Raw genomic sequence first — 348,359 nt, forward strand, 5'->3', positions numbered from 1 at the left:
TCGGGATTCACCTCGTCGGGCAAAGCAAGGCTAAGATGGGCAGCCACATCCGCAATCGACTGATGGCGATAAAGAGCGAGCGCTATCACCAGCCACACCACCTGCTCCGCAGGAAGTTTGCGGCGCCGTACACTCGCCTTGCCTGTCGCCGCTAAGGCCTGCGAGATCCACCCCACATCGACCGAGCGGGAAAGAGCCGTTAAATCAACATGATGTCCAATGCGAGCGCGCATGAAAGTAAAGCCAGAATGATGAACGAATCACCATCCTGGCTCATATATTTTACTGAATGATTCTTAAGTGAACCGCATTAGCCCCGCAGGACCGCCTTTTTGTAATGCCCACGACCAAAGATGCTGACCGCATCCAGCCGTTGAAGACACGAGAATGAAATACCAAGGGTCATTTTCAATGACCCTTGGTATTAGCTCAGCCCGGCTGCGGATTACGGCATCTTGACGCTGACCGAGACGCCGACAATGCGCGGTTCGTTCAGCACGGAGGCCATGTAGTTTTCGATCACACCCTTGAGGTTCTTCTCATTGGTGATGTTGCGGCCATACACGGCCAACTCATAGCCGTCCTTATGGTTGATATAGCCGAGCTTCAGACCGCCTTCGAAGGTGTTGTCCGAATAGAACTCCGCCGTCTTATAGAGGACGAAGTTGGTATAGCCCTGGAACACCCAGTCGGTCGAAGCGAACAACTCGCCATTGGCGCCGTAAGGGAGGCTGTAGCGCGCGCCGAAGTTGACCGTATATTCCGGTGCGTTCGGCAGCGGGTTGCCGTCGATCTGAGCGAAGGTGTTGCGGCCGACCGTGATGGTCGGGTCCTGCACGGTGCACACGACCGTATTGGTCGGATTGGCCGGCACGGTGTTCAGCGCGCAGACCTGAGCATAGACCTTCTTGTCCTTGATCTCGCTGTGCAGGAGGCTGACGCCACCCGTCAGGCTGAGATTGGTGATCGGACGCCATTCGGCTTCGGCTTCCAGACCGTAGGCATTGGCCTTGTCGGCGTTGAACAGCACGCCGTTGCCGTTGGAGTCGTTGCCGTTAAGCTGGATGTCCTTGACCTGATAGGCAAAGACCGAGGCATTAAGGCGCAGGGTGCGGTCGAACAGGCGGCTCTTGATGCCGGTTTCGACCGAGGTGGTGGTTTCCGAATCCGCCGTGGTGAAGTCGGAGTTGAACACCGCCGAACGGCCCTGAATGGTCGGACCGCGGAAACCGCGGGCGACGCGGGCGAACAGGCTGATGTCCGGATTGACCTCATAGAGGGCGCTCAGGTCCCAGCTCGGCTCCTTGCCGACCATCTTAACGTTGCGACGACCGCCATAGGTCACCGCACCGACCGCCGTGTCCGCCGTCTTCAGCAAACGGGTCGATTTGATGTCTTCGGTCTGACGCACACCGGCGGTCAGGGTCAGGGCCGGGGTGACCTTATAGGCGATCTGACCGAACACGGCCGACGACTTGTTCTCGTTCTTCAGACGCACCCAGTTGTTCGGGTTGGCACCGGTGAAATAGGCGCGTTGATAGAAGTCGGTCAGGTCCTTCGATTCGAAATAGTAGGCCCCGACCTGCCACGACAGGTTGCCACTGGTGTCGCTGGCCAGACGCAGTTCCTGTGTGTACTGGTCGAGGTTGTTCAGCTTGCCCATGCTCTGACCGTAGAAGGCCAGCGTGTCCTGACCGGCATTGCCGCCGTCCGTGTCGCCACGGCTGTAGCCATTGGCGGTTTCATAGGCGCTGATCGAGGTCAGCTTGACGCCGCCAAAGTCGTAATCGACCTTCACCGACGCGCCATTGGTGTGATAGGCCTGCGGATTGTTCTGGGCCTCGTCATAGGCGACCTTGTCCCAGTCACCCGCCGGTTCGTTGGAGCCCTTGGTCAGGGACTTACGACGGAACAGGGTCGAGGTGCCCTTATAGTTGCGGCCATGCACGGCGGCGAGGATCGAGAGGTCTTCGGTCGGCGTGTAGAGCAGTTGCAGACGGACATTGCCGTCCTCATAGCCGCCAAGAGCGTTGTTTTTCGGCGACTGGGTGGCATCGGCGCTGACGCCGCTATAGGTGTTGTCCACCCAGTTGTCGCGGCTCTGCATCAGGGCCGACAGACGGAACGACAGCTTGCCAGGGATCAGGGCACCACCGACGCCGCCATCGACGGTCAGAGTGCCATAGGTGCCGTAGGCGGCCGACAGACGGCCCTTATAGTCTTCCGACGGCTTGACCGAATCGAACTTGATGATACCCGCCGTCGTGTTGCGGCCGAACAGCGAGCCTTGCGGGCCACGCAGAACTTCGATCTGCTGCACGTCGAAGACCGGGGTGGACTTCAGCACGACGTGCTCCATCACCACCTCGTCCTGAATGATCGAGACGGGCTGAGACGCACCGAGATAGAAGTCGATATTACCAAGGCCACGGATATAGAAGCGCGGGAAGATACGGCCCGTGGTGGTTTCCGCATAAAGCCCTGGCACGCGACCCGACAGGGCCAGCACGTCTTCACCCGAGGTTTGCAGATTGCGCAGCGCGTCGCCATTCAGCGCCGCCACCGAAATCGGCACGCGCTGGATGTTTTCCGAACGACGCTGGGCGGTGACGATCACCTCCTGCGGATCGGCGGCCTGAGCGGCTGGCGACGTGGACTCTTGCGCTTGCGCGGCGCAGGCCAGCGACAGGACGCCGAGCGCCGTGGACAAAAGCAGGCCGGACTTGGCGGCCATCAGCTTGGACATAGGAACAACCCCATATGAAACGTTTAAGGTTGCCCTGCCTATGAGCGTGTCCACCCTTTAACAATCTCGGTTTTTTGATTTTTTTGCGACGCATATACGACAATGCCCGCAACCGAAAGTGCAATCGGTTGCGGGCATTGGAATTCAGGTGCGTAACTTTTTTGCCGCAGCGCGAAAGAACCGCTCAGGCTACGTCGCAGACTCGGAGTTTACCCGCTCAAACGTCGTCTGGCTCGCCGCAGGGGCGGCGACGCGCAGTCGCACGCTGTCCGAGTCGGCGGATTATTCCGCCGCCTCGTCCATGTAACTTTCCATCGGCGGGCACGAGCAAACCAGATGGCGGTCGCCATAGACATTGTCGATGCGGTTGACCGGCGACCAGTACTTATTGACCATCGCCCCCCGGGTGGGGAAGCAGGCTTCCTGACGGCTATAGGCGCGGTCCCACGTATCGGCTGCCAGATCGAAGATGGTGTGCGGCGCGTGACGCAGCGGGCTTTGCTCCGCCGTGAAGCGGCCATTGGCCACGTCGTCGATTTCGCGTTTGATGTCGATCATGGCGTCGCAGAAGCGATCCAGCTCCGTCTTGGCTTCGGACTCCGTCGGCTCGATCATCAGCGTGCCCGGCACCGGGAAGCTCATGGTAGGCGCATGAAAGCCGTGGTCGATCAGGCGCTTGGCCACATCGTCCACCGTCACCCCCGTGGCGTCCTTGATCGGGCGCAGGTCGATGATGCACTCATGCGCCACGCGGCCCTTTTCGCCACGATAGAGCACCGGATAGTGACCTTCGAGGCGCGCGGCGATGTAGTTGGCGTTGAGAATGGCCACCTCGGTCGCCTTGCGCAGGCCCTGATCGCCCATCAGAAGCATATAGGCAAACGAGATCGGCAGGATGGAAGCCGAACCATAGGGGGCTGCCGACACCGCCCCCGCCTCGCCCGTCTGCGGGTCCGACGGCAGGAAGGGTTTCAGGTGCGCCTTGACGCCGATGGGGCCCATGCCGGGGCCACCACCGCCGTGCGGGATGCAGAAGGTTTTGTGCAGGTTGAAGTGGCTGACGTCCGAGCCGTAGTGCCCCGGACGCGACAGGCCGACCTGCGCATTGAGGTTGGCCCCGTCGAGATAGACCTGACCACCCGCCGCATGGACGAGGTCGCAGATCTCCTTGATCGCCTCTTCGAAGACGCCGTGCGTGGACGGATAGGTGATCATGATGGCTGCCAGACTGGCCGCGTACTGATCGACCTTGAGCTTCAGATCGGCCATATCGACATTGCCGTCCTCGTCACAGGCGACCACCACGGTCTTCATGCCGACCATCTGGGCCGAGGCCGGGTTGGTGCCGTGCGCCGAAGCGGGGATCAGACAGATGTCACGGTGGGAATCGCCGCGCGAGAGGTGATAGCCCCGGATGGCGAGAAGGCCCGCATATTCACCCTGCGCGCCTGAATTGGGTTGCAGGGAGACGGCGTCATAGCCCGAAATGCCGCACAGATAGGCTTCAAGCGCGTCGAACATGCGCTGATAGCCCTTCGCCTGATCCTTCGGCGCAAAGGGGTGCAGGTTCGAAAACTCCGGCCACGTAATGGGGATCATCTCGGTCGTGGCATTGAGCTTCATGGTGCACGAGCCCAGCGGGATCATGGTGCGGTCGAGCGCCAGATCCTTGTCCGACAGGCGGCGCAGATAGCGCAGCATCTCGGTTTCCGAGCGATAGAGGTGGAAGACCGGATGGGTCAGGATGTCGTCCGAACGGCGAAGGGCCACCGGAATGGCCACGCCCTCGCCCGTACCGCCGTCCTTGCCAGCGGCAAAGGCCGCGATAACACGCGCCAGCACGGCGGGTGTCACGCTTTCATCCAGCGACACGCCGATATGGGCGTCATCGACGCGGCGGAAGTTGATGCCATCGGCGACCGCACGCGCGTGGATGGCGGCGGTGTCGGCACCGGTCTTCACCGTAATCGTATCGAAGGCGGCCCTGGTCACGACCTCAAAGCCCAGACCGCGCAGATGCGCCGCAAGGGCATTGGTCTTCTCATGGATGGCCGAAGCGATAGCCTTCAACCCTTCCGGACCGTGATAGACGGCGTACATGGAAGCGATGACGGCCAGCAGCACCTGAGCGGTACAGATGTTGGAGGTCGCCTTCTCACGGCGGATATGCTGTTCGCGCGTTTGCAGGGCCAGACGATAGGCCGGTTCACCGCGGCTATCGACCGATACGCCGATCAGGCGGCCCGGCATGGAACGCTTCAGGGCGTCCTTGACGGCCATATAGGCGGCGTGCGGGCCACCATAGCCCATCGGCACGCCGTAACGTTGCATGGAGCCAATGGCGATGTCGGCCCCCAGTTCACCCGGCGAGGTCAGAAGCGTCAGGGCCAGCGGATCGGCAGCCATCGACACGACCGCGCCCTTCGCCTTGGCAGACGCAATCACCTGACGGAAATCGCGTACCTCACCCGACGAGCCGGGATATTGCAGCAGGATGCCGAAAACCTCGGCGTCGATGTCGGTTTCCGGATTGCCGACGACGATCTCCCAGCCCAGCGGTTCGGCGCGGGTGCGGATGACGGCGAGCGTCTGCGGGTGGCAGTCGGCATCGACGAAGAAGCGATCGGCCTTGACCTTCGAGGACCGACGCGCCAGCGCCATGGCCTCAGCGGCAGCGGTCGCCTCATCGAGCAGCGAGGCATTGGCGACGTCCAGCCCGGTCAGATCGCACAACAAGGTCTGGAAGTTCAGAAGCGCCTCAAGGCGGCCCTGACTGATTTCCGGCTGATAGGGCGTATAGGCCGTATACCAGGCGGGATTTTCCAGAATATTGCGCTGAATGACGCCCGGCAGCAGCGTGCCGTAATAGCCCTGGCCGATCAGCGACACGAACGGCTTGTTTTCCGCCGCAATGCCGCGCAGATGCGCCAGCACCGCCTCTTCGTCCATTGCCTCGCCCACGCCCATGGGAGAACGTTCGCGGATGGCCACGGGGATGGTCTGGTCGATCAGGGCGTCGATATCGGACACCCCCAGCGCCGCCAGCATGGCGGAGATTTCGGCTTCGGACGGACCGATGTGACGACGGACAAAGGCGCCCTGTTCGACGGGCTGATTGGACTTGGACATGACTAATCCTTACATCCTCCCCTGCAAAGCAAGGGAGGTGGCGGGCTTGTCCCGCCACAGGGAGCAAAAAAAGCAGGTTGCGGGGTTGTATTCGAGCCCCCCACCACCGCATCTCGCGCTTCGCGCCTCGTGCGGCCCCCCTCCCCAGCGAGCTGGGGAGGTATAATTCAGAGAGTCGCCAGATAGGCTTCGTAGGCTTCGCGATCCATCAGCGCATCAAGCTGCGACGGGTTGGTCAGCTTGATTTTCGCGAACCAGCCACCGGCTTCCGGCACGGCATTGACGGTTTCCGGCGCATTGCCCAGCTCGCCATTGCCTTCGATGACCTCGCCATCGACCGGCGCATAGACGTCAGAGGCGGCCTTGACCGACTCGACCACGGCGAAGGCGTCGCCCTTGGTCAGGGTCTTGCCCGCTTCCGGGACCTCGACGAAGACCACATCGCCCAGCGCGTCGGCGGCATAGGCCGTGATGCCGACGAAGGCCGTGCCGTCGCCCTGATCCTTGACCCACTCGTGTTCCTTGGTGAATTTCATGATGACGACCTCTTAAGCCTTGGGTTTAAAGTTCATGTTGCCCTACCGCTTCGCTGCTTGAGGGCGGCGATGATATGAGTTAGGGACGAAGGGGATGGTGACGACTTCGCAGGCATAGGGTTTGCCGCGCACCTCCAGCTTCAGTTGCGTACCGGGCGCCGATTGCGTGGCGGGCACATAGCCCATGGCAATCGAATAGCCGAGCGTCGGCGACGGCACACCGGAGGTGACGATGCCGATGGCCTCACCCGCCTCGTTGAGAATTTTAGCCCCGTCACGGGCGGGCGGGCCTTCCAGCACGCGCAGCGCCACGCGGGTGCGTTGCGGGTTTTCGCGCTCCGCACGGATACGGTCGATGCCGCGGATGTCGCCGCGTTCCAGACGCGACTTCGACATACCAAAGCTCAGGCCCGACTCGACCACGCCATAGGTTTCGTCCATTTCGTGGCCGTAGAGCGGCATCCCGGCTTCGAGGCGCAGCGAATCGCGCGCGCCCAGACCGATCGGCTTCACCTGCGGGAAGGTCAGCAGCAGGTCCCACAGTTCGGCAGCGCGGGCGGCGGGGAAGCTGATTTCAAAACCGTCTTCGCCCGTATAGCCAGAGCGCGACACAAAGGCCGTTTCGCCCAGAATTTCAAACGTGCCGCAGTCCATGAAGTACATTTCACAGGCGGCGGGGCAGACCTGCGCTATCACTTCGCGAGCGCGCGGCCCCTGCAAGGCCAGAAGCGCGCGGTCGGCCAGGATGTCAAAAGTGCTGTCGCCCTTCAGGCTGGCGGCGATAATCGCGAAGTCCTGATCCTTGCAGGCGGCATTGACCACCAGAAAGAAACCCTCCTCTTCCGGACGCGACACCATCCAGTCGTCGAGAATGCCGCCCGCTTCGTTGAGCAGCAGTGAATATTTCTGCTTGCCGGGCTTCAGCGCGGCGAAATCCGTCGGCGTCAGGGCTTCGAGGGTGCGGACGGCATCTGCGCCGGTCAGGCGGGCCTGCCCCATGTGCGACACATCAAACAGACCGGCTTCGGCGCGGGTCCATTTGTGCTCGGCCATCACGCCTTCATATTGAACGGGCATGTTGTAGCCGGCGAACGGCACCATGCGCGCACCCAGCGCGACGTGACGGTCCTCAAGCGGAGTGGATTTCAGAGCGACATCTGTCATGCGCGGCCTCAGGGTTAGCAAACGTGCGGAATCGCAGAGCTTTTCACTAAAAAAGTCTGCCCCCGCTGTCCCTGTGACCTGAGAGATTTAGACCCGGTGGAGGGGCCGTTGCTCCGTCGGCGGATGTTCTAAAACATCACTTTCCAGCGTGTAGAATGACTTACGGTCCTTTGGCCTGAGCGTTTCCGGGGCGGTTGCGCCTTCGGCGGCATGACGAGTCATGCACTCTCCCGTGTGTCATCCCGCTTGTGCGTGAGGCGGGCCAAAGAGTCAATAGCCCCCTCTCGCACCCGTCTCTCGCTCCATGTCTCTCGCCGCCCTTCGCTCACAGTCGGGAGTTGCAACCTGTCCCCGTCCCCGGTGGCTATGCCTACACTCAGCGCATCAGCCAAGGAACCAAGCCATGACCACCACCCCTCAAGCCGAACCCGCCGCAGCCACGCTCAGCGTCGAAGTCCGCGACCTCTTTCACGGCAGTGCGCAGGGTAAGGTCGCTATCGACACCCTTGCCTTTCTGGTGATTTTCCTGAGCGCCCTGATGTTCGGGGCTTTCGTACTGGCGCGGTTCTACCGGCGTCAGAGCCCCTAACCGTTATTGACCACGACCTTGAGGTGGCCCTTTTCGCGCAGTTCCGGTGGATCATAGGCTTCCGGACGTTCGATGGTCGATTGCGGCCCCAGCAAGCGCGTGCGGTATCGGGTCATCTGCGGCAGCAGCGAGGCCTCAAGGTGCTCACGCCCGATTTCGACCACGCGATCGGCAAAACGCAGAATGTGCTTGTTGGGGTAGCGGCCGGGCGGACAGACAAGCACCAGTTCCTTCTTCGGAAACCGCTCCTTGAGATAACGCGCCGTCGCCGCATGATCGCCGTCAGCGGAAACCAGATAGCAGACATCGAACAGATTATCTTCGGCGTCCGAAGCAATCGACAAGGCCAGATTGACGTCGCCCTGCTTTTCGATGGCCAGATGCCACTGATGACCGCAGGCGTTGCAGCCGTCGATGGCCGACACAAAATGCCCCATGCGGCACAACACGCCGGAGGCCTGAAGCGCACGCATATAGTCTTCGTGGCGCTTCATTTTCGACTTGTTCTGCGGACGGAAGGCCGAGCACCACACGACGCGTTTGACGACTTCGTTTTCCGGCGTAATGGCCCAGGCCAGCGCCTTGAGATCCAGCCATTTCAGATAGGGACGCTTATAGGCATCAACCGCGTGATAGAGGTTGAAGCCATCATAATAGACAGCCGCGCGTTTGCGGAAGAAGGGCAGCCTGAAACCGCCTCCCCTGCCCCGTCCCGTTCCCGGTGCCGTGCCATTGCTTTTGGCTTTATCTGGCTGCGACATAGACCCCGAAACGACGCATGCGTTAACCCTCTGCTAACACTAAAGCGCATGTTTCGGCGTTTGTCAGTATCTTTCGGGTGACAGTTTTATTTTCACCCAACCGACGAATTATTGCGGCTTGACCTTGGCGAAGCGGAAGCGCTTGCCCTGACGGTTGAAGTCCACCATTTGCGGCGTCACGTCAAAGCCAACCAGTACCTCGAAGTTCGAACCGGCCACGGTCGAAGAGGCGCGCGGAATGACGATGTTTTCAACGCGCGTGGCCACGTCCACGGTCTGCTGACCGTTGAAACGCACCGGCAGGTCAAAATATTCCTTGGCCAGCACCGCCTTGTCGCGGTCCGTCACCGCCACCCAGTAGCGGTAGGTGTTGGTGTCGTCGGGTGCCTTCGGCCCCTTGCCCAGAGAAAAACCGATGACCATGGAGATCTCGATCGGTTGATCGCCCTTATAGGCGCAGTCAGACGCCACACCGTTGATCTGACCGGTCCAGGTTGCGTCGGCAGAGGCTTCCTTGTTGTCGGCGAATTCATGATAGCGCGCCGCTTCGTAGAGCACCTTCACATAGGGGCACGGGCCATCGGCGCGGCGCTTGGCCAGACGCAGGTCCTTCTGCTCCCATTCCGCGTCCTTCTTGGCGCGCTTGCTGGCATCGTCCTCGCTCTGATCACGGTCCTTGTCGCGGTTCCGGCTTTGCGCCGCGGCGAGGTCAGGCAGAATCGCCGCCGAAGCGACACCGGCCAGTGACAGACCAATCAGAAGCGCACGCAGTTTGGAAGACATTCAGGTCTCTTGAGCTTGAAAAGGCGAAAGGGCGCGGCGAAGCGCCCCCACTTAGTAGCGTCTCGTCTGCGATTTTCAAAGAGCTAAAGAGGGATGTGGGCGACTTCATGGCGAAGCGGTGTTGTGCATGATGCACAATCCATATGGCGCGCGACGGCGAAAACGCTTATCTAACACCCATGCCTGATGCTCCTCCCCCCAAACTGGCCCTCAAGCTGGCGACACCGCGCGGTTTCTGCGCGGGGGTCGATCGCGCCATCCAGATCGTCGAACGCGCCCTCGACCTTTATGGTGCGCCCGTCTATGTGCGCCATGAAATCGTCCATAACAAACACGTGGTCGATCGCCTGAAAGGGTTAGGCGCGGTCTTCGTCAAGGAGCTGGATCAGTGCCCGCCGGATCGCCCGGTGGTGTTTTCGGCGCATGGCGTGCCGAAATCGGTCCCGGCCGAGGCGCAATCGCGTCAGATGTTCTTCCTCGATGCCACCTGCCCGCTGGTGTCCAAGGTGCATGTGGAGGCCGAGCGCCATCACGAGGCCGGGCGTGAAATCCTGCTGATCGGCCACGCCGGGCACCCCGAAGTCATCGGCACCATGGGCCAATTGCCCGAAGGTGTGGTCAAGCTGATCGAGACCGTCGATGACGCCCGCAACTTTCAGCCCGCTGATCCCCAAAACCTCGCCTTCGTTACCCAGACCACCCTGTCGGTCGATGACACCGCCGATATCGTGGCCGAGCTGAAGGCGCGCTTCCCCGACATCTCCCTGCCGCACAAGGAGGACATCTGCTACGCCACCACCAACCGTCAGGAGGCGGTGAAGCGCGTCGCCGAAGACTGCGACCTCTTCCTCGTTATAGGGTCCAAAAAATCCTCCAATTCGCAGCGCCTCGTCGAGGTGGCCCTGCGCGCGGGGGCCAGATCGGCGCATCTGATCGACGATGCGTCCGAGGTGGACTGGGGCTGGTTTGCCGACGCCAGGACGGTTGGCGTTTCCGCCGGGGCCTCGGCGCCGGAAAACCTGATTGAGGCACTGATCAGCACCATCCATGAGCGCTTTGACGTGTCGATGAGCGAAGATAACGGCGTGCGTGAAACGGTGACTTTCAAGCTGCCGCGCGTGCTGACCGAAGCGTCCGCCTGAGATGAAGAAGGTGACCATCTATACCGACGGGGCCTGTAAGGGTAATCCCGGCAAGGGCGGCTGGGGCGCGATCCTCACCTTCGGCCCGCATGAGAAGGAACTCTACGGCTACGAAGCCGAGACGACCAATAACCGCATGGAGCTGATGGCCGTCATCATGGCGCTGGAGGCGCTGAAAGAGCCGTGCGAAATCGACTTGCACGCCGATAGCCAGTACGTCCTCAAAGGCATCAAGGAATGGATTCACGGCTGGAAGGCGCGCGGCTGGAAGACTGCCGACAAGAAGCCGGTGAAGAATGACGACCTGTGGATGCGCCTGGATGCGGCCCGTCAGCGGCACAGGATTCACTGGCACTGGGTAAAAGGCCACGCCGGACACGAGATGAACGAACGCGCCGACGGGCTAGCCAACAGGGCGATTACGGAAGCGACGGCGGCGTTTTAAAAAGATTGTGGGGCCCGGCGCTCCCGCCGCGAAGCGGTCGCACGAAATCGAGGCCCCCTGTCTTTTTCCCTAATCGAAGTCGAAAATATCCAGCATATCGAAGCCCTTTTTCTTCTTGCGATGGCCGTACTTGTCGTACTCGATCTTGCGGCCATACTTATCGTATTCGACGGGCCGCCCGTACTTGTCCATCTCAGGCGGACGCTGCTGATGATAGGGCTGTTGCGGATAGGGTTGCGGCGGTTGCTGATAGTGAGGTTGCTGTGGCGGCACATAGGGTGCCGGTTGCGGCGCGGGCTGCGCCACAGGGCCCCCGGCGGCGAGCGACAACAGCTTTTCCAGTTCACCGCGATCCAGCCAGACGCCGCGACACTGGGTGCAGACGTCGATCAGTATGCCCTCCTTCAAAACCTCACGGAAATCCCCCCGGCAGACGGGACAATGAAGGGCAGACATGATTTCTCTCCTGTGAAGATAAGGCTACGGAACAGACATTGGACCGTCAGCGCCGGGCTTCAAGAGCCGCCGTCGAACGCAATCGGTTCCACGGCGCTTAATTCCCGAATTTATAGTTCAGCGCCAGTTTCACCGCCCGATTATAGAAGAACTGCTCCGCTTCGGTCCGGTAACGTGCCGTCACCGTTCGGGTTTCATTTGACTGACGCCCCAGCAGATTGGTGCCCGTCGCCACAAGGGTCAGTTTCTTGTTCAGCGGATGCGACCAACTGATCTCGGTGCTCCAGTTGACACCCGAACGCGACTGTAAGCCCCGATTTTGCATCACGGTCGCCGAAAACTGATACTGGTCGCCGCTCAGGCCCGCGCGCTTGGGGCCGTCATATTGCACCATCGGCTTGAGCATCCAGAAGGTCGCCTCACGCGACCCGCCCGCCTCGATGGAGTCTGAGCGGTCGCGGGTAAAGCTGGCGCTGCCGCTCTGGCTCCAGCGGCCCTTGCCCGGCAGACGTTTGACCGGAAAGCGCCAGTTGACGTCAAACCCAGCATACTGGGTCTGGCCGCGATTGACCGGGCGTGACAGGATGACGCCACCGTCAATCAGGGTGTTGACGTTTTCGATGGCGTTACTGGCTTCACGCATGAACACGCTCGCGCCCCACGACGAGTCCTTGTGCTCCCAATCGTAGCTGGCCTCGAGCGAATTGACGAGGACGAGCGCCAGATCGGGATTGCCGCTCTGCGCCCAGGTCAATGACCCGCGCAGAATTTGCGGGTCATATTGGCCCAGATTGATCGGATCGAGGCGGCGGCTATAGCTGAAGCGTATCTTGCCGTCTTCGCCCCAGGCGCGGCTGAGGTGCAGGGAGGGGAACCATTCCGTCTCCCCGCCTCGTCGCCCGGCAATATCGCGGCGGCGATCTTCGACACGCAGACCCGGCATGGCCGTCCACTTGCCCGACAGGGGCCATTGCAGGGTCACATAGGCCGCGGCCGTGGTTTGGCGACCGGCAAAGCGGCTGTCGTAGTCGATCAGGCCGGGCATATCGCTGTCGAGTGATCGCGCCATATGCAGCCTCTGTCTCTGCCAGTCGAAACCGGCACTGAGCAGTTTGTTACCCCCCAGCGGCTTCTCGTAATCGGCCTTGATCTCCTGCCCATGGTCGCGCTGAATATCGCTGACGCGATTGGTGCCCGTACTCGCGCCCATATATTCATAGAGCGTGGAATCGCGCGTGTGGTTGAGTTCGTCGCTGACCTCGACCGTCAGCCTTTCCCCTTTATCGTCGGCGAAGGTGTAGTTCAGTTCGTAAGCCCACAGGCGCATGAACCACGGCTCATAGGAACGTTCACTCGTCTTCCCTTCGGCGCTGTCGTCATAGGCCGTCAGATTATTGCCGGTCCAACTGGCCTCACTTTGCCTGACCTTCAGCTTCAGCGCACTGCGCGGCCCCAGCTTGTAGCCCCCGCGCAAACCGACATTGCGCCATTGGTTGTCGCCGATACTGATGCCTTCTTCGCGCAGACGGCCTGTCACCTGCCCCTGCGCATTGATATAGTCACGTGTGGAAAACGAGCGATTTTTCGTCGGGCCGCCATTGGCAGACAGGTTCAGCCCCCACGACCACGGCCCCTTGCCGTCGTCATAGCTGAGAGTGGCCCCATAGCGATCACGCGAGTGCGCCCAGAGCGAGGCAGACCCTCTGCGCACGACCTTCCCGCGCGGCTTTTTGGTAATGATATTGATAATGCCCTTGCTGGTGGCCGCCGCATACTGGGCCGAAGGGTTGGTGATGACCTCAATGCGCTCGATCTCCGACGCCGGCAGCATACGCAGCACCTGCTTGCCCTCTGCCGGTGGCTTGCCATCGACCCAGATGGTGACGCCGGAATCGCCGCGCAGATAGACCTTGTCATCGGGGGTGACCGTGACGGAGGGGACTTTGGACAGCACATCGCTCAATTGTCCGGTGGTCGCCTGCGGGTCGGTCTTGATGTCATAGACGCGACGGTCGATGCGCGTGCCTGAGGATTTGCTGGCCGTGACCGTAATTTCTTCAATCGGTTCGCCGGGTTTGGCCGGCGTTGCGGAGGCGGTCTGAGTCGTGGGCGCAGCGCTTGGCGTCGCCGTTTGCGCCAGTGCTCCGGTGGCCAGCGCCAGCCCTGCCAGCAGCCCGGCCGCCGAGGCCCCATAAACCAAGCGTCTCTTCATCGAGCCCCCCAAACTGTCGGTATCCCCTTAACCCACCGACACACGCAATCAAGGCGAGATTCCGACAAACCCAACCTTAGAGACACACGAGCGCGTGATCAGAGGGGGGTAAGGCCTTTGGCAAATCTCCGGGCGTTCCACACATAATGATCCGCCGACAGTCTAAGCCGCGCGATCTGCTCTTCGGTCAGTTCGCGCGCCACCCGTGCCGGAGCCCCGATCAGCAGCACGCCATCCGGAAAGACCTTGCCTTCCGGCACCAGCGCCCCGGCCCCGACGATGGAGTTCCGGCCAATCACCGCGCGATTGAGCACCACCGCATTGATGCCAATCAGGCTGTTGTCGCCGACCGTGCAACCGTGCAGCATGGCCTTGTGCCCAACGGTGACCCCTTCGCCGATCGTCAGGGGCGATCCGGGGTCGGAATGCAGCACCGAGCCGTCCTGAATACTGCTGCGCGCCCCGATCGTCATGGGCTCATTATCGGCGCGCAGGACGGCGTTGAACCACACGCTGGCACCGCCCCCCAGGCGCACATCGCCGATCACTTGGGCCGAAGGCGCGATCCAGACATCGTCCCCCTGTTGCGGGGCCACCCCGTCCAAAGCGAAAACCGTCATGCCAATCCTTTCCTCCCGATTGTTTCCTTATGCTTATGCGCGCCGGATAGGCGACGTGGCAAGCGCCTGTGTGTCCCGGCGGACCCAGTCCGACATTTCGCGGCTGCACAAGAGTTTTCCACAGGCGTTTTAAGAACTGGGTAAGGATTGTGCCGGAATCTGGTAGTGTTCTTGAGGGGGAATCATCTGAGCCCCCAACAGGACCCGGCGACATCCGGCCCGTTACCTTTTATGAGGTTTTCAGTGGCTCACAGGTATGTGTTTGCACCCGAAATCGTTCCCCCGCCCCCGGCGGTGCGGTCCGAAGGATGCGACTCACCCGGACGCGCCCGCCTTTCCTCCCCTGACGCATACGCGAAGACGAACCCTTATCCGGTTTCGTCTTTTTTTGTGCCTCAAATCCCGCTCTTGCTGACGCGCACTGACCGGACGCCTGCACTGCGTTCCGGCTGGCGCTCTTTTTTAAGGAGGCTGTCATGACCAAGCGTTCCACCAAGCGTTTTCTGCGCGAAGGTACTCTCGATGCCGAGGAATATGCCCGCGACACCAAGGTGCGCCGCATTTCCGTGCATCACGGGAGCTGGTCACCGGTCGCTCCGGCGAATGAAGAGCGGGATCAGAGCTACGTCAAAACGATCAAGGCCAAATCCGACGGACAGGCGCAACTGCTGACCGCCATCGACGAGAAAAACCTCGTTCTGGCGCTGGGGCCGGCGGGGACGGGCAAGACCTACCTCGCCATCGCCAAGGCCGTGGAGGCGCTGGAAGCCGGGAAGGTCGGACGCATCGTCCTGTCGCGCCCGGCGGTCGAGGCCGGGGAGTCGATCGGCTTTTTGCCCGGCGATATGGAGGACAAGCTGGCCCCTTATCTGCGCCCGCTGTATGACGCCCTCACCGACCGCCTCAGCATGAAGCGCGTCAAGGCGCTGATGCAGGAAGGCCTGATCGAGATTGCACCGGTCGGCTATATGCGCGGCCGCACGCTGAACAACGCCTTCGTGGTCATCGACGAAGCGCAGAACTGCACCTATACGCAGCTCAAAATGCTGCTGACGCGGCTCGGCTGGAATTCGACCATGATCGTCACCGGGGACCCGAACCAGTCGGACCTGCTGCCCGGTCTGTCGGGTCTGGCCGATGTGGCGGCGAAGTTCGAAACGCTCGACACCGTGGCCGTGGTGCAGTTGAAGGACAAGGATATTGTCCGTCACCCGCTGGTGGCCCAGATGCTCGGCGTTCTTTAGACGCAGGCAATTTTGAAGGGAAAGGGCGGGGTTTTCCCTGCCCTTTTTCTTTTAACCACGGAAAAAACTACAGCACCAGCGGGCGATAGGCCGTCGGGGTCACGCTGAAATCAGCGCGCAGGGCCTGACGGCGCGGCGTATCGGAAAAGCCGATATGCACCCATGTTCCTTCATAGATCAACTGATCGAAGACGATATCGCTGGCCATGATCTTGCGGCAGATATCGAGCGGCGTACCGAAGCGCTGCGATACAAAATCCACCGCACGCCCGATCATGTGGGCACTGGTCTTTGAGCCACCGACCTTGGCATTGAGCACCGGGCCGCGATAGCCGCTGCGCACCGTGATCGGCTGCCCCAGAAGCGCGCGCACCTTGTCCATGCGCTGCGCCGTGTCCTTGAGATTGGCCAGATGCTCAGGCGTCGGCGTATTGTCGATCCCGTTGCGCTCGGCGATATCGGACTGGGTCAGTTCTTCCAGCGTAAAATACTGGCTGAGCGGCGTATAGCCGGGATAGCTGGGCGGCAGGACCGGCTCCGGCCATACCTGTTTGGCGCGTTCGTACAGCGCCTTGCGGTGATCGAGACCGTTGGTGCCACCATTGATGATGCGCGTAATGCCGACAAGGTCGTCGGTATCGGCAAGCGCATTGAGGTTCTTGGCCCGCCAGAAAGCCCCGGAAGCGCGCGCCGCCGTTTCCGCCTCTTCCAGCTTTTGCGGCTGCTCGGCCAGCGGCAGACCCGTCAGTTCGCCGTAGCGCGTATAATTGGCCCTACCGGTGATCATGACAAAACCGCGTCCGATATAGCGGAAGCCGTCGCCGGGCTCGACATTGCCCAGTTCCGGACGGTTACCATAGATGGCTTCGGCAATCGCGGCCTTACCCTCATTGACCAGTCGCTGGGCGTTTTCCAGCGAGCCCACGCGCTTGGGGAAGGTTTTATATAGGCCCTGCGCGCTGTAGTTCAGGTTTTCGACCAGCGCCCGGAAGTTATCGCACTCATGCGCCAGTTGCGCCATGAAGTGCGCCAGTCGCCGCGGCGTGTCGATGCCGTATTCGACCCGCGCCGCCTCCAGTGCCGGAGCATAGACGGCGATGCGCGCCGCATTGGCCTGCGGCGACAGGGCCTTGAGGGTCTCCGCCGTAATCATCAGTAGTCCCTCGGCCGCAGCGACGGATCGGGCAAGGCGTCGTCCGCCTCCACCGCCTGAGCCGGAACCGCTGTCAGGGCCGGGGCGGTCGCGGTGGTGGTGATGGCCGATGAGGTCGGCAGGGTGATCACCCGCATCGTCGTCTCATCCGCGAAAGGCTGAAGCGGCGTGAAGGTCGATGCCGGCGGTGGCGCGCCCCCTTTGAAGGTCGAGCGCACCGTCATCAGCTTGCTCAGCACGTCGAACCAGAAGGGCGCCCCCAACGTCACGGCAAACGCCGTCATCACCCAGCCCGAAACGAGGGCGATCATCGGCAGCACGTTAAACAGCGCATTGTCGCCCAGAGTAGGCGTCCCGTTATAGGCGTTGGTGAAGATTTCGACCGTGCGCCCGACGGCCAGTTGCGTATTGTGCCACCACTGATCCGGGCGGTCCGCGCGGAAATCGGGCGCAGGCGTCGTCGGCTCCTTGCTGGGCGGGCATTTGCGGTTGTCGTGCAGGGGCGTGTCATTGCCGCAGAAGCGGAACAGGTGCTGCATACTGTCCATGGTGGTAGCGTTCCACCCCAGAGGCAGACCCAGGCGGCTCAGGGGGTTATCCAGACTGGCCGTCGCCTCCACGCCCTTGGCGGCCGTGTCGGTATAATATTGCTGGGCCGAGGCCTCGACCGCCTTGCGCAGGCTGGGCGAGCGGTAGAGCGTATCGGCAATCACCACCGTGTTGACGTTCATCACCACGCAGGCAATGAGACTGAACCAGAACAGGATCGTCTGGGTCTCATGGCGATACCAGCCGGACACGCGGTCCATGGTGGCGTTGAACCACTGCTCCAGAAAGGTGCGCGCCTTGTTCATATCCCCGTCGGCCGTATTGACCGCCAGTTGCACCACCTTGGCCAGACGCGGATTGTTGAGATTATTGGTGGCGTTCAGAACGGCCTGCGGGTCGATGCGCCCGGACTGGGTCTGACCGCCCTTTTCGCTGATCATATCCAGCACGACGAAGGCGAAATGCTCCGCCGGAATGTAGGACGGCAGCTTGCGCCCTTCGAAGAAGCGGCGGCGGGTCGGCGGCTTATAGTTGCCGCGATAGAGGGTCATGATCAGGGGATGGCTATAAAAGCCTTCAAGGAATTCGAAACCGTGCAGCTTGTCGCCGGATTTACGGTCGAAGCGCAGCTTGTGTTCCTTGGGCAGGTTGCACAGAAGTTCGATCAGGCCCCGTTCCAGATTGCGCGCCCGGCTTTTGAAAAAGCCTTCGACCGCTTCGCGCGCCGTCGTCGCCAGCACGCTCATCAGCAGGTAGATGAAGACCAGTCCTGCGGCAACATCAATGGACTCCGGCAGCAGCATGTCCCCCACCCTGAACCGTTCACGAAAAATTTTTATAAGAAATCAAACAGCCGGAAAACACCGTTAACCATAATTAACGAAAGCGCAATCGCCAAATCATGACACTTTGCGCAGGGCGAAAAGTGGCGCATTCAGGTCACAGGTAGGGGAAAACCACAGGCGGGGGCAAAGGCGCAACGACCCCAGACGCTCAGCCTCTTCGGTCGCGGGTATTATCGCGGTATTATTCTGGCCGTTCCAGGGCGCTGAGCGCCGCACGGCCTTCGGGCGTGACGGTCAGGCCCTCGGCAACGGTCTTGGCCGTGGCAACGGCCCCGCGCGGTGACATCATGGCCGCCGCCTTCATCGAGGCATGGGTAATGCCCGCCAGACGCGCCACCGCCATCTGACGATAGCTGTCAAAGCCCTGCACCATGCACGCACCCGCAGCCTGCTTGGCAGCGGCCGCCAGTTGGCCCAGATATTCGCTCAGGGCGTCGTCGTCGCGCTTTACGCCGTCGTACTCGATGCAAACCCCCGACAGACCGCACTTGGCCAGAGCGGCGATAATCTTGCGGTCGGAAGAGACGTGACCGACGACGGTCATGCAGAAGGGCTTGATCAGCGAGACGATTTCCAGAACGCGGTGCGGCGGCACACCGTCCAGACCGCGCACCTCAAACAGCACCTTGAGGCCCATATCGCTGGCGGCCTTGGCCACTTCGTGCGTGATCTTCTGGCGCGCGCGCTGGGAAGCAAAGGTCGAAAAGGCCGCGGGCACGACCATCAGCATCTTGCGCTGATCGGCCTCGCGCATCCGTAATATCTTCAGCCCCTGCTCGATATTGGTGATATCGACCAGTTCGCGCAGACCCCAGTCCATATTGGCCAGCGCCTTGCGATCCAGAAGCGTGTTGTCCGACGCCTCAACGACCATAGGCTCCAGCCGGTGGCCGATCATCACCATCTTCTTCATCTCGAACAGAGGCTCGTTCGAAGAGGCGATGCGCAGCGTCCGGTTGGCCAGCGTCACAGTGGCCGCCACCATGACCGGACGTTGAATATTGGTCATTTGCGGGCCCTGACCGGGGGTGCGGACGGCTTCGCCCGTCGTTGCGCCGGTGATCGGCTTCACGCGCTCAGGCCCCGCTTCCGGACGGTCGAACCAGGTCTTGAGGTCGATGGGATTGAGGAGGAAGCGATCGACGTCCTCTACCTGCACCTCATAGAGCGGAACGGGCAGTTCGGAGACATCCCCGACAAAGAAATTGCCCAGATCGCGCCACATCTCGGTTACCGACAAAGCGCCCCGGCGCGACCCTTCGGTCGGGATAATAGCCAGCCAGGCATCGTCATTGATACGCAGGCACCAGTTGGGCTCCTGAAAGCGTCGCTCGAAACCGGTCTTTAGATGTTCATAGACCAGTTCGCTCTTGACGTCCCACTTGGACCCCAGCCGCACAATCAGGGCATCCAGCTTGAGCAAGAAGGCGTGGCCCTGTGCGCTGACACGGGTTTCGCGCAGGCGCTCGATGATCATCACCGCGTCCTCGCGTTGCAGCAGCAGCCGTTCGGGCTCCGCTGCGCCGTCTTGCCCTGTCGAAAGGATGTCTTGAGACATGCCGGACACACCAGACCTATACTTACAACACCGTCCCGATCAGCCTACGGATGCAGCGTTGAAACAACATTAACATGCGTGTCAAAATTATGGGCCATCGCGGTGATACCGCCGACGATGTCACGTGATTCAGAAGTTAAGCAAGTCTTCACCCTAACGGTTAAAACCTTGTACACTCTGACCGAATCGCCCGGAGGTTTGCCATTTCCGCCGCCGCACCGGCTCCTGACGCCCTGACCCGTGCCGCTCCCGAAGCGCGCGCGCCTGTGGACGTGCCCGAAGCCAGCGGCCTGCACCCTGTCACACAGGTGCGCATCCTGCTGCATCTGATGCAGTTGAACGCGGCGGCCCGGCGACAGGCGGCACTGCCCGACGAAAACCCGCCGGGTTTCGTCGGGCGACTGTCCGAACTGATTGCCAGCCTGCCCCCCGACAGGGCGCAGCCTGTGCTCGATGATCTGGCGGAGGCCGACTGGGCCGATCCGGATCTGATCGCCGCCCTGTGCCAGTTACCACAAAGTGGTGCATCGGTTTTGCTGCGCTCCCCTGTGCTCAGGGACGAGGCGCTTCTGAAATTGATCGCGACCAGCGGCGAGCGCGCCCGTCTGATCGCGTTGCGACCGACCCTCAGCCCGTCCGTGATCGACGCCCTGATTGCGACCGCCGATACCGCCACGGCCACCGCCCTGCTCAACAACCGGCACCTCCGCCTCCATGACGCAGCGTTCGAGGCTCTGGCGGCGCACGCCCGAACCGATATCGCCCTGCGCGCCCCGCTGACGCGCCACCCCCTACTGACGCGGGCTGCCGCCGCCCGGCTGCTGGATGTGGTGGGGCCGGGCCTGCGCGACACACTTCTGACCCGCTTCGACGGCCTGCACGCCCGCCATTTTCAGGCCCCACCGCCCAGCGATGCGGCGCAAACCCTGCATCGTCTGCAACGCGGCGACTTCCTCGCCTTCCGGCAAGGTCTGTCGCGACTGACCGGACTGGATCGCGCGCTCGTGGATCGCGCCCTCAGCCAGGACTCGGCGGTGCCGCTGGTACTGTTGCTGAGCGCCGCCGCCATCGACCGGGCGGCCTTTGCTGACGTGCTGACGCAGGTTCAGGCGCTAAATGACGGACATCCGCGCATCAATGATCGTCACCTGGCCTTTGTCCGCGGCCTGTTCGATCTCAGTGCCCCCGAAGCGCGGCAAAGGCTTATGGCCATCTATTCCCATTGAACGAAATCCGTTCTAAGACGGCTGTCCCCTGCTGTTCAGACCCTGCCTCATGTCCCTCAAACTCGCCTTTACCGCCTCCGAACGCCCCGAAGCCCAGGCCGCTTGCGCGGTGCTGCGCAAACGGTACGGTGAGGCCAACGACCCGGACGTGATCGTCGCCCTGGGCGGGGATGGCTGGCTTCTGGAATGCGTCCACAGCCATTTCCGTCACGAATTGCCCATCTTTGGCATGAACATGGGCTCGATCGGCTTTCTGTTGAACGAATATCGTGAAAACGATTTGATGGCGCGCATCGAAAGCGCCGAGCGCACCCGCATCAGCCCGCTGCGCATGACGGCCACCAATGGGCGTGGCGAGGTGCAGGAGGCGCTGGCCTTCAATGAGGTGTCTCTGCTGCGTCAGACGCATCAGAGCGCCAAACTGCGCATCCTGATCGACGGCAAGGCGCGGCTGGAGGAACTGATCTGCGACGGCGCGCTGGTCGCCACGCCCGCCGGTTCGACCGCCTATAATCTCTCGGCCCACGGCCCCATTATCCCGCTGGACGCGCAGGCCCTCGCCCTGACCCCGATCAGCGCCTTTCGCCCGCGACGCTGGCGCGGTGCCCTCCTGCCGCATTCGGCCAAGGTGCGTTTTGAGGTGCTGGAATGCGACAAACGCCCGGTGGCCGCGTCGGCCGACACCTTCGAAGTGCGCCACATCCGCGAGGTGGAAATCGTCGAAGTGCCTGAACTGTCTGCCACCATCCTCTTCGATGCGGGCAACGGTTATGATGAGCGCGTGCTGACCGAACAGTTTTCGAGTTAGAGCGCATCCCTGTCGCAACGGCATGGCGGGCTGGCGATTCGATTGCACACGCGGGTGCTCTGAGGGGTATGTTACCGGCTCAATCCCCTTATCACCAAGGCCGCGAAGGAAAAAATGCACGGCATTAGGGCTTCCTAAAGGGGTTTGCGGTTAGGGTTGATGAAATAGCCCCACGGAATAAGCTCCCATGTCCGAAAAAGCCCAGGTCATCCAGATCCCCAATACCCTCCGCGCCAAGGTTGGCGGCAAGATGGGTGCGCTTGATCCGGCCACCCTTGCCAAGGCGGAAGAAGCCCTGTCCTCCCTGTCCGATCAGTTCGACAACTGGCTGGATGATGAGGTCACCAAGCTGGAAAAGGCGCAGGAAACCATTCGCAATGATGGCCTGAGCCCGAAGAACGCCGAAGCCCTCTATTTCCGCTGCCACGATCTCAAGGGTCTGGGCACCACCTATGGCTATCCGCTGATCACGCGCATCGCCGGTTCGGTGTGCAAAATGCTGGACGACGAAACCATCCGTATGCAGTCACCGCGCGTCCTGATCGACGCCCATGTGGACGCCATCCGCGCCATCGTCCGCGGCAAGATCAAGGACGAGAACCATCCGGTGGGCGTCACCCTCGCCGAAACGCTGGAAGCACGTGTCAAGGAATATATGGACGCGCTTGAAGCCTGATCTCAAGGCCTGAGACACAAAGAAAAGCCCCGGTTTGCGCCGGGGCTTTTTGCGTATCCTTATACCAAAGGTCATTGAAAATGACTCTTGGTATTCCATCCGAGAATGTCTCATGTCACTGACAGTCTCGTGTCTTCAACGGCCGGATGCGGTCAGCATCTTCGGCCGTTGGTATTATCAATACGATCAGCGTGGCGCGACCGCCACCACCGGGGCCTTGGGCGCGTTCAGGCCGAACAGCGCATCCGGCAGCGCACCGATAATGGCCGCCGACAGACAGGTGGCGACAAAGCCGGCAAACAGGGCCTTCCAAACCAGACTCAGCACTTCCTCGCGGCGGTCAGGCATAAGCACGCCCAGCCCCGTGACCGTAATCCCCACCGAACCCAGATTGGCAAAGCCGCAGATGGCATAGGTCATCAGCATCCGCGTGCGCTCGCTCATCTGATCGACCGGAATGGCCCCCAGTTTGAGGAAGGCAACAAATTCGGTCAGGGTCAGCTTGGTGCCCAGAATATAGCCGGCCTTTTGCGACTCTTCCCACGGCACGCCGATAATCCACGCCAGCGGCGCGAAAACGACGGACAGACCGCGCTCAAGCGACAGGGGCTCACCGCCCACATGCGGGAACATGCCCAGCACGATGTTAATCAGCGACACGAAGGCGACGAAAACGATCAGGATGGCCGAGATGTTCATCACCACCATCAGGCCGTCCGCCGTGCCCTTGGAAATGGCGTCGATGGCGCTGTCGTACTTCAGCGACGAGTTATAATCGGCGACAACGCCGCCTTCGCCGTCTTTTTCAGGCACCATGATGCGCGACAACAGCACACCCGCCGGGGCCGAAATAATCGACGCCACTAACACGTGACCGGCGGCATTGGGCAGGGTCGCCTTAAGGATCAGCGCATAGGCCACCATGGTCGAACCGGCCACAGTGGCCAGACCGACCACCATCATCATGAACACTTCGGAGCGCGACAGCTTCGACAGGTAGGCGCGGATGACGATGGGGCTTTCGATCATGCCCAGAAAGATATTGGTGGCCACCGCCAGAGCCGACGCCCCGCCAAGGCCCATGGTCTTCTGGAAAATGAACCCGAAACCCTGCGTGATCCATTTGAGAATGTGCCAGTGCCACAAAAGGGCCGACAGGGCCGAGATGACCAGGATCAGCGGCAAGACCTGAAAGGCAAAGACGAAAAGAGCCCCCTGATTTTGCACCGTATAGGGCTGAGCCCCGCCACCCAGATAGCCGAAGACGAACTGCGTCCCCTGATTGGTGGCCGCCGCTAGGGCGTCCACGCCGGAATTGATGCCGTCCAGCACGGCCTGAGACTGCGGAAAACCGAACAGCAGCACCGCCAGCGCCACCTGCACACCGATGGCCCCGATGGTCAGAAAGATCGGAAATTTCTTTTTGTTCTCCGAAAGCAGCCAGCAGGCCAGCAGCATGATCCCAATGCCCAGTATACTCTGGACGTTCAGCATTCCGTAAGACGGCATGTACACTATCCCTTGGCGGCTGTGCACACGATTGCGCCGCCCAAACCGTAAATATCCGATAACCATTGAAACCATGGCAAGCGGTTTCTTCGCATAGCCGATATTATTTTCGCCGTCGGCGAGAGGCTATGACAAAAAGGCGACAAATCCTGATGACAAATCACCCGGTGGGCCTGTAGTCTCGCCGATGACAGCGCCCCGGCCCAAGCCTCCGGGCGCCGCCCATAACAAGGACAGGACTTAAACGTGAGCCCTCAGCCCGGCCTCAATGACGCCGTCGTTCGCCACCTGCTGGTTGTCGATGACGACGATCGTATCCGTACCCTGCTCAAGGAGTTCCTGTCGCGTCAGGGCTTCCGCGTCACCGCCGCCGCCCATGCCGACGCCGCCAAGCGGATGCTGCAACTGCTGGATTTCGACCTGCTGATCCTCGACGTGATGATGCCCGGCGAAGACGGTTTCTCGCTGTCGAAATGGGTGCGGCAACATTCCAACGTCCCCATCCTCATCCTGACGGCGCGCGGCCTGCCCGACGACCGTATCATGGGCCTGAGCCTGGGGGCCGACGACTATCTGTCCAAGCCGTTCGAAGCGCAAGAGCTTTTGCTGCGGATCGAAGCGATCCTGCGCCGCACCGGCGTCAAACCCGCCCTGCCGAAGACCATCAGCATGGGGCAGATCACCTTTGATCTTGAACGCGCCGAACTGACGCGCAACGGGGCGATGGTGCGCCTGACCGAGGCCGAGGCGCAACTTCTGAAATATCTCGCTGAGCGCGCCAATGTGCCGGTGGATCGCATGGACCTTGCCAAGGACAGCGTCGATACCACAGGGCGCGCCGTGGACGTTCAGGTCACCCGCCTGCGCCGCAAGATTGAGCCCGATCCCAAGAATCCGCGCTACCTGCAAACCGTGCGCGGCAAGGGCTATATGCTGGCGCCGGATTAAGGCCTCGCCTTATCCTCATCTATGCGCTCAGAGGCCGCCCGTGCGCTCTGCGCACAATTAGGGTGAAACACCGAGCTATGAATAGGCCGGGGCTCGCCGCGTAGGCGGCGGCGGGCAGTCGCCCTTGCCAAATCGCAATGAGGAGGTCATTGCAATTTGGAGATCAGCGTCAAAGCGTAAAGGTCTGTATGCGCATACCCCGTCTCAAATTCTGGCCGCAGTTCCTCAAACGCAAGATCCCCAAGACCTTGTGGGGACGTGCCCTGCTGATCATCGTTCTGCCGGTCGCCCTGATGCAGGTGGCGGTGACCTGGGCCTTTTTCGACATGCACTGGGAAACCGTCACGGCCAAGCTGTCGGAAGGGCTGGTCGGCGATGTCGCCTGGGCCGTCGATGCCTACAAGGCCGACCCCACGCCGCAGACCATGGCCACCATCTCCGCCGCCGCGCAGAAGTCGATGCAGTTATCCATCGTCTATCAGCCCGGCCGCGCCCTGCCCGAAAACCGCCGGCGCAATGCGTGGGCGGCACTCGATCGTTCGCTGAAGCGCGCGCTCAATGAGCAACTGGACGATCCCTTCTGGTTTGACACCACCCGCTATGCAGGGGCCGTCGATATCCGCGTCAAGGTCAAGGGCGGTGTGATCCGCGTCATTGCCCCGCGTGAACGCGCCTTCGCCACCCGAGCCCATATCTTCGTGCTGTGGATGACCGGGGCGACCCTGCTTCTGACCGCCGTGTCGATCCTCTTTATCCGCAATCAGGTGCGCGCCATCGAGCGCTTGTCCGTCGCCGCCGAAAAGTTCGGACGCGGCGAAGACGACCCCAATTTCAAGCCCTATGGCGCCGCCGAGGTGCGCGCCGCCGCGCAGAACTTCCTGAAGATGAAGTCGCGCATCCAGCGCCATATCGAACAGCGCACGACCCTCCTCGCTTCGGTGAGCCACGACCTGCGCACGCCCCTGACGCGGCTGAAGCTGGAACTGGCCATGGCCCCGGCCGATCCGGCGACCGAACGCATGAAGCAGGACGTGTCGGAAATGGCCTATATGATCGACGAATATCTGGCCTTTGCGCGCGGCGAAATGCAGGAAAGCCCGCAAATCACCTCGGTCAACGCTCTGCTGGAAACGGTGGTCGAAGGGGCGCGGCGCGCGGGTCATCAGCCGGAGTTCGTGCCCCTGGCCGAAGATGTCGAAACCTCGATCCGGATTATGGCGCTAAGCCGCGCCTTGTCCAATCTGGTGATGAACGGCTTTCACTACGCCACTCAGGTGCGCGTCTCTGCCGAAATCGAGCACAAGCCGGGCGGCAAACAATCGCTGCATATCTACGTCGATGACGATGGCCCCGGCATCCCGCCTGAAAAGCGCGAAGAGGCGCTCAAGCCATTTTCGCGGCTGGACGATTCACGCAACCAGAACAAGAAGGGCGTGGGCCTCGGTCTGGCCATCGCCCGCGATACGGTGCGCAGCCACGGCGGCGAACTGGGGCTTGATCAAAGCCCGCTGGGCGGCCTGCGCGCAGATATAGGCATCCCGCTTATCTGAGGGGTTTGTGGCAGACGGCCTCAATATTGTGGCCGTCCGGATCAAGCACGAAAGCCCCGAAATAGTCCGGATGATAATGTGCGCGAATCCCTGGCGCGCAGTTGTCACGCCCCCCGGCCGCCATCGCTGCCGCGTAGAAGGCCTCTGCGGCCTCACGTGTTTCGGCCACGACCGCCACGTGCATGTGGTCGGTCGGTTGCCTGTCAGCCAGCCACAGATAGGGTTTGTGCGTACCGAAACCCGTCCCCCACGGACCGTCCATGACCACACGGTACCCCAGCGAGGCAAAGGCCGCCTCATAGAAGCGCTTGCTCCGTTCGCGGTCGGACACAACAGATTCATATGGTCGATCATTTTTACATGCCCTTCCTGAGCCGACCCACCGCAGCGAAGCCCTGTTAACCCTGTTTTCTAACCCTTTATTGACCATATGGGGCCATTCTGCACGCTAAAGCCGCAAAAATATCGGCTTCTCCAGAGCAGAAGGTTCCCATGGCCAAGGCCCATACGCATCGAACGCCCCCCCGTTCACGCGCCCCGCTAAAGGCGTGCGGGGAATGCAATCTGTGCTGCAAGGTCTATGATGTCGAGGACGTGGGCAAGAAAGCCGGCACGCTGTGCCACCATACCCGTGAAAGCGACGGGTGCAGCATCTGGGGGCTTCATCCGCAAATCTGTCAGGATTTCAAATGCCTGTGGCTGAAACACGATGACCTGAACGGTCTGTGGCGGCCCAATACGGCCGGCTTTGTCCTGCGTCTTGAACCCAATGGCACGACGCTGAATGTCGATGTGGACCCGGCACGCCCGGACGCCTGGCGTCAGGCCCCCTACTATGCGCAGTTCAAGCTGTGGGGCGAAGGTATTTTGCGCAGCGAAAGCCTTGTGGTCGTCTATGCGCCGGAAGGGCTTTATGTCGTCACCCCCGACGAAGACCTGTTCCTGCGCACTCCCAAACGCGGGGACATACTCGAAACCGGTATGGAAATGACCCTGTTCGGGCCCCGCCCCTTTGCGCGTGTCCTCCCCGCAGCCAGGGGCCGTCACGCGCTGCGGGCATAAACATCAAAAAGGCCTCCCCGCTGACGGAGAGGCCTTTTCGGTTCTAGTCCTGTTCGACGCTGCCCGCACCGCTGATGCGGGTATCGAGCTGAGCGGGATGGGTCTCCAGATCGACATTGCCGGAACCCGAGACATCGACCTTGACCTTGCCCGTTGGGGCAATGGTGGCGTCGCCCGAACCGGAGATGCTGACATCGGCGTCCTCGACGCTCAGACCCGACAGATCCGCCTGACCGGCACCTGTGATGTCGAGCTTCAAGGCCTTGGCCTTGCCCGTCACCTCGGCCGAGCCCGATCCGCTGATGTGCAGGTCGATGGCGGGCTGGTCATAATTGCTGACGCGCAGATCGCCAGAGCCCGAAATCTCGAAATCCCGAACCGAAGGCGCGGTGATAACGATTTTCAGCTCGTCGCTGGCATGGGCTTCGATATGCCCCTCACCGAAGCGGAACTGCACCACCTTTTCGATATCCGGCCCATCGGCCAGATAAAGACGGCCGTTTTCGAGGCGCACCCGGTCGGTCAGGGCCTTGGGGCCATTGACGGTTACCGAAGGCGTGGCCCCTTGCGTGTAAACCACCTCGGCTGGAAGCTCGATCTTGAGCTGTTCGTTGCCGCTCCAGCCAAGGGTACGCGTCACCGACGGCGCGATCTCGGCCTTGGTGGTCTTCATAAAGCGGATGTGCTTGTCCCCGGCTTCCGACAGGGTCCACACCCCGCCGTTTTTGGCGATGTCATGGCTGGCCAGACCGGCGGCACCGGCCAGGCAAGCGACCGACAGGACGAAGGCGGAGCCGGAAATAATGGCAAGTTTGCGGATCATCATGGTCTTCCCTCCTCCGATCAGGCGTTCTGCGCGTCAAGCGCGGGTTTCAGCAGGCGATAGTGCAGACGGGCGTACCAGACGAGACCGTTGACCAGCCACACGCTGACGATAGCCGTGAGGCCGGCGATGGTGACAGCCAGAGCCATGCCGCCGACCCCGCCCAACAGCGCGGCGAACACGCCGCCTGGCATCCAGAAGGCCCCGGTGGCAAAGACCACGCCGCTGGCGATAAAGATACCGATGGCGCTCATGAAGAAACCGAACAGGGTGCCGATCACACCCATCAGCAGCGGCAGCAGGATCAGGATGTCGATGGCCCCAAGGCCCAGAACGGCAAACACCGCGCTGACCGCCGAAGACGGCGACTTGGTGTCTTCCCACTGTTTCAGGCCGATTTCGGCCCGCAGTTCGCGCGCCAGACGCGACGGATCGCCGAGCGCCGCGGCCACTTCGGCTTCGCTGCGACCGGCCGCCACGCCGTCCGTAAAGTGAGCTTCGTAGTCGGAGACCACGTCGGCGATGCTGGCGGCAGGCAGACCGATAAGGCCTTGCTTGAGCCGGTTGATAAATTCGTTGCGGGTCATGTCCCTCACCCCTCTTGCGTTTCAGTAGGAGCCGGTTGCGGCTCAGTGGGTGCGGCCTCCAGCAGCGCATCGACGCTGCGGGCAAAGCCGCGCCATTCGGCGGCCTGCGCCGCCAGTGCCGCGTGACCAGCCTCGGTCAGACGGTAATATTTGCGCGACGGCCCCGATGAGGACTCCACCAGCCGCGTATCGACCAGCCCATCGCTCTGCATCCGCCGCATCAGCGGATAGATGGTGCCTTCGCCCATGCCGATCGCGTCGGACAGGGTAGAGGCGATCTCATAGGCGTAGCTCTCATTGCGGGCCAGAAGCGCCAGCACGCACAGGCCGAGCACGCCTTTCTTCAGTTGAATGTCAATGGTTTCAGCCATCTCCGCTTTCCTTTCGACGGAGCCGTGTGCGCCCCGTGATGAAGAGGTGTATATGACAAGCTACTATTTATTGCAAGATACCAATTTAAAGCATGTACCATTTGTAATGTAGTAGCCATTACCAACAGGTAGCTTGCCAAACATAGTGTGCGTCGATGAAACGAAGGGGAACGCGGCTTGGGCCTCGACACCCGCCCGCGAAAGGCGCAAATGAGAGCCCATGACTCACGATCCCCTTGCCCTACCCGACGCCCCCAAAGCCAACTGGGTCGATCTCCATGCCCCTGCACCCCTGCGCCCGTGGCTGAGGCTTGGGCGTTTCGACCGGCCCATCGGTATCTGGCTGCTGTTCCTGCCGGGCGCGATGGGACTGGTTTTTGGCGCCGCGAATCCGTGGTCGCTGGATGTGCTCTATAAGCTGGTCCTGTTTGCTCTGGGCTCGGCCCTGATGCGCGGGGCCGGTTGTGCCTATAACGACTTCGTGGACCGCGATTTCGATGCACAGGTCGAACGCACGCGCTTGCGTCCCATCCCGTCAGGACAGATCAGCCCCAAACAGGCCCTGTTGTTCGTCGCCCTGTCCTCGCTGATCAGCCTCCTTATCCTGCTGCAACTGGGCCTGACCGCCATCTGGCTGGGGGTGGCGTCCTTGGGTCTGGTCGCCGCCTATCCCTTTATGAAGCGTATCACCTGGTGGCCGCAGGCGTGGCTGGGCCTGACCTTCAACTGGGGCTTTCTGATGGGCGTAGCGACCATGACCGGAACTCTAAATCCGGGGGCGGTTATCTTCTATGCCGGGCTGATCTTCTGGACCCTGGGCTACGACACCATCTACGCCTATCAGGACATAGAGGACGACGCCATGATCGGGGTCAAATCCTCGGCCCGCGCGCTTGGGGCACAGGGCCGCAACGGCGTCTCCTTCTTTTATGCCGCCGCCGTGGCCCTGACCGGGGTGGGGGCCATCATCGGCGGCCTGAGCTGGCCGCTCTATGCCGGGCTGGCGACCGTGTGCCTGCACCTTTTCTGGCAGGTCAACACCTTGCGAATCGATGACAACGGGCGTCTTCTGAAGCTGTTCAAGGCGAATCGCGAAACCGGTCTGTTGTGGGTCGCGGCCATTCTGATCGGGCACTGGTCAGTTTAATCATGGGCGACCCTAAGGAGTTAGACATGCGGATGAGACCGCACCTGCTGATCATGGTTGCTTTTTGCGCGCTGACGCTGGCGTCGTGCTCGCGCAGGGACGAGACGCACAAGGACGCGCCGCCTGTGGCGGCCGCACCGCTTGAGTTTGCGCAGACGACCCCCGACGCCGAGGTCAGGCTGACCTTCCCCGAAGCGATCAAGGCCTTTGGGGAACTGCACAATCGCCTGTTTGCCGACGGCCAAAGCGAACTCACCGCCTTTGCCGATCAGGCAGCCAAGGATCGCAAGGAACTGACCGCTGCAGGCTCCGAACCGCCGCCCTACTTCCGCGCGATCAAATGGACCCTGCCCGCTCAGTCCGAGCATCTGGCCTCCCTCTATGCCGAGCAGTCGGAATTTACCGGCGGGGCGCACCCCAACGCCAGTTATCAGACCGTTCTGTGGGACAAGACGGCCAGACAGGCGATCGACGCGCGGTTGCTGTTTGCACCCAATGCCGACCTTGCGGCCGCCGACGCGTTTCTCTGCCGTCAAATCGAGGCCGAGCGTTCGCGCCGCAATCAGACCCCGACGACCCAGACAGCGACGGGCTTTACCTGCCCCAGGCTGATCGAAAGCCATCTGGCGCTTGTGCCTTCGACCACCGCCGGCAAGATCGGCGCCATTGAGGCCCTGTTCGCCCCCTACGAGGTCGGTCCCTATGCCGAGGGCGCCTATCAGATCCGTGTGCCCCAGGCGGTGCTGCGCGGCCTGATCAGCCCGGCCTATGCGACAGATTTCGCCGGGGAACCTGTTCCCGCACCTGCCGTGCAATGAGCGAACCGGCGGCGTTTATCCGCGCCCATACCACCCCTCTGCCGGTCCCGTCTCTGCCCGATCTGAGCCTCTATCAGGCGACGGAGGTCACGGCCCTGTGGGAGATGACCGAGGCCGAACTGTCGCAAAACGGTCTGGCTCCGCCCTTCTGGGCCTTTCCGTGGGCGGGAGGACAGGCGCTCGGCCTGTGGCTCCGGCAAAACCCGCAGGCCATTCAGGGCAAGCGGGTGCTCGATCTGGCCTGTGGTTCCGGGCTGGTCGGCATAGTGGCGGCGAAGCTGGGGGCAGCGCAGGTCATCGCCAATGATATCGACCCGTTTGCCGGCGCCGCCGTGGCACTCAATGCGGCCCTGAACGGCGTGGATGTCACCTTTGACGGGGCGGACCGCTTATCGGGCGAGCCCCCGGCTGTCGATGTTATTCTGGCTGGGGATATCTGCTACGAAAAGTCGATGACCGCCGCCATGCTGACATTTCTGCGTAAAGGCCGGGCGCAGGGTATCGCTGTCTATGTCGGCGACCCGCATCGCAGCTACTTCCCCGGCGAAGGGCTGAGACGGCTGGCCACCTTCGATATTCATACCGATACCCAAATCGAAGACCGCGCGGTGAAACCCGCCAGCGTCTGGAGCCTGATATGAGCGAACATCACAAGATCGACTATGTCGAATGGCAGACCACCGCCCTGCCCGAAACCAAAGCCTTTTATGAAACAGCCTTTGGCTGGCGCTTCATCGACTACGGCCCGACCTATGCCGCCCTGTCCGAAGCCGGTCTGGACGGTGGGTTCGACGCCGATAACGGGCCGACCAAGCCTCTGGTTATCCTCTATTCCGAAAATCTCGAAGCCTCACGCGACACGGTCGTGACGGCGGGCGGGCAACTGACTCAGGACATATTCAGCTTTCCCGGCGGACGCCGTTTTCATTTCACCGATCCGTCAGGCAATGAACTGGGCGTGTGGAGCGACAAATAGGGGTTGCCGCCCCTGCCCCGGCTTGCCATAAGGGCCGGGGCCCCACTCGCGCGTATTGAAATGACCGACACCCTGCTTGCCGATGTCAAAACCCGCTGGACGCAAATCCGCAGCGGCAAATGGGGCGACGAGCCGCTGATCCGCGTTCTGGGGCGTGAGCCCGTTCTGCGCTGGCTTCTGGGGTTTGCCATCCTCTGTCTGGCCAGCTTTAATTTTGCGCGCGATCTCAATGATCCGCCGCACGCCTTCTGGGACGAAAGCTATTACGTCACAGCGCTGGAGCGCTACGAAGGCCATATCGCCTCCTACGCGTCACATCCGCCTCTGGGCTTCATGCTGATGAAGGTCGGCCGCGATCTGGCCGGAGATGCCCATAAGGCCGACAGCCGCTTTCTGGCAGAGGTCAAAAAGACCGATACCCGCAAAATTCCCGACGGCTACAGCTTCACCGGCGTGCGCCTGATGGGCGGCCTGTTCAGCGTGGCGGGCGCGGTTCTGTTTTACCTGATCTGTCTCACCCTGACCCGCGAGGCCTTTTCCGCGGCCATATTCAGTCTGCTGTATGTGTTTGAAAACGCGCTGATCGTGCATTTTCGCGCCGGGCACCTCGATCCGTTTCAGATCACCTTTGCGCTGGCTGGCATACTGATATGGCTGCGTGCCTTCTGCGACCCGCAAAAAGACACCTGGAAGCACGCGGCCCTGTTCGGCGCGCTGATCGGACTGAGCTTTATGGTCAAGGTCAATACGGTGGTCCTGCTGGCCCTGCCGGGCTTCACGGCCCTGCGCGACCTGATGCGCAGTCGCTGGCCCATGGACCGCACGATTGGCCACATCACCGCCAAGGCCGTGGCAGTGGCCGCCAGTTTCACGGTCATTATGGTCTCCGTCTTTGTCCTGCACACTGTCGCCAATCCGGTAGCGCCGAACTTCAAGACCGATGCCGGGCGCAAGGATGCACCCTTTATCACCGAGCCGTACAAGGCGTGGCTGGAAAAACGCGGGCCTTTGACCCCCCAGGTGCTCTACGACGCCACCAACGGCTATTTCCGCTTCATGAACAATGACTTCACCGGCATTGTGAAAACGGAAAAGAACGGCTCAAATCCGGCCCTGTGGCCGCTGATGAACAAGAACATCACCTATCGCTGGGACGCCAACAAGGGCCGCACCAGCTATGTGCAGATGGCGGGCAACCTGTTCAACTGGACATTGGGCGGGCTGGCGCTTTTAGCCACGCTGGTCCTGCTGGCGCAGCGCGCCTTTCAGAAAAAGCCGTGGCTCGATACGCATGAGATGGATATTGCCGCGGCGGTTTTGGGCATGTGGATCGTCTTTATGGGGGTCCACATCTGGCTCGGCACGCAGCGGGTCATGTATATCTATCATTATTTTGCCGCCCTCCTGCTCAGCTTCATGCTGTTGCCCCTGCTCTATCAGGTGCTGAAAAGCCGTTTTGCGTGGATAGAGACGCATAAGGACTATGTGCTGGGTGTCGTCTGCGTCGGGGCGGCGGCGGGCTTTATCTGGATATCGCCCCTCACCTACCACCAGCCCCTGTCCCGTTCGGCCTGCGAAGCCCGCAATATTCCCTTCAAGATGGTGACCTGTCAGCCCAAGCCGAAACCGGCCCATTCAGTCTCATCTTAATCGGCTACCGTCTTCAAAAGGCCCCAAAGCCTGATAAGGTCATCGTCAACAGAGGAGTGACGGATGACACTGAAGGCTTTGGTATTGGGACTGATGCTGGCGGCCGGGCTGAGCGGCACCGCGATGGCCGAGCCCCTGAAAGCCGGTGCCCCCGGTGCGCAATTCGCCCATCTCTATTCCGACCTGCCCGTCGATCCGCAGGCGCGCTTTGGCCGCCTGTCCAACGGCATGACCTACGTCCTCTATCCGAATGTCGCCCAACCCGGAAAGGTGGTGATGCGTCTGCGCATCGGGGCCGGGCCGCTGGACGAAGCGGATGAGGAAAGCGGCATTGCCTACCTCATCACCTTCATGGCCTTTTCCGGCTCGACCCATTATCCCGACGGCGACCTGTTCCGTCAGCTTGAGCGTCAGGGCATTCAGATGGGGGCGGGTCAGCAGACCCAGACTGGAGAAGGCGAAACCAGCTATCAGATCGCCCTGCCGCGCAACGATGCGGCGACGCTCGACACCGGCTTCAACGTCATGTCAGACGTGGCCTTCGGCCTGAGCTTTCCGGAAACGGCGGATCAGCGCGACCGCGCGCTGGTGGTGACGCAACTGAACACTGCCGATCAGCCGCTTCAGCGTCGCTATGACGACTGGCTGCGCACGGCCTTTGCCGGTCAGCTCCTGCCGGAGCGGCCGCAAAAGGGGTTGCGGGATATTGTGCTCTATACGCCGCGTGAGCAGATCCGCCGCTTCTACGACACCTTCTACCGTCCCGACCGCGCCACCCTGATCATTGTGGGCGATATCGACCCGACCCCGCTGGAAAAGCGTGTCGAAAAGACCTTCGGCACATGGAAGGCCAAGACTCCGGCCCCCGCGGTGCGCGATGCCGGGGCCTACATAGCCAAAGGGCCGCGCGGTACCACCCATTTCGAACCCGGCCTGCCGGAGATCATCGACATTGCCTGGTTGAAGCCCGCCGATACGCGCTTTCAGAACCGCGCGGCCGTGCGCGACATGATGCGTGAGCATCTGGCGCTGGCGGCGCTGAACAACCGTCTGGAACGCGCGGCCGCCCGCCCGGACAGCGCCCTTGCCCGCGTCGGCCTCAACCGTCAATCCTTTCAGCGCACGGGCGAAAGCCTCAGCCTGATGGTCATGCCCAAGCCGGGCGAAACGCAAAAGGCCCTTACCGAGGCCCTGACCCTGGCGCGACAGGTCGGCGAATACGGCTTCAGCGAGGCGGAATTTGCCCGCGCCGCCGCCGATTACGAGGCCGGACTGCGGCAACGGGTCGATAGCGCCACCACGCGCGCGAACGAATGGATCGCCGACATGATCGCCGGCTCGATCGAGGATCGTTACGTCATCAATTCCCCGGCGCAGGACCTGCAATTCTACAAGGAGCTTAAGCCCGACCTGTCGCGTGAGGCGATCAACACCTACATGAAGTCGCTGATGCAGCGCGACGGCCCACTGATCTCACTGAGTGGGCCCGCCCCGGTGGCCGGGCTGGACGCCGCAGCCCTTGAAAAGACCTATGCGGTGCTGGAAAAAGCCCCCGTCGCCGCGCCGGAGGCGGAAACGGACAAGGCCTGGGCCTATGCCGATTTCGGCGCACCGGTCGCGCCGGTCCGCACCGAACAGGACGCGGCGCTGGGCACGACCCGCCTGACCTATGCCAATGGCCTTAAGGTGACGATCAAGCCGTCAAAGCTGCAAGCCGGGTCGGTAATGGTCAGCGTGCGAGCTCTGGGCGGGCTGAAGCGTTTGTCACCCAAAACGCCCGATGCGGCTTTTGCCCTGAATTTCTATGATATTTTTCAGGGCGGGCTGAACAAAATGTCGGCCAGCGAGATCGAAGAATCGCTGGCGGGGATGAATTTTGACCTTGCCTATCGCCTCACAGAAGACTCCGCCGTCCTGATGGGGCAAAGCACGCCGCACGATTTTTCCCGCGAAATGCAGTTACTGCGCGCCTTCTATTCCGATGCCGCCTTCGATCCGGCCTATCTGGAACGCCTGCGCCATTCCATGCCCGCCTACTATACCTACGCCTCAGCCAGCCCGTCGGGCGTCATGGCCATGCACCTGCCGCGACTGGTCTATGATGGCGATGCGCGCCTGACGCCCCTGTCGCAGGCGGACATGCTGAGCCTTGGTAACGACCGCATCGCCGACCTGATACGGCGCTCCCTGCACGACACCCCGCTCGAAATCGTCATTGTCGGCGATATCACGCCCGAACAGGCCCGCCCGGCGCTGGATGCCACCTTTGGTGTTCTGCCGGCCCTGCCCGCCCGCTACACCCCTGCCCCCGACGGCGGGGAGACGGCGCATTTTCCGACCACGGGCCTTTACAAGACCCTTTATCATCAGGGCAGTGCCGAACAGGCGCTGATGATGATCGCCTTCCCCACCACCGACCGCTACAGCGACCCGAAGACCGGTCTGGGGCTCGACCTGCTGGCCGAGGTTCTGAGCCTGCGCCATTATGAGGCGGGGCGTGACGAAACCGGCACCACCTACGTGCCTCTGGCGCGCCATGTGCCCTCTACCGGCTTTAAAGGTTTCGGCTATCTGTCGGCCACGGTTCAACTCTATCCGGGGGCGGAAAGCGGCTTCTATACGGGCTTTCTCGGCCTGATCGAAGGCCTCAAGTCCGCACCGGTATCCGCCGACGAACTGCTGCGCGGGCGACAGTTGCTGTCGCGCCGCATGGCCGAAGAGGATCGCAATAACGGCTACTGGCTGGCGGCCCTGTCCGGCATCGACGCCAATGCCGGTCAACGCGACTACGTGCTGAAGCGTCAGGCCCTGCTCGATTCGCTCACGCCCGCCGACCTTCAGGCGCTGGCTAAACGCTACCTTGACCCCTCCAAAGCGCTGAAGACCGTGGTGCTACCTGTGCCGAAAAGCGACTCCAAGGCCTCCTGAACCCCCGCCAGACGCTCATAACGCTGGCACGCCATTTGAACCCTCACAGGCGAGCCGTCCCGGAACGGCACGCTTACAGATAGAACGAGGGATAACTCCATGGCTAACGATATCGACCTGCACCTGGGCAAGCGTCTGCGTCGCCGCCGTCGCCTGCTGGGTCTGACCCAGCAGCAACTGGCGCTGGCTGTCGGCATCCGCTTCCAGCAAATCCAGAAATACGAATGCGGGGCCAACCGCATTTCCGCCGCCCGCCTGTTCCAGCTCGCCAAGGCGCTGGAAACCCCGGTCACCTATTTCTACGATGGCCTCGAAGACAATACGACCGAAGTGGCCGCCGTGCAGAACGAAGGCATCGAAGTGTTTTCGCGCAAGGAAACGCTCGACCTCATTCAGGCCTATTACCGCCTGTCGGAGCGTCCGCGCCGCCGCCTGCTCGATCTGGCCAAGTCGCTGAACACCGAAACCGAAACCGCGGCTTGATCCGTCTTCCGTCTTGAGTTCCGCCCGGCGGACGCCTACACATGCGCGCGATTCAACGTGCGCAAGGTGATCTATGGCGTCCTCAGCCGAACTCGAAACTCTGGAAGCCTTTATCCTTCGTCTGGCGGAAGCAGCGGCGGGCGTCGCCCTGCCGCTGTTCCGTTCCGTCGAACTGGGTGAAGTGAGCAAGCCCGGCCATTCGAGCGGCTTTGACCCGGTGACCGAAGCCGACAAGGGGGCCGAACGCGCCATCCGCGCCCTGATCGAGGCCGAATATCCCGATCACGGCATTATTGGTGAAGAATACGGCACGGTGCGCGCCGATGCCGACTATGTGTGGGTGCTGGACCCCATCGACGGCACGCGCGCCTTTATCTCCGGCCTTCCCCTGTGGACCACCCTGATCGGCCTGCGCCATAAGGGCCGCCCGATTATGGGCGTCATCGCCCAGCCCTTCCTCAAGGAAATCTTCCTCGGTTCGCCCCTCGGTTCGCGTCTGATCACCCCCTCGGGATCGACGCCGCTGCGGGTGCGCGCCTGCGCTGCGCTGGATCAGGCCGTGCTGGCCACCACAGACCCTCACCTTTATTCGGGTGACGAAGAGCCCGCCTTTACCGCTCTGCGCAAGGCGTCCAAGCTGATGCGCTATGGCTGCGACGCCTACGCCTTTGCCATGGTGGCGCAGGGGACGATGGACGGCGCGCTGGAAACGGGGCTGAAGGCCTGGGACATCGACGCCATCATTCCGGTGATCGAAAACGCCGGCGGTGTGGTGACCGACTGGGCGGGTGCGCCCGTTGGTCCTTATGGTGGTCAGGTCATGGCCGCCGGTTCACGCGCCGTGCTTGAGGCCGCTATCGAGCACCTGTCCCCCGCCTCAAAGCCCGCAGAAGTGCACTGATTACGGTTTGGGCGCTAAAGCGATGTGCGGAAAAGTGTGAGCGGTTTTCCGCAAAAACATCGCGACAAAACAAAAATTTAGAGCGAAATGGCGATTCCTCTTAAAGTCATTTCGCTCTAACGTCGGCTGGCGTTCCTTCGGCGGTTTCTGCTGGGGTCTCTTCCCAGTCCTCGACCTCGACCTCATCCCGCTTGGCGCGCAGGCCTTCCGGCACCGACAAGCGTTCCGGCGGCGGTTGCGGCGCATAGACGGGGATGTCGTTCAGTTCATAGGAAGAGAAGATCGGTTGCGCCGTTACCGGACGCGCTTCGGTGTCCGCGGGCTCAGCACCGACCACTGTCTCAGGCACGGGCTCAGCGGGGACGTGCGAATCAAACACTTCGGTCGCAGCAGGGGCCACAGGTTCGCTGACCTCCACCTCGGCCACAGGCACTCCGGCCGGGGTCGCGGGCAGGGCCTCCGAGGGCAGGTTGAAGCTGATCGACTCGTCAAATTCGGCCCAGAAGGCCCGGCGATAGGCGTCCGTTTCCATCAAAATCTCGTGGTCGGCCCCGGCAATTTCGATGCAGCGTCCCTTGGTCAGCTTCTTGACGAAGGCCTTGGTCGGCTGCTTCATCATCAGGCTGTCGTCGCTAGAAATGACCACCGAAACCGGCGTGCGGATCTTCTTCAGCACCTTGCCCTTGTCCTTGAGCAGGGTGTCGCCGATACGCAGCGCAAACAAAAGCCAGCCCCAGGTCGGCGTGCCCACCGCCAGATGCGGACAGGCAAACAGTTGTTCGCGCCACAGATTATAGCGCACCGCATCGTGGGTCAGGGCGTCTTCTTCGAAGGTGTGTTCGAACGGATCGTCAAACAGTTCCGGCACGTACTCACTGGCCTGACCGTGTTTGACCTTCCAGTCGGTCTGAAACATCACCGACCACAGGGAATGTTTGCCCGTCTTGATGCGCAGCATCGGATTGATGAAGACGGCAGCGCTGAAACGCTCCTCACCGCGCGTCAGGGTCGCCAGATTGAGGGCCGCGCCCATCGAGTGGCCCAGCATCACCCACGGCTTGGGCGCGCGGTCCTCAAAGCCGTCGAGCAGGCGTTGATAATCATCCAGAAACTCGTCTTCGGAACGCGCATGACCTTTGAGACGGTCGGGCAATAAACGCGCCGACAGCCCCTGCCCCCGCCAGTCGTGTACGACGACGCAGAAACGGCGTTCCAGCAGATCGGCGACGACCTCATAATATTTCTCGATCGGTTCGGCGCGACCGGGGCTGACGAAGACGGTACCGCGCGCCGGTCCCCTGGGGTGCCAGAAGCCCAGCCGCAGCCGCAGCCCCCCTGCCCCGCGGAACCATTCACCCACGCCCCCTTCGGGCGGCCGGTATTCCGGTATCGCCATCAGCGGCGCGGCGGTGGAGAGGGAAGCGATGCGTGTCACGGGTGCGGTCTCAAACAGGGTCAGTCAGTGTATCAGGCGGGCTTGCGGAATCTAAGCGTCATCCGGTCGCTTTCACCGATGGACTCGTACAGTGTACCATCAAAATCCGGATTTGGCGGCTCCCCTCGCGGGGCCGTCAGCCGATAGGGCGGCAGGGTCCACACACCGAAGGGATGGGCCTTGTTGTCCTTGGGATTGGCGTTGATCTCGGACGCTTCAAGGAACTCGAATCCCGCCTCGGCCGCCAGTTGCTTGACGAAAGGTTCCTGCACATAGCCATTGGTGGCTGCCGGGTCCTGCGCATTGCCGACGTCGGCGCGATGCTGCTCGATGCCCAGAAGACCGCCGGGCTTGAGCGCCGCGAAGGCATCGGCAAACGCTTTTTCGGCCAGACCGGCGGCCATCCAGTCATGCAGCACCAGCAGGAAGAGAACGGAATCGACGCTTTCCGCATCGGCCAGCGCCCCCGTCTGCGGCCCGAAGGCGGAAAAGGCCAGTTCGCCATAGAGCTTGGGGTCGGCGGTAAAACGGCGGCGATATTCGGCGGTCAGGGTCGCGGCCTCCGGGGCCGTCGCCTCGTTTTCGATCAGGGCGGCCACATAGCGCCCTTTGCCGCGCGCCAGCCACGGCGCCAGAATGTCGGTCATATAGCCGGCACCGGGCCACATATCTATGACCGTGTCGCGCGGCTTGATCTCGAAAAATTCCAGCGTTTCAATGGGGTGACGGAACTTGTCGCGCTGACGGTCGATGTCGTTGCGCCACTTCCCCCCGACGGCCCACGGCAAAGTGCCCTCTTCGGCGGCCCCGCTGGCGGGCGCGGTTTCACTCTTGCGGCCGCAGGCAACAAGGCCCGCGCCGCAGGCCAGCACCGACGCCGTCAAACCCAGACGCAAGACGCCGCGCCGGTCGAAACTCAGTTTGGAATGGTCACGCGCCAATCGGCTACCCGGAAGAACTCGTTTTCAGTCGTCGAAACCTAAAGCGGTTTCTGCGCCCTGTGAAGCCTCTTGCGGGACAAAAGCCCCAACAAGCGCCAGCGATACGCAGCGGATCAGGCTTCGCCCTCGATTTCCTTCATGGCGCTTTGCAGGTAGTTGGGCTCGCCCATCAGTTTGATCAGACCGAGCTGCGTTTCCAGCCAGTCGATATGATGTTCGGTGTCCGAGAGGATGTGTCTCAACAGGTCGCGGCTGACATAGTCCTGCACGTCTTCGCACTGCTTGATGCCGGCGACCAAGACGCCATGACCGCGCGTTTCGACCGACAGATCGGCGGTCAGGCACTCGGTGATGGTTTCTCCGATCCTCAGCTTGTGCAGGTCCTGAAGATTGGGCAGGCCCTCCAGAAAGAATATGCGCTTGATCAGCAGATCGGCGTGCTTCATCTCCTCGATGGATTCCTGATAGACGATGCGGCCCAGATGGGTCAGGCCCCAGTTTTCCAGCATACGTGCATGGAGAAAATACTGGTTGATCGCCGTCAGCTCATTGGTGAGGACGGTGTTGAGAAGCTTGATAATCGCCGGATTGCCCTGCATGGCCGCACTCCTGGGGTTGACGGTGGCGGCAGGGCCGAAAACGCTGTCTATTCAGCCGCCAGCCGCACGGTGGCGCTGACGTCCTCGATCATCTGCCGGATGTCGCAGACACATTTGGCGCATTGCGGACGAGTCTGGCAATGGTTGAAGACGGCTTTTACCGTGGTTGCCCCCGATAAAATGGCCTTTTGCGCGTCTCTTTCGCGGATAGCGTTACAATTGCAAACGTACACGAGGGAACCTGTGAGTCCGGCATACAGAGCCAAATCTGAGAATGCGTCTCAGATAGCATCACCCACATTCAATTGCAAGTCACTCGCAACGCGAAGTTCGCGAATGCTTCTCAAAAACTCAGGCCTGTTCCTTGAAGGTCACAGTAACGCCGCGCTTCTTGAAATAGGACTGCATCAGCTTGCGACCGGCGCGGTTGTTCTGCGCCAGACGCGACGGCTCGACGATCGCTTCTTTCTGCCCCTCAGCCGCCAGAGCGGTCTTCAGCGCCGCAATGTGCGTGTCCAGTTGCGCATTGTCGTCGATCAGCGAGGTGTAGACGTTTTCGAGCGCTTCAGCGACAGTCAGGGTGGTCAAAAGGAAACTCCATGGCTTGCCGCCCGTCAGGGTCAGATTCCCAAACAGACAGAGCGGCCTTCATCAGAAAGCCGCTCTAGCAGAAGGCCCCGGCCCTATCAAGCCGCCGCCCAAAACAGGAAAATGGCGGACGCCGCAGGGGCTGCGGCATCCGCCAGACCCGACCGTCACGCCACGGTCAGGGTAGTCGTTTTCAGGTCGCGGCTGTTGGGCCCGACCATGATGGTGAAGGTACCGGCCTCGACCACGCGCTTCATGTCGGTATCAAAGAAGGCAAGATCGGCCGGGGTGATGCTGAGCGTCACCGTGGTCTTTGCGCCCGGTTCCAGCGTCACGCGCTTAAAGCCCTTAAGCTCCTTGATCGGGCGCGTGACCGACGAATAGTCGTCACGGATATAGAGTTGCACCACTTCGTCGCCCTTCAGCTTGCCCGTATTGGTCACATCGACCGAGACGGTCAGGCTTTCGTTAGCCGAAATACTGGCCTTCGACAGGCGCGGCGCCGAAATGTCGAAGGTGGTATAGCTGAGGCCGAAGCCGAACGGATAGAGCGGCGTGACATCGCCATCGAGATAGCCCCGGCGTGCCGTCGGCTTGTGGTTATAGAAGACCGGCAACTGACCGACATTGCGCGCGAAGGTGATGGGCAGCTTGCCGCCCGGATTGGCGCGCCCGAACAGCAGGTCGGCGGCGGCGTGGCCCGTCTCCTGCCCCAGATACCAGCCTTCGATGATGGCGTCGGCCTTGTCCTGAAGCAGGTTGATCGACAGCGGACGGCCATTGAGCAGGAAGACCACGGTCGGTTTTTTCAGCGCAAAAATGGCGGCCGCCAGATCGTTCTGCTGCCCGATCAGGTCCAGCGACTCGCGGTCACCGAGGTGGTTATCGGCCCAGGCTTCGCGCGAGGTCTGCTCATTGTCGCCCAGCACCATTACGATGGTGTCAGCAGATTTGGCGGCTTCGACCGCCTCGGCGATCAGCTTGGCATTGACCGCCGGATCGACGAACTTCACCTGGTCCGCCGCCCAGTCGCGCTTTTCGGTGAGACGGATGGCCTCACGGTATTCCAGCGTGAAGCCCTGCGCCTTGGCTTCCTTCTCCAGCCCTTCGTGGATGGAGACGACGTGACGCGGGATTTCCGAATAGCCGCCGATGGGCGTGTCCTTGGCGTGCGTGCCGAGCAGCAGCAGCTTACCGACCTTTTTGCCATCCAGCGGCAGGACGCCATTGTTTTTCAGCAGCACCGCTGAACGCACGGCGGCTTCGCGGGCCAGGGCAATGGCGTCGGGCGTCGCCGTCAGCTTGTCAGCCTGCTTGGCATCGACATAGGGGTTTTCGAACAGGCCGCCGAGGAATTTCAGCTCCAGAATACGGTGAACGATGGCGTCGATCTCGGCTTCGGATACGCGACCTGATTGCACCAGCTTGATCAGGTTCGGATAGGCTTCGCCGTCCGGCGTCTCGATATCCACCCCGGCCTTGACGGCACGATAGGCGGCTTCGGTCATATCCGGCACCAGATGGTGACGGCTGATCATTTCCTTGATGGCGAAATAGTCGGACACCAGCACGCCCTTGAAGCCCCACTCACCGCGCAACACGGTGTCGAGCAGCCACTTGTTGGCGTGCGACGGCACACCGTCGATTTCGTTATAGGACGGCATGACCGCCGCGATCGGGGTCTCCTTGACGATCTTTTCAAACGGCGGGAAGAAAACCTCGCGCAGGGTGCGCTCGGAAATCGGTGCCGGGCCGACATTGGTGCCGTTTTCCGGCTGGCCGTGGCCGGTCATGTGCTTCAGCGTGGCAAAGACCTTGTCCTTGGCCAGCTTGCGATCCGTGCCTGAGAAGCCGGTAACCGCGGCCTTGCCCATCACGCCCATCAGGTGGGTGTCTTCGCCATAGGTCTCTTCAACGCGGCCCCAGCGCGGCTCACGGCAGACATCGACCACCGGTGCCAGCGCCAGATTGGCCCCGCGCGCGCGCATCTCGCGGGCACAGACCGAAAACACCTTCTCAACCAGTTGCGGATCGAAGCTCGACGCCAGACCGATGGCCTGCGGGAAGGAGGTGGAGTCACGCGCCACATAGCCGTGCAGGCTTTCCTCGTGCATGAACATCGGAATGCCGAGACGGGTCTTTTCGACAGCCCACTTCTGAGCGGCATTGATATAGGTGGCGGTTTCCAGTGGATTGCGGTTGACCACGCCGACATCGGCACCGGCATTGGCCTGCGTGTCTTCGACGCCGCGGCGATCGGACGGGCGCGCAATCATGCCGAGACCATTGGGGAAGGCTTCGCTGGCCTTTTTGGCATCGAAATCGCCCTTATCGTTCTGGATCTTGCCCTTTTGCAGCCAGATGCACATCATCTGGGCGACCTTTTCCTCGAGCGTCATACGCTTGAGCAGGTCGGCGGTGCGGGCTTCGACCGAGGCCGAGGCGTCCTTATACAGCGGTTTGTCCGTGGCGGCGTGTGAAGCGGCCGAAACCGCCAGAGCGGTAGCGCTCACACCGGCAGCAAAATGGCGTCGGTTCAGTTGCAAGGTCATGACTTGTCTCCCTGTGGTCGTCGCGGGACGCATCCCGTTTCACATTTCTGATTGACCGTTTTGTGTGACCGCACACGTTCCACACCACGGCTATATTTATTGCGCCGCACAAGGATTCCGCCCTGCCGCCGCTCTTATTGACGACTTGCATAACCGATATACCGGGGCTTGGAAAGGGGGTAATGATAGCGCTACCAGATAGTTTGCGCGCGGTATCGATTGCAGCCCGCGCGTCCGACGCAGCCCATAAAAAACGACACCGTTCACAGAGAACGATGTCGCTTTTTTTACTACGCTTACGAAAATAACGGCGGACAGCACAACCCGCAAGGCTGTCCGCCGCTATCTGAAGCACGGGGCGCGCTCCGAGGAGACCGGACCCCGCGTCCCAGATTCTAGAAACGGTAGGCCAGACCGACCGAAGCGACGACCGGGTTCAGATCGACCTTGGACTTCAGCGCGCCGTCATTGATCTTGGCATCGGTGTTGAACCATACCTTTTTCACGTCGGCGTTGAGTGCCCAGTTACCCTTCAGGGCGATATCGACGCCGCCCTGAAGCGCATAGCCCAGACCATCATCCAGCTTCACCTTGAAGCCGTTATAGTCCTTGCTGTTGTAGAAGATCATGGCGTTGACGCCCGCCCCCACATAGGGGCTGACGCGGCCCTTGGGGTTAAAGTGGTACTGGGCGGCGATGACCGGCGGCAGGACGCGCGTCGTATGCACCTTCACATCGGTCGTGCCACCAACGGCGCGCACTTCGTGCTTGGACGTACCCAGAATGGCCTCAACGGCGATATGGTCGGTAAAGAAGTAGGTGAAGCCGAGGCTGGGGATGGTGTCGTCCTTGACCTTGACATCCAGACCGCTATCGACGCCTGCGGCTGTCTTGATGTCGCCCTTTTCGTCCGGGGCGACGCTGGTGATGCGGGTGGTGACGATGAACTGCCCCTTGGCCTTGGGTTTGAACTCCTGCGCCGAAGCGCCATTGGCAAGGCCCATAACCAGAAGGCTGGCACCGATCAGATAAGCGATTTTCATGGCGAATACTCCTCTTCGTGCGTTTCGCTTCGAAGTTGGGTTTAACCGCCCGCCGCACGGCTGTGACCTGCGCATTACGCCGCGCGTCAGCCTGCCTCAGGGACCGGTCGTCGCGCGACAAATAACCACATTTATTTCATGGATACTCAATGATTGCGGCGGCGGCACAAGGATTGTATGACCGGAACGTAGCCGCTCTGAAAGGTAAAGGCATGTCCGTTCGCAATCTCACACCCGCCGAAGTTCAGGCCGCCCTCGACAGCGGTGCGATCCACCTGATTGATGTGCGCGAGGTGTATGAGTATGAGCGCGTGCGCGTCGCCGGCAGCCTTAACCTGCCCCTGTCCACCTTTCATCCGGCCGAACTGCCACAGGACGGCAAGGAGATCATCTTCATGTGCGCCGGGGGTGTGCGTTCGCTGCGCGCCATTGAAGCGGCGCAGGCGTTCGGTCTCACTACCGACGCGCATCTCGCCCCCGGCATCAATGGCTGGATCGCTGCGGGCCTGCCGGTGGAAGGCTGATTATTTAGAGGTGAGACTGTCGAAAAGGCCCCCGTCGTCGAAGTGTCGGGCCTGAACCGCGGGCCAGCCGCCAAGATCGCGGATGGTGGTCAGTTCTATCGACGGGAACTGTGCCGCATATTTGGTTGCTGCGGCCGCCTCCAGCGGACGGTAATAATATTTGCCGACAAGGTCCTGCGCGGGCGGGCTATAGAGATACTCCAGATAGGCTTTGGCCACCTCAGCCGTGCCGCGTTTGGCGACCAACTTGTCGAGCCAGGCCACCGGCGGTTCGGTCAGGATCGAGGTCGGCGGGGTCACGATCTCCAGCGCGTCTCCTGCGCCTAATTCCTTCACCGCCAGATGGGCTTCGTTCTCCCAGGTAAGAAGAACATCGCCGAGCCCGCGCTGGACAAAGGTCGTGGTCGATCCGCGGGCGCCGGTATCGAGCACGGGGACATGAGCATAGAGCTGGCGAATAAACTCTTCGGCACCCGCTTCGCCGCCGCGTGTTTTGAGCGCCCACGCCCAGGCCGCCAGATAGTTCCAGCGCGCGCCGCCGCCGGTCTTGGGATTGGGGGTAATGACCTCCACACCACGGCGGATCAGATCACCCCAGTCCCTGAGGCCTTTCGGGTTCCCCTTGCGCACCAGAAACACAATCGTCGAGGTATAAGGGGCCGACTCATGCGGCAGCCGGGCCTGCCAGTTGGGATCAGTCAGGCCCGCCTTGGCGAGGCGGTCGATGTCGGCCGACAAGGCCAGCGTCACCACATCGGCCTCAAGACCGTCGATCACCGCGCGCGCCTGTTTGCCGGACCCACCGTGTGACTGACGGATCACGACCTCTTGCCCGGTCTTCTCTTGCCAGTGTTTGGCGAACAGACCGTTGAACTCTTCGTAGAATTCCCGTGTCGGATCATAGGAGACGTTAAGCAGTTCGAGAGCCGGCTTTTTCGCCGCCGGCGCGGGTGTACAGGCCGACAGCAAGGTCAGAGCGGTGGCGCTGGTCAGAAGGTGGCGGCGGTCAAGGACAGGTGTGGTCATGAAAGTCATCCAGTGAAGAGGGCGTCTGCACAGGTGCGCAGACGCCCGACTGTCAGGTCTTTGATCTGATCAGGCTCAGTGCGCTGATCAGAACGCTTTACGCACAGTGACGCCGAAGCTGCGCGGGTCGCCGGGCTGGCCATAGATGGCGCCGGAGTTCCCGGCCTGAAGGCTGAGGAATTGAAGATACTCTTCGTTGAAGGCGTTCTTGGCCCACAGGAAGACCTCGGTGCCGCCGCTGGCGCGGTAGCCAACGCGGAAGTTGGCGATGGTCGAAGCTTCGACGACCGTATATTTCGATACCGACGGATCAGAGTTCCAGTCCGATCGGTAGGAGACATCACCGCTAAAATAGGCGTCGCCGCTCAGCTTGCCGATGGTCGCCGGGTGGTTATATTCCCAGCCGACAGCCCCCGCCCACTTCGACACACCGGGCAGGTCCTTGCCGCTGAGGTCGGCAACGGAGGAACTGGAGGTTTGCAGCTCCAGAGGGGCCGGACCGTTCCTGAACGAGGCGTACTTGCCGTCGGTATAGCTCACCGAGCCATAGATCAGCAGGTTGTCGGTCGCACGGAACTTGCCGTCCAGTTCGACGCCGCGCACCTCGACCTTCTCGATATTGGCGAGGTAGGGACGAATGGCCCCCAGATTGCCGTCCACCACGGTCGCCTGATAGTCTTTGACGTTCGTGCTGTAGATCGCGACATTGACCGTGCCGCGCTTGTCCCAGAACTGCGTCTTCAGGCCCGCTTCGATGGTCTCCACCTCTTCCGGCTTAACGACGATGGAGGCGGTGAAGGGCTGGAAGTTGGCATCGACCGGCACGCCCGCAGCATTGATGCCGCCCGACTTATAGCCCTTCGACAGGTTGACATAGCCCAGCACGGTGGGCGTCAGGTCATAGGCGAAGTTGATCTGACCCGACGGGCTGTCGTCCTGATAATCGGCCGTATAGGCATAGGTCGGGGCGATATTGTTCTTGGCCGTGATCTGGGCCGGAACTGTGGTCGCCAGACCGCCGGTGACGATCTGGCGGAAGCTGCCGTCCTTTTCTTCATAGGTGTAGCGCAGGCCCGGCGTGATACGGAAACGATCCGTCACGTTCCAGGTCAGTTGCCCGAACAGGGCATAGGAGCGCACCTTGGTCACCACGTGGGTGTTGGAGGTCATGCCGTCGATCAGGTTTGCGGGCACACTGGTGCCGATCAGCCAGAAGGCACCGTCCTTGCCCCACTGTTCCACGCCATTGGTTTCGACGCGCTGATTGAAGCCATAGGCCCCTACCACCCAGTTGACCTTGCGATCGCCATTGGAGGCCAGACGCACCTCCTGAGAGATTTGCTGCTGTTCGGAATAGTTGTTCGACTTAGTACGGATCGACAGAGAGGTGTAGTCGCGGTCGTTCTGCGGCGTCCAGTCCCAGTCACGATAGGCCGTGATCGAGGTCAGGGTGACATCGCCCAGGTCCCAGTTGACCGTACCCGACAGGCCATTGATCACCTGCTTGGCTTCCAGCGGCGAATTGACATCGACCAGCCGGTCATAGGGGTTGGTGGACGGCGGCGCGTAGTTGAGCGCCGCGGCCAGGGCCGGAAACTGACGATTGGCGGCCCGCAGCGATGCGCCATAGCGCACGAAGGTCTGGGTATTGGCTTCCGGGTCCTGATAGGCGAAATCGTAGGACAGGCGCACATTGAGCTTATCCGATGGCTTCCACAGCAGTTGAGCGCGCAGGACCTGACTGTTCAGATCGTTCTGCTTGACGTTCAGATAGGTGTTCTTGAACAGGCCATCGCGCTTGGTGCCGCCAAAGGCGACTCGCACCGCCACCGTGTCGCTGAGCGGACCCGACAGGCTGACCTTGGTTTGCAGGAAGCCATAGTCACCGACGCTGGCCTCGACACGGCCTTCCGGCGTGAAGCTGGGGGCGCGGGTGGTGATGTTGAGGGCGCCGGCAGTGGTGTTCTTACCAAACAAGGTGCCTTGCGGGCCGCGCAGGATTTCGACGCGCTCAATGTCGATCAGATCGACAACGGCCGAGCCGGGGCGGGCATAGAAGACTTCATCGACGTATATGCCGACACCCTGCTCAAGCCCGTCATTGGTCAGGCCAATGCCCGACCCCAGACCGCGAATGGTCGTCGCCGTGTTGCGTGGGTTGGACGAGATGAATTGCAGGCTCGGCTGAACCTTTTGCAGGTTCTCGACATTGTAGATGCCGGCGGATTCCAGCTGCTCACCGGAGATGGCCGAGACGGCGATCGGCACCTTTTGCAGGTTTTCGCTTTTGCGGCGGGCGGTGACATAGACGTCAGTGACTTCGGCCTTGCTCCGGTCGGCAGCAGCGGGGGCCTCATCATCAGCGGCAAAAGCCGGTAAAGTCAGGGCGAGTGAAGACACACCAGCCAGAAGGGCAAGCGCGACCTTCCCCGCCTGTGCAGCGGAGGGGGAGATAGACATGGAGGAAACCTTCGTGTGTGAAAGGCGACGCTTCCGGTCGGTCCGGTCAGGGCGCGGTGCTTTTCTTTTGTTTAAGCGGACTAATCGCGGCGGGTCTCGAAACGGACCTTTTCGCTTTTTTCGATCTGAACGATACGCGAGTCGTGGATGACCACTTCGACCGATCCATAACGGATCTGGCTGATGGCATTCAGAATATGCTGTTCCGCGTCAGAGAGAGGGCGCGGCGCGGTCAGGTGATGCAGAGGGCTCATGGTGTTTACCTCAGCGGCGATAATTACCATCAAATAAGTCGTCTATAACCCCGTTTCCGTCAAATGAATTCTGGCAGAGTTTAGAAATGATCCTGTGTCCGAACACCCCCCCAGAGGGGCGTATGCACGCAAAAAGCAAGAGAGAATTGAATTTATTTATTTGTATTTAAACAGATATTTTTAAGCACCTGCAAATGCCCACGATGAATCTACACGCACAGATTACCAAAAGCGGCACCTCAAAGGTCCGCCACAATCTCGCCCGGCTTTAGCCATTCTAATCCAAATTCGACTTAAAACGGTTTTAATTCCGCTCAGGCGCCATGGAAGAAGTCGTAGATGCGCTGAGCCAGGGCCTCATTGATGCCCTCCACTTTGCGCAGGTCTTCGATACGCGCCTTGCCCACCTCCCGGCCTGACCCGAAGGCGGCCAGCAGGGCGCGCTTTTTACGAGGACCGATCCCTTCGATCTCATCCAGCGGATTTTTGGTGATCGCGGCGTCGCGCTTCTGGCGATTGGCTCCGATGGCATAGCGGTGCGCCTCATCGCGCAGGCGCTGAAGATAGTACAGGACCGGCGATTTGGGCTCCATCATGAAAGGGGCGCGCCCCGGCATAAAGAAGCGCTCCATCCCGGCGTCGCGATCCGGCCCCTTGGCCACGCCGACAATGCGGATATCTTCCATTCCGAGTTCGCGCATCACGTCCAGAACGGCCTCCAGCTGCCCCTGCCCGCCATCGACCAGCACCAGATCCGGACGGCCAAAGCCTTCTTCCTCTGTCGCATCTTCCGCGCGGTTCTTCAGACGCAAAAACCGACGACGGAACACTTCGCGCATCATGGCGTAGTCGTCACCGGCCGTCATCTTATCGAGGTCGCGGATGGTGAATTTACGGTACTGCCCCTTCATAAAGCCTTCGGGCCCCGCGACGACCATGCCGCCAACGGCGTGCGTGCCGCCAAGGTGCGAGTTGTCGTAAACCTCAATGCGGTTGGGCGGGGCGGGCAGCTCAAACACCTCCGCCACGCCTCTCAACAGGCGCGTCTGCGCCGACTGTTCGGCCATACGCCGCCCCAAGGCCGCCTTGGCGTTGTTGAGGGCATGGGCCACGGCATCGGCCTTTTCGCCCCGGCGCGGGCAATGGATCTCGACCTTACGACCGGCGCGCAGTGACAGGGCCTCCATCATCAGGTCCGGCTCGCTCAAGGGGTGAGAGACAAGGATCAGCTTCGGCACCGGGCGGTCCTGATAGAACTGCCCCAGAAAGGCGTCGAGGATTTCGCCCTCGGCACTGTCGGCCTCTTCGCCGCTGTCGGGCACGCGGGGGAAGTAGGCGCGGTCGCCCCAGTTCTGCCCCGCGCGGAAAAAGATAGTCTGAACACAGGCCGCCCCACCTTCGCTAACCACCGCAAAAACGTCGGCCTCGGCCTCACCAATGCCGATGGAGGACGTCATGGAGACGTGGTTGAGCGCCCGCACCCGGTCACGCAGGTGCGCCGCCTTCTCGAAATCCATATCGTCTGAGGCCTTCATCATGCGCTTGGTCAGGTCGTCGATGACCACGCGCGAGCGGCCTTTGAGAAAGGCCTCGGCCTGTCCCACCAGTGCGCTGTAATCCTCAAGGCTGACTTCACCCGTGCACGGCGCCGAACAGCGGCGAATCTGATGTAACATGCAGGGCCGCGTGCGCGAGGCATAGACGCTGTCGGTGCAGGTACGCAGTAGGAAGGCGCGTTGCAGCGTGTCGAGCGTGCGGTTGACCGCCTGAGTCGAAGCGAAGGGGCCGAAATATTCGCCCTGAATGGCGTGCGCCCCGCGGTGCTTAGTGATCTGCGCCGCCGCGTGGTCCTTGCGCACAAGTATCTCGGCAAAGGATTTATCGTCGCGCAGCAGCACATTATAGCGCGGCTTAAGCGCCTTGATCAGGCGCGCCTCCAGCAGCAGGGCCTCGCCCTCGGTCTGGGTGCGCACAATCACCATCGACCGCGTCAGATAGACCATGCGCGCGATGCGTTGGGCATGGACGCGACCCTGCGCATACTGAAGGATGCGCTTTTTCAACGACTTGGCCTTACCCACATAGAGCACCTCGTCGTTTTCGCCGATCATGCGATAGACGCCAGGCTTGTCTTCCGCCAGCCGCGCCTCACGCAGGATCAGAGCCGCCCCCGTCAGGGGCTCATCGGTCGGCAGGGTTTCGGTTAAGGCATCGGTCGGCAGGTCGGACATGCTCCCGATATAGGCGAAGGGCCGGAACGGGGCAAGAACATCCGCATCCACCTTCTCTTCTTAAATGACACAATTGCAAAGGTGCGCCACAGGAATTGACTTGCCTTCGTCAAGGCATGGCGTCATGGAGGGACACCGCACACAAAATCGTGATCGCATGACCGCCACGCCTGCCGCCCGATCGTCCGAAATCCGCGCCCTCACGGGACTGCGCGGCGTCGCGGCCCTGTTCGTCGTGCTCTATCACGCCACGGGCTATTTCCGCTTTCCCGATCCCTGGCAGCACTATGTGCGGCATGGCTATATTTCGGTCGATCTGTTCTTTGTCCTGTCCGGCTTCGTCATGGCCATGACCTATGGCAAGCTGTTCGACACAGGCTTTCAATGGGCGAACTTCCGCAAGTTCATCCTGATGCGCGTGGCGCGCGTCTGGCCGCTGTTTGCGCTGATGACGCTGATTACCGCCGCCCTGATCCCGACCGTTCTCGGCAAACGCTATTATTACGAAGACGTCTGGCACGGCCTTTTGCCCAACCTGACCATGACTCAAGCCTGGGGGCTGGCCAATTCCATCGTGCGCCCGTCATGGTCGATCTCGACGGAATGGGCGGCCTATCTGGTCTTTCCGCTGCTGGTGATCGGCGCGATCAAAGGCTCCTGGCAACGCGCGCTTGTGTGGACCGCACTGGCCCTCGGCCTGCTGGCCCTGGTCGCGCACGGACCGCTGTGGTTTGGCCAAACCGTGCGCCGCTCCGGCCCGCTCGATATCGCCGCTTCCTACGCCAGCGGCACGATGCTGCGCTGTCTGCTCAGCTTCTTCGTCGGCATGGTCGCCTATCGCTTCCGGGCCATGGTGCCGTCGCGCACAGCCATCCTCTTCGTCGTCGCATCGCTGCTGCTGATCGCGTGGCGGCCTTCGGACCTGATTCTGGTCGGCCTGTTTGCCGGCCTGATCATGGCCCTGTCCGATGACGAGGGCCCGGTGGCCAAAGCCTTGTCATGGCGTCCGGTCTATCTCAGCGGCGTGTGGTCCTATGCCATCTACCTGATCCACGATGTCGTGCTGTTCGGTACCTTCCGCACCCTGCCGAAGTTCGGTCTGGCCCTGCCGGGGGAGCGGGTGCACTGGCTGGGGGCAGCCATTGGCGTAACGGTGGCGCTGGGGGCGCTCGCCCACTATGGCTTTGAAAAGCCTTCACGCGATGTGTTGCGTCGCCTGATTGGGCGCTGGACCGCACGCAAACCGGAGCTTCACGCCGTGACGGGCGATTTGTCCGCCGAGCCCGCCCCTACCACAACGGGTCAGGTGACGCCCCGCGCAGAGCTTCCTGTATCCGCCGTAAAGAGCCTCCGTTGATATTGGCCGGCAGGGCGTCAATATCGAAAAAATCGACTGTCTTGATTTCGCCCTGCGACGTCATCTCCCCGCGCTCAAACCGGTCAATGCGATACAGAAGCACGTGATCGCCGGGAAAGAAGCGTTCATTGGAATGGATGGACAGCAGGCGCGGCGTTTCCAGAGGGACAATGCCGGCCTCTTCGCGCAGTTCGCGCACCACGGCGTCTCCGGCGGTTTCCAGCGCATCGACACCGCCGCCCGGCAGCCACCAGCCTTCGAGATAGGTGTGCTCGATCAAAAGGACGCGTCGCTCGTCTTCGACCACAAGGCCGCGCACGCCCAGGGTCTTGCCCCGCGTCATGCGCGAATGGGCAAAGAACAGGGGCCGCGTGTACGGCTCGACAAGGCGCTTCCAGTTTTCCATGTGATAAAGATAATATAAATGTTCGCGCCCGCAACCCGTCGCGGAGCTTTTTCAGCGTCCCGGACGCAACAAGGCTTGAGTTCCCCGCCCAAGGCGCTTAATCAGATGAAAACAGGATCGACCGGAGCGTTTCAAATGCTGGCCATTGGTATTTTTGCGGGCTTCATCGCCTTCTACATGATCGTCAACTACATCGATTTTGGCCGTATTGACTAAATCGCGTCCCCAAGTCGCTCTGGTTACCGGTGCGGCCAAACGCATCGGTCGGGCTGTGGCCTTTGCCCTCGCCCAACGCGGCTATGATATCGGCGTTCATTACGGCACCTCCGCCAGCGATGCTCTGGCTCTGGTTGAGCAGTTGCGCGCGTCAGGTGTGCGCGCCGAAGCGCTTCAGGCGGACCTGTCGGACGCCGACAGTGTCAAGGCGCTGATCCCTGCGGCGGTGGCCGCTCTGGGGCCTCTCAGCCTGCTGATCAACAATGCCTCAGTGTTTTTCGATGATCGCGCCGGGACACTGACGGTCGAGCGGTGGCACGCGCATATGAACACCAATCTGCTGGCACCGGTGCTTCTGGCCCAGGGGTTTGCGGCGCAGGACGCTCTGCCCGACCGGGCGGCCATTGTTAATCTGATCGACCAGCGGGTGCTGAAACCCTCCCCGCCCTTCTTCTCCTACGGCCTGTCAAAGGCTGGGCTGTGGCACGCTACGCGCACGCTGGCGCAGGAACTGGCCCCGCGCATCCGCGTCAATGCCGTAGGGCCGGGCCCCACCCTGCCCTCCATCCACCAAACCGAAGCCGATTTCGAGGCCGAGGCCGCCTCTACCCTGCTGCGAAAGCGGGTCACACCGGAAGAGATCGCCGAGGCCGTGGTGTTTCTGGCCGAGGCCTCTTCGGTGACCGGCCAGATGATCTGCGTCGATTCGGGCCAGCATCTGGGCTGGAAGACACCGGATATGGAAGGGCTGTAACGCCTCACCAGCCCCGATGGTCTTCGCGCTATCGCTTGGCGCGTTATGGCCCTCTCCCCGCCATAGGCAGGGAGGTGTAAACTTGTGCGCTTACTTCGTGCGTTCGACGCTGTAATCGGTCAACGCTTCCAGCGCTGTGCGCCAGTCCGAGGCCTCAAAGCCTTTCAGCGCGTCCTTGGCCTTTTGCGCATAATGGCGGGCAGTTTCCATCGTCTGGGTCATCGCTCCCGATTCGACGATCAGGGCTTGTGCCTGCGCCAGATCGCCCTCGGTCTGCTCGCGCATCGAGACGGTGCGGTGCCAGAAATCAGCGGCTTGCGGCGTCGCCTTGACGGCCAAAATCAATGGCAGGGTCGCCTTGCCTTCGGCAAAGTCGTCACCGGCATTCTTGCCAAGACTCTGGGCCGTACCGCCGTAGTCGAGCGCATCGTCCTGGATCTGAAAGGCCAGACCGAGGTTCAGACCATAGTCGCGCAGGGCCTGCTGTCGCGCCGGGGACGCCCCTGCCGCCACGGCACCACTTTCCGAAGCCGCCGCAAACAAAGCCGCGGTCTTGGCCGAGATAATGTCGATATAGGTCTCTTCTGTCAGATTGACGTCATAGGCCTTCATCAGTTGCAGGACTTCGCCTTCGGCGATAACCCCCGACGCCTTGGACAGGATGCCCAGCGCCTGAAGCGAGTCGGTTTCCACCATCAACTCAAAGGCCCGCGCAAACAGGAAGTCACCGACCAGAACCGAAGACGGTGCGCCCCAGATAAGGTGGGCTGCGACCTTGCCCCGGCGCAACTGGCTGGAATCGACCACGTCGTCGTGCAGAAGGGTAGCCGTATGGATAAACTCGACGGCCGCCGACAGCTTTTGGTGGTGAATATTGGTCGTCCCGGCCAGACGCGCCGCCGCCACGCACAGCAGCGGACGCAAACGTTTGCCGCCGGCGCTGATCAGGTGTTCGGCCAGGGCCGGAATCACCGCAACGTCGCTTTGCATACGCTCGGTAATGATCGCGTTGACCGCCGCCATGTCGTCGGCGCACAGGCGCACAAGCGCCTCGACATCCGCCTTGCCCGCAGTCTCAGCGGGGGGGGATTTGTGCGTTTTCTCGATATTGGCCGTATCCAAAACCCACTACTCCGGCACACTTGGAAAGTGTTAAACCCCTTAAACTTCCTTTACGGCTTAGTCCATGCCCCGCGCGGCGAGTTTGTGCTATATCCCGATAAAATTGCTACAGTCCCGGATACACACCCCTTGCCAGAGACCGCCTTCTCGCCCCCTGCCGATGCCCTGCCGACGACCCTGCTGGGCGGTCGGGTGCGGCTGTGGCAACCGGCGAAGGGCTATCGAATCGGCATGGACGGGGCGCTGCTGGCGGCAGGGGCGGCGGGTATCATTCACGAAAAGAGGCCTCACTCATCCCCCGTAGCCCAGCCCTCCAACAGGGCCCAAGCGGGCCCCGGCGACCCTTCGCCGCTCTCGCGAAGGCCTGAGCGCAGCGAAGTAGCCGTGAGCGCTTTAGAGTTAGGTTGCGGCGTGGGGGGCGTCATTTTGTCGCTGGGCGCGCGCTGTCCGCAGGTGCGCGCCATAGGAATAGAGCGTGATGCGGCGACCTTTGCCCTGACCGAAGTCAATCTGGCGCAGGCGGGCGGTGACCATCGTGCGATTCACGGCGACATCGGTATGGGTTACCGCGCTTTCGACCTGCCGCGATTTGACCTTGTCCTGAGCAATCCGCCCTATTTCGACGACCCGGAAACGCTGCGCGCCCCGCATGAGTTAAAGCGCCCGGCGTGGATCGCCGATGACGGGCTTCAGGCGTGGCTCGACTTTGCGCAGGCCGCCGTGGTCGATGGCGGGGAGATTGTGTTCATCCACCGCGCCGACCGGCTTGCGGATATCTTAAGCGGCCTGCCGAAATGCGGGTCGTTTATCATCCGCCCCATTCAGCCTTTTGCCGATAAGGAGGCCAAGCGCATACTGGTGCGAGCCAAACGGCTGGGCAAGGCGCAGCTGCGCCTCCTGCCGCCGCTGATCCTGCACGACGAAGGCGAGCGCAAACACACACCAGAGGTCGAAGCGATCCTGCGCGGTGAGGCGGAATTGGGGTGGTAGAAAAACCCTGCCCTGATTCTACGTAAGACAGCCCCGCCGCGTGAACCGCGGCGGGATCTTCTGCTCCAAATAACGGGTGCAGGGGCGAGCCCTGCTCAGTTCACCGTTGGCTTGCCGATCACCAGATGATCGCCGTCAAAGCTGACGCTGATCACGTCGCCATCGGCAAACTCACCCACAAGGATGCGTTTAGCAATGGCATCGACCAGTTGCTTCTGGATTACCCGCTTCAAAGGCCTGGCGCCATAGGCCGGCTCGTAGCCCAGCTCGGCGAGGTGGTTGAGCGCCGCGTCGTCGATGGCGAGGGTCATCTGACGATCCTTCAGCAGCTTTTCCAGGCCCTTGAGCTGAATACGCACGATATTGCCCATCTGCCCCCGGCCGAGGCGGTGGAAGAGGATGGTTTCGTCGATGCGGTTGAGGAATTCCGGCCGGAAGTGGCGCTTGACCTCATCCATGACCAGACCGCGCACCATTTCGACGTCCTGACCGTCTTCCATATTCACGAGATACTGCGACCCCAGATTGGAGGTCATGACGATCAGGGTGTTGCGGAAATCGACCACACGCCCCTGCCCGTCCGTCAGCCGGCCGTCGTCCAGCACCTGAAGCAGGACGTTGAACACGTCCGGATGCGCCTTTTCGACCTCGTCAAACAACACGACCTGATAGGGCCGGCGGCGCACGGCCTCGGTCAGCGCCCCGCCCTCGTCATAGCCAACATAGCCCGGAGGCGCGCCGATCATGCGCGAAACCGCGTGCTTTTCCATATATTCCGACATGTCGAGGCGCGTGATGGCAGTCTCATCATCAAACAGGAATTCAGCCAAAGCCTTGTTCAACTCGGTCTTGCCGACGCCCGTCGGCCCCAGAAACAGAAAGGAGCCGATGGGACGGTTGGGGTCTTTGAGGCCCGCCCGCGCCCGGCGCACGGCATCGGACACGGCCTCAAGGGCCTCGTCCTGACCAACGACCCGCTTACGCAGTTCGTCCTCCATGCGCAGCAGCTTGTCGCGCTCGCCTTCCAGCATCTTGTCCACGGGAATACCGGTCCAGCGCGACACCACTTGGGCGATCTGCGCCGAATCGACGACTTCCGGCGTCAGCGGCGCCTCTTCCGACTTGGTTTCGGCCTCGGTGACCCTTTTTTCCAGTTGCGGAATCTGGCCGTAGAGGATTTCCGACGCCCGTTGCAGGTCGCCCGAACGCTGCGCCGACTGAAGCTCAATACGCGCGCGGTCCAGCGCTTCGCGGGCGCGCGAAGCGGCCCCGACCTTGTCCTTTTCCGACTGCCAGCGGGCAGTCAGTTGCGCCGACTTGCCCTCCAGATCACCCAGCTCCTCATTGAGCTTTTCCAGGCGCGTTTTCGAGCCCTGATCGCTTTCCTTCTGTAAGGCCTCGCGCTCGATCTTGAGCTGGACGATGCGGCGGTCCAGTTCATCCAGTTCTTCCGGCTTGGAATCGACGGCCATGCGCACGCGCGAACCGGCCTCGTCGATCAGGTCGATGGCCTTGTCAGGCAGGAAGCGGTCTGCAATGTAGCGGTTCGACAGGGTGGCCGCCGCCACGATGGCGCTGTCGGAAATCTTGACGCCGTGGTGGACCTCGTACTTTTCTTTCAGGCCGCGCAGGATCGAGATAGTGTCTTCGACCGTCGGTTCCTGCACAAAGACCGGCTGAAAGCGCCGGGCCAGAGCGGGGTCCTTTTCGACGTGCTTCTGGTATTCATCGAGCGTGGTCGCCCCCACGCAGTGCAGTTCACCGCGCGCCAGAGCGGGTTTCAACAGGTTCGAAGCGTCCATCGCCCCGTCCGACTTACCGGCACCGACCAGGGTGTGCATTTCGTCGATAAACAGCACGATCTGGCCTTCGGCCTGCGTGACTTCGTTGAGCACGGCCTTCAGCCGCTCCTCGAACTCACCGCGGTACTTGGCTCCGGCGATCAGCGCGCCCATGTCGAGCGACAAAAGCTTTTTGTCTTTCAGTGACTCCGGCACGTCGCCATTGACGATGCGCTGGGCCAGCCCTTCGACAATGGCCGTCTTACCCACGCCCGGCTCACCGATCAGGACGGGATTGTTCTTGGTGCGGCGGGCCAGCACCTGAATGGTACGACGGATTTCCTCGTCGCGTCCGATGACCGGGTCGATCTTGCCATCCAGCGCGGCCTGCGTGAGGTCACGCGCATATTTGTTCAACGCGTCGAACCCGGCCTCGGCATTGGCGGAGTTGGCGGGCTTGCCCTTGCGAAACTCTTTCTGCGCGTCTTTCAGCGCCCCCAGCGACGTGCCCGCCGCCTTAAGCAGGGCCGCCCCGTCGCTGTTGTTCAGCGCGGCGACCAGCAGACGGTCGGCGGTGACGAAGGCATCGCCCGCCTTGTTGGCGTCGTTTTCCGCTTCGGTGAACGCCTTGGCGGTATCATTGTGCATGTAAAGCTGTTGCGTGCCACCGGTGACGGACGGCAGCTTGTTCAGCGTCGTGTCGACCGCGCCGACAAAAGCTTCGGGGCGTCCGCCCGCGCGCTCGATCAGAGGCCGCGCCACGGACTCGCGGTCCTCGGTCAGGGCTTTGAGCAGATGCAGCGGGGTGAAATACTGGTGGTTGCGGCTTTGGGCAATGGCCTGCGCGCTTTGGATAAGTTTCTGAGTTTTCTCAGAGTATTTTTCGATATTCATCGTCTGGCTTCCCCTTTAGAGGCGGATGGATGTGACCGGCCCTTCGACGGAAGCAACCGCTCATCTCCTCCGATATGGTGTGATCTTCGCGCCACACAAGGGGGATTCACAGGGGAATTATTGTCGCAGCTAAAGCCGGATCACATAGGTCTTCAGCGTGGTCTCCACCACTTCCCACACGCCTGTGAAGCCCGGCGAAATGACAAAGCGCGTCCCGGCCTCCAGCCGCAGCGGGGCCTTGCCGTCCTCGTGCAGGATCGAGACGCCTTCGAGGATTTCGCAATATTCCCACTCGTCATAAACGACGCGCCACGCGCCCGGCGTCGCCTGCCAGAAGCCGGCATATGTCTTTTCATCCTCGGAGGTGTCGAGGTTCCACGTCAGAAAGCGCGGATCACCGGACACGACGCGCTCCGCAGCCGGCGCACCGGTTTCGGGCTCAGGCAGGGCGTTGCGATCGAACAGAATCAAAGACATGCACACCTCGGAAACAAAACCGGCCCCGATTAAACATCGGAGCCGGTTTCAATTCCACCAAATAAGCCGAAAGCCTATTTCGGGGCCAGAATCATGATCATCTGGCGGCCTTCCATCTTGGGCTCATATTCCACCTTGGTGGTCGCCTCGAAGTCGGCCTTGACCTGATTGAGCAGCTTCATCCCCAGTTCCGGGTGGGCCATTTCACGGCCACGGAAGCGGAGCGTCACCTTGACCTTGTCGCCTTCTTCGAAGAAGCGCGTCATGGCCTTGGCCTTCACCTCATAATCGTGCTTGTCGATATTGGGGCGGAGCTTGATTTCCTTGATTTCGACGACCTTCTGCTTCTTGCGCGCTTCGGCCTTCTTCTTCTGCTCCTGAAAGCGGAACTTACCGTAGTCGAGAATCTTGCAGACGGGCGGGTCGGCGGTCGGGGAGACTTCGACCAGATCAAGACCGGCTTCCTCGGCGGCTTCGAGCGCGGCGGACGTCGGCATGATGCCTTGTTTCTCACCGTTCTGGTCGATCAAAAGGACGCGCGGAACCTTGATGTCCTGATTGATACGGGGGCCGTCTTTCGCGGGCGGAGCTTGCATTGGGCGACGAATAGGGATGTCTCCATAGACTGTTTAAACGAACCGGACTCACCTGTCCGGAATTGGGGCCTAATTATAGGAAGGGCCTAGGGGTGATCAATCCCCTTTATGGCGCGCAAGGCGTTAATTTTTCAGCCAGTTGCCGCTTCACCTCATGTAAGCAGCGAGCGGTAGATATCAAGGGTCGCCGCACACATGGTTTCCATGCTGAAACGCTCATGCACACGTGCCCGGCCAGCGGCCCCCATGACGGCGCGCGCCGGGGCCGAGGTCAGGGCCGCCACCCGCAGGGCATCGGCCCAGGCTGTGACATCGCCGGGTGTCACCAGCCAGCCGGTCACCGCGTCTTCGACCGTTTCCGCCGTCGCGCCGTGTTTAGCCGCCAATACCGGGCGGCCCATGGCCTGCGGCTCGACCGCCGTGCGCCCGAAGGCTTCGGGCTCCAGCGAGGGGGCCAGCGCAAAATCGCACAGAGTATAGGCGGCGGGCATGTCGGAACAGTGGCCGACGATCTTCACCTGCGTTTCCAGGCCGAGCCCCGCCGCCAGTGCGCGCAATTCCTGCGTATAGTCGCTACGCCCTTGATCGTCACCCGCGAGGATCAGTTGCACATCGCTGCGCCCCAGCCCTCTGAGCGCTTCGATCACCAGAGTCTGCCCCTTCCAGCGCGTCAGACGCCCGGCCAGCAAAAACCGTGTGCGGCCATCCCCGCGCTCAATACCCCACGCCGTGGCCAGCTTGTCGAGGCGCGCGGACTCCACAGCCGCCGGATCGAACTTTTTGAGGTCCACGCCGCGCGGCACGGCGATGACCTTGGCCGGGTCGAGGTCGTACGCGCGCAGTACATGATCGCGCGTATAGTCGGAATTGGCGATCACCACATCCGCCGTGGTCATGCGCCCGTTGTACCAGCGCTTAAACCCTGACCCGGCCTTATATATACCGTGATAGGTGGTGACGGTCTTCACCCCTTCGGCCTTCGCCGCGGGCAGCGCCGACAGCGCCGGGGCGCGTGAGCGCACGTGCACGATATCGGGCCTTTCCCGGCGGATCAGCGACCGCAGCGCATAGTAGTTCTTGAACTGCACATAGGGGTTCTTCGAATGCACGGGCAAGGGCACGACCACCGCGCCGATCTGTTTCAGATAGCCCTCAAGCCGTCCACCCTTCGAGACCACTATGGCCCGCCCCCCGGCCTCGATCACTGCGCGCGCCACATCGACCACGGTCTGTTCCACGCCACCTGTATCCAGCTCAGGAACGACCTGCATCACGGTATAGGGGAAGGACGAAGGAGAAGATGAAGGGGAGGATTTCAGGGGCATAAGCGCTTGTTCGAGAGGCTCCGGGCAATTAAGGCTTATGCGCATGAGCACCGAGCCAAATCAAGACAGCACGCAGTTTCTCAACGCGTCGATCGCTTACCGCCACGTCAGAGGCGAAGGGCCCACCGTCCTGTGGCTGGGCGGCTTCAAGTCGGATATGACCGGTTCAAAGGCCGAAGCGCTGGCGCAGACCGCCCGCGCCGAAGGCTGGGATTTCCTGCGCTTTGATTATGCCGCGCACGGGGAAAGCCCCGGTCGCTGGGAAGAGGCCCGCGTCGGTCAGTGGCGGCAGAATGTGCTGGACGTAGTGGATCACCTGACCGCCGGGCCCCTGCTGATCATCAGCTCCAGCATGGGCGGCTGGATGGCGTCGCTTCTGATGCGCGACCGGCCCGAACGGGTGAAGGCCGCCGTCTTCATCGCCCCGGCGCCTGACTTTGCCACCGAACTGATGCTGCCGTCGCTATCGCCCGAAGACCGGCGGTCGCTGGAGGTTTCCGGCTTTTTCCACCTGCGCGGCTACGACTACGATGTGCCCATGTCGCAGGCCTTTTTCGATGAGGCGCGCGACCACCGGGTGTTGGATCAGCCGCTCGCCTTCGACGGGCCGGTGCGCATCCTGCACGGCCTTGCGGACGAGGTGGTGCCGTGGCCGCACGGTCTGCGGCTGGCGCAGCATCTGTCGTCAAAAGACGTGACGTTGGAACTGATCAAGGGCGGTGATCACCGCCTGTCCGGACCCGCCGATTTGCGGCGGCTGGTCGATACGGTGCGCGCCCTGCGGCCCCTTGCCAAGCCGTAAGATTTGATACCAGATAGGGCAAAGCTGGAGTCCCCCATGCGCCGTCGCTCATTCTTTGCCGCCCTGCCCGCCCTCGCCGCCACCCCGGCTCTGGCGCTGGACCCGCTGCACGGCGGGGACCGCATCGCCGGAGCGAAGTTCGCCGGACGTTCGACCGTGTGGGGCACGCAAGGGGCCGCCGCCACGGCCCACCCTATGGCCACGCTGATCGGCATAGACATTCTGCGTCAGGGCGGCTCGGCCATCGACGCCGCCATCGCCATCAATGCGGCGCTCGGCTTCCTTGAGCCCATCTCCTGCGGCATCGGCGGAGACGCCTATGTCATGTTGTGGGACCCGGCGCAAAAGACAGTGGTAGGATTCAACGGGTCGGGCCGTTCGCCCAAGGGCATGAGCCTCGACTATGTGCGCTCAAAAGCGAAGAACGGCCACATCCCGTCGTGGGGCAGCGTCTCGGTCTCCGTGCCCGGCGCGGTGGACACCTGGGGGCAGATGCACGCCCGCTATGGCCGGCTGAAATTCGCCGATGTGCTGACCCCGGCCATCGCCCTGTGTGAGCGCGGCGTACCGGTGGCCCAGACCATCGCCTTCTATCTCAATGCCAGCTACCGGCGCTTTACCAACCCCGATTCCGGCATCGAGGAGGTTCAGAACTTCCTGAAGGTTTACGCACCAAATGGGCGCACCCCGCGCGAAGGCGAAATCTTCCGCAACCCGGACCTTGGCCGTACCTATCGCTATATTGCCGAAAACGGCGCGCGCAGCTTCTATGAGGGGCAGATCGCCGACACGATCGACGCCTATTTCCGCCGCATCGGCGGGCACCTGCGCAAATCGGACCTGATGGCGCACCGCGGCGAAGACACGACGCCGCTGAAAACCACCTATCGCGGCATCGAGGTACTGGGGCTGGGGGCCAATACGCAGGGCCTGTCCACGCTTCAGATGATGAATATCCTTGAGACGTTCGACCTGAAAGGCATGGGCTTTCAGACCACCGCCTCGCTGCACACCCAGATCGAGGCCAAGCGTCTGGCCTTTGAGGACCGCGCCAAATTCTTTGGCGACCCCGCCTTTTCCAAAATCCCGGTCGAGGCCCTGTTATCCAAGGCCTATGCGCAGGAACAGGCGGCAAAAATTCGTCCCGATGCCATCCTGCCGCGCATCGTCCCCTATGAGGCCCCGGCGCGCGGCGACACCACCTATTTCACTGTCTCGGACAAAGACGGCATGATGGTGAGCTGGATTCAGTCCAACTATCGTGGCATGGGCTCCGGCCTGATGCCGGACGGTCTGGGCTTCATGCTTCAGGACCGGGGCGAACTCTTCTCGCTGCGCGACGGCTCGCCCAACCTCTACGCGCCGGGCAAGCGGCCGTTCCACACCATCATCCCCGGCTTTGCCTGCAAAGACGGCCAGCCGTGGCTCAGCTTCGGCGTCATGGGCGGCGACATGCAGCCGCAGGGTCAGGCGCAGATTCTGGTCAACCTGATCGACTACGGGCTGGGGCTTCAGGAGGCGGGCGATGCGCCACGCTGGCACCACGAGGGGTCTTCGGAACCCACGGGCGAAGTGGCGGAAGGCACCGGCACGCTCAATCTCGAAAGCGGCGTGCCTTTGGAAACGCGCGCCGGTCTGGAAAAGCTCGGCTGGTCGATCAAGCCGTCGCCCGGCACCTATGGCGGCTATCAGGCCATCGTGACGCAGGCCGATCCTTTGGGTCGGGCCTACGGGGCGGCGACCGAAATGCGGAAGGACGGGCTAGCTCTGGCCTATTAAGCGCAATCCGATAAAGTGGGCACCACTTTACGGAAAAATTGCGCGACAAACAAAAATTTAGTGCGGGATGACGGAGACTTTCCGCACTAAGCGCCAGACTTCGCGCAGGCCTTCGCGATAGGTCGGAAAGGCCGGTCGCCAGCCCAGTTCGGCCTTGGCCAGGGCATTGGAAACGCGTTTGTTTTCGGCATAGAAGCGCCGCATTCCGGGACTCAGGTCCGGCGCGTCGAACGGGATTTCGGGTGGCACCGCAAAGCCAAAGGTCTGCGCCGCCCACACCAGAACCGCATCCGCCGGAGCCGGCTCATCATCACACAGATTATAGACCGCACCGGCGCGCCGACGATCGGCGCTGCGTAGCAAGGCGTCGGCGCAGTCGGTATCGTAAAGGCGCGAAAAGACCTGTCCCGGCTTATGGATACGTCGTGCTGTCCCGTCGCGCAGCCGTTCGATGACGCTGCGCCCCACGCCATACAGGCCCGGCAGACGAAACACCGCCACGTCGTGTTGCGCGCTTAGCGACAGCCATTGGGTTTCGGCCTGTACGCGGCGGCGGCCTTCGGTGGACAGCGGCGTCAGAGGCTGATCCTCAAAGGCCCAGCCGCCCCCCCGGTCGCCATAGACGCCGGTGGTCGAGAGATAGCCCAGCCATTGGCGCGGGGCCTGACGCAGGGTCGCCTCCAGCGCCGTAAAGGCCGGACAGCCCGCGTCATCCGGTGCAGGTGTGATCAGGATGAGATCGGCCTTTGCCGCAATATCGCTCAGTTGCGGGCTGAGCGGGTCCACGGCGTCGATGCCCTGCCCGGCCAGCCAAGTTCGCTTTTCCGCCGTGCGGGCTGTGGCCGACAGGCTATACCCGCGCGCGCGGCACAGAGCGGCAAAGGCCGCGCCGATAAAGCCGTAGCCGAACACCAGAACGCGCGTCATCGGTTTTATTGCGCCGAGGCGGCAGAGGCCGATGCTTCGGCTGAGGCCTGCGCCTTGGCGGCGCGTTCCGCCGCCTGTTCGGCCTTGCGTCGGGCGTTGCGTTCGGCCTTTTCGCGCTGGGCGCGCACGACATCGGGCAGGACAATCTCATGACCGAACGGCGCGGGTGAGCGCACGCCCAGACCCTGCGGCCAGACGAAGCTGAGCGCGATCATCAAAAGGGCGATGACCGCCGCACCGGTATAGAAGACCTTGTCATTCATGCCGCAGCTATAGCCTTAGCCCGCGCGTTTGAGAACCCAAAACTGTCTGGCCACAGGTCGGGACCACAAGATTGGCCTCATTCCCAAAACTCAGGCGTTTCCGGCACGCGGTTAAAGGCGATCTTGGCACCCACAAATTCATGCAATTTCGGCTTGGGACCTATGCTTATGCGATCCTTGCCAAAGCGCTGGTTGAGGGCATCCATTGCCGCCAGCAGGCGCATATGGCGCGGGTCCTCGTCCGCTGCCGGGCTGTAGCCGAACAGGTCCGGGGCCGTATCGGCCGCAATAAGACGCAGACAGGTGACCGACACCTTCTTGATACGCGTCTGGTTGAGGGTCCGCACACACACATCCCACAGCGCATCGGCGGCCTCCAGCAAGCGGAAACTGTCGGCCGTGGCCATGAACAGGCGCTCCGCCTGCGCCCGGCCCTCCTGCGTGCCGCGAATCGACAGGTGCAGGCCGCCGCACTTATAGCCCATGCGCCGCAGCCTAGACCCGCACTTGGCCGTCAGTCGCCGGGCGACGGCGCGCGCAGCGTCCACCGGACGCAGTTCGGCTGCCAGAACGTGCGAATGGCTGATGCTGCCGCGTTCGGTTTCGGTCTCCGGCGGGTCGATGCCATGCAAGGCGTACCAGAACTGATCCCCGCCGATGCCGCCCCACAGCTGACGCATGCGGTTGGCGCTAAGGTGCCAGAGCTGCCGCGGATCGCTGATGCCCGCCCGGTCCAGCCGCGCCTTCATGGCCGGACCTATGCCCGGAAAATCGCCGATGTCGATATCGAGCAAAGGCCCCGGCAACTGATCACGGCGCAGCACCGTCATCCCCAGCGGCTTTTGCATATCCGCCGCCGTCTTGGCCAGCATCCGCGACGGGGCCAGGCCGATGGACGCCGTCAGACATTCACCGATATTGGACAAAATCCGCCTCTGGATACGATGCCCCAGGGCGCGCGCCGCCGCCTCCACCGTCTCCGGTCCCATCAGCCGGCAGGCCACCTCGTCGATCGAACAGACCTTTTCGACGGGGATGACGTGATCGACCTCCTCAAGGATGCGGTGGTGAATGCGTACATAGTCATCCGGCCGTGCTTCGACGACGTGCAGGTTCGGGCAGAGTTGCCGCGCCACCGCCACCGAGGTGCCGGTCTTGATCCCCAGCTTTTTGGCCTCCTGACTGGCGGCGATGGCACAGGTATAGTCACTCTTCACCGGCACCACGATCAGCGGCTGACCGCGCATATGCGGCCGCGCCTGCTGTTCGCAACTGGCGAAAAAGCTGTTCATGTCGAGATAGAGCCATTTCAGCCCGCTCCCGTCGTCCCAGTGTCTGGTCTGCGTCTTCTGCATAAAATGGAACATAACAAGAACATTTTAGGCGAGTCAAGCTCAGACGGGCTCCAAATCGCGCGCACCGGTGGAAGGTGAACAGCGAGGGCTTTCGCACCTGCACCCAAATGCACTATAGGGTGTGAATGTCAGTGACGAAGCCCCAGACGCCCCGACCGGACCCGTCCGTATCGGAACCAGACGCCGAGACCGCCACCCCCTCCGACACAAAAGGCGGTAAGCCGACGCTCAAACGCGCCATCATGGACAATGGCGCGCTCAGCGTCATGTTCGCCGTCGTTTTCATCAATCTGGTGGGGTTCGGCCTGCTGGTGCCGCTGATGCCCTTCTTCGCCCAGACTCTGAAGGCCGGGCCGTGGCAGGTGACGCTGATGTTCGCCGCCTATTCGCTGGGGCAGTTCTTTGCCGAGCCCCTGTGGGGCGGTCTGTCGGATAAGTGGGGTCGCAAACCGGTTCTGGTCATCACCACGGCGTCCAATATCCTCTTCTATGTGCTGCTGGCCTTCGCGCCCAATGTGTGGTGGGCCATCGCTATCCGCTTCCTGAACGGCATAGGCTCCGGCAATGTGTCGTGCATCCAGTCCTATGTGTCGGATATGTCCGAACCGCATCAGCGCGCGGGCCGCATGAGCCTGATCGGGGCAGCCTTTTCACTGGGCTTCGTCATCGGGCCGGTCATTGGCGGCTTTCTGGCCCACGAAGAGGCCGGGGCCGCGGGCTTTAGACTGCCCCTGTTCCTCGCCGCCGGCCTGTCGGCGGTGGCAACGCTTGGCATCCTCTTTTATGTGCGCGAAAGCCGCGTGCGCACCCATGCGGCCCCGCAGAATTTTCGCGCCACCTTCGCCGAAGCCCGCCGCCATCCGATCATCAGCCGCCTGATTCTATCCACCCTGTTCTACATGGCCGCCCTCGCCGGGCTTGAGGCCACCTTCGGCCTGTGGGCCAAGGCGCGGTATGAGTGGGGCCCGCGCGAAGTCAGTCTGGTCTTTCTGTTCATCGGGGTGACCGCCGCCCTGATGCAGATGGTCTTCACCCGCCCGCTGGTGCGCCGCTATGGCGAGGCGCGCATACTGGTGCTGGGCCTGATCGTCTTCGGTATGGGCTTCTTCCTTCAGGGGATCAATCAGGTCGCGATACTGGTCACGCCGCTGGTCATGCTGGCCGCCCTGGGGCAGGCCGTCATCTTCGCCTCGATTTCAGCGATCATCTCGAAATCAACGCCCCCCGACCGTCAGGGGGCCATGCTGGGCCTCAACCAATCGACGGGCGCCATTGCCCGTATCGCCGGACCGGTCGTAGCGGGCTTTTTGTTCAGTCAGATGGGAGCGAACGGCCCTCTGTGGTTTTGCGCGGCCATGTGCTTTACGGCCGCCCTGCTGGCGCTGCGCGTCGCCCGGGTCGAGCGCAAGCTGAACGCCGGGTAAGTTTTAGCAAGTCGCGCATTTGACCCGAAAACCGGTTCCCACTTTTCGGAATGCGCTCTGACTGGTCGCGCATTTGACCCGAAAACCGGTTCCCACTTTTCGGAATGCGCTTAGAAGATCAGAAAGGCCGCCAGAGCCATTCCTATGCTCAGGCCCAGAATGATGTCGAGCGGACGCACGAGCGGCGACCTGGGCCGCTTGCCGGAATCGTCCCGCCGGGGGGCATAGTTGAGTTTGATCGCCACGGTCATTGTCCCGAAATGAGTCAACGGACCCACGAAGGTGCAAAAGCCATGCCCGCTGTCCTGTCCCGCAACGACACCGCCTCTTTCAAAAAAAACGCAAAATCGGGGGAAAACTTTTTAAAAGGCCTTGCGTTTAAAATTCCAAGAGACTAATTGTCCGGCCCTCGCCGCTGAGGCGGGAACACGAAATGGACACGCACTCGTAGCTCAGCTGGATAGAGCATCAGACTACGAATCTGAGGGTCAGGAGTTCGAATCTCTTCGAGTGCGCCATTCCGTTTCAAAGACAGGCTCCCTGCGGGGAGCCTTTTCTTTTGCGCATTCGCCAAATCCACAAAACAAAGCCCCGCCATTTCTGACGGGGCTTGTTCTGTTGGCCGTGTGACCGCGATCAGGCGGCACGGACCGTTTGCAGGAACTTGTCCATCTCATGATGCAGGCGCTCGGCCTGAGTGGCCAGTTCGGCCGATGAGTTTTGGACCTGCACCGCGGCTTCACCGGTTTGTTCGGCGGCCTGCGCCACGCCCGCAATGTTGGAGTTCACCTCCTGCGTTCCGACCGAGGCCTGATTGACCGCCTGAATGATCTCCTGCGTCGCTGCGCTTTGCTGCTCCACGGCTGAGGCGATGGCCGTGCTGGAATGGTTCAGGCTCTGGATCGTCCCGGCGATGTTACGCATGGTCGTCGCCGCGCGGTTGGTCGCGTCCTGGATCTTGGCGATCTTGTCGGAGATATCGGTCGTAGCCTTGGCGGTCTGCGAAGCCAGCGCCTTGACCTCGGCGGCCACCACCGCAAAGCCCTTGCCCGCTTCACCGGCGCGTGCCGATTCGATCGTGGCGTTGAGCGCCAGCAGATTGGTCTGGTTGGCCAGCCCGGCGATCAGATCGACCACACCGCCGATGGAGGCCGCGGTCTCGTTCAGTTCACTGACCACGGTCTGCGCTTCTTCGGCTTCGCGCACGGCATTGGCGGCGACCGAGGCCGAGGTTTCCATCTGTCTCCCGATCTCCCCGACCGAGGCGCCCAGCTCCTCCGTAGAGGCCGCCACCGAGGTGACATTGGCCCCGGCCTCTTCGGCGGCGGCGGAAACGGCGATGGACTGCGCGGAGGCTTCCTGCGCCGTGGCGCTCAGTTGCGAAGCCGCCGCCTGCATTTCGGTGGCCGCAGAAGACACCAGAGACACGATACCACCCACGGACTTTTCGAAATCATCAGCCAGCCTCAGCATGGCGGCGCGGCGCTCGGCCTCGGCCACCGCCTTTTGCTGCTCGGCGGAGGCGCGCAGGGTTTCGGCTTCCATCAGGCCCTGACGGAAGGCTTCGGCGGTGCGCGACATCGAACCGATCTCGTCGCGACGCTCCTGACCGGGGATAACGACGTCGAGCTTGCCCTTGGCCATCTGGCCCATCAGGCCATCAAGGCGAACCACAGGCGCCGAAATGCCGGTGCGCGTCAGCCACACGGCAAAGCTGCCGGCGACCAGCAGGCCAATCAGACCGAAGATATTGGCATTGCGAATATCGGTATCGGCGCTTTTCTGGAGGCTGGCGGCGAGGGCGTTGTTTTCTTCAATCGTGCGATCCACCACACCGGCAACGCCGGTCATGACCTCCAGCAATTGCGGCCCGCAGCCATTGTCCATCGCCGCAATGGCCGCGTCCTTTTGACCGGCCTGCGCCAGACTGGCCACCTCGGCACAGGCGCTGCTCATGGCCGCATTGTATTTTTCGCGCAGGGGTTTGAACTCAGAAACCTTGTTAGGCAGAGACTTTTCAGCCTTGTCCATTTCAGCGTTGAACTTGGCCTTGCCGTCTTCGATGTCCTTCTCCGCCTTTGCCAGCTTGGTGGCGTCTGTGGCGATAATGGCTTTCAGAATCGAGCGCGACGTCCAGGCCGCGTGACGACCCGAGCGCGCCAGCGCCACCGTACCGGGCGCCGGTCCCGTCAGGGCCTGATCGTACTTGTCTATATTACCGCCCAGAGAGCTATCGGTGTAGAGCACCGCCCCCACCCCCACGGCCGCGATCAGCGCCAGAAGCACGATCACCTTGATTTGCATAGATAAATTGTTCAGCATAGAGGCCCCGTCCACTTTGAATCGTCCAAAAACGCCGTTACTGAACATTTCGTAACAAGGTTAATAAGTGGTAACGGATGGCAGCATCTGCCATAAAAACGGTACCTTTATGCCTGCAAAGGATTGGAAAGCACGCTGTGCGGTACCGGTATTTTTCTGCCCTGCCCTATTATCGTGAATTTGAAGTTCGCTTCAGTCTGATATCGAGAGCCGGGCGAACTTCAAATTCAAAAACGATAATAGATACGATAAGTTGCTAGCGTCCCGTTGAATCTGAAATTCGCCAGTGAGCAATATCAAGCGCATTCGAATTTCAGATTCAGGACACTAGCCGGCGCGTGATGGGTTTCCTATAAGGTGTGACTGAGTGTTTTGATCCCTGCGGAAGCCCCTCCCCATGCAGTCACGCCGTTTCCTCCTCACCGTCGCGCTGGGTCTGGGTCTGAGTGGCTGTGCCACGCTGAGCCCGGCACCGCGTGAACGTTTTACGCCGGTGGTGGCGGCGGCCAATCCGCTGGCGGCCAGGGCGGGCATGGAGATATTGGCGCGCGGAGGCACGGCGGTCGATGCGGCCATCGCCGTTCAGGCGACCCTGTCTCTGGTCGAGCCACAAAGCTCCGGCCTCGGCGGCGGGGCCTTCATGGTTTATTACGACCGCAAGACGGGTCAGACCACCGCCTATAATGGCCGCGAAACCGCGCCGAAGTCCGCCGACGGCACCCTGTTCCTCAAGCCCGATGGCACGCCCCTGCCCTTTGGCGAAGCGGTGGTGTCGGGCCGCGCTACCGGCGTACCGGGGGCGGTGCTGATGCTCGACATGGCCCATGCCCAGCACGGCAAGCTGGCGTGGAAAGATCTGTTCCACACGCCGGAAAAACTGGCCGAGGAGGGTTTTGTCATTTCGCCGCGTCTGGGGAACTATCTGGCCAGCGGACGCTTCCCGCAGAGCCAGACGCCCGACGTGAAGACCTATTTCGGCGATGGCGCAGGTGGCGTCAAAAAGACCGGCGATGTGCTGAAAAACCCCGCCTATGCGCAAACCCTGCGCACCCTGGCCGACAAGGGCGCGGTCATCTTCCGTGAGGGGCCGCTGGTCGAGGCGATGATCGCCAAAACCCACGAAGGCCCCCTGCCAGGCGATCTGCAACCGCTCGATTTCAAGATGTATTTCCCCAAGTCCGGGGCACCGGTCTGCGACACCTATCGCGTCTATATTATCTGCGTGCCGGAACCACCCTCATCGGGCGTGTCGCTGCTTCAGGCGTTAAAGATCGTCGAAGCCTTCCCGATGAACGCCTACGGGGTGAATGATGCGCGCGGCTGGCAGGTGATTATCGAAGCCGAGCGGTTGATGTACGCCGACCGAGATCAGTACGTGGCCGACAACGACTTCGTCAGCGTACCGGTCACAGGCTTGCGGGACCCGGCCTATGTGCGCAGTCGTGCGGCCACCATCTCCATCGGCAAGGCGTCACCGGCCCCGACCTACGGCACACCCCCCACCGCCGTGGCCTGGGCCAAAGACGCAACGCAGGAACCCGCCGGGACCACGCACTTCGTCATCCGTGACCGCTATGGCAATGCCCTGTCCATGACCACAACGGTCGAAAGTATCTTCGGGACGGGTCGCATGGTCGGCGGCTTCTTCCTGAATAATCAGTTGACCGACTTCTCTTTCACCCCGGTGACAAAAGCCGGTCAGAAGGTCGCCAATGCAGTCGAAGGGGGCAAGCGCCCGCGCTCCTCCATGTCGCCCGTGCTGATTTTCGATAAGGACAAGCGCCTGATCGGCATGATCGGTTCGCCGGGCGGGTCGTCCATCCTGTCCTATAATCTCAAGGCGCTGGTGGGGATGCTCGACTGGAATCTCAGCGTGCAGGAGGCCGTCGCCCTGCCGAACATCGTGGCCAACCCGGCGGCCATCCGCATCGAGGCCGGCCTGAAGCCGGAGATTCTGCAAGGTCTGAAGGACATGGGCTATACGATCCAGGAGGTACAGGGCGAAAACTCCGGCCTGCACGGCGTCATGTTCCGCAACGGCGGCATCGACGGCGGAGCCGATCCGCGCCGCGAAGGCGTGGTGCTGACAGGGCAATAAGGCCGTGCGACCCTCGATCGTTATCCTCACCGGTGCGGGCATTTCCGCTGAGTCGGGCGTGCCGACCTTTCGTGCCTCCGACGGGCTGTGGTGCGGGCACCGCGTCGAAGCCGTCGCCACGCCCGAAGGATTCGCGGCCAATCCGGTTCTGGTCCACGACTTCTACAATCAACGCCGGGCGCAGTTGAAAGCCGTGGTCCCAAATGCGGCGCATCAGGCTCTGGCGCGACTGTCGGCGGCCTATGACGGCGACGTGCTGCTGGTGACGCAGAATGTCGATGATCTGCACGACCGGTCGCATCGGGGTGTCACGCCGAAACGCGGTTTTGGCCTGATCCACATGCACGGGGAGCTTCTGCGGGCGCGCTGCGTCGAAACGGGCAAAACTTGTGACTGGAGGGGCGACATCCATATCGACACGCCCTCGCCCTTCGGGACGCTGGGCCTGCGCCCGGACATCGTGTGGTTCGGCGAAATGCCGTTTCAGATGGATCGCATCTACGACGCCCTGTCGGGCTGCGGCCTGTTTATCTCCATTGGCACGTCGGGCAATGTCTATCCGGCAGCGGGCTTCGTGCAGGAGGCCACGCGCGCCGGAGCGCACACGGTGGAACTGAACCTTGACCCGTCTCAGGGCCACAGCCTGTTTCAAGAGCGCCTGTACGGTCCCGCCACTGAGGTGGTGCCGGCCTATATTGAAAGGCTGCTTTAGAGTGGTTTCGACCTTCACTCTGTGAAGAACCACAGATTTCACAGATTACACAGATTGATAGGACTGACCGGGACGCAGACTGGAAGAGTTAAAGGCGCAAAGCGCAAATCTGTGAAATCTGTGTAATCTGTGGTTTAACTGCACTATGAAAGCCGCGATTTAAAACACCCGCACCGCCGTGCAGCCGTTCATCTCGATCAGCAGCAGCAGGTCGATCAGGGCCTGCACCGGGGCCGTGCCAAAATCGACGTGCAGGTGGTCGGCATCGACCAGCAGCGAATGGATGTGGCCCGAAAAGCGCGAGTCGAGATCAACATTGCGGTCTTCCGGATCGAACCAGGTCTCGAACCACGCTTCCAGCCCCTGAAGCGTTTCCGGCGCACCGGTCAGGGACAGATTCATCTCGTGCCAGTCGAGCGCCTCGACCGTCATTTCCAGTTCATTGAGCGTCACCACAATCGGATCAAACGCCACCTCTTCGTCGGGCGACAGTTCGACGATCTGCGGCGCGTCGTCCTCCGCCGGGCCCGTCATATAGTCGGCGCAATAGAGCGACCGGTAAAGCCCGGCCTCGACCGAGACCTCCAGCTTGACCTCGGCCACGCCACCCGGATGGGCCTTGGCCTGCACATCGGCAAAATGCGCGAATTGCCCCACATAGGAGTCGCGCGCCAGTTCGATCAGTTCCTCAAAATCCATAATCTGTTCTTTCGCGCCTGCCGGAAGCGCTTTTTATTCAAAATGCGACAGGAAGGACTGGGTGCGCGGCAATTCCTGATAGCGGTGCACCTTGACCCCCATAACGAGGCCGAAGCCGATCATCACCGTGGTCATCACCGAGCCGCCATAGGACAGAAGCGGCTGAGGCACACCGACCACGGGGGCCAGCCCCATGACCATGGCCCCGTTGATCAGGACGTAGAGGGCAAAGGTGGCCGTCACCCCGGCCGCGGCCAGTCGTCCGAAATGCGAATGCGAAAGCGAGGCGATGCGCAGCGCCATAAAAACGGCCAACGCATAGAGGGCGAAGACCGTGAACGCCCCAAGGAAGCCGAGTTCCTCACCCACCGCCGCCAGAATGAAGTCCGTATGCTTTTCCGGCAGGAAGCTCAACTGCGACTGCGACCCCAGCCCCAGCCCCTTGCCCAGGAGCCCCCCGGAGCCGATGGCGATCTTGGATTGCAGTATGTGATAGCCGTCGCCCGATGGATCGGCTTCGGGATTGAGGAAGGTCAGGATGCGTTTGCGCTGATAATCGTGCATCACGAACATGACGAAGAAGGGCACGGCCACGATCCCGCCCACGGCGGCGGTGGCAATCACACGCCAGTCAAGCCCCGCGACAATCATCACCGTAATCCCGGTCAGCAGGATCAGCATGGCCGTCCCCAGATCGGGCTGGTGCGCCACCAAAAGCACAGGCACCATGATCATGGTGAAGGGGATAAACAGCTTCCAAGACAGGACAGCGTCCTTGGTCCCCGCTTCGTGGTACCAGCGGGCCAGCGCCATGACGATGGCAAGCTTCATAAATTCAGACGGCTGCATGGAGAAGGAGCCGATCTCCAGCCAGCGCTGTGCGCCCATGCGCACATCCCCGACCAGTTCGACCGCCACCAGCAACAAAAGCGACACCCCATAGGCCGGATAAGCCAGCAGCATCCACCAGCGCAGATCTATCAGCGACAGCAGGATCATTACCACAAAGCACAGGCCGAAACGCAGGACGTGATTATAGGCCCACGGCTCCCACGACATGCCGCCCACCGAATAGAGGACCAGCGCGCCGATCCCGGCAATCAGCGACAGCACCAGAGCAAAGCCCCAGTCCACCTGAAGCAGCTTGATATCATAACGTTCGCGTTCGCCCCGCCGGGTCATTGCGCTTTCGGCCATGGGAACCTCAGGGTACGGGAGGGATGTATTCGATGCTTTCCGGTGCCACCTCGGTGCTTTCGACCTCGGGCGGCGCGGTTTCAGCGGCTTCGACGGGCTCGGGTGGTGGCGGGGCGACGATGCGCGCCTGAAGTTCAGGGTCCTTGAGCAGGGCGACCTTCATGATTTCACGCGCCTTCGGAGCGGCAAAGCGGCCCCCGGCGATACCGTGCTGCACGATAACCGCCATGGCGTAACGCGGATTATCGACCGGGGCGTAGCAGACGAACAGGCCGTGGTCCTTGTTCTTCCACTGCGTCGCCTTGCGCGTGCCGGCGCGATCATAGTTGATGACCTGCGCCGTCCCGGTCTTGCCGGCCATCTTCATGTCGCCCAGATTGAGCTGCGAATTACGGAACGCCGTGCCGTCGGCGTCATTGGACACCATCTCCATGCCGTCGCGCACGATCTGGATATGCTCCGGCGGTATGCCCAGCGGTTTGAAATCAAAATCCTTATCCACCGCGCCGATTTTCTTGATCAGGTGCGGCGTGACGGCCTTACCGCCATTGGCGATACGCGACACATAGACAGCCAGTTGCAGGGCAGAAACCGTCGTATAGCCCTGACCGATGGCCACCGAAAGGGTTTCACCGGGGTGCCATTTGGGGTCTTTGGGGCGGCCTTTCGTGCCGTCGAAATAGGTGCGCTTCCATTCGGTCGTCGGCACCAGTCCCTTCTTCTGCCCCTCGATCTCAAGTTCAAACAGTTCGCCCAGCCCCAGCTTGTGCGCGGTGGCCGCGATGCGGTCCACGCCGGGGCGGTTGCACATATGGTAGAAATAGGTGTCGCACGAAAACTTCAGCGCGTGGCGCATATCGACCGCCCCATGCACGCCATGGCAGCGGAAGGTGCGATTACCGAAGCGGTAGGACCCGCGGCAGACCACCTTCTCGGTCGGGTCGATACCGTAGTCGAGGAAAGACAGGGCCGAGGCCATCTTGAAGGTCGAACCCGGCGCGAAGGTCGAACCGATTGCCTTGTCCAGCAGAGGCCGCCGCTCATATTCATTCAGCAGCTTATAGGCCTTGGACGAAATGCCCGACACGAACAGGTTGGGGTCAAAGGACGGGGCCGACACCATGCACAGGATTTCGCCGGTGTGAATGTTGAGCAGCACCGCACTGCCGGAATCCTGCTCGAACACCTCAAGCGCACGCGCCTGCACCTCGGCATCCAGCGTCAGGGTGATGTCCTCGCCCGGTGTGGGCGGGCGTGTTCCGTCGGGGTCTTCGGCGACGATATTGCCACTGGCATTGACCTCGATCTTCTGCGCCCCGGCCACGCCGCGCAACTGTTTGTCGAAGGCCTTTTCCACCCCCTGCTTTCCGATGCGAAAACCCGGATGAAGCAGCAGCGGATCGGGGTTTTCGCCTTCGGCCTCAAGGTCCTTTTCGGAAATTTTCGAGACGTAGCCTACGACGTGCGAAAAGGCTCCGCCGTAGTGATAGACGCGGATTTCATCCATCACCGCCTGCACACCGGGGATTTCGGCAGCAAACAGGTTGACGCGCGAAAATTCTTCCCAGGTCAGATCGGCCGCCACGACGGTCGGCACGAAGCGCTGCGACTGGTTGATGTCGCGCACGATGCGGCGGCGGTTGTCCTGCACCTGCGGCAGGACGTAGGAAATCTGATCCAGCGTGTCGTCGAGGTCGTCGATTTCGTTGCGGATAATCAGGACGCGGAAGGAGGGACGGTTTCCGGCGATGACATTGCCGTTGCGGTCCAGAATCTTTCCGCGCGGCGGCGGCACCACACGGAAATTGAATTGATTGGCCGCCGACAGGCGCTTGTACTTGCCGCCCTGCACGATCTGAAGCAGGGCCAGTTGCCCGCCGAGCGCAAAAATGCCCAGCGCCGTCACCCCGCCCATCAGAAAGATGCGGCGGTGAAACGTCCCCTGCTTCTCATTAACGTCCTCAAAAAAGATGGAGGGTTCGCTCAATTGAACCTCACATCGCTGTTGAGAAAGCGATCCAGCAGGATCAGCACGAATACCACCAGACACCAGGTGGCGAACATCTGCTCGAAAACGCTGATGAGGCGCGGGACAACGCCGGAATCGAGCGTGGTCAGCACAACGCCCAGCGTGAAGAACAACAGAACCGCCAGCGAATAGGCTCCGATGACCACCCAGGTGTCCTGCCCCACGATGTAGCTGCGGATCAGCAGGGTCGCCGCGTGCACCGCCATCAGGCTGATGACGTAAAAGCCGAGAGGTGCCCCCCAGAAATAGTCGAGGAACAGCCCCATAACCCCCAGCAGCAGCGGCGCGATAAAGCTGGGGCGGATCAGGGGCCAGGCGAAGGCCAGGGCCACCGGCCACACCGGCTCCGGCAGGTCGAGGCCGAAGGACAGAGGGAGGTCGGTCGCCAGCACAACTGTCGCCAGAATCGCCATCAGGGCCGGATAGAACAACCAGTCCTGCGGCCCGACTATGCCGCCGGAGCCCCGGCGCGGCGTGCGGTTTTCAAACAGAGCCTTATACAGGCGCGCACGGCGGCTGGCCGACGGCGTCATGCTGCGCGTGGAGGATGAACGGGGGCGGCGTTGCGGAGCCAGCATGGCCTCAGCCTCCGCTGACGCTGGCGGGCGAAGCCGAAGCCGGAGCCTCGGTAGCGGGTTGCGGGCGCGGGGCCACGGGCTGTGACATCGCGGCCGGCCGCGGACGCGGCACCGCCGAAGACGGAGACGTCGAAGAGGAAGACGCCGGGGCAGCGCTGCTGGAGGCCGCGCCAGACGACGCGCTCGCGCTTGAGGCGCTGGGGCTGTGCGACGCCGCCGAGGGGGCGGGAGGCGCAGGGAGAAGGTCGGTCACCAGCGGAGTGCGCAAGACCTCTTCGGCGCGCGGAAGCTGCGTAAAATCTTTGAATTTCAGAACCTTGACCAGATCAATCGGGCCGCGATTGGTGTAGAGATCGACGCGCCACACACCATCGACACCGCGGCGCGCTTCGCCCACCGGCAGACCACGCGGAAAGATGCCGCCATCGCCGGAGGTCAGGATCTGATCGCCTTTTTTCAGCACATCCGGGCCGCCACGCACAAATTCCAGACGCGGGAAGCCGCCGCCATCGCCCACCATCATGGCACGGGCGTCGGTGCGCGCCACCATGACCGGCACGCGGCTGACGACATCGGTGACCATCAGCACCCGGCTGACGTCCGGGCTGACGCCGACCACGCGACCGACCAGACCATGTTCGTTGATCACCGGATTACCGAAGGCCAGCCCCTTGGACGTCCCGGCGTCAATCAGACGGTTATTGTTGAACGGGCCACGCGATACGGAGACTGAGCGGGCGGTGATGCTCTCGACCTCCGGCTCGGTGCGCAGGTTGAGCAGCACCTCGTAGCGGCGATTCAGTTCCTTGGCCTGACGATAGGCGTCACGGTACTTTTCCAGCTCGACGATCTTCTGCTTGAGGACGCGGTTTTCGCTGACGGCGAAGAAATAGTCTTCAATGCCGTTGGTGCGGTCGCTGACGAAGTGGGCCGGCGTGGACAGCAGATTGTTGCTCTTGGCGGCGGCGCGATCAAACCCGGCGCGGTTGCCATAGGAGGCGGCGTCAAGCCCGCCACGCCGGTCCCCCAGAAACATCAGCGCCCCCACCACGCAGATGGCGGCGACCAGAATCATAACCCCCCACGTAATGGGAAGCTTCAGATGTTCAAAAGGCTGGTTATCCCCGTATCGCACGCCGACATCCCTCCGGATCCACCCGGACCCTCATTCAGAGGACAGATACTGCAAGTTTCGGTCCGAAACTATCAAGGAAATTGTAGACGGTTCGATGACAGGACCACCGATTTTTCGGCTCCGCCCTCTTCCTCTTCAATCCCAGAACCATGGGTCATGTTCAACGACCGTGGTATCAGAACATCGTCGAGTCGAGGATGCCCTTCATCCAGCGCGGATGTTCGAGCACCTTGCCGCACCCAATGGCCACGCATGACAGCGGGTCTTCCGCAATCGTCACCGGCAGGCCCGTCTGATCGCGGATTTCCGCATCAAGACCGCGCAGCAGCGCACCGCCGCCGGTGAGCATGATGCCCTTGTCCGCGATATCGGCCGCCAGTTCGGGCGGCGTGGCTTCGAGTGCGACCTTCACGGCTTCGATGATCTGCGCCACCGGTTCGGCCAGCGCCTCAGCGGCCTGGCGCTCGCTGATGCGCACTTCGCGCGGCACGCCCTGCATCAGGTCGCGGCCCTTCACTTCGATGGCCAGACCTTCGCCATCATGCGGAACACGGGCGGTGCCGATGTCCTTCTTGATGCGCTCGGCCGTCGTTTCGCCAATCAGCAGATTGTGGTTGCGGCGCATGAAGTTGGTGATGGCCTCGTCCATCTTGTCGCCCCCGACGCGCACCGACTTGGCATAGACGACGCCCGACAGCGACAGGACGGCGACTTCGGTCGTACCGCCGCCGATATCGACGACCATCGAACCCGTCGGCTCGTGGATAGGCAGGCCTGCACCGATGGCGGCGGCCATGGGCTCAGGCAGGAGGCCGACGCGACGCGCCCCGGCGTTGAGACACGAGTCGTTGATGGCGCGGCGCTCCACGGCGGTGGCCCCCGACGGCACGCAGACGATGACCTTGGGGTTCACGAAACCTTTGCGGTTGTGGACCTTGCGGATGAAGTACTTGATCATTTCTTCGGCGACTTCGAAGTCGGCAATGACCCCGTCGCGCATCGGACGGATGGCTTCCATATGGCCCGGCGTGCGGCCCAGCATCTGCTTGGCCTCAATGCCCACCGCGTGGACGACCTTGCGTCCGCCCATATTGCGCAGCGCCACCACCGACGGCTCATTGAGCACGATGCCCCGCCCCTTCTGATAGACCAGCGTATTGGCCGTGCCGAGGTCGATGGCGATATCGTTGGAGAAGCTGCCGAAGAAGGGCTTTAACATTGAGCACTACCGCGAGAAATTTGTCTGGGAGGTGGCCGGGATACCGGCGGCGCAGGGGCCCCGTAAGGGCGTCGCGCCGCGAAAAACACGCGCCGTCCGCAAGGGGAAAACTCCCTTGCCCTTATCTCGCGTCAATTTCAAGGCCTTCAAAAAAAAACTTCGAATCACCTTGAAACGCACGCCTGTAAACTATTGATTTTCGTCAGTCCCGCCGGAGGGGTTGCGGCTTTCGCGCCACTTGTCGATCAGATGCCGCGTCAGCACCACAAGACCCAGCCAGACCAGACCGATCAGGGCAATCAGCAATGTCCCCTTCCAGTCGCCGCCTTCGACGATGCGCGTGAAGACATCCCCAAACACGGCCACCAGAGCCGTCTTCGGTATCGAGCCCAGCGCCAGCCCCAGCAGAAAGCCGGTGAACGGGGCTTTCGACACCCCAAAGGCCATGTTGACGATGATAAAGGGCGCCGAAGGGACATTGCGCACGATAAACGAGGCCGAAAAGGCATTACGCCCGATATAATCCGACAGTCGCCCCAGATGGCCGCCCCCGATACGGTTGAAGGTCTCCGCCCCGATCAGACGCCCCGTGTAGAAGGTCACTGCACCCGATACGACGGTCGCCACCCAGGAATAGAGAAAACCCAGCCACGGCCCGAAGGCCACCACGCACGCCGCGATCAGCACGAACTGCGGCGCGCCGATATAGGCCGAGAGGGTAAAAACCGCGATGACTATAAAAATGCCCCAGGGGGAATCCCGATATTCGGCCATCCACAGCTCGAACTCGTGCGTCACCTCATGACCAAAATCGGTCTTGCCGATCAGGAAGATGGCGCCGATCATGGCAAACAGGGCCAGCGTCACCCAGATGGCACGTGCCGTCTTGGCGTCCATTTCGAACAGGAAGTTACAGCAGCGCCGCCACAGGGGCAGCGGGCTGTCGGCGCGATCGCGCCCCGCGTCGTGAGGGTCAGGCGTTTCGGTCATGACTTCGCTATGTGCGACGGACCGCAATCGAAATCAATACGACCGGCACAAAGTTTCTGCGCGGTGGGCCGATCAGGTAAAGCCCTTGCGCTCAGGGCCGGGCCGAATGCCCGCGCGCGGTCATCCACAGCTTGCGCGGCGTCACTTTTGACCCTTGCGTAACTTTTTTATTTCCCCCATTGCCAAGCGGCGCGGTTTCCGACTTTACTGTCAAAAGTAATGGGTGCCCTCATGCGTTTCACCCTGTCCCAGGCACAATCGTCTTCCTCTCACGCCGTGTACGACCGGGCGGTTGCCTATGGTCTTGTCGGCATTACGGGCTTGTCGATAACCGTGTGGGCGGCGGTGGCGCTATTGATCGCCCTCTGATCATAACAACGCCCTCTCAAACGCTTAAAGGCCGCATCGAACACCGATGCGGCCTTTTTCGTTGTGTGAAACCATAACGGAAAGATCAGGCGCTGAGCGCTTCCATCTCTTCGTCCGAGATGTCGAAATTGGCATAGACCGCCTGTACGTCATCATCGTCATTGAGCGCGTCGATCAGCTTCATCAGCGTCCTGGCCGGGTCGCCGGTGATGGGCGACAGGGTTTGCGGCTTCCAGATGAACCTGGTGGACTTGGGATCGCCCAGCACCTTGGCCACGGCTTCGGTCACGGCGTTGAGGTCTTCATAGGCCGTAAAGATCAGGTGGCCGCCGTCTTCCTCGTCCTCATCGGTTTCGACATCGGCAGCCCCGGCTTCGATGGCCGCTTCCATGATGGCGTCGGCAGACCCGGCCTTCAGCGGATACTCGATCTGACCCATGCGGTCCCACATGAAGCTGACCGAGCCGGTTTCGCCCAGATTGCCGCCGAACTTGGTGAAGTACGAGCGCACATTGCCGCCGGTACGGTTGCGGTTATCGGTCAGGGTTTCGACGATGATGCCGATGCCCTGCGGCCCGAAGCCTTCGTAGCGGATTTCTTCCATATTGTCGGACTCACCGGCCGCCCCCTTCTTGATGGCGCGGTCGATATTGTCCTTTGGCATGGACTCGGCCTTGGCGTTGTTGACCGCCAGACGCAGACGCGGGTTCATGGCCGGGTCAGGCATACCCGACTTAGCGGCCACGGTGATGTCGCGCGCCAGCTTGGAAAACAGCTTGGAACGGGCCGCGTCGGCGCGGCCCTTCTTGTGCATGATGTTCTTGAATTTACTATGGCCAGCCATGGGAAACCTCTGTCAGCGCGCACCTGCGCGCTCAGCTTATTAGGATTGGGCGCGGTTCTAAACCGAAACCTGAAGTTCTGGCAACACCGTCTTGAGACGGCCGCCCAGGCGGATGGGCTCGATGCGGGTGGCCAGTCCTGTCCGGTCATCCGTCTCAACAAAGACGCCGCACAGGGTCGCGGGGCCGGAGGCGGGCTTATAGCGCTCCTTGCCAATGCGCGTGGTGAAACGACGCAGCGGCTCCTCCTTGTCCATGCCGATGACGCTGTCGTAATCGGCACAGGCCCCGGCATCGGTCTGATAGGCGGTGCCACCGGGCAGGATCTGCGCGTCGGCCGTCGGGACATGGGTGTGGGTGCCCACCACCAGTGAGGCGCGTCCGTCGCAGAAATGCCCCATGGCCATCTTTTCGGAGGTGGCTTCGGCGTGGATATCAACCACCACCGCATCGGCCACCAGCCCCAGCGGCGCGCTTTCCAGCGCCTTGTCCACCGCGGCAAACGGGTCGTCCATCGATGCCATATGCACCAGACCCAGCGCGTTCATCACCAGAATCCGCTTGCCTGACGCCGTTTCGAACAGATTGACCCCCCGCCCCGGCACATCGGCCAGAGGCGGATAGTTCAACGGGCGGATCAGGCGCGGCTCACGCACAATATAGGTCAGGGCCTCTTTCTGGTCCCAGGAATGGTTGCCGAGCGTCAGGCAGTCCGCACCGGCCTCGAACAACTGATTGGCGGTATTTTCCGACACGCCAAAGCCGGAGGCAGCGTTTTCGGCATTGACGATGACAAATTCGAGGTCGAGGGCCCGGCGCACAAAGGGCAGATGTTCGGAAACGGCGTCGCGGCCGGCCCGGCCGACCACATCACCGAAAAAAGCAAAGCGCATCAGGTGTTCTTTCTAATCTCTATCACGCCCTGTTCGGTAAGGACGGCATCGAGACGCTGATCGTGGGATTCGGTGGGCACGCGGGCGACCTCCTGAGCGGAAAAGGCCACGCCCCATACCTGCAATGGATTTTCATTACTCCGATTTACCGAGCGAAGATAGTCCAAAGCGCGGTCGTAAAAGCCGCCGCCATAGCCCAGCCGCCCACCCTGGCGATCAAAGGCCAGAAGCGGTGCCAGAATGAGATCGGGAAACACCTCCGGCGCATCGGGGCCGGGCTGCTGCGTGCCAAACGGTCCCGCCAGCAGCGGTTCGTCGAGAGTGTAAGCGCAAAAGCTCATACGCCCCTCCGCTTCGATACGGGGCAAGGCCAGAATGTAGCCGCGCGCCTGAAAGTGACGCATCAGGCGTCGGGGGTCGATCTCATCCCTGATGGGGTAAAACCCGGCCACGACCGCCGCCCTGGGCCAAGCCCGGCGCGCCACAAAGGCCTCGGCCAGCCGTTCGCCCGCATCCGGCGATGCGGCGGCCAGCGCGGCCCGCCGGGCTTTCATCTCTCTGCGCATGGAGGCTTTGGCGTCTGACATGAGCGTGTAGAGCGCTTTCCGAAAAGTGGGACGCACTTTTCGGATAAAAAAGCGCGTTAAACCAGAAATTTAGAGCGTGGCTTCGATTCAATCTGAACGAAACACGCTCTAAGGCCATGCCAGACCGTAAAAAGCAAGAGCCCCCTCCGGAGGGAACCGAAGGGGGCGCAGGCTTAGTTGTCTGTGTCGTTTGTCTTCTTCGAATCGAAGGGGAAGGCCCCGGTCGGATGGGCGTCGCCCTTCGGCTTGATCAGGATGGACAGGATCATGGTCAGGACCAGTATCGAGGCCGTCGCCGTCAGCGACCACACAATCGGAATCTTATAGACGTCGATCAGCAGCATCTTGGCACCAACGAACACCAGCACCAGCGCCAGACCATAGGGCAGCAGGTGGAACTTTTCGTGCATCCCGGCCAGCAGGAAGTACATGGCGCGCAGGCCCAGAATAGCGAAGACGTTAGACGTCAGGACGATAAACGGGTCGGTGGTGATGGCGAAGATAGCCGGGATGGAGTCCACCGCAAACACCACGTCGATAATACCGATCAGGATGACCACGATCAGCAGGGGGGTGGCGATACGCTTGCCATTCAGGCGGGTGAAGAAGTTTTCGCCATCATAATTGGGGGAGATGGTGAAGGTCTTACGCACCCATTTCAGGGCCGGATTGCTTTCCAAATCGGGCTCCTGACCGGCGGCCAGCCACATCTTGAAGCCGGTGAACACCAGAAACGCGCCGAACACGTAGAGCACCCAGTGGAACTGCGCCACCAGCCACGCCCCCACCACGATCATGCCGGCGCGCAGGACCAGCGCCATCAGAATCCCGATCATCAGCACGCGCTTCTGATACTCTGCTGGCACGGCGAAATAGGTGAACAGCATCAGGAAGACGAAGATATTATCGACCGCCAGCGCCTTTTCGACCAGATAGCCGGTGGTAAATTCCAGCGCCTTGGTATTGGCCAGCGCCTGAGCGGCGGCATCGCCCGTCAGACCGCCCATCTCCCACCACATGATGCCGAGGAAGACGAAGGAGGTGGCGACCCAGATCAGCGACCAGATGGCCGCTTCGGTCATCGAGACCTTGTGCGCGCCCTGTTTGTTGAGGGCAAAAAAGTCGATAAACAACGCGACGACGACAAAGGCCGCGAACGTCCCCCACATCAGGGGCGTAGCAATGGTTTCCATAGGTGAGACTCAATCTCTCAGAGGTTGACAAGGACAGGCCCATCGGACCCGTCCTCAGTCTCGCCACGCCGCCGAAACGGTGTCTGATGCCGGAGCTACGCTCGTGTTGACGACATCAAACGATCGCACACGGCGATCTGGCTACTCCCTGAGGATAACCGTCTTATTTCAGACGAAGACGGTGGCTGTCAAGTTGGCTTTGTAACGATTGTGCGGTTTAAATCCCCGCAAGCCCGACTTGCATGGGTGATGGCGGCGCCAAGAGAGGCTTAAAAATACGACCTAGCCACCCCAAAAGGGTGGCGGCGCCACGGGAACCGTTGCGAAGCGTTTAAATCCACTCAGACCTGACGTATCAGGTGGGAGCCATATGATAGGGACCACGATCCCAGTCAGGGACAGCTCCCGTTCTAAGAGATTAAGGTCAGAAGGATTAGGTGTTCGCTGACGTGAGCCGCAGCACGACCCGCCGTCACACAATCTAGGCGCAACACTGCGCCCTTACAAGGGGGACCAGCGCAGGCTTTTGTAAATCCATCATAAAGCGATGACCTTGTCCTGAGCCAGACAAACACGACACCGATGTCATAAAAAATGACTTCACAGACATTCAATCCCGGATTATGAAATCTCCCCATAACAAAATCATTCCAGGGACACTGATCATGCGCACTTTCAAGCTCAGCCTGCTGGCGACGGCCGCCCTCGGCTTCGCCTTCGTCTCCACCGTTCCCGCCCTGGCTCAGGCGCCTGCGGCGGCCGAAGCCCCCAAGGCCACGCCGTGGACCGACACCCGTCTGGACGCCGACACCCGCGTCGAGCTTCTGCTCAAGGAAATGACGCAGGATGAAAAGCTGAAACTGGTTTTCGGGCACTTTGCCTCTGCCGGTGACTGGCTCAATGCGCGCGGCGACATTGCCGGGCTGAACTGGAAGCCGCCGGTCGAAAGCCACCACCAATCGGCCGGCTTTGTCTTCGGCGTGCCGCGTCTGGGCATCCCCAATCAGTGGCAGACCGACGCAGGCGTCGGCGTCGCCTCTCAGGTCGGTGATAAGCCGCGTCTGCGCACCGCCCTGCCGTCGGGCATGGCCACGGCGGCAACCTGGGACCGCGACCTGGCCTTCAAGGGCGGCGCGATGATCGGCCGCGAAGCGCGTCTGTCGGGCTTTAACGTGCAACTGGCCGGGGGCGTCAACCTGATGCGCGAACCGCGCAATGGCCGTAACTTCGAATATGGTGGCGAAGACCCGCTGCTGGCCGGCGTCATCGTCGGGGAGCAGATCCGCGGCATCCAGTCGAACAAGATCATTTCGACGGTCAAGCACTACGCCTACAACGCGCAGGAAACCAACCGCTTCACCGCCTCCTCCAATATTTCGGACAAGGCGGGGCGCGAATCCGACCTGCTGGCGTTTCAGTTCGCCATCGAAACCGGCAATCCGGCCTCGGTGATGTGCGCCTATAACCGCGTCAACAATGTCTATGCCTGCGAAAGCGACTATCTGCTGAACGAAGTCCTGAAGAAGGACTGGGGCTATAAGGGCTATGTGATGTCGGACTGGGGCGCGACCCATTCGACCATTCCCGCTGCCAATGCCGGCCTCGATCAGCAGTCGGGCTATCCGTTCGACAAAGGCAACTATTTTGCGGGCCCGCTGAAAGAAGCGGTGGAAAATGGCTTTGTGAAGCAGGAGCGCCTCGACGACATGGCGCGCCGCATCCTGTGGGGCCTGGTTTCGACCGGCGCGTTCGACACGCCGGTGCCGGTGGCCGAGGACCAGATCGACTTCAAGGCGCACGCCGCCGTCACTCAGGCTGATGCCGAAGGCGGCATAGTGCTGTTGAAAAACACCGGACTACTGCCGTTGGCCACGACGGCCAAAAAGATCGTCGTCATCGGCGGCTATGCGGATAAGGGCGTGATTTCCGGCGGCGGCTCGTCGCAGGTCTACGGTCAGGGCGGCAACCCGGTCAAGGATCTGGGCCTGGGCCCCAAGGCCTTCCCCGGCCCCCTCACCTACTATCCGGACCCGCCGGTCGAAGCGCTGAAAGCCCGCACCAGGGCCGACGTCGTCTATCATGACGGCAAGGATGTGAAGGCGGCCGTGAAGGCGGCCAAAGGCGCGGACGTGGTTATCGTGTTCGGCACCCAGTGGACGGGCGAATCCATCGACGCCGAACTGAAGCTCGATGAAAACGCCGACGCCCTGATCGACGCGGTGGCCAAGGCCAATAAAAAGACCGTCGTCGTGCTGCAAACGGGCGGGCCGGTCTTCATGCCGTGGTTGTCGAAGGTCGGGGCCGTGGTCGAAGCCTGGTATCCCGGCACCAAGGGCGGCACGGCCATTGCCCGCGTCCTGACCGGTGAAGTCTCGCCATCAGGCCGCCTGCCGGTAACCTTTGCGGCCTCGCTCGATCAGTTGCCGCGACCCAAGCTCGACGGTGACCCCAAGAGCGACACGATCCGCACGCAGGTCAATTACGACATCGAAGGCGCAGCCATCGGTTACAAGTGGTTCGACAAGAAGGGCCTTAAGCCGCTGTTCGCCTTCGGCCACGGCCTGACCTATTCGACCTTCGGCTACAGCGACCTGAAGACCTCGACGGCGGGGGACAGGCTGAGCGTCAGCTTCACCGTGACCAATACGGGCAAGGTCGCCGCTTCGGACGTGCCGCAGGTCTATGTTTCGGCCCCGGCCTCGGCGGGCTGGGAAGCGCCCAAGCGCCTCGGCGGCTGGGACAAGGTGGCGCTGAAACCCGGCGAGTCGAAGACGGTGACGGTGGCGGTTGATCCGCGCCTTCTGGCCAGTTTCGACAGCGCGTCAAAGACGTGGAACGTCGCCGCCGGTGCCTACGACGTGAGCCTCGCCCGCTCGGCCACGGATGCCGTCAGCAAAACCAGCGTCACGCTGAACGCGCAAAAGTACGATGTGAGAGGGAAGTAACATGGCTGCGGCAGAGGACGATCGCCTTGAGGTTCTGCCTATCCTGCCCAGCCTGTCACTAAGCGAAACCCAGAGCTTCTACAGTGAGTTTCTGGGTTTCGACGCCACCGTGTTTGAGGATCACAACTATCTGATCCTCAGACGCGATGCCTTCGGTTCACCGATTGAACTGCACTTCTGGCTTACGGATCGCCGCGACCTGTGTGAACAGAGCGCGGTCTATATTCGCGGGGGCAGCATAGACAGGCTGCACGAAGAGTTCAGGCAAAAGGAATGTCTGCATCTGTCGCCCATCCTGCCGAGGCCGTGGGGCATGACCGAATTTTACGTCCATGACCCGCATGGGAATTTGCTTAAATTCGGACGCGTGAGCGACGAAAGCCGCCCATAGATGTTTAGTCCCTCGCCGGGCGGTGGCTGCGCCACCTTGGCCGCCGCCTCAATGGCGGCTTGAGCGGAATGATTCCATGAGAAATCATTCCGCCTTAAACTTCACCGACCAGCTTTTCCAGCCGTTCGGCGGCGTCGGAAATGGCAAAGGCCGCCTTGCGTTCGATCTCAAAGGCTCCGGCGGACATGCGCGCCTGCGCCGACTGCGCCTCTTCGAGTTGTGCGCGCAGTTCTTCCATCTCATCGACAAGCAGCAGGGACGCCATCAGGAACAGGCGCACCTCACCGATCGCCCCGACGTCGGACACCACCATTTCCACGTGGTCATTAAAGACGCGCGCCAGTTCCTGCACACGCGCTTCCTGACCGTCGGCGCAGCCCACCGTATAGGGCTTGTTATTGACCTTGACCGTAACCTCAGCCATCAGGCGGCCTGCTCGTTGAGAAGTTGACGGATATCCTTGGCGGCGACACCCAGTGCCTCAAACGCCTCGGAGGCGGCGGCTTCGAGCGCTTTTTCACGCACCTTCAGGGCGTCAATTTCCCCCTGAAGACGGCGCGCCTCGGCGGCGTTTTCTGTCGGAGACGAATCGCCTCCCTGGGTTTCGCTGCGCTCTTTGAGATCGCGCATACGAGTTTCCAGCGCATTGAGCGCATTGTCCAGACGCTCGACCGCCGCTGACAGACTGGCGCCCGCGACCGGAGAAAGCTGAGCCGTGTTCTGAGCATTTTCCATGGGTTGACTGTACTTCCTAAAGGCCTGCTTCACAAGTCATGCAGCCTGAAAGGCGAAAATTAGCCCTATACACCCCTGCGGAGCCAAATTCCTAAAACTCGAATATGGCCATTGTCCGGCAGATGGGCTAAAGGACCGCGCAACCTCACCCCCCGTATTTGTTTGAGAATGCCATGTCCCTGCCGCCGATCCCTGGCCTCCCCACTGCCAAGCCGTCCCCGACCGTGATGGCGGATGCGATTCGCGTCCTGTCGATGGAGGCGGTGCATCGCGCCAAGTCCGGCCACCAGGGGATGCCGATGGGCATGGCCGATGTGGCGACCGTTTTGTGGACGAAGTTCCTCAAATACGATCCGAAAAAGCCCGACTGGGCCGACCGCGACCGCTTTGTGCTGTCGGCGGGTCATGGCTCGATGCTGATCTATTCGCTGCTGCACCTGACGGGTTTCAAGTCGGTGTCGATGGAAGACATCAAAAACTTCCGTCAGTGGGGCTCGACCACCGCCGGCCACCCGGAATACGGCCATACGGCGGGCGTTGAATGCACCACCGGCCCGCTGGGTCAGGGGCTGGCGACCGCCGTGGGTATGGCCATGGCCGAACGCCACCTCAATGCGCGCTTTGGCGATGAGATCGTCGATCACCGCACCTGGGTTATCGCCGGTGACGGCTGCCTGATGGAAGGCGTGTCGCACGAAGCCATCTCTCTGGCCGGTCGTCTGAAACTCAACAAGCTGATCGTGCTGTGGGACGACAACAACGTCACCATCGACGGCGTGGCGACCATTGCCGAAACCGGCGACCAACTGGCGCGCTTCAAGGCCGCTGGCTGGGCGGTAAAGGCCGTCGATGGCCACGACCATTCGAAGATCGCGGCGGCCATGCGCTGGGCCACGCAGCAGTCGAAGCCGGTCCTGCTGGCCTGCAAGACCCTGATTTCCAAGGGCGCTGGCCCCAAGGAAGGCGACCCCCATTCGCACGGCTACACCCTGTTCGACAGCGATATCGAACTGGCGCGCAAGGCCATGGGCTGGGAGGCCGAGGCCTGGACCGTGCCCGCGCCGATCAAGAAGGCGTGGGAAGCCGCCGGCCGCAAGGCCGCACGTCCGCGCAAGGCGTGGGAAGCGGCCCTGAAGGCACATCCGCAACGCGACGCCTTTGAGCGCGCCATGGCCGGCGACCTGCCCGCCCATGCGTTCGAGGCACTGGACGCCCACATCGAAAAGCAACTGGAACTGAAGGCGGGCGATGCGACGCGCTCGGCGTCCGGGGCGGCTCTGGCGCAGCTTGTGCCACACATCGACGAAATGATCGGCGGCTCGGCCGACCTGACCGGTTCGAACAATACCTTCGTCAAGGGCATGACCGCCTTTGACGCCCCGGCCTATGACGGTCGCTACGTGCACTACGGCATCCGCGAATTCGGCATGTCGGCGGCGCTGAACGGTATGGCTCTGCACGGCGGCATCATCCCCTATTCGGGCACCTTCTTCGTCTTCTCCGACTATTCACGTCCGGCTATCCGTCTGGCGGCCCTGATGGGCATTCGCGTCATCAACGTCCTGACGCACGACTCGATCGGCGTCGGCGAAGACGGCCCCACGCACCAGCCGGTCGAACATCTGGCCAGCTTCCGCGCCATGCCGAACCTCCTGACCTTCCGCCCGGCGGATATTGTCGAAGCGGCGGAATGCTGGAAAGCGGCCCTTCTTGAGCGCAAGACGCCGTCGCTGATGGTGCTGTCGCGTCAGAAGGTCCCGGCGGTGCGTCATCAGGGCGGCAACCTGTCGGCCAAAGGCGCCTATGAGCTGAAAGCCGCTTCCGGCGAAGCCAAGGTGTCGATCTTCTCATCGGGCACCGAAGTCTCGGTCGCCGTTGCGGCGGCTGAGGCGCTCGAAGCGCAAGGCATCCCGACCCGTGTCGTTTCAACGCCGTGCTGGGCGCTGTTCGACCGTCAGCCCGCCAAATATCAGGCCGAAGTCATTGGCAAGGCCCCGGTCAATGTCGCCATCGAAGCCGCGGTATCGCTGGGCTGGGAGCGCTTTATCGGGCAGGATGGTATCTTCGTCGGCATGAGCAGCTTCGGCGGCTCCGCGCCGCAGGACGTGCTGTATAAGCAGTTCGGCATCACCAAGGAGGCCGTGGTCGAGAAGGTCACGGCGAAACTGGCGGCCAAGGCGGGGTAATCACGGCTTTTGGAGCCCCTCTTTATCAGGTGCGGGCTTAGGTCCGCGCCTTTTACATAGGTCAAAAGGTCACAGAAACCGATTGCACGGGTCAAAGCCGCGTGATCGGCCCTTTGGTGTTTGACGCGCCCTCTCTATGCCTGTACGGTCTTTGGCATCGACTTTTGAACTGCGACTTTCTACTGCGGCCCCGGCCGTATCTGCGAACTTCCTTTCATAGATCGACGACTACCACGCTGCCTTTGAAAGGAATTTATCATGAGCACAGGTACGGTTAAGTGGTTCAACGGAACCAAGGGTTATGGCTTCATTCAGCCGGACGACGGTGGCAACGACGTGTTCGTGCACATCTCGGCTGTTGAGCGTTCGGGCCTGCGCGGCCTCAACGAAGGCCAGAAGGTCACCTTCGAACTGGCCCGCGACAAGCGTTCGGGCAAGATGTCGGCTGAAAACCTTCAGGTCGCCTAAGCCTTTTCAGCTTTTGCTGAATGAAAAAGCCGCTCCATACGGGGCGGCTTTTTTGCATTTGCGCCGCGGCTGTGCCAAAAGCCCCCGATGCAAGACCCTGTACTCGATACCCTGTTCCGCCCGTTCGATGACGGCCTGATCGACTGGCCTACCACCCCTGCCCTCTTCCTGCGCGCCCGCTATGGCGCAGCCTTAAGCGGTGTGGACCGCACGCGCCTGATCTGCGAACAAAGCTTCAAACCCGAACACGACCGGCTGAAACAGGCGGGCTTCACCCTGCGCGTGGCCAGCGATACGGCACGCTATCCGCTGGTGATCGTTGTGCCGCCGCGTCAGCGCGAGGAATACCGCGCGCTTCTGGCCCGCGCCGTCGAAAACGCCGAACCTGGCGGCATCGTGCTGGCCTGCGTGTCCAATCTCGAAGGGGCCAAGACGGTCGAAAACGACCTGAAAACCCTGTGCGGTACGGTCGCCTCGCTGTCGAAGAACAAGTGCCGCGCCTTCTGGGCCACCACCGACGCGATCAACGCCGATCAGGTGGCGCAGTGGCGGACGCTCGATGCACCGCGCGCGATTGTTGATGGGCGCTTCCAAAGCCGCCCCGGCCTGTTCGCCTGGGACCGCATTGATGCGGGCTCTGAGCGACTGGTGGCGCATCTGCCCGCCTTAAGCGGCCATGGCGCCGATCTGGGCGGCGGCTACGGCTATCTGAGCGATGAGGTATTGCGCCGCCATCCGGAAGTACGCCTCGATCTCTATGAGGCCGAGCAGCGGGCGATAGAACTGGCCGAAATCAATCTCGACGCCTATGGCGAACGAGTCCGTTACCGCTGGCACGACGTGACCAAGGGTATCGACGGCCCCTACGACTTTATCGTCTCTAATCCGCCCTTTCATGCCGGGCGCGCCGATCAGCCGGAACTGGGGCAGGCCTTTATCCGCAGCGCCTCCGCCGCGCTAAAACCCGGCGGCAGCCTGTATATGGTCGCCAACCGCCACCTGCCCTATGAAGCCGGGCTGAAAGCCGCCTTCAAGAGCGTCAGCCTGCTGCACGAAGACCGCGACTACAAGGTCTATCGGGGGATTAAATGAGGCTGATCAAACTGCTGGCCAATCTCGGCTACGGGTCGCGCAAGGAGGTGCAGAAGTATATCCGCATGGGGATCGTCACCGACGCCGAAGGCAACGTCCTGAAAGACGACGCCAAAACCGCCCATGAGGATATCCGCTTCAATGAGCGCGCGCTCGATCCAGCACACGGCGTGGTGCTGATGCTCAACAAGCCGACCGGCTATGTCTGTTCGCTGAAAGACAAAGGCAAGCTGGTCTATGAGCTGCTGCCACATCGGTTCAGCGAGCGTAAGCCCGTCCTGTCCACCGTCGGACGGCTCGATTCGGACACGTCAGGCCTGCTGCTGTTCACTGACGATGGCGACTATCTGCATCGCATCATCTCGCCCAAAAACCACGTCGCCAAAATCTACGAGGTGACGCTGGCCCGCCCGCTCGAAGGGCATGAGGCGGCGATCTTTGCCTCCGGTGAGTTGATGCTCGAGTCGGAAAAGACACCACTCAAGCCCGCCACCATGGAACAGACGGGCGAAAAGACCGCGCGCCTGACCCTCTATGAAGGGCGTTATCATCAGGTGCGCCGCATGTTCGCCGCTGTCGGCAACCACGTCGAAGCCCTGCACCGGGCGCAGATGGGGGATCTGACGCTCGGCGATCTGCGGCCCGGCAAATGGCGGCTTCTGACGACCGCCGAACGCGACGGTCTGCTGCAAAGCTGAGAAAAAAAGCTGAGAAAACGGCCTACTTCTTCTGTGGCCCGCACGCGTCATGATGGAACCTCAGGATGTCTCCTTTGGGGCCCTTGCCGTCCGGACCCTGCGGTGGTCTGGGCAGGGCCGGACGTTCATCGGAGTCGATAAAGCCGTTTTTATTGCTATCGGCGGCATCGAATTGCGCTTTCAGAGGGACCGAAACCTCCGCCCATGACAGCTTGCCGTCATGGTCCGTGTCCAGCGTCTCCAGCCGGGGCGGCCCCATCGGCGGGCCTTTGGCATCGGGACCTTCCGTGCCAACGGGTGCGCAGTGCGGAGGCCGGAAGGCCTCAAACTCAGCCTTGCTGATCTGGCCATCGCGATTGCTGTCCATCGCCTCGAAAGCCGGTGGCGGCGGGGGTGGCGGGGCCGCCTTGTCTTCGGCCCATACGGGCAGGCTTGCGACGATCAGGGCGCTGCCGGCCACAAGGCCGGACAGGAACAGGCGATTACGTGTCATGGGGTGTCTCCCAACATATGGAGGCCCCAGAATGCACGGGCGACATGTCCTCAGAATTTCAGTGTTGGTTGAAATTTGACCAAAATGTGTCTTGGTGTGTCCGGGCCGACATTCTGCGACCCAGATGTCGCGTCATAAGTCACGCCTGTTCCCGACTACACGTAAGATCTCTCATGACGCCCGACACCATCAGTAGCGCCCCCCGCCCGCACATCCTCGTCGTCGATGACGATTTCGACCTCCGCGAACTGATTTCGGGCTTCCTCAGCCAGAACGGTTTTGACGTCCACACCGCCGCCAGCGGGCGCGAGATGGATAAGGTGCTTCAACGCGGCGATATCGGCCTTGTGGTGCTCGACTACATGATGCCGGGCGAGGATGGCCTGTCGATCTGCAAGCGCCTGAACCAGAAGGGCGGACCACCGGTCGTTATGCTCTCGGCCAAGGGCGAGGAGATCGACCGCATCGTGGGTCTCGAACTGGGCGCCGATGACTATCTGGCCAAGCCGTTCCATCCGCGCGAACTTCTGGCGCGCATCCGGGCGGTGCTGCGTCGCGGCGAAGGGCGCGGTCAGGCCGAAAGCTCGCCCTTCACCGCCTTCTTTGGCTGGACGCTGGACAATATCAAGCGCACGCTGCAACGGCCTGACGGTGTGCAGGTGGCGTTGTCCAATGCCGAATTCGAACTGTTGCGTGTGTTTCTGGAACGACCGGGCCGCGCCCTCACCCGTGATCAGATTCTCGATCATCTGCATGGTCCCAACAGCGACAATTTCGACCGCGCAATTGACGTGCAGATTTCGCGCCTGCGCCGTAAGCTGAACGACGAGGCGAACGATGGTGAGGAAATCATCCGCACCATTCGCGGCGTCGGCTACATGTTCCGCCCCTTGAAGTAAGCCCTTCCCACCGTGACCCTGCCTTCCCTGCCCCGCGCCCTGAGCCGACTGCCTATCTTTACGCAGGTCATGGGCCTGTGCGTCTTCGTGCTGATCATCTCTATCCTGATCAATATTGCGCTGGTGGTGCTAATGCCGCCGCCCAAACCCTCCGGCTACACGCTGAGCGAGGCGGCCAGGGCGCTGAGCGAAGGACAGGTGAAACTGCGCAATGGCCGCACGCTCAAAACCGAAACCCTCAGCACTCCGCCCGCCTTTATCCGCGAAAAGCCGCCGCATCCTTTCGGTGAAAATGGCTTTGAACGGCTGATGCGCCAGAGGCTGGCTCAATCCCTCAAGGTGCCGGAAAGCCGCGTCTTTATCGACGGCCGCCCGGACTTTCGCCGCAACCGCTTTGGCCCGGACCGCATGGTCTTTCGCCTGCCGGATAAGGGGCCGCATCGTCCGGACACTCACGGCCCGGACGCTGAGGCCCCCGCTAATCAGGGCCTCGTCGTTCACAGCATGGTTGTCGAACGTATCGGTCGCCCCGCTCCGCAACAGCCGCCCGCCGCGCCCCCCGGCTCTGTGGCGGATAGCGCGACCCTGCACCGCATGCGGGAGGCTTTTCTGATCAACAACCTGCCGCCCGGCTTCAATGAGCAGATCACCTTCCCCGCCTTCCGCGCGGCGCTTCAGTTGCCGGACGGACGTTACCGCAACCTGATCCTGCCTCGGCAGTTTCCCGAACCGTGGCAGGTCAGTCTGCTGCTCGGTTTTCTCCTGACCGCCGCCCTGATTGCGCCCGTGGCGTGGCTTCTGTCGCGCCGCCTGACGCAGCCGATCGCGGCCCTGGCCGAAGGGGCCGCCAAGATCGACTTCGATCCCGCCGCCGAACCCCTGAAGGAAAGCGGTCCCGCTGAGGTGCGGCAGGCCACGCAGGTGCTGAACGCCATGCAGGTCCGCATCCGTAAGCACGTCGAAAGCCGCACGGCGGTGATTGCGGCCATCGCCCATGACCTCAAAACCCCGCTGGCGCGGTTACGGCTGCGCATCGAAAGCCTGCCCGCCAGAGAGCGCGACAAGATTGCTCAGGACATCGCCCATATGGACAGCCTGATCCGTTCGGCCATGACCTTTGCTTCGGCGGACAAGATGGCGCAGAACGTGGTAAGGCTCGACCTCAGCGCGTTGGCCGAAAGTCTGGCCGAAGACATGGCCGATCTGCACAATGTGCAGATGGGTCCGATAGAACCTCGTCTGACCGTCAGGGCCGACAGCATCGCGCTCAAACGCATCCTGTGTAACCTGTTCGAAAACGCCCATCGTTATGCGGGCGGATCGCGGCTCAGCGTGCGTCGCGACGGCGATCAGGTGGTGGTGACGGTCAGCGACGACGGTCCTGGCATACCGGAGACGGCACTGGAGACGGTGTTTGAGCCCTTCCACAGGCTGGAATCCTCACGTAACCGCGACACGGGCGGGGCAGGTCTGGGGCTCAGCGTCGCCCGCGCCCTGAGCGAGGCGCACAAGGGGACGCTGATCCTGCGTAACCGCTATGCCAACGGTCAGATCGCGGGGCTGGATGCGATCCTCAGCCTGCCTCTGGCCTGAGGGGCATCGTCCAAACCGCCCCTGTTACCTTACGAAACAAGGCGTGCACCGGGTAGCGCTACCACGCGCCGCAGCGCGGCATTTTACGCTTGACTTGGCGAGACTTAGTGACAAAACCAAGGTCGCAAAAGCATGGATTTGCCGCCGGTTTCGACGGCCCTGAGCACAAGGGATGTGACAATGACTTTACGTGTGGCGATTAACGGATTTGGTCGTATCGGCCGTCTGGTTCTGCGTTCGATCATCGAGAACAACCGTACCGACATCGAAGTGGTGTCGATCAACGATCTCGGCCCGGTCGAAACCAACGCCCACCTGCTGCGTTACGACTCCGTGCATGGCAAGTTCCCGGCCGAAGTGAAGGTCGATGGCGACAGCCTGATCATCACCGCCAATGGCAAGACCTATGCCCCGATCAAGGTGACGGCGATCAAGAACCCGGCCGAACTGCCGCACGCGGCGCTCAAGGTCGATATCGCCATGGAATGCACCGGCATCTTCACGTCGAAGGAAAAGGCCTCGGCCCACCTCGAAGCCGGCGCGAAGAAGGTCATCATCTCGGCCCCCGGCGACAATGCCGACAAGACCATCGTCTATGGCGTCAACCACGACACCCTGACCGCCGAAGACACGGTCATCTCCAACGCTTCGTGCACCACCAACTGCCTGTCGCCGGTGGCCAAGGTCCTGTCGGACCTGTGCGGCATCGAGCGCGGCTATATGACGACGATCCACTCCTATACGGGTGATCAGCCGACGCTCGACACCATGCACAAGGACCTTTATCGGGCCCGCGCCGCGGCGCTGAGCATGATCCCGACCTCGACCGGTGCCGCCAAGGCCGTGGGCCTCGTCCTGCCGCACCTGAAAGGCAAGCTGGACGGCTCGTCAATCCGCGTGCCGACCCCGAACGTTTCGGTGGTGGACCTGAAGATCGTGCCGTCGCGCCCGGTCACGGTCGAAGAGGTAAACGCCGCCATCATCGCCGCCGCCGACGGCCCGATGAAGGGCATCCTCGCCTATACAGATGAGCCGCTGGTCTCTTCGGACTTCAACCACAACCCGGCCTCTTCGACCTTTGCGCTCAAGCAGACGCAGGTCATTGACGGTCAGTTCGTGCGCATCCTGACCTGGTACGACAATGAGTGGGGCTTCTCGACCCGCATGTCGGACACCGCCGTCGCGCTGGGCAAGTTCCTGTAATAAGCCAGGCCCCGCCGGAGTAATCCGGCGGGGTTTTTATTGCGGGGGCGCGGGGTGAAAAGGAATGTCGCATTATGGTTATGGCTCACAGGAAGCTTCATATCTGGATTTATTCATTTTATGAGCTTGGCCGTTTTGGCGTTAAATTATTACGTCAATAGTATTTATTTAATATGGACCGCACCAGTAGCTCTTAGCCTTCTGATTGGTGCATACATGATTGCCAAAACTACTCCTAGACAATCTTTGGGAACCATCATTCTCGATATTCTTAGCCTCACAGCCCTATTCGTATTCGGCTGGCTTTTAGGCAGCTTATTCTTAAACTGGACCTATCCCCCAAATTTCAACTAGGCTGTTTCTGTAAAAGCCTAAGGACGACGAAGACATGACCTTCAAAACCCTTGATGATGTATCCGACCTTCACGGCAAGACCGCGCTGGTGCGCGTCGATTTCAACGTGCCGGTCGAAGACGGTCGCATCACCGACGACACGCGGCTGAAGGTGGCCTTACCGACCATCGAAAAGCTGCAAAAATCAGGCGCGAAAGTAGCGCTTCTGGCGCACTTCGACCGCCCGAAGGGCAAGGTCGTGCCGGAAATGTCGCTGCGGTTCGTCGCCCCGGCCCTGTCGGCACTGCTGGGCACCACCGTTGCCTTTGCCGATGACTGCGTGGGTGCGGACGCCGCCGATGTCCTGAAACTGTTGCCCGCCGGAGGCGTGGCCTTGCTCGAAAACGTGCGCTTCCATGCGGGCGAAGAAAAGAACGATCCCGACTTTGCCGCACAACTGGCCGCGCTTGGCGATATCTACGTCAATGACGCCTTCTCCGCCGCCCACCGCGCCCACGCCTCGACCGAAGGCGTGGCGAAACTTTTGCCCGCCTATGCCGGGGAGTCGATGCGCCGCGAACTGGACGCGCTGAACGCTGCACTGGGCACACCCGTGCGCCCGACCATCGGTATCGTCGGCGGTTCCAAAGTCTCCACCAAGCTCGACCTGCTGAAAAATCTGGTGGGTAAGCTCGATGCGCTGGCCATCGGCGGCGGCATGGCCAACACCTTCCTCTATGCCCAGGGACACGAAGTCGGCGGCTCCCTCTGCGAAAAAGACCTTAAGGACACGGCCCTCGAAATCCTGAAAGAGGCCGAAGCCAAAGGCTGCCGCATCCTGCTGCCGCTCGATGTCGTCGTGGCGCAGGACTTCAAGGCGCACGCGGCCAACCGCACGGTCGATCTGGGGCCCCCCCTCAGCGCTGACGACAAGATTTTTGACGCGGGCCCCAGAACGGTGACGCAACTGAAAGACGTCATCGCCAACTCCAAAACCCTGATCTGGAACGGGCCTCTGGGTGTGTTCGAACTGCCACCGTTTGACGCCGCGACCGTCGAAGCGGCGAAATTTGCGGCAGAACAAACGCAATCGGGTAAGCTGGTCGCCGTGGCTGGTGGCGGCGATACCGTCGCCGCGCTGAACCACGCCGGTGTGGCGCAGGACATGACCTTTGTGTCCACGGCGGGCGGTGCTTTCCTCGAATGGATGGAAGGCAAGGACTTGCCCGGCGTCTCCGCACTCGGTTAAGTGAAAAGGCTATCGCTCTGGCGTCAGGGAGCCAGAAGGACTAATATTTAAATGATTTTCAGACCTTGCGGCCTGAGACCGGAAACCGGCCAGTCCGCAGGGTCCTCACTGAGCATATGAAAGAGGGAAATTTATCATGGCTCGTATCAGTCTGCGCCAGCTTCTCGACCACGCGGCCGAGAACGATTACGGCGTACCGGCCTTCAACATCAACAATATGGAACAGGGGCTGGCCGTCATGGACGCCGCCCGCAAGGCCGAAAGCCCGGTCATTATTCAGGCGTCGCGCGGTGCGCGCAACTACGCGCACGACATCATGCTGACCAAGATGATCGACGCTCTGGTCGAAATCTATCCGGAACTGCCGATCGTCATGCACCAGGACCACGGCAATTCGCCGGCGACCTGCGCCACGGCCATTCAGAACGGCTTTACCTCGGTGATGATGGACGGCTCGCTGATGGCCGACGCCAAGACGCCCGCCGATTATGAGTACAATGTCAATGTGACCAAGACCGTTGTCGATTTCGCCCACGCCTGCGGCGTGTCGGTCGAGGGCGAACTGGGCGTGCTGGGCTCGCTGGAAACGGGCATGGGCGAGGCCGAAGACGGCCACGGGGCCGAAGGCGTGCTCGACCATTCGCAACTGCTGACCGACCCGGATCAGGCCGTTGATTTTGTGGCCAAAACCAATGTCGATGCCCTGGCGATCGCGATGGGCACCTCGCACGGCGCCTACAAGTTCTCGCGCAAGCCCGACGGCGAAGTGCTGGCCATGCATGTCATTGCCGAGATCCACAAGCGCCTTCCCAACACCCACCTTGTCATGCACGGCTCCTCCTCGGTGCCGCAGGAGCTTCAGGACCTGATCAACGCCTTTGGCGGTGAGATGCCGCAAACCTACGGCGTGCCGGTCGAAGAACTGCAAAAGGCCATCAAGATCGGCGTGCGCAAGATCAATATCGACACCGATTGCCGCATGGCCATCACCGGCACGATCCGCAAGTTTCTGATCGAAAACCCGGCCAGTTTCGATCCGCGGGGCTATCTGAAGCCCGCCAAGGAAGCCATGCAGCAGGTCTGCTATGACCGCTTTGTGCAGTTCGGCACCGCCGGCAATGCCTCGAAGATCAAGGCCAAGCCTTTGTCGAGCATGGCGAAATACTATCTGGCTTAATTTATATCATACCTCCCCCGCGTTCGGGGGACGACTATCGAAAAGCGCAGGCCCCACGCCTGCGCTTTTTTGTTTATAAAATTTTGCGGCACCTCTTGAAGCGGCCCCAACCCTCCCCAAATCCATAGACGTAAGACGCCGACACCGGGTCTTTCTGGACCGCTTCATCGCCCGTTTCGGGGATGCGCCAGCGCTCCAACCGACAACCCAAGACAGCTCTACGCCGCTGTCGATCTCGCTTTGGATAAGGAGACTTTCATGCGTACTCAAATCGACTTTTCCCCCCTGTACCGCAGCGCCGTTGGCTTTGACCGTCTGGTCAGCCTGCTCGACTCCGCCGCGCGCACCGATACCGCGCCGGGCTGGCCGCCGTACAATATCGAACGCATCGCCACTGGTACCGATGGGGATGGCGACGCCTACCGCATCGAAATCGCCGTCGCTGGCTTCCGCCCCGATCAACTGAATATCGAGGTCAAGGAAAACGTCCTGACCGTCACCGGCAAGAAGGACGCCGAAGACGGGTCACGCACCTTCCTGCATCGCGGTCTGGCCGAACGCAGCTTTGAGCGCCGCTTCCAGTTGGCCGACCATATCCGCGTCACCGAAGCTGAACTGGCCAACGGGCTGCTGACCCTTAATCTGGTGGTCGAAATCCCGGAAGCCAAGAAGCCGAAGCAGATCGCCATCAAGACCTCCGGCAACACCCCGCAGGCGCTGGAAGCCGCAGAGTAAGCGTTGTTCTTGCACTGACGGCCGCTTCGGTCAGCGCGTATCGGTGCCCCTGATCCCTGACCGACCGGGTCGCGTCTCTTGTGTCTCTCTGATGAGGGATGCGACCCGCCCCTTCTTTCTCTCCCCCTCCGAAACTTCGCCGGAAGCGCCCCTCGCTTCCGGTTTTTATGCCGTCTCGGCCTGACGTGCCTCATAGGCCCGGTACATGGCGTCCTCCTGCTCGCGCCATTGTCTGAGCAGGACCATACGCCGGGTCGGATAACGCTCATCGGCGACGCTCAGGTTGCGGATGCGGTCAGAGCGGAAATGCCGGAAATCCTGCCGCAATTCGCACCAGCCGACCAGCAGCCGCGCCCGCTCGTAAAAGCCCAGCGCCACGGGCCAGACGATACGCGCCGTCGTGGCCTCCTTTACATCGCTATAGTCCATGATCAGCTTGCGTTCGGACTTCAGCGCCTGCCGGATCATTTTGAGGTAGCGGTCCTCAAACTCCGTTACCTCGGCGTCCTTCCACGGCGGTGGCACCATCAGGCCGGTCGTTTGCAGGCTGTCGCGCATATCGTCGGGCAGAACGGCATTGATCTTGGCCAGCGCATTGACCGCCGCCGCCGAGATGGCCTTGTCCGTGCGCCCGGCCACCCATTTGACGCCCAACGCAATGGCCTCGATCTCATCGTGCGACAGCATCAGAGGCGGCAGCATGAAACCGGGCCGCAGAAGGAAGCCCACCCCGGCCTCGGCCTCGATATCGGCCCCCTGCGCGCGCAGGGCATCAACGTCCCGATAGAGGGTGCGCAGCGAGACGTTCAGCTCCTGCGCCAGACAGTCACCGGTTACCGGATAGCGGTGCCGGCGCAAAATCTGTAGCAAATTCAAAAGCCGGGCGGCGCGCGACATATCCCTTCCCCTGCGTCAGTCCACCTACGGACATATCGCAAACAAAGGAACAAAGCAAAAACAAAATCTACAAAGTCGCTAAGCGGAATGATTTCTGATCATTCCGCTCAAGCCGCCATTAAGGCGGCGGCCAAGGCGGCAGAGCCGCCGCCCGGCGAGGGACTGAAAGACAAAAATCTGGATCATTTCGTTTCTATAAAGAAACGAAATGATCCAGAGCCTGTTCGATATCGGCGATCAGGTCATCGGGGTCTTCGAGGCCGACATAGAGGCGCACATAGCTGCCTTCCAGCGGCGCATGGTCTTCGGGCGTCAGCTTGTGACGGCCGATAAATTGCGGTTCACAATTGACGGCGAGGCTCTCATAGCCGCCCCACGAAAAACCCAGCCCGAACAGTTTAAGCGCGTTGAGAAAGCGCTGCGAAGCCGGTTCGCCGTCGCCTTTGAGCACCACCAGGAACAGGCCGTTGGGCGCGCTGAAATCCCGGCGGAAGACGTCGCTGCCCGGATGGCTGTCCAGCCACGGATGGACCACGCGGATCACTTCGGGGCGGGTGGTGAGCCATTGCGCCACCTTCAGACCCGCCTCGCCCGACTGTTTGAGACGCAGGTGCAGGGTGCGCAGACCGCGCAAGGCCAGATAGGATTCGTCGGCCGAAGTGAAGAAGCCCCACGCCTTGATGGCGTCGTAAATCGCCTTGGCCAGCGCCGGATCATTGACCGCCACCGACCCGATCAGCACGTCGGAATGGCCGCCGACATATTTGGTCAGGGCCTGCATGGACATATCGACCCCGTGCGCCAGCGGCTTGAACAGGACGCCCGCCCCATAGGTGTTGTCGCAGAAGGTCAGGATGCCGCGCGCTTTGGCGGCTTGCGCAATCGCCGGGATGTCCTGAATTTCAAAGGTCAGCGAGCCGGGGCTTTCGAGATAGATCAGCTTCGTCTTTTCGGTGGCGAGCGCCATCACTTCGTCTGGCGTCGCTGACGGTGCATACCAGGTGACATCGACGCCAAAGCGCGCCAGTTGCGTATCGAGGAAGCGCCGCACCGGGCGATAGGCCGAATTGACCGCCAGCACATGATCGCCGGCCTTCAGCACCGCGAAGATGGGCAGGGTCTGCGCCGCCAGTCCGCTGGGCAAGATAAAGGCCTCCTCCGCCCCCTCCAGTTCGGCCAGCAGGCGACACAGTTCGCGCTGCGTCGAAAGGCCTTCGGTGCCATAGGTCGGCTTGATATCGTCACGATACAGCACCTCGGCGCTTTCCATCAGCACGGTCGATCCGCGCTCGACGCCCGTATTGACGGCGCGGCGGCTGCGGGGCTTATCCAGAACCGGGGAGATGACGCGGGTGGTTTCACGCATGGGAAGGGCCTTTCGTATACGATGACTGCTCTGCCGCTGAACGGCGTCAGGCGCAAGTGAAGATTGACCGGATCGCAGATTAGAACGACTAATCCGACCTGGCAAAAATCGTCGCCTGACCAATTGTCGTGGATTTGGCATATGCTGCGTCATGGGGTAGGCTGTGGCGTTATCAGAAGACGCGCGTAAAATTCCTACCAAATTGCATTCGTAACCGGCCTTTTCCGTACAGGAGACCGACCATGACCCGATCTGTTGCTCTTTCCCGCCGCTGGCTGCTCAAAGGCGCGGCAGCGGCTGGCCTTACGGGTTCGGCCCTGTCTCTGGCGGCTTGCGGTCAGAGCGGTGAGGTCACGGCCAAGACCCTGCTCAACGTCTCCTACGACCCGACTCGCGAGCTTTATGTCGCCTACAACAAGCTGTTCGCCACCAAGGTGAAGACGCCGGTAACGGTCAATCAGAGCCACGGCGGCTCCGGCAAGCAGACGACCGCGGTCATCGAGGGGCTCGATGCCGACATCGTGTCTCTGGCGCTGGCCCACGATATCGACGCCATTGCCGAAAAAGGCCTGATCAGCGCCGACTGGGCCAAGCGCCTGCCGCACAATTCGACCCCCTACTATTCGACCATCGTGTTTCTGGTGCGCAAAGGTAACCCCAAGGGCATCAAGGATTGGGGCGATCTGATCAAGCCCGGCATCGGCGTCATTACCCCCAACCCCAAGACCTCGGGCGGAGCGCGCTGGAACTATCTGGCCGCCTATGGCTGGGCCAAAACCAACGGTCAGGACCCCGCCGTGTATATCGAAGCGCTTTATCGCAATGTGCCGGTGCTCGACACCGGAGCGCGCGGCTCGACCACCACCTTCGTGCAGCGCGGTCAGGGCGATGTCCTGCTGGCTTGGGAAAACGAAGCCCTGCTGGCGCTGAAGGACAGCGGCGCCAGGGATTTCGAGATCGTCTATCCGTCCCTGTCGATCCGCGCCGAGCCGCCGGTCGCCGTGGTGGACAAGAATGTCGATAAGAAGGGCACGCGCGCACTGGCCGAAGCCTATGTGAAGGGCCTGTTCGACGACGACGCACAAAAGCTGGTTACCGAAAACTTCTACCGCCCGGTCAGCGAAACCGTCGCCGCGCAGTTCACGCAGACGTTCCCGCAACTGCGCCTGTTGTCAGTGGACAGCGACTTCGGCGGCTGGAAAAAAGCCCATGCCGATTTCTTTGCGGCGGGCGCGGCCTTCGATGCGCTGCAAGTCAAGCTGAACAAGTAAGCCCAAGGCCTTTATGACCGTCAACGCCACCCCCACGCCGGGCGCTGTTCCGCTGGCCACCGAAGGCTACAAGCCGCCCAAGGCGACGCACAAGGCGCGCGTCCTGCCGGGCTTTGGCCTGTCGCTGGGCATCACCCTGACCTATCTGTCGCTGATCGTGGTCCTGCCGCTGGCCGCCCTTCTGGCGCGTCCGTGGGAGCACGGGCTGGACGGTGTGTGGCAAACCATCAGCGATCCGCGCGTGCTGGCCAGCTTGCGCCTGACCTTCACCACCTCGCTTCTGGCGGCACTGGTCAATCTGTTTGCCGGGCTGATCGTGGCCTGGGTACTGACGCGCTATGACTTTCCGGGCAAGGGACTGGTCGATGCGCTGGTCGATCTGCCGTTTGCCCTGCCCACCGCCGTGGCCGGCGTGTCGCTCTGTTCGATGTACGCCGCCAATGGCTGGGTCGGCAGCCTGTTCGCGCCCTTAGGCATCAAGATCGCCTATACGCCGCTGGGCATTTTCGTGGCGCTGGTCTTTGTTGGCCTGCCCTTCATCGTGCGCTCGGTGCAGCCTGTTCTGGCCGAGTTCGATGCCGAGGTCGAAGAGGCCGCCGCCACTCTGGGGGCCACGCCGCTGCAAACCACCCTGCGCGTCATCCTGCCGTCGCTGGCCCCCGCCCTTCTGACCGGCTTCTCGCTGGCCTTTGCGCGCGCGGTCGGGGAATACGGTTCGGTCATCTTCATCGCCGGTAACATGCCCTTCGTGTCGGAAATCACGCCCCTGCTGATCGTTATCAAGCTGGAAGAGTTCGACTATGCCGGGGCGGCCGCCATTGCGGTGGCCATGCTGAGCCTGGCCTTCCTCAGCCTGCTGCTGGTCAATGCCTTGCAACTGCTGCTCTCGCGCCGGGGACGCGCCTGAGCATGAGAGCCCGCGCCCCCGAAAAACCCAAGACCCCCGCCGCCTTCCTGCTGATGGCGCTGGCCGCCGTGTGGATGGCGCTGGTTATCGTCCTGCCGCTGGTCAATGTGCTGGCCGAAGCCTTCAAACAGGGCGTTCAGCCCTATCTGTCGGCGATCGTCCAACCGGACGCCCTCAGCGCCATTCGCCTGACCCTGACGGTCGCCGCCATCGCCGTGCCGCTCAATGCCGTTTTCGGTATAGCGGCCGCCTGGTGTGTGACGCGCTTTGACTTTGCGGGTAAGGGACTGTTGCTGTCGGTGCTCGACCTGCCCTTCACCATCTCGCCGGTCATTTCGGGCATGGTGTGGGTGCTGTTGTTCGGCGCGCACGGCTGGTTCGCCAGCGTGCTTGAGGCCAGCAATATCAAAATCATCTACGCCCTGCCCGGCCTCGTCATCGCCACCATTCTGGTCACCCTACCCTTCGTGGCGCGCGAGCTGATCCCGCTGATGCAGGACCAGGGGACGGACGAAGAAATCGCCGCTGTGACGCTGGGCGCTTCGGGCTGGGATGTCTTCTTTCGCGTGACCCTGCCCAATATCAAATGGGCCCTGACCTATGGTGTGCTTCTGTGTACAGCGCGGGCCATGGGCGAATTCGGCGCCGTGTCGGTGGTGTCGGGCCATATCCGCGGCCTGACCAACACCCTGCCCCTGCACATCGAAGTCCTTTATAACGAGTATGACAGTGTGGGGGCCTTCGGGGCCGCGACGCTGCTGGCTGGTCTGGCGCTTGTGACGCTGGTCCTGAAAACCCTGCTGGAATGGCGCTTCGGTGACGAACTGGCCGCCAACCGCCGCCACTGATTGAGCTTTATATGTCCTTAGTCGTCGAAAACATCACCAAACGCTTCAGCGACTTCGCCGCGCTCAACGACGTGTCGTTCGAAGCCCAGCCGGGCGAGTTTCTGGCCCTGCTTGGCCCATCGGGTTCGGGCAAGACGACGCTTTTGCGCCTGCTAGCCGGGCTCGACCGCCCGGATACGGGCCGTATCGACTTCGACGGCCTCGACTATCTGACGCTGTCGGCCCGCGACCGCCGCGTCGGCATGGTGTTTCAGTCCTATGCCCTGTTCCGCCACATGACCGTGGCGCAGAACATCGCCTTTGGTCTCAATGTGCGCGCCTCAAAAGACCGCCCGTCAAAGGCCGAAATTCAGGCAACGGTGCAGCGCCTGCTCAAGCTGATCCAGCTCGAAGACCTCGGCAAGCGCTACCCCAGCCAGCTTTCGGGTGGCCAGCGGCAGCGGGTGGCACTGGCACGCGCACTGGCCATCAATCCGCGCATCCTGCTGCTCGATGAGCCGTTCGGCGCGCTCGATGCGCTGGTACGCAAGGATCTGCGCCGCTGGCTGCGCCGCATCCATGATGAAACCGGCGTCACCACCCTCTTCGTCACCCACGATCAGGAAGAGGCGCTCGATCTCGCCGATCGCGTGGTAGTGCTGAAAGACGGCCAGATCGAACAGATCGGCAAGCCGCTGGAGCTTTATCGCCATCCGCAATCGGCCTTTGTCTTCGATTTTCTCGGCACCTCCAATCAGGTGCCGGCCAGCCTGTCGGACGGGGTGGCCGATTTCGGCGGCTTCAGCGCCCCGGTCGTCAGCCCCAAGGCGCTCAGCGGCGCGCAGACCGTGCGCTTTCGCCCCTTCGATACCCACCTGCTCCGCGAAGGACCGGGCTTTGAAGCGAAGGTGCTGTCCCTCCTGCCCGCCGGGGCCAATCTGCGTCTGGAACTGCAAAGCCCGACGGGTCAAGTGTTTGAAACCCAGCACGCCCACGACTCAGAGGCGTCGGACCTGTGCCTGAACGACACGGTCTATCTGCGCCCGTCCAAGGTCTATGCGTTTTAGCGCTATCCCCCTAAGAGGGGGGGCGAAAGACCAGTTAAAGGTAAGATCGGCAAACCGTACCCCAAAATCTACCTGATCAGTTCACTTTTCACCGTGACCGTGCCGTTGGCCGGGGTGAACGTCATCCGAAAATCGTGTTTGACGTCGCAATAGGCCATTGACCAGATTTCGCTCCAGCCCCCTGTTTCCGGACGACTTTCGATCCGCGTGTCGTAGAGGCCTGGGAGTTGCTGACAATTGTCAGGTCCATTCGCCCGACGCATCGCCTGCATGGCGTCAAAAGCCAGACTTGAGGCCTTGAACTGCGCGTCAATCGAGGCAATGGTTTCGCCGTCTATCAGGAAATCCATATTGGGGAGCGTATTGCGGCGATCGTGCCATGCAAGAAAATTATGGCGATAGGTTTTGCCGCAGCCCCTCACCACAACCTTTTCCTTGACCGCGATTAGTATGTCTTCCCCCGCGCCAGACATGGCTTCGCTAGTAAAAAAATCTACAGATGACCGGTTGTTAGGTAATTCAAAAGGCTCAAAGCCGTCCGAAGTATAGGTAACTTCAGAACAGTTGCCGAAGACCCACTCCCGCCGCACAGTGATGCCATCAAGATTCAGATATTGCTCCAGCTTGGCCTTATATGCGAGCTGTCCGTATTTGCCGGTCAGAATCTCTGGTCGGTCGCCCAAGCCCGTAATGACGACCACTGCCACCGCTATACCTAGCATCTGTGCTCCTCCCCTGCGCCATAAGCCCGCAACACTATGCCAATAGCAGGGTGGGTCGATACCACAAAAACGGCAGGCTGCCTTTGGCGGAGTACACCCTGTCAAACCGCGTCCTGAGCGCCACACTTGCCTTTATACATGCGCGCCGCGCTTGACCTTTCCCACCCGCTCCCCTACGCCCGCTCCTGTGCAGACGGTGCCGCAGAGATGCGGCTTAAAAGGGAAGCAGGTGCAAGGCCTGCGCTGTCCCCGCAACTGTAAGCGTCGAGTGTTCCGCCATACGCCACTGGTCATTTCCTGGACCGGGAAGGCGGCGAGACGCGCCTGAGACGTGAGCCAGGAGACCTGCCCCTGCTGTCGTCCTTCGCGTGGTCGGGGTGTGCCACAAGAGCGGATAAGCCTTTCATTAAAGGCCTTCCTCAGAGACGATTCGTGGTGCGCGCTGGCTCGTCTGGGGCGCTCGTCCTGTTGTGAATAGGCATAAGACCTTGAAAACTCTCCTTTGCGGCGTCGCTTTTGCCGCCCTCCTCACCTCGCCTGCGCTGGCCGATGACGCCCCGCAGGAGGTGATCGTCACCCTCACCCGCGAACCGGTTGCCCTGTCGAAGGTGGGCCAGAGCGTCACCACATTCGATTCGGCAGCCATAGAGCGCAGTCAGTCGATCTATCTGAAAGACCTGATCGCCCGTACGCCGTCGGTTTCCATCGCCCAGACCGGCGGTCCCGGTCAGGCAGGGACGGCGCGCTTTCGCGGGGCCGAAAGCGACCGCAGCCTGTTTATCGTCGATGGCGTGAAGCTGGGCGACCCGTCGATGATCGGCGGCGGGCTGAACCTCGGCCTGCTGGCGCTGAATGATGTCGAGCGCGTGGAAATCCTGCGCGGGCCGCTTTCGACCCTTTGGGGCTCACAGGCCATCGGCGGCGTGGTGGCGGTGACGACCCGCACGCCCAAGCGCCCGTTTGAGGCGCAGATGTCGGTCGAAGGCCTTGATGAATACATCGTGGGCAAGGCGGGTATGGGCGGAAAGACCGGTCAATTGAGCTGGCGCCTGGCGGCTGCCTATATCGACGACGACGGCGTGTCATCGCTGCGCGGCGGGGCGGAAAAGGACGGCTTTACGCAAAAACACCTCAACGCCTATGTCCACTACGCCCTGAGCGACACATCGGGCCTACGCGCCCGTCTGGCCCGGACCGAAAGCGACTACGATTTCGATGGCTATAATGCAGCGTTCCAACTGGCCGACACCCGCGACACCGGCTTTCAGGACGAAAATCTGACCAGCCTTGGCTATTACACTCAGGCCTTCGGCGGCGCTCTGAAACAGACCTTCACCCTCAGCTACAACACGACGAAGCGCTCGACCTCCGACCTTGCCAATGCCACCGCCTACCCGTTCGAAGGGCGTCAGACCAGCTTCGACTACACCGGCGCTCTGACCCTGTCGGAGGCGTCCAAGCTGGTCTTCGGCGCATCGAGCGAACGCACGCAGGCCATTGCCTCAGGCCTCAACAAGCGCGTCACCCTCAACGGCCTGTTCGCGCAATGGCGGCAGGACGTGACGCAGGCCCTGACGATCAATGCCAGTGTGCGTTATGACGATCATTCCGTGTTCGGCGGCCATACTGTCGGTCAGATTGCCGTCGCCTATGCCCTGTCGCCCTCCCTCGTCCTCAGCAGCAGCCTGGGGCAAGGATTCAAGGCCCCCAGCCTCTATCAGCTCTATGACGGCTGGTCCGGTAATCTGGCGCTCAAACCGGAAGACGCCACCAATTTCGATCTCAGCGTCGATTATTACGGTCCGAACGACAGCCGCCTCGGCGTCTCGCTGTTCGGGCGCAAGACCGACAACCAGATCGACTATGACCTGTCGTCCTTCCGCTATGGCAATATCGCTCGCACCCAGGCCTATGGCATCGAACTGGAGGGCGAGACGAAACTGACACCGAACGTGCGCCTGTCGGGCAATTACAGCCACATCATCGCCCGCGACGACGCCCGGACCAGCGCCACCTTCCGCAACGATCTGGGCCGTGCGCCGCGTCATCTGGCCAATGCCAGCGTCGAATGGCAGGCGACAGAGGCGCTCGAATTGGGGGCCTCTGTCCGCTATGCGGGCAGGTCGTTCGAGAACATCTACAATACCCGGCGACTGGACGCCTACACCCTGCTCGACCTACGCGCCACCTATGCGCTGAACGACACGGTGGCGCTGTTCGGGCGCGTCGAAAACGCCACGGACGAAGACTATGAGACCGCCGCCAACTACGGCTCGGTCGGTCGCCGCCTGTGGCTGGGCGTACGCGCTAAGTATTGAGACCGATGATAGGATTTGAAACCAAATCCTGACGGTCTATATAGGGGGCCTCCATCGACCGAGGCCCCCACCATGACCGCCGATACCGCCCACGCCTTTCAGACCTACAGCGTCACCACCCACCCGTCGCAGGGCGTGACCCACGTCGCCGCATTGCGGGCGCAGTTTGCCGGTCTCGGTATCGACGGCTTTATCGTCCCGCACGAAGACGAGCACCAGAACGAATATCTGCCCGACGCCAATGAGCGTCTGGCCTGGGTGTCGGGCTTTACGGGCTCCGCCGGCGCGGCCTTTATCCTCAAAGATCAAGCCATCCTGTTTGCCGACGGGCGCTACACCCTGCAATCGCGCGAACAGACCGATCCTTCGGTATTCGAGGTCGTCGATTTCACCGCCACCGCCATTGCTGAACAGATCGCCGCTCAGCCGCGCGGCCGCGTCATCGGCTATGATCCGCGCCTGCACAGCCCCGCGGCGCTGAAGGCTCTGCAACTGGCGGCCACAAGCGTCGGCGTCACCCTGAAAGCCGTGGATGAAAACCCCATTGACCTCGCCTGGGGGGCGGCACGCCCGGCCCAGCCGATGACGCCGGTGGTGGCACAACCGCTGCAATTTGCCGGCGTCCCGTCGGGCGACAAGCGTACCAAACTGGCCGAAAGCCTGCGTCAGAAGGGCGTGGCCGCGGCCCTGATCACCGCACCATCGTCTATTGCGTGGCTGTTCAATGTGCGCGGCGGCGACGTCATCCGTTCGCCCCTGCCGCTGGCGCAGGCCCTGCTCAAGGCCGACGGCACCGCAGAACTGTTCCTCGAATCGGCTAAGGTCACGGACGGTTTGGGCGAATGGCTGGGCAATGAGGTGGTACTGAAAACCCCGTCTGACATCCCTGCGGCGCTAACGGCGCTGTCCGGTCAGGGCGTGCTGGTCGATCCCAACTGGTCCTCGGCCTGGTGGGTGCAGGCCATCGAAGGGGCCGGGGCCACCGCCGTTCCAGGCGACGACCCCTGCCTTGTCCCGCGCGCCTGCAAGAACGCCGCAGAGATCGCCGGGACCACCGAAGCCCATATCCGCGACGGCGCCATCCTCAGCGAATTCCTCTACTGGGTGGCCACCGAGGCGCAGACCGCCCTGCCGTCCGAAATCGAAGTGGCACAAAAGCTGGAGTCGCTGCGCATCGCCTCAGGCGTAGTGAAGGACCTCAGCTTCGACACCATTTCCGGCTTCGGCCCGCACGGGGCCCTGCCGCATTACCGGGTCACCGAACAGAGCAATATCCGCATCGCGCCCGGCAATCTGCTTCTGGTCGATTCCGGCGGTCAGTACGTCGATGGCACCACGGATGTCACCCGCACCATGGCCATCGGCACGCCGAGCGCCGAACACAAACGCATGTTCACCCTCGTGCTCAAGGGGCACATTGCACTGGCCACCATTCGCTTCCCGGCCGGCACGACCGGCACGCATCTCGACGTGCTGGCGCGGCAGTTCCTGTGGAACGCTGGGTTCGACTACGACCACGGCACCGGCCACGGCGTCGGTGTCTATCTGGGCGTCCACGAAGGCCCGCAGCGCATCGCCAAGGCGCTCAATGCCTATGCCCTGCAACCCGGCATGATCGTTTCCAACGAGCCGGGCTTCTATAAGGCCGGCGACTTCGGCATCCGCATCGAAAACCTGCAATATGTCACCGAAGCGGCCCCCATCGTGGGCGGTGAACGCCCGATGCTGGGCTTCAAGAACCTGACTTGGGCACCCATTGATCGCAGCCTGATCGAGGTGTCGCTGCTCAGCGAGGCCGAGCGCCGCTATATGGATGATTACCACGCCGAGGTGCTGCGCCTGCTGTCGCCGCGCGTAAAACCGGAGGTGGCGGATTGGCTCAAAACCGTCTGCGCGCCCTTATAAAGGCTTTATATCCCCCAAAATCAGAACGACCTGCGCCCTTATCCGGCGTTGGGTAAGGTGTATCCGTAGCTATCAGTCTGCGGAGGGATACCATGCCTGCCAGCACCGTTTTTCAACCCGCCACCGAAACCTTCGGTCAGTTCACCGTCACGCAAAGCCCGGCGCGGGCCCTGTCGCCCGAAGCCGAGGCGCGCAAGGCCGCCCGCAGGCATTTCCTGATCGGCGCAGGCTTTGTGGCGGGTCTGATCGCCCTGTTTGGCGTGGTGTCGGTAGCCGACCGCACCCTGTTCCCCGAACCGCAACTGACGGCGCAGGAACAGGCCTATTTCGCCACGACGGTGGATTGATCTTATGCCCCTCCGCTGATTTTTCAGGGGGAGGGGTAAGGCCTTACGCCGCCCCGATAAAGGCCAGCCATTCGTCTTCGGTCATCACCTGAACCCCCAGCTCAGCCGCTTTTTTGAGCTTTGACCCCGCGCCCGGTCCGGCCACAACAATGTGCGTCTTGGCCGAAACCGAACCCGCCACCTTGGCCCCAAGCCGTTCGGCCTGCGCCTTGGCTTCGTCGCGTGTCATCTTCTCCAGCGTGCCGGTAAACACCACCGTCTTACCCGATACCGCCGAGTCCCCGGCCACGGCTTCGGCGTCCTGTACGCTGAGCTGCGCCACAAAGCGCTGATACATGCCGACATTGTGGTCGTTCGAGAAGAACTCCATCAGCGCGGCTACCAGAGACGGCCCGACCTGATCCATATTGTCGAGCGCCGCCTTCACCTCTTCGTCCCCTGCCGCCAGCGCCGTCATGGCGTCGCGGAAGGCGCTTTCCGAGTGGTAGGCGCGCGCCAGCAGACGCGCGGTGGTTTCCCCCACCCCCTTGACACCCAGAGCGGCGATAAAGCGGTCCAGCGGCAACTGGCGGCGGTCTTCGATAGCCTTGAACAGATTGCGCGCCGAGGTTTCACCCATGCCTTCGCGGTTACGCAGCGGCGTCAGGGACGCCTTGTCCCGCGCCTCCAGTGTGAAGATGTCCGCCGGTTCGCGGATCAACCCTTCTTCGCTGAACTTCTGAAGCTGCTTTTCGCCCAAACCCTCGATATCGAGCACCTTACGGCTGACAACGTATTTCAGATATTCGACGCGCTGATGCGGGCAGGCGTGTTCGCCGGTGCAGCGGCGCGCCACCCCTTCCTCGCCCTTGAGGTTCAGTTCGCGCACCACAGCGGTCTTCAGCGGACAGGGGCAGACCGAGGGGAAGTCATAAGGCTCCGTCCCGTCCGGACGCTCAGACAGCTCGACGCCAACGATCTGCGGGATGACATCGCCCGCGCGCTGCACACGGACCAGATCGCCGATACGGATATCCTTGCGCGCGATCTCATCGGCATTGTGCAGCGTCACATTCGACACCACCACGCCGCCGACATTCACCGGCTCCAGCCGCGCCACGGGGGTCAGGGTGCCGATGCGCCCGACCTGAATGTCGATGGCCTTCAGGTGGGTCAGGGCCTGTTCCGCCGGGAACTTGTGCGCAATGGCCCAGCGCGGCGAGCGCGAGACGAAGCCCAGCCGGCGCTGATAGTCCAGCCGATCGACCTTATAGACCACCCCGTCGATATCGTAACCGAGGCCCGACCGGTCGCGCTGAATCGCCTCATAAACCTCCAGCAAACCATCGCTGTTTTCGGTCGTGGCCGAGCGCGGATTGACCTGAAACCCCCATTCGCGGAACTTGGCCAGCGCCTCGGTTTGAGTGGTGACAAACCCCGGATTGCTGACCTCACCCCAGGTGTAGGCGAAGAAACGCAGGGGCCGCGAGGCGGTAATAGTCGCATCCAGTTGCCGCAGCGCGCCGGACGCCGCATTGCGCGGATTTGCGAAGACCTTGCCACCCTCTTCGACCGCCTTGGCGTTCATGGCGGCGAACTCGGCCAGCGGATAATAGACTTCGCCACGGATTTCGATGCGTTCGGGATGGCCCGTTCCACTCAGCACGTGCGGCACGTCCTTGATGGTACGGACGTTCTCGGTGATGTCCTCACCTGTGCGCCCGTCGCCGCGCGTCGCCGCCCGCAACAGCTTGCCGTTCACATAAAGGAGCGAACAGGATAGGCCGTCGATCTTGGGCTCCGCCGCGAAGGCCAGCGCCTCTTCCGGCGGCAGGCGCAGGAAGCGACGGATGCTCTTTTCAAAATCGGCCACGTCTTCCGGCGCAAAGGCGTTATCGAGCGACAGCATGGGCACGCCGTGCTGAACCGGGGCGAATTTGCTCGAAATCTCGGCCCCCACCTGTTCGGTCGGACTATCGACCGTATGCAGGTCCGGATACTGCGCCTCCAGCGCGCGCAGCTCCTGCTCCAGCGCATCGTATTCGGCATCGCTGAGTTCGGGCGCTTCCTGATTATAGTAGAGATCGCGGTGGTGTTTGATCTCGGCAGAAAGCTGTGCGTGGCGCGCCTGCGCCGTGTCGGGTGCGTGTGTGGTCATGTCTTGTCTTTATCGCTCCCCTGATTTTAGGAGAGGGGGATTTTGGCGCTAAGCGGCAGAAGACGGTGGGGTTAATGCCGCCTGTCTAACCCCCCTCCGGCTTTCAGCCGGTATCCCCCCTGAGATCAGGGGGGAGGCTATGCTGTTTCTACCCCTTCACCAGCGCGATAGCGGCGGCGCGGGCTTCGGGGGTGATTTCGGCACCCGACAACATGCGGGCCAGTTCTTCCAGCGTCTCATCCTTACTCAGTTCGACGACGCGCGAGCGCATCCCCTCACCGGCATCGGCCTTGGAGACCTTCAAATGCTGATCGCCGCGTGCCGCTACTTGGGGTGAATGAGTGACGACGATCACCTGAGAGCGCTGAGCCAGCTTACGCAGACGCAACCCCACGGCGTCGGCCACGGCACCGCCCACGCCCTGATCGACCTCGTCGAAGATCATCACCGGACCGGCCGCGTCTTCGCCACCACGGGTCGATAGAGCCGCCTTGAGCGCCAGGGCAAAGCGCGCCAGTTCGCCGCCCGACGCAATCGCCGCCATGCCGCCCCAGTCGGCGCCCGGATTGGTGCGCACCTCGAACGTAATCACATCGCCACCCGCAGCACCGTACTTTTCAGGCTCCAGCGGGCGGATCGCCACGCGGAAGGCCGCCTTGTCGAGCTTGAGTGGCACCAGTTCGGCCATGACGGCGGCGCTCAGCGCCTCACCGGCCGCCAGACGCTTCTGCCGCAGGGTTTCAACCGCCGCATGGAAGGCCTGCTCCGCTGCGGCAATCGCCGCCGCCAGCTTTTTCAGCTCGGCATCGGCGTCTTCGATACGCCCCAGCGAATGGGCGATCTCGACTCGTTTTTTGGGCAGGTCTTCGACTAGAATATTCAGCTTGCGCGCCATGGCCCGCAGGGCGAACAAACGCTCCTCGACGCGGTCCAGCTTACCCGGCTCCACGTCCAGCGCATCGGCCGCCGCATCCATCAGGGCCAACGCCTCATCGGCGGCAATCAGGGTCCGGTCGAGCGCTTCGGCGGCATCGGAAAGCGCCTTGAGTACCGCATGGCCCTCCCCTGCCCCGGCCTGCTGTGCGCGCGTGCGGGCGTGATCGAGGGCGCGGAAGGCCTTGGACAGGCGCTGCGACAACTGATCGCCGCCGACCGTGGTGCGCGCCTCATTGATATCTTCCAGCGCCCGCTCCGACGCGCCCAGAAGCGCGCGGTCAGACGCCAGTTGCGCCTCCTCATCCGGCAGCGGGTTGAGGCGGTCCAGTTCCTGAAGGCGCAGGGTCAGTTCTTCGATTTCGGCCGTCGCATTGTCGGATTGCCGCTTGAGGTCGCGGTACTGATCGCGCAGGGCCTTCAGCGTGCGGAAGGCCGCCGCCGTAGCCGCCAGCGCCCCCTCGCAGCCGCCATAGGCATCGAGCATGGCTCCGTGCGTGCGCGGATCGAGCAGGCCAACCGTTTCATGCTGGCCATGCACTTCCAGCAGGCCGTCACCCAGCGCCTTGAGCACGCTGACCGAGACCGACTGATCATTGACGAACGCCTTGGAGCGCCCGTCACGGCTGACCACCCGGCGCAGCAGCAGCGGTTCACCGGGCTCTACGGCCAGCCCCTTGTCTTCGAGAAATTCATAAAGCGGGTGCCCGGCGGCCAGATCGAATTCGGCGGTGACCGAAGCCTGCGGCGCGCCCGTGCGGATCAGCCCGGCATCGCCGCGCGCACCGGTGGCCAGACCCAGACTGTCGAGTATGATGGATTTGCCGGCCCCGGTTTCCCCAGTGAGTACCGAAAGGCCCTGCCGGATATCGAGATCCAGCCGATCAACGAGCACAACGTCTTGAATAGACAGGCGTGTGAGCATGGAAACCCTGACGAAAAAGCCGTGAGTCGGCTCACGGCTGTTTCTCTCAGATTACATCGGGTTGATGCGGCTTAGCCAGCTCTTTTTCTCTTTTTGTTCTTTTTTCGCCGGTTTGGTTTTTTCGGCGACGGGCAGCGGCTTGACGTCCATCGGCTGACCGCGTTCCTGCATCAGCTTGTAAGCCGCGCCATACCAGCGGTCGCCCGCATAGTTATAGCCCAGCACTGCCGCATTGCGGTTGGCTTCGTCGGTAATGCCCATCATCAGATTGGCTTCGACGAGGCGATAGAGGGCTTCGGGCGTATGCGAGGTCGTCTGATAGCGGGTGATGACCGTCTTGAAGCGACCAATGGCCGCCAGAGGCTGGTTCTGCGCCAGATAGAAACGGCCGATTTCCATTTCCTTGCCCGCCAGCTGGTCATAGACCATGTCGAGCTTGACCTGAGCGTCACGGGCGTATTCGGTGCCCGGATAGCGCTGCACGATCTCACGCAGATAGTTTTGCGCCGTCTCGGTATAGGCCTGATCCCGACCCACATCGACGATCTGTTCGAAATAGTTGATCGCACGCATATAGTAGGCATAAGGCGTCAGGGGCGAGCCCGGATAGAGCTTGATGAACCGTTCCGCCGCCGCCGTCGATTCGTTGTAATCATTGGCCTGATAGTGGGCGTAGATTTCCATGATGATCGAGCGGCGCGACCATTCCGAATAGGGGTGCTGACGCTCCACCTCTTCGAAATAATCCACGGCTTCGTTCCAGCTCTTTTCGTCCAGGCGCTGCATTCCGGTATTGTAGAGCGCCTCAACCGGGCGCTCCTCATACACCAGACGCGTGCGCTGCTTGGGCTTGCCGGCACAGGCCGTAAGGGCCACAGCCGCCAGCGCCGTCAGGAGCAGAAGCTTTGCCGATGTCTTGCCGAAGGAGGGAGAAGCGGTCGAAGTCGTATAGGCCGGCACGATAAATCCTCATCAGGCCGGTATCAGTCGCCCGGCAGTCTTAGCGCTTGTGGAGGATAGCTCTACAACGGCGCGCCGCAAACGCCAACAGGTTTTAGCCAGCCTGCTGGAGCACGGGGGCGCGGGTCACGATCCGGTAGGCATCCGGCTGCGACAGTAGGGCACGAACCACGGCATTATTAAGGCCGTGACCGGCGCGGATTCCTTCAAACCTGCCAAGAATGGGCATACCCAGAACGTACAGGTCGCCGATGGCGTCCAGCGCCTTGTGACGCACAAATTCGTCGGCAAACCGCAGGCCTTCGACGTTCAGAACGCGATCACCGTCGATGACGATGGCATTGTCCATGGAGCCGCCACGCGCCAGACCGGCCGCGCGCAGGGCCTCAACGCCTTCGACAAAGCCGAAGGTACGCGCCGCTGCCAGTTCGGTGCGGAAGCTGTCTTCGGTGACAACCAGCTCGATTTCCTGATGGCCAATGACGGCGCTGGGGAAGTCGATTTCAAAGCGCATCTCGAAACGGTCAGCCGGATAGAAGGCTGCGCGCTTATCGTCTTCGACGACAACGACCGGCTTGAGGATTTCGATGACCTGCTGCGGCTGAGCCTGACGACGGAACCCGGCCTGATCGAGCAGTTGCACGAAAGGCTGGGCCGAACCGTCCATGATCGGCACTTCCGGGCCATCCAGTTCGATGAGGGCATTATCCACCCCCAGGGCCGACAGGGCCGCCATCAGGTGCTCGATCGTTGAAACCGAGACGCCATCGGCATTGGTGATGACGGTGCCGAGACGGGTCTGGGTGACCAGATCGGCGCGTGCGGGCACGCGGTTATCACGATCGCAGATGTCGGTACGCACGAATACAATGCCTGTACCGACCGACGCCGGACGCACGGACAGGCGCACACGCTGGCCGGTGTGCAGGCCGACACCCGCGCAAATGGCGGGAACGGCGATCGTATGTTCGTGGTGGTCAGGCGACATGAAACGCATAAACCCAAAAATTGACGTGCGGAAAGGTTTCCGCTCACGTCAGTTTATACGCCGTGCCCCCCCGTCGCCTCAACTAAACATGAATTACGGTTTGTAACGCCATGCTTAACGCCCCTGTCACAACGGGTCCGGGCTAATCTTAAGGCGTTCGCGGCAAAAGAAAAGCCCGGAGACGTCTCCGGGCTTTTCTGCGTTTGATCGCTGTAGCTAGTTACTGTCTTTGTCAGTTCGCGAGGCGGCGAAGAAAGGAGGGGATTTCGAGATCATCCTCCGCTTCCATGCCGGGCAGCACGTCCGACTTGGCGGCGGGCTGAGGCGCCGGTTGCGCCTGAGGGGCCGCCGCATAGGGAGACGGCATCGGTGCCGACGGCTGACGATAGTCCGGGGCCTGGGCAACCGGGGCGTCATTGCGCTTGGGGAACAGGCCGCGCCACAGGCCGCCACGATCATCTTCGCGCGGCGTGGCGACGCTCGGCCGGGCAGGTTCGGGCGCACGCACCGTGCCGTAACCGGCGACCGGGCGCTGCGGCACCTCACGTTGCACCGGTTGAGGCGTCGGCTGAACCGCCGGAATGTCAAAATCGTCTTCGACCGACGGGTCCACAATCTTGGCAATAATGCGCGGTTCAGGCTGAGCCACCGGCGCCGGCTGCGGCGCGGGCTCGGTCACTCGCGGTGCGGCCGCCACAGGTTCCGGACGGACTTCCGGCTGGTAGGCCGGTTGCGGAGCGGCTTCAGCCACGGGTGCGGGCTGAACCGGAGCCGGTTGCGGCGCAAGGGCTGCCGGGGCCTGAGAAAGCGGGGCCTGAACGGCGACCGTCTGAACCGGCTGGGCCTGTCCCGGACGGCCGGGCGTGATGTAGATAGACTGACGCGGTGGGGTCGAAGCCGAAGCCTGCGGCACCGGCGGCTGTTGCTGAGCGGCAGCGGAGTCCATGCCGGTAGCCACGACCGACACGCGCAGCTTGCCTTCCAACGACGGATCGAAGGCCGCGCCGAAGATGATGTTGGCGTCAGGATCGACTTCCGACGAAATGGCGTTAGCCGCTTCATCGACTTCCAGCAGGGTCATGTCGAGACCGCCGGTGACGTTGACCAGCACCGCCTTGGCACCCTTGAGCGAGGTTTCGTCGAGCAGCGGGTTCTGGATGGCGTTTTGCGCCGCCTGGAGGGCGCGGTCATCGCCGGTCGCTTCGCCTGTGCCCATCATGGCCTTGCCCATTTCGGACATGACCGAGCGCACGTCCGCAAAGTCGAGGTTGATCAGGCCCGGCAGCACCATCAGGTCGGTGATGGAGCGCACGCCCGAATGCAGCACCTGATCGGCCATGCCAAAGGCTTCGGCGAAGGTGGTGCGCTCATTGGCGATACGGAAAAGGTTCTGGTTCGGAATGACGATCAGCGTATCGACATAGCGTTGCAGCTCCGCGATGCCAGCATCAGCCAGACGCATACGGTGACGGCCTTCGAACATGAAGGGTTTGGTCACCACGCCGACGGTCAGGATACCGCGTTCACGCGCCGTCTTGGCGATAATCGGCGCGGCGCCCGTGCCGGTGCCGCCGCCCATACCGGCGGTGATAAACACCATATGCGCGCCTTCAAGGTGCTCACCGATCTCATGCGCCGACTCTTCGGCGGCGGTCATGCCGACTTCCGGATGCGCACCCGCGCCCAGACCTTGCGTCAGAGAGACGCCAAGCTGAACGCGACGGTCGGTCTTGGCAAACTGAAGCTGTTGCGCGTCGGTATTGGCGACGACGAACTCAACCCCTTCGAGGCCCGCCTCGATCATGTTGTTGACGGCGTTGCCGCCCGCGCCACCGACGCCGAACACGACGATGCGGGGCTTCAATTCCGTGGCGCGCGGCGCCGAGAGATGTATAGCCATGTGATCAGACCAACCTTCCGTGACCCTGTCCGGGCGACCTTTGTTCCCGTCCAATTATCGACCCGGCGCCTTTATCGAAAAGCGCTCACAAGCATCGATCATGAGACATCGAATATGCTTAATGAATAGTTACCCGATAACTTGAGTCGCGCCGTTTTGAAGGGCTTTTCGAGATAAATTTTAACAAAAGTTACCCATTGATGAATCTTTGAGCCCGGAAACGAATCGCCTCACCCCTGCCCTCGCAAAAACAGCCCAAATTACGGCCACTTATGCACAGAAGATTAATCCGGAATCAGGAATCCTTACCCCTGCCTTAACGCGCGCATCATGCAGCTGCATGCCGCCCAAACGCAAACGGGACGCCCGCAGGCGCCCCGTCAAAATTGTGGATTTTTTTATCTTGAACGGGCAACCGGTTACAGATTCTGCTTCAGCCACTCCACCACACGACTGACCACGTGACCCTTGGCGGCGCTGGGCGCGTCCTTGGGCGACAGGCGGGCGGTCATGATCTTGCGCGCCGGGACCACATCGCGCGGTCCATAAAGCGTGCGCAGGATCACCCCGGCGCAGGCGGCAAAGGCCGGTCCGGCGGCGGCATCGGCCAGATGCGGTACGCGCTTGGGCTTGCCCAGACGGACCGGGCGGTCGAACACGCGGATGGCCAGTTCGCGCACACCCGCCAGTTGCGACGCGCCACCGGTCAGGACGATACCCGCGCCGGGGTCGATCGGCACGCCCGATGCTTTCAGCTTTTCGCGCAGCAATTCGAAGGTTTCCTCGACGCGCGGCGCAATAATGCCTTTGAGGATCGAGCGCGGCACCGAGATCGGCGGGGCTCCGGCATCATCACCACGCGGCGGGGCTTCGACCATTTCGCGGTCTTCGTTGGACGAGGCGATGGCGGAACCGTGCAGCGTCTTGACGCGCTCAGCGCCGACGAGCGTGGTGGACAAGCCGCGCGCAATGTCAGCCGTGACGTGGCTGCCGCCCACATTCAGGCAATCGACATGCACCAGTGCGCCGCCATAGAAGACCGCCGCCGTGGTGCACGAAGCCCCCATGTCGATGCAGATACAGCCCAGCTCCTTCTCGTCTTCTTCCAGCGCTGCGACGGCCGCCGCCAGAGGCGCGGAGACAATGGCCTGCACCTCAAGGTGCGCCATGCCGACGCACTGCATGATATTGTTAAAGACGTTTTCGTCGATGGTGACGACCAGCAATTCAAGGCCCAGTGTACGACCCGTCAGGTTGCGCGGATCGCGCACACCGCTGTGGCCATCGACAGCCCAGCTTACCGGCAGGAGGTGGATGGGGCGACGATTGGGGAAGCGGACCTGCGCCAGGCCCGAAGCGATGGCGCGGTTGAGATCATCATCCGAGATCGGTTTCACACCGACCGACACCTGAGCGAAGACGCGATGCGACGCGGTCTGCGCCCCCGGCACAGAAACGCGCACCCCCTGCACCGACACATTGGCCATGGCTTCGGCGCGCTCGACCGCCTGAGCGATGGCGGTGGCGGCGGCTTCCATGTCGATAATATTGCCCGCGCGTACACCGCGCGACTGTACGAAGCCGACGCCGGCCACACGGATCGAATGGTCGGCGCTGCGCACGCCGTCCGGCTTCATGATGAAGCAGCCGATCTTCGAAGCGCCCAGATCCAGAGACGCGACGACGCCCGGCGTCACCGCCATCACGCCGGGCTGACGCGAGGCGGCTTCGACGTGACGCCCTTCTTTGGCCAGTTTGCGATCTTCAAGACGCGACATTGACGGAGAACCTTAAGCTGCGGGGGCGGTTTCGAACGGCTTGACGACCAGAGCATTGGGATCGGTCAGATCAATGACCGCCAACCCCTGATCGAGGATACGCTGCTGGCTGATCAGCCCGTCGAGGCGGTTGAGGGCCTCATCCTGATCCAGCGCCGGCAACTTGATAATGGTGTTGTTTTTCAGACGTATGTCCCAGCGGCGCGTATCGACGCGCACCAGCGCCCAGACGCGCGACATCAGCTCCGGCCGCGCCTGCATCAGGCGCAAGATGTCACCACTGGCGGCATTGGCCTGTTCGCCAACCACCAGGGGCAGGTCGAGGAAGTTGCCGGAACGCGCCTCCGGAATGACCTTGCCCGTATCGTCGATGACATAGGTCTTGTTCTGGTACTGCCACACCGCCAGACGCGGACGTTCCACGACGCTGATGATCAGTTGATCCGGTAACTGACGACGCACCACCGCAGACTTCACCCAGCCCACGGATTCCACATCGGCCTTCACCTTGTTGAGGTCCATCAGGGCCAGCGGCTGACCGCGCTGAAAACGCATCGCCTTGCGAATGTCGTCACGCGCCACGTCAGAGACGCCTTGCAGGCGGACATTCTGAAGATTGATACCGATGGAGGCGATACGCGCATCGGTAAAATTGACCAGACCCGTGCGCAGGGCTTCGGCGCGCCCACCGGTCAGCAGAACCACGGCCATCAGGCCCGCCGCCCCCAGAAACCCCAGCCACGCCGTCAGCTCACTGGGCATAGCTACGCCGCCGATCAGAGCGAACTTCCCGGCCTCAGCCTTGCGCCCGCCGCGCGCACGCGGGGCCGCCTGACGGGGGGACGCTTTCGATACCGGGGCCGCTTGACGGCGCCCGCCTCTGACGACGGCTGGCATATTCTGTCCTCGTGATCGTCCGCCCAGTCAGGGCCGGTGGCGCTTCAGCCGCCCGGAACACGGACGCGCCCTGCGGTTCTTTGAACCGGTACGGCAGTGCCCTAAAGACAGGAGGCTGAGAGGATCAATAGACCCCAACAACCTTAACGATCCGCTAACGAATGCCTGTTCGGGCAGGTTTTCGTTAGGCATATTTTGGGGATAGCCTCAAATGCGACGGCGCTTACCAGTGATTGTCTGAATCTGACACGCCGGGTATAGATAACACGATGAATATGTTTGCTTTCCCCTTGGTCCGCGACCTGGCCTGATCCGCGTCCCGGCGCGCCACTTCAGGGTGATATTCGGCCCGTCTGAGCGTTTGTGCCTGCGTGCATCCCCCTCCCGAAGGCTTAACATGTCTGCACCTTCTTACCGCACCTTCAACGACGCGCAGATCACGCAATTCATCCGCCAAGGCTTCCTCTGTCTTGAGGGCGCTTTTCCGTCCTCACTGGCGGAAGAGGCGCGACGCATCCTGTGGGCCGCGACGGGGTGTGACCCGCATCGGCCTGAGCATTGGACGCGCCCCGTCGTCCGGCTGCGGCACTTCACAGATGCGCCCTTTACCGCTGCCGCCAATACGTTGCGCCTGCACACCGCCTTCGATCAACTGATTGGTCCCGGTCGCTGGCATCCTCCGGCGGGACTTGGCACCTTTCCGGTGCGATTCCCTTCGCCGGAGGTGCCGCCGGATGTCGGCTGGCACATAGACGTCAGTTTTGGCACCGAACATCCGGATTTTCTGCAATGGCGCGCCAATGTTCAGTCCCGTGGCCGGGCCCTGCTGATGCTTTTCCTGTTTTCGGACGTGGATGAGGCCGACGCGCCGACGCGTATTCGCGCCGGTTCACACCTCGGCATTGCGCGGCGGCTGGCCCCGGCGGGCGAGGCAGGCCTGACCCTGGGTGAACTGGCATCGACGGGCTTTGCAGAGTCCGCCGACTGCGAGGAGGTTCTGGCCACAGGGGCAGCCGGGACGGTCTATCTGTGCCATCCCTTTCTTGTGCATTCCGCGCAACCCCACCGAGGCAGCCAGCCCCGGTTTATGGCCCAGCCTCCGCTGCTGCCCACGGTGCCTCTGAGCCCCGACGGGCCATCGCCGGTTGAACAGGCGATCGCTCTGGCCCTCACGTAAAAAGGCCCGTGCGGTGTGCACGGGCCTTTTTAAGGACGGGCTGATTGGGTCAGGCCCCTTCCTTGACCTCCGGCACTACGGTCTCCGGCAGAGGCTCCGGATCATCGGTCGTCGGCACTGCCAGACGGGTGGTGTTTTCGATCAGGATGCCCGTGTCTTCATCGCGGACGATCTCTTCGCCACGCAGGACCTTTTCGATCTCTTCGCCGCTCAGGGTTTCGACCTCCAGCAGGGTCTTCGCCAGACGATGCAGATTGTCGAGATTTTCGGTCAGGATGCGTTTGGCCTCGTCATAGCCGCTCTGCACCAGACGCTTGACCTCGCCATCAATGGTCTGAGCCGTCGATTCCGACACGTCGCGGCCAAAGGCCCCATGCTCGTCCTCAGCGTCCTTGTAGTTGACCAGGCCCAGCGCGTCCGAATAGCCCCAGCGCGTGACCATAGCCTTGGCCAGACGGGTCGCCTGCTGGATATCCGATGAGGCACCCGACGTGATCTGATCCTTGCCGAAGATCAGTTCTTCGGCGACACGGCCGGCCATCAGGATGGCCAGACGCGAGGTCATCTGCACATAGTTCTGCGAATAGCGGTCGCCTTCCGGCAATTGCATGACCATACCCAGCGCACGGCCGCGCGGAATAATGGTCGCCTTGTGCACCGGATCGGCTTCGGGAGCCTTGAGCGCCACAATGGCGTGACCGCCTTCGTGATAGGCCGTCAGCTTCTTTTCGGCTTCGGACATGGCCATCGAGCGGCGTTCAGCCCCCATCAGCACCTTGTCCTTGGCGTCTTCAAAATCCTTCATGGTGACCAGCTTGCGGTCCTTGCGCGCCGCCATCAGAGCCGCTTCGTTGACCAGATTAGCCAGATCGGCCCCGGAGAAGCCCGGCGTACCGCGCGCCACCACCTTGACATCGACATCGACGGCCAATGGCACATTGCGCATGTGCACGCGCAGGATGGCTTCGCGACCGGTCAGGTCGGGGTTCGGCACCGTCACCTGACGATCGAAGCGGCCCGGACGCAGCAGGGCCGAGTCAAGCACATCCGGACGGTTGGTCGCGGCGATGATGATAATGCCTTCCTGAGCCTCAAAGCCGTCCATCTCGACCAGCAACTGGTTGAGGGTCTGTTCGCGCTCATCATTGCCGCCGCCGTGACCGGCACCGCGATGGCGACCCACCGCGTCGATTTCGTCGATAAAGATGATGCACGGCGCGTTCTTCTTGGCCTGTTCGAACATGTCACGCACGCGCGAGGCCCCAACGCCGACGAACATTTCCACGAAGTCCGAACCCGAAATCGAGAAGAAGGGCACGCCCGCTTCCCCGGCCACAGCACGGGCCAGCATGGTCTTACCCGTCCCCGGAGGACCAACCAGCAGCGCGCCTTTCGGGATCTTGCCGCCCAGCTTCTGGAACTTGGTCGGGTCTTTCAGGAAATCGACGACCTCCTGCAATTCTTCCTTGGCCTCATCGACGCCCGCCACATCGGCAAAGGTGACGCGGTTCTTGTGCTCGGTCAGAAGGCGCGCCTTCGACTTACCGAAGCCCATGGCCCCACGACCGCCGCCCTGCATCTGGCGCATGAAAAACAGCCACAGGCCGACAATCAGCAAGATCGGCAGCAGGCCCGACAGCAGCGACACCAGAAACGGCGTCGTAACGGTCTTCATATTGACCTTAACATTCTTGGAATCGAGCCAGTCCGCCGTATCGCTGTTCGGATAAGGAATGACGACCTTATGCTTCTGCTTGTTGGTGTCGGTGACCGTGGCCTGATCGCGGTCGATCTCGACCGCCACGATCTGACCCGCATTGACCTGTTCCTTGAGCACCGAATAGCTCATTTCCTTCGGCGCGTTCTGGTACGGGGCCTTGCCAACGACGGCATAGCCGACCAGCAGAACCGCCAGAAGAATCCCGACAATCGTCAGAGCACGAAAATTCATACGTTTCCTCACATGCGGTCTGGGCGACCGCGGGTCCTCACATGCGGTCAGGACGACCGCGGGTCTCATATGCGGTCAGGACGACCGCGGGTCTCATATGCGACCAGGACGGCCGCAGGTCTCAACAGCAGCGCGAAGCCGTCCGTGTCTGGAACCTATATAGTAGGCTCTTTAACGCTACGCTACCGGCTCTCCGCAGGAAAACACGGGATGAACCGCTTCGGATTCGCAGCGGATCAGTCCCAATGCCGCCCGCAACCGGTTGTAAATCACGTCTTGCAAGTCTCCTGCCCCCAGAAGGCGTACCGTCTGCCCCGTCTTCACCACCGGCATGGCCGCGCGCACGGCGGGCGGCAGAGCCTTAAGACGCAGGCGATCTTCCGGGGGCAGAGCATTGAGATAGCCTCCCGCCGGCACGATTTCGGCCTCAAGCGCATAAGGGGGCAATCGGTATCGCCCGTCCCAGATATCGCCGATGCGCTGAGGCTTTGCCCCATTCCGGGTCAGGTCGCCGGGCTCGCGACAGATCAGCCAGCCACCGTCATGGGCGGCGATGCGCGCCCCGCACAGGGTGAAGCGCTTGCGGCCAGCGGCAGCTCCGGCAAGGATGCGGTCAATTTCGGCCTGACGCGGCAGTTTGTCCCCGCCCCCGGCGCAGACGATCAGCGCGGAGAGAAGGGCAGCCGACGGCAGGTCGGGCCGTTGAAAATAGGCCCCCGCGGTGCGTCCGGTCACCGCTATTGGCTCCGGCGCAACGGGGTTGGCGTCGCGCTGATGCTCCGCAAGAACAGGTTTCACCCCCTGTTGGCGGACCCGCGCCCGCAGATAGGCCGGATGGGTATTGGCCGGGTCATCGACATAGGCCACCCCCAGCGCGCTCAGCCACTCACGCAGCCGCGCCCGACCGATGCCCAGCAGCGGGCGCAGGTAAAACACGCCCTCCCCCTCCGGCCAGAAGGGGGCAGGAGACCACGGTTTCGGCGAGCCGACCGTCGAGCCTTCGGTACGCATGGCCGCGGCTTCGGCCACGTCATCGGCATTGTGCCCCAGACACAGGACGCGGATGTCTTTCGCCCGAGCCGCATCAAGGATCAGATGATGCCGCGCCCGGCGCGCCGCCGCCTGAAGCCCGGTCTGCGGTTTTTCGCCTTCCCAACGCAGGACGCTAACCGGCACGCCCAGTTCGCGCCCCAGCGCTTCGACGCCCTGCGCCCAGTGGGCACCGAGCGGGTTGATACCATGATCGACCGTAAAGACCTCCAGCGGTCGTTGCCCCCACAGCCACAGCAACAGGAGCAGGGCCACGGAATCACCGCCCCCGGAAACGGCCACACCGACAGGCCGGTGCGCCGGACCATCAAGGTAGGTCGCAAAACGCGAAAGGCTTGCGGCAAGGTCCGGAAAAGCCTCCAGACTGACCACAAGCCTCGCTCTTAAATCCGGACTGATTAGCTGCACTTGCCCTTGGTCGCCAGCGCCTTGGCCTGCGACTTGATGGCCGCCGACGCGCCCGCTGCATAGCGCTTGTTAAACTCGGCCAGCGCGACGCAGGACTTGGCCGAGTCGGTTTGCGACAGGGCGTTCGCGAGTTTCACCGTGGCTTCGGGGGCCCAGCTCGTCTTGGGCCAGCCCTTGAGCGAGGTGGCATAGGCGGCGACCGAACCGGACACATCGCCCTTGACCGTGCGGATTTGCCCCAGACGGAACCACGCCTCAGCCGCCTGTGGAGCGCTGGTCCACTTGGTCGTAAACTCGGTGAAGGCGCGCTCGGCGTCGTCCATATTCCCGTTGGTCAGCAGGTCATAGGCCTGATTAAAATCGCCTTCGGCCGTGCCCGTGGTGGGCGGGGGCGGCGGCGGGCCAGCCAGGGCCGCATCGACATCCTTCAGATGCGCTTCGACCAGATCGAGACGTTGCACCAGCGTGCCGATACGCGCCTCAAGGCCGGTGATCTTCTCATTGGCCTTGCGCGCCGCGAAACCGGCTTCCTCGATCTGCGACGTCAACTGGGTGATCTGCTGCGCCTGATCATCCACCTTGCGCGACAGGATTTCCACCGTCGCCTGAAGCGCCACAACCTCGGGGTCGGGCTCGATCAAAGCGGGCGGTCCGGCATTCTTGCCCGTCTTGCCCTCATAATTGGTGATGGCGCGTTCCAGCTTGCGGACATTGCGGTCCAGGCGCTCCAGACGCTTCTTGTCCCACTCGACCGGCGGCGACTTGTCGTCCGCTTCGCTCTGGTCGATGGAAAAAAGCTGGGCATGCGCGGGCGTCGGCGCGGCCACATCGAATGCAGCCGCCGTGGCAAGGGCGATCGTCAGGGCGGAAAGAGTGGCCTTTAAACTCTGGCGGGTCATGCGTGTCCTGAAACCTGTGGGGCGCGTCCTCAAATACCTGACGAGCGCGCCTCAGATGTCAACCATTTTTGTGACGGTTTCCATCGTGACGGCGCAGTCCGGCAAAATTAAGACGCCGGATGTGACCAGAGAGCGGCATCTCATGACACCCCCTACATAGACGCAAGCGGAAAAGGCCATAAAAAAACCCCGTCAAAGTGACAGGGTTTTTCGCCTTATTTCGCAGCGGTCAGCTTGTCATTCTGAACCCAGCCGACATTGTCGTTGTCGTCCATGACTTCCCACCACATGCCGTCCTTGTTCCCGGTCGGATAAAGGAGCAGATCCTTCGGCAAGGCGCGGATCATCTTGCCAGTCGTCGCCGGCGTAGCGCGCAGGCTGGTCGGCGTCATCACGACAAACGAGCGCTGCGGTGCGGCCGCCTTCCCCCCAATGTCGAGTCCACCCATCTCCTTGACCATGTTGGTGTAGGTGACGATGAAGGCCTGGGTGACAATGCGACCTATTTCGGTGTCTTCGTAGCCGCCGCCGACCGCACCGGCAAAACCGACGCCCCCGCCCACGCCCCAGGTCAGGTCATTCTTGGCAGCGCTGCCTTCGAACGAGTTGGATTCCGAGGTGCGGACATCCGTCAGGGACAAAACCGTATTGGCCTCAAGCTTTTTGGTACGGAAACCGCCGATGACGGCTCCAGCCCGACCACCGACCATGCCGCCGATAATACCGGCCGCCCCACCGCCACCGGTGTTGGAGTCCGCCGCCGCAACCTCTGCCACCAGCACGAAATCGGCGGCCTTGATCTGGTTTTGGCCGACATTGGAGCCGGCCTGAAGCCCGATCCCGGCGGCCAGATCACGCTCGCGCTGAGCAGCGTTCATACCGGCCCCGCGATCAACCAGCGAGAAACAACCCGACTTCTGCACGATCACCCGCAATAACTTTTGCGGCGGCGCCAGATTGTTTTGCGCCCAACCGCGCTCATCGTCACCGTTGACGATGGAGATTGTGCCCAGTTTCTTGGTGCATTTCGGGATTGAGTCCATCATGCTGTTCTGGGTTTGCTGGACCTTGGATGGCTTGGCCGTCTGAGCCATGCCTGCAACCGGCACGACCAGAGCCGCCAGCGCGACGGCGCTTAAACATCTGTGCATATCTTACCCCCTGGAATGAATTGTCGGGATGGTGTTCTGATGACGGTCATCTGCCCCAAGCGAATACGCGACTCTGGGCGAGGCGACACGAACTCTACGCCCTTGCGATAGCAGGCGACACGGATCGCGGCAAGCCTGAGAGCGGCCCCTCCCCTGTTCGGGGTATGAAAAAGGGCCCGGCGAACCGGACCCTTTTCTGTCATTCGGCGCTTGCCGTCGGAACGCTTATTGCGCGCCCTCGGTGATAGCCGTGTGGGCGTTACGGTTTTGCGACCAGGCTTGTTCGTCGTCACCAGTCGCAATCGGGTTTTCCTTACCGTAGGAGATGGTCGAGATGCGCGCCGGTACCACACCCTTTGCGGTCAGGTACTGCGACACGGTCTCGGCGCGACGCGCCCCAAGAGCGAAGTTGTATTCACGGGTGCCGCGCTCGTCGGCATTGCCTTCGATGCGGATCTTCACGGCCGGATAGCGAACCAGCCAGGCCGCTTGCTTGTCCAGCAGGGCCTTGGCGTCTTCGCGCAGCGACGACTGGTCGAGATCGAAGAAGACGCGGTCGCCGACATTGACGACGAAGTCCTGCTGCGAACCCGGAACCGGGCCGGTCGGCGGCAGCGGAGTGGTGTCAGCGGCGGGCGGCGGCGTATAGGCCGGGGCCGGGGTCGGCTGTTCGGCGACGGCCGGCGGGGGCGTCACGACTTCTGGCTTCTTACCGGCGCAGGCCGCCACCGAAAGCGTGGCACAGGCCAGCAGAGCGAGTTTGAATACAGACTTGGTCATCGAAAAACCCCTTGTTGGAACAATTGTAAAGTTGACGGAAACAGCAAGCCATTTCCTGAGAAAATGAATGGTCCTACTTTTCCGCCTCAAAACGGATTTGTCAAACCCTTAACCCACATTTAGTTACGCTGTGTAACAGTCTTGTGGCAGAGATGTTGCGACGGCGCGATCACAGTCTTCAAAAAGCAGTGTTGTGGCAAAAATTACGCGCGCAAAATGGGAATATAGGCGGGCAAAAATCAGTTTTCGGTAGGTAAAGGGCCTACCGATGCGGCAGGCCCTGCGGTTTCCCGTCTATTTCAGTCGCGGTGACCAGGCCGGGTCGGACGCGCCGCCCGCATAGGGTACCGGACGCTCGATACGCCCCGAAGCCTCAACCATCCACAGCGATGGCAGCGATCCCGGCGGCTCACGGAAGAACATGATGTAGCGACCATTGGGGGCCCAGGTCGGCCCTTCTTCGAGGAAGGAGGAGGTCAGCAGCTTCTCATTGCCGCCACCGGCATCCATCACGCCGATCGAGAAGCGGCCCCCGGACTGCTTGGTAAAGGCGATCTTGTCGCCCTTTGGGCTGAATACCGGCGTCGAATAAACACCGCCGCCAAACGAGATACGGCGCACGCCCGTACCGTCGGCATTCATGGCGTAGATTTGCGGCGAACCGCCCCGGTCAGAGTTAAACACAATGGTCGATCCATCCGGTGAGAAGGACGGCGAGGTGTCGATACCCGGATCGGTGGTGACACGGCGCGTGGCCCGCGTGCGCAGGTCCATTACATAGATGTCGGTATTGCCGCCCTGCGCCACCGAATAGGCCAGCTTGGTCCCATCGGGCGAGAAGCGCGGCGCGAAGACCATGCCCTTGATCTGTCCGACGGCCTCCTGACGGCCCGTTTCGATGTTGAAGACATAGATGCGCGCGGAATCCTCGCGCAGCACCATATAGGCCACTTCCTGCGAGTCAGCGGAAAAACGCGGTGTCATTACCTTATAGGAGCCATCCGTCAAATAGGAGGGATTGGCCCCGTCCTGATCCATGATGGCCAGACGCTTGACGCGCTTACCCTTGCCACCGCTTTCCGCGACAAAGACGATGCGGGTGTCGAAATAGCCCTCTTCGCCGGTCAGCTTTTCATAGATGGCGTCGGCGATCTTGTGCGCGATGCGGCGCCAGTTTTCCGGCGTTGCCGTGACCGACTGCCCCAGAAGCTGCTTCTCCGAAAAAATATCCCACAGGCGGAAATCGACCTGAAGACGCCCCTCGGCATCGACGCGCGCGACACCATTGGCCAGCGCCTGCGCATTGATGGTCTTCCAACTGGCAAAGGTCGGCGTGGCGTCGATGCCGACGCTCTGCTCGATGAAGGCGTTGGGGTCGATCGGCTTGAAGAAGCCCGACCGTTCCAGGTCCGACATGACCACCTTGGTGATCTTGTCCCCAAGATCGGAGCCGCTCGACTCGATGTCGATGCCGATAGGCAGGGGGGCGATCACGCCCTCATTGACCTCAGCACGGATCGGCGCCTGCGCGAAAGCGGCCAGAGGGGCCGCCGCTATGGCAAGCCACGTCCCCAAGGCGACGGCGGCGATTTTTAAGGGTTTCATATGGGGCCTCCCGTTATGCGCCTGCGCAGGCCTTCTGCGCGTTGAAGGTGATTTCCAGAGGTTGATTGTAAAGTCCGTCGGGCAGATTGTCGTACAACTCACCCTTTTTGACCGCGGCCTGTGCACGACCGGCGGCCGCTTGCCACACCGGATCGTTGCGGGGATTTTCCCACTCCGGCCCCTTGATCACACGGCCATTCGGCGAAATGGTGAAGGCAATGACGGCGCGCACCTGATTACCGCCCGGCACATCGCAGTTGGGCGACCACAGACGTTGCAGCTTCGCCGTCAGCGCGTTCAAGGCCGGCCCTGTATCCGCCGCAGCGCTCCCCCGCGCCGAAGACCCGTCGGTGGGTGTGCGCGTCGGCCGCGCGGGGGTGCGCGTGTTCGACTTGGGCGGCGACGACTTCATCTGCGACAGAGAATCGAGGTCAAGCGTCTGAGGCTTCGGCTTCTGCATCCCCTTGGGGTCCGGTTTGGCCGGGGCCGGTTTCACCGGTTCCAGCTTCTTCGGCTCAGGCTTTTTGGTGTCCTTCTTCACCTCAGGCACCGGCTGTTTCGGCGCCGGAGGTGTCGGGACCGGTTCTGGCTCAGGCGTCGGCACGGGCTCAGACGGTGCGGGCTCCGGTACCGGCTCCAGCACGGCCTGCTCATCCTTGGGCGCGGCAGCCATCGAGCGTTCAGGCAGTTCGGCCACGACCTGCACCGGCACCGACACCACCGGCTTGGCCTCCGGCAGGGTGTTCCAGTTGAGGAAGGCAAGCGCCAGCACACCCGCGTGCAGGAGAAGCGAACCGATAAGGGCGCGACCCATCTTCATGGTTACGGTGCCGCCTCCCCGGCCGGGGCCGGTTTCTGCGTCTTGCCGAGGTTTTCGGTGAGGAGATTGATCTTGGTAAAGCCCGACGTGGACAGACGCGCCATTACCTTGGCCACCGTCTCATAGGGCGCGGTCCCTTCGGCACGCACATAGATCGGCTTTGAGGTGTCGTTGTCGGTCATAGCCATCAGGCGCGGCGTCAACTGATCGAAGGTGGCCGCATCGTCCATGACAAAGAGCGCACCGTCACGCTGGATCGACACCGTGATAGGATCGCCCTCATCCTTCAACGCCGCTGCCTCGGTCTTGGGCAGTTCGATCTTGATGCCGGAGGTCAGAAGCGGCGCCGAGATCATGAAGATGATCAGCAGCACCAGCATGACATCGACCATCGGCGTGACGTTGATTTCCGCCAGCGCGCCACGACGCGCCCGCCGCCTGCCGCGCCGGCGTCCACCGCCTGTGCCTGCATTACCCATTGCCATGTGCGTGCCCCTCTCAGCGACCGGCCAGCTTGCCGCCGAGGCGACCGGTGACGGACACCATCAGTTCATCGGCAAAGCCTTCGAGGCGGCCCACAAAACGCGCCACCTTGGCATTGTAGAGGTTGAAGAAGATATAGGCGGGAATGGCCGCGCCCAGACCGATGGCCGTGGCGAACAGGGCTTCGGAAATAGCCGGGGCGACCGTGGCCAGATTGGTGTCGCCCTGAGAGGCAATGGCCGAAAAGGCGTTCATAATGCCCCAGACCGTGCCGAACAGGCCGATAAAGGGGGCCGCGGTAGCGACCACGGCCAGGAGGCTGAGGCCATCTTCCATGGCGTCGGCCTCGGTCGAAATGACATGGTTCAGTTCGCGATCGACGCGCGACAGAAGCAGTTCGCCTTCGGGAGCGGAAATGCTCTTGCCCTTATATTCGCTCCACGCTGCCGTCACCGTCACCAGCAGCTTTGGAAAGGGCGCGGTCGGCTGGGTACCGTGCTTGGCGGCGATGTCCTCAAGCGCGCGTCCGGAGGCCAGCTCTGCTTCAAAGCCCGCCGCCTCCTTGTTCAGCTTGGCCAGTTTGAAGCCCTTTTCGATGATAATCGCCCATGACCACAGCGACCCGAGCGCCAGAAGAAGCATGACGCCCTTCACAACCCAGTCGGCCCGCAGGAACAGGTCGATAAAGCTGAGGGACTCGGCGGCGTGGGCGGCTTCCATGAACAACTCCTGAGGCAATAGGCGCGATTGACCCTAGCTTAACCATGCGACCAAATTTTTAAAGGCGCAAAATGGGTGTTTTTTACAGGGCCGTGGCACCTCACCCACAGGCTTGGCATCCTGACATAGGTTTGGCGACATTAATGTGGCGCTCTTGGCATAAAATTCCGGAAAATCCGGAAGCCTCAGTCAAACAGATCGCCGGTCGAGGGGGCAATCGAGCCATTGGCCGGCGGATTGAGCCCCAGATGCATGTAGGCCCGTGCGCAGGCCATGCGCCCGCGCGGCGTGCGCTGGATAAAGCCCTGCTGCATCAGATAAGGCTCGATCATGTCTTCGACGGCGTCGCGCGCTTCGGCAATGGCGGCGGCGATGGTTTCCAGCCCCACCGGCCCGCCATTATAGTTTTCGATCATGGCCGTCAGATAGCGGCGGTCGAGCTGATCGAGCCCAGACGGATCGACCTCAAGCCGGGCCAGCGCGCGCGAAGCGACTTTTCTGTCGATGACTTCGGCCCCTTCGGCGGTGGCGAAGTCGCGCACCCGGCGCAGCAGACGTCCGGCGACGCGCGGCGTACCGCGGGAACGCGAGGCGACTTCAAAGGCCCCGTCCTCGCTCATCACCGCGCCCATCTTGCGCCCGGTGCCCATGACCACGCGCACCAGCTCTTCGGGCGTGTAGAACTCCAGCCGTAGCGGGATGCCGAAACGGTCGCGCAGCGGCTGCGACAACAGGCCCGCCCGTGTCGTCGCCCCCACCAGCGTGAACGGCACCAGATCGATTCGCACCGTGCGCGCCGCCGGACCATCGCCGATGATCAGGTCCAGCACATAGTCTTCCATGGCCGGATAGAGGATTTCCTCCACCTGCGGGCTCAGGCGGTGGATTTCGTCGATAAACAGCACATCATTGGGTTCGAGATTCGACAGGATGGCCGCCAGATCACCGGCCTTGGCCAGCATGGGGCCGGACGTCGCACGAAACCCGACCTTGAGTTCCTTGGCCACAATCTGCGCCAGCGTGGTCTTGCCCAGACCCGGCGGACCATAAAACAGCACGTGATCCAGCGCTTCCTTGCGCGCCGCAGCCGCCTGCACAAAGACCTTGAGATTGGCCTTGAGGGGGGCCTGCCCCACAAAGTCATCAAAGCTCTGCGGGCGCAGGGCGCGGTCGGAGGCAAAGGCTTCGACCTCGTCGTCCGTCGGTTCGCCGGAAATGATACGCGCCATGAGTTATCCTTAATAACGCGCGGCTTGATCCCAAAACCGCTTCACACTTTTGGGGCCGCGCTTAATTACTTACCAATCAACTTCAGAGACGCCCGGATCACCGCCGCCAGTTCGGCTTCAGGGCCCAGTGCCTTCACCGCCGCTTCGACTGCCTGCCGCGACTGCGCCTCGGGAATGCCCAGCCCCATAAGGGCGGCCACACTCTCGCCGTTGAGACTGACCGCCGGCCTCACCGAGGCCAGAACCACGCCTGGGGCCATGGGCACAAAGGCCTCCCCGACCGCCAGCGCCTTGCCCTTCAGTTCGATCACGATGCGCTGAGCCAGCTTGGGCCCCACCCCGTTGGCTTTGTTGACCTTGGTCTTGTCTTCGTGCGCCACGGCCAGGGCCAGTTCGTGTGGCGTCAGTATATCAAGCACCGACAGCGCCGCCTTGGGCCCCACACCCTGCACGGTCAGAAGCTGCTGAAAGGTCTTGCGTTCATCCTTCGACAGAAAGCCATAGAGCCGCGTGCCGTCTTCGCGCGTCTGGCTCTCGATGTGCAGGATCGTCTCCTGACCATTGCCGGGCAGGTTGGCCAGGGTGCGCACGCCGCACTTGACGATATAGCCGACCCCCATCACCTCGATCAGGGCTTCGTCCTCTTCGATTTCCAGCAGAATACCGCGCAACCGTCCGATCATGCCGCCGCCCCTTTCTTAAGGGGTCGCGCCCCTGCTCCCGAAAACCGCTCCCCACTTTTCGGGGTGCGCTCCAGCATCCTGTGCTTGCGCTTATGCGCGTGGGTCACCGCCACGGCCAGTGCATCGGCCATATCGGCAGTGAGACCGTTTTCCGCCGTCGCGGCGCGCGGCAACAGACGCTTGATCATAAACAGGATCTGATCCTTGTCGGCGCGCCCCGCCCCCACCACGGATTTCTTGACATCCAGCGCCGCGTATTCCGCCACGCTCAGACCCGCCTGCGCCGGGGCCAGCATGGCGGCCGCGCGCGCATGGCCGAGTTTCAGCGTCGAGGCGGGGTTCATATTGACAAACGTCTCTTCAATCGCCGCTTCTTGCGGACGATACTGAAGGATGACCTTGCCCAGTTCTTCGAACAGATAAAGCAGGCGCACCGACAGTTCGGCCTTTTCTTCGGGCAGGATGACGCCGTGCGCGACCCAGTTCAGCCGCGCCCCTTCGACGTCCAGAATCCCCCAGCCGAGGCGGCGCAGGCCGGGGTCGAGACCGATAATGCGAATCCTGTTGTTCTGCATTCGTTCAGCATTACCCCTTCGCCGCGCCCTGTGCAATCGGCAATTCTTGCCGTCGCCCAAGGTGTTCAGTCCCGGCGATTGATGGGTTGGATCGGGTCTGAACCGTGGCCTGAAATCTGCACCGACAGGCATGAACGGAACCAAAATCAGGCTTTGAGCGGTGGTCCTGCCCCAAACTGGCGCAGGAAGCGATTGTCAAGAACACCGGCTTGGGGTTAAGGTTTATCAATGTACGGTTAATGGGGGTTATGGACATGGCGGCACACAAGGGACATTCCCGCGCCAATGCAGGCCTGTTTATCGGTGTTGCCATTGCGGCCGGGGCTGCGGTGGCCTTCGCGCTGATTAACGGGGGCGCTCCCCTGTCCGCCGGGCTGTATCTCGCCGACTGGGTCAACTGGGTGCGTATCACGCCGTCCATGTCCGGCCTGCTGGCTCTGGGCCTTGTCGGCCTGCTGGTGGGGGTTGTCGGCACGGTGGCCAGTCTGATGGTGCCCCGCCGCAAACCCGCCCGACGCGCCCCAGTCGAAGCGGTGGCTTCGGCACCGATCTCCGAAATCGCGCCGGAAATCCTGGAAGCTCCGACCCCGGCCGCGCCGCTCACGCCGCAACTGGTGGCCGATAATACGCGCAAGGCGTCACTGCGCTTCGAAGCCCCGCTCGACTCTGCGCCTGTGCCTGTTGTGCCCACGATTCTTGCGGAGCCCACGGCTGAGCCTGTAGCGCAGGCCCCGTCCGAACCCTTGCCCAGCGCCGAAATCATCCCCTTCCGTCCGGAAGCTGCGACCGAAACCGCCCCCGAGCCGATAGCGGCGGTCGCCGAAGAGGCCGAAGCCGCACCCGTCGAAGTCCTACCCGTCGAAACCCCGGTCGAAGACGTACAGGCTGTGGTGAGCGATCCCATCGCCGCCGCCCTGCTGCACGAAGGGCCGGAAGCCCGCACGGCACCGGAGGCGGCGCCGGACATCAACGCCGTTATCCATTCGGCCATGCGTTTTATCGACAAGCCTGATCCGACCTCGGTCACCAGCGTCGAGGAGGTGCACGCCGTGCGCGCGCAGGAGGTCCATTCCGACGCCCCGCCGCGCGTGGCCAGGCCTGAACTGATCAGCGAACTGATGACCGATACGCCGATCAAATCGACGGCGGAGTATAAGGCCCTGTCGGAAGCCCTTTCGGATAGCGGAACCTTTGCAGACAACGCCCCCCTGCTTGATTCCGTGGTTCTGGAATCGGCACCGGTCGAATCCCGGCCGGTATCCGACCCTCATCCGGTCAGAGAGGTCGCGCCCGAAATCACGCCCGTGGCCGAAACCGTTGCGGAGCCTTTGCCGGCCGCTCAGGTCGTGACCCCCGATCCGCAGCCTGTTGATCCGCAGGCCGAGATTAACCGCGCCCTGACGGCGGCCCTCACCCACTGGCCCGATGCCACGCGCGACATCGCCGAAGGGGAACTGCGTGTGCGTCTCGGCCAGCTTTATCACGACAGCGCCCTGCAAAGCCGCGAAGCCTTTGCCCGCATCACTCAGGGCGATCTGAGCGGCGGCGCGGCGGTCATGGCGCAGGAGGCGCAGGCCTTTGCCGATGCCCGTCTGCCGGAAAAGGCCGCCGAGCTATGGCGTATCTATGGCGCCCTGCACATGGGCCGCGACGATACGGCGGCCATGCACGCCTATGAGCAGGTGTCGGCCCTCGACCCCGCCGACGGCAATATCCACATGTACCTCATCCACCGCTATCGCATGGCCAATGAGACGGGCAAGCTGCTCCCGGTGTTGGGTCGGGCGCTGGGCATCGTCGCCGATCGCGATACGCGCCTTGACCTGCTGACGCAGTTTGCCGACCTGACGCAGACGGGCGGGCACCTGAGCCACACGGCGCAGGCGCTCGAGGAGCTGAGCCGTATCCGGGGCGAACTCTCTGCCGAAGACCCCGACAATCTCCAAAAACGCTCGGCTTTGGCCATCGCTCTGGCAAAGCAGGCGCAGGTGCGTGAACTTATGGGCGACGGGCCGAAAGCCGCCCCGCTCTACCAGCACGCCCACCGCGTCTTCGCCGAACTGTCGGCGCGCGTGCCGGATCATGCAGGCCTCAAGGCCATGGCCGAAAATGCCCGCCGCGACGCCGAACGCCTCAGCGCCTGACGCGGTAAAGGACGCTTCCCGGCAAAGACAGCTTGAAATCTTATAACTGAACGCCGTATGGCGGGCGTCAAAGCCGTGTGTCCGGCTTATACCCACGGTCATTGAAATGGCTCTGGGAATGCCTTTCTAGTGAGACTTGCCTGATGCCTGCCTTGCCCCCCGGTCTGATGACCGTGCTTTTGCTGATCGGTTCCAACGTCTTCATGACCTTCGCCTGGTATGGCCATCTCAAGGTCAAGCATGAAAAGCTCTGGGTCCTCATTCTCGTCAGTTGGGGCATCGCCTTCTTTGAATACTGCCTGATGGTCCCGGCCAACCGTATCGGTTATGGCGTCTTCTCGGCGGCCCAGCTCAAAACCATTCAGGAGGTCGTCACCCTGTCGGTCTTTGTGCTGTTTTCGGTCTTCTATCTGGGCGAAGCGATCCGCTGGACGCATATTGTCGGTTTTACCCTGATCGCGCTGGGGGCCGGGTTCATCTTCTATAAGGGGTGATGCGGGGAAGCGACACCGACAAAAAACGTCACATTCTAAGGCTTTGACTCAGACGGCATCTGTGCCACTATAGACGTTAACCATATTTTTGCGGCCGCATTTCGAGGGATAGGTATGAAACGCGCATTGGTAATCATGGGGGGTTTTGCGCTGATGGGTGGGCTTTCGGCCTGTGAACCCGGTGGTCCCCGTTACGACTATGTGGATGCGCGTACTCAGGCGCAGCGCGCCGATGCCTGCGTGGCGCAGTTTGAACCGAACGGCACGGCGCCGCAGGTGATGACTTACGACTCCCAGAGCAAGACCGAAGTCCATATGAATCAGGATGGCAAGTTGGTCACCGTCACGGCCCAGAACAAGCCCGACTCGACCTCGCTCGGTATGGAAGGCAAGGTCGGCGGCTCGCGTCCGGTGTCCTGCACCGACGCCACCGTGGCGCGCGGCCGTACCGACATCCCCAAGGACTACCCCAAGAAGTCGGATGGCTGGTGGTGGAAGAAATAGGCTGCCCGCAGGGCTGAGCCTCAAGAGCGTCCGGTTCACGCCGGACGCTTTTTGATTTACGCCCTGCGTCCGACAGGGGTGGCGTCAGAGGGTGGCGCAGCGACAGATTATCTAAGTGCTTTTTTATGTATCCGGCGTGCATAAAGCCGGTGGCGGAGGCCGTTACACAGGGTCCGTCAGGTTTGCAGTATTGATTGACAGGATAGTCCTTTGCGTCTGGCGGCTCCGGCCTTGATGGCATTTACCTGGTTGGCAGGACAGGCGACGGCCCAGACACCCGCTCAGCCCGTGACCGAGGCACGCACCGCGCCGACGCCCCCGGCTACCGGTGCCCCGGTGATCGACACGCCGATCATCAGCGACGACGATTTCGAAAAGGCCCTGCCCTCCCTGAGCGCGCCTGCCCAGACATCGCCTGCCCAGACGTCGCCTGCCCAGACATCGCCTGCCGGCACGCCGCAACCGACGGTTCCGGCGACAGCGGCACCTCCCCCTCCACCATCGGGGGTTAGCGAACCGGATCCCTCTGCGCAACCGACAGAGTTGCCGCCGCTGACGCCCGCCGACGACCCGGCCCTGACCGCCGCCCTGCCGCCACTCGACAGCTTCAACCCCGATGCCGCCCCCGTCATCCTGAGCGAAACCCGGCAGGCTGCGCCCGCCATTCGCTACGATCTGCACGTCGATGGCCTGGCGGCGCTGGGCCTCGAAAATCGTTTCAAGGATCTCAGCGCCCTTCAGTCCGGCAAGGGCGAAGCGGCCAATGCCGCCATGCTGCGCGCCCGTCTGACCGAGGATGAGCAGACGGCGCTGCGCCTGCTGAAAGGCGAAGGCTATTACGACGCCGTGGTCGTGGCACGCATCGAATCCCCTATCCTGCAACCGGGCGAGAGCCTTCAGGACGCAACCGGCCGCACTCAGGGTCGGGCGCAGGTGCGCGTCTCGGCACGGGCCGGGGAACGCTACACCCTGTCGTCAGTGACCGTGAAGGCCGATCCCACCGAACCACCCACCCTGATTACGGACAATCTGCCGCTGAAGGTGGGCGATCCGGTGGACGCCACCCTGATCAAGTCCGCCGAAGCCAATGTGGCTCTGGTCCTGCCGCAGCAGGGCTATCCTTTTGCCGAGCTGGGCCTGCGCGACGTACTCATCGACCCGCAGACGCGCACCGGCGACTATACCCTGCCCGTCACCACCGGCCCGCGCGCCCGCTTCGGGGCTATTCGCTCCGAGGGGCAGCGTCAGGCCTTTGGCGATGACCATGTGCGCGTCCTGTCGCGCTTCGACAGCGGTGACCTGTACGACAGCCGTCAGATGGACGATCTGCGTCAGGCCCTGTCGGCCACCGGCTTGTTCGCCTCAGTGGCCGTTGAACCGGTCCTGACCGAGCAAAAGAACCCCGATGGCACGGCGGTCGTCGACCTGAAGATTACTCAGAATGCGGGACGCCCGCGTACACTGGCCGGAGATATCGGCTTTTCCACCGGTCAGGGCCTGCGCACCGAACTCAACTGGACGCACCGCAACTTCCGCCCGCCCGAAGGCGCGCTGATCGCCTCGGTCATTGCCGGAACGCAGGAACAGGGCCTTGGCGTCTCCTTCCGGCGCTCCAACGCCAAACGCCGCGACCGCACCTTTCAGTATGGCGCCGCCTTCAATAATCAGGCCTACGATTCCTACGAGGCGCAGACCATTTCGCTCAGCGTGAATGTGTCGCGCGTTTCGACACCTTTGTGGCAAAAGCGCTGGACCTGGTCCTACGGGGCCGAGGTGCTGGCAACGCGCGAAACCGGCTTTTCCAAGCGACGCAATGCCAATGTGCAGGATGACTACTTCTACGCCTCGGTGCCGTTGAAACTGAATTACGACCGCTCGGACAATCTGCTCAATCCGGTGCGCGGCTGGCGCGCCGGCGTGCAATCGACGCCGACCGTGTCGCTCAACGGGGGTGGGGGCAATTTCATCGCCAATGTCGCCAGCGCCACCTTATACCGCCAAGTCAGCCCAAAGGTCGTTCTGGCGACGCGGGCACAGGTCGCCTCCATCGCCGGAGCCGAAACCTCGAAAATCGCCCCGTCGCGGCGTCTCTATGCCGGGGGCGGCGGCTCGGTACGCGGCTTCGGCTATCAGGAACTGGGGCCGCGCGACCCGGCCAATAACAACAATCCGATCGGCGGGCGCTCTTCGGTCGAGCTGGCCTTCGAAGCGCGCTATCGCACCGGCAATATCGGTATCGTGCCGTTCGTCGATGTCGGTCAGGTCTATGACAAAGAGTTTCCGCAGTTCTCCGACCTGCGTTTTGGCGTCGGCATCGGGGCGCGCTACTATACCAATTTCGGGCCTATTCGCATCGACATCGCCACGCCGATCTCACGCCGCGACGGGGAATCGCCCGTCTCTCTCTATGTCGGTATCGGGCAGGCCTTCTGATGACGCAGAACCCGACCCCCGACACGCCTGAAACGGCAAAACCGGCGACCGAGGCACAGGACCACGCGCGTCCGGAAACGGACGACACCCTGCCACCACCGGAGCGTCCCGCCCCGGTGCGCACGCCGTTTACGTGGCGCAAGGCGCTGATGTGGACCGGGGGTGCGCTGGGCGGCCTGCTGGTACTGGGCGGGATCGGCGTGGCCGCGCTCGACAGCGCGCCGGGCAAGCGGTTTATCGTCTCTCAGATCACCGGCCTCAAGCCCGATAACGGTCTGAGGGTCGGTGTCGGGCGCATCGACGGCTCGATCTATGGCGATTTCACCATCCACGACCTGATCCTGTCCGATGCGCAGGGCGTCTTCCTCAAAAGCCCGGCGGTGCGGCTCAACTGGCGGCCCTTTGGGTTGCTGAACAAGCATCTGGATGTGCGCGAACTGTCGTCGCCGCGCGTCGAATGGCTGCGGCAACCCGCCCTGAGCGAAACGGCCAAAACCACGCCGTCCGAACCCTTCACCCTGCCCGATCTGCGCATCGACGCCGAAAAGGTCGATATCAGGGCCCTCTATCTGGCCCCGCCGGTGACCGGAGACGCCCAGACCCTGAACCTTAGCGGCACGGCCCATCTGAAAAACAGGCGCGCCCTGATCGACGCCCGCCTGAGCGGCGATCGCGGTGATCGCGCCGTCCTGACGCTCGATGCGCAGCCCGATGCCAACCGCTTTGACCTGAGTGCGGCGGTCGATGCCCCGAAGGACGGTGCCATTACGGGACTGGCCAGACTGGAGACGTCTCTGACCCTGCGGCTGGAGGGTAAGGGCGACTGGAAGGCATGGAACGGCCGCCTCAGCGGCACGGCGGGGGAACAGCCTCTGGCCGATCTGAGTCTGACGGCGCGTGACGGCCTGTTCGGTGTGAAGGGCACGGCGCGACCGCAGGCCATCGTGCCGCCGCTGTCGGACATGCTGTCCCCGGCCGTCCGTGTCGATCTTTCGACCACATTTAAAGACCGCGTCGCCGATGGCACCCTGGCTCTGGCCGCCGATGCCCTGACTCTTAATGCCAAAGGTCGCGTCGATCTGGGAAAAGGGGCGTTCGGTGATCTGACGATCAACGCCGCCCTGCTCAAACCCGCCAATATCGCCAAGGGACTGAACGGCAAGGATATTGTGGCAAGCGTGCGTCTGGATGGCGCGTTCAAACGCCCGCTGATCGACTATAAGCTGTCGGCCGGCAGTATAGGCTTCAATGACGTTGTGGTGCATCAGTTGCGCGCCGAGGGCAAGTCGCGGCTCAATGGCGACCATATCCTGATCCCGGTCAAGGCCTCGGCCAGACACATGACCGGGTTGAATGCGGCGGCGGAGTCCCTGGTCAGCAATATCACGATTAATGGCGATCTGGCCTGGTCGGACGGCCTAATCCTGTCGGACAATCTCAAAATCCGCTCGGACAAGATCAATGGCACGGCCATCATCCTCGCTCAGCCGTCGGAGGGCCGTTACGAGGGCGCTCTTAAGGGGCGTATCAACCAGTATCTGGTCGATGGCGTGGGCCTGTTCAATCTGGTTGTCGATGCCGATCTGCGTCAGCTCAAGGCCGGCGGCTTCGGCATTGTGGGCAAGGTCGATGGCGAAAGCCTGCGCCTCGACAATGGCGGCCTGAAGTCGTTTTTTGGCGGCAATTTCAAATTCTCCGGCGCGATGAACACCACCGCCAATGGCGATGTCATCCTGCAACGCCTGACCCTGACGGCGCCCGATTTCCGCCTGACCTCGGCCAGCGGCCGCGTGTCGAAAGGGCGGCTCGATTTCAAACTGGCGGCGCAGTCGGCAAAATACGGGCCGTTGAGCGCCGACGCCGGGGGGACATTGAAGGCCCCCACCCTGACCCTGCGCGCGGAAAAGCCCGATCTGGGACTGGGGCTGCAACAGGTGGTGGCGCGTCTCAATACCACGCCGCAAGGCTATGCCATTACGGCCGAAGGCGGCTCGAAGTATGGCCCGCTGAAGGCGGACGTGGTGGTGCTGAAAAGCGACGGCCCGCTGGCCATCGACGTGCGCACGGCGCAGGTGGCGGGCTTCAGCGCGCAGGGCCGCGTGGTGCAATCGACCAGTGGCCCCTTTACGGGTACGCTGAACCTGACCGGGCGGGGCATCAACGGCACGGCGCGTCTGCTGGCCTTTGACGCCGTGCAGGGCGCGCAGGTCTCGGCCCGCGCCAACAATGCCCTGCTGCCCGGCGCGGCCGAAATCCGCATCGGGCGCGCCATTATAGAGGCCACGGCGCGCCTGGACGACCAGCCGACCCTCAAGGGCGATGTGCAACTGGCCGACGTGATCTATGGCCAGACCTACGTCGAAAAGGCCCGCGCCCGCATCGACCTCAAAGGGATGCGCGGCACGGTACAGATGATCGCCAATGGCGATGCCGGTACCGCCTTCAACCTCGCGGCCAATGCGCAGGTGTCACCCGATGACGCCCTGATTGCCCTGTCCGGTCGCGCCGGTCAGGTGCCGTTTGCGCTGGAACGCCCCGCCCGCGTCGTGCGTCAGGGTGAGGACTGGGTGCTGACCCCGGCGGTGCTGATGACGGCGCAAGGCAAGGTCAATCTGGCCGGACGTTTTGGCGAGGTCCTCCGCGCGCAGGCGCAGTTTGATCGCTTTGACCTCAGCATTCTCAATCTCATCGACCCCAATCTGGGGGTCAATGGCACCGTGTCCGGCGGGCTCGACTACACCCAACGCGGCAAGGCCTTTCCACAGGCGCAGATGCAGCTCAGCTTCAATAATCTGACGCGCACCACCATTGCCCGCGTTTCGACGCCGCTGGACATCCAGATGCAGGCGTCCCTGAGCGAAAACCGTTCCGAGGCGCGCGGCCTGCTGCGGCAGGGCACGGCCGATATCGGTCGCTTCACCCTCAGCATCGACCCGCGCGGGGACGGCGCGTGGACGCAGCAGTTGCAAAGCGGGGCCGTCTCCGGCGGCCTGCGCTTCAACGGCCCCTCCAGCGTGCTGTTCTCACTCGCCGGTCTTGGGGATCAGCAGATGACCGGCAATGTGGCGCTGGCCGCCGACCTGTCGGGCACACTGCGCCAGCCCCGCCTCAACGGTCTGGTGCGCGGCAACGGCCTGACCTATGAGCACCTGACCTTCGGCACGCGCATCAGCGATATCGCTCTGGAAGGCCGCTTCTCCAATGACCGGCTGGAGCTGCAAAAGTTCGAAGGCCGCGCCGGAGACGGTCGCGTCTCGGCCACCGGCTTCGTGGGTCTGAGCGCCGATGACAACTTCCCGCTCAAGCTGAATGCGAAACTCGATAATGCACGGCTGGCGGCGTCTGACGCGCTGGCCTCAACCGTGTCGGGTACGCTCGATGTCACCAATGATGCGCAGAACGGCCCATGGATTCGCGGCAATCTTAACCTGCCGGAATTCCGCTATCAGGTCGTCTTCCAGGGCGCTTCGAAGGTCGATGAGCTGGAGGGCGTGCGGATCAAAGGCGCGCGTGTCGTGGAGCGCAAGACGACTCACGTCGCCCCCACCCTGTGGAACCTCGATATCCGCCTGCGTGCCGACAATCAGATCTTCGTTTCCGGTATGGGGCTGGAGTCGGAATGGAAGATGAACCTCAACGTCGGCGGCACCACGCGCGACCCGCGCGTAGTGGGGCGGCTCAATGCCTTGCGCGGTACCTATGCCTTCTCCGGGCGCGAGTTTGAACTCGACAAGGGGGAAATCACCTTCGACGGCGGCAGCCTGACCAATCCGGAAATCGCCCTGACCGCCACCACCAAGGTCGGCGACATGACCGGCACCATCGGCGTGTCGGGCCGGGCCCAGAACCCTCAGATTGCCTTCGGCTCCAGCCCGGCCCTGCCGCAGGACGAGGTGTTGTCGCGCCTGCTGTTCGGACAGAATGTCGGCAATCTGTCGGCGACGCAGGCCCTGCAACTGGCGGCCTCGCTTCAGGCACTTCAGGGGGGCGGAGGTCTCAACCCGCTGGGCAAGCTGCGCTCGGTGACCGGCATCGACCGCCTGCGCGTGCTGGGGGCCGACGCCTCGACGGGCCGTGGCACAGCGCTGGCGGCAGGTCAGTACCTGACCAATGACATCTATGTGGAAATCGTCACCGATACGCGCGGCTTTACGGCAACCCAGATTGAGATTGCCCTGTCGCGCGTCCTGTCGGTCCTTACACAGGTCGGCTCCACGACGGGCACCAGCGTCAATCTCCGATACTCGCGGGACTATTAGAGCGATGTGCGGAAAAGTGTGAGCGGTTTTCCGCAAAAACATCGCAACAAAACAAAAATTTAGAGCGAAATGGTGCTTCCACCTAAAGGCATTTCGCTCTAGCGGGATAATTTCTCAAAAAATTATTCCGCTCAAGCCGCCATTGAGGCGGCGGCCAAGGTGGCGAAGCCGCCGCCGGGCGAGGGCTCAAACCAAAGCTGGCTCTTATGTTTCTGTCAGAAACATAAGAGCCAGCCTTTCCTAAAATAGCGTGCTGCTGTAGAGGCCTGTGCGAACCGCCTTGCGCTGCAAAACGCGCGGCCCTCCCCCGTCTCTACTCTGTAAGTCCTGTATGATCCGCCTCGACAATATCAGCAAGCAAAACGGCCACCAGATTCTGTTTATCGACGCCTCCATGGGCGTGCAGAAGGGCGAAAAAGTCGGGCTGGTCGGGCCGAACGGCGCGGGCAAAACGACGCTGTTTCGCATGATCACCGGGCAGGAACCGCCCGATGACGGTCAGGTGTCGATAGATGCCGGCATGACCATCGGTTATTTCAGTCAGGATGTCGGCGAAATGTCCGGCCAGAGCGCCGTAGCCGCCGTGATGGATGGCGTCGGCCCGGTGAGCGCGCTGGCCGCCGAAATGGCCGAGCTTGAGGCCGCCATGGCCGACCCGGATCAGGCCGACAATTTCGACGCCGTTATCGAGCGCTATGGCGAGGTGCAGGCGCGCTTTGAGGAACTGGACGGCTATGCGCTGGAGGCGCGGGCGCGCGAAGTGCTGGCGGGCTTAAGCTTCAGTCAGGAGCGCATGGACGGCGATGTCGGGCTTTTGTCCGGCGGCTGGAAGATGCGCGTCGCCCTGGCGCGCATCCTGCTGATGCGGCCCGACGGTATGCTGCTCGACGAACCGTCGAACCACCTCGACCTCGAAAGCCTGATCTGGCTGGAAGCCTTCCTGAAAAACTATGACGGCGCGCTGCTGATGACCTCGCACGACCGCGCCTTCATGAACCGCATTATTGGAAAGGTCATCGAAATCGACGCCGGTTCTCTGATTACCTATTCCGGCGATCTCGACTTCTACGACCAGCAACGCGCTCTGACCGAGGCACAAAGGCAGGCGCAGTACGAGCGCCAGCAGGCCATGCTGGCCAAGGAAATCAAGTTTATCGAGCGCTTCAAGGCGCGCGCGTCCCATGCGGCGCAGGTGCAGAGCCGCGTCAAAAAGCTCGACAAGATCGAGCGCGTCGAAGCGCCGCGCCGCCGTCAGTCGGTACAGTTCGAGTTTCGCAGTCCCCCGCGTTCGGGCGACGACGTGCTGAACCTGCGCGACGTACACAAAAGCTATGGCGACCACGCCATCTACAGCGGGCTCGACTTCAAGGTCCGCCGCAAGGAACGCTGGTGCGTGCTGGGGGCCAATGGTGCGGGCAAGTCCACCCTGCTCAAGCTGGTGGCCGGGGATACCACGCCCGACAAGGGCACGGTCACCGTCGGAGCCAGTGTGAAGATGGGTTATTTCGCTCAGCATTCGATGGACCTGCTCGACGGCGAAGAGACGATTTTCGAATCTCTGGAAGGCGCCTTCCCACAGGCCCCTCAGGGCGCGCTGCGCACCCTGGCCGGATGCTTCGGTTTTTCCGGTGACGATGTCGAAAAGCCCTGCCGGGTGCTTTCGGGTGGCGAAAAGGCACGGCTGGTCATGGCGCGGATGCTGTTTGATCCGCCCAATCTTCTGGTGCTCGACGAACCGACCAACCACCTCGACATGGTGACCAAGGAAATGCTGGTTGCGGCGCTGGCCGATTTCGAAGGGACCATGCTGTTCGTCTCACACGACCGTCACTTCCTCGCGGCCCTGTCCAACCGCGTGCTGGAGCTGACGCCCGACGGCGTGCACGAATATGGCGGCGGCTACACGGAATATGTGGCGCGCACCGGTCAGGAAGCGCCGGGCCTGCACCCCAACGGGTAATGTTCAGCGGAACACGCCGTAACCTCCGGTTAACCCTGTCGTTTACCGGAATGTTCACGCGAGTCGGATAGCATGGTTACTTCCGCAATCCAGCGGTTAAGTATCGCAGTCCCATGACCGTTCCGCTTACCCCTTCCGCGCCTCAGGCTCCGAGCCACACCGATGCGCTGACCGATGATCTGATGCGCCTTAAGGGGCTGACCGTCGATGCCATCGACACGGCTCTGGTCATTACGGACACCAGCGGGCGCTTTCTCTACGTCAACGAAGAATTCCGTCGTCTGATTGGTTTCAGCCCATCCGAATTGCGCGGCAATACCCTGGGTGACCTGTGCCATCTGCACTCCGATTCCTGCCGCCACCTTGACGAGATACTGACCGCCGTTCACCTTGAGGGCCAGCGCAAGGGCGAGTTGCTCATTCACGACCGGAACGGCCACCCCATGTGGGTGTCATTCAGCGCCACTGCGGTCAACGATGCCTCGCAGCGCCGCCGTCTGATCGCTACGGTCTGCGACATCACCTACGCCAAGCTGCACGACACCTTGCAACGCAAGGTGCTGGACGCCCTGTTGCAGGACAAGCCGCTGCATGAAACCCTGTCCCTGCTCTGCCTTGAGGTCGGGCATATGGTTCAGGATGTCAGCATGTCGGTGCTGCGCGTCACCGACGGCAAGCTGAGCCCGCTGGCCGCACCGACATTGCCCGACTGGTACAATGCGGCGGTCGAAGGCCTCCCCATCGGGCCGGTCGTCGGCTCTTGCGGCACCGCCGCCTGGCGCGGCGAGCCCGTCATGGTCAACGACATGCGCACCGACCCGCTCTGGGCCCCTTTTCAGGACTTCGTAGAGCCGCTCGGCTACACCGCGTGTTGGTCCACGCCGGTCAAGGACAAGGCGGGCAGGGTTATCGGCACCTTCGCCTTCTACTCGACCAAGCCCTTTGTCCTCAATACGTTCGTGCAGAGCATTGTCGATATCTGCACGCAGCTCTGCACCCTGGCCTTTGAAAAGGGGGCGTTTCAGGAGCGCATCCAGTATCTGGCGCATCACGACGCCCTGACCGGCCTGCCCAATCGCGGTTTCTTTCAGGCGCGCCTGAGCGAAGAGGCCGCACGCGCCAGCCGTCAGAACACGCAACTGGCCCTGCACCTCATCGACCTTGACCGTTTCAAGGAGGTCAATGACACCCTGGGTCACATGGTGGGCGATGAAGTGCTGATCACCGTTGCCGAAACCCTGCGCCGTCTGGCCGGACCGGGCGACGTGCTGGCGCGCCTGGGGGGCGACGAGTTCGTCTTTCTTCAGGTCGGCGTCGCCAGTCGCGCGCAGGCTGAGGCCCGCGCCGAGGCGCTGGTCAACTCCCTGCATGAAGACATGCACGCCCAGTTCGGTCATCAGGGACCGGACGTGGGGGCCAGTCTGGGCTTTGCCCTTTACCCGGACGAAGGTCCGACCCTCGACCGCCTGACGCGCCACGCCGACATGGCCCTTTATCGCGCCAAGACCGACGGGCGCGGCTGCTGGCGCGCCTTCGATGCCACCATGGCCGAGGCCCTGCGCCGACGCCGACGCCTTGAGGCCGATCTGCGCGATGCCCTTGCCCACGGTCAACGTGGCCTGTCTCTGGTCTATCAGCCGCAGTTCTGCCTGAACCTCAACCGCATCATTGGCTATGAGGCGCTCGTGCGCTGGACGCATCCGGAACTGGGGCCGATCTCGCCCTGCGACTTCATTCCGGTCGCGGAAGAAGCCGGTCTGATCACGGCGCTGGGGCAATGGATCCTGTCGCGCGCTCTGGAAACCGCCGCTACGTGGCCGACGCATCTGACACTGGCCGTCAACCTGTCGCCGGTACAGATTTTCGAAGGCGATCTCACCCGCCATGTGCAGCAGGAACTGATCCGTACCGGGTTCCGTCCGCAACGACTGGAGCTGGAAGTCACCGAAGGCGTGCTGATCGAAAACACCGACCGCGCCCTGCACATCCTGCGTCAGCTCAAAGGGCTGGGCGTGCGTATCGCCATGGACGATTTCGGCACGGGCTTCTCATCGCTCTCCTATCTCCAGACCTTCCCCTTTGACGTCATCAAGATCGACCGCAGCTTTGTCGAAGGCCTGACCTCCTCGCCGGATCGCAAGATGCACAAGCACGGCATTCCGGCCGAGGCGATTGTGCGGGCCGTCATCGGCATGGCGCACGCTATCCACGTCCCGGTGATTGCCGAAGGCGTGGAAACGCAGGACCAACTGGACCTGCTGCGCGATATGGGGGCCGATGCCGTTCAGGGCTATCTGATCGGGCGGCCGCAGGCCTATTGCCTCAGCGAAGCGTCCCCTGTGCTTTTGGCGGCGGGTCAGCGCTGAGGCCTTGAAGGCGCAGGTGGATGACACGCCCGCCCCCGGTTGTGGCTTTGACTTTGACGCCACCGGATCGCTATTATACAGGGTCTGAGTCGCCCACGCCTGCGGCTTGATTGAGAGCGGCAGAGGTCGCGAGAGAGACTTAAACTCCATGTCCATCATAGACTCTGTCGGTCGCCTCGAAAAAAACGATCCCGCTCCGCTCTATCTGCAACTGCAAAAGGTGCTGCGCGAAGCCATCCGCGCGCGCGTCTTTGTGGCCGATGACGCCATCCCGCCCGAACGCGATCTCGCCGAAGCCTTCGACGTGTCGCGCATCACGGTGCGCAAGGCTATTGACGGGCTGGTCAATGAAGGGCTTCTGACGCGTCGCCGCGGGGCGGGCACCTTTGTCGCCGCCCGTGTCGAAAAGAGCTTTTCCAAACTGTCCTCTTTCTCCGAAGACATGATCTCGCGCGGGCGCAAACCGCACAGCGTCTGGGTCAGCAAGTCTGAAGGCGCGGTCACCCCCGAAGAGGCCCTGTCTCTGGGTCTGTCGCCCGGTTCGCTGGTCTATCGCTTCCACCGCATCCGCTACGCCGACGATTCGACCATGGCGCTCGAATATTCGACCATTCCGGGCTACTGCCTGCCCACCATCGAAGCCGTAGGCGATTCGCTCTATGCGGCGCTGGAGGCCTCAGGCCATCGCCCGGTGCGCGCGCTTCAGCGGCTGCGCGCCATCTCCTTTTCACGCGATCAGGCCGAACAACTGAGCGTCACAGCAGGAGAGCCCGGCCTGTTTATTGAACGGCGCGGTTTTCTGGCCGACGGCCGGGCCGCAGAGTTCACCCAGAGCTATTACCGGGGCGACGCCTATGATGTGGTCGCCGAACTGAACGATCTCTGAGCGACCCCGCAACGCGGCTTTTGACTTTTGCGTGTAATCGGGCATCGTCCCCTCTTTCGATAATCGGGCGGGGAGATAGTCTATGAGCGATCAGCACACACAGGGGCAACGCCTGCCCTCTCTGGATGTCCTGCGCGGCCTGACCGTGATCGGCATGATCCTCGTCAATGCGACGGCGGGTATGTATTACGGTCTTCAGGCCAAGGTGTTTCCTCTCCTTCTCCACGCGCACTGGGAGGGGCTAAAAATCGCCGATGTGGTCTTTCCGGCCTTCCTGACCATGGTCGGCCTGTCCATCCCCATGGCCCTGCACAAAGCGAAAATCACCACGGGCCTCGATGCCGCTCAGGCCCGCAAGATCGGATGGCGCGTCGTGCGGCTATTCCTCATCGGCTGGCTGTTGTCGAACCTCGGCTGGCTGGCGCATTTCGATGGCGAGCCCTGGCGCTTCTGGGGTGTCCTGCAACGCATCGGCCTCGTTTATGGGGCGGCGGCGGTATTGTTCCTGTGGTGCGGACCGAAGACGCGGCTGGGGATCGCTGCGGCGATTCTCCTGCTCTACTGGCCCCTGAGCCTGCTGCCGGCGCTTGATGGCCTGCCCGGCGATATCTGGGAGCGCGGCCACAATTTCATCGCCTCGGTCGATCGCCTGATGTTCGGCGCGGGCGGCCATAACTACGTCAAAGGCCCGGAGGGCTACGATCCCGAAGGCCTGCTCGGCACCCTGCCCGCCATCGCGCAGGCCTTGCTCGGCATGGCGGCGGGTGAGTTCCTGATGCGAGCGCAAAAGCGCAGCGCCCTGACCCTCGCCGGAGCGGGCGCGGCTCTGCTGATCGTCGGCGCCGGCTGGGGTTTCATCTTCCCGGTAATCAAGGACATCTGGTCCTCGTCCTTTGTGCTGGTGACGACGGGGATCACCTTCCTGGCTCTGGCACCGCTCCATGCGTGTCTTGATAATCGCGACGCCCCATTGCAGGGCCCCTTCAGCCTGCCCGTAACCTTCGCCAGCGCCTTTGGCCTGAACGCCATTGCCGCCTATGTGCTGCATTTTCTGATGAACCCGCTGCTCGGCTGGGATTTGCTGACCCAAACCTATTTTCTGAGCCGCACCACGGTGGGCGAGGCCGTGGCCGCCCTGTTCCCGGTCGGCCTGTTCATCCTCTGCGTCTGGCTGCCGGTCGAATGTCTGCGCCGCAAAGGCTGGATCATCAAGGTTTAGTCCGAGCGCTTAAGCCCAATTCATATCCAATTTCGAATGATCCCTTGGCGAAAAAATCAAGGGAAATCCGTCTGCAAACAACTGAAACCAAGTTTTCTATAGACAGGATTGCGAATTTAGCCTCCTATCTGGACAATACCAAAAAGCAGAATAGGTCCTATAGATCATGAATGCGACTCTCCCGGAAAAAGCCCCCAGCCCGTTTGTCACCATGGGCCTGATCGGCCTGATGTTCTTCATCTTCGGTTTCGTGACCTGGCTGAACGGCCCGCTGATCACCTTCGTCAAGTTCGCCTTCGACCTCGACAATATCGGCGCCTTTATGGTGCTGATGGTGTTCTATATGTCCTATTTCGTGCTGGCCCTGCCGTCGGCCTTCATCCTGAAGGTGACGGGCATGAAGAAGGGCATGTCGCTGGGGCTTTTGGTCATGGCCGCCGGGGCGATCATGTTCGGGCAATTCGCCACCCATCGCATCTATGCCGGTGCCATGACGGGCCTGTTCACTATCGGCGCGGGGCTGGCCCTGCTGCAAACAGCGGCCAACCCCTATATCTCCATCGTCGGCCCCATCGAGTCCGCCGCCCAGCGCATCGCCGTGATGGGCATTTTCAACAAGCTGGCCGGTATTGCTGCGCCCTTCATCTTCGGGGCTCTGGTCATGAGCGGCATTACGGAGTTCGGTGCGCAGCTTGACGCCGCCGCCAACCCCGCCGCCCGCGAAGCCTTGCTCAACGGCTTCGCTCAGAAGGTATTGTGGCCCTATATGGGCATGGCCGCCCTGCTGGTGGCGCTGGCTGTCTTCGTGCTGAAGTCGCCCCTGCCCGAACTGAAGGGCGAGTCTAAGGCCGAGATTACTTCGCAAAAAGGCGGCAAGGGCCTGTTTGCCCACCCCAACCTGTTCTTCGGCGTCCTGTGTATCTTCCTCTATGTCGGCGTTGAAGTCATGGCCGGTGACGCCATCGGCACCTATGGCGCGGCCTTTGGTCTGCCGCTTGACCGCACGGTCCTGTTCACCTCGCTGACCCTGGCCGGGATGCTGGTCGGCTATATCGTCGGCTGGATCGTCATTCCGCGTTTTGTTTCGCAGGAAAAATACCTCGCCTTTTCGGCCATTCTGGGTGTGCTGTTCACTCTGGGGGCCTTCCTGACCAAGGACTATGTCTCGGTCGGTTTCGTCGCCGCTCTGGGCTTTGCCAATGCCATGATGTGGCCGGCCATCTTCCCGCTGGGCATCCGGGGCCTTGGTCGCCATACCGAGATCGGCTCGGCCCTGATGATCATGGGCATCTGTGGCGGGGCCATCCTGCCGCGCCTCTATGTCGGTCTGGCGGAGGTTATCCCCTTCCAGACGGCCTTTCTGGTCGTCATGAGCCCGGCCTACCTCTACATCCTGTTCTTCGCCCTGTTCGGCAGCCGCGTGGCGGCCAAGGGGTAAGGGACGTGGATATGACGCAGTACTTCCTCGGCATAGATGGCGGCGGCTCCAATTGCCGCGCGCGTCTGCGTGACGCCGAAGGCCGCCTTCTGGGCGAAGGCATGAGCGGGTCGGCCAATATCCGTCTGGGCCTTGACCTCGTCTGGGGCCATATCCTCGAAGCGACGGATCAGGCGCTGGCGCAGGCCGGACTGACGCGCGACGCCTTTGCCCGCACCGCGATCGGTCTGGGTCTGGCGGGCATCACCACCGCCGAAGACGCGGCGCGCACCATTGCTGCCGGGCCGCGTTTTGCCGCTGCGTCGGCCGGAACGGACGCCCACGCCGCCGTTCTGGGCGCCTTTTCGGGCCGCGACGGCGCGATTCTGATCACCGGCACCGGCTCCGCCGGCTATGCTTGGGTCAAAGGCAAGGGCCATGCGGTCGGCGGCTGGGGCTTTGAAGTCTCCGATGACGGTTCTGCGGCGGTTCTGGGCCGCGAAGCGACTCGCGTCGCCCTGCACGCCTATGACGGCCTCGCCCCGCGCAGTGCCTTTACCGATGCCGTGATGGCGCGCTTCAACGATCAGCCGTCGCAGGTCGTGGCCTGGGCGACGACGGCGCGCCCGAAGGACTATGGTACGCTGGCCCCGCTGATCCTGTCGCACGCCCAGGACGGCGATGCCGTGGCCGTGGCCCTGATCGAACAGGCGGCGCGCGATCTGGGCCGCTATATCCGCCGGCTGAATGAGTTGGGCGCCGCGCAAATCTGTCTGGTCGGCGGCATGGCGGGAGTCCTGACGCCGTGGCTGGCGCCGTGGACCCGGCCGCTTCTGGCCACGCCGGAGCAGGACGCCATCGAAGGCGCGCTGCTGATGGCCAAGGGCGCAGGCAATGGCCTGAGTTCGGTTACTAGTGAGGTTGTTTCGTGAGTTTGACCCTTTCCAATGCCCGCCTTGTCACGCCGGTCGGCGTCGTCGAAGGCTCCCTGACCATCGACGGCGATCATATCGCCGCCATCGGGGCTGAGACCGGCGGGCTTGATCTCGACGGCGGCTATCTGCTGCCGGGCTTTATCGACACGCAGGTCAATGGCGGTGGCGGGGTGCTGTTCAACGACACCCCGACCGCCGAAGCTGTTGCCGCCATCGGGGCCGCGCATCGCACCTATGGCACGACCGGCTTCTTCACGACCCTGATTTCGGACGATCTGAGCGTGGTGGACAAGGCCCTGCGCGCCACCGAAGCCGCCATCGCTCAAGGCGTACCCGGCGTGCTCGGCATCCATATCGAAGGCCCCTTCCTCAATGTAAAGCGCAAGGGCACCCACGATGAGAGCAAGTTCCGCCGCCTTGATGCCGAGGCCGTGCGGCTGTTGTCCTCGCTCAAATCCGGCAAGGTGCTGCTGACTCTGGCCCCCGAACTGGCTGCCCCGGAGGACATCCGCGCGCTGGCCGAGGCGGGCGTGATCATCGCCGCCGGGCACACGGACGCCACCTATGCCGAAGCCCGTCGCGGCTTTGGGGCGGGTATTACCGGTGTCACCCACCTCTATAACGCCATGTCGCCCCTGTCGCATCGTGCACCGGGCGTCGTCGGAGCCGTGCTCGAAAGCGACGACATCTATGCCGGTATCATCGTCGATGGGGCGCATGTCGATCCGGTGGCCCTAAAGATCGCGCTCAAAAGCCGCCCGCACGACCGCTTTATGCTGGTGACCGACGCCATGCCGACGGTGGGTTCCGCCACCAAGCACTTTAACCTGATGGGTAAGGATATTCGCGTCGAAAACGGCGTCTGCGTCGGGCCGGACGGCACGCTGGCCGGGTCCGATCTCGATATGGCTACCGCGGTGCGCAACAGCGTTCAGATGCTGGACCTGCCGCTGGAAACGGCTTCGATGATGGCCTCCGAAGCCCCCGCGCGCTTCATGAAGCTGCCCAAGACCTACGGCCATCTGGCGGTTGGGGCGCGTGCGGACCTCGTATGGCTCGATGCCGACCTTCAGGTGCGCGGCGTCTGGATCGGCGGTCGGTCGGACGAGGCCCTGCGCAAGGCCGCGTAAACCGGCTTGACGCTAGATCATTATGATTTCTGGTAGAAACATAATGATCTGGATTTTTGGTTAGCCCCTCGCCGGGTGCGGGCTCCGCCACCTTGGCCGCCGCCTCAATGGCGGCTTGAGCGAAATGATTCCACTGGAAATCATTTCGCTCTAACGAAACACGAAGCGCCCGGCTGAGCGATCAGCCGGGCGTTTTTGGGTTAGGACAAGACCACGATCACCACGCGGCGATTGGCGGCGCGGCCTTCGCGCGTCGTGTTCGGCGCGACGGGCTGTTCCGCCCCATAGGAGATGGAGGCCATGCGATTCAGCGCCACGCCCTGACTGTTGAGGAAGCGTTTCACGCTGTCGGCACGGGCATTGCCGAGGCGATAGTTGATGTCGTCCGTACCGGTCGAGTCGGTAAAGCCCTGAATTTCCAGATAGACATTCTTGTTTTCGCGCTTCAGCCGCGCGGCGAGGTCCGCCAGCACCTGCTTGCCCTGCTCAGACAGGACAGCCTTGTCGGTGTCAAACCTGATCGAGTCGTCGCTCAGCACGACGGAGTAGTTGAACTTGCCCTCGGCCAGCTTGCCCGCCGCGGTGGCGCGGCTCAGCGCTTCCTGCGTGGTCTGATCGAGCTGGGTGAGACGGGTCTCCTGCTGGTCGATGCGGCCATTGGTCGCCGTAATCTTCTCATCGACGTACTTGTGGCTGGCACAGGCCGTCATCGAGAGCATAAGGGGGATCGCCACAAGCAGGGCCCCGGATTTTAAACGCGTCATCGAAAACCTTTCTGTTCACGAATCCACCCATTTCCGCCACGCCCGTCAAATAAGACGGCAAAAATAGACCGAAAAAGGGCGCGTTATTTCCGGAAGACGCGAACCACATCGCCTCTTTATATTTCGACCAGCAGCCAACTGGCGTCATCGTGCGGCTTGAAGCGCGGATAGCGCAGCCCCTCCGGATCGGCGCGTTCGATATCGCGCAGACGCCCGATCAGCGCCTCGCCCTGCCCGGCCCGCAGCCCTTCCAACACTTCGGCGAACGGCACGCCATAGGCCCCCCACAGGTCGTAAAATCCATCGGTGGCCATCAGCACGGACCGTACCCCAAGCGCCGGAACGGTCTTCACCTGCATCCCCGCCAGACAGGCCGTATCGAGGCTCAACACCCAGTAGCCGCCCTCTGTATTCATTTTCGAGCGATTATCGCACAACAGGGGATCAAGCTGCGTCCGCGCCGCCTTCAGGCCGATCGGTCCCTGTTCGGCGCGCATGGCGACCAATCGCTCAAGTGCCGCCGCATCGAGCGCCTCCAGAACCTCGCCGCCCGGCAGGGCCGTCACCGCACCGTCCGGGGCGATCAGCCACACCTTTACATCGCCCAGTACGCCGATTTCGAGCATATCGCCGCCGCGCCGCAGCATCGCCGCGCCCGCCGAGGGCATGGCCCACGGGGCCTCCGGCAACGGGCCCAAGGCCTCGTAAACCGCCCGCGCCGCGTCGATGGCCGCGCTCAGGCGCTCATGCACGCTACCGGTCGTGTGGACCAGCCTGTCCGAAACGAAGTGCGCAAACCACGCGGCGTCACTGGTCCCCGCCATGCGCGACGGCCCCAGCGACGTAGCCCCATCCAGAAGCCACACCGCATCGCCCGAAGCGCCCAGTGCATCCTCATTATAGACGCCGCCGCGATCCGACCCCTGAGACACGATACGCATAAGGCGCTCCTTTAAACCGGCATATAGGCGTCAAACCACTCACCGCGCGTCAGGCGACCGTCGATCTTGCAGATCACATCGACGCGCGCGCGGATACACACGGCCTGATCGGCGACGCGCACCACCTGCTGATCGAAGACGATCTTGGCGCGTTCCCGCCGCACCTGTGAGCGCACCTCGAACACCTGGCCGCCGGTGAGCGAGTTCACGAAGTCGATCTCCATGTGCGAGGTCATCAGAAAGATGTTCTGCGGGATCAGGTCTGCGAACTTCACCCCCTGATGCTCAAGGAATTCGTGTCGCGCATATTCCATATAGACCAGATAGTTGGCGTTATTGACGACGCCCTGCGCGTCGCATTCGGAATCGCGCACCTTAAGCGTAGTGATGAAAACGCCGTCTTCGACACGGTTGAGCATGGGCACCTCCGGCATTGCTGGTAGCGGCTCAAACGACGCACGGCAACCCCTTCCCTTTTACGGCGAAATTACAAACGGCTCGCTTTCCGGCACAGCAAACCCACCGCGAAAAGCCCAAGCTGAGGCCACCGATCATCATAGGGAGATACGATTATGGGCCGTGCCGTTCTGCTTTGGCTTCTGGGGGTGCCGATCCCCGTCATCATCCTGCTAGCGCTTTTGTTCCGCTGATCGAGGCCATCATATGAAAACGCTCGATCCGGCGGTTCAATCCGCACAGGCGGACCTTTACGACGACGACTATTACGAGGTGACGCCCGGTTCCGGGGCCTGCTGGCCGTCGATTCTGGCCGGAGCGGCGGCCGCCGCAGCCCTGTCCCTGATGCTGCTGATGCTGGGACAGGGGCTGGGCCTGTCGTCGGTTTCCCCATGGGAGCCTCTGGGTGACACCGCGACCAAACTGACTGTCTGGGCGGCCGTATGGCTGATCGTCATGCAGTGGCTGTCCTCGGCCCTGGGCGGCTATCTGGCCGGACGGCTGCGCAAAACCTATGTCGGCGTCGATAAGGACGAAGCCTTCTTCCGCGATACGGCGCAGGGCTTCCTTGCCTGGGCCGTGGCCACGCTGTTTACCGCCGCCGTACTGGCCAGCGTCGCCGGCGCGGTCGTGGGTTCGGGCGTACAGGCCGGGGCCACGGTCGCCGCCGGGGCCGCTTCAGGTGACAAGGCCGATCCGACAACGGCCTATTATACCGACATGCTGTACAGGGCCTCATCAAACCCGACCGCTCCGGTCGCGGGGGCTCCGGCGGGTCAGACCCTGCCCGATGTCAGCGCCGAAACCGGACGCATCCTCAGATATGGCATCGAACATGGCGACGTGTCGCCGGCGGACAAGGCCTATCTCGCGTCTCTGATTGCCGCACGCACCAATCTCAGCGAAGCCGAAGCCGCCGCCCGCGTCGATACGGTTCTGGCACAGGCCAAGACTGCGCGTAACGCGGCGCTCGAAGCGGCCGATGAAGCCCGCAAAGCGTGGGCCAAGGTGATGTTGTACAGCTTTATTTCGCTGCTGATCGGCGCCTTTATCGGGGCGGTGGCGGGGGCCATCGGCGGCCGCCAGCGCGATCAGGATTAGACGTCTTCTTCCTCCCCGTTGCGCCGCAATGGGGAGGAGACATCAGGCGATGATGTCCGGGCGGATGCGGTCTTCCAGCGTGCTGATCTGATCGCGCACGGCCAGTTTCTTGCGCTTCAGACGGGCGATTAGGATCTGGTCCGGCAAGGGCATGGTTTCCAGTGCCAGAATCGAATCATCGAGATCCTTGTGCTCCTGACGCAGGTGCGCCAGTTGCGTGCGCAGATTGACCGTCTCGGCATCCAGCGGCAAAGCGGCAATGGCCGGATCGGTTTCGCGCAGCACGGGTTCCAGGTCGTCTTTCTGGTATTCCAGCGCCTCTTCGGTCACCAGTTCCAGATTGGTGTGATCGAGGTCTTCACGATGGATCACCCGGCGTTCGAGGTCGCTGCTCGATTCGACCGGCGTGTTTTTCACCAGTTGCAAAGAGTCGGGACGGAAAAGAGCGCGGATATTGCTGTCATCGTGCATGTGGACCAGCTCCGGTTCGTTCTGAAGGGGACGTTCTGAGTGATCAGGCCGTCCCTGTGAAGCGCACCGGGCTGCCTGTGAATATCAGGGATTATACCTCAAAAAACCGCGCTCCGAAAGGGCATCGCAGAAGGCATTGAGCGGATTTCGCGGCACAACCCGCGCCCATAGCCGCGCCACGGCTAGCAGGTTGTCGCGCGCGGTCTTTTCCGGCTCGGCGGAGCCGCCCCCTATCAAGGCCGCCAGAGCCTCCATCTGGGCGCGTTCGGCCTCGATCTCCAGTGCCTTGACGCGGCTGCGCAAGGCTTCGCGGTGGGCGTCGTCCATGTCGCCCACCACAACGCGCATCCGCTGACGGATAGTGCGTAACGGCACGACCACCGTATCGGCGTAGGCGCGCGATATATCGACCGCCGCCTCCGCCGTCTCTTCGTCCAGCGCCACGCCGCGCACCCCGGCCCACACGGCAAACAGCACCAGCGGCACGTTCTGCCCGTCCGTGTCCTGAAGCTCAAGGCACAATGAGGGCACGCCCTCACCGGCGTAGGCTGTCAGCGCCCAGTCCCAGAAGGTTGTGCCTGAGTCACTCACCCTTAAGCCCGTTCCAGCGCGTCATCGGGGCATCGAGCCCGAACAGGTCCAGCGCCCGCGCCACGCTCTGATCCACCATTTCCTGAAGGGACTGCGGGCGGGTGTAGAAGGCCGGCACCGGCGGGGCGACGATGGCCCCCATCTCGGTTACGGCGGTCATAGTGCGTAAGTGCCCCAGATGCAGCGGGCTTTCGCGCACCATCAGCACCAGCCGCCGCCGCTCTTTCAGCACCACATCCGCGGCCCGGCTGATCAGGTTGGAGGTGACGCCCGTGGTGATTTCGCTCATCGTCTTGATCGAGCACGGCGCGACCAGCATCCCCAAGGTGCGAAAGGAGCCCGAAGCAATCGTCGCCCCGATGTCGCCGACCTTATGCACCTGATCAGCCAGAGCGTTGAGATCGCCAATCGTGAGGTCGGTTTCGGCATTCAGGGACAGGGCCGCCGCGCGCGACACGACCAGATGGCTTTCGATCTTAAGCTCACGCAGCCTTCGCAGTGCGGTGATACCATAGACCGCACCGGACGCCCCGGATATGGCCACGATAAGTCTTTGATTAGCTTCCGCCATTGCCGCGCGTCCTTTTTGTTGCCACAATAAGTGGCTCATAAGATTAAGCTTTTACTAAATATGAATCTCGCAAATCCGTGATCGGATGTAATGGATCGTGATTACACAGTAAAGCGCTTTGGGTGTTTCCTATACGTGTTCAGGCCTCGATCCGACCACGGAGGATGTGGGAAAAGGGATGGGGTTTCGGTCGGCAGTATCCTCTTCCGGCCCAGTCTTACGAGCAAAGGAGATAGCTCATGAGCATCGAAGCGAGAGTGCGTGAACTTGATCACCGTCATCAGGTCCTCAAGGACACCATCGCCCGCGAATCGCGTTCGCCTTCGGCGGACTCGCTCTATCTCAAGGAACTTAAGCGTAAGAAGTTGAAACTGAAGGATGAAATCGACACCATCAAAGCCACTCTGCGACAGGAAAGACCGCATGAGACCCTTCAGTGATGGGGGGTGATGGCTTTTTGAAACACGAACGCCGGAGGGGACACCTCCGGCGTTTTTTGTTGCAAACCATCCGGGTGCAGGGGCTGGAGCGGGATTTCGTTCAGATTGAACCGAAATCCCGCTCCAGCCATTTGTTTAGTCGCGCATTTGATTCCAAAAAACCGCTGCACACTTTTCGGAATGCGCTCTGGGCCCCTGCCCGACGGAGGCGCTTTACCTATTTCACCTCAATCTCGAACGGACTGACGGGCAGTGTGGCGTCGGTGAGGTTACACACCGGCGAGTCCCCCCAGCAGTAGCGCACACGGGTGGCCATGGCGGCTGACGGCCCGCTGAGCACCACCGCGTCCCCGGCCAGACGCGCATCGGCGTACTGACAGGTTCCGACGCCCTCACCGCACAGTTCAAAGCGCACAGCCGTGTCACCGCTGCTGGTCTTCAGGGCCCCGTCGAGGCGGGCAAAGCGCACCGTCACCTGCCCGTTGGCGCGGGTGGCTTCGATGGGCACGCCACCGGAGGGCGACAGCGGAGCCTTATAGATCAGGCTTTGCGCGGCGCGCGACAGGCGCTTACCCACGGTCAGCTTGTCGCGCGGGTGGATGTCGAGCGGATTGCCGATGTCGATGGTGACGGCGTAGGCGGCCCGCTTGTCATTGAGCGCGGCGAGACGTTGCGCCTCACGCACACCGGCCCAGCCCGACTCGACGGGCGCGGTGGGAATGGCTCCGAAATTGGCCAGTTGCACCAGAAGGAAGGCCGTATCCGGTCCGAACTGCTGCCGCCAGTCGGCCATCAGCCCGGCCATCAGCCCTTCATACTTCGCCGCTTCACCCGTATTGGACTCGCCCTGATACCACAGCGCCCCGGTCAGGGCATACGGCCCGATGGGCGCGATCATCGCCTGATGCAGGGTGATCATACCGCCGGTCGGGTCCCACGGCGCGGTCGGGGGTTGGCGGACGTTTTGCGGCGGTTGCCAGTAGTGCCAGCCGCTCTGCAAGGGCTTGGCGGTACCATTGGCCAGCCGCAGCTCGCGCACGGCGTCGCCGAACATGCCGCCCTTGGCCCACAGATCAACCGCCTGCACGACGATCACATTGTCCCCGGCCTTCAGCGTGCCCGGTGCCAGCTTATAATGACGCGGCTCCGGTGGGGCGGAGGTATAGCCCACGGCCACGCCATTGACGAAGGTCAGGTCGATATCGTCGATGGCCCCCAGGCTGAGGGTCGCGCCCTGTTTGGCTTCGGCAGCGCTGAGCCTGACCGTAGTGGCGTACCACAGCGGGCCGTTATAGTCGCTTAAGCCCTTGACACCCCAATCCTCGAAATTACGGCTGACGTCCGGGGCTGCGGCCCAGCCGCTCAGCGCCCTGGGCGTCACGGCCCACGGCGTCCCCGGCCCCTTTGAAGCCTGCCACCAGCGCATGAAGGCCTGACCATAGGTCTGAGCCGCCTTGCTCTGATCGGCCGCGTAGGCGTCGAGCATGGCCAGACCGTCCTCATAACCGCCGAGCTTTTGCAGGGCGCCACGGCTCATCCACGGCTGGATCTTCGACCCGCCCCAGGAGGCATTGATCAGGCCGATGGGCACATTGACGTGGGTTTGCAGATCGCGGGCGAAGTTATAGCACACCGCCGACCAGTTGGGCGTGGTGGCGGGCGAAGCGATCTGCCATTCGGTCGGGATGGCAAAATGCGATTGCCGGGTAAAGGCCTGCGTCTTCTGCACCGTCATCATGCGCAGCGTATTGTTCTGCGAGGTGGCGATCTGATCCGCCGCGCCGATTGTGTCCTTCAGGTTCCATTCCATGTTCGACTGACCGGAACAGAGGAAGACATCCCCGACCAGCACATCGGACACGGTCTGTTTCGCCGTGCCGGTCGCCGCCGTCAGCACATAGGGGCCCCCCGCCGGCAGCGGCGGCAGGTCAGCGCGCCAGTGGCCGGTCGCGTCAGTCAGCGCTGTCACACGGGCGGAGCCGAAGCTCAGCGTCACCGTTTCGCCCGGCTTCGCCTCGCCCCAGACGGGGACAGCCCGGTCGCGCTGAAGCACCGCGTGGTCGCGGAACATATCGGCCAGAAGGGCCTTTTGAATGGGTTTGTCCTGTGCCTGTGCCTGTGGCTGGGCCGTCAGCGGCAGGCCCAGCGCGATTAATCCCGCAAGCCAGAGTCGCATCGTCCTCACTCCCTGTATGTGTGTTTTTGTTAGCGCTAACGCTAACCCCGCCTACCCCTGCCGGTCAAACGCAAAAAGGCCGGACACCCACAGGCATCCGGCCGACTTTAGTCGTATAATAGTATTTTAAAGCGCGATCACGCCGCCGTCCGTCTTGGTGATGACGATGGTGGCCGAACGCGGACGGCCTGCCGTCGTGCCCGACTGGCTATAGGGCCAGTTAGACGTGATATTGCTGGCCGTACCGTTTTCGCCCGGATGCTGGATATTGACGAACAGGGTGCGGCCATCCGGCGTCGTGTCGATGCCGGTGATTTCGCACTCCTTCGGCCCGACGAGGAAGCGGCGCAGTTGCATCCCCGGGGCCTTACCCACAAATGTGCTCTGCGTGGCCGTCGCGCCACCCGTGCCCGTATTGGTGATGGTGCGCGCGCCGCCGTCGCCGACACGGCCCGGCATGGCCGCCAGCATCATGCAGTTGGTAACGTCGGTATAGGCCCCGTCATCGGTCTGAATCCACAACAGTGGATTGACCAGACCGCCGGCGTTGCTGCTGCGCGAGAACCACAGACCATCCGGGCTGGAGAAGTCGTTGGTGGCGTCAAGGCCGGAGATATTGATATTGGTCGCATCGAGGTCGGCCCCGGCCCCGAAGGCGTAGATGTCCCACTGGAAGCTGGTGGCTTCCGGCGTATCCCCGGTTTCGCGCAGACGGATGATGTGGCCGTTGGGGTTGCCGTAGTTGTTGGTCGTGCCCACCGGATCGTTATAGTGACGCGGGTTGGCGGCATTGGTGCCCGTCAGCGGGCGGTTCGAGGCATTGTTGTTGGTCAGGGTCAGATAGACCTCGCCATTGGCCGGGTTGACCGCCGCCCATTCCGGACGGTCCATCTTGGTGGCGCCGAGAACATCAGCGGCCAGACGGGTATTGATCAGCACATCGGCTTGATTGGCGAAGGCATAGGTGGCATTGGCCGCCGTCAGCACGCCGGTGCCGAAGACGAGCGGCAGCCACACGCCCTGACCCGTCGCGTCAAAGCGCGCCACATAAAGCGTGCCGTTATCGAGATACTTGTCGCCGATGGCCAGACGGTCGGTGGCATTGGCGTCCGCCGCCGACCACAGCGTGGCCGACACGAACTTGTAGAAATATTCGCCACGCGAGTCGTCGCCCATGTAGAAGACCGGCTTACGGCCCGCCACAAACGGGGCCGGCCACGCGCCTTCGTGACCCATGCGGCCCAGCGCCGTGCGCTTGCGCGGCACCGAATTGGCGTCATAGGGGTCGATTTCGACCACCCAGCCGTACTGGTTGGCTTCGTTGCGATAGTCGCCCGTGCCATCAGCGGCCTTGGTCGTATCGACCGTGGTGTTCCACTTGGAGAACTTCCACTGATCGGCCGTGTTGGCGGCGGTGACCGTGGCCCAGTTATTGGCCCCGGCGGCCCCTTGCGACAGGCCATAGCGGTTCAGCGCCACCACAGATTTGGCGCTGCGGTTGGCGTTGTCGCCCGATGCGCGGCGGAAATAGCCGGCCCAGTTTTCTTCGCAGGTCAGATAGCTGCCCCAGGCGGTGATGCCGTTGGCGCAGTTATTGATGGTGCCGCGGGCCCCGGTGCCATCGGTCGAATAGACGGTCTTCAGTTGCGCATCGCCGCGCGCCGGACCGCTGAGCGCCATCGGCGTATTCGGAGTGATGCGGCGGTTGAGCGCCCCACCCTGCACATAGGTCCAGGCCCCACCCGACTGCGTCACTTCGACGACGCTGACGCCGTGGGCTTCGATTTCCTTGATCGCTTCGGCTTCCAGACGCGCCGCCCCGGCGGTCGGGCCATTGGCGTGCAGGTAAGAGGCCGTGATGTTTTCGTGGTTCATAACCAGGAGGCCGCGCGTCGAGCTGTTGGCATCGCGCGTATTGCCCGTGGCGGCCAGACCGAAGAAGGCCATACCGTCGTGGTGATCGCCGGCGCGACCGGCAAAGTTGGTGTCGGTGCCGTTATTGGCAAAGGCGGCCACACCCGACAGGATCGGGTCGCCCATGCGGTACAGCACGCTGACTGAATAGCCGTCGGGCACGGTGACGATGTCGTTCTTGTTCTTGGCCACCGCATTGAAGCCCAGTTGCGCCGGGCTGATGGTGACCAGCGTGTCCTGAGACACGCTGCGGCCCTGACCATCGACGGCGGTCAGGCGAAATTCCAGATTGGTGGTCGCGGCGACCGACGGCGCGATAAAGGTCGGGCTGGCCGAGGTGGCGTCACTGAGCGTGACCGACGGCCCGGCGACCTGCGTCCAGGTCAGGCTCTTTGCCTGAGTGGCGCTGCCGTTCAGCGTCACGACGCGGCCCGAGGTCGAGGCGCCGGTCTGACCGGCATTGATTACCGCCGCCGACGGCTTGTCGTCATCGCTGCCGCCACAGGCGCTCAGACCGAACAGACCGGCCACAGCGACCATGCCCCCCAGCAGTTGACGACGCGACTGACGCTCACGGATAACCTCGCCCAGCGACGGATTGTTCGAGGTATTGAACTCAAGATCACCGTCGCTGTGACGGCCGGTCAGTCGGGAATCGGACATGCGGGGAGCCCTCCATTATGTATTACGGGAGCTCTTTCTTCCGACGGTTGTGTGACGACCGTTTAACGACTTGGTAGTGTTTTGATGACGGTTGCGAACGGTAAGCACAAGCCGCGCACGGCTTTGGCCACAAAGCTCCGGGCTGCGGTGAAGATTTAAGGTCTAACGCGGCTGTTTTCTCCTCCCCGCGATAGGGGGAGGAGGATCGCAAACGTTACATCATCACCACAATCTAACGCTTCACCGCCCTCATCGCTTCGGTGATAGCCACGGTTTTCACGCTGACCGTGGTGACGCGCTGCAACAGGTCGATCACCGTCTCCTTATAGTCGGCAAAGCGGTAGGTGTTGAACTTTTCGCGGATGGTTTTGTCCTTCGGCGTCTTTTTCTTGTACTGATCCAGCACCCAGTCGATGGCCGAACGGTTGCCGAGGCGATAGTCAAAGGCCTCAGGCGGCACGCCGGTCAGCACGGTTTCGGAATCGAGCGTGATCATGCCGTTTTGCGCGTCGGATTTCAGCTTTGGGGTGGGATTCAGCCCCGCCGCACGGGCGCGCGTATCCGGCGTATCCACCCGCGTCAGAGCGAACGGCTCAACGCCTTCATAGCCGATATGCAGGTCGAGCAGGGTCTGCCCCCAGTCGCGCCAGCGGGCAAAATCCTCATACAACGGCACGCGCGGGAAGTCGCGTTTGAGGTTCTGCGCCCGCATCACCTCATTGCCGTTCTGGATCAGGACGGCGGTGTGCGAGTTTTCGAAGATGATGTTGTCGGTGGGGTAGCCTTTCAGGCGCTTCTTGCGGATTTCCTCGTCAAGGTCGTCCTGGGTGTCCTTCGACTCCCAATAGCCCAGAGGCACGCGCAGATCGTGCAGAATGGTGCCGTCGGGGATGACCGCCGTCTTTTGCGCGCTTTCCATGCGCAGTTCGGGGGCGAAGACCAGACCCGACTGCTTGGCCCAGCCTTTGAGCAGGTCCTTGAAGGCTTCGCGGATTACCGATTCCGACAGGGAACCGGACACCTTTTCAGGGTGGTCAGTTCGTTGAGAAACTGCTGGATCAGTATCTGACTCAAAGGTGGCGCTCCCCGCGTCGATTCCCGCCGCCACAGTGGCGCAGGTGCATTGCCGGATGCAACCCTGAATAAGATTTACGTGACCCGCGCGCACAAAAAAAGCCAGCGTTTCCGCTGGCTTTTTCCGTTTTGATGGCCGCGTGGCCGATCAGTATTCGTCGTCTTCCTCGTCGTGGACGGGCTTGGACGGGGCCGAGCCGAAGACGTCTTCGACCGTCAGGTCGGCCTTGCGGCTATAGGTGTCTTCTTCCTCATCGAACGGCACCACGACCGGGGCCGCCGGTTGCAGCGACGGATCGTCCAGCGGGATGCCCAGCTTTTCGGCCTGCTTGCGCTTCACTTCGGCGGCCTTTCTGACGGCGGCGTCCAGCTCGATCTGCGAGACGAGACCCAGCGTCACCGGGTCCACCGGCTTGAGGTTGGCGGCGTTCCAGTGGGTGCGGTTGCGCACCTGCTCGATGGTGGTCTTGGTGGTGCCGAGCAGCTTGGAAATCTGCGCGTCCGTGACTTCCGGGTGGTTCTTGACGAACCAGTAGATGGCGTCCGGGCGGTCCTGACGGCGCGACACGGGGGTGTAGCGCGGGGCCTTCTTTTGCGGCTTAAGCAGTTCGGCGTGGCGGCTCTTTTGCGCCTGCATACGGTAGGACGGGGTCTTTTCCGCCTTGTCCAGTTCTTCGCGGGTCAACTGACCATTGGCGATCGGGTCGGCCCCGCGGATGTCGCGCGCCACTTCGCCGTCGGCAATGCCTTTCACTTCGAGCAGGTGCAGGCCGCAGAAATCGGCGATCTGCTCGAACGAGAGGCTGGTATTATCGACCAGCCACACGGCGGTCGCTTTCGGCATCAGAATTTCGGCCATATTCAGTCTCACAAATAGCTACGCCCGGCCTTTGCGACCGGGCGTGAGGGGATTCTTGTCACCGCTATAGACCGATTTTTCATCGAAGGGAATAGGATTATCCGCGACAAAACGGGTAGCCGGATCACCACCTCAGCACCACCTTGCCCGTGTGCTGGCCGCTATCGAGATAGGCCTGCGCCGCTCCGGCGTCGGCGGCGTCGAACACTTTGGCAAGCACCGGGCGGATGGCCCCGCCTTCGATCAGCGGCCACACGCGTTCGGCCACCGCCGCGCTGAGGCGGGCCTTTTCGTCGGCGCTGCGCGGTCTGAGCATCGAGCCCGTCAGTATGCCCTGCTTCTGCATCAGACGCGGCAACTCGATTTGGGTGGTGTTGCCGCGGATCATGCCGACCTGCACGATGCGGCCCCGGAGTTTGAGGCACAGGATGTTTTTGGGCGTGTAGTCGCCCCCCATGATGTCGAGCACCACATCGGCCCCGCCAAGGTCTTTGACCGGGGTGACAAAATCACTGTCGCTGGTGTCGATCACGTGATCGGCCCCCAGCGCCTTCACCCACGCCGCCCGCTCCGCCCCGCGCACCGTGGCGATGACGGTGGCGCCAAACCCCTTGGCCATCATCACCGTCATCGAGCCGATACCGGAATTGGCCCCGTGGACCAGCACGGTCTCACCCGCCTGCAACGCCCCGTGCTCCATCAGATTGGCATAGACGGTCAGGCACACTTCGGGCAGGCCCGCCGCTTCGGCCTCGCTCAGACCGCGCGGCACCGGCAGGAGGTGGCGGGCATCGACGCTGACAAATTCGGCATAGCCGCCGCCATTGACCAGGCTGCACACGCGGTCGCCCGCTGTCCACAGGTTTTCGTCGCTGTTGACGGTTTCGACCGTCCCGGCGACCTCAAGGCCCATAATCGGCGACGCACCGGGCGGCGGCGGGTAGCTGCCCTGTCTTTGCAGGATGTCGGGGCGGTTCACGCCGGCGTGGCTGACCCGAATTAACACATGTCCCCGCCCCACTTCGGGACGCGGCACATCGGCCACATACAGATCGTCGCCGGAATGGCCGCCGTCGCGGATGAGAATAGCTTTCATGATCAACCGTGCCGCTTGCTTTCTTCGCCCCATGGGGGTTTTATAGGCTATGTAGAGACATTTGGGGCGGGCGCAACGGTTCGCGCGCTGGCTGCAAAGGTTTTCGCGCCTCGACATAACCCCCAGAGGAGACGCCGCATGTCGGACGAGGAAGCGTTACATTCCGCTTTTCGCTCAGGCACAGGGCCGGGCGGGCCGCTGAATGCCTTGATCCGTGAGGATCTGAGCGGTTATTCGGTGATCGACCTTAAAGAGCGCATCGGCGCGCTTGAGGCCGAAATCGTGCGTACCCGGACCATGCTCGACTCCAAGCAGTCCGGGCGCAGCGCGGCAGAAGCCCTGTTCTCCTTCAAGGGGAGTTAGGGCTTTGTTAGGGTTCGGCGTGGCAGGTGCGCGCCCCGTCTTATCGCTTCGGGTGGCACGCCCGTTGCAGGACAGGCGGTGACCCCAAGAGTGCGGTTTGCGTACTCTCGTATTGTGTGTTTTGAGATTTTCCGAAGGCCAGCCATGTCCGATACCGGTGCCGTAGTTTCCCTGTCCCAGCGTGCGGACCTCGTGCGTGATTTTGCCCGTTCGGACCTGTTTGACCGGACCTTCCGCGAAGGTATGGGTCTGGTGGAAGAAACCGCGGCCTATCTGGATGGCGATGGCCGTCGCGACTCGCGCATCCTCAGCCGCGAAGACGCTCTTCTGTATGCCGGTGAATCCATGCGCCTGACCACGCGCCTGATGCAGATTGCCTCGTGGCTGCTGGTGCAGCGCGCCGTGCGCGAAGGCGATATGGAAGCCAGCGACGCCTGCGACGAAAAATATCGCCTGTCGGCCGCCGCCCAGAGCGAATATGGCGATCAGCTCAAGGTGCTGCCGCAGGGGCTTTTGGAACTGCTGGACCGCTCCAACCGCCTGTACGACCGCATCTCGCACCTCGACCGCCGTATGTTCGTCGAAGCCGAAGCCGACAAGCCGCAGACCAATCCGGTGCTGGATCAGATGGCCCTGCTGCGCAACACGTTTGGCAATCTCTGATATCCTCCTCCGCTGTAGCGAAGCGGGCGGGATGGAAAAACTTGCCCCCGGCCCGCTTTTGGGGCAGGACGAGGCGATGACCTCGCAACTCTACCTCATCACGCCACCCAGCATTGCCGACCACGCCGCCTTTGCGCGCGCTGTGGACGACGCCCTGTCGGCTGGCCCGGTCCCGGCCCTGCAAATCCGCCTCAAAGACGTGTCTCTGGATGAAATCCGCGCGCTGACGCGGCTGATCACGCCGATCGCCCACCGGCACGGTACGGCGGTGCTGATGAACGACCATGTCGATCTGGCGAAGGAATTGCGTCTTGACGGCGTGCACGTGGGTCAGTCCGACACACCCTATAAGGAGGCGCGCAAGCGGCTGGGGGGCGAGGCCATGATCGGCGTCACCTGCCACAATAGCCGCCATCTGGCCATGGAAGCCGCCGAGGCCGGGGCCGACTACGTCGCCTTCGGGGCCTTCTATCCCACCGCCACCAAGACGGTCGAACACATGGCCGAACTGGACACCCTGACCATCTGGCAGGAGACGATGGAAGTCCCCTGCGTCGCCATCGGCGGCATCACCGCAGCAAATGCGGCCGAAGTCTCCGCCGCCGGAGCCGACTTTATCGCCGTATCCGGCGCCGTCTGGACCCATCCGGACGGCCCGGCGGCCGGCGTCAGGGCGCTGCTGGCGGCGATTTAGGGCCACACCGCCTCCAGTCATAGTACTGCCAGCCCAGCGCACCGGTGTAGAGCGTCAGGCACAGGGTGTCCCCCGGTTCGGTCTTGCGATAGGTCTGCGTTCCAATAGGCAACTTGCGGACCTGCGTTACAGGCCCCCAAGGCTCCACGCGCACAAACTTGGCCCCATAGCGTCCGGACGTCTTGCTGAGCACCTCCGTTTCAAAAGACTGCGGGGGCGCCGTCTCATAGGCGCCGTTGGCCAGGGTGAGGGCACTGAAGGCGTAGATCAGATTTACGGGCAGGATCAGCCAACTTATGACGCGACGATCCCCCATTTTTTGTACGATCAGCAAACCGAGCGCCGCGACCAGACCGCCCCCCAAGATCGCTGCCTCGTCGACGGGCTCAAACCGGAAATAAGCGACCAGTGCTGTCGTCACCACAGGCCAGACCGCTATATGCCAGACGGGCAAGGTCCGGCGGGGTTGGCCGAAAAACGACCACCGCCCACCCGACAGAGCTGGCAGCCCACATACCAGCACCGGAATAAGCACGGCAATCACCCGAACGGGCGGATACCCGCTGATCAGTGTCCAGAAAGCCACCATGCCGGAGAGGCCTGAGAGGACGCCAAGAAACGCTTTATGGTTATAAATCCGCGCTTCACGAACCTCGGTCGGACCAAAGCCAGGGTTGGTGAGCAGTGCCCTGTTCTTGAACGTCTCCTCCGTGGCCTCCAGATCGGGCAGCCCGTTCAGCCAGTCCGCAAGGGCGGTTTGCGCGCCGCCAAATAAGGACACCTTTATACGCCATAAGTCGCCGTCTAGGGTCCGGACCTCTATATGGGTTACGGATTTAGAGGTCTTGAGCCCCCAACCCAGCACCTCCTGCCGTCGCACTCTGTGAACCTTGAAGGCGGCTCGCCATTCGACCGCCTCAGCATCCAGTTTTAGATAGGCAAAGTAGCTGCTGATATAGGTAACCCCTGAGACCACCGCGCCGCTCAGGCTCATGCCGCATATGAGCAGGCGCAGCGAAAGGCGCTCGTCTGTGGAGACGATCAGCCCCAGCAGGAAGATCCCCACACAGAAAAGCAGCAGCAAGATGATCTCCTGCCGGTCGTATTTCGTGCGACGAAAGTTTTTTTCGACTGACATGCCCTACCCCTGAGTAAGGGGATACAAAGGGTCCCGCCCACAGTCAACCAGAGCGCAACGCGCGTCTTACTCCACCGCCGCCGCAGGTGACGGCCAGCCGACCGACATTTCGACGATGACCGGTTGCAGCGCCTGCATATTGGGGTTGGAAGACGCCACCTGCGTGTCGCCGACAATATCGCTGGTCATCTGACCGGTGTGGCCTTCCGGCGGGGCGAAGCGCAGGCTCAGCACGCAGTCGCCCGGCATCATGCCCAGCGTGCCGCCCTTGAAGTCCGCCGCATAGCCGCCGTAGTCCCAGTCAAAACCATAGAGATCGAACCCCTTGCCATTGGCCGCTTCGACCGCTTTGAGCGGGGAGCCGATGCGGATATTGCCGGGGCCGTACCACTGCACCGCGCCGCGACCGATGCGCACATCGGCCACCTGTGTCTTGGCCTCGTCCCAGAAGGTAACGACGACCTTGCGTGCCGGATCGTCGGGATAGAGGACGATGGCGCTTTCGGTCGTGCCTTCCGGACCCGGCACCGTTTCTTCGCGCGCTTTTCCGGCATAGGTCTGAAGCAGTTGTGCCGCCGTGGCGGATTTGCCGACAGGCCCTTCGCAGGACAGGGGTTGCGCGCCCTTTTCCGTCGCCGACTGAGAGGCGGTGGACGAAGCGTCACCAGAGGCCGCCGGCTTGTCCGGTTTGCCACAGGCCGTCAGGGTCAACAGGGCCATAAGGGCTAGTCCGGTCGGCTTAAGCATGTCACGCTCCTCTTTATCTCGATGTCCCTACCATGCGCTGCCCGTCATAAAAAGTCGATTCCCGGCACCGCGACGTGGCCCCCTTGCCTCGTTGGGGGTAAGCGTGTAGTAACGCGCGCACACTATTCTGGGCGTCCGCGCTCGCTCCTTGACAAGTCGAATCCATGAAAATCAACGCCAATACCATCAAACCGGGCATGATCCTCGAATATCAGAACGGTCTGTGGGCCGTCGTGAAGACCGAGCACGTGAAGCCCGGCAAGGGCGGCGCCTTTGCCCAGGTCGAAATGAAGAACCTCGTCACCGGCACCAAGCTGAACGAGCGCTTCCGTTCCGACGATACGGTTGAGCGCGCCGTGCTGGAGCAACGCGACCATTCGTACCTCTACGAAGATGGCGACATGCTGGTGTTCATGGATCAGGAAAACTACGAGCAGATCTCGCTGTCGAAGGACTGGGTGGGCGAAGATCAGGTTCGCTTCCTGCACGACGGCATGATCGTCGTCATCGAATCCCACGAAGGCAAGCCGATCGGCATGACCCTGCCCGACACGGTCGTGCTGGAAGTCATCGAAACCGAGCCGACCATCAAGGGTCAGACCGCTTCATCCTCCTATAAGCCCGCCAAGGCGTCGAACGGTATGCGCGTCATGATCCCGCCCTTCATGGGCACGGGCGAGCGTATCGTCGTTTCAACCGAAACCGGCGAATATATGCGCCGCGCCGATTGATCTCACGAAAAAGTCCCGGTGTAGGTGCCGGTACGTTTTTCGTGATTTGAGTATTGTCACTTCAGGGCCATTCCTCCGTTCTTCTGAGCAGTTCTTCGCCCTGAAGTGACTTTTTAGTTAGGGCGGCAATCTCACGTCCGCCAAACTTAAAGGAATAAGCCGTGGTAATCCAATCCGCCCTCATTCAGGCCATGGTCGCCGCCATCCGCAAGGCGTGCAAGGGCGTGTCCCGCGACTTCGGCGAAATCACCGAGCTTCAGGTGTCGCGCAAAGGCCCCGGCGACTTCGTGACCGCTGCCGACAAGCGCGTCGAAGCCGCCCTGTTCGAGGAACTGACCCGCCTGCGCCCCGGCTATGGCTTTTTGGGGGAAGAACAGGGTCTGCGCGAAGGCACGGACAAGACGCACCGCTGGATCGTCGATCCCATCGACGGCACCACCAACTTCATGCACGGTATCCCGGTGTTCGCCTGTACCGTGGCACTGGAGCGCGATGGCGAGATCGTCGCGGGCGTGACCTATAACCCGATCACCAACGACCTGTACTGGGCCGAAAAGGGCAAGGGTGCCTATCACAATGACCGCCGCCTGCGCGTCTCGGCCCGCAAGGTGATGGAAGACAGCCTGATCGCCACCGGCCTGCCGTTTGTGGGCAAGACCGGCCACGCCCAGGCCCTGAAGGAACTGCATCAGATCATGCAGCGCACGGCGGGCATCCGTCGTCTGGGGGCCTGCTCGCTCGACCTCGCCATGGTGGCGTCGGGTCAGGTGGACGGCTACTGGGAACGCGGTCTGAAGCCGTGGGATATGGCTGCCGGCACCCTGCTGATCACCGAAGCGGGGGGCAAGGTCGGCTCGCTGGACGGCGATCAGTCGCCGCTGATCACCGGCGAAATGCTGGCCGCCAATCTCGACCTTTATCCGCAATTGCTGGAAAAGCTGCAACTGGCGAAGTAAGCCATTGCCTCGAAGACAAAAAGCCACGCAGAGCGATCTCTGCGCGGCTTTTTGTTGTGAGCCAAACCCTTGTCAGGCGTCGATCAGGGCGGCGGCCTCGGCAGTCTGGCGGACGGGGGTAATGCCCCGGAACACGATGGCGATCAGCTTGTCCGCCTCTTCGGCGTTCATGGAATGGAACCGCCCGGCCAGAAAGCGGAACATCAGCGGCCCGTAGATCAGGTCCAGCCCCATCTGCATGTCGATATCGCTACGCAGATCGCCCCGCTCGACCCCTCGCCGCCAGATGGTCGCCACGGCTTCGCGGCGCTGGTTGAGGAAACTTTCCAGCAGGGCCTGATTGAAGGTCTCATCCCCCTGCCCTTCGGCGATCAACTGCGCCAGGGTGCGCCCGGCGGCCGAGGAATAGAAGGCCATGGCGTCGCGCATCGCCATCAGGAAGTCGTGCTCCGACGACCCGGTGTCCGGGACAACGATCTCATCGCTCATACGTGCCATGAAGGCATCGAAGGCAATATGCAGCTTGTTCGGCCACCACTTATAGAGGGTCGCCTTCGACACCCCCGCCTTGCGCGCAATGGCTTCGGCGGTAATGTCGCGCAGATTGCCCGCTTCGAGCAGGTCCAGCGTCGCCTGAAGGATCTGCTCACGCGCGCTTTCCGAACGGGGGCGGCCGCGCGGGCGCTTGGCAGGAGGCGATACAGGGTCGATAGTCATTTACGCGGCCTCAGATTGATACAAGCTCAGATTACGCCAGGCCGACAGTTCGGCCTGAAGGGCGGTCAGGCGGCGCAGCGCCCGTTCATAAGCACGCGCCCCCAGCACCAGATGACCGGGCGCTTCGGGGAGGTCCATGGCGCGAAGCACGGCCTGCGCACGCCCGGCCATGACCATCTCGTCCAGCTCTTCCTGCCACAGGCGCGCAGGCCCAAGCCGGGTGTCATAGTCCGCGATCACCTGACGCGCGATGATGCGGGCTTCGGGGCCGCCCAGCATACCGGGGTCCACGGTCGTCACCTGAATCCCCAGCGGTTTCAGTTCCTGCGTCAGCGACTCGGACAGGCCGATCACCGCGCCGCGCACCGCGTGGGTCAGGCCAAAGCCTGCCGCCTGTTCCGGATAGCCGGAGGCCAGGGTCACCACATGGCCACGGCGGCGTTCGCGCATGTGCGGCAGCACTTCGCGCATCACATTGAGCACACCGAACAGATTGGTTTCAAACAGGCGGCGCACTTCGAGGTCGCTCGCCTCCTCCACCGCGCCGATCAGGCTGGCGCAGGCATTGTTGACCAGAATATCAATGTGGCCAAAGCAACGGATGGCCGTATCGACCGCCACACGCACTTCGTGGGCGTCATCAGAGTCCATGGCCAGCGCCACCAGCGCATGGGCATAGTCTTCAAACCCGGTGGCAAAGGTTTCCGGGCGGCGGCCCGTGGCCACCACAAAATCGCCGCGTTCGAGCGCAGCACGCACCAGTTCGCGCCCAAGGCCATGCCAGGCCCCGGCTATAAACCACACCCGCTGGCTTCCGAACGCGTCGGAAGCCCCATCGGGCTCTAACAAATCATCTGACACAGTACGCTATCCCAAAAAGGGCCGGTACAGGGAGGACGGCCAAACTCATCCGGATGGGGGGAGGTTCCGGGTTGCCGCTATGTAAAACTATACGTTCAGTATATCAATGATATGAAGACGTGAATACGTATTCAGTCCGTTAAATACGTGAGTTTAAACAGGAAAATTTTTCCCGTATGAGTGGTTTTTTATCCCCGATCACGCGATTTGCGGCCTTATGATACCTTTTCCGCACAACCGTAACAATTGTTGATGCCAGCCGCTGTCTTACGCGCGAGGCGCCTCAGGCCCCGAATTGCAATTCAGCTAAACGGGCATACAATCCGCCCTGCGCCACCAGCTCATCATGCGTTCCCTGCTCGACCACGCGGCCTTCGTCCATCACCACGATGCGGTCTGCCTTGAGCACCGTGGCCAGCCGGTGGGCGATAACCAGCGTCGTGCGTTCGCTCATCGCCTCGTTCAGCGCATCCTGCACCAGCCGCTCGTTTTCGGCATCGAGTGCCGAGGTCGCCTCATCGAGCAGCAGCACCGGGGCCTGACGCACCAGCGCCCGCGCAATCGACAGGCGTTGCTTCTGCCCGCCGGACAGCGACTTGGCGCGCTCCCCCAGAGGCGTGTCGAAGCCCTGCGGCAGGGCCTCGATAAAGGCCTGCGCCTGCGCCTTCATCGCCGCCGTCTGTATCTCTTCGGGCGTCGCGTCCTCGCGGCCGAAGCGGATATTCTCGGCGGGCGAGGTCGAGAACAGGGCGGCGTCCTGCGCCACCAGCGACAGGCAGCGGCGGACCGCCTTGGGGTCGGCTTTGGCGATATCGACGCCATCGAGCGCAATCGTCCCGGTCGTGGGCTCGTAATAGCGCAGCAGCAACTTGAACACGGTCGATTTCCCCGCCCCCGACGGACCGACCAGAGCCACCGTCTCACCGGGCTGCACGCTCAGCGAAAAGCCGCTCAGGACCGGCTGTTCCGGGCGTGCCGGATAAGCAAAATCGACCTGATCAAACACCACCGCTCCGCGCGCTGGTTCCGGCAGAGGCAGCGGGTTGGCGGGCGCAACGATGGTCGGCTGCGCCGTGAGCAGCTCGTCGATGCGCGTCATGGCCCCGGCGGCCTTTTGCACATCGCCCCAGGTTTCCGACAAAGAGCCGACCGATCCGGCCACCAGCACCGACAGCATGACAAACTGAATCAGCGTCCCTTCCGACATCTCTCCGGCCAGAACGGCGCGCGAGCCCAGCCACAGCACAAAGGCAATGCCGCCAAAGACCAGTGAAATGACCAGCGCCGTCATCAGGGCCCGCGCCCCCATGCGTTTCAGCGACTGGCGAAACGCCGTTTCCACACCGTCGCCAAAGCGGCCGCGTGCATAGTCTTCGCGCACAAAGGCCTGCACGGTTTCCAGCGCGTCCAGCGTCTCACCCGCCGTGCCGACGGCGGCAGCAAAGCTGTCCTGCGTCTGGCGCGTCAACTGCCCCACCCGCTTGCCAAAGGTGAACAGCGGCACCAGCACCACCGGGAAGATACACAGTACGAACAGGGTCAGTTTGGGGCTGACGAACATCAGCAGGATCAGGCCGCCGACAAACGAAATACCATTGCGCAGCGCCATGGAGATCGAGGTCGAAACCAGGGTATCGACGATCTGAAGATCGGTGGTCAGGCGTGAAATGACCTCGCCCGTGCGGATTTTCAGGAAGAAACCGGGATCGAGGCCCAGAATGTGGTTGAACACATCCTTGCGCAGATTGGCCACCACCCGCTCGCCCAGCTTGGTGATGTAGAAGTAGCGCAAGGCAGTCGCCAGAGCCAGCACCAGCGCCACTCCGGCCATCACCCCGAACCACAGGTTCAGTTGCGACCCATCCTGAGAGCCAAAGCCGTTGTCGATCAGGTAGCGCGAGGCGACCGTCAGCGACAGGGTGGCACCGGAGGACAACAGCAGAAAGAAGATGGCTAAGACCGCATCGAGCTTCAGCCGTGCAATATAGGGCCAAAGCCGCAGTAAGGGCTTGAGGTTGCGCGTCTTTTCACGCCCGGCCGCGGCGGAGGTGATCTGCCCTACCAGTTCAGCCCCCGATCCGGGGCGGTCATTGAGGGCGTCGGCGTCGCTGTGCGGGGGTGTCTGTGCGGTCATAAACCCGCCTTTAATGCGTTATGGCTTGCGCCGCAACGCCGCTTACGCTATGAGCCGCGCTTCGCTGTAACAGCTTCACCCTTTCTTCGCGTCCGCATCCCTGCTGGCCGGACGTTTTTAAGGACTTAATAGAGATGAAAAAAGACGGTCACCCCGACTATCACTGGATCACGGTTACCCTGACCGACGGTTCGTCCTATCAGACCCGCTCGACCTACGGCAAGGAAGGCGCTGTCCTGAACCTCGACATCGACCCCCGCACGCACCCGGCGTGGACCGGTGGTCAGAACACCCTGCTCGACCGCGCCGGCCGCGTGTCGCGCTTCAACAACAAGTTCGGCGGTTTCCTTAAGAAGTAAGCCTCGAAACTTCGTTGAAAGTTTCAAAACCGGTTCAGGCAACTGGGCCGGTTTTTCGTTGCCCCTCTCCCTGCAAAGCGGGAGAGCCAAGTGAAGTCGATGACAGGCACATTCAACCCGGGTTAAAAACCACAGATTTCACAGATTTCACAGATCAAGAGCGTCTAACGGCGGCTTTATCTGGATTAATTCGGGGCGCGAAGCGCCCATCTGTGCAATCTGTGTCATCTGTGGATACCTTCTCTTCCTGCACACTGGGAGACGGATGCTTACGGCACCACGGTCACGAACAGATAGGTGGCGAAGATCACCAGATGCGTCACGCCCTGCAACACGGTGGTGCGCCCGGTGCCGAGCGAAAAGATCGACACCACGAACGACAGCAGCAGCAGGACCATCGACTTGGTATCGAGCCCCAGCGACAGCGGCCAGCCCATGACGACGCTTAAGACCGCTACCGCCGGTATGGTCAGGCCGATGGTCGCCAGCGCCGAGCCCAAAGCGAGGTTGAGGCTGGTCTGAAGACGGTTGCGGCGCGCCGCCTTGATGGCCGACAGGCTTTCGGGGGCCAGCACAAGGGCGGCGATCAGCACCCCCACCACCGCCAGCGGCAGGCCGGCGCCCACCACCGCCTTTTCGATATGCGGCGATAGGCTCTTGGCCAGCAGCACCACCCCGGCCAGCGCCACGATCAGCACGCCAAAGGCGATCAGGGTCTCTTTGAGCGTCGGCGGCTCGGCATGGACGTCGGGTTTCAGGTCGCCCTCGCCCGACGGCAGGAAGTAGTCGCGATGGCGCACCGTCTGCACCAGCACAAAGGCACCATAGAGGATCAGCGACACCACGGCGACGAAGATCAGTTGCGACGGCGAAAAGAACGGCCCCGGCACAGAGGAGGTGAAGTTCGGCAGGACCAGCGACAGGGAGGCCATGGCCGCCAGCACGCACAGGGCGGAGCTGACGCCTTTGAGCACAAAGCGCTGCTCGTGATGGCGCACGCCGCCGACCAACAGACAGATGCCGACAATACCGTTCATGATGATCATGATCGCCGCAAACACCGTGTCGCGGGCCAGAGTCGCCGTATCGCCTGACCCCGACAGCATCAGCGACACGATCAGCGACACCTCGATAATCGTCACGGCAATGGCCAGAACCAGCGTGCCGAACGGCTCCCCTACACGGTGCGCCACGACTTCGGCATGGTGCACGGCGGCCAGAACGCAGCCCATCATGATGACCGCCGCCCCGATCACGCCCGCCAGCCCCAGATAGGACAGGTGCGCCAGATAGGCCCCCATCCCCAGAAACGGTACGACCAGCGTCCATAAGGGCAGAACCGCGTGTGCGGGGGTATGCAGCATGGCACTCTCTGCCGACGAAGGGGTAGGCGTATCCTTATGGCTTTCGGGGGGCGTTTCTGGCATTCGGTCGCGTAGCTCCTGTGTGGCGAAGGGATGGCCCGGACGGATCGACAGGCCTCGTTTCAGACATAGGGTGCCCGGTCACCGTTTCAAACCCGGACGGAAGCGATTTGTGCGGTTTATCCCGGTTTCCAGCCCGGCGGGGCCATTTCAAATCCGGCAAAATCGAAGCCCGGCGCGACCGTGCATCCGACCAGAGTCCAGTCCCCAAGGCTCTCTGCGCTTTGCCAGCCGCCGACCGGCACCACACCCTGCGGCCTTTGCCCGCTCAGCACATCCGGCCCCAACACCACCTCCCATCCCCGCCCCTCGTGATGCAGGCGGAGCTTCAGCGGCGCACCGGCATAGTAGTGCCAGACCTCGACGGCATCTATGCGATGCCAGTGCGAACGCTCCCCCACCTGAAGCAGGTAATAGATGCACGACGACGCCCCGCGCCCGCCTGAAGGGTTATCGCGGAAGGTTTCGACATAGTGCCCGCCTTCCGGGTGCGCCTGCATCCGCAATTCGGCGATGATAGCCTGAGCGTCGGTCATGGCGCTTCTCCTTTGCAGCCCTCAGCTTAACCTTAATTTTGCGGCGCATCAGGCATAAAACGATTCAGGCATAAAACGATAATGACACGCCGCCGCATATCCTGTAATGCGCGCGCTCATCGTACTGTCACCTTTTGCTGATACGCCGTCAGGTGTAACCCGAGGTAATCCTTCCTGAAATGATCATTCAGACCGCCACGACCGAAACCATCGAAGAAAACGGCTGGGCCACGGCCAAAACCCTGGCCGAAGCCCTGCCCTTTATCCAGATCTACGACCGCGAAATCGTCGTGGTGAAGTACGGCGGTCACGCCATGGGTCAGGAAGAAACGGCGCGCATCTTCGCCTCGGACATCGTGCTGCTGAAACTGCTGGGCATCCATCCGATCGTGGTGCACGGCGGCGGGCCGCAGATTTCAGCCATGCTGGGTCGGGCAGGCGTCAAATCGACCTTTATCGACGGCCTGCGCGTCACCGACGAAGCGACCATGGAAATCGCCGAAATGGTGCTGTCGGGCGCGGTGAACAAGGAAATCGCCTCGTGGATCACGCGCGCCGGTCAGGAAGCCGATGTGCGCGGCGTCGGCCTGTCGGGCAAGGACGCCAGCCTGATCACCGTCGAAAAGGCGACGCGCCTGAAAAAAGACCCGGATTCGATGATCGAACAGGTGGTCGATCTGGGTTTTGTGGGTGAGCCCAAGCGCGTGGACGACAAGCTGCTGCGCACCCTGATCGGCGATCTGGAGCACGACTATGTGCCGGTCATCGCCCCCATCGGCGTGGCCGAAGACGGCGCGACCTACAACATCAATGCCGACACCGTAGCCGGGGCCGTGGCGGGCAAGATGAACGCCAAGCGCATGTTGCTGCTGACCGATATTGCCGGCGTGCTGGACGGTGAAAAGCGCCTGATCCGTCAGATGACGGTGTCGGAAGCCAAGGACCTGATCGAAACCGGCGTTGCCGTCGGCGGCATGATCCCGAAGCTCGAAACCGCCATTGCCGCCATCGACGCCGGCGTGGAGGCCGTGGTCATCCTCGATGGCCGCCGCCCGCACGCCATGCTGGTCGAGCTGTTTACCGAGCACGGCGCGGGCACGCTGATCACGCGGGATGCGTAACCCCTCCTCCCTGTTGCGACGCAATGGGGACGTGGATGCGAGCGTGCGAGCAGACGGAGGGGGATGACTCCGTCTTTATCCCCCGCGCTGGCGACTCAGCAGAGCTGTCATAGAGGCCCATTCCGTCCCTTCGTCTGAGTCGCCCCCTCCGTCACGCCTTCGGCGCGCCACCTGCCCATGCCTGCGGCACAGGGAGGAGAAGGGGCTTGAAACGGCGAACGAAAACGCCGAAACAGGCGGCATGAGCCCGCATCTTCAAAACCTCCCGCACGTTTCCACCTGGCTGTTCGATCTCGACAACACCCTCTATCCGCCCGAAGCTGAGGTCATGGCACTGGTCGAAGGCCGCATGACCGATTTCGTCATGCGCCAGACGGGCCTGCCGCGCGAAGAGGCGAGAACGCTCCAGAAAAAATACCTCTATGAGCACGGGACGACGCTCGCCGGGCTAATGGCCTATCACGACATCGACCCCTATGCCTTTATGAATGAGGTGCATGATGTGTCGCTGGACGGCCTTGTCCCCGACGCGACCCTGAATGCCGCCATCACCGCCCTGCCCGGCCGCAAGCTGGTCTTCACCAATGGCGACGAACAGCACGCCTATCGCATCCTTGACAAGCTGGAGATGACCCCTCTGTTCGAGGACGTGTTTCATCTGGGCCATGCGGACCTGATCCCCAAGCCCAATCTGGCCACCTTTCACCGCATGATGCAAAAGCACGCGGTGACCGGACCTGAAACCGCCTTCTTCGAAGACAGCCCGAAGAACCTCAAGCCCGCGCACGAACTGGGCATGACCACCATTCTCGTCGGCCCGCACGCCGAAGCCAATGCCGATGCGTTCGTGCATATCCGGGCGGCGTCTCTGAAAGCCTTCCTTGCAGAATGAACGATGTTCAATATTTCGATTGACGGGCTGATGCTCTTGAACTACGTTCAATGAACGCCGTTCACAGGCGTGTCACGGAGATCATGGTCATGTTCAAACCGATTGCCCTTATCCTGTTCGCGTCTGCCCTTGCCCTGCCCGCTGCCGCGCAGGACAGCCTTGAAAACACCTCCAAGGCCGCGGCCCATTCCGTCGAAGCCACCGCCCAGTTGTCCGGTGCCGGCGTGATGGTGGTGGCCGGCAGCGCCGCCCTGCCCTTCGTCGCCGTGGGGGCCTCGGCCGAAAGCACCGGTGCGGCGATCCGCGATTCCGGCGAGGCCGTCTGGGACGAAGCCAACAAGCCCCTGAAGGTCAGCCCCGAAACCGTGGTGGCGCAGGACGCGCCGAAGGTTCCAAACGAGGCCGAAAAACTCCAGAAGAAGGCGCAGTAAGGTGTGGCGGGCGGCGCTGCTAGCCGTATCCCTGCTCCTGCCTACCGGCGCGTGGGCGGGCAACGAATCCGGCGACAGCGCCGCCAACGCCAAACCGCATTTCAGCCCGCCGGAAGCCGCCGCCTTCGCCAAACAGATCGAGCAGGATCTGGCGGCCAAAGGCGCGCGGGTGGCCATCGTCTTTCGCACCAGCCGTCCGCATGACAAGCTGCCGCCCGGCATCGCCTATACGCATGGGGCCTTCTGGGTCCACAGCGACATCACCACCGCCGACGGACGCCACCTTCAGGGCTATGCGGTCTATAATCTCTATCACGGCGACGGAAAGACCCTGCCGGTCAGCCAATCCTATCTGAAGCAGGACTTTCCGCTCAATTTCGCCGGCGTCTCAGCCGAAGACGATGTCGGAGTGATCCTGCCAACGCCGGTAATGCAGCGGCGGCTGCGGGCGCTGATCGGCACGCCCGCCTATGCGCACCTGCACATCAGCGACTATTCGCTGGTGTCCAATCCGCTGGAGGCGAAGTACCAGAACTGCGTCGAATTTGTGCTGGATGTTGTCGCGGCGGCGGCGTGGGAGACCGACTCCTACCCGCAGATCAAGGCCAATCTGACGCGCTGGTTTGAACCGACCACGGTCAAGGCCGGTTTCCTGCAACGCACGCTGGGGCCGATGGCCGATGCGCGCCTGCGCACGGACGACCACCCCGGCGCGATCCGTACCGCCACCTATGAGAGCCTGTCGGCGTTTATGCTCAAACATAAGTTGGCCACAGAGGCGTATGTGATCCGGCGCACGCCCTGACCGCGCCTAAGCGTGAGCGAAAAGAAACCTTGATCCGAAGGATCATAGGTCTTAAGGCCCTGTCATTCCTTCTTAGACAGACCTTATGAGAGCCGCCATGTCCGACCTCGCCGCCTTCCACGACGATATCGAAGCCGCCTGGGAAATCCGCGACACCCTGTCGCCGTCCACCACCGGTCCGGTGCGCGATGCGGTGGAAAAGGCGCTGGGCCTGATCGACAATGGCCGCTTCCGCGTTGCCGAAAAGATCGACGGCGAATGGGTCACGCATCAGTGGCTGAAAAAAGCCGTGCTGCTCTCTTTCCGCCTAAATGGCAACCACCTGATGCACACGGGGCGTGGCCTGTTTGAACAGGCACCTATCGGTCCTTTCTGGGACAAGGTGCCCAACAAGTTCGCCACCTGGAAGGCCGAAGACTATCAGGACGCCGGTTTCCGCTCGGTGCCAGGCGCTATCGTCCGCCACGGTGCCTTTGTGGGTAAGAATGTCGTGCTGATGCCGTCGTTTGTGAACATCGGCGCCTATGTCGGCGAAGGCACCATGGTCGATACCTGGGCCACGGTCGGCTCCTGCGCCCAGATCGGCAAGCACGTGCACCTGTCGGGCGGCGTCGGTATCGGCGGCGTGCTTGAGCCGCTTCAGGCCAACCCGACCATTATCGAAGACAATTGCTTCATCGGGGCGCGCTCCGAAGTGGTCGAAGGCGTCATCGTGCGCGAAGGCTCGGTGCTGGGCATGGGCGTCTATCTGGGTCAATCGACGCGCATCGTCGATCGCGCCACCGGCGAAGTCTTTTACGGCGAAGTCCCGCCCTATTCGGTGGTGGTGGCGGGCTCCATGCCCTCGGCCAATGACAAAAACCCGAACGCCCCGCACCTCTATTGCGCCGTCATCGTCAAGCGCGTCGATGCCCAGACGCGCTCAAAGACCGGCATTAACGAACTGCTGCGGGATTAGGTATGTACGGCCGGGGGGTGAGGGTATTTTGCCTGACGTTGCTAGCTGTGAGCAGCAGCGCACAGGCCGGTGAGACGGTTCAGGTGCCTGTGCCGTCCGCCGTAACCCATCCTCTGCCCGAGTTTATCGCCTACGATCAAAATAAGGACGGCGTCCTGACCTTGAGCGAATACGCAAAAGGACGCTGGCCTCTGACGCTCAGACATTTCGACCGCGATCATGATGGACGTGTCGCTTCGCTCGAATGGGTGGACGGCACCTGCTACGACGACGTCTCCAAAGACCCCGAAACGATCCGCAGGTTCCGTAATCAGTGTATCGAGGAGATGAAAGCGGAGTTTGCCCCATCTGGATTCTGGGATTCTGGCGACGACTTTCCCGATATCCGCTTTCAATTCCGGGTTTGGGACTGCAACCGCGATGGCCGCGTCAGTGCGCAGGAACACGCCCTCGCCAGTCAGAGCGTATGTCCAAAACCTAACCGAGATTAGAGCGAGACGATTTTAGGTGGAAACGGCTTATCGCTTTGGCGCCTCCCCTGAAACGAAGTTCGGTGAAGCCAAATCAGGGGAGGTGCTTGAATGACGATTCCATTAAAAGTCATACCGATCTAAATCAGCCATTGTCGTTCGCGGCGGCCGCCACCCCGTCCAGATAACGCTTGGTCTGATCCAGCGCATTGTCAGCCAGTACCGCGCGGCGGCGTTTCAGATCGACCGCGCCAGCATCATAATCCGCCATCAGGGCGCGGACGAAATCGCCCGACTGCACGTCCTTCAGCACCGCATCCATAGCCGCTTTTGAGGCATCGCCGATAATGCGCGGGCCGGTCAGATAGGCCCCGTATTCGGCGGTGTTGGAAATCTTCTCAAAACCGCCGGACATGCCGCGCTCCCACAGCAAATCGACCACCAGCTTCAGCTCGTAGCAGGTTTCAAACCACGCCACCTCGCGCGGATAGCCCGCCGCCACCAGAGTCTCAAACGCAGTGGTGACCAGTTCGCGCGTACCGCCACACAGGACCACCTGCTCACCGAACAGGTCGCTTTCGCATTCGGCCTTCATGGTGGTCTCTAAAATGCCCTTACGCCCGCAACCGAGCGCCGCCGCAAACGACAGGCCGATGGCCTTGGCCTCACCGGTGGCGTCCTGCTGCACGGCAAACAGGCAGAAGACCCCCTCGCCCGCCTCATAGATGTCGCGGATGCGCGGCCCGATCCCCTTGGGCGAGACCAGGAGCACATCGACATCGGCCGGCGGCTTCACCAGCCCGAAATTGACCGACAGCCCATGCGCAAAGATCAGCGCCTGACCGGCCCGCAGGTTCGGCCCCACCTGATCGCGGAACAGGGCCTGATGCGCTTCGTCCGAGGTCAGGACGACGATCGCTTCCGCCCATTGCACGCCTTCTTCGACCGTCACCACCTCAAACCCATCGGCGGCGGCCTTGTCGCGGGTGGCCGATCCGGGTTTCAGCGCCACACGGATGTCCGATACGCCAGAATCGCGGGCATTCAGCGCCTGCGTGCGGCCTTGCGAACCATAGCCGATGACCAAAAGGCGCTTACCGCGGATCACAGCCAGGTCGCAGTCGCGATCATAATAGACGGGCAGAGTCATGACGGGCTATACTCCGGAATGAGAATCGTCCCCTCCCTATAGAGCAGCGTCCCATGTCCCGACACCCTGAATATCAGTATCTCGATCTGGTGCGCGACATCATGGCCAATGGCGTGACGCGCATGGACCGCACGGGCACGGGGACCAGAGGCGTGTTCGGCCGTCAGATCCGTTTCGATCTGTCGCAGGGCTTTCCGCTGCTGACCACCAAGAAGGTGCACTTCAAGTCGGTGGCGGTCGAGCTTTTGTGGTTTCTGCGCGGCGATACCAATATCAAGTACCTCAAGGATCACGGCGTCAGCATCTGGGACGAATGGGCCGACGAAAACGGCGACCTAGGCCCCGTCTATGGCAAGCAGTGGCGCTCATGGGCGGCACCGGACGGACGGGTGATTGATCAGATGCGCCAACTGATCGAAAACCTGAAAACCAATCCCCATTCACGTCGTCACGTCATTTCGGCGTGGAACCCCTCAGAGGTCGAGGACATGGCCCTGCCGCCGTGCCACTGCCTGTTCCAGTTCTTCGTGGCGGACGGCAAGCTGTCGTGTCAGCTTTATCAGCGCTCGGCCGATGTGTTTCTGGGCGTGCCGTTCAATATCGCCTCCTACGCGCTGCTTACGCACATGGTGGCGCAAGCCGTGGGTCTTGAGGTTGGTGACTTCGTGCACAGCTTCGGCGACGTGCACCTCTATCTGAACCATTTTGAGCAAGCGCACACCCAGTTGTCGCGCGATCCGCTGCCCTTCCCGACGCTGAAACTGGCTCCCAAGACCGACCTGTTCGGCTTCGACTATGCCGATATCGAACTGATCGGTTACCAATCGCACGGGGCGTTGAAGGCGCCAGTGGCGGTGTAATCTCCTCCCCTGCGTAGCGGGGGAGGTGGCGCGGCGCTTGCGTAGCAAGGTCCGCGACGGAAAGGGCATAGCCCTTTCGTTTTCCCCCTCCGTCTCGACGCGCTTCGCTTGCTCGACACCTCCCCCGCTCGCAGGGGAGGAGGAAAAACAGAATGCCCAAGCCCAAACTCGCCCTTATCGTCGCCATGAGCGAAAACCGCGTCATCGGGCGCGACAACGCCCTGCCCTGGCATCTGAAATCCGACCTGAAGATGTTCAAGGCCATCACCCAGTTCAAACCCATCATCATGGGCTCGAACACCTGGGACTCGCTGCCGCGCAAGCCGCTTCCGGGGCGGTTGAACCTCGTCTGCTCGCGTGATCTGAAGTTCGAGGCCGAGGGCGGCATCGTCTGCAATTCACTATTTGAAGCGCTTGATATTGCCCGCGAACAAGCCGCTGACGACGGAGCCGATGAGGTGGTGGTGATCGGCGGGGCCAATATTTACGAACAGACCCTGCCGAAGGCCGACCGTCTCTACGTGACCGAGGTACACACGACGCTGGAGGGCGACGCACACTTTCCGCAGATCGACCCGGCACACTGGAGCGAGGTGAAGTCGGAATTCTGCCCGAAGGCTGAGGGCGACGATTATGACTTCACACTCAAGGTCTATGAGCGGAAACGCATCTAATTATACCTCCCCAGTTTACTGGGGAGGGGGACCGCACGAGCGAACCTAGAGCGTTATTCGCTCAAGTGGATACCGGTTGAGCGTGAAAAAACGCGACAAAACAGGAATTTAGAGCGACATTTCGATTCAGAATGAACGAAATGCGCTCTTGTGAGTGAGATGCGGTGGTGGGGGCTTTAGAAACGCCCCCCTCCGTCACGCCTTCGGCGTGCCACCTCCCCCAGTAAACTGGGGGAGTAGACAGCGTTAGACAAGCGAGGCCAGTGCCGAGCGGTCGAACGCCTTGACGTCCTCAAGTTGCCCGGCGCGGACCTTGTTGAGCCACTGCGGATCGGCCAGCAGCGCGCGGCCCACAGCCACCAGATCGAAGTCCCCGCGCTCCAGGCGGCGCAGCAGTTCGTCAATCCCCTGAGGATTGGCCTGCGCCCCGCCGAAGAAGTTGATGAAGTCTTCGGCCAGACCGACGCTGCCCACCGTGATCACCGGGGCCCCGGTCAGCTTCTTGACCCAGCCGGCGAAGTTGAGGTCCGAGCCTTCAAATTCCGGCTCCCAGAAGCGGCGTTGCGAGGCGTGGATGATATCCACCCCGGCATCGAGCAACGGGCGCACCCAGTCTTCCAGCTCCTGCGGCGTGTGGGTGACCTTGGCGTCATAGACCCCGCCTTTGAACTGCGAAATGCGGATAATCAGCGGGTAGTCGGCCCCGACCTCGGCGCGCACGGCCTTGATGATTTCGGCGGCAAATTTAGTGCGCGCGCCGATCGTATCGCCGCCCCACTGATCGCCGCGCTTATTGGTGCGGTCCCAGAAAAATTCGTCGATCAGATAGCCGTGCGCGCCGTGCAGTTCCACCGCATCGAAACCCAGCTTCTTGGCGTCACCGGCGGCGCGCGCAAAGGCGGCAATGGTGTCGGCCACGTCGGCATCGCTCATCGGTTCCCACTTTTGCGAGCCGTCGAGCGCAATACCCGACGGGCTCTGCTTCGGCTGAGGATCATAGTCGCTGCTGCGCGACGCCGCCGCACCGGTGTGCCAGATTTGCGGCGCGATCAGCCCGCCCTTGGCGTGGACCGCTTCGACCACCTTGCCCCAGGCCGGAAGGGCGTCACCGAAGAAGTTGGGGATACCGGCCTCATTCTTGGAAGCCGGACGCTCGATCACCGTGCCCTCGGTCAGAAGCAGCCCGACCCCGCCCTCGGCGCGCCGCTGATAATAGGCGGCGACATCCGCGGTCGGGATACCGCCCGGCGAAAACTCCCGCGTCATGGGGGCCATGACCACGCGGTTTTTCAGCTTCAGCGACTTCAGGTCAAAGGGGGAGAAAAGAGTGTCGAGCGACATATGGGGGCTCCGCTTAAAAAAGTAACCGCACCGGATATGGTTACGTCTTCAACCGGCGCAAGCACCGACCGTCTGAAAATAAACGTTTGCACGCCGCAAAAGCTGGGTTAGCGTTACGTCAAATATGTCAACCTTATGGCGGGGGCAGGCCATGACAGGAACCGACGCATCCGTGGCGCAGCCGGTGAGCGCTTCCGGCCAACGGCTGGCGACCATCGACATACTGCGCGGTCTGATCATCGTGATCATGGTGCTCGACCATGTGCGCGACTACACCCACATCAGCGGCTTCAAGATCAACCCGCTCGATTTTCAGCAGACCAATACCATCCTGTATCTGACGCGCTGGGTGACGCACCTGTGTGCCCCGACCTTTATCTTTCTGGCCGGCGTGTCGGCGTGGCTGCAAAATGTGCGTGGCAAGAGCGGCGCGGCTCTGTCGGGCTTTCTGCTGACGCGGGGCCTATGGCTGATCGTCCTTGAAGTCACGGTGGTCGGCTTCGGCTGGTCCTTCGCCCTGCCCATGCCGCTGTTTCTGGCCATATTGTGGGCGATTGGCTGGTCGATGATCGCGCTTTCGGCTCTGGTCTGGCTGCCGCGTCGGGCCGTCCTCGCCATCGGGATAGCCATAATCGGGCTGCATGATCTGGCGGACGGCATCAATGCCGATCCGTTGGGTCTGTTCGGCGGGCTGTGGCATTTCCTGTTTCAGGTCAACATCTTCAAATTCGCCGGTTTCGACATCCTGCTGCTCTATCCGGTGCTGCCGTGGATAGGCGTCATTGCCTTAGGCTATGGCATGGGAGATGTCTTTCTTAAGCCCGACCGCAATCGCATTCTGACCCTGTGCGGGCTTGGGCTGTTCATTGGCTTTGTCCTGCTGCGGCTCAGCAATCTGTACGGCGACCCGCGCCCCTGGGCCGTGCAGGCTTTGCCCGCGCACACCCTGATGGACTTTTTCAATGTGGCGAAATACCCACCGTCGCTACTCTACACAGCCGCGACTCTGGGGATCGTCTTCCTGCTGACGCCCGGTCTGGATCGTCTGCCGGGAAAGGTCGCCTCCATTCTGCGCACTTTCGGCTCGGTGCCGATGATGGCCTATCTGGGCCACCTTTACATCATGCACCTTGTGTCTATGGCCGCTCACATGATCGCGGGTCAAAGCCTGGCGACGCAGTTCAACCCGCTGGCCATCGCCTTTTTCAACCCGGCCGCCGCCCCCGACGACAGCTTTTTGCCCCTGTGGGTGACCTATCTGTGCTGGGTAATCACACTGTGCCTGCTCTATCCGTTGTGCCACTACTGGTCAGCGATGAAGCAGCGCCGCAAGGACTGGTGGCTGTCCTACCTCTGAAATCCGACTTGCAGGACGTCTATTCCGGCCACAGCCGTGAGTTATGCAAGACGCGCCAGATAGTGAGACTTTGGCCTTCCACGCTGTAGATCAGCAGATAAGGCAGGCCGTTCAGCACCCATTCGCGTGTCTTCGGAGCACGCCCCGGTCTGCCGCTGTCCGGAAAATCCGCCAGATGTTCCGCCGCCGCCTCTATGGCCTCATCGACCCTCGCGGCCGCCGTTACACTGTCATCGGCAATAAACTGAAACGTTTGGATACGGTCATCAAGGGCCGATGCCGACCACTGAATGATCATTGGCCCTTCGCATCGCGGCGCGCCAGAACCTGAGCCTGAGCCTTGATATCCGCCATGCGGGCGTGGGCGTCCGCATGGGAAACAGGCGGTCGGGGGTCGTCCATGGCTTCGCGGACCTTATCACGAAGCCAGGCGTCATAGCTTTGCGGATCGACGGTCAGCCCGGCGGGCAAGGCCCCTTCATTGGCAATGCGCGTCAACAGAATACGCACGGCGTCAGAAACCGTCAGCCCCATCTGGCTGAGCACAGCCCCGGCCCGTTCCTTGATCGCGCCGTCAACGCGCGCCTGCACCACTTCGCTTGCCGCCATTGCACACCTGCCTCTCAAAGGCAGTGTACTTCATTTGAACGACAAACACCAGCCATCAGGAACGTGAGTTCAGATCACCCCACAACGCCCTGGCCATTTCCGCAAACCGTTCCGCCATCGGGCCATCGCGCAGCGGCGTGGCGCGGTCGGCTGCCTGACGTAAGGCCGGATCGAGCGGCACTTCGCCCAGAAACGGCCGTTTCAGCGTCTGCGCCATCTTTTGCGCGCCGCCGCGGCCGAAGATCTCGATCGGCGTACCGTCGGCGCCGACGAAATAGGCCATGTTCTCGATGATACCTAGCACCGGTATCTGCGTCTTGTCGAACAGGGTCACGGCGCGGCGCGCGTCGATCAGCGCCATGTCCTGCGGCGTCGAGACCACCACCGCTCCGTCGATCAGCGTCTTTTGCGTCAGGGTCAGTTGCACATCGCCCGTCCCCGGCGGCAGATCGACGATCAGCACATCGAGGGGGGTTTCCGCCGTGCCCCATTGCGTCTGGGTCAGCAACTGCGTCAGGGCCTGCGACGCCATCGGCCCGCGCCAGATCATCGCCTGATCGGCATCGACCAGAAAGCCGACCGAATTGACCTTCAGGCTAAAGGCGACCGGCGGGAGCATCTTCTTGTCAGCGCTGAACGACGGCGGCGTGTTGAGCCCCAGCATGACCGGACCCGACGGCCCGTAGATGTCGGCATCCAGCCAGCCGACATTCAGCCCCAGCGCCTTCAGCCCCAGCGCCAGATTGAGCGAGACGGTGGACTTGCCCACCCCGCCCTTGCCGGAACCGACCACAACGACGTACCTGACATGGTCCGGGCGGGTCGTGGCGACCGGGGCCTTCGGCTTGCCCTGATCGGCGGCCTGCGGCGACAGCTTGGCCTGCGGACCGGGACGCGGCGTGTGCGGTTCGGCCACTTCGGCGGTCAGAACGACCTGCGCCTTTTCGATGCCGGGCAGGGCCGCCAGCACGGCCTCGGCAGCCTCGCGCACCGGTGCATAGCGTTCGACCTGCGCCGCCGGCACCTCCAGCATGAAGCCCGCGCGCGTGCCCGATACGGTCAGGCCGCGCACCAGCCCGACCTTGGCCAGCCCCTGCCCGCTCACCGGGTCGATGACCGTATTGAGCGCGTCGAGTACCTGCTGTTTGTCGAGATCGGGCATATTTGTCTTTCCGCTGGGTCTTCAGGGCCGTATAGGCGGAAATAGGAACGACACAACCCCTTTTGCAGACCCTGCCGATGCCAGACCCTCACATTCTGTTGCTGGGCGGCCCGACCGCTTCGGGTAAGACGGCGCGCGCGCTGGATTGGGCGGCAAAGACCGGCGGGGTGATCCTCAATGCCGATTCGATGCAACTCTATGCCGATGTGCCGCGGCTGACGGCACGCCCGGATGCGGCGGAGAGCGCGCAGGCCCGGCACGAGCTGTATGGTTTTTTGCCCCCGGATCAGCAGTGGTCCACCGGTGACTGGCTGCGCGCCGCCCTGCCCTTTATTACTGCCGCACAGACAGGCGAAACGCCCCTGTGTATCGTCGGCGGCACCGGGCTCTATTTCCTCACTCTGGTGCGCGGACTGGCCGAAATCCCGGAAATCGAGTCTGAGGTGCGTGAGCGTGCCCGCGCCACCTATGACGAACAGGGGGAAGACTTTGTGCGCGACACCTTGCGCCAGCTCGACCCGGTCACGGAGGCGCGTCTGGCCCCCCATGATCGCCAGCGCCTGTGCCGCGCGCTGGAGGTGGTGTGGCAGACCGGACGCGCCTTGAGCGACTGGCAGACCGATACCCACCCCCTCCTGCCGCCGGGCAGCTATCGCTTCGACATCCTCAAACCCGACCGCGACGGGCTCTATGCCCGCTGCGACCAGCGCTTTGACCAGATGATCGCGCAAGGCGCGCTGGACGAGGTGCGCGCCCTGATGGACAAGGGCTTACAAGCCGACTGGCCCATTCTGCGCGTGCTGGGCCTGCCGGAGCTTTGGGCGCATCTGAAAGGCGAAATGCCGCTCGATCAGGCGCGCGATCTGGCCAAACAGAAGACCCGCAACTACGCCAAGCGCCAGACGACCTTCTTCGGCAATCAGTTCGCCCGAACCCACGGGTGATAATGAGCCAGAGGGCGCGGTTACGGGATTGCGCCGACTTATTTTATCATATAATTAAACGCTCTGCATTTTCCCTATTGTCTGACTAAAAGGCAGGGTTTAATCAGGCTGTTACAGCATCGGCGCGAACCGCTGCCACATGACTATGGGAAACGCAAACAGCTCCTTGATGGGAAAGGCCTGACGCCATGACTCTCCGCAATTCGTCTGCACTTGCAGCGCTCGTCCTGACGCTGATGGGCGTCAATGCCGCTCAGGCCGCTACCGCCACCAGCGAAACCTTCGGCAAGCTGTCCGACGGCACCGAGGTTAAGGCCGTGGTGCTGAAAAACGGCAAGGGCGTTTCGGCCAAGGTCCTGACCTATGGCGCGACCCTGCAATCGGTGTGGGCCCCGGACCGCAAGGGCAAGGCCGCCGAAATCACCATCGGTTATGACGATCTCAAGGGTTATGTTGAAACCCCGCAATATCTGGGCGTGACCGTGGGCCGCTACGCCAACCGCATCGCCAAGGGCAAGTTTACGCTGGATGGCAAGGAATACACGCTGGCCACCAATAATCATGGCAACCACCTGCACGGCGGCCTGAAGGGCTTTGACAAGGTCAACTGGACGCTGGCCTCGGTCAAGAGCGGCGGCAAGACGGGCGAGGCTTCGGCCACCTTCACCTACACCTCGCCGGACGGCGAAGAGGGCTATCCCGGCACCATGAAGGTCGAGGTGACCTACAGCCTCAATGAAAACAACGACCTGACCATCCATTACAAGGCGACGACGGACAAGCCGACCATCGTCAACCTGACCAACCACGCCCTGTTCAATCTGGCAGGTGTGGGTTCGGGCCGCTCGGCCCTCGAAGCCTCGCTGCAACTCGAAGCCGACGGCTACCTGCCGACCAACGACACCGCCATTCCTTACGGCAATATCGCCCCGGTCAAGGGCACGCCGTTCGATTTCACCAAGCCGGCGGTAATCAATGAGCGCGTGCGCGATGCGCGTGATCCGCAAATCCTGATCGGCCTCGGTATCGACCACAACTACGTGCTGCGCGGCGGCGTGACCAAGACGCCGAAGCCTGCCGTCACCCTGATCGACGCCAAGTCGGGCCGCGGCCTGAAAATCCTCACCACCGAGCCGGGCATCCAGATGTACACCGGCAACTTCCTCGACGGGAAGATTCCGGGCCGCAACGGTCAGGTCACCCGCATGGGCGACGCCGTGGCCTTCGAAGCGCAGCACTTCCCCGACAGCCCGAACCAGCCGAAATTCCCGACCACCCGCCTGAACCCCGGCGAAACCTACACCCAGACGACGGTTCATCACCTCTTCGTCGCCAAGTAATTCAAGAAGTAAAGAATCCCCATACCGATGTCCGACCGCAACCTCTCCCGTTCCCAGACCAAGCTCCGTTCGCGCGCCTGGTTCGACAATCCTGAAAACGCCGACATGACGGCGCTCTACCTTGAGCGTTACATGAATTTCGGCCTGTCGCTGGAGGAGTTGCAGTCGGACAAGCCGATCATCGGCATCGCCCAGACCGGGTCCGACCTCAGCCCGTGCAACCGCCATCACCTTGAGCTGGCCAAGCGTATCCGTGACGGCATTATCGAAGCAGGCGGCATCCCTATCGAATTCCCCGTCCACCCCATTCAGGAAACGGGTAAGCGCCCGACGGCAGGCCTTGACCGCAACCTCGCCTATATCGGCCTGGTCGAAGTCATCTATGGCTATCCGCTGGACGGCGTGGTCCTCACCATCGGCTGCGACAAGACGACCCCGGCCTGCCTGATGGCCGCCGCCACCGTCAATATCCCGGCCATCGCCCTGTCGGTCGGCCCCATGCTCAACGGCTGGTACAAGGGTGAGCGCACCGGTTCCGGCACCATCGTGTGGAAGGCCCGCGAACTGCTGGCCGCCGGGGAAATCGACTATCAGGGCTTTATCAAGCTGGTGGCCTCTTCGGCGCCTTCTACCGGCTACTGCAACACCATGGGCACAGCGACGACCATGAACAGCCTGGCGGAAGCGCTGGGTATGCAGCTCCCCTACTCGGCGGCCATCCCGGCCCCGCACCGCGACCGGCAGGAATGCGCCTACCGCACGGGCAAGCGTATCGTCGATATGGTCCACGAAGACCTGAAGCCGTCGGACATCCTGACCAAGGAAGCCTTTATCAACGCCATCCGCGTCAATTCGGCCATTGGTGGTTCGACCAATGCCCCCATCCACCTCAATGCGCTGGCCCGTCATATCGGCGTGGACCTGAAGATCGAGGAATGGCAGCAGTATGGCGAAGAGGTGCCGCTGCTGGTCAACCTGATGCCGGCCGGCGAATATCTGGGCGAAGACTATCACCATGCCGGCGGCGTCCCCGCCGTGGTGGGTCAGTTGATCAAGCACGGCCTGATCCATGAAAACGCCATCACCGCCAACGGCAAGACCATTGGCGAAAACTGCCGAGATGCGGTCATCGAGGACGAGCGCGTCATCCGCCCGTTCGAGCAACCGCTGAAGCTGGCCGCCGGGTTCCGCGTCCTGTCGGGCAATCTGTTCGACTCGGCGGTCATGAAGGTCTCGGTCATCAGCCCCGAATTCCGTGAGCGCTATCTGTCCGATCCGGCCTCGCCCAACGCCTTTACCGGTCGCGCCATCGTCTTCGACGGCCCGGAAGACTATCACCACCGCATCGACGACGAATCGCTGAACATCGACGAGCACTGCATCCTGTTCATGCGCGGTGCTGGCCCCATCGGCTATCCGGGTGCCGCCGAAGTCGTCAATATGCGCGCCCCCAACTACCTGTTGAAGCGCGGCGTCACCTCGCTGGCCTGCATCGGCGATGGCCGTCAGTCGGGTACGTCGGGTTCGCCCTCCATCCTCAACGCCTCTCCCGAAGCGGCGGCGGGCGGCAACCTCGCCATCCTGCAAACGGGCGATCAGGTGCGCGTCGATCTCAACGACAATACGGTCAATGTCCTGATCTCTGACGCGGAAATCGCCGAGCGCCGCGCCGCGCTTGAGGCCGCCGGTGGCTTCCAGTATCCGGCGCACCAGACGCCGTGGCAGGAACTGCAACGCAGCGTCGTCGGTCAGATGGGGTCGGGCATGGTCCTCGAAACCGCCGTCAAGTATCAGCGCATCGCTCAGGTCGGGGCCGGTGTGCCGCGAGACAATCACTAAACCCACGTCTGCTACGGCTTGATTCACCGCCGGAGGCCGCGCCTCCGGCGGTTTTTCATATCGGCACACGGCTGATTACGATTTAGCCTTATACTCACAAGTGTTTTAACGGTCCAAAATCGTATCCGTGATGATTTTATATACACTATATTACCGCAAAAAATAATATAGCGCCTCCGTATCAAGTGAAATAATTCCAGTAAACACGATCTTTACACTTAATCCTGTACACATGAGGCAATCGCGTTCTGTGTTTGCGGGTGCTTTCCTATGTCCATTCGTTTGCGTCTGATGGCCCTGATCGGCTCGTTCGGTATCACGGCCCTGCTCATCACCGGTCTCGCCCTGGTGTCGCTGCAACGCTACAAGACGATGATGACCGAGTACGGGGCCGCCTACGAACACGCTTACGACATCGAACGCATCAATCACATGGTCAGCAATGTCGTGATGGAGTCGCGCGGCATCTACCTGTCGCAGGACACGGCTGAGGCCAGGGTGTTTAGCCATCGCCTGTCGCACAATCTCGATGAACTGGACGGATTGCTGAACGAGTGGCGGCAGTCAAAAGACCCGGAGGAGCGCGCCCGCTACGCCGAAATCGAACCGGCGGTCCGTGACTTCCTCACCAAACGCCGTGACATGGTCAGGCTGACCGATGAGGGCAAGATCGCGCAGGTAACGGCGCTGGGCAAGGCCGGGCGCGAAGACCGCATCCGTCTTCAGCAGACACTCGACACACTGGTGGCCGAAGCGCACAAGGATCTGGCGCAGACCCAGGCCGAGGCGGCGGCTTTTTCGGAACAGCGCGGCCGGACGTTTCTGATCATGGCGCTGGTGTCGATTGCGGGCATACTGTGTCTGTCGGCAGTCGCCATCATGCACTTTATCACGCGCCCCTTGCGCCACGTTGCCGGAACCATCATCAGCCTGTCGGAAGGCAAGCTCGATACACCGGTGCCGGAAGAGACCGACGACAAGGGAGAGGTGGCCGAACTGTGGCGCGCCATCGCCCGGCTCAAGGCCCACGCTATCGAGGCGGAAAAGATCGTCGAGGCTCAGCGTGAGGCCGAACGCCTGCAAGCGCTGGAAGCCCGTCAGCTGATACTGGACTGACCCGATTTACGGTAAATGGTCGAACGGTGGATACCCAGTGCCCGCGCCGCCGCGCTGACATTGCCGCCATGCGCTTCAAGCGCGCGCCGGATGGCCGCCGTCTCCACATCGTCCAGCCGCCCCTCGGTCAGTGGGGCTAACGCCGGAGCCGTCCCGTCTTCCTCCCAGCGGGCATGATAGAGCCGCCCTTCGTGGTCGCGCAGGTGCAGCGCGCCGGGCCGCAAGCCCCCGGCATCAAACAGGTCGTCAAAGCGCAGGCTGTCGAGATCGTCCCAGTTACGCCCGGTCAACGACAGGCCACGGCGATTGGCGGCGACCACCACCCCGTCACGGAAGACCAGAATACCTTCCCGCGCTGCCCCCAGCAGGCTGGAATCGCTATGGAAACGTAGGGTCTGGCACGACTCGAAGCCTTCGCGGAACAGGCGGTGTTCGATCTGTTCGACCGCCAGCCGCATCAGACCCAGCATATGACCGCCCTGCATATGGGCAGGGGTCGAGAGGTCGAGCACCCCCAGCACCGCGCCGCGCGGGTCGATAATCGGAGTCGCGGCGCAGCTTAACACGCGGTGCGCCTGAAAATAGTGCTCGGCGCCATTGACGGCCACCGGGCGGCGCTCGGCAATAGCGGTGCCGATCGCATTGGTGCCGGTACCGTCCTCGCTCCACAAAACGCCGGGCCGCAACGCCACCTCCGCCGCCTTGCCCGCAAAGCCCGGATCGCCGACGGCATCGAGGATTTCGCCGCGCGCATTGGTCAGGATAACGATGCCGGAAAGCTCGCGTGCCTCGGCGTGCAGGGCGTCCAGTTCCGGGCGCGAGATACGACGCAAAGCCTCGTGCTTTTCATGCAGCAGGCGCACATCGCTGGTCGAAGGGGCTTCGGTGCGCGGATCAGCGGCGGCGTTCAGCCCCATATCGGCGCAGCGTATCCACGAGCGCAGTATGGCGTGTCCTACCTGATCCACGGGCAGGCTGTGCTTCTCGAAGAAGGCCTTGCGCGCCGCCTCGACGCGGATCGGATCGGTGGTCATGGTTTCCTGCCGCATTATCGTTCGTTGCAGGCATCATGCGCCCGCTTTGGGCATCTGTCATCTGTCGCAAAATGCGACATATTCGACACCTGTGACGCAGCCTGCGACAGCGGGGATTGGCGGGGTTTCACAATGCGCGTGATGCTGCGGCGCATCATGTTTGTCCGTGCTTGCGACAGGCCTTCGCTGGGGCGCAGGCTGGGTGCCTCAGGGGTTAACACCAGATAAGGACAACTCGCATGACCAAGCATGAACGCGATCTCACCGCCGCCACACCCTTCAAAACCCGCTACGGCAACTTTATCGGCGGGGAATGGGTCGAACCGGTCAATGGCCGTTACATGGACAATATCTCCCCGGTAAACGGTCAGAAGCTGTGCGAAGTGCCGCGCTCCGACGCGCAGGACATCGAGCGCGCGCTGGATGCGGCCCACAAGGTCAAATCAGCCTGGGGCCGCACCTCGGTGACCGAGCGCTCCAACATCCTTCTGAAGATCGCCGACCGCCTCGAAGCCAATCTCAGCCTCGTCGCCGAGGCCGAAACCTGGGACAATGGCAAGCCGCTGCGCGAAACCACCGCCGCCGACATTCCGCTGGCCATCGACCATTTCCGCTATTTCGCCGGCTGCATCCGCGCGCAGGAAGGCTCGATCGGCGAACTGGACCACGACACGGTCGCCTATCATTTCCATGAGCCGCTGGGCGTTGTGGGTCAGATCATCCCGTGGAACTTCCCCATACTGATGGCGGCATGGAAGCTGGCCCCCGCTCTGGCCGCCGGTAACTGCGTGGTGCTGAAGCCCGCTGAACAGACCCCGGCCTCGATCCTTGTCGTCGCCGAACTGATCGCCGACCTGCTGCCGCCGGGCGTTCTCAACATCGTCAACGGCACCGGCATCGAGGCGGGCGCGCCGCTGGCCAAAAGCCCGCGCATCGCCAAGATCGCCTTCACCGGCTCGACCGGCGTCGGCAAGGAGATCATGCGCTCCGCCGCCGACAACCTGACCAACATCACGCTGGAGCTGGGCGGCAAGTCGCCCAACGTCTTCTTCGCCGATGTGATGGACGAAGACGACGCCTTCCTCGACAAGGCGCTGGAAGGCTTTGCCTTCTTCGCTCTCAATCAGGGCGAGGTCTGCACCTGTCCGTCGCGGGCTCTGGTCCACGAGTCGATCTATGACACGTTTATGGAAAAGGCCATCAAGCGCGTCGAAGCCATCACGCAGGGCGACCCGCTGAACATGGGCACGATGATCGGCGCTCAGGCTTCTCTGGAGCAGTACGAGAAGATCCAGAAATATCTCGATATCGGCAAGGCGGAAGGCGCCAAGGTGCTGACCGGCGGCGACGCCAACCATCTGTCCGGCGACCTGAAGGACGGCTTCTATATCAAGCCGACCATCTTCGAAGGCCACAACAAGATGCGCGTCTTCCAGGAGGAAATCTTCGGTCCCGTCGTTTCGGTTACCACCTTCAAGACGGTGGAAGAGGCTATCGAAATCGCCAATGACACCATCTATGGTCTGGGTGCCGGTGTGTGGAGCCGCGACATGAATACCGCCTATCGCGCCGGTCGCGGTATAGAAGCCGGCCGCGTGTGGACCAACTGCTACCACGCCTACCCGGCCCACGCCGCCTTTGGTGGCTACAAGCAGTCGGGCATCGGGCGCGAAACGCACAAGATGATGCTCGACCACTATCAGCAGACGAAGAATATTCTCGTCTCCTATCAGCCGGCCAAGCTCGGCTTCTTCTGATCGGAAATGCAAAAGCGCGGTGGGTGTTGAAGCCCCCGCGCTGTTTTTACGCGCGCCCATCCGTCGCATGGCGGCACGGCCCCCTGCGGCGCATTATGCTTCTCATACCAACGGCCGAAGATGCTGACCGCATCCGGCCGTTGAAAACTCGAGACTGTCTCATACGTGTCAGCGACATGAGACAGTCTCGAAAGGCATACCAAGAGTCATTTTCAATGACCCTTGGTATCATACCCATCCGCAGGAGAAACGCAGCATGGCCAGAACCATGAAGGCGGCCGTTGTCCGCCAGTTCGGCAAACCCCTCACCATCGACGAAGTGCCGGTGCCGGAACCCGGCGAAGGCCTGATTCAGGTGGCCATTCAGGCCTCAGGCGTCTGTCACACCGACCTGCACGCCGCCGAAGGCGACTGGCCGGTGAAGCCCAATCCCCCCTTCATCCCCGGTCACGAAGGCGTCGGTTACGTTTCGGCGGTGGGCAAGGGCGTCAAGCACGTCAAGGAAGGCGACCGCGTCGGCGTGCCGTGGCTCTATACGGCCTGTGGCCATTGCCGCCACTGTCTGGGCGGGTGGGAAACCCTGTGCGAATCCCAGCTCAACACCGGCTATTCGGTCAATGGCGGCTTTGCCGAATACGTGGTGGCCGATCCGAACTTCGTCGGTCACCTGCCCAAAAACATCAGCTTTACCGAAATCGCGCCGGTCCTGTGCGCGGGCGTGACTGTCTATAAGGGGCTGAAGGTCACCGACACCAAACCTGGCGACTGGGTGGTTATTTCCGGCGTCGGCGGTCTGGGCCACATGGCCGTGCAGTACGCCAAGGCCATGGGGCTCAACGTCGCCGCCGTCGATATTGACGACGCCAAGCTCGACCTCGCCCGCCGTCTGGGCGCGACCGTGACGGTCAATGCCAAAACGGAAGCCGATCCGGCGGCCTATATCAAGAAAGCCACGGATGGCGGCGCGCAGGGCGTGCTCGTCACCGCGGTTTCGACCACCGCCTTCAAACAGGCGCTCGGCATGGTGTCGCGCGGCGGTACGGTGTCTCTGAATGGTCTGCCGCCGGGGGAATTCCCGCTCGACATCTTCGGCATGGTGCTCAATGGCGTCACTGTGCGCGGCTCCATCGTCGGCACGCGACTCGACCTTCAGGAATCGCTCGATTTCGCCAGCGACGGCAAGGTCAAGGCGACCATCGCCACCGAAAAGCTGGAAAACATCAACGACATCTTTGCGCGTATGCACAAGGGGCAGATCGAAGGCCGCGTCGTGCTCGACCTGACGGCGTGACGTTTTTTTGTCTCCGGCCCTTTCCCTCAAGCGCCGGAGACCTTATGTTACACCTGTTCCTTCGGGGACTATGGGGATAAACGCCCACGTAATAAGCGGACTGGACCCGGGTGCGATTCCCGGCGGCTCCACCATTTCCCTCCGTTTGCGGAGCCTATGGGGCCGATCAGCATCGACAGACGTGTAAAGGTGTAGCCTTCCCTCAGTTTGAGCCTCTGTGATCGGCTCAAAATTATAGTTGCGAACGATAACTTCGCTTCGGATCAAGCTCTTGCTGCGTAATGCGGCGGATCTAATCCACCTCAACTCCTAGGGCTTAAGCTCCCTAGGCGGGGCCCGGCGAGGGCCTGGCAACAGAACCTCGCCACTTCCTCCACATTCCGATCAGGCCCTCGCGTTCTTAAATCAGGATTTGGGGGCCTGGCACCAGAACCTCGCCACTTCCTCCACATTCCGATCAGGCCCGCGCCAATTGTAAGTGAAGATGGGGGACGCCTGGCAACAGAAGTCCAGCACCTCCTCTCTCCAAAGCCATCACAAGTCGGGGAAATCTCGCACCTGCGGGCATTTTGCTGTTTTGTTTCAGCCGCACCGTGTTAAGTCTGGAGCAGATTCACTCCCCCAATGCAGGTACCCCGCCCGACATGACCGATACGCCGTCCGTCATTGACCACATGGATTATGCGACCCTGACCCAGAACGCGCTGCGCGGTGTGATCCGCGAAGCCCTGATCAAGGCGTCGCACCCGCAGGGCCTGCCCGGAGACCACCACTTCTACGTCACCTTCCTGACGCGCGCCGAAGGGGTCAGCGTCCCCGAAGACCTGCTGCGCCGCTATCCGCGCGACATCACCATCGTGCTGCAGCACCAGTATCGCGAACTGAAGGTCGAAGGCGACCGCATCAGCGTGACCCTGAGCTTTGGCGGCGTGCCCAAGGTGCTGCGCTTCCCCCTGTCGGCCATCACCCGCTTCTATGACCCCAGCGTGCAGTTCATTCTCGAGTTCGACGTCGAAGAACCGCTGGAGGCCAATGATGACGGCGGCCCCATCGCGGACACAGCTCCGCCGTCAGAGGCCGGCGCGACCACTGAACCCGATCCGGACGCCCCGCCCCCCGATACCGGGCCAAAGGTCGTCTCGCTCGATCAGTTCCGCAAGAAATAGCCGCCGCCTTCCGCAGGGTTTCGCCACATGCGCCAGCCGTCTGCCCGCCTAATCGCCCTGCTCGCTGCCGGATGCCTGTATGCTGGGATCGGTCTGCCCGTTCTCGCCGCGACTCCGGTGCTGCCCGTCGCCGCGCCTGTGACGGAGAGCCCGGCCGCGCAGGCCCCGGACGTCCCGGTGGTACGCACGCCACGCCCGACCCCGCGCCGCCCCACACCGACCCCGGTCGCGGTTGAGCCTTTGCCCGCCACGCGGCCGGTGAGCGCCGACGATATCGAATCCTTCACCGATGCCACCGTGTCTGCCCTGATGCAGCGCGATCATGTGCTGGGGGTGACGGTCGCCGTGGTGCAGGGCGGCACACCCCTGCTGATCAAGGGCTACGGCTATGATCGCCTGATGCCCCGCCGAGCCGTCGATGCCCAGACCAGCCTGTTCCGCATCGGCTCGATCACCAAGACCTTTACCTGGATCGCGGTGCGTCAGGAGATCGAGGCCGGACGCATTCGGCTGGATGGCCCCGTAGCCGCCTATCTGCCCGAAGACATCTTTGCCAAGGACCGGCGGTTCAAGCCGATCCGTATGCGCGACCTGATGGCCCATACGGCGGGGTTTGAAGACACCTCTCTGGGGCATCTCTTCCGGCTCGAAGACGGGCGCATCGAATCCACCGACACCTATTTTCGACGTCATGCGCCGCAGCGCATCCGCGAACCGGGCAGCTTCGCCACCTATTCCAACTATGGGGCGGCACTGGCCGCCCGCGCGGCCGCCCGCACGGCTGAGGCCAAAGACGTGCCCACCCTGATGGAGGCGCGCATATTCCGGCCGCTGGGCCTCGCATCGACCACCCTGCGCGAACCTTATGATCCGGCGCTGATCCACCCCAATGCCGCCGCCGAAGGCCTGCCGGCACCCATGCCGGGGGGCCTGTCCGACCGCCTGTCGCAGGGCTTTATCTGGGATGGCGCGACCTTCCGGCCTCAGCCCTTCGACCACGCCCTGCCGATGGCGGGGGCGCTGGGGGCTTCGACCACCGCCGCCGACATGGCACGTTATATGTCGCTTCTGCTGGGCAATGGCCGCTTTGACGGCGCGACCCTGTTCGGCCCCGCCTCGGCTCAGGCCTTCCGCTCGCCGCTCCTGACCATGCCGAAGGGCTATAACGGCTGGGCGTCGGGCCTGCGCATGGGCGAGACCGCGCAGGGGCTGAAGACCTATGGCCATACCGGGGCGACCCTGTGGTTCAACGCCAACATGATTCTGGTGCCGGAGCGCAATCTGGGCATCTTCATTGCGGCCAATACCGAAACCGGCGACACCCTGACACGCGCCTATCCCGAACTGCTGATCCAGCACGTCGAGGGCGTCGCGACCCCCGCCCCGCGTCAGCCGGTTCAGAGCTATGAGGCCGATCGCGCCTATTTCGATTCCTTGCGCGGGGCCTATGTTTCGACGCGGCGCGCCTATGGCGGGCTCGAAGGTGCGGTAACGCGACTGATCAACACAGTGGAGGTCGATGCCGATGCCCAGGGCCGCCTGATCGTCAGCGCGCCCGACGGGTCTTCGGCCTATGTCGCCGCCGCCGCGCGTGGCTTTTTCACGCCGCAGGACGTCAATCCGCTGGGGCCGCAGATCGGCAATGACGGTCTGCATTTTCTGTTCCGTCCGAAGGGCGGCCACGCCACCGCCTTTGAAACCACGGCCAATATGGCGCGTTATGAGCGCGTCGGCTGGTTTCACCGGCCCTCCACCCTCTATGTGCTGACGGCGCTCATGCTGGGGTCGTGCGTGCTGGTGCTGATGGGGCTGAGCCGCGTGGGTCAGCGCGACCACCCAACCGACGCGCAGGTGGCGGCGACGTGGATTTCCTACGCCACTGCGGCCGTGTGGATACTGGCCATCGCCCTGTTCAATAGCTGGCGTCAGGGCCTGACCGGCGACCCCAGCGCCCTGTTTACGCGCTGGCCCAGCGGTCAGTTGCAGATGGCCTCATGGCTGGCGGTTGTGGCTTCGCTGGCGACCTTGTTTCAGCTCGGCAACCTCTACCGCGTCTATGAAGAGGCCAATTACCATGCCGACGGCTGGGCCCTGTGGCAAAAGGCGGCGCATACGGCGCTCAATCTCGGCTGGCTGAGCTACGCCCTGCTGCTGATGAGCTGGGGCGCGCTCACACCGTGGGGCTAAACCCCAAACCCTACCGTTTCAGCGCATAGACGCGGATGTGGATTTGCTCGCGTTCGCCTTCAAAGCGTTCGACCAGCAGGCGCGCCACCTGACTGTCGTCGTGAAAGACAAACCCCTTGATGGCATCGAGCAGCGCCTTAGCGAGGTTATCGAGGTCCATCCACGGCGGATCACCGACGTGCTCCATGCGGATTTCGACCGCATAGTCGCCCCAGGCCGGACGCGATCCCCGCCACTCTTTGCGGAAAAACTCATAGACCAGAGGCTTGTAATATTTGGCCTGCGTCGTCAGTCCATCAATGAAGAGTTCGATCCCCTCATCGGTTTCCCGCGCCCGCACCTTACCAAAGACGGTCCAGGTCATTGAGCCTGTCCGTAAACCTGCTCAATCCACACAGCAGCCAGACGTTTGAAATCCAGAAAGGTGACTTCACTTGGGGCCAAACGACTTTCACGACACAGGGCGGGGAAGCTCTCCATAAAACCCGCATATTCCGTCGCGATTACGCTTCCACCCGGCACTTCAGTCAACCGCGCTTCGGTACGTAGCCAGATAGAGACCTCAGCAATCAATGCCTCAACACCCCCATCATAGGTTCGGATGTCCTGACCCGCGATGTCAGACAGGAACTTTTGATAGCGAAAAGCCTTTATATCGAGCACAAGGGCTGTTTTGGCGCGCTGCTTAGGCCCGCCAAAACTATGCGCCCCTAGAAACAAGCCCAATTCAAAAGGCATGTTAAAGCGAGGCAAAGGATAATCTGCATCCCTATCTGGATCGCCGTACAAGCCTGTGTACGATATATCATGAATACCAAAACGGCACTCTCTGATCAGACGACATATTTTGTCATAGCGGTTTTCAATGGAATTATCAGCTTCAAGTGCGCAACGCGGCTCAAGTCCTGATCGAAGTACCGCGTACGTTATCGCCCAAAAACGATTCCTATAATCCACAGAGAATGGGCAGTTAATGAAGACATCTGTGGCATTCATCCAAATAATCAGTCCTCGGACTTCACCGCATTGGCCTGTGCTTGGCGTACAGCCACCACCGCTCTACGCGCTTGCGCCAGAGTAATATTGTCCACGCGACCTTTAGGCCGCAGGATTTTTACCCCGTCCTTGGTCACGCCAAGGTATCCGCTACCGTAGTGTCCGGTTCCGGAGAATTTCGACTTAGACCGCTTACGCGCAGCGGGGGTATTTTGCGCTGTATCTGCCATACCTTCAATATCCGCCCGCAGCCCTCAAAAATCAAGATAGACGCCTAAATAAGCCTAACGCACCTCGTGTACCGGCAGCATAATATCGCAGACCGAAAAGTCGGCCCCCTTTTCGGCCCGCTTCGCCTTGACCAGCGTCGCAAAGGCCCCGCCGGCGGTGTTCATGATCTCCAGCTTCGGACGCCCAGACGCGGGCATGTCGGACAGGAGCCGCATCCTTGTCATCGCATCGGGCTGCGACGGGGGTTCGCCCACCCTCAGCGCCGCCACCACTTCAAAACCGGACACGACCCGCCCTACGACCGTATAGTCGCGGTCAAGGCGTGTGACCGTATCGCGCATCAGATAAAGCTCGCTATTGGCCGAGTCGGTGGCGTCCCCGCGCCCCATGCCCAGCACGCCGCGGCAGTGCGTCCCCCAGGCCCGCACGGCGCGGCTGCCATCACCGGCGGGCGGCATATGGCGGTCGGTCATCGCCACATAGGGCACCGCGCCGATAAAGCCGGTCGTCGCCCCGTCGGGTTGCGCCACCACCGAGTGCGGCACCGTCTCAGCCAGTCTGAACACCGCCTCCAGAGGCAGGTCCGGCAGGGCGCTTTTGCCACCATCCTTATTGTTCGGATTGCCGGTCTGGGCCACGAAATGGTCGATCACGCGGTGGAACAACAGGCCGTTATAAAAGCCCTGCCGCGTCAGGTCTTTGATGCGCGCCACACCCTGCGGGGCCATTTGCGGGCTGAGGACGATGATGACCCGCCCCTGTGTCGTTTCCATGACCAGCGTGTTGTCCGCATCGAGCGGCATCCAGTCCTGCGCGGTCGCTGATGTCGCCAGCAACGCCAATGCCGCAATGGCCCCCGCCCCCCACGCCTGCATCACGCCTTCTCCACGAAGCTGTCGATGACCTTCTTCTCGCCGGAAATGTCGAAATTGACCACCAGCTTGTTGCCTTCGGTTTCGACCACATGACCATAGCCGAACTTGCTGTGGAAGACGCGGGTGCCCACGCTGAGGCCCTTGGAGGGTTGCGGCTTGGCGGCCGGTTGGCGGTGCGGTTGCGGCTTTTTCTCCAGCCGGCTCATATCCACACCCGACAGACGGTCGCTGAAGCGGCCCTCGGTTTTTGTTTCACTTTTCGTGTGGTTCGGCTGATAACCCGCACGATCCCAGCGGCTTTCCTGCGATTGCCAGCCCGCCTGAGTATAGCCGGTCTGCGACGTCGCCTCGACGTGCTCAATCGGCATTTCGTCGATAAAGCGCGACGGTATCTGGCTGGTCCAGCGCCCGAAAACCTGCCGATTGGCCACAAAGCTAACCCGTGCGATCTCCCGCGCCCGCGTCAGGCCGACATAGGCCAGCCGCCGCTCCTCCTCCAGCCCTTTCAGGCCGTTTTCGTCCATCGAGCGCTGCGACGGAAAGACGCCCTCCTCCCAGCCCGGCAGGAAGACCACCGGAAACTCCAGCCCCTTGGCGGCGTGCAGGGTCGAGATACGCACGCTGTTTTCGCCATTGTCGCGCTCAAGGTCCATGACCAGCGACACATGCTCCAGATAGGCTTCGAGGTTTTCGAAGTCCTGCATGGCGTTCATCATTTCCTTGAGGTTGTCGATGCGCGTCCCGCCCGACGTCTTATCGGCGCGCTGCATGTCGTAATAACCGCTGTCAGTCAGCACCATATCGAGCAGCGCATCATGCGCTGTGCTTTTCAGCGCCGCCACCCAGCGGTCGTAATCGCGCAGGAAACCGACCAGCGGCGTTTTGGCCCGCGCCGGCAGTTCATCGGTCTGCACCAGATCACGCACCGCGGCCATGACGCTCTGCCCGGCCAATCGCGCCTGCATCAAGAGCTTCTGCACCGTGGCATCGCCAATGCCGCGCTTGGGCACATTGACGATGCGCTCAAAGGCCAGGTCGTCGTCTTCGGACTGGATCAGACGCAGATAGGCGATGGCGTCGCGGATTTCCGCCCGCTCGAAAAAGCGCGGGCCGCCCACCACCACATAGGGGATTTGCAGCATCAGGAAGCGTTCTTCAAACGCCCGCATCTGGAACGAGGCGCGCACCAGCACCGCCATGTCGGAATAGGCCCGACCCTGCTTTTTCAGACGCTCTATGTCTTCGGCGACGCCCTGTGCCTCGGCCGCGCCGTCCCACAGGCCCTGCACGCGCACCTTTTCGCCGCCCTCCTGATCGGTGAACAGGGTCTTGCCCAGACGTGCGCTGTTGGCGCGGATCAGGCCGGAGGCGGCGGACAGGATATGCTGGGTCGAGCGATAGTTGCGCTCCAGCCGGATGACCCTGGCCCCCGGATAGTCGCGCTCGAACTTGAGGATGTTATCGACCTCGGCCCCGCGCCAGCCATAGATCGACTGATCATCATCGCCCACGCAACACAGGTTGCGGTTGGCATTGGTGAGAATCCGCAGCCACAGATACTGGGCGATATTGGTGTCCTGATACTCGTCCACCAGTACATATTTGAAGCGGCGGTGATAGTGTTCGAGTATGTCCGGATGCTCAGTGAGGATTTTCAGCGTGTGCAGCAAAAGGTCGCCAAAGTCGCAGGCGTTCAGCACCCGCAGGCGCTCCTGATACTCGGCGTAGAGTTCCGGCCCCTTGTTGAAGGCGAACTGCGCGCCCTCGTCGGCGGTCATCTTCGCCACCTTGTCCGGCGTCAGGCCCTTGTTCTTCCACTGATCGAGGAAGTGCGCCATCAGCTTGGGCGGGAAGCGCTTGGTGTCGATGCGCCGCGCCTCCATGATCTGCTTGAGAAGGCGCGTCTGATCGTCGTCGTCGATGATGTTGAAGCTCGACTTCAGCCCGACCAGCTCGGCATGACGGCGCAGCATCTGGGCGGCGATCGAGTGGAAGGTGCCCAGATTGGACAGGCCTTCCGCCGACGGCCCCACCAGCCGCGTCGTGCGCTCGCGCATTTCGCGCGCCGCCTTGTTGGTGAAGGTGACGCAGAGGATTTCCCACGGCTTGGCCAGACCCTGCGCCAGTATGTGCGCGATGCGCGTGGTCAAAACGCGCGTCTTGCCCGTACCCGCCCCGGCCAAAACCAGCACCGGCCCTTCGGTCGAACGCACGGCGTCAGCCTGTTCGGGGTTCAGCCCCTTGAAAAAATCGCTGCTGAAAGAGGCCCCGTTGACCGAGGCCCGCTGACTGATGGGAATGGAAACGTCTTCGCTCATGCCGGCCAGTCTAGCCCGTTCGCCGGACGGAACCAAACGGAAACATCAGCCCGCCCGGCTTATGCACAGGGCGGCTGAGCGTCTCAGGCCGTCTCGCCCTTACGCTTCTTCCCCCCAGACGCCTTCTGCTGAACGAAGGCCAGGGCCGACAGGCGGCAGAAGGAGGCCAGAAGGCTCTCCCCGCGCTTGGTATCCAGCTCGGCAATCAGGGCCGCCAGACTGATTCGGCGATCCTTCGCCATTGTCTCCAGAACCGCCCAGAACTCCGGTTCCAGCGCAACGGAGGTGGCGTGTCCGGCAAGATTAACCGACCTCTTTCTTAAACCCGGCATAGTGTCCCTCCTGTCCAGGTAAGCCTTTGCTGCATCACTGCGTCCCCCGGCGATACGGCAAACTTAAAAAATTGAGTTGACGATGGCGGCACAACCACAAACGTGTAATTTTTTATTGTGGTACTATTAAACCGCTACCCTCCGGGCCATGAAAAACCCATGTAAACTCTTGTCGTTTTACATAAAAACGTCAACCATTTTCGGATTTATCCACATCCTGACGTTTCTGTCCGTCCAGTTGACGATCGCGGCGCGCCTCGTCTTCGCGCGCAGCGCGGCGCAGATGACCGGGCAGACCGAAGGTAACGCGGTTCTGAGCGGCCTGCGTCTTATCCCGCTCACGCTGGCGTGCCTTGCGCGCCTTGTTCAGATTGATCACGTCACTCATGGTTCACACGCCGGACCGCATAGACCGGACCATACATTTATAAACGCCATACCCAAGTTCGTTCAATATACAGCGCCGCATTTGCGATTAAAAGATAATTAAGCTGCACCCCGCGCGAAACGCTTTATAATTTTTCATCAAAACACCGTTACGTCAAAAATACAACCACGTTCTTTCGCCCCTTCCGGAATCTTCGCATGACCCTTATTCTCAACATCCTATGGTTCATCTTCGGTGGCTTTGCCGCGGGCCTGGCCTGGTGTCTGGGGGGCTGCCTGCTCGCCCTGACCATTGTTGGCCTGCCGTGGGCCGGGGCGGCCTTCCGTATTGCCGGATTCAGCTTCTTTCCGTTCGGCAAGGCCATTGCCGACCGCGACCTGATGACCGGTCAGGGGGATATGGGGACCGGCGGTACGGGCGCGCTGATGAACATTGTGTGGATCCTTCTGGGCGGCTGGTACATCGCGCTGGGGCATCTGGCTCTGGCACTGGCGCAGGCCGTGACGATTATCGGCATCCCCTTCGCCATCAAAAACGTGCAACTGGCGTGGCTGGCTCTGGCCCCGGTCGGCAAGATCGTCATTGAAAAGCCCTGATCCCGTCCTGTAGATACGCCGGAAACCCGTTCCGGAGAGACAGATGGATTTGGACCGACGCACCCTGATGACCGGCGGACTGGGTATGGGGCTGGCCTCTGCGTCCGGCGCCGTGGCCCAGACCCTGGGCAGCGAGCTGAAAGACCTCAGCGGCACACCTCTGCCGCCTGAGACGACGGAATATGTCGATCTGTGGCCCAAGGGGCCAACGGGCCTGCTGAAGGCGGACCTGAACGAGGCGGTCAAAACCTCACCGAACCCGCCACCGCGCCGGCTGGTGAGCGGTGTGGTGCGTCCGCGGCTGGCCGTCTATCGTCCGCAAAAGCCCAATGGCGGGGCCCTCTTGGTCATTCCCGGCGGAGGCTACACCTACATTTCGGTCGATAACGAAGGCCATAATGTCGGCCGTGTGTTTTCAGCGCAGGGTCTGACCGTCTTTGTCCTCTATTACCGCCTGCCCACCGAAGGGTGGGCGCAGGCATCGGACGTGCCCCTGATGGACGCCCAGCGCGCCATGCGCCTGATCAAGGCACGCGCCAAAGACTTCCATATTGATCCGACGCGGGTGGGCGTCATGGGGTTCAGCGCCGGCGGCCACCTGTGCGCCTCATTGGCCACGGGCTATGGCGCGCCCGTCTATGCCACCGTCGATGCCATAGACGCCGAAGACGCCCGGCCTCACCTGTGCGCACCCCTTTATGCCGTGATTTCGATGAAGCCCGGCCTGACCCATGCGGGCTCGCGCAGCAACCTCATCGGCGCGACGGCCAATGAGGAGATCACGGCGCGCTATTCGACCGAAAACCACGTCACGGCGCAGACCCCCCCGGCCTTCCTGCTGCACGCCGAAGACGATGGGGCCGTGCCGGTGGAAAACACCCTGGCCTTCCGCGCCGCGCTCAAGGCCGCCGGTGTCGCCGTAGAGACGCACCTTTACCCCCGGGGCGGGCATGGCTTCGGCATTCTGTCACCGGCTGTGCCGTGGAGCGACCTGTTCCTGCATTTCGCTCGCCAGCAGGGCCTATATAGCCAGACGAATGCCTGATGCCGGGTGTCTTTGTAAATCTTCCGCGACGGTCTCGTGCCCCTGATGCCTCTGAGACATGCGCGCCTTCTCAGCGACCGGAGACCTTCAATATCAGGGGTCGATGGCATGAAAATGCGTTTGAAAACTTATCCCTGGGTCAACTGTAACCTTGTTAAATACTTTTCATGACTCAGGTTTAATTTGACCCTGATAGCCTATTGCGAGATGTGTGATCAGGCAGGCTCCGGCTTTTCGGAAACCTGCCGATGTTGGAACCCCTGTTGATGCGCGTATTGGCCTGCACATCCCTGACCCTGCTCTTGCCGATCTTCGCACCGGAGATGGCGGTGGCCGGTGAAAACCGGATAGAGCTGCAAAATCTCGCCGCCCGCGTGATTGTGGTGGCGCAGGCGCGTCAGGACATCGACGTGCGCGTCAAGTCGGGCCCCCGCAACATGCCCCAGGTTACGCTGCGCCGTCAGGGGGATCGCGTCATCGTCAACGGCAATGTCGGTGGCCGCAGCCAGTCGTGCGGCGGCGGTGGCGGAAGCCTGTTTGCCTTCACCCTCGGCGACCGCAACGTCACCACGGTGCGGGTGGCTGGCATGGGTCAGGTCAACCTCTCCGAACTGCCGACCGTCTATGTCTATGGACCACAGGACCTCGAAATCGTCAGCACGGGCGCGGTCTATGGCAATGTGTCCGAGACCGGCAGCCTGAAGCTCAACCTGCATGGCTGCGGGGACTGGAATGTCGGCCCCGTGCGCGGCAGCCTCACCCTCCTCAGCAATGGCTCGGGCGACACGCACGCCGCCAGCGCCGGGGACAGCGAAATCATCAGCGCCGGTTCCGGCGATGTCAGCATCGGCGCGGTGCGCTCGCTTAAGCTCTCGCAGTCGGGCTCCGGCGACGTCACGGTGGGCTCCGTCGGCGGCACGCTGTCGGCGGCGACCGCGGGATCGGGTGATGTCAGCATCGGCGCGGTCAATGGTCCGGTTGAAATCAGCGTGGCGGGCTCCGGCGACGTGGTGGTCGCCAAGGGGCGCAGCCCGACGCTCAAGATCGCTCTGGCCGGATCGGGCGACGTGCATTTTGGCGGCGAAGCGAAGATGGTCGAGGCCGCCGTGGTCGGTTCCGGCGATATCTACGTCGCCCGCGCCACAGGTACGGTTCAGAAAAAAGTGCTGGGTTCCGGCGATATCGACATCGGCGGGCAGTAATCCCGAGGGGCATCAGAGCGAATTTGATCCCGAAACGGCGTTCGGCGAAGCCAAAACCGCTGCACACTTTTCGGAAATGCGCTCTAACCGGAGGCGGTCAGCCTGTTCGGTCGCTTGACAGGATCAGCTGAAATCGTCCGCGTCGCGCAGGCGACGGCGAAGTGCGGCGCGCAGCACCGAAATGCCGACGATCAACGGCGACAGGGCCAGCACATAGGCCTTACGCCACAGCGTATCGGCGCGTTTGCGGAAATAATAGACCAGCCCCAGCCCCTTGTTCATCTCGACAAAGACGGGATCGACTCGCGAAGTGTGGCCTTCGTGAATGACCTCAGCCGCGGGATGGAACAGCACTGCTCCGCCCCTCTGGCGGATGCGCCAGCACAGGTCCACGTCTTCGACGTGCAGGAAGAAGCGGGTATCAAACCCGCCTACGGCGATAAAATCGGCGCGGGCGATGCAGAAGCAGGCCCCGGACACCGTTGCGACCGGCAGGGGGGCTTCCGGCAAGGGCTCATCCTCGCGGTGAATTTCGTAGCTGCGCAGGAAGGGCAGATATTTGGGCAGGCGCATCAGCGACACGAGGGTCGTGACCGGCGTCACCTCGCCCCGGCGCGAACCGCGCTGTTCCGTACCGTCCGGATTGAGGACACGCGCCCCGACCAGACACGGCCGGGGCGTTTTGAGCGCCGTATCCACCATCGCTTCGATGGCCCCGTCGCAGAGAATCGCATCGGGGTTGAGGAAGACGATCCACGGCTGATTGGCCAGTTGCGCCCCCATATTGGCGGCGCGCGCAAAGCCGATATTGCCATGCCCCTGCACCAGCAGCACCCGCTCATACGCTTCGTCGATATCGCGCAGCAGCTCAACCGTGCGCTCCGAAGACCCGTTGTCGATCAGAACCAGTTGCTTCACCGCCGGTTCGGCCAGCACCCGTTCGATCGAATCAAACAGGATGCGGCCGGAGTGATAGGCGATAATGACGACCGTTACGCCACGGGTATCGCGCGACGGCAGGACGATGTCGGTCCCGGGCGCAAGCGTTTCCGCCTCATCTGCCGCCAGCCTCTGGGCCTTAAGTAGATCGCGGATCGTAGGCGGTAGTGTGCGTTCCATGTAGCGACTTCAAATACTTATTTCAGATCAGGCGGCAGGCTCTCGGTACGCAACTGTTCGGCGGCGGCATCGACTGACAATACGGTCTGCCCCTCCTGCCCCAGATAACGCAGGGCCACTTCACCGGTCTCGGCCTCTTTGCGACCGACCACCGCAATCACCGGCACCTTGGCCAGAGAATGTTCGCGGATCTTATAGTTAATCTTCTCGTTACGCAGGTCCGTGTCAACTCTGAGACCTTGCGACCGCAATTTTGCCGCGACCTGTTGCGCATAATCATTAGCATCGGAAGTGATGGGTGCCACTACCACTTGTATGGGAGCCAGCCACAGCGGGAACTTACCGCCGTAGTTCTCGATCATGATGCCGATAAAGCGCTCGAACGAGCCGAGAATCGCCCGGTGCAGCATTACCGGACGCTGACGCGAGCCGTCTTCGGCCACATATTCGGCCCCCAGACGCTCCGGCAGCACGTAGTCGAGCTGGATCGTGCCACAGGTCCAGGTGCGGCCAATGGCGTCGCGCACGATAAAATCGAGCTTCGGCGCGTAGAAGGCCCCGTCGCCTTCGGCAATGACCGGTTCCACGCCCGCCGCGCGGGCGGCCTCGGCCATCTGCGCCTCGGCCTTGTCCCAGAATTCGTCAGACCCGGCGCGCACCTCCGGACGGGTGGCCAGCGCGATATGCTCGGCCTGCATCCCCAGATCGGCGTGCACCTGACGGCAAAGGGTGATGAACTTCGTCGTCTCTTCGACGATCTGGTCTTCACGGCAGAAGATGTGCGCGTCGTCCTGCGTGAAGCCGCGCACGCGCATCAGGCCGTGCAGCGAGCCCGACGGCTCATAACGGTGGCAGGCCCCGAATTCAGCCATGCGGATCGGCAGTTCCTTATAGGAACGCAGGCCCACCTTGAAAATCTGCACGTGGCCGGGGCAGTTCATCGGCTTCAGCGACAGGGTTTCGCCTTCGACCGTCTCGCAGACGAACATGTTGGGGCGATACTTGTCCCAGTGGCCCGACTTTTCCCAGAAGGTGCGGTCCAGCACCTGGGGCGTCTTGACCTCAACATAGCCGGCGGCATCGAGGCGGCGGCGCATATAGGCCTCCAGCGTGCGCCACAGCGTCCAGCCGTGCGGGTGCCAGAAGACCATGCCGCGCCCCTCTTCCTGCATGTGGAAGAGGTTCATCTGACGGCCCAGCTTGCGGTGGTCGCGCTTTTCGGCCTCTTCAAGGCGCGTGATATAGGCCTGAAGGTCCTCCTCAGACGCCCAGGCCGTGCCGTAGATGCGCTGAAGCTGCGCATTATTGTGGTCGCCCCGCCAATAGGCCCCGGCCAGCTTGGTCAGCTTGAAGGCCTTGCCGATAAATTTCGACGACGGGAAGTGCGGCCCGCGGCACAGATCCTTCCAGTTGTCGCCATGGCGATAGACGGTGATGGTCTCCGTGCCGGGCAGGTCACGGATGATATCGGCTTTATAGTGCTCGCCGATCTCCTCGAAGTGCCGGATGGCTGCGTCGCGCTCCCACACTTCGCGCACGATCTTTTCGTCGCGATCGACCAGCTCTTTCATCTTCTTTTCGATCTTGGGCAGGTCGTCGAGGCTGAAAGGCTCATCGCGCGCAAAATCGTAATAGAAGCCGTCCTCGATAGCCGGACCGATAGTGACCTGGGTGCCGGGGAACAGCTCCTGCACCGCCTGCGCCAGCAGGTGAGCGGTGTCGTGGCGGATGACCTCCAGCAGGGCCGGATCGTCGCGCGTCAGGATTTCAATGGCGGCGCTGCCCTCAATGGGGCGGTCGAGATCGTAAAGCTCTCCGTTGAGGCGGAGCATCGCCGCCTTTTTGGCGAGAGACTTGGACAGACCCTCCGCTATGGTTCGTCCGGTTGCGCCCGGCTCATAGGAACGAACGGCGCCATCGGGAAACGTCAGGTCAATCATGTCTTTTCTCACTCTGTGTCCAGTCCATACGAGAGACCAGGACGTCTAGCGCATTCCGAAAAGTGTGTAGCGGTTTTCGGAACCAAATGCGCGGTTATAGATTTGGCCGCGCCCCTACGACAGGCGACGGCAGTCAGTTTTTGCCAACTTTTGGCGGCACCGGATCGTATCCGTGGCCCCCGCCGGGACGGCACCGGCAAATACGCTTAAATCCCAACCATGAACCTTTTATGGGGCCATGCACGATCAGGGCTTCGGCGGTATATTCCGAACAGGTCGGCGCAAAGCGGCAGGCCTGCCCGATCAGGGGCGACAGGCTAAGCTTATAGGCCCTGAGCCCCGTGTTCACGGCCTTGGCATAGAGACGCCCCATGCGGCAATACCTTTTTGGCGAAAATCAGAGACTTGAGTCATTTTGGACACAAAATCAACTCCCTCCCGGCCACGCCACAGAGAGGATTACGCCTTACCCGCCGCCTCGACCGTGGCCTCCAGCGCCAGAAGCGTTGAGGCGTGGCGCGCCGGAAAGTCCTTCACCGACTGAAGGATGGCGAGGTCGGCAAAGCGCTCAGGATAGGCAAATTCGCCGCCCTTGAGCATGGCCTTCATCGCGTCGCGCGCGGCGACGACCTCGGTGATCGGAGCACCGATGACGCTCTGGCTGAGGATGGCCGCGGCGGCCTGACCCAGGGCACAGGCTTCGACCTCCTGCGCGAAGTCAGTGATCACGCCGTCCGCGCGTTTGACTTCCACATGGATGGTCGAACCACACAGCTTGGCGGTGCGGTCAGCCGCGCCATCCGGGGCCTCCAGCCGTCCGACGTGCGTCAATTGCGTGGTGCGGCGCAGAATTTCACGGGAATAGAGTTCGTCGATCATTCACTTCCTCCCCCTCGCCCCTACGGGGAGAGGGTGGCGCGTCAGCGCCGGGTGAGGGGGAGTCCGAGGCCAAGCCCCCTCACCCCAACCCTCTCCCCATAGGGGCGAGGGGGTTTTTGAGCTATATCGTCCCTTCGGCTTTCACCTTCAAGGCTTCGGCGAATTTGGCAAAGCCTTCGCGCAGGTATTTGCGGTATTTTTTCCCCTCACGCTCGGACAGGAAGCCCGAAAACTGTGCCCCGATGGCGAAGTCGCACGCCGTGTCCGACAGGATGTTCAACTCATAAAAGCGGATCAGCGAGCCTTCGTAAAATTTCTTCGGCACGCCGATATGGATGTGCGACAGCGGCGACCAGTCTGACACGAAGCCATTGATCTCCCAGTCCCCCAGCCCTTCATAATGCTCCATGAAGCGTACTGGCGCGCCGAAACCCAGCTTGCCCTTGGCCTCTTTATGGATGGGCGACCACTGCGCCCAGCCTTCGATGTCCTGAAGAATCTCATAGACCGTATCGACCGGGGTCTGAATACCGATACGTTTTTCCACCTTGAGTGCCATGTCTTAAGCCTTCAGTTTCCATGTGGCCCCTGCCGGGCCGTCCATGACCTCTACGTTCAGCGCGGTCAGTTCGTTGCGGATACGATCGGCCTCAGCCCAGTTTTTTTCAGCCCGCGCGGTCTTGCGCGCTTCCAAAAGGGCCTCGACCTTTGCCGACAGGTCATCATCGGCACCGCCCTTGAACCAGCTTTCGGCCTCCTGTTGCAGTATGCCCACCAAGGCCCCCGCCACCAAAAGCTGCGATTTGGCCAGCGGTTTGTCCGCCTCGGAAGCCTTTTCCAGCGCACTGGCCAGTGCCGACAGTTCCGCCAGCACGCGCGGCGTCGAAAGATCGTCACACAGGGCTTCGATCACCGCTTCCGGCACCGCCGTCTCGACCACGGGCACGTCGGCGGCCTTACGCAGAGCTTCGTAAAGCCCGTCCAGACGCTTGCGCGTCTGCACCAGCAGATCATTATTCCAGTCCAGCGGCGCGCGGTAGTGGGCCGAAAGCAGGGCCAGACGGATCACCTCACCGGGAAATTCCTTGATCAGGTCGTGCACCAGCAACACATTGCCCAGCGACTTGGACATTTTTTCAGCGTCCATGGTCAGGAAGCCGTTGTGCATCCAGTAGCGGGCATAGCTCTCTTCCTGATGGCTATGGCCATGCTGGGCACAAACGCCCTGCGCGATCTCGTTTTCGTGGTGCGGGAAGATCAGGTCGTGCCCGCCGCCGTGAATGTCGATAGGCAGGCCCAAATTGGCCTCGATCATGGCCGAACATTCGATGTGCCAGCCCGGACGCCCTTCCCCCCACGGCGACGGCCATTTCGGCTCACCGGGCTTGGACGGCTTCCACAGCACAAAGTCCTGCGGACTCTTCTTATAAGGTGCCACCTCGACGCGCGCCCCGGCGATCATGTCATCCAGCGAGCGGTTGGAGAGAGCCCCATAGGCCTTATAGCTTTCGACATCGAACAGCACATGGCCTTCAGCTTCATAGGCGTGGCCGTTGCGGATCAGGGCCGCAATCTGCGCCACGATGGCGTTCATGTTCTGGGTCACGCGCGGCTGGATCGTCGGCTCCAGCGCATTGAGCGCCCGCATGTCGGCAGTGTAGATGTCGGCAAATTTCGAGGTGATGACGTCGATATCGACCCCTTCGGCCATGGCCTTCTGGTTGATCTTGTCATCCACGTCGGTGATGTTGCGGGCATAGATGACCGCCTCTTCGCCGTAGAGATGGCGCAGCAGACGGAACAGCACGTCGAACACCACCACCGGGCGCGCATTGCCGATGTGGGCGTAGTTATAGACCGTCGGTCCACAGACATACATCGTCACGCGCTGCGGGTTTTTTGGAACAAAGTCCACCTTCTGGCGTTTAAGCGTGTCGCTGAGTCGCAGTTTCATGACGATTTCTGTTGAACTCCGTGAAGTTTGCCCCATATAGACGCGGCAAGGGTTGGCTTCCAAGCGATTATATCGAGGGCAATCCAATTCCTGCGCAGGATCGTAAACCGCCTGCAAACTTTCAAGGGGTCTTGTGTATGCGACCCCGGCAGAGGGATGCCACGCGTCATTCCGGGACCGTCGTCCCGGCGCCACTCGGCCCTCCGGAGATATTAAGTATGGACAGCCTCGACCCGAATTCCCGCCCGCACAGCGAAGACCCGCTGACCCAGGCTCTCGCCCAGACGCGCAGCAAGGGTTTTTCCGAAATCCTCAATGTCGAGCGCCCGTCCAAGGAAGAGGCCATGGCCGCCGTGCGCACGCTTCTGGCCTGGGCCGGTGACGACCCCACGCGCGAAGGCCTGATCGACACGCCCAAGCGCGTCGTCGAAGCCTATGACGAGTGGTTCTCCGGCTATCAGGCCGACCCGGCCAAGGAACTGTCGCGCACCTTTGAAGACGTGCAGGGCTATGACGACATGGTCATGCTGCGCCATATCGACGTCGAATCGCACTGCGAACACCACATGGCCTCCTTCCTCGGTAAGGCCTATGTCGCCTACATGCCGACCGCCAAGGTGGTGGGTATCTCCAAGATCGCGCGCGTTGTCGAAATCTTCTCCAAGCGTCTGCAAACACAAGAAACCCTGACCAAGCAGATCGCCGACGCCATAGAGCAGTCACTGGCCCCGCTGGGTGTCGCCGTGCTGATCGACGCCGAGCATCAGTGCATGACCACCCGCGGCGTCCACCACAAGAACGTCACTACGGTGACGACTCGCTTCACCGGCGTGTTCAAGAGCGACCTCGCGCTTCAGGATCGCTTCATGCGTTTCTGCCAGCCCTGATCGCGCTGAAAATCAAAGGTTTTGACGCCCGATGCTGTCAAAGCGTCGGGCGTTCGCCTGTCAGGCTATATGTTCGCAAAAGCGTCATGAAGAAATTGTAATCCCGCGTGAACGAAGCTCTTTACATTTGCGCGAGCTTTGTCCTAAATCGGTTCCTGAAATTTGCGCCTGCTTCCGGCGGGTGGTTTTTTAATGCCTCAAGGCGTCCCGCCGGGACGGTCAGAGGGACTTAGGGAGTTACATCATGGGCGCTAAGCTCGGTGGCGGCGGCGGTTCTCGCTATACCGTCGAACAGAATTCCGACATCAACGTCACGCCGTTCGTTGACATCATGCTCGTGCTGCTGATCATCTTCATGGTGTCCGCGCCGATGGCCACCGTGTCGATCAAGCTCGACATGCCGCCGCCCATTCCGTCGGATACCCCGAAAGAGAAAAAGGACCCGATCTTTATCTCGATCCAGGGCCCGGACGACATCTATATCGGCCCGAAGAAGACCTCGCTGGCCACCCTGCCGGCCGATCTGGCCGTCGCGCTTAACTCGGCAAACCCGACCGAAGAGCGCGTTCTGGTGCGCGGCGATGCCGATATCGAATATAACGACTTCATGTCGGTTCTGAACACGCTTCAGGACAACGGCTACTTCAAGATCGCCCTGATCAACGAAGACCTGTCGTAAGCGACACTGCCGAAACGATCCCATGACACGCCGGAAGCCCGCTTCCGGCGTGTTTTGCGTTATTGCCCTCGCCTTCAAGGGAGAGGGAAAAGGTATTCATGACCGCTGACGACGACATTGATGACGATCTGCCGCTAGCCGGCGATGGCGAGACGCACGACCTTGTGCTGACGGCGGAGATGGCGGGCGACAGGCTTGATCGCGCGCTGCTGCCCCTGCTGCCCGACCTGTCGCGCGCCCGTCTTCAGGCCCTGATCAGCGAGGGGCGACTGAGTCTCGACGGGCAACCCCTCACCGATGGCAAACACAAGGCCAGGGTGGGGACATATGCCCTGACCATTCCGGCCCCCGTCTCGGCGATTCCCGAAGCGCAGAACCTGCCGCTGGAGGTATTGTACGAAGACGCCCACCTGATCGTGGTCAACAAGCCTGCCGGCATGGCCGCCCATCCGGCCCCCGGCACAGCGGATGGGACTCTGGTCAATGCCCTGCTGTTCCACTGCGGCGACTCGCTGTCGGGCATAGGCGGCGTCCTGCGCCCCGGCATCGTCCATCGCCTCGATAAGGACACCTCCGGCGTCATGGTGGCGGCCAAGTCCGACGCCGCCCATCGCGGCCTGAGTGAGCTGTTTTCGCGTCACGATATCGACCGCGCCTATGAAGCATTGGTGCGCGGCGCACCGAAAACCGCCTCTGGCACGGTCACCACGCGTATCGGGCGTTCACCCCACGACCGCAAAAAGATGGCCGTTCTGAAAAGCGGCGGGCGCGAAGCCATCACCCATTACCGCACGCTTGACCGCTTTGGCGGCGACAAGCCCGTCGCGGCCCGCGTGCGCTGCACGCTTGAAACCGGGCGTACCCATCAAATTCGCGTGCACATGGCCTATCTGGGCTGTCCCTGTCTGGGTGATCCGGTCTATGGTTCCGGTGCGCCGCACAAGGGCGTCGTCGAGGCACTGAAAGGTCAGTCCTTTGCCCGTCAGGCCCTGCACGCCGCGCATCTGGGCTTCGTCCACCCGATCACGGGCGAGCGTCTCGCCTTTGAGGCCCCCCTGCCCGCGGATATGGCGGACCTTCTGAGCACTCTGGAATCATTGTAGATTTATTTTTGAACCAGTCCGCATAAAATAAATTTCGTACCGGACCTTTTTTTCCCCGCCGGAGCACCTACATGAAAAAGGAAGACAAAAGCCTGTCCTACACGCGCAGCCACCGGCTGTCGTCTCAGGGGGATGCGCCGATGCCGGACACCAATTCAGGATCAAATTCTGGACCCTTCGACGGGTCCGAAGGGGACGCTACCATGAGCACCAGCTCGCTGACCTCGAATGCCCTCAGCATGCCCAATCCGTCCGTGCTGTCGCCGGATGGCGGCCTGAACCGCTATCTGTCGGAAATCCGCAAGTTCCCGATGCTGGCCAAGGACGAGGAATTCATGCTGGCCAAGCGCTGGGCCGAACACGCCGACCCCAAGGCCGCGCACAAGCTCGTCACCTCGCACCTGCGTCTGGTGGCCAAGATCGCCATGGGCTATCGGGGCTACGGCCTGCCGATCGGCGAAGTGATCTCCGAAGGCAATGTCGGCCTGATGCAGGCGGTCAAGAAGTTCGACCCGGACAAGGGCTTCCGTCTGGCCACCTACGCCATGTGGTGGATCAAGGCGGCGATTCAGGAATACGTTCTGCGTTCGTGGTCGCTGGTCAAGATGGGCACCACCGCCGCGCAGAAAAAGCTGTTCTTCAACCTGCGCAAGGTGAAGTCCGAAATCAGCGCCCTGGAAGAGGGCGATATGCGCCACGAACAGGTCGCCCAGATCGCCACCAAGCTGGGCGTCTCCGAAGACGACGTGATCAGCATGAACCGCCGCATGTCGTCGCCCGACTCGTCGCTCAATGCGCCGCTGCGCGCCTCTGAGGGCGATTCGGAATGGCAGGACTGGCTGGCCGACGACACCACGCCGTCGCAGGAAACCGTGCTGGCTGACTCCGAAGAGTACAAGCTGCGCATGAGCCTGCTCGAAGAAGCGATGGGCGAACTGAACGAACGCGAACGCGCCATCCTGACGGCGCGCCGCCTTCAGGAAAACCCGACGACCCTCGAAGACCTGGCCGAACGCTTCGGTGTGTCGCGTGAGCGCGTGCGTCAGATCGAGGTGCGGGCCTTTGAGAAGCTGCAAAAGGCGATGATGGCCTCGGCTGAGGGTTAAAAAAGAGGCGCGTCGCGGTGAGCGATCCGCCCGCCCCTGACGTATTTCATTTTAACACGGCGGCCGTTTTACCTGCGGTCGCCGTATTTTTTGGGCTTATGCCGGAGACCAGACATGAAACGACTGATTGCCTTCCTGACCGCCTCCACCCTTCTGGCTGGCAGCGCGCTGGCGCAGACCGCTGCCCCGCCGGCGGCGGACGCCACGCCGTATAAGATTGGCGACATTCAGGTCTATAGCCTGCGCGACATGCAATTTGTCATCCCCAATGACGGCAAGGTGTTCGGCCTCGATGCCAGCCCGCAGGCCGTGGCTGAGGTGCTGAGGGCCAATAATGCCCCGACCGACAGCATCACCCTCAGTGTCGATGCCCTGCTGGTCAAGGACGGCGCCCGCCTGATCCTGATCGACACCGGCGTCGGCGGCGTGCTGGGCGACAGTCTGCGCATGAGCGGCCACGCGGCGGCGGACATCACCGACGTCCTGATCACCCATCCGCACGGCGATCACATCGGCGGTCTGGTCAGGGACGGCAAGCCCGCCTTCCCCAAGGCAAAAATCCGCATGGCTGAGGCTGACTGGGCGTTTCTGAAAGGGCAGACCGATCAGGCCGCGCTCGTTTCCGCCATCACGCCGCAGGTCGAAACCTTCGCGCCCGGTGCCGCCATCACCGCCCACGTCAAGGCGGTCGCCATCAAGGGCCACACGCCGGGCCACAGCGGCTTTGAGATCACCTCGGGCAAGGAGCGGCTGCTGGACATAGGTGACGCGGCCCACAGCTCGATCATCTCGCTGGCCCGACCCGACTGGTCGATCCAGTTCGATACCGACAAGGTCGAAGCCAAACACAGCCGCCACGCCCTGCTAAGCGAACTGGCGAGGTCCAAAACCCTGATCTTCGCCCCGCACTTCCCCTATCCGGGGATCGGCCATGTGGCGGCCACGAAAGACAAGAACGGGGGCGACAGCTTCGTCTGGGTGCCCCTGAAATAGGCGGCTAAGCGCCGGGTCTTTGCGTGCGCGGCAAAGGCCCGCCTCAGCGCGCGACGCTGCGCACCTGAAGCGTGCGCGCCGCCGTAAAGGCGAGCACGAAACCGCTCAGGAAGGGCGCGCCGACGATGCCCGCGGCGCGGTCGCCTTCCGCCCCGAAAGCGGCCCGGTCATGCGGATCACCCAGGGCGACCACCATGCGGGGCACCGCTATGCCGCCGATCTGCACCTCCCTCACCTCGACGTGGCGCACCTTGACCTGCTGCCCATTGACCCCGGTCAGGGCACTCTCGTTCAGCACCGGATAGGCGTCCCACAGCTTATATTGGCGGACAAAATCGCCCCGGATATAGAGGGGGCGGCTGGCCCCGGTATCCAGAAGGCAGTCGAGGGCCTGACCGGCAAAGCGCAGGCGGATATGTACCTTGTCGGCATTGCCTGTAATATCGGTCTTGTAATAGCTGTCGAGCGGCGCAAAGCCCTCCAGCGGCATGTCTCCCCCCAGATAGTAGCGGATTTCGCCGCCGCTCTGATCCAGTTGACACGGCAGGCGCGTCAGGAGATCGGCGGACAACAGCCCGTCGTGTTCGGCCGCCTCAAAGCCTGATGACCCAAAGACCTGCCAGTCACGCAAGCGCAGCGCTCCACCGATCATCACCTCGGACACGGCGTAGCGCGTCATGAATTCGGTGCCTTTGAGGCTGTGGCTGCGGCCCTGCCCTGTGCTGACCAGACCCAGCTCCTTGCCCAGGCTGGCACGGATCACCGTGTGACTGGCTCCCGTATCGAGAATAAAGCGATAAGGGCCCTGACCGTTCAGCCGGACCTCGACAATCGGTTTTTTGGAATCCGACAGGGTGAGCGGCACGCGAATGACCTTCGCTTGCGCCGAGGCGGTACCGGCCAACAGTCCCAACCCCGCCGCAGCGCCGCTCAGACATAGATCGCGACGTGTAATCATGCGCTTTCCCCTCTATCGTTGACGGGAGGCTAAAGCGCATTCCGAAAACTGTGCAACGGTTTTTGGAATGAAATGCACGACAAAATAAAGTTCAGGGCGGAATTTCGATTCAACCTGAACGAAATCCGCTTCAGGTCACGTTGCCCGCCAAAGCCATCCGGCCGGATCAGGCGGCGTTGGACGGCCGGCGGTCTTCGATCTTCATAAAGGCCGCCAGACTGGCGACCGCCGGACGGATCTCGTTCAGGTCCGGCCATTCTTCGCGCAACTGGTTCAGGATGATGCGCACATTGTTGTAGAAGTCCTGACTGGCGATCGTCTTGCACGCCGGGACCAGCACTTCGAGCTGCGCGTACATGGCGCGGCGGGCCTGAAGCGGGTCGGAATTATACTGCTCGAACGCCGCCTTCAGGATGCGGACGGCCTGTTCGATATGGGCGGTCTTCTGATCCTTGTTGTCGGAGGCGCGCTTGCGCGGCCCGGTATAGTCGCCAGAGTTGAAGCGGCGACGGTCCGGCCCGACATAGCCCACGGCTTCGATCCACGGACGCGCCTTGAGCGCCACGTGTTCGACGCGCTTTTGCAGGTCGCCCCAGGTGAAGGGCTTGCGCATGAACTCATCGGCGCCCGAGTCGCGAATATCGTTGAGCAGGCTCATGGTGATTTCAGGAGCGATGGTAATCACCGGCGATTTGCGGCACGAGGCATTGGAACGGCGCAGCCCCGTGGTGAAAGCGAGTGCGTCGCATTCCGGTAACTGATGCGAACAAACGATCAGCGAATACATCACCCCCGACGCCTTATCGAGCGCTTCTTCGTGGTCGCGATAAAGGGTGATCTGCTCGGCGCCCAACATGCGCAGCATGTCCGAAAGCATACGGCCATAATTGGGATTCGCCTCCACCAGCATGACCTGCTTGAGCGTTCCCCTCAGCTTTTGTGCGGTGGCTGGATTCTGACCGTACACGCTTTTGTCTCTCCGTTTTCGGGAGACACCTTACCGCAGAGGAGTAAATACCGGATTTACGGCAGGGCAAAAAACGTTTGCACGCAACAGGTTCGGCTTTGCTGTAACCTGTCACCGGACGGTCTGACGCATAGTCGGCGCACCTTACAATGCGAAACGGGGAAGGTCGCCCTTCCCCGTCTGATCGTCTCTGCGCCCTCAGTCCGCGAACGGATCACGCATGAGAATGGTGTCCTCTCGCTGGTTTTTTAGTTTCCGGAGGCCACCACTCGACCGTTAGTCCGCAAATGGATCACGCATGAGAATGGTGTCCTCTCGCTGGTTTTTTAGTTTCCGGAGGCCACCACTCGACCGTTAGTCCGCAAACGGATCACGCATGAGAATGGTGTCCTCTCGCTCTGGACTGGTCGAAAGCAGTGCCACCGGCGCACCGATCAGTTCCTCGATGCGGCGGACATATTTCACGGCATTGCCCGGCAGGTCCTTCCACGAGCGCGCGCCCTGGGTCGATTCCGACCAGCCTTCCAGTTCTTCATAAACCGGCTCAATACCCGCCTGGGCCCGGAACCCGGCGGGCAGATAGTCCAGCACCTTGTCGCCGACCTTATAGCCGACGCAGATTTTCAGCGTCTCAATCCCATCCAGCACGTCGAGCTTGGTCAGGGCCACGCCGTCGATACCGTTGATGGCGATGGATTGCCGCGCCAGCACCGCGTCCAGCCAGCCGCAGCGGCGCGCCCGGCCCGTGACCGTGCCGAACTCATGGCCAACGCGCGAGATGCGCTCACCGATCTCGTCGAACAACTCGGTCGGGAACGGGCCCGAGCCAACCCGAGTCGTATAGGCCTTGAGGATGCCCAGCACATAGCCGACGCTGCGCGGGCCCATGCCCGAACCGGCAGCGGCCTGACCGGCCACCGTATTGGACGAGGTGACGAACGGATAGGTGCCGTGGTCGATATCGAGCAGCGCGCCCTGCGCCCCTTCAAACAGGATGCGCTTGCCTTCCGACTTCGCCTTGTCCAGCACGTACCAGACGGGCTTGGCGAAGGCGAGCAGGCGCGGCGCAATGGCCTTCAGTTCGGCGATCAGCGCCGCCGTATCGACCTCAGCCAGCCCAAGCCCCTTGCGCAGCGCGTTGTGGTGGGCCAGCAGACGCTCGATCTTGGCATCGAGGCCGTCAAAGTCTTCGAGGTCCGCCACGCGGATGGCGCGACGCCCCACCTTGTCCTCATAGGCCGGGCCGATGCCGCGCCCCGTGGTACCGATCTTACCCGCGCCAGCCGCCGCTTCGCGCGCCGTATCGAGTTCACGGTGGATAGGCAGGATCAGGCAGGCATTGTCGGCCAGCACCAGCAGGTCGGGCGTGATGCTCAACCCTTGCGCCTCGACGCGGCCGATTTCATCGAACAAAGCCCACGGATCGACGACCACGCCGTTGCCGATGACCGACAGCTTGCCCTGCACGACGCCCGACGGCAGCAGAGACAGCTTATACACCTTGCCATCGACCACCAGCGTGTGACCGGCGTTGTGACCGCCCTGAAAGCGCACCACCACATCGGCGCGATTGGACAGCCAGTCCACCAGCTTGCCTTTGCCTTCGTCGCCCCACTGGGCGCCTACAACGGTCACATTGGCCAAGTTCTTACTCCGCAGCAAAACGCCGCCGGAGAGGATTTCGTCCGGGTGCGTTACATTCAAAATTCAGGCGGTTGCAGCCTATAGAGCGCATTCCAAAAAGTGTGAAGCGGTTTTTGGAAGCAAATGCGCGACTGACACAATCTATGGCAGGGCCATAGCCTTAAACCGGCGGCTTCGTAACCCGTAAAATGAGGCGAACGCCGGTTATTCGCGACTCCCCGCCGACACCGGGCGATATGTCAAGGACGCTTGACTAACCCACCGCTCCGTGTCAAGCTCCCTTGACACAAGGAGGGTGCAGACATGTGGACATTACTGACGATACTGGCCGGGCTATTTGTGCTGGTGGGCTTGGGAGGGATGATCTGGGGCGCGAGCGGGCGCACGCAGGCGCGCCGCAAGCAGGGCCTGTGGGTGTTGCGGACGGGCATGGTGCTGGGCGGTATCTGTCTGTCGCTAAAAGCGTTTTCAGGGGATACGAGCAACATCATCTACGGCATGATGCTGCTCGTCTTCGGCACGGCGGTCACCGATCTGGGCCCGAAGGCCGACAAGAGCGGCAAGCCCGAAGCCTGAGCGGTCAGGCGGCCACCAGCCCCAGTTCGGCCACGGCCGCCGCATAGGCCCATTCCAGCCACGGCAGCAGGGCTTCGACATCCTCGGCCTCGACCGTGCAACCGCACCAGACGCGCAGCCCCGGCGGGGCCGCACGATAGCCGGTGATATCAAACGCCACGCCTTCCAGCTCCAGCAGGCTGCCGACGCGCGCCGCCAGTTTGGCCTGCGCCTCGGCAGGCTGGGCCTGAATGGCCGGATCAACGAATTTAAGGCACACCGAGGTCGTTGAGCGCGTCGCCTGATCCACCGCCACGAAGTCGATCCACGGCGTCTTTTCCACCCAGTCGAACAGGGCACCGGCCGCTTCGTCGCAGCGCTGGATCAGGCCGTCGAGCCCACCTTCACGCTGCGCCCAGCGCAAGCAATCGAGATAGTCCTCGATGACCAGAAACGAGAAGGTGTTGATGGCGTCGCCGCCCAGAATGGCCATATCCGCCGCATGGCCTTTTTTGAGGCGCAGCACCTTGGGGATGGGGCGGCCCGCATCGAACGTGTTGAGCCGTTCCACGGCCTTGGGCGACAGGATCAGCACGCCGATTCCCGCCTCGCCCCCCAACGCCTTCTGGAAGGAGAAGGTGGCGACGTCGAGCTTTTCCCACGGCAGGTCCATGCAGAAGGCCGCCGAGGTGGCGTCGCACAGGACCAGACCGCTGTCGGGAGCCGCATGACCGTTGAGGAAGTCGCTGTTGGGCACCCGCACACCGGAGGTCGTGCCGTTCCAAGGAAAGACCAGATCGGCCTTCGGGTCGATCCGGGTCAGGTCCGGCAACTCGCCATAGGGCGCCGACAGCACTTCGGCATCGAGTTTGAGGTGTTTGGTGGCGTCGTCGGCCCACAACTGACCGAAGTTTTCAAAGGCCATAAGCTGCACCTTGCGCGCCCCCAAAAGGTTCCACATGGCGGCCTCAAACGCTCCGGTGTCGGAGCCCGGCACCATGAACACCTGATAGTCGGCAGGAATGCGCAGAATGTCGCGCGTCATGTCGAGCGCCTGGCGGATGCGGCCCACCGTCACTTTTGAGCGGTTGGAACGGCCTACCGGCGCGCCCGACAGGGCTTCGGGCGTCCAGCCGGGACGCTTGGCCGTCGGACCCGACGAAAACCACGGACGTTCGGGAATGGTGGCAGGTTTGGCGCTCATGGTCAGGCCTTCTTCTTCGGTAATTGTCTTTCCGGTCGGCGCGCCGGGCGATATACGCAGACGCCCGGCTTGTGCGTCCAAATCCAGCCAAGTGCAAGCGGAAATCGAAGGCGCAAATCCTGAACCGAAAATGAACCGCACCGTTCAGGTCCGGTTCGAGTCGCGGGCCCTATAAAGGTCTCAACGCTGAACATCGGCGTGACACAAGAGACCTTTGGAGAGACCCACATGACCCAACTCAAGACCCTTGCTGCCGCGGCCGTCGCTATTGTCGGCCTGACCGCCATGACCCCGGCCTTCGCCGCCGGCCAGTACGACCGTTACGATCGCTATGATCGTTACGACCGCTATGATCGCCGCGAAGATATCCGCGATCGCCGTGACGACCACGTCGATGCGCGCATCGACCGCCTCGAAGACCGCCTCGACATGGGCCGCCGGTCGGGCCGCCTGACGCGCAGCGAATACGGCCGTCTCAGCGGCGAACTGAGCGGCATCCAGCGCCTGTCCTATCAGTATGAACGTTCGGGCCGCGGCATCGACCGTCAGGAAATGGCCAATCTGAATTACCGCCTCGATCGCTTCGAACAGAAGCTCTACTGGGAGCGCAACGACCGCGACACCGCCTGGCGTCGCTAACAGGCTTCAGGTTCGGGTGGATCTAACCGCCCCGCCTGAAGGTCGGGGGCAGCCGGGAACACTGCCCCCTTAAGGATGCGTCCCCTTCTGTCCCCCCATACCCTAAGGGGACGCATCTGACCCGCTCAAAGCACCCAGTTGTGCCTGAGCGGCCCATGCCCGCCACCCAGATTCGGCGCGGTGATAATCGCCCCCATCACGTAATCGCGCGCCAGTTCCACACTGTCGCCCAGAGAGCGTTCCGGACGCGCCAGCACGGCGCAGGCGCTGGCCAAGGTGCAGCCCGTCCCATGCGTATGCTGCGTCTCGATACGCTCGGACACGTAGCGCCGCGCGTCGTCTTCCCACAGCAGCCAATCGACCACTTCGGCACCGTCAATGTGCCCGCCCTTCATCAGCACGGCTTTGGCGCCCATCTTCAACAGGGCTTCGCCGGCGCGCTGCTGAGAGGCTTCGTCCACCACCTCGATACCGGTCAGCACGGCCGCTTCCGGGGCATTGGGGGTCAGAAGCCCTGCGCGCGGGATGAGCAGCGTGCGGATGGCGTCAATCGCCTCTTCCGGCAACAGCGGGTGCCCGCCTTTGGCCACCATGACCGGATCGACCACCGCAAACACCCCCGCCTTATCGAGAAGAGCCGCCACGGTTTCGACCACCGGCGTCGTCCCCAGCATCCCCGTCTTCACCGCATCGGCCCCGATATCGCTCAGGCAGGCTTCGGCCTGCGCCGTGATCAGGGCTTCGGGCACCGGCATGACGTCGGTGACGCCCAGCGTATTCTGCACGGTCAGGGCGGTGATCGCCGTCATGGCATAGCCACCGAGGCAGGTCACGGCCTTCAGATCGGCCTGAATCCCCGCCCCGCCCGACGGGTCAGAACCGGCTATGATCAGTACGCGACGCATGGCTAACTCCTCAGATCGACCCGTGACCGAAATAACTTTCCTTAGTCCCCCGGCACGGTTAAGGGAAGCGCCCCACGCAGGAAATGACTCCATGACCCGCCCGATCACCGACTACCCCAGCGCCCTCGCCACCGGCCTTTACCGCCACTATAAGGGAAAGGACTACGTGGTGTACGGCAGCGTGACCCATTCCGAAACCGAAGAGGTGCTGGTGCTCTATGCGCCCGTCGTGCAGGCCGATCCGGCCCGCCTGTGGGTGCGGCCTTTGGCCATGTTCTGCGAATCGGTCGATAGTGACGGTGAGATCGTGCCGCGATTTCGCAAGCTGTGATCATGAACGAAAACACCGACGACTCACGCTGGAACGAACTGATCCCCGAAGCCTTTGCCGAGGCCTCGGACCCGCTGGTGCGCGTTCTGCTGGGCAAGATGCTGGTCGTGCGCCTCAATCAGATCGGCACGAATGACGAACTTCTGAGCTTTGAGCTGGTCGCCGGGCGCGTCGTGCGCGCCAATCGCAAGGAAGGGCTGGTGCTGTCGCTGGTCGGGGCGCGTCAGGGCGAAGCGTTTTTCCTGCCTCTGGTGCCCGAAGCCTATACGCTGATTGATCCGGGCGACTATGCGCTGACCTGCGGCACGGTGGTGCGTAACCCGGACTTCCGCGCCGCCTTCGATATTTACGCGCAGGTCAACTGACTATCTCAGACGCGAGGCGATGAAGTCGGCGTCATAGCCCCCGGCCTGCGCCAGAGCCGCTACGGCCAGTGCGATCACGCCCAGGCCCAGAATCGGCAGAAGGATGGCCACGATCCATTGGAACAGGCTGCGGCTTTGCTGCGCGACCACGGCGGGCGGCGTGGTGTCTTCCGGCGTCGCCCATTCATAGGCCGGCACCTCCATCTCGACCGGTCCGGTCAGGATGTGTGGTCCCGTCTCCACCTCCTGCGGCGCATGGCTGAACTTCAGATTACGCTTTTGCCGATCAGGCATTACGGTCTTGCTGAACTGAGGTTTTTTCGTCAGTACCCGCTTCATCATAATTCTACCGGTTTTCCCCTGCGCACCTATCCCGCAGCGCACGCCGAAAGGTTAACACCGGACCCGGCGGGGCTGTAAAGTCGTTTCGCGCCGCTTTGGCCGCCTTTTTTGTACGAAAGCGGCTGAGTGTTACATTTCAAAGACATAGGACCGTTGCAGGCGTAACCGGACTTCGCCTGTCAGGCGAGCGCGGCCCACAGACGCAGGGCCTGACGCATCTCGGCCACATCGTGCACACGCACCATGCGCGCGCCGTTTTGCACCGCATAGAGATGGATGGCCAGCGTGCCGCCGATACGCTGCGTGGCGTCAGACGGGGGCGCGCCTTCGCGGTCTTCCAGCGCGGCGATAAAGCGCTTGCGCGAGGCGGCCATCAGCAACGGAAAGCCATGCGAAGCCAGACGCCGCGTTGCGCGGATCAGGCTCAGATTGTGATCCAGCGTCTTGCCAAAGCCGATACCGGGATCAAGCCAGATGTTTTCGCGCGCCACGCCCGCCGCAATCGCCGCCTCGGCACGGTTCAGCATATACGCCTCGACCTCCGCCACCACATCGTCATAGTGGGGTGCCGCCTGCATGGTGCGCGGCTCGCCCTGCATGTGCATCAGGATGACCTGACCTTTCAAGGCGGCGGCAGTCGCCAGACTGTCGGGACTGCGGCTGAGCGCCGTGACGTCGTTCCACAGGGTCGCCCCGGCAGCAAAGGCGGCGCGCGCCACTTCGGGTTTCAGCGTGTCGATGCTGAGCGGGCCGGACCACCGGGCACGCAGGGCGTCAATGACCGGCACAACACGGGCGATCTCTTCAGCGGCGGACACGGGTTCGGCACCCGGTCGGGTGGACTCACCGCCGATATCGAGCACATCCGCCCCTTCGGCGATCAGCCGCAGGCCCTGCGCCACCGGATCATAGGCCCCGCCGTCGGAAAACGAGTCCGGCGTGGCATTGATAACGCCCATGATCAGGGGGTAGGCAGTATGGTCAGGCAGACCCATAGCGCATCCTCGTTCGGTGTGCCCCCTTGTGACAAGGTTTGCCGCACGCCGCAACCGGGGTCTGCCAGACTCTGATTAACGCAGCGGGGTGTCCAGACAGATATAGGTCTGGCTGACCATTTCCGAGTTGGCGTTATACTTGGCCACAAAGGCATCCCAGGCGGCATCGCGCGGCGGATTGGCCTTTGACCCGAAGGACGGCGGGTCGATATGCAGGGTCACCACCTGATCCGGCGACAGGCTGGCCTTGCGCGTCGCGGGGTCCATGACCATCACCGTGCCGCCGACCTGAATGTTCGAGGTCAGGCCGTGGCTGCGGTACCAGGCGAGGTTATCGGCGACGGCTTGCCTGAAGCCTTCGACGGTGCCGCCCGGCTTGATCTTGGAGACGCGGTAGATGACCACATGGCCGCTGGGGCATTCGGTCTTGTCCGCCTGCGCAAAGGCCGGGGCGGCAAACAGACCGCACAGGGCGGCGACGATAACGAGCTTTTTCATGGAAGCGTCCTAATGAGTGCGAGAACACGCGGTACTAAACGCACAAACTTTCACGAGAACGCGACACTTTTATGAGCTGGCTGGCAAGCGCTTATTTCAGGTGAGCGTCCCGCATCGCGAGCAAGGACAAGGCCGTCAGATCGAGATGACCTTCGCCGCCTTCGACCAGACGGCTCAGGCGCTCGCGCAATAATGCATTCAGCGGCATCGGCACTTCCAGAGCCTGCGCCGCCTCCGCCGCGAGCCGCATATCCTTGGCCGCCAGCCCCGCCGCAAAACCGGCGGGCTCAAACCTTTCCGCCACGATCAGGGCACCATAGTTTCTGTAGATCGGCGCACTGAACAGGGTCGAGGTCAGAAACTCAAGCAGGTCGGCCTTATCGACGCCGCCCTTGGCCACCAGCGCCATGGCTTCGCCCAGCGCTTCCGTCACGTTGACGATCAGGAAGTTACCCGTCAGCTTGACCAGATTGGCCGCAGACGGCGTGTCGCCAAAGACCCGCACGGTCTGACCGATGATCTCCAGCAATGGCAGGGCCCTAGCCAGGGCCGCTTCGCTGCCCGCAGCGGCGATAAACAGCTTGCCTTCGGCGGCCACCGGTGGGCGACCAAACACCGGGGCGGAGACGAAATGCTGGCCTCTTGCCGCATGGGCTTCGCTCAGCCTGTCGGCGAGCGCGACGCTGATGGTGCTGAGCGAAATGTGGAGGCCGCCAGCCGGCAGGCCCGACAGAAGAGACTCCAAAACGCTTTCGACAGCGGCATCATCGGCCAGCATGGTGAAGACCGCCTCGGCCTGACCGGCCTCGTAAGGCGTGGCGGCTCGCCGGGCACCTATGGCAACGAGCGAATCGGCCTTTTCCGGCGAACGGTTCCACACCGCGACCTCATGCCCGGCCTTGACCAGATTGGGCGCAATGGCCGCCCCCATATTGCCCAAACCGATAAAACCGATCTTCATGGCGGCCTCCTCTGTATGCGCCGAATTGACGGACCTAACCCTGCGCCGGTCTGCCGATGCGCTTGATTTCCCAGTGCAGGTCGATGCCGAACTTTTGCTTGACCTCGGCGCGCACCGTATCGCCTAAGCCTTCGAGGTCGGCCGCCGTGGCATTGTCGGCATTGATCATGAAGTTGGCATGCAACTCAGAGAACTTGGCGCCGCCAAAGCGCTTGCCGCGCCAGCCCGCTTCATCGACCAGCTTCCACGCCGAATGGCCTTCCGGATTTTTAAAGGTCGAACCGCCGGTCTTTTCGCGGATCGGTTGGGAGGTTTCGCGGCGCGCGGTGATGGCGTCCATGCGTTCGGCGATGGCCGCCGGATCGTCAGGCGTGCCCTGAAACACCGCCTGTATCCAGACAATATCCGGACTGATGTCCGAGTGGCGATAGCTGAAGCCAAAGTCTTCGTTAGTGAAGGTTCGTATCTCACCCGTGCGGTCATAGCCCCAGGCCGAAACCAGTACATCCTTGGTTTCGCCGCCATAACACCCCGCATTCATCGTCAGAGCGCCGCCAATGGTACCGGGAATCCCCGCATAAAACTCCAGACCTGCCAGACCGGCCTTGGCCGCGGCCCGCGCCACAGCGCTGTCGAGCGCGCCCGGCCCCGCAATGATCAGATTGTTTTCTATGTCTATCTGAATGTCAGAGAAGGCCTTACCGGCTAGGCGGATGACGACGCCTTCGATTCCGCCGTCGCGCACAATCAGATTGGACCCCACGCCGATATAGGTGACAGGCACAGACGGGTCCAACTGACGCAGGAAATCGCTCAGGTCTTCCGGATCAGCCGGGATGTACAGCACATCCGCCGGGCCGCCAACGCGGAACCACGTAAACGGGGCCAGTTCGGCCTGCTTTACGATCTTGCCGCGCACGGCGGGTAGAGTGTCGGTCCAGATAGTGGAAGAAGACGTCAAGTTAGGGCCTTTCGAATAGATTGTCGTTAATTGAGGACTTTACTTGCGTAGAGGTCCGCAGCAATTTTAAATCCACCCGCTTCTGTATCTATCAGGTCGAAAAACAACCCATCTTCAAAACCTTCGCTCAACGACTCAAGCTTCTCCTGACGCTCTTCCCGGTCATGAGGGTAGGTTTCACCGAGCCTATCAACCGAATGCTTCAGCAAGGCTGCGATTTTTGGCATCCCTAAAGCTTTGAAGCCCTCAATCGCTTCTAATGCCAATACCCCGGTGGAATTGTCGAAAAACTGATCAAACCCACCATTATATATTTCACTTTGAGCCCAATGTGCGGCGAATAAATGCTGAGAACTTTCAGGAAGAGTATCGAAAGCCTTCCGGAAAACATCATAGCCGTCGTAAATGCTTACATTTTCCCAGTAAGGTTCTATCATGCGTCTTTACCCCGTCAGCCCTTCCAACTGCGCCGGAAGCGCATAGGCCCACTGCGTGATATCGCCCGCCCCCAAGCAGACGACCAGATCCCCGGCCTTCGCCTCAGCGGCCACAAGGCCGGCCAGCGCCGCCGGGCCGTCGAGGCCTACGGCATTGCGGTGGCCGTGACGGTGCAGGGCTTCGACCAGCGCGTCCTTGCTGACGCCCTCGATCGGCGCTTCCCCCGCCGAATAGACATCGGCGACGATCACCTTATCCGCATCGTGGAAGCAGGTCGAAAACTCCGTCATCAGGTCACGCAGGCGGGTGTAACGGTGCGGCTGCACCACGGCGATGACCTTGCCTTGTGTCACCTGACGCGCGGCCTTGAGCACGGCGGCGATTTCGACCGGGTGGTGGCCGTAATCGTCGATGATGCGCACGCCGTTAACGATACCGGTGGTGGTGAAGCGGCGCTTGACGCCGCCAAAGGCACCCAGCCCCTTGCGCACATCGGCCTCAGAGACGCCCAGTTCGCGGGCGATGGCGATGGCCGCCGTGGCGTTCGACACATTGTGGTTGCCGGTCATGGGCAGTTTCAGACCCGCCCAAGTGAAGGGCTCAACACCCACCGGCGAAAAGACCACGTCGAAGGTCGCGCCTTCCGGGCCGAAGTCGATATTGGTGCAGCGCACCTCGGCCTGCGGCGAGACGCCATAGGGGATCAGGCGGCGGTTTTCGACCTTGGCGGTCAGGGCCAGTACTTCCGGGTGATCGACGCAAACGGCGGCAAAGCCATAGAAGGGGATGTTTTCGACGAAATCGACAAACCCCTTCTTCACAGCTTCGAAATCGCCCCAGTGGTCGAGGTGTTCGGCGTCGATATTGGTGACGATGGCGAGGGTCGATTTCAGGCGGAGGAAGGAGCCGTCGGACTCATCGGCCTCAACCACGATCCAGTCGCCGTCGCCGACCTTGGCATTGGTGCCATAGGCGTTGATAATGCCGCCATTGACCACGGTGGGGTCCAACCCGCCGGCGTCGAGCAGCGCCGCCACCATCGAGGTCGTCGTCGTCTTGCCGTGCGTGCCGCCAACCGCGATGGAAAACTGCAGGCGCATCAGCTCGGCCAGCATTTCGGCGCGCCGCACCAGCGGTATGCGGCGCGACCGTGCGGCGACCATTTCGGGATTGTCGTGTTTAACCGCCGTCGAATAAACCAGCGCCGACACGTCGTCGCTGACATGCGCCGCTTCGTGGCCGATAAAGATTTTGGCCCCCAGCTTTTGCAGACGCTCGGTATTGGCCGAGGCCTTGGCGTCCGAGCCCTGCACCTTGTAGCCGATCTTTATCATGATCTCGGCGATGCCGCTCATGCCGATGCCGCCGATGCCGACAAAGTGCACGGGACCGAGATCGAAGGGCGTGGGACGGAGCTTGGCAGGGGCAATCATGGAGGCATGGACTCGTGGGGTAAGATGAAAGGTGTTCTGCTTTAGAGCGCATTCCGAAAAGTGTGCAACGGTTTTCGGACTCAAATGCGCGACCAACCAAAACGTTAGAGCGTTATTTCGACGAAATACGCTCTAAAACACGGCGACACAGGTGTCACGGAGGATTTTTAAGCCCTAATTCCGTCGGATCAGATAGGAACAGATCGGATTTGATGCTATTTTGGAGGAAACACAGGAGCATCCCATGGCCAAATTCTCCATCTCCATGACCGACCGTATGGCGCAAACCGTTCAGCGCCGCGTCGAACAGGGCGACTATAACAATGTCAGCGAATATTTCCGCGATCTGGTGCGCCGCGATGAGGAAAAACAAGCCGCCGAAGACCGCCTGCGCGATATGCTGGACAAGGCCGAAGCGAGCGGCTTTGTCGAAGACCGCGTCGAAGATATCTGGGCGGAAGCGGAAAAGCGTTACCTGAAACGGCTGGAGCTCAGAAAACATGGCTGATTACCGCCTCAGCGTCGAGGCCCGACGCGACCTGATGGACATCGCGGACTACACGATGGACGTTTTTGGCGCTCAGGTGGCTTACGATTATCAGAATGCCTTTATCGAGGCCTTACACCTTCTGGGTCAGTATCCAGCCATGGGGCGGACCTGCGAAGACATTCGTCAGAGCGTGCGCTGCTTCCGCGAAGGGTCGCACATGATCTATTACCGGCAGGCCGGAGATATCATCTATATCCTGCGCATCCTGCACTACTCGCAGGACCCGCTGCGTCATCTTTAGGTTTCCGCCTCGCCCGACACCTCGGCCTCGGCCCCGTGATCGCCCAGCACTTCGCCGACATAGAACTTCATCACCAGCGTGTGGGCCACGACGGTCAGCGGCGTCGCAAACAGCACCCCCAGCGGCCCTAAGAGCGAGCCGAACCCCAGAACAGCAAACAGCGTAATGACGGTCGGCACGGCCGCGACGTGCTTTTGCACCATCGGCGTGATGATGTTCGACTCAAGCTGCGACACGCCGACATAGATGACGAGCGCCGCCACAAAGGTCGTCATATTCTCTGAGGCGGCCAGCAGCAGGCCCGGCCCCGCCGAGACCACCGGCCCGACGATCGGCACAAACTGCGCCAAACCGGACATCAGCCCCAGCGCCCCCGCCGAAGGCACGCCCGCAATGCTGAGCCCGATGGCCGTCAGTGACCCGACCAGCACCATCGAAAACAACTGTCCCAAAAGCCACAGACGCAGCGCCTTGCCGCTCAGATTGAGACCGTCCCGCACGCGGTCCTTTTGCGACCGGGGGAACAGGCGCACCACCCCATCGCGGTAGCTGCGCGGCTGCATGGCCATGAAGATGCCCGCCACGACCACCACGAGCAGGTTGGCGACCGATGAGGCGATTTCCCCCGCGATCTTGGGCACCAGAGACAGGACGCCGGACGCCTGCTGACTTAAGCCGTTGATCTGATCCAGCAGCGTGGCTCCGACATCGGAGGCGCGCAGGCGCACCTGAAGCTGCGCCCAGGCTTCGGGTATTTCCCGCGACAGGTTGTTGGTCTGACGGACGATCTCGCTGCCGAACAGCCAGCCCGACGCCGCCAGAAACGACACGAGGAACAGAAGCGCCAGCAGCACCGCCCAGCTGTCCTTGAGCTTCAGATACTTGACCAAAGGCTCCGCCGTGGCGCGCAAAACGGTCGCCACCACCACCGCACCGAACACCAGAAGCCAGATGCCAATCAGCTTGAGCGCCAGAAGGCTCAAGCCCACCACCATCAGCAGAAACAGCGTCTTCTGGACAAAGCCCGCATCGAGACGGTTACGCGCAAAAAACATGGGACGCCCCCTCACACTCAAAACCATCCTGATCTAGCGGCTTCGCAGATAAGGAAACAATTATTCCGACCGTTTGCGCTTCACCGTGCGCTCGACCAGATCGGCCAGTTGCTGCGCCGCGTCGGGCCGCGCCACCGATTTGGCGGCGGCGGCACGTTTTTCAAGGCCCACTGCCCCTTCTTCGATCAGGGCGCGGATGGCCTCGCTCAGGCTTTCGACCGTCACATCGTCTTCGCGCAGGACCACGGCGGCCCCGGCCGCCTGTAGCACGTCGGCGTTGTGGGTCTGGTGATCGTCGGCGGCGATTTTCAGCGGGATCAGGAGGGATGGCTTGCCCGCCACAGCCAGTTCGCAGCAGGTCGAAGCGCCCGACCGGCCGATGACGATATGGGCGCGGCCCAGCCGCTCAGCCATATTGTCAAAGAAGGGCGCCACCTCAGCCTCGATATCGGCCTCGGCATAGGTCTGGCGCGCAAAGTCCATCTGCTCGGCACGGGTCTGCTGTTCGACCCGCAGATGGATGCGCAGCGACACCGGCAAGAGCGCCAGCGCCTGCGGCACGGTTTCCGACAGAATTTTCGCGCCCTGCGACCCGCCGGTGATCAGAAGGCGGATCTCCTTGTCGATAGACGGATAGGGCTGCTCATAAAGCGCGCGTATGTCCGGGCGCACCGGATTGCCGACCACCTGCACCTGCCCTTCGAGCACAGCCGGGGCCATTTTCAGCACCGGAAAGGCGCAGGCCACCGCATCGACCCTGGCGCACAGTTGGCGATTGGAACGCCCCAGCACCGAATTCTGTTCGTGCAGCAGGGTCACGTCCTTGCGCGACAAGGCCGCCATCAGGGCCGGATAGGAGGGATAGCCGCCAAAGCCGATCACCGCCCAGGGCTTGAGGCGCTTGAACGCCTTGCGCGCCTGCTGCGTACCGGAAAAGATTTTCAGCGCCGCCTTGGCCATGCCGATGACATCGCCGCGCTTGAAGGTCGCGGCTTCCAGCGACAGGCGCTCTATCGCCGGGAACTTCTCTGCATAGGCCGCCCCGCGCGCATCAGAGGCCAGCACCACCTGCCAGCCGCGCGCAATCAGCTCACGCGCCAGCGCCTCGGCCGGGAACATGTGCCCGCCCGTCCCCCCGGCAGCCACCACGGCCAGCGGCGTTTCGGACAGGGGTTTGGGCTTTTTCTTACGGGCCATAGATATTTGCTCTTTTAATCCCGCCCGTAAACGGGACAAGGGTCTTGGTTACCACTGCGTATGATCGTCCGGTTCGATTTCCGCCGGGCGTTTGCGCGTCAGGGCCAGAATCAGCCCCATGGTCAGCCCCATAGCCATCAGCGACGACCCGCCATAGGAGATGAACGGCAGGGTCATGCCCTTGGGCGGAATGACCTGAAGATTGACGCTGATATTGATCAGCACCTGCATCCCCAACAGGATATACAGGCCCGATGTGGAGATTTGACGAAAGGCGTCGGGCATGGCCATGGCCTTCCACAGGCCGCGCAGCACCACAAAGGCGAAGATGGCGATCAGCAGCAGCGACATCCACAGGCCGTATTCTTCCGCTGCGACGGAATAGATAAAGTCGGTATGCATGTCGGGGATCAGGCGCTTCATGGTGCCTTCGCCGACGCCCGTACCGGTCAGGCCGCCATTGGCGATGGCCGCCGCGGCGCGTTCGACCTGAAAGCGGTCACCGTCCGGGTCGATAAACTCTTTAATACGGTCACGAAAGTGCGGCAGGATGAAGTAGAGGCTGGCAAATCCGGTCACCCCCGCCGCTGACAAACCGACGATCCAGCGCATCGGCACGCCCGAAATATAGAAACAGGCCCCGAAGGCCACGGTGATCAGTATGGACTGCCCCACATCAGGCTGGATCAGCAGAAGCGCGATACACAGGGCATAGAGGCAAAAGGCGATGGTGACGCCCGGCACGCCCTTGCCCTTCTGGCCTTCGGCGAACATCCACGACACCAGCACGATCAGGGCGGGCTTGAGGAATTCCGACGGCTGAAGACTGAAAAAACCGAGGTCAAGCCAGCGCCGTCCGCCCTTTGAGGTGTGGCCGATCAGCGGCAGCATGGCCATGACGAAGATGGCCCCGCCATAGATGGCGACGCTGGCCCGCTTCACCCCTTTCAGCGAAAACATCGAAATGCCGAGCATCATCGCCACCGAGGCGAAGGCAAACAGCACATGGCGCTGGGTGAAATAAAACTCGTTGGCAATGCCGACCTTGGGCGCAGCCACGGGCGACGACGAGAAAGAGAAGACGAGCCCGGCGAAGATCAGCAGCAGCACAAAGCCGAGCGTCAGTTTGTCCACCGTCCACCACCACATGGCCAAGGGCGAGCGGTCGGTGCGCGTAAACGGATGTGCGAAGCCGGAATTCATGGGCGGGTACGGTTCTGCAAGGGAAAACAGGCCCCGCAAGCCCGCGGGACAGATGAGCCGCAGAGTCGGGAAACGCGGTTAATACGGGGTTAAGATTTCCCGAAAGGCCGCATTTATCCTCCCTGTACGCAACGGACGGACAATAGGGTTTTCCGCCGGAGCACCCCATGCCCCTTAGGTTTGCCCCCACCGCCCTGCCCGCCCTTTTGCAATCGAAACTGGCCCGTACCACCGGGCACCTGGCTATGATCGACCGCTGGAACCGCGATCACGCCGACGCCGACCCGCGCTGGCTGGCCTATATGCTGGCCACAGCGTTTCATGAGACCGGCGGGACCTGCCGGCCCCTGCGCGAAACCGGTGCCGCGTCCGATGCGGCGGCCATCCTCATACTGGAGCGCGTCTTTGCCGCCGGACGTCTGCCGTGGGTGAAGGCGCCCTACTGGCGGCGGGACAAGGCCGGCAAGTCGTGGCTGGGGCGCGGTCTAGTGCAAATCACCCACCGCACCAACTATGCCCGCCTCGGTCAGGCCATCGGCGAAGACCTGATCAGCGATCCCGACCGGGCGCTGGACCCGGAGGTGGCGCTGAACATTCTCTTCACCGGCATGATTGACGGTCTGTTTACGGGCAAAAGGCTCAGCGACTATTTCAATCCCCGCCGCAGCGACTGGACCGGGGCGCGCGCCATTATCAATGGCCGCGAAAGCGCGGAGACCGTGGCGGGGTATGCAAAGGCGTTTTACGCGGCCCTGTCTCAGGTCTGACCCGTCATCTGCCGCCAGCGTTCGATCAGGGGCTGATAGGTAGCGGGCCCCTTGTCGAAACTCAGTTCATCCGCGCCGATCGTCACAAAGGCCTGTCTGGAGCGCGTCCAGATGTGCCCGGCCGGACGCAGCCACGCCGCATCGTCCAGCGTACCGCCCTTGATATTGAAGGTTTCGGCCTCAGGGCGGCGTCCGTGAAACAGCCGCGTCCCGCAGTCCGGACAGAATTCGCAGACCTTTTGCGCGCCGCTTTCAGCCTGCACGTGAAAGCCCTTCGGCTGGCCCTCTATCTCGATATCAGCGGCGCGCACCCGGATCGACTCGCCATAGGCCGAAGAGGACTGCTTCTGGCAATGGGTGCAGTGACACAGATAGAAGACGACAGGCATGGCCTTGAGGCGATAGCGAATCCGGCCGCACTGGCAGCCGCCGGACAAGGGAAACGGCGGGACATTGACGGTTTGCATGACACCCTCTTGATCAGGCTTTTGCTTTTAGGGATTCTGCGCTTGTCACACCAGACTTTTTCCTGTAATGACCCGCGCTTCCTGACCTGCCGGGCCCCTGACATGCCTTGGCGGGTGCTAACTCTATAAAGAGGACGGCGTTACCCGCGCCGCAAATGAAATGTCAAAACTAAAGACCAAATCGGGCGCCAAGAAGCGTTTCCGCTTCACTGCGTCGGGCAAGGTGAAGGCTGGCGTCGCCGGCAAGCGCCACCGTCTGATCTCGCACAACGGCAAGTACATCCGTCAGAACCGCGGCACGCAGGTGATGTCGGACGCCGATACCGCGAAGATCAAATCCTACATGCCCTACGCCTAAGGAGACGTGAACCATGGCACGTGTTAAAAGAGGCGTTGTTTCTCACGCCCGTCACAAAAAAGTTCTGAAGCAGGCCAAGGGTTTCTACGGCCGCCGCAAGAATACCATCCGCACTGCTAAGGCCGCTGTCGATAAGGCCGGCCAATACGCTTACCGCGACCGTCGCGTCAACAAGCGTAACTTCCGCGCCCTGTGGATCCAGCGCATCAACGCGGCTGCCCGCGTCGAAGGCTTCACCTACTCGCAGTTCATCCACGGTCTGAACCTGGCCGGGATCGAGCTGGACCGTAAGGCTCTGGCCGCTCTGGCCGCCAACGACGCCCCGGCCTTCACCGCCGTGGCCGAGAAGGTCCGCGCTGCTCTGGCGGCGTAATCTCTCTGGCGAGCGCATCCCGAAAGTGGTCACCGGTTTTCGGACACAGATGCGCGACCGTCTCTGAAAGAGACACCCGAACACAAGGAAACCCCGCACCAGCAACGGCGCGGGGTTTTTCGTTTTTCTCCTCAACCACACCTCAGATGCGGATGACAACAAAACTGTCATGCGGGCGCGTTATTGCGTAGGCTCAGCTATCGGAGCCGCCTTATGACCAGCCGCCGCACCTTTCTTCGCACCACCCTCAGCAGCGCTCTGGCGGCGTCGCTGGGCAGCCTGCCCCCCGCCATTGCCCGCGCGCTGGACATCCCCGCCCACACCCGCACCGGAACGATCAGGGACGTCGAACACGTCGTCATCCTGATGCAGGAAAACCGCAGCTTCGACCACTATTTCGGCACGATGAACGGTGTGCGGGGCTTTGGCGATCGCTTCGTCATCCCGGCCCCGGCGACGCCCACCCACGCTAACCGCACCGTCTTCGCCCAGCCGCGTGAGGACGACCCCACCCGCCTGATCGCGCCGTTTGCGCTCAACACCACCAAAGACTTCCGCCTGATGCGCGTCGAAGGCACGCCGCACAGCTTCAAGGACGCGCAGGCCGCCTGGGACGAAGGGCGTCTGACCAACTGGCCGAAGTCCAAGCACAATCACGCGATGGCGCATTTCGAACGCGCCGATCTGCCGTTCCAGTACGCTCTGGCCGAAGCCTTCACCCTATGCGACGCCTATTTCTGCGCCATGCACGCCGGTACCAATCCCAACCGCGTGGTCCACTGGACGGGCACCAATGTCGGCCCCAACGGCCCGGTCATCGTCAATGATTATGACGAGATGGACGCCGATCCGAAGGGCCACGGCGGCTATGACTGGACCACCTATCCGGAGCGTCTGAGTGCGGCGGGCATCGACTGGCGCCTGTATCAGAACATGAAGGACAATTTCACCGACAACCCGCTGGTCGGCTTCAAGACCTACCGGGCTGCCGATAAAGCCACCTCCGGAAAGCTCGCGGACCTTGCCGAGCGTTCGATCCGCACGCGCGACCTCGATAAGCTCAAAGAAGACGTGCTGACCGGCAAGCTGCCGCAGGTGTCGTGGATCATCGGCACGGCCGAAGGCTCCGAGCACCCCTCGACCTCCTCGCCGGCGCAGGGGGCCGACTATACGGCGCAGGTGCTCGATGCCCTGACCGCCAATCCGGAGATATGGGCGAAGACCGTCCTCTTGATCAATTTCGATGAGAATGACGGCTATTTCGACCACGTGCCGCCGCCCGCCCCGCCGTCTCTGGATGCCAATGGACAGCCGCTGGGCTATGCCGAAGGGGCGGAGCGCGAATATCACCAAGGAGACGACGCGCTGAAAAACCGTCCCTATGGCTTGGGCCCGCGCGTGCCGATGTACGTCATTTCGCCGTGGTCGAAGGGCGGTTACGTGGCTTCGGAAGTGTTCGATCATACCTCGGTCATCCGCTTCCTTGAAACGCGCTTCGGTGTTCAGGAGCCGAACATATCGGCGTGGCGTCGCGCCGTGTGCGGCGACCTGACCTCGTGCTTTGATTTCAAAACGCCGAACGATCAGCCCTTCTTTGCCCACCTGCCCAAAACCGCCGACCGCGCCGAACAGGCGCGCAAGCTGGGGAGTAAGACGACCCCCAAAACGCCCGACGCCCTCACCGCTCCGGTGCAGGAACAGGGCCTGCGCCCCCGCCGCGCGACACCTTATGAATTGCAATGCGGTCTGAACCGCGACGGCGAACTGGTCATGCTCAACAATGGCACTGACAAGCGTTCAGCGGTGTTTCACCTCTATGACCTGAATGCGCGCGATGCTATCCCCTATCGGTATACGGTCAGCAACCGTCAGACGCACAGGCTGCCCGCCGGGGCCGTGAAGCTGTGGGTCAATGGCCCCAATGGCTTCCACCGCCGGTTCGAGGGCGCAACCATCTTGTTCGGCTGTGAACGCGGACCGCAAGGGTTTGAAGTCAGCAATGCTTCCGACAAGCCCCTGAGCCTGATGTGGCGCGACGAAGCCTATGGACAGGCCGCGCAAAACCTGAGCCTCGCCCCCGGTGAAAGGCAGCCGCTGCGCTTCGATGTGGCCGCCAGCCACGGCTGGTACGATTTCAGCCTGACCGCTGAGGGATACCGCCTACGTCTGGCCGGCCATGTCGAAGACGGCAAGCCGTCCCTGTCCGACCCGGCGGCCTTCGGCGCGGCGAAGCTGACGGTCTGAAGTGATGAAGTGGGGGCTACGCCATAGTCCCCAAAAGCCTGTGGCCTGTGATCGCTCGGCGACATCCCGTTTCGCTGCGTTCAGCCATCGCGGCCGAAAAATATACTTTTGCTGAGGCTATACCCAAGCCTTCGGCATAGGGAAGAGAACGCACGCCCAAATGCGGGTTAGCTTCGGCGGGAGGGACGCTTAATGTGCAAAGACTGCCTGTGTAGCCGCTTGCGGATGAGACCACAGATAAAAGCAACGGGTGTGTAGCGAGAACAGAGATGATGAGAAAATATCGCTCATCACCCTCGCAAAATACCTATCAACCAAAGCCCGTCCGTATACCATTTCCCCTCCCCGGCCTGTATTGAGACCTAATGCCCTTGCGGGGTCGGTTGCGGCAGCGGTACACCCAGCTTGTCGCGGATGTCGTCAATGACCGACACCGCTGTGCCGCGCACCGGTGCGCGGATCACCCGCTTGCCGGCCTCCATCAGGATCAGCCCGCCGCGATAGGGCCACACCCGCGGGGCCCACTCCTCAAAGGTCTGGGCCCAGCGCAGCAGCGAGCGCAACGGCGGCACATAGAGGGCATAGGACCAGGCGATCGGCTCCAGCTCCGCCGCCCGCAGCAGGGTTTCGAGCTGCGTGCGCGAAAAGGGCTGTCCATGGCCGAACGGCGTCTTTTCCGCGTGGGTCCACAGACCACCGCGCGCCACCACGGCCAGAATCAGCCGACCGTTGGTGGTCAGGCAGCGCGAGGCCTCGACCAGCAGGGCTTCGGGGTTTGAGGCTTCCTCCAGCGCGTGCATCAGAAAAATCCGGTCGAACAGGGCCGAGGGAAACGGCATGTGCTGCTCATCGACCAGCACCGAGCGGCTTTTGAGGCCTTCGGGCCAGATTTCGGCCCCCTGCGCCGCCGGCATGGCGGCGATTACACGCCGCGCCGTGCCGTTGAACGCATCGAGATAGGGGGTGGTATAGCCCAGCCCCAGCACGTCAGACCCCGCCACATCGGGCCAGGCTTCGGCCAGCTTCTGGGCCACCATGCGTCTTGTCACCGCGCCTTCGGGCGTGGCATAGAAACGGCTCAGTTCGGAAACGATGCGGCGCAAGATGGGTCCTCAGGGATCAGAACCTATATATAGGACGCTTTGCCCGGTTGAGGGAGGATTTTGCCATGTCGGCCCTGCAAATTCATCAGTTTCCGGCGCTCAATGACAATTACGGCTTTGTGGTCCGCGATCAGGCGTCGGGTCAGGTCGCCTGCATCGACACGCCGGATGCCGAGGCCGTTACCGCGGCGCTGACGGCGCAGGGCTGGGGGCTTGACTATATCCTCAATACCCACTGGCACCCGGACCATACGGGCGGCAATGCGGCGCTGAAAGACCGCTATGGCTGTCTGATCTACGGTCCCGAAGAGGTGCGCCGGGCCGCGCCGCTCGATCAGGTTTTAAGCGGCGGTGACCGCTTCGCACTGGGGCAGACCGTGTTCGACGTGCTGGACCTCAAGGGGCATACGCTGGGCCATATCGGTTATGCGGCAGCGTCGGAAAAGGTGGCCTTTGTCGGGGATACCCTGTTTGCGCTGGGCTGCGGGCGTTTGTTCGAGGGCAGCGCCGAAGACATGTGGGGCAGCCTGCAACGGCTGCTGGCGCTCGATCCGCAGACGACGCTCTACTGCGCGCACGAATATACCCTGTCGAACCTGAAATTTGCTGAGAGCTTGGGACCGTTCCCGGCATTGGAAGCGCGCGGTGCAGACATTCGCGCCCGCCGGGCGCAAGGCGAACCCACCGTGCCCATGCGTCTGGCCGATGAAATCGCCACCAATCCGTTTGTGGTCTATCCGCTGAAAGAACCCGGCTTTGCCGCTCAGGCCGCGAAGTTTGGCGAAATCAGAGCGGCCAAGGACCGGTTCTGATCAGCACCCCTACGGTGCATTGCCGCCGCTGGCCAGCACCTTGATCACGCGCTTGGACGACGGGCGGCCGCCCCAGCCCTTGCTGAGGTCCAGCTTGAGCATCAGCGTATCGCCTTCGACCCAGGCGCTGGGCGGGCGGCCTTCGATCAGCTTGACCTCCTGCACGGGGGCCAGAAGTTTGCGTCCCCTGGCCGTGCCCGACATTTCGACCATGGCGTCGGCGGTGACGGTTGCGGCATCGGCAAACAGATAGTCCGCCCCCGGTGTCTGGACGTCCGCTTCGAAGCGCACCAGACGGCTCAGGGCCGCCGAGGCGCGTTTTGAGGTCCGCACCAGATGCTGAAACAGTTGCGACGGTGACATATGGCCCGGCTCAAAGGCCTCGGCCCGGCCAGCCACGGCCACCGGATCGCCCGTCGGGCGGTCCTTGGAAAACAGGATCATACCGCCCCAGCGCGTCGCCTTCAGCACCGGTTCGCCCAGATCGTTCTTGAAGATGATGTCGCCCATCGGACCGGGCGTCGGCGTCAGGGCCCACACTTCGCTGTCGCCATCGAACTGGATCAGCGGGTTGCGGCGGCTGCGGTCGAGCACGAAGCTGGCCCCGCGATCGGTCGTAAAGCGCGCCACGGTGGGCGGCGCATTGGTGCGCCCGTCATTGGGCGTCGCCCGCCCGATCAGCGAGTCGCGCAAGGTGCGTTCGGCCTGCGCCTGCGCCATGCTGGCAAACGGCAGGCACAGGGCGAGAATCAGAAGGCAAAGCCCCCGGCAGAGCGATTGGGGCCTGAGAGAACGCAATGTGAACTGAGCCTGTGTCATTGCTCACAAATTACGCACGGAAATAGGCGGAATTAGGACCGCAGCGCGGTGTCTCCGGGGCGCTAACCGTTGAATCACAAGCGATTGCGGCATTTTTGTCACAAAGCCGCGCGCGAATGATAACCGCTCTCAAACACACAAGCCACAACGGTATAAGGTATGAAAAATCCCCCGCCATCGAGATGGCGAGGGACACGTTCTCAGCCCATAGGCGGCACAGCCTGCATAAGGCTTAGCTGGCCATATGCTGACCACCATTGACCGCGATGGTGGCACCGGTGATGAAGCTGCCCATATCCGACGCCAGGAAGGCGACGATTTCGGCCACTTCTTCCGGCGTGCCCAGACGGCCGACCGGGATGCCCGAGACGATCTTTTCCAGCACTGCCGGGGCAATGGCCGAGACCATTTCGGTCGAGGTATAGCCGGGGGCCACGCAGTTGACTGTGATGCCCTTGGCCGCCGATTCGAGCGCCAGCGCCTTGGTGAAGCCGATCACGCCCGCCTTGGCCGTCGAATAGTTGGCCTGACCGGCCTGACCCTTCTGACCGTTGATCGAAGAGATATTGATGATACGGCCATAGCCCCGCTCACGCATGCCTTCGATGACCGGACGGGTCATGTTGAACATCGAGTCGAGGTTGGTGTGGATGACCTCCTGCCACTGCTGCTGGCTCATCTTGTGGAAGAAGCCGTCGCGGGTGATGCCCGCATTATTGACCAGCACTTCGACGGGGCCCAGAGCGGCCTCAACCTCGGCCACGGCGCGCTGACAGTCGGCAAAGTCGGCCACCGACCCCTTGACCACGAAGACGCCCAGCTCTTCCGCCACGCGCTTGGCGTTTTCCTCATTGCCGGCGTAACCGGCAGCCACCTTGAAGCCTGCGTCCTTGAGGCGCTTGGCAATCGCCTTGCCGATACCGCGCGTTCCGCCCGTAACCAATGCAACTCTGCTCATATTTTTTTATCCCTTTAGTCATTCCGCTTGCGCGTAAGCCGCCATGACGCGGCGAAATGTGAATTCGGCTAATGCCAAAATGATTAGCTTCCGAGAACCGGCGCGCGTGCTGTGCTCAAAAAGCGAAGCGTTAGCACAACCAACACCTGAAGTACGTGAGCACCGGCTTGCAGGAAGATGATTATTTGCAGCCCGTCAGGGGGGCTTACCCGATGGTCTCGACGGTCAGGGCGACGCCCATCCCCCCGCCGATGCACAGGGTGGCAAGGCCTTTCAGCGGCTTGCCCGCCTCGGCGGCGCGGCGGTTCAGTTCAAAGATCAGCGTGGTCAGGATGCGCGCGCCCGACGCCCCGATCGGGTGGCCGATGGCGATAGCGCCGCCATTGACATTGACCTTCGAGGTGTCGAGACCCAGTTCCTTGACGACGCACAGGGCCTGAGCGGCAAAGGCTTCGTTCGATTCGACGAGGTCGAGATCGGCGACGCTCCAGCCCGCTTTTTCCAGCGCCTTTTTCGAGGCCGGGATCGGGCCCGTGCCCATGATGGCCGGATCGACACCCGCCGTGGCCCACGACTTGATGCGCGCCAGCGGTTTCAGGCCGCGCGCCGCGGCTTCGTCAGCCGACATCAGGATGAGCGCCGCCGCCCCGTCATTGAGGCCCGACGCATTGGCCGCCGTCACCGTACCGTCCTTCAGGAAAGCGGGCTTCAGACCGGCCACGCTGTCGAGCGTCGCGCCGTGGCGGATGAATTCATCCTTATCGACGACCGTGTCGCCCTTGCGCCCCTTGATGGTCACCGGAGCGATTTCGGCGTCAAACTTGCCGGCCTTCTGGGCGGCTTCGGCCTTGTTCTGCGAGGCGACGGCAAATTCGTCCTGCGCCAGACGGGTGATCTCCCACTTGGCGGCGATGTTTTCGGCCGTCTGACCCATGTGATAGTTGTTGAAGGCGTCCCACAGGCCGTCCTTGATCATGGTGTCGGCAAACGATATGTCGCCGAACTTCTGACCATTGCGCAGGAAGGCCGCGTGGTTGGCCTGCGACATGCTTTCCTGACCCCCGGCGATGACAATCCTGGCGTCGCCCAATGCGATCTGCTGCGCGGCCAGAGCCACGGCGCGCAGGCCCGAGCCGCAGATCTGGTTGATGCCCCAGGCGGGGGTGGTGTGGGGCAGGCCGCCCTTGATCGCGGCCTGACGCGCCGGGCCCTGCCCCTGCGCGGCCGTCAGCACCTGACCCAGAATCACTTCGTCGATTTCTTCTGCCTTGAGGCCCGAGCGCTCCAGCGCGGCCTTGATCACATGGGCCCCCAGTTCCGCCCCCGACAAAGAGGCGAGACCACCCAGGAACGAACCGACCGGTGTACGGGCCGCAGCCACGATCACCACGTCAGACACAGAGCTTACCGACATGAAAATTCCCTTTTGAAAATGACACCGGACGTTTCCCTGCAACCGCTCATTTGCGCGCGTATCCGGCGAGTTGACGGTTCGGACCCTGCCCCAAAGGCGTGACGGTGTCACGACACAAAATATGTGCAAAAGTCTCCAAACACGTGATTTTGAGCGCAAATTTTTCGCATGTGCACAACCATCACGCCGGATTTACCGCATTTTGCACGCGCACACGCGCTTTATCGCCGCAGACCCCTTGAACAACAGAGGGAATATCCATTTAGTACGCGCAGGTCTTCCGCATAAGCACAAAAAGCGGCGGAAGAGGTCTTCGCTTTTCGCGGCTGCGCCACGGTCATGTTGCGCAATATGAAGTGCGAAGACGCCATCACACAGGACCCGTGCAGGGGGAGTCAGGAACCAAGGCATGACCGAAACCAAGACGAAGGCGAAACGCGGCGATCAGGAACGCGTCGTCATCAAGAAGTACGCCAACCGCCGTCTGTATAATACCGCCACCAGCTCCTATGTGACGCTGGACAATCTGTCGGACATGGTGCGTCAGAATATCGACTTCGTGGTCTATGACGCCAAGACCGGCGATGACATTACCCGTGGCGTGCTGGCCCAGATCATCTTCGAAGAAGAAAGCCGCGGGCAGAACCTGCTGCCGATCCAGTTCCTGCGTCAGCTGATCTCCTTTTATGGCGATTCAATGCAGAACCTTCTTCCCACCTATCTGGAAATGTCGCTGGATGGCTTTGCCAAGCAGCAGGAACGTTTCCGCTCGCAGTTTTCGCAGGCCTTTGGCGGCGCGCCGGGCCTCGGCTATTTCGACGAGCAGGTGGCGCAGAACCTGGCCATGTTCGACCGCGCCATGCGCATGTTCTCGCCCTTCTCGTTTGCAGCCCCGGGCGCGGCTCCCGGTACCCCGGCGGGTGCAGCGCCAGCGGCTGAGCCCGCGGCTCCTACCCCCGCAGCCCCGGCGCGCGACAGCGATCAGGTCAATGAACTGCGTCAGCAGATCGAGGCCATGAAGGCACAGATCGACCAGCTGGCGACGCGCAAATAGACTCTGTTTTAAGACTATGAGTGTAGATTGGGCGGGAATTTAGAGCGATGTGCGGAAAAGTGTGAGCGGTTTTCCGCAAAAACATCGCGACAAAGCAAATATTTAGAGCGAAATGGCGATTCAACTTAAAGCCATTTCGCTCTAATTTCCGCCCTTTTTCTTTTGCCGACAGAATGACGAAAAAGCCCAACCTTCCTGTGCCTGCCGGTCCCGCCGTGGACCATGAGCCCTCGTCCGCACGCCGGGTCAACAAGGCCTATGAGAATGTGGACTATGCGGCGCAGGTGCTGGGCGGCGGCGAAAAGCGCGGCCTGCGCGGTGGGCCGGAGACGCTGGGGCGGGCAAAAAAGACCTATCTGGCGTCCGAATATTCCGGGCCCAACGACCGTCGCCCGGCACCGGGTCGCGTCAAGCAGGAAAAGATATAAGGTTAAGCGCCGTTAAGCCTGCGGCACGGCTTTTGCAGCGCACCCCGCATCTGTTGCGGAGCGCTCCATGCAAACCTTCATGCCGATCCTGATCAAGACCTTCGACGTCCTGCTGGTCGCCACCATCTTCACGCTGTTCACGTAAGCCGTATCCACGATCAGATGCAGGGCCGTGCCCCGGCTCAGCCGAACTCCAGATCGCGGCGGGCGGTGATGATGGTCACGATAAAGCCGGCCAGCACATCGAGCAGCGTCATGGTGGTCAGCAGGAAAAAGGTCGAGGTGCCGAACGGGCGCAGCAGCAGAAATTCGACCAGACAGATAATAAACAGGATCATCGACAGCGAGTGGTTGACGATGGCCACGCTGTCCGAGCGGGTTGATTTCAAAAGCTCGAAAAACAGCATGATCAGGCCGATAAAGATCACCACATCACCGATCGAAACCAGCCACTGCGTGCCGGCTGACGGCATGGGGACGGTAAACAGCACATGGGTCAGGCCGTTATAGGCCGAATTGGCGTCGCTGCCGAACATGTGGAACATGGCAACGATATTGTACACCGCAACCGGAATGGCCAGCATCGGGAAGGCCGTCAGAAAACCACCCTCGTCCTTCTTAGCCGGTGCGTTCGCCATTTGCTTCCCCGTTTGCGAGATGACTGCCGTACCTACTACCGCGTTTCGCTGTTCCTGACTAGCCATCCCGTTAACCCCTTTTCCGGAAAGGTACTGGTATTATATATCGCGCATTTGAATCCAAAAACCGGTACCCACTTTTTGGAATGCGCTCAGACCTCCGTAGTCCGTCCCGGCAGACGGCGGCGGCTGTTCAGCCACATGACGCCCGGCAGGTCGGTCAGCGCGTTTTTCAGGCGGCCCCAATTGGTATATTTGGAGCTGCCCGTCGTGCGCAGCCGGTCTTCGACCGGTTCAAAAAGCGTATCATAGCCTTCGCGGTTGACCAAGGCCGGGATGTAGCGGTGCATATTGTCGAAATAGGGCAGCCGCAGAAACAGATCGCGGCGTATGGCCTTGATGCCGCAGCCCGTATCGTTCGATCCGTCCTTCAACAGACTCTTACGGATGCCGTTTGCCCAGCGAGACGCCCATTTTTTGGAGGCCGTGTCCTGACGGCGGCGGCGTTCCCCGGCCACCAGACCGACGTTGGGTGCGGCCCTGAGCAGGATCTGCGCCACATTGAGCACGTCGCTGGCCGGGTTCTGACCGTCGCCATCCATCATGGCCACGATGTCGCCGCGCGCATAGAGCACGCCGGTGAACACACCGCCCGACTTGCCCACATTGTTTTCGTGACGAATGACGCGCAGCTCCGGCACAGAGGCCTTCAGTCCTTCCAGGACCTGCGGCGTCTTGTCCGTCGATTTGTCATCGACAAAGACCAACTCATAGTTTCCGGCCCCCACACCGGCATCGAACACGCTTTTCAGCTCCTGAACGACCTGCGGAGTGGCCCCCTCTTCGTTGTGGACAGCGACGACAACGGACACGGATACAGACATGGGGCAGCGGCTCTTTAAGGGAGGAAACAGGCGGTCAGCGGCCCGCCGGTAATATGAGTCTGGCGTCTTATCAGGTTTGCGGTTAAGCGTAAACCGAACACCCTCCCTGAGATTCAGGTGCCTCGCCGCACCGGGATTTCGCGTCTGCGAGCTTTCGGAACTATGTCGAGCAAGCCCTTCTCTCCCCTGAGCCCCGATCTGCGCGGCCCGCTTCTGGCGGCCATCATCGCCTTTCTGGTCGGCCTGCCCTGCGCCCTGCTGATTCCGCCGCTCGACCGCGACGAATCGCGCTTCGCTCAGGCCTCCAGCCAGATGCTTGAGACCAAGGACTTCATCAATATCAGCTATCAGGACCGCCCGCGGCACAAGAAGCCGGTCGGCATCCACTGGCTTCAGGCGGCCTCCACCGCCCTGACATCCGACGTGGCGGCGCGCGATATCCTCTCCTACCGCTGGCCCTCGCTGCTGGGGGCGGCGCTGGCGGCCTTTGCCATGAGCTGGGGGGCCGGGTTCCTGTTCGACCGGCGGCAGGGGCTGATCGCCGGGGTGTTGTTCGGCGTCTCCTTCCTTTTGTCCACCGAAGCCTTTATCGCCAAGACCGATGCGGTGCTGTGCGGCCTGACGACCCTGTTCCTGATGGCGCTGGCGCGCATCTACGTCACCTATCGCCAGCGCAGCGACCTCAGCGAAAAGCCCAAGCTCACCAAGTATAAACTGATCTTCTGGGTGGCCTTTGCCGGATCGGTGCTGATCAAGGGGCCGATCGGGCCGATGATGTTCGCGGCGACGGCGCTGGCGCTGCTGGGCTGGGATTTGAAAGCCAAGGTACCGGGGGCCGCCGACTGGCTGAAACACCTCGGCTGGGCCTGGGGGCTTCTGATCACCGCCCTGATCGTCGGACCGTGGGCGATTGCCATCACCATCGCCACGGACGGAGCCTTCTGGGGCACGGCCATTGGCGACGATTTCGCCCCCAAGCTGGTATCGGGGTCTGAGGGCCATTTCGCGTGGCCGGGCTATCACACCCTGGCCCTGCCGATCCTCTTCTTCCCGCTGAGCTTCCTGCTGGGCGGAGCGCTGCAAACGGCGCTGTCACGCTATGCCGAGCCGGCGGTGCGCTTTGCCATCTGCTGGTTCGTACCGGGCTTCCTGATCTTCGAAGCCTCCCCGACCAAGCTGGTCCACTATCCGCTGCCGACCTATGGCGGTCTGGTGCTGCTGGCTGTGCTCGGCCTGTCGATCCCGCTGAAGACCTGGGCCAAGGTGATGAATACCGGCCTCGGTCTGTTCGGCGGCTTCCTGATCACCGCCATTGCGGCCTATGGCCTGTCGGAATTCGGCCATGCCGGCGTGGCGGTGCTGGTCACCATCGTGGCCGCCGCCGCCCTGCTGATCGGCGGTCTGGCGGCGCTGTTCCTGTGGCGTCAGCACATGACCACCGCTCTGGCCTGTCTGATCGGTGCCGGGGTGATCGCCCACCTGAGTTTTGTCGCCACCCTGTCACAGCTCAAACCCTTATGGATGTCGCGCAATCTCGAAGCGGCGCTGGTCGAAACCGATCTCGATCCGCGTCAGGGGCTGCAACCCGGTCCCGTCGCCACGCTTGGCTTTGCCGAGCCGTCCTTCGTCTTTGCCATGGGCACGGAAACCGAACTGGCCGACACGCCGGAACAGGCGGCGGCCGCCCTGCAACAGGGCCGTCCGGTCTGCGTCGAATCGCGCCACGATGCCGAATTCCGTAAAGCGGTCAGCGCCGCCGGGCTGAAGCCACGCGCCGTGAAGACTATCGAGGGCTATAACTACTCCAACGGCGACCCGGTGAAAGTCACGCTGTATCAGTTACAGAAGTAAGACCCGAGGCCGAAGGGTCTCACCGCCTCACCGCGTATCACCTCTGACATCAGAGCGTTCGTCAGCTCAGTTGAGCCGCGTCATCGCTCTGTGTTTCTTTACGCCTCATGTGCGTCCGAAAAGGGGTGCCCATTTTTCGGCATGAGGCTTGATACAGAGGAGGCGTCATGAGCCCGGACACCCAAGCCGCCATCGCGTTCAGCCGTTTCGGACTGGGCAATACACCGCGGGGCCTCGACGCGGCCTTAGGTGATGCGCGGCGCGCGCTGATGGCGGAGCTGACCTCGCCCCCCGAACTCAGCCTGCCCCTTAGCGACGTGCAGCGCGATCTGGGCTTTTCCAGCGCCCTGCCGCCGACACCGGAGTTACTCACGCAGTTGGCCGCCTATAATCAGGCCCGCAAGGCCCAGCGTGAGATCAAGGCACAGACCCGAAGCCCCGCTCAGGAAGCCCCGCGCATGGACGGGGCCCCCATGGCCGCGCCCGATATGGCGGGCAAACCGGCTGCGGCGTCCGACGATCAGCGCCTGCCGCAGGCGGTTACCTCGGCCGAGGTGGCCGCACGTTTGAAGGCCTGGGGGGCCGCTCCCATCGGCTTTTATGAGCGGCTGGTGATGTTCTGGGCCAACCATTTCGCCATCTCGGTCGATAAGGGCCTGCCGGATCGTGTGCTGGCCGGGGCCTATGAGCGCGAGGCCATTCGCCCGCATCTTACGGGCCGCTTCCGCGATCTGTTGCTGGCCGTTGAACACCATCCGGCCATGCTGGCCTATCTCGACAACGACGCCTCGATCGGACCCAACGCCCGCGCCAACCGCAATGGCAAGCGCGGGCTGAATGAAAATCTGGCCCGCGAAATCCTGGAACTGCACACGCTGGGGGTCAATGGCGGCTACACGCAGGCCGATGTCACCCGTTTTGCCAAGGTGATCACGGGATGGACCCTCAGCCGCGAGGGCCAGGGCGACGGCTTCCGCTTCAACCCCAATGCGCACGAGCCGGGCCCGCAGACGATCATGGGTAAGACCTATGCCGATGACGGCGAACAGCAGGGCATCCGCGTGCTGGAAGACCTCGCCCGCCATCCGGCAACGGCGAAGCACATCGCCACCAAGCTGGTGCGACACTTCGTCAGCGATCAGCCGCCACCGGCACTGGTCGAACGCTTAAGCCGCCGGTTCATTGACACTGACGGCGACCTCAGCGCCGTCTATGCGGCCCTGATCGAGGCCGACGAAAGCTGGAGCGCGCCGCGCGCCAAGCTGCGGACCCCGCAGGAATACGTCATCGCCAGCCTGCGGGCGCTCGATACGCCGATCCAGCCGCAGCGCTTCCTTCAGGCGCTGCGTGTGCTGGGTCAGCCCCTGTGGCAGCCGCCCGGCCCCAACGGTTTTTCCGATCTGGCCAGCGTCTGGGCGACCCCAGAAGGGCTGAACAACCGCCTCGACCTCGCCTATCAGTTATCGGAGCGCGTCGCCGAAAGGACCGATCCGCGCGTCTTTGCCGAAGCGCGGCTGAAAGGCCTAATCTCCGAGACCACCCGCCGCTCGGTCGCTCTGGCCGAAACCCGTCCGCAGGGCCTGGCCCTCGTGCTCCTCTCTCCCGAATTCATGAGGCGTTAGCGCCCGTATGGCTGCGCCACACCGGCGCTAACATTTTTGCTGACGCGCTTTTGAATCCGAAAAGTGCGTCCCACTTTTCGGAAAGCGCTTGATATGACTCTCGACCGCCGCTCCTTCCTCGTCGCCTCCACCGGCCTGTTTGCCTCGGCTGTCCTGCCGCAGAGCGCCTTTGCCGCGGGACGTGATCCGCGCTTCGTCGTCATCATCCTGCGCGGCGCGCTGGATGGCCTCGCCGCCGTGCCGCCGGTGGGCGATCCCGACTTCGCCGCCCTGCGCCCCCCGGCGTGGGAGGGCGACGCCCTGCCGCTCAACGGGTTTTTCGCCCTCAATCCCGCCATGCCGAATCTGAAGCGCCTTTATGGGGCGGGTCAGGCGGCCATTGTCCACGCCTCGGCCACCCCCTATCGCAATCGCTCGCACTTCGACGGTCAGGACGTGCTGGAGTCGGGCTATGACGCCCCCGGCCACGCCGATACGGGCTGGCTCAACCGCCTGATCCTGTCGCTGGGGGACGGTGAAAAGATCGGCACCGCGCCCCGGTCGCTGTCGGTCGGCACGCTGACTCCGCTGGTCATCCGCGGCGAAGCGCCCCTGCTCGGCTGGGCCCCGCAGCAGCTCAAAGCCGCCGATCCGGACCTCGCCCCGCGCCTGTTGCGGCTCTATGGCGAAAGCGACCCGGCACTGATGACCGTGCTTCAGGAAGGCATCGACACCGGCAAGATCGCGTCGGGCATGAACCCGATGAGCGGCACCGGCGGCCCGGCTGGGGCCATGGTCGATATGGCCAAGGGCGCAGCGGCGCTGATGGGGCGCGACGACGGCCCGCGCATCGCCGCCATGGCCTTTGACGGCTGGGACACGCACGCCGCCGAACAGCGCCGCCTGACGCAGCTTCTCGGGGGGCTCGATCAGTCTCTGGCCGCACTCGAACAGGGCATGGGGCCGAAATGGGCCGACACCGTGGTGCTGGTGGCGACCGAATTTGGCCGCACGGCGCGCTTTAACGGCACGCAGGGCTCCGACCACGGTCAGGCGACGACGGCCTTCCTCGCCGGTGGGGCGGTCAGGGGCGGGCGCGTCATCGCCGACTGGCCGGGACTTAAGGCCGCACAGCTCTACGAAGGACGCGACCTCGCCCCCACCACCGACCTGCGCGCTGTGGTGATGGGCGTGGCCCGCGACCATCTGGGGGCCGATGTGCGCCGGTTACAGACCGACGTCTTCCCCGGCGCGCTGAGCGCCAAACCGCTGGATGGGTTGGTGGGGGCCTGACGGAGCCACGCGCAACGTCAGGCCGCCGTCGCCTTCAGACCGATAATCGCCACCAGCAGCATCCCCAGAAACAGGAGCCGCATCGGCGTTACCGTCTCGTGGAACAGCACGATGCCGAGGATCGCCGCCCCCAGCGCCCCGATGCCCACCCACACGCCATACGCCGTGCCGATGGGCAGGCTTTGCGCCGCCTTGGCCAGCAAAAACATACTCCCGGCCAGCGTCACCAGCGTGAACAGGCTCGGGACAGGCTTCGTAAAGCCGTGGCTGTATTTCAGCCCGATGGCCCAGCACACCTCCAGCAGCCCGGCAATAATCAGATACACCCACGGCATCGGCAAGACCGTCGTCATAACGCACGCCTTTGATAATAAAATGTCAGGGAGCGTCGTCTTGTCTGCCCGGCGTTTTTACCGCGCATCCGTACCCCAAAACCGCGTGGCACTTTTGGGGATGCGCTGACTCCGGTCCCGGTACGGCGCGTCTCGTCGGGAACAGATGCGCTATAGCAAACGCGGCACGCCGGATAAAGCCCTGATCGGGCTCAGCTTTTGGCCACATTACAGGCCTGTAAGCTATTACACGAAATTCATTAAATAAATCAAATGATTAAATCCCGTTCATGACGTTCATTTAATTTGAAACTATCGGCGGGCTGCGGCATACCCACCTCACCGGCGGACGAAACGCCGCCCCACACAAGCAAAACTTAAACCAAATACTTATCAAACCGAAAGGATATCGACATGCAAATCTCTCTGACCGGCGTCACATTCCTCAGCTTTGCCGCCTTCCTGACCCTCGCCCTGCTCAGCATCTGATCCAATACTTAAACAATCCGAAAGATATACACATGACACGCTACCTCACCCCGCTCTACTTCCTGTCGATCACCGCCTTCTGCGTGATCTCGCTCCTCACCATCGCTTAAGGATAAGTCCCATGACCACCGTATTGACCGGCCTGTTCTTCCTGTCGTTTGCCGCCCTCGCCACCGTCGCCCTGCTCGTCATCTGAGCGATGCTGACAAAGCGCTTGCCGAAAAGTGTGACGCACTTTTCGGATAAAAAAGCGCGCTAAAGCAAAAAATTTAGAGCCTTGAGGCGGCTCAACTGAGCCGACGAATACTCTAAATGACCAGTAACGCGTAACGACAGGGAGGCGCTGATGCCCACCGCACAGCCAAACACCAAAACCAAACGACCAAAAAACAAACGGGCGGAAGACTGATCTTCCGCCCGTTCGTATTTTGCCGAAACCGGCCCGCCAATTAACCGGGACGCACCATGTTTTCCGGGCGGACGTACTGATCGAACTCTTCGTTGGTCAGGTAGCCGCCGCCGACCGCCTCTTCGCGCAGCGTCGTGCCGTTCTTGTGCGCGGTCTTGGCGATCTTGGCGCAGGCGTCATAGCCCAGACGCCCGTTCAGCGCCGTCACCAGCATCAGCGAGTTTTCGACGCCCTTACGGATATTGTCGATGCGCGGCTCGATCCCCACCACGCAGTTGTCGGTGAAGCTCACAGCCGCGTCGGCCAAGAGGCGCACGGACTGCAGGAAGTTATAGGCCATCACCGGGTTAAAGACGTTCAGCTCAAAATGCCCCTGCGATCCGGCAAAGGTCAGCGCGGCGTGGTTGCCGAACACCTGCACGCAGACCTGAGTCAGCGCCTCGCACTGGGTCGGATTAACCTTGCCCGGCATGATGGACGAGCCCGGCTCGTTTTCCGGCAGGGCCAGTTCGCCCAGGCCCGCGCGCGGGCCGGAGCCGAGGAAGCGGATATCGTTGGCGATCTTGAACAGCGACGCCGCCACCGTATTGATGGCCCCGTGCGAAAAGACCATGGCGTCATGCGCCGCCAACGCTTCAAACTTGTTCGGCGCCGTGGTGAAACCAAGGCCCGTGATGCGCGCAATGGCTTCGGCCACGCCCTCGGCAAAGCCGATCGGCGCGTTGAGCCCGGTGCCGACCGCCGTGCCGCCCTGCGCCAGTTGCATCAGCGCCGGCAACGTCGATTCAATGCGCGCAATGCCGTTTTCGACCTGCTTGGCATAGCCCGAAAACTCCTGACCGAGCGTCAGCGGCGTGGCGTCCTGCGTATGGGTGCGGCCGATCTTGATGATCTCGGCCCAGGCCTTCGCCTTGGCATCGAGCGCGGCGTGCAGGTGCTTCAGCGCCGGCAGCAGGTCATGCACGATCTGCTCGGCGCAGGCCACGTGCATGGCGGTCGGATAGGTGTCGTTCGACGACTGCGACATGTTGACGTGGTCGTTGGGGTGCACCGGCTTTTTCGAGCCCATCTCACCGCCCAGAATTTCGATGGCGCGGTTGGAGATGACTTCGTTGGCGTTCATGTTGGACTGCGTGCCCGAACCGGTCTGCCACACCACCAGCGGGAAGTGGTCGTTCAGCTTGCCCTCAATCACTTCGTTGGCCGCCTGAATGATGGCATTGGCGATGGTGGCGTCCAGCTTGCCCAAAGACTGATTGGTTTCCGCCGCCGCGCGCTTGACGATCCCCAGCGCCCGCACCACCGGCAGGGGCTGCTTTTCCCAGCCGATCTTGAAATTGCCGAGGCTGCGCTGCGCCTGCGCGCCCCAGTATTTCGAATTATCGACCTCGATGGGGCCGAAGGTATCGGTTTCGGTACGTGTCGCTTTGGTCATGACGGGAGTCTCCGTTACTGCCGGGGCATCCACGACCGGGGCCTGAGACACTTGCGTCTTAGCCGCTTTGGCCTTCGATTTTTTGTTGCCGAACAACCAGCTGAACATGGATGCACCCCTCCTGAAAATCTGCGGCTTTCAGTGGAACATTTGCCCCAAAAGGGCAAGGGGTTTTGTGGGGTGGGGGGAACCGTTCTCCTTTGCTCCCATTATGCACGCCCACACACGAAATTCCTGACAGTCCCCCGAACCCTGATCCGTTCCTCCTGAATCGCCTGAGAGCAGAATAAAGATGGAGTCATCCCCCTCTGCCTCGGGGCGCTACGCGACAGGCAGGAGAAAAGACCAACACCTTCATGCCTGCCGCCCAACCCGCGCCGCCTGAGCAGAAAACGCTTCACTCACGGCGCATTGCGCTCTAAACACACGGCGATCCGTTTTCCTCCGTGAGACCATGAGCACCTATTCCGATCTGGCCGCCGAAATCGAAGCCGAAATCCTGACCGCGCAAGACCTTGCTGCGCTCGACGCCGTGCGCGTGTCGGCGCTGGGCAAGACCGGGCGCATTTCCGGCCTTTTGAAAACCCTGGGCGCCCTGCCCCCCGAAGAGCGCAAGGCCACCGGCGCGGCCATCAATGCCGTGCGTGATCAGGTTCAGGCCGCGCTCGATGCGCGCAAGGACGTGCTGGAAGCCGAGCACCTCAGCCGCCGCCTGCAATCCGAGCGCATCGACCTGTCGCTGCCGGCCGCGCCCCGCGCCAGGGGGGGAGTCCACCCGACCATGCAGGTCATGGACGAGATGGTGGCGATTTTCGCCGAGATGGGCTTTGAAGTCGCCGAAGGGCCGGACATCGAAGACGATTTCCATAACTTCACCGCGCTGAACTTCCCGGAAAAGCACCCGGCTCGCGAAATGCACGATACCTTCTTCTTCAACCCCGATGAAAACGGGGTGAGGAAGCTCTTGCGCACCCATACCTCGCCAGTGCAGATCCGCTCGATGATCGCGGGTAAGCCGCCCTTCCGCCTGATCGTGCCGGGGCGCGTCTTCCGCTGCGACTCCGATCAGACGCACACGCCGATGTTCCATCAGATCGAAGGCCTCGTCATCGACAAGACGGCGCATATGGGCCACCTGAAATGGGTGTTCGACACCTTCCTGTCGCGCTTTTTCGAGACGGACACCGTCATCACGCAGTTCCGTCCGCACCACTTCCCCTTCACCGAGCCGTCGGCGGAGATGGACGTGCGCTATTCGCGCAACGGGGCGGAAATCCGCATCGGGGATGGCGACCGCTGGATGGAAATTCTGGGCTCCGGCATGGTGCACCCCAATGTGCTGAAGGCCTGCGGCGTCGATCCGGAGGAGTATCAGGGCTTTGCCTTCGGTATGGGCGTCGATCGTCTGGCCATGCTCAAATACGGCGTGCCGGACCTGCGCGACATGTTCGCCGCCGATACGCGCTGGCTGAGCCACTACGGCTTTAGCGGGTTCGCCGCGCCGAACCCGGCAAGCGGCCCTTCCTGATTTAGAGATTTAAGACGAGGGGCCGGAAGGCCCCTCGACCCCGGAATGTAAGACATGAAATTCTCCCTTAGCTGGCTTAAAGATCACCTCGACACCGACGCCGATATTCAGGCCGTCGCCGCCGCCATGACCGCGGCCGGCCTTGAGGTCGAAGACGTCACCGACCCGGCGGCCAAACTGACGCCCTTTACGGTGGCCAAGGTCGTTGAGGCCGCCCGCCACCCCAATGCCGACAAGCTTCAGGTGCTTCAGGTCGATACGGTCGATGGCCGCAAGGAAATCGTCTGCGGCGCCCCCAATGCCCGCGCCGGTCTGACCACCGTCTATGCCCCCATCGGGGCCTATGTGCCGGGCCTTGACGTCACCCTGGTCGAAAAGCCGGTGCGCGGCGTCGTGTCGAACGGCATGATGTGTTCGGCCGCCGAGCTTGAGCTGGATGGAGACTCCGACGGCATCATGGAACTTTCCGACGACCTCGCCGTCGGCACCCCGGTCAGCGCCGTCTTCGCGCTGGAGCCCGTTATCGACTTTGAGGTGACGCCCAACCGTCCCGACTGGCTGGGCGTGCACGGCATTGCCCGCGACCTCGCCGCCACGGGTCTGGGGGCCTTCAAGGACGCGCCCATCCCCCCGGTCAAGGGCACCTTCCCCTGTCCGATCTCGGTCAAGGTCGATGGCGACGCCTGCCCGCTGTTCTCCGGGCGCGTCATCCGCGGCGTCAAGAACGGCCCGTCGCCCAAATGGCTTGCCGACAAGCTGACCTCGATCGGCTTGAAACCCATCTCGGCGCTGGTCGATATCACCAACTACCTGTCGTTCGACCGCGCCCGCCCGCTGCACGTCTATGATGTGAAAAAGCTGTCGGGCAGCGTGATCGAAGCCGGTCTGCCCGCCGACACGTCTGACTTCGTGGCGCTGGACGGCAAGACCTACGCTGTCACGCCGGACATGACGACGATCAGCGACGCTTCGGGCGTCATCGGTCTGGGCGGCGTCATGGGTGGGGCCTCGACCGGCGTTGATTTCGAGACGGTCGATGTCTTCCTTGAATCGGCCTGGTTCGACCCCATCCGCATCGCTCAGACGGGCCGCACCACCACCATCACCTCGGATGCGCAGTACCGCTTTGCGCGCGGGGTCGATCCGGAATTTGTATTGCCCGGTCTGGAACTGGCCACGCAACTGATCCTCGACCTGTGCGGCGGGGAAGCGTCGGACATCGTCGTGGCGGGCGAGGCCCCGGCGCGCAAGCCCGATGTCGCCTTCGACCCGGCCTATGTGGCACAACTGACCGGCCTTGACGTGCCGCACGAGAAGGTCGAGACGATCCTTACCGCGCTCGGTTTTGGCGTCAACAAGACCACGCCGTGGACCGTCAGCGTGCCGTCCTTCCGCCGCGACGTGGACGGCAAGGCCGATCTGGTCGAAGAGGTGGCGCGCATCTATGGCTTCAACCATATCCCGGCGACGCCCCTGCCCGCTGTGGCCCCCAAGAACGGCGGCGTCCTGACCCCGTCGCAGGCCCGCGCCCGCACGGCGCGCCGGGCGCTGGCGGCCTTTGGCTATAGCGAGGCCGTCACCTGGTCGTTTATGCCGCAGGGTTACGCAAAACTGTTCGGCGGCGGTAATGACGCACTGCTTCTGGCCAACCCGATTGCCTCGGAACTGAACTGTATGCGTCCGTCCATCCTGCCGAACCTGCTGGAAGCCGCCGGGCGCAATGCGTCCAAGGGCTATCCCGGCGCGCAACTGTTTGAAATCGGGCCGGTCTATTTCGGCCTTGAGCCCAATGATCAGAAGACGGTCATTGCCGCGCTGAAGGCCCCGGACAAGGCGCGTCATTGGGCCGCCACCGGTCAGGACGCGCTGTTTGCACTGAAATCCGATCTGCTGGCCTTGCTTGAGGAACTCAATGTGCCGGTCGCCTCGCTGCAACTGGTGCAGGGGTCGAACAGCGGCTGGTGGCATCCGGGCCGTTCGGCGCGCCTGCAACTGGGGCCGAAGACGGTGCTGGCCGAATTTGGCGCACTGCATCCGTCGGTGCTTAAGGCGATGGACCTTGATGGGGCGTATGTGGGCTTTGAAATCCGCCTCGATCTGCTGCCGCAGCCGAAAGCAAAATCGGGCAAGTCAAAGGGCGCGCTGAGCCTGTCCAACCTGATGCCGCTGACGCGCGACTTCGCCTTCCTCGTGGCGGCGGGCACGGCGTCCGGCGATCTGGTGCGCGCCATCAGGGGCGCGGACAAGCTCCTGATCAGCGAAGCGCGCGTCTTTGACGTCTATCAGGGTCAGGGCGTGCCGGAAGGTCAGGTGTCTCTGGCGGTTGAGGTCACGCTGCAACCGGCGGACAAGACCCTGACCGAGCCGGAAATCGACGCCGTATCGCAAAAGATCGTCGCCGCCGCCCAAAAGGCCGGAGCCGTGCTGCGCAGCTAAAAATCTCCTCCCTGTGCCGAAGGCATGGGGAGGTGGGTTATCTTCTCGGCTTTGCCGTCAGTAAGGCCAGACGGGCCGGTAAGTCCATTCTTTCGTGGAATAGCCCGGCGATGATCACAGGGGCGTTCGGCTCAATGATATAGACGACGTGGTGCCGTCCGAAACGTCGTGTCCGAAACTCACCGGTTCTTTCGGAGGCGTATAGCCGCCCTCTTCTCGGATTGGCGGCTATGTCCTCAAATCCGGTTATCAAGATCGACAAATACTTTGCCGCCTGATCCGTTCCCCATCTGGCAGCGGTGGTCCGGCTGATGTCTCGAAACGCCTTCACGGCTTCCGCCGAAAGCACATAGGGAGCGGTCATTCTTTGGGGGCAGCCTCAAGTTCGGCTATGATCTCGTCCAGCACGCTTGGGGGCACGACCTCACCACGCCGAGCCTGATTCAGCCCCCGCAGCAGGCTGGACATCACTTCGGCCTGCATCATGTCCTCTTCGATCAGACGCCGGATATAGTCGGCTGGGCTGCCCTCGGCCGATTGGGCATCGACAAAGGCGCTGATGTCATCAGGCAGGTCTATGTTGAGGCGAACGGTCATACCCACAGTGTCCGCCCAAGCTCGAAAATTGTCAACGTTACGGCCGCAGCACCTGACGACGGTAGAGATAGGCGGCGATCAGAAGCCCCACACCCGACATGCCCGCCATCACCCAGTAGCCGCCGCTGCCCAGAGCGTCATAGAGCGGCCCTGAAGCGAGGGTGGACAGGCCCATCATCACGCCCGTCACCCAGGCGGCATTGAGCGTCTGGGCCAGACTTTCCGAGCCCTTCGTGGCCATGCGGTTGACCAGATCGAGCCCGGCCAGATAGCAGGCGGCAAACGAAAAGGCGTGCAGGGTCTGCAAAGGCCACAGGACGCCCACCGGCGGCACAAACCCCATGAGGAACCAGCGCACGACGCTGAGGCCCGCCGCCGCCAGCAACAGGGTCCACGAGCCGAAGCGGTTTCTGAGGCGAAAGCCGAACATCAGGAACAGGATTTCCGCCGCAACCCCCGCCCCCCACAGATAGCCGCAGGTCGCGCCATCGAGCCCCTGCCCCTTCCACAGAATGGTGGAAAAGCCATAATAGAAGGCGTGCGCCCCCTGCACGCAGCCCATCGCCGCCAGCAACAGGACATAGACCGGATTGCCGAGCAGGGCCCTGACGCGCTGCGCCCCCGTTTCCTGCGGCAGATAGGCCGGGGCGCGGCCCCCGCCCTCTTCGACGTGGCGCGGAGCCGCCGGCAACAGACGCCACGCCGCCAGCGCCGCCGCAAAACACAGCACAACCACCCAGATGATAATCAGATCGACACCCAAAAGGTTCAGCCCGTAACCCACCGCGATATTGGCCGCGATAAAGGCCGCCGACCCCACGGCGCGCGGACCGGTATAGTTGAAGCCTTCGCGCTTCGACATCTGGATGGTCATGACATCGAGCAAGGGACTGATCGAGGTGATGCAGCTATAGCCTATGGCCCACAGGGCGACGAACAGCCAGAAGCGCGCCTCCCCGGCCAGCGGCCACAGCATCAGCCCGCCATAGGCCAGCCCGCCTGCTATGGCCAGCCGCAGCATGGGCGACCGGAACAGCGGGAAGGTTTCGGCCCATACCCCCATCACCGGCCCGGTCACGGCGCGCAGCAGCAGCGGCAGGGCCAGAATCAGCCCGATCTGCGCTCCGCTCATGCCCTTTGAAGCAAACCACAGCGGCATATAGGGTAGGCTGGCCCCCGACCCGATAAAGATCAGGGCGTAGAAAAGGCTCTGCCGCTTTACGGTCGTCAGGGTAAAAAGGCTTGAATCGCTGCGCATAATGGGTCTTTGATCGGCGGCAACCGCCACAGCCCGCTGCACAAGTTTCCTTATGACCGATCAAGCCGTCGTCACATTGCCAAAAGGTCTCTATCCGGAGATCGAACCCTACGACACCGGCTATATGCCGACGGAGGGGAAACATCAAATCTATTATGAGCAAAGCGGTAACCCACAAGGGATTCCGGTGGTGGTGGTGCACGGCGGACCGGGCGGCGGGACCAGCCCCAACCTGCGCTGCTACTTCAATCCGAAGGCCTATCGCATCATCCTGTTCGATCAGCGCGGCTGCGGCAAGTCGCGGCCGCACGCCTCGCAGGACCTGTCGCTGGAAGATAATACCACCTGGCATCTGGTCGCCGATATGGAATCGCTGCGGGAACGGCTGGGGGTCAATAAATGGGTGGTGTTCGGCGGCTCGTGGGGCTCGACCCTGTCTCTGGCCTACGCCCTGACCCATACGCAGCGGGTATCGGCCCTGATCCTGCGCGGCATCTTTCTGGTGCGGCAGTCGGAACTGGACTGGTTCTATCAGGGCGGCGCGGCCAATATCTATCCCGACCTGTGGGAGCGCTTTGTGGCCCCGATCCCGCAAGCGGAACGCGGCAACCTGCTGGCGGCCTATATCAAACGCCTGAACGGTGAGGATGCGGCTGAGCGCGTGCGTTGCGCGCTGGCGTGGTCGGGCTGGGAAGGCGACACCCTGTCGATCGAAGGCCCGCCAGAGGCCCCGACCAAGTTCACCGATCCCGACTTTGCCGTGGCCTTTGCCCGCATCGAGTCGTGGTATTTCCAAAACCGCGGCTTCTTTGAGAGCGATAACTGGATTCTGGAAAATGTCCACAAACTCAAGAACATCCCGGCGTGGATTGTGCAGGGCCGCTACGATGTGGTCACGCCCATGACCTCGGCCTGGGACCTGCACCGGGCGTGGCCGGAGGCGAAGTTCCATCTGGTGAAAAAGGCCGGGCATTCCTCGTCCGACCCCGGCGTGCTGGATGGCCTCGTCGCGGCAGCGGACGAAGCGATAACGGTGGTGAGCTAGGCGCTGGCTCGCATTTGCGTCCGCATCCACAGGCAGTAGAGGACGCAGAGAGCCAGACCTGCCGCCATCGCACCGGTGCCGAAGATCATGGCCATATCCAGCGGCGCGAAGGCCCAAAAACCGGCATAGATCAAGCCGCTGACCACCAGCATCCAGCCGGTGAAACGGTTGACCTGCCGCCTCAAAGCACTTGGGACAATGAGCTTCGGGACCCGATTGCCATAGTAAGCGACCACCAGACCGTTCATGGCCATCGCGCGCAGAGCGGTCTCCGGACCAATCCAGCCGTGCGATCGGGCAAAGCTGGCCAGCAAGGCCAGACCGATCAAGGCTCCGGCCCAGATAAGGCCCGCAAGGATGTCTGTTTTCACTTCGCAACCTCCAGCTTGACAGCTCCGGGCTCTGCGGCGTCTGACCCCAGACCGAACGAATGGGCAAAGCCCAGCAGCGCCTCTTCGAGCACCGAGAGCTTCAGGTGATAGATGACCGACTTTCCCGCCTTTTCGGTGTGCACCAGATCAGCCTCTTTCAGCACGGCGAAGTGCGCCGACATGGTGGGTTTGGACACATCGAAATGGTCGCACAGATCACCGGCGCTCAGAGGCCCGCCTTGCAGCAGTTGCAAGACGCGGCGGCGCGTCGGATCGGAAAGGGCTTTGAAGACCAGATTCATGATTCGATAATTAGCTAATCGTCGAATTTATGTCAAGCGTGATGGCTTACGCCCTCACACCGGGTAGCTGGCTGGCCTGTTTGACCCAATCGGCGAACTGTTCGGGGTCGAAGCGGTCTTCGTAGATATCGTAATAGCGCACCTCGGCCTGTTTCGACGGACCCGGCGGTACCGGGTCGAGCGCGGTGCCGCGAAAGAAGCTGACCTTGATATAGCGGTCGAAACAGTGGAACCCTGTGAACCACACGTCCTTTTCGAGGCCGTAGAAGGGCGTGTTCCATTTGACCGCCTTTTCGACGCCGGGAACGGCCTGCGTGATGATCGCATCCATCTGCGCGCCAATGGCGCGTTTCCAGCCGGGCATGGCGGCGATATAGGTCTGCACGGGCGCATCGCCATAGCCTCTGGCGATCTGCGGATTGCCGCCAGAGAGGCGTTTGGGGGCGTTCTCTGTCATCTCACCCCTTCTGCGGGATACGCACCTCAAAGGATGTGCCCGACGGTCCGGTGTCGATCAGCTTGACATCGCCACCATGCGTCTGCGCCAGTTCGCGCGCAATGGCCAGCCCCAGCCCCGACCCGCCGGGGGTCAGGGATGTCGAAAAGGGCTGAAACAGCTTTTCGCGCACGCGCTCGGGAATGCCCGGCCCGTTGTCGGAGAGGACCAGAATCACCTCTTCCGCCGTCTTGACCGCGCTCAGCGTCACGCGCCCCACCGTCTTGCGGTTCGGCTGGTTTTCAATGGCCTGACGCGCATTGCGCATCAGATTGACCAGCAGGCGGTGGATATGGTCAGGATCGGCCTCAAAGAAAAAGCCCTGCTCCGCCTTCAGCGAAAAGCGCACGCGGTCCGGCGTGCGCGCATTGAGCGCCAGTCCGGCGTCTTCGGCGGCGGCCTCAGACAGGTCTTTCAGGCGCAAAATCTGGATGCGCGGCGGGATTTCGTCCGTCTTGCCGTAGTTCAGCACGTTTTGCGCCAGCGTCAGGGCGCGGTCCAGCGCCCGTTCCAGGCGCGGCAAGGCCTTGGTGACATTGGGGTCGCCGGAATAGGCCAGACGCTCAGACGCCATCTGCGCCGCCGTCAGCATGTTGCGCAGGTCGTGGCTGATCTTCGACACCGCCTGCCCCAGCGCCGCCAGTCGCGCGCGGGTGCGCAGCGCGTGGCCGACCTCCTGCTGCATCTTGAACAACTCTTCCTCAATCTGCCCGATCTCATCATGACGACCGGACAGTTGCGGCACGGCAGCACCGTCTTCGGGATTTTCCTTGAAGCGCGCGATCGAGCGCGTCAGTTGCCGCACCGGACGCACCACAAAGAAGGACAGGGCGGCAAAGATCAGGGCACCGGCGACCAGCGAAATCAGGAGCGACAGGCGCAGGATCGACCCCAGTTGTTCGCGCAACTCCTGTTTCAGTGGCTGGGCCGGGACGACGATTTCGATAATGTCGGTGCCCTTGCGCACCTTGGGTACGGCTTCAGTGCGGATCAGGCGGTCTTCGCGCCCCGACAGGGTCTTCCACGGCCCCCACAGATAGGTCAGGTCGTCGCTGAGGCCGCGCTCCTGATGACGGATGTCGATGACATCGGGTTCGACCGTGCTGCTGGGGTCGCGCAGAACGAACTGCACACCGCCGCTTTGCAGGGCGAGATAGGAGGCCCCGACGCTGTTCAGCAACTGGCTCGACAATTCGCGCGACACCGCCCCTTCGGCCGAGGCATCGAGCGCCAGAGAGGCGATTTCGGCCTGACGCACGCGGTCAATCAGCCAGCGTTCCTGATAGGCGGCGAGCGTCGGCACCATGATAATGACCACCATCACCGCCACGAACACCGCTGTCAAAGCCAGCAGGTGGCCCGACAGACCGCTGAAAAATGAGCGAAAATCGGTCCAGCCGCGTTTCAGATGCGGCCTGAGCGCCTTCCAGCGCCTGGCCAGAAAGGCTTGCAGACTGTGGTCGTGCCATTTGCGCGGACGCGGGCTGGCCGCCGCCCCGTCCTCGGCTTCACGCCACAGAGGGGCGCCCACGCGAAACCGCCGGCCCGGTGTCAGATCCTTGCGCGTGCCGTTTTCGATAAGGGTTTCGGTCAGATCGCTCGACATTCCGCTCTTGGGTGTGGCCGCTCAGACGACATATGTGTAGAGACACATATTAACACAAATCCGTGAAGGGTCAGTGTAAAATCACCCGGCGCGCGCTCACGGCCTCATAAAGATTCTGCGTCTGAGGTGCGAATCCCGGCGCATAGCCATTGACAAGCCCGCGCTCACGGTTTAGTGACGCCGCCTCTTCTTTCAACGATGGCTCGCACACACTGGGTTATCGTGTCCAAACCCCGGAGCTACAACCGTGAAACGCACTTACCAGCCGAGCCGTCTCGTCCGCAAGCGCCGCCACGGCTTCCGCGCGCGCATGGCCACCAAGAATGGCCAAAAAGTCGTCGCCCGTCGCCGTGCCAAGGGCCGCAAGCGCCTGACTGCCTAACCCGCAGTTCGGACCACCGACACAGGAAAAGGCCCTTGAAGCGATTCGAGGGCCTTTTTCGTTTGTGTTCACCCCTGCCCTTGGCGTGGGTGTCTAAGGCAGCGCGGTTTCTCCTCCCTGTTGCGAAGCAATGGGGAGGTGCTGAGCGTGGCGAAGCGGAGGGGGATGACTCAAGACCGTGCCTCAGCCCGAAACCCTGATCATTAGGCGCCTGAATCACAAGAGCAAAATGACTTTAAGCGGAATCGTCATTTCGCTCTAAATTTTTGTTTTGTCGCGATGTTTTTGCGGAAAACCGCTCACACTTTTCCGCACATCACTCTAGAGAGGGTGGTAAGAACTGAGCCATCCCCCTCCACCGCTGCGCTGCGCTAGCGGTCCCCCTCCCCACGGCTTACGCCGCAGGGAGGAGACAGGCCGCCACCCAGGTTCAAACGGCGATGATCGGGTATGGAGTCTATGCATACATTCCCCACCTTTTCCCCTCAGATACAGGGACGTATAAGACGTTCAAATGACCTTTCCCGTTCTGAAAAACCGCAGCGATTTTCTGGCCGCCAACAAGGCGGCGTATCAGGCGCGCCCGACGGTGGTCATTCAGGCGCGCTTTCGCAATGACGGGGACGACACCATCCGCATCGGCTTTACCGCCACGAAAAAGACCGGCGGTTCGGTGAAACGCAACCGCGCCAAGCGCCGGATGCGCGAAGCGGCCCGCGCCCTTTTGCCCGACTACGGCCGCCCCGGTCACGACTATGTCTTCATTGCGCGCGACGCAACCAAGTCCTGCCCGTGGCAAGGTTTGCTTGACGATGTCAAACGCGCCCTGATAAGGCTGTCGCCCAAAGTTTAACCCCTCTTCAGAGTCTCTCATGAAGCGCGACGACAATCGCAATATGTTCATCTTCCTCGCCCTCTCCATGGCGATCCTGTTCGGCTATCAGTTCTTTGTGGCCGGGCCCAAGATGGAGAAGGAACGCGCCGCCGCCATGGCGCAGAAGAAGATCGAGGCCGCCAAGGCCCCCGTCGCCACGCCGGAGTCGCTGTTTGTCGAAGGCAAGCTGACGCGCGATCAGGCCGTCGCCGCCACACCGCGCGTCGCCATCGACTCCCCGGCGCTGAAGGGTTCGCTGTCTCTGGCCGGTGCGCGCATCGACGACCTGTTCCTCAAGCAATATAAAGAGACTCTGAAGGCCGACTCCCCCAATGTCGAGCTGTTCCGCCCGCAAGGGGCCGAGCACGCATACTATGCCGAATCGGGCTGGGTCGGGGCCAATGTGCCGGGCCTGCCGTCGGGCAACAGCGTGTGGACCGTGCTTTCGGGCAGCGTGCTGTCGCCGGGCAAGGACGTGGTGCTGGGCTATGATGCGGGCACGGGCCTGCGCTTTGAACGCCGCCTGAGCCTCGATGACAAGTATATGATCACCGTCACCGACACTGTGGTCAATGCCACGGGCGCGGCGGTGACGCTGGCCCCCTATGCCAATGTCGTGCGTCAGGGCGCACCCGAAGCGCTCGGCAAGAACATGATCCTGCACGAAGGCGGCATCGGGGCCTTCTCCAAGGACGCTACGGGCAAGGGCTATACCACCCCGGAATTCAAGTTCCACAAGTGGGAAAAGGACGAGAAGAAGGCCGGTTTCAAGGCCGACTCCACCGGCGGCTGGATGGGCCTGACCGACAAATACTGGCTGGCCGCGGTCATTCCGGATCAGAAGGCGAAGATTCACGCCGCCATGAAGGCGACGGATCAGACCCCGGCCGACGAAAAGGACTTCAACTTCCTCTATCAGGCGGGCTATGTCGCCGACGCCGTGACGGTGCAGCCGGGTCAGCCGGTCAGCGTCACCTATCGTGTCTTTGCCGGTGCCAAGCAGGCCTCGCTTCTGGCCGCCTATCAGGACAAGCTGCACCTGCCGTCGTTCGACAAGGCCATCGACTGGGGCATGTTCTGGTTCTTCACCCGCCCGATGTTCTTCGTGCTGGACTTCCTGTTCAAATATGTCGGCAATTTCGGTCTGGCCATTCTGGGCCTCACCGTTCTGGTCAAGCTCATCTTCTTCCCGCTGGCGCATAAATCCTATGAGTCGATGACCAAGATGAAGATGCTTCAGCCCCAGGTCGAGGAGCTGAAGAAGAAGCACGAAGGCAATCCGCAGCAGATGCAGATTGAAATGATGGGCCTTTACCAGAAGGAAAAGGTCAATCCGATGTCGGGCTGTCTGCCCATCTTCGTGCAGATGCCGGTCTTCTATTCGCTGTACAAGGTGCTGTTCGTCACCATCGAAATGCGCCACGCGCCCTTCTTCGGCTGGATTCAGGATCTGTCGAGCAAGGACCCGACGACGATGTTCAACCTGTTCGGCCTGCTGCCCTACGATCCGGCCACCCTGCCGGTCATTGGCGGGCTGATGGCGACCTCGCTGCATATCGGCGTCCTGCCGCTGCTGTACGGGGCCTCCATGTGGCTGTCGCAGAGCATGAACCCGCCGATGCCCGACCCCATGCAGCGCAAGATCTTCGCCTTCATGCCGGTGATGTTCACCTTCATCATGGCGCCGTTTGCTTCGGGCCTGCTGATCTACTGGGTGTGGAACAACGTCCTGACCGTGGCGCAGCAATACGCCCTGATGCGCCAGATGGGCGTCGAAAACCCGATCGACACCCTGCTGGGCAAGGTCGCCAAAACCAAGCCGAAGTCCGAAGCGGCGCACGTCATCGAGGTGGCCGAGGAAGCCATCCACGAAGGCGAAGTGACCCAAGGCACCCCGGCCCGCAAGCGCAAGCCGGCGGCCACGGGCAGCTCGGCAGGCGGCACCAAACGCACCCGCGGGACGAAGAAGGACTAAGGCGATCCGTTACCTACCGCCTTTGGGCGGAGAGCCGGTCCTTTCTTAGACCTCCTCAGCTTGCTGGGGAGCCGGGCGGCCGGAGCCGGGGACCGCACGAGATTGCCGAAGGCAAACGAGATGTGGTGGTGGGGGTTCTTCAATCTCCACCCCTTTGCTATTTGTAAGTTCGCAAGATACCCCACCCCCACGCCCTATCGGGCGCGGTCCCCCTCCCCAACGTGTTGGGAGGTATAGGTTTTAAAGGCACGTCCATGACCGACGAAACGCAAAATACCTCTGAGCACGCCCCCGCCGCTGAGACGGCTGAAGAGGCGCTCTATTCCGCCGAAACGCTCGAAGCCGCACGCGTGCTGTTTGCGCGCCCGGCCACCTTCATGATGGGCGCGGCCAAGATCGAGCAACTGCCCGCCGCCGACCTGCCCGAAGTGACCTTTGCCGGGCGCTCCAATGTCGGCAAGTCGAGCCTGATCAATGCGCTGGTCGGGCAAAACCATCTGGCGCGTGCCTCCAACGAGCCGGGCCGCACGCGCGAGGTCAATTTCTTCGTACTGGACGAAAAGCTGCGGCTGGTCGATCTGCCCGGCTATGGCTGGGCCAAGGCGTCCAAGGCCGAGGTCAAGAAGTTCCAGAATCTGGGGCGCGACTATCTGCGCGGCCGGCCGAACCTCAAACGCGCCTATCTGCTGATCGACGCGCGCCACGGGCTGAAAGCGGTCGATAATGAGCCGATGGACGCGCTGGACGTCGCCGCCGTCTCCTATCAGATCGTTCTGACCAAGGCCGACAAGATCAAGCCGCACGAGCTGAAGGCCGTCATCGAGAAGACGCAGGCGCAGATCAAAAAGCGGCCAGCGGCGCACCCGGTGGTGCTGGCGACCTCTTCGGAAAAAGGCCACGGCATCCCCGAACTGCGCGCCGAGATCATGACGACCTGCGCGGTCGCGCCGTAAGTCTCATTCATACCTCCCCTCCAAAGGCAGGGAGGTATAAGATAGCACTCATGCACACGCCCTTTGACGGTTCGCAGCCTCTGTTTCGTATCGGTCTGGCCCCGTTGGGAGACGCGGCGTGGCTGGAGCGTGATGAGCGCCTGCCCCGCTATCTGGCGGAAAAAGAACGCCTCTTGAGCCAGGACCGCGACGCCGTGTTCGGTGCGCAACCGGGCTCCGAAGCCGCGCAAGGCGAAGCCCTGCGTCTGATCGAAAGCACGCTCAACACCCCCGCCCCGCCGTCTGACGCCCCGCTGATGGCCGCGGCACGACTGGTGGCCGAAGACCTGGCCATCTTGCAAACATCCCCCGAAGGCTGGCGGCTGACGGCGGGCTGCATCTGCTTCCCCTCCTCATGGTCGCTGCCGGACAAGCTGGGCAAGCCCCTGCATGAGGTGCATGGCCCGGTGCCCGATTTTCAGACAGGGACGCGCAACGCCACGATCATCGAGCGCATTTTCGATAATCTGCGTCCCGATGAACCGGTCATTCGCTGGAACTGGTCGCTGTACGGCACGGACACGCTGCACCATCCCCACCTGTCCCCACCGCAGCGCTTCGGACGCGGCGACCGCGCCGACACCGTCTATGTGCGCGTTGAACGTCAGACCTTGCGTAAACTGCCGCAGACGGGTGCGGTGCTGTTCACCATCGGCATCCACCTGACGCCGCTGGAGGCCATTGAGGCCCACCCGGAACGCGAACGCCTCACCCAAGGCCTGATCCATCAGATCGAAGCCCTCGATGAGGCGCAAAGCGAATATAAGGGATTGCGCGCCGAACGTGAGCGGCTCATCCTGCGCCTGAAAGGGAGATGAGGGATGAGGCTGACGATGGCGATACCGTCACGGCTTTAATAGCGCTGACGACACCGGTACAGGCGAGCACCGTTGGGTCCATTACGCACAGAGAGATCAATCAGGCCCATCTCGACGGTTGCGGCACGACACTTTACCGAACGCCTGACTTTGAAAAAGGCCAACCGCCTATCCTCTGGCATGACGATTTTCAAACCGGCCTGATGCGGTGGCACGGTCAGCTTGTCACCCTGACGCTGAAAGGGGAACTGAAGTCGAGCGTCACCCCTGTGAGCCAGTTTGTCAGCGCCGACGGCAACCTGCGGGTGACACAGACCCTCAAGGTGACAAAGAGGCTGGGCGAGGAGTTGTCCAACATGGCAGGAACCCTGACCCTCACACAGAAGGGCAGGTCGCAGAGCGTGACGGTTTACGGCCAGAGCGGCTGCTGAGGCAGTTGCGCCACTCACTTCACTCTCTAGCTTAGGCGAGTGATCTCTACACAGACACTACATTGAAAAAACGACAATATATTGCAAGCATAGCCTGCTTGCCAGGTATAGAATTATGAAAACAGCCGCCACCGTAAGCATTTTTATCGGCCTTCTATGGATAGCGAAGGCGCACGCTGCGACAATGGGCGAGATCAGTGAAGACGAAATCGACCGACATATTTCCGGGTGGTGCTTCACGGCGTTTTACCAAAGCTATGGAAAAGATGGCCCTACCGGCCCACTCATCTGGATCAACGATCAAAGCGACGCTTTAATCCGCCTAAATGACCAAACAATTGGGCTCACACACCAGAGCACCGAGACAAAACCCATGCGCACAGCCCGTTTTAGCAGTGAAGACGGCAAAACGGTTGTTGCCTACACCTTTAAAAAGCTGAAGTCCCGTCAGGGCTTTGATGATGTGTTGGCCACGTTTGTCCTGACACACGGAGGTGAAAATCAGACCTTTCATCTGAAAGGCACAAATTCCTGCTGGTAAAAAGCCCCGCGATATGTCGCGGGGCGTTCAAAATTACAGGTCTTCCTTGAGGATGGCCATTTCGAACAGGTAGGAGCCTTCCTCGTCCTCATCGACATAGACGACGCCGACAAAGTCTTCGCCGATATAGACCTCGGCGGAGTCCTTCTGCTTGCGGGCACGGACCTCAAGGCCCTTGGTGCCGAAGGTCTGGGTCAGATAGGCTTGCACCTTGGTGATTTCTGCAGGCGTCATGTGATGTATCTCTTAAATGGCGGGGCCCTGAACGATGCGATCAAAGCACGATTTCACCGGGGCGGGGATAGAGTATGTATGTCTGTTTAGCCGCGAACGCCGCCAGAGGCAAACCCCAAGGCGCAAGCGTCAACATGGAAATGGCTCAGGCCCGCGACCTGAGACGCTGACCCGCCGCGCTCAAAAGGGCTTTGGAATAGATTTTGTGGAAACCCAAAAGCGCATGGAAGCCGAAACCCAGCCATGCCTTTCCATCAGGGGATATACGCTCAGGGACAACAACGCTGCCGAACCAGAGCCTTGTACCGCTAGGCAGGGCTTGACAACTCAGCCACGAGCGCGTCTTGGACAGGAAGTCACACATCAGTATCTGATCGGGCTCGCGGGCCTCAACAGTCCACGCGGCAAACCGCAGACTCTCCCGACACGCCAGAGCCCTAGCCTGCGAGTCAGTCGACGGTTTAGCCACCAGTAAAGCCAACACCAGACGTTCGCATTTGAACAGCGGCGTTGTGTAGAAGGCCTCAATATAATCGTTCAAAGTGACGCGAAAGGTAAGGTCGAGATAATAGGCATCGGTGTAAGCCCCACGCTGACGATAGGCCTGCACTTGGGATCGCTCAGGGGGTTCCGCCGTAAAGACCCGACCTCTCATCTTTCTGCTATCAGATCACGTAATCGTAGATCACATCCGAAAGAGTCTGATCCATCGACCGGGCCGGGTCGGGGCAGGTCTGGCAGTTGACCAGCCGTGCCGGAACGCCGGCGGCTGTGCAGTGCGCCGGGACGGGCTTCAGGACCACCGAACCGGCGGCGATCTTGGCAAACTCACCGATCTCGATATTGCCGAGCACCTTGGCCCCGGCCCCCAGCAGCACGCCGCGGCCGATCTTGGGGTGACGATCGCCCTGTTCAGAGCCCGTTCCACCCAGCGTTACGCCGTGCAGCATCGACACCTCATCGCCCACCACCGCCGTTTCGCCGATGACGATGCCCGTGCCGTGGTCCATCAGCACGCCCTTGCCGACCTTTGCCGCCGGATGAATGTCGATCTGGAACAGTTCCGACACGCGGCTTTGCAGCAGGTGCGCCATGGTAAAGCGCCCGTCCTGCCACAGTCGGTGCGCGATGCGATAGACTTGCAGACTCAGGAAGCCTTTGAAGAACATGAAGGTTTGCAGATAGCCCTTGGCCGCCGGGTCGCGCTCATAGACGGCCTGAAGATCGGCCTCCGCCGCCTCGACCAGGGCGCTGTCGGCCTTGAGATAGCGCTGCACCATCTCACGCACAGTCATACCGCGCAGGGTGTCGTCAGCCAGCTTGCGCGCCATATGATAGGACAGGGCCGAGGCCAGATCGTCGTGCGACAAGATGGTCGAATGCAGCAGCGAGGCCAGACCCGGCTCGGACGCCACCACGTCGGAGGCTTCCTGACGCAGGGTCAGCCAGATCGGCTTGTCCTGCGGTGTAATCACCTCAAACGGTTGCGCCATCTTTGACCCTTTGCCTCACACAATCTTTGCTGCCAGAGACGCCTCCAGCGCCCCTGTGACAGCCATATGGTACACCCTCAGTACCGCTGCAACGGTTAAGGAGTCCCGTATCTGCCCTTTTATAACAGCTTCGAGCACGTCTTTGAAGGCAACCCGCGCGATTTCAAGGTTTTCGGTGTCGTCCCAGTCGGTTTCCCCTTCGCTCAGACCGGTGGCGAGATAGAGGATCGCCGTCTCGTCCGTGACCGAATTGCTCAGGTCGTACCTCAGGATTTCGGTGAGCGTCGCGGCCTCAAGCCCTGTCTCTTCGCGCAGTTCACGCCGCGCCCCTTCCATCGGGTCTTCGTCGAAGTGCGCCCCGCCTTCGGGGATTTCCCAGCTCCAGGCATCAAACGCAAAGCGCATCTGCCCGACCATGGTCACCGTCCCGTCGTCGTGCAACGGCACCACGCCCACGGCGCGGTTACGGAAGTGCACGAAGCCGTAATGAGCGGGCTTACCCGTCGGTGCCACGGTTTCATGGCTTTCGACCGATATCCACGGCGTCTGATAGACGGTCCGCCCGACCAGGGTGCGCCAGCGCGGACGGGTGGCATCCTTTTCGGCGGAGTCCCAGCCCGGCAGGCTGTGTTCCTGACGGTGCGACACGGCACGCGGCGGAATGTCGTCGGAAAAGGTATCGCTCATCAGGGGCCTCCGGTCTGTCAAAACCTGCCAGTGCGGCCTATAAGAGATCAAGACCGTATTTGCGATGAAGAGTGTTTTATGACCGCCAAAGCCGATATTCGCCAACTGGACCTCGCTCCCATTCCTTTTGGCACGCCCCTGCCCGCTAAAATCTCGGCGCAAACCCTGGACCTGCTGCTGACGCGGCGCTCCGCCCCGGCCCCGACACTTGGCCTGCCCGCGCCGTCCGAAGACGAGATGGAGGTGCTGCTGAAGATCGGCTTCCGCGTGCCCGACCACGGCAAGATCGGCCCCTGGCGCATCGTGCGTTTCACGCCGGAATCGAAGGCGCGGCTGGTCGATAAGCTGCGCGCTCTGGCCGAAGCGCGTGGTGACAAGGCGCAGGCGGGCGCGCTCCTCAAACTCTCCACACCGCCGCAAGCCCTGCTGGTGGTCTATTCGCCGGTTCAGCCGCATAAGATCCCCCTGTGGGAGCAGATGGGCTCGGCCTTTGCCATCTGTCAGAACCTGCTGATTGCGGCGGGGGCCATGGGCTATGGCGCCAACTGGATCACCGACTGGTATGCCTATGACGCCGAGGCCAAGGCGCTTTTGGGCCTCAGGGACGGCGAAGAGGTGGCGGGCTTCATCTATCTCGGCACGCCCACCGAAGCGCCGCTGGAACGCGACCGCCCGGACTATGCCGAACGGGTGAGCTTCTGGGAGGGGTGATTTAGACCTCTGTAAGAAGGTCCCTCCGGCGGGCAGGGTCGCAGACCCTCCACCCGTTTCTGTCCCCTAATGGGAGAGGAGATCAGACGAACCTACCTTCTCAGATGTTAAAACGTCTCGACGTGGGATGGGCCTTGGGAATGTGCCTGACGACGAGATCGGAGATACGGCTCTATGGCCACTCGCCCCGCAAGAACGGCAAGGCCTATAGCCATCAAAGGCCAGACATCTGCCATTGCGAGGAGATGTTGCGGCGCGTAGGCCATCAACGCCATCATGGTGAGGGTCAGGACGGCTGAGAAAACTGTGAAATACAGTATATAGGCCGTCGTCCACATACGACGCTTGCGAATAAACCCAAAAAATTCGGCAACGATCAGCGTCGGGACGACGAAGTAAAGCGTTTCCATAACCCCGATATGCACACGTGCTGATCCGGCAAAATCCAGTTCGCCTGCCTCCGCAAGGAGGGGCATGACGACAGTCAGCACAACACTTATCCAGTTGCCTGCAACCAGCGCTATCACGCCAAATACCAAGGCGACCGGTATCCGTATCCACCAGCGATTCCACATCGGCCCCTCCCCCCTTGGGCTTATTCTACACGGGTGAAGGCAGAAGCCTAGCCCCCTCCCCTCTCCCGGTTGGCGCGAGAGGAAGAGCAAAATCTATCCCCGCTGTTTGACGGCGGTCTATCCTCGCGCGCATGGACACAGCGGCAGTCATCCCCGAGGCTCTGACACCGGAAACCCGGCGCGGGCATCTGCGCGCCATAGCCGACCGGATGTTGCTGGCGCTCAGCCGCGAAGACGACCCCAAAACCGGCGAAGAGATCGAAAAGGGCATCCGCCGCGCTTTACTGATCGAGCGGCTCTATGCCCGCTGCGACGCCACCGAAGCCAAGGCGATCAAAAACGCCGTGGCCCGTATCGAGCAACAGGTGACCGCAAAGAAAGCCACTCCCACCACTGCGCCGCCGCCTGCCCCGGCCAAAGAGACGCAGTTTGATATCGCCACCCGTGCGCTCGCCCTGAAGGCCAAAACGCTGCATCGCGCCGCCAAGGGCGACCCCGAAAGCCTCAGACAGGTCATGGCCCGGCATTTTGAGCCGCCCGTTACACCCGCGAAGACCCGCAAAGACACATCGTAATTCTTATACCTCCCCAACGTGTTTGGGGTATAGCGCCAGCGAAAGTATAGCTTTCGCCAGCGTTGGGACCGCGTAACGCTCGAAGCCTCAGGTGCGGGAGTGGGTGGCCTTTGAAAACGTCTCAGCCTTGCCCTTTTTGAAATTCAGAAAATCACCCCACCACCACATCTCACCTGTCTTCGCCAAGGCTCAGACAGGCTCGTGCGGTCCCCCTCCCCGCCCAAGGGCAGGGAGGTATAATTGACCCTCACCCCCGGCCGCGATAGGTGGCCACGCCGAAGTCGGGGATGAGCACGCCTTTCGGCGGTTCGGTCGTTTGCCAGAAGACGTCAATCGGGATGCCGCCGCGCGGATACCAGAAGCCGCCGATGCGCAGCCACCGCGGGGCCAGCAGATCACGCAGGCGCTTGGCGATATAGATGGTGCAGTCTTCGTGGAAAGCCCCGTGATTGCGGAAGGCCGTCAGAAACAGCTTCAGCGATTTCGACTCGACCAGCCACTCGCCCGGCACATAGTCGATCACCAGGTGCGCGAAATCGGGCTGCCCCGTCACCGGACACAGGGACGTGAATTCCGGGGCGGTAAAGCGCGCCACATAGTCAATATCGGCGTGCGGATTGGGTACGCGCTCCAAAACGGCGCTGTCCGGGTCGGTCGGCGCGCCCAACTGCTGGCCCAGTTGCGTCAGATTATCGGTATAGTGCGCCATGAACGACCTTTCCTTTTCATTCGAATAGGATAATAATTAAGCGAATACAACAGTTTACTTAAGGGCAAGAAACGACCATGGCCATTCCGGATACCCTGAAAGCGGGCCTCAGCCTCCCCGCCATTGCCGCGCCGATGTTCCTGGTCTCCGGGCCGGAGCTGGTCATTGCGACGTGCCGAAGCGGCATGATCGGCACCTTCCCGGCGCTCAATCAGCGGACCACTGAAGGCTATGCGCAATGGCTCGACGAAATTCAAGGGGCGCTGACGCCTGAGGATGCGCGCTTCGGCGTCAATATGATCGTCCACCCGACCAATTCAAGGCTGATGGCCGATATGATGGTGACGGTCGAAAAGAAGGTGCCGCTGGTCATCACCTCGCTGGGGGCGGTACGTGACGTGGTCGATGCGGTGCATTCCTATGGCGGCGTAGTCTTCCACGACATCACCACCGTGCGCCATGCGCAAAAGGCCGCCGAGGCCGGTGTGGACGGGCTGATCCTTGTCTGTAACGGCGCAGGCGGCCATGCCGGCACCTATAACCCCTTCGCGCTTCTGGGTGAGATCCGCCAGTGGTACAGCGGCACCATCGTCCTGTCGGGCTGCCTGTCGCGCGGGTCGGACGTGGCGGCGGCGCTGATGATGGGGGCCGACCTCGCCTATATGGGCACGCGCTTTATTGCTACCGAAGAGGCCATGGCCAGCGACGGCTACAAGACCATGCTGACCCAGTCGTCGGCCAAGGACATCGTCTATACGCCGGCCATTTCGGGTGTGCCCGCCTCCTTCCTGCTGCCCTCGCTCGAAAGCCACGGCATCACCAAAGACATGCTGAAGGACATGACCACCAAGATGGACATGGACCACGAGATGAGCGACGAGGCCAAGGCGTGGAAGACCCTGTGGTCGGCGGGGCAAGGCACGGGCAATGTGCGCGACATCCTCCCCACCTCTGAATTGATCGCGCGGCTGAAAGCCGAGTTTAACGCCGCCCGCGCCGAGTTTACGCAGAAGGTTGGCTGAGTTTTCGCGCCTTATTGCCGACACAAAGCGCCGTTACCGCGAGTATTGTGACACTTTTATTGCAACTTGGGCGCGGGCTGGCTGTGGCTTCGGCGCTGATGGCCACACCGGCTATGGCCGACCCGTCGGGCATAGCCGACTGGAGCGATGACTGGACCGAGGCCTTGCAGGGCTGGAAGTTCGGGGCGCAACTGGGTGTGGCCACGGATTCGGCAAGCAAGGGCATTTCAGAAACGCAAGGCAACGGGCAGGTGTCGGCGGCGGTGACCGCCTCGCGCGACTGGGCCTATGTGTCGGCGCGCCTGAAGACCGTGCGCGGTTCGGACGGCAGCGACGATCAGAGCGCGCTGGCCATCGGTGGCCGCTGGTCGGTCGGGCCGGATATCCACCTCAACAGCCAGATCATCTATAAGGTCAATGGCGGCGCGCGGCCGGGCAGCGATACACACTTCGTCGAGTGGCAGAGTGAGGCCAGCCGCACCTTCGGGCGCACGACGCTGAAGGCGCTGACCATCTGGTCGCCGGATTCATCGGGCGCGACCAAAGCGGCCTTCTATTATGAACTTGGGGCGGCGCAGAAACTGTCGGATCGCTGGAGCGCGTCAGGCGGCATCGGCGAGCGGCGCACCGAGCCCAAACGCACCTACACGGCGTGGAATGCCGGGGCAACGCTGGCGCTGAATGCCAAAATGTCGCTGGATCTGCGTTATTACGACACCAACCGCCATGACTATTCCAAAGCGCACGGCGACCGCTTCGTGGTGGCCTTGCAACGACGGTTTTAACTCCCTCCTCCCTGTGCCGAAGGCATGGGGAGGAGGGGGCGAGCCTGCGAGCAGGCGGAGGGGGCGTACGCCATAGCCACAAAGCCTGTGGCCTTAGCCATAACCTTCGGCACTATGCACCGCGCTAGGCCGAGGCCAGGCTGCGCTGGATGTCGGCCACGGCCTCTTTGAACGCATCGCCGCGCGCTTCGAAGTCGGTGAACTGGTCCTGAGAAGCGCAGGCCGGGGACAACAGCACCACCTCTTCCTTGCCGGACTTTTCCGCCGCCGCAAAGGCCTGCGCCACGGCGGTGAACAAGAGGCGCGACTGGGTACAGGGGGCCGCCGTACCGATGGTCTTTTCAAACAGCTCCGCCGCCTCACCGATCAGATAGGCGTGCTTCACGCGCGGGAAGAGGTCTTTCAGCTCCTCTATGCCGCCCGCCTTGGCGCGGCCACCGGCGATCCAGTAAAAGCCGTCATAGCTTGACATAGCCTGACGCGCCGCATCTGCATTGGTGGCCTTTGAGTCGTTGATGAAGCGCACATTCTTGATGCGCCCGATCTCCTGCATCCGGTGGTCGAGGCCGGGGAAGGACCGGATGCCCGCCACAATCGCTTCGACCGTCAGGCCCAGCGCCCGGCAGGCCGAATAGGCGGCGCAGGCGTTTTGCCAGTTGTGGCGGCCCGTCAGGGTGCGGACGGTTTTGAGGTCGATGATCTGACGCGCGCGGTCGGTCGTGGCGTCGTAGATGACGCCGTTCAGCGCATAGACGCCGCGCCCCAAGGTGCGCCGCGATGAAATGGGGATGAGATTGACCGAATGGTGCGCGGTCATTTCCGTCACCACGGCCTGCGACCACTCATCGTCCGTGCCGACCACCGCCGTCTGATGTGCCGTCTGGTTCAGGAAGATACGCTTCTTGGCCTTGATATAGCCGTCCATATCGCCATGCCGGTCGAGATGGTCAGGCGAGAAGTTCATCAGCACCGCCACGTCCGGGCGAAAGGTTTGGGTCAGGTCGAGCTGATAGGAGGAGGTTTCGATGACGTAGACCGTCCCGGCGTGCATTTCCGGCAGATCGAGCACGCCGATGCCGATATTGCCGCCGATATGGGCGTCGCGCCCGGCAGCCTTGAGGATATGGCCGATCAGGGCCGTCGTCGTCGATTTGCCGTTGGTGCCGGTGATGGCCACGGTCTTCGGGCGCTGCTTTTCCGGCAGGGTGTTAAGCGTGCGCGCAAACAGCTCGATATCGCCGATGACCGGCACATCGGCTTCCTGCGCCGCCTTTACGGTCCAGTGCGGCTCCGGATGGGTCAGGGGCACGCCCGGCGACAGCATCAGGGCGTCGATTTCCGACCAGTCGGCGACCTTGAGGTTTTCGATGGTGAAGCCTTCCTTCGAGGCGCTGAGCATCGACTGCGGCTTGTCGTCCCACAGAAGCGGCTCGGCCCCGCCGGCCTTCAGCGCGCGCGCCGCCGACAGGCCGGACCGCCCCAGACCGAAAATCGCTACGCGCTTGCCTTCAAAACCTTTGACGGGGATCAAACCGATGTCTCCATACCGATACCAACGGCCGAAGATGCTGACTGCATCTGGCCGGTATGACTCAGAACCACCCCACCACCGCATCTCATTTGCTTCGCAAACTCGTGCGGTCCCCCTCCCCGCCAGCGGGGAGGTGTAAGGGGTCTACCGTGTACCTCCCCGGTTTACCGGGGAGGGGGACCATTGGCGGAGCCAATGGGGGTGGGGTGGCTACACTTTTATCTCAGCTTCAACGTGGCCAGACCGACCATGGCCAAAATCCCGGCGACGATCCAGAAGCGGATGACGACCGTCGATTCCGCCCAGCCCTTCTTTTCGAAATGGTGGTGGATCGGCGCCATCAGGAAGACCCGCTTGCCGGTCAGCTTGAAATAGCCGATCTGGATCATGACCGACAGGGCTTCGACCACGAACAGGCCGCCGACAATGGCCAGCACGATCTCGTGCTTGACGGCCACGGCGGTCATGCCGAGCCCGCCCCCCAGGGCCAGCGAACCCGTGTCGCCCATGAAGATCTTGGCCGGCGGGGCATTGTACCACAAAAAGCCCATGCCCCCGCCGATGACCGAGGCCAGAAACACCGCCACCTCACCCGATCCGGGCACAAAGTGGACGTTAAGATAGTTGGCGAAGACATAGTTGCCGACGGCGTAGGAGATGATGCCAAACGTCCCCGCCGCGATCATCACCGGCACGATGGCCAGCCCGTCCAGCCCGTCGGTCAGGTTGACGGCGTTCGACGCGCCCACAATGACCACGGCGGCAAAGACGATGTAGAAATAGCCGAGATTGAACAGCACATTCTTGAAGATAGGCACGGCCAGAGAGGTCGAAAGCCCCGATGAGGTCGGCGACTGCGGCCCGTAAAAGACCAAAAGCGCGGCCGCTATACCGGCCACGATGAACTGCGCAATCAGCTTTTGCGACCCCGACAGACCGGCCGAGGACTGCTTGGTCACCTTGGCATAGTCGTCGATAAAGCCCAGAAAACCGTAAATCATGGTGACGCCCAGCACCACCCACACGGTCAGGCTGCGCAGGTCCGCCCACAGAAGCGTCGCCACCAGAATACCGGCCAGAATCATCAGCCCGCCCATGGTCGGCGTGCCCTTCTTGGTCAGCAGGTGCGATTGCGGGCCATCTTCGCGGATCGGCTGCCCCTTGCCCTGTCTGGCGCGCATCCAGCGGATAAACCGCGAGCCGAGACCCACCGCCACCAGATAGGAGGTGATGATGGCCAGGCCGACGCGCACGGTCTGATATTTCAGGAGGTTGAGCAGCGGCCAGTGATCCAGCGCCGCGAAATGCTCATACAGAAAATAAAACATAGAGTGTCCCTAAATCAGAAGGCTCTTGGCAATCAGGCCCGCCTTCGATCCGTTGGAGCCCTTTATCATAACAATGTCGTTCGCGCGCAAGGCCGATTTCAGCGGTTCCAGCAGTTCCGCCGCCGTGGCCGCATAAGCCCCGCGCTGCGCCTCCGGCAAGACGTCCCACAGGGCACGCATCAGCGGTCCGGCGATGAACACCTGATCAACACCCGCCGCCGCCAGCGCCGGGGCCAGACCCGCGTGCCGCTCGGCCTCATCGGGGCCCAGTTCCAGCATGTCGGTCATTACCGCGATGCGCCGCCCGCCCGCCGCCAGCGGACGCGCTGACAAGGCGTTGAGCGTCGCCACCATGGAGATCGGGTTGGCGTTGTAGCTTTCGTCGATGAGCGTCACCTGACCGCCAGTGACGGCAATCTTGTGCTCGGCCCCGCGCCCGTCCAGCGCCTCAAAGGCCGACAGGGCGGCGAGCGTCGTCGCCGTCTCGACCCTCAGTGCTTCGCACATCAGCAGCACCGACAGGGCGTTGAGCGCCTGATGCCTGCCCGTATGGGCCAGCGTAAAGGCGATATCGCGCCCGTGCAAAGTGGCGGTGACCTGAGCGCGGCCATCGACCACCTCATGGCTGATCAGGCGTGCGTCGCAGCCTTCGGCCTCGCCGAAGCGCTGCACCCTGGCGCCCATTTCGCTCGCCCGTTCGTTCAATTCGGCAAACCAGTGGTTGTCGGCGTTGAGAATGGCCAGACCGCCGTATTTGAGGCCGTCGAAAATCTCGGCCTTGGCCTTCATCACCCCTTCTTCGCCATCGGGGAAGTTCTCGGTGTGCACGGCGCCGACCGTCGTGATGATCACCGCATCGGGTTCGACCAGCTCGGACAGGGGCGTGATCTCATTGGCGTGGTTCATACCGATTTCGAACACGGCGCGTTCCGTATCGGCGGGCATACGCGCCAGAGTCAGCGGCACGCCGATATGGTTGTTGAAGCTCTTGACCGCCGAATGGGCGCGTCCGGCGCGGCTCAGGGCCGCCATGACCATCTGCGTCACCGAGGTCTTGCCGACGCTGCCGGTCACCGCCCCTCTCAGGGCCGGGGCGCGGTCGCGGGCATAGGCCCCCAGCTTTTCCAGCGCCTTAAGCACGTCCGGCACCATCAGGCACGGGCCGCCTTCGACCGGCTTGCGCGTGATCGCACACACCGCCCCCTGCGCGAAGGCCTGCGCCACGAAGTCGTGCCCGTCACGCACGCCGGACAAGGCCAGAAAGATATCGCCCGGTTGCACCTGACGGCTGTCAAAGGTGATGCCGGTGGCGCGAATGGCGCTGGCGTCGCCGCTCAGGCCCGCAAAGGTGCCGCCTGTGGCCTTGAGCAGTTCGGTTCCGGTCCAGAGAGGTGTCATCTTTACTCCTCCCCCTCCCTTGAGGGAGAGGGGGTTTATGCGTTCAAGGCTTCGAGCACTACACCGGCGTCGTCGAAAGGCAAGACCTTTCCGGCGACGATCTGTCCCTGTTCGTGGCCCTTGCCCGCCACAACCAGCACATCGCCGGTTTTCAGGCTGGCCACGGCTTCGAAAATGGCCTGACGGCGGTCGCCGATCTCAAGCACGTTAGACGACTGCGTTCCGGCGAGACCGGCCATGATCTCGGCGCGGATGGACGCCGGTTCTTCGGAGCGCGGATTGTCGTCGGTGACAATCACGCGGTCGGCCAGCCGCTCGGCAATGGCCCCCATCTGCGGCCGCTTGCCGCGATCGCGGTCGCCGCCACAGCCGAAGACACAGACCAGACGCCCCTGCGTGTGCGGGCGCAGCGCCTTCAATACCGTCTCAAGCCCGTCCGGCGTATGGGCGTAATCGACATAGATTTCGGCGCCATTGCCGGTCGAACCGACGCGCTCCAGCCGCCCGCGCGCCCCGGTCAGGTGCGACAGCGCCTCCAGCACCGGCTCGACCTTCTGACCGGCGGCCAGACACAGGCCCGCCGCCACCAGCGCGTTCGACGCCTGAAACAGGCCGGCCAGTTTCAGCTTGACCTCAAACTTGCGGCCCTGATGCTCAAGGTAGAGGATCTGCCCGTCCACCGTCAGATCGCGGTGGGTCAGGGTCAGGTGCTGCCCGCGCTCGCCGACGCTGAGCAGCGAAGCCCCGGCGGTGATGGCCGAGGCGGCAAAGGCATTATAGGCGTCGGAATCGGCATTGAGCACCGCCGTGCGGCCGCGCGGCAGGAGTTGCTCGAACAAACGCAGCTTGGCGGCGCGATAGGCCTCCATGGTGGCGTGATAATCGAGATGGTCCTGCGTCAGGTTGGTGAAGCCCGCCGCCGTCAGGGTGACGCCATCGAGGCGACGCTGATCAATGCCGTGCGAGGAGGCTTCGAGCGCCAGATGCGTCACGCCGTCGCGCGCCAGTGCGGCCAGATGCTCGGCAATGTCGGCGGCGTCGGGCGTGGTCAGGCCTGGCGGTGTGATGGCGTGCTCTGCCGCGCCGTTCTGGGTGACGATGCCCAGCGTTCCGACGCTGGCCGAATGGTAGCCCATATGGGCGAACATCTGACGGCAGAAGGTGGCGACGGATGTCTTGCCATTGGTGCCGGTGACGGCGATGCAGGTTTTGGGCTGCGCACCATAAAAGGCCTTGGCCGCCAGGGCATAGGCGCGGCGCACATCGTAAGCCGTCAGGATATTGGACGCGGTCGCGGGCGTATCTTCGGGGGCCAGAACGGCGGCCGCCCCCTGCGACAGGGCCTGAGGGATAAATTCCCGACCGTCGCGCGCCGAACCCGGCAGGGCGCAGAACAGCGTCCCCGGTCCGACCTTGCGGCTGTCGGCGGTCACGCCGGTCACGACCGGATCCACGTCCAGATCGCGCCTCAATATGTCCGACAGGCGTAGCCCGCTCATGGTTTCATTCCCTTGTTCATACGCGCACCATCCGAAGCGCCATCCGTAAAAGTGGGCACCACTTTTCGGAAAAATGGCGCGACCCCTTTAATGACCGGCGGCAGCGGGCATAGCCGCTTCTGCTCCCGCGGCACCGCCCGTCTGCTCTTCCTTCATCACCTGAGACTTAACCCACTCCGAGTCGGCGAACTTGTCATCCTTGCGCGCCACATTGAGGAAGGGGGCGATGCGGTCGATGACGCGCCCCGCCACCGGGGCGGCCACAAAGCCGCCGGTGCGCAGACCGAACGTGTCCTTATTGCCCGTCGGCTCATCGACCATGATCATCACCATGTAGCGGTCATCCTCGACATTGCCGTCGGTGGGGAAGACGGCGACGAAAGAGGACAGGATCTTGGTGCGGTCATAGCGCCCGCCGACGACCTTTTCTGCCGAGCCGGTCTTACCGCCGACGCGCAGGCCCGGCACATTGGCGCGCCCGCCCGTGCCTTTGAGGACGTTGACGCGCATCAGGTCCAGCATCTGACGCGAGGTGTTGGCCGAGAAGACGCGCTCGCCTTTCAGCGGCTGCGACGGATCGTATTTGCGGAGAGTCAGGGGCCGTAGATAGCCGCCGTTCATAGTCGCCGCGGCGGCCTGCGCGTAGGAGAGCGGCGAAATCGACATGCCGTGCCCGAAGGAGGACGAGGCCAGCGAATCCTTCGACCACTTTTTGGGCAGAAGCGGCGACGCGGTTTCGGCCAGCTCGATATCGGCGGCGCGGAACAGGCCCAGCGAATTGTAGAACTTCGTCATGGTGTCGATGCCGACGCTTTCGGCCATCAGGGTGGTCCCGATGTTCGACGAGACGAGGAAGACGTCTTCCAGCGTCATGATGCGGTTTTCGGCGTGGTAGTCCGAAATCTTGCGCTTACCCAACTGATAGGGGGTGCGCGCGTCATAGGTGGTGTTGAGCGAAGCCGTCCCCGACTCCAGACCGATAGCGACCGACAGCACCTTGAACACCGAGCCCACCTCGAACACCGAATTGGTGACGCGGTTCAGCTTGTTATTGTCGGCATAGCGCCCGGCCTGATTGGGGTCAAATTCCGGCCAGCTCGACATGGCGATGACTTCACCCGTGCGCACATTGGTCACCAGACCGATGGCCCCCTTGGCGCTCTGAGCCATGGCGACGTTACGCACCTCGTTTTCCAGCGCGCCCTGTACGCGCAGATCCATGGCCAGCGGGAAGGGCGTGTTGGAACGGGCAATCTGATCCTGAAAGGCGCGCTCGGCCCCGGCCAGACCCTTACCGGCCTTTTCCGTCATGCCGATATAGAAGGCCCCGGCCGTGCCCAGCGGATAGCCACGCATACGACGCGGCTCAAAACCGACACCGGGCAGGCCATAGCTGAGGATGCGCGCCTTGTCCGACGCCGTCAGCCACGGCATGACCGTCATGCGCTTGTTTCCCGACAGGGCCGAATCGAGCTGATCGCGCGGAATCTGCGGCAGAAGCTGGATCAGGGCACGCTTCACCAGCGGACGGTCAGCGGCCATAATATCCGCCGGCTCAAGGAACAGATCGTAATTGAAAATGTCGGTGGCCAGAAGCGCGCCATTGCGATCGACAATATCGGCGCGCGCATCGGCAGGCAGGCTGTAGTCCACGCCGCCATGACCGCCCGACAGGGCCGCCTTCACCGCGAAACCGGACACGATCAGATAGATGACCCCAATGGCCACCAGAATGAAGAAAATACGCATCCGCGCGCTGGCCAGCCGGTCAGAGGCGACGGCATTGGCGCGCTCAAAGGCGTGCTCGACTTTCCACATTCGATCGGCCACCCACTGAAAACCAGAGGCGGTCGAGTCAATAAACGACAGGCGGTGTCCGTATCTCATCGCGTGCCCTCCCCGGTCGCGGGGGTCGCAGGTACCGGCGCGGCGATGGGCGCACTTTCCTCTTCGGTCATGACCGAAGGTTTGGCGGTGACCGCCGTCACCGGCGGGGCGGCGTGGATTTCAGGGCGCGCCACCGAGCGGGAAATTTCCACCAGATTGTCGAGCCCGGCCTCGCGCTTGGGCGACAGGGGCTGCATCCCCAGATACTGACGCGCCAGCGCCTCGATACGCGCCGGCTGCTCCAGATTGGCCACCTTGACCTTAAGCTGCTTGATGGTCGCCTGCTCCTCGGCGATCTGGGCATTGAGCGCATTGAGGCGGGCGACCTCCTGCCCTTCCTTGACCTTGGACAGGCAGACCCAGAAGATCATGATCAGGGCCAGCAGAAGCCCTATGGCTTCGATCAGGCGGACACCGCGAATACGGCGGTCGAACAGACGCATCAGGGCTTTCATCTGACGGCTCTCCGGGAAGGGGACGCGTTACGGGTTTGGGCAAAGGGCGGGTGGCCGGTGCGGCGCGCGGCGCGCAGCTTGGCCGAACGCGCGCGCGGATTGACGCTCAGCTCGGCCTCTGACGGCGCAATCGCCTTGGTCGAATCGAGGCGATAGGTCGGCGCCGGGCCGGTCTGCACCTGCGGTGCGTGGCGCGAACCCGACGGCGTGCGCCCGGCGCGCTCGGCCAGGAAGGACTTGACCATGCGGTCTTCGAGCGAGTGGAAGGTGACGACGGCCAGTACGCCTTCGGGCTTGAGCAGGCGCTCGGACACTTCCAGCGCGCTTTCCAGCTCGCCCAGCTCGTCATTGACGGCGATGCGCAGGGCCTGAAACGTCTTGGTCGCCGGATGCACCTTGTCGCCGCGACGCCCACCCACGGCCTTTTCGACCACGGCCGCCAGATCGAGCGTGCGCGCAAACGGAGCTTCCTTGCGGCGCTTGACGATGGCAGCGGCGATCGCGCGCGATCTGTGCTCCTCACCATAAAGCCAGATAATATGGGCGATGTCGGCTTCGGCCCACTCATTGACAATATCCGCCGCGCTCAGACCCTCAACGGCCATGCGCATATCCAGCGGTCCGTCGCGCATGAAGGAGAAGCCGCGATCGGCCTCATCGAGCTGCATGGAGGAGACACCGATATCGAGCACAATGGCATCGACCTGATCGACGCCCAGCTCGGCCAACCCTTCGGCCATTTCCGAAAAGGGGCGATTGACGAAGCAGAAGCGGTCGCCAAAGTCGCCGCGCACAGATTCGACAAACGGCTGAACGCGCGCGTCGCGGTCAAAGGCGATGACCTCCGCCCCACGCGACAGGAAGGCGCGCGTATAGCCGCCGGCTCCGAAGGTGCCATCGACCACCACGCGGCCCGACTCAGGCGCGACGGCGGCGATCACCTCATTCAGCAGGACGGAGATGTGCGGCGCTTCGTTCCCGGAAACACTCATAGGCCCAGCTCCGTCAGCACGCCGGACAGCTCAGCCTCCTGCGTCGCCAGATGCGCGGCATAGGCGTCGGGGTTCCATATCTGAAAGCGGTCATAGAGACCGACCAGCAGCACGGCGTCTTTCAGCCCGAACTGCTCGCACAGGGCGTCCGGCAGGGTCATGCGCCCCGCCGTGTCGAAATTGAGCTTCGCCATATCGCCGAAGATGCGCGCTTCAAGGATGCGGCGCGGCGCCGAGCCGAAGGGCTGCGCATCGACGATCTTCTTGTAATGGCTGAAAAATTGCGCCCCGCCACATTCGACGCAGCCGAGCGATTTGAGGGCAAAGGCATAGAGGCCGTCAAAGCCGTCCATGCCGTCAAAGGGCACCAGCGCAGCCGCACGGAAGTCCTGCGGGACCAGCAGTCTCCGCTTCGCATCCAGTTGCTTCTCGTGCGTGGAGAGAAACACCCCTGCGCGTCCGGGCCAATGCCCGCTCCCTCATTCGGTATGATCCATGCCCAAAGCCAGACGAAAGCCCTGCTTCGCCGACCCGAATTAGGGTTAACATGGGATGAAGTGGGACGCAATGACTCTGACTGACACTTTATGCCTTTCGACTCAGAATTTATCGAACAGCGACAAGGGGATAGAACGGAAGGAGAACCTGTTAACACTTTTGCAAACAAGCTGAATAAAGGGTTGCCAAAGCCTTTACAAATCCTGAACTCAAGCCATTCACAAAGATTAACAGCGCCTGTGCATAAGCCTGTGCGCAGCCTTGCTTATCCACAAGGGGCGGTTCCACAGCCTGCTGACAGGTTTTGTCTCTCGAAAAGGACAGGATGCGACGCATAAGGAGACACAGATGTACGGATTGATCGGCAGCTTTTCAGCCCACCCCGGCAAGCGCGACGACCTGATCGCGCTGATGACCGCCAGCGTCGGCGACATGCCCGGCTGCTTGAGCTATGTGGTGGCCAAGGACCCACAGGACGCGGACAAGCTGTGGATCACCGAGGTGTGGGACTCCGCCGACAGCCACAAGGCCTCACTGCACCTGCCCGCCGTGGCTGAAACGATCCGGCAGGCCATGCCGCTGATCGCAGCGTTTGGTGAGCACATCGTGACGGAACCGGTGGGCGGGCACGGGATTTAGATGGCTTAAACCCGCCTCTCTCTGCCAGATTAGGCTCATGTCACGCATTGAGTCCCCCAAAACAGATCGAGCTAAGTCTTCGTTTCGAAGAAAGTGAAAATAGCGATCCCGATTATCTGGTCTGGAGAGACCAGAAGGTGAAGCGTGCCGTGGCGCAACCTTCTGACCGCACCAAAATGATCCCGGCTGACGGCGTGGGGAAAAGACCTCGCTCAGTAACCGCCACGTCTTCGAGTAAATCGAAGAGGTGGCATATCTGCCAAATCAAGGCGAAGAACCGCTTCGCGCCTTGATTTGACGAAACAGGCACCACCCTGAAGTCCGTCAGGACTTTAGGCTGAGAGGGGATCAGATGACCTGTAAGCCGGGTTCTGTTCGGGGCTTGCGCCCTCTGGCGATCATTCATCTTGGCGACGGATTGCTCCGGCGCTCATGCAACCAACCCGAACGTGCTGGGGCGGTAATACCCTGTCGGAAAACCGACGCGCCGTTCCTATTCGGTTTTGCTTCGGGCGGGGCTTGCCGTGCCGCTTCCGTTGCCGGTCGCGCGGTGCGCTCTTACCGCACCGTTTCACCCTTACCCGGCTGACGCCGGGCGGTCTGTTTTCTGTGGCGCTATCCCTAAGGTCACCCTTGGCGGGCGTTACCCGCCGCCCTATTACCGTGAAGCCCGGACTTTCCTCAAGATAACGTCGCCTCATCTCTATCCCAAAACCGCAAAGCACTTTTGGGGATGAGGCTCTCGCTCCTGCGATCGCCCGGTCATCTGATCCACGCGCCTTGTGCGGGAAAGCCGCACCTAAATCAAGCCTTCTTCGCCGTCAGCTTCAAGGCCGAAGCCAAAGCCACCCCGGCCCAGCCCAGCATGACCAGCACACCGCCCGTGGGCGCCAGATTGGGCAGGAGCCCCTGCCCGCGCAGCACACGCGAGCAGATATCGGCGGCAAACACGCCGCTGCCGACCATCAGCAGCAGCAGGACGTTCAGACGCATCCGCGGCCCCATAAAGCCCGAATGGACCAGACCGATCGCCGTCGCCGCGTGAAACAGCAGGAACATGCCGGCCGAGGTCAGGCGCGGGTCGGCATGGCTGCCCGCCGCCAGCAGCATGACGCCGATCAGGCCCCACAGACCCGACATCAGCAAAAACACATAGTCCCAGCGTTGGTAATTCATTTACGCCTCCAGAAGCGTGATATGGCGCAACAGCGCCATCAGGCGCACCCGCGTCAGGGCATCCGCCTTACCGTCGATGCGCGTCTGTACCCAATGGCGCTGAAAGGCCGTGACGATGGCCTTTGTTTCCGCGTCATAGGGGCCGCCCGGCAGGAGGTCGTAGCCCAGCTTGCCCAGCGCCCCCTGAAGCGCAAACACGCCCGGCCCGCTATCGCCGATATCGAGTGCCGGCCCCATGACGCCCTCTGGCGGCAGCGGCGGATCGACCCACAACCCGTGCCCCGCCTCGGCCAGAGCCTGCCACGGGAAGCGCTCACCGGGGTCTTCCTTGCGCACCGGGGCAACGTCCGAATGTCCCAGAATACGGTGATCGGGTATGTCCCAGCGCCCGCGAATACCATCCAGCAGTGCGATCACGGCGTCGATCTGCGCCTGCGGAAAGTCGCGATAGCCGAACTCATGGCCGGGATTGACCAGCTCAATGCCAATGGACATGCCATTGATATCGCGCGCGCCTTTCCACACCGAGACCCCGGCGTGCCAGGCACGGCGCTCCTCATCGACAAGGTGATAAACCGTACCGTCCTCATCGACGACGTAATGGGCCGACACCTGCGCCGCCGGATCACACAGCCGGTCCAGCGCCGCCTTCGCCGTCTCCATACCCGTATAGTGCAGGACAACCATGTCGGGCACGGACGGACGCGCATTGAAATTGGGGGAAGGCAGCGAAATCATCGGCAAATCCGCAACAAAAAACCCCGGCTTGATAGGCCGGGGTCGCGAAACCTTCAAGGTTTAAAAGCTCAGTACACTTCCCAGGTCGAGCCGTTCTTGCGCGCGTCCAGCACGCCGTCTTCGCGCTTGCGCTTTTTGGCATCGACCGTGACGCGCACGGGCTTGCGTGTAAAGAAGGCCGTCACCGCCATCAGGCCGACGCCGATCAGGGCCAGAGCGGCCAGAATACCGGTAAAGATCACCGCCAGGACGGCACCGGCCAGCGAGACCAGCCCGATCAGGGTCATCATGAAAACGTGCTTGAGTCTGGCCATGGCGTTCCTCCGACGCACCTGCGCCCACGGATGGGGTCGCGTGAAACTTCCGAAAACGGACATCAGATCGCTCATGGCCTTACAAACCTCACTACGCGCCATGCAGGATGGGTGATGACTGCACTGCACCACAGCAGATTGGCACGATTAAGGCCGACGTCAACCATCTGACCCCGCGTTAACTTAACTTTTTTATGACTTGTTAAGAGAGACATCGATTTCATCACAGATCGTGCCCCTATTGCAGCGCCCGCTCACGCAGGATCTGCGTGTAGGCCTCATTGATCCGTGCCGCCTTCTGGGTGAAAAGCCCCACATATTCAGAGGGCAGACCGCGCGCCAGGATGCGATCGGGGTGCACATCGCCCAACGCCTTGTTACGCGCGATGCGGATTTCATGGTCGGCCACATCCGGATGAATGCCCAGAATATGATAGGGGTCGTCGGCGTCCGGCCCGGCATAGTCAGCGCGAATGCGGCGATAGGTCGCGGGGCTGAGGTCGAACAGACGCGCCACGGTTTCCAGATAGGTCTCTTCGCGGTCGGTCAGGTGGCCGTCCGAAACCGCAATATGGAACAGGCCTTCCAGTACGTCCTCAAGGATGCGCGGGCATTGGGCATAGCGTTTGGCCAGCCGCCGGGCATAGGATTCAAACCCCAGACTGGTCTGGCGCGCCAGATCGTACAGGCGGCGGATATTGTCATAGGCCCCGCGTTCGGGCTGAAACACGTCGAAAAAGGCCTGCTCCTCGCTCTCATCCACAAGCCCGTCGGCCATAGCCAGCTTGGCCCCCAGCGCGGTTACCGCCGTGGCGAACGCCGGGTCGCGGCCCGGCTGCCCCTTGGGGCAATCGGTGCAGTCGGCGGGGTCGAAGGCGTGGGCCGCCTTGTGCGCGAGGGTCTTCCAGAAACTCATATTCACTTTCCTACGCACCACTCTAGGCGATTATACGGCGCAAAACCCCTTAAGTTTCTGTAAGAGAGATTTTTTCTGTGCGCGCGGCGACATTCCGCTCTAAAATAACGATAAAACGCGATTTCGCCCCAATTTGTCCGCATGACAAAGGGATGAGTCTGAATATGAGGATGACGGCGTCCATGAGAGCGACGATTACGGCGACTGTGTGTATGGCCTTGCTGGCCGGTTCGGCGATGGCACAAACCGACGACGGCCCTATCGCCACCAATGTCACCGGCATCAAGGAACAGGTCATCCGCACCCCCGTCATCGCCGACGCGCCCGCCGACGATTTCAACCGCGTGGCGTGGTGCCATGGCATCCTGTCCGGCCATATGGACCTGGCGGAGCGTATCTCGGATATCGAGCCGCTGAGCAAGGATATGGAAAAGATCGGCGCCTCGTATCTGCGCGCCTATGAGGCGGCCCTGACCCTGTCGAAAAAGGGCGAGGCTCCGGAAGGCCGCAAGAGCGCTGAGGCCGCCCGCGAAAAAGGCTTCAACGGCTGGGAAGAGGCGCGCAAGGCCCCCAAGGGTCAGGCGGCGGGGGCCTATGTCAACTGGTCCCTGCCCGGCGATTGCGAGCGCGCGGCGAAGGCGCTTTCGGGGCATCCCAACATCTTCAAGGAAATGCAGACCGAGGAAGAGGCGAAGCTGATTGCCGAGGCGATGAAGCCCGCGACCGAGCGTCAGACGCTCGATGTCCTGACGCCACAAAAGACCAGCGCCACCCCGGCCCCCGCCGACCCCAATGCCGCCATCGGCTCCTCCCGCCCGACGGGCAAGTCGGGCAAGGGCCAGTCGAGCGGCAACTGGGCCACCGGCCTGATGGGCAAGCTCGGCTGGGGCAAGAAGGACGGGGAATAGGTTGTTATCCAGGGATAACAACGGGTTTAACCCTTCTTATCCCCTCCGCCCTATTCTGCCACCATGACCCTCTGGATATTGGCCCTCGGCGGGCTGGCCCTGATCAATCTGGTAACGTTTCAGGTCTGGGCCGCCGACAAGCGCCGCGCCATCCGGCGCGAACGCCGCGTACCGGAAGCGACACTGTTGCGGCTTTGCTGGCTGGGCGGCTGGCCCGCGGCGCTGTTGTCCATGCGGCTGTTCCGCCACAAGAGCGTCAAGCGCGATTTTAAGCGCAGATTCAACAGGATCGTCTGGCTGCACCTGCTGGCGATGGCGGCCACGATCATAGCATTCCAGACGCTTTAAGTATCCGTCTGCACGTCGTCCCAGTCGTCGCCCTCATAGCCGATCAGCCAGTTGAGCGCGTGGTGGCGTTCGCGCACCACATCGGGCAGGACGCCTTCGGCCCCGTCACGCACCGCCCCGTGCAGCCGATAGATCAGATCGGCCTGATCGAGTATCTCTTCGACGTCACGGTGGCCGATGCGGCTCAGATCGTCGTGCGCAAAGTTCTGCCAGTAGTCGAGCATCTCCTGCGCGTTGACGTCTTCGGCGGGAAACCACAGCTCATCGATCAGGCCGATCGCCCACATCAGCGGCACCATGGCCTCCACCCGCCACGAAAAGCGGATAGCATCGGCCTCAGACACCGCATCCCCTTGCAAAAGCGTGCGTTCCTGCGGCGTCAGGTGCGGGTCGAGCTTCCAGCGGCCGACAAACGGCAGGACCGGGCCCGGCCGCCCCAGAAAGGCCGCCTGCGCCACCGCCGTCAGGCACAAAAGCCGATAGACGATCGCTTCGCCGGAGCGGATCGTCACATCCGCCGCCTCTTCGATTTCGGGCAGGCTGTCACTGACCGGCAGGCCTCGCGCCTTCAACAGACGGATCGAATTTTGCTTGCGGGTTTCGGCGTCTATAGTCACATTTGGCGTCAAATCGGGTCTTCCAGTGAGCGGGCCAAAGGCGAAAACAGCTTCGGCCCCGTGGGCGTCATATACCAGCAATCCTCAAGCCGCACGCCAAATTCGCCGGGGATATAGAGGCCCGGCTCGTCCGAAAAGCACATACCGGCCTCCAGCGGCGTCGGGTCATTGCCGACCAGATAGGGCGCTTCGTGGCCGTCCATGCCGATACCGTGCCCGGCGCGGTGCGACAGACCCGGCAGGGTGAAGCCCGGCCCCCACCCTTCCTTGTCATAAAAGGCGCGCACGGCGGCATCGAGCTTCGCCACCGGCACGCCGACCTTCGCCGTTTCCAGCACGATCTCCTGCCCGCGGCGCACCGTGTCCCACACCTTGCGCTGCCGCGCCGTCGCTTCGCCATAGACCCAGGTGCGGGTAATGTCGGATTCGTAGTCGAGCAGCGCACAGCCGCAATCCATCAGGATTACCGAGCCTTCGCACACGGTCTGCGGCGTCTTGGTGCCGTGCGGATAGGCGCTGGCCTCATTGAGCAGGGTCAGGGCAAACTCCGGCGCGCCCCCCAGCGCCCGCGTGGCGTCGTTCATCAGGGCGGCAATATCGCGCGACGCCATGCCGACCTTGATGTTCGCATGAACGTGACGCAGCGCCGCCAGCGTGATGTCATTGGCCGTCTGCATAAGGGCCAGTTCGGCCGGCGACTTGATGCGGCGGCAGACGGCGACCAGCGCCTCCCCCGACACCACCTCGAAAGCCCCCTGCTGTTTCAGGCCGTCGATGATGAAATAGCGCGTCGTCCCTTCGACGGCCAGCGTCCCGTTGGCCGCACCGCGATCCTTCAACGCACCGGCAATCAGCGCATAGGGGCTTTCGTCCTCATTCCAGGTGCGGACCTCGGCCGGCACTTCCAGAGTCTCGCGGGTGCGCGATTCCTCGAAGTAGGGGGTGACAATGACCACTTCGCCACGGGCCGGGATCAGGGCCGCCGTCACGCGCTCAGACCGCCCCCAGCGCAGGCCGGTGAAATAGGTCAGCGACGTGCCACCTTCGATCAGCAACCCGGCGATCTTTTGCCGCTGCATCTGCTCTTGCAGTCGGGCGATGCGCGCCTGACGCTCCGCCACGCTGATGGGCGTGGCCCCCGCCGCCAGATTGGGCAAGCCCTGAGTCGGGGTCACGGTCTGAGTCTGGGCCTTCACGCCCGATGCCACGACCACACCCGAAGCCACCGCCCCGCTCAGAAAGGCCCGTTTGGACAGCATTACCCCGCTCCTGCGCTCGAAATCGTATACGACCTAGCGCGGGTTTGAAGCGATTGGCAAGCCCTCTCCTCCCTGTCGCGCAGCGATGGGGAGGTGGATTTGACGCGAAGCGTCAAAGACGGAGGGGGGTAGCGCAGGCCATTTGCAGCGCACAGGATTCTGTAGGCTATGCGCCGGGAACCGAGAAAGAGTCGCCCCTCCGCCTCGCAAGCTCGGCACCTCCCCACGCTAAGGCGTAGGGAGGAGACATTACGGCACGTAATTCAGGATCGGGCTCAACCACCGCTCCGCCTCATCGACGCTCCAGCCCTTGCGGCGGGCATAGTCTTCGACCTGATCCTTTTCGATCTTGCCGACGCCGAAATAGTGCGATTTCGGATGCGCGAAATAGAGGCCCGACACCGAGGCCGGCGGCGTCATGGCGAGGCTTTCGGTCAGTTCCATCCCCGCCTGCGCCCGCGCGTCCAGAAGTTCGAACAGCGTCCATTTTTCGGTGTGATCGGGCTGGGCGGGGTAGCCAGGTGCCGGGCGAATGCCCTTATACTGCTCGGCAATCAGACCGGCGACATCAAGGTCTTCGTCGGCGGCATAGGCCCACAGCTCGCGGCGCACGCGCTTGTGCAGGGCTTCGGCAAAGGCTTCGGCCAGACGGTCGGCCAGAGCGGTGGCCAGAATGGCGTTATAGTCGTCGCCCGCCGCCTTGAACTTCGCCGCGATTTCCATTTCGCCATGTCCGGCGGTGACGGCAAAGCCGCCGATCCAGTCGGGCGTGCCTTTGGGTGCCACAAAGTCGCTCAAGGCCGTGTTCGACTGATCGTCGCGCGTCTTCTTCATCTGCTGACGCAGGGTGTGGAAACGCGCAATGACCTTTGAGCGCGTCTCGTCTTCATAGACTTCGATATCGTCGTCTTCGGTGGCATTGGCGGGCCAGAAGCCCACCACACCACGCGCCTCAAACCATTTTTCGTCCAGAATGCGCTTCAGCATAGCCTGCGCATCGGCATAAAGGGCGGTGGCCGCCTCGCCCACAATCTCGTCCTCAAGGATGTCCGGGAAGCGCCCGGCCAGCTCCCAGGTGGCAAAGAACGGCGTCCAGTCGATATGGTCGGCCAGATCGTGCAGGTCATACGGCGAAAAGGTCCGCGTCCCAAGGAAGGTCGGGGCGACGGGGGCTTCGGACGCAAAGTCGATAACGAACTTCTTTGACCGCGCTTCTTTAAGGTCGGAGCGCGGCTTTTGATCGCCCTTGCCATAGGCCAGACGCACCTTTTCATAGTCGGCGCGCGTATCGGCGATAAACTGCGCCTTATCGCTGTCGGACAGGAGTTGCGACACCACACCGACGGCGCGCGAGGCATCGAGCACATAGACGGTCTGCCCGTTGCTGTAGCCCGGCTCGATCTTCACCGCCGTGTGGGTTTTCGAGGTCGTCGCCCCGCCGATCAGCAGCGGAATGTCGAAGCCCTGACGCTGCATTTCGCGCGCCACAAACACCATTTCATCCAGCGACGGCGTGATCAGGCCCGAAAGGCCGATCATATCGACCTTGTGCTTCCTGGCCTCTTCAAGGATGCGATCGGCGGGCACCATGACCCCCAGATCGACGACCTCGTAATTGTTACATTGCAGGACCACGCCGACGATGTTCTTGCCGATGTCGTGGACGTCACCCTTGACCGTGGCCATCAGGATCTTGCCCGCCGACTGATGCTCGGCGCCGTCTTTTTCGGCCTCCATGAAGGGCATGAGGTAAGCCACCGACTGCTTCATGACGCGGGCGGATTTGACCACCTGCGGCAGGAACATCTTGCCCGCCCCGAAAAGGTCGCCAACCACATTCATCCCGGCCATCAGCGGCCCTTCGATAACGTGCAGCGGGCGCTCAGCCTGTTGCCGCGCCTCTTCTGTATCGGCTTCGATAAATTCGGTGATGCCGTGCACCAAGGCGTGTTTCAGACGGTCTTCGACAGGGCCTTCGCGCCAGGCCAGCGTCTTCGCCTCAACCTGACCCTTCTCGCCCTTGTATTTGGGGGCCAGATCGACCAGCCATTCGGTATTGCTGACATTGTGGCGCTGGGGCCGGTTCAGAATAACGTCTTCGACCGCTTCACGCAGTTCGGCGTCGATATCGTCATAGACCGGCAGGTCGCCGGCATTGACGATGCCCATATCCATGCCGGCCTTGATGGCGTGATACAGGAACACCGAGTGGATGGCTCGGCGCACCGGCTCATTGCCACGGAAGGAGAAGCTGACGTTCGACACACCCCCCGATATGCGCGCATAGGGCAGGGTCTGCTTGATGGTGCGCGTCGCTTCGATAAAGTCCACGGCGTAGTTGTCGTGTTCCTCGATCCCGGTCGCCACGGCGAAGATATTGGGGTCAAAGATGATGTCTTCGGGCGGGAAGCCCACCTCATTGACAAGGATGTTGTAGGCGCGCGTACAGATGTCGATCTTGCGCGCCGCCGTATCGGCCTGCCCCACCTCGTCAAAGGCCATGACCACCACCGCCGCGCCGTATTTCAGGCATTCGCGGGCGTGGTGGCGGAAGATGTCCTCGCCCTCCTTCATCGAGATAGAGTTGACGATGGCCTTGCCCTGAACGCATTTCAGACCGGCCTCGATAACCTCCCATTTCGACGAGTCGATCATCACCGGCACGCGGGCGATATCGGGTTCGGCGGCCAGCAGGTTGAGGAAGGTCGTCATGGCCTTCACCGCATCGAGCAGGCCCTCGTCCATATTGATGTCGATGATCTGCGCCCCGGCCTCCACCTGCTGACGCGCCACATCGAGCGCGGCGGTGTAGTTGCCTTCGACGATCAGCTTACGGAACTTCGCCGAGCCCGTGACATTGGTGCGTTCGCCGATATTGATGAAGGTGGGGGTCATAATCGTGGTCATGCGCGCTTAATCGTCTTTTACGGGCGTAATATCAAGGTCGGAAACATGGGCCGCCAGTCGCCGCAGCGCCGGTTCGAGCAGGCCCTGCGCGTGCACGCGTACCAGTGGCGTGTCGATCCACCGCGCCTGCGCCAGCCACCCGTGGATGTGCAGCAGCAGGGCATTGGGGGTCGAACCATGCACGGCGGCGCTCAGTTGGCCCCAGTCCGGCGGATTGGGCACCTGCGGCGCGGCAGCGGCAAAGGCGGCATCGCACAGGCGGTATTCGGTCAGGACCAGCGTCAGCTCATCATAGAACGGCTGATCGACGCGCAGTTCGTCCGGCGTGACGTCTTTCAGCACATCGGCGGCGATCTGCAGACGGTCGGACCAGTTGTCGGAAAAAGGATTTAGGGTCATTTGCCTGTTTTTTCCTCCCTGCGCGAAGCGTGGGGAGGGGGACCGCGAAGCGGTGGAGGGGGAGACTCAGGTCGTAGTGGCGGGCGCTATACCTCACCCTAAGCACAGGGAGGAAAACTATTTCCCCGCCCGCCTGACCGCAATATCGACCTGCCCATGCAGGAAATCGACAAAACCGATGCCCTGCGCCGCCAGCGCCTTGGGGTACAGCGACGAGGCCGTCATACCGGGCAGGGTGTTGGTTTCGATAAACACCGGGCCCTTATCCGAGACAATGAAGTCCGACCGCGTATAGCCCCGGCACGACAGCGCCTTATGCGCCGCAATGGCCAGCCGCTGAATCTCCGCCATCACCTCCGGTGCAAAGCGCGCGGGGCAGATTTCCTGCGTCTGGTTGGACAGATATTTGGAGTGGTAATCAAAGGCTCCGCGGTCCGGGATGATCTCGATGGGCGGCAGGGCGATCAGCGACCCGTCGGCCTGCTCCAGCACGGCGCAGGTGGCCTCGGCCCCCGTCACAAACGGCTCGATCAGATAGGGCTGTTCTTTCGCAGCTTCGCGCACCGCCACCAGGTCATTGGTCAAGTTGACGAAGATCAGGCCGAAGCTCGACCCGTCCTGCGCCGGCTTGGCGACCAGCTTGCCATACTCGGCAAAGGCGTCATCAAGGTCGCTGAGCGCAATGCCCGCCGGGGACGGCACACCGGCGCAAGCCGCAAAGCGCTTGGCCGAGACCTTATCGAAAGCCAGATGCGAAGCCGCCGAACCGGAGCCGGTGAAGGGCACACCCCGCGCCTCGCACTTGACCTGAAACTCGCCATTTTCGGCAATGCCGCCGTGCAGGCCAAGCACCAGCACGCGGTCTTCGGCGGCGGCCCGGTCCAGCGCCTGATCAATGGTCCCCAGATCGTGGCCATCGGCGCGGAAGGGCACCTCGAACGGCCGCTGATGGCCCAGAAGCGCCAGAGACGAGGCCTCATAGACGTGATTGTCCTCGTCCCAGAACCACAGATCGGCTTCGGGCAGGGCCTTGTGCAGGGACTGGGTGGTGGCGACGGCCACCAGACGCTCGCGGCTCAGGCCGCCGAAAAGCAGGGTCAGGCGCATAACAACCTCAATTCAGTTCAAACGGTTCAAGGCCCGCCAGACGCAGGGCGGGCGGGCGCTGCGGCGGGACGCGCGGCGCAAACCCGCGCACCTCATCGGCGACGTGTTTGATATGGTCGGGCGTCGTGCCGCAGCAGCCACCCAGTATGTTGACCAGCCCGTCCTTGGCCCATTCGTGCAGTTCGTGCGCCGTTTCGTGCGGCTGCTCGTCATACTGCCCCATGGCGTTGGGCAGGCCGGCATTGGGATAGGCGGCGACCAGCGTATCGGCCACGCGCGCCAGCTCAGCAATGTGCGGGCGCATCAGGTCGGCCCCCAGCGCGCAGTTAAAGCCGATGGCAAACGGTTTAGCGTGCTTGACCGAGTTCCAGAAGGCCTCCGCCGTCTGCCCGCTGAGGGTACGTCCCGAACGGTCGGTAATGGTGCCCGAAATCCAGATCGGCAGCGTGTCCAGCCCCTCGTCCTCAAGGTCCATAATGGCCTTCAGCGCCGCCTTGCAGTTCAGCGTGTCGGTGATGGTTTCGACCAGATAGAGGTCCACCCCACCCTCGTTCAGGGCGCGAATCTGCTGCTTATAGGCCGCATAGACCTGATCGAAGGTGACGCTGCGCGCCCCCGGATCGTTCACGTCCGACGACATGGACAGCATCTTGTTCAGCGGCCCGATGGAGCCCGCCACAAAGCGCGGCTTTTCCGGCTCCTTCGCCGTCCAGGCATCGGCGGCGGCGCGCGCCAGCTTCGCCCCTTCGTAATTGATGTCCCAGCAGGCCTGCGCATCGAGGTGGTAATCGTCCATGGCGATGGTCGTCGCCGAGAAGGTATTGGTCTCGGAGATGTCGGCCCCCGCCGCATAGTATTGGTTATGCAGGTCGGTGATGATGTCCGGGCGGGTCAGGCACAGGATGTCGTTATTGCCCTTCATCTGACCGACATGGTCCCTGAAACGCTCACCGCGGAAATCCTGTTCATCGAGGCCACGCCGCTGGATCATCACGCCCCATGATCCGTCGAGGATCAGGATACGTTCCTTGGCGGCGGCTTTCAGGGTGTCTATGCGCTCCTGACGGGTCATTTTCTGTCTCCTTCCCCCCTGATCTCAGGGGGTACACCGCCGGAATCGGCGGAGGGGGGGTACACCGGCGGGTTTAACCCCACCGTCTTCGAAGCCTTGCGGCCTCGAATCCACCTCCCCTGAACTCAGGGGAGGCGAAGGTTATCAGCGCTTCCGCAGAAGCAGGTTCAGTTCACTGTTCCATTCCGGCGGCAGGAGCGCCAGCGGACTGGAACGGCGCGTTTCGATCACAAAGCGGGTCGCCAGACGCCGCAACAGATCGCGGTAGTCGAAACCCAGATGGTGCGGGTAGTAGCCCCCGCCGCCCTCAAAGTCCACGCGCAAGCGCTCAAAACGGATATCGCCGCGCGCGGCCTGCGCAATACGCTGGGCATCGGTGTCGAAATCCACACGCCTGCGGCGGCGGAACCAGCCTTTGAGGCGCGCCACAGGACCGGTTTCGACCGGCACACCGACGATCAGCACGCCATCCGGCTTGAGCAGGCGGTGCATATGGTCGATGGCCTCCGTCGTCTCCTGCGGTGGCAAATGCTCGAACACCTCAAGGCAGAAGATGGCATCCGCACAGCCATCGGCCACATTCGTCACATCCGCCTTCAGACTAATGCCACTCAGCGCACCGATATGGGCCACAGCCTGCGCCCGCAACTGCGCCGAAGGCTCAAAACACACCACCTCACCCGCCGGGCACATCAGCCGCAACAGCCGCGCCAGTTCGCCATCCCCGGCACCGTAGTCGATACTGAGCGCCAGACGGCGGGCTTTCAGAAGCCCCAGCGCGTCATTCAGGCGCTTATGCTGCAAAAAGCGCTTGAACGCATTGGGGTCGTCGCGGGTAATCGACGCATAATCGGGTTGCAGGCTCATAACATCCCCGGCACTGCTCAAAGGGCGGTCATCTGACCGTCCCTTAGCCCCAGAACGCGACAGATCGAATACACCAGTTCGGCGCGGTTGAGCGTGTAGAAGTGGAAATGGGTGACGCCTTCGCGCTCAAGGCCCAGCACCTGCTCGACCGCCACCGCCGAAGCCAGCAGTTTGCGCGTCTCCGCATCGTCATCGAGGCCGTGGAACAGGTCTTCCAGCCAGTCGGGCACCGCGGCTTCGCAGGCCGCCGCCATCTTGCGCAGGCCCTTGAAATTGGTCACCGGCATGATGCCTGGCGTCAGGTCGATCCTGATCCCCGCATCGGCCACGGCATCGCGAAAGCGCAGGAAGGTTTCCGGCTCAAAGAAGAACTGGCTGATGCCGCGCGTCGCTCCGGCATCGACCTTCTGACGCAGCACGTCGAGATCAAAGTCCAGAGACGGCGACTGCGGGTGCTTTTCCGGATAGACGCCGACGCTGACCTCAAAATCGCCGATGCGGCGGATGGCGGCGGTAAGCTCCGTGGCGTTTTGATAGCCGTCCGGGCGCGGCGTGTACTGACCGTCCTGAAGCCCGCCGGGCGGGTCACCGCGCAGGGCCACGATGTGGCGCACCCCAGCGTTCCAGTATTCGCGGATGACCTCATCGACCTCTTCGCGCGAAGCCTCGACGCAGGTCAGGTGCGCGGCGGGTTTCAGCGCGGTTTCGTCCAGTATGCGCTTCACCGTCCGGTGGGTGCGCTCGCGCGTCGAACCACCGGCCCCATAGGTGACCGACACGAAGCTGGGGTTCAGCGGCTCCAGCCGACGGATCGCGCCCCACAGGCTCTCTTCCATCTCCGCCGACTTGGGCGGGAAGAACTCAAACGACACATTGAGGTGCGAGGCACCGGCCCGGATCTTGCGGGCGATGGAAGACTGAACGAAGGCGGGCGGCGGGGCCATAAGGATTCTCTGGGACAGGTCGGGGCTATAATCAGGGCTTTTGCAGCAGCCAGATGCGCACGGTCAGACCGGGCTCCTGATGCGGCGGCAGGGACAGGTTGCGCAGGGCCTTAAGCCCGGCCACCTTCTGCCAGTGGCTCATATCGTCATCGCCTATGCCCAGACGCCGGTGCTGGTATTCGTCGCGCATGATCTCCAGCCGGTGCGGCGCGAAATCGACGATCAGCAGGCGACCGCCGGGTTTCAGCAGGCGCGCCGCCTCCTTCAGCGCCTGCCCCGGATCGGGCAGGAAGTGCAGCACCTGATGGATGACGACCAGATCGGCGCTCTGGCCATTGAGCCGTGTGGCGAGGATGTCGCCGTGGCGGAAGTCGATACCGCTCAGGCCCGCCTCGCGCGTGCGGGCACGGGCAATGTTGAGCATCTGCTGCGACAGGTCGAGCCCGATGGCATATTCCGCGTGCGGGGCCAGCAGGCTGAGCATCCGACCCGACCCGGTGCCGAGATCGACGATGGTTTCAATCGGCGCATCCCCGACCAGCGACTGAATGGCGGCTTCGACCTCGGCATCATCAACATAGTGCGAACGGATCTGATCCCAAACCGGCGCAATGTTTTCGAAATAGCCCTGCGCCGCTTCAAGCCTTTGTCCGCGCACCTCTTCCAGCGCGCGCAGATCGGCGCTGCCCTCCTCGCCGAGCGCGCTCAGCACGGCGTCGATCAGCGGCGTCAGGGCCGGGTGCTCGCTGAGCCGATAGAAGACCCAGGCCCCATCGGGGAAGCGGTCGATGACGCCGGCCTCGTTCATCAGCTTGAGGTGGCGCGAAATGCGCGGCTGACTCTGATTGAGAATCCGCACCAACTCCATGACAGACAGTTCTTCATGCGCTAAAAGACGCAGGAGTCGCAGGCGCGTGGGTTCCCCCATCGCCTTCAACGCCTCCAGCAGCGCCGCTTCGCCCAGTATGTCGCTCGATTTCATATAACCATATAAAGATGTCTTTATGTGATTTTGCAAGCCCTAAAATCGTCTTGCCGCGATCCGGAACGGTATAGACAGGCCTGCGACAGCGTTACACATGGCAGGGGGACGTGCGATTTCCCACATATCGGCGTATAAACAACACCCATAACAGCGGAGTTTCAGGCCCCATGACCGATAAAGCCACACTTTCGACGGCCATTTCCCGCGGCCTGCGCCGCCGCTGCCCCGCCTGTGGCGAAGGCCATGCCTTCCGTGGCTATCTCAAGGTGGTGGATACGTGCAGCCACTGTCAGACGCCGCTGGGGGCCTATCCCTGCGACGACGGCCCCGCCTATGTCACCATGCTGCTGGTTGGGCATCTGGTGATCGCGCCGATGTTTGCCTTTGAGTTTTTCTGGAACTTTCCGCTGCAAATCGTGGTGCCGGTGACCCTGACCATTATGGGTGCCCTGACCCTGTTGCTGCTGCCCTTTATCAAGGGCGGGTTCCTGGGCCTGATCTGGCACCACGGGCTCAAACGCTTCCGATAACAGCGTAAGTTGGGCTTGACGGAATCTCCTTTGCGGAGAATTCTCACGCCGACGCCACAGGGCGTCACACGGATAAACGGAGGCCCCGATGGCGCACAAATTCCTGATCAAGAAGAACAAGGCCGGCGAGTTCGTCGCCTACTTCGTCTATAATTCCGAGACGATTTTCTGGACCGAAGGCTATGCCTCCAAGGCCTCGGCCAAGAATGCCATCGAGTCCCTCAAAAAGAACGGGCCCGACGCCGAAATCGAAGACCAGACGGCCGAGTAGCCGGCGACAGTCTCCCGGCACCACTGTCAAAAACGAGAAAGCCCGAAGGCCGATGCCTGCGGGCTTTTTTCGTTTTCACCGGACGATGCAGGCTCAGGCCCCAAACTCAGGCCCAAATCTCAGGCCTAAATCTCAGGCCTAAATCTCAGGCCATATTCAGTGTATCGCGGATAATGGCGATCGAGCCCTGAGATTCTTCGGTGCATTCCATGTGCAGGCGGTCGATTTCTTCCTGAGCGAAGCTGCGCATCAGCATCGCGGCCTGCGGCGACAGGGCCATCAGGGTCCGCACCGAGGCGCGGGCCAGGGCGAGGGAGGCGTCGAGATCGACCAGATTGGCAGTGTCGCGCGCAACGGCAAGAGCGTACAGGCGCGACGCCACATTGGATGAGCTATCGGACATATTTGATATTCTTCTGACGGGGACGTCTTTTGGGGGAGGAAAAACCGCAGTCCCGTACAAACACACGCTCAGGCTGCGGATACAACGCGTTATACCGTTACGGCATAATATCATGCGCCTTCCTGCGAAATCCATAAGCGACCCTTTTGCGCTCTGAAAGTCGGCCGGCAAGTTGGGCTTTGATTTTAAATGAAATTTCAAAAGACGCGGGAAATTTATGCGCGCCACCCGGCGCAATAAACGAATTTATCCGAGTGGAAGCGCTTTATTCGCGAAATAATATCGACATTTGCGAATATATGCAATTCGACAATGCAATAATTACCGCAGCCTTTTCTTTATTGCGAAAGGATTGCACGAGGCTTACCGAAGGTCAATCCCTATTTCATTATGTGACATATTTTCACAAGGCTGCAAAACAGGCACAAAAAAAGCCCGCCGTGTGGCGGGCTTTGGACTTCACAGAAGACCAGATCAACCGATCTTCTTGGCCAGACGTTCCTGACCTTCGCGGATCAGTTGGGCCGCCTGTTCCGGATCGCCCCACCCGATGACGCGGGTTTCCTTGTTCTTCTCCAGATCCTTGTAGTGGGCGAAGAAGTGGGTGATCTGCTCGATCAGGATGGCCGGCATCTGACGATAGCTCGACACATTGGTGTAATAGGGGTGCAGCTTGTCCACTGGCACGGCCAGGATTTTTTCGTCCTTGCCCGCCTCGTCTTCCATCAGCAGCACGCCGATCGGACGCGAGCGGATGACCACACCCGGGTAGACCGGCGTCGGCCCCACCACCAGCACGTCGCAGGGGTCGCCATCGTCAGCCAGGGTGTGCGGGATAAAGCCGTAATTGCCCGGATAGTACATCGAGGTATAGAGGAACCGATCGACGAACAGCGCGCCGGAATCCTTGTCCATTTCGTACTTGACGGGCATGCCGCCCTGCGGAATTTCGATGACGGCGTGGATGTCCCAGGGAGCGTTCGGGCCGACGGAAATCTTATCGAGATTCATAGGATGTCTTTAATGTTAAAAGGCATTGATGATATTGTTTGCGGGCTGTCATAAGCGTTCAGCCTCTCTCGCACAAGCGAAGTCTGCGTTTTTTCTTTTCGAACTTTGCTACAATTTGTTACCCGGCAGGCAATTATCCCTTGTCAGGCGTCGGCGAAGCGCCTCAATTAGACCAAAGTCGGATAACAACAGACACTTACAAAGACCTCACCCATGCAACTTATCGTCAAACTGTTCGGCAGTTGGCAGGATTTCAGCGCCCTTCTGGTCTTCATCTTCTGCTGGCTGGGCTATGAGCCCGTGCTCAAGGCGTTGTCGAAAAAATCAGGTGTGATCTTCAAGGATCTGACCATTGTGCGGCGCGCCTGGATGAAGGAAATGGTCATCCGCTCATTCAAGCTCTACGACTCCAACCTGATCGGTCATGGCGTCAATTCGATGAGCTTCTTCGCCTCGGCCAACCTCATCCTGATCGCGGCCGTAGCCGGGGCCATCTTCACCGGCGACCTGTCGTACAAGAGCGCGCACGCGCTGGGCATCGACACCTCGTCTTCGGCCCTGCTGCTGATGAAACTGGCACTGGTGATGATCTGCCTGTCGCGCGGCCTTCTCAACTTCATCTGGGCCCTGCGCCAGACCAACTATGCGGTGGCCGCCATGGGGGCCGTGCCCGAAAATATCGACAACGAAACCGCTCAGGCCTTTACCGAAGCTGTGTCCGACATCTTCGAACCGGCCATGTCCAATTTTTCGCAAGGGGTGCGCGGCTACTACTTCTCGCTGGCCGCCGCCGCGTGGCTGTTCGGGCCGATCCCTCTGGCCATAGCCAGTATCGGGGCCACCGTGCTTCTGGCCTGGCGGCAGTCGCGTTCACAGGCGGCGCGTGGTCTGCGGCGTATGCGTGAACTGCTCGAAGACCACCCCTACCCGACCCGCACGCGCCCCATCTATGAGGGCCGGTTCGAGGCGGAAAGAGAAAATGGTGCGCCGCAGCAAGATGAAACAAATATAGAAACGAAAGCAGGCTAGATCGTTTTCTAAATAACGCAAAGGTTTGCTTGACTTAAAATCGTTCCTTACGGAACCATTGTAACGATACGTGATCATACAAATGGTTTTTTAGCTTGTGGATTTTTGCATCGCAGCGTATCAAGTGAGTGTTCGACGTTTTTACGTCGATGCCCTTCCTGGGCGTTTCCTCCCTGTAGACTTAGCCGCGCTCGTGTAGCGCGGCTTTTTTTTGGCCGAATACGTCCCTTGTACCAACAGCCGAAGATGCTGGCCGCATCCGGCCGTTGAAGAAACGAGACTGTCTCATATGTGTCAGTGACATGAGACAGTCTCGAAAGGCATACCAAGAGTCATTTTCAATGACCCTTGGGATTACCTTCGCTTCAGCCCGTGGATGACCGCCGCGACCGCCACGCGCATCCGCTCGGCCTGCGGGCTGAGGGTCAGGGACGCCTCATCCATGTACAGCCCGCGGTTCAGCTCGATCTGCAACGCCTCCACCCCCTTGTGCGGCCGGGCGTAGCGTTCCAGCGTATAGCCCCCGGCAAAGGGATGGTTGTGCGCCACGCGGAAACCGTGCGCCTCAAACACCTGCCGCACAAAGGCCGTCAGATCCGCTGCACAGGCCTCACCGTGCAGGTCCCCCAGCACAATGTCGGCCAGTCTGGCCGAAGACGCCGCGCCCGGCGCGCCCTTCAGCGTGCCCGACGGCATGGAGTGCCAGTCGATCAGCGTTACCCGTCCATGCGCCGATTTCGCCTCGGTCAGCACCTCGGTCAGGGCCCGGTGATAGGGGGTATGCACCGCCTCAAGCCGTTGCACCGCTTCGTCATAGGCGATCGGCTGAGCATGAATCTCCCGCCCGCCCGACAGGCAGCGCGGAATGACGCCGTAACCCGAGCGCACGCGCAGCGACTGACTGAGCGCCCCTTTCGGCAGGGCACCGCGGATCAGGCGCGGGTCTAGCTCCAGCGGATGACGGTTCACATCGACATAGGCGCGGCTATAATTGGCGCGGACGGCCCACACGCCTTCCAGCGCCTCAAACCCGACCAGCGCATCAACAAAGGCGTCTTCGGTCATGCGCAGGTGCGGCGCGTCATAGCGCGCGGCCGCCACAAAAGCCTCCGGCAGGTACGCCCCGGAATGCGGCAGGCCGAAGACCAGCCCGCTGCCGCTCACCGCCGGGCGGCGCACATCGACGGCAGGAACGGTCTGAGCTGGGGATGAACGGTCGGGCATTAAACCCGTGATAAGACAATTCTGCGCTGTCTTCACCCCTAATTTACACCTGAGCCCTAATCATCTACTCTCAGACGAAACGGGGCCCCTTTCCCACAGGACCGGGATTAATGACCAAGATTCTCCTCGCGGAAGACGAAAATTCCGTGCGCAGCTTCCTGACGCGCGCCCTTCAGCGCGCCGGCTATGATGTCGTGAGCTGCCCCGATGGCGACAGCGCCATCGAAGCCCTCGATCAGGGGCCGTATGACCTGCTGCTGACCGACATTGTGATGCCCGGCGCCGATGGTATCGAAGTGGCCAAGGTCGCCTCGCAGCGCCAGCCGGGCCTCAAGATCATGTTCATCACCGGCTTTGCCGCCGTGGCGCTCAATGCGCAAAAGGCCTCCCCCGAAGCCAAGGTCCTCGAAAAGCCGGTGCATCTACGCGAAATCGTGACCGAAGTCGAGCGCCTGATCGCTGCCTGACGGGCCAGTGCGGGCGGCCCGCGCAGGTTTTAAGTGGCGCTAACGCTTCGCTCCCTGAGCGCGGGCGAAATCGTCACCAAAGTCGAACGCCTGATCGCCGCCTGAGGGGTTAGGTTACGCGGTCTATATTATACCTCCCCACCTCTGGTAGGGAGAGTGACCGCACGAACCGCCAAAGGCGGTGATCAGACCGCCGATGCGGATGCGGTGGTGGGGGCTCTTTCAGCCCACGCCGCCCTTTCGCACACTTTCCACATTTTTGATCGCAAAAGCCCTTGCCACCGCCATTTTCGGCGGCTATACACCCGCTCCTCGCACCGGCACAGCGTTGCCGAACACAATTGTGGACTCGTAGCTCAGCGGGAGAGCACTACGTTGACATCGTAGGGGTCACAGGTTCAATCCCTGTCGGGTCCACCATTTCCTTCATTTTTCCAAAACATCGAAAATGTTTTTCGGTTTGAGCTCAAAGGCTTCGCCTTTGGTGCCGCGTAGGCTGCGCTCCCGCTTGGTCGCTGGTCGCTTCGCGCCTTTTCCACATACGCTTATGGGCCCGCCACAATCCTAGGCACTGTGTGTCAGGCGCACGCCGCTTCGCCCGTGTAACCTTTTCCCCGCCCCTTTCGTACTCGCCTTGGCGCGCCGCGCCCAACGCCTGCTGCCACAAACAGGTCAGCCGTAGGCGCAGTCTGACGCCGCGAATTTAAAACTTACATTCGACACCGATATAGTCAGCGGCACCGTGCGCAACGGGGGAGATTGAGATGGACGGCCACAGCCACCCGACCACGGGACGCCCGCTTTGTACTGACGCTTCGCAGAGCCCCTGCGACCGGCGTTACTCTGAGGTGCGGGCCGCGACCTTGCGTCTTGCTGCGCCCCTGTCGGCGGAGGACATGGTCGTGCAGTCCATGCCCGACGCCAGCCCGGCCAAGTGGCATCTGGCGCACACCACCTGGTTCTTTGAGACGTTTCTGCTCAGTCTCCGCCCCGGCTATGCGCCGTTCGATCCGCACTACGGCTATCTGTTCAACTCCTATTACGAAGCCAAGGGGGCGCGTCAGCCGCGCGCCCAGCGCGGTGTCCTCACCCGACCGACCCTGAGCGATATCCTGGCCTATCGTCAGCACGTGGATCATCATATGCGCGACCTGATCGCCGCCGGGCTCGATGCCGAGAGCGAGGCCCTGCTGGCGCTCGGTCTGGCGCACGAGGAGCAGCATCAGGAACTGCTGCTGATGGACATTTTGCACCTGTTCAGCCTGTCGCCGATGGCCCCGGCCTATGATCCCGCCTTTGTTGCCGACGCCCCGGCGGGCGAGGCCCGGTTTATCTCTTGCGCCGGGGGGCTGGTCGAGATCGGCGCGACCGGCGACGGGTTTGCCTTCGATAATGAGCGGCCGCGCCATAAGGTCTGGCTGGAGCCCTATCAGATCGCCGATCGGCTGGTGCGCAATGGCGACTGGCTGGCCTTTATGCACGACGGCGGCTATGCGCGGCCGGAGCTGTGGCTGTCCGATGGCTGGGCCCGCGTGCAGGCCGAGGGCTGGCGCGCCCCCCTTTACTGGCGGCCGGACGGCGAGCAGTGGCAAGACTTCAGCCTGCGCGGCCTGCACCCGGTCAATCCGGACGCCCCCGTCACGCACATCAGCTTCTACGAGGCCGATGCTTTTGCCCGCTGGGCCGGAGCGCGTCTGCCGACCGAGGCCGAATGGGAGGCCGCCGCGCGTCAAGGCCTTTTGCAGCAGGTGGATGACGTCGCCTGGCAATGGACGGCCAGCGCCTATCTCGGCTATCCGGGCTTTCGTCCGGGCGCGGGTGCCGTCGGCGAATATAATGGCAAGTTCATGAGCGGGCAGATGAGCCTGCGCGGCGGCAGCGCCTTTACGCCTGGCGGTCATGCGCGCGCCACCTATCGCAACTTCTTCGCGCCGGAAAAGCGCTGGGTGCGCGCGGGTCTGCGTCTGGCGCGCGATCAGACCGCCGCAGAGAGCCGCGATGAGGGCTTCGCGGCCGATGTGATCGCCGGTCTGTCGGCACAGCCCAAATCCCTTTCGCCCAAGTATTTTTACGATGCGGCAGGCTCCGAGTTGTTTGAGGCCATCTGCCGCACGCCGGAATATTACCCGACGCGCACCGAAACGCGCCTGTTGCACGACATTGCCGATGCGCTGGTGGCGGGCTGGACCGCCGAAACCGTGCTGGTCGAATTTGGCAGCGGGGCCAGCGACAAGACGCGGACTCTGCTCGATGCCTGCCCGGCCCTGCGCACCTATGTGCCCATCGACATTAGCCCGGACGCCTTGCACGCGGCGACGGCGCGGCTGCAAAGCACCTATCCGCATCTGAATGTCGTGCCGCTGTTGGGTGATTTCACGCAGGCCCTGCCCCGGCCCGACGCCCTTGAAAACAGGCCGTGCGTCGGCTTCTTCCCCGGCTCGACCATCGGCAACTTCAGCCCGGACGAAGCGCGCGAGCTGCTGCGGGCCTTCCGGCACCTGCTGGGGGCAGGGGCGCAACTGATCGTCGGTGCCGATATGGTCAAGGACGCAGCCACGCTGCACGCCGCCTATGATGATGCCGAAGGCGTGACGGCGGCCTTCAACAAAAACCTGCTGGTGCGGATGAACCGCGAATTGCAGGGGGATTTCGACCTTGACGCCTTCGCGCATCTGGCCCTGTGGAACGCTGAGCGCGCCCGGATTGAAATGCATCTGGTCAGCCGCCGCGATCAGCGCGTGGCCGTCGCCGGGCAGAGTTTCACGTTTGCGGCGGGCGAACGTCTGCATACGGAAAATGCTCATAAGTTCACGCCGGACAGCTTCGCCGCCCTGTGCCATGACGCCGGATGGACGGTCGCGCATCAGTGGATCAGCCCGGCTCCGGCCTTCGGCCTTTTCGTACTGTCCTGAGCCGCCCGCCGGGCCAGGCCAGATATTTACGCAGCGGCACTTGAGCTTTGGCCTCAGGCGGCCTACACAGATAATTGCCCCGTACACGGACATTTATCAGGACCACTCCGCTTGGATCAGCACACGCCGCCCGCGACTCAGTTTGGGGCCCTCCCCTTTCGTGAGACGCGCGGGGGCGAGGTCGAGTTTCTGCTGATCACCTCACGCGGCAGCGGGCAGTGGATCATCCCCAAGGGCAAGCCGATTCCCGACCTGACACCACAGGAAACGGCGGCGCGCGAAGCCTTTGAGGAGGCCGGTATTCTGGGTGAGGTCGATCCGCACCCCATCGGACGCTTTGCCTATGTGAAGGATCAGGGTCAGCCCACGGCACAGTTCATCCCGGCGGTTGAGGTGTTTGCCTTGCGGGTGACGCAGCAACTGACGCTGTGGCCGGAAATGGGTCAGCGCAGCATGGTGTGGCTGACGCCGGAACAGGCCCTGCACGCCATCGAAATCGAATCCTTGCGCAAGATTGTGCGGCGGTTCGCCAACCGCTTTCCCAAGGCACGCTGACCCCCTTACTGCGGCATATCCGTCAGCAGGATCAGGTCGGACGGTTCCGGAATGCGCTGTTGCGGCAGGTCACGATGGGGCGGCAGGGCCTGCCAGACCAGCGTATAGACGCGCCCGTCCGGGCCGGTCGTTTGCGCGGTCTGAACGCGGGTGACATCCGTGCCCCCGAGGCGCGCCGCCGCACGGGCATTGAGGCTTTCGACCTGGCGTTCCGCGATCGGCGTCAGGGTGCGGGCATCGACGACAAATTCCAGCGCCTGACCCAATCGCGTCACCGGCACGATCAACTGACCGGCGGGACCGGGCCGCGCCCCTTCGACGAATAATTCACTGTTGAGCGACCCGCCGCCTTTGAAGTCCCAGCGGTAGTCGGTCCAGGCACTTATCTGTTGGCGGTTCCACTTCTTGCCTTCACGGCGCGCCAGCCAGATCTGCGTGTTCCCGGCGGCGTCGTATTTGTGGTAGGTGATGGTCACGCGCTTATCGGCATCGAAGCCAATGACCGTGTTGTTGTTGATCATGCCGCCTTTGACAGGCACCGGATCGACGATTTCGGCGTCCTTCAGCCGGATCGGCAGCGGGAGCGGCGCGCCGTCGGCCTTTTCCCAGTGGATCAGGTCGCGGCTGCGCGCATAGGACAGCTCGTGATTGGTTTCGGCCATCGGACTGTCGCGCCACACCCAGGTGATGTGAAACCATCCGTCCGGCCCCGCTACCGGCCCGACGAAATAGGCGTTGCGCTGCCCCTCGCCATCGACCAGCGGGGCCGAGGTCAGAGCCGACCAGCACCAGGCGGCCTCGTCATAGACCGTATAGACTTCGTTGCCGCGCCCGCTGGAGCCATCGCGGTACTTATAGACCAGCCGCCCTTCGGCATTGTGCAGAAAGACTGGATAGGTCATCTGCGACTCCCGCGCGGCATCGACCATCACCGGCACCCGCTTCAGCGTGCGGACATCGCCCGACGCATCGCTGCGGAAATAGGTCAGCGGATCGACGTGCATATTGCCCGCCACGTGCAGGGCACCCGACCGGTCAAGCGCCATGGCGACAGAATTATGGCTGTCCCAGCCGAGCCAGGTATCGACCTTGTGATAGATCCAGTGCGCCGCATTGTTCAGCGGGCGCTGCGCCACCGTCAGTTGCCGGTTGGCATCGTAATAGGCGACATAGAGATGCGTCTTTGACACCGCCATGGCAAAGCGCACGCTGTGGCCCGCCCACACGCGGTCAATGGCTTCGGGGGGATTTGTGGTCTGCGCCGTTGCCGCGGTGAGGAGGCTCAGGCCGACAAGCCCCATGCTCAGCGCCCGGATAACGGCTCTGCGCATGGCTCAGGCCCGCGGCAGCGGATCGGCGAGGGTGGAGCTTTCCAGCACACGCGCCATGGCGTCGCGCGCCGCCAGCAGGACCAGACGCAACTGACAATCATCCGGGGTCGGACAATCTTCACAGCGGGCATAGGCGGTGCGCGAGGCGCAGGGCGTCAGGGCCAGAGGCCCGTCGATCAGGCGAATCAGGTCGGCCATGCTGATCATGTCCGACGGTCGCGCCAGCATGTAGCCGCCCGAACGGCCGCGCTTTGACATCAGGAAGCCTTCGCGGCGCAGTTCGAGCAGTATGCCTTCGAGAAAGTGCAACGGGGCCTTGATCCGTTCGGCCAGTTCGCCCGCCTGAACCGTCTGACCGGCAGGGATACGGGCCATTTCCTGCATGGCGCGAATGGCGTATTTGGCACGCTGAGACAACATGGCGGCGGGGTAACCTGTATTTTTATGTTTCGTATCGGCGTCTTAGCACGAACCCGGTTACGAAAGCCATAAGTCCGAAACCCTATCTGGGCCCGGCGCGCTCTTCGGCGGCAAAGTCATAGACGCGGATGCCGTCCTTTTCCGGCGGGGGTTCGCGCCACACGCGGCGCTTCATGGCGCGTTCGGCATCCACCCGCCCCGACGCCCAGTGCTCGTTCATGGTCAGGCGTGAAAACTCATAGTCTTTGGATTGGCCGTGATCGCCCGCCCCGGAATTGATCAGATGGACCAGCGAGACGCGAAAATGCGCCGCCCTGGCGTAGCAGGCGGCCACGGACGGCTCGGCCTGCACCTCCGGCGGCAGTCTTTCGTACATGTGCCGGATCGACTGACGCAGGCGATAGCGCTCCAGAAAGGCATCGGTATTGAGGCGCGTGCGGCTGGAATAGGTGATATCCTTGACGCGGCCATAGACCTCATCCAGCGTTTTGGGCACCTCACCGCGCGACGAAAACAGGTCCATCTGAAAAACCAGCGTGTCGCCATCCAGCCCCGCCGGCGCTTCGTGCAGCACATAGGTCAGGGGCGTGTTGGAGACGACACCGCCATCCCAGTAGGCTTCGCCGTCAATGGTCACCGCCGGAAAGCCGGGCGGCAGAGCCCCCGACGCCATGATGTGTTCCGGCGTGATCGGTGTCAGATGGCTGTCGAAATAGACCGAATTGCCCGTGCGCACATTGACCGCCCCGACACTGAGGCGCACCTCCCCCCCGTTCAGCCGGTCAAAATCGACGTGCTGCAACAGGGTGTCACGCAAGGGCGACACGTCGTAAAAGCTGGTTTCCGACGGCAGGGCCCACGGCGCGAAAAAGGGCGTCAGGGCGGCGGGACGGAAGAAGCCGGGCACGCCGTTCAGCGCGCTCATATAGCCGCTCCATTGCCGAAAAGCGCTTTTCAGCCACGGATTATAGCCGCTCAGCGTGTCCGCCGGGCTCTCAGAGGTGATCTGCGCCCAGAAGGACCGCAGCTTTTCGACGCGATTGTCCGGCGCATTGCCGGCGATAATGGCGGCATTGATGGCACCGATTGAGACCCCGGCCACCCAGTTGGGCCGGACCCCGCCGGCGTGCAGCACCTCATAGGCCCCGCCCTGATAGGAACCGAGCGCCCCGCCCCCCTGAAGCACCAGTACCGTCTGATCATAGGCCGCGCCGGGATTGGTAACGGCTTCGGCGGCGGCAAAATCGTGACGGCTTTGATCCATAAGAGGCAGCTCCGGACGCTTACTATGACTTTATGTACCGGAATCCGGCCCCGCGCATCATTTTTACGGCACTTCACACAAATCTGAAGGTCTCAGGCCGGGCCCCGGCGCAGAGTCGTGCCGTGTAATACCAAGGGTCATTGAAAATGACTCTTGGTATACTTTTCGAGAATTTTTCATGTCATTGACACATATGAGAAATTCTCGAGTTTCAACGGCCGGAGGCGGTCTGCCTCTTCGGCCGTTGGTATAAACCGTGCAGCCTTTGGCAAGGCATCACGGGCGCGTGGCGAAAACGAGGCGATTTAAGGCTTTGGTTAAGCCTTAAGGTTAATCTGCGCCTACGGCCCCCCTGTTTTTTGGGCGCGAATTTCGGTCAGATTGAATCGAAATTCCGCTCTAACCTTTTGTTTTGTCGCGCATTTGATTCCGAAAGCCGTTGCACACTTTTCGGAATGCGCTCTAAGCCCGCAAAGGATAGCCTTCATGCGTCTGCCCGCCCTTCTCGCCGCCGTAGCCCTCGGCGCCCTTACCGCCACCGCCGCTACGGCCCAGAACAGCCCTGTCGCCGTCGATGTGCATGGCGGCACCACCGGCGTCGGTATCGGTGCGCGTTACAAGCTGAACGACACTTTTGTGCTGCGCGCCGATTACGACGTGCTGAAGCACAGTGACGACTTCAATTCGGACGACGTCAACTATAATGGCGAGCTGGACTTCAAGCCCTTCACCTTTGCCGTTGACGTCCACCCCTTCCGTAATTCCTTCTTTGTGTCCGGCGGCTATGTAACCGGTGATCGCAATGTGAAACTCGACGCGCGTCCGACCGGCACCACCAATATCGGTGGCGTGCCCTTCACCCCGGCGCAGATCGGCACGCTGCGCGCGCAGGCCGATATGGGCGACGGTGCCCCGTTTGTCGGGCTGGGCTTCGACAACACCTTCAGCTCGGATGGCCGGTTTGGCTTCCGCGTTCTGGCCGGGGCTGTGCTGGGCGATGACCCCAGCGTGACCCTGACCTCGGACGGCACCTATGCCAATGACCCGGCCTACAAGGCGGCGCTGGAAAAGGAACGTCAGGAGCTTCAGAACGACGTCAAGGACGCCAAGACGTGGCCCGTCCTGCAACTGGGCCTGACCGTTAAATTCTGATCGGGCTGAGTGACGGCAGAAACAAAAAAAAAGGCGGTCCTTTGCGGGACCGCCTTTTTCACTTCAGATCATAAACAACGCAGGTCTGCACCTGAACCCGATACAGCGGCGGCGTTTGAATAAAGGCATTTTCCGCCGCGCGGGCTTCGAGGGTTGGGGCCCGGCTCCCGGATACCACGACATCAGCCGTATCCGCTGTGGCTCGTTTCATGTTCATCGAGGTTTGCAGACGCGGTGCGTCGTCGTCCTCGTGCGTGTCACGCCCCAGAATATCGGCGCGGCAGGCGCGGCCCGAAGGGTCGATCAGACGAATAGAACCCAGCGTGCTGCCCGTGGCCTCGACGGCGCCTTGCGCCCGTGCCGCCGCATCGCGCGCGGCCTCATTGCGCAGCCGGTCCCGCAGGGCATTGTCGGGCTGCAAGGCAAAGGCCACGCGATCCACCTGCGTCGGGGCGGCCGCCAGAACCAGCGCGTAGACCGGCTCCAGCACGGCCATATCGCGCACCTCAACCCGCAGGGTCAGGTTGGCGTCATAGCCCCGGATCTTGTCGCCGCGGACATTGGCGATTTGCCGCCCGTCCTTGTCGCGATACTGCTCGTAAAAGGCCTGCACCGCAAAGTCAGTCCTGACACGCACCGCCTCCGCAGGGCGCTGCCGCAGGGCGGAGATCAGGGTTTCGGCCTGCGCGACCGCCTGACGCTGCGCCTCGCTGGCCGTCTTGCCCGTGCCCTTGAACCGGGCGGCGAAGGTGGCGCGATTGGCCTCGACCTCCGTCTCTGCATAGCCGGACTGCGGCAGCACCGCACGTTCCATCCACCACGGCGCGGCGTCAAAGCGATCGGCGCTTTCGACCGGCTTTACAGGCGGCGCGGCCTCGGCCCCGGCCGCCAGCAGCGGCAGGGCGCACAGGCCTATCCACACGCGGCGCATCAGTTCAGCCCATAAACAACGCAGGCCTGCGCCGTCAGTTCATTCAGCGGCGGGGCCTGAATAAAGGCATTCTGCGCGGCCTTGGCTTCGAGTTGCTCCACCGCGCTGCCACGAGCCGACATCTCCATAACGGGCGCGGGCGGCGGTGGCGGCGGGGCCATCGCATAGGCCACCGTCGTCGGCTCAAAATCCTGCCCGCCGCGCGGTTCCCCCCGCGCCAGAATATCCGTCTGACAGGCGCGACCCGTCGGGTCGATCACCTTGACCGCCCCCAGCTTGCCGCCCGCGGCTTCGGCAGCCTGACGCGCCCGGCGCGCCGCGTCCTTCACCGCCTCATTGTACAGCCAGGTCTTGGTGGCGTTATCGGGTTCCAGCGAGAAATAGACCGGCTGCGACGCCGTGGGCGACGCGGCCAGCACCAGCGCATAGGCGCGTTCCAGCGTCCGCAGATCATAGACCTTTACATCAAGGCCCATGCTGACCTGATAGGCTTCGATCTTGTCGCCGCGCTGGTTTTCGATGCGGTTGCCTTCCTTGTCGCGGTACTGCTCATAGAGGACGCGCATGGAGAAAGAGGTGTTGACGCGTACCGCGTCCTTGCCCAGCTTTTTCAGCGCATCGGTCAGGGCGCGCGTCTGCGCCACGGCCTTTTGCTGCGCCTCATCCGCCGTCTTGCCCACGGCGAGGAAGGAGGCCGAAAAATTAGCGCGGTTGGCGTCGATTTCGGTGCGCACATAGCCCGTCTGGGTGATGACCGGTGTCTTCATCCACCACGGCGCGCGGTCGTAGTCCGAGGCCTGATAATTATTGGTCGTCGTCTGAGCGACCGCCCCCCCGGCCACGGCCAGCAGAGCCATACCCAACACCCATTTACGCATAGTCGTCTCCCTGAATAGCGATGATTTTGACAGGCTGATGCCCTATTGCGGCTGATTTACGACGCCGGTTTGAAGGCGTCGGCTTGTTTTTGGCCTTCAACCTTCTGATCGGGCGTCAGCCGGCTTTCAATAAAAGGAACCGCTTCACGCGCTTCGGATACGGCGGCACTTCCCTTCGGTCCCTTGCGGGCCAGAAGCGCCCATTTATAGGCCACAGCCAGGTCCTTTTTCACGGCCATACCGTTAAAGTACAGCATACTCAGGCGGATTTGCGCGTCGGCGTTTCCGCGATCCGCCGCGCGATTGAAATAGCTGATTGCTTTGGGCTGATCACCGGTGTTGTAAAACAGATAAGCCATATCGGTGAGGCATTGCGTATCACCGCGATCAGCGCATTTAATCAGCCAGAGCTTTGCCCCCTCGCGGTCGCCCGCACTATTGAGCCTCTGTCCCCACGCCTTTTCTGCGGCCTTGTCGCCCGCTTGCGCAGCTTCGCGCAACAGACGCTCGCCTATTTCGACGTCTTTTGGAACACTACCGCGTCCCGTCAGGTAAAATTCGGCCAGCTTGCGTTTGATGTCAGGCGAAGGGGCTTTTACTGCCTTATAAAGGGCGAAGGCCTTATCGCGGTTGGCGACGCCTTTATCGTCATTGTACAGGTCGGCCAGTGCGATCTGCGCGTCCATATGACCTTGCGCGGCGGCTTTTTCGTACCAGCCTGAGGCGCGATCCGCGTCATCTATCCCCCCTCGACGCTTGTCATAGGGTAGACCACTGAGATACTGCGCCTGCGCGTCCCCGGTGTTTGCCTTGATAAAGGTGACCCACTCGTTTTCACCGGTCGGCCCGGTCTTGCCCGTGAAAAACACCCCTGCGGCCACCGCCACCACCAGAATAACCGGCAGCAGCACATACCAGGCACGGACTCCACCCGTCGATTTACGCATATATTACCCCCCTTATGGGTCAGAGGTTCAGGCATAGCACAGACAGAGGCGGTGAGAAGCCTCAGTCTTTTCGCCGCAGATCGAGCGTCATCGGGTAGTCCGGGTTGATATGCAGGGCCGGCACGCGCACGCGGCCCGGCGTATGGGTTGGGGCCTCAAAGCGCGACAGGCGGCGCCCCTCAGCCTCGTTCTCATTCAGCGGCAACTGCTCGTAATTGCGCCCGCCGGGGTGCATGACGTGATAGCGGCAGCCGCCGACCGAGCGTTCCAGCCGCGTGTCGATCACATCGAACTGCAGGGGCGTATTGACGGGCAGGTTGGGGTGCAGGCTCGACCACGGGGCCCAGGCCTTATAGCGCACACCGGCCACCTGAATATGGGCGTCGCGCGTCGGGTGCAGCGGCAGGCGACGGCCATTACAGGTGACGACGTGCTGATCACCTACCGCGCCGGACAGCACCACCTCCATGCGCTCGACCGAGGAATCGACGCCGCGCGACGTGCCGCCGCCGGACGGCTCCTCACCCATCACCGGCCACGGCTCCAGCCCAGCGCGCAACTCCAGCGTCAGGCCGCCGATCTGCACACTGCCCAGTGACGGGAAGCGGAAGTCGAAGAAGGGAATGAACCAGTCGCGGCTGAAGGCATAGCCGTGGCTTTTCAGAAAATCGAGCACTTCATGGAGATCTTCACGCACCTGATGGCCTAGCATAAAGCGGTCATGCAACTGCGTGCCCCAGCGCACCAGCTTCCCCGTATAGGGCTTTTTCCAGAAGACGGCGATCAGGGCGCGAATCAGCAGCGCCTGAATGAGGTTCATCTGCGGATGCGGCGACATCTCAAAGCCGCGCATTTCAAGCAGACCCAGCCGCCCGCGGTCCGAATCCGGCGAATAGAGCTTGTCGATGCAGAATTCCGCCCGGTGCGTATTGCCGGTCAGATCGACCAGCAGGTTACGCAGCAGCCGGTCCACCAGCCACGGGGCCTGTTCCGCCTCGCCCTTGGGCAGGTTGGACAGGGCGATTTCCAGCTCATAGAGCGACTCGTGGCGCGCCTCGTCGATGCGCGGCGCCTGAGAGGTCGCCCCGATATACAGACCCGAAAACAGGTACGATAGGCTGGGGTGGTTCTGCCAGAAGCGGATCATCGAGCCCAGCAGGTCGGGACGGCGCAAAAACGGCGAATCCTCCGGCTTCTGCGCCCCCATGACGATGTGGTTGCCACCACCCGTGGCGACGCGCTTGCCGTCGATCAGGAACTTGTCAGCGACCAGCCGCGCCAGACGCGCCTCCTCATAAACCGTAGTGATGATGCCTTTCAGCTCGTCCCAATCGCGCGCCGGCTGGATATTGACCTCGATGACGCCGGGGTCGGGCGTTACGCTTAAGGACTCGATGCGGTGGTCGCGCGGCGGGCCGTAGCCTTCGATGACCACCGGTACCTTGAGGTGCGTAGCCACCGCTTCGATGGCCGAAATCAGCTCGAAATAGTGCTCGGCATAGGCGGTCGGCGGCAGGAAGAGAAACAACTTACCGTGCCGCACCTCGGCGCACAGGGCCGAGCGCACCAGACCATTGGGCCCGGCCCAGCGTTGCGGATCGCCTACCGTGCCGATAGCCCTGGCAAAGCGCGGCACAAGAGCCTGCGCCTCCGGCAGGGCCTCGGTCGGCGCGAAGGGCGAGCGCGGCGGGAAGAGATGCGCGTCTACCTCAACCTGATCAACAAACGGCAGCGCCCCCAGCGGCAGGCGCAAACCGACCGGCGAGTTGCCGGGCAAAAGCATCATCTTCTCGGTGCGGAAACGCCACGGGTTCGACATCCAGCCGTCGAAACGCGCCGAGTACTGCAAGGGCAGGACGAAACCGGTCGGCTGGCCCAGATCGTTGTCCAGAAGGGCCTGAAGCCGCTTGCGCTCCGTCGCCTCATAGACATCGGCCTTCAGCATCTCGCCCTCAAGCGGCAGGCGCTGCTCCTTCCACAGGTGGTACGGAATGTCCTCATAGGCGTCAATGACGAGGCCTTCGTGCAGGCCCAGCGCCCCGGCCAGCGTGCGCAGGAAGGTGCGCGCCGTCAACTGCGGCTCATGCGCAGCGGCTTCTGGGTCGATCAGCAGGTCCGCATTGAGCCAGAAGGGCTTACCGTCCAGCCGCCAAAAGGCGTTCATCGCCCAGCGCGGCAGGATTTCACCCGGATACCACTTGCCCTGTGCGTGCTGCGCCAGCGCGCCTTTGGCAAAGCGCGCCGACAGGCGTTTGAACAGGTCGAAACCCAGTTTCTTCTTGGTGTCAGACAGGGCCGTAAAATGCCACTCATCGCCTGTGCGGTCGTCCAGCGACACGAAGGTCGGCTCGCCGCCCATGGTCAGGCGCACATCCTGCGCCGTCAGGGCCTTATCGACCTTATGCCCCAATGCGTCGATGCGCTGCCATTCGCCGTCCGTATAGGGTTGGGTGACGCGACGCGATTCATAGACGCGCGTCACCCCCATCTCATAGCTGAACTGCGACTGCGCCGGTTCGTGCGCGCCGGTGATGGGGGCCGCCGAGGTTGGGTTGGGGGCGCAGCAGAGCGGGATATGGCCTTCGCCGGTGAACATACCCGACGTCGGATCAAGCCCGATCCAGCCGGCACCGGGCAGATAGACCTCGTACCAGGCGTGCAGGTCGGTGACATCCTCGCTGACGCCCGACGGGCCGTCCAGCGATTCGACATCGGCCTTGAGCTGGATCGAATAGCCAGAGACAAAGCGCGTGGCGAACCCCTTGTGGCGCAGGGCCTGACAGGCCAGCCATGCCATGTCGCGGCACGAGCCCTGAAGCAGGGTCAGGGTTTCGGCCGAGGTTTGTACCCCCGGCTCCATGCGCAGGGTGTAGTTGAGGTGCGCATTGACCTTCTGATTGAAGGCGACCAGAAAATCGACCGTCCCCCACTTTTCGCCCGTCGCCGGGTTAAGGTCCGGCATGGACCGCACAAACTCCATCAGCAGGGCGTCGCGTTCCTTGATCTCCAAGTAGGGCGTCAGTTCCTCTTTGAGCGACTCCGCATAGCTGAACGGATAGTGGGTCGCCGTGTCTTCGAGGAAAAAGTCGAACGGATTGAAAACCTTGATTTCAAGGACCAAATCGACCTCAACGCGAAACTGCGCCACCTTGTCCGGAAAGACGATACGTGCCAGCCAGTTGCCAAAGGGGTCCTGCTGCCAGTTGATGAAGTGGTTTTCCGGCTCGACTTTCAGCCGGTAAGACTGCACGTGAGCGCGGGTATGCGGGGCGGGCCGCAGCCGGATGACCTGCGGCCCCATGCCGATCGGCCGCTCATAACGGTAGTCAGTAACGTGATGCAGCGCCGTCAGTATGGTCATTCACTCATCCAGTCTTACACCCTCCCTGCTCTGGCAGGGAGAGATGGCAGTCTTACACCTCCCTGCACCGGCAGGGAGAGGTGGTAAATATCCTGCGACCTGTAATCTACAGAATCGCCGGGCCGCTTGAGGGCCCCCACCACCGCATCTCGCGCTTCGCGCCTCGTGCGGTCCCCCTCCCCAGCTAGCTGGGAGGTATGATGTGAGAGGCTTCGTTTCAATCCGTCAGCTTACGTCCGCTTTCCCCACAAAATCACGTCACAGAACTGTAACGAAGACAAAAAAAATGTGTAACTCTGATACGGCACGGCATATGGACAAGTCCCGGCCAAGGCCGTTTAGTTTTCTGTGAGCGAGAAGGACCACCCGTTGTTCAGCGATATTTCGAGCGACATCTTTGCGTTTAGTTTCGACGGCTTAAGTTCGCCGCTCATCGACCTGAAGTTTCGCACCGGCCCGCAAAAGGGCGACCATACGCTCGGCTGGGGTCTGGCATGGTACCCGGCGGATAATAAGGCCGCAATGGTGGCCAAGGACCCGGCGGCCAAGGACACCGTCTCGCTCAAAGGGGCGATGAGCGACTGGGAAGGGTTCCGCTCGACCGTCTTCTTCTGCAAGGTGCGCGGCGCGGCCACCGGCTATACCCATCTGGAAACCCAGCCCTTTACCCGCTCCTTTGCCGGTCAGGACTGGGTGTTCATGCACAATGGCAACCTCGACAAGGAAGCCATCAAGGGACTACACCACAACAAGTCGATCTTTCTGGAGCCGCTCGGGCGCACAGACTCAGAGCTGGCTCTGGTCTTCCTGTTGGGCAAGATAGAGGATTACGGCGCGCGCACGCTGGCGGCCATCGACCACAGCGTGCTTCTGAGCTGGTTCCTGCAACTGGATGATCTGGGTTCCGCCGACATGGCCATTTCCGATGGCGTGACCGTGGCGGTCTTCTACGGCTCCAAGTCACAGTCGAGCCTTTATTACAGCCGCATCAAGCCGCCGCACGCCACCGAGGGGTTCCAGTCGGACGCCGCCTCCTTCGCGCTCAACAATCCGCGCGACACCTTCCGCACGGCGGTGGTCTTCGCCTCCTCGCCGTTCGCCTCCGGTAACTGGACGCCGATGCAGGGCGGGCAACTGATCATCGCGCGGCGCGGCGCGGTCATCTGGACCAACAAGAAGGAAGCGCCGTCGAAACTGCCGGTGCCGCCGCAGCAGCCGGACCGCCCGTCGGCCCTGTCTTCGCCCATCCTTCAGGGCGGGCCGCTGGAGAAGATCACCGAGCGCAACGCCCTGTTCGCCAGCGTGCAGGCCCAGTCGCAGCAGGCCTCCATCGTCGCCAAGCTGGCCAGCATGAGCCACGTGCAGTCGAACGTGATCAATGCCCGTTCGGTCACCCACGCCCCGGACGGCAGCCCCCTCACCTACCGGCTTTATGATGTGGTGCATTCGACGGAATACACATATGAGAAGGCCGTTGAACATTCGACCCACACCTTCCGCCTGCTGCCGGTCGAAGATCAGCTTCAGGAGGTCATCCATTCGACTCTGACCATTTCGGCCGAAGGCGAGGATGTGCGCTTTGAGGACGTGTTCGGTAATCAGAACATCCACTATTCGATCATCAAGCCCTACAAGCAACTGACCGTCTCGTGCCGCTCTCTGGTAAAGATTTTTGGACAGGCGCCGGACGATTACGGCCCGGCACAGCGTCAGGCGCGCTTCCCCATTTCGTGGATGCCGTGGCAGCTTCAGGTGATGGAGCCCTATTTGCTGCTGCTCGAAATGCCGGAAACCCAGATTGCCGAACTGCTGGTCTATGCGCGCGCCTTCTCCGAGCGCAATGCCGGTCACGTCATGGACACGCTGAACGACATCAACCTGACCATCTACCGCGACTATCAGTACGTGCCCGGGTCGACCTCGTTTTCGACCACGCCTTTTGATGTCTATGCCAATCGTAAGGGCGTCTGTCAGGACTTCGCCAACCTGTTCATCACGCTGGCGCGGCTTCTCGGCATCCCGGCGCGCTATCGCATGGGCTACATCTTTACCGGGGCCAATTACGAGAACAAGATTCAGTCCGACGCCAGCCACGCCTGGGCCGAGGTCTATATCCCCTATATCGGCTGGCGCGGCTTCGATCCGACCAATGGCTGCCTCGTGTCGCAGGACCATGTGCGTGTGGCGTGTGGGCGCAACTATCTCGATGCGACGCCAACCTCCGGCACCATCTATCGCGGCGGCGGCAAGGAGGAGTTGCGCGTGCAGGTGACGATGAACGAGGTCTATCTATGATAACTCACTTGAGAGTGCCCTTGGCTTCGTCTGCGGTACTTTCAAGTGGAAAAAGACGGTGAAAAATGCCTCGGGGCGCCCCTTCAGCATTTTTCAATTTTTTATGTAACGATGCGCTGTCGGGCATCGGAAAAAGGTCTGAAAGTACGCGTATTTTTTTGAGTTTATTCGCTTTGGGGAGGCACCCGCGTGAGTCTGGAATCCTATAAAACCGAAGGGTTTTTCGACGAGCTGTTCGCCAGCGACGGCGTGCCTCATGCGGCCGCCGCGGGCCTGGTCGAGCAGCTGGACGCGCTCAGCCGGGCCGACCTGAAACGCCGCCAGAAACAGGCCGAAGACATCCTTTATCAGTCGGGCAACACCTTCAACGTCTATGGCGACAAGAAGGGCACCGAAAAAATCCTGCCGTTTGATATCATTCCGCGCCTTGTGTCGGCGGCGGACTGGGACAAGCTGGAGCGCGGCATTAATCAGCGTATCCGCGCCCTCAACCTGTTCATTCAGGACATCTATAACGATCAGAAGATTCTCAAGGACAAGGTGATCCCGGCCGAACTGATCTTTTCCTCAGCCTGCTACCTCAAGCCCTGTGAGGGCCTGTCGCCGCCGAAAGGCGTGTGGACTCATATTTCAGGCACCGATTTTGTGCGCGATGGCGACGGCGAATTCTACGTGCTGGAAGACAATCTGCGCTGCCCGTCGGGCATCTCCTACGTGCTGGAAAACCGCGCCGTGCAAAAGCGCATCCTGCCCAAGGCGTTTCAGACCCTGAAGGTGCGCCCTGTCTCCAACTATGGCGACCATCTCTATAAGACTCTGAAATTCATCGCCCCCGAAGGCAAGGATGAGCCGAATATCGTCGTGCTTACGCCCGGCATCTACAATTCCGCCTATTTCGAGCACGCCTATCTGGCGCAGCAGATGGGCGTGCCCCTGTGCCAGAATTCCGACCTCGTGGTTGAGGGCGATACCGTCTATATGCGCACCACGCAAGGGCTGAAACAGGTCGATGTTATCTATCGCCGCATTGATGATGAGTTCATCGACCCGCAGGTCTTCCGCAAGGATTCGCTGCTGGGCGTCCCCGGCATCATGAACGCCTATCGGAAGGGTAAGGTGGCGCTGGCCAACGCCCCCGGCACCGGCATTGCCGACGACAAGGCCGTCTATGCCTACGTGCCCAAGATCGTGAAATACTATCTGGGGGAAGAGGCCCTCGCACAGAATGTGCCCACCTATATCTGCGAGGACGATAAGGAACGCGACTACGTGCTGGCCAATCTCGACAAGCTGGTGGTCAAGGCGGTGAACCTGTCGGGCGGTTACGGTATGCTGATCGGCCCCAAGAGCACCAAGGCCGAGCAGAAGGAATTTGCCGAAAAGATACGCGCCCGGCCGCGCGACTATATCGCCCAGCCCACCCTGTCCTTGTCGCGCGCCCCCACCCTGATCGGCAACGGGATCGAAGGCCGCCACGTCGATTTTCGCCCCTATTCGCTGTTTGGCGAAGAGGTCTTCACCCTGCCTGGCGGCCTGACGCGCGTGGCGCTCAAAAAAGGCTCGCTGGTTGTTAACTCGTCTCAGGGCGGCGGGTCGAAGGACACCTGGGTGCTTGGCGAAGAGAACTATTACGGAGTCGCGGAATGAAGGCTCTGCCAAAGTCCATACCTCCCCATCTTGCTGGGGAGGTGGACCGCGCCCGAAGGGCGGGGTGGTGGGGGTCTTGTGCCGCATCCATAGCCCCCCACCATCTCGGCTTCGCCGAGCCACCTCCCCCACACTTGGGGGAGTAAAAGATATGATACCGCTCCGCCTTGCCCATTCGACAGACTGCCGTGGCAGCCGCGGCCACCGCCGTTCAGGACATTCCGCATGATGTTAAGCCGCGTTGCCAACTCAATCTACTGGATGTCGCGTTATCTGGAGCGCGCGGAAAACGTCGCGCGCTTCATCGACGTCAATACCCACCTGATGCTCGATCTGGGTCTGAGCGTCGAGGAGACGCAGTGGTATCCTTTGATCGCCACCTCCGGCGACGATGAGGATTTCAACAAGCGCTACGCCACCGCCGATGAGAAATCCATCGTGCGCTTTCTGACCTTTGACGACAGGAATCCCAACTCCATCCTGTCCTCCATCTACCGGGCGCGCGAAAACGCCCGCACGGTGCGCGAAGTGATCCCGGTCGAAGTATGGGAAAAAATCAACGAGCTTTACCACCTGACGCAGGCCCACAGCCGCAAACGCTCGGTCGAGGCACTGCAAGCCTACTATACCGAGGTGCGTCAGTCGGGGACCCACTTTGCCGGCATGATGATCAACGCCATGTCGCGCGGCGACGGCTGGCACTTTGCTCGCATGGGTCAGTTGCTGGAGCGCGCGGACAAGACGGCGCGCCTGCTGGATGTGAAATACTTTCTGCTTTTGCCGCGTGGAGAGCAGGTCGATAGCCCCTATGACAATGTGCAGTGGGGCGCGGTGCTGAAATCGGTCAATGCGCTGGAAATGTACCGGCAGGAATACCATTCGATCAATTACCGCGACGTGACGCAGTTCCTGCTGTTCTCCAGGCTGTTCCCGCGCTCGGTGCGCTTCTCGCTGGACTATGCCACCGTGTGCATGGAGGCCATCTGTGAGAAAAAGCCGCACTGCGCCGCGCTCAACGATATGAAGGCCCTGCGCACCCGCCTGATGGAGGCCGACGCCACCGCCCTCATCGCCTCGGGCCTGCATGAGTTCATCGACGAATATCAGCTGGGTCTGAACCGGCTGGATCAGTCCGTGTACGAAACCTTCTTCAAGGACTGATCCCCTCAGGGTCATGGCAAATGACCTCTGGGCGGATTTGATCGTCACAGAGTTGACCCAAAGTCGCGCCATAAACACCGTATTTAAAGGGTGTGTTCCTGAAAACAGGAAGGGCGAACCATGATCAGGGCGGTTGTCATCGCAGCCTGCATTGCCGGTGGCATGGCGGCGACGGCGTGGGCAGAAACACCGGCGGCACCGGTTCAGGTCGAATATTACCAGCTTCGCCTCACCCTGCCGGCAGGGGGCGCTGTGAAGCAGACCCTGACGCGCACCACCCAGACCGAAACCGATGGCAAGGTGGTCACGACACGACTCAATGCGGAATATCTCAGTCAGATTTCCCGCCACCCGGACGGCTTTCGCGTCGTCAAAAGCCGTCTGAAAAATGATTTTCGCGTCGAAGGCGCGGAGACGGATACGGACCGGCTGGAGCTGGAAAAGGTGATGCAGGCCGCCGCCAGCATCAGCGATATCACCTATATTGCCGATGTCAGCCTGACGCCGCTGCGGGTCGAAAACTGGCCGCAGCTTCGCAACCGGCTTAAGGCCGCCATGCGCCGCACCGGGGCGATCAATGCCCGCGAAGGCGATGCCTTCGATGCCCTCTATGGCCCCATGACGGCAGAAATGGCGGCCGAGCAGTTCCTGCCCGAAGACGCGCTTCTGGCCATTCCGCACAATCTGGGCCTCAGCCTCAACAACCCCTACCGGCTGGATTCGCTGATCAACGGCCCGTTCGGCGGCACGATCAGCGCACGGGAAACCCTGACGCTGACGGCGTGGGACGAGGCCACCGGACAGGCCGAAGTCCTTTATGAATCCGGCCCGACGCGCGAAGCGCTGGACGCCTACGCCCGCCAGATCCGCCCGACTCTTGAGCAGACGGCGGCGCGCACGGCCCGGGTGCGCAAAAAAGCCCCGGTGCCGGTCGGGGATATTCGTCTCGATATCGGCACTACCTGCCGCTATCGCATCAGCCTGCATACCGGTCTGGTCGGCCGCGCCGAGTGTCAGTCTGTCCGCGATATCGGTCAGGGCGACGAGCGCCGCCTCCATCGCGAAAACTGGGTGCTAAGCGAAACCCCGGCCTGACCTATCTCCGTCTCCGGGCAAGAATAGGTATGACATAACGTCTTGTAAGACGGCCGGAAGCAGCCTAACCTGTATAGGACCACCGAAGGATCCTCATCGCTGACGGGGCAGCCGTATTGGGGCAACCCAATACAGCCTGTCTTTGACGCCATCGGTTCCGGAACAGGGCTTGGGAAGCGACGGCTTGCCGATCTGGTGGGGGGATTCTGTTTGATATTCGCCGCAGGACGGCCGCCGGGCGACTCAGCGCCTTACGGAAACGAGCATATGACCTTGGAAGCGTTCCCAATTGATCTTCGCATGGCCGCCCGGACCCCGGCCTCTGAGGAGGGGCTGTCCGGAACCAATCTGGAACGCGCCGGTGACCACAATCAGCGGGTCACGCTTCAGGCCATCCGCGCGCGCGGCCCCATCACGCGGGCCGATCTGGCTGATATCACCAACCTGACCGCCCCGGCCATTGCCAACATTACCCGCCGTCTGCTCAACGAAGGGCTTGTGCTCAAGGCGGGACGCCTGACGGGCGGGCGGGGTCAGCCCGCGACCCAACTGATCGTCAATCCGGACGGTGCCTTCTCGATCGGTCTCAATATCGACCGCGACCACATCACCATCGTTGCGCTCGACTTTGTAGGCCAGGTGCGTTTTCGCACCAGCCGCGAAGTGCATTTCGCCATGCCGGACGAGGTGCGCGCCTTTGTAGCCGAAACCCTGGACATCCTGCGGCGCAAGCGGCTGATCGACTTCGACCGCCTGATCGGCATGGGCATAGGTATGCCCGACGATCTGGGTCGGGTCCGCCTGCCCCACCGCCCCGAAGCCTATGAGGTGTGGTCGGAAATCGACGTGCAGGCCCTGTTTGCCGGTCTGATCGACGCACCGGTCGTGCTGGAAAACGACGCGGCGGCCGCCGCCATTGGCGAGATGCAGTTCGGGCACGGCATGCAATCGCGCTCCTTCATCTACACGCTGATCTCCGCCGGTCTGGGCGGAGGGCTGGTCATCAACGGCCACTATTTCCGTGGGGCCGATGGCCGCTCCGGCGAAATTGGCTTCCTGCCCATCGGCAGTGATGCGCAGAGCGAGACGACGCTTCAGGATGTCGTTTCCCTCTATGCCCTCTATGAGCGTCTGGCGCGCCACGGAATCCGCGCCTGCGTGCCCGCCGATCTGGAGAGCCTGTCGCCGCAGGCCCAGGCCGTCGTCGATAGCTGGCTCGATGAGGCGGCACAGCACCTCTATATGCCGTTCCTGACGCTCAACTGCGCCCTCAATCCCGAAGCGCACTTCATTGGCGGACGTATGCCGGCGGCGATCATCGACGGCCTGTGCGCGCGGCTGAACAGCCTCTATGCCCGGCTGTCGGATCGCCGTTTGCCGCCGGTAGCGCCCGTGCGCCGGGCGGCCCTGGCCATCGACGCCTGTGCCTGCGGGGCGGGCATATTGCCGTTCAATGAGCGCTTCCTGCCGATCCGAGAAGCGCTCATGAAGTCGGCGTGATTTCCGGCGTAAAGAGGCTCAGCCTCTTCGGCCATGCCTGTTATTGCAGAATCACGTAGTTGACGTAGAAGGGTTCAAGCGTTTCCGCCGAGGCGTTGCGCAGTTCGATCGTATCGAACTGACCGTCCTTGATTTTGAGGTCCTTGAACGGCACATCGTAGCGCGCCCACTTCCCCTTCAGGCCTTTCAGAGTCACCTGGCTTTCATAGGCCTTTTCCCCCAGTCTCAGGCGCAGGGTAAATTCCTGCTTGCCCTTTGGGCCGCCATGCACCAGCAGGGTCAGGGTCTTGAAGTCCGCGCCGTTCAGCTTCTGCCAGGTCTGGAAGGTAAAGACGTTCCAGGCGGCCATGGTGATTTCCACCGGCTTCTGATCCTCCAGCGGCACTGCCGGGGTCTGTTTGGCCCATCCGCCGATCCACCAGCCCTCTTTCAGACCGTCGGCATAGGCCAGCATCGGGCCTTTTTGCGCCCGTGCGGCCCCGGCGGCCAGAAGGGCCAGCCCACCGGCCAGAAACCCTTTGCGTGTCAGTTCTTTCATCGTGTCCTCCTCATCAATACGCCGGATCTTCCGGTCTTTTCAGAGCCGGGGTTCGTTCGCAGGGACGCGAAACCCGGTTCTCATTTTTATGCCGCGCATTTGAACCCGAAAACCGCTTCACACGTTTCGGTATGCGAAAGTCAGATCAGGAGCATTTTCAATGCCCCTCGGTGTTACGCGTACTCAAACCGTTTCAGGGGCGATCCAGCCACCCGCACAGAGGCCCCCGCAAGGCCATGGCCGCCTGTGGCCCGGCAGCGGTGAAGCGCAGGCTGCGGGCCTTGGACCCATAGGTCGGCCAGTCGTCACCGGGCGTGCCCTCACGCGCGAAGCGGACCCATCGCGCGCCCAGATCGGGCCAGCCCGCTCCCTCACCGGCCGGCCTGCGGTTAAACACAAAGGTCAGTTCAGAGCCGTGATGCACCGGCTGATCCGCCGGGCGATTGACCTCAAGCTGATAAAGCCAGACCTGCCCGCCCTTTGCCGTGCGCTGCCGCGCCAGCCAGTCGGCCGGGCAGCGGAAAGCGAGGTCGGTGGCCAGAGTCAGGTCGGGCGGGCCCGTGACCGGATCGGGGCCTTTTTTGTAGATGTTGATGGCCGCTTCGCCATGGGGCCCGAAGGCCTCACGGATGCGGGTGGCGACATCGCCATAAAGCCCCAGTTCGCGCGCCGACACGCCGATAATGACGGGGATCTTCGCGCCCTCCCCGGCGCGGAATACCTCTTCGGGGGCACGCGGCAGGACACGGCCATCGACCGTGGGCTGAAGCCAGATGAAGCTGTCGTCGTCGATGGGGGAGTCGAGCTTTTCCGCTGCCGTCAGCAAGGCGCTGGCCGGGGCGTGACGCAGGTCGCTCAGGGCGGCAGCGCTGTCGGGCTTTGCGCCGCTGAAGCCCTTGGCCAAAGTGGTCCCCAGCGCTTCGTTCTGCGTCAGGGTGCGCGGCGGCAGGCCGAATTGCGGTGTCCCCGATTGCAGGATCGCCTTATGAAACAGGCCGCGCGCCTTAGGGGCCGCCAGCAGCAGCCCCACATCCTGCGCCCCTGCACTGTGGCCGAACAGGGTGACATTGCCGGGGTCGCCGCCAAAGGCCGCAATATGGTCGCGCACCCATGTCAGGGCCGCGATCTGATCCATCAGGGCATAGTTGCCCGACGCCCCACCCTGTTCGGCGCTGAGGGCCGGATGCGACAGGAACCCGAATATGCCGAGACGGTACTGGATCGACACCAGCACCACACCCTGCGACGGCAGGGCCGAATAGATGGTGCCGCCGCCGTCACCGGCGCGATTGCCCCCGCCATGGATAAAGACCATGACCGGAAGGGGATGTGCAGGTTTCAGGGCCGGGGTGGCGACTTCCAGATAGAGGCAGTCTTCGGACGCCCTCTGCGCGGCCTTATCGTTCCAGCCATAGGACACCTGTGCGCACGCGGGCGCGCTCTCGGTGGCGTCGCGCACACCCGTCCACGGCTGCGGCGGGCGCGGGGCGGTCCAGCGGGCCTCGGCAACCGGTGGCGCGGCAAAGGGAATGGCCTTGAAGCGGCTGATACCGTCCTGCGTCTGACCGCGCAGATCGCCCTGCGGCAGATGGACAAGCGGGACGTCCTGCGCCCGGGCGGGCGTCGCCAGTAACAGGCCGATGGCGAACATTATCCGTTTCATGCCCGCCTCACCCGTTTAGCCTTGTTTCCACAGATAGGCGGCACCGCGCACGCCCGAAGAGTCGCCCCAGCGCGCCGGGGCCAGTTTGGCGTCCCAGCCGTCGGAAAAGACATAGGGCCGGATCAGGCCCGGCAGGGAGTCATAGATTTCCGGCACATTGGACAGGCCTCCGCCGAAAACGAATATGTCGGGATCGAGAATATTGACGATGGCCGCCATGCCGCGCCCCAGTCGCGACAGCAGGGCCTGAAAGGCCGCCCTGGCTTCGGCATCGCCGTTGCGCATGGCGGTGATGATCTCTTCGCCCCTCAGGTCGCGGCCCGTCGTCTGCTGAAAATCGCGCGCAAAGCCCGTGCCTGAGACCCAGGTTTCGAGGCAGCCGTGCTGACCGCACCAGCATTTGGGACCGGGATATTCGGCGGACTGTGGCCACGGCAGGGGCATGTGGCCCCATTCGCCGGCAATGCCATTGGCCCCGTTGACCAGTTGTCCGTTGACGACCAGCCCCCCGCCGCAGCCCGTACCGACGATGATAGCAAAGACGCTGGACGCCCCGGCGGCGGCCCCGTCAATCGCTTCGGACAGGGCCAGACAGTTGGCATCATTGGCCAGACGCACCGGTCGGCCCAGAGTGGCCTCAAGGTCTTCGCGGAAGGTGCGACCGTTCAGATAAAGGGAGTTGGAATTGCGCATCAAGCCCGTGCGCGGCGATACCGAACCGGGCGAGCCAATACCGATGCTGGCGGGCACATCGGCTAAATCAGGGTGGGTTTGTCGCGCTTCGGCTTCGACCCGCGCGATCAGATTTTTAACGAGATGAAGGGCTGCATCGTAATCGCCGGGATTGGGCTCACGCCAGCGGGCCAGAACGTCTCCGCGGTCGGATAAGGCCGCCGCTTCGATCTTGGTGCCGCCAAAATCCACGCCAATATACAGCATAGGTCTGCCTTCCGGAGTTTCTCAGCCGGGGTCTTTTATGGTTGAAGATACCGGACGGTTCGCCCCCGTGACGAACCGCCCGGCAGGGGGGGGTGAGCCTCATGCCGAAAAGTGGAGGCCACTTTTCGGAAACACATCAGGCGTTACTAAAAGACTAGAGACCTGAAGCGGCTCAACAGAGCCGCCGAAGGCTCTAGTGCCCGCCGGATACGCCTTCTTCGATGGCGTGCGTCGGTGCCTTACGGCAGGCGAACGAGAACCACAGAACATAGACGTAGCAGAGGAGCGGCGCGATGAAGCCCATCGACATGGAGCCGGTCATTTCCTGAATCTTGGCAAAGGCGAGCGGCAGAACGGCACCACCGGCGATAGCCATACACAAGAGGCCCGACGTGGCCGAGGTCGGCGCGGTCGAACGTTGCAGAGTCAGGGTGAAGATGGTCGGGAACATGATCGAGTTGAACAGGCCGATCAGCAGGGCCGCGAAGGCCGGGATCAGACCGGTGGTCACCGGCACGCTGGTCAGGATCACATTGACCATGCCGGTCGGTTCCGACGGCACCATGTCCTTGGTGAAGATGACGAGCAGCGACAGGGCGATGGCACCCACGGCCACAACCGTCAGCATAACGTAGTCACGCACGACCTTAAGCAGGGCCGAACCGGCGAAACGGCCGATCATGGCGAACAGCATGTAGAAGGTGGTCAGGTGACCGGCCGACTGCGCTTCGAGGTTCAGGATGCTGGTCTGTTCGAGGAACAGCAGCAGGTTGAGCGAGATGGCCACTTCGGCACCGACATAGAGGAAGATGCCGATGGAGCCGAGATTCGCCCACTTAGAGGTCAGGGCGGTAAATGGCGACACGAGCTGGCCGGTCTTGGGGGCCGCCGCCGTGATCTTTTCGCGGACCATGAAGATCAGGGCGATGAAGATGACCAGAGCCACGCCGATGGCCATATAGACGTTGGTCACAAAGCCCAGAGCTTCCTGCTTCATCACCTCGGTGATGACCACGTCCTTCTTGAAGATGTCGCCGTTCAGCAGGAACGACGCGCCGAAGAAGAGGCCGCAGGCCGCACCCAGCGAATTAAAGGATTGCGACAGGTTCAGGCGGAAGGCCGAGTCTTCGGGCTTACCCATAGACGCGATCAGCGGGTTGGCCGCCACCTGAAGCAGGGTCACGCCCGACGCCATGGTGAACAGCGCCACTAGGAAGACGGTGTAGATGTGCAGCTTGGCCGCCGCGATGGCGATAAAGCACCCCGCTGCGATGCCGCCCAGCCCGACCATGACCGACTTGGCGTAACCAAAGCGCGACAGGAAGGCTGCCGACGGCAGGGACATGACGAAATAGGCGATGAAGAAGGCGAAGCCGGTCAGCATGGCCTGAACGGGCGTCAGGGTGAAGACGGTCTTCATGGTCTTCACGAGCGGATCGAGCAGATTGGTGACGACGGCCCAGATAAAGAAGAGCGTGGTCACATAGACGACGGCTAGCGCGAGACCGCTGCCGCCTTTGGCGGTGCTGGATGATTCAGACATGTACCCCTACCTGTAGGTTGCGAGTGACTTTTCACAGACGTTTTTTTAGGCCCGCACCGATTAAATAAATCAAATATCAAAAATCCAGCAATTCCGGATTTTTGCAATCGAAAAATTTAACGGTGACGATCAAACTGGCATTTACCAACAATTTCTTTCATTTGCACGACAAATTGTCAGACAAGATAACGGTGATATTATCCACAGTTTTGACAGCGATGTCATTACTACAGACGCGCCCGGACGGACCACAGGCTTCTGCACAGAGGGGTATTTGGGGACGCCGGCCTCCCTCACATGTTGTCATCTCGCACGCTTATGCTGCGCAACATAAGTGTCACCAAAGCCGAAACGGCGAAGACGCGCCACATCGGCTTCGGAGTACCGCTTCCTTTCTCAGGGCTTTTGTCAAACCCTGGCCGTTTGTTACTCAAAATGTGACTTGACCCAAGGGACAGAACACGACTTTGGTCTGCACGAACCCAAAAGCGCGCATTTCGGGGGAACAAGAGCTGCCCAGAGCCGTCCCAATGCCACACGAAGCGCAATGACCTTAGCGTCCCTGTTCCAAGAAGAGTTGGTCCTTTGAAAATACTTCGCCGCCGCCGCACCAAACTGGTCGCCACCCTCGGCCCCGCCTCGTCCAATGCCGACATGCTGGCACAACTGTTTCAGGCCGGAGCCGACGTCTTCCGCCTCAACTTCTCGCACGGCAGCCACGAAGACCACGGCCGCAATATCGACCTGATCCGCGATCTGGAGGCCAAGACCGGTCGCCCGATCGGCATTCTGGCCGATGTGCAGGGCCCGAAGCTGCGGGTCGGTCGTTTCATGGGCGGCGCAATTGTGCTGACGCCGGGGCAGACCTTCCGCCTCGATCTCAACCCGACGCCCGGCGATCTGACGCGCGCCAACCTGCCGCATCCGGAAATCATCGGCGCGGCGCAGATCGGCTCGCACCTGCTGCTCGATGACGGCAAGCTGAAGCTGCGCGTTACCCATGTGCGCGAAGACCATCTGGAAACCATCGTAGTAACCGGTGGCCGCCTGTCGGACCGCAAGGGCGTCAACGTGCCTGACGTGGTGCTGCCCATCCCGGCCCTGACCGAAAAAGACCGCGCGGATATGGAGTTCGCTCTGCAACGCGGCGTCGAATATATCGGCCTCAGCTTCGTGCAACGCCCCGAAGACGTCATTGAGGCGCGCGGTCTGATCAATGGCCGCGCCTGGGTGCTGTCGAAGCTCGAAAAGCCGCAGGCGCTCGACAATCTGGACGAAATCCTCGCGCTTAGCGACGCCGTCATGGTGGCGCGCGGCGACCTCGGCGTCGAACTGCCGCCCGAAGAAGTGCCGCTGGCGCAAAAGCGCATCATCAAGGCCGCCCGTGCGCTGGGCAAGCCGGTGATCGTCGCCACCCAGATGCTGGAATCCATGATCTCGGCCCCCACCCCCACCCGCGCCGAGGCGTCGGACGTGGCCACGGCGGTTTATGACGGTGCCGATGCGGTCATGCTGTCGGCGGAAACCGCGGCGGGTCAGTATCCGGTCGAAGCCGTCACCATCATGGACCGCATTGTCGATCGCGTCGAAAAGGACGGTGACTGGCGCATGCAGACCGACCGCCGCCGCCCGGAAACGGAAAAGTCGGTGTCCGGGGCTATCGCTACCGCCGCGCGTCAGGTGGCTCAGACCATCGAGGCTTCGGCTATCGTCGCCCTGACCAATTCGGCCAACACGGCGCTGCGCGTCGCGCGTGAGCGCCCGACGGCCCCGATTCTGGGTCTGACGCCCAATCTGGAGACCGCCCGTCGCCTTGCGCTGACCTGGGGCGTGCACGCCAAGACCGCGCCGGTGACGCACTCCATGTCGGAAACCGTGCAGGTGGCCAATCAGATCGCCCGCACAGAAGGGATTTCGGAACCCGGTCAGGACATCGTCATCGTCGCCGGTATGCCTTTCGGCAAGTCAGGCTCGACGAATGCGCTGCGCGTCGCCAAGGTGACCCGCACGGCGATGAACGAGCCGGAATTCGAAGGCTGATCGCCGTTTGGATGTTCGCAAAACCAAAGCCCGGCAGGATCACCTGCCGGGCTTTGCTATTTCAGTTCGGTCCGGAACATCATGGGTAAAAGCTCCGCCAGCGTGACCGTCTGGGCTATGCCCTCGTCATCGCACAGATGGATTTGTGCCGAGCCGTTGGAAAACTCGGCCAGCTTCTGACGACAGCCGCCGCACGGCGGGCAGGCGGCTTTTTTGGGGGCGAAGATGGCGATTTCGGCCACCTGTTTCGCGCCGCCCATGATCATCTGGGCCAGGGCCGAGGTTTCCGCGCACCAGCCCTGCGGGAAGGCGAGGTTTTCGACATTGGTGCCGCTGAAGATACGCCCGTCCGGCGTGCGTATGGCCGCGCCGACGGGAAAACCGGAATAGGGGGAGTGGCTGAAAGCCGCTGCGGCCTTGGCCGCTTCAAACAGATCGTGAGACAAGTCTGGCTCCGTTTATGGCCGCAGAGCTTGTCACCAGTCACAATAAATATCTACAAAAAAAGCCAGCTCAGGTCGAAGGGCCGCCCCGAGACCTGAGCTGACTATATTCAGTCCACAGTGAAACGCAGCGCGTTTCACTGTGCGCTATTCAATATATTCCGGGGCGTCGATGCGCTTGCCCAGCAGCATGGCGTCGGCCACGATGCGCAGCGGCGAGAAGTCGGCGTCCGACTGACCCGCGCGCACCAGCTTTTCAAAGTGGGCATAGAGGCCGGGATATTCGGCCTCTTTTTCCTTCATGATCTCCTTGCCGTCGATGGTCAGGCCCGTGCCGCCCATGCTCAGCTCCAGCTTTTCACCCTTTTCGGACTCGACGAAGATCGACCAGGTCTGGATACCGGTTTGCAGGAAGTCGTAATCGGCGCGGATGGCAACGCCGCTTTCGGTCGTCATGTCCATCTCGACCTGAATCGGCGCATCGCAATTGACCGGAATATGCAGATCGGCCTTTTTGACGATGACCTTTTCCAGCACGATGCGCGTCAGGATGGACAGCGAATTGATGCCCGGATCGAAGACGCCCATGCCACCGGCTTCGAAGATCCACTTCTGACCCGGATGCCACTGGCGGACATTTTCCTTCCACACGACATGGATGGATTTGATCTTGCGTCCGGCGATCCACTGACGGGTCGTTTCCACCGCCGGCGCATAGCGCGAGTGCCAGCTTGCCAGCACTGTCACGCCCCTGGTGCGCGCCAGATCGGCAATGGCCTCGGCTTCGCCCAGCGTGGCCGCGGGGGGCTTCTCAAGAAACACGTGCTTGCCCGCCGCGATGACCTGTTTGGCGATGGTGTGCCGAATCTGCGGCGGGGTGCAGATAGCCACGGCCTCGATTTCTGGGTGGGCCGCCAGCATCTCTTCCAGCGAATCGTAGGCGGTCACGCCGTCCGGGCGGGCATTGGGCGAACACCCGGCCACCAGCTCCAGCGCTGTGTTGGCGCGGATCGACGGGATGTGCTGATCGACGGCAATCTTGCCCAGCCCCACCAGACCGATCTTCAACGGCTTGACCTTTTTCTTCCCGAACATCGACGCTTCCTATGTGTGCTTTGGCCGGCTTGTCCTGCGGCCAGACTGTACTGCGGAAGACTTCGTTATCACGGCCCGAGCCGCTCCCGCAATATTTATACGATAATTGAATCCATTAACCCGGACAATTGCCCAAAAGCCCATATCACGCCTGTACAACCTGTCAAAGACTCTCGGCACCCCCGCAGCGGTAACGTCAGGCTGATTTCATATTTGACAAGAGACTTCATATGTGGTGCCCTGCCCGCCACGACGACCGGCTTCAACGATCCGGTCGCAATGGGAAAGAAACGCACATGACCTCCGAAACCGCGACGGGCCGGGGCCTGAAAAGCCTGTGGCCGCTGATCCTAATTACCAGCCTGTTCTTTTTCTGGGGCGTGGCGAATAACCTCAACGACGTCCTGATCCCGCAGTTCAAGAAGGCCTTTGTGCTGACCGATCTGCAATCGGGTCTGGTGCAGTCGGCCTTTTATATGGGTTATTTCCTGCTGGCCCTGCCCGCCGCCTTCGTCATGCGCAAGCTGGGCTACAAGACCGCCGTGGTCGTCGGTCTGCTGCTGTACGCGACCGGGGCCTTCATCTTCTATCCGGCGGCCAACAATCACCAGTATAGCTGGTTCCTCGGCGGCCTGTTCGTCATTGCCTCCGGTCTCGCCTTCCTCGAAACCTCGGCCAATCCGCTGATCACCGTGCTGGGGTCGCCGGACAAGGCGGCCTTCCGCCTCAACCTGGCGCAGAGCTTCAATCCGCTGGGGGCTCTCTCCGGTATCTTCATCGGCCAGCATTTCATCCTGTCGGGTATCGAACACGATGAGACCGCGCTCGCCGCCATGACCGACGCCGCGCGTCAGGCCTTCTACATTTCCGAAGTCAAAGCCGTGCAGGGGCCCTATCTAGTCATCGGCTGCGTCGTGCTTTTGTGGGCGCTGCTGGTCTTCCTGTCGAAATTCCCGGCGGCGGCGACGCAAAACGCGCACGAGGACAGCGGCGAAGAGGTCGGCTTCTTCCAGTCGGTCGTTCAGTTGCTCCAGCGCCCGCGCTTCATGTTCGGCGTCATGGCGCAGTTCTTCTATGTCGGGGCGCAGGTCGGTATCTGGAGCTATATGATCCGCTATGCGCAGGCCGAGATGGGCCTGACCGACAAGGTGGCCGCCACCTATCTCTACTACACCCTGATCGCCTTCGCCGTGGGCCGCTTTATCGGCACCGGCCTGATGACCAAGGTGCGCCCGACCCTGATTCTCGGCCTGTTCGCCCTGATCAATATCGGTCTGATGCTTTATGCCGTCGTGACCGGCGGGGAAAACGGCCTGTGGGCGCTGGTGGCCTCCAGCTTCTTCATGTCGATCATGTTCCCGACCATCTTCGCCACCTCGGTCGCCGGGCTTGGCAACCTGACCAAGACCGGTTCGTCGCTGCTGGTGATGAGCATTGTCGGCGGGGCGGTCCTGACGGCGGTCATGGGCTTCATCTCCGACCACAGCCATATCCGCACGGCCTTCGTGGTCACGGCGGCCTGCTTTGCGGTGATCGCCCTCTATGCCTTCCGCGCGCCGAAGGACGCCACGGGCCCCGTACAGATGACCGGTCACTGAGATGTCGCCGGTCATCGACGCCCATTTCCACCTGTGGCAGGTCGGGCGCCACGGCTTTGAATGGCCGACTCCCGACCTGACGGCCATCTATCGTGACTTTGCGGCGGCGGACCTGCGCGCGGCGGCTGGGGAGGCGTTGCACGGCGCGGTGGCCGTGCAGTCGCAGCCCTCAGACGCCGATACGCAGTGGTTGCTTCACCTCGCCGAAAGCGAGCCGCTGATCCTCGGCGTCGTCGGCTGGACCGATATGTCGGCCCCGGACGCAGCGGCACGGGTCGCCGAACTGGCCCGTCACCCGAAGCTCAAGGGCCTGCGTCCGATGTTGCAGGGCTTGCCCGAAGACGACTGGATTCTGCGCCCGGACGTCGCCCCGGCCCTGTCGGCCATGCAGGCGGCGGGGCTGGTCTTCGATGCGCTGGTTTTTACGCGCCATCTGTCCGCCATAGATACTGTGGCGCAGCGCTATCCGGATTTGCGCATTGTCATCGACCACGCCGCCAAGCCCCCGATCGCTACGACTCAGACACAGCCCGAAGACACGCGCGACTGGACCGAGACCATGACGGTCATCGCGCGTCACCCGAATGTGGTGTGCAAACTGTCGGGCCTGTTTACCGAAATGCGCCCCGATCAGCCGTTCGATGAAGCCGCTCCGTATGTGGCGCATCTGCTGCAGACGTTCGGCCCGCAGCGCCTGCTGTTCGGCTCTGACTGGCCCGTGGTGCGGCTGAAGGGCGAATGGCGGGTATGGCAAGACTGGCTTGCAGACCAATTAAATCCATTGACGCCGCCAGAGCGTCAGGCCATCTTTTTCACTAATGCAAAAAGAATTTATGACCTACAGGGGGTCCCATGATCAGCGAAGATACCCGTCACAGCGACGGTGAAAAGGCTATGAAATACCGCGCACCGGCCCTCGAAAAAGGACTCGACGTGCTTGAGCTTCTGGCCGCCAACAAACGGCCCATGACCCTGTCGCAGATTTCCCACCGGCTGGACCGCTCGGTGTCCGAACTGTTCCGCATGGTGCAGGTGCTGGAGAATCGCGGCTATGTGGCGCAATCGCAAAAGGGCGACGGGCTGGAACTGACCAACAAGCTGTTCTCGCTGGGCATGAGCCGCGGCCCCAGCCAGAACCTGCTGGCCTCGGCCCTGCCCCTGATGCAGGCCCTGTCCGAACAGGTGCGCCAATCCGTGCATCTGGCCATTGCCTCCGACGACCATATGGTGGTCATTGCCCGCATCGAAGCGCCGGGCGATCTCGGCTTTTCGGTACGCGTCGGCTATCAGCGGCAACTGGTGCAATCGACCTCTGGCCTCGTTCTCTATGCCTTTCAGCCGCCCAAGCTGAAGGAGCAGATGAAGCACATGCTGCGCGGCACGGCGACGCCGCAGGAATGGCAGTTGTTTGAAACCGTGGCCGAACGCGCCCTGCATCAGGGCTATGTGCAGGCCAAGAGCGATTTCGTCGATGGCGTGCTGGACGTGTCCTGCCCGGTGATGAACGACACCACGGTCATCGCGGCCATGACCATCCCCTGGCTAAAGACGCACGGCTGCCTGAGCCTCGAAGACACGGTGGCGCGCCTGAAAGGCACGGCGGCAGCGCTGTCGCGCACGCTGGGCGGATAGGTTTTGCCAATTTAAAAATCGGCAGCGCGCTGATTTCATGAGCGAAAAGGAAAATGCGCGCGCTCGGCGCAATCGCGTCTGAGGCCTCTTGCGTCGGCGTTAGGTCGGCTATACATAGTTTTTCATAAGCGATAATCATTTTTAAAAATGAACAGGGATGCACCGTGCCAGTCAGCGATCTCCATACCATAGGCCGCACACAGGTCCGGGTCAGCGCGCTGGGTTTCGGCGCGGCGGCCATCGGTAACCTGTATCGCCCGGTCGATGACGCTACGGCGGCAGCGACGCTCAAGGCCGTAACGGACGGCGGCATCGGCTATATCGACACCGCTCCGCGTTATGGCCACGGCCTGTCCGAGCGCCGTCTCGCCGACCTAAGCGCCGACGCCACCCTGTCCACCAAGGTGGGGCGGGTCCTGACCCCCATCCCCGCCCCGCCGCCCGGCACCGAACGCCACGGCTTTGTCGATGGCGACCCCTTCGATGAACACTTCGACTACAGCTATGACGGCGTAATGCGGTCGTTTGAGGACAGTCAGAAGCGGCTGAAGCGCCAACGCATCGACATGCTGCTGGTCCACGATCTGGGGGTCGAAACCCACGGCAGCGACCATGCCCGGCACCTCGCCGCCTTTCTGGGCGGTGGTCTGCGCGCCCTGCACGAACTGAAGGCGCAGGGCCTGACGCAGGCCATCGGGCTGGGTGTCAATGAGACGGCCATCTGCGATCTGGTTATAGCCGAAGCCGATATCGACGTCCTGATGCTGGCCGGACGCTATACCCTGCTGGAACAGACGCCGCTGGATGGCCTGTTTGAACGCTGCGCGGCGCGCGGGGTCTCGGTTCTGGCGGCGGCCCCGTTTAATTCGGGCCTGCTGGCCGGAGGCGCGCACTTCAACTATGAGGCTCCGCCGACGGCCATCCTGAGCCGCGTGCGCGACATCGAGGCCGTCTGCACCCGCCACCATGTGCCGCTGGCCGCCGCGGCGTTGCAATTCCCCGGCTTCCATCCAGTCGTAGCCAGTACCGTCGTCGGCATGGCCCGCCCGCAGCAGGTGGCGCGCAATATCGAGCTGTTCAGCCATCCCATCCCTGCCGAGCTGTGGCACGACCTGAAAGACGCCGGTCTGCTGCGCGCCGATGCGCCGGCCGGTGATGTTTCGCAAGCGTAAGAGTTCGAGTGTCCATGTCCCTGCCCTCCCCTCTGATTTTACTGCACGCTTCTGACAATGTAGCGGTTTGCCGCGCGGCGATAGCGGCGGGCAGCGTGGTGACGGTAGGTGCCGAGGCTTTGTCGATTACCGAGGCCATCGAGGTGGGTCACAAGGTCGCCGTGCGCGATCTGAAGGCCGGGGACAAGATTTTCAAATATGGCGCACCGATCGGCTCGATGACCAAAGACACGCCCAAGGGTGGCCACGTCCACATGCACAATATGAAAAGCGACTATATCTCGTCCCACACCCGCGAAGCCTCCGGAGGTGCACATGCTTAAGGGCT

At 62.1% G+C, this 348,359-nt stretch carries 330 protein-coding genes, 2 tRNA genes, 3 other RNA genes, 1 pseudogene and 2 riboswitches; of the genes and pseudogenes, 148 read left to right on the forward strand and 188 right to left on the reverse strand.

The features are described from left to right. The 5 genes from PQU94_RS09350 to gcvT all read right to left on the reverse strand — a co-directional run. A partial coding sequence (locus PQU94_RS09350) for a transposase domain-containing protein (RefSeq protein ID WP_368407073.1) occupies nucleotides 1-233 on the reverse strand: 233 nt, incomplete at its 3' end. A 212-nt stretch (nucleotides 234-445) separates the two neighbouring features. Beyond that, on the reverse strand, nucleotides 446-2,746 hold the full coding sequence (locus tag PQU94_RS09355; protein WP_272741206.1) for a TonB-dependent receptor: 2,301 nt from the start codon (nucleotides 2,744-2,746) through the stop codon (nucleotides 446-448). A 282-nt stretch (nucleotides 2,747-3,028) separates the two neighbouring features. Beyond that, nucleotides 3,029-5,875 (reverse strand): aminomethyl-transferring glycine dehydrogenase, encoded by a 2,847-nt coding sequence (gene gcvP / locus PQU94_RS09360; protein WP_272741207.1) that lies wholly within the window; start codon nucleotides 5,873-5,875, stop codon nucleotides 3,029-3,031. 167 nt (nucleotides 5,876-6,042) lie between these two features. After that, a complete protein-coding gene (gcvH, locus tag PQU94_RS09365; RefSeq protein ID WP_126420758.1) occupies nucleotides 6,043-6,411 on the reverse strand; it encodes a glycine cleavage system protein GcvH in 369 nt (122 codons plus the stop codon). A 42-nt stretch (nucleotides 6,412-6,453) separates the two neighbouring features. After that, nucleotides 6,454-7,575: a glycine cleavage system aminomethyltransferase GcvT gene (gene gcvT, locus PQU94_RS09370; protein WP_272741208.1), complete on the reverse strand. Its 1,122-nt coding sequence runs from the start codon at nucleotides 7,573-7,575 to the stop codon at nucleotides 6,454-6,456. 153 nt (nucleotides 7,576-7,728) lie between these two features. Continuing rightward, nucleotides 7,729-7,818, reverse strand: a riboswitch (glycine riboswitch). 160 nt (nucleotides 7,819-7,978) lie between these two features. Here gcvT and PQU94_RS09375 point away from each other — a divergent pair. Continuing rightward, nucleotides 7,979-8,164 carry a hypothetical protein gene (locus tag PQU94_RS09375; protein ID WP_272741209.1) on the forward strand — a complete coding sequence of 62 codons (186 nt, stop codon included), beginning with the start codon at nucleotides 7,979-7,981 and terminating at the stop codon, nucleotides 8,162-8,164. On the opposite strand, the gene PQU94_RS09380 is transcribed toward PQU94_RS09375, so the two are convergent. Together PQU94_RS09380 and PQU94_RS09385 are read right to left on the reverse strand one after the other, a co-directional pair. Continuing rightward, on the reverse strand, nucleotides 8,161-8,925 hold the full coding sequence (locus PQU94_RS09380) for an NYN domain-containing protein (RefSeq protein WP_272741210.1): 765 nt from the start codon (nucleotides 8,923-8,925) through the stop codon (nucleotides 8,161-8,163). The two genes, PQU94_RS09375 and PQU94_RS09380, sit on opposite strands and share 4 nt — an antisense overlap. 108 nt (nucleotides 8,926-9,033) lie before the next feature. Beyond that, a complete protein-coding gene (locus tag PQU94_RS09385; protein ID WP_272741211.1) occupies nucleotides 9,034-9,708 on the reverse strand; it encodes a Tat pathway signal sequence domain protein in 675 nt (224 codons plus the stop codon). Nucleotides 9,709-9,887: 179 nt separating this feature from the next. Here PQU94_RS09385 and ispH point away from each other — a divergent pair, with 179 nt between their 5' ends. Then, on the forward strand, nucleotides 9,888-10,850 hold the full coding sequence (ispH, locus tag PQU94_RS09390; RefSeq protein WP_272741212.1) for a 4-hydroxy-3-methylbut-2-enyl diphosphate reductase: 963 nt from the start codon (nucleotides 9,888-9,890) through the stop codon (nucleotides 10,848-10,850). Nucleotide 10,851: 1 nt separating this feature from the next. Beyond that, nucleotides 10,852-11,295 carry a ribonuclease HI gene (rnhA, locus tag PQU94_RS09395; protein ID WP_272741213.1) on the forward strand — a complete coding sequence of 148 codons (444 nt, stop codon included), beginning with the start codon at nucleotides 10,852-10,854 and terminating at the stop codon, nucleotides 11,293-11,295. A 69-nt stretch (nucleotides 11,296-11,364) separates the two neighbouring features. On the opposite strand, the gene PQU94_RS09400 is transcribed toward rnhA, so the two are convergent. The 3 genes from PQU94_RS09400 to PQU94_RS09410 all read right to left on the reverse strand — a co-directional run bounded on the left by PQU94_RS09400 (nucleotide 11,365) and on the right by PQU94_RS09410 (nucleotide 14,583). Then, entirely contained in the window at nucleotides 11,365-11,751 is a 387-nt protein-coding gene (locus PQU94_RS09400) for a TFIIB-type zinc ribbon-containing protein (protein ID WP_272741214.1), read from the reverse strand. Between the two features lie 97 nt (nucleotides 11,752-11,848). After that, a complete protein-coding gene (locus PQU94_RS09405; protein WP_272741215.1) occupies nucleotides 11,849-13,963 on the reverse strand; it encodes a TonB-dependent receptor in 2,115 nt (704 codons plus the stop codon). A 98-nt stretch (nucleotides 13,964-14,061) separates the two neighbouring features. Next, on the reverse strand, nucleotides 14,062-14,583 hold the full coding sequence (locus tag PQU94_RS09410; RefSeq protein ID WP_272741216.1) for a gamma carbonic anhydrase family protein: 522 nt from the start codon (nucleotides 14,581-14,583) through the stop codon (nucleotides 14,062-14,064). A 476-nt stretch (nucleotides 14,584-15,059) separates the two neighbouring features. On the opposite strand from PQU94_RS09410, the gene PQU94_RS09415 reads away from it, so the two are divergent. Further along, nucleotides 15,060-15,827: a PhoH family protein gene (locus PQU94_RS09415; protein ID WP_272741217.1), complete on the forward strand. Its 768-nt coding sequence runs from the start codon at nucleotides 15,060-15,062 to the stop codon at nucleotides 15,825-15,827. Between the two features lie 67 nt (nucleotides 15,828-15,894). Here the strand turns inward: PQU94_RS09415 and PQU94_RS09420 are convergent, their stop codons facing one another. The 3 genes from PQU94_RS09420 to PQU94_RS09430 all read right to left on the reverse strand — a co-directional run bounded on the left by PQU94_RS09420 (nucleotide 15,895) and on the right by PQU94_RS09430 (nucleotide 19,932). Continuing rightward, nucleotides 15,895-16,980, reverse strand: a complete 1,086-nt coding sequence (locus tag PQU94_RS09420) for a D-Ala-D-Ala carboxypeptidase family metallohydrolase (protein WP_272741218.1) — start codon at nucleotides 16,978-16,980, stop codon at nucleotides 15,895-15,897. Further along, a complete protein-coding gene (locus PQU94_RS09425) occupies nucleotides 16,980-18,332 on the reverse strand; it encodes a hypothetical protein (protein ID WP_272741219.1) in 1,353 nt (450 codons plus the stop codon). The genes PQU94_RS09420 and PQU94_RS09425 overlap by 1 nt, the downstream gene beginning before the upstream one ends. Nucleotides 18,333-18,555: 223 nt before the next feature. Continuing rightward, entirely contained in the window at nucleotides 18,556-19,932 is a 1,377-nt protein-coding gene (locus PQU94_RS09430) for a hypothetical protein (protein WP_272741220.1), read from the reverse strand. Between the two features lie 266 nt (nucleotides 19,933-20,198). Between PQU94_RS09430 and PQU94_RS09435 the strand changes: the two genes are divergently transcribed. From PQU94_RS09435 to PQU94_RS09445, 3 genes are all read left to right on the forward strand, one after another. Then, nucleotides 20,199-21,158: a DUF2336 domain-containing protein gene (locus PQU94_RS09435; protein ID WP_272741221.1), complete on the forward strand. Its 960-nt coding sequence runs from the start codon at nucleotides 20,199-20,201 to the stop codon at nucleotides 21,156-21,158. 49 nt (nucleotides 21,159-21,207) lie between these two features. After that, a complete protein-coding gene (locus PQU94_RS09440) occupies nucleotides 21,208-21,966 on the forward strand; it encodes an NAD kinase (protein WP_272741222.1) in 759 nt (252 codons plus the stop codon). A gap of 187 nt (nucleotides 21,967-22,153) precedes the next feature. Next, a complete protein-coding gene (locus tag PQU94_RS09445) occupies nucleotides 22,154-22,642 on the forward strand; it encodes an Hpt domain-containing protein (RefSeq protein ID WP_272741223.1) in 489 nt (162 codons plus the stop codon). Between the two features lie 186 nt (nucleotides 22,643-22,828). On the opposite strand, the gene PQU94_RS09450 is transcribed toward PQU94_RS09445, so the two are convergent. Further along, nucleotides 22,829-24,151, reverse strand: coding sequence for a NupC/NupG family nucleoside CNT transporter (locus PQU94_RS09450; RefSeq protein WP_272741224.1), 1,323 nt, complete (start codon nucleotides 24,149-24,151; stop codon nucleotides 22,829-22,831). A 246-nt stretch (nucleotides 24,152-24,397) separates the two neighbouring features. On the opposite strand from PQU94_RS09450, the gene PQU94_RS09455 reads away from it, so the two are divergent. Together PQU94_RS09455 and PQU94_RS09460 are read left to right on the forward strand one after the other, a co-directional pair. Next, complete coding sequence (locus PQU94_RS09455; protein ID WP_272741225.1) at nucleotides 24,398-25,099, forward strand: response regulator; 702 nt, start codon at nucleotides 24,398-24,400, stop codon at nucleotides 25,097-25,099. Between the two features lie 188 nt (nucleotides 25,100-25,287). Beyond that, the gene (locus tag PQU94_RS09460) at nucleotides 25,288-26,649 is read left to right on the forward strand and encodes an ATP-binding protein (protein ID WP_272741226.1); all 1,362 of its coding nucleotides are present in this window, start codon (nucleotides 25,288-25,290) and stop codon (nucleotides 26,647-26,649) included. Here the strand turns inward: PQU94_RS09460 and PQU94_RS09465 are convergent. After that, nucleotides 26,642-27,003, reverse strand: a pseudogene (locus PQU94_RS09465) (VOC family protein). The gene PQU94_RS09460 and the pseudogene PQU94_RS09465 overlap by 8 nt on opposite strands. Before the next feature lie 138 nt (nucleotides 27,004-27,141). Between PQU94_RS09465 and PQU94_RS09470 the strand changes: the two are divergent. Next, nucleotides 27,142-27,711, forward strand: a complete 570-nt coding sequence (locus tag PQU94_RS09470) for a hypothetical protein (RefSeq protein WP_272741227.1) — start codon at nucleotides 27,142-27,144, stop codon at nucleotides 27,709-27,711. A 43-nt stretch (nucleotides 27,712-27,754) separates the two neighbouring features. Here the strand turns inward: PQU94_RS09470 and PQU94_RS09475 are convergent, their stop codons facing one another. Genes PQU94_RS09475 through PQU94_RS09485 form a run of 3 tightly spaced genes read right to left on the reverse strand, consistent with a single transcriptional unit; the run spans nucleotide 27,755 to nucleotide 29,492 of the window. After that, on the reverse strand, nucleotides 27,755-28,537 hold the full coding sequence (locus PQU94_RS09475) for a GIN domain-containing protein (RefSeq protein WP_272741228.1): 783 nt from the start codon (nucleotides 28,535-28,537) through the stop codon (nucleotides 27,755-27,757). A gap of 17 nt (nucleotides 28,538-28,554) precedes the next feature. Continuing rightward, nucleotides 28,555-29,121: a DUF1700 domain-containing protein gene (locus PQU94_RS09480; RefSeq protein WP_272741229.1), complete on the reverse strand. Its 567-nt coding sequence runs from the start codon at nucleotides 29,119-29,121 to the stop codon at nucleotides 28,555-28,557. A 5-nt stretch (nucleotides 29,122-29,126) separates the two neighbouring features. Further along, on the reverse strand, nucleotides 29,127-29,492 hold the full coding sequence (locus tag PQU94_RS09485; protein WP_272741230.1) for a PadR family transcriptional regulator: 366 nt from the start codon (nucleotides 29,490-29,492) through the stop codon (nucleotides 29,127-29,129). A gap of 220 nt (nucleotides 29,493-29,712) precedes the next feature. On the opposite strand from PQU94_RS09485, the gene ubiA reads away from it, so the two are divergent. The 8 genes from ubiA (at nucleotide 29,713) to hisN (ending at nucleotide 38,395) form a co-directional block, all read left to right on the forward strand. Continuing rightward, complete coding sequence (ubiA, locus tag PQU94_RS09490; protein WP_272741231.1) at nucleotides 29,713-30,639, forward strand: 4-hydroxybenzoate octaprenyltransferase; 927 nt, start codon at nucleotides 29,713-29,715, stop codon at nucleotides 30,637-30,639. A gap of 26 nt (nucleotides 30,640-30,665) precedes the next feature. Further along, on the forward strand, nucleotides 30,666-31,457 hold the full coding sequence (locus tag PQU94_RS09495; protein WP_272741232.1) for a DUF3298 and DUF4163 domain-containing protein: 792 nt from the start codon (nucleotides 30,666-30,668) through the stop codon (nucleotides 31,455-31,457). Then, nucleotides 31,454-32,098 (forward strand): class I SAM-dependent methyltransferase, encoded by a 645-nt coding sequence (locus PQU94_RS09500; RefSeq protein ID WP_272741233.1) that lies wholly within the window; start codon nucleotides 31,454-31,456, stop codon nucleotides 32,096-32,098. The genes PQU94_RS09495 and PQU94_RS09500 overlap by 4 nt, the downstream gene beginning before the upstream one ends. Next, entirely contained in the window at nucleotides 32,095-32,433 is a 339-nt protein-coding gene (locus PQU94_RS09505; protein WP_272741234.1) for a VOC family protein, read from the forward strand. Before PQU94_RS09500 ends, PQU94_RS09505 begins: the two co-directional genes overlap by 4 nt. A 60-nt stretch (nucleotides 32,434-32,493) precedes the next feature. Continuing rightward, nucleotides 32,494-34,083 carry a phospholipid carrier-dependent glycosyltransferase gene (locus PQU94_RS09510; protein WP_272741235.1) on the forward strand — a complete coding sequence of 530 codons (1,590 nt, stop codon included), beginning with the start codon at nucleotides 32,494-32,496 and terminating at the stop codon, nucleotides 34,081-34,083. A 63-nt stretch (nucleotides 34,084-34,146) separates the two neighbouring features. After that, entirely contained in the window at nucleotides 34,147-37,011 is a 2,865-nt protein-coding gene (locus PQU94_RS09515) for a M16 family metallopeptidase (protein WP_272741236.1), read from the forward strand. Nucleotides 37,012-37,110: 99 nt separating this feature from the next. Next, nucleotides 37,111-37,494: a helix-turn-helix domain-containing protein gene (locus PQU94_RS09520; protein ID WP_013479089.1), complete on the forward strand. Its 384-nt coding sequence runs from the start codon at nucleotides 37,111-37,113 to the stop codon at nucleotides 37,492-37,494. Between the two features lie 73 nt (nucleotides 37,495-37,567). Further along, a complete protein-coding gene (hisN, locus tag PQU94_RS09525) occupies nucleotides 37,568-38,395 on the forward strand; it encodes a histidinol-phosphatase (protein WP_272741237.1) in 828 nt (275 codons plus the stop codon). Nucleotides 38,396-38,501: 106 nt separating this feature from the next. Here the strand turns inward: hisN and PQU94_RS09530 are convergent, their stop codons facing one another. The 7 genes from PQU94_RS09530 to PQU94_RS09560 form a co-directional block, all read right to left on the reverse strand. After that, nucleotides 38,502-39,830, reverse strand: coding sequence for an alpha/beta hydrolase (locus tag PQU94_RS09530; protein WP_272741238.1), 1,329 nt, complete (start codon nucleotides 39,828-39,830; stop codon nucleotides 38,502-38,504). A gap of 32 nt (nucleotides 39,831-39,862) precedes the next feature. Then, nucleotides 39,863-40,771 carry a class I SAM-dependent methyltransferase gene (locus PQU94_RS09535; protein WP_272741239.1) on the reverse strand — a complete coding sequence of 303 codons (909 nt, stop codon included), beginning with the start codon at nucleotides 40,769-40,771 and terminating at the stop codon, nucleotides 39,863-39,865. 113 nt (nucleotides 40,772-40,884) lie between these two features. After that, nucleotides 40,885-41,370 (reverse strand): bacterioferritin, encoded by a 486-nt coding sequence (bfr, locus tag PQU94_RS09540; protein ID WP_272741240.1) that lies wholly within the window; start codon nucleotides 41,368-41,370, stop codon nucleotides 40,885-40,887. 47 nt (nucleotides 41,371-41,417) lie between these two features. Then, nucleotides 41,418-41,603, reverse strand: a complete 186-nt coding sequence (locus PQU94_RS09545) for a (2Fe-2S)-binding protein (RefSeq protein ID WP_013479094.1) — start codon at nucleotides 41,601-41,603, stop codon at nucleotides 41,418-41,420. A 118-nt stretch (nucleotides 41,604-41,721) separates the two neighbouring features. After that, nucleotides 41,722-41,958 carry a hypothetical protein gene (locus PQU94_RS09550; RefSeq protein ID WP_272741241.1) on the reverse strand — a complete coding sequence of 79 codons (237 nt, stop codon included), beginning with the start codon at nucleotides 41,956-41,958 and terminating at the stop codon, nucleotides 41,722-41,724. Nucleotides 41,959-42,125: 167 nt separating this feature from the next. Beyond that, nucleotides 42,126-44,510, reverse strand: a complete 2,385-nt coding sequence (locus PQU94_RS09555; RefSeq protein ID WP_272741242.1) for a glycoside hydrolase family 3 N-terminal domain-containing protein — start codon at nucleotides 44,508-44,510, stop codon at nucleotides 42,126-42,128. Between the two features lie 395 nt (nucleotides 44,511-44,905). Next, a complete protein-coding gene (locus PQU94_RS09560; RefSeq protein ID WP_272741243.1) occupies nucleotides 44,906-45,553 on the reverse strand; it encodes an OmpW/AlkL family protein in 648 nt (215 codons plus the stop codon). A gap of 212 nt (nucleotides 45,554-45,765) precedes the next feature. Between PQU94_RS09560 and PQU94_RS09565 the strand changes: the two genes are divergently transcribed. Beyond that, the gene (locus tag PQU94_RS09565; RefSeq protein WP_272741244.1) at nucleotides 45,766-46,077 is read left to right on the forward strand and encodes a rhodanese-like domain-containing protein; all 312 of its coding nucleotides are present in this window, start codon (nucleotides 45,766-45,768) and stop codon (nucleotides 46,075-46,077) included. On the opposite strand, the gene PQU94_RS09570 is transcribed toward PQU94_RS09565, so the two are convergent. From PQU94_RS09570 to uvrC, 4 genes are all read right to left on the reverse strand, one after another. Then, nucleotides 46,078-47,103, reverse strand: coding sequence for a sulfate ABC transporter substrate-binding protein (locus tag PQU94_RS09570; protein ID WP_438263739.1), 1,026 nt, complete (start codon nucleotides 47,101-47,103; stop codon nucleotides 46,078-46,080). Between the two features lie 87 nt (nucleotides 47,104-47,190). Continuing rightward, nucleotides 47,191-49,563: a TonB-dependent receptor gene (locus PQU94_RS09575; protein WP_272741246.1), complete on the reverse strand. Its 2,373-nt coding sequence runs from the start codon at nucleotides 49,561-49,563 to the stop codon at nucleotides 47,191-47,193. A gap of 80 nt (nucleotides 49,564-49,643) precedes the next feature. After that, nucleotides 49,644-49,817: a YezD family protein gene (locus PQU94_RS09580; protein WP_272741247.1), complete on the reverse strand. Its 174-nt coding sequence runs from the start codon at nucleotides 49,815-49,817 to the stop codon at nucleotides 49,644-49,646. A gap of 314 nt (nucleotides 49,818-50,131) precedes the next feature. After that, a complete protein-coding gene (gene uvrC / locus PQU94_RS09585) occupies nucleotides 50,132-52,048 on the reverse strand; it encodes an excinuclease ABC subunit UvrC (RefSeq protein ID WP_272741512.1) in 1,917 nt (638 codons plus the stop codon). Between the two features lie 157 nt (nucleotides 52,049-52,205). Here uvrC and PQU94_RS09590 point away from each other — a divergent pair, with 157 nt between their 5' ends. Further along, complete coding sequence (locus tag PQU94_RS09590) at nucleotides 52,206-53,405, forward strand: acyltransferase family protein (RefSeq protein ID WP_272741248.1); 1,200 nt, start codon at nucleotides 52,206-52,208, stop codon at nucleotides 53,403-53,405. Here the strand turns inward: PQU94_RS09590 and PQU94_RS09595 are convergent. Further along, nucleotides 53,338-53,811 carry an NUDIX domain-containing protein gene (locus PQU94_RS09595; RefSeq protein ID WP_272741249.1) on the reverse strand — a complete coding sequence of 158 codons (474 nt, stop codon included), beginning with the start codon at nucleotides 53,809-53,811 and terminating at the stop codon, nucleotides 53,338-53,340. The two genes, PQU94_RS09590 and PQU94_RS09595, sit on opposite strands and share 68 nt — an antisense overlap. Before the next feature lie 18 nt (nucleotides 53,812-53,829). Here PQU94_RS09595 and PQU94_RS09600 point away from each other — a divergent pair, with 18 nt between their 5' ends. Together PQU94_RS09600 and PQU94_RS09605 are read left to right on the forward strand one after the other, a co-directional pair. Next, nucleotides 53,830-54,027, forward strand: a complete 198-nt coding sequence (locus PQU94_RS09600) for a hypothetical protein (protein ID WP_272741250.1) — start codon at nucleotides 53,830-53,832, stop codon at nucleotides 54,025-54,027. Then, a complete protein-coding gene (locus PQU94_RS09605) occupies nucleotides 54,020-54,781 on the forward strand; it encodes an SDR family oxidoreductase (protein ID WP_272741251.1) in 762 nt (253 codons plus the stop codon). Before PQU94_RS09600 ends, PQU94_RS09605 begins: the two co-directional genes overlap by 8 nt. Before the next feature lie 90 nt (nucleotides 54,782-54,871). On the opposite strand, the gene PQU94_RS09610 is transcribed toward PQU94_RS09605, so the two are convergent. Further along, nucleotides 54,872-55,903: a polyprenyl synthetase family protein gene (locus PQU94_RS09610; protein ID WP_272741252.1), complete on the reverse strand. Its 1,032-nt coding sequence runs from the start codon at nucleotides 55,901-55,903 to the stop codon at nucleotides 54,872-54,874. Nucleotides 55,904-56,068: 165 nt separating this feature from the next. Here PQU94_RS09610 and PQU94_RS09615 point away from each other — a divergent pair, with 165 nt between their 5' ends. Beyond that, nucleotides 56,069-56,893, forward strand: a complete 825-nt coding sequence (locus PQU94_RS09615; RefSeq protein WP_438263741.1) for a tRNA1(Val) (adenine(37)-N6)-methyltransferase — start codon at nucleotides 56,069-56,071, stop codon at nucleotides 56,891-56,893. 95 nt (nucleotides 56,894-56,988) lie between these two features. Here the strand turns inward: PQU94_RS09615 and clpB are convergent, their stop codons facing one another. The 4 genes from clpB to PQU94_RS09635 form a co-directional block, all read right to left on the reverse strand. Continuing rightward, nucleotides 56,989-59,568 carry an ATP-dependent chaperone ClpB gene (gene clpB, locus PQU94_RS09620; protein ID WP_272741254.1) on the reverse strand — a complete coding sequence of 860 codons (2,580 nt, stop codon included), beginning with the start codon at nucleotides 59,566-59,568 and terminating at the stop codon, nucleotides 56,989-56,991. Nucleotides 59,569-59,697: 129 nt separating this feature from the next. Next, complete coding sequence (locus tag PQU94_RS09625) at nucleotides 59,698-60,045, reverse strand: cupin domain-containing protein (protein ID WP_272741255.1); 348 nt, start codon at nucleotides 60,043-60,045, stop codon at nucleotides 59,698-59,700. A 74-nt stretch (nucleotides 60,046-60,119) separates the two neighbouring features. After that, nucleotides 60,120-60,641 carry a translation initiation factor IF-3 gene (infC, locus tag PQU94_RS09630; protein WP_272741256.1) on the reverse strand — a complete coding sequence of 174 codons (522 nt, stop codon included), beginning with the start codon at nucleotides 60,639-60,641 and terminating at the stop codon, nucleotides 60,120-60,122. A 152-nt stretch (nucleotides 60,642-60,793) separates the two neighbouring features. Then, the gene (locus PQU94_RS09635) at nucleotides 60,794-61,912 is read right to left on the reverse strand and encodes a glycosyltransferase family 4 protein (RefSeq protein ID WP_272741513.1); all 1,119 of its coding nucleotides are present in this window, start codon (nucleotides 61,910-61,912) and stop codon (nucleotides 60,794-60,796) included. A gap of 97 nt (nucleotides 61,913-62,009) precedes the next feature. Here PQU94_RS09635 and PQU94_RS09640 point away from each other — a divergent pair, with 97 nt between their 5' ends. Together PQU94_RS09640 and PQU94_RS09645 are read left to right on the forward strand one after the other, a co-directional pair. Further along, nucleotides 62,010-62,768, forward strand: coding sequence for an alpha/beta hydrolase (locus PQU94_RS09640; RefSeq protein ID WP_272741257.1), 759 nt, complete (start codon nucleotides 62,010-62,012; stop codon nucleotides 62,766-62,768). A gap of 36 nt (nucleotides 62,769-62,804) precedes the next feature. Next, nucleotides 62,805-64,547, forward strand: coding sequence for a gamma-glutamyltransferase family protein (locus tag PQU94_RS09645; protein ID WP_272741258.1), 1,743 nt, complete (start codon nucleotides 62,805-62,807; stop codon nucleotides 64,545-64,547). 57 nt (nucleotides 64,548-64,604) lie between these two features. Here the strand turns inward: PQU94_RS09645 and PQU94_RS09650 are convergent, their stop codons facing one another. The 3 genes from PQU94_RS09650 to PQU94_RS09660 all read right to left on the reverse strand — a co-directional run bounded on the left by PQU94_RS09650 (nucleotide 64,605) and on the right by PQU94_RS09660 (nucleotide 67,104). Beyond that, entirely contained in the window at nucleotides 64,605-65,474 is an 870-nt protein-coding gene (locus tag PQU94_RS09650; protein WP_272741259.1) for a Rossmann-fold NAD(P)-binding domain-containing protein, read from the reverse strand. A 5-nt stretch (nucleotides 65,475-65,479) separates the two neighbouring features. Beyond that, nucleotides 65,480-65,737, reverse strand: a complete 258-nt coding sequence (locus PQU94_RS09655) for a hypothetical protein (protein WP_272741260.1) — start codon at nucleotides 65,735-65,737, stop codon at nucleotides 65,480-65,482. 77 nt (nucleotides 65,738-65,814) lie between these two features. Beyond that, nucleotides 65,815-67,104 carry a Y-family DNA polymerase gene (locus tag PQU94_RS09660; protein WP_272741261.1) on the reverse strand — a complete coding sequence of 430 codons (1,290 nt, stop codon included), beginning with the start codon at nucleotides 67,102-67,104 and terminating at the stop codon, nucleotides 65,815-65,817. 113 nt (nucleotides 67,105-67,217) lie between these two features. Here PQU94_RS09660 and PQU94_RS09665 point away from each other — a divergent pair, with 113 nt between their 5' ends. Beyond that, nucleotides 67,218-68,516, forward strand: coding sequence for an MFS transporter (locus PQU94_RS09665; RefSeq protein ID WP_272741262.1), 1,299 nt, complete (start codon nucleotides 67,218-67,220; stop codon nucleotides 68,514-68,516). Between the two features lie 110 nt (nucleotides 68,517-68,626). Here the strand turns inward: PQU94_RS09665 and PQU94_RS09670 are convergent, their stop codons facing one another. Continuing rightward, nucleotides 68,627-68,761: a hypothetical protein gene (locus PQU94_RS09670; RefSeq protein ID WP_272741263.1), complete on the reverse strand. Its 135-nt coding sequence runs from the start codon at nucleotides 68,759-68,761 to the stop codon at nucleotides 68,627-68,629. 196 nt (nucleotides 68,762-68,957) lie between these two features. Between PQU94_RS09670 and PQU94_RS09675 the strand changes: the two genes are divergently transcribed. After that, nucleotides 68,958-69,034, forward strand: a tRNA-Arg gene (locus PQU94_RS09675). 118 nt (nucleotides 69,035-69,152) lie between these two features. Here the strand turns inward: PQU94_RS09675 and PQU94_RS09680 are convergent. Further along, nucleotides 69,153-70,838 (reverse strand): methyl-accepting chemotaxis protein, encoded by a 1,686-nt coding sequence (locus tag PQU94_RS09680; protein ID WP_272741264.1) that lies wholly within the window; start codon nucleotides 70,836-70,838, stop codon nucleotides 69,153-69,155. A gap of 397 nt (nucleotides 70,839-71,235) precedes the next feature. Between PQU94_RS09680 and ggt the strand changes: the two genes are divergently transcribed. Together ggt and PQU94_RS09690 are read left to right on the forward strand one after the other, a co-directional pair. Then, on the forward strand, nucleotides 71,236-72,936 hold the full coding sequence (gene ggt, locus PQU94_RS09685; RefSeq protein WP_272741265.1) for a gamma-glutamyltransferase: 1,701 nt from the start codon (nucleotides 71,236-71,238) through the stop codon (nucleotides 72,934-72,936). Nucleotides 72,937-72,940: 4 nt separating this feature from the next. Next, complete coding sequence (locus PQU94_RS09690; protein ID WP_272741266.1) at nucleotides 72,941-73,648, forward strand: NAD-dependent deacylase; 708 nt, start codon at nucleotides 72,941-72,943, stop codon at nucleotides 73,646-73,648. 159 nt (nucleotides 73,649-73,807) lie between these two features. On the opposite strand, the gene PQU94_RS09695 is transcribed toward PQU94_RS09690, so the two are convergent. From PQU94_RS09695 to PQU94_RS09725, 7 genes are all read right to left on the reverse strand, one after another. After that, nucleotides 73,808-74,347, reverse strand: coding sequence for a hypothetical protein (locus PQU94_RS09695; protein ID WP_272741267.1), 540 nt, complete (start codon nucleotides 74,345-74,347; stop codon nucleotides 73,808-73,810). A 33-nt stretch (nucleotides 74,348-74,380) separates the two neighbouring features. Continuing rightward, nucleotides 74,381-75,544 (reverse strand): rod shape-determining protein RodA, encoded by a 1,164-nt coding sequence (gene rodA, locus PQU94_RS09700; protein WP_272741268.1) that lies wholly within the window; start codon nucleotides 75,542-75,544, stop codon nucleotides 74,381-74,383. A gap of 7 nt (nucleotides 75,545-75,551) precedes the next feature. Further along, nucleotides 75,552-77,531, reverse strand: coding sequence for a penicillin-binding protein 2 (gene mrdA / locus PQU94_RS09705; protein WP_272741269.1), 1,980 nt, complete (start codon nucleotides 77,529-77,531; stop codon nucleotides 75,552-75,554). Beyond that, nucleotides 77,528-78,151, reverse strand: coding sequence for a hypothetical protein (locus PQU94_RS09710; protein WP_272741270.1), 624 nt, complete (start codon nucleotides 78,149-78,151; stop codon nucleotides 77,528-77,530). Before PQU94_RS09710 ends, mrdA begins: the two co-directional genes overlap by 4 nt. 4 nt (nucleotides 78,152-78,155) lie before the next feature. Then, nucleotides 78,156-79,226 (reverse strand): rod shape-determining protein MreC, encoded by a 1,071-nt coding sequence (gene mreC, locus PQU94_RS09715; protein WP_272741271.1) that lies wholly within the window; start codon nucleotides 79,224-79,226, stop codon nucleotides 78,156-78,158. A 235-nt stretch (nucleotides 79,227-79,461) separates the two neighbouring features. Further along, nucleotides 79,462-80,505 (reverse strand): rod shape-determining protein, encoded by a 1,044-nt coding sequence (locus PQU94_RS09720; RefSeq protein ID WP_272741272.1) that lies wholly within the window; start codon nucleotides 80,503-80,505, stop codon nucleotides 79,462-79,464. 189 nt (nucleotides 80,506-80,694) lie between these two features. Beyond that, nucleotides 80,695-81,495, reverse strand: a complete 801-nt coding sequence (locus tag PQU94_RS09725; protein ID WP_272741273.1) for a TVP38/TMEM64 family protein — start codon at nucleotides 81,493-81,495, stop codon at nucleotides 80,695-80,697. 231 nt (nucleotides 81,496-81,726) lie between these two features. On the opposite strand from PQU94_RS09725, the gene PQU94_RS09730 reads away from it, so the two are divergent. Then, on the forward strand, nucleotides 81,727-81,864 hold the full coding sequence (locus PQU94_RS09730) for a hypothetical protein (protein WP_272741274.1): 138 nt from the start codon (nucleotides 81,727-81,729) through the stop codon (nucleotides 81,862-81,864). Between the two features lie 85 nt (nucleotides 81,865-81,949). Here PQU94_RS09730 and PQU94_RS09735 read toward each other — a convergent pair whose 3' ends face one another. From PQU94_RS09735 to ssrS, 5 genes are all read right to left on the reverse strand, one after another. Continuing rightward, nucleotides 81,950-82,708 (reverse strand): YebC/PmpR family DNA-binding transcriptional regulator, encoded by a 759-nt coding sequence (locus tag PQU94_RS09735; RefSeq protein ID WP_272741275.1) that lies wholly within the window; start codon nucleotides 82,706-82,708, stop codon nucleotides 81,950-81,952. Nucleotides 82,709-82,765: 57 nt separating this feature from the next. After that, complete coding sequence (locus PQU94_RS09740) at nucleotides 82,766-83,599, reverse strand: TIGR00282 family metallophosphoesterase (protein WP_272741276.1); 834 nt, start codon at nucleotides 83,597-83,599, stop codon at nucleotides 82,766-82,768. Further along, nucleotides 83,599-84,186, reverse strand: a complete 588-nt coding sequence (locus PQU94_RS09745; protein ID WP_272741277.1) for a 5-formyltetrahydrofolate cyclo-ligase — start codon at nucleotides 84,184-84,186, stop codon at nucleotides 83,599-83,601. The genes PQU94_RS09740 and PQU94_RS09745 overlap by 1 nt, the downstream gene beginning before the upstream one ends. Nucleotides 84,187-84,359: 173 nt before the next feature. Further along, nucleotides 84,360-85,379, reverse strand: a complete 1,020-nt coding sequence (locus tag PQU94_RS09750; RefSeq protein WP_272741278.1) for a TerC family protein — start codon at nucleotides 85,377-85,379, stop codon at nucleotides 84,360-84,362. A gap of 301 nt (nucleotides 85,380-85,680) precedes the next feature. Next, nucleotides 85,681-85,845, reverse strand: a non-coding RNA gene (gene ssrS, locus PQU94_RS09755) — 6S RNA. Nucleotides 85,846-86,044: 199 nt separating this feature from the next. On the opposite strand from ssrS, the gene PQU94_RS09760 reads away from it, so the two are divergent. Beyond that, a complete protein-coding gene (locus PQU94_RS09760; RefSeq protein ID WP_272741279.1) occupies nucleotides 86,045-88,324 on the forward strand; it encodes a beta-glucosidase in 2,280 nt (759 codons plus the stop codon). A 1-nt stretch (nucleotide 88,325) separates the two neighbouring features. Then, complete coding sequence (locus tag PQU94_RS09765; RefSeq protein WP_272741280.1) at nucleotides 88,326-88,715, forward strand: glyoxalase superfamily protein; 390 nt, start codon at nucleotides 88,326-88,328, stop codon at nucleotides 88,713-88,715. Between the two features lie 94 nt (nucleotides 88,716-88,809). On the opposite strand, the gene PQU94_RS09770 is transcribed toward PQU94_RS09765, so the two are convergent. Together PQU94_RS09770 and PQU94_RS09775 are read right to left on the reverse strand one after the other, a co-directional pair. Further along, nucleotides 88,810-89,139, reverse strand: a complete 330-nt coding sequence (locus PQU94_RS09770; protein WP_013479138.1) for a cell division protein ZapA — start codon at nucleotides 89,137-89,139, stop codon at nucleotides 88,810-88,812. Continuing rightward, nucleotides 89,139-89,450 (reverse strand): DUF4164 family protein, encoded by a 312-nt coding sequence (locus PQU94_RS09775; protein ID WP_272741281.1) that lies wholly within the window; start codon nucleotides 89,448-89,450, stop codon nucleotides 89,139-89,141. The genes PQU94_RS09770 and PQU94_RS09775 overlap by 1 nt, the downstream gene beginning before the upstream one ends. A gap of 173 nt (nucleotides 89,451-89,623) precedes the next feature. Here PQU94_RS09775 and tkt point away from each other — a divergent pair, with 173 nt between their 5' ends. From tkt to PQU94_RS09795, 4 genes are all read left to right on the forward strand, one after another. Then, entirely contained in the window at nucleotides 89,624-91,636 is a 2,013-nt protein-coding gene (tkt, locus tag PQU94_RS09780) for a transketolase (protein ID WP_438263740.1), read from the forward strand. A gap of 258 nt (nucleotides 91,637-91,894) precedes the next feature. Beyond that, on the forward strand, nucleotides 91,895-92,104 hold the full coding sequence (locus PQU94_RS09785) for a cold-shock protein (RefSeq protein WP_013479141.1): 210 nt from the start codon (nucleotides 91,895-91,897) through the stop codon (nucleotides 92,102-92,104). Nucleotides 92,105-92,191: 87 nt separating this feature from the next. After that, the gene (locus PQU94_RS09790; RefSeq protein ID WP_272741282.1) at nucleotides 92,192-93,196 is read left to right on the forward strand and encodes a class I SAM-dependent methyltransferase; all 1,005 of its coding nucleotides are present in this window, start codon (nucleotides 92,192-92,194) and stop codon (nucleotides 93,194-93,196) included. Beyond that, on the forward strand, nucleotides 93,193-93,894 hold the full coding sequence (locus tag PQU94_RS09795) for a pseudouridine synthase (protein ID WP_272741283.1): 702 nt from the start codon (nucleotides 93,193-93,195) through the stop codon (nucleotides 93,892-93,894). The genes PQU94_RS09790 and PQU94_RS09795 overlap by 4 nt, the downstream gene beginning before the upstream one ends. A gap of 22 nt (nucleotides 93,895-93,916) precedes the next feature. Here PQU94_RS09795 and PQU94_RS09800 read toward each other — a convergent pair whose 3' ends face one another. Beyond that, nucleotides 93,917-94,387: an EF-hand domain-containing protein gene (locus PQU94_RS09800; RefSeq protein ID WP_272741284.1), complete on the reverse strand. Its 471-nt coding sequence runs from the start codon at nucleotides 94,385-94,387 to the stop codon at nucleotides 93,917-93,919. A gap of 173 nt (nucleotides 94,388-94,560) precedes the next feature. Here PQU94_RS09800 and PQU94_RS09805 point away from each other — a divergent pair, with 173 nt between their 5' ends. From PQU94_RS09805 to PQU94_RS09830, 6 genes are all read left to right on the forward strand, one after another. Next, nucleotides 94,561-95,286, forward strand: coding sequence for a response regulator (locus PQU94_RS09805; protein ID WP_272741285.1), 726 nt, complete (start codon nucleotides 94,561-94,563; stop codon nucleotides 95,284-95,286). Nucleotides 95,287-95,298: 12 nt separating this feature from the next. Then, complete coding sequence (locus PQU94_RS09810) at nucleotides 95,299-96,879, forward strand: sensor histidine kinase (RefSeq protein ID WP_272741286.1); 1,581 nt, start codon at nucleotides 95,299-95,301, stop codon at nucleotides 96,877-96,879. A gap of 180 nt (nucleotides 96,880-97,059) precedes the next feature. Continuing rightward, entirely contained in the window at nucleotides 97,060-98,082 is a 1,023-nt protein-coding gene (gene gap / locus PQU94_RS09815; RefSeq protein WP_272741287.1) for a type I glyceraldehyde-3-phosphate dehydrogenase, read from the forward strand. Nucleotides 98,083-98,470: 388 nt separating this feature from the next. Next, a complete protein-coding gene (locus tag PQU94_RS09820) occupies nucleotides 98,471-99,664 on the forward strand; it encodes a phosphoglycerate kinase (protein WP_272741288.1) in 1,194 nt (397 codons plus the stop codon). 136 nt (nucleotides 99,665-99,800) lie between these two features. Beyond that, nucleotides 99,801-100,841 carry a class II fructose-bisphosphate aldolase gene (gene fba / locus PQU94_RS09825; protein ID WP_272741289.1) on the forward strand — a complete coding sequence of 347 codons (1,041 nt, stop codon included), beginning with the start codon at nucleotides 99,801-99,803 and terminating at the stop codon, nucleotides 100,839-100,841. 258 nt (nucleotides 100,842-101,099) lie between these two features. Further along, nucleotides 101,100-101,576, forward strand: a complete 477-nt coding sequence (locus PQU94_RS09830; protein WP_272741290.1) for an Hsp20 family protein — start codon at nucleotides 101,100-101,102, stop codon at nucleotides 101,574-101,576. A 165-nt stretch (nucleotides 101,577-101,741) separates the two neighbouring features. On the opposite strand, the gene PQU94_RS09835 is transcribed toward PQU94_RS09830, so the two are convergent. Beyond that, nucleotides 101,742-102,473: a helix-turn-helix transcriptional regulator gene (locus tag PQU94_RS09835; protein ID WP_272741291.1), complete on the reverse strand. Its 732-nt coding sequence runs from the start codon at nucleotides 102,471-102,473 to the stop codon at nucleotides 101,742-101,744. 193 nt (nucleotides 102,474-102,666) lie between these two features. Further along, the gene (gene metC, locus PQU94_RS09840) at nucleotides 102,667-103,839 is read right to left on the reverse strand and encodes a cystathionine beta-lyase (RefSeq protein WP_272741292.1); all 1,173 of its coding nucleotides are present in this window, start codon (nucleotides 103,837-103,839) and stop codon (nucleotides 102,667-102,669) included. A 242-nt stretch (nucleotides 103,840-104,081) separates the two neighbouring features. On the opposite strand from metC, the gene PQU94_RS09845 reads away from it, so the two are divergent. The 4 genes from PQU94_RS09845 to PQU94_RS09860 are packed head-to-tail and all read left to right on the forward strand — an operon-like array spanning nucleotide 104,082 to nucleotide 107,911. Next, nucleotides 104,082-105,110 carry a sulfate ABC transporter substrate-binding protein gene (locus PQU94_RS09845; RefSeq protein ID WP_272741293.1) on the forward strand — a complete coding sequence of 343 codons (1,029 nt, stop codon included), beginning with the start codon at nucleotides 104,082-104,084 and terminating at the stop codon, nucleotides 105,108-105,110. Between the two features lie 13 nt (nucleotides 105,111-105,123). Next, a complete protein-coding gene (gene cysT / locus PQU94_RS09850; RefSeq protein WP_272741294.1) occupies nucleotides 105,124-106,017 on the forward strand; it encodes a sulfate ABC transporter permease subunit CysT in 894 nt (297 codons plus the stop codon). Between the two features lie 2 nt (nucleotides 106,018-106,019). After that, entirely contained in the window at nucleotides 106,020-106,865 is an 846-nt protein-coding gene (gene cysW / locus PQU94_RS09855; RefSeq protein ID WP_272741295.1) for a sulfate ABC transporter permease subunit CysW, read from the forward strand. A gap of 11 nt (nucleotides 106,866-106,876) precedes the next feature. Then, entirely contained in the window at nucleotides 106,877-107,911 is a 1,035-nt protein-coding gene (locus PQU94_RS09860) for a sulfate/molybdate ABC transporter ATP-binding protein (RefSeq protein ID WP_272741296.1), read from the forward strand. A gap of 68 nt (nucleotides 107,912-107,979) precedes the next feature. On the opposite strand, the gene PQU94_RS09865 is transcribed toward PQU94_RS09860, so the two are convergent. Further along, entirely contained in the window at nucleotides 107,980-108,633 is a 654-nt protein-coding gene (locus tag PQU94_RS09865; protein ID WP_272741297.1) for a hypothetical protein, read from the reverse strand. Nucleotides 108,634-108,809: 176 nt separating this feature from the next. After that, nucleotides 108,810-109,000, forward strand: a riboswitch (cobalamin riboswitch). Nucleotides 109,001-109,121: 121 nt separating this feature from the next. Between PQU94_RS09865 and PQU94_RS09870 the strand changes: the two genes are divergently transcribed. From PQU94_RS09870 to PQU94_RS09880, 3 genes are all read left to right on the forward strand, one after another. Continuing rightward, nucleotides 109,122-110,951: a TonB-dependent receptor plug domain-containing protein gene (locus PQU94_RS09870; protein WP_272741298.1), complete on the forward strand. Its 1,830-nt coding sequence runs from the start codon at nucleotides 109,122-109,124 to the stop codon at nucleotides 110,949-110,951. A 72-nt stretch (nucleotides 110,952-111,023) separates the two neighbouring features. Next, complete coding sequence (locus PQU94_RS09875; RefSeq protein WP_272741299.1) at nucleotides 111,024-112,856, forward strand: aminopeptidase P family protein; 1,833 nt, start codon at nucleotides 111,024-111,026, stop codon at nucleotides 112,854-112,856. A 92-nt stretch (nucleotides 112,857-112,948) separates the two neighbouring features. Then, nucleotides 112,949-113,203 carry a hypothetical protein gene (locus tag PQU94_RS09880; protein ID WP_272741300.1) on the forward strand — a complete coding sequence of 85 codons (255 nt, stop codon included), beginning with the start codon at nucleotides 112,949-112,951 and terminating at the stop codon, nucleotides 113,201-113,203. Nucleotides 113,204-113,246: 43 nt separating this feature from the next. On the opposite strand, the gene ligA is transcribed toward PQU94_RS09880, so the two are convergent. The 7 genes from ligA to PQU94_RS09915 form a co-directional block, all read right to left on the reverse strand. After that, nucleotides 113,247-115,340 carry an NAD-dependent DNA ligase LigA gene (gene ligA / locus PQU94_RS09885; protein ID WP_272741301.1) on the reverse strand — a complete coding sequence of 698 codons (2,094 nt, stop codon included), beginning with the start codon at nucleotides 115,338-115,340 and terminating at the stop codon, nucleotides 113,247-113,249. Between the two features lie 148 nt (nucleotides 115,341-115,488). After that, nucleotides 115,489-117,198 carry a DNA repair protein RecN gene (recN, locus tag PQU94_RS09890; RefSeq protein WP_272741302.1) on the reverse strand — a complete coding sequence of 570 codons (1,710 nt, stop codon included), beginning with the start codon at nucleotides 117,196-117,198 and terminating at the stop codon, nucleotides 115,489-115,491. Between the two features lie 51 nt (nucleotides 117,199-117,249). Continuing rightward, nucleotides 117,250-118,158, reverse strand: coding sequence for an outer membrane protein assembly factor BamD (locus PQU94_RS09895; RefSeq protein WP_272741303.1), 909 nt, complete (start codon nucleotides 118,156-118,158; stop codon nucleotides 117,250-117,252). 94 nt (nucleotides 118,159-118,252) lie between these two features. After that, nucleotides 118,253-119,146, reverse strand: a complete 894-nt coding sequence (gene lpxC / locus PQU94_RS09900) for a UDP-3-O-acyl-N-acetylglucosamine deacetylase (protein ID WP_272741304.1) — start codon at nucleotides 119,144-119,146, stop codon at nucleotides 118,253-118,255. Nucleotides 119,147-119,378: 232 nt separating this feature from the next. Then, on the reverse strand, nucleotides 119,379-121,046 hold the full coding sequence (gene ftsZ, locus PQU94_RS09905) for a cell division protein FtsZ (RefSeq protein WP_272741305.1): 1,668 nt from the start codon (nucleotides 121,044-121,046) through the stop codon (nucleotides 119,379-119,381). A 419-nt stretch (nucleotides 121,047-121,465) separates the two neighbouring features. Next, nucleotides 121,466-122,824, reverse strand: coding sequence for a cell division protein FtsA (gene ftsA / locus PQU94_RS09910; RefSeq protein WP_272741306.1), 1,359 nt, complete (start codon nucleotides 122,822-122,824; stop codon nucleotides 121,466-121,468). A gap of 12 nt (nucleotides 122,825-122,836) precedes the next feature. Then, on the reverse strand, nucleotides 122,837-123,721 hold the full coding sequence (locus PQU94_RS09915; protein ID WP_272741307.1) for a cell division protein FtsQ/DivIB: 885 nt from the start codon (nucleotides 123,719-123,721) through the stop codon (nucleotides 122,837-122,839). A 397-nt stretch (nucleotides 123,722-124,118) separates the two neighbouring features. Here PQU94_RS09915 and PQU94_RS09920 point away from each other — a divergent pair, with 397 nt between their 5' ends. Next, a complete protein-coding gene (locus PQU94_RS09920) occupies nucleotides 124,119-124,898 on the forward strand; it encodes a phytanoyl-CoA dioxygenase family protein (protein WP_272741308.1) in 780 nt (259 codons plus the stop codon). Between the two features lie 49 nt (nucleotides 124,899-124,947). Here the strand turns inward: PQU94_RS09920 and ftsH are convergent, their stop codons facing one another. The 12 genes from ftsH to ruvC all read right to left on the reverse strand — a co-directional run bounded on the left by ftsH (nucleotide 124,948) and on the right by ruvC (nucleotide 137,252). Beyond that, nucleotides 124,948-126,849, reverse strand: a complete 1,902-nt coding sequence (gene ftsH / locus PQU94_RS09925; protein WP_272741309.1) for an ATP-dependent zinc metalloprotease FtsH — start codon at nucleotides 126,847-126,849, stop codon at nucleotides 124,948-124,950. A 177-nt stretch (nucleotides 126,850-127,026) separates the two neighbouring features. After that, nucleotides 127,027-128,271 carry a tRNA lysidine(34) synthetase TilS gene (gene tilS, locus PQU94_RS09930; RefSeq protein WP_272741310.1) on the reverse strand — a complete coding sequence of 415 codons (1,245 nt, stop codon included), beginning with the start codon at nucleotides 128,269-128,271 and terminating at the stop codon, nucleotides 127,027-127,029. Nucleotides 128,272-128,297: 26 nt separating this feature from the next. Then, a complete protein-coding gene (locus tag PQU94_RS09935) occupies nucleotides 128,298-129,206 on the reverse strand; it encodes a tetratricopeptide repeat protein (protein ID WP_272741311.1) in 909 nt (302 codons plus the stop codon). 215 nt (nucleotides 129,207-129,421) lie between these two features. Continuing rightward, entirely contained in the window at nucleotides 129,422-130,357 is a 936-nt protein-coding gene (locus tag PQU94_RS09940) for a CsgG/HfaB family protein (protein WP_272741312.1), read from the reverse strand. A 225-nt stretch (nucleotides 130,358-130,582) separates the two neighbouring features. Then, nucleotides 130,583-131,137 (reverse strand): peptidoglycan-associated lipoprotein Pal, encoded by a 555-nt coding sequence (gene pal / locus PQU94_RS09945; RefSeq protein ID WP_272741313.1) that lies wholly within the window; start codon nucleotides 131,135-131,137, stop codon nucleotides 130,583-130,585. Between the two features lie 294 nt (nucleotides 131,138-131,431). Continuing rightward, a complete protein-coding gene (gene tolB, locus PQU94_RS09950; RefSeq protein WP_272741314.1) occupies nucleotides 131,432-132,742 on the reverse strand; it encodes a Tol-Pal system beta propeller repeat protein TolB in 1,311 nt (436 codons plus the stop codon). A 13-nt stretch (nucleotides 132,743-132,755) separates the two neighbouring features. Beyond that, the gene (gene tolA, locus PQU94_RS09955; RefSeq protein ID WP_272741315.1) at nucleotides 132,756-133,562 is read right to left on the reverse strand and encodes a cell envelope integrity protein TolA; all 807 of its coding nucleotides are present in this window, start codon (nucleotides 133,560-133,562) and stop codon (nucleotides 132,756-132,758) included. Between the two features lie 2 nt (nucleotides 133,563-133,564). Then, entirely contained in the window at nucleotides 133,565-134,047 is a 483-nt protein-coding gene (locus PQU94_RS09960) for an ExbD/TolR family protein (RefSeq protein ID WP_272741316.1), read from the reverse strand. A gap of 13 nt (nucleotides 134,048-134,060) precedes the next feature. After that, on the reverse strand, nucleotides 134,061-134,765 hold the full coding sequence (locus PQU94_RS09965; RefSeq protein WP_272741317.1) for a MotA/TolQ/ExbB proton channel family protein: 705 nt from the start codon (nucleotides 134,763-134,765) through the stop codon (nucleotides 134,061-134,063). A gap of 185 nt (nucleotides 134,766-134,950) precedes the next feature. Continuing rightward, nucleotides 134,951-135,994, reverse strand: a complete 1,044-nt coding sequence (gene ruvB / locus PQU94_RS09970) for a Holliday junction branch migration DNA helicase RuvB (protein WP_272741318.1) — start codon at nucleotides 135,992-135,994, stop codon at nucleotides 134,951-134,953. A gap of 65 nt (nucleotides 135,995-136,059) precedes the next feature. Next, nucleotides 136,060-136,677, reverse strand: coding sequence for a Holliday junction branch migration protein RuvA (gene ruvA, locus PQU94_RS09975; RefSeq protein ID WP_272741319.1), 618 nt, complete (start codon nucleotides 136,675-136,677; stop codon nucleotides 136,060-136,062). Next, nucleotides 136,674-137,252 (reverse strand): crossover junction endodeoxyribonuclease RuvC, encoded by a 579-nt coding sequence (gene ruvC, locus PQU94_RS09980; RefSeq protein ID WP_272741320.1) that lies wholly within the window; start codon nucleotides 137,250-137,252, stop codon nucleotides 136,674-136,676. Before ruvC ends, ruvA begins: the two co-directional genes overlap by 4 nt. A 254-nt stretch (nucleotides 137,253-137,506) precedes the next feature. Here ruvC and PQU94_RS09985 point away from each other — a divergent pair, with 254 nt between their 5' ends. The 12 genes from PQU94_RS09985 to nagA all read left to right on the forward strand — a co-directional run bounded on the left by PQU94_RS09985 (nucleotide 137,507) and on the right by nagA (nucleotide 156,999). Next, complete coding sequence (locus tag PQU94_RS09985) at nucleotides 137,507-139,396, forward strand: tetratricopeptide repeat protein (RefSeq protein WP_272741321.1); 1,890 nt, start codon at nucleotides 137,507-137,509, stop codon at nucleotides 139,394-139,396. A gap of 143 nt (nucleotides 139,397-139,539) precedes the next feature. Then, nucleotides 139,540-139,890, forward strand: a complete 351-nt coding sequence (locus PQU94_RS09990; protein WP_272741322.1) for a DMT family protein — start codon at nucleotides 139,540-139,542, stop codon at nucleotides 139,888-139,890. A gap of 114 nt (nucleotides 139,891-140,004) precedes the next feature. Next, a complete protein-coding gene (locus PQU94_RS09995; protein ID WP_272741323.1) occupies nucleotides 140,005-140,394 on the forward strand; it encodes a hypothetical protein in 390 nt (129 codons plus the stop codon). A gap of 210 nt (nucleotides 140,395-140,604) precedes the next feature. Continuing rightward, entirely contained in the window at nucleotides 140,605-142,827 is a 2,223-nt protein-coding gene (locus tag PQU94_RS10000) for a BamA/TamA family outer membrane protein (RefSeq protein ID WP_272741324.1), read from the forward strand. After that, nucleotides 142,827-147,086 (forward strand): translocation/assembly module TamB domain-containing protein, encoded by a 4,260-nt coding sequence (locus tag PQU94_RS10005; protein ID WP_272741325.1) that lies wholly within the window; start codon nucleotides 142,827-142,829, stop codon nucleotides 147,084-147,086. Before PQU94_RS10000 ends, PQU94_RS10005 begins: the two co-directional genes overlap by 1 nt. 331 nt (nucleotides 147,087-147,417) lie before the next feature. Beyond that, complete coding sequence (locus tag PQU94_RS10010; RefSeq protein WP_126420829.1) at nucleotides 147,418-149,046, forward strand: ABC-F family ATP-binding cassette domain-containing protein; 1,629 nt, start codon at nucleotides 147,418-147,420, stop codon at nucleotides 149,044-149,046. 113 nt (nucleotides 149,047-149,159) lie between these two features. Further along, nucleotides 149,160-151,412, forward strand: coding sequence for a sensor domain-containing protein (locus PQU94_RS10015; RefSeq protein WP_272741326.1), 2,253 nt, complete (start codon nucleotides 149,160-149,162; stop codon nucleotides 151,410-151,412). A gap of 148 nt (nucleotides 151,413-151,560) precedes the next feature. Further along, nucleotides 151,561-152,298 carry a GntR family transcriptional regulator gene (locus PQU94_RS10020; protein ID WP_272741327.1) on the forward strand — a complete coding sequence of 246 codons (738 nt, stop codon included), beginning with the start codon at nucleotides 151,561-151,563 and terminating at the stop codon, nucleotides 152,296-152,298. 82 nt (nucleotides 152,299-152,380) lie between these two features. Further along, entirely contained in the window at nucleotides 152,381-153,517 is a 1,137-nt protein-coding gene (locus PQU94_RS10025; RefSeq protein ID WP_272741328.1) for an acyltransferase family protein, read from the forward strand. A gap of 166 nt (nucleotides 153,518-153,683) precedes the next feature. After that, entirely contained in the window at nucleotides 153,684-154,955 is a 1,272-nt protein-coding gene (locus PQU94_RS10030) for a sugar MFS transporter (RefSeq protein WP_272741329.1), read from the forward strand. An 11-nt stretch (nucleotides 154,956-154,966) separates the two neighbouring features. After that, on the forward strand, nucleotides 154,967-155,866 hold the full coding sequence (locus PQU94_RS10035; protein WP_272741330.1) for a glucosamine kinase nucleotide-binding domain-containing protein: 900 nt from the start codon (nucleotides 154,967-154,969) through the stop codon (nucleotides 155,864-155,866). Then, the gene (gene nagA, locus PQU94_RS10040; protein WP_272741331.1) at nucleotides 155,863-156,999 is read left to right on the forward strand and encodes an N-acetylglucosamine-6-phosphate deacetylase; all 1,137 of its coding nucleotides are present in this window, start codon (nucleotides 155,863-155,865) and stop codon (nucleotides 156,997-156,999) included. The genes PQU94_RS10035 and nagA overlap by 4 nt, the downstream gene beginning before the upstream one ends. A 200-nt stretch (nucleotides 157,000-157,199) precedes the next feature. On the opposite strand, the gene PQU94_RS10045 is transcribed toward nagA, so the two are convergent. From PQU94_RS10045 to PQU94_RS10055, 3 genes are all read right to left on the reverse strand, one after another. Continuing rightward, a complete protein-coding gene (locus tag PQU94_RS10045; protein WP_272741332.1) occupies nucleotides 157,200-157,763 on the reverse strand; it encodes an OmpA family protein in 564 nt (187 codons plus the stop codon). 116 nt (nucleotides 157,764-157,879) lie between these two features. Beyond that, the gene (locus tag PQU94_RS10050) at nucleotides 157,880-158,704 is read right to left on the reverse strand and encodes a protein phosphatase 2C domain-containing protein (protein WP_272741333.1); all 825 of its coding nucleotides are present in this window, start codon (nucleotides 158,702-158,704) and stop codon (nucleotides 157,880-157,882) included. A gap of 11 nt (nucleotides 158,705-158,715) precedes the next feature. Next, nucleotides 158,716-159,123, reverse strand: coding sequence for an acyl-CoA thioesterase (locus tag PQU94_RS10055; protein ID WP_272741334.1), 408 nt, complete (start codon nucleotides 159,121-159,123; stop codon nucleotides 158,716-158,718). A gap of 244 nt (nucleotides 159,124-159,367) precedes the next feature. On the opposite strand from PQU94_RS10055, the gene PQU94_RS10060 reads away from it, so the two are divergent. After that, entirely contained in the window at nucleotides 159,368-160,261 is an 894-nt protein-coding gene (locus tag PQU94_RS10060; RefSeq protein ID WP_272741335.1) for a hypothetical protein, read from the forward strand. A gap of 42 nt (nucleotides 160,262-160,303) precedes the next feature. Here the strand turns inward: PQU94_RS10060 and PQU94_RS10065 are convergent, their stop codons facing one another. The 3 genes from PQU94_RS10065 to PQU94_RS10075 form a co-directional block, all read right to left on the reverse strand. Beyond that, on the reverse strand, nucleotides 160,304-160,732 hold the full coding sequence (locus PQU94_RS10065) for a YdcH family protein (protein ID WP_272741336.1): 429 nt from the start codon (nucleotides 160,730-160,732) through the stop codon (nucleotides 160,304-160,306). Nucleotides 160,733-160,816: 84 nt separating this feature from the next. Then, entirely contained in the window at nucleotides 160,817-161,323 is a 507-nt protein-coding gene (locus PQU94_RS10070) for a TIGR02444 family protein (protein ID WP_272741337.1), read from the reverse strand. Further along, a complete protein-coding gene (locus PQU94_RS10075; protein ID WP_272741338.1) occupies nucleotides 161,316-161,894 on the reverse strand; it encodes a UbiX family flavin prenyltransferase in 579 nt (192 codons plus the stop codon). The genes PQU94_RS10070 and PQU94_RS10075 overlap by 8 nt, the downstream gene beginning before the upstream one ends. A 239-nt stretch (nucleotides 161,895-162,133) precedes the next feature. Here PQU94_RS10075 and PQU94_RS10080 point away from each other — a divergent pair, with 239 nt between their 5' ends. Then, nucleotides 162,134-162,334 carry a DUF465 domain-containing protein gene (locus PQU94_RS10080; RefSeq protein ID WP_272741339.1) on the forward strand — a complete coding sequence of 67 codons (201 nt, stop codon included), beginning with the start codon at nucleotides 162,134-162,136 and terminating at the stop codon, nucleotides 162,332-162,334. A 217-nt stretch (nucleotides 162,335-162,551) separates the two neighbouring features. Here the strand turns inward: PQU94_RS10080 and PQU94_RS10085 are convergent, their stop codons facing one another. The 5 genes from PQU94_RS10085 to PQU94_RS10105 form a co-directional block, all read right to left on the reverse strand. Next, nucleotides 162,552-164,510, reverse strand: a complete 1,959-nt coding sequence (locus PQU94_RS10085; protein WP_272741340.1) for a sialate O-acetylesterase — start codon at nucleotides 164,508-164,510, stop codon at nucleotides 162,552-162,554. 126 nt (nucleotides 164,511-164,636) lie between these two features. After that, nucleotides 164,637-167,087 (reverse strand): PhoX family protein, encoded by a 2,451-nt coding sequence (locus PQU94_RS10090; protein WP_272741341.1) that lies wholly within the window; start codon nucleotides 167,085-167,087, stop codon nucleotides 164,637-164,639. A 232-nt stretch (nucleotides 167,088-167,319) separates the two neighbouring features. After that, complete coding sequence (locus tag PQU94_RS18225) at nucleotides 167,320-168,108, reverse strand: type ISP restriction/modification enzyme (RefSeq protein ID WP_272741342.1); 789 nt, start codon at nucleotides 168,106-168,108, stop codon at nucleotides 167,320-167,322. A gap of 201 nt (nucleotides 168,109-168,309) precedes the next feature. Then, entirely contained in the window at nucleotides 168,310-169,020 is a 711-nt protein-coding gene (locus PQU94_RS10100) for a DUF1013 domain-containing protein (protein WP_272741343.1), read from the reverse strand. Nucleotides 169,021-169,144: 124 nt separating this feature from the next. Further along, nucleotides 169,145-170,116 (reverse strand): NAD(P)H-quinone oxidoreductase, encoded by a 972-nt coding sequence (locus PQU94_RS10105; protein WP_272741344.1) that lies wholly within the window; start codon nucleotides 170,114-170,116, stop codon nucleotides 169,145-169,147. Between the two features lie 138 nt (nucleotides 170,117-170,254). On the opposite strand from PQU94_RS10105, the gene PQU94_RS10110 reads away from it, so the two are divergent. The 3 genes from PQU94_RS10110 (at nucleotide 170,255) to thiE (ending at nucleotide 171,836) form a co-directional block, all read left to right on the forward strand. Beyond that, nucleotides 170,255-170,479, forward strand: coding sequence for a DUF1192 domain-containing protein (locus tag PQU94_RS10110; RefSeq protein WP_272741345.1), 225 nt, complete (start codon nucleotides 170,255-170,257; stop codon nucleotides 170,477-170,479). 144 nt (nucleotides 170,480-170,623) lie between these two features. After that, nucleotides 170,624-171,142 carry a protease adaptor protein RcdA gene (rcdA, locus tag PQU94_RS10115; protein WP_272741346.1) on the forward strand — a complete coding sequence of 173 codons (519 nt, stop codon included), beginning with the start codon at nucleotides 170,624-170,626 and terminating at the stop codon, nucleotides 171,140-171,142. A 76-nt stretch (nucleotides 171,143-171,218) separates the two neighbouring features. Next, nucleotides 171,219-171,836 (forward strand): thiamine phosphate synthase, encoded by a 618-nt coding sequence (gene thiE / locus PQU94_RS10120; RefSeq protein WP_272741515.1) that lies wholly within the window; start codon nucleotides 171,219-171,221, stop codon nucleotides 171,834-171,836. On the opposite strand, the gene PQU94_RS10125 is transcribed toward thiE, so the two are convergent. Both PQU94_RS10125 and PQU94_RS10130 read right to left on the reverse strand, forming a co-directional pair. Continuing rightward, nucleotides 171,811-172,974, reverse strand: a complete 1,164-nt coding sequence (locus PQU94_RS10125) for a hypothetical protein (protein ID WP_272741347.1) — start codon at nucleotides 172,972-172,974, stop codon at nucleotides 171,811-171,813. The two genes, thiE and PQU94_RS10125, sit on opposite strands and share 26 nt — an antisense overlap. 66 nt (nucleotides 172,975-173,040) lie before the next feature. After that, the gene (locus tag PQU94_RS10130) at nucleotides 173,041-173,721 is read right to left on the reverse strand and encodes a hypothetical protein (protein WP_272741348.1); all 681 of its coding nucleotides are present in this window, start codon (nucleotides 173,719-173,721) and stop codon (nucleotides 173,041-173,043) included. 164 nt (nucleotides 173,722-173,885) lie between these two features. Here PQU94_RS10130 and efp point away from each other — a divergent pair, with 164 nt between their 5' ends. Beyond that, nucleotides 173,886-174,452 (forward strand): elongation factor P, encoded by a 567-nt coding sequence (gene efp / locus PQU94_RS10135; RefSeq protein ID WP_272741349.1) that lies wholly within the window; start codon nucleotides 173,886-173,888, stop codon nucleotides 174,450-174,452. 161 nt (nucleotides 174,453-174,613) lie between these two features. Then, on the forward strand, nucleotides 174,614-175,408 hold the full coding sequence (locus PQU94_RS10140; RefSeq protein ID WP_272741350.1) for an inositol monophosphatase family protein: 795 nt from the start codon (nucleotides 174,614-174,616) through the stop codon (nucleotides 175,406-175,408). A 72-nt stretch (nucleotides 175,409-175,480) separates the two neighbouring features. Here the strand turns inward: PQU94_RS10140 and PQU94_RS10145 are convergent, their stop codons facing one another. The 3 genes from PQU94_RS10145 to PQU94_RS10155 all read right to left on the reverse strand — a co-directional run bounded on the left by PQU94_RS10145 (nucleotide 175,481) and on the right by PQU94_RS10155 (nucleotide 179,120). Then, nucleotides 175,481-176,125, reverse strand: coding sequence for a TetR/AcrR family transcriptional regulator (locus PQU94_RS10145; protein ID WP_272741351.1), 645 nt, complete (start codon nucleotides 176,123-176,125; stop codon nucleotides 175,481-175,483). Then, nucleotides 176,126-176,929, reverse strand: coding sequence for an SDR family NAD(P)-dependent oxidoreductase (locus PQU94_RS10150; protein WP_272741352.1), 804 nt, complete (start codon nucleotides 176,927-176,929; stop codon nucleotides 176,126-176,128). A 340-nt stretch (nucleotides 176,930-177,269) separates the two neighbouring features. Further along, nucleotides 177,270-179,120 carry an ABC transporter transmembrane domain-containing protein gene (locus PQU94_RS10155; RefSeq protein ID WP_272741353.1) on the reverse strand — a complete coding sequence of 617 codons (1,851 nt, stop codon included), beginning with the start codon at nucleotides 179,118-179,120 and terminating at the stop codon, nucleotides 177,270-177,272. 134 nt (nucleotides 179,121-179,254) lie between these two features. Between PQU94_RS10155 and rpmE the strand changes: the two genes are divergently transcribed. Further along, nucleotides 179,255-179,479, forward strand: coding sequence for a 50S ribosomal protein L31 (gene rpmE / locus PQU94_RS10160; RefSeq protein ID WP_013479216.1), 225 nt, complete (start codon nucleotides 179,255-179,257; stop codon nucleotides 179,477-179,479). Nucleotides 179,480-179,748: 269 nt separating this feature from the next. Here the strand turns inward: rpmE and PQU94_RS10165 are convergent, their stop codons facing one another. Beyond that, complete coding sequence (locus tag PQU94_RS10165) at nucleotides 179,749-180,906, reverse strand: calcium:cation antiporter (protein ID WP_272741354.1); 1,158 nt, start codon at nucleotides 180,904-180,906, stop codon at nucleotides 179,749-179,751. 116 nt (nucleotides 180,907-181,022) lie between these two features. Beyond that, a complete protein-coding gene (locus tag PQU94_RS10170) occupies nucleotides 181,023-181,439 on the reverse strand; it encodes a cupin domain-containing protein (RefSeq protein ID WP_272741355.1) in 417 nt (138 codons plus the stop codon). A gap of 179 nt (nucleotides 181,440-181,618) precedes the next feature. Here PQU94_RS10170 and argB point away from each other — a divergent pair, with 179 nt between their 5' ends. From argB to PQU94_RS10200, 6 genes are all read left to right on the forward strand, one after another. Next, nucleotides 181,619-182,560: an acetylglutamate kinase gene (gene argB, locus PQU94_RS10175; RefSeq protein ID WP_272741356.1), complete on the forward strand. Its 942-nt coding sequence runs from the start codon at nucleotides 181,619-181,621 to the stop codon at nucleotides 182,558-182,560. Nucleotides 182,561-182,801: 241 nt separating this feature from the next. After that, a complete protein-coding gene (locus PQU94_RS10180; protein WP_272741357.1) occupies nucleotides 182,802-183,452 on the forward strand; it encodes a pyrimidine 5'-nucleotidase in 651 nt (216 codons plus the stop codon). 89 nt (nucleotides 183,453-183,541) lie between these two features. Further along, nucleotides 183,542-183,883, forward strand: a complete 342-nt coding sequence (locus tag PQU94_RS10185) for a hypothetical protein (protein ID WP_272741358.1) — start codon at nucleotides 183,542-183,544, stop codon at nucleotides 183,881-183,883. Between the two features lies 1 nt (nucleotide 183,884). Then, on the forward strand, nucleotides 183,885-184,688 hold the full coding sequence (locus PQU94_RS10190; protein WP_272741359.1) for a DUF2145 domain-containing protein: 804 nt from the start codon (nucleotides 183,885-183,887) through the stop codon (nucleotides 184,686-184,688). Between the two features lie 97 nt (nucleotides 184,689-184,785). Beyond that, the gene (dapD, locus tag PQU94_RS10195; RefSeq protein ID WP_272741360.1) at nucleotides 184,786-185,646 is read left to right on the forward strand and encodes a 2,3,4,5-tetrahydropyridine-2,6-dicarboxylate N-succinyltransferase; all 861 of its coding nucleotides are present in this window, start codon (nucleotides 184,786-184,788) and stop codon (nucleotides 185,644-185,646) included. Nucleotides 185,647-185,693: 47 nt separating this feature from the next. Beyond that, complete coding sequence (locus PQU94_RS10200; RefSeq protein ID WP_272741361.1) at nucleotides 185,694-186,137, forward strand: EF-hand domain-containing protein; 444 nt, start codon at nucleotides 185,694-185,696, stop codon at nucleotides 186,135-186,137. Between the two features lie 124 nt (nucleotides 186,138-186,261). Here PQU94_RS10200 and ilvC read toward each other — a convergent pair whose 3' ends face one another. Then, nucleotides 186,262-187,266, reverse strand: a complete 1,005-nt coding sequence (gene ilvC, locus PQU94_RS10205) for a ketol-acid reductoisomerase (protein ID WP_272741362.1) — start codon at nucleotides 187,264-187,266, stop codon at nucleotides 186,262-186,264. A gap of 53 nt (nucleotides 187,267-187,319) precedes the next feature. On the opposite strand from ilvC, the gene PQU94_RS10210 reads away from it, so the two are divergent. Both PQU94_RS10210 and PQU94_RS10215 read left to right on the forward strand, forming a co-directional pair. After that, the gene (locus tag PQU94_RS10210; RefSeq protein ID WP_272741363.1) at nucleotides 187,320-188,126 is read left to right on the forward strand and encodes a thymidylate synthase; all 807 of its coding nucleotides are present in this window, start codon (nucleotides 187,320-187,322) and stop codon (nucleotides 188,124-188,126) included. 152 nt (nucleotides 188,127-188,278) lie between these two features. Further along, nucleotides 188,279-188,800: a dihydrofolate reductase gene (locus PQU94_RS10215; RefSeq protein WP_272741364.1), complete on the forward strand. Its 522-nt coding sequence runs from the start codon at nucleotides 188,279-188,281 to the stop codon at nucleotides 188,798-188,800. 246 nt (nucleotides 188,801-189,046) lie between these two features. Here the strand turns inward: PQU94_RS10215 and PQU94_RS10220 are convergent, their stop codons facing one another. Next, nucleotides 189,047-190,141, reverse strand: coding sequence for an NADH:flavin oxidoreductase (locus PQU94_RS10220; RefSeq protein ID WP_272741365.1), 1,095 nt, complete (start codon nucleotides 190,139-190,141; stop codon nucleotides 189,047-189,049). A 151-nt stretch (nucleotides 190,142-190,292) separates the two neighbouring features. On the opposite strand from PQU94_RS10220, the gene PQU94_RS10225 reads away from it, so the two are divergent. Next, entirely contained in the window at nucleotides 190,293-191,498 is a 1,206-nt protein-coding gene (locus PQU94_RS10225) for an acetyltransferase domain-containing protein (RefSeq protein WP_272741366.1), read from the forward strand. A gap of 19 nt (nucleotides 191,499-191,517) precedes the next feature. Here PQU94_RS10225 and PQU94_RS10230 read toward each other — a convergent pair whose 3' ends face one another. Genes PQU94_RS10230 through PQU94_RS10240 form a run of 3 tightly spaced genes read right to left on the reverse strand, consistent with a single transcriptional unit; the run spans nucleotide 191,518 to nucleotide 193,269 of the window. Continuing rightward, on the reverse strand, nucleotides 191,518-191,796 hold the full coding sequence (locus PQU94_RS10230) for a type II toxin-antitoxin system RelE/ParE family toxin (RefSeq protein ID WP_272741367.1): 279 nt from the start codon (nucleotides 191,794-191,796) through the stop codon (nucleotides 191,518-191,520). After that, nucleotides 191,793-192,107 carry a type II toxin-antitoxin system RelB/DinJ family antitoxin gene (locus PQU94_RS10235; RefSeq protein ID WP_272741368.1) on the reverse strand — a complete coding sequence of 105 codons (315 nt, stop codon included), beginning with the start codon at nucleotides 192,105-192,107 and terminating at the stop codon, nucleotides 191,793-191,795. Before PQU94_RS10235 ends, PQU94_RS10230 begins: the two co-directional genes overlap by 4 nt. A gap of 55 nt (nucleotides 192,108-192,162) precedes the next feature. Beyond that, on the reverse strand, nucleotides 192,163-193,269 hold the full coding sequence (locus PQU94_RS10240) for an Mrp/NBP35 family ATP-binding protein (RefSeq protein ID WP_272741369.1): 1,107 nt from the start codon (nucleotides 193,267-193,269) through the stop codon (nucleotides 192,163-192,165). 77 nt (nucleotides 193,270-193,346) lie between these two features. Here PQU94_RS10240 and miaA point away from each other — a divergent pair, with 77 nt between their 5' ends. The 4 genes from miaA (at nucleotide 193,347) to PQU94_RS10260 (ending at nucleotide 198,508) form a co-directional block, all read left to right on the forward strand. Then, nucleotides 193,347-194,213, forward strand: coding sequence for a tRNA (adenosine(37)-N6)-dimethylallyltransferase MiaA (gene miaA / locus PQU94_RS10245; RefSeq protein WP_272741370.1), 867 nt, complete (start codon nucleotides 193,347-193,349; stop codon nucleotides 194,211-194,213). Nucleotides 194,214-194,401: 188 nt separating this feature from the next. After that, nucleotides 194,402-195,553 (forward strand): aldose epimerase family protein, encoded by a 1,152-nt coding sequence (locus PQU94_RS10250; RefSeq protein ID WP_272741371.1) that lies wholly within the window; start codon nucleotides 194,402-194,404, stop codon nucleotides 195,551-195,553. 27 nt (nucleotides 195,554-195,580) lie between these two features. Further along, nucleotides 195,581-197,392, forward strand: coding sequence for an IlvD/Edd family dehydratase (locus PQU94_RS10255; protein ID WP_272741372.1), 1,812 nt, complete (start codon nucleotides 195,581-195,583; stop codon nucleotides 197,390-197,392). Between the two features lie 270 nt (nucleotides 197,393-197,662). Continuing rightward, nucleotides 197,663-198,508: an MCP four helix bundle domain-containing protein gene (locus PQU94_RS10260; RefSeq protein WP_272741373.1), complete on the forward strand. Its 846-nt coding sequence runs from the start codon at nucleotides 197,663-197,665 to the stop codon at nucleotides 198,506-198,508. Here the strand turns inward: PQU94_RS10260 and PQU94_RS10265 are convergent. Then, the gene (locus PQU94_RS10265; protein ID WP_272741374.1) at nucleotides 198,490-199,542 is read right to left on the reverse strand and encodes a helix-turn-helix domain-containing protein; all 1,053 of its coding nucleotides are present in this window, start codon (nucleotides 199,540-199,542) and stop codon (nucleotides 198,490-198,492) included. The two genes, PQU94_RS10260 and PQU94_RS10265, sit on opposite strands and share 19 nt — an antisense overlap. Before the next feature lie 239 nt (nucleotides 199,543-199,781). On the opposite strand from PQU94_RS10265, the gene adh reads away from it, so the two are divergent. The 5 genes from adh to PQU94_RS10290 all read left to right on the forward strand — a co-directional run bounded on the left by adh (nucleotide 199,782) and on the right by PQU94_RS10290 (nucleotide 205,943). Next, nucleotides 199,782-201,299, forward strand: a complete 1,518-nt coding sequence (adh, locus tag PQU94_RS10270) for an aldehyde dehydrogenase (RefSeq protein WP_272741375.1) — start codon at nucleotides 199,782-199,784, stop codon at nucleotides 201,297-201,299. 256 nt (nucleotides 201,300-201,555) lie between these two features. Beyond that, the gene (gene adhP / locus PQU94_RS10275; RefSeq protein WP_272741376.1) at nucleotides 201,556-202,590 is read left to right on the forward strand and encodes an alcohol dehydrogenase AdhP; all 1,035 of its coding nucleotides are present in this window, start codon (nucleotides 201,556-201,558) and stop codon (nucleotides 202,588-202,590) included. Nucleotides 202,591-202,606: 16 nt separating this feature from the next. Next, nucleotides 202,607-202,959: a transfer-messenger RNA gene (ssrA, locus tag PQU94_RS10280) on the forward strand. A 275-nt stretch (nucleotides 202,960-203,234) separates the two neighbouring features. After that, the gene (locus tag PQU94_RS10285; RefSeq protein WP_272741377.1) at nucleotides 203,235-203,756 is read left to right on the forward strand and encodes an SspB family protein; all 522 of its coding nucleotides are present in this window, start codon (nucleotides 203,235-203,237) and stop codon (nucleotides 203,754-203,756) included. Between the two features lie 27 nt (nucleotides 203,757-203,783). Next, nucleotides 203,784-205,943 carry a serine hydrolase domain-containing protein gene (locus PQU94_RS10290; RefSeq protein WP_272741378.1) on the forward strand — a complete coding sequence of 720 codons (2,160 nt, stop codon included), beginning with the start codon at nucleotides 203,784-203,786 and terminating at the stop codon, nucleotides 205,941-205,943. A gap of 10 nt (nucleotides 205,944-205,953) precedes the next feature. Here PQU94_RS10290 and PQU94_RS10295 read toward each other — a convergent pair whose 3' ends face one another. The 6 genes from PQU94_RS10295 to PQU94_RS10320 all read right to left on the reverse strand — a co-directional run bounded on the left by PQU94_RS10295 (nucleotide 205,954) and on the right by PQU94_RS10320 (nucleotide 211,083). Further along, complete coding sequence (locus PQU94_RS10295; protein WP_272741379.1) at nucleotides 205,954-206,307, reverse strand: RusA family crossover junction endodeoxyribonuclease; 354 nt, start codon at nucleotides 206,305-206,307, stop codon at nucleotides 205,954-205,956. Beyond that, a complete protein-coding gene (locus PQU94_RS10300; RefSeq protein ID WP_272741380.1) occupies nucleotides 206,304-206,939 on the reverse strand; it encodes a hypothetical protein in 636 nt (211 codons plus the stop codon). The genes PQU94_RS10295 and PQU94_RS10300 overlap by 4 nt, the downstream gene beginning before the upstream one ends. A gap of 284 nt (nucleotides 206,940-207,223) precedes the next feature. Continuing rightward, nucleotides 207,224-208,045 (reverse strand): peptidylprolyl isomerase, encoded by an 822-nt coding sequence (locus PQU94_RS10305; RefSeq protein ID WP_272741516.1) that lies wholly within the window; start codon nucleotides 208,043-208,045, stop codon nucleotides 207,224-207,226. Further along, entirely contained in the window at nucleotides 208,045-210,363 is a 2,319-nt protein-coding gene (locus PQU94_RS10310; protein ID WP_272741381.1) for an ATP-dependent helicase, read from the reverse strand. Before PQU94_RS10310 ends, PQU94_RS10305 begins: the two co-directional genes overlap by 1 nt. A gap of 83 nt (nucleotides 210,364-210,446) precedes the next feature. Then, nucleotides 210,447-210,695, reverse strand: coding sequence for a ribbon-helix-helix domain-containing protein (locus tag PQU94_RS10315; RefSeq protein ID WP_272741382.1), 249 nt, complete (start codon nucleotides 210,693-210,695; stop codon nucleotides 210,447-210,449). Nucleotides 210,696-210,885: 190 nt separating this feature from the next. Continuing rightward, a complete protein-coding gene (locus PQU94_RS10320) occupies nucleotides 210,886-211,083 on the reverse strand; it encodes a DUF4169 family protein (protein WP_272741384.1) in 198 nt (65 codons plus the stop codon). Between the two features lie 197 nt (nucleotides 211,084-211,280). Between PQU94_RS10320 and PQU94_RS10325 the strand changes: the two genes are divergently transcribed. The 3 genes from PQU94_RS10325 (at nucleotide 211,281) to PQU94_RS10335 (ending at nucleotide 213,926) form a co-directional block, all read left to right on the forward strand. Further along, entirely contained in the window at nucleotides 211,281-211,679 is a 399-nt protein-coding gene (locus tag PQU94_RS10325) for a YccF domain-containing protein (protein ID WP_272741385.1), read from the forward strand. 43 nt (nucleotides 211,680-211,722) lie between these two features. Then, nucleotides 211,723-212,724, forward strand: coding sequence for an alpha/beta hydrolase (locus tag PQU94_RS10330; RefSeq protein WP_272741386.1), 1,002 nt, complete (start codon nucleotides 211,723-211,725; stop codon nucleotides 212,722-212,724). A gap of 248 nt (nucleotides 212,725-212,972) precedes the next feature. Next, nucleotides 212,973-213,926 (forward strand): GIN domain-containing protein, encoded by a 954-nt coding sequence (locus PQU94_RS10335; RefSeq protein ID WP_272741388.1) that lies wholly within the window; start codon nucleotides 212,973-212,975, stop codon nucleotides 213,924-213,926. 123 nt (nucleotides 213,927-214,049) lie between these two features. Here the strand turns inward: PQU94_RS10335 and PQU94_RS10340 are convergent, their stop codons facing one another. From PQU94_RS10340 to cysS, 6 genes are all read right to left on the reverse strand, one after another. Then, nucleotides 214,050-215,045: a glycosyltransferase family 2 protein gene (locus PQU94_RS10340; RefSeq protein WP_272741389.1), complete on the reverse strand. Its 996-nt coding sequence runs from the start codon at nucleotides 215,043-215,045 to the stop codon at nucleotides 214,050-214,052. A 17-nt stretch (nucleotides 215,046-215,062) separates the two neighbouring features. Then, nucleotides 215,063-216,985, reverse strand: coding sequence for a threonine--tRNA ligase (gene thrS, locus PQU94_RS10345; RefSeq protein ID WP_272741390.1), 1,923 nt, complete (start codon nucleotides 216,983-216,985; stop codon nucleotides 215,063-215,065). Nucleotides 216,986-217,118: 133 nt separating this feature from the next. After that, on the reverse strand, nucleotides 217,119-217,358 hold the full coding sequence (yidD, locus tag PQU94_RS10350; RefSeq protein WP_272741391.1) for a membrane protein insertion efficiency factor YidD: 240 nt from the start codon (nucleotides 217,356-217,358) through the stop codon (nucleotides 217,119-217,121). An 86-nt stretch (nucleotides 217,359-217,444) separates the two neighbouring features. Continuing rightward, complete coding sequence (locus tag PQU94_RS10355; RefSeq protein ID WP_272741392.1) at nucleotides 217,445-217,864, reverse strand: iron-sulfur cluster assembly scaffold protein; 420 nt, start codon at nucleotides 217,862-217,864, stop codon at nucleotides 217,445-217,447. Between the two features lie 121 nt (nucleotides 217,865-217,985). Next, nucleotides 217,986-218,423 carry an SRPBCC domain-containing protein gene (locus tag PQU94_RS10360; RefSeq protein WP_272741393.1) on the reverse strand — a complete coding sequence of 146 codons (438 nt, stop codon included), beginning with the start codon at nucleotides 218,421-218,423 and terminating at the stop codon, nucleotides 217,986-217,988. A gap of 3 nt (nucleotides 218,424-218,426) precedes the next feature. Then, a complete protein-coding gene (gene cysS, locus PQU94_RS10365) occupies nucleotides 218,427-219,818 on the reverse strand; it encodes a cysteine--tRNA ligase (protein ID WP_272741394.1) in 1,392 nt (463 codons plus the stop codon). A 218-nt stretch (nucleotides 219,819-220,036) separates the two neighbouring features. On the opposite strand from cysS, the gene folE reads away from it, so the two are divergent. The 5 genes from folE to PQU94_RS10390 all read left to right on the forward strand — a co-directional run bounded on the left by folE (nucleotide 220,037) and on the right by PQU94_RS10390 (nucleotide 224,586). Beyond that, entirely contained in the window at nucleotides 220,037-220,705 is a 669-nt protein-coding gene (folE, locus tag PQU94_RS10370) for a GTP cyclohydrolase I FolE (protein WP_272741395.1), read from the forward strand. A 244-nt stretch (nucleotides 220,706-220,949) separates the two neighbouring features. Further along, entirely contained in the window at nucleotides 220,950-221,384 is a 435-nt protein-coding gene (locus PQU94_RS10375) for an ExbD/TolR family protein (RefSeq protein WP_272741396.1), read from the forward strand. A gap of 98 nt (nucleotides 221,385-221,482) precedes the next feature. Next, the gene (locus PQU94_RS10380; protein ID WP_272741397.1) at nucleotides 221,483-222,487 is read left to right on the forward strand and encodes an RluA family pseudouridine synthase; all 1,005 of its coding nucleotides are present in this window, start codon (nucleotides 221,483-221,485) and stop codon (nucleotides 222,485-222,487) included. 239 nt (nucleotides 222,488-222,726) lie between these two features. Continuing rightward, on the forward strand, nucleotides 222,727-223,593 hold the full coding sequence (gene rpoH / locus PQU94_RS10385; RefSeq protein ID WP_409646528.1) for an RNA polymerase sigma factor RpoH: 867 nt from the start codon (nucleotides 222,727-222,729) through the stop codon (nucleotides 223,591-223,593). A 114-nt stretch (nucleotides 223,594-223,707) separates the two neighbouring features. Next, nucleotides 223,708-224,586, forward strand: coding sequence for an MBL fold metallo-hydrolase (locus PQU94_RS10390; protein ID WP_272741398.1), 879 nt, complete (start codon nucleotides 223,708-223,710; stop codon nucleotides 224,584-224,586). A 43-nt stretch (nucleotides 224,587-224,629) separates the two neighbouring features. Here PQU94_RS10390 and PQU94_RS10395 read toward each other — a convergent pair whose 3' ends face one another. The 3 genes from PQU94_RS10395 to PQU94_RS10405 all read right to left on the reverse strand — a co-directional run bounded on the left by PQU94_RS10395 (nucleotide 224,630) and on the right by PQU94_RS10405 (nucleotide 228,155). Further along, nucleotides 224,630-225,544 (reverse strand): aspartyl protease family protein, encoded by a 915-nt coding sequence (locus PQU94_RS10395; RefSeq protein WP_272741399.1) that lies wholly within the window; start codon nucleotides 225,542-225,544, stop codon nucleotides 224,630-224,632. A 166-nt stretch (nucleotides 225,545-225,710) separates the two neighbouring features. Further along, nucleotides 225,711-226,511 carry a response regulator gene (locus tag PQU94_RS10400; protein WP_272741400.1) on the reverse strand — a complete coding sequence of 267 codons (801 nt, stop codon included), beginning with the start codon at nucleotides 226,509-226,511 and terminating at the stop codon, nucleotides 225,711-225,713. A 354-nt stretch (nucleotides 226,512-226,865) separates the two neighbouring features. Continuing rightward, entirely contained in the window at nucleotides 226,866-228,155 is a 1,290-nt protein-coding gene (locus tag PQU94_RS10405) for an adenylosuccinate synthase (RefSeq protein WP_272741401.1), read from the reverse strand. Between the two features lie 303 nt (nucleotides 228,156-228,458). Here PQU94_RS10405 and PQU94_RS10410 point away from each other — a divergent pair, with 303 nt between their 5' ends. Beyond that, entirely contained in the window at nucleotides 228,459-228,731 is a 273-nt protein-coding gene (locus tag PQU94_RS10410) for a hypothetical protein (protein WP_272741402.1), read from the forward strand. A 4-nt stretch (nucleotides 228,732-228,735) separates the two neighbouring features. Here PQU94_RS10410 and PQU94_RS10415 read toward each other — a convergent pair whose 3' ends face one another. After that, complete coding sequence (locus PQU94_RS10415; protein ID WP_272741403.1) at nucleotides 228,736-229,914, reverse strand: phosphoserine transaminase; 1,179 nt, start codon at nucleotides 229,912-229,914, stop codon at nucleotides 228,736-228,738. Nucleotides 229,915-230,142: 228 nt separating this feature from the next. On the opposite strand from PQU94_RS10415, the gene PQU94_RS10420 reads away from it, so the two are divergent. Next, a complete protein-coding gene (locus tag PQU94_RS10420; RefSeq protein WP_272741404.1) occupies nucleotides 230,143-230,553 on the forward strand; it encodes a hypothetical protein in 411 nt (136 codons plus the stop codon). Nucleotides 230,554-230,678: 125 nt separating this feature from the next. On the opposite strand, the gene thiD is transcribed toward PQU94_RS10420, so the two are convergent. After that, complete coding sequence (gene thiD, locus PQU94_RS10425; RefSeq protein ID WP_272741405.1) at nucleotides 230,679-231,458, reverse strand: bifunctional hydroxymethylpyrimidine kinase/phosphomethylpyrimidine kinase; 780 nt, start codon at nucleotides 231,456-231,458, stop codon at nucleotides 230,679-230,681. A 91-nt stretch (nucleotides 231,459-231,549) separates the two neighbouring features. Here thiD and PQU94_RS10430 point away from each other — a divergent pair, with 91 nt between their 5' ends. Continuing rightward, complete coding sequence (locus PQU94_RS10430) at nucleotides 231,550-231,789, forward strand: DUF1653 domain-containing protein (protein ID WP_272741406.1); 240 nt, start codon at nucleotides 231,550-231,552, stop codon at nucleotides 231,787-231,789. A gap of 2 nt (nucleotides 231,790-231,791) precedes the next feature. Beyond that, nucleotides 231,792-232,154: a hypothetical protein gene (locus PQU94_RS10435; protein WP_272741407.1), complete on the forward strand. Its 363-nt coding sequence runs from the start codon at nucleotides 231,792-231,794 to the stop codon at nucleotides 232,152-232,154. On the opposite strand, the gene PQU94_RS10440 is transcribed toward PQU94_RS10435, so the two are convergent. The 7 genes from PQU94_RS10440 to murC all read right to left on the reverse strand — a co-directional run bounded on the left by PQU94_RS10440 (nucleotide 232,155) and on the right by murC (nucleotide 237,782). Further along, entirely contained in the window at nucleotides 232,155-232,448 is a 294-nt protein-coding gene (locus PQU94_RS10440; protein ID WP_272741408.1) for a hypothetical protein, read from the reverse strand. 227 nt (nucleotides 232,449-232,675) lie between these two features. Next, a complete protein-coding gene (folP, locus tag PQU94_RS10445; protein ID WP_272741409.1) occupies nucleotides 232,676-233,491 on the reverse strand; it encodes a dihydropteroate synthase in 816 nt (271 codons plus the stop codon). A 75-nt stretch (nucleotides 233,492-233,566) separates the two neighbouring features. After that, nucleotides 233,567-233,989, reverse strand: a complete 423-nt coding sequence (locus tag PQU94_RS10450) for a hypothetical protein (protein WP_272741410.1) — start codon at nucleotides 233,987-233,989, stop codon at nucleotides 233,567-233,569. 91 nt (nucleotides 233,990-234,080) lie between these two features. Next, entirely contained in the window at nucleotides 234,081-234,950 is an 870-nt protein-coding gene (locus PQU94_RS10455) for an NAD(P)-dependent oxidoreductase (protein ID WP_272741411.1), read from the reverse strand. Nucleotides 234,951-234,984: 34 nt separating this feature from the next. After that, entirely contained in the window at nucleotides 234,985-235,911 is a 927-nt protein-coding gene (murB, locus tag PQU94_RS10460) for a UDP-N-acetylmuramate dehydrogenase (protein WP_272741412.1), read from the reverse strand. A gap of 26 nt (nucleotides 235,912-235,937) precedes the next feature. Further along, nucleotides 235,938-236,348, reverse strand: a complete 411-nt coding sequence (locus tag PQU94_RS10465; protein WP_272741413.1) for a DMP19 family protein — start codon at nucleotides 236,346-236,348, stop codon at nucleotides 235,938-235,940. 6 nt (nucleotides 236,349-236,354) lie between these two features. Continuing rightward, nucleotides 236,355-237,782, reverse strand: coding sequence for a UDP-N-acetylmuramate--L-alanine ligase (murC, locus tag PQU94_RS10470; protein ID WP_272741414.1), 1,428 nt, complete (start codon nucleotides 237,780-237,782; stop codon nucleotides 236,355-236,357). 244 nt (nucleotides 237,783-238,026) lie between these two features. Here murC and PQU94_RS10475 point away from each other — a divergent pair, with 244 nt between their 5' ends. Together PQU94_RS10475 and PQU94_RS10480 are read left to right on the forward strand one after the other, a co-directional pair. Beyond that, nucleotides 238,027-238,290 carry a type II toxin-antitoxin system ParD family antitoxin gene (locus tag PQU94_RS10475; RefSeq protein WP_272741415.1) on the forward strand — a complete coding sequence of 88 codons (264 nt, stop codon included), beginning with the start codon at nucleotides 238,027-238,029 and terminating at the stop codon, nucleotides 238,288-238,290. Next, nucleotides 238,283-238,573 (forward strand): type II toxin-antitoxin system RelE/ParE family toxin, encoded by a 291-nt coding sequence (locus PQU94_RS10480; protein WP_272741416.1) that lies wholly within the window; start codon nucleotides 238,283-238,285, stop codon nucleotides 238,571-238,573. Before PQU94_RS10475 ends, PQU94_RS10480 begins: the two co-directional genes overlap by 8 nt. On the opposite strand, the gene PQU94_RS10485 is transcribed toward PQU94_RS10480, so the two are convergent. From PQU94_RS10485 to PQU94_RS10495, 3 genes are read right to left on the reverse strand one after another with little or no spacing between them, the layout of a single operon-like run. Further along, nucleotides 238,570-239,628 carry an AI-2E family transporter gene (locus PQU94_RS10485; RefSeq protein ID WP_272741417.1) on the reverse strand — a complete coding sequence of 353 codons (1,059 nt, stop codon included), beginning with the start codon at nucleotides 239,626-239,628 and terminating at the stop codon, nucleotides 238,570-238,572. The genes PQU94_RS10480 and PQU94_RS10485 overlap by 4 nt on opposite strands. A gap of 60 nt (nucleotides 239,629-239,688) precedes the next feature. After that, nucleotides 239,689-240,825, reverse strand: coding sequence for an undecaprenyldiphospho-muramoylpentapeptide beta-N-acetylglucosaminyltransferase (murG, locus tag PQU94_RS10490; RefSeq protein ID WP_272741418.1), 1,137 nt, complete (start codon nucleotides 240,823-240,825; stop codon nucleotides 239,689-239,691). 48 nt (nucleotides 240,826-240,873) lie between these two features. Further along, nucleotides 240,874-242,028 carry an FtsW/RodA/SpoVE family cell cycle protein gene (locus PQU94_RS10495; protein WP_272741419.1) on the reverse strand — a complete coding sequence of 385 codons (1,155 nt, stop codon included), beginning with the start codon at nucleotides 242,026-242,028 and terminating at the stop codon, nucleotides 240,874-240,876. A 167-nt stretch (nucleotides 242,029-242,195) separates the two neighbouring features. On the opposite strand from PQU94_RS10495, the gene PQU94_RS10500 reads away from it, so the two are divergent. Then, nucleotides 242,196-242,795 (forward strand): glycoside hydrolase family 19 protein, encoded by a 600-nt coding sequence (locus tag PQU94_RS10500; RefSeq protein ID WP_272741420.1) that lies wholly within the window; start codon nucleotides 242,196-242,198, stop codon nucleotides 242,793-242,795. Here PQU94_RS10500 and PQU94_RS10505 read toward each other — a convergent pair. Then, on the reverse strand, nucleotides 242,786-243,262 hold the full coding sequence (locus PQU94_RS10505; RefSeq protein ID WP_272741421.1) for a GFA family protein: 477 nt from the start codon (nucleotides 243,260-243,262) through the stop codon (nucleotides 242,786-242,788). The genes PQU94_RS10500 and PQU94_RS10505 overlap by 10 nt on opposite strands. Nucleotides 243,263-243,422: 160 nt before the next feature. Between PQU94_RS10505 and rpmI the strand changes: the two genes are divergently transcribed. The 3 genes from rpmI to PQU94_RS10520 all read left to right on the forward strand — a co-directional run bounded on the left by rpmI (nucleotide 243,423) and on the right by PQU94_RS10520 (nucleotide 246,237). Next, entirely contained in the window at nucleotides 243,423-243,620 is a 198-nt protein-coding gene (gene rpmI / locus PQU94_RS10510; protein WP_013479283.1) for a 50S ribosomal protein L35, read from the forward strand. Nucleotides 243,621-243,633: 13 nt separating this feature from the next. Beyond that, nucleotides 243,634-243,993, forward strand: coding sequence for a 50S ribosomal protein L20 (gene rplT, locus PQU94_RS10515; protein ID WP_272741422.1), 360 nt, complete (start codon nucleotides 243,634-243,636; stop codon nucleotides 243,991-243,993). Between the two features lie 213 nt (nucleotides 243,994-244,206). Then, entirely contained in the window at nucleotides 244,207-246,237 is a 2,031-nt protein-coding gene (locus PQU94_RS10520; protein ID WP_272741423.1) for a phosphocholine-specific phospholipase C, read from the forward strand. A 362-nt stretch (nucleotides 246,238-246,599) separates the two neighbouring features. Here PQU94_RS10520 and PQU94_RS10525 read toward each other — a convergent pair whose 3' ends face one another. Then, a complete protein-coding gene (locus PQU94_RS10525) occupies nucleotides 246,600-247,340 on the reverse strand; it encodes a class I SAM-dependent methyltransferase (protein WP_272741424.1) in 741 nt (246 codons plus the stop codon). A gap of 65 nt (nucleotides 247,341-247,405) precedes the next feature. Here PQU94_RS10525 and gloB point away from each other — a divergent pair, with 65 nt between their 5' ends. Further along, complete coding sequence (gloB, locus tag PQU94_RS10530) at nucleotides 247,406-248,152, forward strand: hydroxyacylglutathione hydrolase (protein WP_272741425.1); 747 nt, start codon at nucleotides 247,406-247,408, stop codon at nucleotides 248,150-248,152. Nucleotides 248,153-248,161: 9 nt separating this feature from the next. Here the strand turns inward: gloB and PQU94_RS10535 are convergent, their stop codons facing one another. From PQU94_RS10535 to PQU94_RS10545, 3 genes are all read right to left on the reverse strand, one after another. Further along, the gene (locus PQU94_RS10535) at nucleotides 248,162-248,950 is read right to left on the reverse strand and encodes a DUF4908 domain-containing protein (RefSeq protein WP_272741426.1); all 789 of its coding nucleotides are present in this window, start codon (nucleotides 248,948-248,950) and stop codon (nucleotides 248,162-248,164) included. Nucleotides 248,951-249,203: 253 nt separating this feature from the next. Further along, nucleotides 249,204-249,929: an acetoacetyl-CoA reductase gene (gene phbB, locus PQU94_RS10540; RefSeq protein WP_272741427.1), complete on the reverse strand. Its 726-nt coding sequence runs from the start codon at nucleotides 249,927-249,929 to the stop codon at nucleotides 249,204-249,206. A 205-nt stretch (nucleotides 249,930-250,134) separates the two neighbouring features. Then, nucleotides 250,135-251,328 (reverse strand): acetyl-CoA C-acetyltransferase, encoded by a 1,194-nt coding sequence (locus tag PQU94_RS10545; RefSeq protein WP_272741518.1) that lies wholly within the window; start codon nucleotides 251,326-251,328, stop codon nucleotides 250,135-250,137. Between the two features lie 424 nt (nucleotides 251,329-251,752). Between PQU94_RS10545 and phaR the strand changes: the two genes are divergently transcribed. Further along, nucleotides 251,753-252,397 carry a polyhydroxyalkanoate synthesis repressor PhaR gene (gene phaR, locus PQU94_RS10550; protein ID WP_272741428.1) on the forward strand — a complete coding sequence of 215 codons (645 nt, stop codon included), beginning with the start codon at nucleotides 251,753-251,755 and terminating at the stop codon, nucleotides 252,395-252,397. 173 nt (nucleotides 252,398-252,570) lie between these two features. Next, on the forward strand, nucleotides 252,571-252,825 hold the full coding sequence (locus PQU94_RS10555) for a hypothetical protein (protein ID WP_272741429.1): 255 nt from the start codon (nucleotides 252,571-252,573) through the stop codon (nucleotides 252,823-252,825). A gap of 182 nt (nucleotides 252,826-253,007) precedes the next feature. On the opposite strand, the gene PQU94_RS10560 is transcribed toward PQU94_RS10555, so the two are convergent. Beyond that, the gene (locus PQU94_RS10560; protein WP_272741430.1) at nucleotides 253,008-253,463 is read right to left on the reverse strand and encodes a hypothetical protein; all 456 of its coding nucleotides are present in this window, start codon (nucleotides 253,461-253,463) and stop codon (nucleotides 253,008-253,010) included. A gap of 152 nt (nucleotides 253,464-253,615) precedes the next feature. After that, nucleotides 253,616-254,347: a glycosyltransferase family 2 protein gene (locus PQU94_RS10565; protein WP_272741431.1), complete on the reverse strand. Its 732-nt coding sequence runs from the start codon at nucleotides 254,345-254,347 to the stop codon at nucleotides 253,616-253,618. A 162-nt stretch (nucleotides 254,348-254,509) separates the two neighbouring features. On the opposite strand from PQU94_RS10565, the gene PQU94_RS10570 reads away from it, so the two are divergent. The 3 genes from PQU94_RS10570 to PQU94_RS10580 all read left to right on the forward strand — a co-directional run bounded on the left by PQU94_RS10570 (nucleotide 254,510) and on the right by PQU94_RS10580 (nucleotide 259,092). Next, nucleotides 254,510-256,198 (forward strand): ArnT family glycosyltransferase, encoded by a 1,689-nt coding sequence (locus PQU94_RS10570; protein WP_272741432.1) that lies wholly within the window; start codon nucleotides 254,510-254,512, stop codon nucleotides 256,196-256,198. Between the two features lie 167 nt (nucleotides 256,199-256,365). After that, nucleotides 256,366-257,820 (forward strand): DUF1800 domain-containing protein, encoded by a 1,455-nt coding sequence (locus PQU94_RS10575; RefSeq protein ID WP_272741433.1) that lies wholly within the window; start codon nucleotides 256,366-256,368, stop codon nucleotides 257,818-257,820. A gap of 93 nt (nucleotides 257,821-257,913) precedes the next feature. Then, complete coding sequence (locus PQU94_RS10580) at nucleotides 257,914-259,092, forward strand: DUF1501 domain-containing protein (protein WP_272741434.1); 1,179 nt, start codon at nucleotides 257,914-257,916, stop codon at nucleotides 259,090-259,092. A 17-nt stretch (nucleotides 259,093-259,109) separates the two neighbouring features. Here PQU94_RS10580 and sugE read toward each other — a convergent pair whose 3' ends face one another. Both sugE and fumC read right to left on the reverse strand, forming a co-directional pair. Beyond that, nucleotides 259,110-259,445, reverse strand: a complete 336-nt coding sequence (sugE, locus tag PQU94_RS10585) for a quaternary ammonium compound efflux SMR transporter SugE (protein WP_303651422.1) — start codon at nucleotides 259,443-259,445, stop codon at nucleotides 259,110-259,112. A 917-nt stretch (nucleotides 259,446-260,362) separates the two neighbouring features. After that, entirely contained in the window at nucleotides 260,363-261,757 is a 1,395-nt protein-coding gene (gene fumC / locus PQU94_RS10590) for a class II fumarate hydratase (RefSeq protein WP_272741520.1), read from the reverse strand. A gap of 454 nt (nucleotides 261,758-262,211) precedes the next feature. Here fumC and pheS point away from each other — a divergent pair, with 454 nt between their 5' ends. Beyond that, nucleotides 262,212-263,285 carry a phenylalanine--tRNA ligase subunit alpha gene (gene pheS, locus PQU94_RS10595; RefSeq protein ID WP_272741435.1) on the forward strand — a complete coding sequence of 358 codons (1,074 nt, stop codon included), beginning with the start codon at nucleotides 262,212-262,214 and terminating at the stop codon, nucleotides 263,283-263,285. Between the two features lie 54 nt (nucleotides 263,286-263,339). Next, nucleotides 263,340-265,721 (forward strand): phenylalanine--tRNA ligase subunit beta, encoded by a 2,382-nt coding sequence (gene pheT, locus PQU94_RS10600; protein ID WP_272741436.1) that lies wholly within the window; start codon nucleotides 263,340-263,342, stop codon nucleotides 265,719-265,721. A gap of 37 nt (nucleotides 265,722-265,758) precedes the next feature. On the opposite strand, the gene PQU94_RS18230 is transcribed toward pheT, so the two are convergent. From PQU94_RS18230 to PQU94_RS10610, 3 genes are read right to left on the reverse strand one after another with little or no spacing between them, the layout of a single operon-like run. Then, entirely contained in the window at nucleotides 265,759-266,085 is a 327-nt protein-coding gene (locus PQU94_RS18230; RefSeq protein ID WP_368407075.1) for a type II toxin-antitoxin system RelE/ParE family toxin, read from the reverse strand. Then, complete coding sequence (locus PQU94_RS10605) at nucleotides 266,082-266,318, reverse strand: hypothetical protein (RefSeq protein WP_272741437.1); 237 nt, start codon at nucleotides 266,316-266,318, stop codon at nucleotides 266,082-266,084. The genes PQU94_RS18230 and PQU94_RS10605 overlap by 4 nt, the downstream gene beginning before the upstream one ends. Nucleotides 266,319-266,355: 37 nt before the next feature. After that, on the reverse strand, nucleotides 266,356-267,576 hold the full coding sequence (locus PQU94_RS10610) for an MFS transporter (RefSeq protein WP_272741438.1): 1,221 nt from the start codon (nucleotides 267,574-267,576) through the stop codon (nucleotides 266,356-266,358). A gap of 52 nt (nucleotides 267,577-267,628) precedes the next feature. On the opposite strand from PQU94_RS10610, the gene pip reads away from it, so the two are divergent. After that, on the forward strand, nucleotides 267,629-268,621 hold the full coding sequence (pip, locus tag PQU94_RS10615) for a prolyl aminopeptidase (protein WP_272741439.1): 993 nt from the start codon (nucleotides 267,629-267,631) through the stop codon (nucleotides 268,619-268,621). Here pip and PQU94_RS10620 read toward each other — a convergent pair. Genes PQU94_RS10620 through PQU94_RS10635 form a run of 4 tightly spaced genes read right to left on the reverse strand, consistent with a single transcriptional unit; the run spans nucleotide 268,618 to nucleotide 271,396 of the window. Continuing rightward, a complete protein-coding gene (locus tag PQU94_RS10620; protein ID WP_272741440.1) occupies nucleotides 268,618-268,992 on the reverse strand; it encodes an ammonium transporter in 375 nt (124 codons plus the stop codon). The two genes, pip and PQU94_RS10620, sit on opposite strands and share 4 nt — an antisense overlap. After that, nucleotides 268,989-269,294, reverse strand: coding sequence for an autorepressor SdpR family transcription factor (locus tag PQU94_RS10625; protein WP_272741441.1), 306 nt, complete (start codon nucleotides 269,292-269,294; stop codon nucleotides 268,989-268,991). Before PQU94_RS10625 ends, PQU94_RS10620 begins: the two co-directional genes overlap by 4 nt. A gap of 46 nt (nucleotides 269,295-269,340) precedes the next feature. Continuing rightward, nucleotides 269,341-269,751, reverse strand: coding sequence for a DUF1801 domain-containing protein (locus tag PQU94_RS10630; protein ID WP_272741442.1), 411 nt, complete (start codon nucleotides 269,749-269,751; stop codon nucleotides 269,341-269,343). A gap of 1 nt (nucleotide 269,752) precedes the next feature. Continuing rightward, the gene (locus PQU94_RS10635) at nucleotides 269,753-271,396 is read right to left on the reverse strand and encodes a sensor histidine kinase (RefSeq protein WP_272741443.1); all 1,644 of its coding nucleotides are present in this window, start codon (nucleotides 271,394-271,396) and stop codon (nucleotides 269,753-269,755) included. A 247-nt stretch (nucleotides 271,397-271,643) separates the two neighbouring features. Here PQU94_RS10635 and rpmH point away from each other — a divergent pair, with 247 nt between their 5' ends. The 7 genes from rpmH (at nucleotide 271,644) to PQU94_RS10670 (ending at nucleotide 277,409) form a co-directional block, all read left to right on the forward strand. Next, complete coding sequence (gene rpmH, locus PQU94_RS10640; RefSeq protein WP_013479320.1) at nucleotides 271,644-271,778, forward strand: 50S ribosomal protein L34; 135 nt, start codon at nucleotides 271,644-271,646, stop codon at nucleotides 271,776-271,778. 514 nt (nucleotides 271,779-272,292) lie between these two features. Beyond that, nucleotides 272,293-272,631: a ribonuclease P protein component gene (rnpA, locus tag PQU94_RS10645; protein WP_272741444.1), complete on the forward strand. Its 339-nt coding sequence runs from the start codon at nucleotides 272,293-272,295 to the stop codon at nucleotides 272,629-272,631. 19 nt (nucleotides 272,632-272,650) lie between these two features. Continuing rightward, nucleotides 272,651-274,627 (forward strand): membrane protein insertase YidC, encoded by a 1,977-nt coding sequence (gene yidC / locus PQU94_RS10650; RefSeq protein WP_272741445.1) that lies wholly within the window; start codon nucleotides 272,651-272,653, stop codon nucleotides 274,625-274,627. Nucleotides 274,628-274,881: 254 nt separating this feature from the next. Then, nucleotides 274,882-275,580, forward strand: coding sequence for a ribosome biogenesis GTP-binding protein YihA/YsxC (yihA, locus tag PQU94_RS10655; protein ID WP_272741446.1), 699 nt, complete (start codon nucleotides 274,882-274,884; stop codon nucleotides 275,578-275,580). Between the two features lie 50 nt (nucleotides 275,581-275,630). Continuing rightward, nucleotides 275,631-276,437 carry a heme-dependent oxidative N-demethylase family protein gene (locus PQU94_RS10660; RefSeq protein WP_272741447.1) on the forward strand — a complete coding sequence of 269 codons (807 nt, stop codon included), beginning with the start codon at nucleotides 275,631-275,633 and terminating at the stop codon, nucleotides 276,435-276,437. Beyond that, a complete protein-coding gene (locus PQU94_RS10665; RefSeq protein WP_272741448.1) occupies nucleotides 276,434-276,868 on the forward strand; it encodes a hypothetical protein in 435 nt (144 codons plus the stop codon). Before PQU94_RS10660 ends, PQU94_RS10665 begins: the two co-directional genes overlap by 4 nt. A gap of 115 nt (nucleotides 276,869-276,983) precedes the next feature. Next, complete coding sequence (locus PQU94_RS10670) at nucleotides 276,984-277,409, forward strand: hypothetical protein (protein WP_272741449.1); 426 nt, start codon at nucleotides 276,984-276,986, stop codon at nucleotides 277,407-277,409. 33 nt (nucleotides 277,410-277,442) lie between these two features. Here the strand turns inward: PQU94_RS10670 and PQU94_RS10675 are convergent, their stop codons facing one another. The 4 genes from PQU94_RS10675 to PQU94_RS10690 form a co-directional block, all read right to left on the reverse strand. Then, the gene (locus PQU94_RS10675; RefSeq protein WP_272741450.1) at nucleotides 277,443-277,643 is read right to left on the reverse strand and encodes a DUF3126 family protein; all 201 of its coding nucleotides are present in this window, start codon (nucleotides 277,641-277,643) and stop codon (nucleotides 277,443-277,445) included. 145 nt (nucleotides 277,644-277,788) lie between these two features. Next, nucleotides 277,789-278,298 carry a hypothetical protein gene (locus PQU94_RS10680; protein WP_272741451.1) on the reverse strand — a complete coding sequence of 170 codons (510 nt, stop codon included), beginning with the start codon at nucleotides 278,296-278,298 and terminating at the stop codon, nucleotides 277,789-277,791. Between the two features lie 10 nt (nucleotides 278,299-278,308). Further along, nucleotides 278,309-279,136 (reverse strand): serine O-acetyltransferase, encoded by an 828-nt coding sequence (gene cysE, locus PQU94_RS10685; RefSeq protein ID WP_126419648.1) that lies wholly within the window; start codon nucleotides 279,134-279,136, stop codon nucleotides 278,309-278,311. Between the two features lie 15 nt (nucleotides 279,137-279,151). Continuing rightward, the gene (locus PQU94_RS10690) at nucleotides 279,152-279,823 is read right to left on the reverse strand and encodes an NUDIX domain-containing protein (protein WP_272741452.1); all 672 of its coding nucleotides are present in this window, start codon (nucleotides 279,821-279,823) and stop codon (nucleotides 279,152-279,154) included. A 78-nt stretch (nucleotides 279,824-279,901) separates the two neighbouring features. Between PQU94_RS10690 and PQU94_RS10695 the strand changes: the two genes are divergently transcribed. Then, nucleotides 279,902-280,534 carry a nitroreductase family protein gene (locus tag PQU94_RS10695; RefSeq protein ID WP_272741453.1) on the forward strand — a complete coding sequence of 211 codons (633 nt, stop codon included), beginning with the start codon at nucleotides 279,902-279,904 and terminating at the stop codon, nucleotides 280,532-280,534. Nucleotides 280,535-280,641: 107 nt separating this feature from the next. On the opposite strand, the gene PQU94_RS10700 is transcribed toward PQU94_RS10695, so the two are convergent. Further along, entirely contained in the window at nucleotides 280,642-281,109 is a 468-nt protein-coding gene (locus tag PQU94_RS10700) for a hypothetical protein (protein ID WP_272741454.1), read from the reverse strand. A 131-nt stretch (nucleotides 281,110-281,240) separates the two neighbouring features. On the opposite strand from PQU94_RS10700, the gene PQU94_RS10705 reads away from it, so the two are divergent. Continuing rightward, on the forward strand, nucleotides 281,241-281,684 hold the full coding sequence (locus PQU94_RS10705; protein WP_272741455.1) for a hypothetical protein: 444 nt from the start codon (nucleotides 281,241-281,243) through the stop codon (nucleotides 281,682-281,684). A 247-nt stretch (nucleotides 281,685-281,931) separates the two neighbouring features. Here the strand turns inward: PQU94_RS10705 and queF are convergent, their stop codons facing one another. Then, nucleotides 281,932-282,393 (reverse strand): preQ(1) synthase, encoded by a 462-nt coding sequence (gene queF / locus PQU94_RS10710; protein WP_013479332.1) that lies wholly within the window; start codon nucleotides 282,391-282,393, stop codon nucleotides 281,932-281,934. Between the two features lie 77 nt (nucleotides 282,394-282,470). On the opposite strand from queF, the gene PQU94_RS10715 reads away from it, so the two are divergent. Together PQU94_RS10715 and PQU94_RS10720 are read left to right on the forward strand one after the other, a co-directional pair. Next, the gene (locus PQU94_RS10715; protein ID WP_272741456.1) at nucleotides 282,471-283,415 is read left to right on the forward strand and encodes an NAD(P)H-dependent flavin oxidoreductase; all 945 of its coding nucleotides are present in this window, start codon (nucleotides 282,471-282,473) and stop codon (nucleotides 283,413-283,415) included. Between the two features lie 59 nt (nucleotides 283,416-283,474). Next, on the forward strand, nucleotides 283,475-284,200 hold the full coding sequence (locus PQU94_RS10720; protein WP_272741457.1) for a TorF family putative porin: 726 nt from the start codon (nucleotides 283,475-283,477) through the stop codon (nucleotides 284,198-284,200). 124 nt (nucleotides 284,201-284,324) lie between these two features. On the opposite strand, the gene murD is transcribed toward PQU94_RS10720, so the two are convergent. From murD to PQU94_RS10760, 8 genes are all read right to left on the reverse strand, one after another. After that, on the reverse strand, nucleotides 284,325-285,731 hold the full coding sequence (murD, locus tag PQU94_RS10725; protein WP_272741458.1) for a UDP-N-acetylmuramoyl-L-alanine--D-glutamate ligase: 1,407 nt from the start codon (nucleotides 285,729-285,731) through the stop codon (nucleotides 284,325-284,327). A gap of 218 nt (nucleotides 285,732-285,949) precedes the next feature. Further along, nucleotides 285,950-287,059 carry a phospho-N-acetylmuramoyl-pentapeptide-transferase gene (mraY, locus tag PQU94_RS10730; protein ID WP_272741459.1) on the reverse strand — a complete coding sequence of 370 codons (1,110 nt, stop codon included), beginning with the start codon at nucleotides 287,057-287,059 and terminating at the stop codon, nucleotides 285,950-285,952. Between the two features lie 9 nt (nucleotides 287,060-287,068). Then, on the reverse strand, nucleotides 287,069-288,457 hold the full coding sequence (locus tag PQU94_RS10735) for a UDP-N-acetylmuramoyl-tripeptide--D-alanyl-D-alanine ligase (RefSeq protein WP_272741460.1): 1,389 nt from the start codon (nucleotides 288,455-288,457) through the stop codon (nucleotides 287,069-287,071). A 35-nt stretch (nucleotides 288,458-288,492) separates the two neighbouring features. Continuing rightward, complete coding sequence (locus PQU94_RS10740) at nucleotides 288,493-289,956, reverse strand: UDP-N-acetylmuramoyl-L-alanyl-D-glutamate--2,6-diaminopimelate ligase (RefSeq protein ID WP_272741461.1); 1,464 nt, start codon at nucleotides 289,954-289,956, stop codon at nucleotides 288,493-288,495. Between the two features lie 87 nt (nucleotides 289,957-290,043). Then, complete coding sequence (locus tag PQU94_RS10745; protein ID WP_272741462.1) at nucleotides 290,044-291,843, reverse strand: peptidoglycan D,D-transpeptidase FtsI family protein; 1,800 nt, start codon at nucleotides 291,841-291,843, stop codon at nucleotides 290,044-290,046. Further along, complete coding sequence (gene ftsL / locus PQU94_RS10750) at nucleotides 291,840-292,298, reverse strand: cell division protein FtsL (RefSeq protein WP_272741463.1); 459 nt, start codon at nucleotides 292,296-292,298, stop codon at nucleotides 291,840-291,842. Before ftsL ends, PQU94_RS10745 begins: the two co-directional genes overlap by 4 nt. Continuing rightward, the gene (gene rsmH / locus PQU94_RS10755) at nucleotides 292,295-293,290 is read right to left on the reverse strand and encodes a 16S rRNA (cytosine(1402)-N(4))-methyltransferase RsmH (RefSeq protein WP_272741464.1); all 996 of its coding nucleotides are present in this window, start codon (nucleotides 293,288-293,290) and stop codon (nucleotides 292,295-292,297) included. The genes ftsL and rsmH overlap by 4 nt, the downstream gene beginning before the upstream one ends. Further along, nucleotides 293,287-293,739 (reverse strand): division/cell wall cluster transcriptional repressor MraZ, encoded by a 453-nt coding sequence (locus PQU94_RS10760; protein ID WP_272741465.1) that lies wholly within the window; start codon nucleotides 293,737-293,739, stop codon nucleotides 293,287-293,289. The genes rsmH and PQU94_RS10760 overlap by 4 nt, the downstream gene beginning before the upstream one ends. A 397-nt stretch (nucleotides 293,740-294,136) precedes the next feature. Here PQU94_RS10760 and PQU94_RS10765 point away from each other — a divergent pair, with 397 nt between their 5' ends. Continuing rightward, the gene (locus PQU94_RS10765) at nucleotides 294,137-294,427 is read left to right on the forward strand and encodes a putative quinol monooxygenase (protein ID WP_272741466.1); all 291 of its coding nucleotides are present in this window, start codon (nucleotides 294,137-294,139) and stop codon (nucleotides 294,425-294,427) included. 344 nt (nucleotides 294,428-294,771) lie between these two features. Here PQU94_RS10765 and rnpB read toward each other — a convergent pair. The 5 genes from rnpB to PQU94_RS10790 all read right to left on the reverse strand — a co-directional run bounded on the left by rnpB (nucleotide 294,772) and on the right by PQU94_RS10790 (nucleotide 297,571). Continuing rightward, nucleotides 294,772-295,197, reverse strand: an RNA gene (gene rnpB / locus PQU94_RS10770) — RNase P RNA component class A. A 34-nt stretch (nucleotides 295,198-295,231) separates the two neighbouring features. Next, nucleotides 295,232-295,603 carry a DUF423 domain-containing protein gene (locus tag PQU94_RS10775; RefSeq protein WP_272741467.1) on the reverse strand — a complete coding sequence of 124 codons (372 nt, stop codon included), beginning with the start codon at nucleotides 295,601-295,603 and terminating at the stop codon, nucleotides 295,232-295,234. Beyond that, nucleotides 295,604-296,341: a peptidoglycan recognition protein family protein gene (locus PQU94_RS10780; protein ID WP_272741468.1), complete on the reverse strand. Its 738-nt coding sequence runs from the start codon at nucleotides 296,339-296,341 to the stop codon at nucleotides 295,604-295,606. A gap of 68 nt (nucleotides 296,342-296,409) precedes the next feature. After that, on the reverse strand, nucleotides 296,410-296,655 hold the full coding sequence (locus tag PQU94_RS10785) for a hypothetical protein (RefSeq protein WP_272741469.1): 246 nt from the start codon (nucleotides 296,653-296,655) through the stop codon (nucleotides 296,410-296,412). A gap of 238 nt (nucleotides 296,656-296,893) precedes the next feature. After that, nucleotides 296,894-297,571 carry a TerB family tellurite resistance protein gene (locus PQU94_RS10790; protein ID WP_126421019.1) on the reverse strand — a complete coding sequence of 226 codons (678 nt, stop codon included), beginning with the start codon at nucleotides 297,569-297,571 and terminating at the stop codon, nucleotides 296,894-296,896. Nucleotides 297,572-297,753: 182 nt separating this feature from the next. Between PQU94_RS10790 and PQU94_RS10795 the strand changes: the two genes are divergently transcribed. Together PQU94_RS10795 and PQU94_RS10800 are read left to right on the forward strand one after the other, a co-directional pair. Continuing rightward, nucleotides 297,754-298,479, forward strand: a complete 726-nt coding sequence (locus PQU94_RS10795; protein ID WP_272741470.1) for a hypothetical protein — start codon at nucleotides 297,754-297,756, stop codon at nucleotides 298,477-298,479. A gap of 63 nt (nucleotides 298,480-298,542) precedes the next feature. Further along, nucleotides 298,543-298,827: a DUF1294 domain-containing protein gene (locus tag PQU94_RS10800; RefSeq protein WP_272741471.1), complete on the forward strand. Its 285-nt coding sequence runs from the start codon at nucleotides 298,543-298,545 to the stop codon at nucleotides 298,825-298,827. On the opposite strand, the gene PQU94_RS10805 is transcribed toward PQU94_RS10800, so the two are convergent. From PQU94_RS10805 to PQU94_RS10845, 9 genes are all read right to left on the reverse strand, one after another. Next, complete coding sequence (locus tag PQU94_RS10805; protein ID WP_272741472.1) at nucleotides 298,824-299,456, reverse strand: DUF4272 domain-containing protein; 633 nt, start codon at nucleotides 299,454-299,456, stop codon at nucleotides 298,824-298,826. The genes PQU94_RS10800 and PQU94_RS10805 overlap by 4 nt on opposite strands. Beyond that, nucleotides 299,453-300,703 (reverse strand): M24 family metallopeptidase, encoded by a 1,251-nt coding sequence (locus PQU94_RS10810; protein ID WP_272741473.1) that lies wholly within the window; start codon nucleotides 300,701-300,703, stop codon nucleotides 299,453-299,455. The genes PQU94_RS10805 and PQU94_RS10810 overlap by 4 nt, the downstream gene beginning before the upstream one ends. A gap of 249 nt (nucleotides 300,704-300,952) precedes the next feature. Beyond that, a complete protein-coding gene (gene metH, locus PQU94_RS10815; protein WP_272741474.1) occupies nucleotides 300,953-303,610 on the reverse strand; it encodes a methionine synthase in 2,658 nt (885 codons plus the stop codon). A gap of 6 nt (nucleotides 303,611-303,616) precedes the next feature. After that, complete coding sequence (locus tag PQU94_RS10820; protein ID WP_272741475.1) at nucleotides 303,617-304,009, reverse strand: hypothetical protein; 393 nt, start codon at nucleotides 304,007-304,009, stop codon at nucleotides 303,617-303,619. Nucleotides 304,010-304,126: 117 nt separating this feature from the next. Further along, entirely contained in the window at nucleotides 304,127-305,116 is a 990-nt protein-coding gene (locus PQU94_RS10825) for a D-alanine--D-alanine ligase family protein (protein WP_272741476.1), read from the reverse strand. Between the two features lie 7 nt (nucleotides 305,117-305,123). Next, a complete protein-coding gene (locus tag PQU94_RS10830; RefSeq protein WP_272741477.1) occupies nucleotides 305,124-306,188 on the reverse strand; it encodes a homocysteine S-methyltransferase family protein in 1,065 nt (354 codons plus the stop codon). A 144-nt stretch (nucleotides 306,189-306,332) separates the two neighbouring features. Then, complete coding sequence (locus PQU94_RS10835; protein ID WP_272741478.1) at nucleotides 306,333-307,055, reverse strand: class I SAM-dependent methyltransferase; 723 nt, start codon at nucleotides 307,053-307,055, stop codon at nucleotides 306,333-306,335. 17 nt (nucleotides 307,056-307,072) lie between these two features. Beyond that, entirely contained in the window at nucleotides 307,073-307,999 is a 927-nt protein-coding gene (gene metF, locus PQU94_RS10840) for a methylenetetrahydrofolate reductase [NAD(P)H] (RefSeq protein WP_272741479.1), read from the reverse strand. A 31-nt stretch (nucleotides 308,000-308,030) separates the two neighbouring features. Continuing rightward, nucleotides 308,031-308,981: an ArsR/SmtB family transcription factor gene (locus PQU94_RS10845; RefSeq protein ID WP_272741480.1), complete on the reverse strand. Its 951-nt coding sequence runs from the start codon at nucleotides 308,979-308,981 to the stop codon at nucleotides 308,031-308,033. A 170-nt stretch (nucleotides 308,982-309,151) separates the two neighbouring features. Between PQU94_RS10845 and PQU94_RS10850 the strand changes: the two genes are divergently transcribed. Both PQU94_RS10850 and PQU94_RS10855 read left to right on the forward strand, forming a co-directional pair. Further along, nucleotides 309,152-309,514: a DUF983 domain-containing protein gene (locus PQU94_RS10850; protein ID WP_272741481.1), complete on the forward strand. Its 363-nt coding sequence runs from the start codon at nucleotides 309,152-309,154 to the stop codon at nucleotides 309,512-309,514. Nucleotides 309,515-309,602: 88 nt separating this feature from the next. After that, nucleotides 309,603-309,785: a YegP family protein gene (locus PQU94_RS10855; protein WP_272741482.1), complete on the forward strand. Its 183-nt coding sequence runs from the start codon at nucleotides 309,603-309,605 to the stop codon at nucleotides 309,783-309,785. A gap of 145 nt (nucleotides 309,786-309,930) precedes the next feature. On the opposite strand, the gene PQU94_RS10860 is transcribed toward PQU94_RS10855, so the two are convergent. After that, nucleotides 309,931-310,188, reverse strand: a complete 258-nt coding sequence (locus PQU94_RS10860; RefSeq protein ID WP_272741483.1) for a hypothetical protein — start codon at nucleotides 310,186-310,188, stop codon at nucleotides 309,931-309,933. Between the two features lie 474 nt (nucleotides 310,189-310,662). Then, nucleotides 310,663-311,199 (reverse strand): inorganic diphosphatase, encoded by a 537-nt coding sequence (ppa, locus tag PQU94_RS10865; protein ID WP_272741484.1) that lies wholly within the window; start codon nucleotides 311,197-311,199, stop codon nucleotides 310,663-310,665. Between the two features lie 213 nt (nucleotides 311,200-311,412). Between ppa and PQU94_RS10870 the strand changes: the two genes are divergently transcribed. Then, nucleotides 311,413-312,228: a DUF599 domain-containing protein gene (locus PQU94_RS10870; protein ID WP_272741485.1), complete on the forward strand. Its 816-nt coding sequence runs from the start codon at nucleotides 311,413-311,415 to the stop codon at nucleotides 312,226-312,228. A 354-nt stretch (nucleotides 312,229-312,582) separates the two neighbouring features. On the opposite strand, the gene PQU94_RS10875 is transcribed toward PQU94_RS10870, so the two are convergent. Beyond that, complete coding sequence (locus PQU94_RS10875; RefSeq protein WP_272741486.1) at nucleotides 312,583-313,452, reverse strand: N-formylglutamate amidohydrolase; 870 nt, start codon at nucleotides 313,450-313,452, stop codon at nucleotides 312,583-312,585. 110 nt (nucleotides 313,453-313,562) lie between these two features. Between PQU94_RS10875 and PQU94_RS10880 the strand changes: the two genes are divergently transcribed. The 4 genes from PQU94_RS10880 to PQU94_RS10895 all read left to right on the forward strand — a co-directional run bounded on the left by PQU94_RS10880 (nucleotide 313,563) and on the right by PQU94_RS10895 (nucleotide 317,386). After that, on the forward strand, nucleotides 313,563-313,919 hold the full coding sequence (locus PQU94_RS10880) for a response regulator (protein WP_013479366.1): 357 nt from the start codon (nucleotides 313,563-313,565) through the stop codon (nucleotides 313,917-313,919). A 345-nt stretch (nucleotides 313,920-314,264) separates the two neighbouring features. Then, a tRNA-Val gene (locus PQU94_RS10885) sits at nucleotides 314,265-314,339 on the forward strand. Between the two features lie 344 nt (nucleotides 314,340-314,683). After that, complete coding sequence (egtB, locus tag PQU94_RS10890; RefSeq protein ID WP_272741487.1) at nucleotides 314,684-316,831, forward strand: ergothioneine biosynthesis protein EgtB; 2,148 nt, start codon at nucleotides 314,684-314,686, stop codon at nucleotides 316,829-316,831. 111 nt (nucleotides 316,832-316,942) lie between these two features. Further along, complete coding sequence (locus PQU94_RS10895; RefSeq protein WP_272741488.1) at nucleotides 316,943-317,386, forward strand: NUDIX hydrolase; 444 nt, start codon at nucleotides 316,943-316,945, stop codon at nucleotides 317,384-317,386. 5 nt (nucleotides 317,387-317,391) lie between these two features. On the opposite strand, the gene PQU94_RS10900 is transcribed toward PQU94_RS10895, so the two are convergent. The 3 genes from PQU94_RS10900 to PQU94_RS10910 all read right to left on the reverse strand — a co-directional run bounded on the left by PQU94_RS10900 (nucleotide 317,392) and on the right by PQU94_RS10910 (nucleotide 320,401). Beyond that, the gene (locus PQU94_RS10900; RefSeq protein WP_272741489.1) at nucleotides 317,392-318,717 is read right to left on the reverse strand and encodes a BNR repeat-containing protein; all 1,326 of its coding nucleotides are present in this window, start codon (nucleotides 318,715-318,717) and stop codon (nucleotides 317,392-317,394) included. Nucleotides 318,718-318,720: 3 nt separating this feature from the next. Continuing rightward, complete coding sequence (locus PQU94_RS10905) at nucleotides 318,721-319,137, reverse strand: RrF2 family transcriptional regulator (protein WP_272741490.1); 417 nt, start codon at nucleotides 319,135-319,137, stop codon at nucleotides 318,721-318,723. An 82-nt stretch (nucleotides 319,138-319,219) separates the two neighbouring features. Next, on the reverse strand, nucleotides 319,220-320,401 hold the full coding sequence (locus tag PQU94_RS10910; protein ID WP_272741491.1) for a patatin-like phospholipase family protein: 1,182 nt from the start codon (nucleotides 320,399-320,401) through the stop codon (nucleotides 319,220-319,222). A 486-nt stretch (nucleotides 320,402-320,887) separates the two neighbouring features. Here PQU94_RS10910 and PQU94_RS10915 point away from each other — a divergent pair, with 486 nt between their 5' ends. Next, nucleotides 320,888-321,553 carry a hypothetical protein gene (locus tag PQU94_RS10915; RefSeq protein WP_272741492.1) on the forward strand — a complete coding sequence of 222 codons (666 nt, stop codon included), beginning with the start codon at nucleotides 320,888-320,890 and terminating at the stop codon, nucleotides 321,551-321,553. A 58-nt stretch (nucleotides 321,554-321,611) separates the two neighbouring features. Here the strand turns inward: PQU94_RS10915 and PQU94_RS10920 are convergent, their stop codons facing one another. From PQU94_RS10920 to PQU94_RS10935, 4 genes are all read right to left on the reverse strand, one after another. Further along, nucleotides 321,612-322,484, reverse strand: a complete 873-nt coding sequence (locus tag PQU94_RS10920; protein ID WP_272741493.1) for an SIMPL domain-containing protein — start codon at nucleotides 322,482-322,484, stop codon at nucleotides 321,612-321,614. Further along, nucleotides 322,484-323,362: an SIMPL domain-containing protein gene (locus PQU94_RS10925; RefSeq protein ID WP_272741494.1), complete on the reverse strand. Its 879-nt coding sequence runs from the start codon at nucleotides 323,360-323,362 to the stop codon at nucleotides 322,484-322,486. The genes PQU94_RS10920 and PQU94_RS10925 overlap by 1 nt, the downstream gene beginning before the upstream one ends. Nucleotides 323,363-323,418: 56 nt before the next feature. After that, a complete protein-coding gene (locus PQU94_RS10930) occupies nucleotides 323,419-324,309 on the reverse strand; it encodes a tetratricopeptide repeat protein (RefSeq protein WP_272741495.1) in 891 nt (296 codons plus the stop codon). A gap of 61 nt (nucleotides 324,310-324,370) precedes the next feature. After that, nucleotides 324,371-327,670, reverse strand: a complete 3,300-nt coding sequence (locus tag PQU94_RS10935) for a transglutaminase family protein (RefSeq protein WP_272741496.1) — start codon at nucleotides 327,668-327,670, stop codon at nucleotides 324,371-324,373. A gap of 348 nt (nucleotides 327,671-328,018) precedes the next feature. Here PQU94_RS10935 and PQU94_RS10940 point away from each other — a divergent pair, with 348 nt between their 5' ends. The 5 genes from PQU94_RS10940 (at nucleotide 328,019) to PQU94_RS10960 (ending at nucleotide 335,368) form a co-directional block, all read left to right on the forward strand. Further along, entirely contained in the window at nucleotides 328,019-329,965 is a 1,947-nt protein-coding gene (locus PQU94_RS10940) for a class II glutamine amidotransferase (protein ID WP_272741497.1), read from the forward strand. 189 nt (nucleotides 329,966-330,154) lie between these two features. Then, nucleotides 330,155-331,612, forward strand: a complete 1,458-nt coding sequence (locus PQU94_RS10945; RefSeq protein WP_272741498.1) for a circularly permuted type 2 ATP-grasp protein — start codon at nucleotides 330,155-330,157, stop codon at nucleotides 331,610-331,612. A 225-nt stretch (nucleotides 331,613-331,837) separates the two neighbouring features. After that, a complete protein-coding gene (locus PQU94_RS10950) occupies nucleotides 331,838-332,773 on the forward strand; it encodes an alpha-E domain-containing protein (RefSeq protein ID WP_272741499.1) in 936 nt (311 codons plus the stop codon). Nucleotides 332,774-332,893: 120 nt separating this feature from the next. After that, the gene (locus PQU94_RS10955) at nucleotides 332,894-333,868 is read left to right on the forward strand and encodes a hypothetical protein (protein WP_272741500.1); all 975 of its coding nucleotides are present in this window, start codon (nucleotides 332,894-332,896) and stop codon (nucleotides 333,866-333,868) included. Nucleotides 333,869-334,168: 300 nt separating this feature from the next. After that, nucleotides 334,169-335,368 carry an ROK family transcriptional regulator gene (locus PQU94_RS10960; protein WP_272741501.1) on the forward strand — a complete coding sequence of 400 codons (1,200 nt, stop codon included), beginning with the start codon at nucleotides 334,169-334,171 and terminating at the stop codon, nucleotides 335,366-335,368. 40 nt (nucleotides 335,369-335,408) lie between these two features. Here PQU94_RS10960 and PQU94_RS10965 read toward each other — a convergent pair whose 3' ends face one another. The 4 genes from PQU94_RS10965 to PQU94_RS10980 all read right to left on the reverse strand — a co-directional run bounded on the left by PQU94_RS10965 (nucleotide 335,409) and on the right by PQU94_RS10980 (nucleotide 340,051). Next, nucleotides 335,409-335,906 (reverse strand): hypothetical protein, encoded by a 498-nt coding sequence (locus tag PQU94_RS10965; RefSeq protein WP_272741502.1) that lies wholly within the window; start codon nucleotides 335,904-335,906, stop codon nucleotides 335,409-335,411. Nucleotides 335,907-336,099: 193 nt separating this feature from the next. Beyond that, entirely contained in the window at nucleotides 336,100-337,569 is a 1,470-nt protein-coding gene (locus tag PQU94_RS10970) for a carboxylesterase/lipase family protein (RefSeq protein ID WP_272741503.1), read from the reverse strand. Between the two features lie 15 nt (nucleotides 337,570-337,584). Beyond that, a complete protein-coding gene (locus tag PQU94_RS10975; RefSeq protein WP_272741504.1) occupies nucleotides 337,585-338,508 on the reverse strand; it encodes an ROK family protein in 924 nt (307 codons plus the stop codon). A 193-nt stretch (nucleotides 338,509-338,701) separates the two neighbouring features. Further along, complete coding sequence (locus tag PQU94_RS10980) at nucleotides 338,702-340,051, reverse strand: sugar MFS transporter (protein WP_272741505.1); 1,350 nt, start codon at nucleotides 340,049-340,051, stop codon at nucleotides 338,702-338,704. Between the two features lie 591 nt (nucleotides 340,052-340,642). On the opposite strand from PQU94_RS10980, the gene pyk reads away from it, so the two are divergent. Further along, nucleotides 340,643-342,091, forward strand: coding sequence for a pyruvate kinase (gene pyk / locus PQU94_RS10985; protein ID WP_272741521.1), 1,449 nt, complete (start codon nucleotides 340,643-340,645; stop codon nucleotides 342,089-342,091). Nucleotides 342,092-342,147: 56 nt separating this feature from the next. On the opposite strand, the gene cdd is transcribed toward pyk, so the two are convergent. Beyond that, complete coding sequence (cdd, locus tag PQU94_RS10990) at nucleotides 342,148-342,537, reverse strand: cytidine deaminase (RefSeq protein ID WP_272741506.1); 390 nt, start codon at nucleotides 342,535-342,537, stop codon at nucleotides 342,148-342,150. Nucleotides 342,538-342,681: 144 nt separating this feature from the next. Continuing rightward, entirely contained in the window at nucleotides 342,682-343,629 is a 948-nt protein-coding gene (locus PQU94_RS10995) for a Gfo/Idh/MocA family protein (RefSeq protein WP_272741507.1), read from the reverse strand. 296 nt (nucleotides 343,630-343,925) lie between these two features. Between PQU94_RS10995 and fucP the strand changes: the two genes are divergently transcribed. From fucP to PQU94_RS11020, 5 genes are all read left to right on the forward strand, one after another. Then, entirely contained in the window at nucleotides 343,926-345,227 is a 1,302-nt protein-coding gene (gene fucP, locus PQU94_RS11000; RefSeq protein ID WP_272741508.1) for an L-fucose:H+ symporter permease, read from the forward strand. 1 nt (nucleotide 345,228) lies between these two features. Then, entirely contained in the window at nucleotides 345,229-346,083 is an 855-nt protein-coding gene (locus PQU94_RS11005) for an amidohydrolase family protein (protein WP_272741509.1), read from the forward strand. After that, nucleotides 346,080-346,859, forward strand: a complete 780-nt coding sequence (locus tag PQU94_RS11010) for an IclR family transcriptional regulator (RefSeq protein WP_013479394.1) — start codon at nucleotides 346,080-346,082, stop codon at nucleotides 346,857-346,859. The genes PQU94_RS11005 and PQU94_RS11010 overlap by 4 nt, the downstream gene beginning before the upstream one ends. A 164-nt stretch (nucleotides 346,860-347,023) precedes the next feature. After that, nucleotides 347,024-348,031: an aldo/keto reductase gene (locus PQU94_RS11015; RefSeq protein WP_272741510.1), complete on the forward strand. Its 1,008-nt coding sequence runs from the start codon at nucleotides 347,024-347,026 to the stop codon at nucleotides 348,029-348,031. Between the two features lie 14 nt (nucleotides 348,032-348,045). Further along, nucleotides 348,046-348,354, forward strand: a complete 309-nt coding sequence (locus tag PQU94_RS11020; RefSeq protein ID WP_272741511.1) for a UxaA family hydrolase — start codon at nucleotides 348,046-348,048, stop codon at nucleotides 348,352-348,354. Nucleotides 348,355-348,359 lie beyond the last annotated feature (5 nt).

It is taken from the genome of Asticcacaulis currens, assembly GCF_028550395.1.
Classification (GTDB): domain Bacteria; phylum Pseudomonadota; class Alphaproteobacteria; order Caulobacterales; family Caulobacteraceae; genus Asticcacaulis; species Asticcacaulis currens.

What these genes read in the sequence shown, in the direction of transcription:
- PQU94_RS09355 (WP_272741206.1), bottom strand. Translation starts at nt 2,746, where the DNA reads ATGTCCAAGCTGATGGCCGCCAAGTCCGGCCTGCTTTTGTCCACGGCG.
- gcvP (WP_272741207.1), bottom strand. Translation starts at nt 5,875, where the DNA reads ATGTCCAAGTCCAATCAGCCCGTCGAACAGGGCGCCTTTGTCCGTCGT.
- gcvH (WP_126420758.1), bottom strand. Translation starts at nt 6,411, where the DNA reads ATGAAATTCACCAAGGAACACGAGTGGGTCAAGGATCAGGGCGACGGC.
- gcvT (WP_272741208.1), bottom strand. Translation starts at nt 7,575, where the DNA reads ATGACAGATGTCGCTCTGAAATCCACTCCGCTTGAGGACCGTCACGTC.
- PQU94_RS09375 (WP_272741209.1), top strand. Translation starts at nt 7,979, where the DNA reads ATGACCACCACCCCTCAAGCCGAACCCGCCGCAGCCACGCTCAGCGTC.
- PQU94_RS09380 (WP_272741210.1), bottom strand. Translation starts at nt 8,925, where the DNA reads ATGTCGCAGCCAGATAAAGCCAAAAGCAATGGCACGGCACCGGGAACG.
- PQU94_RS09385 (WP_272741211.1), bottom strand. Translation starts at nt 9,708, where the DNA reads ATGTCTTCCAAACTGCGTGCGCTTCTGATTGGTCTGTCACTGGCCGGT.
- ispH (WP_272741212.1), top strand. Translation starts at nt 9,888, where the DNA reads ATGCCTGATGCTCCTCCCCCCAAACTGGCCCTCAAGCTGGCGACACCG.
- rnhA (WP_272741213.1), top strand. Translation starts at nt 10,852, where the DNA reads ATGAAGAAGGTGACCATCTATACCGACGGGGCCTGTAAGGGTAATCCC.
- PQU94_RS09400 (WP_272741214.1), bottom strand. Translation starts at nt 11,751, where the DNA reads ATGTCTGCCCTTCATTGTCCCGTCTGCCGGGGGGATTTCCGTGAGGTT.
- PQU94_RS09405 (WP_272741215.1), bottom strand. Translation starts at nt 13,963, where the DNA reads ATGAAGAGACGCTTGGTTTATGGGGCCTCGGCGGCCGGGCTGCTGGCA.
- PQU94_RS09410 (WP_272741216.1), bottom strand. Translation starts at nt 14,583, where the DNA reads ATGACGGTTTTCGCTTTGGACGGGGTGGCCCCGCAACAGGGGGACGAT.
- PQU94_RS09415 (WP_272741217.1), top strand. Translation starts at nt 15,060, where the DNA reads ATGACCAAGCGTTCCACCAAGCGTTTTCTGCGCGAAGGTACTCTCGAT.
- PQU94_RS09420 (WP_272741218.1), bottom strand. Translation starts at nt 16,980, where the DNA reads ATGATTACGGCGGAGACCCTCAAGGCCCTGTCGCCGCAGGCCAATGCG.
- PQU94_RS09425 (WP_272741219.1), bottom strand. Translation starts at nt 18,332, where the DNA reads ATGCTGCTGCCGGAGTCCATTGATGTTGCCGCAGGACTGGTCTTCATC.
- PQU94_RS09430 (WP_272741220.1), bottom strand. Translation starts at nt 19,932, where the DNA reads ATGTCTCAAGACATCCTTTCGACAGGGCAAGACGGCGCAGCGGAGCCC.
- PQU94_RS09440 (WP_272741222.1), top strand. Translation starts at nt 21,208, where the DNA reads ATGTCCCTCAAACTCGCCTTTACCGCCTCCGAACGCCCCGAAGCCCAG.
- PQU94_RS09445 (WP_272741223.1), top strand. Translation starts at nt 22,154, where the DNA reads ATGTCCGAAAAAGCCCAGGTCATCCAGATCCCCAATACCCTCCGCGCC.
- PQU94_RS09450 (WP_272741224.1), bottom strand. Translation starts at nt 24,151, where the DNA reads ATGCCGTCTTACGGAATGCTGAACGTCCAGAGTATACTGGGCATTGGG.
- PQU94_RS09460 (WP_272741226.1), top strand. Translation starts at nt 25,288, where the DNA reads ATGCGCATACCCCGTCTCAAATTCTGGCCGCAGTTCCTCAAACGCAAG.
- PQU94_RS09470 (WP_272741227.1), top strand. Translation starts at nt 27,142, where the DNA reads ATGGCCAAGGCCCATACGCATCGAACGCCCCCCCGTTCACGCGCCCCG.
- PQU94_RS09475 (WP_272741228.1), bottom strand. Translation starts at nt 28,537, where the DNA reads ATGATGATCCGCAAACTTGCCATTATTTCCGGCTCCGCCTTCGTCCTG.
- PQU94_RS09480 (WP_272741229.1), bottom strand. Translation starts at nt 29,121, where the DNA reads ATGACCCGCAACGAATTTATCAACCGGCTCAAGCAAGGCCTTATCGGT.
- PQU94_RS09485 (WP_272741230.1), bottom strand. Translation starts at nt 29,492, where the DNA reads ATGGCTGAAACCATTGACATTCAACTGAAGAAAGGCGTGCTCGGCCTG.
- ubiA (WP_272741231.1), top strand. Translation starts at nt 29,713, where the DNA reads ATGACTCACGATCCCCTTGCCCTACCCGACGCCCCCAAAGCCAACTGG.
- PQU94_RS09495 (WP_272741232.1), top strand. Translation starts at nt 30,666, where the DNA reads ATGCGGATGAGACCGCACCTGCTGATCATGGTTGCTTTTTGCGCGCTG.
- PQU94_RS09500 (WP_272741233.1), top strand. Translation starts at nt 31,454, where the DNA reads ATGAGCGAACCGGCGGCGTTTATCCGCGCCCATACCACCCCTCTGCCG.
- PQU94_RS09505 (WP_272741234.1), top strand. Translation starts at nt 32,095, where the DNA reads ATGAGCGAACATCACAAGATCGACTATGTCGAATGGCAGACCACCGCC.
- PQU94_RS09510 (WP_272741235.1), top strand. Translation starts at nt 32,494, where the DNA reads ATGACCGACACCCTGCTTGCCGATGTCAAAACCCGCTGGACGCAAATC.
- PQU94_RS09515 (WP_272741236.1), top strand. Translation starts at nt 34,147, where the DNA reads ATGACACTGAAGGCTTTGGTATTGGGACTGATGCTGGCGGCCGGGCTG.
- PQU94_RS09520 (WP_013479089.1), top strand. Translation starts at nt 37,111, where the DNA reads ATGGCTAACGATATCGACCTGCACCTGGGCAAGCGTCTGCGTCGCCGC.
- hisN (WP_272741237.1), top strand. Translation starts at nt 37,568, where the DNA reads ATGGCGTCCTCAGCCGAACTCGAAACTCTGGAAGCCTTTATCCTTCGT.
- bfr (WP_272741240.1), bottom strand. Translation starts at nt 41,370, where the DNA reads ATGCAGGGCAATCCGGCGATTATCAAGCTTCTCAACACCGTCCTCACC.
- PQU94_RS09555 (WP_272741242.1), bottom strand. Translation starts at nt 44,510, where the DNA reads ATGACCTTGCAACTGAACCGACGCCATTTTGCTGCCGGTGTGAGCGCT.
- PQU94_RS09560 (WP_272741243.1), bottom strand. Translation starts at nt 45,553, where the DNA reads ATGAAAATCGCTTATCTGATCGGTGCCAGCCTTCTGGTTATGGGCCTT.
- PQU94_RS09565 (WP_272741244.1), top strand. Translation starts at nt 45,766, where the DNA reads ATGTCCGTTCGCAATCTCACACCCGCCGAAGTTCAGGCCGCCCTCGAC.
- PQU94_RS09570 (WP_438263739.1), bottom strand. Translation starts at nt 47,103, where the DNA reads ATGACCACACCTGTCCTTGACCGCCGCCACCTTCTGACCAGCGCCACC.
- PQU94_RS09575 (WP_272741246.1), bottom strand. Translation starts at nt 49,563, where the DNA reads ATGTCTATCTCCCCCTCCGCTGCACAGGCGGGGAAGGTCGCGCTTGCC.
- PQU94_RS09580 (WP_272741247.1), bottom strand. Translation starts at nt 49,817, where the DNA reads ATGAGCCCTCTGCATCACCTGACCGCGCCGCGCCCTCTCTCTGACGCG.
- uvrC (WP_272741512.1), bottom strand. Translation starts at nt 52,048, where the DNA reads ATGTCCGACCTGCCGACCGATGCCTTAACCGAAACCCTGCCGACCGAT.
- PQU94_RS09590 (WP_272741248.1), top strand. Translation starts at nt 52,206, where the DNA reads ATGACCGCCACGCCTGCCGCCCGATCGTCCGAAATCCGCGCCCTCACG.
- PQU94_RS09595 (WP_272741249.1), bottom strand. Translation starts at nt 53,811, where the DNA reads ATGGAAAACTGGAAGCGCCTTGTCGAGCCGTACACGCGGCCCCTGTTC.
- PQU94_RS09600 (WP_272741250.1), top strand. Translation starts at nt 53,830, where the DNA reads ATGTTCGCGCCCGCAACCCGTCGCGGAGCTTTTTCAGCGTCCCGGACG.
- clpB (WP_272741254.1), bottom strand. Translation starts at nt 59,568, where the DNA reads ATGAATATCGAAAAATACTCTGAGAAAACTCAGAAACTTATCCAAAGC.
- PQU94_RS09625 (WP_272741255.1), bottom strand. Translation starts at nt 60,045, where the DNA reads ATGTCTTTGATTCTGTTCGATCGCAACGCCCTGCCTGAGCCCGAAACC.
- infC (WP_272741256.1), bottom strand. Translation starts at nt 60,641, where the DNA reads ATGCAAGCTCCGCCCGCGAAAGACGGCCCCCGTATCAATCAGGACATC.
- PQU94_RS09635 (WP_272741513.1), bottom strand. Translation starts at nt 61,912, where the DNA reads ATGCAGGTCGTTCCTGAGCTGGATACAGGTGGCGTGGAACAGACCGTG.
- PQU94_RS09640 (WP_272741257.1), top strand. Translation starts at nt 62,010, where the DNA reads ATGAGCACCGAGCCAAATCAAGACAGCACGCAGTTTCTCAACGCGTCG.
- PQU94_RS09645 (WP_272741258.1), top strand. Translation starts at nt 62,805, where the DNA reads ATGCGCCGTCGCTCATTCTTTGCCGCCCTGCCCGCCCTCGCCGCCACC.
- PQU94_RS09650 (WP_272741259.1), bottom strand. Translation starts at nt 65,474, where the DNA reads ATGACGCGCGTTCTGGTGTTCGGCTACGGCTTTATCGGCGCGGCCTTT.
- PQU94_RS09655 (WP_272741260.1), bottom strand. Translation starts at nt 65,737, where the DNA reads ATGAATGACAAGGTCTTCTATACCGGTGCGGCGGTCATCGCCCTTTTG.
- PQU94_RS09660 (WP_272741261.1), bottom strand. Translation starts at nt 67,104, where the DNA reads ATGTTCCATTTTATGCAGAAGACGCAGACCAGACACTGGGACGACGGG.
- PQU94_RS09665 (WP_272741262.1), top strand. Translation starts at nt 67,218, where the DNA reads ATGTCAGTGACGAAGCCCCAGACGCCCCGACCGGACCCGTCCGTATCG.
- PQU94_RS09680 (WP_272741264.1), bottom strand. Translation starts at nt 70,838, where the DNA reads ATGCTGAACAATTTATCTATGCAAATCAAGGTGATCGTGCTTCTGGCG.
- ggt (WP_272741265.1), top strand. Translation starts at nt 71,236, where the DNA reads ATGCAGTCACGCCGTTTCCTCCTCACCGTCGCGCTGGGTCTGGGTCTG.
- PQU94_RS09695 (WP_272741267.1), bottom strand. Translation starts at nt 74,347, where the DNA reads ATGGATTTTGAGGAACTGATCGAACTGGCGCGCGACTCCTATGTGGGG.
- rodA (WP_272741268.1), bottom strand. Translation starts at nt 75,544, where the DNA reads ATGGCCGAAAGCGCAATGACCCGGCGGGGCGAACGCGAACGTTATGAT.
- PQU94_RS09710 (WP_272741270.1), bottom strand. Translation starts at nt 78,151, where the DNA reads ATGCTGGCTCCGCAACGCCGCCCCCGTTCATCCTCCACGCGCAGCATG.
- mreC (WP_272741271.1), bottom strand. Translation starts at nt 79,226, where the DNA reads ATGATTCTGGTCGCCGCCATCTGCGTGGTGGGGGCGCTGATGTTTCTG.
- PQU94_RS09720 (WP_272741272.1), bottom strand. Translation starts at nt 80,505, where the DNA reads ATGTTAAAGCCCTTCTTCGGCAGCTTCTCCAACGATATCGCCATCGAC.
- PQU94_RS09725 (WP_272741273.1), bottom strand. Translation starts at nt 81,495, where the DNA reads ATGACCGAAACGCCTGACCCTCACGACGCGGGGCGCGATCGCGCCGAC.
- PQU94_RS09730 (WP_272741274.1), top strand. Translation starts at nt 81,727, where the DNA reads ATGCGTTTCACCCTGTCCCAGGCACAATCGTCTTCCTCTCACGCCGTG.
- PQU94_RS09735 (WP_272741275.1), bottom strand. Translation starts at nt 82,708, where the DNA reads ATGGCTGGCCATAGTAAATTCAAGAACATCATGCACAAGAAGGGCCGC.
- PQU94_RS09740 (WP_272741276.1), bottom strand. Translation starts at nt 83,599, where the DNA reads ATGCGCTTTGCTTTTTTCGGTGATGTGGTCGGCCGGGCCGGCCGCGAC.
- PQU94_RS09745 (WP_272741277.1), bottom strand. Translation starts at nt 84,186, where the DNA reads ATGTCAGACGCCAAAGCCTCCATGCGCAGAGAGATGAAAGCCCGGCGG.
- PQU94_RS09750 (WP_272741278.1), bottom strand. Translation starts at nt 85,379, where the DNA reads ATGGAAACCATTGCTACGCCCCTGATGTGGGGGACGTTCGCGGCCTTT.
- PQU94_RS09760 (WP_272741279.1), top strand. Translation starts at nt 86,045, where the DNA reads ATGCGCACTTTCAAGCTCAGCCTGCTGGCGACGGCCGCCCTCGGCTTC.
- PQU94_RS09765 (WP_272741280.1), top strand. Translation starts at nt 88,326, where the DNA reads ATGGCTGCGGCAGAGGACGATCGCCTTGAGGTTCTGCCTATCCTGCCC.
- PQU94_RS09770 (WP_013479138.1), bottom strand. Translation starts at nt 89,139, where the DNA reads ATGGCTGAGGTTACGGTCAAGGTCAATAACAAGCCCTATACGGTGGGC.
- PQU94_RS09775 (WP_272741281.1), bottom strand. Translation starts at nt 89,450, where the DNA reads ATGGAAAATGCTCAGAACACGGCTCAGCTTTCTCCGGTCGCGGGCGCC.
- tkt (WP_438263740.1), top strand. Translation starts at nt 89,624, where the DNA reads ATGTCCCTGCCGCCGATCCCTGGCCTCCCCACTGCCAAGCCGTCCCCG.
- PQU94_RS09785 (WP_013479141.1), top strand. Translation starts at nt 91,895, where the DNA reads ATGAGCACAGGTACGGTTAAGTGGTTCAACGGAACCAAGGGTTATGGC.
- PQU94_RS09790 (WP_272741282.1), top strand. Translation starts at nt 92,192, where the DNA reads ATGCAAGACCCTGTACTCGATACCCTGTTCCGCCCGTTCGATGACGGC.
- PQU94_RS09795 (WP_272741283.1), top strand. Translation starts at nt 93,193, where the DNA reads ATGAGGCTGATCAAACTGCTGGCCAATCTCGGCTACGGGTCGCGCAAG.
- PQU94_RS09800 (WP_272741284.1), bottom strand. Translation starts at nt 94,387, where the DNA reads ATGACACGTAATCGCCTGTTCCTGTCCGGCCTTGTGGCCGGCAGCGCC.
- PQU94_RS09805 (WP_272741285.1), top strand. Translation starts at nt 94,561, where the DNA reads ATGACGCCCGACACCATCAGTAGCGCCCCCCGCCCGCACATCCTCGTC.
- gap (WP_272741287.1), top strand. Translation starts at nt 97,060, where the DNA reads ATGACTTTACGTGTGGCGATTAACGGATTTGGTCGTATCGGCCGTCTG.
- PQU94_RS09820 (WP_272741288.1), top strand. Translation starts at nt 98,471, where the DNA reads ATGACCTTCAAAACCCTTGATGATGTATCCGACCTTCACGGCAAGACC.
- fba (WP_272741289.1), top strand. Translation starts at nt 99,801, where the DNA reads ATGGCTCGTATCAGTCTGCGCCAGCTTCTCGACCACGCGGCCGAGAAC.
- PQU94_RS09830 (WP_272741290.1), top strand. Translation starts at nt 101,100, where the DNA reads ATGCGTACTCAAATCGACTTTTCCCCCCTGTACCGCAGCGCCGTTGGC.
- PQU94_RS09835 (WP_272741291.1), bottom strand. Translation starts at nt 102,473, where the DNA reads ATGTCGCGCGCCGCCCGGCTTTTGAATTTGCTACAGATTTTGCGCCGG.
- metC (WP_272741292.1), bottom strand. Translation starts at nt 103,839, where the DNA reads ATGCGTGAAACCACCCGCGTCATCTCCCCGGTTCTGGATAAGCCCCGC.
- PQU94_RS09845 (WP_272741293.1), top strand. Translation starts at nt 104,082, where the DNA reads ATGACCCGATCTGTTGCTCTTTCCCGCCGCTGGCTGCTCAAAGGCGCG.
- cysT (WP_272741294.1), top strand. Translation starts at nt 105,124, where the DNA reads ATGACCGTCAACGCCACCCCCACGCCGGGCGCTGTTCCGCTGGCCACC.
- cysW (WP_272741295.1), top strand. Translation starts at nt 106,020, where the DNA reads ATGAGAGCCCGCGCCCCCGAAAAACCCAAGACCCCCGCCGCCTTCCTG.
- PQU94_RS09860 (WP_272741296.1), top strand. Translation starts at nt 106,877, where the DNA reads ATGTCCTTAGTCGTCGAAAACATCACCAAACGCTTCAGCGACTTCGCC.
- PQU94_RS09865 (WP_272741297.1), bottom strand. Translation starts at nt 108,633, where the DNA reads ATGCTAGGTATAGCGGTGGCAGTGGTCGTCATTACGGGCTTGGGCGAC.
- PQU94_RS09875 (WP_272741299.1), top strand. Translation starts at nt 111,024, where the DNA reads ATGACCGCCGATACCGCCCACGCCTTTCAGACCTACAGCGTCACCACC.
- PQU94_RS09880 (WP_272741300.1), top strand. Translation starts at nt 112,949, where the DNA reads ATGCCTGCCAGCACCGTTTTTCAACCCGCCACCGAAACCTTCGGTCAG.
- ligA (WP_272741301.1), bottom strand. Translation starts at nt 115,340, where the DNA reads ATGACCACACACGCACCCGACACGGCGCAGGCGCGCCACGCACAGCTT.
- recN (WP_272741302.1), bottom strand. Translation starts at nt 117,198, where the DNA reads ATGCTCACACGCCTGTCTATTCAAGACGTTGTGCTCGTTGATCGGCTG.
- lpxC (WP_272741304.1), bottom strand. Translation starts at nt 119,146, where the DNA reads ATGTCGCCTGACCACCACGAACATACGATCGCCGTTCCCGCCATTTGC.
- ftsZ (WP_272741305.1), bottom strand. Translation starts at nt 121,046, where the DNA reads ATGGCTATACATCTCTCGGCGCCGCGCGCCACGGAATTGAAGCCCCGC.
- ftsA (WP_272741306.1), bottom strand. Translation starts at nt 122,824, where the DNA reads ATGTCGCGTCTTGAAGATCGCAAACTGGCCAAAGAAGGGCGTCACGTC.
- PQU94_RS09915 (WP_272741307.1), bottom strand. Translation starts at nt 123,721, where the DNA reads ATGCCAGCCGTCGTCAGAGGCGGGCGCCGTCAAGCGGCCCCGGTATCG.
- PQU94_RS09920 (WP_272741308.1), top strand. Translation starts at nt 124,119, where the DNA reads ATGTCTGCACCTTCTTACCGCACCTTCAACGACGCGCAGATCACGCAA.
- ftsH (WP_272741309.1), bottom strand. Translation starts at nt 126,849, where the DNA reads ATGAATTTTCGTGCTCTGACGATTGTCGGGATTCTTCTGGCGGTTCTG.
- PQU94_RS09935 (WP_272741311.1), bottom strand. Translation starts at nt 129,206, where the DNA reads ATGACCCGCCAGAGTTTAAAGGCCACTCTTTCCGCCCTGACGATCGCC.
- PQU94_RS09940 (WP_272741312.1), bottom strand. Translation starts at nt 130,357, where the DNA reads ATGCACAGATGTTTAAGCGCCGTCGCGCTGGCGGCTCTGGTCGTGCCG.
- pal (WP_272741313.1), bottom strand. Translation starts at nt 131,137, where the DNA reads ATGACCAAGTCTGTATTCAAACTCGCTCTGCTGGCCTGTGCCACGCTT.
- tolB (WP_272741314.1), bottom strand. Translation starts at nt 132,742, where the DNA reads ATGAAACCCTTAAAAATCGCCGCCGTCGCCTTGGGGACGTGGCTTGCC.
- tolA (WP_272741315.1), bottom strand. Translation starts at nt 133,562, where the DNA reads ATGAAGATGGGTCGCGCCCTTATCGGTTCGCTTCTCCTGCACGCGGGT.
- PQU94_RS09960 (WP_272741316.1), bottom strand. Translation starts at nt 134,047, where the DNA reads ATGGCAATGGGTAATGCAGGCACAGGCGGTGGACGCCGGCGCGGCAGG.
- PQU94_RS09965 (WP_272741317.1), bottom strand. Translation starts at nt 134,765, where the DNA reads ATGGAAGCCGCCCACGCCGCCGAGTCCCTCAGCTTTATCGACCTGTTC.
- ruvB (WP_272741318.1), bottom strand. Translation starts at nt 135,994, where the DNA reads ATGGCGCGTATCATTTCCGGCGAACCGACGGACGACGAGGTCGAAGCC.
- ruvA (WP_272741319.1), bottom strand. Translation starts at nt 136,677, where the DNA reads ATGATCGGACGGTTGCGCGGTATTCTGCTGGAAATCGAAGAGGACGAA.
- ruvC (WP_272741320.1), bottom strand. Translation starts at nt 137,252, where the DNA reads ATGCAGAACAACAGGATTCGCATTATCGGTCTCGACCCCGGCCTGCGC.
- PQU94_RS09985 (WP_272741321.1), top strand. Translation starts at nt 137,507, where the DNA reads ATGGCGGCACACAAGGGACATTCCCGCGCCAATGCAGGCCTGTTTATC.
- PQU94_RS09990 (WP_272741322.1), top strand. Translation starts at nt 139,540, where the DNA reads ATGCCTGCCTTGCCCCCCGGTCTGATGACCGTGCTTTTGCTGATCGGT.
- PQU94_RS09995 (WP_272741323.1), top strand. Translation starts at nt 140,005, where the DNA reads ATGAAACGCGCATTGGTAATCATGGGGGGTTTTGCGCTGATGGGTGGG.
- PQU94_RS10005 (WP_272741325.1), top strand. Translation starts at nt 142,827, where the DNA reads ATGACGCAGAACCCGACCCCCGACACGCCTGAAACGGCAAAACCGGCG.
- PQU94_RS10010 (WP_126420829.1), top strand. Translation starts at nt 147,418, where the DNA reads ATGATCCGCCTCGACAATATCAGCAAGCAAAACGGCCACCAGATTCTG.
- PQU94_RS10015 (WP_272741326.1), top strand. Translation starts at nt 149,160, where the DNA reads ATGACCGTTCCGCTTACCCCTTCCGCGCCTCAGGCTCCGAGCCACACC.
- PQU94_RS10020 (WP_272741327.1), top strand. Translation starts at nt 151,561, where the DNA reads ATGTCCATCATAGACTCTGTCGGTCGCCTCGAAAAAAACGATCCCGCT.
- PQU94_RS10025 (WP_272741328.1), top strand. Translation starts at nt 152,381, where the DNA reads ATGAGCGATCAGCACACACAGGGGCAACGCCTGCCCTCTCTGGATGTC.
- PQU94_RS10030 (WP_272741329.1), top strand. Translation starts at nt 153,684, where the DNA reads ATGAATGCGACTCTCCCGGAAAAAGCCCCCAGCCCGTTTGTCACCATG.
- PQU94_RS10035 (WP_272741330.1), top strand. Translation starts at nt 154,967, where the DNA reads ATGACGCAGTACTTCCTCGGCATAGATGGCGGCGGCTCCAATTGCCGC.
- PQU94_RS10045 (WP_272741332.1), bottom strand. Translation starts at nt 157,763, where the DNA reads ATGACGCGTTTAAAATCCGGGGCCCTGCTTGTGGCGATCCCCCTTATG.
- PQU94_RS10050 (WP_272741333.1), bottom strand. Translation starts at nt 158,704, where the DNA reads ATGCGTATCGTGTCTCAGGGGTCGGATCGCGGCGGCGTCTATAATGAG.
- PQU94_RS10055 (WP_272741334.1), bottom strand. Translation starts at nt 159,123, where the DNA reads ATGCTCAACCGTGTCGAAGACGGCGTTTTCATCACTACGCTTAAGGTG.
- PQU94_RS10060 (WP_272741335.1), top strand. Translation starts at nt 159,368, where the DNA reads ATGAAAACGCTCGATCCGGCGGTTCAATCCGCACAGGCGGACCTTTAC.
- PQU94_RS10065 (WP_272741336.1), bottom strand. Translation starts at nt 160,732, where the DNA reads ATGCACGATGACAGCAATATCCGCGCTCTTTTCCGTCCCGACTCTTTG.
- PQU94_RS10075 (WP_272741338.1), bottom strand. Translation starts at nt 161,894, where the DNA reads ATGGCGGAAGCTAATCAAAGACTTATCGTGGCCATATCCGGGGCGTCC.
- PQU94_RS10080 (WP_272741339.1), top strand. Translation starts at nt 162,134, where the DNA reads ATGAGCATCGAAGCGAGAGTGCGTGAACTTGATCACCGTCATCAGGTC.
- PQU94_RS10085 (WP_272741340.1), bottom strand. Translation starts at nt 164,510, where the DNA reads ATGCGACTCTGGCTTGCGGGATTAATCGCGCTGGGCCTGCCGCTGACG.
- PQU94_RS10090 (WP_272741341.1), bottom strand. Translation starts at nt 167,087, where the DNA reads ATGTCCGATTCCCGACTGACCGGCCGTCACAGCGACGGTGATCTTGAG.
- PQU94_RS10100 (WP_272741343.1), bottom strand. Translation starts at nt 169,020, where the DNA reads ATGGCCGAAATTCTGATGCCGAAAGCGACCGCCGTGTGGCTGGTCGAT.
- PQU94_RS10105 (WP_272741344.1), bottom strand. Translation starts at nt 170,116, where the DNA reads ATGAAAGCTATTCTCATCCGCGACGGCGGCCATTCCGGCGACGATCTG.
- PQU94_RS10110 (WP_272741345.1), top strand. Translation starts at nt 170,255, where the DNA reads ATGTCGGACGAGGAAGCGTTACATTCCGCTTTTCGCTCAGGCACAGGG.
- rcdA (WP_272741346.1), top strand. Translation starts at nt 170,624, where the DNA reads ATGTCCGATACCGGTGCCGTAGTTTCCCTGTCCCAGCGTGCGGACCTC.
- thiE (WP_272741515.1), top strand. Translation starts at nt 171,219, where the DNA reads ATGACCTCGCAACTCTACCTCATCACGCCACCCAGCATTGCCGACCAC.
- PQU94_RS10125 (WP_272741347.1), bottom strand. Translation starts at nt 172,974, where the DNA reads ATGTCAGTCGAAAAAAACTTTCGTCGCACGAAATACGACCGGCAGGAG.
- PQU94_RS10130 (WP_272741348.1), bottom strand. Translation starts at nt 173,721, where the DNA reads ATGCTTAAGCCGACCGGACTAGCCCTTATGGCCCTGTTGACCCTGACG.
- efp (WP_272741349.1), top strand. Translation starts at nt 173,886, where the DNA reads ATGAAAATCAACGCCAATACCATCAAACCGGGCATGATCCTCGAATAT.
- PQU94_RS10145 (WP_272741351.1), bottom strand. Translation starts at nt 176,125, where the DNA reads ATGACTATCGACCCTGTATCGCCTCCTGCCAAGCGCCCGCGCGGCCGC.
- PQU94_RS10155 (WP_272741353.1), bottom strand. Translation starts at nt 179,120, where the DNA reads ATGACCGCACAGACACCCCCGCACAGCGACGCCGACGCCCTCAATGAC.
- rpmE (WP_013479216.1), top strand. Translation starts at nt 179,255, where the DNA reads ATGAAAAAAGACGGTCACCCCGACTATCACTGGATCACGGTTACCCTG.
- PQU94_RS10165 (WP_272741354.1), bottom strand. Translation starts at nt 180,906, where the DNA reads ATGCCAGAAACGCCCCCCGAAAGCCATAAGGATACGCCTACCCCTTCG.
- PQU94_RS10170 (WP_272741355.1), bottom strand. Translation starts at nt 181,439, where the DNA reads ATGACCGACGCTCAGGCTATCATCGCCGAATTGCGGATGCAGGCGCAC.
- argB (WP_272741356.1), top strand. Translation starts at nt 181,619, where the DNA reads ATGATCATTCAGACCGCCACGACCGAAACCATCGAAGAAAACGGCTGG.
- PQU94_RS10180 (WP_272741357.1), top strand. Translation starts at nt 182,802, where the DNA reads ATGAGCCCGCATCTTCAAAACCTCCCGCACGTTTCCACCTGGCTGTTC.
- PQU94_RS10185 (WP_272741358.1), top strand. Translation starts at nt 183,542, where the DNA reads ATGTTCAAACCGATTGCCCTTATCCTGTTCGCGTCTGCCCTTGCCCTG.
- dapD (WP_272741360.1), top strand. Translation starts at nt 184,786, where the DNA reads ATGTCCGACCTCGCCGCCTTCCACGACGATATCGAAGCCGCCTGGGAA.
- ilvC (WP_272741362.1), bottom strand. Translation starts at nt 187,266, where the DNA reads ATGACTCTGCCCGTCTATTATGATCGCGACTGCGACCTGGCTGTGATC.
- PQU94_RS10210 (WP_272741363.1), top strand. Translation starts at nt 187,320, where the DNA reads ATGTCCCGACACCCTGAATATCAGTATCTCGATCTGGTGCGCGACATC.
- PQU94_RS10215 (WP_272741364.1), top strand. Translation starts at nt 188,279, where the DNA reads ATGCCCAAGCCCAAACTCGCCCTTATCGTCGCCATGAGCGAAAACCGC.
- PQU94_RS10220 (WP_272741365.1), bottom strand. Translation starts at nt 190,141, where the DNA reads ATGTCGCTCGACACTCTTTTCTCCCCCTTTGACCTGAAGTCGCTGAAG.
- PQU94_RS10225 (WP_272741366.1), top strand. Translation starts at nt 190,293, where the DNA reads ATGACAGGAACCGACGCATCCGTGGCGCAGCCGGTGAGCGCTTCCGGC.
- PQU94_RS10230 (WP_272741367.1), bottom strand. Translation starts at nt 191,796, where the DNA reads ATGATCATTCAGTGGTCGGCATCGGCCCTTGATGACCGTATCCAAACG.
- PQU94_RS10235 (WP_272741368.1), bottom strand. Translation starts at nt 192,107, where the DNA reads ATGGCGGCAAGCGAAGTGGTGCAGGCGCGCGTTGACGGCGCGATCAAG.
- PQU94_RS10240 (WP_272741369.1), bottom strand. Translation starts at nt 193,269, where the DNA reads ATGCCCGATCTCGACAAACAGCAGGTACTCGACGCGCTCAATACGGTC.
- miaA (WP_272741370.1), top strand. Translation starts at nt 193,347, where the DNA reads ATGCCAGACCCTCACATTCTGTTGCTGGGCGGCCCGACCGCTTCGGGT.
- PQU94_RS10250 (WP_272741371.1), top strand. Translation starts at nt 194,402, where the DNA reads ATGACTCTCCGCAATTCGTCTGCACTTGCAGCGCTCGTCCTGACGCTG.
- PQU94_RS10255 (WP_272741372.1), top strand. Translation starts at nt 195,581, where the DNA reads ATGTCCGACCGCAACCTCTCCCGTTCCCAGACCAAGCTCCGTTCGCGC.
- PQU94_RS10260 (WP_272741373.1), top strand. Translation starts at nt 197,663, where the DNA reads ATGTCCATTCGTTTGCGTCTGATGGCCCTGATCGGCTCGTTCGGTATC.
- PQU94_RS10265 (WP_272741374.1), bottom strand. Translation starts at nt 199,542, where the DNA reads ATGACCACCGATCCGATCCGCGTCGAGGCGGCGCGCAAGGCCTTCTTC.
- adh (WP_272741375.1), top strand. Translation starts at nt 199,782, where the DNA reads ATGACCAAGCATGAACGCGATCTCACCGCCGCCACACCCTTCAAAACC.
- adhP (WP_272741376.1), top strand. Translation starts at nt 201,556, where the DNA reads ATGGCCAGAACCATGAAGGCGGCCGTTGTCCGCCAGTTCGGCAAACCC.
- PQU94_RS10285 (WP_272741377.1), top strand. Translation starts at nt 203,235, where the DNA reads ATGACCGATACGCCGTCCGTCATTGACCACATGGATTATGCGACCCTG.
- PQU94_RS10290 (WP_272741378.1), top strand. Translation starts at nt 203,784, where the DNA reads ATGCGCCAGCCGTCTGCCCGCCTAATCGCCCTGCTCGCTGCCGGATGC.
- PQU94_RS10295 (WP_272741379.1), bottom strand. Translation starts at nt 206,307, where the DNA reads ATGACCTGGACCGTCTTTGGTAAGGTGCGGGCGCGGGAAACCGATGAG.
- PQU94_RS10300 (WP_272741380.1), bottom strand. Translation starts at nt 206,939, where the DNA reads ATGAATGCCACAGATGTCTTCATTAACTGCCCATTCTCTGTGGATTAT.
- PQU94_RS10305 (WP_272741516.1), bottom strand. Translation starts at nt 208,045, where the DNA reads ATGCAGGCGTGGGGGGCGGGGGCCATTGCGGCATTGGCGTTGCTGGCG.
- PQU94_RS10310 (WP_272741381.1), bottom strand. Translation starts at nt 210,363, where the DNA reads ATGAGCGAAGACGTTTCCATTCCCATCAGTCAGCGGGCCTCGGTCAAC.
- PQU94_RS10315 (WP_272741382.1), bottom strand. Translation starts at nt 210,695, where the DNA reads ATGCCGGGTTTAAGAAAGAGGTCGGTTAATCTTGCCGGACACGCCACC.
- PQU94_RS10320 (WP_272741384.1), bottom strand. Translation starts at nt 211,083, where the DNA reads ATGAGTGACGTGATCAATCTGAACAAGGCGCGCAAGGCACGCCAGCGT.
- PQU94_RS10325 (WP_272741385.1), top strand. Translation starts at nt 211,281, where the DNA reads ATGACCCTTATTCTCAACATCCTATGGTTCATCTTCGGTGGCTTTGCC.
- PQU94_RS10330 (WP_272741386.1), top strand. Translation starts at nt 211,723, where the DNA reads ATGGATTTGGACCGACGCACCCTGATGACCGGCGGACTGGGTATGGGG.
- PQU94_RS10335 (WP_272741388.1), top strand. Translation starts at nt 212,973, where the DNA reads ATGTTGGAACCCCTGTTGATGCGCGTATTGGCCTGCACATCCCTGACC.
- PQU94_RS10340 (WP_272741389.1), bottom strand. Translation starts at nt 215,045, where the DNA reads ATGGAACGCACACTACCGCCTACGATCCGCGATCTACTTAAGGCCCAG.
- thrS (WP_272741390.1), bottom strand. Translation starts at nt 216,985, where the DNA reads ATGATTGACCTGACGTTTCCCGATGGCGCCGTTCGTTCCTATGAGCCG.
- yidD (WP_272741391.1), bottom strand. Translation starts at nt 217,358, where the DNA reads ATGGGGCGTCTCTATGCCAAGGCCGTGAACACGGGGCTCAGGGCCTAT.
- PQU94_RS10355 (WP_272741392.1), bottom strand. Translation starts at nt 217,864, where the DNA reads ATGATCGACGAACTCTATTCCCGTGAAATTCTGCGCCGCACCACGCAA.
- PQU94_RS10360 (WP_272741393.1), bottom strand. Translation starts at nt 218,423, where the DNA reads ATGGCACTCAAGGTGGAAAAACGTATCGGTATTCAGACCCCGGTCGAT.
- cysS (WP_272741394.1), bottom strand. Translation starts at nt 219,818, where the DNA reads ATGAAACTGCGACTCAGCGACACGCTTAAACGCCAGAAGGTGGACTTT.
- folE (WP_272741395.1), top strand. Translation starts at nt 220,037, where the DNA reads ATGGACAGCCTCGACCCGAATTCCCGCCCGCACAGCGAAGACCCGCTG.
- PQU94_RS10375 (WP_272741396.1), top strand. Translation starts at nt 220,950, where the DNA reads ATGGGCGCTAAGCTCGGTGGCGGCGGCGGTTCTCGCTATACCGTCGAA.
- PQU94_RS10380 (WP_272741397.1), top strand. Translation starts at nt 221,483, where the DNA reads ATGACCGCTGACGACGACATTGATGACGATCTGCCGCTAGCCGGCGAT.
- rpoH (WP_409646528.1), top strand. Translation starts at nt 222,727, where the DNA reads ATGCCCAATCCGTCCGTGCTGTCGCCGGATGGCGGCCTGAACCGCTAT.
- PQU94_RS10390 (WP_272741398.1), top strand. Translation starts at nt 223,708, where the DNA reads ATGAAACGACTGATTGCCTTCCTGACCGCCTCCACCCTTCTGGCTGGC.
- PQU94_RS10395 (WP_272741399.1), bottom strand. Translation starts at nt 225,544, where the DNA reads ATGATTACACGTCGCGATCTATGTCTGAGCGGCGCTGCGGCGGGGTTG.
- PQU94_RS10410 (WP_272741402.1), top strand. Translation starts at nt 228,459, where the DNA reads ATGTGGACATTACTGACGATACTGGCCGGGCTATTTGTGCTGGTGGGC.
- PQU94_RS10415 (WP_272741403.1), bottom strand. Translation starts at nt 229,914, where the DNA reads ATGAGCGCCAAACCTGCCACCATTCCCGAACGTCCGTGGTTTTCGTCG.
- PQU94_RS10420 (WP_272741404.1), top strand. Translation starts at nt 230,143, where the DNA reads ATGACCCAACTCAAGACCCTTGCTGCCGCGGCCGTCGCTATTGTCGGC.
- thiD (WP_272741405.1), bottom strand. Translation starts at nt 231,458, where the DNA reads ATGCGTCGCGTACTGATCATAGCCGGTTCTGACCCGTCGGGCGGGGCG.
- PQU94_RS10430 (WP_272741406.1), top strand. Translation starts at nt 231,550, where the DNA reads ATGACCCGCCCGATCACCGACTACCCCAGCGCCCTCGCCACCGGCCTT.
- PQU94_RS10435 (WP_272741407.1), top strand. Translation starts at nt 231,792, where the DNA reads ATGAACGAAAACACCGACGACTCACGCTGGAACGAACTGATCCCCGAA.
- PQU94_RS10440 (WP_272741408.1), bottom strand. Translation starts at nt 232,448, where the DNA reads ATGCCTGATCGGCAAAAGCGTAATCTGAAGTTCAGCCATGCGCCGCAG.
- folP (WP_272741409.1), bottom strand. Translation starts at nt 233,491, where the DNA reads ATGGGTCTGCCTGACCATACTGCCTACCCCCTGATCATGGGCGTTATC.
- PQU94_RS10450 (WP_272741410.1), bottom strand. Translation starts at nt 233,989, where the DNA reads ATGAAAAAGCTCGTTATCGTCGCCGCCCTGTGCGGTCTGTTTGCCGCC.
- PQU94_RS10455 (WP_272741411.1), bottom strand. Translation starts at nt 234,950, where the DNA reads ATGAAGATCGGTTTTATCGGTTTGGGCAATATGGGGGCGGCCATTGCG.
- PQU94_RS10465 (WP_272741413.1), bottom strand. Translation starts at nt 236,348, where the DNA reads ATGATAGAACCTTACTGGGAAAATGTAAGCATTTACGACGGCTATGAT.
- murC (WP_272741414.1), bottom strand. Translation starts at nt 237,782, where the DNA reads ATGATTGCCCCTGCCAAGCTCCGTCCCACGCCCTTCGATCTCGGTCCC.
- PQU94_RS10475 (WP_272741415.1), top strand. Translation starts at nt 238,027, where the DNA reads ATGGCCAAATTCTCCATCTCCATGACCGACCGTATGGCGCAAACCGTT.
- PQU94_RS10480 (WP_272741416.1), top strand. Translation starts at nt 238,283, where the DNA reads ATGGCTGATTACCGCCTCAGCGTCGAGGCCCGACGCGACCTGATGGAC.
- PQU94_RS10485 (WP_272741417.1), bottom strand. Translation starts at nt 239,628, where the DNA reads ATGTTTTTTGCGCGTAACCGTCTCGATGCGGGCTTTGTCCAGAAGACG.
- murG (WP_272741418.1), bottom strand. Translation starts at nt 240,825, where the DNA reads ATGGCCCGTAAGAAAAAGCCCAAACCCCTGTCCGAAACGCCGCTGGCC.
- PQU94_RS10495 (WP_272741419.1), bottom strand. Translation starts at nt 242,028, where the DNA reads ATGAATTCCGGCTTCGCACATCCGTTTACGCGCACCGACCGCTCGCCC.
- PQU94_RS10500 (WP_272741420.1), top strand. Translation starts at nt 242,196, where the DNA reads ATGCCCCTTAGGTTTGCCCCCACCGCCCTGCCCGCCCTTTTGCAATCG.
- PQU94_RS10505 (WP_272741421.1), bottom strand. Translation starts at nt 243,262, where the DNA reads ATGCAAACCGTCAATGTCCCGCCGTTTCCCTTGTCCGGCGGCTGCCAG.
- rpmI (WP_013479283.1), top strand. Translation starts at nt 243,423, where the DNA reads ATGTCAAAACTAAAGACCAAATCGGGCGCCAAGAAGCGTTTCCGCTTC.
- rplT (WP_272741422.1), top strand. Translation starts at nt 243,634, where the DNA reads ATGGCACGTGTTAAAAGAGGCGTTGTTTCTCACGCCCGTCACAAAAAA.
- PQU94_RS10520 (WP_272741423.1), top strand. Translation starts at nt 244,207, where the DNA reads ATGACCAGCCGCCGCACCTTTCTTCGCACCACCCTCAGCAGCGCTCTG.
- gloB (WP_272741425.1), top strand. Translation starts at nt 247,406, where the DNA reads ATGTCGGCCCTGCAAATTCATCAGTTTCCGGCGCTCAATGACAATTAC.
- phbB (WP_272741427.1), bottom strand. Translation starts at nt 249,929, where the DNA reads ATGAGCAGAGTTGCATTGGTTACGGGCGGAACGCGCGGTATCGGCAAG.
- phaR (WP_272741428.1), top strand. Translation starts at nt 251,753, where the DNA reads ATGACCGAAACCAAGACGAAGGCGAAACGCGGCGATCAGGAACGCGTC.
- PQU94_RS10555 (WP_272741429.1), top strand. Translation starts at nt 252,571, where the DNA reads ATGACGAAAAAGCCCAACCTTCCTGTGCCTGCCGGTCCCGCCGTGGAC.
- PQU94_RS10560 (WP_272741430.1), bottom strand. Translation starts at nt 253,463, where the DNA reads ATGGCGAACGCACCGGCTAAGAAGGACGAGGGTGGTTTTCTGACGGCC.
- PQU94_RS10565 (WP_272741431.1), bottom strand. Translation starts at nt 254,347, where the DNA reads ATGTCTGTATCCGTGTCCGTTGTCGTCGCTGTCCACAACGAAGAGGGG.
- PQU94_RS10570 (WP_272741432.1), top strand. Translation starts at nt 254,510, where the DNA reads ATGTCGAGCAAGCCCTTCTCTCCCCTGAGCCCCGATCTGCGCGGCCCG.
- PQU94_RS10575 (WP_272741433.1), top strand. Translation starts at nt 256,366, where the DNA reads ATGAGCCCGGACACCCAAGCCGCCATCGCGTTCAGCCGTTTCGGACTG.
- PQU94_RS10580 (WP_272741434.1), top strand. Translation starts at nt 257,914, where the DNA reads ATGACTCTCGACCGCCGCTCCTTCCTCGTCGCCTCCACCGGCCTGTTT.
- sugE (WP_303651422.1), bottom strand. Translation starts at nt 259,445, where the DNA reads ATGACGACGGTCTTGCCGATGCCGTGGGTGTATCTGATTATTGCCGGG.
- fumC (WP_272741520.1), bottom strand. Translation starts at nt 261,757, where the DNA reads ATGACCAAAGCGACACGTACCGAAACCGATACCTTCGGCCCCATCGAG.
- pheS (WP_272741435.1), top strand. Translation starts at nt 262,212, where the DNA reads ATGAGCACCTATTCCGATCTGGCCGCCGAAATCGAAGCCGAAATCCTG.
- pheT (WP_272741436.1), top strand. Translation starts at nt 263,340, where the DNA reads ATGAAATTCTCCCTTAGCTGGCTTAAAGATCACCTCGACACCGACGCC.
- PQU94_RS18230 (WP_368407075.1), bottom strand. Translation starts at nt 266,085, where the DNA reads ATGACCGCTCCCTATGTGCTTTCGGCGGAAGCCGTGAAGGCGTTTCGA.
- PQU94_RS10605 (WP_272741437.1), bottom strand. Translation starts at nt 266,318, where the DNA reads ATGACCGTTCGCCTCAACATAGACCTGCCTGATGACATCAGCGCCTTT.
- PQU94_RS10610 (WP_272741438.1), bottom strand. Translation starts at nt 267,576, where the DNA reads ATGCGCAGCGATTCAAGCCTTTTTACCCTGACGACCGTAAAGCGGCAG.
- pip (WP_272741439.1), top strand. Translation starts at nt 267,629, where the DNA reads ATGACCGATCAAGCCGTCGTCACATTGCCAAAAGGTCTCTATCCGGAG.
- PQU94_RS10625 (WP_272741441.1), bottom strand. Translation starts at nt 269,294, where the DNA reads ATGAATCTGGTCTTCAAAGCCCTTTCCGATCCGACGCGCCGCCGCGTC.
- PQU94_RS10630 (WP_272741442.1), bottom strand. Translation starts at nt 269,751, where the DNA reads ATGACAGAGAACGCCCCCAAACGCCTCTCTGGCGGCAATCCGCAGATC.
- PQU94_RS10635 (WP_272741443.1), bottom strand. Translation starts at nt 271,396, where the DNA reads ATGTCGAGCGATCTGACCGAAACCCTTATCGAAAACGGCACGCGCAAG.
- rnpA (WP_272741444.1), top strand. Translation starts at nt 272,293, where the DNA reads ATGACCTTTCCCGTTCTGAAAAACCGCAGCGATTTTCTGGCCGCCAAC.
- yidC (WP_272741445.1), top strand. Translation starts at nt 272,651, where the DNA reads ATGAAGCGCGACGACAATCGCAATATGTTCATCTTCCTCGCCCTCTCC.
- yihA (WP_272741446.1), top strand. Translation starts at nt 274,882, where the DNA reads ATGACCGACGAAACGCAAAATACCTCTGAGCACGCCCCCGCCGCTGAG.
- PQU94_RS10660 (WP_272741447.1), top strand. Translation starts at nt 275,631, where the DNA reads ATGCACACGCCCTTTGACGGTTCGCAGCCTCTGTTTCGTATCGGTCTG.
- PQU94_RS10665 (WP_272741448.1), top strand. Translation starts at nt 276,434, where the DNA reads ATGAGGGATGAGGCTGACGATGGCGATACCGTCACGGCTTTAATAGCG.
- PQU94_RS10670 (WP_272741449.1), top strand. Translation starts at nt 276,984, where the DNA reads ATGAAAACAGCCGCCACCGTAAGCATTTTTATCGGCCTTCTATGGATA.
- PQU94_RS10675 (WP_272741450.1), bottom strand. Translation starts at nt 277,643, where the DNA reads ATGACGCCTGCAGAAATCACCAAGGTGCAAGCCTATCTGACCCAGACC.
- PQU94_RS10680 (WP_272741451.1), bottom strand. Translation starts at nt 278,298, where the DNA reads ATGAGAGGTCGGGTCTTTACGGCGGAACCCCCTGAGCGATCCCAAGTG.
- cysE (WP_126419648.1), bottom strand. Translation starts at nt 279,136, where the DNA reads ATGGCGCAACCGTTTGAGGTGATTACACCGCAGGACAAGCCGATCTGG.
- PQU94_RS10690 (WP_272741452.1), bottom strand. Translation starts at nt 279,823, where the DNA reads ATGAGCGATACCTTTTCCGACGACATTCCGCCGCGTGCCGTGTCGCAC.
- PQU94_RS10695 (WP_272741453.1), top strand. Translation starts at nt 279,902, where the DNA reads ATGACCGCCAAAGCCGATATTCGCCAACTGGACCTCGCTCCCATTCCT.
- PQU94_RS10700 (WP_272741454.1), bottom strand. Translation starts at nt 281,109, where the DNA reads ATGTGGAATCGCTGGTGGATACGGATACCGGTCGCCTTGGTATTTGGC.
- PQU94_RS10705 (WP_272741455.1), top strand. Translation starts at nt 281,241, where the DNA reads ATGGACACAGCGGCAGTCATCCCCGAGGCTCTGACACCGGAAACCCGG.
- queF (WP_013479332.1), bottom strand. Translation starts at nt 282,393, where the DNA reads ATGGCGCACTATACCGATAATCTGACGCAACTGGGCCAGCAGTTGGGC.
- PQU94_RS10715 (WP_272741456.1), top strand. Translation starts at nt 282,471, where the DNA reads ATGGCCATTCCGGATACCCTGAAAGCGGGCCTCAGCCTCCCCGCCATT.
- mraY (WP_272741459.1), bottom strand. Translation starts at nt 287,059, where the DNA reads ATGTTTTATTTTCTGTATGAGCATTTCGCGGCGCTGGATCACTGGCCG.
- PQU94_RS10735 (WP_272741460.1), bottom strand. Translation starts at nt 288,457, where the DNA reads ATGACACCTCTCTGGACCGGAACCGAACTGCTCAAGGCCACAGGCGGC.
- PQU94_RS10740 (WP_272741461.1), bottom strand. Translation starts at nt 289,956, where the DNA reads ATGAGCGGGCTACGCCTGTCGGACATATTGAGGCGCGATCTGGACGTG.
- PQU94_RS10745 (WP_272741462.1), bottom strand. Translation starts at nt 291,843, where the DNA reads ATGAGATACGGACACCGCCTGTCGTTTATTGACTCGACCGCCTCTGGT.
- ftsL (WP_272741463.1), bottom strand. Translation starts at nt 292,298, where the DNA reads ATGAAAGCCCTGATGCGTCTGTTCGACCGCCGTATTCGCGGTGTCCGC.
- rsmH (WP_272741464.1), bottom strand. Translation starts at nt 293,290, where the DNA reads ATGAGTGTTTCCGGGAACGAAGCGCCGCACATCTCCGTCCTGCTGAAT.
- PQU94_RS10765 (WP_272741466.1), top strand. Translation starts at nt 294,137, where the DNA reads ATGTACGGATTGATCGGCAGCTTTTCAGCCCACCCCGGCAAGCGCGAC.
- PQU94_RS10775 (WP_272741467.1), bottom strand. Translation starts at nt 295,603, where the DNA reads ATGAATTACCAACGCTGGGACTATGTGTTTTTGCTGATGTCGGGTCTG.
- PQU94_RS10780 (WP_272741468.1), bottom strand. Translation starts at nt 296,341, where the DNA reads ATGATTTCGCTGCCTTCCCCCAATTTCAATGCGCGTCCGTCCGTGCCC.
- PQU94_RS10785 (WP_272741469.1), bottom strand. Translation starts at nt 296,655, where the DNA reads ATGGCCAGACTCAAGCACGTTTTCATGATGACCCTGATCGGGCTGGTC.
- PQU94_RS10790 (WP_126421019.1), bottom strand. Translation starts at nt 297,571, where the DNA reads ATGAGTTTCTGGAAGACCCTCGCGCACAAGGCGGCCCACGCCTTCGAC.
- PQU94_RS10795 (WP_272741470.1), top strand. Translation starts at nt 297,754, where the DNA reads ATGAGAGCGACGATTACGGCGACTGTGTGTATGGCCTTGCTGGCCGGT.
- PQU94_RS10800 (WP_272741471.1), top strand. Translation starts at nt 298,543, where the DNA reads ATGACCCTCTGGATATTGGCCCTCGGCGGGCTGGCCCTGATCAATCTG.
- PQU94_RS10810 (WP_272741473.1), bottom strand. Translation starts at nt 300,703, where the DNA reads ATGCTGTCCAAACGGGCCTTTCTGAGCGGGGCGGTGGCTTCGGGTGTG.
- metH (WP_272741474.1), bottom strand. Translation starts at nt 303,610, where the DNA reads ATGACCACGATTATGACCCCCACCTTCATCAATATCGGCGAACGCACC.
- PQU94_RS10820 (WP_272741475.1), bottom strand. Translation starts at nt 304,009, where the DNA reads ATGACCCTAAATCCTTTTTCCGACAACTGGTCCGACCGTCTGCAGATC.
- PQU94_RS10825 (WP_272741476.1), bottom strand. Translation starts at nt 305,116, where the DNA reads ATGCGCCTGACCCTGCTTTTCGGCGGCCTGAGCCGCGAGCGTCTGGTG.
- PQU94_RS10830 (WP_272741477.1), bottom strand. Translation starts at nt 306,188, where the DNA reads ATGACCCGTCAGGAGCGCATAGACACCCTGAAAGCCGCCGCCAAGGAA.
- PQU94_RS10835 (WP_272741478.1), bottom strand. Translation starts at nt 307,055, where the DNA reads ATGAGCCTGCAACCCGATTATGCGTCGATTACCCGCGACGACCCCAAT.
- metF (WP_272741479.1), bottom strand. Translation starts at nt 307,999, where the DNA reads ATGGCCCCGCCGCCCGCCTTCGTTCAGTCTTCCATCGCCCGCAAGATC.
- PQU94_RS10845 (WP_272741480.1), bottom strand. Translation starts at nt 308,981, where the DNA reads ATGAAATCGAGCGACATACTGGGCGAAGCGGCGCTGCTGGAGGCGTTG.
- PQU94_RS10850 (WP_272741481.1), top strand. Translation starts at nt 309,152, where the DNA reads ATGACCGATAAAGCCACACTTTCGACGGCCATTTCCCGCGGCCTGCGC.
- PQU94_RS10855 (WP_272741482.1), top strand. Translation starts at nt 309,603, where the DNA reads ATGGCGCACAAATTCCTGATCAAGAAGAACAAGGCCGGCGAGTTCGTC.
- PQU94_RS10860 (WP_272741483.1), bottom strand. Translation starts at nt 310,188, where the DNA reads ATGTCCGATAGCTCATCCAATGTGGCGTCGCGCCTGTACGCTCTTGCC.
- ppa (WP_272741484.1), bottom strand. Translation starts at nt 311,199, where the DNA reads ATGAATCTCGATAAGATTTCCGTCGGCCCGAACGCTCCCTGGGACATC.
- PQU94_RS10870 (WP_272741485.1), top strand. Translation starts at nt 311,413, where the DNA reads ATGCAACTTATCGTCAAACTGTTCGGCAGTTGGCAGGATTTCAGCGCC.
- PQU94_RS10875 (WP_272741486.1), bottom strand. Translation starts at nt 313,452, where the DNA reads ATGCCCGACCGTTCATCCCCAGCTCAGACCGTTCCTGCCGTCGATGTG.
- PQU94_RS10880 (WP_013479366.1), top strand. Translation starts at nt 313,563, where the DNA reads ATGACCAAGATTCTCCTCGCGGAAGACGAAAATTCCGTGCGCAGCTTC.
- egtB (WP_272741487.1), top strand. Translation starts at nt 314,684, where the DNA reads ATGGACGGCCACAGCCACCCGACCACGGGACGCCCGCTTTGTACTGAC.
- PQU94_RS10900 (WP_272741489.1), bottom strand. Translation starts at nt 318,717, where the DNA reads ATGCGCAGAGCCGTTATCCGGGCGCTGAGCATGGGGCTTGTCGGCCTG.
- PQU94_RS10905 (WP_272741490.1), bottom strand. Translation starts at nt 319,137, where the DNA reads ATGTTGTCTCAGCGTGCCAAATACGCCATTCGCGCCATGCAGGAAATG.
- PQU94_RS10910 (WP_272741491.1), bottom strand. Translation starts at nt 320,401, where the DNA reads ATGGATCAAAGCCGTCACGATTTTGCCGCCGCCGAAGCCGTTACCAAT.
- PQU94_RS10915 (WP_272741492.1), top strand. Translation starts at nt 320,888, where the DNA reads ATGCGTCTGCCCGCCCTTCTCGCCGCCGTAGCCCTCGGCGCCCTTACC.
- PQU94_RS10920 (WP_272741493.1), bottom strand. Translation starts at nt 322,484, where the DNA reads ATGCGCCGCGTGTGGATAGGCCTGTGCGCCCTGCCGCTGCTGGCGGCC.
- PQU94_RS10925 (WP_272741494.1), bottom strand. Translation starts at nt 323,362, where the DNA reads ATGCGTAAATGGGTGTTGGGTATGGCTCTGCTGGCCGTGGCCGGGGGG.
- PQU94_RS10930 (WP_272741495.1), bottom strand. Translation starts at nt 324,309, where the DNA reads ATGCGTAAATCGACGGGTGGAGTCCGTGCCTGGTATGTGCTGCTGCCG.
- PQU94_RS10935 (WP_272741496.1), bottom strand. Translation starts at nt 327,670, where the DNA reads ATGACCATACTGACGGCGCTGCATCACGTTACTGACTACCGTTATGAG.
- PQU94_RS10950 (WP_272741499.1), top strand. Translation starts at nt 331,838, where the DNA reads ATGATGTTAAGCCGCGTTGCCAACTCAATCTACTGGATGTCGCGTTAT.
- PQU94_RS10955 (WP_272741500.1), top strand. Translation starts at nt 332,894, where the DNA reads ATGATCAGGGCGGTTGTCATCGCAGCCTGCATTGCCGGTGGCATGGCG.
- PQU94_RS10960 (WP_272741501.1), top strand. Translation starts at nt 334,169, where the DNA reads ATGGCCGCCCGGACCCCGGCCTCTGAGGAGGGGCTGTCCGGAACCAAT.
- PQU94_RS10965 (WP_272741502.1), bottom strand. Translation starts at nt 335,906, where the DNA reads ATGAAAGAACTGACACGCAAAGGGTTTCTGGCCGGTGGGCTGGCCCTT.
- PQU94_RS10970 (WP_272741503.1), bottom strand. Translation starts at nt 337,569, where the DNA reads ATGAAACGGATAATGTTCGCCATCGGCCTGTTACTGGCGACGCCCGCC.
- PQU94_RS10975 (WP_272741504.1), bottom strand. Translation starts at nt 338,508, where the DNA reads ATGCTGTATATTGGCGTGGATTTTGGCGGCACCAAGATCGAAGCGGCG.
- PQU94_RS10980 (WP_272741505.1), bottom strand. Translation starts at nt 340,051, where the DNA reads ATGTCTGAATCATCCAGCACCGCCAAAGGCGGCAGCGGTCTCGCGCTA.
- PQU94_RS10995 (WP_272741507.1), bottom strand. Translation starts at nt 343,629, where the DNA reads ATGTTCGGGAAGAAAAAGGTCAAGCCGTTGAAGATCGGTCTGGTGGGG.
- fucP (WP_272741508.1), top strand. Translation starts at nt 343,926, where the DNA reads ATGACCTCCGAAACCGCGACGGGCCGGGGCCTGAAAAGCCTGTGGCCG.
- PQU94_RS11005 (WP_272741509.1), top strand. Translation starts at nt 345,229, where the DNA reads ATGTCGCCGGTCATCGACGCCCATTTCCACCTGTGGCAGGTCGGGCGC.
- PQU94_RS11010 (WP_013479394.1), top strand. Translation starts at nt 346,080, where the DNA reads ATGATCAGCGAAGATACCCGTCACAGCGACGGTGAAAAGGCTATGAAA.
- PQU94_RS11020 (WP_272741511.1), top strand. Translation starts at nt 348,046, where the DNA reads ATGTCCCTGCCCTCCCCTCTGATTTTACTGCACGCTTCTGACAATGTA.